This is a genomic window from Microbacterium sp. LEMMJ01, assembly GCF_002114135.1.
In the GTDB taxonomy this organism is placed as follows: domain Bacteria; phylum Actinomycetota; class Actinomycetes; order Actinomycetales; family Microbacteriaceae; genus Microbacterium.
Window position 1 is genome coordinate 1 of sequence record NZ_NCTV01000030.1, and the last position, 446,355, is coordinate 446,355.

Annotated in this window: 449 protein-coding genes, 9 tRNA genes, 1 other RNA gene and 2 pseudogenes (1 of these 461 only partly in view); 148 read left to right on the forward strand and 313 right to left on the reverse strand. The window is 70.8% G+C overall.

Features of this window, described 5'->3' with window-relative positions:
• A pseudogene (locus B7W94_RS08795) lies at positions 1–261 on the forward strand (ATP-dependent DNA ligase); the annotation flags it as partial.
• Positions 262–369: 108 nt separating this feature from the next.
• On the opposite strand, the gene B7W94_RS08800 reads toward B7W94_RS08795, so the two are convergent.
• The 4 genes from B7W94_RS08800 to murI form a co-directional block, all read right to left on the reverse strand.
• Complete coding sequence (locus tag B7W94_RS08800; protein ID WP_025105315.1) at positions 370–1,290, reverse strand: cation diffusion facilitator family transporter; 921 nt, start codon at positions 1,288–1,290, stop codon at positions 370–372.
• Positions 1,291–1,390: 100 nt separating this feature from the next.
• Positions 1,391–1,984: an RdgB/HAM1 family non-canonical purine NTP pyrophosphatase gene (gene rdgB, locus B7W94_RS08805; protein WP_085605999.1), complete on the reverse strand. Its 594-nt coding sequence runs from the start codon at positions 1,982–1,984 to the stop codon at positions 1,391–1,393.
• Between the two features lie 2 nt (positions 1,985–1,986).
• On the reverse strand, positions 1,987–2,724 hold the full coding sequence (gene rph / locus B7W94_RS08810; protein WP_085606001.1) for a ribonuclease PH: 738 nt from the start codon (positions 2,722–2,724) through the stop codon (positions 1,987–1,989).
• Between the two features lie 33 nt (positions 2,725–2,757).
• Positions 2,758–3,594, reverse strand: coding sequence for a glutamate racemase (gene murI, locus B7W94_RS08815; RefSeq protein WP_025105318.1), 837 nt, complete (start codon positions 3,592–3,594; stop codon positions 2,758–2,760).
• A gap of 63 nt (positions 3,595–3,657) precedes the next feature.
• On the opposite strand from murI, the gene B7W94_RS08820 reads away from it, so the two are divergent.
• Positions 3,658–4,983 carry a nicotinate phosphoribosyltransferase gene (locus B7W94_RS08820; RefSeq protein ID WP_085606003.1) on the forward strand — a complete coding sequence of 442 codons (1,326 nt, stop codon included), beginning with the start codon at positions 3,658–3,660 and terminating at the stop codon, positions 4,981–4,983.
• Positions 4,984–4,989: 6 nt separating this feature from the next.
• Here B7W94_RS08820 and B7W94_RS08825 read toward each other — a convergent pair whose 3' ends face one another.
• The 3 genes from B7W94_RS08825 to B7W94_RS08835 are packed head-to-tail and all read right to left on the reverse strand — an operon-like array spanning position 4,990 to position 8,208.
• On the reverse strand, positions 4,990–5,256 hold the full coding sequence (locus B7W94_RS08825; RefSeq protein ID WP_025105320.1) for a DUF3039 domain-containing protein: 267 nt from the start codon (positions 5,254–5,256) through the stop codon (positions 4,990–4,992).
• A 40-nt stretch (positions 5,257–5,296) separates the two neighbouring features.
• Positions 5,297–6,862, reverse strand: a complete 1,566-nt coding sequence (locus B7W94_RS08830) for a hypothetical protein (protein ID WP_025105321.1) — start codon at positions 6,860–6,862, stop codon at positions 5,297–5,299.
• Entirely contained in the window at positions 6,838–8,208 is a 1,371-nt protein-coding gene (locus tag B7W94_RS08835; RefSeq protein ID WP_025105322.1) for an ABC transporter ATP-binding protein, read from the reverse strand. The genes B7W94_RS08830 and B7W94_RS08835 overlap by 25 nt, the downstream gene beginning before the upstream one ends.
• On the opposite strand from B7W94_RS08835, the gene B7W94_RS08840 reads away from it, so the two are divergent.
• The 5 genes from B7W94_RS08840 (at position 8,183) to B7W94_RS08860 (ending at position 12,771) form a co-directional block, all read left to right on the forward strand.
• A complete protein-coding gene (locus B7W94_RS08840) occupies positions 8,183–8,905 on the forward strand; it encodes a hypothetical protein (RefSeq protein WP_139833303.1) in 723 nt (240 codons plus the stop codon). The genes B7W94_RS08835 and B7W94_RS08840 overlap by 26 nt on opposite strands.
• Positions 8,906–9,093: 188 nt before the next feature.
• The gene (locus B7W94_RS08845; protein ID WP_025105324.1) at positions 9,094–9,786 is read left to right on the forward strand and encodes a phosphocholine cytidylyltransferase family protein; all 693 of its coding nucleotides are present in this window, start codon (positions 9,094–9,096) and stop codon (positions 9,784–9,786) included.
• Between the two features lie 79 nt (positions 9,787–9,865).
• Complete coding sequence (locus tag B7W94_RS08850; RefSeq protein WP_253247415.1) at positions 9,866–10,855, forward strand: hypothetical protein; 990 nt, start codon at positions 9,866–9,868, stop codon at positions 10,853–10,855.
• Between the two features lie 87 nt (positions 10,856–10,942).
• A complete protein-coding gene (locus B7W94_RS08855; protein ID WP_441338627.1) occupies positions 10,943–12,532 on the forward strand; it encodes an acyl-CoA carboxylase subunit beta in 1,590 nt (529 codons plus the stop codon).
• A complete protein-coding gene (locus B7W94_RS08860; protein ID WP_253247416.1) occupies positions 12,529–12,771 on the forward strand; it encodes an acyl-CoA carboxylase subunit epsilon in 243 nt (80 codons plus the stop codon). The genes B7W94_RS08855 and B7W94_RS08860 overlap by 4 nt, the downstream gene beginning before the upstream one ends.
• 196 nt (positions 12,772–12,967) lie before the next feature.
• On the opposite strand, the gene B7W94_RS08865 is transcribed toward B7W94_RS08860, so the two are convergent.
• The 4 genes from B7W94_RS08865 to B7W94_RS08880 are packed head-to-tail and all read right to left on the reverse strand — an operon-like array spanning position 12,968 to position 17,159.
• Positions 12,968–13,990: a hypothetical protein gene (locus B7W94_RS08865; RefSeq protein WP_025105328.1), complete on the reverse strand. Its 1,023-nt coding sequence runs from the start codon at positions 13,988–13,990 to the stop codon at positions 12,968–12,970.
• Positions 13,987–15,222, reverse strand: coding sequence for a hypothetical protein (locus tag B7W94_RS08870; RefSeq protein ID WP_085606011.1), 1,236 nt, complete (start codon positions 15,220–15,222; stop codon positions 13,987–13,989). Before B7W94_RS08870 ends, B7W94_RS08865 begins: the two co-directional genes overlap by 4 nt.
• Positions 15,212–15,871 carry a response regulator transcription factor gene (locus tag B7W94_RS08875; protein ID WP_060923517.1) on the reverse strand — a complete coding sequence of 220 codons (660 nt, stop codon included), beginning with the start codon at positions 15,869–15,871 and terminating at the stop codon, positions 15,212–15,214. Before B7W94_RS08875 ends, B7W94_RS08870 begins: the two co-directional genes overlap by 11 nt.
• Before the next feature lie 43 nt (positions 15,872–15,914).
• Positions 15,915–17,159, reverse strand: coding sequence for a class I SAM-dependent RNA methyltransferase (locus B7W94_RS08880; RefSeq protein WP_085606013.1), 1,245 nt, complete (start codon positions 17,157–17,159; stop codon positions 15,915–15,917).
• Positions 17,160–17,182: 23 nt separating this feature from the next.
• Here B7W94_RS08880 and B7W94_RS08885 point away from each other — a divergent pair, with 23 nt between their 5' ends.
• Positions 17,183–17,818 carry a Maf family protein gene (locus B7W94_RS08885; RefSeq protein WP_062766938.1) on the forward strand — a complete coding sequence of 212 codons (636 nt, stop codon included), beginning with the start codon at positions 17,183–17,185 and terminating at the stop codon, positions 17,816–17,818.
• Positions 17,819–17,896: 78 nt separating this feature from the next.
• Positions 17,897–19,663: an acetyl/propionyl/methylcrotonyl-CoA carboxylase subunit alpha gene (locus B7W94_RS08890; protein ID WP_085606015.1), complete on the forward strand. Its 1,767-nt coding sequence runs from the start codon at positions 17,897–17,899 to the stop codon at positions 19,661–19,663.
• Between the two features lie 82 nt (positions 19,664–19,745).
• Here B7W94_RS08890 and B7W94_RS08895 read toward each other — a convergent pair whose 3' ends face one another.
• Complete coding sequence (locus B7W94_RS08895; RefSeq protein ID WP_025105680.1) at positions 19,746–21,194, reverse strand: NAD(P)H-quinone dehydrogenase; 1,449 nt, start codon at positions 21,192–21,194, stop codon at positions 19,746–19,748.
• A 48-nt stretch (positions 21,195–21,242) separates the two neighbouring features.
• Between B7W94_RS08895 and B7W94_RS08900 the strand changes: the two genes are divergently transcribed.
• The 3 genes from B7W94_RS08900 to B7W94_RS08910 are packed head-to-tail and all read left to right on the forward strand — an operon-like array spanning position 21,243 to position 24,009.
• On the forward strand, positions 21,243–22,076 hold the full coding sequence (locus B7W94_RS08900; RefSeq protein WP_025105679.1) for a purine-nucleoside phosphorylase: 834 nt from the start codon (positions 21,243–21,245) through the stop codon (positions 22,074–22,076).
• Complete coding sequence (locus B7W94_RS08905) at positions 22,073–23,743, forward strand: phospho-sugar mutase (RefSeq protein WP_085606017.1); 1,671 nt, start codon at positions 22,073–22,075, stop codon at positions 23,741–23,743. Before B7W94_RS08900 ends, B7W94_RS08905 begins: the two co-directional genes overlap by 4 nt.
• A gap of 2 nt (positions 23,744–23,745) precedes the next feature.
• On the forward strand, positions 23,746–24,009 hold the full coding sequence (locus B7W94_RS08910) for an HPr family phosphocarrier protein (protein ID WP_085606019.1): 264 nt from the start codon (positions 23,746–23,748) through the stop codon (positions 24,007–24,009).
• A 3-nt stretch (positions 24,010–24,012) separates the two neighbouring features.
• On the opposite strand, the gene B7W94_RS08915 is transcribed toward B7W94_RS08910, so the two are convergent.
• Complete coding sequence (locus tag B7W94_RS08915; protein WP_062764717.1) at positions 24,013–25,935, reverse strand: BglG family transcription antiterminator; 1,923 nt, start codon at positions 25,933–25,935, stop codon at positions 24,013–24,015.
• 163 nt (positions 25,936–26,098) lie between these two features.
• Between B7W94_RS08915 and B7W94_RS08920 the strand changes: the two genes are divergently transcribed.
• From B7W94_RS08920 to B7W94_RS08950, 7 genes are read left to right on the forward strand one after another with little or no spacing between them, the layout of a single operon-like run.
• Positions 26,099–26,416, forward strand: coding sequence for a PTS sugar transporter subunit IIB (locus B7W94_RS08920; protein ID WP_025105675.1), 318 nt, complete (start codon positions 26,099–26,101; stop codon positions 26,414–26,416).
• Complete coding sequence (locus B7W94_RS08925; protein WP_062636567.1) at positions 26,413–26,694, forward strand: HPr family phosphocarrier protein; 282 nt, start codon at positions 26,413–26,415, stop codon at positions 26,692–26,694. Before B7W94_RS08920 ends, B7W94_RS08925 begins: the two co-directional genes overlap by 4 nt.
• On the forward strand, positions 26,691–28,376 hold the full coding sequence (gene ptsP, locus B7W94_RS08930; protein WP_085606021.1) for a phosphoenolpyruvate--protein phosphotransferase: 1,686 nt from the start codon (positions 26,691–26,693) through the stop codon (positions 28,374–28,376). Before B7W94_RS08925 ends, ptsP begins: the two co-directional genes overlap by 4 nt.
• Complete coding sequence (locus B7W94_RS08935; protein ID WP_085606022.1) at positions 28,373–30,007, forward strand: PTS mannitol transporter subunit IICB; 1,635 nt, start codon at positions 28,373–28,375, stop codon at positions 30,005–30,007. The genes ptsP and B7W94_RS08935 overlap by 4 nt, the downstream gene beginning before the upstream one ends.
• Positions 30,004–30,438 (forward strand): PTS sugar transporter subunit IIA, encoded by a 435-nt coding sequence (locus B7W94_RS08940; protein WP_025105671.1) that lies wholly within the window; start codon positions 30,004–30,006, stop codon positions 30,436–30,438. The genes B7W94_RS08935 and B7W94_RS08940 overlap by 4 nt, the downstream gene beginning before the upstream one ends.
• Positions 30,435–31,589: a mannitol-1-phosphate 5-dehydrogenase gene (locus B7W94_RS08945; protein ID WP_085606024.1), complete on the forward strand. Its 1,155-nt coding sequence runs from the start codon at positions 30,435–30,437 to the stop codon at positions 31,587–31,589. Before B7W94_RS08940 ends, B7W94_RS08945 begins: the two co-directional genes overlap by 4 nt.
• 37 nt (positions 31,590–31,626) lie before the next feature.
• Positions 31,627–32,373 (forward strand): alpha/beta hydrolase, encoded by a 747-nt coding sequence (locus B7W94_RS08950; RefSeq protein ID WP_085606026.1) that lies wholly within the window; start codon positions 31,627–31,629, stop codon positions 32,371–32,373.
• Here the strand turns inward: B7W94_RS08950 and B7W94_RS08955 are convergent.
• The 10 genes from B7W94_RS08955 to B7W94_RS09000 form a co-directional block, all read right to left on the reverse strand.
• Positions 32,370–33,239, reverse strand: coding sequence for a carbohydrate kinase family protein (locus tag B7W94_RS08955; RefSeq protein WP_085606028.1), 870 nt, complete (start codon positions 33,237–33,239; stop codon positions 32,370–32,372). The two genes, B7W94_RS08950 and B7W94_RS08955, sit on opposite strands and share 4 nt — an antisense overlap.
• A gap of 27 nt (positions 33,240–33,266) precedes the next feature.
• Positions 33,267–34,373, reverse strand: coding sequence for a polysaccharide deacetylase family protein (locus B7W94_RS08960; RefSeq protein WP_085606030.1), 1,107 nt, complete (start codon positions 34,371–34,373; stop codon positions 33,267–33,269).
• Position 34,374: 1 nt separating this feature from the next.
• Positions 34,375–35,490 carry an adenosine deaminase gene (locus B7W94_RS08965; RefSeq protein ID WP_085606032.1) on the reverse strand — a complete coding sequence of 372 codons (1,116 nt, stop codon included), beginning with the start codon at positions 35,488–35,490 and terminating at the stop codon, positions 34,375–34,377.
• Positions 35,491–35,538: 48 nt separating this feature from the next.
• A complete protein-coding gene (locus B7W94_RS08970) occupies positions 35,539–36,852 on the reverse strand; it encodes a thymidine phosphorylase (RefSeq protein ID WP_085606034.1) in 1,314 nt (437 codons plus the stop codon).
• On the reverse strand, positions 36,849–37,247 hold the full coding sequence (locus B7W94_RS08975) for a cytidine deaminase (protein WP_085606036.1): 399 nt from the start codon (positions 37,245–37,247) through the stop codon (positions 36,849–36,851). The genes B7W94_RS08970 and B7W94_RS08975 overlap by 4 nt, the downstream gene beginning before the upstream one ends.
• Before the next feature lie 28 nt (positions 37,248–37,275).
• Positions 37,276–38,559 carry an ABC transporter permease gene (locus B7W94_RS08980; RefSeq protein WP_082758340.1) on the reverse strand — a complete coding sequence of 428 codons (1,284 nt, stop codon included), beginning with the start codon at positions 38,557–38,559 and terminating at the stop codon, positions 37,276–37,278.
• Positions 38,559–39,866: an ABC transporter permease gene (locus B7W94_RS08985; RefSeq protein WP_085606038.1), complete on the reverse strand. Its 1,308-nt coding sequence runs from the start codon at positions 39,864–39,866 to the stop codon at positions 38,559–38,561. Before B7W94_RS08985 ends, B7W94_RS08980 begins: the two co-directional genes overlap by 1 nt.
• Complete coding sequence (locus B7W94_RS08990; protein WP_085606040.1) at positions 39,863–41,377, reverse strand: ABC transporter ATP-binding protein; 1,515 nt, start codon at positions 41,375–41,377, stop codon at positions 39,863–39,865. The genes B7W94_RS08985 and B7W94_RS08990 overlap by 4 nt, the downstream gene beginning before the upstream one ends.
• 105 nt (positions 41,378–41,482) lie before the next feature.
• On the reverse strand, positions 41,483–42,601 hold the full coding sequence (locus B7W94_RS08995; protein WP_025105660.1) for a BMP family lipoprotein: 1,119 nt from the start codon (positions 42,599–42,601) through the stop codon (positions 41,483–41,485).
• 147 nt (positions 42,602–42,748) lie between these two features.
• Entirely contained in the window at positions 42,749–43,864 is a 1,116-nt protein-coding gene (locus B7W94_RS09000) for a mannose-1-phosphate guanylyltransferase (protein WP_025105659.1), read from the reverse strand.
• Positions 43,865–44,029: 165 nt separating this feature from the next.
• Between B7W94_RS09000 and sdhC the strand changes: the two genes are divergently transcribed.
• From sdhC to B7W94_RS09030, 6 genes are all read left to right on the forward strand, one after another.
• On the forward strand, positions 44,030–44,464 hold the full coding sequence (gene sdhC, locus B7W94_RS09005; RefSeq protein ID WP_082758508.1) for a succinate dehydrogenase, cytochrome b556 subunit: 435 nt from the start codon (positions 44,030–44,032) through the stop codon (positions 44,462–44,464).
• Entirely contained in the window at positions 44,464–44,904 is a 441-nt protein-coding gene (locus B7W94_RS09010) for a succinate dehydrogenase hydrophobic membrane anchor subunit (RefSeq protein WP_025105657.1), read from the forward strand. The genes sdhC and B7W94_RS09010 overlap by 1 nt, the downstream gene beginning before the upstream one ends.
• Positions 44,905–44,923: 19 nt before the next feature.
• The gene (gene sdhA / locus B7W94_RS09015) at positions 44,924–46,750 is read left to right on the forward strand and encodes a succinate dehydrogenase flavoprotein subunit (RefSeq protein ID WP_085606042.1); all 1,827 of its coding nucleotides are present in this window, start codon (positions 44,924–44,926) and stop codon (positions 46,748–46,750) included.
• Between the two features lie 2 nt (positions 46,751–46,752).
• Entirely contained in the window at positions 46,753–47,520 is a 768-nt protein-coding gene (locus B7W94_RS09020; protein ID WP_025105655.1) for a succinate dehydrogenase iron-sulfur subunit, read from the forward strand.
• Positions 47,521–47,652: 132 nt separating this feature from the next.
• Positions 47,653–48,858 carry a YihY/virulence factor BrkB family protein gene (locus B7W94_RS09025; protein WP_085606044.1) on the forward strand — a complete coding sequence of 402 codons (1,206 nt, stop codon included), beginning with the start codon at positions 47,653–47,655 and terminating at the stop codon, positions 48,856–48,858.
• 9 nt (positions 48,859–48,867) lie between these two features.
• A complete protein-coding gene (locus tag B7W94_RS09030) occupies positions 48,868–49,707 on the forward strand; it encodes an exodeoxyribonuclease III (protein WP_025105653.1) in 840 nt (279 codons plus the stop codon).
• Here the strand turns inward: B7W94_RS09030 and B7W94_RS09035 are convergent.
• Positions 49,701–50,366 carry a DUF4166 domain-containing protein gene (locus B7W94_RS09035; RefSeq protein WP_253247417.1) on the reverse strand — a complete coding sequence of 222 codons (666 nt, stop codon included), beginning with the start codon at positions 50,364–50,366 and terminating at the stop codon, positions 49,701–49,703. The genes B7W94_RS09030 and B7W94_RS09035 overlap by 7 nt on opposite strands.
• Positions 50,367–50,428: 62 nt before the next feature.
• On the opposite strand from B7W94_RS09035, the gene trpS reads away from it, so the two are divergent.
• Together trpS and B7W94_RS09045 are read left to right on the forward strand one after the other, a co-directional pair.
• Positions 50,429–51,433 (forward strand): tryptophan--tRNA ligase, encoded by a 1,005-nt coding sequence (trpS, locus tag B7W94_RS09040; RefSeq protein ID WP_025105651.1) that lies wholly within the window; start codon positions 50,429–50,431, stop codon positions 51,431–51,433.
• Between the two features lie 26 nt (positions 51,434–51,459).
• Positions 51,460–52,083, forward strand: coding sequence for a hypothetical protein (locus B7W94_RS09045; RefSeq protein ID WP_025105650.1), 624 nt, complete (start codon positions 51,460–51,462; stop codon positions 52,081–52,083).
• Between the two features lie 21 nt (positions 52,084–52,104).
• On the opposite strand, the gene pth is transcribed toward B7W94_RS09045, so the two are convergent.
• Positions 52,105–52,686 carry an aminoacyl-tRNA hydrolase gene (gene pth / locus B7W94_RS09050; protein ID WP_025105649.1) on the reverse strand — a complete coding sequence of 194 codons (582 nt, stop codon included), beginning with the start codon at positions 52,684–52,686 and terminating at the stop codon, positions 52,105–52,107.
• A 96-nt stretch (positions 52,687–52,782) separates the two neighbouring features.
• The gene (locus B7W94_RS09055) at positions 52,783–53,400 is read right to left on the reverse strand and encodes a 50S ribosomal protein L25/general stress protein Ctc (protein ID WP_025105648.1); all 618 of its coding nucleotides are present in this window, start codon (positions 53,398–53,400) and stop codon (positions 52,783–52,785) included.
• Between the two features lie 224 nt (positions 53,401–53,624).
• On the opposite strand from B7W94_RS09055, the gene B7W94_RS18475 reads away from it, so the two are divergent.
• Positions 53,625–53,750 (forward strand): hypothetical protein, encoded by a 126-nt coding sequence (locus B7W94_RS18475; RefSeq protein WP_255218687.1) that lies wholly within the window; start codon positions 53,625–53,627, stop codon positions 53,748–53,750.
• Here the strand turns inward: B7W94_RS18475 and B7W94_RS09060 are convergent.
• Positions 53,735–54,259, reverse strand: a complete 525-nt coding sequence (locus B7W94_RS09060) for a gluconokinase (protein ID WP_085606048.1) — start codon at positions 54,257–54,259, stop codon at positions 53,735–53,737. The genes B7W94_RS18475 and B7W94_RS09060 overlap by 16 nt on opposite strands.
• Positions 54,260–54,276: 17 nt before the next feature.
• Positions 54,277–55,335, reverse strand: a complete 1,059-nt coding sequence (locus B7W94_RS09065) for a D-2-hydroxyacid dehydrogenase (protein ID WP_085606050.1) — start codon at positions 55,333–55,335, stop codon at positions 54,277–54,279.
• 163 nt (positions 55,336–55,498) lie between these two features.
• Here B7W94_RS09065 and gndA point away from each other — a divergent pair, with 163 nt between their 5' ends.
• On the forward strand, positions 55,499–56,953 hold the full coding sequence (gene gndA, locus B7W94_RS09070; RefSeq protein ID WP_085606052.1) for an NADP-dependent phosphogluconate dehydrogenase: 1,455 nt from the start codon (positions 55,499–55,501) through the stop codon (positions 56,951–56,953).
• Positions 56,954–57,004: 51 nt separating this feature from the next.
• Here the strand turns inward: gndA and B7W94_RS09075 are convergent, their stop codons facing one another.
• From B7W94_RS09075 to B7W94_RS18555, 4 genes are all read right to left on the reverse strand, one after another.
• Complete coding sequence (locus B7W94_RS09075) at positions 57,005–58,255, reverse strand: FAD-binding oxidoreductase (protein WP_085606054.1); 1,251 nt, start codon at positions 58,253–58,255, stop codon at positions 57,005–57,007.
• 76 nt (positions 58,256–58,331) lie between these two features.
• Complete coding sequence (locus B7W94_RS09080) at positions 58,332–59,051, reverse strand: ABC transporter ATP-binding protein (RefSeq protein WP_172400111.1); 720 nt, start codon at positions 59,049–59,051, stop codon at positions 58,332–58,334.
• A 47-nt stretch (positions 59,052–59,098) separates the two neighbouring features.
• The gene (locus B7W94_RS09085) at positions 59,099–60,238 is read right to left on the reverse strand and encodes an ABC transporter permease (protein ID WP_367379565.1); all 1,140 of its coding nucleotides are present in this window, start codon (positions 60,236–60,238) and stop codon (positions 59,099–59,101) included.
• Positions 60,184–60,564 carry a hypothetical protein gene (locus B7W94_RS18555; RefSeq protein WP_367379566.1) on the reverse strand — a complete coding sequence of 127 codons (381 nt, stop codon included), beginning with the start codon at positions 60,562–60,564 and terminating at the stop codon, positions 60,184–60,186. Before B7W94_RS18555 ends, B7W94_RS09085 begins: the two co-directional genes overlap by 55 nt.
• Positions 60,565–60,728: 164 nt before the next feature.
• Between B7W94_RS18555 and B7W94_RS09090 the strand changes: the two genes are divergently transcribed.
• Both B7W94_RS09090 and B7W94_RS09095 read left to right on the forward strand, forming a co-directional pair.
• Positions 60,729–61,457, forward strand: coding sequence for a response regulator transcription factor (locus B7W94_RS09090; protein WP_025105641.1), 729 nt, complete (start codon positions 60,729–60,731; stop codon positions 61,455–61,457).
• A gap of 26 nt (positions 61,458–61,483) precedes the next feature.
• On the forward strand, positions 61,484–62,971 hold the full coding sequence (locus B7W94_RS09095; protein WP_085606056.1) for a sensor histidine kinase: 1,488 nt from the start codon (positions 61,484–61,486) through the stop codon (positions 62,969–62,971).
• A 371-nt stretch (positions 62,972–63,342) separates the two neighbouring features.
• Here the strand turns inward: B7W94_RS09095 and B7W94_RS09100 are convergent, their stop codons facing one another.
• The 6 genes from B7W94_RS09100 to B7W94_RS09125 all read right to left on the reverse strand — a co-directional run bounded on the left by B7W94_RS09100 (position 63,343) and on the right by B7W94_RS09125 (position 68,937).
• Positions 63,343–64,917, reverse strand: a complete 1,575-nt coding sequence (locus B7W94_RS09100; RefSeq protein ID WP_085606058.1) for an FAD-dependent oxidoreductase — start codon at positions 64,915–64,917, stop codon at positions 63,343–63,345.
• Complete coding sequence (locus B7W94_RS09105; RefSeq protein ID WP_085606060.1) at positions 64,914–65,807, reverse strand: FAD:protein FMN transferase; 894 nt, start codon at positions 65,805–65,807, stop codon at positions 64,914–64,916. The genes B7W94_RS09100 and B7W94_RS09105 overlap by 4 nt, the downstream gene beginning before the upstream one ends.
• Before the next feature lie 15 nt (positions 65,808–65,822).
• Positions 65,823–66,299: an FMN-binding protein gene (locus B7W94_RS09110; RefSeq protein ID WP_085606062.1), complete on the reverse strand. Its 477-nt coding sequence runs from the start codon at positions 66,297–66,299 to the stop codon at positions 65,823–65,825.
• Positions 66,300–66,391: 92 nt separating this feature from the next.
• Positions 66,392–67,426 (reverse strand): ribose-phosphate diphosphokinase, encoded by a 1,035-nt coding sequence (locus B7W94_RS09115; protein ID WP_025105636.1) that lies wholly within the window; start codon positions 67,424–67,426, stop codon positions 66,392–66,394.
• 7 nt (positions 67,427–67,433) lie between these two features.
• The gene (gene glmU / locus B7W94_RS09120; protein ID WP_085606064.1) at positions 67,434–68,864 is read right to left on the reverse strand and encodes a bifunctional UDP-N-acetylglucosamine diphosphorylase/glucosamine-1-phosphate N-acetyltransferase GlmU; all 1,431 of its coding nucleotides are present in this window, start codon (positions 68,862–68,864) and stop codon (positions 67,434–67,436) included.
• Position 68,865: 1 nt separating this feature from the next.
• A tRNA-Gln gene (locus B7W94_RS09125) sits at positions 68,866–68,937 on the reverse strand.
• 123 nt (positions 68,938–69,060) lie between these two features.
• Here B7W94_RS09125 and B7W94_RS09130 point away from each other — a divergent pair.
• A complete protein-coding gene (locus B7W94_RS09130) occupies positions 69,061–69,570 on the forward strand; it encodes a GNAT family N-acetyltransferase (RefSeq protein ID WP_085606066.1) in 510 nt (169 codons plus the stop codon).
• Positions 69,567–70,061: a MarR family winged helix-turn-helix transcriptional regulator gene (locus B7W94_RS09135; protein ID WP_025105633.1), complete on the forward strand. Its 495-nt coding sequence runs from the start codon at positions 69,567–69,569 to the stop codon at positions 70,059–70,061. Before B7W94_RS09130 ends, B7W94_RS09135 begins: the two co-directional genes overlap by 4 nt.
• Before the next feature lie 213 nt (positions 70,062–70,274).
• Here the strand turns inward: B7W94_RS09135 and B7W94_RS09140 are convergent, their stop codons facing one another.
• Entirely contained in the window at positions 70,275–70,745 is a 471-nt protein-coding gene (locus tag B7W94_RS09140; protein ID WP_085606068.1) for an RrF2 family transcriptional regulator, read from the reverse strand.
• A gap of 44 nt (positions 70,746–70,789) precedes the next feature.
• On the opposite strand from B7W94_RS09140, the gene B7W94_RS09145 reads away from it, so the two are divergent.
• Together B7W94_RS09145 and B7W94_RS09150 are read left to right on the forward strand one after the other, a co-directional pair.
• The gene (locus tag B7W94_RS09145; RefSeq protein ID WP_253247419.1) at positions 70,790–71,557 is read left to right on the forward strand and encodes an SDR family oxidoreductase; all 768 of its coding nucleotides are present in this window, start codon (positions 70,790–70,792) and stop codon (positions 71,555–71,557) included.
• Positions 71,558–71,775: 218 nt separating this feature from the next.
• Positions 71,776–72,699, forward strand: coding sequence for a pseudouridine synthase (locus B7W94_RS09150; RefSeq protein ID WP_085606072.1), 924 nt, complete (start codon positions 71,776–71,778; stop codon positions 72,697–72,699).
• A gap of 6 nt (positions 72,700–72,705) precedes the next feature.
• Here B7W94_RS09150 and B7W94_RS09155 read toward each other — a convergent pair whose 3' ends face one another.
• The 6 genes from B7W94_RS09155 to B7W94_RS09180 form a co-directional block, all read right to left on the reverse strand.
• Positions 72,706–73,365, reverse strand: a complete 660-nt coding sequence (locus B7W94_RS09155; RefSeq protein ID WP_025105629.1) for a methionine ABC transporter permease — start codon at positions 73,363–73,365, stop codon at positions 72,706–72,708.
• The gene (locus B7W94_RS09160) at positions 73,365–74,408 is read right to left on the reverse strand and encodes a methionine ABC transporter ATP-binding protein (protein WP_085606074.1); all 1,044 of its coding nucleotides are present in this window, start codon (positions 74,406–74,408) and stop codon (positions 73,365–73,367) included. Before B7W94_RS09160 ends, B7W94_RS09155 begins: the two co-directional genes overlap by 1 nt.
• 106 nt (positions 74,409–74,514) lie before the next feature.
• Positions 74,515–75,417: a MetQ/NlpA family ABC transporter substrate-binding protein gene (locus B7W94_RS09165; protein ID WP_085606076.1), complete on the reverse strand. Its 903-nt coding sequence runs from the start codon at positions 75,415–75,417 to the stop codon at positions 74,515–74,517.
• A 101-nt stretch (positions 75,418–75,518) separates the two neighbouring features.
• Positions 75,519–77,303, reverse strand: a complete 1,785-nt coding sequence (locus B7W94_RS09170; RefSeq protein WP_085606078.1) for a Na+/H+ antiporter — start codon at positions 77,301–77,303, stop codon at positions 75,519–75,521.
• A gap of 39 nt (positions 77,304–77,342) precedes the next feature.
• Entirely contained in the window at positions 77,343–79,187 is a 1,845-nt protein-coding gene (locus B7W94_RS09175) for an ABC-F family ATP-binding cassette domain-containing protein (protein WP_085606080.1), read from the reverse strand.
• A 42-nt stretch (positions 79,188–79,229) separates the two neighbouring features.
• The gene (locus B7W94_RS09180; RefSeq protein ID WP_025105624.1) at positions 79,230–79,994 is read right to left on the reverse strand and encodes an alpha/beta fold hydrolase; all 765 of its coding nucleotides are present in this window, start codon (positions 79,992–79,994) and stop codon (positions 79,230–79,232) included.
• 102 nt (positions 79,995–80,096) lie between these two features.
• Between B7W94_RS09180 and B7W94_RS09185 the strand changes: the two genes are divergently transcribed.
• Both B7W94_RS09185 and B7W94_RS09190 read left to right on the forward strand, forming a co-directional pair.
• A complete protein-coding gene (locus B7W94_RS09185) occupies positions 80,097–81,518 on the forward strand; it encodes an HNH endonuclease signature motif containing protein (protein WP_085606082.1) in 1,422 nt (473 codons plus the stop codon).
• Between the two features lie 98 nt (positions 81,519–81,616).
• The gene (locus B7W94_RS09190; protein WP_085606084.1) at positions 81,617–82,798 is read left to right on the forward strand and encodes a Cmx/CmrA family chloramphenicol efflux MFS transporter; all 1,182 of its coding nucleotides are present in this window, start codon (positions 81,617–81,619) and stop codon (positions 82,796–82,798) included.
• Positions 82,799–82,906: 108 nt separating this feature from the next.
• On the opposite strand, the gene B7W94_RS09195 is transcribed toward B7W94_RS09190, so the two are convergent.
• The 7 genes from B7W94_RS09195 to rsmA all read right to left on the reverse strand — a co-directional run bounded on the left by B7W94_RS09195 (position 82,907) and on the right by rsmA (position 91,146).
• On the reverse strand, positions 82,907–84,025 hold the full coding sequence (locus B7W94_RS09195) for a substrate-binding domain-containing protein (RefSeq protein WP_025105621.1): 1,119 nt from the start codon (positions 84,023–84,025) through the stop codon (positions 82,907–82,909).
• 59 nt (positions 84,026–84,084) lie between these two features.
• Positions 84,085–85,455, reverse strand: coding sequence for a multiple monosaccharide ABC transporter permease (gene mmsB, locus B7W94_RS09200; RefSeq protein WP_025105620.1), 1,371 nt, complete (start codon positions 85,453–85,455; stop codon positions 84,085–84,087).
• On the reverse strand, positions 85,452–87,065 hold the full coding sequence (gene mmsA / locus B7W94_RS09205; RefSeq protein ID WP_441338628.1) for a multiple monosaccharide ABC transporter ATP-binding protein: 1,614 nt from the start codon (positions 87,063–87,065) through the stop codon (positions 85,452–85,454). The genes mmsB and mmsA overlap by 4 nt, the downstream gene beginning before the upstream one ends.
• Before the next feature lie 60 nt (positions 87,066–87,125).
• On the reverse strand, positions 87,126–88,139 hold the full coding sequence (locus tag B7W94_RS09210) for a LacI family DNA-binding transcriptional regulator (RefSeq protein WP_085606088.1): 1,014 nt from the start codon (positions 88,137–88,139) through the stop codon (positions 87,126–87,128).
• Positions 88,140–88,259: 120 nt separating this feature from the next.
• Positions 88,260–89,192: a 4-(cytidine 5'-diphospho)-2-C-methyl-D-erythritol kinase gene (locus tag B7W94_RS09215; protein ID WP_085606090.1), complete on the reverse strand. Its 933-nt coding sequence runs from the start codon at positions 89,190–89,192 to the stop codon at positions 88,260–88,262.
• Between the two features lie 7 nt (positions 89,193–89,199).
• Positions 89,200–90,267, reverse strand: coding sequence for an L-glyceraldehyde 3-phosphate reductase (gene mgrA / locus B7W94_RS09220; RefSeq protein ID WP_085606093.1), 1,068 nt, complete (start codon positions 90,265–90,267; stop codon positions 89,200–89,202).
• Between the two features lie 9 nt (positions 90,268–90,276).
• The gene (gene rsmA, locus B7W94_RS09225) at positions 90,277–91,146 is read right to left on the reverse strand and encodes a 16S rRNA (adenine(1518)-N(6)/adenine(1519)-N(6))-dimethyltransferase RsmA (protein ID WP_085606095.1); all 870 of its coding nucleotides are present in this window, start codon (positions 91,144–91,146) and stop codon (positions 90,277–90,279) included.
• 73 nt (positions 91,147–91,219) lie between these two features.
• Here rsmA and B7W94_RS09230 point away from each other — a divergent pair, with 73 nt between their 5' ends.
• Positions 91,220–92,506, forward strand: coding sequence for an MFS transporter (locus B7W94_RS09230; RefSeq protein ID WP_085606479.1), 1,287 nt, complete (start codon positions 91,220–91,222; stop codon positions 92,504–92,506).
• On the opposite strand, the gene B7W94_RS09235 is transcribed toward B7W94_RS09230, so the two are convergent.
• The 10 genes from B7W94_RS09235 to rsmI all read right to left on the reverse strand — a co-directional run bounded on the left by B7W94_RS09235 (position 92,485) and on the right by rsmI (position 104,467).
• Positions 92,485–93,363, reverse strand: coding sequence for a TatD family hydrolase (locus B7W94_RS09235; RefSeq protein ID WP_085606097.1), 879 nt, complete (start codon positions 93,361–93,363; stop codon positions 92,485–92,487). The genes B7W94_RS09230 and B7W94_RS09235 overlap by 22 nt on opposite strands.
• 17 nt (positions 93,364–93,380) lie before the next feature.
• Positions 93,381–94,958 (reverse strand): methionine--tRNA ligase, encoded by a 1,578-nt coding sequence (gene metG / locus B7W94_RS09240; protein WP_085606099.1) that lies wholly within the window; start codon positions 94,956–94,958, stop codon positions 93,381–93,383.
• 49 nt (positions 94,959–95,007) lie between these two features.
• Positions 95,008–96,177: a glycoside hydrolase family 1 protein gene (locus B7W94_RS09245; RefSeq protein ID WP_085606101.1), complete on the reverse strand. Its 1,170-nt coding sequence runs from the start codon at positions 96,175–96,177 to the stop codon at positions 95,008–95,010.
• Between the two features lie 39 nt (positions 96,178–96,216).
• Positions 96,217–97,917, reverse strand: coding sequence for an ABC transporter ATP-binding protein (locus B7W94_RS09250; RefSeq protein WP_085606103.1), 1,701 nt, complete (start codon positions 97,915–97,917; stop codon positions 96,217–96,219).
• 5 nt (positions 97,918–97,922) lie between these two features.
• Positions 97,923–98,855 (reverse strand): ABC transporter permease, encoded by a 933-nt coding sequence (locus B7W94_RS09255; RefSeq protein WP_085606105.1) that lies wholly within the window; start codon positions 98,853–98,855, stop codon positions 97,923–97,925.
• Positions 98,852–99,832, reverse strand: a complete 981-nt coding sequence (locus tag B7W94_RS09260) for an ABC transporter permease (RefSeq protein ID WP_085606107.1) — start codon at positions 99,830–99,832, stop codon at positions 98,852–98,854. The genes B7W94_RS09255 and B7W94_RS09260 overlap by 4 nt, the downstream gene beginning before the upstream one ends.
• The gene (locus B7W94_RS09265; protein ID WP_085606109.1) at positions 99,829–101,493 is read right to left on the reverse strand and encodes an ABC transporter substrate-binding protein; all 1,665 of its coding nucleotides are present in this window, start codon (positions 101,491–101,493) and stop codon (positions 99,829–99,831) included. Before B7W94_RS09265 ends, B7W94_RS09260 begins: the two co-directional genes overlap by 4 nt.
• 156 nt (positions 101,494–101,649) lie before the next feature.
• Positions 101,650–102,744 carry a LacI family DNA-binding transcriptional regulator gene (locus B7W94_RS09270; protein WP_085606111.1) on the reverse strand — a complete coding sequence of 365 codons (1,095 nt, stop codon included), beginning with the start codon at positions 102,742–102,744 and terminating at the stop codon, positions 101,650–101,652.
• Between the two features lie 209 nt (positions 102,745–102,953).
• Positions 102,954–103,592, reverse strand: a complete 639-nt coding sequence (locus B7W94_RS09275) for a class I SAM-dependent methyltransferase (RefSeq protein ID WP_085606113.1) — start codon at positions 103,590–103,592, stop codon at positions 102,954–102,956.
• Between the two features lie 53 nt (positions 103,593–103,645).
• Positions 103,646–104,467 (reverse strand): 16S rRNA (cytidine(1402)-2'-O)-methyltransferase, encoded by an 822-nt coding sequence (gene rsmI / locus B7W94_RS09280; RefSeq protein WP_085606115.1) that lies wholly within the window; start codon positions 104,465–104,467, stop codon positions 103,646–103,648.
• A gap of 83 nt (positions 104,468–104,550) precedes the next feature.
• Between rsmI and B7W94_RS09285 the strand changes: the two genes are divergently transcribed.
• A complete protein-coding gene (locus B7W94_RS09285; protein WP_085606117.1) occupies positions 104,551–106,104 on the forward strand; it encodes a dolichyl-phosphate-mannose--protein mannosyltransferase in 1,554 nt (517 codons plus the stop codon).
• Positions 106,105–106,137: 33 nt separating this feature from the next.
• Here the strand turns inward: B7W94_RS09285 and B7W94_RS09290 are convergent, their stop codons facing one another.
• The 7 genes from B7W94_RS09290 to B7W94_RS09320 all read right to left on the reverse strand — a co-directional run bounded on the left by B7W94_RS09290 (position 106,138) and on the right by B7W94_RS09320 (position 113,969).
• On the reverse strand, positions 106,138–106,617 hold the full coding sequence (locus B7W94_RS09290) for an Lrp/AsnC family transcriptional regulator (RefSeq protein WP_025105602.1): 480 nt from the start codon (positions 106,615–106,617) through the stop codon (positions 106,138–106,140).
• Between the two features lies 1 nt (position 106,618).
• Positions 106,619–108,010: an amino acid permease gene (locus tag B7W94_RS09295; protein ID WP_085606119.1), complete on the reverse strand. Its 1,392-nt coding sequence runs from the start codon at positions 108,008–108,010 to the stop codon at positions 106,619–106,621.
• Positions 108,007–109,110, reverse strand: coding sequence for a histidinol-phosphate transaminase (gene hisC, locus B7W94_RS09300; RefSeq protein WP_085606121.1), 1,104 nt, complete (start codon positions 109,108–109,110; stop codon positions 108,007–108,009). Before hisC ends, B7W94_RS09295 begins: the two co-directional genes overlap by 4 nt.
• A gap of 165 nt (positions 109,111–109,275) precedes the next feature.
• Positions 109,276–111,078, reverse strand: a complete 1,803-nt coding sequence (locus B7W94_RS09305; protein WP_085606122.1) for a thioredoxin domain-containing protein — start codon at positions 111,076–111,078, stop codon at positions 109,276–109,278.
• A 40-nt stretch (positions 111,079–111,118) separates the two neighbouring features.
• Positions 111,119–111,688: an FMN reductase gene (gene msuE, locus B7W94_RS09310; protein ID WP_025105598.1), complete on the reverse strand. Its 570-nt coding sequence runs from the start codon at positions 111,686–111,688 to the stop codon at positions 111,119–111,121.
• A gap of 165 nt (positions 111,689–111,853) precedes the next feature.
• Positions 111,854–112,690, reverse strand: coding sequence for an aldo/keto reductase (locus B7W94_RS09315; protein WP_071330032.1), 837 nt, complete (start codon positions 112,688–112,690; stop codon positions 111,854–111,856).
• 55 nt (positions 112,691–112,745) lie between these two features.
• The gene (locus B7W94_RS09320) at positions 112,746–113,969 is read right to left on the reverse strand and encodes a heparan-alpha-glucosaminide N-acetyltransferase domain-containing protein (protein ID WP_238695687.1); all 1,224 of its coding nucleotides are present in this window, start codon (positions 113,967–113,969) and stop codon (positions 112,746–112,748) included.
• Between the two features lie 66 nt (positions 113,970–114,035).
• On the opposite strand from B7W94_RS09320, the gene hrpA reads away from it, so the two are divergent.
• Positions 114,036–118,013 carry an ATP-dependent RNA helicase HrpA gene (gene hrpA / locus B7W94_RS09325; RefSeq protein ID WP_085606126.1) on the forward strand — a complete coding sequence of 1,326 codons (3,978 nt, stop codon included), beginning with the start codon at positions 114,036–114,038 and terminating at the stop codon, positions 118,011–118,013.
• Positions 118,014–118,036: 23 nt separating this feature from the next.
• Positions 118,037–118,981, forward strand: a complete 945-nt coding sequence (locus tag B7W94_RS09330; RefSeq protein ID WP_085606128.1) for a quinone oxidoreductase family protein — start codon at positions 118,037–118,039, stop codon at positions 118,979–118,981.
• A gap of 4 nt (positions 118,982–118,985) precedes the next feature.
• Here the strand turns inward: B7W94_RS09330 and B7W94_RS09335 are convergent, their stop codons facing one another.
• The 8 genes from B7W94_RS09335 to B7W94_RS09370 form a co-directional block, all read right to left on the reverse strand.
• Complete coding sequence (locus tag B7W94_RS09335; protein WP_025105594.1) at positions 118,986–119,594, reverse strand: alkylhydroperoxidase domain protein; 609 nt, start codon at positions 119,592–119,594, stop codon at positions 118,986–118,988.
• On the reverse strand, positions 119,591–120,238 hold the full coding sequence (locus tag B7W94_RS09340; RefSeq protein WP_085606130.1) for a CMD domain protein: 648 nt from the start codon (positions 120,236–120,238) through the stop codon (positions 119,591–119,593). The genes B7W94_RS09335 and B7W94_RS09340 overlap by 4 nt, the downstream gene beginning before the upstream one ends.
• On the reverse strand, positions 120,235–121,302 hold the full coding sequence (locus tag B7W94_RS09345; protein WP_085606132.1) for a putative FMN-dependent luciferase-like monooxygenase: 1,068 nt from the start codon (positions 121,300–121,302) through the stop codon (positions 120,235–120,237). The genes B7W94_RS09340 and B7W94_RS09345 overlap by 4 nt, the downstream gene beginning before the upstream one ends.
• On the reverse strand, positions 121,299–122,927 hold the full coding sequence (locus B7W94_RS09350; RefSeq protein WP_085606134.1) for a dipeptide ABC transporter ATP-binding protein: 1,629 nt from the start codon (positions 122,925–122,927) through the stop codon (positions 121,299–121,301). Before B7W94_RS09350 ends, B7W94_RS09345 begins: the two co-directional genes overlap by 4 nt.
• Positions 122,924–123,817, reverse strand: a complete 894-nt coding sequence (locus B7W94_RS09355) for an ABC transporter permease (protein ID WP_085606136.1) — start codon at positions 123,815–123,817, stop codon at positions 122,924–122,926. Before B7W94_RS09355 ends, B7W94_RS09350 begins: the two co-directional genes overlap by 4 nt.
• Positions 123,814–124,791 (reverse strand): ABC transporter permease, encoded by a 978-nt coding sequence (locus tag B7W94_RS09360; RefSeq protein WP_085606138.1) that lies wholly within the window; start codon positions 124,789–124,791, stop codon positions 123,814–123,816. Before B7W94_RS09360 ends, B7W94_RS09355 begins: the two co-directional genes overlap by 4 nt.
• A gap of 16 nt (positions 124,792–124,807) precedes the next feature.
• Positions 124,808–126,442, reverse strand: a complete 1,635-nt coding sequence (locus B7W94_RS09365) for a TIGR04028 family ABC transporter substrate-binding protein (RefSeq protein WP_085606140.1) — start codon at positions 126,440–126,442, stop codon at positions 124,808–124,810.
• A 131-nt stretch (positions 126,443–126,573) separates the two neighbouring features.
• Positions 126,574–127,968, reverse strand: coding sequence for an NtaA/DmoA family FMN-dependent monooxygenase (locus B7W94_RS09370; RefSeq protein WP_085606142.1), 1,395 nt, complete (start codon positions 127,966–127,968; stop codon positions 126,574–126,576).
• A gap of 103 nt (positions 127,969–128,071) precedes the next feature.
• Here B7W94_RS09370 and B7W94_RS09375 point away from each other — a divergent pair, with 103 nt between their 5' ends.
• Together B7W94_RS09375 and B7W94_RS09380 are read left to right on the forward strand one after the other, a co-directional pair.
• Entirely contained in the window at positions 128,072–129,067 is a 996-nt protein-coding gene (locus tag B7W94_RS09375) for a Gfo/Idh/MocA family protein (protein ID WP_085606144.1), read from the forward strand.
• Entirely contained in the window at positions 129,060–130,040 is a 981-nt protein-coding gene (locus B7W94_RS09380; RefSeq protein ID WP_085606146.1) for an NYN domain-containing protein, read from the forward strand. Before B7W94_RS09375 ends, B7W94_RS09380 begins: the two co-directional genes overlap by 8 nt.
• Positions 130,041–130,065: 25 nt before the next feature.
• Here B7W94_RS09380 and B7W94_RS09385 read toward each other — a convergent pair whose 3' ends face one another.
• The 7 genes from B7W94_RS09385 to B7W94_RS09415 form a co-directional block, all read right to left on the reverse strand.
• Positions 130,066–131,073, reverse strand: a complete 1,008-nt coding sequence (locus B7W94_RS09385) for a sugar phosphate isomerase/epimerase family protein (protein WP_085606148.1) — start codon at positions 131,071–131,073, stop codon at positions 130,066–130,068.
• A 44-nt stretch (positions 131,074–131,117) separates the two neighbouring features.
• Positions 131,118–131,969, reverse strand: coding sequence for a sugar phosphate isomerase/epimerase family protein (locus tag B7W94_RS09390; protein WP_085606150.1), 852 nt, complete (start codon positions 131,967–131,969; stop codon positions 131,118–131,120).
• 78 nt (positions 131,970–132,047) lie between these two features.
• Positions 132,048–133,244, reverse strand: coding sequence for a substrate-binding domain-containing protein (locus B7W94_RS09395; protein WP_371259839.1), 1,197 nt, complete (start codon positions 133,242–133,244; stop codon positions 132,048–132,050).
• Between the two features lie 14 nt (positions 133,245–133,258).
• The gene (locus B7W94_RS09400; protein WP_025105581.1) at positions 133,259–134,308 is read right to left on the reverse strand and encodes an ABC transporter permease; all 1,050 of its coding nucleotides are present in this window, start codon (positions 134,306–134,308) and stop codon (positions 133,259–133,261) included.
• Positions 134,305–135,441, reverse strand: a complete 1,137-nt coding sequence (locus tag B7W94_RS09405; RefSeq protein WP_025105580.1) for an ABC transporter permease — start codon at positions 135,439–135,441, stop codon at positions 134,305–134,307. Before B7W94_RS09405 ends, B7W94_RS09400 begins: the two co-directional genes overlap by 4 nt.
• Positions 135,438–136,958 carry a sugar ABC transporter ATP-binding protein gene (locus tag B7W94_RS09410; protein WP_025105579.1) on the reverse strand — a complete coding sequence of 507 codons (1,521 nt, stop codon included), beginning with the start codon at positions 136,956–136,958 and terminating at the stop codon, positions 135,438–135,440. The genes B7W94_RS09405 and B7W94_RS09410 overlap by 4 nt, the downstream gene beginning before the upstream one ends.
• Entirely contained in the window at positions 136,955–138,064 is a 1,110-nt protein-coding gene (locus B7W94_RS09415; protein ID WP_025105578.1) for a Gfo/Idh/MocA family protein, read from the reverse strand. The genes B7W94_RS09410 and B7W94_RS09415 overlap by 4 nt, the downstream gene beginning before the upstream one ends.
• A 115-nt stretch (positions 138,065–138,179) precedes the next feature.
• Here B7W94_RS09415 and B7W94_RS09420 point away from each other — a divergent pair, with 115 nt between their 5' ends.
• Positions 138,180–139,397 carry an ROK family transcriptional regulator gene (locus B7W94_RS09420; protein WP_253247421.1) on the forward strand — a complete coding sequence of 406 codons (1,218 nt, stop codon included), beginning with the start codon at positions 138,180–138,182 and terminating at the stop codon, positions 139,395–139,397.
• Here B7W94_RS09420 and B7W94_RS09425 read toward each other — a convergent pair.
• A complete protein-coding gene (locus tag B7W94_RS09425) occupies positions 139,349–140,485 on the reverse strand; it encodes a Gfo/Idh/MocA family protein (RefSeq protein WP_025105576.1) in 1,137 nt (378 codons plus the stop codon). The two genes, B7W94_RS09420 and B7W94_RS09425, sit on opposite strands and share 49 nt — an antisense overlap.
• The gene (locus B7W94_RS09430; protein WP_085606152.1) at positions 140,485–141,291 is read right to left on the reverse strand and encodes a sugar phosphate isomerase/epimerase family protein; all 807 of its coding nucleotides are present in this window, start codon (positions 141,289–141,291) and stop codon (positions 140,485–140,487) included. Before B7W94_RS09430 ends, B7W94_RS09425 begins: the two co-directional genes overlap by 1 nt.
• Positions 141,292–141,397: 106 nt before the next feature.
• Here B7W94_RS09430 and B7W94_RS09435 point away from each other — a divergent pair, with 106 nt between their 5' ends.
• The 3 genes from B7W94_RS09435 to B7W94_RS09445 are packed head-to-tail and all read left to right on the forward strand — an operon-like array spanning position 141,398 to position 143,664.
• Complete coding sequence (locus B7W94_RS09435; RefSeq protein ID WP_025105574.1) at positions 141,398–142,039, forward strand: TetR/AcrR family transcriptional regulator; 642 nt, start codon at positions 141,398–141,400, stop codon at positions 142,037–142,039.
• Positions 142,040–142,048: 9 nt separating this feature from the next.
• Positions 142,049–142,681, forward strand: coding sequence for a DUF4166 domain-containing protein (locus B7W94_RS09440; RefSeq protein WP_085606154.1), 633 nt, complete (start codon positions 142,049–142,051; stop codon positions 142,679–142,681).
• Complete coding sequence (locus tag B7W94_RS09445; RefSeq protein ID WP_085606156.1) at positions 142,678–143,664, forward strand: epimerase; 987 nt, start codon at positions 142,678–142,680, stop codon at positions 143,662–143,664. Before B7W94_RS09440 ends, B7W94_RS09445 begins: the two co-directional genes overlap by 4 nt.
• A gap of 19 nt (positions 143,665–143,683) precedes the next feature.
• Here the strand turns inward: B7W94_RS09445 and B7W94_RS09450 are convergent, their stop codons facing one another.
• From B7W94_RS09450 to B7W94_RS09475, 6 genes are read right to left on the reverse strand one after another with little or no spacing between them, the layout of a single operon-like run.
• The gene (locus B7W94_RS09450) at positions 143,684–144,487 is read right to left on the reverse strand and encodes a MerR family transcriptional regulator (protein ID WP_085606158.1); all 804 of its coding nucleotides are present in this window, start codon (positions 144,485–144,487) and stop codon (positions 143,684–143,686) included.
• Entirely contained in the window at positions 144,477–145,019 is a 543-nt protein-coding gene (locus B7W94_RS09455; protein WP_085606160.1) for a VOC family protein, read from the reverse strand. The genes B7W94_RS09450 and B7W94_RS09455 overlap by 11 nt, the downstream gene beginning before the upstream one ends.
• A 33-nt stretch (positions 145,020–145,052) precedes the next feature.
• Entirely contained in the window at positions 145,053–145,997 is a 945-nt protein-coding gene (locus B7W94_RS09460; RefSeq protein ID WP_085606162.1) for a DUF1214 domain-containing protein, read from the reverse strand.
• 33 nt (positions 145,998–146,030) lie between these two features.
• Complete coding sequence (locus tag B7W94_RS09465; RefSeq protein WP_025105568.1) at positions 146,031–146,417, reverse strand: PLDc N-terminal domain-containing protein; 387 nt, start codon at positions 146,415–146,417, stop codon at positions 146,031–146,033.
• Between the two features lie 39 nt (positions 146,418–146,456).
• Positions 146,457–147,386, reverse strand: coding sequence for an aldo/keto reductase (locus tag B7W94_RS09470; RefSeq protein ID WP_085606164.1), 930 nt, complete (start codon positions 147,384–147,386; stop codon positions 146,457–146,459).
• A 54-nt stretch (positions 147,387–147,440) separates the two neighbouring features.
• On the reverse strand, positions 147,441–147,659 hold the full coding sequence (locus tag B7W94_RS09475; RefSeq protein WP_238695601.1) for a helix-turn-helix domain-containing protein: 219 nt from the start codon (positions 147,657–147,659) through the stop codon (positions 147,441–147,443).
• A 94-nt stretch (positions 147,660–147,753) separates the two neighbouring features.
• Here B7W94_RS09475 and B7W94_RS09480 point away from each other — a divergent pair, with 94 nt between their 5' ends.
• The 3 genes from B7W94_RS09480 to B7W94_RS09490 are packed head-to-tail and all read left to right on the forward strand — an operon-like array spanning position 147,754 to position 149,183.
• The gene (locus B7W94_RS09480; protein WP_231729480.1) at positions 147,754–148,125 is read left to right on the forward strand and encodes a helix-turn-helix domain-containing protein; all 372 of its coding nucleotides are present in this window, start codon (positions 147,754–147,756) and stop codon (positions 148,123–148,125) included.
• A 24-nt stretch (positions 148,126–148,149) separates the two neighbouring features.
• On the forward strand, positions 148,150–148,542 hold the full coding sequence (locus B7W94_RS09485) for an ImmA/IrrE family metallo-endopeptidase (RefSeq protein ID WP_025105565.1): 393 nt from the start codon (positions 148,150–148,152) through the stop codon (positions 148,540–148,542).
• 38 nt (positions 148,543–148,580) lie between these two features.
• A complete protein-coding gene (locus B7W94_RS09490) occupies positions 148,581–149,183 on the forward strand; it encodes a GNAT family N-acetyltransferase (RefSeq protein ID WP_085606166.1) in 603 nt (200 codons plus the stop codon).
• Between the two features lie 24 nt (positions 149,184–149,207).
• On the opposite strand, the gene B7W94_RS09495 is transcribed toward B7W94_RS09490, so the two are convergent.
• Positions 149,208–149,414, reverse strand: coding sequence for a hypothetical protein (locus B7W94_RS09495; protein WP_025105563.1), 207 nt, complete (start codon positions 149,412–149,414; stop codon positions 149,208–149,210).
• A gap of 88 nt (positions 149,415–149,502) precedes the next feature.
• Between B7W94_RS09495 and B7W94_RS09500 the strand changes: the two genes are divergently transcribed.
• Complete coding sequence (locus B7W94_RS09500; protein WP_085606168.1) at positions 149,503–150,114, forward strand: flavodoxin family protein; 612 nt, start codon at positions 149,503–149,505, stop codon at positions 150,112–150,114.
• Positions 150,115–150,123: 9 nt separating this feature from the next.
• Here B7W94_RS09500 and B7W94_RS09505 read toward each other — a convergent pair whose 3' ends face one another.
• From B7W94_RS09505 to galU, 4 genes are all read right to left on the reverse strand, one after another.
• The gene (locus tag B7W94_RS09505) at positions 150,124–150,435 is read right to left on the reverse strand and encodes a DUF7882 family protein (protein ID WP_025105561.1); all 312 of its coding nucleotides are present in this window, start codon (positions 150,433–150,435) and stop codon (positions 150,124–150,126) included.
• Between the two features lie 149 nt (positions 150,436–150,584).
• The gene (locus tag B7W94_RS09510) at positions 150,585–151,448 is read right to left on the reverse strand and encodes a hypothetical protein (protein ID WP_085606170.1); all 864 of its coding nucleotides are present in this window, start codon (positions 151,446–151,448) and stop codon (positions 150,585–150,587) included.
• Between the two features lie 82 nt (positions 151,449–151,530).
• Positions 151,531–152,142 (reverse strand): GNAT family N-acetyltransferase, encoded by a 612-nt coding sequence (locus B7W94_RS09515; protein WP_060921801.1) that lies wholly within the window; start codon positions 152,140–152,142, stop codon positions 151,531–151,533.
• 45 nt (positions 152,143–152,187) lie between these two features.
• A complete protein-coding gene (gene galU, locus B7W94_RS09520; RefSeq protein WP_060921777.1) occupies positions 152,188–153,075 on the reverse strand; it encodes a UTP--glucose-1-phosphate uridylyltransferase GalU in 888 nt (295 codons plus the stop codon).
• 40 nt (positions 153,076–153,115) lie between these two features.
• Here galU and B7W94_RS09525 point away from each other — a divergent pair, with 40 nt between their 5' ends.
• Genes B7W94_RS09525 through mscL form a run of 3 tightly spaced genes read left to right on the forward strand, consistent with a single transcriptional unit; the run spans position 153,116 to position 154,456 of the window.
• A complete protein-coding gene (locus B7W94_RS09525; protein WP_025105557.1) occupies positions 153,116–153,712 on the forward strand; it encodes a 5-formyltetrahydrofolate cyclo-ligase in 597 nt (198 codons plus the stop codon).
• A 15-nt stretch (positions 153,713–153,727) separates the two neighbouring features.
• The gene (locus B7W94_RS09530) at positions 153,728–154,000 is read left to right on the forward strand and encodes an FmdB family zinc ribbon protein (protein ID WP_025105556.1); all 273 of its coding nucleotides are present in this window, start codon (positions 153,728–153,730) and stop codon (positions 153,998–154,000) included.
• A 24-nt stretch (positions 154,001–154,024) separates the two neighbouring features.
• A complete protein-coding gene (gene mscL / locus B7W94_RS09535; protein WP_025105555.1) occupies positions 154,025–154,456 on the forward strand; it encodes a large conductance mechanosensitive channel protein MscL in 432 nt (143 codons plus the stop codon).
• 71 nt (positions 154,457–154,527) lie between these two features.
• Here the strand turns inward: mscL and B7W94_RS09540 are convergent, their stop codons facing one another.
• Together B7W94_RS09540 and B7W94_RS09545 are read right to left on the reverse strand one after the other, a co-directional pair.
• A complete protein-coding gene (locus B7W94_RS09540) occupies positions 154,528–154,725 on the reverse strand; it encodes a hypothetical protein (protein ID WP_025105554.1) in 198 nt (65 codons plus the stop codon).
• Positions 154,718–158,398, reverse strand: a complete 3,681-nt coding sequence (locus B7W94_RS09545) for an ATP-binding protein (protein ID WP_085606172.1) — start codon at positions 158,396–158,398, stop codon at positions 154,718–154,720. Before B7W94_RS09545 ends, B7W94_RS09540 begins: the two co-directional genes overlap by 8 nt.
• A gap of 227 nt (positions 158,399–158,625) precedes the next feature.
• Between B7W94_RS09545 and B7W94_RS09550 the strand changes: the two genes are divergently transcribed.
• Positions 158,626–159,138, forward strand: a complete 513-nt coding sequence (locus B7W94_RS09550) for a methylated-DNA--[protein]-cysteine S-methyltransferase (protein WP_085606174.1) — start codon at positions 158,626–158,628, stop codon at positions 159,136–159,138.
• A gap of 63 nt (positions 159,139–159,201) precedes the next feature.
• On the opposite strand, the gene B7W94_RS09555 is transcribed toward B7W94_RS09550, so the two are convergent.
• Both B7W94_RS09555 and B7W94_RS09560 read right to left on the reverse strand, forming a co-directional pair.
• On the reverse strand, positions 159,202–160,839 hold the full coding sequence (locus B7W94_RS09555) for a solute symporter family protein (protein ID WP_085606176.1): 1,638 nt from the start codon (positions 160,837–160,839) through the stop codon (positions 159,202–159,204).
• Positions 160,836–161,183, reverse strand: coding sequence for a DUF485 domain-containing protein (locus tag B7W94_RS09560; RefSeq protein WP_060921784.1), 348 nt, complete (start codon positions 161,181–161,183; stop codon positions 160,836–160,838). Before B7W94_RS09560 ends, B7W94_RS09555 begins: the two co-directional genes overlap by 4 nt.
• Positions 161,184–161,292: 109 nt before the next feature.
• Between B7W94_RS09560 and B7W94_RS09565 the strand changes: the two genes are divergently transcribed.
• Both B7W94_RS09565 and B7W94_RS09570 read left to right on the forward strand, forming a co-directional pair.
• On the forward strand, positions 161,293–162,150 hold the full coding sequence (locus tag B7W94_RS09565; protein WP_025105549.1) for a LuxR C-terminal-related transcriptional regulator: 858 nt from the start codon (positions 161,293–161,295) through the stop codon (positions 162,148–162,150).
• A gap of 90 nt (positions 162,151–162,240) precedes the next feature.
• Entirely contained in the window at positions 162,241–162,603 is a 363-nt protein-coding gene (locus tag B7W94_RS09570) for a histone-like nucleoid-structuring protein Lsr2 (RefSeq protein WP_025105548.1), read from the forward strand.
• A gap of 17 nt (positions 162,604–162,620) precedes the next feature.
• Here the strand turns inward: B7W94_RS09570 and B7W94_RS09575 are convergent, their stop codons facing one another.
• The gene (locus tag B7W94_RS09575) at positions 162,621–163,253 is read right to left on the reverse strand and encodes a MarR family winged helix-turn-helix transcriptional regulator (protein ID WP_085606178.1); all 633 of its coding nucleotides are present in this window, start codon (positions 163,251–163,253) and stop codon (positions 162,621–162,623) included.
• Positions 163,254–163,328: 75 nt separating this feature from the next.
• On the opposite strand from B7W94_RS09575, the gene idi reads away from it, so the two are divergent.
• From idi to B7W94_RS09615, 8 genes are read left to right on the forward strand one after another with little or no spacing between them, the layout of a single operon-like run.
• Positions 163,329–163,850, forward strand: a complete 522-nt coding sequence (gene idi / locus B7W94_RS09580) for an isopentenyl-diphosphate Delta-isomerase (protein ID WP_025105546.1) — start codon at positions 163,329–163,331, stop codon at positions 163,848–163,850.
• A gap of 3 nt (positions 163,851–163,853) precedes the next feature.
• Positions 163,854–164,936 (forward strand): polyprenyl synthetase family protein, encoded by a 1,083-nt coding sequence (locus B7W94_RS09585; RefSeq protein ID WP_025105545.1) that lies wholly within the window; start codon positions 163,854–163,856, stop codon positions 164,934–164,936.
• Positions 164,933–165,841, forward strand: coding sequence for a phytoene/squalene synthase family protein (locus B7W94_RS09590; RefSeq protein WP_085606180.1), 909 nt, complete (start codon positions 164,933–164,935; stop codon positions 165,839–165,841). The genes B7W94_RS09585 and B7W94_RS09590 overlap by 4 nt, the downstream gene beginning before the upstream one ends.
• Complete coding sequence (gene crtI, locus B7W94_RS09595; protein ID WP_085606182.1) at positions 165,838–167,430, forward strand: phytoene desaturase family protein; 1,593 nt, start codon at positions 165,838–165,840, stop codon at positions 167,428–167,430. The genes B7W94_RS09590 and crtI overlap by 4 nt, the downstream gene beginning before the upstream one ends.
• Positions 167,430–167,777 carry a lycopene cyclase domain-containing protein gene (locus B7W94_RS09600; RefSeq protein ID WP_085606184.1) on the forward strand — a complete coding sequence of 116 codons (348 nt, stop codon included), beginning with the start codon at positions 167,430–167,432 and terminating at the stop codon, positions 167,775–167,777. The genes crtI and B7W94_RS09600 overlap by 1 nt, the downstream gene beginning before the upstream one ends.
• Positions 167,774–168,112, forward strand: coding sequence for a lycopene cyclase domain-containing protein (locus tag B7W94_RS09605; RefSeq protein ID WP_085606185.1), 339 nt, complete (start codon positions 167,774–167,776; stop codon positions 168,110–168,112). The genes B7W94_RS09600 and B7W94_RS09605 overlap by 4 nt, the downstream gene beginning before the upstream one ends.
• Entirely contained in the window at positions 168,109–169,002 is an 894-nt protein-coding gene (locus tag B7W94_RS09610; protein WP_085606187.1) for a prenyltransferase, read from the forward strand. The genes B7W94_RS09605 and B7W94_RS09610 overlap by 4 nt, the downstream gene beginning before the upstream one ends.
• A 44-nt stretch (positions 169,003–169,046) precedes the next feature.
• On the forward strand, positions 169,047–171,233 hold the full coding sequence (locus tag B7W94_RS09615) for an MMPL family transporter (RefSeq protein ID WP_085606189.1): 2,187 nt from the start codon (positions 169,047–169,049) through the stop codon (positions 171,231–171,233).
• Between the two features lie 18 nt (positions 171,234–171,251).
• Here B7W94_RS09615 and B7W94_RS09620 read toward each other — a convergent pair.
• The 4 genes from B7W94_RS09620 to B7W94_RS09635 all read right to left on the reverse strand — a co-directional run bounded on the left by B7W94_RS09620 (position 171,252) and on the right by B7W94_RS09635 (position 173,944).
• Positions 171,252–171,325: transfer RNA gene (locus B7W94_RS09620), tRNA-Arg, on the reverse strand.
• A 48-nt stretch (positions 171,326–171,373) separates the two neighbouring features.
• Complete coding sequence (locus B7W94_RS09625; protein ID WP_025105538.1) at positions 171,374–171,871, reverse strand: HNH endonuclease; 498 nt, start codon at positions 171,869–171,871, stop codon at positions 171,374–171,376.
• Positions 171,872–172,178: 307 nt separating this feature from the next.
• Positions 172,179–172,898 (reverse strand): M23 family metallopeptidase, encoded by a 720-nt coding sequence (locus tag B7W94_RS09630; protein ID WP_231729484.1) that lies wholly within the window; start codon positions 172,896–172,898, stop codon positions 172,179–172,181.
• A 344-nt stretch (positions 172,899–173,242) separates the two neighbouring features.
• The gene (locus tag B7W94_RS09635; RefSeq protein ID WP_025105536.1) at positions 173,243–173,944 is read right to left on the reverse strand and encodes a metal-dependent transcriptional regulator; all 702 of its coding nucleotides are present in this window, start codon (positions 173,942–173,944) and stop codon (positions 173,243–173,245) included.
• A 101-nt stretch (positions 173,945–174,045) separates the two neighbouring features.
• On the opposite strand from B7W94_RS09635, the gene serC reads away from it, so the two are divergent.
• Positions 174,046–175,158: a phosphoserine transaminase gene (serC, locus tag B7W94_RS09640; RefSeq protein WP_085606193.1), complete on the forward strand. Its 1,113-nt coding sequence runs from the start codon at positions 174,046–174,048 to the stop codon at positions 175,156–175,158.
• A gap of 9 nt (positions 175,159–175,167) precedes the next feature.
• On the opposite strand, the gene B7W94_RS09645 is transcribed toward serC, so the two are convergent.
• Both B7W94_RS09645 and B7W94_RS09650 read right to left on the reverse strand, forming a co-directional pair.
• On the reverse strand, positions 175,168–175,791 hold the full coding sequence (locus B7W94_RS09645) for a DUF3027 domain-containing protein (RefSeq protein ID WP_025105534.1): 624 nt from the start codon (positions 175,789–175,791) through the stop codon (positions 175,168–175,170).
• Positions 175,775–176,155, reverse strand: coding sequence for a cold-shock protein (locus tag B7W94_RS09650; protein ID WP_025105533.1), 381 nt, complete (start codon positions 176,153–176,155; stop codon positions 175,775–175,777). Before B7W94_RS09650 ends, B7W94_RS09645 begins: the two co-directional genes overlap by 17 nt.
• Before the next feature lie 116 nt (positions 176,156–176,271).
• Here B7W94_RS09650 and B7W94_RS09655 point away from each other — a divergent pair, with 116 nt between their 5' ends.
• From B7W94_RS09655 to B7W94_RS09665, 3 genes are read left to right on the forward strand one after another with little or no spacing between them, the layout of a single operon-like run.
• Positions 176,272–176,547, forward strand: coding sequence for a hypothetical protein (locus B7W94_RS09655; protein ID WP_025105532.1), 276 nt, complete (start codon positions 176,272–176,274; stop codon positions 176,545–176,547).
• Between the two features lie 10 nt (positions 176,548–176,557).
• Complete coding sequence (locus B7W94_RS09660) at positions 176,558–178,261, forward strand: helicase-associated domain-containing protein (RefSeq protein WP_085606195.1); 1,704 nt, start codon at positions 176,558–176,560, stop codon at positions 178,259–178,261.
• Positions 178,262–178,297: 36 nt separating this feature from the next.
• Entirely contained in the window at positions 178,298–179,938 is a 1,641-nt protein-coding gene (locus B7W94_RS09665) for a DNA repair helicase XPB (RefSeq protein WP_025105530.1), read from the forward strand.
• 15 nt (positions 179,939–179,953) lie between these two features.
• Here the strand turns inward: B7W94_RS09665 and B7W94_RS09670 are convergent, their stop codons facing one another.
• On the reverse strand, positions 179,954–180,961 hold the full coding sequence (locus B7W94_RS09670; protein ID WP_172400106.1) for a CPBP family intramembrane glutamic endopeptidase: 1,008 nt from the start codon (positions 180,959–180,961) through the stop codon (positions 179,954–179,956).
• A gap of 119 nt (positions 180,962–181,080) precedes the next feature.
• Between B7W94_RS09670 and B7W94_RS09675 the strand changes: the two genes are divergently transcribed.
• The 3 genes from B7W94_RS09675 (at position 181,081) to B7W94_RS09685 (ending at position 183,940) form a co-directional block, all read left to right on the forward strand.
• On the forward strand, positions 181,081–181,773 hold the full coding sequence (locus B7W94_RS09675) for a response regulator transcription factor (RefSeq protein WP_025105529.1): 693 nt from the start codon (positions 181,081–181,083) through the stop codon (positions 181,771–181,773).
• Between the two features lie 61 nt (positions 181,774–181,834).
• Positions 181,835–183,526, forward strand: coding sequence for a sensor histidine kinase (locus tag B7W94_RS09680; RefSeq protein ID WP_085606199.1), 1,692 nt, complete (start codon positions 181,835–181,837; stop codon positions 183,524–183,526).
• A 126-nt stretch (positions 183,527–183,652) separates the two neighbouring features.
• Positions 183,653–183,940 carry a WXG100 family type VII secretion target gene (locus B7W94_RS09685; protein WP_085606201.1) on the forward strand — a complete coding sequence of 96 codons (288 nt, stop codon included), beginning with the start codon at positions 183,653–183,655 and terminating at the stop codon, positions 183,938–183,940.
• A 72-nt stretch (positions 183,941–184,012) separates the two neighbouring features.
• On the opposite strand, the gene groL is transcribed toward B7W94_RS09685, so the two are convergent.
• The 4 genes from groL to B7W94_RS09705 form a co-directional block, all read right to left on the reverse strand.
• Positions 184,013–185,632, reverse strand: coding sequence for a chaperonin GroEL (groL, locus tag B7W94_RS09690; RefSeq protein ID WP_025105526.1), 1,620 nt, complete (start codon positions 185,630–185,632; stop codon positions 184,013–184,015).
• A gap of 124 nt (positions 185,633–185,756) precedes the next feature.
• On the reverse strand, positions 185,757–186,323 hold the full coding sequence (locus B7W94_RS09695) for a LytR C-terminal domain-containing protein (RefSeq protein ID WP_367379567.1): 567 nt from the start codon (positions 186,321–186,323) through the stop codon (positions 185,757–185,759).
• A 71-nt stretch (positions 186,324–186,394) separates the two neighbouring features.
• Positions 186,395–186,655, reverse strand: a complete 261-nt coding sequence (locus tag B7W94_RS09700) for a DUF3263 domain-containing protein (RefSeq protein WP_085606204.1) — start codon at positions 186,653–186,655, stop codon at positions 186,395–186,397.
• Positions 186,656–186,664: 9 nt separating this feature from the next.
• Entirely contained in the window at positions 186,665–187,657 is a 993-nt protein-coding gene (locus B7W94_RS09705; protein ID WP_085606206.1) for a DUF2332 domain-containing protein, read from the reverse strand.
• Between the two features lie 71 nt (positions 187,658–187,728).
• On the opposite strand from B7W94_RS09705, the gene msrB reads away from it, so the two are divergent.
• Together msrB and B7W94_RS09715 are read left to right on the forward strand one after the other, a co-directional pair.
• Positions 187,729–188,133, forward strand: coding sequence for a peptide-methionine (R)-S-oxide reductase MsrB (msrB, locus tag B7W94_RS09710; RefSeq protein ID WP_025105523.1), 405 nt, complete (start codon positions 187,729–187,731; stop codon positions 188,131–188,133).
• Positions 188,130–188,813, forward strand: coding sequence for a nitroreductase family protein (locus B7W94_RS09715; RefSeq protein WP_085606208.1), 684 nt, complete (start codon positions 188,130–188,132; stop codon positions 188,811–188,813). The genes msrB and B7W94_RS09715 overlap by 4 nt, the downstream gene beginning before the upstream one ends.
• On the opposite strand, the gene B7W94_RS09720 is transcribed toward B7W94_RS09715, so the two are convergent.
• Complete coding sequence (locus B7W94_RS09720; RefSeq protein ID WP_085606483.1) at positions 188,810–189,724, reverse strand: DMT family transporter; 915 nt, start codon at positions 189,722–189,724, stop codon at positions 188,810–188,812. The two genes, B7W94_RS09715 and B7W94_RS09720, sit on opposite strands and share 4 nt — an antisense overlap.
• A gap of 164 nt (positions 189,725–189,888) precedes the next feature.
• On the opposite strand from B7W94_RS09720, the gene B7W94_RS09725 reads away from it, so the two are divergent.
• From B7W94_RS09725 to B7W94_RS09740, 4 genes are read left to right on the forward strand one after another with little or no spacing between them, the layout of a single operon-like run.
• Positions 189,889–190,800 carry an ABC transporter ATP-binding protein gene (locus B7W94_RS09725; protein ID WP_025105520.1) on the forward strand — a complete coding sequence of 304 codons (912 nt, stop codon included), beginning with the start codon at positions 189,889–189,891 and terminating at the stop codon, positions 190,798–190,800.
• Positions 190,797–191,621 (forward strand): ABC transporter permease, encoded by an 825-nt coding sequence (locus tag B7W94_RS09730; protein ID WP_085606210.1) that lies wholly within the window; start codon positions 190,797–190,799, stop codon positions 191,619–191,621. Before B7W94_RS09725 ends, B7W94_RS09730 begins: the two co-directional genes overlap by 4 nt.
• A gap of 8 nt (positions 191,622–191,629) precedes the next feature.
• Positions 191,630–192,868 (forward strand): sensor histidine kinase, encoded by a 1,239-nt coding sequence (locus tag B7W94_RS09735; protein WP_253247422.1) that lies wholly within the window; start codon positions 191,630–191,632, stop codon positions 192,866–192,868.
• Positions 192,865–193,533: a response regulator gene (locus B7W94_RS09740; protein WP_085606212.1), complete on the forward strand. Its 669-nt coding sequence runs from the start codon at positions 192,865–192,867 to the stop codon at positions 193,531–193,533. The genes B7W94_RS09735 and B7W94_RS09740 overlap by 4 nt, the downstream gene beginning before the upstream one ends.
• Before the next feature lie 7 nt (positions 193,534–193,540).
• Here B7W94_RS09740 and B7W94_RS09745 read toward each other — a convergent pair whose 3' ends face one another.
• The 3 genes from B7W94_RS09745 to B7W94_RS09755 all read right to left on the reverse strand — a co-directional run bounded on the left by B7W94_RS09745 (position 193,541) and on the right by B7W94_RS09755 (position 195,753).
• A complete protein-coding gene (locus tag B7W94_RS09745) occupies positions 193,541–194,494 on the reverse strand; it encodes an aldo/keto reductase (protein WP_085606487.1) in 954 nt (317 codons plus the stop codon).
• A 193-nt stretch (positions 194,495–194,687) separates the two neighbouring features.
• A tRNA-Thr gene (locus B7W94_RS09750) sits at positions 194,688–194,760 on the reverse strand.
• A 42-nt stretch (positions 194,761–194,802) separates the two neighbouring features.
• Entirely contained in the window at positions 194,803–195,753 is a 951-nt protein-coding gene (locus tag B7W94_RS09755) for a DsbA family protein (protein WP_025104315.1), read from the reverse strand.
• A 228-nt stretch (positions 195,754–195,981) separates the two neighbouring features.
• Here B7W94_RS09755 and B7W94_RS09760 point away from each other — a divergent pair, with 228 nt between their 5' ends.
• Both B7W94_RS09760 and B7W94_RS09765 read left to right on the forward strand, forming a co-directional pair.
• Positions 195,982–197,085: an ABC transporter ATP-binding protein gene (locus B7W94_RS09760; RefSeq protein ID WP_025104314.1), complete on the forward strand. Its 1,104-nt coding sequence runs from the start codon at positions 195,982–195,984 to the stop codon at positions 197,083–197,085.
• Between the two features lie 77 nt (positions 197,086–197,162).
• Positions 197,163–198,464 (forward strand): DUF4032 domain-containing protein, encoded by a 1,302-nt coding sequence (locus B7W94_RS09765; protein ID WP_025104313.1) that lies wholly within the window; start codon positions 197,163–197,165, stop codon positions 198,462–198,464.
• A gap of 36 nt (positions 198,465–198,500) precedes the next feature.
• On the opposite strand, the gene B7W94_RS09770 is transcribed toward B7W94_RS09765, so the two are convergent.
• The 5 genes from B7W94_RS09770 to B7W94_RS09790 form a co-directional block, all read right to left on the reverse strand.
• Positions 198,501–199,142 (reverse strand): NAD(P)-dependent oxidoreductase, encoded by a 642-nt coding sequence (locus B7W94_RS09770; RefSeq protein ID WP_060921926.1) that lies wholly within the window; start codon positions 199,140–199,142, stop codon positions 198,501–198,503.
• Positions 199,143–199,157: 15 nt separating this feature from the next.
• Positions 199,158–200,162, reverse strand: a complete 1,005-nt coding sequence (gene rlmB, locus B7W94_RS09775; RefSeq protein WP_025104311.1) for a 23S rRNA (guanosine(2251)-2'-O)-methyltransferase RlmB — start codon at positions 200,160–200,162, stop codon at positions 199,158–199,160.
• Positions 200,155–201,561, reverse strand: a complete 1,407-nt coding sequence (cysS, locus tag B7W94_RS09780) for a cysteine--tRNA ligase (protein WP_085606214.1) — start codon at positions 201,559–201,561, stop codon at positions 200,155–200,157. The genes rlmB and cysS overlap by 8 nt, the downstream gene beginning before the upstream one ends.
• Positions 201,562–201,570: 9 nt before the next feature.
• On the reverse strand, positions 201,571–202,818 hold the full coding sequence (ispD, locus tag B7W94_RS09785; protein ID WP_085606216.1) for a 2-C-methyl-D-erythritol 4-phosphate cytidylyltransferase: 1,248 nt from the start codon (positions 202,816–202,818) through the stop codon (positions 201,571–201,573).
• A 68-nt stretch (positions 202,819–202,886) separates the two neighbouring features.
• The gene (locus B7W94_RS09790; protein WP_025104308.1) at positions 202,887–203,369 is read right to left on the reverse strand and encodes a CarD family transcriptional regulator; all 483 of its coding nucleotides are present in this window, start codon (positions 203,367–203,369) and stop codon (positions 202,887–202,889) included.
• 134 nt (positions 203,370–203,503) lie between these two features.
• Here B7W94_RS09790 and B7W94_RS09795 point away from each other — a divergent pair, with 134 nt between their 5' ends.
• Complete coding sequence (locus B7W94_RS09795) at positions 203,504–203,974, forward strand: hypothetical protein (protein ID WP_025104307.1); 471 nt, start codon at positions 203,504–203,506, stop codon at positions 203,972–203,974.
• Between the two features lie 58 nt (positions 203,975–204,032).
• On the opposite strand, the gene B7W94_RS09800 is transcribed toward B7W94_RS09795, so the two are convergent.
• Positions 204,033–204,716: a response regulator transcription factor gene (locus tag B7W94_RS09800; protein WP_025104306.1), complete on the reverse strand. Its 684-nt coding sequence runs from the start codon at positions 204,714–204,716 to the stop codon at positions 204,033–204,035.
• Positions 204,713–205,936, reverse strand: a complete 1,224-nt coding sequence (locus tag B7W94_RS09805) for a sensor histidine kinase (protein WP_025104305.1) — start codon at positions 205,934–205,936, stop codon at positions 204,713–204,715. The genes B7W94_RS09800 and B7W94_RS09805 overlap by 4 nt, the downstream gene beginning before the upstream one ends.
• Positions 205,937–206,149: 213 nt before the next feature.
• Between B7W94_RS09805 and phoU the strand changes: the two genes are divergently transcribed.
• On the forward strand, positions 206,150–206,848 hold the full coding sequence (gene phoU / locus B7W94_RS09810) for a phosphate signaling complex protein PhoU (RefSeq protein ID WP_025104304.1): 699 nt from the start codon (positions 206,150–206,152) through the stop codon (positions 206,846–206,848).
• Between the two features lie 80 nt (positions 206,849–206,928).
• On the opposite strand, the gene B7W94_RS09815 is transcribed toward phoU, so the two are convergent.
• Positions 206,929–207,678, reverse strand: coding sequence for a phosphoglyceromutase (locus B7W94_RS09815; protein ID WP_085606218.1), 750 nt, complete (start codon positions 207,676–207,678; stop codon positions 206,929–206,931).
• A 59-nt stretch (positions 207,679–207,737) separates the two neighbouring features.
• Between B7W94_RS09815 and B7W94_RS09820 the strand changes: the two genes are divergently transcribed.
• Positions 207,738–208,559: a class I SAM-dependent methyltransferase gene (locus B7W94_RS09820; RefSeq protein WP_085606220.1), complete on the forward strand. Its 822-nt coding sequence runs from the start codon at positions 207,738–207,740 to the stop codon at positions 208,557–208,559.
• A 15-nt stretch (positions 208,560–208,574) separates the two neighbouring features.
• On the opposite strand, the gene ygfZ is transcribed toward B7W94_RS09820, so the two are convergent.
• The 3 genes from ygfZ to B7W94_RS09835 form a co-directional block, all read right to left on the reverse strand.
• Positions 208,575–209,690 (reverse strand): CAF17-like 4Fe-4S cluster assembly/insertion protein YgfZ, encoded by a 1,116-nt coding sequence (ygfZ, locus tag B7W94_RS09825; RefSeq protein ID WP_085606222.1) that lies wholly within the window; start codon positions 209,688–209,690, stop codon positions 208,575–208,577.
• 12 nt (positions 209,691–209,702) lie between these two features.
• Positions 209,703–210,305, reverse strand: a complete 603-nt coding sequence (locus tag B7W94_RS09830; protein ID WP_025104300.1) for an FABP family protein — start codon at positions 210,303–210,305, stop codon at positions 209,703–209,705.
• Between the two features lie 147 nt (positions 210,306–210,452).
• Complete coding sequence (locus B7W94_RS09835) at positions 210,453–210,743, reverse strand: hypothetical protein (protein ID WP_062636289.1); 291 nt, start codon at positions 210,741–210,743, stop codon at positions 210,453–210,455.
• A gap of 74 nt (positions 210,744–210,817) precedes the next feature.
• Between B7W94_RS09835 and B7W94_RS09840 the strand changes: the two genes are divergently transcribed.
• The 8 genes from B7W94_RS09840 (at position 210,818) to B7W94_RS09875 (ending at position 220,002) form a co-directional block, all read left to right on the forward strand.
• Positions 210,818–211,501: a winged helix-turn-helix transcriptional regulator gene (locus tag B7W94_RS09840; RefSeq protein ID WP_025104297.1), complete on the forward strand. Its 684-nt coding sequence runs from the start codon at positions 210,818–210,820 to the stop codon at positions 211,499–211,501.
• A 45-nt stretch (positions 211,502–211,546) separates the two neighbouring features.
• A complete protein-coding gene (locus B7W94_RS09845) occupies positions 211,547–213,715 on the forward strand; it encodes an RNA degradosome polyphosphate kinase (RefSeq protein WP_025104296.1) in 2,169 nt (722 codons plus the stop codon).
• A complete protein-coding gene (locus B7W94_RS09850) occupies positions 213,712–214,698 on the forward strand; it encodes an NUDIX hydrolase (RefSeq protein WP_025104295.1) in 987 nt (328 codons plus the stop codon). Before B7W94_RS09845 ends, B7W94_RS09850 begins: the two co-directional genes overlap by 4 nt.
• Before the next feature lie 227 nt (positions 214,699–214,925).
• A complete protein-coding gene (locus B7W94_RS09855) occupies positions 214,926–216,029 on the forward strand; it encodes a phosphate ABC transporter substrate-binding protein PstS (protein WP_085606224.1) in 1,104 nt (367 codons plus the stop codon).
• A gap of 106 nt (positions 216,030–216,135) precedes the next feature.
• On the forward strand, positions 216,136–217,119 hold the full coding sequence (pstC, locus tag B7W94_RS09860; RefSeq protein ID WP_060923075.1) for a phosphate ABC transporter permease subunit PstC: 984 nt from the start codon (positions 216,136–216,138) through the stop codon (positions 217,117–217,119).
• Position 217,120: 1 nt separating this feature from the next.
• Positions 217,121–218,218: a phosphate ABC transporter permease PstA gene (pstA, locus tag B7W94_RS09865; RefSeq protein ID WP_085606226.1), complete on the forward strand. Its 1,098-nt coding sequence runs from the start codon at positions 217,121–217,123 to the stop codon at positions 218,216–218,218.
• A gap of 29 nt (positions 218,219–218,247) precedes the next feature.
• On the forward strand, positions 218,248–219,027 hold the full coding sequence (gene pstB, locus B7W94_RS09870) for a phosphate ABC transporter ATP-binding protein PstB (RefSeq protein WP_062636281.1): 780 nt from the start codon (positions 218,248–218,250) through the stop codon (positions 219,025–219,027).
• Between the two features lie 381 nt (positions 219,028–219,408).
• Entirely contained in the window at positions 219,409–220,002 is a 594-nt protein-coding gene (locus B7W94_RS09875) for a hypothetical protein (protein WP_139833304.1), read from the forward strand.
• 183 nt (positions 220,003–220,185) lie between these two features.
• On the opposite strand, the gene B7W94_RS09880 is transcribed toward B7W94_RS09875, so the two are convergent.
• From B7W94_RS09880 to B7W94_RS09900, 5 genes are all read right to left on the reverse strand, one after another.
• The gene (locus B7W94_RS09880; protein WP_085606230.1) at positions 220,186–221,070 is read right to left on the reverse strand and encodes an aminodeoxychorismate lyase; all 885 of its coding nucleotides are present in this window, start codon (positions 221,068–221,070) and stop codon (positions 220,186–220,188) included.
• 171 nt (positions 221,071–221,241) lie between these two features.
• Complete coding sequence (locus tag B7W94_RS09885; RefSeq protein WP_060923078.1) at positions 221,242–221,871, reverse strand: hypothetical protein; 630 nt, start codon at positions 221,869–221,871, stop codon at positions 221,242–221,244.
• Between the two features lie 29 nt (positions 221,872–221,900).
• The gene (locus B7W94_RS09890) at positions 221,901–222,680 is read right to left on the reverse strand and encodes an anti-sigma factor (protein WP_085606232.1); all 780 of its coding nucleotides are present in this window, start codon (positions 222,678–222,680) and stop codon (positions 221,901–221,903) included.
• Positions 222,677–223,279 carry an ECF RNA polymerase sigma factor SigK gene (gene sigK / locus B7W94_RS09895; protein WP_172400107.1) on the reverse strand — a complete coding sequence of 201 codons (603 nt, stop codon included), beginning with the start codon at positions 223,277–223,279 and terminating at the stop codon, positions 222,677–222,679. The genes B7W94_RS09890 and sigK overlap by 4 nt, the downstream gene beginning before the upstream one ends.
• Positions 223,280–223,310: 31 nt before the next feature.
• Positions 223,311–225,023, reverse strand: coding sequence for a cytochrome c biogenesis protein DipZ (locus B7W94_RS09900; protein WP_085606234.1), 1,713 nt, complete (start codon positions 225,021–225,023; stop codon positions 223,311–223,313).
• 167 nt (positions 225,024–225,190) lie between these two features.
• Here B7W94_RS09900 and B7W94_RS09905 point away from each other — a divergent pair, with 167 nt between their 5' ends.
• Entirely contained in the window at positions 225,191–225,850 is a 660-nt protein-coding gene (locus B7W94_RS09905) for a fasciclin domain-containing protein (RefSeq protein ID WP_025104285.1), read from the forward strand.
• A 135-nt stretch (positions 225,851–225,985) separates the two neighbouring features.
• Positions 225,986–226,058 (forward strand) — tRNA-Lys (locus tag B7W94_RS09910).
• Between the two features lie 8 nt (positions 226,059–226,066).
• Here the strand turns inward: B7W94_RS09910 and B7W94_RS09915 are convergent.
• Entirely contained in the window at positions 226,067–226,531 is a 465-nt protein-coding gene (locus B7W94_RS09915; protein ID WP_085606236.1) for a hypothetical protein, read from the reverse strand.
• A gap of 157 nt (positions 226,532–226,688) precedes the next feature.
• Here B7W94_RS09915 and B7W94_RS09920 point away from each other — a divergent pair, with 157 nt between their 5' ends.
• Complete coding sequence (locus tag B7W94_RS09920) at positions 226,689–227,234, forward strand: type 1 glutamine amidotransferase domain-containing protein (RefSeq protein WP_025104283.1); 546 nt, start codon at positions 226,689–226,691, stop codon at positions 227,232–227,234.
• A gap of 3 nt (positions 227,235–227,237) precedes the next feature.
• On the opposite strand, the gene B7W94_RS09925 is transcribed toward B7W94_RS09920, so the two are convergent.
• On the reverse strand, positions 227,238–227,756 hold the full coding sequence (locus B7W94_RS09925; protein WP_085606238.1) for a CGNR zinc finger domain-containing protein: 519 nt from the start codon (positions 227,754–227,756) through the stop codon (positions 227,238–227,240).
• A gap of 25 nt (positions 227,757–227,781) precedes the next feature.
• Between B7W94_RS09925 and B7W94_RS09930 the strand changes: the two genes are divergently transcribed.
• Positions 227,782–228,000 carry a hypothetical protein gene (locus B7W94_RS09930; protein ID WP_025104281.1) on the forward strand — a complete coding sequence of 73 codons (219 nt, stop codon included), beginning with the start codon at positions 227,782–227,784 and terminating at the stop codon, positions 227,998–228,000.
• Here B7W94_RS09930 and B7W94_RS09935 read toward each other — a convergent pair.
• The 12 genes from B7W94_RS09935 to B7W94_RS09990 form a co-directional block, all read right to left on the reverse strand.
• Positions 227,981–228,514 (reverse strand): DUF1697 domain-containing protein, encoded by a 534-nt coding sequence (locus tag B7W94_RS09935; protein WP_085606239.1) that lies wholly within the window; start codon positions 228,512–228,514, stop codon positions 227,981–227,983. The genes B7W94_RS09930 and B7W94_RS09935 overlap by 20 nt on opposite strands.
• On the reverse strand, positions 228,511–229,092 hold the full coding sequence (locus tag B7W94_RS09940; RefSeq protein WP_085606241.1) for an isochorismatase family protein: 582 nt from the start codon (positions 229,090–229,092) through the stop codon (positions 228,511–228,513). Before B7W94_RS09940 ends, B7W94_RS09935 begins: the two co-directional genes overlap by 4 nt.
• A 78-nt stretch (positions 229,093–229,170) precedes the next feature.
• Positions 229,171–229,243, reverse strand: a tRNA-Thr gene (locus B7W94_RS09945).
• Between the two features lie 69 nt (positions 229,244–229,312).
• The gene (locus tag B7W94_RS09950) at positions 229,313–230,866 is read right to left on the reverse strand and encodes an alpha/beta hydrolase (protein WP_085606243.1); all 1,554 of its coding nucleotides are present in this window, start codon (positions 230,864–230,866) and stop codon (positions 229,313–229,315) included.
• Positions 230,863–232,020, reverse strand: coding sequence for a DNA polymerase III subunit delta' (locus tag B7W94_RS09955; RefSeq protein WP_025104277.1), 1,158 nt, complete (start codon positions 232,018–232,020; stop codon positions 230,863–230,865). Before B7W94_RS09955 ends, B7W94_RS09950 begins: the two co-directional genes overlap by 4 nt.
• An 87-nt stretch (positions 232,021–232,107) precedes the next feature.
• Entirely contained in the window at positions 232,108–232,737 is a 630-nt protein-coding gene (gene tmk, locus B7W94_RS09960) for a dTMP kinase (protein ID WP_025104276.1), read from the reverse strand.
• Positions 232,734–235,610 carry a type I DNA topoisomerase gene (gene topA, locus B7W94_RS09965; protein ID WP_085606245.1) on the reverse strand — a complete coding sequence of 959 codons (2,877 nt, stop codon included), beginning with the start codon at positions 235,608–235,610 and terminating at the stop codon, positions 232,734–232,736. Before topA ends, tmk begins: the two co-directional genes overlap by 4 nt.
• Positions 235,611–235,688: 78 nt before the next feature.
• A complete protein-coding gene (locus B7W94_RS09970) occupies positions 235,689–236,018 on the reverse strand; it encodes an Rv3654c family TadE-like protein (protein ID WP_085606247.1) in 330 nt (109 codons plus the stop codon).
• Positions 236,018–236,398: a TadE family type IV pilus minor pilin gene (locus tag B7W94_RS09975; RefSeq protein WP_025104273.1), complete on the reverse strand. Its 381-nt coding sequence runs from the start codon at positions 236,396–236,398 to the stop codon at positions 236,018–236,020. Before B7W94_RS09975 ends, B7W94_RS09970 begins: the two co-directional genes overlap by 1 nt.
• Positions 236,395–236,595, reverse strand: a complete 201-nt coding sequence (locus B7W94_RS09980) for a DUF4244 domain-containing protein (RefSeq protein ID WP_025104272.1) — start codon at positions 236,593–236,595, stop codon at positions 236,395–236,397. The genes B7W94_RS09975 and B7W94_RS09980 overlap by 4 nt, the downstream gene beginning before the upstream one ends.
• 37 nt (positions 236,596–236,632) lie before the next feature.
• Positions 236,633–237,532 carry a type II secretion system F family protein gene (locus B7W94_RS09985; protein WP_085606249.1) on the reverse strand — a complete coding sequence of 300 codons (900 nt, stop codon included), beginning with the start codon at positions 237,530–237,532 and terminating at the stop codon, positions 236,633–236,635.
• Positions 237,526–238,530 carry a TadA family conjugal transfer-associated ATPase gene (locus B7W94_RS09990; protein WP_085606251.1) on the reverse strand — a complete coding sequence of 335 codons (1,005 nt, stop codon included), beginning with the start codon at positions 238,528–238,530 and terminating at the stop codon, positions 237,526–237,528. The genes B7W94_RS09985 and B7W94_RS09990 overlap by 7 nt, the downstream gene beginning before the upstream one ends.
• Before the next feature lie 400 nt (positions 238,531–238,930).
• Between B7W94_RS09990 and acs the strand changes: the two genes are divergently transcribed.
• Entirely contained in the window at positions 238,931–240,898 is a 1,968-nt protein-coding gene (acs, locus tag B7W94_RS09995) for an acetate--CoA ligase (protein ID WP_085606253.1), read from the forward strand.
• 98 nt (positions 240,899–240,996) lie between these two features.
• Here the strand turns inward: acs and B7W94_RS10000 are convergent, their stop codons facing one another.
• Together B7W94_RS10000 and B7W94_RS10005 are read right to left on the reverse strand one after the other, a co-directional pair.
• A complete protein-coding gene (locus tag B7W94_RS10000) occupies positions 240,997–241,455 on the reverse strand; it encodes a RidA family protein (RefSeq protein WP_025104268.1) in 459 nt (152 codons plus the stop codon).
• Entirely contained in the window at positions 241,452–241,676 is a 225-nt protein-coding gene (locus B7W94_RS10005) for a hypothetical protein (RefSeq protein ID WP_025104267.1), read from the reverse strand. Before B7W94_RS10005 ends, B7W94_RS10000 begins: the two co-directional genes overlap by 4 nt.
• An 89-nt stretch (positions 241,677–241,765) precedes the next feature.
• On the opposite strand from B7W94_RS10005, the gene B7W94_RS10010 reads away from it, so the two are divergent.
• The 5 genes from B7W94_RS10010 (at position 241,766) to B7W94_RS10030 (ending at position 246,728) form a co-directional block, all read left to right on the forward strand.
• The gene (locus B7W94_RS10010) at positions 241,766–244,327 is read left to right on the forward strand and encodes a transglycosylase domain-containing protein (RefSeq protein ID WP_085606255.1); all 2,562 of its coding nucleotides are present in this window, start codon (positions 241,766–241,768) and stop codon (positions 244,325–244,327) included.
• Positions 244,318–245,259: a metallophosphoesterase gene (locus B7W94_RS10015; RefSeq protein ID WP_085606257.1), complete on the forward strand. Its 942-nt coding sequence runs from the start codon at positions 244,318–244,320 to the stop codon at positions 245,257–245,259. The genes B7W94_RS10010 and B7W94_RS10015 overlap by 10 nt, the downstream gene beginning before the upstream one ends.
• 83 nt (positions 245,260–245,342) lie before the next feature.
• A tRNA-Pro gene (locus tag B7W94_RS10020) sits at positions 245,343–245,419 on the forward strand.
• Positions 245,420–245,487: 68 nt separating this feature from the next.
• A complete protein-coding gene (locus tag B7W94_RS10025) occupies positions 245,488–245,964 on the forward strand; it encodes a VanZ family protein (protein ID WP_085606259.1) in 477 nt (158 codons plus the stop codon).
• A complete protein-coding gene (locus B7W94_RS10030) occupies positions 245,961–246,728 on the forward strand; it encodes an HAD-IIB family hydrolase (protein ID WP_085606261.1) in 768 nt (255 codons plus the stop codon). The genes B7W94_RS10025 and B7W94_RS10030 overlap by 4 nt, the downstream gene beginning before the upstream one ends.
• Positions 246,729–246,813: 85 nt before the next feature.
• Here the strand turns inward: B7W94_RS10030 and B7W94_RS10035 are convergent, their stop codons facing one another.
• From B7W94_RS10035 to ffs, 16 genes are all read right to left on the reverse strand, one after another.
• Complete coding sequence (locus B7W94_RS10035) at positions 246,814–248,091, reverse strand: alpha-hydroxy acid oxidase (protein WP_085606263.1); 1,278 nt, start codon at positions 248,089–248,091, stop codon at positions 246,814–246,816.
• Positions 248,043–248,825: a FadR/GntR family transcriptional regulator gene (locus B7W94_RS10040; protein WP_085606264.1), complete on the reverse strand. Its 783-nt coding sequence runs from the start codon at positions 248,823–248,825 to the stop codon at positions 248,043–248,045. The genes B7W94_RS10035 and B7W94_RS10040 overlap by 49 nt, the downstream gene beginning before the upstream one ends.
• Positions 248,826–248,979: 154 nt before the next feature.
• A complete protein-coding gene (locus tag B7W94_RS10045; RefSeq protein ID WP_025104260.1) occupies positions 248,980–249,633 on the reverse strand; it encodes a thymidine kinase in 654 nt (217 codons plus the stop codon).
• 9 nt (positions 249,634–249,642) lie between these two features.
• Positions 249,643–251,115, reverse strand: coding sequence for a malate:quinone oxidoreductase (locus B7W94_RS10050; RefSeq protein WP_085606266.1), 1,473 nt, complete (start codon positions 251,113–251,115; stop codon positions 249,643–249,645).
• A gap of 46 nt (positions 251,116–251,161) precedes the next feature.
• Entirely contained in the window at positions 251,162–252,232 is a 1,071-nt protein-coding gene (locus B7W94_RS10055; RefSeq protein WP_062636204.1) for an aspartate-semialdehyde dehydrogenase, read from the reverse strand.
• A 249-nt stretch (positions 252,233–252,481) separates the two neighbouring features.
• On the reverse strand, positions 252,482–253,762 hold the full coding sequence (locus B7W94_RS10060) for an aspartate kinase (RefSeq protein WP_085606491.1): 1,281 nt from the start codon (positions 253,760–253,762) through the stop codon (positions 252,482–252,484).
• 81 nt (positions 253,763–253,843) lie between these two features.
• A complete protein-coding gene (locus tag B7W94_RS10065) occupies positions 253,844–254,758 on the reverse strand; it encodes a DMT family transporter (protein ID WP_085606268.1) in 915 nt (304 codons plus the stop codon).
• The gene (gene recR / locus B7W94_RS10070) at positions 254,755–255,348 is read right to left on the reverse strand and encodes a recombination mediator RecR (protein ID WP_025104255.1); all 594 of its coding nucleotides are present in this window, start codon (positions 255,346–255,348) and stop codon (positions 254,755–254,757) included. Before recR ends, B7W94_RS10065 begins: the two co-directional genes overlap by 4 nt.
• The gene (locus tag B7W94_RS10075; RefSeq protein WP_085606270.1) at positions 255,348–257,591 is read right to left on the reverse strand and encodes a DNA polymerase III subunit gamma and tau; all 2,244 of its coding nucleotides are present in this window, start codon (positions 257,589–257,591) and stop codon (positions 255,348–255,350) included. Before B7W94_RS10075 ends, recR begins: the two co-directional genes overlap by 1 nt.
• Before the next feature lie 126 nt (positions 257,592–257,717).
• Positions 257,718–260,225, reverse strand: a complete 2,508-nt coding sequence (locus tag B7W94_RS10080; RefSeq protein WP_025104253.1) for a glycoside hydrolase family 65 protein — start codon at positions 260,223–260,225, stop codon at positions 257,718–257,720.
• The gene (locus B7W94_RS10085; RefSeq protein WP_085606272.1) at positions 260,222–260,980 is read right to left on the reverse strand and encodes a beta-phosphoglucomutase family hydrolase; all 759 of its coding nucleotides are present in this window, start codon (positions 260,978–260,980) and stop codon (positions 260,222–260,224) included. Before B7W94_RS10085 ends, B7W94_RS10080 begins: the two co-directional genes overlap by 4 nt.
• A 99-nt stretch (positions 260,981–261,079) precedes the next feature.
• Entirely contained in the window at positions 261,080–262,300 is a 1,221-nt protein-coding gene (locus B7W94_RS10090) for an acetate/propionate family kinase (protein WP_085606274.1), read from the reverse strand.
• Positions 262,297–264,426 (reverse strand): phosphate acetyltransferase, encoded by a 2,130-nt coding sequence (gene pta, locus B7W94_RS10095; RefSeq protein WP_085606276.1) that lies wholly within the window; start codon positions 264,424–264,426, stop codon positions 262,297–262,299. Before pta ends, B7W94_RS10090 begins: the two co-directional genes overlap by 4 nt.
• A gap of 62 nt (positions 264,427–264,488) precedes the next feature.
• Positions 264,489–265,187 carry a hypothetical protein gene (locus B7W94_RS10100; protein WP_253247423.1) on the reverse strand — a complete coding sequence of 233 codons (699 nt, stop codon included), beginning with the start codon at positions 265,185–265,187 and terminating at the stop codon, positions 264,489–264,491.
• Positions 265,184–265,792: a rhomboid family intramembrane serine protease gene (locus tag B7W94_RS10105; protein ID WP_060922551.1), complete on the reverse strand. Its 609-nt coding sequence runs from the start codon at positions 265,790–265,792 to the stop codon at positions 265,184–265,186. The genes B7W94_RS10100 and B7W94_RS10105 overlap by 4 nt, the downstream gene beginning before the upstream one ends.
• Positions 265,793–265,840: 48 nt before the next feature.
• Positions 265,841–265,937, reverse strand: an RNA gene (gene ffs, locus B7W94_RS10110) — signal recognition particle sRNA small type.
• Positions 265,938–266,053: 116 nt separating this feature from the next.
• Here ffs and B7W94_RS10115 point away from each other — a divergent pair.
• From B7W94_RS10115 to B7W94_RS10125, 3 genes are read left to right on the forward strand one after another with little or no spacing between them, the layout of a single operon-like run.
• The gene (locus B7W94_RS10115) at positions 266,054–267,043 is read left to right on the forward strand and encodes an AAA family ATPase (protein ID WP_085606278.1); all 990 of its coding nucleotides are present in this window, start codon (positions 266,054–266,056) and stop codon (positions 267,041–267,043) included.
• Between the two features lie 10 nt (positions 267,044–267,053).
• Positions 267,054–268,244 carry a DUF58 domain-containing protein gene (locus tag B7W94_RS10120; RefSeq protein ID WP_085606280.1) on the forward strand — a complete coding sequence of 397 codons (1,191 nt, stop codon included), beginning with the start codon at positions 267,054–267,056 and terminating at the stop codon, positions 268,242–268,244.
• On the forward strand, positions 268,231–270,495 hold the full coding sequence (locus B7W94_RS10125; protein ID WP_085606282.1) for a transglutaminase family protein: 2,265 nt from the start codon (positions 268,231–268,233) through the stop codon (positions 270,493–270,495). Before B7W94_RS10120 ends, B7W94_RS10125 begins: the two co-directional genes overlap by 14 nt.
• Positions 270,496–270,514: 19 nt before the next feature.
• On the opposite strand, the gene trhO is transcribed toward B7W94_RS10125, so the two are convergent.
• The 12 genes and pseudogenes from trhO to mpaB form a co-directional block, all read right to left on the reverse strand.
• Entirely contained in the window at positions 270,515–271,423 is a 909-nt protein-coding gene (gene trhO, locus B7W94_RS10130) for an oxygen-dependent tRNA uridine(34) hydroxylase TrhO (RefSeq protein ID WP_085606284.1), read from the reverse strand.
• A gap of 29 nt (positions 271,424–271,452) precedes the next feature.
• Positions 271,453–272,184: a hypothetical protein gene (locus B7W94_RS10135; RefSeq protein WP_085606286.1), complete on the reverse strand. Its 732-nt coding sequence runs from the start codon at positions 272,182–272,184 to the stop codon at positions 271,453–271,455.
• Positions 272,181–272,909, reverse strand: coding sequence for an ABC transporter permease (locus tag B7W94_RS10140; RefSeq protein WP_085606288.1), 729 nt, complete (start codon positions 272,907–272,909; stop codon positions 272,181–272,183). Before B7W94_RS10140 ends, B7W94_RS10135 begins: the two co-directional genes overlap by 4 nt.
• Complete coding sequence (locus tag B7W94_RS10145) at positions 272,906–273,628, reverse strand: ATP-binding cassette domain-containing protein (RefSeq protein ID WP_115642562.1); 723 nt, start codon at positions 273,626–273,628, stop codon at positions 272,906–272,908. Before B7W94_RS10145 ends, B7W94_RS10140 begins: the two co-directional genes overlap by 4 nt.
• The gene (mpaP, locus tag B7W94_RS10150) at positions 273,625–275,310 is read right to left on the reverse strand and encodes a daptide biosynthesis intramembrane metalloprotease (protein WP_139833305.1); all 1,686 of its coding nucleotides are present in this window, start codon (positions 275,308–275,310) and stop codon (positions 273,625–273,627) included. The genes B7W94_RS10145 and mpaP overlap by 4 nt, the downstream gene beginning before the upstream one ends.
• Positions 275,307–276,119 (reverse strand): daptide-type RiPP biosynthesis methyltransferase, encoded by an 813-nt coding sequence (gene mpaM, locus B7W94_RS10155; protein ID WP_172400108.1) that lies wholly within the window; start codon positions 276,117–276,119, stop codon positions 275,307–275,309. Before mpaM ends, mpaP begins: the two co-directional genes overlap by 4 nt.
• A gap of 68 nt (positions 276,120–276,187) precedes the next feature.
• Positions 276,188–276,307: an MpaA3 family daptide-type RiPP gene (mpaA3, locus tag B7W94_RS18480; protein WP_301178377.1), complete on the reverse strand. Its 120-nt coding sequence runs from the start codon at positions 276,305–276,307 to the stop codon at positions 276,188–276,190.
• Between the two features lie 10 nt (positions 276,308–276,317).
• A complete protein-coding gene (mpaA2, locus tag B7W94_RS18485) occupies positions 276,318–276,443 on the reverse strand; it encodes an MpaA2 family daptide-type RiPP (protein WP_257721411.1) in 126 nt (41 codons plus the stop codon).
• 43 nt (positions 276,444–276,486) lie between these two features.
• Positions 276,487–276,627: an MpaA1 family daptide-type RiPP gene (gene mpaA1, locus B7W94_RS18560; RefSeq protein WP_367379568.1), complete on the reverse strand. Its 141-nt coding sequence runs from the start codon at positions 276,625–276,627 to the stop codon at positions 276,487–276,489.
• A gap of 67 nt (positions 276,628–276,694) precedes the next feature.
• Positions 276,695–277,798, reverse strand: a pseudogene (mpaC, locus tag B7W94_RS10160) (daptide-type RiPP biosynthesis dehydogenase); the annotation flags it as partial.
• Positions 277,795–279,054 carry a daptide-type RiPP biosynthesis aminotransferase gene (mpaD, locus tag B7W94_RS10165; RefSeq protein WP_085606292.1) on the reverse strand — a complete coding sequence of 420 codons (1,260 nt, stop codon included), beginning with the start codon at positions 279,052–279,054 and terminating at the stop codon, positions 277,795–277,797. The pseudogene mpaC and the gene mpaD, both read right to left, overlap by 4 nt.
• Positions 279,051–280,118 (reverse strand): daptide biosynthesis RiPP recognition protein, encoded by a 1,068-nt coding sequence (gene mpaB, locus B7W94_RS10170; protein WP_253247424.1) that lies wholly within the window; start codon positions 280,116–280,118, stop codon positions 279,051–279,053. Before mpaB ends, mpaD begins: the two co-directional genes overlap by 4 nt.
• Before the next feature lie 165 nt (positions 280,119–280,283).
• Between mpaB and B7W94_RS10175 the strand changes: the two genes are divergently transcribed.
• Positions 280,284–280,371 (forward strand) — tRNA-Ser (locus tag B7W94_RS10175).
• Positions 280,372–280,423: 52 nt separating this feature from the next.
• On the opposite strand, the gene B7W94_RS10180 is transcribed toward B7W94_RS10175, so the two are convergent.
• The 7 genes from B7W94_RS10180 to B7W94_RS10210 all read right to left on the reverse strand — a co-directional run bounded on the left by B7W94_RS10180 (position 280,424) and on the right by B7W94_RS10210 (position 288,186).
• The gene (locus B7W94_RS10180) at positions 280,424–281,026 is read right to left on the reverse strand and encodes a GNAT family N-acetyltransferase (RefSeq protein WP_139833306.1); all 603 of its coding nucleotides are present in this window, start codon (positions 281,024–281,026) and stop codon (positions 280,424–280,426) included.
• Positions 281,027–281,044: 18 nt separating this feature from the next.
• On the reverse strand, positions 281,045–281,686 hold the full coding sequence (locus B7W94_RS10185; RefSeq protein ID WP_234024150.1) for a phosphatase PAP2 family protein: 642 nt from the start codon (positions 281,684–281,686) through the stop codon (positions 281,045–281,047).
• Between the two features lie 47 nt (positions 281,687–281,733).
• Complete coding sequence (locus tag B7W94_RS10190; RefSeq protein ID WP_085606295.1) at positions 281,734–282,894, reverse strand: cystathionine gamma-synthase; 1,161 nt, start codon at positions 282,892–282,894, stop codon at positions 281,734–281,736.
• Between the two features lie 54 nt (positions 282,895–282,948).
• Positions 282,949–284,319 (reverse strand): cystathionine beta-synthase, encoded by a 1,371-nt coding sequence (locus tag B7W94_RS10195; protein WP_062765045.1) that lies wholly within the window; start codon positions 284,317–284,319, stop codon positions 282,949–282,951.
• A 121-nt stretch (positions 284,320–284,440) separates the two neighbouring features.
• Positions 284,441–285,409 carry a carbohydrate ABC transporter permease gene (locus B7W94_RS10200; RefSeq protein WP_025104231.1) on the reverse strand — a complete coding sequence of 323 codons (969 nt, stop codon included), beginning with the start codon at positions 285,407–285,409 and terminating at the stop codon, positions 284,441–284,443.
• Positions 285,409–286,746, reverse strand: a complete 1,338-nt coding sequence (locus B7W94_RS10205; protein WP_025104230.1) for a carbohydrate ABC transporter permease — start codon at positions 286,744–286,746, stop codon at positions 285,409–285,411. Before B7W94_RS10205 ends, B7W94_RS10200 begins: the two co-directional genes overlap by 1 nt.
• Before the next feature lie 111 nt (positions 286,747–286,857).
• Positions 286,858–288,186, reverse strand: a complete 1,329-nt coding sequence (locus B7W94_RS10210) for an ABC transporter substrate-binding protein (RefSeq protein WP_085606297.1) — start codon at positions 288,184–288,186, stop codon at positions 286,858–286,860.
• A 283-nt stretch (positions 288,187–288,469) separates the two neighbouring features.
• Here B7W94_RS10210 and B7W94_RS10215 point away from each other — a divergent pair, with 283 nt between their 5' ends.
• Positions 288,470–289,474, forward strand: coding sequence for a LacI family DNA-binding transcriptional regulator (locus B7W94_RS10215; protein ID WP_085606500.1), 1,005 nt, complete (start codon positions 288,470–288,472; stop codon positions 289,472–289,474).
• A gap of 66 nt (positions 289,475–289,540) precedes the next feature.
• Here B7W94_RS10215 and rplL read toward each other — a convergent pair whose 3' ends face one another.
• Both rplL and rplJ read right to left on the reverse strand, forming a co-directional pair.
• On the reverse strand, positions 289,541–289,924 hold the full coding sequence (rplL, locus tag B7W94_RS10220) for a 50S ribosomal protein L7/L12 (RefSeq protein ID WP_025104227.1): 384 nt from the start codon (positions 289,922–289,924) through the stop codon (positions 289,541–289,543).
• Between the two features lie 48 nt (positions 289,925–289,972).
• On the reverse strand, positions 289,973–290,461 hold the full coding sequence (gene rplJ, locus B7W94_RS10225; protein WP_025104226.1) for a 50S ribosomal protein L10: 489 nt from the start codon (positions 290,459–290,461) through the stop codon (positions 289,973–289,975).
• A gap of 469 nt (positions 290,462–290,930) precedes the next feature.
• On the opposite strand from rplJ, the gene B7W94_RS10230 reads away from it, so the two are divergent.
• Positions 290,931–291,611, forward strand: coding sequence for a YqaJ viral recombinase family protein (locus tag B7W94_RS10230; protein WP_025102329.1), 681 nt, complete (start codon positions 290,931–290,933; stop codon positions 291,609–291,611).
• A 30-nt stretch (positions 291,612–291,641) separates the two neighbouring features.
• On the opposite strand, the gene B7W94_RS10235 is transcribed toward B7W94_RS10230, so the two are convergent.
• Positions 291,642–292,526, reverse strand: coding sequence for a LysR family transcriptional regulator ArgP (locus B7W94_RS10235; RefSeq protein ID WP_172400109.1), 885 nt, complete (start codon positions 292,524–292,526; stop codon positions 291,642–291,644).
• Between the two features lie 69 nt (positions 292,527–292,595).
• Here B7W94_RS10235 and lysE point away from each other — a divergent pair, with 69 nt between their 5' ends.
• The gene (gene lysE / locus B7W94_RS10240; RefSeq protein ID WP_025102331.1) at positions 292,596–293,249 is read left to right on the forward strand and encodes an L-lysine exporter; all 654 of its coding nucleotides are present in this window, start codon (positions 292,596–292,598) and stop codon (positions 293,247–293,249) included.
• 4 nt (positions 293,250–293,253) lie between these two features.
• Here the strand turns inward: lysE and B7W94_RS10245 are convergent, their stop codons facing one another.
• The 9 genes from B7W94_RS10245 to B7W94_RS10285 form a co-directional block, all read right to left on the reverse strand.
• Positions 293,254–293,610: an iron chaperone gene (locus B7W94_RS10245; protein WP_025102332.1), complete on the reverse strand. Its 357-nt coding sequence runs from the start codon at positions 293,608–293,610 to the stop codon at positions 293,254–293,256.
• A 40-nt stretch (positions 293,611–293,650) separates the two neighbouring features.
• Complete coding sequence (locus B7W94_RS10250) at positions 293,651–294,454, reverse strand: amino acid ABC transporter ATP-binding protein (RefSeq protein ID WP_085606301.1); 804 nt, start codon at positions 294,452–294,454, stop codon at positions 293,651–293,653.
• Positions 294,441–295,106: an amino acid ABC transporter permease gene (locus B7W94_RS10255; protein WP_085606303.1), complete on the reverse strand. Its 666-nt coding sequence runs from the start codon at positions 295,104–295,106 to the stop codon at positions 294,441–294,443. Before B7W94_RS10255 ends, B7W94_RS10250 begins: the two co-directional genes overlap by 14 nt.
• A 3-nt stretch (positions 295,107–295,109) precedes the next feature.
• A complete protein-coding gene (locus B7W94_RS10260; RefSeq protein WP_085606305.1) occupies positions 295,110–295,925 on the reverse strand; it encodes an amino acid ABC transporter substrate-binding protein in 816 nt (271 codons plus the stop codon).
• Positions 295,926–296,122: 197 nt separating this feature from the next.
• Positions 296,123–296,812, reverse strand: coding sequence for a 50S ribosomal protein L1 (gene rplA, locus B7W94_RS10265; protein ID WP_025102336.1), 690 nt, complete (start codon positions 296,810–296,812; stop codon positions 296,123–296,125).
• An 11-nt stretch (positions 296,813–296,823) separates the two neighbouring features.
• Positions 296,824–297,255: a 50S ribosomal protein L11 gene (gene rplK, locus B7W94_RS10270; protein ID WP_025102337.1), complete on the reverse strand. Its 432-nt coding sequence runs from the start codon at positions 297,253–297,255 to the stop codon at positions 296,824–296,826.
• A 270-nt stretch (positions 297,256–297,525) separates the two neighbouring features.
• Entirely contained in the window at positions 297,526–298,560 is a 1,035-nt protein-coding gene (gene nusG, locus B7W94_RS10275) for a transcription termination/antitermination protein NusG (RefSeq protein ID WP_025102338.1), read from the reverse strand.
• 42 nt (positions 298,561–298,602) lie between these two features.
• Positions 298,603–298,875: a preprotein translocase subunit SecE gene (gene secE, locus B7W94_RS10280; protein WP_025102339.1), complete on the reverse strand. Its 273-nt coding sequence runs from the start codon at positions 298,873–298,875 to the stop codon at positions 298,603–298,605.
• A gap of 39 nt (positions 298,876–298,914) precedes the next feature.
• Positions 298,915–298,987, reverse strand: a tRNA-Trp gene (locus B7W94_RS10285).
• A gap of 192 nt (positions 298,988–299,179) precedes the next feature.
• Between B7W94_RS10285 and B7W94_RS10290 the strand changes: the two genes are divergently transcribed.
• Both B7W94_RS10290 and B7W94_RS10295 read left to right on the forward strand, forming a co-directional pair.
• Entirely contained in the window at positions 299,180–301,000 is a 1,821-nt protein-coding gene (locus B7W94_RS10290; protein WP_085606307.1) for an HSP90 family protein, read from the forward strand.
• Between the two features lie 27 nt (positions 301,001–301,027).
• On the forward strand, positions 301,028–303,820 hold the full coding sequence (locus B7W94_RS10295; RefSeq protein ID WP_085606309.1) for a hypothetical protein: 2,793 nt from the start codon (positions 301,028–301,030) through the stop codon (positions 303,818–303,820).
• A gap of 62 nt (positions 303,821–303,882) precedes the next feature.
• Here the strand turns inward: B7W94_RS10295 and poxB are convergent, their stop codons facing one another.
• The 8 genes from poxB to gabT all read right to left on the reverse strand — a co-directional run bounded on the left by poxB (position 303,883) and on the right by gabT (position 314,354).
• Complete coding sequence (poxB, locus tag B7W94_RS10300; protein ID WP_085606311.1) at positions 303,883–305,607, reverse strand: ubiquinone-dependent pyruvate dehydrogenase; 1,725 nt, start codon at positions 305,605–305,607, stop codon at positions 303,883–303,885.
• A 40-nt stretch (positions 305,608–305,647) separates the two neighbouring features.
• The gene (locus B7W94_RS10305; RefSeq protein ID WP_085606313.1) at positions 305,648–306,085 is read right to left on the reverse strand and encodes a pyridoxamine 5'-phosphate oxidase family protein; all 438 of its coding nucleotides are present in this window, start codon (positions 306,083–306,085) and stop codon (positions 305,648–305,650) included.
• Positions 306,086–306,207: 122 nt separating this feature from the next.
• On the reverse strand, positions 306,208–307,572 hold the full coding sequence (locus tag B7W94_RS10310) for an NAD-dependent succinate-semialdehyde dehydrogenase (RefSeq protein WP_062765093.1): 1,365 nt from the start codon (positions 307,570–307,572) through the stop codon (positions 306,208–306,210).
• Between the two features lie 25 nt (positions 307,573–307,597).
• Complete coding sequence (locus B7W94_RS10315) at positions 307,598–309,064, reverse strand: NAD-dependent succinate-semialdehyde dehydrogenase (RefSeq protein WP_060923240.1); 1,467 nt, start codon at positions 309,062–309,064, stop codon at positions 307,598–307,600.
• Between the two features lie 14 nt (positions 309,065–309,078).
• Positions 309,079–310,635: an APC family permease gene (locus B7W94_RS10320; RefSeq protein ID WP_085606315.1), complete on the reverse strand. Its 1,557-nt coding sequence runs from the start codon at positions 310,633–310,635 to the stop codon at positions 309,079–309,081.
• On the reverse strand, positions 310,635–311,519 hold the full coding sequence (locus tag B7W94_RS10325; RefSeq protein WP_085606317.1) for a universal stress protein: 885 nt from the start codon (positions 311,517–311,519) through the stop codon (positions 310,635–310,637). The genes B7W94_RS10320 and B7W94_RS10325 overlap by 1 nt, the downstream gene beginning before the upstream one ends.
• On the reverse strand, positions 311,519–312,901 hold the full coding sequence (locus tag B7W94_RS10330; protein ID WP_085606319.1) for a flavin monoamine oxidase family protein: 1,383 nt from the start codon (positions 312,899–312,901) through the stop codon (positions 311,519–311,521). Before B7W94_RS10330 ends, B7W94_RS10325 begins: the two co-directional genes overlap by 1 nt.
• A gap of 91 nt (positions 312,902–312,992) precedes the next feature.
• Entirely contained in the window at positions 312,993–314,354 is a 1,362-nt protein-coding gene (gene gabT, locus B7W94_RS10335; RefSeq protein WP_085606502.1) for a 4-aminobutyrate--2-oxoglutarate transaminase, read from the reverse strand.
• Between the two features lie 93 nt (positions 314,355–314,447).
• Between gabT and B7W94_RS10340 the strand changes: the two genes are divergently transcribed.
• Positions 314,448–315,956: a PucR family transcriptional regulator gene (locus tag B7W94_RS10340; RefSeq protein WP_085606321.1), complete on the forward strand. Its 1,509-nt coding sequence runs from the start codon at positions 314,448–314,450 to the stop codon at positions 315,954–315,956.
• A 121-nt stretch (positions 315,957–316,077) separates the two neighbouring features.
• Here the strand turns inward: B7W94_RS10340 and B7W94_RS10345 are convergent, their stop codons facing one another.
• Genes B7W94_RS10345 through B7W94_RS10370 form a run of 6 tightly spaced genes read right to left on the reverse strand, consistent with a single transcriptional unit; the run spans position 316,078 to position 321,065 of the window.
• Positions 316,078–316,932: a MurR/RpiR family transcriptional regulator gene (locus tag B7W94_RS10345; RefSeq protein WP_085606323.1), complete on the reverse strand. Its 855-nt coding sequence runs from the start codon at positions 316,930–316,932 to the stop codon at positions 316,078–316,080.
• On the reverse strand, positions 316,919–317,734 hold the full coding sequence (phnE, locus tag B7W94_RS10350; protein WP_085606325.1) for a phosphonate ABC transporter, permease protein PhnE: 816 nt from the start codon (positions 317,732–317,734) through the stop codon (positions 316,919–316,921). The genes B7W94_RS10345 and phnE (B7W94_RS10350) overlap by 14 nt, the downstream gene beginning before the upstream one ends.
• Positions 317,731–318,558 carry a phosphonate ABC transporter, permease protein PhnE gene (gene phnE / locus B7W94_RS10355; RefSeq protein WP_085606327.1) on the reverse strand — a complete coding sequence of 276 codons (828 nt, stop codon included), beginning with the start codon at positions 318,556–318,558 and terminating at the stop codon, positions 317,731–317,733. Before phnE (B7W94_RS10355) ends, phnE (B7W94_RS10350) begins: the two co-directional genes overlap by 4 nt.
• A complete protein-coding gene (gene phnC / locus B7W94_RS10360; protein ID WP_253247425.1) occupies positions 318,555–319,379 on the reverse strand; it encodes a phosphonate ABC transporter ATP-binding protein in 825 nt (274 codons plus the stop codon). Before phnC ends, phnE (B7W94_RS10355) begins: the two co-directional genes overlap by 4 nt.
• Before the next feature lies 1 nt (position 319,380).
• Entirely contained in the window at positions 319,381–320,370 is a 990-nt protein-coding gene (phnD, locus tag B7W94_RS10365) for a phosphate/phosphite/phosphonate ABC transporter substrate-binding protein (RefSeq protein WP_085606329.1), read from the reverse strand.
• Positions 320,371–320,372: 2 nt separating this feature from the next.
• A complete protein-coding gene (locus B7W94_RS10370) occupies positions 320,373–321,065 on the reverse strand; it encodes an HAD family hydrolase (RefSeq protein WP_085606331.1) in 693 nt (230 codons plus the stop codon).
• A 118-nt stretch (positions 321,066–321,183) separates the two neighbouring features.
• Here B7W94_RS10370 and B7W94_RS10375 point away from each other — a divergent pair, with 118 nt between their 5' ends.
• Positions 321,184–321,834, forward strand: a complete 651-nt coding sequence (locus tag B7W94_RS10375) for an amino acid deaminase (protein ID WP_253247426.1) — start codon at positions 321,184–321,186, stop codon at positions 321,832–321,834.
• Here the strand turns inward: B7W94_RS10375 and B7W94_RS10380 are convergent, their stop codons facing one another.
• Entirely contained in the window at positions 321,835–322,248 is a 414-nt protein-coding gene (locus tag B7W94_RS10380; RefSeq protein WP_085606335.1) for a riboflavin kinase, read from the reverse strand.
• Positions 322,245–322,754, reverse strand: coding sequence for a flavin reductase family protein (locus B7W94_RS10385; protein WP_060923367.1), 510 nt, complete (start codon positions 322,752–322,754; stop codon positions 322,245–322,247). The genes B7W94_RS10380 and B7W94_RS10385 overlap by 4 nt, the downstream gene beginning before the upstream one ends.
• Positions 322,755–322,857: 103 nt before the next feature.
• Between B7W94_RS10385 and B7W94_RS10390 the strand changes: the two genes are divergently transcribed.
• Entirely contained in the window at positions 322,858–323,460 is a 603-nt protein-coding gene (locus tag B7W94_RS10390; protein ID WP_085606337.1) for a PadR family transcriptional regulator, read from the forward strand.
• Positions 323,461–323,493: 33 nt separating this feature from the next.
• On the opposite strand, the gene B7W94_RS10395 is transcribed toward B7W94_RS10390, so the two are convergent.
• From B7W94_RS10395 to B7W94_RS10425, 7 genes are all read right to left on the reverse strand, one after another.
• On the reverse strand, positions 323,494–324,378 hold the full coding sequence (locus tag B7W94_RS10395) for a ribokinase (protein ID WP_085606339.1): 885 nt from the start codon (positions 324,376–324,378) through the stop codon (positions 323,494–323,496).
• Positions 324,371–325,750 (reverse strand): NtaA/DmoA family FMN-dependent monooxygenase, encoded by a 1,380-nt coding sequence (locus tag B7W94_RS10400; RefSeq protein WP_062765121.1) that lies wholly within the window; start codon positions 325,748–325,750, stop codon positions 324,371–324,373. The genes B7W94_RS10395 and B7W94_RS10400 overlap by 8 nt, the downstream gene beginning before the upstream one ends.
• A gap of 111 nt (positions 325,751–325,861) precedes the next feature.
• Positions 325,862–326,710: an ABC transporter permease gene (locus B7W94_RS10405; protein ID WP_062765124.1), complete on the reverse strand. Its 849-nt coding sequence runs from the start codon at positions 326,708–326,710 to the stop codon at positions 325,862–325,864.
• Entirely contained in the window at positions 326,703–327,500 is a 798-nt protein-coding gene (locus tag B7W94_RS10410; protein WP_029989074.1) for an ABC transporter ATP-binding protein, read from the reverse strand. Before B7W94_RS10410 ends, B7W94_RS10405 begins: the two co-directional genes overlap by 8 nt.
• On the reverse strand, positions 327,500–328,603 hold the full coding sequence (locus tag B7W94_RS10415; protein ID WP_231729496.1) for an ABC transporter substrate-binding protein: 1,104 nt from the start codon (positions 328,601–328,603) through the stop codon (positions 327,500–327,502). The genes B7W94_RS10410 and B7W94_RS10415 overlap by 1 nt, the downstream gene beginning before the upstream one ends.
• Before the next feature lie 190 nt (positions 328,604–328,793).
• Positions 328,794–329,906 (reverse strand): DUF6226 family protein, encoded by a 1,113-nt coding sequence (locus B7W94_RS10420; protein WP_085606341.1) that lies wholly within the window; start codon positions 329,904–329,906, stop codon positions 328,794–328,796.
• Between the two features lie 22 nt (positions 329,907–329,928).
• On the reverse strand, positions 329,929–331,374 hold the full coding sequence (locus tag B7W94_RS10425; protein ID WP_085606343.1) for a helix-turn-helix transcriptional regulator: 1,446 nt from the start codon (positions 331,372–331,374) through the stop codon (positions 329,929–329,931).
• Positions 331,375–331,616: 242 nt separating this feature from the next.
• Here B7W94_RS10425 and aceA point away from each other — a divergent pair, with 242 nt between their 5' ends.
• The 3 genes from aceA (at position 331,617) to B7W94_RS10440 (ending at position 335,206) form a co-directional block, all read left to right on the forward strand.
• Complete coding sequence (aceA, locus tag B7W94_RS10430; RefSeq protein ID WP_085606345.1) at positions 331,617–332,942, forward strand: isocitrate lyase; 1,326 nt, start codon at positions 331,617–331,619, stop codon at positions 332,940–332,942.
• A 108-nt stretch (positions 332,943–333,050) separates the two neighbouring features.
• A complete protein-coding gene (gene aceB / locus B7W94_RS10435) occupies positions 333,051–334,685 on the forward strand; it encodes a malate synthase A (RefSeq protein ID WP_085606347.1) in 1,635 nt (544 codons plus the stop codon).
• 89 nt (positions 334,686–334,774) lie between these two features.
• Positions 334,775–335,206 carry a hypothetical protein gene (locus tag B7W94_RS10440; RefSeq protein WP_085606349.1) on the forward strand — a complete coding sequence of 144 codons (432 nt, stop codon included), beginning with the start codon at positions 334,775–334,777 and terminating at the stop codon, positions 335,204–335,206.
• Between the two features lie 16 nt (positions 335,207–335,222).
• Here the strand turns inward: B7W94_RS10440 and B7W94_RS10445 are convergent, their stop codons facing one another.
• Positions 335,223–335,741, reverse strand: coding sequence for an Lrp/AsnC family transcriptional regulator (locus B7W94_RS10445; protein WP_085606351.1), 519 nt, complete (start codon positions 335,739–335,741; stop codon positions 335,223–335,225).
• Between the two features lie 106 nt (positions 335,742–335,847).
• Here B7W94_RS10445 and ald point away from each other — a divergent pair, with 106 nt between their 5' ends.
• Together ald and B7W94_RS10455 are read left to right on the forward strand one after the other, a co-directional pair.
• Positions 335,848–336,942, forward strand: coding sequence for an alanine dehydrogenase (gene ald / locus B7W94_RS10450; protein WP_085606353.1), 1,095 nt, complete (start codon positions 335,848–335,850; stop codon positions 336,940–336,942).
• Positions 336,943–337,023: 81 nt separating this feature from the next.
• The gene (locus tag B7W94_RS10455; protein WP_071328936.1) at positions 337,024–338,226 is read left to right on the forward strand and encodes a pyridoxal phosphate-dependent aminotransferase; all 1,203 of its coding nucleotides are present in this window, start codon (positions 337,024–337,026) and stop codon (positions 338,224–338,226) included.
• A gap of 93 nt (positions 338,227–338,319) precedes the next feature.
• On the opposite strand, the gene B7W94_RS10460 is transcribed toward B7W94_RS10455, so the two are convergent.
• The 18 genes from B7W94_RS10460 to B7W94_RS10545 form a co-directional block, all read right to left on the reverse strand.
• The gene (locus tag B7W94_RS10460; protein WP_062765154.1) at positions 338,320–338,721 is read right to left on the reverse strand and encodes a VOC family protein; all 402 of its coding nucleotides are present in this window, start codon (positions 338,719–338,721) and stop codon (positions 338,320–338,322) included.
• 94 nt (positions 338,722–338,815) lie between these two features.
• Positions 338,816–340,237: a GntP family transporter gene (locus tag B7W94_RS10465; RefSeq protein ID WP_085606355.1), complete on the reverse strand. Its 1,422-nt coding sequence runs from the start codon at positions 340,235–340,237 to the stop codon at positions 338,816–338,818.
• A 39-nt stretch (positions 340,238–340,276) separates the two neighbouring features.
• Positions 340,277–341,167 (reverse strand): NAD(P)-dependent oxidoreductase, encoded by an 891-nt coding sequence (locus B7W94_RS10470; RefSeq protein ID WP_085606356.1) that lies wholly within the window; start codon positions 341,165–341,167, stop codon positions 340,277–340,279.
• The gene (locus tag B7W94_RS10475) at positions 341,164–342,591 is read right to left on the reverse strand and encodes a four-carbon acid sugar kinase family protein (protein WP_085606358.1); all 1,428 of its coding nucleotides are present in this window, start codon (positions 342,589–342,591) and stop codon (positions 341,164–341,166) included. The genes B7W94_RS10470 and B7W94_RS10475 overlap by 4 nt, the downstream gene beginning before the upstream one ends.
• A 136-nt stretch (positions 342,592–342,727) precedes the next feature.
• Positions 342,728–343,438, reverse strand: coding sequence for a FadR/GntR family transcriptional regulator (locus tag B7W94_RS10480; protein ID WP_085606360.1), 711 nt, complete (start codon positions 343,436–343,438; stop codon positions 342,728–342,730).
• Positions 343,435–344,565: a UDP-N-acetylmuramate dehydrogenase gene (locus B7W94_RS10485; protein WP_062765170.1), complete on the reverse strand. Its 1,131-nt coding sequence runs from the start codon at positions 344,563–344,565 to the stop codon at positions 343,435–343,437. The genes B7W94_RS10480 and B7W94_RS10485 overlap by 4 nt, the downstream gene beginning before the upstream one ends.
• Complete coding sequence (locus B7W94_RS10490) at positions 344,562–344,966, reverse strand: MaoC/PaaZ C-terminal domain-containing protein (RefSeq protein ID WP_062765173.1); 405 nt, start codon at positions 344,964–344,966, stop codon at positions 344,562–344,564. The genes B7W94_RS10485 and B7W94_RS10490 overlap by 4 nt, the downstream gene beginning before the upstream one ends.
• Entirely contained in the window at positions 344,963–345,418 is a 456-nt protein-coding gene (locus B7W94_RS10495) for an FAS1-like dehydratase domain-containing protein (protein ID WP_062632842.1), read from the reverse strand. Before B7W94_RS10495 ends, B7W94_RS10490 begins: the two co-directional genes overlap by 4 nt.
• 93 nt (positions 345,419–345,511) lie before the next feature.
• Positions 345,512–346,249 (reverse strand): GntR family transcriptional regulator, encoded by a 738-nt coding sequence (locus tag B7W94_RS10500; protein WP_085606362.1) that lies wholly within the window; start codon positions 346,247–346,249, stop codon positions 345,512–345,514.
• 14 nt (positions 346,250–346,263) lie between these two features.
• On the reverse strand, positions 346,264–347,178 hold the full coding sequence (locus tag B7W94_RS10505; protein WP_082758402.1) for a PfkB family carbohydrate kinase: 915 nt from the start codon (positions 347,176–347,178) through the stop codon (positions 346,264–346,266).
• Positions 347,175–348,017: a carbohydrate ABC transporter permease gene (locus B7W94_RS10510; protein WP_062765183.1), complete on the reverse strand. Its 843-nt coding sequence runs from the start codon at positions 348,015–348,017 to the stop codon at positions 347,175–347,177. The genes B7W94_RS10505 and B7W94_RS10510 overlap by 4 nt, the downstream gene beginning before the upstream one ends.
• A 1-nt stretch (position 348,018) precedes the next feature.
• Positions 348,019–348,900, reverse strand: coding sequence for a carbohydrate ABC transporter permease (locus tag B7W94_RS10515; RefSeq protein ID WP_085606364.1), 882 nt, complete (start codon positions 348,898–348,900; stop codon positions 348,019–348,021).
• A gap of 65 nt (positions 348,901–348,965) precedes the next feature.
• Positions 348,966–350,249: an ABC transporter substrate-binding protein gene (locus B7W94_RS10520; protein ID WP_139833308.1), complete on the reverse strand. Its 1,284-nt coding sequence runs from the start codon at positions 350,247–350,249 to the stop codon at positions 348,966–348,968.
• A 19-nt stretch (positions 350,250–350,268) separates the two neighbouring features.
• Positions 350,269–351,273: an SIS domain-containing protein gene (locus B7W94_RS10525; RefSeq protein WP_172400110.1), complete on the reverse strand. Its 1,005-nt coding sequence runs from the start codon at positions 351,271–351,273 to the stop codon at positions 350,269–350,271.
• A gap of 191 nt (positions 351,274–351,464) precedes the next feature.
• Entirely contained in the window at positions 351,465–352,262 is a 798-nt protein-coding gene (locus B7W94_RS10530; protein WP_025102380.1) for a sulfite exporter TauE/SafE family protein, read from the reverse strand.
• A 46-nt stretch (positions 352,263–352,308) separates the two neighbouring features.
• Complete coding sequence (locus tag B7W94_RS10535; protein ID WP_085606370.1) at positions 352,309–353,856, reverse strand: tripartite tricarboxylate transporter permease; 1,548 nt, start codon at positions 353,854–353,856, stop codon at positions 352,309–352,311.
• Complete coding sequence (locus B7W94_RS10540) at positions 353,856–354,416, reverse strand: tripartite tricarboxylate transporter TctB family protein (protein ID WP_085606372.1); 561 nt, start codon at positions 354,414–354,416, stop codon at positions 353,856–353,858. Before B7W94_RS10540 ends, B7W94_RS10535 begins: the two co-directional genes overlap by 1 nt.
• Position 354,417: 1 nt before the next feature.
• Positions 354,418–355,437, reverse strand: a complete 1,020-nt coding sequence (locus B7W94_RS10545) for a Bug family tripartite tricarboxylate transporter substrate binding protein (RefSeq protein ID WP_085606374.1) — start codon at positions 355,435–355,437, stop codon at positions 354,418–354,420.
• Positions 355,438–355,597: 160 nt separating this feature from the next.
• Between B7W94_RS10545 and B7W94_RS10550 the strand changes: the two genes are divergently transcribed.
• Entirely contained in the window at positions 355,598–356,818 is a 1,221-nt protein-coding gene (locus B7W94_RS10550; RefSeq protein ID WP_085606376.1) for a PAS domain-containing protein, read from the forward strand.
• A gap of 53 nt (positions 356,819–356,871) precedes the next feature.
• Here the strand turns inward: B7W94_RS10550 and rplQ are convergent, their stop codons facing one another.
• From rplQ to B7W94_RS10765, 44 genes are all read right to left on the reverse strand, one after another.
• Positions 356,872–357,444 carry a 50S ribosomal protein L17 gene (gene rplQ / locus B7W94_RS10555; protein ID WP_062632861.1) on the reverse strand — a complete coding sequence of 191 codons (573 nt, stop codon included), beginning with the start codon at positions 357,442–357,444 and terminating at the stop codon, positions 356,872–356,874.
• Positions 357,445–357,478: 34 nt separating this feature from the next.
• Positions 357,479–358,468 carry a DNA-directed RNA polymerase subunit alpha gene (locus tag B7W94_RS10560; RefSeq protein ID WP_025102386.1) on the reverse strand — a complete coding sequence of 330 codons (990 nt, stop codon included), beginning with the start codon at positions 358,466–358,468 and terminating at the stop codon, positions 357,479–357,481.
• Positions 358,469–358,597: 129 nt separating this feature from the next.
• The gene (gene rpsK, locus B7W94_RS10565) at positions 358,598–358,996 is read right to left on the reverse strand and encodes a 30S ribosomal protein S11 (protein ID WP_045249905.1); all 399 of its coding nucleotides are present in this window, start codon (positions 358,994–358,996) and stop codon (positions 358,598–358,600) included.
• Positions 358,997–359,026: 30 nt separating this feature from the next.
• Positions 359,027–359,401, reverse strand: coding sequence for a 30S ribosomal protein S13 (gene rpsM / locus B7W94_RS10570; protein WP_062632862.1), 375 nt, complete (start codon positions 359,399–359,401; stop codon positions 359,027–359,029).
• 147 nt (positions 359,402–359,548) lie between these two features.
• Positions 359,549–359,665, reverse strand: a complete 117-nt coding sequence (gene rpmJ / locus B7W94_RS10575) for a 50S ribosomal protein L36 (RefSeq protein ID WP_005050492.1) — start codon at positions 359,663–359,665, stop codon at positions 359,549–359,551.
• Between the two features lie 64 nt (positions 359,666–359,729).
• Positions 359,730–359,951: a translation initiation factor IF-1 gene (infA, locus tag B7W94_RS10580; RefSeq protein WP_018171468.1), complete on the reverse strand. Its 222-nt coding sequence runs from the start codon at positions 359,949–359,951 to the stop codon at positions 359,730–359,732.
• 172 nt (positions 359,952–360,123) lie between these two features.
• Complete coding sequence (locus tag B7W94_RS10585) at positions 360,124–360,795, reverse strand: DsbA family protein (protein ID WP_062765208.1); 672 nt, start codon at positions 360,793–360,795, stop codon at positions 360,124–360,126.
• Complete coding sequence (map, locus tag B7W94_RS10590) at positions 360,795–361,646, reverse strand: type I methionyl aminopeptidase (protein WP_085606378.1); 852 nt, start codon at positions 361,644–361,646, stop codon at positions 360,795–360,797. The genes B7W94_RS10585 and map overlap by 1 nt, the downstream gene beginning before the upstream one ends.
• 1 nt (position 361,647) lies before the next feature.
• The gene (locus B7W94_RS10595) at positions 361,648–362,253 is read right to left on the reverse strand and encodes an adenylate kinase (RefSeq protein WP_062765215.1); all 606 of its coding nucleotides are present in this window, start codon (positions 362,251–362,253) and stop codon (positions 361,648–361,650) included.
• The gene (gene secY, locus B7W94_RS10600; protein ID WP_025102391.1) at positions 362,250–363,572 is read right to left on the reverse strand and encodes a preprotein translocase subunit SecY; all 1,323 of its coding nucleotides are present in this window, start codon (positions 363,570–363,572) and stop codon (positions 362,250–362,252) included. Before secY ends, B7W94_RS10595 begins: the two co-directional genes overlap by 4 nt.
• A gap of 153 nt (positions 363,573–363,725) precedes the next feature.
• On the reverse strand, positions 363,726–364,343 hold the full coding sequence (gene rplO / locus B7W94_RS10605; RefSeq protein ID WP_085606380.1) for a 50S ribosomal protein L15: 618 nt from the start codon (positions 364,341–364,343) through the stop codon (positions 363,726–363,728).
• Positions 364,343–364,528 carry a 50S ribosomal protein L30 gene (gene rpmD, locus B7W94_RS10610; RefSeq protein WP_017201575.1) on the reverse strand — a complete coding sequence of 62 codons (186 nt, stop codon included), beginning with the start codon at positions 364,526–364,528 and terminating at the stop codon, positions 364,343–364,345. The genes rplO and rpmD overlap by 1 nt, the downstream gene beginning before the upstream one ends.
• On the reverse strand, positions 364,528–365,202 hold the full coding sequence (gene rpsE / locus B7W94_RS10615; RefSeq protein WP_200838869.1) for a 30S ribosomal protein S5: 675 nt from the start codon (positions 365,200–365,202) through the stop codon (positions 364,528–364,530). The genes rpmD and rpsE overlap by 1 nt, the downstream gene beginning before the upstream one ends.
• 20 nt (positions 365,203–365,222) lie before the next feature.
• On the reverse strand, positions 365,223–365,582 hold the full coding sequence (gene rplR, locus B7W94_RS10620; RefSeq protein ID WP_025102394.1) for a 50S ribosomal protein L18: 360 nt from the start codon (positions 365,580–365,582) through the stop codon (positions 365,223–365,225).
• 2 nt (positions 365,583–365,584) lie between these two features.
• Positions 365,585–366,121 (reverse strand): 50S ribosomal protein L6, encoded by a 537-nt coding sequence (gene rplF, locus B7W94_RS10625; protein ID WP_025102395.1) that lies wholly within the window; start codon positions 366,119–366,121, stop codon positions 365,585–365,587.
• A 6-nt stretch (positions 366,122–366,127) separates the two neighbouring features.
• Positions 366,128–366,526 (reverse strand): 30S ribosomal protein S8, encoded by a 399-nt coding sequence (rpsH, locus tag B7W94_RS10630; RefSeq protein ID WP_025102396.1) that lies wholly within the window; start codon positions 366,524–366,526, stop codon positions 366,128–366,130.
• A 132-nt stretch (positions 366,527–366,658) separates the two neighbouring features.
• Positions 366,659–367,249 carry a 50S ribosomal protein L5 gene (gene rplE / locus B7W94_RS10635; RefSeq protein WP_025102397.1) on the reverse strand — a complete coding sequence of 197 codons (591 nt, stop codon included), beginning with the start codon at positions 367,247–367,249 and terminating at the stop codon, positions 366,659–366,661.
• Entirely contained in the window at positions 367,249–367,608 is a 360-nt protein-coding gene (rplX, locus tag B7W94_RS10640; RefSeq protein WP_025102398.1) for a 50S ribosomal protein L24, read from the reverse strand. Before rplX ends, rplE begins: the two co-directional genes overlap by 1 nt.
• A gap of 2 nt (positions 367,609–367,610) precedes the next feature.
• A complete protein-coding gene (gene rplN / locus B7W94_RS10645) occupies positions 367,611–367,979 on the reverse strand; it encodes a 50S ribosomal protein L14 (protein WP_025102399.1) in 369 nt (122 codons plus the stop codon).
• Positions 367,976–368,293 carry a 30S ribosomal protein S17 gene (gene rpsQ, locus B7W94_RS10650; protein ID WP_025102400.1) on the reverse strand — a complete coding sequence of 106 codons (318 nt, stop codon included), beginning with the start codon at positions 368,291–368,293 and terminating at the stop codon, positions 367,976–367,978. Before rpsQ ends, rplN begins: the two co-directional genes overlap by 4 nt.
• Positions 368,293–368,610 (reverse strand): 50S ribosomal protein L29, encoded by a 318-nt coding sequence (gene rpmC, locus B7W94_RS18490; RefSeq protein ID WP_025102401.1) that lies wholly within the window; start codon positions 368,608–368,610, stop codon positions 368,293–368,295. The genes rpsQ and rpmC overlap by 1 nt, the downstream gene beginning before the upstream one ends.
• Positions 368,610–369,029, reverse strand: coding sequence for a 50S ribosomal protein L16 (rplP, locus tag B7W94_RS10660; protein WP_025102402.1), 420 nt, complete (start codon positions 369,027–369,029; stop codon positions 368,610–368,612). The genes rpmC and rplP overlap by 1 nt, the downstream gene beginning before the upstream one ends.
• On the reverse strand, positions 369,029–369,781 hold the full coding sequence (gene rpsC / locus B7W94_RS10665) for a 30S ribosomal protein S3 (RefSeq protein WP_025102403.1): 753 nt from the start codon (positions 369,779–369,781) through the stop codon (positions 369,029–369,031). The genes rplP and rpsC overlap by 1 nt, the downstream gene beginning before the upstream one ends.
• Complete coding sequence (gene rplV / locus B7W94_RS10670) at positions 369,781–370,179, reverse strand: 50S ribosomal protein L22 (protein ID WP_025102404.1); 399 nt, start codon at positions 370,177–370,179, stop codon at positions 369,781–369,783. Before rplV ends, rpsC begins: the two co-directional genes overlap by 1 nt.
• 25 nt (positions 370,180–370,204) lie before the next feature.
• Complete coding sequence (gene rpsS, locus B7W94_RS10675) at positions 370,205–370,486, reverse strand: 30S ribosomal protein S19 (protein ID WP_017201589.1); 282 nt, start codon at positions 370,484–370,486, stop codon at positions 370,205–370,207.
• 12 nt (positions 370,487–370,498) lie between these two features.
• The gene (gene rplB, locus B7W94_RS10680; protein ID WP_025102405.1) at positions 370,499–371,338 is read right to left on the reverse strand and encodes a 50S ribosomal protein L2; all 840 of its coding nucleotides are present in this window, start codon (positions 371,336–371,338) and stop codon (positions 370,499–370,501) included.
• Between the two features lie 20 nt (positions 371,339–371,358).
• Positions 371,359–371,682 (reverse strand): 50S ribosomal protein L23, encoded by a 324-nt coding sequence (rplW, locus tag B7W94_RS10685; protein ID WP_025102406.1) that lies wholly within the window; start codon positions 371,680–371,682, stop codon positions 371,359–371,361.
• A complete protein-coding gene (gene rplD, locus B7W94_RS10690) occupies positions 371,679–372,341 on the reverse strand; it encodes a 50S ribosomal protein L4 (protein ID WP_025102407.1) in 663 nt (220 codons plus the stop codon). Before rplD ends, rplW begins: the two co-directional genes overlap by 4 nt.
• Before the next feature lie 2 nt (positions 372,342–372,343).
• Entirely contained in the window at positions 372,344–373,003 is a 660-nt protein-coding gene (gene rplC / locus B7W94_RS10695) for a 50S ribosomal protein L3 (RefSeq protein WP_062632874.1), read from the reverse strand.
• An 8-nt stretch (positions 373,004–373,011) separates the two neighbouring features.
• A complete protein-coding gene (rpsJ, locus tag B7W94_RS10700; RefSeq protein ID WP_017201594.1) occupies positions 373,012–373,320 on the reverse strand; it encodes a 30S ribosomal protein S10 in 309 nt (102 codons plus the stop codon).
• Between the two features lie 871 nt (positions 373,321–374,191).
• Complete coding sequence (locus B7W94_RS10705; protein WP_062765219.1) at positions 374,192–374,404, reverse strand: hypothetical protein; 213 nt, start codon at positions 374,402–374,404, stop codon at positions 374,192–374,194.
• A 147-nt stretch (positions 374,405–374,551) separates the two neighbouring features.
• Positions 374,552–375,745, reverse strand: a complete 1,194-nt coding sequence (tuf, locus tag B7W94_RS10710) for an elongation factor Tu (RefSeq protein WP_062632876.1) — start codon at positions 375,743–375,745, stop codon at positions 374,552–374,554.
• 164 nt (positions 375,746–375,909) lie between these two features.
• Positions 375,910–378,024, reverse strand: a complete 2,115-nt coding sequence (fusA, locus tag B7W94_RS10715; RefSeq protein ID WP_062632877.1) for an elongation factor G — start codon at positions 378,022–378,024, stop codon at positions 375,910–375,912.
• A gap of 96 nt (positions 378,025–378,120) precedes the next feature.
• The gene (rpsG, locus tag B7W94_RS10720) at positions 378,121–378,591 is read right to left on the reverse strand and encodes a 30S ribosomal protein S7 (protein ID WP_017201608.1); all 471 of its coding nucleotides are present in this window, start codon (positions 378,589–378,591) and stop codon (positions 378,121–378,123) included.
• Between the two features lie 5 nt (positions 378,592–378,596).
• Positions 378,597–378,965, reverse strand: a complete 369-nt coding sequence (gene rpsL / locus B7W94_RS10725; protein ID WP_013584051.1) for a 30S ribosomal protein S12 — start codon at positions 378,963–378,965, stop codon at positions 378,597–378,599.
• A 227-nt stretch (positions 378,966–379,192) separates the two neighbouring features.
• A complete protein-coding gene (locus B7W94_RS10730; protein ID WP_062765222.1) occupies positions 379,193–379,840 on the reverse strand; it encodes a hypothetical protein in 648 nt (215 codons plus the stop codon).
• Between the two features lie 49 nt (positions 379,841–379,889).
• Positions 379,890–380,318: a hypothetical protein gene (locus B7W94_RS10735; protein WP_238695598.1), complete on the reverse strand. Its 429-nt coding sequence runs from the start codon at positions 380,316–380,318 to the stop codon at positions 379,890–379,892.
• Between the two features lie 71 nt (positions 380,319–380,389).
• On the reverse strand, positions 380,390–381,493 hold the full coding sequence (locus B7W94_RS10740) for an ABC transporter (RefSeq protein WP_085606384.1): 1,104 nt from the start codon (positions 381,491–381,493) through the stop codon (positions 380,390–380,392).
• A gap of 112 nt (positions 381,494–381,605) precedes the next feature.
• A complete protein-coding gene (locus B7W94_RS18120; protein ID WP_164498161.1) occupies positions 381,606–381,758 on the reverse strand; it encodes a hypothetical protein in 153 nt (50 codons plus the stop codon).
• 64 nt (positions 381,759–381,822) lie between these two features.
• Positions 381,823–382,473 (reverse strand): HAAS signaling domain-containing protein, encoded by a 651-nt coding sequence (locus B7W94_RS10745; protein ID WP_085606386.1) that lies wholly within the window; start codon positions 382,471–382,473, stop codon positions 381,823–381,825.
• Positions 382,474–382,475: 2 nt separating this feature from the next.
• On the reverse strand, positions 382,476–382,802 hold the full coding sequence (locus tag B7W94_RS10750; protein ID WP_062765234.1) for a PadR family transcriptional regulator: 327 nt from the start codon (positions 382,800–382,802) through the stop codon (positions 382,476–382,478).
• Positions 382,803–382,851: 49 nt separating this feature from the next.
• Positions 382,852–383,760, reverse strand: a complete 909-nt coding sequence (locus B7W94_RS10755) for a sugar ABC transporter permease (protein WP_062765238.1) — start codon at positions 383,758–383,760, stop codon at positions 382,852–382,854.
• A 1-nt stretch (position 383,761) separates the two neighbouring features.
• Positions 383,762–385,366, reverse strand: a complete 1,605-nt coding sequence (malF, locus tag B7W94_RS10760) for a maltose ABC transporter permease MalF (RefSeq protein WP_062765241.1) — start codon at positions 385,364–385,366, stop codon at positions 383,762–383,764.
• A gap of 72 nt (positions 385,367–385,438) precedes the next feature.
• Positions 385,439–386,650, reverse strand: coding sequence for a sugar ABC transporter substrate-binding protein (locus tag B7W94_RS10765; protein ID WP_085606388.1), 1,212 nt, complete (start codon positions 386,648–386,650; stop codon positions 385,439–385,441).
• Positions 386,651–386,873: 223 nt separating this feature from the next.
• Here B7W94_RS10765 and B7W94_RS10770 point away from each other — a divergent pair, with 223 nt between their 5' ends.
• Positions 386,874–387,290, forward strand: coding sequence for a hypothetical protein (locus tag B7W94_RS10770; protein WP_085606390.1), 417 nt, complete (start codon positions 386,874–386,876; stop codon positions 387,288–387,290).
• A gap of 31 nt (positions 387,291–387,321) precedes the next feature.
• On the opposite strand, the gene B7W94_RS10775 is transcribed toward B7W94_RS10770, so the two are convergent.
• Entirely contained in the window at positions 387,322–387,528 is a 207-nt protein-coding gene (locus tag B7W94_RS10775) for a hypothetical protein (protein WP_216353892.1), read from the reverse strand.
• Between the two features lie 109 nt (positions 387,529–387,637).
• Between B7W94_RS10775 and B7W94_RS10780 the strand changes: the two genes are divergently transcribed.
• Entirely contained in the window at positions 387,638–388,126 is a 489-nt protein-coding gene (locus B7W94_RS10780) for a YajQ family cyclic di-GMP-binding protein (protein WP_025102421.1), read from the forward strand.
• Between the two features lie 414 nt (positions 388,127–388,540).
• Positions 388,541–389,173 carry a GntR family transcriptional regulator gene (locus B7W94_RS10785; protein ID WP_085606392.1) on the forward strand — a complete coding sequence of 211 codons (633 nt, stop codon included), beginning with the start codon at positions 388,541–388,543 and terminating at the stop codon, positions 389,171–389,173.
• Here the strand turns inward: B7W94_RS10785 and B7W94_RS10790 are convergent.
• Genes B7W94_RS10790 through B7W94_RS10815 form a run of 6 tightly spaced genes read right to left on the reverse strand, consistent with a single transcriptional unit; the run spans position 389,164 to position 395,115 of the window.
• Complete coding sequence (locus B7W94_RS10790; RefSeq protein WP_085606394.1) at positions 389,164–390,174, reverse strand: alpha/beta hydrolase; 1,011 nt, start codon at positions 390,172–390,174, stop codon at positions 389,164–389,166. The genes B7W94_RS10785 and B7W94_RS10790 overlap by 10 nt on opposite strands.
• Positions 390,175–390,211: 37 nt before the next feature.
• On the reverse strand, positions 390,212–391,240 hold the full coding sequence (locus B7W94_RS10795; RefSeq protein ID WP_085606396.1) for a hypothetical protein: 1,029 nt from the start codon (positions 391,238–391,240) through the stop codon (positions 390,212–390,214).
• Between the two features lie 60 nt (positions 391,241–391,300).
• A complete protein-coding gene (locus tag B7W94_RS10800) occupies positions 391,301–392,674 on the reverse strand; it encodes an FAD-dependent oxidoreductase (RefSeq protein WP_062632898.1) in 1,374 nt (457 codons plus the stop codon).
• A gap of 56 nt (positions 392,675–392,730) precedes the next feature.
• The gene (locus tag B7W94_RS10805; RefSeq protein WP_062632900.1) at positions 392,731–393,792 is read right to left on the reverse strand and encodes a polyprenyl synthetase family protein; all 1,062 of its coding nucleotides are present in this window, start codon (positions 393,790–393,792) and stop codon (positions 392,731–392,733) included.
• 43 nt (positions 393,793–393,835) lie between these two features.
• Complete coding sequence (locus tag B7W94_RS10810) at positions 393,836–394,555, reverse strand: class I SAM-dependent methyltransferase (protein ID WP_085606398.1); 720 nt, start codon at positions 394,553–394,555, stop codon at positions 393,836–393,838.
• Positions 394,552–395,115, reverse strand: a complete 564-nt coding sequence (locus B7W94_RS10815; protein ID WP_085606400.1) for a DUF402 domain-containing protein — start codon at positions 395,113–395,115, stop codon at positions 394,552–394,554. Before B7W94_RS10815 ends, B7W94_RS10810 begins: the two co-directional genes overlap by 4 nt.
• Before the next feature lie 35 nt (positions 395,116–395,150).
• Between B7W94_RS10815 and B7W94_RS10820 the strand changes: the two genes are divergently transcribed.
• The gene (locus B7W94_RS10820) at positions 395,151–396,404 is read left to right on the forward strand and encodes an isochorismate synthase (RefSeq protein WP_085606402.1); all 1,254 of its coding nucleotides are present in this window, start codon (positions 395,151–395,153) and stop codon (positions 396,402–396,404) included.
• Between the two features lie 10 nt (positions 396,405–396,414).
• Here the strand turns inward: B7W94_RS10820 and B7W94_RS10825 are convergent, their stop codons facing one another.
• From B7W94_RS10825 to B7W94_RS10835, 3 genes are read right to left on the reverse strand one after another with little or no spacing between them, the layout of a single operon-like run.
• Positions 396,415–397,257 (reverse strand): polyphosphate kinase 2 family protein, encoded by an 843-nt coding sequence (locus tag B7W94_RS10825; RefSeq protein ID WP_085606404.1) that lies wholly within the window; start codon positions 397,255–397,257, stop codon positions 396,415–396,417.
• Positions 397,258–397,273: 16 nt separating this feature from the next.
• Positions 397,274–398,923 (reverse strand): 2-succinyl-5-enolpyruvyl-6-hydroxy-3-cyclohexene-1-carboxylic-acid synthase, encoded by a 1,650-nt coding sequence (menD, locus tag B7W94_RS10830; RefSeq protein ID WP_085606506.1) that lies wholly within the window; start codon positions 398,921–398,923, stop codon positions 397,274–397,276.
• Between the two features lie 14 nt (positions 398,924–398,937).
• Positions 398,938–399,288 (reverse strand): PLD nuclease N-terminal domain-containing protein, encoded by a 351-nt coding sequence (locus B7W94_RS10835; protein ID WP_025102432.1) that lies wholly within the window; start codon positions 399,286–399,288, stop codon positions 398,938–398,940.
• 74 nt (positions 399,289–399,362) lie between these two features.
• Here B7W94_RS10835 and B7W94_RS10840 point away from each other — a divergent pair, with 74 nt between their 5' ends.
• From B7W94_RS10840 to B7W94_RS10855, 4 genes are all read left to right on the forward strand, one after another.
• On the forward strand, positions 399,363–399,782 hold the full coding sequence (locus B7W94_RS10840; protein WP_085606406.1) for a hypothetical protein: 420 nt from the start codon (positions 399,363–399,365) through the stop codon (positions 399,780–399,782).
• 64 nt (positions 399,783–399,846) lie between these two features.
• Positions 399,847–400,500 carry a DsbA family protein gene (locus B7W94_RS10845; protein WP_062765287.1) on the forward strand — a complete coding sequence of 218 codons (654 nt, stop codon included), beginning with the start codon at positions 399,847–399,849 and terminating at the stop codon, positions 400,498–400,500.
• Between the two features lie 49 nt (positions 400,501–400,549).
• Complete coding sequence (locus B7W94_RS10850; RefSeq protein WP_085606408.1) at positions 400,550–402,628, forward strand: bifunctional lysylphosphatidylglycerol flippase/synthetase MprF; 2,079 nt, start codon at positions 400,550–400,552, stop codon at positions 402,626–402,628.
• A 402-nt stretch (positions 402,629–403,030) separates the two neighbouring features.
• Positions 403,031–404,851 carry an RNA-directed DNA polymerase gene (locus B7W94_RS10855; protein WP_085606410.1) on the forward strand — a complete coding sequence of 607 codons (1,821 nt, stop codon included), beginning with the start codon at positions 403,031–403,033 and terminating at the stop codon, positions 404,849–404,851.
• Positions 404,852–404,909: 58 nt separating this feature from the next.
• On the opposite strand, the gene B7W94_RS10860 is transcribed toward B7W94_RS10855, so the two are convergent.
• Entirely contained in the window at positions 404,910–406,193 is a 1,284-nt protein-coding gene (locus B7W94_RS10860; protein ID WP_253247427.1) for an MFS transporter, read from the reverse strand.
• Positions 406,194–406,263: 70 nt separating this feature from the next.
• On the opposite strand from B7W94_RS10860, the gene B7W94_RS10865 reads away from it, so the two are divergent.
• Complete coding sequence (locus B7W94_RS10865; RefSeq protein ID WP_062765296.1) at positions 406,264–406,929, forward strand: TetR/AcrR family transcriptional regulator; 666 nt, start codon at positions 406,264–406,266, stop codon at positions 406,927–406,929.
• On the opposite strand, the gene arfB is transcribed toward B7W94_RS10865, so the two are convergent.
• The gene (arfB, locus tag B7W94_RS10870) at positions 406,895–407,335 is read right to left on the reverse strand and encodes an alternative ribosome rescue aminoacyl-tRNA hydrolase ArfB (protein ID WP_085606413.1); all 441 of its coding nucleotides are present in this window, start codon (positions 407,333–407,335) and stop codon (positions 406,895–406,897) included. The genes B7W94_RS10865 and arfB overlap by 35 nt on opposite strands.
• A gap of 41 nt (positions 407,336–407,376) precedes the next feature.
• A tRNA-Met gene (locus B7W94_RS18125) sits at positions 407,377–407,452 on the reverse strand.
• Between the two features lie 220 nt (positions 407,453–407,672).
• Here B7W94_RS18125 and B7W94_RS10875 point away from each other — a divergent pair.
• Positions 407,673–408,500, forward strand: coding sequence for an SDR family oxidoreductase (locus B7W94_RS10875; protein WP_085606508.1), 828 nt, complete (start codon positions 407,673–407,675; stop codon positions 408,498–408,500).
• 18 nt (positions 408,501–408,518) lie between these two features.
• Here the strand turns inward: B7W94_RS10875 and B7W94_RS10880 are convergent, their stop codons facing one another.
• The 5 genes from B7W94_RS10880 to B7W94_RS10895 form a co-directional block, all read right to left on the reverse strand.
• Positions 408,519–409,925 carry a DUF6716 putative glycosyltransferase gene (locus B7W94_RS10880; RefSeq protein WP_085606415.1) on the reverse strand — a complete coding sequence of 469 codons (1,407 nt, stop codon included), beginning with the start codon at positions 409,923–409,925 and terminating at the stop codon, positions 408,519–408,521.
• Entirely contained in the window at positions 409,922–410,794 is an 873-nt protein-coding gene (locus tag B7W94_RS18265; protein ID WP_216353893.1) for an N-acetylneuraminate synthase family protein, read from the reverse strand. The genes B7W94_RS10880 and B7W94_RS18265 overlap by 4 nt, the downstream gene beginning before the upstream one ends.
• 93 nt (positions 410,795–410,887) lie before the next feature.
• A complete protein-coding gene (locus B7W94_RS18270) occupies positions 410,888–412,048 on the reverse strand; it encodes an acylneuraminate cytidylyltransferase (protein WP_216353894.1) in 1,161 nt (386 codons plus the stop codon).
• 11 nt (positions 412,049–412,059) lie between these two features.
• Entirely contained in the window at positions 412,060–413,424 is a 1,365-nt protein-coding gene (locus tag B7W94_RS10890) for a polysialyltransferase family glycosyltransferase (protein WP_085606417.1), read from the reverse strand.
• Complete coding sequence (locus B7W94_RS10895) at positions 413,421–414,434, reverse strand: glycosyltransferase family 2 protein (RefSeq protein ID WP_085606419.1); 1,014 nt, start codon at positions 414,432–414,434, stop codon at positions 413,421–413,423. The genes B7W94_RS10890 and B7W94_RS10895 overlap by 4 nt, the downstream gene beginning before the upstream one ends.
• A gap of 337 nt (positions 414,435–414,771) precedes the next feature.
• On the opposite strand from B7W94_RS10895, the gene B7W94_RS10900 reads away from it, so the two are divergent.
• Together B7W94_RS10900 and B7W94_RS10905 are read left to right on the forward strand one after the other, a co-directional pair.
• On the forward strand, positions 414,772–415,698 hold the full coding sequence (locus tag B7W94_RS10900; protein WP_085606421.1) for a hypothetical protein: 927 nt from the start codon (positions 414,772–414,774) through the stop codon (positions 415,696–415,698).
• Positions 415,699–415,707: 9 nt separating this feature from the next.
• On the forward strand, positions 415,708–415,998 hold the full coding sequence (locus tag B7W94_RS10905; RefSeq protein WP_085606423.1) for a DUF4229 domain-containing protein: 291 nt from the start codon (positions 415,708–415,710) through the stop codon (positions 415,996–415,998).
• A gap of 234 nt (positions 415,999–416,232) precedes the next feature.
• Here B7W94_RS10905 and B7W94_RS10910 read toward each other — a convergent pair whose 3' ends face one another.
• From B7W94_RS10910 to B7W94_RS10920, 3 genes are read right to left on the reverse strand one after another with little or no spacing between them, the layout of a single operon-like run.
• On the reverse strand, positions 416,233–417,201 hold the full coding sequence (locus B7W94_RS10910; RefSeq protein ID WP_085606425.1) for a 1,4-dihydroxy-2-naphthoate polyprenyltransferase: 969 nt from the start codon (positions 417,199–417,201) through the stop codon (positions 416,233–416,235).
• A gap of 36 nt (positions 417,202–417,237) precedes the next feature.
• Positions 417,238–417,528, reverse strand: coding sequence for a DUF4287 domain-containing protein (locus B7W94_RS10915; RefSeq protein ID WP_062765313.1), 291 nt, complete (start codon positions 417,526–417,528; stop codon positions 417,238–417,240).
• Positions 417,529–417,542: 14 nt separating this feature from the next.
• On the reverse strand, positions 417,543–417,902 hold the full coding sequence (locus tag B7W94_RS10920) for a cupin domain-containing protein (RefSeq protein WP_060922392.1): 360 nt from the start codon (positions 417,900–417,902) through the stop codon (positions 417,543–417,545).
• Between the two features lie 45 nt (positions 417,903–417,947).
• On the opposite strand from B7W94_RS10920, the gene B7W94_RS10925 reads away from it, so the two are divergent.
• Positions 417,948–418,973: an ArsR/SmtB family transcription factor gene (locus B7W94_RS10925; protein ID WP_062765317.1), complete on the forward strand. Its 1,026-nt coding sequence runs from the start codon at positions 417,948–417,950 to the stop codon at positions 418,971–418,973.
• Positions 418,974–418,980: 7 nt separating this feature from the next.
• Here the strand turns inward: B7W94_RS10925 and B7W94_RS10930 are convergent, their stop codons facing one another.
• A complete protein-coding gene (locus tag B7W94_RS10930) occupies positions 418,981–419,439 on the reverse strand; it encodes an Lrp/AsnC family transcriptional regulator (RefSeq protein ID WP_062765321.1) in 459 nt (152 codons plus the stop codon).
• Between the two features lie 72 nt (positions 419,440–419,511).
• Between B7W94_RS10930 and B7W94_RS10935 the strand changes: the two genes are divergently transcribed.
• Complete coding sequence (locus B7W94_RS10935) at positions 419,512–420,963, forward strand: DUF6421 family protein (protein WP_085606427.1); 1,452 nt, start codon at positions 419,512–419,514, stop codon at positions 420,961–420,963.
• Positions 420,964–421,065: 102 nt separating this feature from the next.
• On the forward strand, positions 421,066–421,725 hold the full coding sequence (locus B7W94_RS10940) for an SDR family NAD(P)-dependent oxidoreductase (protein ID WP_085606430.1): 660 nt from the start codon (positions 421,066–421,068) through the stop codon (positions 421,723–421,725).
• 36 nt (positions 421,726–421,761) lie between these two features.
• Here B7W94_RS10940 and B7W94_RS10945 read toward each other — a convergent pair whose 3' ends face one another.
• Positions 421,762–423,195: an MFS transporter gene (locus B7W94_RS10945; RefSeq protein ID WP_085606432.1), complete on the reverse strand. Its 1,434-nt coding sequence runs from the start codon at positions 423,193–423,195 to the stop codon at positions 421,762–421,764.
• A 60-nt stretch (positions 423,196–423,255) separates the two neighbouring features.
• On the opposite strand from B7W94_RS10945, the gene B7W94_RS10950 reads away from it, so the two are divergent.
• Positions 423,256–424,323, forward strand: a complete 1,068-nt coding sequence (locus tag B7W94_RS10950; RefSeq protein WP_085606434.1) for a threonine aldolase family protein — start codon at positions 423,256–423,258, stop codon at positions 424,321–424,323.
• A gap of 112 nt (positions 424,324–424,435) precedes the next feature.
• Here the strand turns inward: B7W94_RS10950 and B7W94_RS10955 are convergent, their stop codons facing one another.
• Entirely contained in the window at positions 424,436–426,211 is a 1,776-nt protein-coding gene (locus B7W94_RS10955) for a sunset domain-containing protein (protein ID WP_085606436.1), read from the reverse strand.
• A gap of 210 nt (positions 426,212–426,421) precedes the next feature.
• The gene (locus tag B7W94_RS10960) at positions 426,422–427,027 is read right to left on the reverse strand and encodes a DUF4916 domain-containing protein (protein ID WP_025102462.1); all 606 of its coding nucleotides are present in this window, start codon (positions 427,025–427,027) and stop codon (positions 426,422–426,424) included.
• A gap of 65 nt (positions 427,028–427,092) precedes the next feature.
• Between B7W94_RS10960 and B7W94_RS10965 the strand changes: the two genes are divergently transcribed.
• Entirely contained in the window at positions 427,093–427,773 is a 681-nt protein-coding gene (locus tag B7W94_RS10965) for an alpha/beta hydrolase (RefSeq protein ID WP_085606438.1), read from the forward strand.
• On the opposite strand, the gene B7W94_RS10970 is transcribed toward B7W94_RS10965, so the two are convergent.
• On the reverse strand, positions 427,746–428,015 hold the full coding sequence (locus tag B7W94_RS10970) for a hypothetical protein (protein WP_085606440.1): 270 nt from the start codon (positions 428,013–428,015) through the stop codon (positions 427,746–427,748). The genes B7W94_RS10965 and B7W94_RS10970 overlap by 28 nt on opposite strands.
• A 281-nt stretch (positions 428,016–428,296) precedes the next feature.
• On the opposite strand from B7W94_RS10970, the gene B7W94_RS10975 reads away from it, so the two are divergent.
• The 5 genes from B7W94_RS10975 (at position 428,297) to B7W94_RS10995 (ending at position 436,761) form a co-directional block, all read left to right on the forward strand.
• The gene (locus B7W94_RS10975; protein WP_085606442.1) at positions 428,297–429,925 is read left to right on the forward strand and encodes an ABC-F family ATP-binding cassette domain-containing protein; all 1,629 of its coding nucleotides are present in this window, start codon (positions 428,297–428,299) and stop codon (positions 429,923–429,925) included.
• 150 nt (positions 429,926–430,075) lie between these two features.
• Complete coding sequence (locus tag B7W94_RS10980) at positions 430,076–434,659, forward strand: ATP-dependent helicase (protein ID WP_085606444.1); 4,584 nt, start codon at positions 430,076–430,078, stop codon at positions 434,657–434,659.
• A 45-nt stretch (positions 434,660–434,704) separates the two neighbouring features.
• The gene (locus B7W94_RS10985) at positions 434,705–435,499 is read left to right on the forward strand and encodes an EI24 domain-containing protein (RefSeq protein WP_085606446.1); all 795 of its coding nucleotides are present in this window, start codon (positions 434,705–434,707) and stop codon (positions 435,497–435,499) included.
• Positions 435,499–436,272, forward strand: coding sequence for a DNA-formamidopyrimidine glycosylase family protein (locus tag B7W94_RS10990; RefSeq protein WP_085606448.1), 774 nt, complete (start codon positions 435,499–435,501; stop codon positions 436,270–436,272). The genes B7W94_RS10985 and B7W94_RS10990 overlap by 1 nt, the downstream gene beginning before the upstream one ends.
• An 81-nt stretch (positions 436,273–436,353) precedes the next feature.
• Positions 436,354–436,761 carry a DapH/DapD/GlmU-related protein gene (locus tag B7W94_RS10995; protein WP_025102471.1) on the forward strand — a complete coding sequence of 136 codons (408 nt, stop codon included), beginning with the start codon at positions 436,354–436,356 and terminating at the stop codon, positions 436,759–436,761.
• Positions 436,762–436,767: 6 nt separating this feature from the next.
• Here the strand turns inward: B7W94_RS10995 and B7W94_RS11000 are convergent, their stop codons facing one another.
• On the reverse strand, positions 436,768–437,427 hold the full coding sequence (locus B7W94_RS11000) for a LuxR C-terminal-related transcriptional regulator (RefSeq protein ID WP_085606450.1): 660 nt from the start codon (positions 437,425–437,427) through the stop codon (positions 436,768–436,770).
• Positions 437,420–438,646: an ATP-binding protein gene (locus B7W94_RS11005; protein WP_085606452.1), complete on the reverse strand. Its 1,227-nt coding sequence runs from the start codon at positions 438,644–438,646 to the stop codon at positions 437,420–437,422. The genes B7W94_RS11000 and B7W94_RS11005 overlap by 8 nt, the downstream gene beginning before the upstream one ends.
• A gap of 114 nt (positions 438,647–438,760) precedes the next feature.
• On the opposite strand from B7W94_RS11005, the gene B7W94_RS11010 reads away from it, so the two are divergent.
• From B7W94_RS11010 to B7W94_RS11030, 5 genes are read left to right on the forward strand one after another with little or no spacing between them, the layout of a single operon-like run.
• A complete protein-coding gene (locus B7W94_RS11010) occupies positions 438,761–440,323 on the forward strand; it encodes a PspC domain-containing protein (RefSeq protein ID WP_085606454.1) in 1,563 nt (520 codons plus the stop codon).
• Positions 440,320–440,595 (forward strand): hypothetical protein, encoded by a 276-nt coding sequence (locus B7W94_RS11015; protein WP_085606456.1) that lies wholly within the window; start codon positions 440,320–440,322, stop codon positions 440,593–440,595. Before B7W94_RS11010 ends, B7W94_RS11015 begins: the two co-directional genes overlap by 4 nt.
• Positions 440,596–440,605: 10 nt before the next feature.
• Positions 440,606–441,355: a substrate-binding domain-containing protein gene (locus B7W94_RS11020; RefSeq protein ID WP_085606458.1), complete on the forward strand. Its 750-nt coding sequence runs from the start codon at positions 440,606–440,608 to the stop codon at positions 441,353–441,355.
• Between the two features lie 40 nt (positions 441,356–441,395).
• Positions 441,396–442,112, forward strand: a complete 717-nt coding sequence (locus B7W94_RS11025; protein ID WP_085606460.1) for a glutamine amidotransferase-related protein — start codon at positions 441,396–441,398, stop codon at positions 442,110–442,112.
• Between the two features lie 45 nt (positions 442,113–442,157).
• Positions 442,158–442,343 carry a hypothetical protein gene (locus tag B7W94_RS11030; protein ID WP_062765390.1) on the forward strand — a complete coding sequence of 62 codons (186 nt, stop codon included), beginning with the start codon at positions 442,158–442,160 and terminating at the stop codon, positions 442,341–442,343.
• A 78-nt stretch (positions 442,344–442,421) separates the two neighbouring features.
• On the opposite strand, the gene B7W94_RS11035 is transcribed toward B7W94_RS11030, so the two are convergent.
• Positions 442,422–442,892: a hypothetical protein gene (locus tag B7W94_RS11035; RefSeq protein ID WP_062765395.1), complete on the reverse strand. Its 471-nt coding sequence runs from the start codon at positions 442,890–442,892 to the stop codon at positions 442,422–442,424.
• Positions 442,889–444,103 carry a cation:proton antiporter gene (locus tag B7W94_RS11040; protein WP_085606462.1) on the reverse strand — a complete coding sequence of 405 codons (1,215 nt, stop codon included), beginning with the start codon at positions 444,101–444,103 and terminating at the stop codon, positions 442,889–442,891. Before B7W94_RS11040 ends, B7W94_RS11035 begins: the two co-directional genes overlap by 4 nt.
• 83 nt (positions 444,104–444,186) lie before the next feature.
• Here B7W94_RS11040 and purU point away from each other — a divergent pair, with 83 nt between their 5' ends.
• Positions 444,187–445,038 carry a formyltetrahydrofolate deformylase gene (purU, locus tag B7W94_RS11045; RefSeq protein ID WP_062632982.1) on the forward strand — a complete coding sequence of 284 codons (852 nt, stop codon included), beginning with the start codon at positions 444,187–444,189 and terminating at the stop codon, positions 445,036–445,038.
• A 28-nt stretch (positions 445,039–445,066) separates the two neighbouring features.
• On the opposite strand, the gene B7W94_RS11050 is transcribed toward purU, so the two are convergent.
• Positions 445,067–446,104: an NAD(P)H-dependent flavin oxidoreductase gene (locus B7W94_RS11050; RefSeq protein ID WP_085606464.1), complete on the reverse strand. Its 1,038-nt coding sequence runs from the start codon at positions 446,102–446,104 to the stop codon at positions 445,067–445,069.
• Between the two features lie 93 nt (positions 446,105–446,197).
• On the opposite strand from B7W94_RS11050, the gene B7W94_RS11055 reads away from it, so the two are divergent.
• Positions 446,198–446,355: the 5' portion of a DUF6412 domain-containing protein gene (locus B7W94_RS11055; RefSeq protein ID WP_085606466.1), read on the forward strand. The gene runs 115 nt beyond the window's last position; 158 of the gene's 273 nt are visible here — the first part of the coding sequence; it begins with the start codon at positions 446,198–446,200; the stop codon falls past the right edge of the window.

Below are 446,355 nucleotides of genomic sequence, written 5' to 3' on the forward strand. Positions count from 1 at the left end.
CAGGAGGCGGTGATCGTCGGCATCCGCCCGGGCAAGGGCGATCGGGAGGGCGCTCTCGGCTCTCTCCTCCTCGCGGTCGCGGAGGGCGGCGACCTCCGCTCCCTCGGCCTCGTAGGCACCTTATTCACCGACCGGATCCTTCTCGATCTCCTCGCGCGCCTGAAGCCGCTGCACGTGCCGCGGGCACCGCTCGACGGCGTGCCCCGACCCGATGCCTCCGACGCCCTGTGGGTGCGACCCGAGCTCGTGGGCGAGGTGTAGTTCGCGAACTTGACGCCGGACGGCATCATCCGGCACTCGCGTTGGCGAGGTCTGCGCCCGGACAAGACCGTCGACGAGATCACCGTCGAGGCGTGAGCGGCGCGCCGCTCACGCGTGGTGCGGTTCGCAGTCGCTCTGCTCGGCCGGTTCGATCTGGAACGTGGAGTGCGCGACGTCGAAGTGATCCGCGAGGCACGCCTGCATCTCCGACAACAGGGCCGCCGAACGGCCGTCCGCCAGCAGGTCCGGTCGCACGCTGACGTGCGCGGTGAAGACGGGCGCCCCGCGGGTGAGCTGCCACACGTGCACGTCGTGGACCCCGACGACGCCGTCGTAGCCGAGCAGGTGGGTGCGGATCTCGCCGACGGCCATGCCCTTCGGGGCCGACTCGGCGAGCACGGAGAACACCTCCTTGAGCAGCACGAACGCCCGCGGGATGATCATCGCCGCGATGAACAGCGAGGCGAGCGCGTCGGCCGGCATCCAGCCTGTCACGAGGATCACGCCCGCCGCGATGATGACCATGAGAGAGCCGAGCAGGTCGCCCATCACCTCGAGGTAGGCGCCCCGCACGTTCAGGTTCGTGCGCTGGGCCCGGCTGAGCAGCCACATCGACACCGCGTTGGCGACGAGGCCGACGACCGCGACGACGAGCATGAGCCCGCCCGCGACCTCGACCTCGGAGGGGTTCAGCAGCCGCTGCACCCCCTGCACGGCGACGACGGTGGCGAGGGCGATGAGGATGACCGCGTTGATGAGGGCACCGAACACCTCGGCCCGCTGGTAGCCGAACGTCCGGCGGTCGTCCGCAGGACGCGCCGCAACGGTCGCGGCGATGAGGGCGATCACGAGCGCCGAGGCGTCCGTGAACATGTGCGCGGCGTCCGCGAGCAGCGCGAGCGAGCCCGTGAGAAGGGCTCCGACGACCTGCACGATCATCACGGTCGCCGTGAGGGTCAGCGAGATCGCGAGCAGGCGACGGCTGCTCGCCGAACGGAGACCGCCGGGCGCGGGCGCATGATCGTGCATGCCCCCAGGCTAGCCCGGGGGCGGGTGCGGAGAGGCCGTTTCCGCCTAGTCGGGAACAGTAACGATTCTCACCGTCAGCAGGGGTTCTTCTGCGGGATCCTCAGAGCGCGGCGAGCAGCGGCACGAGCGCCGTGAAGGCGCGGGCGCGATGCGACTGCGACTGCTTCTCCTCCGCCGTGAACTCCCCCACGGTGCGCTCCGCGCCGTCGGGCTGGCCGTCCGGGATGAAGATCGGGTCGTAGCCGAAACCGCCGCCCCCGGAGGCTTCGTGGGCGAGGCGTCCAGGCCAGATCCCCTCGACGACGTGCTCGCGACCGTCCGGGAGGACGAGGGCGATGGTCGAGGTGAAGTGCGCCGAGCGATGCGGGTCGGCGATGTCACGCAGCTGGTCGAGCAGCAGCTCCAGGTTCGCCGTGGCGTCCTTCTTCTGTCCTGCCCAGTACGCCGAGAACACCCCCGGCGACCCGCCGAGCACGTCCACGCAGATGCCGGAGTCGTCGGCGAGCGCCGCGAGGCCGGTGTGCGCGGCGGCCGCTCGCGCCTTGAGGAGCGCGTTCTCGGCGAACGTTACCCCGTCCTCGACCGGCTCGGGACCGTCATAGCCGACGACCTCCAGGTCGGGCCGCGTCTGCTGGACGATCTGCTGGAACTCCGCGACCTTGTGCGGGTTGTGGGTCGCGAGGACGACGCGCATGCTCAGGCTCCCGCCAGAGCGGCAAGCTGCCGGCCCTTCAGCTCCGCGCAGCCGGCGACCCCGAGGTCGAGGAGCGCGTCGAGCTCGCGCTTGTCGAACGGCGCTCCCTCGGCCGTGCCCTGCACCTCGACGAACAGGCCCCGGCCGGTCACGACGACGTTCATGTCGGTCTCGGCCCGCACGTCCTCGACGTAGGCGAGGTCGAGCATCGGCTCCCCGTCGACGATGCCGACCGACACCGCGGAGACCGAGTCGAGCAGCGGCGTCGAGTTCTTGCCGATGAACTTCTTGTCCCGGCCCCATTCGATGGCATCGGCCAGGGCGACGTAGGCGCCGGTGATCGCCGCCGTGCGAGTGCCGCCGTCGGCCTGGAGCACGTCGCAGTCGATGACGATGGTGTTCTCGCCCAGCGCCTTGGTGTCGACGACGGCGCGGAGGGCGCGTCCGATGAGGCGGGAGATCTCGTGCGTGCGGCCGCCGATGCGCCCCTTCACGCTCTCCCGGTCGTTGCGGCTGTTCGTCGCGCGCGGGAGCATCGCGTACTCCGCCGTGACCCAGCCCTTGCCCTTGCCGGTGAGCCAGCGCGGCACACCGTTCGTGAACGAGGCGGTGCACAGCACCTTCGTCCCGCCGAAGCTGATCAGAGCCGAGCCCTCGGCCTGCGCGCTCCAGCCGCGCTCGATGGTGATCTCGCGGAGCTGCGAGGTGGAACGGCCGTCGGCGCGGACGATGTCGGTCATGTGCTTCTCTCGGTCGGGGATGGAGCGACGGGCTCAGCGCGCGTCGAGGGCGGAATCGGGAAGCGTGATGACGCCGGTCTGGACGAGCTGCACGTCGCGCACCTCACGGCCCATGAGCCGGTTCGCGAGCGCCGTGAAGTCATCGGCGGAGGCGCCCGTGGCTTCGTAGACGTAGCTCGCGGTGGCGTCGGGCGGCGCCAGCAGATCGCCGCGCACGAGCTGGCGGTACACGTCGCCCGCGGTCTCGTCGTCGCTGGAGACCAGGGTCACGCCCTCCCCCATGACGTAGCTGATGGCGCCACGGAGGAACGGGTAGTGCGTGCAGCCGAGGACGAGCGTGTCCACGTCGGCCTCCCGCAGCGGCGCGAGGTACTCCTCGGCCACGGCGAGCACCTCGGGGGTCCCTGTCACGCCGGCCTCGACGAACTCGACGAACCGGGGGCAGGCCGCCGTGAACACCTGCAGGCGCTCGTTCACCTCGAGCATGTCCTGGTACGCCCGCGAGCCGATGGTGCCGACGGTGCCGATCACGCCGACGCGACCGTTCCGCGTCGTCGAGACCGCACGCCGGACTGCCGGACCGATCACCTCGACCACCGGGACGTCGTAGCGCTCGCGCGCATCGCGCAGCATGGCCGCAGAGGCGGTGTTGCAGGCGATCACGAGCATCTTCACGCCCTGGTCGACCAGCGTGTCCAGCACCTCGAGCGCGTAGCGGCGCACGTCGGCGATGGGCTTGGGGCCGTACGGCGAGTGCGCGGTGTCGCCGATGTAGACGAACGATTCGCGGGGCAGCTGGGCCCGGATGGCCCTGGCCACCGTGAGCCCGCCGACACCGGAGTCGAAGATCCCGATCGGCGCGTCGTTCATGACCCCCAAGCCTACCCGCGTGCGCGGCGCCGCGTGCATCGCGGCGCTCACTAAGCTGAGCGCATGACCACGTCGACGGCGCTGCTCACCGACCGTTACGAGCTCACGATGCTCGCCGCCTCGCTCCGGGACGGCACCGCGTCCCGACCGAGCGTCTTCGAGCTCTTCTCCCGGCGTCTCTCCGGCGGACGCCGTTTCGGCGTCGTGGCCGGCACCGGGCGGCTGCTCGGGTTGCTCCGTGACTTCCGCTTCGGGGACGACGAGTTGCGCTTCCTCCGCGACGAGCGCGTCGTCGACGCCGAGACCCTCGCCTCCCTGGAGCGCTACCGTTTCACCGGGACCGTCCGCGGCTACCGCGAGGGCGAGCTCTACTTCCCCGGGTCGCCCATCCTCACGGTCGAGGGTTCGTTCGCGGACGCGGTGGTCCTGGAGACGCTGGCGCTGAGCGTACTCAACCACGACTCCGCCGTCGCCACGGCCGCCGCGCGCATGAGCATCGCTGCCGGGGAGCGACCGCTCGCCGAGATGGGCTCGCGCCGCGCGGCGGAGCGCTCCGCCGTGGCCGCGGCGCGGGCGGCCTACATCGCCGGCTTCGGCGCCACGAGCAACCTCGAGGCCGGTCGCTCCTGGGGCATCCCGACCATGGGCACCGCCGCCCACTCGTGGACCCTGCTGCATGACAGCGAGGAGGACGCCTTCCGCGCGCAGGTCGAGAGCATGGGCGTGGACACCACCCTCCTCGTGGACACCTATGACATCCGCACCGGCGTCGAGACCGCGATCCGGGTGGCCGGGACCGGGCTGGGCGGCGTCCGCATCGACTCCGGTGACCTCCCGATCGTCGCCGCAGAGGTGCGCGCACAGCTCGACGAGCTCGGCGCCACCGAGACCCGCATCACGGTCACGAGCGATCTCGACGAGTACGCGATCGCCGCTCTCGCCGCGTCGCCCGTGGACGCGTACGGCGTGGGCACGTCCGTCGTGACGGGTTCCGGCTATCCCACCGCGAGCATGGTCTACAAGCTCGTGGCCCGGCAGGATGCCGACGGCTCGTGGATCGGGGTCGCCAAGGCGTCCGCCGACAAGGCCTCGTTCGGCGGCCGCAAGGCGGCGTTCCGCACGCTCAGCGACGGAGTCGCCGCGGCGGAGACGGTCGTCGTCTCCGACGGGTTCGAAGCACTCGACACGCCTGCCGAGCACCCGGACGGACGCCCGCTCCAGGTGACCCTCGTCGACGGCGGGGAGATCGACAGCGCCTTCGAGGGTGCTGCAGGGACCGCCGCTGCCCGCGCACACCACCTGCGCGTCCGCGAAGAGCTGCCGGTGCGCGCCCTCGCGCTCAGCAAGTCCGACCCCGCGATCCCGACGGTCTACGTCGAGGCCGACTGACCGGGGTCAGCGGACCATCGACTCGTAGATCTCCTTGCACGTCGGGCAGATCGGGAACTTCTCGGGGTCGCGGCCCGGCGTCCACTTCTTGCCGCAGAGGGCGCGGACGGGCTTGCCCGTGATCGCCGACTCGAGGATCTTGTCCTTCTTGACGTAGTGCGAGAAGCGCTCGTGGTCGCCCGGTTCGATGTTCTCCTCGCGGAGGAGTTCTTCCAGTTCGCGATCAAGCGTTGCCACGCCGCCCTGATCGGGGCTGTCCAGCGGAGTACTCATCCCGCGATTCTAGCCGCGTCTCCCCCTCGGCGGGGCGGTCTCACGCGGTCTCGACGAACTCCATCAGACGTTCGCCACTGCGCTCGAAGATGCGGCCGCCGAGCACGGCTCCCCCGAGGAACACCGCGATCCCGGTGAGGATGCCGACCCAGAACGCGGCGGGCGCGTAGCCGGAATCGGCGACGATGCTCGCCGCGAACAGCCACATCGTCGGCACACTCAGCACGATCGCGCCGAGGAACGCCGCCGCGGGGCCGTACACGCCGCGGGACGTCGGCCGCTGCGGCTGCTGGAACGGGCTGTCCCCCGGGCGGGAGACCGCGTAAGGCGCGACCACGGACACCACGCTGGAGATCCCGAGGGCGCTGAACAGCAGGCTCGCTCCGAGACCGACCAGCGGCAGGAGGAGGCTCCACCGACCGGCGAGGAGCAGCGAGAGCGGCACCGCGATCGCCAGCACGGGGACGGCGACGAGCAGCACCGGCACGAGGCGCCCAAGACGGTCGGGAAGACCGCGGACGCCGCTCGCGACGTGGGTCCACAGAGCCGTGGAATCGTAGGCGACGTCGTTGTGGGGCAGCCAGCCGAAGAACAGGGCCATGACGGGCACGGGCACGAGGGCGGCGATTTCGACCGGCACACCCGCGACGATGAGGGGGAACACGGTGAGCACGCCCGCCACCGGCACCACGATGATGTTCATGATGTACCGGCGGTCGCGCAGCCAGTACACGAGGCTCCGGGCCGCGATGGCGCCGAAGGCGTTCGAGGGCAGGAGACCGAACCAGCCGAGTCCGCTCCGTTCCCGTGCCGCCACCGGACGCTCGGTCGTGGTGAGCAGGCGACGCACGAACCAGGTCCAGGCGAGCCACAGCAGCGCCAGGGTGACGACGGCCACCAGGCCGCTGATCCAGGCCGCGGCCGTCTCCCCTTCCGCCGCCGCGAACATCGCCGCCGGGGAGGCCGCGAGCGGGGTGAAGCCGATCACGGAGGTCAGGGTCGCCAGCGATGCCGGCACCTCGCCGTCCCAGCGGAGGGAGCCGAGGAACACCGCGACGGGGAACGCGATGACGATCAGGGCGAGGGCGAACAGCGCGGTCAGCTCCCGGGAGCGGCGCTCCGGAAGCAGGAGCGCGTTGAGCGCCATCCCGACCCGCGAGAGGAGGATGGTCGACAGCAGCCCCATCAGCGCCAGGAGGACGGCCGGGAGCCACGGCGCGCCGGCCCTGATCGCGACGACGGTCACGCTGATGTAGACCGCGAGGAGTGCGAGGCTCGGGACGCTGACGAGCGACGCGATCGCGAGCACCCAGGGCATCTTCCGCTCGTCGACGCCGAACACCGCGAAGCGCCGCGGATCGAGCTGGTCGACGGCCCCCACGAGCAGGGGCCCCACGAGGAAGCCGAGCAGGACGGCCGCCCCGCCGAGCACGGTCACCGCCTTGGATACCGGGACGGGGGCGCCGCCGAGGCTGAAAACCGCCACGCACACCACCACGGTGACCGCGATCACCGCGCCGAAGGAGAGCAGGGTGCGCACCCGGTGTTCCCCGCGCAGAGCGCCCAGGAGGAGCGCGAACCTCAGTCGGAGAACGTGTGCAGCCACTCGAGCCCCTCCACCTCGCCGCTGGAGCCCGCGAGCTCCACGAATCGGGACTCGAGCGTCTGGCCCGCGCGCACCTCGTCGATCGTGCCCTCGGCGAGCACCTCGCCGTTCACGATGATCGCCACCCGGGAGCACACGCGCTCCACGAGGTCCATGCCGTGGCTCGACAGGATCACCGTGCCACCGTGCGACACGTACGCCCGCAGGATGTCGAGGATCACGGCGGACGACACGGGGTCGACGGACTCGAACGGCTCGTCGAGGACGAGCACGCGGGGCGAGTGGATCATCGCGCCCGCGAGCATGATCTTCTTCGTCATGCCGGCCGAGTAGTCGGACACCACCCGGTTCAGGGCGTCGCCGAGGTCGAAGGCCCTGGCGAGGTCGCCGGTGCGCTTCTCGATGACGTCGGCGGCGAGCCCGCGGAGCAGTCCGTAGTAGTAGAGCAGCTGACGCCCGGTGAGGCGGTCGAAGGTGCGCAGCCGGTCGGGCAGCACGCCCATCACGCGCTTCGCGGCGAGCGGGTCGGTCGCCTGGTCGATGCCGCAGATGAGAACGCTGCCCTCGTCGGCGCGCAGGAGGCCGGCGACGATCGACAGGGTCGTCGTCTTGCCGGCGCCGTTCGGCCCGACGATGCCGTAGAAGGAGGCCGCGGGCACCGTGAGGTCGATGCCGTCGACCGCGCGGTTCTCACCGAACTGCTTCACGAGGCCGCGGATGCGGATGGCCTCGGTGCCGGGCTCCGCCGCCGCGTCGTCATCGGCTTCTGCCGGCGGCTCCTCGGCGATCACCGCGTCGACCACCTCGACGATCTCGACCTCCGCGACGCGGCCGTCTTCCGGTGCAGGCTCCGTCGTCACCGGCAGAGCAGTGTCGGACACCTCGACGGCGGGCTCCGTGGCACGGTCCTCGGTGACCGCGGGGTCCTCGACGAGCGTCGCAGCTTCGGTGATGCCGTCGTCCGACGCCGTCTCGGCCGAGGCGGTGTCGGTGGCCACTGCGGACGCGGTCGGCGACGACACGGGGCCGGAGTCCTCCGGCTGCGTCTCCGCAGCGGCCTCGGCGTCCGCGGCCTGTGCTTCCGCAGCCTCTGCTTCCGCCGCCTCTGCTTCCGCGGCTTTCGCGGCAGCCGCCTTGGCCGCGGCCGCCTTCGCCGCCGCGGTCTTGGCGGCGGTGGTCTTGGCCGTCGTCTTGGCCGCCGATGCTTTCGCGGCGGCCGTCTTCGCCGCCGCGGCCTTGGCCGCAGCCGTCTTGGCGGCCGTCGTCCTGGCGGCAGCCGTACTCGGCTTCGTGGTCGTCGCGGACGGACGCTTAGAGCCGGTGGTGCGCGCCGCGGTGTTCTTCATCGCGGCCGTTCGGGCTGCGGAGGCCGTGCGCGCAGCGGCGGGATCCACGCTCGCTGCGGGCGTGGGCTCCACCACGACCTCGGACGAGGGGGCCGCCTTCTCGGCCGCAGCCTTGGTCGGCGCGCCGGCCGGCTTCTTCGCCGCGGGAGACTTCGCCGCGGGAGACTTCGCCGCCGCGGACGACTTCGTCGTGGAGGACTTCGTCGTGGTGGTCTTCGCCGAAGCGGCCTTCGCACCCGCGGTCTTGCCTGCGCTCGACGTCGCACCGGCGGTCTTCGCCGCAGGCGACTTCGCGCTCGTGGTCTTCGCCGCCGGGGACTTCGCCGCCGTGGTCTTCGCCGCCGGGGACTTCGCAGCGGTGGACGTCGAGGCCGCGGTCTTCGCGCTCGTCGACTTCGCGCTCGTGGTCTTCGCCGCAGGGGTCTTCGCCGCAGGGGTCTTCGCTGCGGTCTTCTTCTTCGCCGTCGACGCGTCCGCGGCGGACGTGCCCGCGGTCGAGGTCGCGGCCGCCTTCTTCGCGGCAGCAGAGGACGAGGCAGGCCTCTTGGCTGCCGGCTTCCGAACGGGCGCGGGGGCCTCGGCCGGAGTCTCGGCTCCCTCTGCCTGGGGGGTGGGGTCATCAGGGGAGGAAGTCACCGTCCTACGGTATCAACGGGTGGCTGAGAGCCAAGGCCCCACGCGCGATTCCGCCACCTGAACCCCTTGTCCGCCGGTTTTGCAAGGGGGTTGTCGTCCCTGTGCGTTGCGTGTGTACTCGGTCACGAAATGGCAACGGGGCCCACCTGGCCCCGGGCTTTCCAGGGGGAATCGCTACCATGATTCCCGGCACGACGAAGTGTCTGGTCGGTGAACCGGCCGTGAACACAACTTCCTTTAGGAGTATTCGTGACTCTTCAGACCGTCATCCTCGCCGCGGGCATGGGCTCCCGCCTCGGCCGCGCGCTGCCCAAGCCGCTCACCGAGCTCAGCGACGGCCGCACGATCATGGGCCAGCAGCACGACAACATCCGCGCCGCCTTCGGCTCCGACGCCCGCATCACCACGGTGGTGGGCTACCGCGCGGAGACGATCATCGAGGCCTTCCCCTCCGTGAACTACGTCCACAACGACCGCTACGACGAGACGAACACCTCGAAGAGCCTCCTGCGCGCCCTGGGCGCCACCGGCAGGAGCGGTGTGCTGTGGATGAACGGCGATGTCGTCTTCGACCCGATGATCCTCGGCCGCGCCGCCGCGTACATCGAGCGCGACCAGTCGTTCGTCACCGTCAACACCGCCAAGGTCAGCGACGAAGAGGTGAAGTACACCGTCACCGCGGAGGGCTTCATCAAGGAGCTGTCGAAGTCCGTCAAGGGCGGCCTCGGCGAGGCGGTCGGCATCAACTACATCTCCTCCGGCTTCAAGAAGGCGTTCATGCGCCAGCTGCAGCGGGTCGAGGATCAGGACTACTTCGAGCGCGGTCTCGAGCTGGCGATCGCCGAGGACGGCCTGCTGCTCGAGCCGATGGACGTCTCCGACCTGTACGCGGTCGAGGTCGACTTCGCGGAAGACCTGGAGCGCGCGAACCTCTTCGTGTGACGCTCCCCTCCGAGAGCCCCGTTCCGCCACGGACCGGGGCTCTCGGTGTTTTCGCGGTCGCGCTTCATAGGATCGGCACATGGCCCCCAAGGTGCACAAGATCCACTCCCTGCCGGACGACGCCCCGTGGGACAAGGGCGTGCCCCCGGTCGGCTCCCCCGAGCACCCGATGATGGTCCGCGGGCTCGATCGGGTGCTCTCGATCCAGCGCCCGCTGGTCCTCGCTCACATCCGCAGCATCCGGCTGCGCAACCCGCACGCGACCCCCGACGAGATCATCCGGATCCTGGAGCGCCGCTATCTCGCAGCCGTCACGACGGGCGGGGCCGCGGTGGGGGCGACCGCCGTGGTCCCCGGTATCGGCACGGGCATCACGCTCGCCCTCTCCGGCGTCGAAACGGTGGGATTCGTGGAATCCACCGCCCTCTTCGCGCAGTCGGTCGCCGAGGTGCACGGCATCGCCGTCGGCAACCCCGACCGCGCACGCGCTCTCGTCATGACCCTCATGCTCGGCAAGGAGGGCGTCGACCTCGTCGGACAGCTCGCCCGGCAGGTCACCGGTCGCGGCAGCAGCCGATCGGCGTACTGGGGCGAGCTGGTGACGAAGTCGCTCCCCCGCGCCGCCGTGGGACCGCTCGTGGACCAGCTCAAGGGGATGTTCGTGAAGCAGTTCGCGGCCAGGGGCGGGGCATCGTTCCTCGGCAAGGCGATGCCGTTCGGCATCGGCGCGGCGATCGGCGGCGCGGGCAACCACATCCTCGGACGCCGGGTCCTCACCACCTCGCACCGGGCCTTCGGAGCCGCACCGCTCACCCTCCCCGCGGAGCTGGAGCCCGTGCCCGGCGCCGAGAAGGTCGAGCTGCGGATGCTGCGTGGAGCGCGCTACGCCGGCAACGCGGTCGCGGGAGCCGCGGGCACCGTGGCGCGCGGCGCGGGATGGGTCGGGCACCGGGTCGGCGAGATCGCCGGTCGCCGACGCGAGCACCCCACGGAAGAGCTCGACGCCGGTCCCGCCGAGGGCGATCACGGGTTGCCGCCGCGACCGGGTTCCGACACGACCGCGGGGTGAGCGAGCGCGCACCTCGCCAAAGGATCTGCCGCCCCGTTGTGCCGATCATCCAACGGACGGCGCAGAGCCGACGCTAGGGTGGAATCCGTGACGGACAAGCCCGACCCCTTTACCACCGCCGGAAAGATCGCGGACCTGCGCGCTCGCTACACCGAGGCCGTCGTCGACGCCGAGGCCAAGGCGAAGGAGAAGCAGCACGCCAAGGGCAAGATGACCGCCCGCGAGCGCATCGAACTCCTCGTCGATCCCGGCAGCTTCGTCGAGTTCGACGAGTACGTGCGGCACCGCACGACCGCGTTCGGCATGGATCGCTCGCGTCCGTACGGCGACTCCGTGGTGACCGGCGTCGGCACCATCCACGGCCGCACGGTCGCCGTGTACTCGCAGGACTTCTCCACCTTCGGCGGGTCGCTGGGCGAGGTCGCCGGCGAGAAGATCGTCAAGATCATGGAGTTCGCCCTGGCGGGCGGCATGCCCTGCATCGGCATCCTCGACTCGGGCGGCGCGCGGATCCAGGAGGGCGTCGTCGCCCTCGGCAAGTACGGCGAGATCTTCCGCCTCAACACCCGCGCCTCGGGCGTGATCCCGCAGATCTCGATCATCATGGGCCCGGCGGCCGGCGGCGCGGTCTACTCCCCCGCCCTCACCGACTTCGTCATCATGGTCGACAAGACCAGCCAGATGTTCGTCACCGGACCCGACGTGATCAAGACCGTCACCGGCGAGGACGTCGGCATGGAGGAGCTCGGCGGCGCCTACACGCACAACACCCGCTCCGGTGTCGCGCACTACCTGGCCGAGGACGAGGACGACGCGATCGACTACGCCCGCACGCTCCTCGGCTTCCTGCCGGACAACAACATGGCGGAGCTGCCCTCCTACGAGAGCGCGTTCGAGTTCGAGACCACCGACGCGGACCGCGCGCTCAACACGCTCATCCCGGACTCCCCGAACCAGCCGTACGACATCCACACCGTGATCGAGCACGTCGTGGACGACGGCGACTTCCTCGAGGTGCAGCCGCTGTTCGCGCCGAACATCGTCATCGGCTTCGGACGCATCGAGGGCCGCTCGGTCGGCATCATCGCCAACCAGCCGTCCCAGATGGCGGGAACGCTCAACATCGAGGCCGGCGAGAAGGCGAGCCGGTTCGTGCGCTTCTGCGACGCGTTCTCGGTCCCCATCGTGACCCTCGTCGACGTCCCCGGCTACCTCCCGGGCACCGACCAGGAGTGGACCGGCGTCATCCGCCGCGGCGCCAAGCTCCTCTACGCGTACGCGGAGGCCACCGTGCCGCTCGTGACCGTCATCCTCCGCAAGGCCTACGGCGGCGCGTACATCGTCATGGGGTCGAAGCAGCTCGGCGCCGACGTGAACCTCGCCTGGCCGACCGCCGAGATCGCCGTGATGGGCGGACAGGGCGCCGTCAACATCCTCTACCGCGGGGAGATCCGCAAGGCGGAGGAAGCGGGCGAAGACGTGGCGGCGGTCCGCACGCGCCTCGCGAACGAGTACACGTACAACGTGGCCTCGCCCTTCCTCGCGGCCGAGCGCGGCGAGCTCGACGGGATCATCGAGCCGGCGAACACGCGGGTGGCCATCGCGAAGGCTCTCCGGGCGTTGCGGGGCAAGCGTGCCGAGCTGCCCCCGAAGAAGCACGGGAACATCCCGCTGTGAGCGGCCAGGAACCCGCCGTCGACGGGGCGGCGCCTGCGCCCGTGATGCTGGAGGTCACCCGCGGCACCGCGAACGAGGAGGAGCTCGCTGCCCTCATCGCGGTTCTGGGGGACGCCTATGCGAACGAGCAGGCGGAGGCGACGGTCGAGGAGCCGCGGGTCTCCGCGTGGACCCGCACCCAGCGTCCGCTGCGCCGGCCCCTGCGCCGGGACATCCCCTGGGGACGTTTCGCCGGCTGAGTTCCGGCCCGGATCTTGTCCCCCAAAATACCTACAGACAACCGTTGCTCGGGACCGCAGACTAGAGGAGACGCTTCGCGTTCGGCTGGTCTCTCTGTCCCAGGGTAGGCAGACGCTGATCGGCCACCAGCGGACGGTTTTCGGGTAACTGTCCGCACGGCGAGGGGCAGGCGGATTCGCCGCCCCTCGCCCACTCTCATCTCCGCGCGTCGGACGTCGTCCCGCGCCGCTCCCTCGTGATCTCGTGCCACAGGTCCACGGAATCGTCGTCCGATGCCCGCAGACCCGCGCGACCGACGACGGTGACGGCGACGAGCGGGTCTCGTGCGGAGCGGATGATGATGCGCCCCGTCCCGGCGCTGCGGAGCACCGACGCGAGCTCGTCGCGGATCTCCATGCGGCGGCCCTCGTCGACGCCGTCGAGTCCGCCCTCGTCGAACACGGTCACCGAGGCGCCGCGACGGCGGGCGGCATCGATCGCGTTGCGGACGTCGTCGTTCAGCAGGTCCGCCCCGCGCAGCTCATCGCGGAGGCGCCCCTCGGCGAGCCGCGCCTCCAGCCGCTCGTCCTCGTCGAGCTGGCCGCGTGACGCCACCACCCGGCTGAGGACGGGGCCGGCGACCGCGAGGGCGAACTGGGTACGGAGGCGGCGCTCGCGCTGGCGCACCCGTTGCGTCGCGTGCCAAGCCGACACCGCCTGCTGGATCTCCGACAGGCGCTCCGTGTCGCTCACGGCGCGGTCCCAGAACATCACCAGGAGCTGGGCGACCGCGACCCACATGATCGACCCCACGACGCCGAGGTTCAACGCCACTCCGAACCCGAGGGCGGCGGAGGCGGCGACGACGAGCACGACCAGCGTCGCCCAGCCCGCCCACGCGCGGCGACGGACCACGCACACGATGCCGAGCAGCCCCAGGGCTCCGATGTACCAGGTGGCGAAGGGCGCCGTCCGATCATCGGGATCCAGCGAGAGGGTGACCAGCACCGGGATGACCGCGCTCGCTCCGAGGGCGAGGAGCGCCGACCACAGCGGCATGCGCACCGTGACCGGACTCCCGAGGATCGCGATGTTCACCACCACGAGGTACACGGCGATGGCGAGGACCATGAGCAGCGGAGCCGTCGGCTGCTCGATCCACCAGATCCCCCGGGCGACGAAGTACAGCGCGAAGCCGACGGCGAGCGAGGTGGCGACGCTGCGGACGGTCCGGTTCATGAGCGCTCCCACCCGAGGGTCACGACGGTGCCTTCCGCATCCGAGGAGATGTGCGCGGTCCCGGCCACACCGGCCATGCGGGCGAGGATCGAGGCGCGGATGCCGAGCCGGTCGGGACCGATGGCGTCGACGTCGAAGCCGCCGCCGGTGTCCGAGATCGTCACGGCGATGCCCTCGTCACCGTGACCGACGACGAGGATGTGCAGACCACGACCGTGGGCGTGCGCGACGGCGTTCCCGATCGCCTGGCGGGCGGCGAGCACGAGGGCCCGCGCGGCCCGCCCCGGGACGAGGCCGCTGCCGCCGCGCTCCTCCACGATGGCGTCCGCGCCCAGCTCGGAGAGTGCTCGTCGCAGTTCCACGACGATCTGCGCGGCCCCCACCGGCTCGTCGCTGCCCTCTTCCGCGACCGCCGCCTCGGTGTTCGCGAGCCGCGTGAGGGCCTCTCTGGCCATCGCCACGGCGAGCTCCCGTGCCCGCTCGCCCTCCGCGCGCTCGGCGGCGATGAGAGCCGCGAGGACGCTGTCGTGCATGAGGGCCGACATCGCGACCCTCTCCTCCTCCGCAGCCGCGGCCGCGGCCGCCGTGGCATACGAGGCCACGGCCGTCCCCCGCGCTTCGTCCACGCCCGCGGCGACCGAACGGAACATCCACCCGAGCGACACGATCACGACGCCGAGGATCAGCGTGAAGGAGACGTCGAACGCCGTCGTCACCCAGAACTCCCGGGAGAACTCCCCCTGCACCAGACGCACGTACCCGTAGACGAAGGGCACGCCGACGGCCCATGCGAACTGCAACCGCACGGGGAAGGCCAGCATCGCCGCCACCACGCCCACGTTCACGAGGAAGAAGATCCACGGCTGGTCGCCCGCCACCTTGTCCGTGGGGTCGACGACGATGGGCCACGCCGCGAGCGCGAGCACGTACACGACGGCGAACACCCCCGCGGCCAGGCGCACGCCGCGTCCGACCAGACAGGCGACGAGCATCGCGGTCAGCGGTACGAAGACGGCGACGAGCATCGAGATGTGCGGCGCGTCCGCGCGGGACATCGTCTGCACGGCCGCGATCAGCGCCTGCGCTCCGAGCACGGCCGACCCCAGGGCGACGACGATCGCGAGGATGCGCTCCATCCGCTTGCCGGTGAACCGCTCGAAGCCGTTCTCCGCGCTGCCGGGAGAAGGGATCTTGCTCCAGGCGTCGCGGACGCTCAGCGGCTCAGCGGGCACTCGGCGCCCCGTCGGCCGTCACGATGCCGTCCTCCATCGCGCGTCGCAGCAGATCGACCTTGGTGGGCGCCGGCCGACCGACCTCGACGTACTTCACCCGGATCCGGGTGATGTTCTCCTTCGCGGTGGAGTACGCGACGCCGAGACGCTCGGCCACGGCCTTCAGCGGCAGGCCCGTCGCGTACAGACGCAGCACCTCCCGCTCGCGGCTGGACAGCTGGGCATCGGCGAACGCGCGGTCGCCGTCGACCGCACTCGCCCATTCGACGTTGTTCAGCGCCTCGCCCTGCGCCACGGTGCGGATCGCGTCCAGCACGTCGTCGAGGGCCGACGACTTGCTGACGACACCGGCCGCCCCCGCCGCCAGAGCCTCCCGCACCGCTGCGGGCCGGTCGGCGACGCTGTGGATCACGACGCTGGCGCCGTCGGCGACGAGGGACACGACGTTCTCCGTCACCGTCGTCCCGTCCCCCAGCGTCAGGTCGAGCACGACGACGTCGGCCGGCGGGGCGCCTGTGGAGGACCGCCACACGAGGTAGGAGCCGACCGTGCTCCCGGTGAACACGACGGTCTGCCCGTCTCTGGCGCACGCGGCCTCGAGGCCGAGGCGGACGGACTCGTGGTCGTCGATGAGGGCGACGGTGCTCATGCCCACAGCCTAGTGAGTCGCGGACCGGGGCCCGGGAATGCGCTCACCGGGTGAGCAGGGCGACGACCTCGAAGTGATGCGAGTGCGGGAAGAGGTCGAACCCGCGGAGCGCGTCGACCTGCCACCCCAGACCCCGGAAGGTACCGAGGTCGCGCGCGAGGGCGACGGGGTCGCAGGCGACGTAGGCGATCGCGGACGGAGCCAGCGCATGCACGCCCTCCACGACCGCGCGTCCGGCGCCGGACCGGGGCGGGTCGAGCACCACCGCCCCCGTCGCGCCCCCGCGCCGCGGCTGCTGCAGGAAGCGGTCGACCCGGGCCGTGACGGCGGTCACGTCGAGCGGGGCGAGGTTCGCGGCGGCGTGCTGCGTCGCGCGGCGGCTGGATTCGACGGTCACGACGTCGGTGCCGCCGAGATCGGCGAGAGTCCGCGCGAAGAGGCCGACTCCGCCGTACAGGTCGTAGTGCGTCGCGTCCGGCTCCACGTGTCCGTCGAGCAGCCCGTACACGGCGCCGTCGAGGACGGAGGCGGCGCGGGGGTGCACCTGCCAGAACCCGCCGGCGTCGACGTCGAACGTGCGGTCGCCGACGCGCTCCTGCACCACCTCGGGCTTCGGCCGGGGGCGGCGGTCCCTGGGCGCCCGGCGCTCGGCCTCGGGGTGCCGGAGGATGCGCACGCGGCCGTCCGCGGGCTCCACGAGCTCGATGCGCCCGGGCTTCTCGCCCTGCAGGGCCAGGGCGGCCTCGGTGATCGCGGGGCGGGCGAGGGGGTAGGTCGACACCGGCACCACGCGGTGGCTGCGGGCGGCGAAGGGACCGATCCGCCCGGCATCGTCGACGTGCAGGGTCACCCGCGTGCGCCACCCCGTCCCGTCGCCGAACTCCACGGCCTCGATCTCCGGGGCCTCGAGTCCGGGACCGGCGAAGCGGTCGAACGCCTCCGCCAGCACCTGTCGCTTGAGCGCGCGCTGGTGGTCGAGCTCGATGTGCCCGAGGTCGGCGCCGCCGGGTCGCTGGGCGGGGTCGTGCGCGACGTCCGCCTCCGGCCAGATGTGCGGCCGGCGATGCGGGGAGGCGTCGAGGACCTCGAGCGTCTCGGCGCGCCAGAAGCTCCGGGTGTCCGGCTCCCCGGCGGCGGGGGACGGATCCAGCAGGCGGGCACGGACGCGCTCGCCCGGGATCGCGTCCGAGACGAAGATCACACGGCCCTCGTGACGGGCGATGAAGGTGCCTCCGTGGGCGATGCCGGTGATGTCGAGATCGAGCACGTCGGCTGCGGAGGAAGTCATCCTTCGAGGATACGGTGGTCTCCATGCGCGTCTGCCTCGCCTCCACCTCCCCCGCCCGGCTCATGCTGCTGCGTCAGGCCGGCATCGAACCCCTCACGCTGTCGCCGGAGGTGGACGAGGACGCCCTCGCCGCCGCGGCCGAGGAGCGCATGGGTCCCGTCGCACCCGCCGACCTGGTGCTGCTGCTCGCCCGTGCCAAGGCCGCGGCCGTCGCCGAGCGGCTGGCCGCCGAGGGCGCGTTCGACGGCATCGTCATCGGCGGGGACTCGATGTTCGCGCTCGGGGAGCGGGTGTACGGCAAGCCCTACACGCCGGAGGAGGCCACACGCCGGTGGCAGGAGATGCGCGGTGCCACGGGCGTGCTGCACTCCGGGCACTCCGTGTTCCGTGTCTCCCCCGGCGCGGCTCTCGTCGAGGCGACCGCGGTCGCGGAAGCCGCTGTGACGTTCGCCGAGGACATCAGCGATGAGGAGATCGCCGCGTACGTGGCATCGGGGGAACCGCTGCACGTCGCGGGGGCCTTCACCGTGGACAGCCTCGGCGGCGCCTTCATCACCCGGGTCGAGGGCGATCCCTCCACCGTGGTGGGCATGTCGCTGTCCACCGTGCGCCGCCTCACCGCCGACCTCGGGGTCCGGTGGACGGATCTGTGGTCGTAGACTCCCCTCCACGTTTTTCCCTCTTTCTTGTCGAGAGTCGTCAAAAGTATCGGGATGCTACTCGCTAGGCTGGCAACCATGCCTGAAATCGCGAAGGTGCTCGTCGCCAACCGCGGCGAGATCGCCGTCCGCATCGTCCGTGCCGCTCGTGACTCCGGGATCGCCTCGGTCGCCGTCTACGCCGACCAGGACAGGGACGCGCTGCATGTGCGCCTGGCCGACGAGGCGTATGCGCTCGGTGGCGCGACCAGCGCCGAGACGTACCTCCAGATCGAGAAGATCCTCTCCGTCGCCCGCCGCGCCGGTGCCGACGCCGTGCACCCCGGCTATGGCTTCCTCGCGGAGAACGCCGAATTCGCGCGCGCGGTGATCGACGCCGGGATGATCTGGATCGGCCCCTCCCCGGAGGCGATCGAGGCGCTCGGCGACAAGGTCACCGCCCGCCACGTGGCCGAGAAGGTCGGTGCGCCCCTCGCGCCCGGCACCCCCGGCCCGGTCTCGGGTGCCGACGAGGTCGTCGCCTTCGCCCAGGAGTACGGTCTGCCGATCGCGATCAAGGCGGCCTACGGCGGCGGCGGACGCGGCCTCAAGGTCGCCCGCGAGCTCGACGAGGTCGAGGAGCTGTTCGAATCCGCCACCCGCGAGGCCGTCGCCGCCTTCGGCCGCGGCGAGTGCTTCGTGGAGAAGTACCTCGACAAGCCCCGCCACGTCGAGACCCAGTGCCTCGCCGACGCCGAGGGCAACGTCGTCATCATCTCGACTCGCGACTGCTCGCTGCAGCGCCGACACCAGAAGCTCGTGGAGGAGGCACCGGCCCCGTTCCTCACGCCCGAGCAGAACGAGAAGCTCTACTCGGCGTCCAAGGCCATCCTCAAGGAGGTCGGCTACGTCGGCGCGGGCACGTGCGAATTCCTCATCGGCGCCGACGGCACGGTCTCCTTCCTCGAGGTGAACACCCGCCTCCAGGTCGAGCACCCGGTGTCCGAGGAGGTCACCGGCATCGATCTCGTCCGCGAGCAGTTCCGCATCGCCGCCGGTGGCACGATCGACTACGACGACCCCCAGCCGCAGGGTCACTCCATCGAGTTCCGCATCAACGGCGAGGACCCGGGTCGCGGGTTCCTCCCCCAGCCCGGCCCCATCCACGTCTTCAAGACCTTCGGCGGCCCCGGCATCCGCCTCGACTCCGGCGTCACCGCCGGGGACGCGGTGTCCGGCGCGTTCGACTCGCTGCTCGCCAAGATCATCGTCACCGGCAAGGACCGCGCCGAGGCCCTGGAGCGCGCGCGTCGGGCCCTCGACGAGTTCGAGGTCGCGGGTCTGCCCACCGTCATCCCCTTCCACCGCAAGGTCGTCCGCGACCCCGCCTTCACGGCCGAGGACGGGACGTTCGGGGTGTACACGCGCTGGATCGAGACCGAGTTCGACAACGACATCCCCGCGTGGGACGGCGAGCTCGAGGCGCCGGCTCCGGCGAACGCCCGGCACACCGTGGTCGTCGAGGTCGGCGGCAAGCGCCTGGAGGTCAGCCTGCCCGATCGCGTCGCGGTCGCGCCCGGCACCACCGGCCGCCCGGTGGCCGTGCCGCCGTCGCGCCGCAGCCACGCCACGGTCGCCAACGCCGGTGCCTCCGGCGACGCGGTGAAGTCGCCGATGCAGGCCACGGTCGTCAAGGTCGCGGTCGAGGAGGGGCAGCAGGTCGTCAAGGGCGACCTCGTCGTCGTCCTCGAGGCGATGAAGATGGAGCAGCCGCTGCAGGCGCACAAGGACGGCGTGGTGGGCAACATCGACGCCGCCGCGGGCACCACGGTCTCCGCTGGCCACCAGCTCCTCACGATCTCCTGACCCCGAGACCCCGCTTTCACGCCGAGACCCCGGGCTGCAGATGTCTGCAGCCCGGGGTCTCGGCGATTGCGCGGGGTCTCGGTCAGGAGATGTTCACGAGGTGCATCGCGCGGCTCGCGTCGGTGATGCTGCTCGAGAGCGAGGGGTACGCGGCGAACACGCGGGAGACCTGGTCCACGGTGAGGCGACGCTCGACCGCGATCGCGATGGGGTAGATCAGCTCCGAGGCCTTCGGCGCCACGATCACGCCGCCGATCACCGTGCCGGAGCCCTTGCGGGCGATGAGCTTGACGAAGCCGTCCTTGATGCCCATCATCTTCGCGCGCGGGTTGGCGGCGAGTGGGAGCTTGTAGACCATGCCGTCGGCGAGGCCGTCCTCCACGTCCTTGACGCCGTATCCGACGGTCGCGATCTCCGGCGCCGTGAAGATGTTGGAGGTGATCTTGATGAGCTCGAGCGGGATGACGATGTCCCCCAGCGCGTGGAACACCGCCGTCCGCCCCTGCATCGAGGCCACCGAGGCCAGCGGGAAGAAGTTCGTGCAGTCCCCGACCGCGTACACGTTCGGCACCGAGGTGCGCGCGACGCGGTTCACCCGGACGTGACCGGAATCGTCGAGCTCGACGCCGGCCTCCTCCAGGCCGATGCCCGCGGTGTTCGGGATGGAGCCGACAGCCATGAGGCAGTGGCTGCCCTCGACGGTGCGACCGTCCGACAGGGTCACGGTGACGCCGTCGCCTGTGACCTCGACCTTCTCGGCCCGCGACTTGGACAGCACCTGCATGCCGCCGCGCTTGAACACCTTCTCCAGCACCCGCGCCGCATCCTGGTCCTCGCCGGGGAGGACCTGCTCGCGGCTGGAGACGAGCGTGACCTTCGCCCCGAGGTTCATGTAGGCGGACGCGAACTCCGCGCCGGTCACGCCGGAGCCGACGACGATGAGGTGCTCGGGCAGCGCCTTCATGTCGTAGAGCTGGGTCCACGTGAGGATGCGCTTGCCGTCGGGCTTGGCGGAGTCGAGTTCGCGCGGCGAGGCGCCGACCGCGACGACGATGGTGTCGGCCTCGACGCGGTCGAAGTCCGTGCCCCGCTCGCCCGTGGAGACGACGATCGCGTTCGGACCCTCCAGCCGGCCGTGACCGGAGAGGATCCGCACGCCCGCGTCGAGGAGGGTGGTGCGCATGTCCTCGGACTGCTGACCGGCCAGCGCCACGAGGCGCTTGTTCACGGCGGCGAGGTTGATGGCGATCTCCGGCTTGAGCGGCTTGCCGTTCTCGCCCTTGGCGTAGAAGTTCACGCCCAGGTCGCTGGCCTCGGAGATGGCGACAGCGGCGTCCGCCGTCGCGATGAGGCTCTTCGACGGCACGACGTCGGTGAGCACGGCCGAACCGCCGACACCGACGCGCTCGACGAGGGTGACCTCCGCTCCGAGCTGGGCGGCCGCCAGGGCCGCCTCGTAACCGCCGGGTCCGCCGCCGAGGACGGCGACGCGCTGAGTGCGCTCGAAAGTGGTGGAAGACATGCTCTCCATTCTTCCGCAATCCTGGCACCGGAGCCTGCCACTTCCTAGAGTGGATCCATGCCTGAAACCCACAGCAACCCCCTCGACGACCCCGCTGCGAACCCGTTCGAGGTCGCAGCCGAAGCCGCCGCCGACATCGCGCGGCTGACCGGCGTCGAGAAGCACGACATCGCCCTCACGCTCGGCAGCGGCTGGGGCAAGGCGGCCGACCTCATCGGCGAGACCGTCGCGACCATCCCCGCGACCGAGGTCACCGGATTCTCGAAGCCCGCTCTGGAGGGCCACGTCGGCACCCTGCGCAGCATCCGGACGCCGGGCGGGAAGAACGTCCTCGTCATCGGCGCCCGCACGCACTACTACGAGAACCACGGCGTGCGCCGGGTCGTGCACAGCGTCCGCACCGCCGCGGCGACCGGGGCGAAGATCATGGTCCTCACCAACGGCGCCGGCGGCATCCGCGAGACGTGGAAGCCCGGTCAGCCCGTGCTCATCAGCGACCACATCAACCTCACCGCCGACTCCCCGCTCGAGGGCGCGACGTTCATCGACCTCACCGACCTGTATGCGAAGCGCCTGCGCGACATCGCCCGCACGGTCGACCCCACGCTCGACGAGGGCGTCTACACGCAGTTCCGCGGCCCGCACTACGAGACCCCGGCCGAGGTGCAGATGGCGAAGCACATCGGCGGGCACATCGTCGGCATGTCCACCGCGCTCGAGGCGATCGCCGCGCGCGAGGCCGGCATGGAGATCCTCGGGTTCTCGCTCATCACGAACCTCGCCGCCGGCATCCAGCAGACGCCGCTCAGCCACGCCGAGGTCATCGAAGCCGGACGCGAGGCGGAGCCGGTGATCTCCGCCCTGCTGGCCCGGGTGGTCGAGGCCCTGTGAGCGAGGAGCGGCTCGCCCAGGCCCGCGCCTGGCTGCGCCAGGACCCGGATCCGCAGACCCGCGACGAGCTCGCCGGCATCGTCACCCGGGCCGCCTCCGGGGACGAGGCCGCCGTGGCGGAGCTCGACGACCGCTTCGGCAGCCGTCTCGCGTTCGGGACGGCGGGACTGCGCGGCGCCCTCGGGGCTGGGAGCAACCGGATGAACCGGGTGCTCGTCTCCCAGGCCGCGGCGGGCTTCGCGGCGTACCTGCGCGAGCGGGCCGCCGGGGCGACGCCGACGGTCGTGATCGGCTACGACGGACGCCGGAACTCCCGGGTGTTCGCCCAGGACTCCGCGGAACTGTTCGCCGGGGCCGGCCTGCGCGCGATCCTGCTCCCCCGCCTGCTGCCGACGCCCGTGCTGGCCTTCGCCGTGCGGCACCTCGGCGCCGATGCGGGCGTGATGGTGACCGCGAGCCACAACCCGCCGGACGACAACGGCTACAAGGTGTACCTCGGCGGCGCGGATGCCGGCTCGCAGATCGTCGCTCCCGCCGACGCCGAGATCGCCGCCCACATCCAGCGGGTCGCGAACAGCGGCGACGTGCGGGCTCTGCCGCGGTCCACCGCCTACGAGACCGCGGGCGAGGATCTCGTCCAGGCCTACGTCGCCGCCACCGCCGCCGTCGCCCCGGCGCCCGCGGGGGCCCGCCGCCTGCGCTGGGTCTACACCGCGATGCACGGCGTCGGCTGGGAGACGGTCGCCCGCATCCTCGATGCCGCCGGCTACCCGCGACCGATCGTGGTCGACGAGCAGCTGCATCCGGACGCGACGTTCCGCACGGTCTCCTTCCCGAACCCGGAGGAGCCGGGGGCCATGGATCTCGCGTTCGCCAGGGCCAGGAGGGCGAAGGCGGACTTCATCCTCGCGAACGATCCGGACGCCGACCGCCTCGCCGTGGCCATCCCGGACGAGACCTCCGCGGACGGCTGGCGCCGTCTCACGGGCAACGAGGTCGGCCTGCTGCTCGGTGCCCGCGCCGCGCGCGCCGCGGACGGCACCCCGGGCGCCTCGCTCGCCTGCTCGCTCGTCTCCTCCCCCGGGCTCGGCGCCATCGCCGCGCAGCACGGGCTGGACTTCCACGAGACGCTCACCGGGTTCAAGTGGATCTCCCGGGCCCCTGGCATCGTCTTCGGCTTCGAGGAGGCCCTGGGCTACCTCGTCAACCCCGAGACCGTGCGCGACAAGGACGGCATCTCCGCCGCGGTCGCCGTGCTCGGCCTGGCCGCCGAGGCCCAGGAGCGCGGGCTCACCCTCGCCGACCTCGTCCGCGAGGTGGGCGACACGTACGGGCACTTCGCGAGCGCGCAGGTGTCGGTCCGGGTGGCGGATCTGTCGCTCATCGGCACGGTGATGCTGTCGCTGCGCTCGCTTCCGCCCACGCAGATCGCAGGGCGTTCGATCGCGTCGGCCGAGGACCTGCTGCAGAGCGCTCCGGGGCAGCCCTCCGGAGACGTGCTGCGGTACCGGCTCTCGGACGGCTCGCGGGTGATCGTCCGGCCGAGCGGCACGGAGCCGAAGCTCAAGGTGTACATCGACGCCACGGGTGATTCCGCCGAGGCGGCCGCAACGGCCGTCGCCGAGCTGGAGGCGGGCGTCCGGGTCCTCCTGGACGAGCGCTCCTGACCATGCCCGTCCGCCACGTCGTCGTCAGCGCCCACAACGGCGTGCACGCACGACCGGTCGCGGAGCTCGTGCGCCTCGCGCAGGCGCACGAGCTCCCCGTCACGCTGCGCACCGCGGACGGCACGTCCGTGGACCTGCGCAGCGTCCTCGCGGTCATGGACCTCGCCCTCGCCCCCGGAGACGCCGTGACCCTGGAGACGCCGGCCGGCCCGGCATCGGAGAGCGTCCTCGACCAGCTCGCCCTGGTGCTGGCCCCCGACGCCTGAGCCTCAGCCGTCGATCACGGCGACGAGCTCGTCGAGGAAGCCCTCGAAGGTCGCGCTGCGCCGGACGATCCGCTGCACGCTCTCGCGCTCGCTGAACACCTCCACGAGCTGCTCGAACACGGTCTGGAAGGCGGCGCGGTCGCTCTCGCTGAAGGCGGCCAGCGCGACGACCTGCACGCGTCCCTCGCCCCAGGCCGCCGACCCCTCCGCCACGCCGAGTGCGATCGCCGTGCGGGCCGCGGTCATCTGCAGCGCATGCGGCACGGCCAGCGCGTCGGTGAACGCCGTGGAGGACATGCGCTCCCGGACGATCGTGTTCTCCACGTAGTCGTCGCCGATCAGGCCGGCCCGCACGAGCGGCGCGCCGAGCCGCCGGATGATTGCCTCCTCCCCTTCGTCCGGAAGAGGATGCACGAAGGCGTCGGGGTGGAAGTAGCGCGCGAGCTCCTCTCGGAGCCGGGCCAGCCGCCGCCCCCGGCGCAGGCGCCCGGCGGCCTGCTGGATGCGGTCGACGTCCGCGTCGGTGAGGAACGGCTGGATGCGCACGAACCGGTCGCCCGAGGCCCCGGGCTCGATCGTGCTCAGCACCAGGTCGGTGTCGAACGACGCCCAGTCCGGGTCGACGTTCGTGACGACGCTGGTGACCTCGATCGCGGAGCCCAGCGAACGGTCCACGCTCGAGCGCAGGAGTTCGTGGAGCTCGTAGTAGCCGGGGCAGACGATGGTCGCGGTGAGGATGGACTCCGCCTTGCGGCTCCGTTCCAGCCGGCCCCCGACGTGCATGGCGATGTAGGCGATCTCGTCGTCGTGGATGGGCGTGCCGAGCCGGTCGTGCAGACCGCTCGCGATCGACACCGCGACCTCGAAGATCATCGGGTAGGTCGTCTTCAGCGAGCGGGTCAGCGGATTGCGGGTGAGGGCGCTCTCCTCGGCGCGGCGCAGGAGGTTCTGCACGTGCAGCGCGAGACGGAGCACGAAGGTCTCGTCGACGAGGTCGACGCGGTAGTCCTCCGCGGCCCGCGCGATCTCCGCGCGGACCGCCGCCTCCACGTCCGGGGCGACGCCGCTGCGGGCGAGCTCCTGCGCCGCCTCGCCACCGGGGGCGACGATCCGGGTGAGGACCAGGGAGGCGAGGTGACCGCTGTCGCCCTCGCCCAGGACCACAGTGAAGTGCTCGGCCGCGAGGCGGGCGATCACCGCGCCCACCCGCGGGATCTCCGGTCGGGCTCCCACCGGCGGCGCGTCGAGGGCGCGCCCGGCGGCCACCCGCTCGGCGGCGATCGCGATGTGCAGCAGCACGTCGGCGATCGCGAGTTCGTTGACGTAGTAGCCGAGCTCGCCGAGCTCTCCCACCAGGGCGGACTTGAAGGGTCCCACCGCCCGCGCATCCACCGCCGTGCCGGAGAGGGCCCGCCGGAAGATCTCGGGGTGGAAGGAGGCGTCGTCCATCTCGTCGTGGGCGAGACGGCTGAGCAGCCGGCGCTGGGCGGCCTCGTCTCCGCGGAGCCGCACCCGCTCCCGTGCGCGTTCGAGCGTCAGGTCGGTGCCGTCGAGGAGGCCGCGCACCCGCACGAGGTCCGCCTCCAGCGTCGCCTCGCTCACATGCAGGGCGTCCGCGGTGTCGAAGACGTCGATCCCCTCCTCCGCGTCCAGCAGCAGCCGGACCAGGGCGTGCAGCCGTTCGCGGGGCGCGGAGTCGCCGCCCTGCCGCACCCGGAGCGCACCGCGGGCACCGGGGCCCGCCCGATAGCCCGCCGGGCCGGACTCGACGACCGCGGCGCCGGGCGTGCGGGCGTTCAGGGCCGCGACGTAGGAACGGATGCTGCGGGGCGTCACGCCGAGGAGGTCGGCCAGCGTGCCCGCGGTCGCCCAGCCCTCCTCGCGCAGCAGGGCGGCGAGGAGCTGGTCCTGACGCTGGCGCGACATGATCCCTCCGAGTTCCCGTGCTGACGGCACTGTCCGACTGCTCTCCATGATGACAGCCTCCGGCGACAGGGGCGCGGCGAGCAGGGTTCCGCAGGGGCGGAAGAGAACGTGTTGGTGCCACCGCGGCCTGGTTTCCCAGACTGTTCTCAGGAAGGTGACATCGATGAGGATTCTCGTGGTCTGCGGCGCCGGGGCGTCGAGCACGTTCGTCGCCCAGCGCCTGCGCACCGCCGCCGCCGCGGCGGGACTGGACTGGGACGCGGACGCCGGCGTCGAGAGCACCGTCTCCCTCGGAGGGCACGACCTCGTCCTCGTGGGCCCACACCTCCGCGAGCGCCTCGGCGCCATCCGCGACCTGACCCGCGCGCCCGTCGCGGTCTTGCCGGATGACGTGTTCGCCGATCGCGACGGCGGCCGCACGCTTCTCCTCGCCCAGTCGACCCTCGCCGCTGCCGGCGGGGCCCCGAAAGGAACACCATGACCGCCACCCGCACCGTCCGCATCGGCTCCTCGCATGGACTGCACGCCCGGCCCGCCAAGATCTTCGCGCAGGCCGCGAAGGACTCCGGCCTCGCGGTCACGATCGCCAAGGACTCCGGCAAGCCGGTCAACGCCGCCAGCATCCTCGGGGTGATCGCCCTGGCCATCGAGCACGGCGACTACGTGACGCTCACGGCCGACGGCGACGGCGCAGAGGGGGTCCTGGACACGCTCACCGAGCTGCTGACCACCGACCACGACCAGGACGCCGCCGGATGAGCGCGCTGCGAGGGGTGGGCATCGGTCTTGGCGTCGCGCAGGGACCGGTCGTCCGGATGACCGAGGCGCTGCCCGCGCCCGAGAACACGCCGAGCACCGCGGGGGCGGATAGCGAGCGTGCGCGGGTCCGCGAGGCCGTCGCCGTCGTGGCGCAGGAGCTGACCCAGCGCGGCGAGGCCGCCGGTGGTGCGGCGCAGGAGGTGCTCGAGGCGCAGGCGATGATCGCCGAGGACCCCACCCTGCAGGACGAGGTCGACAGCAGGATCGACGCCGGCGCCACCGCGGAGTGGGCCGTGCACGACGCCTTCGCGGGTTTCCGGGCCACGCTCGAAGCCGTCGGCGGCTACCTCGGTGAGCGCGCCGCCGATCTCGACGACATCGCGCAGCGGGTGCTCGCCCGGCTGCGCGGCGTGGAGGCCCCCGGCGTGCCCGACCCTGGGCACCCGTTCGTCCTCGTGGCGCGTGACCTCGCGCCCGCCGACACCGCACTGCTGAACCTCGACCAGGTGCTCGCCCTCGTCACCACCGACGGCGGCCCGACCTCCCACACGGCGATCCTCGCCAGGGAGAAGGGCATCGTGGCCGTGGTCGGCGTCGGCGACGGGCACGCCCTGACGACCGGGGAGACCGTGATCGTCGACGCGGCCGCGGGAGTCATCACCCGTGAGCCGACCGATGACGAGCGCGCCCGCGCCGCCGAGCGCGCCGCCGCCCGCCGCGCCGCCGACGACGCCCCGCTCACCCCCGGCGCCCTCGCCGACGGCACGCCGGTCGCGCTGCTCGCGAACCTGGGGAAGCCCGCCGACGCCGCCGACGCGGTCGCGCGGGGGGCCGAGGGCGTCGGCCTGTTCCGGACGGAGTTCCTGTTCCTCTCCGCGTCGCAGGCGCCGACGGTCGCCCAGCAGCGGGACGCCTACCGCGAGCTCCTGGAGGCCTTCCCCGGCAAGAAGGTCGTCGTGCGGATGCTCGACGCGGGGGCCGACAAGCCGCTGGCCTTCCTCAACGACGCACACGAGGAGAACCCGGCCCTGGGATTGCGCGGCCTGCGGGCGCTCCGCGCGAGCGAGGACATCCTCCGCGAGCAGCTGACCGCGCTGGCCGAGGCCGACGCCGCGACCGACGCCGACCTGTGGGTCATGGCACCCATGGTGGCCACCGTCGAGGAGACCGTGTACTTCACCGGTCTCGCCCGCGAGTACGGGCTGAAGACAGCCGGCGTCATGGTCGAGGTGCCCTCCAGCGCCTTGCTCGCCGACCGGGTGCTCGCGCACGCCGACTTCGCATCCATCGGCACCAACGACCTCACGCAGTACACGATGGCCGCGGACCGGCTGCTCGGTTCCGTCGCGTCGTTCCAGGATCCCTGGCACCCCGCGGTGCTGCGCCTGGTGCGCGAGGTCGGTGCGGCCGGTGCCCGTCTCGGCAAGCCCGTCGGCATCTGCGGCGAGGCCGCGGCCGATCCGCTGCTCGCCGTCGTCCTCGTGGGCCTCGGTGCGACGAGCCTGTCCATGGCACCGTCCGCCCTCGCCGACGTCCGCCAGGCGCTCGCCGCCCGGACTCGCGACGATGCCCTCCGTCTCGCGGAAGCCGCGCTCGGCGCGGACGACGCCCCCTCCGCCCGCACCGCTGCGGCGACCCTCGCCGCGGCACTCCCCCCTCATCAGAAAGAGACCACATCATGACGACGACGTCACCCGCCGCCACCGCCCCCGGTGGCCTCCGCGTGGGCGTGCAGCGTTTCGGCACGTTCCTCTCCGGCATGATCATGCCGAACATCGCGGCCTTCATCGCCTGGGGCTTCATCACGATGCTCTTCATACCGAAGGGCTTCTTCGGGGCCGAGAGCCCGTTCGGCTGGCACTGGGCCGGCGTCGCCGAGATCATCGGCGGCGGCGGCGACTCCGCCGTCCTCGGCTGGCAGGGCGCGATGACCGCGGTCGCCGAAGGCGCGGACGGCAACATCCTGGCCTACGTGGGCCTGGTCGGCCCGATGGTCACCTACCTGCTGCCCCTCCTGATCGCGAACACGGCCGGACGCATGGTCTACGGCGAGCGCGGCGGCGTGGTCGCCACGATCGCGACCGTCGGCGTGATCGTCGGGACGAACATCCCGATGTTCCTCGGCGCCATGATCATGGGCCCGATCGCCGCGTGGATCATGAAGCAGGTCGACAAGCTGTGGGACGGCAAGATCCGCCCCGGCTTCGAGATGCTCGTCAACAACTTCTCCGCCGGCATCCTGGGCATGATCCTCGCCATCGTCGGGTTCTTCGCCTTCGGCCCGGTCATGCTCGGCATCAGCGCCGCGCTGGGCGCCGCCGTCGACTGGCTCGTCTCGCTCAACCTGCTGCCGCTCGTGTCGATCATCGTCGAGCCGGCCAAGGTGCTGTTCCTCAACAACGCCATCAACCACGGCGTGTTCACCCCGCTGGGGATCGAGCAGGCCGCCGAGACGGGCAAGTCGATCCTCTTCCTCATCGAGGCGAACCCCGGCCCCGGCCTCGGTCTGCTGCTCGCCTTCACCTTCTTCGGGGTCGGCGCGGCGAAGGCCTCCGCTCCCGGTGCCGCCATCATCCAGTTCTTCGGCGGCATCCACGAGATCTACTTCCCGTACGCGCTCAGCAAGCCGACCACGATCCTCGCGCTCATCGCGGGTGGAGCGGCCGGTGTGACCACCAACATGGTCCTCGGCGGCGGGCTCGCCTTCCCGGCGGCCCCAGGCAGCATCATCGCCGTGACCGCCGCGGCCATCGGCCCCGGCGTCGCCAACCTCCTCGTCGTCTACCTGTCGGTCATCATCGCGGCGACCGTGACGTTCCTCATCACCGGCGTCATCCTGCGGGCCTCGCGCAAGCGCGACCTCGCCGCCGAGGGCGACGCGTTCGGCGCGGCCATCGCGCAGACCGAGGCGAACAAGGGCAAGTCCTCCGCGGCGATGGACGCCCTGCGCACCTCGACCGCGACGACAGCCCCGGAGACCACGCCGGCTCCCGCCACCACCGCGGTCGCGGCGTCCCCGATCGAGACCATCGTGTTCGCGTGCGACGCCGGCATGGGCTCGTCCGCCATGGGTGCCAGCGTGCTCCGCAACAAGCTGAAGAAGGCCGGCATCGAGGGCGTCACCGTCACGAACGCCGCCATCGCCAATCTCGACGGCGCCGCCGACGTGGTCATCACGCAGCAGCAGCTCACCGACCGGGCCACGGCGAAGTCGCCGGACTCCCTGCACGTGTCGGTGGACAACTTCATGAACTCGCCGAAGTACGACGAGGTCGTCGAGATGGTCAAGGAACAGCGAAAGGACGAAGAATGAGCGTTCTCACTGCCGAGCAGGTCCGCATCCACCCGGGAGGCGCGTCGCGCGACGACGCCCTCCAGGAGGCGACGGACATCCTCGTCGCCGCCGGTGCGGTGACCCCGGCGTACGTCGACGCGATGCGCCAGCGCGAGGAGACGGTGTCGACGTACATGGGCAACGGCCTGGCGATCCCGCACGGCACGAACGAGGCGAAGGACGCCATCCTCGCCTCCGCCCTCTCCGTCGTCCGCTACGACGGCGGCGTCGACTGGGACGGCGAGCAGGCGCGGTTCGTGATCGGCATCGCCGGCGTCGGCGACGAGCACCTCGACATCCTGTCGCGCATCGCGATCCTCTTCTCCGAGGAGGACGACGTCGCCCGGCTGGAAGCGGCGGCGACGCCGGACGAGCTGTTCGCTCTCCTCTCGGAGGTGAACGAGGGATGAAGGCGGTCCACTTCGGGGCGGGCAACATCGGGCGCGGTTTCGTCGGCCTGCTCCTGCACGAGGGCGGTTACGAGGTCGTTTTCAGCGACGTCGCGGACGCGCTCGTGGAGGCGATCGACCGGGCGGACTCGTACACCGTGCACGAAGCCGGCCCCGGAGGGACCGACCACGTCGTCTCCGGGTTCCGTGCGGTGAACAGCCGCACGGACCCCGCCGTGGTCGCGGAGGAAGTGGCGACGGCCGACGTCGTCACGACCGCCGTCGGCCCCACCGTGCTGCGGTTCGTCGCCCCGTCGATCGTCGCCGGACTCGCGCTGCGCTCCCCCGAGGCCGCGCCGCTGCAGGTGATGGCCTGCGAGAACGCCATCGGCGCCACCGATCAGCTGCGGCAGGAGATCGTCGCCGCGGCGGGGCCGGACGCCGATACGCTGCTCGGCCGCGCCGTGTTCGCGAACACCGCCGTCGACCGGATCGTGCCGGCGCAGCCGGAGGGCGGCGGCATCGACGTCACGGTGGAGCCGTACTTCGAGTGGGCGATCGAGGCCCGGCCGTTCGGCGATACCCCGCCGCGCATCCCCGGCGCCCACTTCGTCGACGACCTCGCGCCGTACATCGAGCGCAAGCTCTTCACGGTGAACACCGGTCATGCCGCCACCGCGTACTTCGGTGCACGGGCGGGCATCGAGCGGATCTCGGACGCCCTCGCGGACGAGGCGATCGCCGCGCAGGTCTCCGCGGCGCTGGAGGAGACCTCGGCGGTGCTGGTCGTCGAACACGGTCTCGATCCTGCGGAGCTCGCGCAGTACCGCGCGACCATCCTCGAGCGGTTCCGCAATCCCGCGCTCGTGGACACCGTGCAGCGCGTCGGCCGGCAGCCGCTGCGGAAGATCTCCCGGCACGAGCGCTTCATCGGTCCCGCGGCGATGGCCGCCGAGCACGGACTGTCGACGGACGCGCTCGTGGCGGCCGTCGCCGCCGCACTGGAGTTCGACGACCCTGCCGACGAGCAGGCGGTCGAGCTGCAGACGCTGCTCCGCTCCGAAGACCCCGCAGGCTTCACCGTCCGCACCACGGGGCTCGATCCGGAGCACCCGCTCTTCGCCGCCGTCCGCGACGCCGTGGCACTCCGCCAGGCGGCACTCGCCGGCTGAGCGGACGCGGCGTCCGGACGGGAGTAGCGTTGCTGCTGTGCAGCAGAAGCCCCGACGCCGCGTCCTGAGACGAGTCCTGTGGAGTGTGGCGATCGTCCTCGTGCTCGCCGTCGGCGGGATCCTCGTGTGGAGCCAGGTCGGCGTCATGGCCGCGGAGCCCGAACCGCTCGCCGCCGTCCCGGAGAACCCCTCGATCACGGTGACCGATGCCGAGGAGGGGATCGTCCTGGAGCCTGCGGACGGCTCGTCCGACCGCGGACTCGTCTTCATCCCGGGGGCGAAGGTCGACCCGTGGGCCTACGCCTCGATCCTCCAGGGGATCGCGGAGGAGGGCACCACGGTCGTGATCACGCGGCCCTGGCTCAACCTCGCCTTCTTCGATCCCCGCGGCCTCGGCTCGTTCACGAGTGCCGCGCCCGACGTGGACACCTGGGCCGTGGGCGGTCACTCCCTCGGGGGGGTGCGCGCCTGCCAGCTCGCGACGGACGCCGATGCCCTCGTCCTCTTCGCCTCCTACTGCGCGACCGACCTCGCCGGAACCGGCCTCCCGGTGCTCAGCGTCTCCGGCAGTGAGGACGGCCTCTCCACACCCGAGAAGATCGCGGACGCCCGCTCCGAGCTCCCCGCGGACGCCGAGTTCGTCGAGATCGACGGCGCCTCCCACGCCTCCTTCGGCGACTACGGCCCCCAGTCCGGTGACGGTACCCCGACCATCGACGACGAGGAGATGCACGCCGAGGTCACCGAGGTCGTCGGCGGCTTCCTGGAGCAGGTCGCTCCCTAGGCCGCCCGCGGATCACCGAGGATCGGGTCGAGCAGCGGATGCAGGTGCCGGGTGGTCAGCACTCCGGTCGCCGAGCGCGCACCCGCCGAGAGCGCCGACGCCAGGTCCGCCCCCGCCAGCCGCGCGTCGAGGACTCCGGCCAGGAACGCGTCGCCCGCGCCATTGGTGTCGACGACGGTGGTCGGCAGCGCGGGCACCCGCAGCTCGGCGCCGTCCGCTCCGACCGCGACCGCTCCCTCCGCGCCGAGCGTGCACACCGCGAACGCCGCTCCCGCCGCGACGACGGCGCGGAGGAACTCCACCGGCGCGGCCAGCCGATCCGCGTTGCAGAAGACCGCCGCAGCCGCCGCCAGGAAGGGCCGGTGGTACCCGTCGACGCCGTCATAGTCGTGCACGTCGACCCAGAGCGGCGTGCCGCTGGCCGCCGCGAGCGGGAGCAGCCGCCGCGGCTCGGCGGCCAGATCGAGCACGACGGCGTCGGCCGCGGCCATCTCGGCGGCGTGCGCGGCGTCGTCCGTGCCTGACGTCTCCGTCGGCGTGGAGAGGTACAGCGACACCCGGTCGCCCTGCGCCGTCATGAGGTTGAGGTGCCGCTCCGTGGTTCCGTCCGTCCACTGCGCGACCACCCCGGCCGCCTCCAGTGCCGCACGCACCCGCAGCCCCTCCTCGTCCTCCCCGGCGACGGCATGCAGCACGACGGATCGGCCGAGCGCCGTCAGGCTCAGCGCCTTGCCCGCACTCGTGCCGCCGACCGTCTCCCAGCTCGCCTGCGCGAACTGCATGTGCGGCACGGGCTCGGGGAGTCGGTCGAGGAGGACCATGCGGTTCCAGGAGGCGGGACCGGCGAGGAAGACGGAAGCGGGCATGCCCTCATCCTCGCGCCTCGTGCGGGGTCACCCGATGCGCGACACCAGGGCATCCAGGCCCATTCCGTAGTCGATGCGCACGACGGGGAGGGCCAGCTTGTCCGTCCCGATCACCACGTATCCGGGATCGATGGTCCGCGCCAGCTCGTAGCCCGCCTGGCGGACGCCCTCCTTCGCCGTGTCGTCGTAGTGGCCGAACGGGTAGGCCACCACCTCGCGGACGCCGAGCACGTCCCCCGACGTGGTGAGATCGGCGGCGATCTGCGCGGGCGTCCCGTTGACCATGCGTCCCCTGCCGTCCTCGCCGGCCTGATGCATGTCATGGGTGTGCGAGCGCCGCTGGACCCACGGCGAGGGCGCGGGGTCCTGACGATAGGCCGTGACCATGAACGAGGTGCTGAGGAGCCGGTGTGCGTCCACCACCGGCACCGCGAGGTCGAACCACGTCTGATCGGCGTCGTCGTCGGTGATGATGACGCTCCGCGCCGGGAGGGAGAGCCGCCCGTCGATGAACGCGCTGAGCTCGTCCCAGGTCGGCAGATAGAAGCCGGTGGTCGCGATGTGCGCCATGTGCGCCTCGAAGTCGCCGATGTACGCGTAGTTGCCGCGCAGCCACCCCTTCTCCCCCGCCGGGTCGGCCGTGAACTGGTGGTACATCAGGATGGGTACGCGCACGCCCTCGGCCGCGTTCTCCTCGGGCGTCTTCCAGGCGGCGAAGAGCTCCGTCTGCTGCTGCTCGCACGCGACCGGATCCGCGCCGTTCACCCGAGCTTCCACCGTGAAGGCGGCGGCAGCGTCGGCGCTGGCGTACCAGCCCGCGAACACCCGGCCGTCGAGCCGCGGGATCGGCAGCCCCCGATACGGCTCGTCCTGCAGCTGCAGCATCGGCGCGGTCGGCGCCCCGTCGCCGCGGAAGGTGACCGCGCACGCGCGGGGATCGTCCGCGTCCGCCAGGATCTGCTGCGACGGCGTGAGCGGAGGCGCCGCGACGGTGCCCTGGGCCTTCGGAATCCGCTCCTCCGGCGTGCGATGGAGCCCCGCGAACGCCGCGACGCCCCCTCCGACGATGACGACGGCGACGAGCGCGCCGACGAGTCCGGCTCGTGACCGCGACGACCTCCCCCCGGAGCGCATGTCAGGTGTCGAAGCCCTCGGCGATCATCTCGACGAGTTCCTCCCGTTCCTCGACGGGGAGGAAGGCCGCGGCGGCGGCGTTGAACTGGAAGGCCTCGAGGTCGTCGAGGTCGTACTCGAAGGTCTGCACGAGGAGGGCCAGCTCCCTGGTGAGCGAGGTGGCGCTCATGGTGCGGTTGTCCACGTTCACGGTCACCGCGAAGCCGAGCTGGTAGAGCAGGTCGAACGGGTGATCGGCGAGCGTCTTGCCCCACGCGGCGACCGCCCCCGTCTGCAGGTTCGACGACGGGGAGAGCTCCAGCGGGATCTCCCGGTCGCGCACCCAGCGCGCGAGGTCGCCGAAGCGCACCTGCACCTCGTCGCCCTCCTGCGTGACGACCTCGAGGTCCTCCGCGATGCGGACGCCGTGTCCGAGGCGGAGCGCACGACCGTCCAGCAGGGCCGAGCGGATCGAGGCGAGGCCCGCCGCCTCGCCCGCGTGCACGGTCACCGGGAAGAAGTTCTCGGAGAGGTAGTCGAATGCCGCGCGGTGGTCGGACGGCGGGAAGCCGTCCTCGGGTCCGGCGATGTCGAAGCCGACGGCCCCCCGTCCGCGGAAGTCCACAGCGAGCTCGGCGATCTTCCTGGCCCTGTCGGTGTGCCGCATGGCGGTGAGGAGCTGTCCGACGCGGATGCTGCGACCGTCCCGGTCCGCCGCGTCCTCGCCCTCCTCGATCCCCTGCTGCACGGCCTCGACGGCGTCCTCCAGCGAGAGACCGCCGGCCTGGTGCTGTTCCGGTGCCCAGCGCACCTCGCCGTAGATGACGCCGTCGGCCGCGAGGTCCTGCACGAACTCGCGCGCCACCCGGGTCAGTCCCTCCCGGGTCTGCATGACCGCGGTGGTGAGCTCGAAGGTCTTCAGGTACTCCTCCAGCGACCCTGCGTCGCTCTTCTTCGCGAACCAGGAGCCGAGCGTCGCCGGGTCGGAGGCCGGGAGGTCGAGACCGATCGCGTCGGCGAGCTCGATGATCGTGGCCGGACGCACGGCGCCGTCCAGGTGGTCGTGCAGCGACACCTTCGGCAGACTCCGCAGGGAGACGCCCTGGATGGCGACGTCGCCGTTCGCATCGATCGACATGGGGATCCTCTCGGTCGCGGGGTGTCCGTCCAGGCTAGCGCCCGGGCCTCACGCCGTGATGCGCTCGCGGACGATCGGACCCACGGTCGGCGCCTCGTCGCCGAGCTCCCAGGCCCCTTCGAGTGCCTCGATGGCTCGGGGGAAGCGCGCCTCGTCCGCCGCCGACAGGGTGAACAGCGGCTGCCCGGCGGCGACCCGGTCGCCCGGCTTCGCGTGCAGGTCGATGCCCGCCTCGAAGATCACCGGGTCCTCGGCCCGCGCGCGGCCGGCGCCGAGACGCCACGCGGCGATGCCGAAGGGGAGCGCGTCCATCCGGGTCACGACGCCGTCCGCGGGCGCCGTGACGACGTGCGTCTCCCGCGCGACCGGGAGGGCCGCGTCGGGGTCGCCGTCCTGGGCGCGGATCATCGCCTTCCAGGTGTCCATGGCGCGGCCGTCGTCCAGCGCCGCCTCCACGTCCGCATCGGGCCGGCCGGCCAGGGCGAGCATCTCCCTGGCGAGCGCGATGGTCAGCTCCCGCACGTCGGCGGGTCCCCCGCCGGCGAGGATCTCGACCGACTCGCGGACCTCGTTGGCGTTGCCGATCGCGCGGCCCAGCGGGACGTTCATGTCGGTCAGCAGCGCCGTGGTGGCGACGCCGGAGTCGGTGCCGAGCGCGACCATCGTGCGGGCGAGCTCGCGGGCGCGGTCGATGTCCTGCATGAAGGCGCCGGAGCCGAACTTCACGTCCAGGACGAGGGCGTCGGTCCCCTCGGCGATCTTCTTCGACATGATGCTGGAGGCGATCAGCGGGATGGCCTCCACGGTGCCGGTCACGTCGCGGAGCGCGTAGAGCTTCTTGTCGGCGGGAGCGAGACCAGAGCCCGCGGCGCAGATCACGGCCCCGACGTCACCCTGCATCTGCGCGAACATCTCCTCGTTGCTGAGCGCCGCGCGCCAGCCGGGGATCGACTCCAGCTTGTCGAGCGTGCCGCCGGTGTGGCCGAGACCGCGGCCGCTGAGCTGCGGGACCGCCACGCCGAACGAGGCGACAAGCGGCGCGAGCGGCAGGGTGATCTTGTCGCCGACGCCGCCCGTGGAGTGCTTGTCCACGGTCTTCTTGCCGAGGGTCGCGAAGCTCATCCGCTCACCGGACGCGATCATCGCATCGGTGAGGACGCGGATCTCGTCGCGCTCCATGCCGCGCTGGAAGATCGCCATCGCGAAGGAGGCCATCTGCGCGTCGGACACATAGCCGCGCGTGTAGGCGTCGACCATCCACCGCAGAGCGGGCTCGGGCACGACGCCCCCGTCGCGCTTGGCCCGGATCACATCGACCGCGTCGAACGGCTCGATGGCTCCCTGAGCCTGTCCAGCGGTCATCGTGCTTCCTCCAGGTCGCGCGGCCCGAACGCATCGGGCAGCACCTCGTCGATCGTGCGGATGCCGGAGACGGTCTCCAGCAGCATGCCGGGTACGGCGTGCTCGAACAGCAGCTGCCGGCATCGGCCGCAGGGCATGATGGTCTCGCCGTCGTTGTTCACGCACACGAAGGCGACGAGCTGGCCGCCGCCGGACATGAACAGGTCGCCCACGAGCGAGCACTCGGCGCACAGCGTGACGCCGTACGAGGCGTTCTCGACGTTGCAGCCGGCCACGATCCGCCCGTCGCTGACGAGCGCCGCCGCCCCCACGCGGTAGCGCGAGTACGGCGCGTACGCCTTGGTCATGGCCTCCGCGGCGACCTGGCGCAGCTCGTCCCAGTCGATGTCCGTCATGGTGATGGTTCCTTCTTCCCTGCGGGTTCTACGACTTGATGTACGGCTTGCCGCTGGCGGCAGGACCCCGGATCTGTCCGGCGAACCCGGCGACCGCGAGCAGCGTGACCACGTACGGCAGCATGAGCATGAACTCGCCGGGGATCGGCGTCTTCAGGATCGAGAGCAGGTTCTGCAGGTTCGTCGCGAATCCGAAGAGCAGGGCGGCGAGCGTCGCGCGGATCGGGTCCCAGCGTCCGAAGATCACCGCGGCGAGGGCGATGAAGCCGAGCCCGGCCGTCATCTCCTTGCCGAACTGCGGGACCGAGACGAGGGTGAAGTACGCGCCGCCGATGCCGGCGATCGCGCCCGCGAGCAGCACGTTCCAGAACCGCGTCGGGTTGACCCGGATGCCGACCGTGTCGGCCGCCTGCGGGTGCTCGCCCACGGCGCGGAGGCGCAGGCCCCACTTGGTGCGGTACAGGCCCCACGCGACGACGGCCACGGTGATGAACATGAGGTACACGATGAAGGTCTGGTTGAAGAGCACCGGACCGATGATCGGGATGTCGCTCAGCACCGGGATCTCGATGCGGGAGAAGCGCACCGGGGTGTTCAGTTCGGCCTCGTTCGGGGCGAGGAGCGCGCCGTAGAGGAAGCCCGTGAGGCCGGTGACGAGGACGTTGAGGACGACACCGACGATGACCTGCTCGACGAGGTACTTGATCGCGAACGCCGCCAGCACGCTCGCGACGAGAACGCCGCCGATCATGGCGCCGATGAGGCCCACGAAGGCGTTGCCGGTGATGCTGGACAGGAGCGCCGCCGAGAACGCGCCGAGGAGCAGCTGCCCCTCGATGGCCACGTTGACGACACCGGCCCGCTCGCCGATGACACCGCCGAGCGCGCCGAACACGAGCGGCACCGACAGCGACACGGCGCCGAAGAGGAGGCTCGTGACGGGGACCAGGCCCCCGGCCGCGGCCCAGACGAGGAACGCGAAGACGGCGAGCACGCCATAGGCGACGATGAGCCAGATCGACGGCGCACGGTACGTCCATGCCCGGAGGAAGGCCCCGACCGTGAGGACGACGAGCACGGCGAAGACCACCCAGAAGGTCGGCGCGGTGGGCAGCCCCACGTCGGGGAGCTCGAAGGCCGACGTGCGGTCCCCGAGGCGGAAGGTGCTGGTGCCGCTGCGCGGTACGGCGAGGAAGAGCACCGCCAGCAGCGCGGTGACGACCGCGAGGCTGATCGGCGCCTTGAGGTGGCGCTCCCGGACGGTGGCGAGCTGCACCGTGCCGTCGGCGGCTTCGGTCTGCACGAGCGACATCATGCCGTCACCGCCTTCTTCGCGGCCTTGGCTCTCGCCTTGGCCGCCTTCTCTGCGTCGGACTTGGGGAGGAAGAACACCGTGCGCAGCAGCGGCGGCGCGGCGATGAACAGCACGACGAGCGACTGCACGACGAGCACGATGTCGACGGGGATGTCCTGCGCCTGCATCGAGAACGAGCCCGCTTTGAGGGCACCGAACAGGATTCCGGCCGCGAAGGTCCCCCAGGCGCGGCTGCGCCCGAGGAGGGCGACCGTGATGGCGTCGAAGCCGATGCCGGCGTCGATGGTCTCGGTGACGCCGGTGGTGACGGCGCCCTGGAGCTGGTTCATCCCGGCGAGGCCGGCGAGGGCACCCGCGAAGAGCATCGCGTAGACGTAGACGCGCTTGACGCTGATGCCCGCGGCGCGAGCGGCGTGCGGGTTCTCCCCCACCGCGCGCATGCGCATGCCCAGCGAGGAGCGCTCGATGAGCCACCACACGAACACCGTCGCGATGACCACGATGACGAAGCCGAGGTCGAGCAGCGGGAACTGCGGGCCGAGCAGGGTCGGGAACTGCGCGCTCTCCGGCGTGGCCGAGCCGAGCGCCTGGTTGGTCCCCGGCTTCTGCAGGAGCCCGGGCGTGCGGATCATCCACAGCAGCAGGTAGTACGCGATGTAGTTGAGCATGATCGTGAGGATCACCTCGTGCGCGCCCGTGCGTGCCTTGATGAGACCGGCGATGCCGCCCCAGAGCGCCCCGCCGGCGATACCGGCCAGCAGCGTGACGGGGAGGTGGAACCAGATCGGCAGGTCGAGGTTGAAGGTCAGCAGGGCCGCGACCGCGACGCCGACGAGCATCTGACCGCGGGCGCCGATGTTGAACAGACCGACGCGGAAGGCGAGCGCGACGCCCAGACCGGCGGCGATCAGCGGAGCCGCGAAGCCCAGCGTGTTCGTCAACGGACGGATCTGGGCGGCGAAGTCGGCGCCGCGGGCGTTGAAGATCGCTCCCCGGAACAGCGCCTCGTAGCCGTTGTAGACCGCGTTCCAGGCCGCGACGAACGTGTCGCTCGGCTTGGCGAAGAAGTACCCGGAGGCCTTCTGCACGTCTTCGTTGGTGACGGCGATGAGGATGCCGCCGACGATGAGCGCGAGGACGATCGCCAGGATCGTCGTGACGGCGCTGCCGCGGAGGATCTCCTTGAGGACGACGTTGCCGCGCGGAGGCGGGGGTACCTCGTCCGCGAGGCCCGTGCTGGGCGGGAGCTGCTCCGGAGGCAGCCCCTTCGTGACGTCTCCTGCACCGGGTGTCGCGCCGCTCACGCGGTCACCTCCGCATCGGCCGCTCCGGCCATCATGAGTCCGAGTGTCTCCCGGGGCGTGTCACCGGGGACGATGCCGACGATGGTGCCGCGGTACATGACCGCGATCCGGTCGGCGAGGGCGGCGACCTCGTCGAGCTCGGTAGAGACGACGATCACGGGGATGCCCGCGTCCCGCGTCTCGATGATGCGCTTGTGGATGAACTCGATCGAGCCCACGTCCACCCCGCGGGTCGGCTGCGCCGCGACGAAGAGCCGCAGTTCGCGGCTCATCTCGCGGGCGATCACGACCTTCTGCTGGTTGCCTCCGGAGAGAGTGCCCGCGGGAGTGTCCGGGCCCTGCGTGCGGATGTCGTACTCCGCGATGCGCTTCTTGGCGAAGTCCTCCAGGGCGCCGCGGCGCAGCGTCCCGGCCCGGCTGAACGCGGGATCGTCTGAGCGGTCGAGGATGAGGTTCTCGGCGACCGAGAATCCGGCGACGAGGCCGTCCTCGGTGCGGTCCTCCGGGACGAACCCGACGCCGGCGTCGAGGATGCCGCGGACGCTCTTGCCCACGAGCTCGGTGCCGTCGAGGATGATGTTCCCCTCGACGCGTGCGGCGAGGCCCACGATGGCCTCGACGAGCTCGGTCTGGCCGTTGCCCTGCACACCGGCGACGGCGAGGACCTCGCCGGGTCGCACGGTGAAGTCGACGTCGTCGACGACGATCGCTCCGGTGGCGGTGAGCACGCGGAGGTTGCGGACCTCCAGGCCGCCCTCGCCCAGCCGCGGAGCCTCCTTGTGCACGGTCAGCTCGACCGCGCGGCCGACCATCAGCGAGGCCAGTTCGGCGTTGGTGGCGGTCGGCGAGGCCTCCCCCACCACCCGACCGAGCCGGACGATCGTGATGCGGTCGGCGACCTCGCGCACCTCGCGCAGCTTGTGCGTGATGAAGACGATCGCGGTGCCCTCGTCTCGGAGCTGGCGCATGATGGCCATGAGCTCGTCGGTCTCCTGCGGCGTCAGCACCGCGGTCGGCTCGTCGAAGACGAGGACCTTGGCGTCGCGGGACAGCGCCTTGATGATCTCGACGCGCTGCTGCACACCCACCGGCAGGTCGCCGACGACGGCGTCCGGATCGATGTCGAACCCGAACCGCGCGGCGACCGCGCGCACGTGCTCGCGGGCCTTCGCGATGTCCAGCGTGCCGAGGCCCTTGGTCTGCTCGTGCCCGAGCATGACGTTCTCGGCCACCGTGAACACCGGCACGAGCATGAAGTGCTGGTGCACCATGCCGATGCCGGCGGCCATCGCGTCGCCAGGGCCGCGGAAGTGCTGCACGACGTCGTCGAGGAGGATCTCGCCCTCGTCGGCCTGATACAGGCCGTAGAGCACGTTCATCAGCGTCGACTTGCCTGCGCCGTTCTCGCCGAGGAGAGCGTGGATCTGACCGGGTTCGACCACGAGATCGATGTGGTCGTTCGCCACGAGGCTGCCGAATCGCTTGGTGATGCCGCGAAGTTCGAGCTTCATATCTGCACCTTATCCAGAAGAGTCACCGAGGAGAATCGTCGCCGCCCACAGTGCGGGGCGAGTGGCAGCCTGCGCCACTCGCCCCGTGCTGGGTACGGCTCCGACTCAGCGGGTGGGAGAGTTCTCGGACTCCACCGTGATGTCGCCGGAGATGATCTGCTCCTGCAGAGCGGACAGCTCGTCCGTCAGGCCCTCGGGCAGGTCCGCCTCGAAGTCGCCGAAGCCGGAGAGCTTGACGCCCTCGTTCTCGAGCGTGCCGATGTAGGGCTCCGGGTCGAACTCGCCGGCGGCGGCCGCGAGCGTCGCGTCGCGGACGGCCACGTCGATGGCCTTCATGATCGAGACGAGCGTGATGTCGGCGACGCTGGGGTCGGCGACGGCGAGGTCGCTGTCGACACCGAGCATCAGCGTGTCCTTGCCGCTGTCGTTGATCGCCGCTGCGGCGCTCTGGTAGACCGGGCCGCCGACGGGGAGGATGACGTCGACACCCTGGTCGAGCACGCCCTGGGCGGTCTGCTTGGCCGTGTCGTTGGCGTCGAAGCCACCCGTGAAGGAGCCCTTCTGGGTCTCGGCGTCCCATCCGAAGACCTGGACGTCGGCCGACTTGTCCTCGTTGTACTTCTCGACGCCGAGCTGGTAGCCGTCCATGAAGACCGCGACCGACGGGATCTGCATGCCGCCGAAGGTGCCGACCTTGTTCACGCCGGCCTCCGCGGACCAGGCGGCCGCCGCGTAGCCACCGAGGTAGGCGGCCTGGGCGGTGTCGAAGACGAGGGGCTTGATGTTCGGCGCGTCGGTGGTGCCGTCGAAGTCGTTGTCGGCCCAGTCGTCGATGATCGCGTAGTCGATGTCGGGGTTCGCGAGCGCGGACTCGACCGTGGCGGCGGACAGCTTGAAGCCGACCGAGACGATGAGCGAGCAGCCCTCGGAGACGGCGGTCTCGAGGTTCGGCGCGTAGTCGTTGTCGTTCGCGGACTCGAACTCCAGCGGCTTGATGCCGAGCTCGTCGGCGGCGCTGTCCATGCCCTCCTTGGCCGACTGGTTGAACGACTTGTCGTTCCAGCCGCCGGCGTCGGAGATGAGGCAGGGCTTGAAGTCGGAGTCGACGGGGGCGGATCCGCCCTCGGACTCGTCGGTCGGCGCCTGACCGCAGCCGGCAAGAGCGAAGACGACACCGGCGGCGACCGTCGCGCCGAGCAGCTTCTTGGTGGTGGAGATGGTCACGGATGCCTCCCTCAACGAACCCGCGGCCATCGCGGATCGATCAAAGTTACCTAGTGTTTCGACGTTCGTGCACGTCGGCCCCGGGCGGCCGGGCCAATGGTTACAAAGCTGAAATCAACCCTGCCGATGAGCACTGACCGATGCTCATCAGAGCACGTCGCCCTGTCCGTTGAGTTTCAACGACTCCACCACGCCCTTCACCCGCTGCGCGTTCTCGACCGTCGTGACCAGGAGCGCGTCGGGGGTGTCGACCACGACGATGTCCTGCACGCCGACGAGGCTGATCACGCGGCTGGTCTGGCTGACGAGGATGCCGCTGGCCGCGTCGGTGAGCACCCTGGCGCGGGGTCCGAGGACGGCGAGGTCGTTCTTGCGGCCGTTCGTGATGAGCTTCGTCAGCGACGCGAAGTCCCCCACGTCATCCCAGTCGAAGTGCCCGGGGACCACGGCGAGGCGCCCGCGCCGCGCCGCCGGCTCCGCGACGGCGTAGTCGATCGCGATCTTCTTCAGCCGCGGCCAGATGCGGTCGACGGCCGGCCCGCGGAGCTCCCGGTCGTCCCAGGCCTCGGCGAGCTCGAGCAGACCGGCGTGCAGCGCGGGCTCGTTGGCCGCGAGCTCGTCCAGCAGGACGCTCGCCTTCGCGATGAACATGCCCGCGTTCCACAGGTAGGTGCGCTCGGCGAGGTACGCCTTGGCCGTCTCCAGATCCGGCTTCTCGACGAAGCTCTCGACGAGGGCCGCCTCCCTGGCGCGCTCGACGACCAGCTCCGGCCCCTTCTTGATGTAGCCGAAGCCGACCGCCGGCTCGGTCGGCGCGATGCCGATCGTGCAGATGTAGCCCTCCCTCGCGACCTCGACGGCGTCGCGGACGGCGAACTCGAAGACCCGCGTGCCCCGGATGACGTGGTCGGCGCTGAACGAGCCGATGATGACGTCCGGGTTGCGCCGGTGCAGCACGGCCGCCGCCAGCCCGATCGCCGCCGCGGACTCGCGGGGCTCGGATTCCAGGAAGACGTTGAGGTCGGCGATCCCCGGCAGCTCCGCCTCCACCGCCGCCCGGTGCGCGCGCCCGGTGACCACCGCGATCCGGTCCGGACCGGCGAGCGGCTCCAGACGGTCCCACGTGTCGCGCAGCAGCGAATGCCCGGACCCGGTGAGATCGTGCAGGAACTTCGGGGCGTCCGCCCGGGACAGCGGCCACAGCCGACTGCCGATGCCGCCGGCAGGGATGACCGCGTAGAAGTCTTCGATCGGCTCGCTCATGCAGGCCAGCGTAGCGGCGGGTCCGACTTAGGCTCCCCTTCGTCGCCCGGGGCGTCCGCGCGGGAATAGGATGGACACCGATCGGGCGTGCCTGACCCTCCTCCAGGCCAGATGTGGACGAAGCAGCGCACGCGACCGAAACACATCGATCCAGGGAGGACGACCGTGTCCACAAGCGCTCGCTTGACACCGTCGATTTCGGAAACCACGTCCAAGACCCCCCGCGGCACCCTCTATCGGGGTCGCGAAGGCATGTGGTCGTGGGTGCTTCACCGCATCACCGGAGTCGCCATCTTCTTCTTCCTGTTGGTGCACGTGCTCGACACGGCGCTGATCAGGGTGTCGCCGGAGGCGTACGACGCGGTCATCGGCACATACAAGAACCCGGTCATGGCGATCGGCGAGGTCGTCCTCGTGGCGGGCATCGTCTTCCACGCCATGAACGGCCTGCGCATCATCGCCGTCGACTTCTGGTCGAAGGGCGCCAAGTACCAGCGCCAGCTCTTCTGGGGCGTGCTGCTCGTGTGGGGCATCATCATGGCCGGCTTCGTCCCGCGCCACCTGATGCTCGCGTTCGCCGGCTTCGGAGGAGGACACTGATGACCGCCCAGACCGTCGCCGCTCCCGCCCGTCGCCAGCGCGGCGTCAACCTCGAGAAGTGGGGCTGGGTCTTCATGCGCGTCTCGGGCGTCGTGCTCGTCGTGCTGATCTTCGGCCACCTCTTCGTCAACCTCATGGTCGGCGAGGGCATCCACGCCCTCGACTTCGCCTTCATCGCCGGCAAGTTCGCCACCCCGTTCTGGCAGTGGTGGGACGTGCTGATGCTCTGGCTCGCACTCATCCACGGTGCCAACGGCATGCGGACGATCGTGAACGACTACGTGACCAACCCGACCGCGCGCAAGGCGCTCGTCTGGGCCCTCGGCCTGGCCGCGGGCCTGCTCATCCTCCTCGGCACCCTGGTCGTCTTCACGTTCGACCCGTGCCTGGGTGTGACCGAGTCGAGCACGCTGTGGGAGACCTGCCAGGCGCAGGGCTAGAAGAAGAGGCAAACGAGAAGTGACTACCCAGACGCAGGATTCCGTCGTCCGTGACGGCGTGCACTACCACCAGTTCGACATCGTCATCGTGGGCGCCGGCGGCGCCGGCATGCGGGCGGCCATCGAGGCCGGCCCCGGCGCGAAGACGGCCGTGATCTCCAAGCTGTACCCGACGCGCTCGCACACCGGTGCCGCGCAGGGCGGTATGGCGGCGGCCCTCGCGAACGTCGAGGAGGACTCCTGGGAGTGGCACACCTTCGACACCGTGAAGGGCGGCGACTACCTCGTCGACCAGGACGCGGCGGAGATCCTCGCGAAGGAGGCCATCGACGCGGTCATCGACCTCGAGAACATGGGTCTCCCCTTCAACCGCACCCCCGAGGGCAAGATCGACCAGCGTCGCTTCGGCGGTCACACGGCCGAGCACGGCAAGACCCCGGTCCGCCGCGCCTGCTACGCCGCCGACCGCACCGGTCACATGATCCTGCAGACGCTGTTCCAGAACTGCGTCAAGCTCGGCATCAACTTCTTCAACGAGTTCTACGCGCTCGACCTCATCACCGTGAAGGACGCGGCGGGCGCGACGCAGATCGCCGGCGTGGTGGCCTACGACCTCGCCACGGGCGAGCTGCACGTCTTCCAGTCCAAGGCCGTGATCTTCGCGACCGGCGGTTTCGGCAAGATCTTCAAGACGACCTCCAACGCGCACACCCTCACGGGCGACGGCGTCGGCATCGTCTGGCGCAAGGGCCTCCCCCTCGAGGACCTCGAGTTCTTCCAGTTCCACCCGACCGGCCTCGCCGGCCTCGGAATCCTCCTCACCGAGGGCGCCCGCGGCGAGGGTGCGATCCTGCGCAACGCCTCGGGTGAGCGCTTCATGGAGCGGTACGCCCCCACCATCAAGGACCTGGCGCCCCGAGACATCGTCGCGCGCTGCATGGTCCAGGAGGTCGCGGAGGGCCGCGGCGCCGGTCCCCACAAGGACTACGTGCTGCTGGACTGCACGCACCTGGGCGCCGAGGTGCTGGAGACCAAGCTCCCCGACATCACCGAGTTCGCCCGCACCTACCTGGGCGTCGACCCGGTCGTCGAGCCGGTCCCCGTCATGCCGACCGCGCACTACGCCATGGGCGGCATCCCCACGAACAACAACGGCGAGGTGCTCGCGGACAACGACACCGTCGTCCCCGGCCTCTACGCCGCCGGCGAGTGCGCCTGCGTCTCGGTGCACGGCGCCAACCGCCTCGGCACGAACTCGCTGCTCGACATCAACGTGTTCGGCAAGCGGTCCGGCCGCAACGCCGTCGAGTACGTCAAGACGGCCGAGTTCGTCCCGCTGCCGGAGAACCCCGCCGGGTTCGTCTCCGACATGCTCGAGGGCCTGCGCAACAACCAGGGCACCGAGCGGATCGCGGTCCTCCGCAAGACGCTGCAGGACGAGATGGACAAGGGCGCGCAGGTGTTCCGCACGCACGAGTCGCTGCAGCACGTCCTCGGCGTGATCGCGGAGCTCCGTGAGCGCTACAAGAACGTGCACGTCGACGACAAGGGCCACCGGTTCAACACCGACCTGCTCGAGGCCGTCGAACTGGGCTTCCTGCTCGACATCGCCGAGGTCGTCGTCTACGCCGCGCAGAACCGCGAGGAGAGCCGCGGCGGCCACATGCGCGACGACTTCCCGAAGCGCGACGACGAGAACTACATGAAGCACACCATGGCGTACCTCACGGGCGACCCGCACTCCTCCGACCCGAGCGACCACATCAAGCTCGACTGGAAGCCGGTCGTCTTCACCAAGAACGACAAGGGCGAGTTGAACTACCCGCCGATGGAGAGGAAGTACTGAGCATGTCGAACGCCATCGCCGAAGCGCCGGCCGAGACGACCGAAGACACCGGGATCCAGTCCTTCATCGTCACCTTCAACATCCGCCGGTTCGACCCCGAGGTCGACGCCGAGCCGCACTGGGTCGACTACGACGTGGAGCTCTACTCCACCGACCGCGTGCTCGACGCCCTGCACAAGATCAAGTGGGAGGTCGACGGCTCGCTGACCTTCCGCCGCTCCTGCGCCCACGGCATCTGCGGTTCCGACGCCATGCGCATCAACGGCCGCAACCGCCTGGCCTGCAAGACGCTGATCAAGGACCTCGACATCTCGAAGCCGATCTACGTCGAGGCCATCAAGGGCCTGCCGCTGGAGAAGGACCTCGTCGTCGACATGGAGCCGTTCTTCGCGTCGTACCGCGAGGTGCAGCCGTTCCTCGTCGCGAACTCCGTGCCGGAGAAGGGCAAGGAGCGCACGCAGTCCATCGCCGATCGCGAGATCTTCGACGACACCACCAAGTGCATCCTGTGCGCCGCGTGCACCTCGTCGTGCCCGGTGTTCTGGACCGACGGCCAGTACTTCGGTCCGGCCGCGATCGTCAACGCGCACCGCTTCATCTTCGACTCGCGCGACGACAACGCCGCGGTGCGTCTCGACATCCTCAACGACAAGGAGGGCGTCTGGCGCTGCCGCACGACCTTCAACTGCTCCGAGGCGTGCCCCCGCGGCATCGAGGTCACCAAGGCCATCGCCGAGGTCAAGCAGGCAGTCCTCCGCGGGCGTCCCTGACGCACCGGCACAGGCAACCATGCGAGAACAGGCGGTCCCGGACGGGGCCGCCTGTTCTCGCGTCTGCGCCTGTTCTCGCTGAGGCAGGCCGGGCGCGCGAGGGCGGGTCCCGCGCTTGGGTAGGGTGGGGGCGTGTCCGAGCCCGGTTCGGCGACCGACGGTCGCCTCGATGCCGCGGTCGAGCGCGCGACCGCGCTGACCCGGCGCACCCTCGGCCTCTTCCCGGTGCGGGTGTGGCGGCACTTCCTGCAGCACAACGGCTTCCTGCTCGCCGCCGGGGTGAGCTATCAGGCGCTGTTCGCCATCTTCGCCGCGATCTACCTCGCGTTCGCCATCGCGGGCCTCTGGCTCGGCGGCAGTGAGGAGGCGGTGAACGGCCTCATCGACATCATCAACAACTACATCCCGAACCTCATCCTCGACGAGGGCGGCGTCTTCACCCCCGCGCAGGTGCAGGAGATCGCCTCGAACACCAGCGGATTCCTCGGCATCACCGGTCTCATCGCCCTCGGCACGGTGATCTGGACCGCGATCGGGTGGGTGACCTTCTCGCGGCGGGCCGTGCGCGACATCTTCGGCCTCGAGCCCGACCGCCGCAGCTACCTCCTCCTCAAGGCGCGCGACCTGCTCGCCGCCCTGATCTTCGGCGTCGCGCTCATCGTCGGCTCTGCCCTCAGCTCCGCCAGCGCCGCGGTCCTCAGCTGGGTGCTGTCGCTGCTGGGCTGGGATGCCGGCTCCGACGGAGTCAACATCAGCATCCGGATCGGCACCGTCCTGGTGTCGTTCGTCCTGCTGACGGGAGCGCTGGCGGCGATGGTGCGCTTCCTCACCGGCACCTCGCTGCACTGGAGCACGATCTGGCCGGGAGCCCTCCTCGGCGGCGCGGCCATGACGGTGCTGCAGTTCGGGGTCGGGTTCCTGCTGAGCTACACGCCGTCGAACCCGCTGCTGGCGACCTTCGCGATCTTCGTCGGACTGCTGCTGTGGTTCCGGGTCAACGGGGTGGTCATGCTCGTCGCCGCCTCGTGGATCGCCGTCGCCGCCCAGGACCGCGACCTCCCGCTCCTGCTGCCGACCGAGGCCGAGCGGCGGGTGGCCGAACACGCCACGCTGCTCTCCGCCGCACGGATCCGACTGCGAGACGCCCGCGCCGCGCGCGACGAGGCCCCGTGGTACCGGACCTGGGCGGCCGGGCACGCCGTCCGCGCGGCGGAGGACGAGGTCGCACGGCTGGAGGCCTCCGCTCCCCCGCCCGCACCCCCGACCTCCCCTTTCGCGCAGCGCCTGCTCTCCGAGCTCGATCACCGTCAGAACCGCGATGTCGGCGGTGCTCGTTAGGCTGGAGGAATGCCTCACCTGCGTATCGCCTCGGTCAATGTCAACGGGATCCGGGCGGCCGCCCGCAACGGGATGAGCACGTGGCTGGACGCCGCAGACATCGACATCCTCACCCTTCAAGAGGTGCGCGGGCAGGACGAGCACATCGAGGCCGCCCTTCCCGGCTGGACCTTCGTGCACGACGAGGCCACGGCCAAGGGGCGCGCGGGCGTCGCGATCGCCAGCCGCCTCCCCGCGCTCGCCTCCCGGGCGGACTTCGGCCCGGAGGACTTCGACTCCAAGGGGCGCTGGATCGAGGCCGACTTCCTGATCGGCGACCGTCCGCTCACCGTCGTCAGCGCCTACGTGCACTCCGGCGAGGCCGACACCCCCAAGCAGGACGAGAAGTGGAAGTTCCTCGACGCGTTCGAGGCTCGACTGGCGAGCCTGAACACCGACGGCGCCCTCGCCCTCGTCACCGGCGACCTCAACGTGGGGCACCGCGAGCTCGACATCAAGAACTGGCGCGGCAACCGCACCAAGGCCGGCTTCCTGCCGCGCGAGCGCGCCTACTTCGATCGCTTCCTCGGTGAGGCCGGGACATCGGTCACCGGCGTCGACGGCTCGGTCGGCACGGGCCTGGGCTGGGTCGACGTCGGACGTCGCTTCCACGGCGAGGTGGACGGGCCGTACACCTGGTGGTCCATGCGCGGGAAGGCCTTCGACAACGACTCGGGATGGCGCATCGACTACCACCTGGCCACGCCCGCTCTCGCCGAGCGCGTGCAGGCGTACCACGTGGCCCGTGCGGCCGCGTACGACCAGCGCTGGAGCGACCACGCGCCGGTCGTCGTCGACTACACCTACTGACCCGGTTCCGGCCGCTCGGAGGGCGACGGATCCGACTCCCGGTACCATCCTCGGTACTCCAGCACGGTGCCGAGCACGGGGTTCACGGCGCGCATGTCGATCGTGCGCCGGCGGTGCTCGGCGTCCCAGCCGTCGACGAGGTCCACGCGCACGCCGAGCGGTCCGGGCAGCGCGAACCGCCGCCCGAACAGCCGCAAGGCGACCCGGACAGTACGCATCCGCAGGAAGCCCTCCGCCGTCACACTGCACTCCTCGATGAGCTCCACGCGGCCACGGGCGCCGAGGAGATTCCGCACCAGCCCCGGCCGCACGCTCACCGTCAGCCGGTCCACGATCCGTGCCGTCCGACCGGGGAAGAGGAACTCGCGGGTGGAGTCGAGCGTCGCGCGGCCCGTCGCCGCGCGCCCGGTCGTCGTGCGCAGCACGAACGGCACGTCCCGCCCCGACGTCGGCACCAGCAGACCCGGTCCCACGATCGGACGGGCGAGGGCCGCCCAGCGGCCGAACCGGCTCCCCGCGACCGCGAACACGCCCTCCGCGTGCCCCACCGAGACGGGCGCACGGTACTGCGCGAGGATCTCCGGGTGGAGGCGCTCCGCCTCCGTGCCCAGGGCGTCGAGGAACACCTGTCCGCGTCTCAGGGGCATGCCGTCCGTCATGACGTCAGCGTAGGGGATGCGACGGCGCCGGGCACCGCGGCGCGGGCGCATAGGATTGACGGGTGAACAAGCCTCGCCTCTACTCCGGAATGCAGCCCTCCGCCGACTCCCTCCAGATCGGCAACTACATCGGCGCGCTCCTGCAGTGGCGGGAGCTCCAGACCTCGTATGACGCGTTCTTCTCCGTCGTCGACCTGCACGCCCTCACGGTCGCCCAGAACCCGGCCGAGCTGCGCGAGAAGACCCGCCGGACCGCCGCGCAGTACATCGCCGCGGGCATCGAGCCGTCGCAGTCGACGCTGTACGTGCAGTCACACGTCCGTGCGCACGCCGAGCTCGCCTGGATCCTCAGCACGATCACCGGCTTCGGCGAGGCCGGACGGATGACCCAGTTCAAGGACAAGTCGGCCCGCTACGGCGCTGATGCGACCAGCGTCGGCCTCTTCACCTACCCGGTGCTCATGGCCGCCGACATCCTGCTGTACCAGACCGATGTCGTGCCGGTCGGAGACGACCAGAAGCAGCACGTCGAGCTCACCCGCGACCTCGCGGAGCGCTTCAACTCGCGGTTCGGCGAGACCTTCACGGTGCCCGTCCCGGTCATCCAGAAGGAGACGGCGCGCATCTACGACCTGCAGAACCCGACGGCGAAGATGTCGAAGTCGGCAGAGAGCGACGCCGGTGTGCTGTGGATGCTCGACGACCCGGCGAAGTCGGCGAAGAAGATCATGCGCGCGGTGACCGACAACGAGGGCACCGTGCGGTTCGATCGTGAGGCCAAGCCGGGCGTCTCGAACCTGCTCACCATCTACGCCGCGCTGACCGGACGCCAGATCCCCGCGATCGAGGACGAGTACGCGGGCCGCGGATACGGCGACTTCAAGAAGGGCCTCGCCGAGGTCGTCGTGGAGGAGTTCGCTCCGGTGCGCAGCCGTGCCCTCGAGCTCCTCGACGACCCGGCGGAGCTGGACCGGATCCTCGCCGAGAACGCCGCCCGCGCCGACGCCGTGGCCGATCGCACGCTGTCCGACGTGTACGACCGCGTCGGACTGCTGCGCCGGGTGTGAGCCGCGGCCGAGCCTAGGATGACATCGTGACCGACCCGCAGCTTCCCCCTCCGCCCGGCGCCGTGCCGCCCCTTCCCTCGGTCCCGCAGGAGCCGGTATCCGGTGCGGTCCCGCCGCCCGCGTATCCGTCGACACCGCCGGCCGCTCCGGCACCGTACCCGCCCGCGTATCCGCCGGCACCCCCTGCCGCGCCTCCCGGCGCGTATCAGGTGCCTGTGGGCGGCTACGCGGCACCGTCCGGCTCGTACACCGCACCAGATGCCGCGCCGAAGCCCTCGGGGTTCCTCGGCCTGCTCGCTCTCGGCCTCTCGATCCTCGCGGCCGTCGTCATGCCGATCATCGGCGGCGTCAGCGCCTTCGAGGTCGGCCGCCGCATCCCGCAGGGCGTCAGCGGCTCCACGAGCGATCTCGGGTTCCTGTCCCCCGCGCGGGACCAGGTGCTGTGGACGGAGCTGTCCTTCTGGGCCGGCACGGTGTTCGGCATCGCCGCGATCGTACTCGGCATCATCGCGATCCGCCGGAAGCGGGGGCGCGGAGCGGGCATCGCCGCGCTCATCGTCGCCGTCCTCGGCGCGATCATCTTCTTCGTCGCCGTCTTCACCGCTTTCGCCGTCGGCGGGGCGGCGGGGTACGCCACCTTCACCACCTGACGCGCCGCGCGCGCCGGAACCTCAGCGGGGGGCGTGGTGCTTCTGCTGTGCGGCGAGCAGTCCTTCGTCGACGAGGAGCTCGACGGCGTCGGCCGCGTCGCCCACGAGCAGGGGCAGGTTCGCGCGCTCGTCCTTGCCGAACGGGGAGAGCACCCAGTCGGCCGGGTCCTGACGCCCCACCGGGCGACCGATGCCCACGCGCACCCGGGGGAAGTCCGGGCTCGTGAGCGCTCGCGCGATGTCGCGGACGCCGTTGTGCCCGCCGTGGCCTCCCCCGGTCTTGAGCTTGACCGTGTCGAACGGGATGTCCAGCTCGTCGTGCACGACGACCACGTGGTCGAGGGGGACGGAGTAGAACCGGGCGAGCGCCGCGACGGGGGTGCCCGAGACGTTCATGAACGTGTTCGGCTTCGCGAGCACGAGCTTGTCGGCGCCGGGACGGAGCCAGGTCTCGACGACGCGGGCACCGCCCTTGTGCTCCCGGAAGCTCTCGCCGCGGCGGGCTGCGAGCTCGTCGACGACCATCTGGCCGATGTTGTGGCGGGTCGCCTCGTAGCGGGGTCCGGGGTTGCCGAGACCGACCACGAGCCAGGTCGCTGCCATTCCTCGTCCTCTCTCGCCGGAACCGTCGCCCCGGTCAGGATACGACGGAGGGGACGCGATCCGATCGCGTCCCCTCCGTGATGAAGCAGGCGGAGATCACTCCGCGGCGGCCTCCTCGGACGCCTCGGCGGCACCCTCGGCGGACTCGCCCTCGGTCTCCTCGTCCTCGACCGGAGCGGCCGGGACGGAGATGGCGACCACGAGGACCTCGGCGTCGGTGAGGAGCGTCGAGCCCTTCGGGAGGGTGACGTCGGCGGCGGTGATGTGCGCGCCCTCCTCGAGACCCTCGACCGAGACCTCGATGTTCTCGGGGATGTGCGTGGCCTCGGCCTCGACCTGGATGGTCGTGGCGTCGAGGTTGACGATGGTGCCGGGAGCCGGCTCGCCGGTCACGACGACGGGGACGTCGATGGCGACCTTCTCACCCTTCTTCACGACCAGGAGGTCGATGTGCTCGATGATCTGGTGCACCGGGTCCTTCTGCACGTCCTTGACGAGCGCGAGCTGCGAGGTGCCCTCGATGTCGAGGTCGAGCAGCGCGTTGGCGCGGCGGATGATCAGGGAGACCTGGTGACCCGGCAGCGCGACGTGCACGGGCTCGGTGCCGTGGCCGTAGATGACCGCGGGGATCTTGCCGGCGGCGCGCAGACGACGGGCGAAGCCCTTGCCGAAGCTGCTGCGCAGCTCGGCGTGGACCGTGGTGTCTTCAGACATGGGGTTCTCCTTCGGGCACGCAGCGAAGGCGCCGCGCGGTGGTCTTGGAATTGTGGACTCGAACGCGGACGCGTGAGGAAAGCCACCGGGCTTGCTTCGCCGCGTCGATCACGGACGTCCGCGCACGCGCAGAAGCGTCCCTCGCCGAGGTACGACTCCATGGTACCGGATGACCCGATAGGCTGAGGACACCGGTCCCCTCTGCAGAAATTCGGAGTACCTCCATGCTCGACGCCGCGTTCCTCTCTCACGTCCTCCTCTGGGTGATCGGCGCCATGTCGCTGTGCGCCGCTGTCGCGACCGGCGCCGCCCTGTTCTCCCTCGGCCGCTCGGGCTACCGCAAGGACTGAGCGTCCCCCGGCGCTCTCGTGATCGCGATGAGCGCCTTCCGGATCGCCGCCACCTCGCGCCTCAGCGGAAGCGCGGCATCGACGCGGAGCCCGACCTCGTCGTGCCGCAGCGGTTCCCACGCGTCGAGCTGGGAATCGAGCAGCGCGGCAGGCATGAAGTGATCGGGCCGGTCGCCCAGCCGTCGTGCGAGCGTCTCCGGAGCCACGCCGAGCTCGACGAAGACGGCGTCCGGTGCCTCCGCCCTGATGGCATCCCGGTAGTGCCGGCGCAGCGCCGAACAGGCGACGACGATGCGCGTCTCGGCGGCGAGCGTCCGTCCGACCACGCGGAGCCACGGCATCCGGTCGTCATCGTCGAGAGGGATGCCCGCCGCCATCTTCTGGACGTTGGTGAGCGGATGCAGGTCGTCCCCGTCCACGAAGCGCGCCCCGAGGTCCTCGGCCAGCGCCGCACCCACCGTCGACTTCCCGGAGCCGCTGGGCCCCATCACGACGATGCGCACGCTCATGCCCGTCGCCTCCCGGCTCAGTAGAACTCGACCGTGTCGACCACGGCACGCAGCTCCCGGCCGTCGAGCAGCCGGGTGGCGTTCTCGGCGAACCTCCGTGCGATGCGCTCCTCCTCCTTCGAGCTCAGAGCCGCCGTGTGCGGGCTGACGAGGACGCGGGGGTGCGTCCAGAGCGGCGAGTCGGCGGGAAGCGGCTCCTGCTCGAAGACGTCCAGCCCGGCGAAGCCGACGCGGCCGTCATCGAGCGCGGCGAGAAGCGCCGTCTCGTCGACGACACTGCCGCGTCCGACGTTGGTGAGGATGACCCCGGGCTTCACGGCCCGGAGGACCTCCTCCCCGATGAGGTGCCTGGTCTGCTCCGTGCCCGGCAGAGTGACGACGATCGCGTCGACCTCGCCCACCGCGTCCACGAGCTCGTCGGGCGCGATGAGACGGTCGACGCCCTCGACCGCGCGGCCGGAGCGGCTGGTTCCCCACACCCGGGCGCCGAGCGCGTGGAAACGGCGGGCGCACTCCGCGCCGATCCCGCCGAGTCCGACGACGAGCACGGTCATCTCGTCGACCTGACGCATCTCCCAGCGGTCGGGCCAGGTGCGCTTCCGCTGGTCGTCGAGCAGCCGCGGGAGGCCCTTCGCCCCGGCGAGCACCGCGAAGAGCGCGAACTCGGCCAGCGTTCCGCCGTGGACGCCCGCGCTGGTGGTGAAGACGATGCGGTCGAGGTCGGCGCGGTCGAGTCCCGCCGCCTTGATAGTGCTGCCGCCCCCGGCCGCCGTGGTCATGACCCAGCGCAGTCCCGGATTGGCGGATACCGTCCGCGCCAGCGCCTGCGGGTCGACATCGGGGATGCCGAAGAGCACGTCCGCGGAGTCGACGAGATCGTCGAACGCGCGCTGCTGTTCCGGGGTCCGGCTGAATTCCGGGTCTCCCGACCAGTCGGCAGGGCCGCGCATAGGAGGCACGAGCGCCGCATCGTGGACGACCTCGAGCCGCGGCTCGAGCTCTTCGATGAGCCCGCACAGCTCCTCCGCCAACGGCACCGCGACGACGGCGCGGACCTTCTTCTCAGACTCCGTCACGACCGACTCCCTCCAGCTCCTGTGCTCTCCTCAGCGTAGAGGTCCCGAGCGTCCCGGCCGCCCGGCACCGCGGACGATGACAGGGTCGCGTCACGGGTGCGCCTCGATCCGCCCTACAGCGATACGCTGAACTCAACCCTTCTTCACGATCGAGGAGCCTTCCGTGCCCGAAGCATCAGCGAACATCGGAGTCGTCGGACTCGCCGTCATGGGGTCGAACCTCGCCCGCAACCTCGCGAGCCGCGAGGGCAACACCGTGGCGATCTTCAACCGCAGCTACGAGAAGACGCAGACCCTCCTCGACGAGCATCCCGAGGCGGGCTTCATCCCGGCGAAGACCTACCAGGAGTTCGCCGATTCGCTGCAGAAGCCGCGTACCGCCATCATCATGGTCAAGGCCGGAGCTCCGACCGACGCCGTGATCGACTCCCTCGTCGAGGTCTTCGAGCCGGGCGACATCATCGTCGACGGCGGCAACGCCTACTTCCCGGACACCATCCGCCGCGAGAAGGCCGTCCGCGAGACCGGCATCAACTTCGTCGGCGCCGGCATCTCCGGCGGCGAGGAGGGGGCCCTCACCGGTCCCTCGATCATGCCGGGCGGCTCCGACGAGTCCTGGGTCACGCTCGGGCCCATCCTGAAGTCCATCGCCGCGGTCGCCGAGGGCGAGCCCTGCGTGACGCACGTCGGACACGACGGCGCCGGCCACTTCGTCAAGATGGTGCACAACGGCATCGAGTACGCCGACATGCAGCTCATCGCCGAGGCGTACGACCTCATCCGGCGCGGCACCGGCAAGACGCCCGCGGAGATCGCCGAGATCTTCGCCGAGTGGAACCGCGGCGAGCTGGAGTCGTACCTCATCGAGATCACCGCCGAGGTGCTGCGGCAGGTCGACGCGTCCACCGGCAAGCCGCTGGTCGACGTCATCCTGGACCAGGCCGGCGCGAAGGGCACCGGCGCCTGGACCGTGCAGACCGCGCTCTCCCTGGGCGTGCCGGTCTCGGGTATCGCCGAGGCGACCTTCGCCCGCTCCCTCTCCTCGCACCCCGAGCAGCGCGCGGTCGCCGCCGCGCTTCCCGGCCCGGACGAGGAGTTCACGGTCCCGGCCGACGAGGTCGACGCGTTCGTCGAGGACGTCCGCCTGGCGCTCTACGCCTCCAAGATCGTCGCCTACTCGCAGGGCTTCGACGAGATCCGCGCCGGTGCCGCCGAGTACGGCTGGAACATCAATCTCGGTGCGATCTCCAAGATCTGGCGCGGCGGCTGCATCATCCGTGCACAGTTCCTGAACCGGATCGCGGACGCCTATGCCGAGACCCCCGACCTGCCGGTGCTGATGACGGCTCCGTACTTCGCCGAGGCGCTCACCCGCGGCCAGGCGGCATGGCGCCGCGTGGTGGTCACGGCGGCGCAATCCGGCATCCCGGCTCCCGCGTTCTCGTCGTCGCTGTCGTACTACGACGGCATCCGCGCCGACCGCCTCCCGGCCGCTCTCGTGCAGGGTCAGCGCGACTTCTTCGGTGCGCACACCTACAAGCGCATCGACAAGGAGGGCACCTTCCACACGCTGTGGTCGGGCGACCGCTCCGAGATCGAGGCCGAAGACACGCACTGACCTCGGGTCTTCGAAGGGCCGGGCACCGCAGGGTGCCCGGCCCTTCGTGCGTCAGACGAGGATGTTGTGGTTGCGGCGGAACACGTTCTGCGGGTCCCACTGCGCCTTCACCGCCCGCAGACGCTCGTAGGCGTCGCCGTCGTACATCCCGGACACCGCGTCCGGGCGCTCGCGGTCGACGAAGTTGCTGTACTCGGCGAGGCGGCCCCCGACGATCCGCTGCGCGTCGGCGGCGGCCTTCTCGCGCCCCTGCTCGTCGAGCAGCCCGGGGACGTCGAAGGCACCGGCCATGACGAACCACGTCGCGGTGCGTGCCGGGAAGGCCGTCTCCTCCTGCGGCACGTCGCCGAACGCCCCGCCGAGGGATCGGAGGAACACGACCGAGGCGGGGTACTCCCGCCGATAGGCCACCAGCCGATCGATCGTCTCGTCGTCGAGATCGGCGACGAGACCGTTCCCGCCGAGGAACCCGGGAGGGGCGGGGGCCTCGCCGCCCTCGGGCTGCGGCATCTCCATCAGGATGTCCCGGTAGGCGGGTTCGGTGATCTCCGTCGTGACACCGTCGAGCGCGGTGATCGGCGCGAGTTCCACGCGCAGCGCTTCCGGGTCGGGCCCCGCCCATACGGCGGTCAGCCGGGCACCGGCCGGAGCACTCGGGTCCATGGGCGGCACGTCCATGTACGTGACGGTGAGCTCGCGCGGGGCGTCGCGGAGGAGTTCGCGCGCGGCCCGGAGCACGGCGGTCGCGTCGCCGTCGACGACGGACTCGGCCAGCGCGATCCCCGGCAGGCGATGCGCTTCGAAGTCGAAACGGGTGACGATGCCGAAGTTGCCGCCACCGCCGCGCAGCGCCCAGAACAGGTCGGGATGCTGCGTGGCCGAGACCTCCACCACGTCTCCGCTCGCGGTGACGACCTGGGCGCCGACCAGCTGATCGACGGCGAGGCCCCAGGCGCGCACCATCCAGCCGACGCCGCCGCCGAGGGTGAGACCGCCGACGCCGACGCTGGCCGTGTCGCCGGAGCTCAGGGCGAGGCCGTGGCCGGCGAGGGCTGTCGCGACATCGCCCCAGACCGCACCGCCACCGATGCGCACGGCGGTGCCGTCGACCTCGATCGAGGAGAGCTCCCCGAGTTCGAGCCGCAGACCGGGAGCGGAGGCGTGGGACCAGGGCCCGTGTCCGCCGGAGACGACGGTCAGGGGGACAGCCTCCTGCGCGGCGGCGCGGACGAGCGCGGCGACCTCGGAGACGGTGGAGGGACGGTGGACGGTGGGCTGTGCGGACTCGACGTGGTCGACCATGAGCACACGGTAGACCCGGGGTCGGACATCACGGAAGAGGGGCGGCCCACCGTCCGCCCCTCCCCCGCGCCGCCGGCTATCGGGTGATGTCCCTCACCGTCCCCTGCGTCAGACGCAGCCGTTTCGTCGCCCGCCGCGCCACCGCGGAGTCGTGCGTGACGACGACCATCGTGATGCCCTCCGCGCAGAGGCGTTCCAGCAGGTCGAGGATCTCGTCGCGCATCCTCTCGTCGAGGTTGCCCGTCGGCTCGTCCGCGAGCAGCACCCGGGGGCGCTTGACGATCGCCCGCGCGATCGCGACACGCTGCTGCTGTCCGCCGGACAGCTCCGCGGGACGATGGTCTCCGCGGTCCGCCAGGCCAACGTGGGCGAGAGCGGCGGCGACCCGGGTGCGTCGTTCCGCCGGGTCGATGCCGAGCGGCTCCAGGGCCATGTCGACGTTCTCCGCCGCCGTCAGCGTGGGGATCAGGTTGAACCCCTGGAAGACGAAGCCGATCTCCTGCGCGCGGACCCGTCCCAGCTCCGACGGCGAGGCCGACGACAGTTCACGGCCGTCCAGCTGCAGCGTCCCGGAGGTCGGGGTGTCGAGCGCCCCCAGCAGTTGCAGCAGCGTCGACTTGCCCCCTCCGGTCGGCCCCTGGATCGTGACGAAGGCGCCGGGCATGATCTCCAGGTCGACGCCGGTGAGTGCCGTCACCGTCCGTCCCCTCCGCGTATAGGTGCGGGTGACGCCCGTCGCCCGGTACAGCGGGGTCGCCGCCGACGAGGCCGGAACGCGGGCCTCGGAATCCGTCATCGTGGTCATCTCGGTCTCCTTCTCTCCTGTGTGGTTCGCGACGCCGCTCATGCGACGGACCGCAGGGCCTCGGCGGGGCTCAGCCGCGCCGCCCGCCAGCCTCCGAAGGCGCCGGCGACGAGCCCGCCCAGCACGGCGAGGCCCACGGCGGCGACGAGCACCCAGGGGGTCAGCGGTGCCTGCAGCACGATGTCGGTGGCGGTCTCCGCGCCCGGGGCCATGCCGCCGGGGCCGCCGAAGCCGCCTCCTCCCTCCGGGCCTCCGCCGACGGCCGCGGAGCCGGCGGCCACGGTCGGCTGCGCGACGGTGATGATCAGGATCCCGGCGAGGCCGAGCACGAGACCTGCCGCTCCTCCGAGGAGTCCCTGCACCATCGACTCCCCGGCGACCTGGCGCACGACGCGGCCGTTCGACCACCCCATCGCCTTCAGGGTGCCGAACTCGCGGGTGCGGCGGCCGACGCCGGAGAGGGTGAGGAGCACCGAGAGCAGCACGGCGACGGCGAGGACGATGATCGACAGCCAGGTGCCGAGGTTCGTGACGAGCGCCGTCGCGTTCGAGAGCGAGCCGGACACGGTCGCGGCGAGCTCGGACTGCGAGGAGACGGTGGCGTCGGGAAGCTCCTCCGCCAGGGCCGTCTGCACCTCGTCGATGGACGCCGCCGAATCCGCCTGCACGTACACCGTGGAGATCACGTCCTCCACCCCGGCCAGCTCCTGCGCGGTGTCGAGCGGGAGGTAGACGTCCGCCGCGGTGTCTGCGGCATCCGACGCCGAGGTGAGGAGGCCGACGACCTCGACGTCGGAGCCCGCGACGTCCAGGGTGTCGCCGACGGCGATGTCCTCGCTCGCGGCGTAGGTGCTGTCCACCAGCGCGACGAGCGCTCCGCTGTCATCGGCGTCCAGCCCACGCCCCTCGCCGATCTCGGCGGAGGCCAGCGGGCCGACCTCCGACGCAGACGGGTCGATGCCCAGGACGGTGAACGAGTCGATGCCGAAAGCACCGCCTCCACCCCCGCCGCCACCCTGCGGAGGAGCCTTACCCTCCGCGGGCGCCTCGCCGTCCTCCGCACCGTCCTGCCCGCCGAAGCCGCCGCTCGGCAGCTCACCGGAGAAGGTCGAGTTCGTCAGGCTCAGCGCACCGGTCGCGGCGGCGACGCCGTCGGTACCGGCCACCGTGTCCAGCACCGCGGCATCGAGCGTCGTCCGGCCGAAGTCCGTGCGCAGGGTCGACTGCTCCAGGGTCGTGGTCTCGCCGTCGCTCTCCCCCGCGTCCTCGTCGAACTCGAACCGCGGCCCCGTCCCGTCGCCGGTTCCGCGGCGGCACCCGTGACGGTGAGATCCGTCCCGACCCCGTACACCGCCGCGAGCGACTGCGCCTGGGCGTCGCGCACACCGGTCGTCAGGGCGTTCACCACGATCACGAGTCCGATCGCGATCGCGAGACCGATGGCCACGATCGCCGTCTGCTTCTTGCGGCCCGCGAGTTCGCGCCGCAGATATCGTCCGTACATGTCTCTCCTCCCGCCGCGACGATCGCGGCGCGGAACCGACGCTAGGGACGGCCGTTATGCGGATTCGAGGGACGGATGATGAGGGTTCTATGAGGCGGACATCTCCCAGAGAACCCATAGCCCACTCCATAGAAATCACATAGGAAGTTCCGCAGAATAGAGGCATGACCAGCGACCTGCCCGAACTGCGCCGCCCCGACGGCTCCCCTCTGCGCATCCTCGCCGTGGACGACGAGCAGATGCTCACCGATCTGCTCGCCATGGCCCTGCGCATGGAGGGCTGGGAGGTGCGCACCGCCTCCTCCGGTCTCGAGGCGATCCAGGTCGCGAAGGAGTTCGAGCCGGACGCCCTCGTGCTCGACATCATGATGCCCGACCTCGACGGGATGGCCGTGCTCAAGCGTCTCCGGGAAGCCGGCAACCTCGTCCCCGTCCTGTTCCTGACGGCGAAAGATGCCGTGGGCGACCGCGTCGCCGGGCTCACCGCCGGGGGCGACGACTATGTGACCAAGCCGTTCAGCCTGGAGGAGGTGATCGCCCGACTCCGCGCGATCATCCGGCGCACCGGACACGCCAGCGCCGACGACGGGCAGTCGATCCTCCGGGTCGCCGATCTCACGCTCAACGAGGACAGCCACGAGGTCGTCCGGGACGGCGTGGAGATCGAGCTGACCGCGACCGAGTTCGAACTGCTGCGCTACCTCATGCGCAACGAGCGCCGGGTGCTGTCCAAGGCGCAGATCCTGGACCGCGTCTGGAGCTACGACTTCGGCGGCAAGTCGTCGGTCGTGGAGCTCTACATCTCCTACCTCCGGAAGAAGATCGACGCCGGGCGCACGCCCCTCCTGCACACCGTGCGCGGCGTCGGCTACATGATCAAGGCCCCGCAGTGAGCGGAGCGACGGTGACGCGACGGCCCATGAGCCTGCAGACGCGGCTGATGACCGCGGTGATCGGGTTCGTGTCGCTGATCCTCGTCATCGTCGCCGTCATCACCAGCGCCACCCTCGGCAGCACGCTCGAGGACCAGCTCGACAACAAGGTGAAGAGCTACGCCGCGACGATCCGGGATCGGATCGTGGAGGGCATCGCGCCGTCCGAGGCCACCGTCGACAACATCCTGTATCGCCTGGACCCCATGCCCGGACTTCTGCTGTCGCTCGGCAGCCCCATCGCGGGGCCGAGCGGCGTCGCCTTCGAGGACAGCCGCGGGGCGCTGAACAGCACGCCGCAGCCGCTCACCCCCGGTCAGCTGCAGCAGCTCTACGGAACGGTCGCACTCGGCACCCCCGCCACGGTCTCCTTCGACGGCCTCGGCTCGTATCGGGTCGTCGCGACCACCGCGAGCAACGGCGTCGTCGTCGTCACCGGGCTCCCGCGCGACGACATCCAGCATCAGCTCACGCAGCTCCTCACCGTGATCCTGCTCGCGACGGCGGGCGGCCTGATCCTCCTCGCCCTGACGACGGCGGTCACGATCCGTGTCGGGCTGCGGCCGCTGCGGGCGGTTGCGGCGACCGCGACGAGAGTCGCCAATCAGCAGCTCGACCGCGGCGAGGTCAGCATCACCGAGCGCGTGCCGGCGAGCGAGGCCGATCCGCGGACGGAGACCGGGCTCGTCGGCGCCGCGCTCAACAAGCTCCTCGACCACGTGGACACGTCCCTCTCGGCGCGGCAGAAGAACGAGGAGCAGATGCGCCGGTTCGTCGCCGACGCGAGCCATGAGCTGCGTACGCCCCTGGCTTCCATCCGCGGCTACTCGGAGCTCTCGTTGCGGGCGCTGCGTCAGGCACCGGAGGCGACGAAGGAAGACGCGGTCATCGAGGGCACGACCTCCTCCCTGGAGCGCATCCAGGCGCAGTCGCTGCGGATGACGCGGCTCGTGGAGGACCTGCTGCTCCTCGCCCGTCTCGACGAGGGACGCGAACTCGTGTACGGCACGGTCGACCTCACCCAGCTCGCCCTCGAAGGCCTTTCGGATGCGCGACCGACCGCGGCCGATCACCACTGGAACATCGAGGTGCCGGACGAGCCGGTCACCGTCGTCGGGGATGCCGGGCGGCTGCATCAAGTCGTCGCGAACCTGCTGGCCAATGCCCGCACCCACACCCCCGCGGGGACCACGGTGACGCTGAGCGTGGCCCGGGAGGGCGACGAGGCCGTGCTCCGCGTGCACGACGACGGCCCGGGGATCGATCCCGCCCTCCGCGACGAGCTCTTCGCCCGTTTCGCCCGCGGGGACAGCTCCCGCGCCCGGCAGACCGGAGGGACCGGGCTCGGTCTCGCGATCGTCAAGGCCATCGTGGAGGGCCACCACGGCCGCATCTCGGTCGACAGCGAGCCCGGCGACACGACCTTCACGGTCCGGATCCCGATGACTCCTCCCGGCGAGACCCCCGACTCCTGACCCGGGGGTTCCTTCTACCCCGCTCAGCTGCACGACCGGAACCCGCCCGCACGACTGATCCGTTCACACCGTCGTGCACCCGTCCCCCAGTCGTGCAGGTGTCCCGGCCGGTCTCCGAGGTCGAGACGAGCCCGCGCTCACCCGCACGCCCCGATCCCGTACGCGCGACCCATCCGTCCGTCCCCTCGTGCACCCGTCCCACGGTCGTGCAGGTGTCCCCCGGTCGTGCAGGTCCCGCGGTCGTGCACCCATCCCGTCGGCACGATCCGGGGGCGGATGCACGACGAGACCGGGGATTCGGTCGTGCGGGTGTCGGGGGGTCGTGCAGGTGTCGCAGCGCCCCCGGACCGACGGACGGAGGACGATCCGGGTCAGTAGCCGGCGAAGGCGTCGGTGGTGAGGGAACGGGCCTTCTGCAGCGCGGGCGCGAGGTCGGCGATGAGCCGCGGCGGCCCGGAGATGAAGGCGTGCCGCGCCGAGAGGTCCCCCACCGCGTGCTCCAGGGTCTCCGCGTCCAGACGCGCCCCCTGCGCCCAGGTCCAGTGCGCGGGGAGGTCGGCCGGCTCGTCGCGGGTGAACACGACCGCGCGCACACCCGTCGCGGCGAGCTCGTCGCGGAAGGCGAGCTCCTCCGCCGAGGACGCCACGTAGACGAGGACGATGTCGCGCCGCTCCCCCGTCGCCTGGAGCTGCCGGAGCTGCGACACGAACGGGGTCACGCCGATGCCGGCCGCGACCATGAGCACCGGCTGCTCGCCGCGCGGGAGGATGAAGTCGCCCCAGGTTCCGGTCACGGCGAACGTCGCACCGGGCTCGGCCGCCGCAAGAGCCCGCTTGTAGCTCGACGGGTGCTGCTGGTCGCCGTTCTTGTACGCGATGCGAAGGGTCGGAAGGTCGGCCGGAGCGGACACGATGCTGAACTCGCGGCGCGTCCCCCGCGCGTCCGGCCGTCGGTGCGGCACGTCGAGCTCGAGATACTGCCCGGGGAGGAACCGTACGCGGCCCTTCGCCCGGAAGGTGAGCTCCTGGGCGGTCGGCGTCACGGAGGCGCGGCTCTCGAGGACGAGACGCACGGACCCGCGGAGCGCGAACGCGAAGGCCACGAGGTTCCCGATGAGCAGAGCGCGCTCCTGCCCGAGCGTGAACAGACCGGCCACCGAGATCGGCCACCCCGCGAGCACGCCCACCACGACGGCGACGACGAGCTGCTGCCGACGACGCGGCGGGAGCGTCAAGGGCTCCGACAGCATGAACGCGCCGAGGAAGAGGAACGGCGACTGGAGCACCGCGAACGACAGCGCCGTCACGACGTCGAAGGCCACGTCGAACTGCACGGCCTGCACGGCCTGCCGCACGACCGAGGTGGCGACGGCGACGACGAGGAAGAGCAGGACGACCCCGACCTTCTCCGTACGCCACAGCACGGCGAGCCCGAGGAGGACGACGGGGATCACGAGCACCGGCGTGCCGACCCACCACGAGGACGAGGTGCCGAGCCAGCTGAACGCCCCGAACGCCCCCAGGATCGACACCACCGCGGCACCGAACGCCGCCGGGTTGAAGATGTGGCGTCCTCGCCAGGCGATGAGGTACTTGGACACGCTGGCCACTGCGCCCGCGATGGCGAGGCCGAGCAGTGCCGACGGCTCAATGCCGGGACGCAGCACGAACAGCAGGATGAGGGCCGTGACGAGTGAAGACTCCACGCGCCAGGGCAGGCGGAGCAGGCGCTGCGCGACCGCGTCCACAGCCGAGATCACGACCGCGAGCACGAGGAAGGACGCCACCAGCTCCACCGGCGTCGGAGAGACGATCACCCCGAGCAGGGAGAGCACGAGCGCGATGAGCGCGAGGGCCGTCAGCGCGAACAGCACGAGACGGTACATCGACAGTGAGCCGAGCACGGCGAGGACGCGCTGGCGGGCGGCGGCGAAGGCGGTGGTCATGGTGTCCTGTCTCCCACGGTTCCGGCGGCTCGCGCAGGAGCTGCGGTGAAGAGCTCGGCCTGGCAGCCGGGCGAGCGCTGCACACGGCCGTCGGTGGTCATGCGCACCCACTCGACGCCCCAGCGGGCGGCCAGCTCCGGGCCGCCGTCGAAGAACAGCGCGGTGGCCACGGCATCCGCCGTCATCGCCTCCGGGGCGAGTGCCCACGTCGCCGCCCAGGTGCGGACGGGCTGTCCCGTCCGCGCATCGAGCACGTGGTGGAGGCCCTCGCCCCAGGCCCGTCGATTGACGGCCGAGGCGCACAGCGCGCCGTCGGTGATCTCGACGACGCCGATCGCCTTCCGCGCATCGAACGGGTGCTCGAGAGCGACGCGCACGCCGGCGCCGCGCACCCGGATGTCTCCGCCGGCATCCACGACCACGTCCCCGGGGACGACTGCCAGCACCGCCATGACCCGGTCGACGAGACGCCCCTTGCCGAGGGCGCCCACGTCGAGGAGGGCGGGCTCGTGCGCCTCAACCGTGTCCGCCGACCAGGTCAGCAGGGACGTCCAGGACGCGGGAGCGGGGCGGGGCTCCCCGGCCCGCAGCGAGTACGCGGCGTCGTAGCCCAGGGCCTCCAGGCTGTCGGCGACCAGGGGGTTCACCGCACCGGCCGTCGCCGCATCGAGCTCGCGATAGGCATCGAGCATCGGCGCCGCGTCCGGAGCGGACAGCGAGCCGCCCGACCGGCCGAGACGCACCACGTCGGAGTCGTCTCGGAAGCGGGACCAGAGGCGATCGAAGCGCTCGATCTCGGCGGTCACGGCCGCGCGGACGTCATCCGTGAGCGGGGCACCGGTCTCGATCTCCCACCCGGTGCCGATCGCCTCGAATCGCCACTCCCCCATGAGGACGCCTCGCGCCTAGGCGGCGGCCTGCTCCTTGATGGAGGCCACGGCGTCGTTGAAGCCGCCGCTCGTGAGCGACGACCCGGCGACCCGGCTGACGTTCAGCTCGTCGATCGGCTTCCCCACGACCTCGTCGGCGATCCCGTCGATGAACTCGCCCTGGTACCGCTCGGTCTCCGGAGCCTTCGGGTCGCCGGTCACTTCGACCTCCGTCACGACGCCGTCGGCGAGGGTGAGCGTGACGGTGATCTCCTCCACCGTCTCCGGGGTCTGGTACGAGCCGTCGGCGGTGTACGTGCCGTCGGTGTAGGTGCCGGAGGCGTCACCCCCGCTCGAGGAGGACGAGGTGCTCGACCCCGCGGTCTCGTCGGTGCCGGTCGAGGTGTCTGCGGCGTCGCCGGTCGACGAGCATCCGGCGAGGATGAACAGCCCCGCGATCCCGAGAAGGGCGGAGCCCGTGCGGACAGAGGTCGGAACGGTCGTGCGGATCATGGGGTCCTCCGTGGTCGTCGTCGGTCGACTCTTCCGTCGATGACTCGACCGTAAGCACCGGGGCTATGCGCGGGCTGTGCCGTCCCGATGAGTTACGCGTCCCCGCCGAACATGCTCGTGACGGAGCCGTCTTCGAAGACCTCATGGATCGCCCGCGCGAGCAGCGGCGCGATCGGCAGCACCGTGAGGTTCTCCCAACGACGCGACGCGGAGAGCGGGATGGTGTCCGTGACGACGACCTCGTCGATCGCCGCGTCCTGCAGCCGCTCGGAGGCCGGGTCGCTGAAGATCGCGTGGGTCGCCGCGACGATCACGCGGTGCGCGCCGTTCGCCTTCAGCGCCTGCGCGGCCTTGACGATCGTGCCGCCGGTATCGATCATGTCGTCGACGAGGAGGCAGGTGCGCCCCTCGACGGTGCCGACGATCTCGTGCACGGAGACCTGGTTGGCGACCTTCGGGTCGCGGCGCTTGTGGATGATCGCGAGCGGCGCGCCGAGGCTGTCCGACCAGGTGTCGGCCACGCGGACGCGGCCCATGTCCGGGGAGACGACCGTGAGGATCTCGCGGTCCTCCGGCGTGAGCGTGCGCTCGAAGTGGTCGAGGAGCACCGGCTTGGCGAACAGGTGGTCGACGGGGCCGTCGAAGAAGCCCTGGATCTGAGCGGCGTGCAGGTCGACGCTCATGACGCGGTCGGCGCCCGCCGTCTTCAGCAGATCGGCGACGAGGCGGGCGCTGATGGGCTCGCGGCCGCGGCCCTTCTTGTCCTGACGCGAGTACGGATAGTACGGCGCGACGACGGTGATGCGCTTCGCCGAGGCGCGCTTGGCGGCGTCGATCATGATGAGCGTCTCCATGAGCCACTCGTTGACCGGCTCGCCGAAGGTCTGCACGAGGAAGAGGTCGCAGCCGCGGATCGAGACCTCGAAGCGGGCGTAGATCTCGCCGGAGGCGAAGGTGCGGTGCTCGACCGGAGCGATCTCGGTGCCGAGCGACGCGGCGACGGCCGCCGTCAGCTCGGGATGCGATCGACCACCCGCGATGACCAGACGCTTCTTCGTCTTGGCGACGAGGCCGGGGGCCACGCCGTTGTCGCGATCCAGGTCGACCGTCTTCTTCTTCCGGGCCATGCTCCGCCTATTCCGCCGAATTCTCCCGGGCCGCGGCATCCGCCGCGCCCGTCCCTGCTCTGTTCTTCTCGACCCACCCCTCGATGTTGCGCTGGGGGGCCACGCTCATGGCCAGGGCACCGGCCGGGACGTCCTTGCGGACGACGGCGCCGGCGCCGGTCTTCGCACCAGGACCAAGCCTAACGGGCGCGACCAGCACCGTGTGCGAGCCGGTGTGCACCTCGTCGCCGATCTCCGTGCGGTGCTTGTTGACGTCGTCGTAGTTGGCGGTGATGGTGCTCGCCCCGAGGTTCACCCCCCGGCCGATCGTCGCATCACCGACGTACGACAGGTGCGGGACCTTGCTGCCCTCGCCGACCTCCGCGTTCTTCGTCTCGACGTAAGCGCCGATCTTGCCCCTCGGGCCGAGCACGGTGCCGGCGCGGAGGTAGGAGAACGGGCCGACGGTCGCCTCGGCGCCGATCACGGCCAGGGTCGCGTCGGTCCGGCGGACGACCGCATCCTCCCCGACCTCGCAGTCGACGAGCGTGGTGTCCGGACCGATCGTCGCCCCCGCGGCGATCGTCGTCGCGCGCAAGATCTGCGTGTTCGGCAGGATCGTGACGTCGGGGGCGAGCGTGGCGTCGTCGTCGATCCAGGTGGTCGCCGGGTCGACGATCGTGACGCCCTCGAGCTGCCAGCGACGGACGATGCGGGCGTTCAGACGACGGCCGACCTCGGCGAGCTGGGCGCGGTCGTTGACCCCGAACGTGACCTCGACGTCCGACACGATCGACGCCGCGACCCGGTCGCCGTCCCGTCGCACGAGGCCGGGCACGTCGGTCAGGTACATCTCGCCCTGGGCGTTGTCCACGCCGATCCGCGGCAGGTAGGTGCGCAGCGTGGCGGCGCGGAACACGTACATGCCGGCGTTGATCTCGCTGACCGCCGCCTCCTCCGCCGTGGCGTCCTTCTGCTCGACGATCCGGTCGACCGTGCCGTCGGCGTCGCGGATGACCCGCCCGTAGCCGGTGGGGTCGTCGACGAGGGCGGTCATGAGGGTGGCCGGGGCTCCGGAGGCGCGGTGCTCGTCGAGGAACGTGGAGAGCGTCTCGGCATCGGCCAGCGGGCAGTCGCCGGAGAGCACGAGCACGTCGCCGTCGAAGTCCGCGGGCAGCGCGTCGACCGCGACCTGGACGGCGCGGCCCGTGCCCGGCACGTCGTCCTGGTCGACGAAGACCGCGTCCGGGTAGTCCTCGCGCAGCGCCGCCACGACCTGATCGCGCTCATGGCGCACGACCACCTCGATGTGCGCTGGCTGCAGACGCGTGGCCGTCGTCAGCACGTGTCCGACCAGAGGCCGCCCGCTGATCCGGTGCAGCACCTTCGGCAGGCGCGACTTCATGCGCGTGCCTTGGCCCGCGGCGAGGACGATGATGGCGAGGTTGTTCCCAGTCATGCTCCGCCGCCAGGACTCGAACCTAGACCTCACAGCTCCAAAGGCTGTCGTGCTGCCATTACACCACGGCGGACCGCGGCGCCCCGGGGGCGCCGCCCGATAAGTCTGCCACGTCCTCGCCCGTCTTCCTGTGCGTGAGGCGCACGCCGAGTGGGCTCGTCATCCGCCCGAAACACGGCTCTGCGATGCTGGGACGATGAGCCTCGTGATCGACCGTGTCACCGTCGCCGCCCCCGAGATCGCGGCCTTCATCGCCGCCCACCACGCGGAGATGAACGGCACCGCTCCACCCGAGAGCCAGCATGCGCTGCCGCTCGACCGGCTGCTGACTCCGCGCGTCCGGTTTTTCACAGGACGGATCGACGGACGGATCGCTGCGACGGGCGCCCTCGCGGTCGTGGAGGACGGACATGAGGAGCTGAAGTCGATGCGCACGGATCCCGCCTTCCGCGGACGCGGGTTCGGGCGGACGATGCTCGGTCATCTCCTCGACGACGCCGGCGCGCGGGGCGTCCGGCGACTCTCGCTCGAGACCGGCCGCGACCCCTTCTTCGCCCCCGCGCGCGCGATGTACGCCGCCGCCGGTTTCCGCGAGGGCGCCCCGTTCGGCTCCTATCCCCCCGACGCGCACAGCGCGTTCCTCACGATGCTCCTCCCCGCGTCCTCCGCGGCCACGATCTCGCCGCACGCGATAATGAACGGATGAGCGAGGCGGATGAGGTCGATCGGATCGTCGGCGCGTGGAACACGCAGCGCCCCGACCTCGACTTCTCCCCCCTCGAGGTGCTGTCCCGCATGGACCGCCTCTCCCGACACCTCGACCGCGCGCGCCGCGAGGTGTTCCGCCGGAGCGACCTCGAACCGTGGGAGTGGGACGTGCTGTCGGCGCTGCGCCGGGCCGGGTCGCCGTTCCAGCTCTCCCCCAAGCAGCTCCTGCAGCAGACCCTCGTGTCGAGCGGCACCATGACCAACCGCATCGACCGTCTCGTCGGCCGTCGCTTCGTGCGCCGTGAAGCCGACCCGGCCGATGGTCGCAGCGTGCTCGTGACCCTGACCGACGACGGCCGGGTCCGGGTGGACGCCGCGATCACCCGGCTCGTGGACGCCGAGGCCGACCTGCTGCGCGCCCTCTCCCGCGCCGACCGGGACCGACTGGCCGCCCTGCTGCGGAAGCTGAGTCTCAGCTTCGACACCTGACCCGGACCCGGTGTGGTTCGGTCCGGTCCATCCCGTCTGTTCCGCCTGCACGATCCGTGCACGGCTGCCCGGGAGAAGCGGTCACCTGGTCGTGCATCCGGACCCGGGTCGTGCAGGCGTCGCAGGACCCATCCGACACGAGTCGTGCATCCGGACCCGGGTCCTGCAGGCGTCACAGGACCGACCCGGGCACGGATCGTGCGAACGGGCAGGTCAGGGTCCGAGGAGGAGGCGCCGGTTCTTGGCCGGGACGGTGTCGGGGAGCGTGCCGACGACCTCCGCGATCGACACCGCCTCGAGAGAAGCCCTCCAGGCCTCGTGGGCACGGCGCATGACGACGGCGAGTCCGCACGGCGCGGTGCAGTCCTCCGGACGGGCGGCGCCTCTCCCCTGCTGACGGAGCTCGCGGCAGATGTAGGGGTCGGCGGCGCCGTCCACCGCGGTGACGAGATCGAGGATGGTGATGCTCTCGGGCTCCCTGGCCAGGCGGAAGCCGCCGCGGGGCCCCGTGCTGCCGGTGAGGATGCCGGCGCGGACGAGCTTCGCGAGCTGCTTCGACAGGTACGGCCCCGGCACGCCGAAGTGCTCGGCGAGCTGTGCCCCGGACACCGTCGACCCCGCGGGGAGCTGAGCGATCACCGCGACGGTGTGCAGCACCCACTCGGAGGTCTCCGGGAGTTTCACTTGCCCATCGTATCCGGGCGCCCTATTATGGACACACAATATCCATGATCAAAGGAGTGGGCATGCGCATCGCGGTCGCAGGAGGAACGGGCCGGATCGGGCGCCTAGTCTTCGAGGAGGCCCGGCGTCGGGGGCATGATCCGCTGTCGCTCAGCCGCGGCGAGGGTGTCGACCTGACCGCGGGCGAAGGTCTCGCGACGCTGCTGCGCGGAGTGGACGCGGTCGTCGACGCGACGAATCCTCCGGTATCCGACGTCGCCGAGGCCGAGCAGGTGTTCACCACGCTCAGCCGCACGTTGCTCGCCGCCGAGGACGAAGCCGGGGTCGGCCACCATGTGGCCCTCTCGATCGCGGCGCTCGATCGCGTGCGCGGCAACCCCCACTACGCAGGCAAACGCGCCCAGGAGCGAGAGGTCACTCGTGGTCCCGTTCCGTTCACCATCGTGCGGGCGACGCAGTTCCACGACTTCCCCGCGATGATCACCGAGTGGAGCATCGAGGACGGCGAGGGCGTCGTGCCCCCGCTGCTCCTGCAGCCCATCGCGCCCGCGGACGTGGCCGTCGCCCTCGTCGACGCGGCGGAGTCGCCGGCGCTCGGCGGCTCGTTCGACATCGCCGGACCCCGCACGGAGGACGCCGTCGACATGGCGCGCCGCACTCTCGCGGCGTGGGGTCGCGACCTTCCGCTGCGCGCCGCGTGGAAGGGTGCCGCGCTCGGCGTCGAGTTCGCGGGTGAGGTGCTGCTCCCCGGCGACGACGCGCGCACGGCGGCGACGACCTTCGACGACTGGCTCGCCGCCGAAACCCGCTGACACCCCGACCGGTTCCGGGCCTCCCGTCCGGTCCCCTCGTTCCGGATGCACGACCAGGGTTCGGACGTGGGACGAGAACCCCGGAACGGTCGTGCAGGCGCAACGGGATCGTGCAACCGAGGCAGGAGTGGCAGCGGCCCTCGGACCCTGCCCGAGCGATCGCCTAGGCTGGGAGCACCCGGTCGCAGCCCCGCGACCCCTGCTCCGAAGGCCGAGACATGGGCATGCCCTCCCCGCTTCCCGTGCGCGACGGGGTCGGCGCGACCCGGCTGCACGTGCCGCTGACGGGTGCGTGGCCGACCATCGCCGCCTACATGGTCGAGCGGTTCTTCCACCTCGATCCGGAGCGGCTGCTCGTGCGCTTCGACCGCGGGGAGATCGTCGCGCGCGACGGCCGGCCGCTCTCCCGGGACACGCCTCTCGGCGCCGAGGAGTTCGTCTGGTACTACCGGGAGCCTCCGGTCGAGAAGGAGATCCCGTTCACCGAGGAGATCCTGCACCAGGACGAGCATCTGGTGGTGGTGGACAAGCCGCACTTCCTCCCCACCACGCCGGGCGGCAAGTACCTGCAGAACTCCGCCCTCGTCCGGCTGCGCAATCGCCTCGGCAACCCGGATCTCACGCCCATCCACCGCCTCGACCGGGCCACGGCGGGGCTGCTCATGTTCTCCGCCCGTCCGGCCACCCGCGGCGCCTACCAGCTGCTGTTCGAGGACCGTCGTGTGGAGAAGGTGTACGAGGCGGTCTCCGCGCGCCCGGCGGACTGGGATCCGTCGCGGTTCCCCCTCGTCTACCGCAACCGGATCGAGAAGCTCCGCGGTCAGGTGTGCGTGCAGGTGGATGAGGACGGCGAGCCGAACTCCGAGACGCTCATCGAGGTCATCGCCGCCGACGATCGCGTCGTGCACACGCTTCTCCGTCCGCACAGCGGGAAGATGCACCAGCTCCGCGTGCACCTCGCCGCGCTCGGCCTCGGCATCCTCCACGACGGCTTCTACCCCGTGCTGCAGCCGGAGCGTCCGGACGACTTCACCCGCCCGCTCCAGCTCCTCGCACGCGAGCTCCGGTTCACCGATCCGCTGACCGGGCAGGAGTGCACGTTCACCACGCGCCGGAGCCTGCAGGAGGCCCCGGCACGCTGATCGGCCTCAGCGGCGCATGACCTTCCGCGCGAGCCGGGTGCCGAGAAGCTGCACGAGGTGGACGAACACCACGATGAGGATGATCGCCGCCCACATCACGAGCGGCTCGAACTGCCGGAAACCGTAGATCTGCGCGAAGGCCCCGAGCCCGCCGCCGCCGATGAGCCCGGCCATCGCGGTCATGTCGATGAGCGCGACGACGATGAAGGTGTAACCGAGGATGAGGGGGCCGAGCGACTCGGGGATCGCGACGGTGAAGAGGATCCGCCACGGCCCGGCGCCCATCGCCCGCGCTGCCTCGATCACGCCCGGCGACACGGAGACGAGATGCTGCTCGACGATGCGGCCGATCGCGAACGCCGCCGCGAGACCGATGATGAAGGCTCCGGCGGTGGTGCCGATGCCGCTGCCGACGACCAGGCGCGCGAACGGCTGCGCCACCGCCATGAAGATGACGAACGGGATCGGTCGGAAGAAGTTCACCACGAAGTTGATGAGCCCGGAGACGACGCGGTTCGGCATCAGTCCGCCGGGGCGCGTCACGTACAGCAGGACGCCCACCGCCAGCCCGAGGATCCCCCCGAGCACGAGCGCGAACGACGTCATGTACAGGGTCTCGAGCGCGGCCTGCCAGAACTCCGGCCACAGTTCGTTCAGACGATCCATCAGCGACCCTCCTCTCCGGCGATGACGGTGACTTCGACACGCTCCGCGATACGCGCCAGGGCCCTGTCGATCGCCGCGCGGTCACCCCGGATGGCGAGCGTGAGGTGGCCGAACGCACGACCCCGGATGTCGTTGATCCCGCCGTAGACGAGCTCGAAGTCGAGACCCGCCGAGGCGAGGTCGAGGAACACCTGGGCCTGCGACGAGTCGCCGTCGCGGAACGACAGGGTCACCAGGCGTCCGGTATGCCGGTCCCGCAGCACCGCGAGTTCCGACGGCGAGGGCACCCCCTTCACCACCGTGCCGACGAACCGCTGAGACGCCGGATTCCGCGGGGCGGAGAAGACATCGAAGACGTCGCCCTGCTCGATGACCCGCCCGTTCTCCATGACGGCGACGCGGGTGGCGATGGTCTGGATCACATCCATCTCGTGAGTGATGACGACGATCGTGACGCCCTGCTCCTCGTTGACGCGCTTGAGCAGGTCGAGGACCTCGTGCGTGGTCTGCGGATCGAGCGCGCTCGTCGCTTCATCCGCGAGGAGGATGGCGGGCTTGGTGGCGAGCGCGCGGGCGATCCCGACGCGCTGCTTCTGTCCACCGGAGAGCTGCTCCGGGTATGCCTTCGCCTTGTCGGCGAGCCCCACGAACGACAGCAGCTCGGCGACGCGCGCCTCGATGTCCGGCTTCGACCAGCCGGCGAGCTTGAGCGGGTACGCGATGTTGGCCTTGACGCTGCGCGAGGAGAACAGGTTGAACTGCTGGAAGATCATCCCGATGCCGCCGCGCACGGCGCGCAGCTCGCTCTCCTTGAGCGCCGTGATGTCGACTCCGTCCACCGTGATGGTGCCGCGGGTGGCCGGCTCGAGCGCGTTGATGAGACGCACGAGCGTCGACTTCCCCGCACCGGAGTATCCGATGATGCCGAAGACGTCGCCCTTGTCGATGGAGAGGGTGACGTCGTCGACGGCGATGATCTCGCGATCGCCCTGGCTGCGGGAGGGGTAGGTCTTGGAGACGTTCGTCAGGGTGACGATCGGCATGTGGTGCTCCGGTCTGGTTCTCGGGAAACGGAGAATCGGGCGGCGCACGAAGCGCCACCCGATTCTCCCTCATCGAACAGGGGGCGGATCACACCCCGGCGTCCGGTTACTTGTCTTCGGCGTCCTTCTGGACCTTCTCCAGCGAGGCCACGAGGTCCTCGACCGGGGTACGCAGCGCCACCGCGGTGTCGCCGGAGGACTCGAGCAGCCCCGCCTGCACATCCTCGTTCGTCTGGAAGATCTCGACGAGCTTCTGGTACGTCTCGTTGTCCGCGTCCTCCGCGCGCGCGGCGAAGATGTTGACGTACGGGAGGGCGTTCGGGTCCTCCGGGTCGTCCTGCGCGATCGCGTCGTCGAACGTCAGTCCGGCGTCCTCGACGAAGTCGTTGTTGATGATCGCGGCCGCGACGTCCGGGAGCGAGGTCGGGATGAGCGCACCTTCGAGGGCCATCACCTTCACCTTCGACTTGTCGGCATCGATGTCGGCGAGGTCGGAGTACGGCGTGCCGCCGCTCTTGAGCTCGAGCAGGCCCGCCTGCTGCAGCACGTTGAGCGCGCGTGCCTGGTTCGAGGCGTCGTCGGGAACCGCGACCGTGTCGCCCTTCTTGATGTCGTCGACGTCGTCGTACTTCGTCGAGTACAGGCCGAGCGGGTAGATGGCGGTCGAGCCGATGGGCGTGAGGTCGGAACCCGAGGCGTTGTTGTACTCCGCGAGGTACACGATGTGCTGGAACTGGTTGAGGTCGATCTCGCCCTCGGTCAGCGCCGGGTTCGGCTGCTCGTAGGACCCGAAGTCGACGAGCTCGACCGTGATGCCCTCGTCGGCGGCGGCCTCGACGAAGGGCGCCCACTGCGCGTCGCCCTTCCCGACGACACCGATCTTGACGGTCTCGTTCCCGGAGCCGCCGTCGCCGGAACCCGCGTCGGACGAGGTGGCGCACCCGGCGAGGGCGACGAACAGCGGGACCACGGCGAGCGCGGCGAGGGCGGAGGTGGTGCGGCGGGACATGATGAGGGTTCCTTCCTGGCGGGACTCGACAACGTTAGGCAGGAGGGCGCGCTGTCGCGGAATCGGGATGTCACACGGCGTCACAGCCGTGCGGGATCGGATCAGTCGAACTCTTCGATGCCCTGCAGACGCACCTGCTCCAGGTCGAGACGGGCGGAGATCCGGCGGACCACCATGTCGTCCACGGTGCCGGCGCCGCGGAGCCCGAGCAGCACCTCGCGCTTGCGGTCGAGCAGCGCGAGCTTGAGCCGGGTGTGCTCCTCGTGCCGCACGAGCGGCGAGCGCTGGGCGAGGTCCACGTCGGCGGAGGTCGCGATCATCTGCAGCGTCGTGCCGTCCGTCGCCTCGGGGTCGGGGGCGGTCCCTGCCGACACCGCCACGTTACCCGCGTCCTCGTCATCGTCCTCGCGGCTGCGCGCCTCTCCCCCGGTGCCGTAGGGATCGGGGGCGCCGAGCATCTCGTCCAGGGCGTCGGCCTCGGCGTCGATGAGCGCCTGCTCCCGCGCGAGCGTCCGGGCGTTCGCGAACTCCAGCGCCTGGTACCCCTCGGCGCGCACCCGATCGCGCACCTCCTGGCCGATGCCGTGCTCCGCGGCGAGGTCGTCGAGCGCGGCCAGGGCCGCACCCGAGATCGCCCGCTCGGCGAGCTCGTACTCCTCGTCCTCGGCATGGTCGACCGGGAATCGCGCCCAGCGCACGAGCGCCGGAAGGAGAGGCGCCTGCACGAGGAGGCTGAGCAGGATCACCCCGGCGGTCACGAAGACGATCTCGTCACGCCCGCCCACCATGCTCCCTGCGGAGACACCGGTCGGCACCGACAGCGCGATCGCCAGCGACACCGCGCCGCGCATGCCGGCGACCGTGGACACGAGTCGGGCGCGGGAGCGGGCGCCGCGCGGCGGGCGTTCGGCCGGGCGGCGCTGGAACAGCACGTTGAGGAGCTGGAACACGTACCGCACGGCGAAGAGCGTCGCCCACACGGCGAGCGTCACGAGCACCAGGCGGCCGATGGCGGCGGCGGAGATCTCGTGGGCGACGAACTGCACCTCGAGGCCGATGAGCACGAACAGCGCCCCGTTCAACAGGAAGACGCCGAACGGCCAGGCCGCGTCGGCCTGTCGGCGCGAGGCCGCCGTCGTCACGCGCGGCGACACCCAGGCGACGATGAGTCCGGCCACGACCACGGCGAGCACCCCGGACGCGTGGACGAGTTCGGCGAGCAGGAACGCGGAGAACGGCACGAGCAGCAGCGTGACGTTGATGACGATGGTGGAGGAGATGCGGCGCAGCAGCAGCGTGGCCAGGGCCGCGACGACGATCCCCGCGGCGATCCCGCCCACGTACGACACCAGCACGTCCCAGGTGACCGAGAGCGGCGTGACCTGGCCGCCCAGCGCGAGGGACACCGCGATGGCGTAGAGCACGAGCGCGGTGCCGTCGTTGGTCAGGCTCTCGGCCTTGAGCTTCATGAACATCCGACGAGGCAGCAGCCGGCCGAGGGCGGCGACGGCCGTGGCGTCGGGCGGCGCGACCGCGGCCCCGAGGATGAGGGCGATCTCCCAGGGCATGCCGAACAGCACGCCGATGCCGGCCACCGCGAACGCGGAGGCGACGACGAGGAGCGTGCTCATCGGCACGATGTAGCGGAAGTCGCGGCGGATAGACCGCAGCGATGTCGTGAGGCTCTCCCAGAACAGCATCACCGGCAGGAACAGCAGCAGGACGGTCTCCGGCGGCAGCTGGACCTCGCGCAGCGGCGGGATGAATCCCAGCAACAGTCCGAGGATGACGAGGACGAGGGGCAGCGCGAGACGCACGCGCGGGGCGATCAGGGTTCCGACGAGGATCGTGAGTCCGAGCAGGACGGTTACTTCGAGGCCTTCCATCGCTACTCCCAACAGTCGTGGGAGAAGGATATTCCTCCGTCAGCCGATCTGCTCCGTGAGTTCGAACCAGCGCAGCTCCAGCTCCTCGATCTCGGCCTCCTGCGCCGTGATCGCCTTCATCCGCTCGCCGAGGCCCGCATAGTCGGACTGGTCGTGGTCGGCGAGGGCGTGCTTGGCCGCGTCGACCTGCTGCGTGAGCTTCTGGATGCGACGCTCGAGGGCGGCGGCTTCCTTCTGCGCCGCCCGGAGAGCCGCGCCGTCGAGACCGCTCGCTGCGGGGGCCGATGCCGCCGTCGAGGTCGTCGAGGCGCTCTCGACGCGCTGCCGCAGACGAAGGTACTCGTCGACGCCGCCCGGGAGATGGCGCAGGCGCCCCGCGCCGTCCGGACCGGGAAGGATCGCGTACTGCTGATCCGTCACCCGCTCCAGGAAGTACCGGTCGTGGCTCACGACGAGGAGGGTGCCCGACCAGGAGTCGAGGAGGTCCTCGATCGCGGCGAGCATGTCGGTGTCCATGTCGTTCGTGGGCTCGTCGAGGATGAGCACGTTCGGCTGGTCGAGCAGCACGAGCAGCAGCTGCAACCGGCGCTGCTGACCGCCGGAGAGATCCTTCACCGGCGTCGAGAGCTGAGCCGAGGAGAACCCGAGCCGCTCCAGGAGCTGTCCTGGTGTGAGGTCCTGCGCCTTCGACCCGGCGCCGAGCGTGTACGACGTGCGCAGACCCGAGATGACCACGCGCACGGGGTCGTTCCAGTGCGGGAGGAGTTCGTCGAGGCGCTGCGTGAGCGTGCGCACCTGCACGGTCTTCCCCCGCTTGATCCGCCCCTCGGTGGGCTCGACCGTGCCGGAGATGAGCCCCAGGAGTGTGGACTTCCCGGCGCCGTTCACCCCGAGGATGCCCGTGCGCTCGCCCGGCGCGATCCGCCACTCCACGTCCTTCAGCACGGTCTTCCCGCCGGTTCCGGATCCCGCCTGGGTCCCTGAGCCTGTCGAAGGGTAAGTCACCCCCACATCGAGCAGGTCGACGACGTCCTTGCCCAGCCGCGAGACGGCGAGCGACTGCAGCGAGACCTTGTCGCGGATCTCGGGCACGTCGGCGATGAGCTCGTTGGCCGCATCGATGCGGAACTTGGGCTTGCTGGTGCGGGCCGGGGCACCGCGGCGCAGCCAGGCGAGCTCCTTGCGGGCGAGGTTCTGCCGCTTCGCCTCGGTCGCCGCCGCCATGCGGTCGCGCTCGACCCGCTGCAGGATGTACGCCGCATAGCCGCCCTCGAAGGGCTCCACGATGCGGTCGTGCACCTCCCACGTCTCGGTGCAGATCTCGTCGAGGAACCACCGGTCGTGGGTCACGACGAGGAGGGCTCCGGCGTTCGCGGGCCAGCGCTTCTTGAGGTGTCCGGCGAGCCAGGTGATCGCCTCGACGTCGAGGTGGTTCGTCGGCTCGTCGAGAGCGATGACGTCCCAGTCCCCGGTGAGCAGATTCGCGAGCGACACGCGGCGGCGCTGACCGCCGGAGAGGGAGCCGACCTGCGCGTCCCAGGGAAGATCGGTCAGCAGCCCCTCGATCACGTCGCGGACGCGGGCGTCACCGGCCCATTCGTGCTCGGCCATGTCGCCGACCACGGCGGCGCCGATCGTGATGTCGTCGGGGAGGGTGTCGGCCTGGTCCAGCACGCCGATGCGGGTGCCGCCGCGGACGGTCACCCGACCGGAGTCCGGCTGCTTCGTGCCGGCGAGCATGCCGAGAAGGCTCGACTTGCCGTCGCCGTTCCGGCCGACGATGCCGATGCGGTCGCCCTCCTCGATGCCGAGGGTCACGGCGTCGAAGACGACGCGGGTCGGGTATTCGAGGTGCAGGGCTTCGGCCCCGAGAAGATGTGCCATGTCCTCTCCAGGGTAGTCGCGCCGCGTCGGACGGTCTCCCGGTCAGACCAGCGACGGGGCGAAGAGCTCCGGCAGCGCGGCGGTGAAGACCTCGAAGTGGCTGTACCAGACGGTGTGAGCGGCCCCGGGGATGCTGCGCACCGTGACCCCGCCATGCTCGAACCGCCGCGCGTCCTCGTCGGTGACCCAGGCACTGGGTTCCGCGCGGACGACGATGGAGCCGGGGGCGGCGGTCCAATGACCGTCCTCCCCGCAGGAGACGGAGGCCGCGGTCGGCGGATCGAAGCGCTCGGCCGCCCGCGCCTCGACCGTGGCATCGTCGACGGAGTAGAAGGGCCGGAGCCGGCGGAGCTCGGCGGGCGACATGCGCGCGCGGCGGTCGTGCTCGTACTGCGAGATGAGAGAGGCGCGGTCCTGGCCGCCCTGGAGGGCGAGCGGCGCGTCGACGTAGACCGCGAGACTCGGATCGAGGCGGGGCGCGGCGGCGGCGAGCACGGTGGCGCCGAAGGAGTGCCCGACGGCGACGGCGAGCGGCGAGGCCGCCCCGTCCCCCGCTGCGGAACCTGCCCCCGGAGGGAGCGCCGTCTGCGCGAGCGTGGCGACGACGGCATCGGCCGCCGTCTCGATCGTGAGCTCCGGGTCACGCGGAGAGAGGCCGTGGCCGGGCAGATCGAGCGCGAGCACGCGGAAGCCGCGTTCCACGAGCAGCGGGACCACGCGGTGCCAGCTCTCGGCGGACCCCATCATGCCGTGCAGCAGCACGGCGACGCGGTCGCCCTCCCCGGCTTCGATGACGTTCAGGAGCACGGAGCCAGTCAACCACGGTCGTTATCCTTCCGTGATACGACTTTCGGCCAGAATCCTTCGAATCTTCGTTCGAATGTCGGTGGTCGGTGATGGACTGCCGTCATGCCCGCACTGCTCGACGCGACCGACTCCCAGATGGCGATGCTCGCCGATCTGGTGGAGGGGCTGGAAGCGGCGGAGAAGACGCTGAGCAGCATGCAGGCGGCCCGCGACGGACTGCTCGCGATGGCGGGGCGACTGGCGGTCGACATCGCCCGGCAGGCTCGGCATCCGGACGGCGGCGACATGGCGATCCGCACGGTCGCCGCGGAGATCGGGGCCGCACAGCGCGTCAGCGACCGCACGATCGAGCGGCGGATGTCCGATGCGTCCTGGTTGGTCGAACGGTTCCCCGCCGTCTGGGAGGCTCAGGGCGCCGGGCGGATCAGCGCCGCGCATGCACGCGTGATCGTGGAGGCGGGGGCTCACCTCCATGACCCGGACGACCGTTCGCGTTTCGCGGCGGAGGCGATCGAGGTGGCCGCTGCGGAATCTCCGAACCGGATACGCCGACTCGTGCGCCGACTGGCCGACCGGTTCCGGGAGCGGACCCTCGTCGAGCGACATCGTGACGCCAGGGAGCTGCGCCGCGTCTGGGTGACCGATCTCGAGGACGGCATGGCCGAGCTCGGCGCGCGTGGCCCCGCGGCGCTCGTGCACGGGATGTACGACCGGCTCTCCCAGATGGCGCATGCCGTGCTGGAGGAGAACGCGCAGGCACGGCGTCGGGAGGCGGAGGAGAGCATCCTCGACGACAGGACCGTGGATCAGCTGCGCGCGGATCTGCTCGCCGACCTCGTCCTGACCGGCGCTCCGGCGGGCCATGACTCGGAAGAGGGGCTGCTCTCGGAGCTTCGGGCGCGCGTCGAGGTCACCGTGCCGGTGCTGACGCTGATGCACGGCGAGCTGATGCACGGGGAGCAGGAACGGACGACAGAGGGCACTCGGATCCTCGCCGCCGAGCTGGACGGGATCATCCCGATCGATCCGGCCACGGCCCGCCGTCTGGCCGGCGCGGCGAGCGGCTGGGACCGGGTGCTCACCCACCCGATCAGCGGGGCGCTGCTGGCCGTCGACCGATATCGCCCGAGCGAAAACCTCCGCCGGCACCTGCGGGCCCGCGATCAACGCTGCCGCTTCCCGGGCTGCGGCCTCGCACCGCGGAAGTGCGACCTCGATCACAATCACGATGCGGCGCTCGGCGGAGAGACCGCGCACGACAACCTGGCGACATTCTGCCGACGACATCACATGCTCAAACACCACTCCCCGTGGCACGTCGAGCAGGGGCCGGGCGGCGTTCTGGAGTGGACGAGCCCCACCGGCCGGACCTACATCGACCGACCGCCGCCTCCGCACACCGTCACCTTCGCCGAGGAACCTCCGTGGTCTCCCGCCGTCAGCCCTAGAGTGGAGGGCATGTCGAGCCCCGAATCAGACAGGTCGGGGGCTGCCGGTCACACCGTCAGCCCCGCGAACCGCTGATCCCTTCGTCCGCCCTGCCGGCGGGCGCGCGCCGGTGACCCGGGCGCTGACCGTGGTGACGAGAAGCATTCCTCTTCCCTCTCACCTCGGAGCACTCGATGCCTTTCCCCCTCTATGCCCTTGCCCTGGCGGTCTTCGTCATGGGCACCTCCGAATTCATGCTCGCGGGACTCCTCCCCGCGATCGCGCACGAGCTCGACGTCCCGGTCGGCACGGCGGGCCTCCTCACCTCCGCCTTCGCGGTCGGCATGGTCATCGGCGCACCCGCCATGGCCGCGTTCGCGCGCAGCTGGCCCCCACGCCGCACACTCGTCGCCTGCCTCGTGCTCTTCGCCGCCTGCCATGCCGTCGGCGCGGTGACGTCCCTGTTCGAGCTTCTGCTCGTCACGCGCGTACTCAGCGCCCTCGCGAACGCCGGCTTCCTCGCCGTCGCCCTGCGCACGGCGACCCTCCTCGTCCCCCGCGAGCGCACCGGACGAGCGCTCGCGGTGCTGCTCTCCGGGACGACCGTCGCCACCATCGTCGGCGTCCCTGTGGGCGCCATCCTCGGCACCGCGCTGAGCTGGCGGGCGACCTTCGCCGCTGTCGCGCTCCTCTGCCTCCCTGCGCTGCTCGGAATCCTCCGCGGCGTGCCGACGACGATCCCGGGCACGGAGCCCGACCCCGCCCCGGCACCACTCCCCCGGAAGGAACCGGCCCTCCGCACGGAGCTCGCGCTCCTGGGGACACCGCGCCTGGCCCTCGCGATGACCCTGGCGGCCCTGGTGAACGCGGGGACCTTCGCGGTCTTCACGTTCCTCGCGCCGATCGTCACCGAGGTCGCGGGCCTGCCCGACGCTGCGGTCCCGCTCGCGCTGGTCCTGTTCGGCATCGGCTCGTTCCTCGGCGTGACCATCGCGGGTCGGTTCGCCGATCGACATGCCGGTGTCCTCCTCGCGGTCGGCGGCCCGCTGCTCCTCGGCGGCTGGATCGTCCTGGCGGCGGTCGCGACGCAGCCGATACCCCTGCTGTTCCTCGTCTTCGCGCAGGGCATGGCCTCGTTCGGCGTCGGAAGCACACTGATCACCCGGGTGCTGTATGCCGCCTCCGGCGCCCCGACCATGGGAGGGTCCTACGCCACCGCGGCCTTGAACATCGGCGCTGTGATCGGACCGGCGTCGGGAGCGTGGACCCTCGCGAGCGGGGCGGGCGCGCTCTCCCCCGTCGCTCTCGCGGCCACGCTGACGATGGCCGCGCTCCTCCTCGCCCTGGCGACGCGGCGATGGCAGCCCGTCGACTGAAGGCAGGACGGTGACGCGCCGCAACGGCGACGAGCCGCCCGGACCCGAGGGTCCGGACGGCTCGTCGTGTCCGATGTTCTCTGGGAACCCGGATGTTCGCGCTACGGCTTACTCGTACGACTTCACGATCTCGAGGAGGCTCGGGACGTTGGCGTAGGCCTCGGCCGCGTTCTCCTTGGTCACGATGACCGGCGGGAGCAGGTAGGCCGGGACGACCTTCTTGCCGTTGTCGTACTGGTCGGTGTCGTTGACGTCGACCTCGTCACCCTTCTGGAGCTGACCGACCATCTTGATGGCCTGCTCCACGAGCAGCGTGGTGTCCTTGTTGATCGTGGAGTACTGCACGCCCTCCATGATCGACTTCACCGACTCGACCTCGGAGTCCTGACCGGTGACCACCGGGACGGGCTTGCCGGCCTGCTGCGCCGAGGTGATGATGGCGCGGGCGAGGGTGTCGTTCGGGGACAGGACGCCGTCGAGGGTCTCCGAGCCGTAGCTCGACGTGAGGATCGAGTCCATCCGGCGCTGGGCGTTCTCCGGCTTCCAGCCCTCGGTCGCCGTCTGGGAGATCTCGGTCTGCCCGGAGACGACGTTCAGCGTGCCGTCGTCGATCTTCGGCTGCAGCACCTCCATCGCCCCGTTGAAGAACACCGCCGAGTTGGCGTCGTCCGGCGAGCCCGAGAACAGCTCGATGTTGTACGGCGCCTCGTGATCCGCGCGCTCGGCGAGCCCGTCGAGCAGCGCCTGGCCCTGGAGCTTGCCGACCTCGAAGTTGTCGAAGGCGACGTAGTAGTCCACCGCGTCGGTGTTCTCGATGAGACGGTCGTAGGCGATGACCGCGACACCGGCGTCGCGCGCGGCCTCCACCTGCGTGGTGAGCTGCTTGCCGTCCTTGGCGCCGATGATGATGACCTTGGCGCCACCGGTGACCATCGCCTGGATCTGGTTCTGCTGCTCGGCGACCGTGTTGCTGGCGGGCGCGTACTGCACGTCCGCCTTGAAGCCGGCCTTCTCGAGGCCGTCGGTGAACAGCTGACCGGCCAGGACCCAGTTCTCCGAGGTCTTGTCGGGCAGAGCGACACCGATCGTGGAGCCGGCGTCGAAGCCCGAGGAGGCCTCCTCGCCCGACCCCGAACCCGAGTCACCGCCGCGCTCCGAGGAGCAGCCGGTGAGGGCGAATGCGCCCGCGACGACAAGCGCTGTCGCCGACAGAAGGATCTTCTTCATGTGATCTCTTTCTCTGGTGTGTGCAGGTCCCGTCGCGCCTGCGTTGCGCGACGCGGCCCTTACTTTCCGCGCGTCTCCTCGACGGCGGGGGCTTCGTACTTCTGACTGGTGGGGTAGTTCGTCTTCGTGGGATCGAACGTGTCGGTGGCCGGATCCTGCTTGCGGCCGAGACGGCGCGTGAGGAACCCGATGATCGACGGACGGCCCTGCTGCTTGTTCCACACGTCGACGCCGACGGCGAAGAGGAGCACGAGGCCCTTGATCATCGAGACGACGTCGGCACCGGCGCCGAGCAGCGCGAGGCCGTTGTTCAGGAACGCCATCACGAGACCACCGATGATCGAGCCGATCACCGTGCCGATGCCGCCGGAGACGGCCGCGCCGCCGATGAAGACGGAGGCGATCGCGTCGAGCTCCCACCCGTTGCCGTCCTGCGGGCCGGACGCGGTCGCCCTGGCGACGTAGATCATGCCGGCGAGCGAGGCGAGGACCGACATGTTCATCATCACGAAGAAGTCGACCCAGCGGTCCTTCACGCCCGAGAGGCGCGCCGCCTGGCGGTTGCCGCCGACCGCGTAGATGTGACGGCCGAAGACGGTGTTGTTCGTGATGAACGAGTAGAGGATGACGAGAGCGAGGAGGATGACGCCCGAGATCGGGAAGCTCGTGCCCTCCCGTCCGGTGGCGAACAGCCAGCCGGCGACGAGGATGACGGCCGAGATGAGGACGACCTTCGTCACGCTCACCCACAGCGGCGCCATGTCGGAGCCCATCTTGCGCTGGATGCGCCGGGTGCGGATCTCCCAGAAGACGATCCATGCGACGCCGGCGAGCGCCAGCAGCATGGTCGGGATGTTGAACGGAAGCGGCAGGGCGATCTCAGGCAGGTAGCCGGCGCCGATGATCTTGAAGCCCTCCGGCACGGGCACCGACTGCGAGTCGCCCACCGCCTGGTTCGCACCGCGGAAGAACAGCATGCCGGCCAGCGTCACGATGAACGCCGGCACCCCGACGTAGGCGACCCAGAATCCCTGCCAGGCGCCGACGAGCACGCCGACACCGAGACCGAGGAGGATGCCCAGCGGCCAGGGGAGGTTCCAGTCCTGCATGGCCTTCGCCACGACGATACCCGTGAACGCGGCGACGGATCCGACCGAGAGGTCGATGTGCCCCATGATGATGACCATCACCATGCCGATCGCCAGGATCAGGATGTACGAGTACTGGTTGACGACGTTGATGAGGTTGCCGGAGGACAGCGTGAGGCCGGTGCCCTTGAAGATCCACGTCAGCACCTGGAAGACGACGAGGATGACGACGAGGCTGCCGAGGATGCCGAACTGACGGAGGGTCGACTGCCCTCCCCCGAACATCTTCGTGATGTCCTTGAAGTGGAAGCCGCGCTTCGCGGTGGTCGAGTCGGTGGTCATGCGGATGCTTTCTGGGTCGCGGAGGTCATGCTGCGCATGAGGTCTTCGGGGGTCGCCTGGTCGGCCGGGATGCAGTCGGTGACCCGGCCTTCGAACACGGTGTAGATGCGGTCGGAGATGCCGAGCAGCTCGGGCAGCTCGCTGGAGATCACGATCACGCCCTTGCCCTGGGCGGCGAGCTCGTTGATGATCGCGTAGATCTCGTACTTGGCGCCGACGTCGATGCCGCGGGTGGGCTCGTCGAGGATCAGCAGGTCGGGGTCGGTGAACATCCACTTCGCCAGGACGACCTTCTGCTGGTTGCCTCCGGAGAGCTTGCCGACGCCCTCCTCCACCGACGGGGTCTTGATGCGCAGGGTCTTGCGGTAGCGCTCCGCCACCGAGAACTCCTCGCGGGAGTCGACGACGCCGTTGTGCGCGATCTTGGAGAGCTTCGCCGCGACGATGGACCGCTTGATGGTGTCGAGCAGGTTGAGCCCGAGCACCTTGCGGTCCTCGCTCACGTACGCGAGGCCGTGCTTGATCGCGGCGGCGACGTCGGGGAGCTCGATCTCCTGGCCGTCCTTGACGAGCGTGCCGGAGAGGAACGTGCCGTAGGAGCGGCCGAAGATGCTCATCGCCAGCTCGGTGCGGCCGGCGCCCATGAGGCCGGCGATGCCCACGACCTCGCCGCGGCGGACGTTGATGCTCGACCCCTTCACGACCATGCGCTCCGGGACGGTCGGGTGCTGCACCCACCAGTCCTTGACCTCGAAGAACACCTCGCCGATCTCCGGCGTGCGGTCCGGGTAGCGGCTCTCCAGCGACCGGCCGACCATGCCGCGGATGATGCGGTCCTCGTTGATCTCGCCGCGGGAGATGTCCAGCGTCTCCACCGTGCGGCCGTCGCGGATGATCGTGATCTCGTCGGCGATCTGCTCGATCTCGTTGAGCTTGTGGCTGATCATGATCGACGCGATGCCCTTGGCCTTGAGCCCGAGGATCAGGTCGAGGAGGTGCTGCGAGTCGTTCTCGTTGAGCGCGGCGGTGGGCTCGTCGAGGATGAGCAGCTTGACGTCCTTGTTCAGCGCCTTGGCGATCTCGATGAGCTGCTGCTTGCCGACGCCGAGGGTCTTGATCGGCACGTCCGGGTCCTCGTCCAGGCCGACGCGGGCGAGGAGCTCGATGGTGCGCTCCTTCTGCGCCTGCCAGTCGATGCGGCCGAAGCGACGGATCTCGTTGCCGAGGAAGATGTTCTCGGTGACCGAGAGCTCCGGGATGAGCGCGAGCTCCTGGTGGATGATGACGATGCCGGCCTGCTCGCTGGCCGCGATGTCCTTGAAGCGCTGCTCCTGGCCGTACAGGAGGATCTCGCCGTCGTACGTGCCGTACGGGTACACCCCCGAGAGGACCTTCATCAGCGTCGACTTCCCGGCGCCGTTCTCGCCGCAGATCGCGTGGATCTCGCCGGCGCGGACGGTGATCGAGACGTCGGCGAGCGCCTTGACTCCCGGGAACTCCTTGGTGATGCGGCGCATCTCCAGGATCGGGCCTGACACGGTCGGCAACGTTGCTGTGGTGCTCACGGATCTTCCTCGCGACGTGCGGTCACCTTCGATGTGACCGTTCACATCGGTATATCGTCGTCTTCCGCGGGAGCGGTGTCAAGTCCGCGGCGTGTTTTCGTGTCGCTACCGTGATGCAGCGGATTCGCGCGCCCGCAGGAGGGTCTGCAGCGGGCCGAACGCGGGGGCCTTCTCGCCCCGGATCTCGGCGAGGAGGATGCGCACGGCGCGCCGCCCGAGCTCGGGGAAGTCCTGGTGCACCGTGCTCAGCGTCGGCGCCACGTGCGCGGCAACCGGGATGTCGTCGAAGCCGATCACGCTCACGTCGTGCGGCACGCGCAGCCCGGCGTCGCGGAATCCGTGCAGCAGCCCGATGGCCATGAGGTCGTTGGCCGCGAACACCGCCGTGAAGTCGCGCCGCAGCGAGAGCTCCTTGCCGGCGAAGTACCCGAAGTCGGCCGTCCAGTCCCCGCGGATCGGCGGGAACGTGGGCAGGTCGGCGTCGCGGAGCGCATCCAGATACCCGCGCATCCGGGACTCCGCCTCGATCCAGTCCTGCGGCCCGGCGAGGTGGAGGATGTCGCTGTGCCCCAGCGCGATCAGGTGCTCGGTCGCCGCCTTCGCCCCCGCCACCTGGTCGGCGGAGAGGCTGACGCCGTCCGATCCCGAGGCGGTCTGCAGGGTCACGAAGGGCATGGTGACGTTCATGCCGCGCAGGACATGGAAGACGCGCACCTGCGGCGCGAGCACCACGATGCCGTCGACCTGCTCGCGTTCGAGCTGGCGGACCGCTTTGCCGATCGCCTCCGGCGTGGTCGCGGGGAGGTTGAGCGTGGAGACGGAGTACCCCTCCTCGCGCGCCGCGTCCTCGATGCCGGCGATGGACGACGTCGGTCCGAACTCGCCGATCGTCGCGGACAGGATGCCGAGCATGTTCGACTTGCTCGTCACGAGCGCGCGCGCCGCCAGATTGGGACGGTAGTCGAGCACGGCGATCGCGTCGAGCACCTTCGCCTTGGTCTCCGGGCGGATGCTGGGGTGATCGTTGAGCACCCGGGAGACGGTCTGATGCGAGACGCCGGCGAGACGGGCGACGTCGCGGATGCTCGGCATACGGGCACGCTCGGAGGAGGTGGACATCCAGCCTCCTCGCGTGTGCACGGTCACATGACTACTTCATTATGTCTGCGATGACCCGCCGGGTGCACCTCGACCGTGCGTACGCTCCTCGCCGCTCGGACGCGAGGGAATCGGGCAGGCTCAGCCGATGATGCGGGCCCCGGGGACGGCGCCGTGCACGTGCAGCGGATCGAGACCGTCCTCGCGGAGGGCCGTCTGCACCGCCTGCGCGGACTCGGGATCCGCGCAGAGGAGGGCCACGGTCGGCCCCGAGCCGGACACGAGACCGTGCAGCGCACCGGCCGCGACCCCGCGTTCGATGGTCTGCGCCAGATCCGGTCGCAGGTCGAGCGCGGCCGCCTGGAGGTCGTTGTGGAGCGCGTCGGCGAGCTGCCAGGCGTCTCCGGTCCGCAGCGCCTGCAGCACCGGGATCGGCACGTCGAGCGAGAGCGGCGGATCGTCGGCGAGCGCCCCCTCCTGCTCGCGCAGCTCGTCGAGCCGGGTGTACACGGCGGGCGTGGACAGCCCCTCGTCGCTGGTCACCAGCAGCCAGTCGAAGCGCCCGCGGGCGAGCGCCGGGTTCAGCTGATCGCCGCGGCCGGTGCCCACGGCGGTGCCGCCGTGCAGCGCGAAGGGGACATCCGCACCGAGCCGGGCCGCGAGATCGTGCAAGCGGGCCGCGGAGAGTCCCGTGCCCCACAGCGCGTCGCAGGCGATCAGGGCGGCCGCGGCGTCCGCGGAGCCCCCGCCCATACCGCCGGCGACCGGGACGCTCTTCCGGATCTGCAGCGCGACCCCTCCGGGGTGATCCGTCGCCGTCGCCAGCAGCTTGGCGGCCCGCATCGCGAGGTTCCGGTCGTCGAGCGGCACCGAGCCGTCGTCCTCCACCCCGGTCACCGTGATCGAGAAGTCGTCGGCGTTCCTGGCGATCACGTCCTCGTACAGCGACACCGCCTGGAAGACCGTCGCGAGTGCGTGATAGCCGTCGTCATGGCGCCCGCCGACACCGAGGTAGACGTTGATCTTCCCCGGCGCGCGCACGTGCACGGACCCGGAGGATGCGGCGAGGCTCATGAGCGGGTCACAGGTCCGAGGAGGTCGCCCACAGGTTCACGTCGATGGCGCCCGCGAGCTCGTCGATGCGGCGGAGCTCCTCGTCGGTGAACGCGGGACCGTCGAGCGCGGCGAGGTTCTCGTCGAGCTGCTCCGTCCGGGAGGCGCCGATGAGCGCCGAGGCGACGACCGGGGTGCGCAGCGTCCACTGCAGCGCGAGCTGCGCGAGCGACTGCCCCCGGCCCTGCGCGACCTCGTTCAGCGCCCGGAGGGTCTGGACCGCGTCCTCGGACAGCTTGCCGTTCGGCAGCGAACCGCGCTGCTGTGCGCGCTCGGCCGTGCCGTCGCCGAGGTACTTGTCGGTGAGCAGCCCCTGGGCGAGCGGGGTGAAGGCGATGGCGCCGAGGCCCGACTCCTCCAGGGTCTGCGTGAGGCCGTCCTCGATCCAGCGGTTGAGGATCGAGTACGCGGGCTGGTGGATGACCAGGGGCGTCCCCAGCTCCTTCGCCACGGCGACGGCCTCGGCCGTGCGCTCCGCGCTGTACGAGGAGATGCCGACGTACAGCGCCTTGCCCTGGCGCACCAGGGTGTCGAGCGCGCCGACCGTCTCGGCGATCGGGGTGACCGGGTCGACGCGGTGCGAGTAGAAGATGTCGACGTAGTCCAGCCCCATGCGGGTGAGCGACTGCTCGGCGCTCGCGAGGATGTACTTCCGGCTCGCATAGTCGCCGTACGGTCCGGGCCACATGTCCCAGCCGGCCTTCGACGAGATGATCAGCTCATCGCGGTAAGGACGCAGGTCCTCCGCGAAGATGCGGCCGAAGTTCTTCTCGGCCGAGCCGTACGGCGGGCCGTAGTTGTTCGCCAGGTCGAAGTGCGTGATCCCGTTGTCGAACGCGTGACGCAGGAGCGCCCGCTGGTTGTCGAGCGGGATGTTGTCGCCGAAGTTCCACCAGAGGCCCAGCGAGATCGGGGGCAGGTAGAGGCCGGAGGCGCCCACCTGACGGTAGGCGAACCGTCCGTAGCGGCCCTCGTCGGCGGCGTACGGACGGTGCAGTTCGGGGACGTCGGGGCGGAAGCGGGGGGAGTCGGTCACCGTGCCAGATTAGCCGCTGACGCCGGAACCCTCGATCGCCGTTGCGTACTGGGCGATCCGCTGGTAGTCGTCGACGGTGAGGTCCTCCCCGCGGGCGGTCGGCGCGACCCCGGCGGCGGTGAGCACCTCCGTCGCCGCGGCGGAGCTGCCGAAGAGGCCGGAGAGGGCCTGCCGGAGCATCTTGCGCCGCTGGTTGAAGGCCGCGTCGACGATGGCGAAGGTGCGCCGGCGCTCCTCCACCGGGCCGCGCTCGCCCTCGGAGCGGTCGAAGCCGACGAGGAGGCTGTCCACGTTCGGCACCGGCCAGAACACCTGGCGGGAGACGTTCCCGGTGAGCTTCCACTCGCCGTACCAGGCGGCCTTGACGCTCGGCGAGCCGTAGATCTTCGACCCCGGCTTCGCGGCGAGCCGCTCGGCCACCTCCGCCTGCACCATCACGACGCCCCGCTGCAGGTACGGGAACGTCTCCAGGAAGTGCAGCAGGACCGGCACCGACACGTTGTACGGCAGGTTCGCGACGAGGACGGTCGGCTCCCCCGGCAGCTCCGTCACGCGGAGGGCGTCCGCGTCGACCACCGTGAGCATCCCCTCCGGCACGCCGTGCTCGGTCGCGGTCTGCGGCAGGCGGGCGGCCAGGCGGTGGTCGATCTCCACGGCGGTGACCGCGGCTCCCGCCTCGAGGATCGCGAGGGTCAGCGACCCGAGTCCCGGTCCGACCTCGACCACCCGCTCCCCCGCCTGCACGCGGGCGGCCTGGACGATCTTGCGGACGGTGTTCGCGTCGACGACGAAGTTCTGTCCGAGCTTCTTGGTGGGGGTGACATCGAGCTCGGCGGCCAGACGGCGGATCTCGGTGGCCCCGAGCAAGGTGACGGTCATGGTCCCATTCTCCCGGATGACGGGCCGTGCCCGGTTCCTGGGTGATGTCCGTGATCATCGCTATCCTTCGGAGGTGCCCTCCCTCGGTGAACTGATCGCTCCGCGGCGCCTGGGCAGGGATTTCCGCTGGCTGCTCGCGTCGTCGTGGACGAGCAACATCGGAGACGGTGTGGCGCTGGCCGCCGCTCCCCTGCTCATCGCGTCGATGACGTCGTCGCCGATCCTCGTGGCCTCCGGCGCCATCCTGCAGTTCCTACCGTGGCTGCTCTTCGGACTGCACGCGGGGGCCATCGCCGACCGCTTCGATCGGCGCCGCCTGGTGATGACCGCCAACGCCGTGCGCGCCGTCGTGCTCGCGGCCCTCTGCGTGTTCCTCGTGACGGGAACCGCGAACATCGGGATCGTCCTCGCCGTCGCGTTCCTCTACGGCACCGCCGAGGTCTTCGTCGACACCGCGGGGAGCACATTGCTGCCGATGCTCGTGAAGCCGGCAGACCTCGGCATCGGGAACGCGCGCCTGCAGGCCGGGTATCTCGTCGCCAACCAGTTCGCCGGGCCGCCGCTGGGCGCGTTCCTCTTCGCCGCCGGGAGCGCATGGCCGTTCCTCGTCGAGGTGCTGTGCGTGACGCTCGCGATCGTCCTCATCTCCCGCATGGCCCGCACGCCCGTCCCGCCGCGGGAGACCGAGACCCACCCGCCGGTGCACACCGACATCGCGGAGGGTCTGCGCTGGCTGTGGCGCAATCCGCCGGTGCGCATGCTCGTGCTCATCATCCTCGTCTTCAACGTGACCTGGGCCGCGCCGTGGGGCGTGCTCGTGCTCTACGCCACCGAGCACCTGCAGATGGGGCCCGTGGGCTACGGCGCACTCACCACGGCGTCCGCGGCGGGCGGCATCCTCGCGACGCTGAGCTTCGGCTGGCTGGAGCGGCACGTGTCGTTCGCGAGCCTGATGCGTGTCGTCCTCTCCCTCGAGGTGCTCATGCATCTCGCGTTCGCCCTGACCACCACGGGCGCGGTGGCCCTCGTCATCATGTTCTTCTTCGGGGCGTACGCCTTCGTGTGGGGCACGATCTCCACGACCGTCCGGCAGCGGCTCGTCCCCGCTTCCCTCCAGGGGCGCGTCGCCTCGGTCAACATGGTCGGCGTCTTCGGCGGCATGATCGTCGGCCAGGCCCTCGGCGGCGTGATCGCGCAGACCTGGGGACTGACCGCGCCCTGGTGGTTCGCCTTCGGCGGGGCGGCGATCACCCTGGTGCTGGTGTGGAAGCCCATCTCGCACATCGTCAGTGCCAAGCCCGTCGCCGAGACCGGGCCCGAGGACGTCGATCCGGAGGGTCAGCCGGCGAACGAGCCGTAGACCCGCAGCGTGTTCTCGGCGAGCTGCGCGGAGAGCTCTTCCACGTCCAGGTCGAGCTCCGCGGCCAGGAAGCGCACCGTGAGCGGCACGAGGTACGGCGCGTTCGGGCGGCCCCGCAGCGGGACCGGCGTGAGGAACGGAGCGTCCGTCTCGACGAGGAGGCGATCGAGCGGGGTGACCTTCAGCGCGTCGCGCAGGTTCTGCGCGTTCTTGAACGTGACGTTCCCGGCGAACGACAGGTAGTAGCCCGCGTCGGCGCACACCCGGGCCATCGCCTCGTCGCCGGAGAAGCAGTGGAACACGGTGCGCTCGGGGGCCCCGACCCGCGTCAGCGTCTCCAGCACGGCCTCGTGCGCATCCCGGTCGTGGATCTGCATCGCGATGCCGTGCTTCTTCGCGAGCGCGATGTGCGCCTCGAAGGAGGCGAACTGCGGCGCACGGCGCTCCGGTTCGGTGCGGAAGAAGTCAAGCCCGGTCTCGCCGATCGCGCGCGTGCGCGGATGGGCGGCGAGCTCGTCGATGACCGCGAGCGCCTCGTCGAGGCGCCCCTCCTCCGCGTACGTCGGGGCATCGTTCGGGTGGATGGCGACCGCGGCGAGGACCCGGGGGTCGGACGCGGCGGCCTCGACCGCCCAGCGGGACGACTCGATGTCTCCGGACGCCTGCACGACGCCGATGACGCCGACGGCCTCCGCCCGGTCGAGCTGGGTCTTGAGAGACATGGGCTGGTCACCATCGGCGATCTCGAGGTGCGCGTGGTTGTCGTACACGGGCACCGCGAGGAGCTCCGGGGCCGCCGGATAGGTCCGGTCCTTGCGCCCGTCGCCCGAGCGCTCGCGCACGTAGGTCTCCGCCATGGTGTCCTGCCCGGATGTCAGGCCGTGGACTCCACGCGCGGGAACAGCGGCGCGAGGCCGTTGACGCTCGTGCCCGGCTTCAGCACGCCCCAGGCCCCCGCCTCGCGGATCGGCTGGTCCTGCAGCCGCCCCAGGGTCTCCGCGGCGCCGAGCGCGATCCACAGCTTCTCGGTCGACTGCGGCATCACCGGCGACAGCAGCACGGCCAGCGCCCGCAGCCCCTCGGCGCACGTGTAGAGCACGGTGCCCAGACGCTCGCGCTGGTCCTCGTCGCGGGCGAGCGCCCACGGCTCGTTCTCGGTGATGTACCCGTTGAGCGCGTCGACGATGGTCCAGATCGCGGAGATCGCCTCGTCGATGCGGAACTGGCCGATCGCGGCGTCCGCCTTCGTCGCGGCGTCCGCGACGATCCGCTGGATCGCGAGGTCCGCCTCGGTGTAGTCGGCCGCCGGCGGCACGATGCCCTCGAAGTACTTCTCGATCATCGCGGTCGTGCGCGAGGCGAGGTTGCCGAAGCCGTTCGCGAGCTCGGCCTGGTACCGCGCGGAGAGGTCCTCCCAGGAGAACGAACCGTCCTGGCCGAACGCGATCGCCGACAGGAAGTAGAAGCGGTACGCGTCGGAGCCGAAGACGTCGGTGATCTCGGTCGGCGCGATGCCGGTGAGCTTCGACTTCGACATCTTCTCGCCGCCCACGAGCAGCCAGCCGTGCGCGAAGACGCCCTTCGGCACATCGAGCCCGGCCGCCATCAGCAGCGCCGGCCAGATCACGGCGTGGAAGCGCAGGATGTCCTTGCCGACGACGTGGTACGCGGGCCAGCGGCGCGCGAAGGTCTCCTCGTCGGAGCCGTAGCCGACCGCCGTGGCGTAGTTGAGCAGCGCGTCGACCCACACGTAGATGACGTGCGACTCGTCCCACGGCAGCGGGATGCCCCAGTCGAAGGTCGAGCGGGAGATCGAGAGGTCTTTGAGGCCCTGGCTCACGAAGGAGACGACCTCGTTACGCGCCGAATCGGGCCGCACGAAGTCGGGCTCGGTCTTGTAGAGCTCGAGCAGGCGGTCCTGGAACTCGCTGAGCTTGAAGAAGTAGTTCTTCTCCTGCAGCAGCTCGAGCGGCTTGGAGTGGATGGCGCAGACCTTCAGCCCCTCGAAGGGACCGGTGCCGTCGACGATCTCGGACTCCGGCTTGAACTCCTCGCAGCCCACACAGTAGAGCGCCTCGTACTCGCCCGCATAGATGTACCCGCGGTCGTAGAGCCGCTGGAAGAACGTCTGCACGTTGGTCTCGTGCCGCTCCTGCGTGGTGCGGATGAAGTCGTCGTTCGCGACGTCGAGGGTCTTCAGCAGCGGGAACCAGCTCTCGCTGACGAGCTTGTCGACCCACTCCTGCGGGGTGACGCCGTTGGCGGCCGCGGCCCGCAGCATCTTCTGACCGTGCTCGTCGGTGCCCGTCAGCATCCAGGTGTCGTCGCCCGCCTGGCGGTGCCACCGTGCGAGCGTGTCGACGGCCACCGTCGTGTACCCGTGACCGATGTGCGGCACATCGGAGGGGTAGTAGATGGGCGTGGTGATGTAGAAGGAGTCGCCAGCGGGCATGGGGACAATTCTAGGTGCCCCCATGCCCGTGGTTACGCCGTGCGGCTCGTCAGAGCCCATTGCGGCGGGCGACCTCGCCGAGCCAGGCCAGCGAGGGCTTCGGGAACCGCTCGAAGGTCTCGTGGTCGAAGCCGATGAGACCGAACGTCGGCCGGAATCCACTCGCCCATTCGTAGTTGTCCAGCGCGCTCCAGTGCTGGTAGGCGCGGACCTCGATGCCGTCGCTGATGGCGCGGTGCAGCCCCTCCAGCGCGCCCTGCGTGTAGGCGATGCGCCGGGTGTCGTCGGCCGTGGCGATGCCGTTCTCCGTGACGAGCACGGGGACGCCGCCGCTGCGCTCCCACGCGCTCCGGACGCCCAGTTCGAGGGCCTCGGGGAAGAACTCCCAGCCCGTGAGCGTCGTCTCCACGTCCGGCGACACCGGCAGTGGCCCCTCCGGACCGATGAACGTGCGGGTGTAGGCCTGCACGCCCACGAAGTCGTCTCCGGCGGACTGCTCCAGGTACCAGTGGTCGCGCGGGTCGCCGTACGTCGCGAGCATCTCGTCGGCGCTGGGCTCGCCGGTGGAGTGGAAGGCCTGGGTGGCGATCGTCCAGCCCGCCTGCACCCCGGGAACCGTGTGCAGGATCTCGGCCGCGCGCCGGTGGGCCGTCAGCAGCGTGTCCGCGACGCCGAGGTCGGGATTCGGCAGGCCGTAGGCGACGAGGTTCGCCGCATCCTCGCCTCCGGCCAGCATCGCCGCGATGTTCGGCTCGTTGATCGTGCACACGTAGCGCACGCCGTCGAGGATCGGCAGCACGGTCTCCACATAGCGGGAGAACAGGTCCACCGCGTCGTCGGCACGCCAGAAGCCGTCCTTCTGGAACCACTGCGGCACCGTGAAGTGCATGAGGGTGACCGTCGGGTCCAGCCCGTTCTCCCTGGCGGTGTCGATCATGCGGCGGTAGTGGTCGAGCATCGCCCGCGAGACGAACCCGCGCTCCGGCTCGATCCGCGCCCACTCGACCGAGAACCGGTAGGAGTTCAGCCCGGCCTCGGCGAGCAGCCGCATGTCCTCCGGGTAGCGGTGGAAATGGTCGGCGGCGTCACCGGAGGGCTCGACCATGGGCGAGTCGGGGGCGTGTTCCATCGCCCACCAGTTGCTCGTGGTGTTGTTACCCTCCACCTGATGGGCGGCGGTCGCGGCGCCCCAGAGGAAGCCGTCGGGGAATGCGAGCACGGATGCGCTCCTCTCTCTTTCTTGCAGTCGTTCGGCGCGTCAGCGGGCGCGGGCGGGGTTCGGCACGGCGTCGAGCAGTTCGACCGTGTACGGGTCCTCCGGATGCTGCAGCACCTGGGAGGTCTCGCCCCGCTCGACGACGCGGCCGCTGTTGAGCACGAGGATGTTCTCGGTGACGAGCCGCGCGCTCAGCAGATCGTGGGTGATGTAGAGCATGCTGATGCCCCACCGTTCGCGGAGGTCCTCCAGCAGCGCGAGCACGCCGGCGCGGAGCGACACGTCGAGCATCGACACCGGCTCGTCCGCGATGAGCACCTGCGGGTCGCTCGCGAGCGCCCTGGCGATCACCACGCGCTGCCGCTGCCCGCCGGAGAGCTGGTGCGGCAGCTTGGCGGCGAACTGCTCGACGGGCGTCAGGCCCACCGTCTCCAGCAGTTCGAGCACCCGGGCCCTGGCCTCCGCCCCGCGCAGCCTCGTGTAGTTCACGACGGGACGGGTCAGGGCGTACTCGACGGTGTGCAGCGGGTTCAGGGCCGCGTACGGATCCTGGAACACCATCTGCACGTCCTTGCGGAGGTCGCGGAGTCCTCGGCGCTTCAGGGCCGCGACATCGACATCGCCGAAGCGGATGCGGCCGGAGGTCGGCTTCTCGACGCCGGTGAGCATCTTCGCGATCGTCGACTTGCCCGAGCCGGAGGCACCGACCAGCGCCAGCGCCTCCCCCGGCTCCAGGCGGAAGGACACGTCGTCGACCGCGACGACCGGATCCTGCCCGCGGCGCGGTGCCGGATAGCGCTTGGTCACGCCCTCCACGACGATCGCGGCGTCGGCCCGCCGGGCGTCCCGCGGAGACACGGTCGGCAGGGTCTCGGTGACGTCCGTACGGCTGCGTCCCTCCCGGCGACGGGTGCCGAGATCGACGAACCCGGGGATCTCGATCTTCTCGGCGCGCGGGTCGGCGTAGTGGCTCAGCAGCATCCGGGTGTACTCGTCCTGCGGGCGGTGCAGGATGTCCTGACTGCGGGCGTCCTCCACGATGCGGCCCTCGTGCATGACCATCACCCGGTCGGTCGCCTCGAGGACGATCCCGAGGTCGTGGCTGATGAGGATCGCCGTGAAGCGCTCGGACCGCTGCAGCTCCTGGATCGTGTCCATGACCGCGTGCTGGACGAGGACGTCGAGCGCCGTCGTCGGCTCGTCGAACACCATCAGCTGGGGTTCGAGCGAGAGGGCGAGGGCGATCGAGGCGCGCTGCCGCATGCCGCCGGAGAGCTCACCGGGGTATCGGTCGAGCACCTCCGGCTTGAGCCCCACCTTGCCGACGAGCTCCCGCGCCCTGGCCTGGCGCTGCTCGGCGGGCACATGACCGTGCGCGGCGAAGATGTCGCGGAAGTGGTTGCCCACGGTCCGCACGGGGTTCAGCGCGTTCATGCCGGACTGCAGCACCATCGCGAAGCCGCCCTGCCGCTGACGCCGCAGTTCTTCGGCGTCGAGCTCGCGGATGTCGCGGCCATCGAACAGGATGCGTCCGCCGCTGATGCGCGCCGGCGGCTTCTGCAGCCGCGTGAGCGCGAAGCCGAGCGTGGACTTGCCCGACCCGGACTCGCCGACGAGCCCGACGAACTCGCCGCGCCGGAGCGCGAACGACACGTCGCGCACGGCCGGCACCGGCTCCTGCCCCGGGGAGGCGTACTCCACGGACAGCGACTGGACGTCGAGGAGGATGTCGTCGTGCTCCATGGCGCTCATCGGCCCTTCCCTTCGCGCAGGCGCGGATTGGAGATGCCGTCCACGCCGAAGTTGATGAGTGTGAGGCTGAGGGCGAGCAGCGCGATGCACAGACCGGGCGCGAACAGCAGCAGCCACTGGCCGGTGAGCAGGGAGTTCGAGTTCTGCGCCCAGTAGAGCATCGTGCCCCAGCTGACGATGCTGGAGTCGCCGAGGCCGAGGAATTCCAGCCCCGCCTCGGCGAGGATCGCCGCCGTCGCCGCTCCGAAGAGGGTGCCGGCGATGATCGACGTCATGTTCGGCAGGATCTCGCGGAAGACGATCCGCGCCCTGCTGTCGCCGGAGAACTGCGCCGAGGTGACGAAGTCGTTGCCGCGGAGGGACTGGGTCTGGCTGCGCAGCACGCGCGCACCCCACGCCCATCCCGTCACGACGATCACGGCGATGATCATGAGGATGCCGCCGTTCTGCAGGTAGGCCGCGATCACGATCATCAGCGGCAGGCCGGGGATCACGAGGAACAGGTTCACGATGAACCCGACGACCTCGCCCGCGAACCCGCGCATGTAGCCCCAGCTCAGACCGATCAGCACGGCCACGATCGTGGAGAGGAGCCCGGCCGCGAAGCCCACGAGGAGGCTGACCTGGGCACCGTAGATGAGCTGGCTGAGCACGTCCTCCCCGGCCGCGGTCGTGCCGAGCCAGTGCTCCCGCGAGGCGTCGGCGTTGCGCGGGAACCCGTTCTCCTTCGGGCCGTAGGGAGCCAGGAGCGGGGCGAACACGGCGACGAGCACGAAGAACGCGAGGAGGCAGAGGCCGATGCGGGCCTTGCCGTTGGACCACAGGGTGCCGACCATGCGGCCGAAGGCGCGCCACGGGCTGGGCGCCGCGATGCGGGCGGTGGGGACCTTGACGGTCACGGTGCTGGGGGTGGGGTTCGGGGTCGTCATCGGCGAGTCCTCGGGTCGAGAACCCCGTAGAGGATGTCCACGAGGAAGTTGGCGATGAGCACGCTCACGGTGATCATCAGGAAGAGCGCCTGCATGAGCGGGTAGTCCTGCCCGATCACGGCGTTGAACAGCAGGTAGCCGATGCCCGGATAGCCGAACACCTGCTCGACGAGGATCGAGCCGCCCACCACGCCGCCGAGCGTGAGCCCGAAGCCGGTGAGGTTCGGCAGGATCGCGTTGCGGGCCGCGTAGCGGAGGGCGATCGTGCGGCCGCGGAGGCCGTTCGCCTCGCCGAAGGTGATGTAGTCCTCGCCGAGCGTGTTGATCATCGCGTTGCGCATGCCGATGATCCAGCCGCCGAGGGAGGTGAGCAGGATCGTCAGCGCCGGCAGGAACGCGTGCCGGACGAGGTCGACGATGAAGTCCCAGGTGAAGCCCGGGGTGGTCGTCGCCGAGTAGGCGCCGGTGGTCGGGAACCAGTGCAGCACGTAGCCGAGGAAGAACAGCAGCAGCAGCGCCGTCCAGAAGTACGGGAACGTACTGAGGAACGACCCGGTCAGCGTCGGCAAGGAGTCCAGCCACGTGCCGCGCCGCCAGGCGGCCATCACGCCGATGAGGGTGCCGATCACGAAGGCGAGGACCGTGACGATGCCGACGAGGCCGAGCGTGTACGGCAGCGCGGTGGAGACCATGCTCGACACGGTCTGCGGGTAGAACGTGTACGAGACGCCGAAGTCGAGTCGCACGACCTGGCCGAGGTAGGCCACGTACTGGTCCCACATCGATCCGGTCGGCACTCCGAGCTGCGCCTCGATCGCGGCGCGCGTGGCATCCGAGACCGGACCGTTCTGGGAGAGCTTGGCGATCGCGGCGTCGGCGGGAGAGCCGGGCATGAGTCGCGGGAGGAAGAAGTTCAGGGTGATCGCGGCCCACAGGGTGAGCAGGAACAGGCCGATCTTCTGGAGGACGTACTTCACTGGTCTCCCCCGTCCGTGCGCTTCAGGTGGGTGAAGATGCCCAGCGGCGCCGAATCGTAGTTCTGCGGGATCATGTACGGATCGTCCGCGGAGGGCCAGCCGGTGAACTTCGCGTCGTTGAACAGGCCCCAGATCCCGCCGTAGTACAGGCCGATCACGGGGACCTGCTCGTACACGATGCTCTGCAGCTCGTGCACGATCTCGGTCTGGCGGTCGGGGTCGATCGTGGCGCGGTACTCCTCCAGCAGGGCGTCGGCCTCCGGGGAGCGGTAGCGCTCGAAGTTGTTGGTCGTGACCTCGCCGGCCGGCACGTAGAAGTCGCTGGAGAGCAGGCTGTTGTAGGCCTGGTACACGTCGCCGTTGCCCATGCCGCCGATCGCCATCTCGAAGTCGCCGGTGCCGATCGCGCTCTGGTAGCCGGCGGGCTGCGGGAGCTTGAGCGACACCTTGACGCCGACGTCCGCGAGCTGGCGCTGCACGGTCTGGGCGGCGCGCGTCCAGTCGGAGTATCCGTTGGCGGTGGTCAGCGAGAACGCGAGCTGCTCGCCGTCCTCGCCGACGAGCTGGTCACCCTGCAGGGTGTACCCGGACTCGGCGAACGCCGCGAGCGCGGCGTCGCGGTCCTGCGCGAGCATGCCCTGGTCCGGGATCTCCGGGTCGAGGCACTTCTCCTGGTTGGGCAGGATGAGGCCGGTCTGCCCGGCGGGCTGCATGTAGCCCTCGGAGGCGGTCTCGGCGATCTCCTCCCGGTCGAGCGCGAGCGCGATGCCGCGACGGAGGTTCACGTCGTCGAACGGGGCGACCTCGAGGTTGGGCACGAGCGAGATGACGCCACCCGGCGGGAACCACCAGGTGTTGTCGGGACTCGCCGCTCCCCAGGTGCCCTCGACGTCGGAGATGAAGGAGTAGGCCCAGTCGTAGCCGCGGGTCACGGTGTCGAGCTGGGTGTTCGTGGCCGGCAGGATGATGTGCTCGATCTCGATCTTGTCCGCCTGCCAGTAGTCCGGGTTGCGGTCCATCGAGTACTGCTGGTCGTTGTAGTTCCCGAGCACGAACGGGCCGGTGCCGACCGGCTCCTCGTTGCGCCAGGTGGCCGGGTCCTCCACGTCGGCCCACAGGTGCTCGGGCACGATCATGGTCTGCCCGAGGATCGAGAGCGACGGCGCGTCCTCGCCCTGGAGGTGGAACACCACGTCGTCGCCGTCGACCTCGATGCGGTCGATGTGCTGCCACGCGCCCTTGATGTCGAGCGAAGGCTCGTCCTTGATGAGCTGGAACGTGAAGGCCACATCCTCCGGGGTGAGGGGCTCGCCGTCGCTCCACTCCACGCCGTCGCGGACCGTCATCACGATCGTGCGGGCGTCGGGCTGGGTCCACTCGGACGCGAGCCACGGGGTGAGCTCGCCGTCGAGCGGGTTCACCAGGATGAGCGGCTCGTAGATCCACCGCGAGGCGGTCCGGGTGTTCGTGAGGTAGGGGTTGAAGTTCTGCGTGAAGAACGGGTTGCCCTTGTCGGCGTTGATGAGCATCGTGTCGTCGCCGATCGAGGGGTCGGGCTGCGAGCTGATCTGGATGCTGCAGCCGCTGAGTGCGACCGCTGCGGCCGCGAGCCCCACGACGGCGGCGCGGCGCCAGCGTCGGAAGGTGTGCGTCTCTGCCACTGGATGACCTCATGTCGTCTCTGTCATGAAGGGCGCCCCGGGGGGTGGGGAGTCCTGCCGGCCGAAGCCGTACACCAGATTGTAAGCGCATACATTTTGAATCGGCAACCCCGTGGTGAGCCAGGAGACCCTCCGGGGCGGCGCGGTCGCGTCGACTCAGGAGGGGCGCGTGGAGCTCTCGCGGAGGAGGATCTGGAGGGGCAGACGCGTGGTGAGCGGCGGGGCGTCCGGCTGTTCCAGCCGTCGCGCGAGCACCTGCACCGCCGCACGCCCGAGCTCGATCATCGGCTGCCGGATCGTGGTCAGCGGCGGCGACACCAGGGTCGCCGCCTCGATGCCGTCGAACCCCGTGACGAGGACGTCGTCCGGCACCCGCACGCCCGCCCCGCGGAACACGTCCATGGCCCCGAGGGCCATCTGGTCGTTGGCGGCGATGAGCGCGGCGGGCACGCCGTCGCGCGCGAGCCGCTCCCCCGCCCGACGCCCGGAGGCGCGGGTGAAGTCGCCCCGGAGGATGCGTACCGCTGCCGGGTCGCGCTCCGCCGCGGCGAGCGCGGTCGACACGCCCTCCCACCGCTGCTCGGCGTCGGGCGAGTCGGCCGGGCCGGCGAGGAACGCGATCTCCCCCTCCCCGACCTGGGACAGCACGTGGCGGGTCAGCTCCCCCATCGCCTCGACGTTGCTCACCGTGACGTGGTCGTAGGCATCGCCCCGCGGCGGTCCGGACAGCACGACCACCGGGATACGGCGGGCCAGCCGGGCGAGCACGGCGTCCGGCACGCTGCGGGCGAGCACCATGAGCCCGTCCACGCGGCCTGCCATGTCGCGGACGGTGGAGCGGTCGGGATCGTCGCGGCCGACGCCCACCATGAGCACGAACCCCTGCTTCCACGCCTCCAGCTCGGCGCCGCGGAGGACCTCGTCGAGGAACAGCATGGAGGAGTGCGGCGCGTCCTGCTCGTCCGACACGACCGTGAACGGCGGGCGGGCGGCGGCGGACAGCACGTCGAGGGGCGGAGCGTCCTCGGCGGCGTCGAATCCGGGGAAGTACAGCCCCAGCACCCCGGTCCGGCGCTCCGCGAGACCCCGCGCGCTCCCACTGGGGACGTACCCCAGCGCGGCGACCGCGTCGAGCACCCGCTCCCGGGTCACCGGACGGACGGCCTCCGGCGAGCGCAGCACCCGCGACACGGTCGCGATCGACACTCCGGCGCGGTCGGCGACGTCGTACACCGTCGCGGCCTTGCTCACGCGGACTCCTCTCGCTCGCGGGTTCTGGTCCTGGTTCTGGTCCGGGTCCTGGTCCTGTCAGCGTAGGACAGTCTCCCCCGGTGCCCCCTCCCGCTCCCGCGCGCGGGCGCAGATTCGCGTCGGTGTCGCAGGGATGGGGCCAGTCTCTGCGACACGGTGCAGGTCTGCGACACGGTGCAGACCTGCGAGGGCGTGCGTGGACGGGCGGGTCAGGAGCGGAGGGCGCGGAGGGCTCCGTGCGGGCGGGAGCTGATCTCGCCCGGTTCGCGCTCGCGGGTCTCGGACCAGTGCAGCTCGAGACCGGCCGCGGCGAGCAGCGGGGACAGGGCCTCCGCGGTCCAGAAGAAGGAGGGGGCGACGGCATGGGAGAAGGCGACCCGGGGTTCGCCGACGAAGAAGCCGAGGAGCAGGCTCCCGCCGGGGGCGAGCACCCGGGCGAACTCGGCGAACACGTCCGGGAGCTCGGCCGGAGGCGTGTGGATCACGGAGTACCACGCGAGGACGCCGCCGACGGTGCCCGATGCCTGCGGCAGCGTCCGGAACGACCCGTGATGGAACGAGAGGTGCGGATACTGCGCCCGCGCCCCGTGGATGAAAGCCGAGGAGAGGTCGATCCCCTCGACGTCCCGCCCCTCGCCCCCGTGCAGGAAGGCCGTCCAGTGCCCGGGGCCGCAGCCCGCATCGAGCAGCCGCCCCGGGGTCTCCTCGCGCCACCGCCGGATGAGCTCGCGGTCGCGCGGATCCATCAGTCCCAGGTCTCCCGCGACCTCCCGGTACTCCGCGGCCCTCTCGTCGTAGGCGCGCGCGACCGGGTCCTGTCCGGCGGGAGGCCGCAGATCCGGGCTCATGCCGCAGCCGCCCCCCGCATCCCCGCAACCGGGGTGCGAATCTGCGACGGGGGTCACCGCGACCGCGCCGCCAGGGCCGCCTGATACAGATCCCGGGAGGACAAGCCCGTCAGGGCCGCGACCTCGGAGGCCGCATCCTTCAGGCGGGTGCCGTCCGCGACCAGGGCCTGTACCTGGGCGAGGGCGTCCTCCGGGGAGGCCTCCCGCCGCGGTGCCCCCTCGACGACCACCACGATCTCGCCCTTCACGCCGTCGGCGGCCCAGGCGGCGAGCTCGGACGCGCCGCCACGACGGACCTCCTCGTACAGCTTCGTCAGCTCCCGGCACACGGCGATCCGGCGGTCCGCGCCGAAAGCGGCCCCCATGTCGGTCAGGGTCGTCGCCAGGCGCGAGGGCGACTCGAAGAACACCATCGTGCGGGGCTCGGCGGCGAGGGCGGAAAGGGTCGCCCGGCGCTCCCCCGGCTTCCGCGGCAGGAACCCCTCGAAGGTGAAGCGGTCCGTCGGCAGCCCCGAGATCGCCAGGGCCATGAGCACCGCGCTGGGCCCCGGGATCGCGGTCACCGTGACCCCCTGCGCCACCGCCTCGGCGACGAGGCCGTATCCCGGGTCACTCACGGTCGGCATGCCCGCATCGCTCAGCACCACGAGGTCGGTCTCCGCGGCGAGCGCGGCCAATTCCGCGGCCTTCTGCTTCTCGTTGTGGTCGTGCAGCGCGATCAAGCGGGGCCGGTTGTCGATCGCGAGGGCCTGCAGGAGGCGCTGCGTCGTGCGGGTGTCCTCCGCCACGACGATCTCCGCGTTCTCCAGCACCTCCACGAGTCGCCGCGACGCATCGCCCAGGTTTCCGATCGGGGTCGCGGCGAGGATGATCACCCGCCCAGCTTAGGCGTGGACCCGCAGCGGGACCGGAGCCGGCATACCGGGAGCACAGGGTGGAGTGTGTCTAGGCTGGACCGGTGACCGCGCCCGAGCCCCTCCTGCCCCTCCCCGAGGAACGGCTCACGCGCTACGAGCGACTCCGCGACCGCGTGCTGCAGGCTCCGGACTGGGGCCGGGCGATCGGCTGGCTGGCCCCGCTGCTGGTCACGGCCCTCGCGGCGGTGCTGCGCCTGGCGAACGTCGGCCATCCGCACCAGCTCGCCTTCGACGAGACCTACTACGTCAAGGACGCCTGGTCGCTGTGGAGCCTCGGGTACGAGGGGGTGTGGGGCGAGAACGCGAACGACGCCTTCATCACCCTGCAGGAGCTCCCGCTGACGAACAAGGGCGCCTTCATCGTGCACCCGCCGCTCGGGAAGTGGCTCATCGCGCTGGGCATGGCCATCGGCGGCCCGGACAACAGCGCCGGCTGGCGTCTGGCGACCGCCGTCCTCGGTGCGGGATCGGTGCTGCTGGTCTTCCTCATCGCGCGACGCCTGACCGGCTCCGTCGTGGCGGCGACGGTGGCGGGGACGCTCCTCGCGATCGACGGCCTCAGCATCGTGATGAGCCGCATCGCGCTCCTCGACGGCATCCTCACCTTCTTCGTGCTGCTGGGCGTGCTGTTCGTGCTCATCGACCGCCAGCGCACGATCCCCCTGCTCGAACGCCGGGACCCCGACGACGAGCACCCGCTGTGGGGACCGATCCTCTGGCGCCGTCCCTGGCTCGTCGCCGCGGGGCTCGCACTCGGCGCCGCCTCGGCGGTGAAGTGGTCGGGGCTGTACGTGCTCGCGGGCTTCGGACTCTACGTCGTCATCACCGACGCCCTCGCCCGGCGCCGCGGCGGGGTGGTGGTGTGGCCGGCGTCCGCGGTCTTCCGCCAGGGGCCGGTGTCGTTCGTCCTCCTCGTCGTCCCCGCGTTCGCGGTCTACCTGGCGAGCTGGACAGGATGGCTGGTGACGGCGAACGGCTACGACCGCGGCAGCGATCCGAACCCGCTCATCGCCCTGTGGAACTACCACGAGGCCATGCTCGGGTTCCACGTGGGCCTCACCCGCGGGCACCCGTACGCGAGCCCGGCGTGGGAGTGGCCCTTCCTGCTCCGCCCCACCGCGGTGTGGGTCGACAGCGACCCCACCGGCTGCGGCGTCGACCACTGCATCGGCGTGATCTCGGCGATCCCCAACCCGCTCATCTGGTACGGCGGCGTCGCGGCCAGCGTGTACCTGCTCTACCGCCTCATCCGCGGGTGGATCACGCGGCAGCCGGTCGGCCCGGCGCTCAGCCTCCCGCTCGTGGGGCTCGCGGTGACCTATCTGCCCTGGCTGATGTTCCCCGACCGGACGATCTTCCAGTTCTACACGGTCGTGATGATGCCGTTCCTCGTGCTCGCACTCACCGCCACACTGCGGATCATCGCCGGGCGCCGGGAGGACCCGCTCCCGCGCCGCCAGTCGGGACAGCGGACCGTCCTGATCTTCCTCGTCGTCGTCGTCCTCGTCTCGGCGTTCTTCCTGCCGCTGTGGACGGGGATGAGCGTGCCCTACGACTTCTGGCGCCTGCACAACTGGCTGCCGGGCTGGGTCTGACCGGCGTCTGACCGACCGGACTCCGAGCCCGGGTCAGGAGACCTCGTCGGCCACGTGCTCCACGAGCGGGAGCACGCGACCCGAGAGATGCGTGCGCATCGCGATGGAGGACGCGGTCCGCGCGACCCCCGGCACGAGGGCGACCCGGTCCAGCACCTCCTGGAGCCGCGTCGCATCGCGGGCGACGAGCCGAAGCTGCATGTCGCTCGCGCCGGTCACCGTGTGCATGTCGACGATCTCCGGCACCGCGTCCGCGAGGGCGGTCGCGACGTCGTCATGCCCCACCTTCTGATCGATCTCGACGAGACAGAACGCCACGACGCCGTACCCGAAGCCGGCGGGGTCGATGCGCGGCACGATCGCCTCGATCACGCCACCCTCGTGCAAGCGCGCGAGGCGGCTCGTGGCCGTCCCCCGCGCGATGCCCAGCCGGCGCGCGCACTCCAGGAGGGGCAGCTGCGGCGACTCCGTCAGCAGCCGGATCAGCGCGGCGTCGAGGCGATCGATCCGCACGTCACTCCTTGACGATGCCGGGGCGGGAGACACCCCGCGTCAGGCGGGCGACGACGAGCAGGACCGCGGTGAGCCCGAGCGTGAGCAGCAGCTGGATGCGCGCAGCCGGGTCGATCATCGCGAGCGCGATCACGGCGGCGAGCAGCACGAGGCACAGCCACGACACCCAGGGGAAGCCCCAGAGCCGCATGGGCATCGCCTCGCCGGCACGGTCGGCCCGCCGGCGCAGCACGATCTGCGAGATCGCCGTCGCCGTCCAAATCACCAGCAGGGTCGACCCCACGACGTTCAGCAGCGCCGGGAGCACCACGTCCGGGAAGGCCCAGTTCAGCCCGACGGTCACGAAGCCGAAGGCCACCGAGGCGAGGACGGCGACGAACGGCACGCCCTTGAGGCTCGTCCGGGTGACGGACAGCGGCGCCAGCCCGCGTTCCCCCAGCGAGTACGCCATCCGGGAGGCGCCGTAGATGTTGGCGTTCATGGCCGAGAGCAGCGCGATCACCACGATGAGGTCCATCACGAGGCCGACGCCCGGCACGTTCAGGGTGTCCAGGACCGCCGAGAACGGACCGGTCTGCACGGCGGGGTCGTCCCACGGGAGCACCGCGACGATGACGAAGATCGAGCCGACGTAGAAGACGAGGATGCGCACGAGCACCTCGCGCACGATCCGGCGGATGTTGCGGGAGGGGTCGTCCGACTCGGCGGCCGCGATCGCGACGACCTCGGTGCCGCCGAACGCGAAGACGACGATGAGGAGCGCCGCGGCGATGCCGGTGATGCCGTGCGGGGCGAAGCCGCCCTCATCCACCAGGTTCGAGATGCCGGTCGCCGGCACGCCGGGGATGAGTCCGACGATCGCGCACACGCCGACGACGAGGAAGGCGATGATCGCGGCGACCTTGATCGCCGCGAACCAGAACTCGAAACGGCCGTAGTTGCGCACGCCGAAGAGGTTCACCGCGGTGAGCGCCACGACGAACACGAGCACCCACACCCACGCGGGGATCCCGGGTACCCAGTTCGCCACGATCCCGGCCGCGCCGGTCGCCTCGGCGGCGATCACGACGACGAGCTGGATCCAGTACAGCCAGCCCACCGCGCTGCCGGCGCTGCGCCCCATGGCCTTCTGGGCGTAGGAGCTGAAGGCGCCGGAGCTCGGCCGCGCCGCCACCATCTCGGCGAGCATCGCCATCACGAGCACGACGATGCCGCCCGCGACGAGGTAGGAGATGAGTACGGCGGGTCCCGCGATGCTGATCGCCTGCCCGGAGCCGACGAACAGCCCCGCGCCGATCGCGCCGCCGAGCCCCATCATGGAGATCTGGCGGCGGGTGAGGCCCGGGTGCAGGCCCTTCGTGGTCGTCGTGGTGACGGGGACCTCGGTGGTCACGCGCCCACCTCCATCAGGTCGGAATCGTGGTCGGACTCGTGCGCGGCGTCGCCGGAGACCGCGAGGGCGGCTTCCACCCTGTCGATGTCGGCGGCGGAGCCGGACGAGATGCGGATGCCCTCGCCGGGGAAGGCGCGGGCGACCACGCCGCCGACATGCAGGAGGGCGTCCAGTTCGGCGGTGCGCTCCCCCGCGGGGACCCAGACGAAGTTGGCCTGCGAGCGGACGGCGGGCCAGCCGGCAGCGGTGAGCACGGTGTACAGCCGATCGCGCTGCGCCACGACCTCGTCGATGCGGACGGCGAGCTCGTCCTCCGCGGCGAGCGAGGCGAGGGCTGCGGCCTGGGCGAGGTCGGTGACCCCGAACGGCACGGCCACCTTGCGCTGTGCCTCGGCGATCGCGGTGGGGGCGATCGCGTAGCCGATGCGGAGCCCGGCCAGGCCGTACGCCTTGGAGAACGTGTGCAGCACCGCGACGTGCGGGTGGCGGCGGAACAGCTCGATGCCGGCGCCGCGGCTGTCCGTGCGGTCGAAGTGCACGTAGGCCTCGTCGATGACGACGAGGACGTCGTGCGGCACCGCGGCGACGAAGCGCTCCAGGGCCTCGGCGTCGACGACCGTGCCGGTCGGGTTGTTGGGGTTGCACACGAACACGAGACGTGTGCGCGGGGTGATCGCGGCGCGCATCGCGTCGAGGTCGTGTCCGTGATCGGTATCCAGCGGCACGGCGACGGGCGTCGCGCCCGCGATCCGGACGAGCGAGGGGTAGGCCTCGAAGGACCGCCATGCGAAGACGACCTCGTCCCCCTCGCCGGCGACCGCGTGGATGAGCTGGGCGGCGATCTCCACCGACCCCGCGCCGACGGTCACCTGCGCCGGGTCCACCGCATACCGGGCGGCGAGCGCCTCCCGGACCGCGGAGGCGCTCATGTCCGGGTAGCGGTGGATGCCGGCCACCCGGTCCTGCACGGCGCGCACGACGGAGGGCAGCGGCGGATGCGGGGACTCGTTCGAGGAGAGCTTGGAGGCACCGGCCGGGGCGGAGCGCCCCTGTCGGTAGGCGGGCACGGCGTCGAGACCGGCGCGGGCGGATAGAGTCATCGTCAGAGCATCCTTGCTGTGATCCGAGAGGGGTCGCGTCACCCTAGAACGGATCGCGGGCGCTGGGCAAACCGTGCACTCGAAGCTGCGCATCGCGCGCACTCGACGGGCAGACGGACGCCGCACGGTAGGCAGAATGCACAGCGCTGCGTCGGGGAAGGGCGCTCACCGTGCGCGCGAGACCGCGGCCGGATCGCTCACCGGCAGGCGACAGACGAAGGCGCGGCAGTCGTAGGCGCGCTCGGCGGTCGCCTCCTTGCCCTCGAACAGCTCGAACCCCGCGGCGGCGAACGCCGCGGTCTGCGCCGGCGTGACGACCGCGACGACATCGGCATCGGCTCCGCGGGCCACGGCGGCGAGCGCCCCACCCGGCTCCTCCGTCACCACGACGAGCTGCCGCGGCGCCGCGGCGAGTCCGGCGGCGACCCGGAGCAGACTGCCGTGGGCGAAGGGCTGGGCGAGCGCCCGGGAGGCGAGGGCCTCCACCCGCTCCACTGCTGCCGGGCGATAGCGGTCCCCCGCTCCCAGCCGCCAGGCGGTAAGCGCGGCGTGCGCGACCGCCGCCGTGTCGGAGGGGAGATCGCCGTCGGTGTGGTCGGGCGAGGCGGCGATGCCCTGCGCGCGGAGCATCGGGTCGTCCCCCGCGGCGCCGTCCAGCGCTCCGTCGAGGAGGCCCAGGGCCGTGGACGCCGGAGCGACGTCGCCGGTGGCCGCCGCGAGGGCGAACAGGCCCTCGGCGAGCAGCGCGAGGTCGGCGGCCGTGGCGACCGCGGCGGAGGCCCGGCCGTCCAGCGATGCCCGCACGAGCGCGCCGTCGGCCCCGCGGTTGGTGTCGAGCACGGCAGCGGCGGCCTCCGCAGCGGCGGCGATCCACGCGTCCTCGCCGAGCGCCGCCCCCGCCCGGGCGAGTGCCGCGATCGCGAGGCCGTTCCATCCCGTGATGACCTTGCCGTCCACGGCGGGCGGCTCCAGCGCCGCGCGCTCCGCGACGGGACGGAGGTAGTAGCCCCCCTCGCTGCGGGCCCCGTCGATCCACGATTCGGAATCCTGCGCAGCGCCGAAGCCGCCGCCCTCCTGCCGCAGCGTGCCGAGCAGGAAGCGGGCGATCCCGCGGGCGGTCTCCTCGTCGCCGGCGTCGAGCGCGACCTCGAGCAGCTGGGCGTTGTCGGTCAGCATGCGCTCGTAGTGCGGCACCGTCCAATCACGCCGGGTCGCATAGCGGAAGAACCCGCCGTCGGCGTCACGCAGATCCGAGTCCGCCATCGCCGCGAGGGCGCGTTCGGCCGCAGCCGCCGCCTCGGGTGCGGCCGCGCGGATGAGGGGCTCCTGGAGGAACCGCAGGGTCGTGGCCACCGGGAACTTCGGAGCTCCGCCGAAGCCGCCGAACTCCGCGTCCTCCCTGGCGGCGAGACCGCGGGCGGCCTCCGCGAGGGCCGTGGCGTCCGGGAGGCTCGATGCCGTGGTCTCCGCCGCCTCGGCGAGGGCCGCGGTCACCGCGTCGGCGGACTCCTCGGCCTGCGCCCGTCGCGTCGTCCACGCCTCGCGCACCGCGGCCAGCACATCGCGGAACGCGGGCATCGGCGGTCGCGCCTCGGGCGGCCAGTACGTCCCCGCGTAGAAGGCGCGTCCGGCAGGCGTGGTGAACACCGTGAGCGGCCAGCCGAGGTTCTGCGTGAACGCCGACGCGGCGGCCATGTAGGCCCCGTCGACGTGCGGATGCTCCTCGCGGTCGACCTTCACCGCGACGAACCCCTCGTTGATGCGGGCGGCGGTCCCCGGGTCGGCGAACGACTCGCGCGCCATCACATGGCACCAGTGGCAGGTGGAGTAGCCGATCGAGATCAGCATCGGCACGTCCCGGCGGCGCGCCTCGGCGAAGGCCTCCTCTCCCCAGGGGTACCAGTCGACGGGGTTGTCGGCGTGGGCCCGCAGATAGGGGCTGAGGGTGTCGGCGAGACGGTTCGTCATGCTCCCACGCTACGCGGGGCGCACCGGCTCCGGACCAGGATCAGCCGACGAGCAGCTCCGCGGGACGGGACAGGGTGTAGCCGACGAGCGGGAGGGCCCGCTCGGCCGCGAGCGCGATCCGCGCACGCAGCACGTCCGTCGCCACCTCGTAGCCGTCGAAGTCGGTCGTGCTCGCGTACACGCCAAGCGGGAGGGTGAGCGCCTGGAAGAACGCGAACAGCGGGCGCAGCTGGTGCTCGATCATGAGCGCGTGTCGCTCGCCGCCACCGGTCGCCGCGAGGAGCACCGGCGTGCCGACGAGGGCGTACTGGTCCACGAAGTCGAACAGGTGCTTGAACAGCCCCGTGAACGAGGCGCGGTACACCGGGCTGCCCACGATGAGCAGGTCGGCTGTCTCGATCGCCTGCAGCTGTGCCTCCACCTCCGGCGGGAGCTGGTCACGGGTGAGAGCACCCGCGAGCGAGGGCCCGACCTGCGTGAGCTCGATCAGCTGCGCCTCGACCGGGGCGCGCTCGGCGACCGCGGCGGTGATCGCACGGAGGAGGGCGGTGGTCTTGCTCGGCTCGTGGAGGGAGCCCGAGACGGCGACGACGCGGAGCGGAGCTGTCATGGGCTCGACGGTACCCACGCGGACGCCCCGTGTCGCGCGAAGCGACACGGGGCGTCATGTGGAACGGAGACGAGCCGCGGGCCGCGGGCTCGGGAGCAAGGCTCCGGTCAGTGCTGGCCCGGTGACGGCGTCAGTGCCGAGCCCGCGGCCGGTATGAGGGCGGGATCAGTTGACCTCGTCCGGGTGCGAGCCCACGCGGCCGGAGCCGTCGAGCGGGTCGAGCGCGTCGATCGCGGCGATCTCGGCGTCGGTCAGCTCGAAGCCGAACACGTCGAGGTTCTCGCGCAGGCGCTCCGGACGCACCGACTTCGGGAAGACGATGATGCCCTTCTGCAGGTGCCAGCGCAGGACGGCCTGTGCGGGGGTCACGCCGTGGGCGGCGGCCGCCTCCGCGATCGCCGGTGTGCCGAAGAGGTCGTACTTGCCCTGGCCGAGCGGACCCCAGGCCTCGATGCGGACGCCGTTGGCCTCGGCCCAGGCGACCTCCTCGCGGCGCTGGTACGCCGGGTGCAGCTCGATCTGGTTCACGGCCGGGACGACGCCGGTCTCCTTCACCGTGCGCTCCAGGTGCGGCACGAGGAAGTTCGAGACGCCGATGCTGCGGGTCAGGCCCGCGTCGCGCAGCTCGATGAGCTTCGCGAACGCGTGGACGTAGTCGTCCTTCGCCGGGGTGGGCCAGTGCACGAGGTAGAGGTCGACCTGCTCCAGGCCGAGCTTCTCGAGGCTCTCGCCGATGGCGGCGCGGGGCTCGTCGTCGTGGTGGCGGTCGTTCCACAGCTTCGTGGTGACGAAGAGCTCCTCACGGGGGATGCCGGAGGACGCGATGGCCGCGCCGACGCCCTCCTCGTTGCCGTAGATCGCGGCGGTGTCGATGTGGCGGTACCCGATCTCGAGAGCCTCGCTCACCGCCTTCTCGGTCTCTGCCGGCGGCACCTTGAAGACGCCGTAGCCCAGCTGGGGGATGGAGTTGCCGTCGTTCAGTTCGAGTGCAGGAATGGTCATCCCCCCAGCCTAAGACCTGTGATGACAGGTGCGCCCGTGCGGATGACGAAAAGCGTCAGCGCCGAGGCACGGCGGCCATCGCGGCGGCGCCCTTTCCGACGAGGCGTTCCAGGGGACCACGTCCGACGAACATCGCCCACAGCGTCGTGACCAGCAAGAGCCCTACGGCGGTGAGCGCCCAGAAGGCGTTGTCCGCGATGAAGCCTCCGGGGCCGGCGACGAGGACGACGGAGACGACGTGCACACTGTATGCCGTGAGCGGCATGGACCCCAGCGCGCCGAGGGGCAGCAGCGGCCAGCGCAGCGGACGGCTCAGGAGCAGGCACAGGGCGATCACCGCGAGGGCGAACCCGCCGGAGCCCAGGATCTCGGCGGTGCCGCCGCTGTGCGGGTCGACGGCGAAGACCGCGCGGACCATGGAGCCAAGCGGATCCGTCGCGGCGAGCGCCTCGGGGTAGCTCTCCCAGCCGGACGGCGGCATCACATCGTCGGGGATGAAAGACGACGACAGGCTCTCGCCGGGAAGGATCTCGATGCTCTCGCTCCCGGAGGACGCGCTCGTCGAGGAGACGATCGATTCCGTCCCGCCCAGCCCCGCGCCCGCTCCGAGGGCACCCAGACCGTAGCCGATCGCGGCGAGGACCACGCCGACGACGAGGGCGACGACGGCCGTGCGCAGCTCCTGCACCCGGAGCCGGCCCAGAGCCATGCCGCCCAGCACGAGAGCCAGCCACACGGTGATCGGATAGGTGCCGTAGAGCACGAACCCGATGCCCGCACCGAACGGCTGCAGCGCCACCGCGCTGAGCAGAGCGAGCAGCGCCGGACCGGCGAGGGCGAGGACGGCGGCGCCGAGGAGCAGCTGCCGGGGCCGCCACCGCAGCACGGGGATGACCGCGACGTAGAGCAGGCCGTAGAGGGTGAGGATCACGGCGATCGGCGTGTTGAGGAGCTCCAGGGCGAGGCCGATCACGAAGATCACCGCGCCGCGGCCCACGAGGTTGAGGCGGATGCCCGGGAGGCGCTCCCGCTCCGGCAGCACGTCGCGCCCGGTCATGAGGGCGATGGAGACGCCGGCGAGCAGCGCGAAGAGGATCGACGAGCGGCCGTGCACGAGGTCGGTCCACGTGGTCGGGTCGCCCCACTCGAACGCCTCCGTCACGCCGACGTGGGCACCGGCCATGCCGAGGATCGCCAGACCCCGCGCGACGTCGAGACCGAGGATGCGCGGCGGCCGCCCGAAATCACGGAACCAGCGCACGGGGCGGAGAGCAGTCATCACCCGATGATCGTATGCGGCGATCGCGGCGACCCCGGTGTGCATCCCGGCATACGATGGAGGGCTATGTCCTCCCCCGTGATCTCCTACCCTCCGGAGCTGCCCGTCAGCGCGGCCAGGGACGAGATCGCCGACGCCATCCGCGACCACCAGGTCGTCATCGTCGCCGGCGCGACCGGATCGGGGAAGACCACCCAGCTCCCCAAGATCGCGCTGGAGCTGGGCCGCGAGCGCATCGCCCACACCCAGCCCCGACGGCTGGCCGCCCGCACGATCGCGGAGCGCGTGGCCGAGGAGCTGCGGGTCGAGCTCGGCACGCTCGTCGGATACAAGGTGCGCTTCACCGACAAGGTCTCCGACGAGACCCGGATCGCGCTGATGACAGACGGGATCCTCCTCAACGAGATCCACCGCGACCGGCTGCTGACGCGCTACGACACGATCATCATCGACGAGGCGCACGAGCGGTCCCTCAACGTCGACTTCCTGCTGGGCTACCTCGCCCGCATCCTCCCGGAGCGCCCGGACCTGAAGGTGATCATCACCTCCGCCACCATCGACCCGGAGAGCTTCGCGCGGCACTTCGCCGCCGCCGACGGCACCCCCGCGCCGGTCATCGAGGTGTCGGGGCGCACGTATCCCGTCGAGATCCGCTATCGCCCGCTCGTCGACGAGGACGCGGAGCAGGACGCCGCCGGCGAGCCGGAGGACGAGGTGAGCGCGATCGTCGCGGCGCTCCGCGAGCTCGACCGGGAGGCGCCCGGCGATGTGCTCGTGTTCCTGCCGGGCGAGGCGGAGATCCGGGACGCGGCCGACGCCGTGCGGGCCGCCTACGCCAAGGATCGTTCGCCCACCGAGGTCCTCCCCCTGTTCGGCCGGCTCTCCGCCGCGGAGCAGCACCGGGTGTTCGAGCGCAGCACCGTGGCCGGCGTCCGTCGCCGGGTCGTGCTCGCGACGAACGTGGCCGAGACGAGCCTCACGGTGCCCGGCATCAAGTACGTCATCGACACCGGCACCGCGCGCATCTCCCGGTACAGCAACCGCTCGAAGGTGCAGCGGCTGCCCATCGAAGCCATCTCCCAGGCCTCGGTGAATCAGCGCTCCGGGCGCGCCGGCCGTACGAGTGACGGCATCGCCATCCGCCTGTACTCCGAGGAGGACTACGCGCGGCGTCCCGAGTTCACCGAACCCGAGATCCTGCGCACCTCCCTCGCCTCCGTCATCCTGCAGATGCTCGCGCTGGGCTTCGGCGACATCACCGCGTTCCCGTTCCTCACCCCGCCCGACTCCCGGGGTGTGAAGGCGGCGTTCGACCTGCTCACCGAGCTCGGCGCCCTCCGGCCGGCGCAGGGGCCGGACGACGGTCCCCGGCTCACCCGCATCGGGCGCGACATCGCCCGGATGCCGATGGACCCGCGGTTCGCGCGCATGCTCATCGAGGCGGGCCCTTCGACAAGCTCAAGGACCCAGCGGGGCTCAGGCCCTTCGACAGGCTCAGGGCCCCAGGGGTCGGTGCTGCGGGACGTGCTCGCGATCGTGGCGGGGCTGTCCATCCAGGACGTGCGCGAGCGACCGGAGGACCGCCGCGAGGAGGCGGACCGGCTGCACGCGCGCTTCGTGGACCCGACGAGCGACTTCCTCACTCTCCTGAACCTCTGGAACCACCTGCGCGAGCAGCAGCGCGAGCTCGGCTCCAGCGCGTTCCGCCGGCTATGCCGCAGCGAGCATCTCAACTACGTGCGGGTCCGCGAGTGGTTCGACGTGCACCGCCAGCTCCGGACGCTCGTCAAGAGCCCCGACCGCGGGACGGAGCCGAGCGGCGCGGCCGATCCGGATGCCATCCACCGCGCGCTGCTCTCCGGCCTGCTGTCGCAGATCGGCGTCCTCGACGAGCGCACCGTCCCCGCGGGGAAAGCCCACTCTCCCGCCAAGGACGCCCGCCGCCGGATCACGGAGTACCGGGGCGCGCGGGGCATCCGGTTCTCGATCTTCCCGGGGTCGGGGCTGCGCAAGAAGAGCCCCAGGGCGGTCATGGCCGCCGAGATCGTGGAGACCTCCCGCACCTTCGCCCGCACCGTCGCCGCGATCGACCCCGCCTGGGCCGAGCCCCTCGCCGGCGACCTCGCGAAGCGCCAGGTCACCGAGCCGCACTGGTCCAAGGACGCCGGAGCCGCCGTGGCGTTCGAGAAGGTCACGCTGTTCGGGGTCGAGATCATCCCGCGCCGGCGCGTGCAGTTCGCCCGCATCGACCGGGCCGCCTCGCGCGAGCTCTTCGTCCGCCATGCGCTCGTCGAGGGCGAATGGGACCCGTCCCGCATCGACAAGCGGGTCAGTGCGTTCTGGCGCAGCAACGCCGAGCTCCGCCGTCGTCTGGAGAAGCTCGAGGAGCGCGAGCGGCGTCGCGACATCCTGGCCGGCGACGAGGCCGTCTTCCGCTTCTACGACGAGCGCATCCCCGCCGACGTGTTCGACGTGCGCTCGTTCGAGAAGTGGTGGCGCGAGGCGCTGACCGCGACGCCGAAGCTGCTCGTGATGCGCGAGAGCGACCTCATCGACGACGAGGACCGCGCCGACCAGCGCGAGTTCCCGACCCGGTGGACGCAGGGCGACCAGGTGCTCGGCCTCGCGTACCGGTTCGAGCCGGGCGCACCGGACGACGGCGTGAGCGTCGTGCTGCCTCTGCCGCTGCTCGCCCAGATCGAGGACCGCGGCTTCGACTGGCAGGTGCCCGGGCTGCGCGCTGAGCTCGTCACCGGACTGCTGCGTGCGCTGCCCAAGGCCATCCGGCGCCACGTCGTCCCCGCCGCCGACTGGGCGGAGAAGTTCGGGGCGGCGCTGGCCGACGAGGGTCCGGAGGCGCACGGCGGTCTCCCCCCGCGCACCCTGAAGGAGGCGCTCGCGCGGCTCGTGCAGCCGCTCGCGAACCAGGTGGTCACGGCCGCCGACTTCGACGATGAACGGGTGCCGGCACATCTGCGCATGAACTTCCGCGCCGTGGACGAGCGGGGACGCGTGGTCGGTTCGGGGCGCGATCTCCGGTCGCTGCAGGCTCAGCTCTCCGACCGCGCGCGCAGCAGCGTCGCCCGCTCCATCGCGCGCCCCGGGCGTGCGGAGGCACCGGGACCGCGCGGGGCGGAGCGCGTGGCCGCCGCTCCGGTCGAGCAGACGGGGCTGACGGCGTGGACGTTCGGCGACCTCCCGGCGGTCATCGACACCAAGGTCGCGGGCGGCGTCGTCCGGGGGTATCCGGCGATCGTCGATGCCGGCACGAGCGTGTCGGTGCGGGTCGAGGCGACTCCCGACGCCGCGGCCGCCGCCACGCGCGACGGCGTGCTCCGTCTCGTCCTGCTCGCGGTGCCGTCGCCGTCGTCGTACGTGCAGCAGCACCTCACCAGCCAGGAGAAGCTCGCACTCGCAGCCTCGCCGTACCCGTCGGCGGCCGCGCTCATCGAGGACTGCCGGGCCGCCGTCGCCCGTCGAGTGATCGACGCGTCGACCGGAGGCGCCGACGGCCGGGACCGCGGCGTCGTGCGCACCGAAGCCGAGTTCGCCCGCGTGCGCGACGCCGTCTCGGCCGTGCTCGTCGACGAGCTCTTCGCCTGCGTCTCCCTGGTCGCCCGCATCCTCACGAAGGCGCGGGAGGTGGAGCGCGGCATCAAGGCGCAGAACGCGCTGGCGCTGCTCGGCCCGCTGAACGACATCCGCACCCAGCTCTCCGGACTGCTGCATCCCGGCTTCGTCGCGGCGGCGGGGGTCGACCGGCTCGCCCACTTCCCCCGGTACCTCGACGGCATGATCGACCGGCTGAAGACCCTCGCGAACGAGCCGGGCAAGGACCGCGCGCGGATGACGGAGTTCGAGCGGATGGCGGTGCTGTTCGCGGACGCCGGCGGCACGATCCCCCTCGCGCCCGACGCTCCCCCCGCGATCGTCGAGGTGCGCTGGCTCCTGGAGGAGTACCGGGTCAGCGTCTTCGCCCAGCGTCTCGGCACCGCGCAGCCGGTGTCGCCGCAGCGGATCACCAAGGCGCTCGCGGGGAAGTGACCCCCGCCGGGTAGCCTGAGGGCATGGCCCGTGCGATCGTCTACACCGAGTTCGGATCCCCCGCTGTCCTCCACCTCATGGAGGTGCCTGACCCCGTGCCCGTCCGCGGCGAGGCGCTGGTCCGCATCGAGGCGGCCGGCGCCAACCCCATCGACGCCAAGCTCCGCGGCGGCAAGCGCCCCTCCGCGCCGATCACCGAGCCGCGTCCGGTCGGGTTCGACGGCGCGGGAGTGATCGAGGTGCTGGGCGAGGGCGTCGACGGGTTCGAGGTCGGCGACCGCGTCGCGATCCGCGACACGCTCGGGACCTACGCCTCCGCCCTCGCGGTCGAGGCCGACAAGCTCGTGAAGCTCCCGGACGCCGTCACCGCCGCCGAGGGGGCGGCGATCGGCATCCCCGCCGGCACGGCGTATCAGTCCCTCCGCTCGCTCGCCGCGACGGCCGACGACGTGCTCCTGGTGCACGCGGGCTCAGGCGCGGTCGGCCAGGCCGCCGTGCAGTTCGCGGTCGCCTGGGGCGCGACGGTGATCGCCACCGCGAGCCCTGCCCGGCACGACCAGCTCCGCGAGCTCGGCGCGATCCCCGTGGCCTACGGCGACGGCCTGCTCGACCGCGTCCGCGCGGCGGCCCCCTCCCCCGTGACCGTGGTCCTGGACTGCGCGGGCACCGACGAGGCGATCGAGACCTCCCTCGCCCTGGTCGCGGACCGCGACCGCATCGCGACCATCGTCCGCGGTCCCGACGCGGCTGACTTCGGCATCCGGGCGTTCTCCGGCGGCTCCCCCGAGCCGCTCACGCCGCAGGAGCTGGAGTGGCGCGCAGAAGCGCTGCAGAAGACGGTCGACCTGCTGGCCGCGGGCGACTTCACCATCGAGCTGGGCCCGGAGCTGCCTCTCGCCGAGGCGGCGCGGGCCCATGAGCTCATGGAGACCGGCGCCGCCTCGGGGAAGATCATCCTCGTCCCCTGAGAGATCAGGCGGGAGCGACAGGGCGGCCGAGCGAGAGCATCAGCCGGTTCGCCCAGTTGAAGAAGGCCGCGCCGTGCACGACGTCCGCGATCTCCAGGTCGTCCAGTCCGGCCGCACGGAGGCGGGCGATGTGCGCGGCTCCGAACACGCGGGGCGTGTCGGTCAGCGCGACCGCGGCGGCGACGATCGCGTTCCAGCGCTCCCCGAGGTCCGCGTCCACGCCCTCGGCGAGGAGCGCGTCGACGTCCTCCGGCCGCTTGCCGTGATGCGCCGCGAACCGGGAGTGCACCGACGCGCAGAAGACGCAGCCGTTGCGGCGGGAGGCGGCGGTGGCCGCGAGCTCCCGCTCCGCGCGCGGGAGCCCCTCCGCGGTGTTGTAGAAGATGTCCTTGTCGACGAGGGTGCGTGCGCGGAGCACCTCGGGGTCGCGCGCGAGCAGCCGGAAGTACTCGTTCTTCGCGCGGGCGGCGTCAACGAGGCCATCGAGGTGTCGCGGGGTGAGATCCTCCTCCGCCAGCGGCGCGAGGTGCGGCGTCCAGCCGACCTCGGCGCGGGTGAAGGCGTCGGGATAGGGGGCGTCGTCGTGCCGGAGCACGGTGTCGGCGGCGGTCATGCGGCCTCCTCGTCGGTGTCGGTGTCGGCGGCGGTGTCGGTGGCTGTGGCGGTGGCGGTGAGCCCGTCGTCCTGGAGCACCCGCAGGCCGGTGACGACCCGCTGCTGGAAGGCGAGGAACGACACGAGCTGCGACAGCGTGACGATGCCGTCCGTCGACCAGCCGGCGTCGTGCAGGCGGCCGAGGTCGGCGCCGGATGCCTCGCGCGGGCGGAACACCAGCAGGTGCGTGTGCGCGAGAGCCGCCGCGAGGCGCTCCCCCAGGGCAGCCGACGCCGCCTCGTCCGGCACGTACCGCGCGCCGTCGGTGCTCTCGGCCTTTAGCCCGCGTTCGGTGTAGGCGCCGAACGGTCCGGTGGTCGCGGCGGCCTCGGCCTCTCGGGCGACGATCGCGGCGCGCTCCGGGTCGATCTCGCGGGCCTTTCCGGCGTAGAACTCCGCCGTGGGGTCGTCGGCACCGGCGAGAGCGGTCGCGAACGCCGCGATGAGCGCGCGCTCGGCGAGCGAGACGTGCTCCGCGGAGACCGGGTGGAACAGCGCGTCGAAGCTCGCCTGGAGCTGCTCCCTGGTCACGGGGCGGCGACGACGCAGCGCCTCCAGCTCCGGCGTCACCCCCGTCAGCTGGTCGACGATGTCGGCGGTCATGCGTTCTCCTTCACGGTGGGGGTGTTCTCGGCAGTGCGGGTGCTCTCGGGATCCGGCGGGGTCAGCGCGTAGCCGAGGGCCGGCGCGACCTCGGTCGCGAACAGCTCGATCGAGCGCAGGACGTGGGCGTGCGGCGCGTCGACCGAGTGCACCTGGAATGCCACCTCGGTCGCGCGGTGCAGCGTGGTGTCGGCGGCGAGCGAGGCGGCGACCTCCTCGGGCGTGCCGAGATGCGTGTCGAGAGCGGCGATGAGGTCGTCGAGGTCGTTTCCGGGGATGGTCTGGCCCTGCCGACGGAAGCCCTCGGCCGCCCGCCGCAACCCGACCTCGGCGAACCGGAGCGCCTCGGCGCGGTCGTCCGCCACGAACACGGTGCGGGAAGCGGTGATGCGCGGGGTCGCCTCGGCGGGCAGCGCGTCGAGGTACGCGTCGATGATGGGGTCCTGCAGCGCGGACAGCGGCGCGTGCAGCCGGTCGTGGGGGCGGGGCTGCGTGCGGGACAGCAGCAGTCCGTGACCGTGGACGCCCGCCCGATGACCGCCGGGTGCCGAGAACGTCGCCTGCCAGATGCGCGCGGCCAGCGACCCCGCGTCCGGATACAGCGTGTTCTCCGCACCGATGTCCCGGCCTGCGAGAGCGTCGAGCAGCACGCCGAGCTTGCGGTCGTAGGTGGGCCCCTTGTCGCGCACGTCCTCCCCGAAGGGCGCGAAGGACGACGGGGTACCGCCGCTGCCGAGCCCGAGGTCGATCCTCCCGTCGGCGAGCAGGTCGGCCACCACGGCGTCCTCGGCCACGCGGACCGGGTCTTCGAGGGGCAGGGTGATGATCCCGGTGCCGAGGCGGATCCGCGAGGTGCGTGCCGCCGCGTGCGCGAGGAAGACGAGCGGCGAGGGCAGCCCGCCTTCCGCAGCCCGGAAGTGGTGCTGCGCCACCCACGCCCTCCCCACGCCGTGCTCCTCGGCGTTCTGGATCTGCGTCAGGGCGAGGCGGTAGCGGTCGGCCGGGGACGCGTCGTCGAGGAGCCGCGTGAAGAACGCGACGGTGGGACGAGGGGTGGTGCTCATGCGAGGATCTCCGTTCGTCCGGGGACCGCGGCCAGCAGATCCCGGGTGTTCTCGTGCTGCGGGTCGTGGAACAGCTCTTCGGTCGGCCCGTCCTCCACCACGCGACCGCGGTGCATCACGGAGACGGTGTGGCTGATGCGGCGCACCACGGCGAGGTCGTGCGAGATGAAGAGGTAGGTGAGTCCGAGCTCGGCCTGGAGTGCGGAGAGCAGTTCGAGGATGCGCGCCTGCACCGTCACGTCGAGCGCCGACACCGCCTCGTCGAGCACGAGGATCTCCGGGTCGACGGCGAGCGCCCGCGCGATCGCGACCCGCTGGCGCTGCCCGCCGGACAGCTCGCTCGGGGTGCGGCGTGCCGCATCCGCCGGCAGCGCCACGCGTTCGAGCAGCGCGACCGCCCGATCCCGACGCTCGGAGCGGGTCCCGATGCGGAAGTTGTGCAGCGGCTCGGCCACGATGTCGGCGATCTGCTGCCGTGGGTCGAGGGAGGCGAAGGGGTTCTGGTACACGAGCTGGATCCGCCGGCGCAGCGCACGCAGTCGCGCCCCCTCGACGGCCGTCGCGTCCTCCCCTGCGAGCTCCACGGTCCCGGCGTCCGGACGGAGGAAGCGCGTGACCAGGCGCGCGGTCGTGGACTTGCCCGATCCGGACTCGCCGACCAGCGCATGGGTCGTCCCGCGCCGCACCCGGAAGGAGACGTCGTCGACCGCCCGGAAGCGTTCGCGTCCCGAGACCCGGAACTCCTTCACGAGGCCCGCGGCCACGATCTCCCACGGCTTCTCGGCGGCAACCGCCGCGGCATCCCGGAGGAACGGCGGCGCGTCCGGGCGTCGGAAGCCGGTCGTGAAGGCCGGCGCGTCGGCGAGCAGCTGCCGCGTGTACGGGTCTTCCGGATCGGCGAGCACCTGCGCACTCGGCCCCTGCTCCACGATCCGGCCGTCCTTCAGCACCGCGATCCGCGCCGCCCGGTCCGCGGCGACGCCGAGGTCGTGCGTCACGAGCAGGATGCTCGTGCCGTCCTCGCGCTGCAGCTCGTCCAGCAGGTCCAGCACGCGGCGCTGCACCGTGGCGTCGAGGGCACTGGTGGGCTCGTCCGCGATGAGCAGCCGAGGGCGGAGGGCGATCGCGGCCGCGATGAGGACGCGCTGCCGCATGCCGCCGGAGAGCTCGTGCGGATACTGTCGGGCGCGCAGATCGGGGTCGTCCAGCCCGACGCGGTCGAGCAGCTCGAGCACGCGGGCGTTCCGGGAACGACGGTCGCGATGACCGTGCAGGCGCAGCACCTCGGCGACCTGCACGCCGACGGGGCGCACCGGGTCGAGCGACGTCGTCGGATCCTGCGGCACCAGCCCGATCTCCGACCCGCGGATGCCGCGGAACGCCCGATCCGACCATCCGGAGATGTCGAGGTCGCCGAGCCGGACGCGACCGCCCTCGACCCGTCCGCCCTCCGGCAGCAGGCCGAGGAGGGCGTGCGCCGTGGTGGACTTGCCGGATCCCGACTCGCCGACCAAGGCGAGCGTCTCCCCCTCGGCGATGGCGAACGAGAGGCCGCGCACGACCTCGCGGGCGGCGTACGAGACCCGCAGGTCCGTCGCGGTGAGGACGGGTGTTGGCGCGGTCATCGGGTGCTCCTTCCGAGCCGGTGGCTGACGCGGTTGGCGCTGAGCACGACGGCGACCACCACGAGGCCGGGCAGCGCCGTGAGCCACCAGGCGGTCGCGATGTAGTTGCGTCCCTCGGCGATCAGCAGCCCCCACTCGGGGGTGGGCGGCGGGGCCCCGTAGCCGAGGAAGCCGAGGGTGGAGATGGCGAGGATGGCCGTGCCGAACTGCAAGGCGGCGAGCGCGACGATCGGGGTGAGGGCGTTCGGGAGCACATGCCGGCGCAGCACGGCGACGAAGGTGCCGCCGCTGCCGAAGGCCGCCTCGACGTACTCGGTGCGCCGCACCCGCGCCACCTCGGCGCGCATGAGCCGGGCGAAGGCTGCGACGCTGCCGAGTCCCACGGCGATCGCCGCGTTGACGGTGCCGAAGCCGAGCAGGATGATGACGGAGAGCGACAGCAGCAGCCCCGGGATGGCCAGCAGCACGTCGACGATCCGCATCAGCACGTCGTCCACGACGCCGCCGGTCGCGCCGGCGACGGCTCCGAGGAGCGTGCCGAGCGCGAGGCCGACCGTCACCGCGATCAGCGCACCCGACAGCGAGTGCACCGCGCCGTGGACGACCCGGCCGAACAGATCGCGGCCGAGCGCGTCGGTCCCGAACCAGTGCGCGGCGCTCGGGGGCAGGAGCTTGTCGGCGGGTACGCCGGTCAGCGGGTCGCCCGGCGCGAAGACTCCGGGGATCACCGCCCACAGCACCGCCACGGCGACGACCGCGAACGCCAGATACAGCCCCCAGGCGCGGAAGCGTCGTCGCGGACGGGAGGCCGAGACGGGAGCCGGGGCGGACGGCACGGGCGGGGCACCGGGCGTCTCGACGGTGGTCTCCGCGATCACGGGAGCGGTCATGCGGGCACCTCCTGGGCGGGACGGACGGGGCGGGACCGGGCGGCGCGCGCCGATCGCCGCTGCCGCGGATCGATCAGGGGCGTGGCGAGGTCGACGGCGAAGCTGATCACCACGAACCCCAGGGCCGACAGCAGCACCACCCCCTGCAGCACCGGGATGTCCTGGTTCGCGACCGCCTGCTCCGTGAGGCGTCCGATGCCGGTGCGGCCGAAGACCGTCTCGGTCACCACCGCTCCTCCGACGAGCTCTCCGAACAGCACCCCCGCGATGGTGAGCGTCGGGACGGCGGCGTTGCGCGCGACCGAGCGCGTAAGCACCCACGCCGGCGGCGCGCCCTTCGCCCGCACCACCGTCACGAACGGCTGCGCCTGCACCCGGTCGATGGAGCGGACCAGCACCTGGGCGAGGGGCGCCGAGATCGGCACGGCGAGCGTGAGGACGGGGAGGATCAGGCCGCTGACGGGGTCGGCTCCCACGATCGGCACCCAGCCGAGCCCGAACGAGAACACCTGGATGAGGAGGATGCCGAGCCAGAACACCGGCACCGCGACGAACAGTCCCGGCACCTGCCGCAGGCCGTCCCGCAGCCACGCGAAGGGGGCGAGCGCGGAGAGCGCCGCGATCAGCACCGCGAGCACGACAGCGACCAGGAGTCCGAGCGCCGCGAGCAGCAGCGTGGCGGGCAGCGCCTCGGCCAGCATCGTCCGCACCGGGGTGCCGTACTGGGTCGAGTACCCGAAGTCACCCGCCAGGAAGCCGAGACCCGCGTGCAGGTACTGCTCCCCCCACGGCACGTCGGCGCCGTAGGTCGCGCGGATGTCGTCGAGCTGCTCCGGCGAGAGCCCCAGGCTCGGGTCGGAGAACTTGATGAGGATCGCGTCTCCCGGCAGCAGCTGCAGCAGGAAGAACGTGGCCGTGAAGGCCGCGATCAGCACGATCGCGGCCTGCCCGGCCCGTCGGAGGACGAAGGTCATGGGGTCACCGTGGTCCTCAGTGCTCCGCGAGCCACACGCCGGAGAACGTGGGGCGGCCGACCGACTCGAACGCGACGCCGTGCACGTACGTGGCCGCACCGTAGACCTGCGGCTCCTCGAAGAGCGGGATCACGTACGCCTGCTCCGCGATGTAGTCCTGCACGGCCTGCGAGGCGGCCACCCGCTTCTCGGCATCCGGCTCGGAGGCGACGGCCAGCAGCAGCTCGTCGAGCGTCGCGTCCTGAGAGATGAGCACGTCGCGGTTCTTCGTGAAGTACTGGCTCTTGATCACGTCGAGGTCCGCACGGCCGACCATCGAGTGGTAGAACCCCGTCTTCAGCGGATCACGGGTGTCCTCCGCGTAGCTGCCCGCATCGCCGGGCTTGACGGTGAGCTCCACGCCGACCGCCGCGAGCTGCTGCGCCACGAGCTCCAGGGTCTGCTTCGACAGGGGCTGCGGCTTGGCCTCGTAGACCGTGATCGACAGCCGCTCGCCGTCCTTCTCCCTGATGCCGTCGGCGCCGGGCTCCCAGCCCGCCTCGTCGAGCAGCGCCTCCGCCTTCTCCGGATCGTGGGCGTAGTGCGCGGATTCGTCCTTGTATCCCGCGGCCTGCGAGGACAGCACCGACGTGGCCACCGGGTAGTTCTCGGTGAACAGGGTGTCGACGACCTCCTGCGCGTCGACCGCGGCGATGATCGCCTGACGCACGCGGATGTCGGACAGCAGCGGGTTCTCCGGGCGGAGGGCGATCGAGTTGTTCACGCCGCGGGTCTGCGGGGCGTACAGCGTGAATCCGGCGCCCTCCACGCGGTCCTCGTCGAACGCCTGGACGTAGCGGACGTAGTCGGCCTGGCCCGCGAGCAGCGACCCGATGCGGACGGAGTCCTCGGGGGTGACCAGCACGTGCACGGCGTCGAGGTACGGACGGCCGTCGTTCTCGGCGCTGTCCGGGCCCCAGGCGTAGTCATCGCGGGCGGTGAGGGTGTACTCGGTACCGAGCTTCTCGTCCGTGACGGTGAAGGGGCCGGAGCCGATGATGTTCTCCGCGTTGCCCGCGCCGAAGTCCTCGATCGTGCCGTCCAGGGTCTCCGGGGACAGCAGTCCCGAGTTGATGGTCGACGTCGCCTGCAGGAATCCGGGCGACGGCGCGCTGAAGCGGAACGTCACGGTGTCCTCGTCGACCACCTCGCTGCCGGCGTAGTTGTTGATGGCCTCGGAGACGGTGAGCCCGCGCTCGGCGTCGCCCAGCCCGTAGGTGTCGAAGTTCTTCGCCACGGCGGCGGCGTCCACGGGCGTGCCGTCCGAGAACGTCACGTCCGGGTTGAGGTCGAAGGTGTACTCCGTGGCGTCGTCGTTCACGGTCCACTCCGCGGCGATCCAGGGCTCGATCTCGAGCGTCTCCGGGTTCTGCCAGGTGAGCCGGGCGGCGATGTTGTTGACGATGCCGCCGTTCGGGTAGAAGCCGGCCTGCGGCGGATACAGGTTCGTGTAGGCCTGGTGCTCGAGGTAGGTGAGCGTGCCGCCGGAGACGGGGTCCCCCGCCGCGGCCGGGGTGTTCCCCGGGGCGGGCGAGCTGGCGCAGGCGGCGAGGCTGCCCGCCAGGACGAGCGGGACCGCGACGGCGGCGGTGCGGATGAGGCGGCGGTTCATGCGGAGGACTCCTCGGGTTCGGAAGGCAGGGTGTCGGGTGCGGGTGCAGTGCGGGTGGTGTTCACGGTAGGAAGCGGCGGGGTGCAGCGGCGAGACCGCGGACTCCGGGTGTCGCGAGACGACACGCGTGGTCACGCGCCGACTCGCGACGTCACACGGAGGCGGTCGCGCAGCGTCTCCGCACCGGCCCCCTGACCGGTCTCCTCCGGGGTCCGGAGAAGACCGCGACGACGGAGCTCGGGGGCTGCGAGGCGGGTGAAGGCCTCGAACTGCCCGGGCTGGAACGCCGAGAGGACGTTGAAGCCGTCGGCGGCGCCCTCGTCGCGCCAGTGCGCGAAGTGGTCGGCGATCGTGTCGGCGTCGCCGACGACGAAGGCCGCAGGGACGGCGTGCGCGGCGACGAGATGCCGCCAGGTCGGCGCGTCCGGCGTCCCGACCCGGAGTCCGGCGATCCCCGCGAGCCGTTCGACGAGCGCGGCGCCCCGCTCCCCCAGGCGTGCGGCCTCGGCGACCGTCACCGGGGTGTCGAAGGCCGCGGCCCGCAGCGGGTCGTCGGCGGCCACCTCCAGCGCGTCGGCCAGAGCCTCCACCGTGCGGTTCGCCGGGAATCCGACGCGCTCCCGCTGCCCGCCCTCCGCGAGCGGGACGAGCTCCAGCAGCCGCCGGACGATCCGGTGGGCGGCGGCGTCGGACCCCGCGACGACGGGGAGCACCGGGGCGATGACCTTCAGCTCCTCCGCGGGACGGCCCGCCTCCGCCGCGATATCCCGCAGCAGCCGCCGCGTGGCCACGGCGTCGGCGAGGGTGGGGGCGGCGATGAGGGCGAGGTCGGCGGCGGTCGCCGCGAGCGCCCGCGACCGCGGCGAGGTCCCCGCGTGCACGATCGGGATGCGCCCCTGCGGCGGGCGGGCGACGTTGAGCGGGCCGGCGACCCGCACGTGTGCGCCCTGGACGTCGGCGGCGCGCAGCCCCCGGGGGTCGATGAGCACGCCGCGCTCGGCATCCGCGACCCAGGCGTCCTCGGCCCAGGAGTCCCAGAGCCGGCGCAGGGCGACGACGAACTCCTCCGCCCGGTCGTAGCGCGTCTCGGTGTCGGCGTGGGCCTCGCGACCGTGGTTCCCTGCGGCGCGCGGCTCGGCGCCGGCGACGAGGTTGATCCCCGCCCGGCCGTCGGTGAGGACGTCGAGGGAGGCCAGGGCCCGCGCCGTGGCGTACGGGTCGGCATAGGTGGTGTTGACCGTCGCGATGAGTCCGATCCGGGAGGTCACCCCGGCGAGGAACAGCACCGCGCTCAGCGGGTCGATGCGGGCCAGCAGGTAGGGATCGCGGAACTCCAGGTCGGGTCCGGTCGCGAGCCAGTCGCCGAAGAAGAGGTAGTCCAGGCCCGCGTCCTCCCCCTCCCGCGCGATACGGCGGAGGATGTCGGCGTCTCCCGCGGGGTCGCGGTGGGCTTCGGGGTACCGCCACCCGGAGGGGTAGGCGCCGAGGGTGCGCACCATGGCGCCGATCACGAGGGGTTCCGTCATGCCGACACGGTAGGACCGCGGCCGCCACCCGGGCCACGGGGCGGAAGCCGGAGGTCACCGGATGTCACAGACGGTCACATGCGCCACCCTCTACGCTGAGAGGATGACTGGACTTCGTTGGGGAATCCTCGCGACCGGCGGCATCGCCGGCGCCTTCGCATCCGATCTGCGCACGGCCGGCCTCGACCTCGTCGCGGTGGGCTCTCGTTCGCAGGAGTCGGCCGACGCCTTCGCCGCACGCTTCGACATCGCGCACGCGCATCCGTCGTACGAGGCGCTGGTCTCCGATCCCGACGTCGACATCATCTACGTCTCCACGCCGCACCCGATGCACCACGAGAACGCCCGGCTCGCCCTGGAGCACGGCAAGCACGTGCTCGTGGAGAAGGCGTTCACCCTCAACCGTGCCCAGGCCGAAGACCTCCAGCGGCTCGCCGCCGAGCGCGGGCTGCTCGTGATGGAGGCGATGTGGACGCGCTACCTGCCGCACATGGTCCGCATCCGCGAGCTCCTCGCCGACGGCGCCCTGGGTGAGATCCGCGCCGTGAGCGCCGACCACACGCAGCAGCTGCCCACCGACCCCGCCCACCGTCTGAATGCGCTCGAGCTCGGCGGCGGCGCACTGCTCGACCTCGGCATCTACCCGATCTCCTTCATCTGGGACATCCTCGGGGCACCGACCACCATCCGCGCCGTGGGGCGTCTGGTCGAGACCGGAGCCGATTCCGAGGTCGCCACCGTCATGATCCACGAGAGCGGGGCGGTCTCCACGAGCCTCTCCTCCTCGCGCGGTGCCGGCCCCAACGCCGCGAGCATCGTCGGCACCGAGGCCCGCATCGACATCGATCGGGTCTGGTACACCCCCACCTCCTTCCGCGTCGTGCGGCCCGACGGCACCGTGCAGGAGGAGTACGTCTCGGAGGTCGAGGGCCGCGGCATGCAGTACCAGGCGCTCGCGGCCGAGCGTCTGGTCCGCGACGGTCTCCTCGAGGGCGACATCCTCCCCATCGCGGAGAGCGTCGCCATCATGGGGGCCCTCGACGAGATCCGCGCGCAGATCGGCGTCCGGTACCCCGGTGAGGAGGACGACCGTGGCTGAGACGACCGACGCCCGCGTGGCGGTGTACCTGGACTTCGACAACATCGTCATCTCCTGGTACGACCGCGTCCACGGCCGCAACTCCTACGGCAAGGATCGCCAGCGCATCACGGAGCACCCGAACGACCCCGAGGTCGCCGAGCGGCTGAACCGGGCGATGATCGAGGTCGGCGCCATCATCGACTACGCGGCGTCCTTCGGCACGCTCGTGCTGACGAGGGCGTATGCGGACTGGTCGTCGCCGGTCAACGCCGAGTACCGCTCGCAGCTCGTGGCGCGCGCGGTGGATCTCGTGCAGCTCTTCCCGGCCGCGGCGTACGCGAAGAACGGCGCGGACATCCGGCTGGCGGTCGACGCGGTCGAGGACATGTTCCGCCTGCCGGACCTGACCCACGTCGTCATCGTGGCGGGCGACAGCGACTATGTGCCGCTGGCCCAGCGCTGCAAGCGCCTCGGCCGGTACGTGATCGGCGTGGGCGTCGCCGGGTCCACGGCGAAGTCCCTCGCTGCGGCCTGCGACGAGTTCGAGTCCTACGACTCGCTCCCCGGCGTGGCGCGTCCGACGAAGGCGGCACAGCCCGCCGTCGCCCCCGCGGTCGAGGTTCCGGCGGAGCCGTCCGCGCCGGTCACCGCGGACACGGGCGCCCCGAAGCCCAAGACGGCGTCGAAGTCGCGCGCGAAGGCCAAGACGAAGACCGCCGCCGAGGAGCCCAAGGTCGAGGAGAAGATCGACGACCAGGGCGAGGCCACACGGCTCCTGGAGCGCGCGCTGCGTCTCGGCCACGACAAGGCGGACGCCGACGAATGGCTGCACAGCTCCGCGGTCAAGACGCACATGCGCCGCATGGACCCGTCCTTCAGCGAGAAGGCCCTCGGCTACCGGTCGTTCTCCGACTTCCTCAAGTCGCGCGACGACATCGCCGAGCTCGAGGAGACCGGGCACGAGCGCCTGGTCCGCCTGCGGGAGCCCTGAGCACGGCCCGGGGACACCGGGCCCTTCACTGTTGGCGGAACGCGGCGTCGAAGGCGGCCGCGGGCGGCGGCCACAGCAGGGAGCGCACGAATCCGAGCGCCTCGGGCGCGCCGTGCAGGCGGTCCATGCCGGCGTCCTCCCACTCGATCGAGATCGGGCCGTCATAGCCGATCGCGTCGAGCGCACGGAAGGCGTCCTCCCACGGCACGTCGCCGTGGCCGGTGGAGACGAAGTCCCAGCCGCGCCGGGGGTCGCCCCACGGCAGGTGCGAGCCGAGCACCCCGGCACGGCCGTTCCGCGGCCGCAGACGGGTGTCCTTGCAGTCGACGTGGTAGATCCGGTCGGCGAAGTCGACGATGAAGCCGACGGGGTCGATGTTCTGCCACATCATGTGCGAGGGGTCCCAGTTGAAGCCGAACGCATCGCGGTGGTCGATCGCGTCGAGGGCACGGTCGCTCGACCAGTAGTCATAGGCGATCTCCCCGGGGTGGACCTCGTGGGCGAAGCGCACCCCCTCCCCGTCGAACACGTCGAGGATCGGATTCCACCGGTCAGCGAAGTCCTGGAAGCCCTGGGCGATCACCGCCTCCGGCACCGGCGGGAACATCGCGACATAGGGCCAGATCGACGAACCGGTGAAGCCGACGACGGTGTCGACGCCGAGCCTCCTGGCCACCCGGGCCGCCCGCTTCATGTCCTCCGCCGCCCGCTGCCGGACGCCCTCGGCCTCGCCGTCGCCCCAGATGTACGGGCGCAGGATGCCCTCGTGGCGGAAGTCGATGGGGTCGTCGCACACCGCCTGCCCGGCCAGGTGGTTGGAGATCGCGAACACCTGCAGGCCGTGCCGGTCGAGGATCTCGCGCCGGGAGGCGACATAGGCGTCGTCCTCGTCCGCCCGACGGAGGTCCAGGTGGTCGCCGGACGCGGCGATCTCCAGCCCGTCGTAGCCCCACTCCGCGGCGAGGCGGGCCACCTCCTCGAACGGGAGGTCGGCCCACTGGCCGGTGAACAGGGTGACCGGGTGACTGCTCATGGATACTCCTTCGTATCGCGGGGCTTCGTGTCGCGAGCGGGGGTTCAGGCACCGAGGGCGCGCAGGTGGGCGATGCTGCGGGCGGCGAGGTCGTCCTGGCTCGCGGCGAGCGGTCTCCACACGGAGGCGGCGACGGCGATCGTCGCGTTCTCGCCCGTGAAGCTCTCCAGTCCCAGGGCGCCGCGGTAGCCGGCATCGTCGAGCGCGCGGAGCATCTCCGGCCAGTCGGTGTGGTCGTCGCCCACGGCACCGCGGTCGCTGCCGCACACCTGCACGTGCGCGATGGCGGCGCCGGCCGCGCGGACCGCGTCGGCCGGCCGCTTCTCCTCGATGTTGAGGTGGTAGGTGTCGAGGGCCAGCCCCACTCCGGCGCCGAGCAGCGGCGCCAGCGCGTCCAGACTCTGCGCCACGGTGTTCAGCACGCTGGTCTCGTAGCGGTTGAGCGGCTCGACGGCCAGCGTCACGCCGATCGCCGCGGCCTCCCTGGCGAGCGGAGCGAGGTTCTCCCGGAGCTCGCCGACGACCTCCGCCCGTTCCGCCTCGTCCATGCGCCAGGTGACGCCGGTCGGCGCGTAGAAGGGTCCGGCGACGATCGAGGCCCCGAGCACGGCCGCGGCGTCCAGGCACGCACGGAGGTAGTCCTGCGTCGCGGCGACGTCTCCGGCGCGCGCGAGCAGCGAGCGACCAGGACCCATCGCGCCGACCACGACCGCGCCCATGCCGAGGCCGTCCAGCACGGTGCGGGCCCGGAGCGGATCCCAGTCGCCGACGCTCTCCAGCGGCAGCTCCAGGGCGTCGTAGCCCATCCGCGCCGCCGTGCGGGCGAGCGGCTCCAGGGTGTCGTCCGTCAGCGGAGACGTCCAGACCCAGGTGTTGACGGCGATCGTGCGGGGCATCGTTGTCCTTGTGATCGTACGGGTGCTCCCACCCTCCCACTCGGCGCGGGCCGAGCGGAAGGGCGGGAGCACACGGGGTTACGGGATCTGACGCTCCTGCCAGACCGTCGGGTAGCCGGGGAGGTCCTCGCCGCCGAACTTGGCGTAGTGGCCGTCGGGCATCCCCTCGTTCGCCGCGAGGTAGTCGTCCAGCTCGGCCTCGGTGATCGGCTTCTGCGGGAGCACCCACTCCTTCGGCACCTCTTCACCCGCGAAGATCATCTGCGCCGCGAGCAGCGGGGTGCGCCACTGGAAGTTCGAGTATACCGGAGCGAGGCCGGTGAGACCCGTGTCCTTCCACTTGCGCAGGAAGCTCATCTCGTCCTCGCCGGTCATCACCGGGTAGTCGGCTCCGGCGTCCTCGAAGGCCTCGATGGCGGCGACGGCACCGTCACCCGCGTCCATCCAGATGCCCTGCACGTCACCCTTGGCGAGCTCGTCGCTGATGATGCTCTTGATCTCGGCGGGGTCGGCACCGGTGAAGTGGTCGACGGCCTCGATCCCGGCCTCCTCGAACAGCTTCTCGGCTCCGGCCCAGCGGTGCTCCAGCACGTCGACGCCGGGGAGGATCCGGAGAGCCACGACCTTGTCGCCCTCTTCCAGGTTGTCGATGAGGAACTCCGCGGTGTCGATGCCCCAGGCGAAGCCGCCGATCGGGTGGATGAACGTGACAGGGCAGTCGGTGTTCACGCCGCGGTCGAACACGACCACCGGCTTGCCCGTCTCGCACGCCCGCTCGACCGCGGGGGTCATCGCCGCCGTGCTGTTCGGCGAGATGAGGAAGACGTCGCAGTTCCCCTCGGAGATGAAGTAGTCGATGTCGGCGATCTGGGTGTCGTCGGAGTCCTGCGCGTCGCGGGTCTCCATCTCGCTGATCGCGCCCGACTCCTGCAGCACCTTCAGCTGCTCGTTCATCGTGATCCAGCCCGTCTGCCGCCACGGGTTCGAGATCGAGGCGTTCGCGAAGCAGGCCTTCTTGGCGCCGGTGCTGGCGAACTCCGACGTGTCGACCATCTCGGCGTTGATGTGCTGCAGGTAGGGCTGGTCGGCGGGGCCCTGGGGGTCGACGCCGCGCTCCTCGTCCTGCTTGTCGAAGAGCTCCTGGTCGAACCACTCGGTGGTCTCGGCAGACTCCTCGGGGTTCTCCGACTCCGCCGGCGCCACGGACGGGTCGGTCGTGCACCCGGCGAGCGCGATGAGGCCGAAGAGGGCCACCCCTGCGGTGGCGATCTTCATCGATCGTCGCATTGCTAATCTCCTCTGGTTGTAGGGCTTGATGCGGTGGTGCGGTTCTCGGCGTTCTCGGTCCCCGCGGTAGGGACGTCCGTCGGCTGGGGACCGCGCCGGCGGCGGGCTCGGAAGGCGACCCCCGCATAGGCGACGGCCGCGATGATGATGACGCCCTGCACGGCGTCGCGGAGCGTGGAGGGCACGCCCGCGATGTTCAGGAGCAGGAACAGCGCTTCCAGCGCGAAGGCTCCGGCCACGGCGCCGACGATCCACCCTCGTCCTCCGCCGAGCACGACGCCGCCGAGCACCACCGCGGTGATCGCGGTGAACTCGTAGCCGCGGCCGACGGACGGGTGCACCCCCGCGTACCCGACGAGCAGGACGGCGGAGAGGGTGGCCGAGAGGGAGGACAGCACGAACGCACGGGTCGTGACCCAGGCCCGGCGGGCACCGGCGTAGTCCACCGCGCGGGCGTTGTCGCCGATCGCGATGAGGGTCTTGCCCAGCGGGCGCTTGGTGATGACGATGCCGAGGGCGAGCCAGGCGGCGAGCAGGAGGACGGCCCAGGGCAGGAACTCCAGCACGGGGAGGTCGCGGATCCCGCCGCGACCGATCTCCCGGAAGCTGTCGGCCGGGTTCCCCGTGGCCGCGCCGCCCGTCCACCACATCACGCCGCCGAGCAGGGCGAGCATCATGCCCAGCGTCACGATGAACGACGGCACCTTGAGCAGCGTCGTGAGGACGCCGTTCACGAGCCCGACGACCACGCCGAACACGATCATGAGCAGCAGGACAGGGAGGGTGCGGGCGTCGTCCTGGCCGACGAGGTTGCCGGCGATGATGACCTGCGCCGTGATGAGCGATCCCTGGGAGAGGTCGAACTCCCCCGCGATGATCACGAAGTACTGCCCGATCGCGACGATCGCGATGGGGGCGACGCGCTGCAGGTACCGCATGAACTGCCCGGGCTCGGCGAAGCTCGGGTTGAGCACGGCGACCGCGACGAGCAGGATCACGAGCAGCAGGAAGACCGCCCCGCGGGGGCTGACGAGCGTGCGCAGCGCGTTCATGAGCGTCCTCCTTCCCGCACGGAGGCGGTATCCCCGGCGCTGTCGACGGCGGCGACCTCGGTGGTCGGATCGGCGAGCTCGGCGGCCGCGACCGCCATGTCGGCTTCGGCCGCCTTCGCGGCGTCGTCTCCCCCGGTGCGCGTGCCGCCGGCGCCGAAGCGGGGACGACGCCGCACGATGGCCCGCCGGCTGTAGACGGCGACCGCGGCGACGATGACGATGCCGCGCACCACGTCCTTGAGGAAGGGATTCACCTGCAGCACGCTCATGACGTTGTCGACGACGGCGAGGATGGCGACGCCGCCGATGGTGCCCCAGATCGAGCCGCGTCCGCCGAGGAGCAGGGTGCCGCCGAGCACGACCGCGGCGATGGAGAGCAGCGCGTAGCCACCCTGCTGACCGACCGTCGGGCTGCCCACGCCGAGACGGCTGGCGAGCAGGAGTCCGGCGAGGCCCGCGAACACGGAGCACAGCACGTGCGCCCAGATCAGCGGGAGGCGGGTGCGCACGCCGCTGAGCCGCGCGATCTCGGGGTCGCCGCCGACGGCGTAGAGATGGGCGCCGGTGCGGGTGCGGTTCAGCAGCACCCAGACCAGCACGGCGAGCGCGATCATGATGAGCGTGGACACCGGGATCGGTCCGACGCCGGTCGCGCCGATGAGCTGGAACGCCCACGGGACCTCGCCCGCCGAGCCTTCGAAGTTCGTGTTGAGGATGCCCTGGAGGATCAGCCCGACGCCGAGCGTCGCGATGAAGCCGTTGACTTTGAGCACGGTCACGATGAGCCCGTTCACGAGCCCGATCCCCGCGCACACGAGGAGCGTCACGATCACGGCGAGCGGGATGTTCCCCGCGTTCCCGGCCATCATCGTCGCCGCGAGCAGGCTCGACAGGCTGATGACGTAGGTGACCGACAGGTCGAGCGAGGCCCCGAGCACCACGAGCGTCTGCCCGATGGCCACGAGGCCGAGCACGCTCATCCCGGTCAGGATGTCGCGGATGTTCCCCGGGCTGAGGAAGTTGCGACCGACCGTGGCGACGAGGATCGCGCCGACCACGAGCGCGAGCAGCAGGATGCCGAGCACGATGACGGTCGAGTCGATGCGGAGACGGGCTCCGGTGCGGCGGCTCATCGCGCACCCCCGTTCGTCGAAGGACCGCGGTCGGCGCCGGTGGCCGCCGCGAGGATCTCGTGCTCGGCCGCACCGGCCGGCAGCTCGGCGACGAGTTCGCCGTCATGCATGACGAGGATGCGGTCGCTCATGCCGATGACCTCCGGGAGCTCGCTCGAGACCATGAGCACGGCCTTCCCCTGTGCCGCCAGCTCGCGCATGAGCTGGTAGACGGCGTACTTGGCCCCCACGTCGATGCCCCGCGTCGGCTCGTCGAAGAGCACGATCTGCGGCTGGGTGAGCAGCCACTTCGCCAGCACCACCTTCTGCTGGTTGCCGCCGGACAGGAAGCGCACCTCCTGGTCGAGGCCGCGCGACGACACCTCCAGCGTGCGGAGCACCCCCGGCACCTCCCGGCGCGACGCCGCGGCGCGTCCCGCGAACACGTTCCGCACCACGAGCAGGGCGTTGTCGAGGATCGACTGTCCGAGCGCGAGCCCCTGCGCCTTGCGGTCCTCCGAGACGAGGGCGAGCCCGGCGCGCACGGCCGCGCGTGGTCCGCCGATCCGCACCGGCTTCCCGTCGATCCGCACGGCGCCGCGGGTGAAGGCCTGGATGCCGAACACGCCCTCCACCAGCTCGGTGCGCCCCGACCCCTGGAGCCCGGCCACCCCGACGATCTCCCCCGCACGGAGCATCAGCGACACCCCGTCCACGTAGGCGTTCCCGCAGCCGTCGAGCTCGAGTCGAGGCGCGCCGACCGCCGTGCCGGCCACCGGGTCGGGGAAGTACGACTGGATCGACCGCCCCACCATCCGGCGCACGAGCTCGTCGGTGGTCAGCGCCGCTGTCTCGTCCGTGGAGACGAGGGCGCCGTCCTTGAGGATCGTGATCCGGTCGCAGAGGTCGAAGATCTCCTTCAGCCGGTGCGACACGTAGATGACGGCGACCCCTCGGGACGTGAGCCGGCGGATGATCGCGTACAGCAGCTCCACCTCGCGGTCGCTGAGGGCGGCGGTCGGCTCGTCCATCGAGATCACCTGCGCGTCGAACGACAGCGCCTTCACGATCTCGACGATCTGCTGCTCGGCCACCGTCAGCGAGCCCACGCGGGACTGCGGATCGATGAAGGAGACGCCGAGATCGCTCAGCAGCTCCCCGGTACGCACGTTCATGGCCCGGACGTCGATGAGCCCCGCGCGCCGCGGCTCCCGGCCGAGATAGACGTTCTGCGCGACCGTGCGCTCCGGGAGCAGGGTGAACTCCTGGAACACCGTGACGATGCCGGCGTCCATCGCCTGCCGCGGGTGCGCGTGGCGCACTTCCGCGCCGCGGTACGTGATCGTCCCCTCATCGGCCGGCTGCACGCCCGCGATGATCTTCATGAGGGTGGACTTGCCCGCGCCGTTCTCGCCGACGAGGCCGTGCACCTCCCCGGGCCGCACGTCGAAGTCGATGCCCTTCAGCACCTCCACGCCGAAGAACGCCTTGCGGATCCCGGCCACCCGCAGCACCGGCTGCGTCGTCGTCGCGGTCATGCCGGCACCTCCGTCCAGCGGCCCTCGTGGGCGGCGGAATCGAGCACGGCCTCGGTCAGCACGGCCGCGCGGTGGCCGTCGGCGAACGTCGGCAGTCCATCGGGGACGTCGCCCGCGATCGCGGCGTAGACGTCGGCGACGAAACCGTTGAAGGCATCCTGATACCCCATGGCATGCCCGGCCGGGACACGCTGCAGCCGGGCGGACTCCGGGTCGGCCGTGGCGGGGTCGCGCAGCAGCAGCCGCGACTCCTCGCGCATGCCGACCCAGAGCTCCTCCGGCCGTTCCTGCTCGAACCGCAGACTCTGCCGCGTCCCGTGCAGCTCCAGGGTGAGGGCGTTCTTGCGGCCCGCCGCCATCTGCGAGATGAGCAGCGTGCCGAGCGCCCCCGCCGAGGTCTCGACGAGCACGGCGACGATGTCCTCCGTGTCGACGGCCTGCCCGGCCCGCTCGGCGAAGACCCGGCGGGTACGGGCGCTCAGGGCGCGGATCCGGTCACCCGTGACGAACTCGAGGAGGTCGCACAGATGCGAGCCGATGTCGGCGAACGCGCGGGAGGCCCCGCCGGACGAGGATCGCACCCGCCAGTCGTCGTCGGTGGGCCGCAGCATCCAGTCCTGCAGGTACGAGCAGTCCAGCGTGAGCAGCTCCCCGGCCTCGCCGCGGGCGATGCGCGCCCTGGCCTCCCGCACCATGGGGTGGTATCGGTACACGAAGGGGACGGCCGCGACGAGCCCGCTCTCGGCGGCTTCCGCGGCGAGCGCGGCGGCGTCGGCGGCGGTCGTGGCGAGGGGCTTCTCGCACACGACATGCTTGCCCGCCCGCAGCGCGCGCAGGGCGAGGTCGGCATGCGTGGCGTTCGGGGTGCAGATGTGGACGACGTCGATGTCGTCGGCGTCGAGCAGCGCCTCCGCGTCGTGCTCGGCGCGTGCGGCGCCGAGCAGCTGCGCGGCATCCCTCGCGCCTTGGGCGGACCGGGTGGCGACGGCGCGCAGCGCGCCGCCCGCGTCTCGGGCGGCCGTGCGGTGCACGCGGGCCATGAAGCCCCCGCCGAGGATCCCGGTTCGGATCGTCCCGAGACCGGTGTCAGTGACATCCGTTGTCATGGCGGCGAGTCTGACACAGCGGTCAGGACTTTTGCTAGCCCTTCGTCAAAAGTTGTTTGTAACGAATCTGAAGTCGCACAGCCGACTGCGAGAAGTGCTGTGCTTTACTGACGCCATGGTTGACGTGCTGAGGCCGCTCGCGACGCCCTCCCCCGGGACCGGCGAGATCTTCCAGATCCTCCGCGACGGACACGCGCGCACCAAGACGGAGCTCGCCGCCCTCACCGGCCTCGCCCGCTCCACCGTCGCCTCCCGGGTCGACGCGCTGCTGGCCGCCGACCTGCTCCGCCCCGCCGGTGAAGCGGTGTCGACCGGCGGTCGTCCTCCCGCCCGCGTGGCGTTCAACCCCCGCGCCGGACTCGTCCTCGCGGTCGACCTCGGAGCCACGCACGCGACCGTCGCCGTGGCCGACCTCGCCGGCGTGATCCTCGACGCGCGCACCCGCGCGATCGACATCGGCGACGGCCCCGAGGCCCTCCTCGACGCGATCCTCGCGGAGGGGACGGCCCTGCTCGCCGTGACCGCCGAGGGCCTGCCCCTCGTGGGCGTCGGCATCGGCGTCCCCGGCCCCGTCGAGCACTCCACGGGGCGCCCGACCAACCCGCCGATCATGCCGGGCTGGGACCGCTTCGACGTCCCCGGCTACGTGCAGCGCACGTTCGACGTCCCGGTCCTCGTCGACAACGACGTGAACATCCTCGCGCTCGGCGAGCAGGCCACGAGCTGGCCACGGGTGGACGACCTCGTGTTCGTGAAGGTCTCGACCGGCATCGGCGCCGGCATCATCGCCGGTGGTCAGCTGCAGCGCGGCGCCCAGGGGTCGGCGGGCGACATGGGTCACGTCCAGGTGCCGATGAGCGCCGGCTCGGGGCGGGAGCCGGGCGACGAACGGGATCTCGAGGCCCTCGCGAGCGGTTCGGCCCTCGCCGTCGCGCTGCGCGCCGAAGGCCACGACGTGCACAGCGCCTCCGACGTCGTCGACCTCGTCCGCGCCGGCAATGCGGCAGCCATCGAGGCAACCCGCCAGGCGGGTCGCGATGTCGGCGAGGTGCTCGCGACGGTCGTGAACCTGCTCAACCCGTCGATCATCGTGCTCGGGGGCAGCATCGCCCGCGCGGGAGAGCACCTGCTCGCCGGCGTCCGCGAGGTCGTCTACCGCCGCTCGATCCCGCTCGCCACCCAGCACCTCGCGATCGTGCAGTCGCAGGCGGGCGACCGCGCCGCGGTGCTGGGGGCGGCGATCATGGTCGCCCGCGAGGTGCTCTCCCCCGCGAACGTGGACCGCTACGTCGCCGCGAAGGGATCGAAGTCGGCGGGCAGCGCGCCCACCTGATCCAGCGTGCTCGCGACCTCCACGAACGTGCGCCGCGCTGCGGCCTCCTCGATCGAGAGGAGCGTGTCGAGCACGTGGTACCCGAAGTCGCCGGTGGCGACGTGCGGTCGGTCCTCCGCGATCGCGCGCACCATGTCGAGCAGCCCGAGCCCGCGCCCCGCGAGCACCCCCTCCGGCGCGACATCGACGACCTCCTGCACCACCGGCTCCGGTGGCACGAAGTGCCGGGACAGCGGCCGGGTGATCGTGATCGGCCCGCCGAACGTGTTCGGGTCGGGGATGACGAGGGTGCCCTCGGTTCCCGTGATCTCCACGATGCCCTGCCGCACCAGCGGCGAGTCCGTGCTGTAGAGGCTCTGCGCCTGACCGCCGCCTTCGAAGTCCATCAGGACGCTGAGCGTGGACGGGATCTCGACCGGGAACTCCTCCCCGGCGCGGTCGCCGACCTGCACGCGGCGGGTCGGCGACCCCTGCAGCCCGAGGGCGGCCACGGCGGCCACCGGCCCGAAGACGTGGACCAGGGTCGAGACGTAGTACGGCCCCATGTCGAGGAGCGGCCCCGCCCCCTTCGCGTAGAGGAACGCGGGGTTCGGGTGGAAGATCTCCGGTCCCTGCCACTGGAAGGTCGTCTGACCGAACAGCGGACGGCCGATGTCGCCGCGGGCGATCGCGCGCTTCGCGGTCTGCACGCCGGGGCCGAGGACGGTGTCGGGCGCGACGCCGACACGGAGTCCGGCCGCTGCGGCCGTCTCCAGCAGGCGTCGCGCCTCCTCGCGGTCCACGCCGAGCGGCTTCTCGGTCCACACGTGCTTCCCGGCGGCGACGATCGCCTCCGAGACGGCGACGTGCGCGGCCGGGATCGTGAGGTTCACGACGATGTCGATGTCGGGATCGTCGAGCACGACCTCCACACCCCCGGCCCGCGGCACCCCGTACGCCGCGGCCTGCGCGCGCGCCCGCTCCTCGACGAGGTCGCCGATCGCCCGCACCTCCACGTCCGGGAAGCGCGTGAGGTTCTGCAGGTATTGATCGCTGATGTTTCCGGCGCCGATGAGGCCGACGCCGACGACGCCACCCCCGCGCACCATCAGCGCGCGGCCTCGGCGTCGAGGAAGACCCGGCTGCGCTCGATGGCGTCGAACAGGTCACCGTCGTAGTGGTCGAACTCCACGATGGCGAGTTCGAGCGCGGGCGCGGCGGCGATGGCCTCCCGGAGCGGCACGGCCCCGTCGCCCGCGGGCACCTGATCGGCCGGCGGGTACGCGTCCAGCAGCGCGGGGTCGAGGGTGCCGTCCTTCGCGTGCACCGCGATCACGCGCTCGCCGAGACGCTCCACGAGGGCCACCGGGTCGACGCCGCCCCGGGCGACCCAGTACAGGTCGACCTCCAGCACGACGCGCTCGTCGAGGTGCCCCGCGAGGATCTCCAGCCCGGTCACCCCGTCGAACACCGCCTCCAGCTCATGCGCGTGGTTGTGGTAGCCGACTCGGACACCGGCCTCCGCGCCGATCTCCGCCGCCTCGTTGAGCAGCCGGGCGGTCTCGACGATCTGGTCGACCGATTCCCAGCGCGCCGGCTCGGTGTAGGGATCGATCACCGTGTCCATGCCGAGCGTCTTCGCGGCCGCGAAGACCTCCGCGGGCGGAGGGACGGGAGCCGTGGTGCCGGAGCCGTCCGGGCGCACGAAGGTCGGGGTCGCGAGGAACGCATGCCCGGACGGGGCGGTCAGTCCCGCGGCCGACACGGCGGCGGCCATGTCGTCCGCCCGGCGCACGAAGTCGTAGGGCTCGACCGCGGTGAACCCGCGCGCCGCCACCGCGGCGAGCGTGCCCTCGAGGTCGGCCTCCAGCTGCTCGCGGATCGTGAACAGCTGCAGAGAGGTCTGGATCGTCATCGGTCGTGCTCCTCGGTCGTCGGTGACAGGCGGGCGTTGCGCGCCCTGCAGGCACGTTAGCACCGAATACCTCCAGGTGGAAGTTTCTTGTCGATAGACTCGGGACATGCCCGCCGCCCCCTCCGACGACTCCGGACGCCCGCGTCCCCGCGGGACGTACGCCAAGGGCATCGCCCGCCGCCAGGAGATCCTGGACCGCGCGATCGAGGTGTTCGCGGCCCGCGGCGCCGACCGCACGAGTCTGCGGGCGATCGCGAAGGAGGTGGGGGTGACGCATGCCGCCCTCACCCACTACTTCGGGTCGCTGGAGGAGCTGCTCGTCGCGGTCTACGTCGAGAGCAACGCCCCGGGACGCAAGACCGAGCCGGAACCCGCGAACCCCGTCGAGGGGATGATCCGGTCGGCCAGAGCCAACCGCGAGGTCCCCGGTCTGGTGCAGCTGTACTCCACGCTCGTCGCCAGCGCGCTCGAGGAGGGCCATCCTGCCGCCCGCGCCTTCGCGACCGAGCGCTTCGCCCGCCTGCGGGCCGACATCGCCGAGACGGTCCGCGAGCAGCAGACGGACGGGCGCATCCGGGCCGACGTCGATCCTCTCGCGGTCGCCGCCCTCGTCGTCGCGGCCTCGGACGGCCTGCAGACGCAGTGGCTGCTGGACGACACGGCTCCGCAGCACGAGGCCCTCGCCCTCCTCGACCGTCTGCTCCGCCCGGCGGACGGCACGGGCCGGGGCGGCGTCCCCGAGGGCTAGGCTCGAACCGTGACGCCCGTGCCGCAGTCCCCGTACGCGAGGGCCCTCGGCGAGCGCCTCGCCGAGCTTCACCCCCGACTCCGGACCTACTTCCAGGCGGTCCCGGACGGGATGGTCGGCGTCGGCGAAGGCACGTTCCAGCGCGTCGGCACGCCGCGCCGCGCGCTCTGGCCGCTCCTCCGCCGCCTCGAGCGGCGCGGGGTGATCGCCGCCCGCTGGGAGCGCGACGTGCCCTTCCGCATCGAGAACCGGACCATCGCCTCCCGCGCGATCGCCGAGCGCACCTTCCGGTTCGCGAGCGGGCCGTGGGTCATGCGCGACGCCGTGGCACCGACGCGGCACGGCCGCATCGTCGACGAGCTCGGCGAGCCCGGGCTTGTCATCGCCTGCTTCGCCGTGGAGCCCCGCGCGGGCGCCCTGCACCTGACCAGTCGCGCGGTGGGCATCCGTCTCGGGCGCTTCCGGCTCCGCATCCCGCGGATCGTGGCTCCCGTGGTCCGGCTCGTCGAGCGCTGGGACGACGAGGCCGGTCGTCAGCGGGTGCGCCTGACGGTCGACGCCCCGCTCCTCGGCCGCCTCTACGAGTACCGGGGCAACTTCGACTACGCCCTCGAACCCGATCGGAAGGACGACAGCGCATGAGCACGGACCGGGCGGTCATCGGCGGGGCCACAGGGTTCATGGGGCGATTCCTCACGGCGCGACTCCGGGATGCCGGGCGCGAGGTCGTCACGATCTCCCGCTCGGGAAGCGACCTCACCTGGAGCGATCAGGACGGCATCGACGCCGCCGTCGACGGGGCCTCGCTCGTGATCGGCCTCGCGGGCAAGAGCGTGAACTGCCGCTACACGCCGCGCAACCGTGCCGAGATCTTCCGCTCCCGCCTGGACACGACCGCGGCCCTGAGCCGCGCCATCTCCCGCGCGGCCACCCCGCCCCCGCTGTGGATCAACTCCTCGACGGCGACGATCTACCGGCACGCCGAGGACCGGCCGATGACGGAGTCCTCCGGCGAGATCGGCACGGGCTTCTCGGTCGAGGTCGCCAAGGCGTGGGAGCGTGCACTCTTCGCCGACGCGCTCCCCGGCACCCGCCGCGTGGCCCTCCGCACCGCCATCGTCCTCGGCGACGGCGGTGTGCTGGAACCGCTGCGCACGCTCGCGCGGCGGGGGCTCGGCGGCCCGCAGTACGACGGGTTCTGGCCGGTCGGCCCCGCGCGCCGCGCCGCCGGTACCGCCCACCACCCCGGCGCCCGTCGCGGGCGACAGCGCTTCAGCTGGATCCACATCGAGGACGTGGCGCGCATCATCGAGTTCCTCGAAGCGACCCCCGCTCTGGACGGACCGGTCAACGCCGCCTCGCCGCACCCCGTCGACAACGCCGCCTTCATGGCCACCGTGCGCCGCGTGCTAGGGGCGAAGGTCGGCCCGCCGATGCCGCGCTGGATGCTCGAGCTCGGCGCCATCGGCATCCGCACCGAGACCGAGCTCGTGCTCAAGAGCCGCTGGGTCCTCCCCGAGAAGCTCACCGCCGCCGGCTTCACCTTCCGCTACCCGGACCTCGAGGAGGCCGTCCGTGCCTCGTTCGCCGTCACGGACGCGAATCCCCGGACGCACGCGGCCTGACCCGGCGGGCGCAGAGGGGTCACCGCCAGACCGCTGACTCCGGATCGATGCCATGACGCCGGGCCTCGGCCTCGATGCTGCGGCGGAACCACTCCGCCAGCCCCGCGCGGATGCCGTCGTAGTGCGCCGCGTAGCCGGGGTCGGCGACGAACAGCCGACCGAGCACGACCTGCATCTCCCTGCTCAACGGGAAGTATGCCGAGAACACCGCACGGTGTCGCTCGACGAGCGCATCGGCGTCCGCCGTCCCGGGAGCCACACCGGCATCCATGGCCGTCGCGAGGGCGGACTCGAACTCCCGCATCGCGTCCGCGACCGCCTGCCATTCCCCCGCATCGCGCGCGGCGGATCGCTCCGCGTACTGCTGCCACTGCACCGTGTCGCCCCAGCGGCGGCGCGCGTCGAGAGGCCAGGACGGGTCCCAATCGGGCCCGAACACCGCGCGCTGCTCGCCCGCGCTCAGCATCAGGCCGCGCTCGTGGGAGGTCACCATCCGCTCCAGTTCAGCCTGCAGATCGGTCAGGCGTGCGATCCGGGTCGCGAGCTGCTCCTGCTGCGCGCGCAGCGCGGTGAGGATGTCCGTGGCCGGATCGTCCAGCAGCCGGCGGATCGCCTCGAGGCCGAGACCGAGTTCGCGATAGACGACGATGCGCCGCAGGCGCTCCTGATCGACGTCCGTGTACACCCGGTATCCGGCCGCCGAACGCGCGGACGGACGGGCTAGACCGATGTCGTCCCAGTGATGCAGCGTCCGCACCGTCACCCCGGCGAGCGCCGCGGCCCGACCGACGGTCAGGTCCGCGGCGCCGCTGTCATCCGGCATCCACTCCTCCTCCGACCTCCGCCGTGTCCGCGGGCGGACGGATGCCCATCTCCGCGAGGGTGGCCGCCTCGACGCTCGCCGGCTCGTAGGGCTTCGCCGCCGTGAAGACGACGCGCACGTTCTCGGGGGTCACGATCTCCACATCCCGGGTGTTCCAGGGCGTGTCGATCGGATCCCCGACCGTGCCGGGACCCCACGCACGACAGGCCGCCACGAGCGGCTCGATCTGGCCGAGCACGCACGCGAAGCTGACCCGCAGGCCGGGTGCTGTCTCCTGTGCGGTCTCGCCCGGCACGAGCAGCACATCCTGGAAGGCCCACCGCCGGAGGTGGACGATCCGCCCCGGCACCCCGAAGAGCTCGAAGAAGCCCAGGCCCCGCGTCCAGAACTCGACCGAGGCGGCGAGGTCCGTCGTAGGGATGGTGACGAAGGCGGGCATCCCGTAGATGCCCCGGAACAGCTCCGGTGCGACCGCGTCGGGGCCCGGCGCCGGCACCGGGCTCATCTCGAAAGCGTTGTAGTGATCAGTCATGACTCCACGATCGGGCCTCACGCGGCGTCAGGGTCAAGCCGATTCCCGGAGCGTCGGGAACGTCCAGCTGCCGTCGAGCACCTCGGGGCGGGGGCGGTAGAGGCGGACGAGGTAGTTCCAGCCCTCCGTGATCGGGAGCACGTTCGGCACGCCCTCCGGATGGTCGCCGAAGCGGACGGTGATCGTGCCGTCGTCGTTGCGGACGCCGGTGATGTCGTTGATCGTGTAGGCCTCGCGATCGTTCGGCTCGAAGAAGCCGTCGGCGTTGTACACCGAGATCGACCAGAAGCCGTCGACGGGGACCTCGTCGACCGTGAGCTCGTAGCGGCCCACCGGCAGACGCGGATCGACGCCGATGTAGCTCGCCTCGGATGAGGGAAGCCCTCCCCAGCCCGCCGCCGTGCCGATGAGGTGCCGCACCGGGTCGACCTCGTCCTCGCTGCCGAACATGCGGTCGAAACCCCGCAGGTTCCGGGCCAACGCGAGCAGCGCCTGGCGGGTCTCATCGAGGCTGACGGTGTCGTAGTCCGGCATCGCGAAGGGCGTGGCCGATCCGCTGTGCAGCGCGATGCGGTCCTGCAGCGCCCCCACCTCCGCCACATCCGCCGGGTCCGCGGGGTCCACGAGGATGCGCACGGCCAGCACGACGTACGGCGTCCCGAACTGCGCCTCCGTCAGCGTGTGCTCGCCCGCCTCGTGGAAGATCGCATCCACATAGTGGTGCTCGTTGACGACCATCGCCGAGAGGTAACGGTCGCCGTGCTCCGGGATGCTGAACGTCGCGCCCTCGCTGATGTCGAGGACCGCGAAGCTGTACAGCGTGTCGCGGTTCAGCCGGATCACGGTCTGCCGGTCGATCGCGGCCGGAGCCCGGTTGTGTAGGAACCGGTCCACGCCCCCGGCCTCCTTCTGGAGGTCGCGCATCATGCGGTGGGTCTCGGCGAGGGCGAAGTTGTCGACGTTCACGAGGATGCTCATGACGGCATCCTGGCAGGCCGCACCGCTCGGCGGCTAGGACGACGGAAGAGCGTCGTCTCCCCGTTCCCGACGCCGCTTCTCGATCTCCTCGCGCAGCCGCCACTCCTCGATCTCCCGGTCGAGGTCCGCGATCTGCTGCTCGGTGGACCGGACGTCGACCGGCGGCGCGGGGCGTGCGACCGTCGTCGTCGGGGCCGCGGGGCGCTCGGCGCGCCGCATCCGCGGGAGCGGAACGCCACCCTCCCCGTACTCCCGCCCGAGCGCGAACCACAGCGCGCTGCCGATCAACGGCAGCAGGATCACGATGATGATCCAGACCATCTTCGGCAGGTGCTTCACCTGCGAGTCGTCGCGCGTGATGATGTCGATCAGCGCACCGATCATCAGCGCGATGACCAGGAGCGAGAACAGGAACGGCATGGGTTCAGGGTAGACGACGCACGGACCGGAGCCGAGGGTTCACGGCAGCAGGTGTCCGGCGGCACGGAAGAGCTCGTACCACTCCGGGCGGGTGAGCACGACGTCCACTCCGGCCGCTGCCTCCTGCACGCGGTGCGGCGTCGTGGTGCCGAGCACGACCTGCATCCCGGCGGGGTGCCGGGTGATCCAGGCGGTGGCGATCGCGGTCGGTGTCACTCCATGGACTCCCGCCAGGCGCTCGATCACGGCGTTGAGCTCGGGGTAGTCCGGGTGCCCGAGGAAGACGCCGCCGCCGAAGCCGCTCTGGTACGGAGACCAGGCCTGCACGGTGATGCCGTGGATCCGGCAGTAGTCCACGATGCCGCCGCCGTCGCGCGCGATGCTCTGGTCATGGCCCGCCATGTTCGCCGCCACCGGCTGCGCGATGATCGGCGCATGCGTGAGGGACAGCTGGAGCTGGTTCGCGACCAGGGGCTGCCGCACCGCGGTCTTCAGCAGCTCGATCTGCGACGGGGTGTGGTTCGACACCCCGAACGCGCGCACCTTGCCCGAGGACTCGAGGTGATCGAAGGCGCGAGCCACCTCATCCGGCTCGACGAGGGCGTCCGGCCGGTGCAGCAGGAGGACGTCGATGCGGTCGGTGCGGAGGGCCGCGAGCGAGCCCTCGACCTGCCCGACGATGTGGTCGTAGGAGAAGTCGAACATGCCCTGCGCCGGCACGATGCCGCACTTGGTCTGCAGCACGATCTCGTCCCGCTCCGTGGTGCTGAGCCGGAGAGCGTCCGCGAATCGCGCTTCGCAGTGGTGCATCTCCCCGCCGTAGATGTCCGCGTGGTCGAAGAAGTCGATCCCGGCATCCCGTGCGGTCGCATACAGGCCGCGGATCTGCTCGTCGTCGAGGCTGTCGATGCGCATCATCCCGGCGATCAGGGCCGGAGCGGTCGTCGATCCGAAGGGTACGGTCTTCATGCGCCCACGCTACTTCATCGCCTCGCCCCATCCGAGGCGCGGGCGGGCATCGTCTCAGGGCGCGCAGGGCAGCAGCCGGGTGACGGGGACCTCGAGCACCGCCGCGATCCCCGCCACATCCTCCATCGTGAAGTCCGCGCGCTCCTCGAGGAGGTCGGCCAGCGCGGCCGGCGCGATCCCTGTCTGCTCCGAGAGCTCGATGAACGACACTCCGGCGTGCAAGCGAGCGGCCTCCACGGCCGATGCCATCAGATGACGCAATTCTGTCCCCATGCGCCTACGGTACCGCCACGCACGGACACCGAGAGGGCCCTCAGCTACCAATATGACGGCATCCTGCTCTCGGTGCGCTGCTAAGGTGAGCCGGATGAAGACACCAGCCGAGCAGTTCAACGAGGCGGTCGGCCGTCAGATGCGGGCGGAGATCGCGGCGGCACGCAGCAGCATCGCCGCCATGGCACGCGATGTGGGCATCGCCCGGAGCGCCCTCGACAACTACGTCACGGGCAAGCGCGCCATTCCCGTGCCGGTGGTCTACGCGGTGTGCGCCACGCTCGGCGTCGAGCCGCACGTCCTCGTGGCCCGCGCCGAGGAGCGTCTGGCCGCCGACGGCATGTCGGCGATCGTCACTCCCCTCCGGCGCCGCACCGATGTCGCCACCCCACGCGATAATGCCCGCGAGGTCGCCTTCGAATCCGGATCCACCCGCGAGACGGACACCGACGACCTCTACGAGTAGACGACACCGACCGGACGGAGGCCCATGCAGCAGCTTCTCCGTCTGGCCGACGAATTCGGTCTCCGCGTGATCGAACGCGCAGGTCTCACCCCCGGGGGCTTCCAGCCCGTCACACGCACGATCCGGCTCGCCCCGGGGATGAGCAGGCGCACCGCCCGCAGCGTGCTCGCCCATGAGCTCGGTCACGCTCACCTCGGTCATCAGCCCACGTGGCAGGCAGCCCTTCGGGCTCGACAGGAGCGGCAGGCCGATGAGTGGGCCGCGCGACGCCTGATCACGCCGGCGGCGTACGCAGCGGCGGAGCAGCTCCGCGGCACACATCTGGCCAGCCTGGCCTTCGAGCTCGACGTCACGATCGAGATCGTCCTCGCGTTCCAGCGGGTGCTGCGCCGCGAGCACCTGGCCATCCCCGCCTGAGGGCCGGGCACAGCGGGCGACGCTGGTTGAATGACACCATGGCCTTCCACGTCGCCCCCGCCCCCGTCACTCTCACCGGCGAGCTCGTCGAGCTCCGCCCTCTCGACCGGTCGCACGTCGACGGCCTCGTCGAAGCGGTCTCCGAAGGCGACCTGTGGAAGACCGCCTGGTACACCTCGGTTCCGGCGCCCGACGGCGTCGCGGCCGAGGTCGACCGGCGCCTGAACCTCGTCGCTACCGGCGAGATGGTGCCCTTCACGGCCTTCGACGCCGCCGGACGCGTGCTGGGACTGACGTCGTTCTACGACATCGTCGCCGACGTCCCCCGACTGCACATCGGATACACCTGGAACCGGCCGTCCGCTCATGGCACGGGCACCAACGCGGAGTCGAAGCTGCTGCTCCTCCGCCACGCCTTCGAGACGCTGGGGATCTTCCGGGTCGGGCTGACGACCCAGTGGGTGAACTTCCAGTCCCGCGCCGCGATCGAACGACTGGGCGCGAAGCAGGACGGTGTGATGCGGGCCATGAGCCGCTACCGCAACGGCGCACTCCGCGACAGCGTGGAGTACTCCATCATCGAGCCGGAGTGGCCTGCTGTGCGGGCGAACCTCGAAGCGAGGCTCGCCCGGCGACGGTGAGCGCGGGGCGCCGCCCCGCGGCGGTCACTCGGTCGGGCTGCCGGTCCAGTTCTTGGAGCGACGCGTGGCCGAACCGCGCTGGCGCATCGCGAACCCGAGAGCCAGCGAGACGAGCAGGATGCCGCCGACGAAGGTGAGCGCGGCGAGCGTGTCCGGCATCTCGTGGGCGATCCCCAGCAGCCAGAAGCCTCCGAGGAACATGATCATGAAGAAGAGGAAGCTGAGGATCACGGGATCTCCTGTCGTCGGTGCTCTACCAGGATAGCCCGGACCCGGAAAGGCCCTGTGCCGCCGCCCGCATCTCTGATGGAGTCGGAGCATGGACACCTCCCTCACCGCCCTCGCGATCTCCTGCACCCTCAAGCTCTACCCCGCGTCGTCGAGCTCCGATCTGCTCGCGCGTCAGCTGCTCGATGCCCTCGCCGAGCACGGGGTCACGGGTGACCTCGTCCGTGCCGTCGACCACGACATCCGCCCCGGCGTCGAGAAGGACATGGGCGACGGCGACCAGTGGCCGGCCCTGCGTCAGCGAGTCCTCGATGCCGACATCCTCGTGTTCGTCACGCCGACGTGGATGGGACAGCACTCGAGCGTCGCCCAGCGCGTGCTGGAGCGCCTCGACGCCGAGCTCAGCGAGACGGACGAGCAGGGCCGCCCGATCCTCTTCGACAAGGTCGCGATCGCCGGCGTCCTCGGGAACGAGGACGGCGCGCACCACATCTCCGCGATCCTCTTCCAGGCGCTGAACGACATCGGCTACACGATCCCGGCCCAGACGTCGGTGTACTGGAACGGCGAGGCCATGCAGACCGTGGACTACAAGGACCTCGATGAGACTCCGGAGGCCGTGAGCTCCGCGATCGCGACCGCGACCCGCAACGCGGCGCACCTCGCGCGGCAGCTCACCGCGCAGGCGTACCCCGCCGAGTAGCGGAGGCGCTCAGTCGGCGGGACCGTCGACGACCTCGTCCACGAGGCTGATGCCTCCCGACGAGCTCGCCTCGACCATGAGAGCCTGGATCCACTTGACGTTCAACTCCGGCGTCTCCGGCTCCGAGAAGGTGAAGCGCAGCGGGATCGACGGATGCAGCCAGATCGTCGAACGTCCCGGCACGTCGCCGTCGGGGTGCTTCCAGGAGAGCGTGAAGCTCTCGTTCCGGCGAAGCTTGGTCGCGATCGCGACCTTCAGATGGGCCAGGGCGCGGTCCTCGATCTGGATCTCGCTGCCGGAGCCGTACTGCATGGTTCCCATCCCACGACTCTACGGCCCCGAGCGGGCGGGACGCGAGGAGCGACACTCGCGCGCGTTTCCGGTGTGCCCGTGCGGCCGAGACGGCCGGAACCGCTCGCCGGGAGCGGCACGAAGGCGTCAGCGAAGGAGACCCGCGCTCACCGCGACGGTCATCCGGCGGCCCGACGCTGGAGGAGCTGGCGCACGTGCGCCTCGATCTCCGCGTCGTCGACGAAGCCCATGCGGGCGTACGGGGATTCCGCCGCTGCCGCCGGCGCTGCCGGGAGGCTGACGGGCGCTGCCGGCGCCATCTCCTCGGCGCGGGCGCGGAGCGCGGCGACCCGAGCAGCCTTGCGGCGCTCCTCCTGCGCATCGATCTCGGCGCGAGCCGCCTGGGCGCGCGATCCCGTGACCGACACCATCGGCTCCGGGAGCGGGCGCGGGGTCCAGGTGGCGGGGCCCTGGTCATGCAGGGCCGGAGCGACCCTCTCCGCGACGGTCTCGACGGCCGCGGGCTGCGGACGACGGGCAGCGCGCACAGCGACCGCGGCCATCCGCTGCAGGACGATGGTGGCGATGAGGGCTGCCACCCCACCGCTCCAGAGGAGCACCGCTCCCCCGGTGGCCAGGAGCTGCCAGATGCCGAGCCCGACGGCGGCGAGCCCCAGGACGAGCGCGCCGGTCGCCGTCAGGCGCACGCGTCGGCGGACCCGGGCGCGACGGATCACGGGGTCGGCCCGCGTGGCGGCGAGTTCCTGGCGGAGGGCCTCGAGCTCCGCGGCTTCCCGCTGGGCCTGCAGCCGCTTCGCGAGCTTCTGCTGCGCGACGACGGTGCGGGCGTTGAGCTCCATGTGCACCTCGCTGGGCGTCTCGCTCGTCTCGGCGAGGATCCGCAGCGCCTGATTGAGCCGCACGGCGTTCCGCTCGGCCGCGTTGTACTGGAAGCGCCCGCGCCAGGAGGGCAGCAGGTACAGCATCCACAGGAGCACGGCGACGAGCACGATCACTCCCCCGCTCAGCACCGGCCCGTCCATAGGACAACGGTAACGGCGGCGGACCGGCCGCGCCGTGCAGTCGGGGCGCGTGTCGCGGCGTGTCCTTCCGCAACGGGCGATGTCAGAGGCTGATGCGGTCCGCCGGCGGGATCGTCGCCGCGTGCGGCGGCACCTGTCCATGGATCCACCGGGCGAGCACGCCCTGCGGAACCTCCTCCTGCGTGAGGGCGAAGGCGTAGTGGTCGCGCCAGTCCCCGTCGATGTGGATGTACCGCCGGCGCAGCCCCTCGTACCGGAAGCCGAGCTTCTGGACCACGCGAAGGCTCGCGGCGTTCTCGGGCCGGATGCAGATCTCCATCCGATGCAGCCCGTACTCCGTGAAGCAGGCGTCGGTCGCGAGCGCGACCGCGGTCGGGGTGATCCCCCGCCCCGCGAAGCGCTCGCTCACCCAGTACCCGATCGTCGCCGAGCACAGCGAGCCCCGAGCGACGCCCCAGACGTTCAGCTGCCCGGCGACCTCACCGTCGTACTCCATGACGAACGGGTAGCCGCCGCCATCCCGGTACTGCTGGAGCAGCCGGCGGATGCTGACCCGCATGTCGAAGGACACCGCCCCGTGCGGGATCGTCGCCTCCCACGGCTGCAGCCACGCGCGGTTCGCGAGCAGCTCCTGCTGCAGAGGCCGCGCGTCCTTCGTCCGGATCAGACGCAGCTCGACCGGTCCGTGCCGCATCCCCGTCGACAGCTCCACGCCGCACCTCCGACGACCGCGAGGCGCCTAGAGGCGCTCCGCGAAGTCCTTGAGCCAGGGGCGCAGCTCCGAACCCAGGTCGTCGCGGTCGGCCGCGAGCTGCACGATCGCCTTGATGTAGTCCACGCGGTCGCCGGTGTCGTAGCGGCGGCCTCCGAAGACCACGCCGACCACGCCCGGTCCGCCGTCCGCCGTCGCGAGCTCCTGCAGGGCATCGGTGAGCTGGATCTCCCCGCCCTTGCCGGGCTCGGTCCGCTCGAGGATCTCGAAGACCGACGCGGGGAGCACGTAGCGTCCGATGATCGCGAGGTTGGACGGGGCGTCCTCCTTCGCGGGCTTCTCGACGAGGCCCGTGACACGAACGGCGTCCGACCCCTCGATCGGCTCGACGGCGGCGGCCCCGTACATGTGGATGCTGTCCGGGTCGACCTCCATGAGGGCGATGACGGCGGCGCCGGTGCGCTCGTGCTCCGCGATCATCTCCGTGAGCAGCGGGTCGCGCTCATCGATGAGGTCGTCGCCGAGCAGCACCGCGAACGAGCTGTCGCCGACGTGCGTCCGAGCGCGGAGCACGGCGTGGCCGAGACCCTTGGGCTCGCCCTGACGGACGAAGTGGATGTCGGCGAGGTCGCTCGACTTCATCACGCGCTCCAGGCGACCGGTGTCGCCCTTCTCCATGAGCTTCACCTCGAGCTCCGGCACGGAGTCGAAGTGGTTGGAGATCGCATTCTTGTTGCGTCCGATGATCACGAGGATGTCCTCGATCCCGGCGTTCGCCGCCTCCTCGACGACGTACTGGATCGCCGGCTTGTCGACGACGGGGAGCATCTCCTTCGGCATCGCCTTCGTCGCGGGCAGGAATCGTGTCCCCAGCCCGGCAGCGGGAATGACAGCCTTGATCTTCTCGTGAGCCATTCCCACAGCCTACCGGTGGGGGCCGCCCTAGACTCGGACCATGGCTAACGACGTCGAGCACGCCAAGCGAGCCCTCCGCGCGGAGCTGCGCGAGCGGCGGCAGCTGCTGTCCGATCCCCAGCGCGAAGCCGCTGCCACGGCGATCGGCGAACGGCTGGACGCCCTCGTCGACGAGCTCGGCGCCCGCTCCGTCTCCTGCTTCCTCTCCACCACCACGGAGCCGGGCACCAGGGAGTTCGTCACGCGCGCGGTCCGCCGCGGGATCCGGGTGCTCCTCCCGGTCACCCGCTCCGACGGACTGCTGGACTGGGCGGTCGCCGACGACACCGACGAGATCGCGGAAGGGCTGTACGGGCTGCCCGAGCCCACCGGCGAGGTGCTCGGGCCGATCGCGGTGAACGACGTCGATCTGATGATCGTCCCCGCCGCCGCCGTCGACCGCTCGGGGATGCGCATGGGCTGGGGCCGCGGCTACTTCGACAAGACCATCGGCTCCATGGAGAAGTGCCCTCCGGTGTACGCGGTGATCTATGATTCCGAGGTACTCGACGAACTGCCGCGCGAGGTGCACGATCAGCCGGTCGACGGCATCGTGACCCCGTCGCAGACGCTGCATCTGTCGCCTCGGCGACGCTGACCCGCAAGGACCGCCATGCCCACCTACGCCTATGCCTGCACCGCGTGCGGGCACCAGTTCGACGCCGTCCAGAGCTTCTCCGACGACGCGCTCACGGTCTGCCCCGAGTGCGGCGGCGCGCTGCGCAAGCAGTACGGCTCGATCGGCGTGACCTTCAACGGCTCCGGCTTCTATCGCACGGACTCGCGCGCCAAATCCGGGGGTTCGAAGGATGCTTCGGCATCATCGAAGTCGGATTCGACGACGAGCGCCAAACCGGCCGCTGCGTCGACTCCCGCCTCGAACTGAGGCCCAGTCGACTTGGGGGTTTCCATGCTCAAAGGTTTCAAGGACTTCCTGCTCCGCGGGAACGTCATCGATCTGGCCGTCGCGGTCGTCATCGGCACCGCCTTCACGGCGATCGTCACAGCGGTCGTGAACAGCATCATCAACCCGCTCATCGCGCTCTTCCTCAAGGCGGACGCCGCGGGGCAGTTCGGCATCCAGGTTCCGAACATCTACGGCGAGACCGTCACGTTCCCGATCGGCGACCTCATCTCGGCGATCATCAGCTTCCTCGCGGTCGCCGCGGTCGTCTACTTCGTCTTCGTGCTGCCGATGAACACCTTCAAGGCGCACGTCGAGGCACGCAAGGGCACGCCCGCCGAGGAGCCGGAGGAGGAGCCGGCCGCCGCGACCGAGGCGGAGCTGCTCGTCGAGATCCGCGATCTGCTCAAGACCCAGCAGGGTCCGCGCGGCGTCTGACCGCACCGCGCTCACGACCCACGGCTCTCCTCGGAGGGCCGTGGGTCTTTCTCGTTCCGGGTGCGGCCGCCTCAGTAGTGCGGAGGCACGTCGCGGAGGAGCTGGTCGTCGTTGGGACCCTTCCGATCGCCGGGGGCGGACCGGCGCGGCGTCTCACCCCCCGGGACCTCCGGCGCCGGGTCGCTGCCCTCGACGGGCGTCAGACGCGCCCGCCGGGAGCCCGGCACCCGGACGACCCGCTGACGCGGCTCGTCACGGCCGTCAGTCATTCCGGTGGTCGCCGAGGTCGAGGGGCTGCGTGTCGTTCTCCGCGCGCGGGGTCGACTCCGAGATGCCGAGCACCGTCGCGATCCGGGACGCCACCGTACGCGGGTCGCTGTAGAGGTCGAACGCGTGGACGCGGACGTAGTGCCAGCCGAGGCGGCGGAGCACATGCGGGCGCAGCCGGAGCGTCTCGCGCAGCGACTCTCCCCGGGACTCCGGATCGGACTCGATCACGACGGCCTTGCCGTTGTGCTGCGCCACGAGCGGCAGGAGCCCCCGGTAGTCGACGTCAACGGAAGCGCCGAGACGCCGGAGCTCCCTGGCCAGTGCGAGCGTGAGCGGGTCGGCCAGATCCTCCAGGCGCGCGTCGCGGGCGCGGGCCGCGAGACCGCCGAGGATCGACATGAGCGTGGCCGCGCCGTGCTCGAGACGCCCGTCGTCGAAGGCCGAGGGGCGGATGGACGAGACGATCACCATGGAGCGCCGCGCCCGGGTCATCCCGACGGTCAGCAGCCGCTCGCCGTCCGGCGTCGACAGGTCGCCGAAGTCGCTGAGGACGCGGCCGTGCTTGGTGAGTCCGAAGCCGAGCGAGAAGATGACGCGGTCGCGGCTCTCGGCGACGGACTCTTCGAGGGTGAGCACGGCGAACGGCTCCGCGGTGTCGCGGGCGACGAAGTCGGCGACGTCGGAGCGGCCGGCGAAGGCGGCGGTCACGGCGGCCCGCACGCGCTCCGCGTGACGGGTGCTGGCGGTGACCACCATGAGCGACTCCGTCGGGCGGTGCACCGCGTGCTCGACGACGAGCGTGACGACGCGGGCGACCTCGGCGTCCGGGCTCTCGACGGCGCCGGACACGGGATCGGGCGTCCCGGTGCCCCCTTCGACGTAGTCGACGGTGAGGCTGCCGCGGCCCAGGTACGACCCCGCCCACGGAAGGGAGACGATCTCGCCACCGTAGAACGCGTCGTTGATGAGCTCCGCGAGGTCCTCACCGCCGGCACGGTAGCTCCGGGTCAGCGTCATCACGGGGAACAGCTCGGACAGTCGCTCGAAGACGGAGACCTCGTCGAACGGGACCTCCTCCTCCCAGTCCTCCGCGGGGTCGACCGCGATGCGGAAGGGAGAGGGCCGCTGCGTGACCGGGTCTCCGAAGGCGACGACCTGCCGGGCACGGCGGATCGCCGGGGCCGCCTCGGCGAGGTTGATGGCCGCGGCGTCGACGAGGAGCACGGTGTCGAACTCCACCGCGTCCGGGATCTCCGGGACGAGGTAGGGCGACGAGATCCAGACCGGAGCCAGGACGTCGACGAGGGTCGGCGCGGCGCTGACGACCTCGGCCGCCGTCGTCGCGGACTGCGTGAGGGCCCGGCGCAGGTTCTGCGACTGCTCGGGCTCGTCGACGATGGCGATGCGCCACTGGTTCGCGAGCTGCCAGGCGAGCAGCGGTCCGGCCATCGCCGCGTGCGCCTCGTCGACCAGCCGGAAGTCGCGCTCGAGGCGGTCGACCACGGCGGTGTTCGCTCCGAGCAGCGCGCGGTTGTCCTGCAGCGCGCGCTCGAGGAGGGACTGCCACCAGGCGAACTCGAGCTCGTCCCCCACCCGCGCTTCGGAGACATGGCGCACCGAGAGCTCGGTCAGCAGCGGCTCCAGGCCGAGGAGGGCGAGCTTGTCACGCAGCTGCGCGCGCTCGACGAGGTTCTCGAAGACGTCGGACTTCGCGGCGAGACCCGCGAGCATGCGCACGAGTCGCGCGACCGGCAGCGAGGACAGCGGTTCGCGGCGGCCGAGTGCCGCATCCAGCTCTGCCAGCTCAGCCTCCACCCGCTGCCAGGAGGCGAACACGTCGGCGAGGCCGAGCGGGATCTCCGGCGCGACGCCCGCGTCGACGTAGCGCTGCCACTGGGTGCGCTGGGTCTGAATGCGCAGCAGCGCCTCGTGCATCTCCGTCACGTGCACGCCGGGGCGGACGTACTCCTTCGCGAGGCGGCGGAGGCGGCGACGGTTCGCTCCGGACATCCCGGGTGCGTCCCGGCGGGAGCCGTGCGCCTGGATGAGCTCCCCGAGCGGACGCTCGAACACCGTCGGGCTGAACCGGTCCAGGGTGTCGCGGATGCCCTGCAGCAGCTCGAGGTAGTCGCCGAGCTCGTCGATCGTCGAGAACGGTCGCATGTGCGTCTGCGCGATGAGCTCGTAGCCGCGCTCCAGCAGGGCGGGCACGCTGACGGCATGGAGGCGCCCGGCGAGCTCGTGGGCGGCGCGGGCGGCCTCGGTGCTGCCGAAGGTGACGCCGTACCAGGGCGAATCGTTCGGTCCGACGCGGAACTCGCCGAGTCGTGCGGCCTGAGCCAGTGCGGCGGCCGCCTCGGTGCGATCCTGCGCGAGCCGGCGCAGGGCGTCCACGCTCAGTCGGGCCGTGGTCGACGGCGGGACCGGCAGGGACGCGAGACGGGTGAGGTGCCTGGTCGCGTCCAGGACGGAGGCGTCGAGGCCGGGGATCGGAACGGTCAGAGCGTCGCGATAGTCGCGGAGCACCGTGCGCAGCCGCACGAGCGCGTCGTCGACCTCGCTCACCTTGGGCGCGGTCGCCTTCTCGTTCCTGCCGATCGCACGGACGAGGTCTCGGCGCAGGCTCGCCGGGGACACCGCGAGGCTGTCGAGGCCGATGCCGGCGAGGCGGTGGCGCACGCCGTCGAGCGTCGACCGGCGGGCCGAGACGACGAGCACCTTCTTGCCGGCGCGGACGAGCTCGCCCAGCGCGTTGATGACGGTCTGCGTACCGCCGGTGCCCGGCAGCGTCGCCACCGTGAGGGAGTGACCGGCGGTGATGCGGGCCAGCACCGCCTCCTGCTCGGCATCCGCGTCGAGGAGGAGCGTGTCCGAGGCGGGCGCGCGGTCGTCCGGACCGACGTGGTGCGGGACGGCGCGCGGTGCCGTGACCTGCTCGCGATCGCCGACGTGGCCGCCGAGGGCGTTGAGGACCGGGTGGTCGAGGCTGCCGCCGTCCTGGGCCATGGCGCCAGCGACATCGGCGAAGGTGGAGACGACGAGTCGAGGCTCGACGGAGAACGTCTCGATCGATCGGGTCAGACCGCGCAGGCTGTCGATCACCGGCTGCGGCTTGAAGATGCCGCCGTCGTAGGCGAGCGCCGCGAGGGCTGAGGCGTCGAGCGACAGCCCGAAGTGCTCGCGGGCGACCCGGACGAGCTCCGGATTCACCTCGAACGCCCCCTGCAGCTTGAGCTCGAAGTCGGTGTGATGGCGGCGGATCGCGAGGGGTCGCAACAGGACAGGGGCGGCGAAGGTCGCCCCGCCGATGCGCCACCGCGCGACGCCGACGGCCAGGTGCACGGCTTCGATGCCGCGGACCGTGCGCAGCTCGGTGTTCTTGGCCGTGATGCGCTCGGCGGCCAGCCGCGCGGTACGCAGGCCCACCTCGTCGCGGAAGAGGTTGGAGAGGAGCGTCGACTTGCCGGTGATGAACTGCGGGAGACTGCCCGGGTGCGCCTTGGAGATGTCGATGCCGGATTCCGGCCCGTCGCGGAAGCTGCTCAGCGGCGAAGGGCCGCCCAGATCGGCGGCTTCGGCCCGCAGGCGCGTGCGCTCGGCCTCGGCGGCGTGCGCGATCCCGACTCCGGTGGACGAGTCGTGCAGGTCACCGAGGGACACAGCGTTGTCCACCGCTGTGCTGTTCGCAGACCTGCTTTCCCGTCGCCACACACTCACACCCTAGGCGCGACACCGTCGGAGATCGGTATCCACGGCGGGTTTCCGGTGAAAAACAGCCCGGCACCGCGCTCCGCCGACTACTCCTCCCCTCGTGTCCGCACGCTGCCGTTCTCCACCGAACGCGGAACCGCTCCGTCTCGCGCCGTTCTGCGCCCGGATTCGGCGGCCAGGATGGGGACATGACTTTCCGCTATGACTTCGCTCCGACGCCCTTCGGCGACGCCCTCGCGGTCTTCTCCGACGAGGGCATCGTGCGCTTCGACCTCTCCGAGTCCGCAGACCCGCAGGTGCCGTGGCTGCTCGAAAGCGTCTCGCGGCAGCTCGGTGCCGTCCCGGAGCCCGACCCGGGCGCGGCCGACGAGCTCGTCCCGCTCCTGGACGCGTACTTCGACGGCGACCCCGTGCGCTTCGACGAGCATCTGCGTCTCGACTGGCGTCTCGTGGAGGGTTTCCACCGGGCGGCGCTGCACACCGTGTGCGACATCCCCTGGGGCCAGACCCTGAGCTACGGGGAGGTCGCGGTGCTGGCCGGCCACCCGGGGGCGGCGCGCGCCGTCGGGACGGCGTGCCGCCTCACGCCGTTCTCGATCATCGTGCCCGTGCACCGGGTCGTGCGATCCGACGGCTCCGCGGGGCACTACGGCGGCCATCCGGAGCGGAAGCGCTTCCTGCTGGACCTCGAGTCGCGATGAACCCCGCTCCTGGGGTGCGGGCCCGGCGAGTAGGCCGCCGGGCCCGCACCCGAGGAGGTCGCGTCAGTGGTCGACGGCCTTCTCCGCGCCGAAGCCGGTGAGCGAGCGCACCTCCATCTCGGCCGCCAGCTCGGGAGACTCGCGCCGCGTGCTGGTGACGGTCCCGAGCCAGCCGAGCGCGAACCCGAGCGGTATGGACACGATGCCCGGGTTGTTCAACGGCCAGACGGCGATGTCGATCCCGGGGATCATCGACGTCGGCGTGCCGGAGAACACGGGCGACAGGATGATGAGGATGATCGCCGAACCGAGCCCGCCGTACATGCTCCACACCGCGCCCCGCGTCGTGAACCGGCGCCAGAACAGCGAGTAGAGGATCGTCGGCAGGTTGGCCGACGCCGCCACCGCGAAGGCGAGCGCCACGAGGAAGGCGATGTTCTGCCCCTGCGCCCCGATGCCGCCGACGATCGCGAGGATGCCGATGACGATCACGGTACGACGCGCCACGCGGACCTCGCCGTTGGGATCGGGCTCGACCGGCTTCCCCGAGGCGTCCTTGCGCCCCTTCTGGATGACGTTCGCGTAGATGTCGTGGGCGAACGACGCCGCCGCCGTGATGGTGAGTCCGGCGACGACCGCGAGGATCGTGGCGAACGCCACCGCGGAGATGAACCCGAGGAGCACCGGACCGCCGAGCTTCAACGCCAGCAGCGGGGCGGCGGAGTTCACTCCCCCGGGTGCCGCGGCGATCACATCGGCGCCGACGAGCGCACCGGCTCCGTAACCGAGCACCAGCGTGAGCAGGTAGAACCCGCCGATCAGCCAGATCGCCCACACCACCGAACGCCGTGCCTCCTTGGCCGTCGGCACGGTGTAGAAGCGCATGAGCACGTGCGGCAGACCCGCGGTGCCGAGCACGAGGGCCATGCCCAGCGACAGGAAGTCCCACGGGTTGGCGCCGTACTGCAGACCGGGCGCCAGTACCGCCTCGCCCTTGTCGGAGTTGGCCACCGCGGCCTCCAGGAGGGTGTTCAGGCTGAAGCCGTTGATCGCGAGGACCCAGATCGTCATCGCCAGGGCACCGCCGATGAGGAGCACTGCCTTGACGATCTGCACCCAGGTGGTGCCCTTCATGCCGCCGATGAGCACGTAGACGATCATGAGGATGCCGACCACGGCGATGACGACCGACTGCCCGACGCGCCCGTCGATCCCGAGCAGCAGGGACACGAGACCGCCCGCCCCCGCCATCTGCGCGAGGAGGTAGAAGAAGCAGACCGCGAGCGTGGTGATCGCCGCCGCCATCCGCACCGGACGCTGCTTCAAGCGGAACGAGAGCACGTCCGCCATCGTGAACTTGCCGGTGTTGCGCATGAGCTCCGCCACGAGCAGCAGCGCGACCAGCCAGGCGACGAGGAATCCGATGGAGTAGAGGAATCCGTCGTACCCGTTGATCGCGATGGCGCCGCAGATGCCGAGGAACGACGCGGCGGAGAGGTAGTCGCCGGCGATCGCGAATCCGTTCTGGGGCCCGGTGAAGGAACGACCGGCCGCGTAGTAGTCGGCGGCCGTCTTGTTGTTCCGACTGGCGCGGATCACGATGAACAACGTCACCGCGACGAAGGCGAGGAAGATCGAGATGTTGAACACCGGGTTGATGTCGAGGGCGACATCCTCGGTAGCCGTGCGGATGATGGTCATGCGTCCGCCTGCGCCTTCTCGAGTTCTTCACGGATCTCGGACGCCAGGGGGTCGAGCTTCCTATTCGCGAATGCGACATACGCCATCGTGATGGCGAATGTCGTCACGAACTGACCGAGCCCGAAGAGCAGCCCGACGGTGATATCCCCCCAGACGCGTTGCGCCATGAAATCGCGGGCGAATGCCGCCAGCAGCACGTAGACGAAATACCACACGAGGAAGAACGCGGCGAGGGGGAAGATGAAGGACCGCTGCGTCCGTTTCAATCTCAAGAATCGAGGGGATTGCTCGACGGCGACATAATCGATCGCACCGTTCTGAGGGGTCGGAACCTGTTCGCTCATGGGGCCTCCTTGCCACATGTCCGCTGCACGCGCGGCTGTCGCCGCCCGAGTGGTAGGGTCGACGCTACGAAACGGGGAACGGTGCCGTCACCCCCGAAAGTAGGTATTCGTGAGCTCTCCGATCACCGTCGAATCCGAGGCGGAGCTCGTCGCCAACGCGGTGCGCGAGCTCGCGCGGCGCACGCGCTTCCCCGTCGCTTTCGGCGGGCTGATCGAAGAGGGCGTCGTGAGCGTCACGAGCATCGTCGGGGCCCGCACCCGCGCTCTCGACGGGCTCCGCGTGCGCCCCGAGCGCGGTCTCGGTGGCCGCGCCATGATGGAGCTGCGCCCGCGGATGACGAGCGACTACGGCTCCTCCCGCCAGATCACCCACGACTACGACGTCTTCGTGCTCGGCGAAGGCCTGCGGACACTGCTCGCCCTGCCGATCGTCGTCCAGGGCCGCCCCCGCGGCGTGCTCTATGCCGGCGCCTGGGCCGAGGAGAGGATCGGCGGCGTGACGACGGCACCGGCGATGCAGGTCGCCCAATCCGTCGCCGATGAGCTGCGCATCCGTGACGAGGTGCAGCGCCGTCTGCGGGCCGCGTCCCCGTCGCCCGCCGCCGTCGCGCCGGCCCAGCGCGAGGAGTTGCGGGAGAGCTTCGCGGAGCTGCGCAGCATCGCCGCCACCGTCGACGACGCCGGCATCCGCGCGCGGCTGGCGCAGGTCGAGCGCCGACTGCTGACCCTCGCCGGCGACGACCTCCCGACGACGACCGGCCCCGTTCCCGTCATCCACCTCTCCCCGCGCGAGACCGACGTGCTCGCGTGCGCCGCCCTCGGATCGACGAATGCGGAGATCGCCGCGCATCTCGGTCTGCGGGAAGGCACCGTCAAGGCCTATCTCGGCACCGCGATGTCGAAATTGGACGCGTCGACGCGGCATGCCGCCGTGACCAAAGCACGTCGCGCGGGTCTGCTTCCCTGAATCGGGCATTCTCCGCGACCGCGTCATACGGCGCCATGAAGGAGCGGCTTTTGTTGTGCGCATTCCCGCCGCCGCGATAAAGTCGCCGTCATGGCGAGACGAATTGTGCACCAGCTGGTCGACGATATCGACGGCACCGTCCTGGAGGTCGGAGAGGGCGAGACCGTGCATTTCTCGCTGAACGGCACCTCCTACGAGATCGATCTGAATTCCGCGCACGCCGAGGAATTGCGCCAGGCCCTCGAGCCGTACATCACGGCAGGGCGTCGGGCGGGATCCGGTGCGTCCACCGGCGGAGGGCGCTCCTCGTCCTCCTCCTCGTCGCGGAAGCGGCCCTCACGCAACCCCGAGGTCGCGGCGATCCGCGCCTGGGCGAAGGAGAACGGGTACACGCTCTCGGAGCGGGGACGAGTTCCGGCCCCCATCCTGGACGCGTACCGCGCCGCTCATTGATCCGGTCCCGCCCCACCTCACGGTCGGGCGGGATCTTCGTGTGCGCCCTGCGCGGCCCACGGCTCGTCACGCAGGGTGATCTCCTCCGTCATGTCCTGGAGGAACCGGATCACCACATCGCGCTCCGCCGCCGACAACCGCGCGGCCGCGTAGAAGCGCTTGGCCTGCTGCCGCCCGACCGTCTCCATCGCGGCGTGCCTGGTCTCCGGAGTGATCGTGATCGCGAGGGCCCGTCGGTCTGTGGGATGCGGCGAGCGCCGGATGTGCCCGCCCTTCTCGAGCCGGTCGAGCAGCTTCGTCGTCGCTGCGGTCGAGACCCCGAGGTGATGGGCGATCCCGCTGGGGGTCGCCACCAGCGACCGATTCGCGCACACGATCAGATAGTGCAGCGCCCGCATGTCGGTCTCGTTCAGCTGCATGTACCGGCGCGACGCCTGCGACAGCCGCTGCTCGGCGTCGCGCAATCCGCCGAGCACCTCCATGACGCGAGCGATCTGCCGCAGATCCTCCGGCGCGACGCCGGAGCGGTCGATGAGCGTGCTGCGCGGATCGCTGGCCTCGACGTCGTAGATCGCGCCATGGGTCAGGTCGTCCGGCCCCGCGGTCGCCGGCGCCTCGGCGACCGGGGTGGTGCGGGGCTCGGAGTGCATGCGATCATGTTACACACCAACAGCTTCATGCTAAGTTGATATTTCGCCAGGTTAGCTAAACGACGAGAGGGCGCCATGGACAACGTCACACTCCTCGCCGAAGACGGGACTGCCGTCGGCATCCTGCCCAAGAGCGAAGTCCACACGACCGACACGCCCCTCCACCTCGCCTTCTCCTGCTACGTGCAGGATCGGGAGGGACGCCTGCTCGTCACCCGTCGCGCCCTCGGCAAGCGCACGTGGCCCGGCGTCTGGACCAACAGCTTCTGCGGGCACCCGCAGCCCGGCGAGGACATGACCGACGCGGTGCGCCGGCGTGGCTCCGACGAACTGGGCATCCAGGTGACCGAGATCCGCCTCGCCCTCCCCGACTACCGCTACCGCGCCGTGGACGCGAGCGGCATCGTGGAGAACGAGATCTGCCCGGTGCACGTCGCCGTGATCGACGGGCAGCCCGCCGCGAATCCCGACGAGGTGGCGGAGTGGGAATGGGTCGACGTGGACGACCTGCTCGCCGCGGTCATCCGCACCCCCTTCGCCTTCAGCCCCTGGCTCGCGGAGCAGCTCCCGCTCCTCCGACGACACGGAGAGGTCTGAGCCATGGCCGTCACAGTGACAGAGGAAGACCTCGGCACCCGCATCGAGGCGGTGCTGCGACGACGCTTCGCCGAGCGCGCGGTCGCCGCCGAGCACTACGGGGCGGAGTTCGCCGCGCTGTGGCACACCGCGGCCGAGCACGCTCTCGGCGGGAAGCTCCTGCGTCCGCGGATGCTCATGGACCTCCTGTCCGCGCTCACCACGGCTCCCCTCACGGCGGAGGACACCGCCCGGGCGATCGACGTGGCCGCTCATGTCGAGCTCCTGCACTTCGCGTTCCTCCTGCACGACGACGTGATCGACGGCGACCTCACGCGCCGCCGCCGCCCCAACCTCATCGGCTCCCTCGTCTCCCGTCGCCCCGATGCCGGTGGCGAGGCGGCGCTGCATTGGGGCCGGTCGAGCGCCATCCTCCTCGGAGACCTCCTCCTGTCCAGTGCCGTGCTCGGGTTCGCCCGCGCCGACATCCCCGCCACGCGACGGGAGCGGCTCCTCGCCCTCCTCGAGACGACGGTGTTCGAGACCGTCGCCGGCGAGCACTCGGACGTCGCCCTCAGCGACGGCATCATCGCGGCCGACCTCCGCACCATCCTCGCCACGAGCGCGTCGAAGACGGCCGCCTATTCGTTCGTCCTCCCCCTCCGCGCGGCGGCCATCCTGTCGGGGGCGTCGACGGCAGCCGAGGAACAGCTGACCGAGATCGGCGGCCACCTCGGCCTCGCCTACCAGCTGCAGGACGACCTGCTGTGCGTGTTCGGGGATCCGGAGACGCACGGCAAGGACCCCTATTCCGACCTCCGCGAGGGCAAGGAGACCGCGATCATCGCCTACGCGCGGATGACCAGCCACTGGCCCAGCATCGAGCTGCGGTTCGGAGCCACCGACCTGAGCGTCGAGGACGCGGCGGAGATGCGCGACCGCCTCCGCGAATGCGGCGCGGAGGGCTTCGTCCGCGGTCTCGTGGAGGAGCAGCTCGCCGCCGTCTCGACGGTGCTCGCGGAAGCGGAGGAGGCGGGCACGCTCTCCGCCGATGCAGGACGCGTGGTCCTCGCGCTCGCCGACCGGATCGAGGGCCGCAGCCGATGACCGCGACCCCCGCCGAGCATCGCGACGACGCGGCGCTGCGCCGCTTCAGCCGCACCGCCGAGATCGCGACCTCCGACGTGATCCGCACCTATTCGACATCGTTCGGCCTGGCCACCCGCCTCCTCGGGCGACGTCATCGTCAGCACGTCCGGAACATCTACGCCATGGTGCGCATCGCGGACGAGATCGTCGACGGCGTCGCCGCCGAGGCCGGGCTCGACGCGGGCGCCCAGGCGGCCGCCCTGGACTCGTACATCGCGGAGACCCATCGGTCGATGCGGACCGGCTACAGCAGCGACCTCATCCTGCACGCGTTCGCGCGGACGGCGCGCGAGTGCGGGATCGGCGAGGACCTCACCCGGCCGTTCTTCGACTCGATGCGCGCCGACATCGCCGGTGACTCCGGCTTCACGGCCTACGACGCCGACGCGCACGCCGCGTACGTCTACGGGTCGGCGGAGGTCGTGGGACTCATGTGCCTGCGGGTCTTCCTCCGCGACGCCACGCGGACGCCGGCCGAGCTCGAGATCCTCGAGCGCGGGGCTCGGCGGCTGGGAGCCGCGTTCCAGAACGTGAACTTCCTCCGCGATCTGGCCGACGACACCGACCGCCTGCAGCGCGGCTACCTCGGCGGCTCAGCTCGTCTCACCGATGCCGACCGCGACTCCTGGGTCGACACCGTCCACCGTCAGCTCGCCGACGCGAGAGCTGCGATCCCGCTGCTCCCGAAGGACGCCCGTGCCGCGGTGCGCAGCGCCCTCGCACTCTTCGCGGCCCTGACCCGGAAGGTCGCGCGGACGCCGGCCGCGGAGCTGTACCGCCGGCGGGTCCGCGTGCCGGATCCGATCAAGGCGCTGCTCGCCGCGCGGGCCGTCGTGGTGACGAGCATGGAGCGGGACCGATGAGCCGCATCGTCATCATCGGCGCGGGCGTGGCCGGCCTGGCCACGGCCGGGCTGCTCGCACGCGACGGCCATGACGTCGTGGTGCTGGAGAAGAACGACCGCGTCGGCGGACGGGCCGGCACCATCGAGCGCGACGGCTTCCGATTCGACTCCGGCCCCTCGTGGTACCTGATGCCCGAGGTGTTCGACCACTACTTCGCGATGATGGGCACGAGCACCGAGGAGCAGCTCGACCTGACCCTGCTCGACCCGGGGTACCGCGTCTTCCGCTCCCCCGAGTCCGGCGACGCCCCGGTGACGGTGCCCGCCGGACGGGACGCCGTCTCGGCGCTGTTCGAGTCGATGGAACCCGGCTCCGCCGCCGCGCTCGACACCTACCTCACCTCCGCCCACGACGCCGGCGCCATGGCAAGGAGCTACTTCCTCTACAACCCGTTCACCCGGACCAGGACGCTGGCCGCGCCCGAGGTGGTGCGCGCGCTCCCTCGGCTCTTCTCGCTGCTCGGCACGCGCCTCCAGGCCTTCGCCGCCCGCCGCTTCCGGAACCCGGTGCTGCGCCAGATCCTGGGCTACCCCGCGGTCTTCCTCGGCACCGATCCCCGGACGGCCCCGGCGATGTACCACCTGATGAGCGCGCTCGACCTCGACCAGGGCGTGCTGTATCCGCAGGGCGGCTTCTGGCGCGTCGTCGAACGGTTGGCGGCGCTGGCCCAGGATGCCGGCGCCCGGATCGTCATCGGCGCGGAGGTCACCGGGATCCGCACCCAGGATGCCGACGGCGCGACCCATGCGACCGGGGTCGGCTGGACGGACCGCGACGGCCACCAGCACGTGGAGGACGCGGACATCGTGGTCTCCGGCGCCGATCTGCACCACACGGAGACGGCGCTGCTGCCCCCGACGCTGCAGTCCTATCCGGAGTCCTGGTGGGCGCGGCGCACGAGCGGGCCCGGCGGCGTGCTCGTGATGCTCGGCGTCCGCGGCGCCCTGCCCGAGCTCCCCCATCACTCGCTCTTCTTCACCGACGACTGGGATGCGAACTTCGACGCGATCTTCGGTCGCACCCCTGCCGTCCCCAGCCCGGCGTCCACCTACGTCTGCCGTCCCAGCGCCACCGACGCCGGGGTCGCGCCGGACGGGTACGAGAACCTCTTCGTACTGGTGCCGGTGCCGGCCGACGTCGATCTCGGGCACGGGGGAAGCGACGGCGCCGGCTCCGCGGCTGTCGAGAAGGCTGCGGACGCCGCGATCGACATGATCGAGACGTGGGCGGGGATCCCCGACCTGCGGGAGCGGATCGTCGTCCGGGAGACCGTGGGGCCGGCCGACTTCCGCGACGACTACCACTCCTGGCGGGGCGGGATGCTCGGGCCCGCGCACATCCTGTCGCAGAGCGCGATGTTCCGCGCGCAGAACGCGTCCCGGCGCGTGCGGGGGCTGTACTACGCCGGAGCGACCACCGCCCCCGGTGTGGGCGTGCCGATGTGCCTTATCAGCGCCGAGATCGTGCTCAAGCGCATCCGGGGCGACCACTCCCCCGGTCCGCTGCCGGAGCCGGCCCCACGCCCGACGAGCGCGGAGCGGGCATGATGGGCGCGATCTACCTGGCCGCCCTGCTCGTCTCCCTCGGCTGCATGCTGCTGCTGGACTGGCGGTTCCGCCTGTTCTTCTGGCGCGATGCCGTGGCGGCGACTGTCGTCACCGCCGTCGGCCTCGCCTTCTTCCTCGTCTGGGATGTGGCCGGTATCGCGGCGGGGATCTTCTTCCGCGGTGAGGCGGCGATCGCCACGGGCATCGTCCTGGCTCCCGAACTCCCTCTCGAAGAGCCGATCTTCCTCGTCTTCCTCGTCGTGTGCACGATGGTGCTCTACGGCGGCGCCGTGCGCGTCCTGGAGCGCCGCCGCGGCACTTCCGAGGCGGAAGGAGCGGCGCGATGACCTACCTGCAGCTGTCCGCGGTGTTCCTCGCCGTCGCCGTCCTCGCCGCGGTCGCCCTCGGCGTCGCCGCGCGCCGTACTCCGCACCTCGGCGCCCTCGCGCTGACCACCCTCGCCCTCCTCGTGCTGACCGCCGTGTTCGACACCGTCATGATCGCCACCGGGCTCTTCCACTACGCGCCCGGCCCGCTCGCCGGCCTGCACATCGGGCTCGCCCCGATCGAGGACTTCGCCTACCCGCTGGCCGGGGTGCTGCTGCTCCCCGCGCTGTGGACCGCCCTCCGCGGGCGCCGCTCCCGGACACGCGCCGCCGCCCGGACGGAGGAGCAGGCATGACCGATCAGACGTCCCGCACCGGGGGCCTCGGCCGCGACGTCGCCCAGATCGTCCTCTCCTCCCGACCGATCAGCTGGATCAACACCGCCTTCCCCTTCGCCGCCGCCTACCTGTTGAGCACCAGGGAGATCGACGCGACGTTCGTGATCGGGACGCTGTACTTCCTCATCCCGTACAACCTCGCCATGTACGGCATCAACGACGTCTTCGACTACGCCTCCGACCTGGCCAACCCCCGCAAGGGCGGGATCGAGGGCGCGCTGCTGTCCCCGCGGATCCACCGTGCGACGCTGTGGGCGGCGGCGGTCACGAACGTGCCCTTCCTCGTCTACCTGTTCGCGGTCGGCACTCCGGCATCCTGGCTGTGGCTCGCCGTCAGCGTCTTCGCCGTCCTCGCCTACTCGGCACCGGTGCTGCGCTTCAAGGAGCGGCCCTTCCTGGATTCCGTGACCTCGAGCACCCACTTCGTCAGTCCCGCCCTCGTCGGCCTCTCCCTCGCCGGAGCCCCCGTCACGACGACCACCGTCCTCGTCCTCGTCGCCTTCTTCCTCTGGGGCATGGCGGCTCATGCCTTCGGCGCCGTGCAGGACATCGGACCCGACCGCGAGGGCGGCATCTCGTCCATCGCGACCGTGATCGGCGCCAGGGCCACCGTCCGGCTCTCCCTCGTGCTCTGGACGATCGCCGGCGCCGCGATGCTGCTGACCCCCTGGCCCGGACCGCTCGCCGCCGTGCTGGCGCTTCCCTACATCGTCAACGCCGCGCCGTGGTGGAACGTCACCGACGAGACCTCGGCCGGCACGAACCGCGCCTGGCGCCGGTTCATCGCGCTGAACTACATCGCCGGCTTCCTCGCCACGATGATCCTCATCCTCGCCTGGGTCTCCTGACCCCCGCGTCGCCTCCCCCGCCACCGCTCCCGAAAGGACCCCCGATGTCCCGCCCCGCCCCCGCACCGACGCCGCCGACCCGCGCGCGCACCCGACGCCACTCCTGGCTGCGGGTGTTCCTGCCCGTCGCCCTCATCCTGGTGTGGCTGGCGGGCGCGTCCTTCGGCGGTCCGCTGTTCGGGAAGGTCGACGAGGTGTCGTCGAACGACCAGACCACCTACCTCCCGGAGTCCGCGGACGCCACGACCGTGCAGCAACTCCTCGGCGAGTTCACCGACAGCGACGCCATCCCGGCGATCGCGGTGTTCACCTCGGAGGAGGAGCTGACGCCGTCCGAGCTCGAGGCGATCTCCGACGCGGTGGCCGACGCACCCGACGTGGAGGGCGTCGCGGACGACGTCTCCCCGGCGCTTCCGTCCGAGGACGGCCGAGCCGTGCAGGCCTTCATCCCGATCGACGGCGACGCCGAGCTCAGCGATGCCACCACCGCTCTCGGAGACGAGCTGCGCGCCGCGGTGCCGGACGGCATCACGGTCTACATCACCGGTCCTGCGGGCTTCACGGCCGACCTCGCCGCCGGCTTCGCCGGCATCGACGGCCTCCTCCTCGGCGTCGCCCTGCTCGCCGTGCTCGTGATCCTCGTCCTCGTCTACCGCTCGTTCCTGCTGCCGCTCGTCGTGCTCTCCACGAGCCTGTTCGCCCTGTGCGTCGCGCTCCTCGTCGTGTGGTGGCTGGCGAAGTGGGAGATCCTGCTGCTCAGCGGGCAGACCCAGGGCATCCTCTTCATCCTCGTGATCGGCGCCGCCACCGACTACGCGCTGCTGTTCGTCGCGCGGTTCCGGGAGGAGCTGCGGGTCGCGCAGGACAAGGGCGTCGCGCTCCTCGCCGCGTGGAAGGGGTCGGTCGAGCCGATCGTCGCGTCCGGGGGCACCGTGATCGCGGGGCTCCTGTGCCTGCTGCTCAGCGACCTGAAGTCGAACAGCACCCTCGGCCCGGTCGCGGCGATCGGCATCGTGTTCGCGATGCTGTCCGCGCTCACGCTCCTGCCCTCGCTGCTGCTGCTGTTCGGGCGCGCGGTCTTCTGGCCGCGGCGTCCCCGCTTCGAGCCCGAGGTCGTGGCCGAGGAGCACGGCATGCGCACCACCGGGCTGTGGGCGCGACTGTCCGGCCTCATCAAGAAGCGTCCCCGCGTGATCTGGATCGCGACCACGCTCGTCCTCCTCGCCGGCGCGGCAGGGGTCACCCAGCTGGACGCTCAGGGGGTGCCGCAGTCCGACCTCGTCCTCGGGGCTTCGGAGGCGCGCGACGGCCAGGTCGCGCTCGGCGAGCACTTCCCCGGCGGCTCGGGGAGCCCGGTCTCCGTGATCGTGGACGAGGACCGGCTGCAGGATGCCGCCGACGTGCTCCTCGCGAGCGACGGGATCGACGGGGTGACCGTCACCGCAGCCGATTCCCCGAGCGGGTCCGCTCCGGTGACGGCGGACGGGATCACGGCCGTCGGCCCTCCGGGGACCCCCGCTCCGGAGCCCACGACGGTCGACGGTCAGGTGCTCCTGCAGGGGACGCTGACGGACGCCGCCGACTCCGCCGCCGCGGCCTCCACCGTGCGCGAGCTGCGCGGAGAGCTCGACGACCTCGGAGCCGTGGTGGGCGGGGTGACGGCCACCTCGATCGACACGAACGACGCGTCCATCCACGACCGCAACCTCATCATCCCGGTGATCCTCGTCGTGATCATGATCATCCTCATGCTGCTGCTGCGCTCGATCCTCGCGCCGGTGCTGCTGATCCTGACGACGGTGCTGTCCTTCGGCACCGCCATGGGCGTCTCGGCGCTCGTGTTCAACGGCGTCTTCGACTTCCCCGGCGCCGATCCCGCCGTCCCGCTCTACGGCTTCGTGTTTCTCGTCGCCCTGGGCATCGACTACAACATCTTCCTCATGACGCGGGTGCGGGAGGAGTCGAAGCAGCACGGGACGAGGGAGGGCATCCTCCGCGGGCTCTCCATCACCGGCGGCGTCATCACCTCCGCCGGCCTGGTGCTGGCGGCGACCTTCGCGGCGCTGTCGGTGATCCCGATCCTCTTCCTCGTGCAGCTCGCGTTCATCGTCGCGTTCGGAGTACTGCTTGACACTTTCGTGGTGCGCTCGCTGCTCGTGCCGGCCCTGGCCTACGACATCGGCAAGGCCATCTGGTGGCCGTCGAAGCTGTGGCGGCGCGGCCGGCCCTGACGCGTGCGGAAGCGGGAGTGCCCTCGACAGGATTCGAACCTGCGACCTGCCCTTTAGGAGAGGGCTGCTCTATCCTGCTGAGCTACGAGGGCGCGCAGCCCAGTCTACGGGACCAGGGCTGCGCGCCCTCGCGCCGTCCGTCAGGCGGCGAGGGCGAGGTAGGGCTCCCAGCGAGGATCGCTGCGCTCCACCCCGCGCACCGTCCATGCGGTGCCGTGCGGGGGGCGCGGCGTGAACCGCAGCTGCCACCGCATCTCCTGCGGGGTGCGGTTGCTCTTGAGGTTGTTGCAGCGCAGGCAGCACGCGACGAGGTTCTCCCAGGAGTCCGCGCCGCCGCGCGAACGCGGCAGGACGTGGTCGATCGTCGCGGCCGCCTTGCCGCAGTATCCGCAGCGATGACCATCGCGTCGCAGCACGCCGCGGCGGGTCACTGGGACGCGCCGGCTCGTGGGGACGCGCACGTAACGGGAGAGGATGATCACCGCCGGGCGGTCGTAGACGCCGTGGGTGCCCCAGACGGGGTCGTCCTCGACGCGTTCGATGACCGTCGCCTTGTCGTTCATGACCAGGACGAGGGCTCTCTTGAAGGACACGATCGCCAGCGGCTCGTATCCGGCATTCAGGACCAGTGTGCGCATTCGTCATCCTCTCGATCCGCCGGGACGGCTTCCCGGCACTCTCGACTCACACGACGTCGTGCAGGAGGAAGAGTGTTCGCAGGGACGAGAAAAGGCGCCGTCTAGAGACGGCGCCTTTCGCGCGCGGCAGGACCGCGGCATTCCTGCGGGCAATGCCGAAGGACGTGACGACCGAGAGCGTCCATGGTTCGGATGCTCGGTGTACGCTCCATCAGCCTCTCCCGCCTGTATGACGACGGGTTCAGGCTAACCCATCCCGCAGGGACCGCGGCGAAACGGGAGGTGAATGACCGAGAACGTGTCCCGCTCAGCCGGCGTTGACGGAGAGCCAGGACATCGGCTCGACGAGGCCGCCGTTGATCCAGACCTCGAAGTGGAGGTGGTTCGCGGTCGAGCGTCCGGTGCTGCCCACATAGCCGATCAGCTGACCGGCCGCGACCGTCTGGCCGGCCTGCACCTGGCGCGACCCGTACAGCATGTGCCCGTACGTGGTCTGCACGCGCTGACCACCCACGACGCTGTCGAGCATGACCGCGACGCCGTAGCCGCCGATGCTCTCGGCGGAGGCGCGCACGACGCCCGAGGCGGCGGCGTAGATCGGGGTGCCGGCCGGAGCGAGCATGTCGGCTCCGTTGTGACCACCGCCCACGGTGCGGCTGACATTCCAGGAGCCGAGGGGCAGCGGATAGCGGACCTCGCCCGAGCCCGGAGCCACGAGCGCGTACCCCGCGGTGTTGAACGTGCCGGAGGAGGGCGTGGAGGCGGACGCGGCGGCGGCCGCGGCGCGGGCGGCGGCGGCAGCGGCCTCTTCGGCCTTCTTCTTCTCGATCTCCTCGGGGGTGGTGGCGCTGAAGGCACCGCGCACGAGCGGGGCGGCCGTGGCCTCCGAGGCGACGACCAGCGACTGCGCGTCGACGGCGGCGAGCTGCTGGACGGTCTGCGCGGTGGCATCCGTCGGCTTCGACGCCGCGTAGGCGGGGAGCGCGACGGCGGCGACGAGGGCGCCGACGGCACCGAAGATCGCCACCGACCGGAGAGGGGCTGCGATCTTCCGAACGCCGACCCGGGCGCCGGAGCGTCGGGCGGGTACTGGGTCTTCAGATGTCTTCGCGGTCGGTTCGATGTCTGCGGCCAAAACGTGGTCCTCCTGAGCCCTCGCACCTCGGGTGGCGCTGGCTCGTCGACACTCTCTGCCCCAGGGCAGGGATGCACTGCTCGGGTTCGAGCGCATCCCTCTCGGGAAGACGACGAGCCGGAAGGCGGATCTTCGCGGTTCGCCCCCAGCGGGCTTCTTCGCTGAGGACCTGACCGAGGTTACCGGAAGATAACGATCATGTCACCCTGGGAAACTGACAATCCTCGGTGAGCCGATCAGGCGGGCTCGCCGACGAGGAAGATGTGCGAGGCGAGCTCGACCGGGAGCTCCAGACCCTCCTCCTTGCCGTCCATCTGGATGAGCACATAGCCCTCGTTGAAGCGGAAGTCTCCGCGCGCGCCAGGGACGACGCCCGCGTCACGCAGCTGCTCCAGGAGCTCGGGGTCGACCTGGGCCGGCTCGGCGAGACGGCGAACCGTCCCCTCGACCGGCTCGCCCGCGGCGTTCAGCCGCTGCACGAGGCCGATGACGCCCTCGTCGAAAGTGCGGGCGGGAAGGTCGCCGAGCTGGTCGAGTCCCGGGATCGGGTTGCCGTACGGCGACTCGGTGGGGTGACCGAGGAGCTCGACGAGACGGCGCTCGACTTGCTCGCTCATCACGTGCTCCCAGCGACAGGCCTCCTCGTGGACGAACGCCCAGTCCAGCCCGATCACGTCGGACAGCAGGCGCTCGGCGAGGCGGTGCTTGCGCATGACGTCGACGGCCTTGCGGCGTCCGGCGTCGGTGAGCTCGAGCGTGCGGTCTTCGGACACCACGACGAGGCCGTCGCGCTCCATTCGTCCGACGGTCTGCGAGACGGTGGGACCGGAGTGGCCGAGGCGCTCCGAGATGCGCGCCCGCAGCGGCACGATGTTCTCCTCCTCGAGCTCGAGGATGGTGCGGAGATACATCTCCGTGGTGTCGATCAGATCCGTCATGTGGCCCTCCGAAAGTTCTTAGGCAAGCCTACATTCCTCCGGCGACATCGGACGGGGCGCAGGCGGGAGGAACGGCGGCGCGATCCCCCTAGAATCTAGCCATGGCGATCGAGATTCCCCGTGACCTCCTGCCCACTGACGGCCGCTTCGGCTGCGGCCCCTCGAAGGTGCGCGGTGCGCAGCTCGAGTCGCTCGTCACGACGGGTGCCTCGATCCTGGGGACCTCGCATCGTCAGGCGCCCGTGAAGAACCTCGTCGGCAGCGTCCGCGAGCAGCTCGCCGCGCTCTTCCGTCTGCCGGAGGGCTACGAGATCATCCTGGGCAACGGCGGGTCGACCGCGTTCTGGGACGCCGCCGCCTTCGGCCTCATCGAGCGCCGCAGCCAGAACCTCGTGTTCGGCGAGTTCGGAGGCAAGTTCGCCAAGGCCGCCGCCGCTCCCTGGCTGGAGGCTCCCGACGTCCGCTCCGCCGAGCCCGGGTCGCGCAGCGCCGCCGAGCTCGTCGAGGGTGTGGACGTGTACGCCTGGCCGCACAACGAGACCTCCACCGGCGTGGCCGCGCCGATCGAGCGCGTCCACGCTGAAGGGGCGCTCACGGTGATCGACGCGACGAGCGCCGCGGGCGGCATCGACCTCGACATGGCGCAGGCCGACGTCTACTACTTCGCCCCGCAGAAGAACCTCGGCTCCGACGGCGGTCTCTGGTTCGCCGCGGTCTCCCCCGCCGCGATCGACCGCATCGAGCGGATCGCCGCCTCCGGGCGGTACATCCCGGAGTTCCTGAGCCTGAAGCAGGCGGTGGACAACTCCCGGCTCAACCAGACGCTCAACACCCCCGCCCTCACGACGCTGCTGCTCCTGGACGACCAGCTGCGCTGGATCCTCGACAACGGCGGGCTCGGCTGGGCTGCGGCACGTACGGCCGAGTCCTCCTCGGTGCTGTACGACTGGGCCGAGGCCTCGGCCGTGGCGACGCCCTTCGTCAGCGATCCGGCGCAGCGCTCGCCCGTCGTCGCGACCATCGACTTCGACGACAGCGTCGACGCCGCGGCGATCGCGAAGGCGCTGCGCGCGAACGGCATCGTCGACACCGAGCCGTACCGCAAGCTCGGCCGCAACCAGCTGCGGGTGGCGACCTTCGTCTCGATCGAGCCGGACGACGTGCGTCAGCTCATCCGTGCCATCGACTTCGTGCAGGAGAACCTCGGCGGCTGATCGCCCGGCTCACTCCTCTTCGTCGCCGGCGTCCGCATCGCGGGCGTCGGCGTCGTCGTCCTCAGAGCCGTCTGCCTCGTCGTCCTCGGCTTCGTCGTCCTCGGGCTCGTCGTCCTCGTCGGACGCGTCGTCCTCGGAGTCGTCGAGCTCATCGATGTCCACCCCGTCGAGGTCGCCGGCGTGGAGGATGTCGGAGCCGTCCTCGTCGAGCTCGTCATCGTCGATGCCGTCGTCGTCGAGCTCGCCGTCGGCGTTCTCGTCGTCCGTGTCGGCCTCGTCGTCTCCGCCGCCGGCCGCCGCCTCGGCCAGCTCGGCCTGGTGCGCGCGGTACTCGGCCAGGCGCTCCGCCCACGGCACCCATTCCGGAGCGAGCAGCGCGCCGTCGCCGGGGAGCAGCTCGACCTCGAGGACGGTGGGCTCCTCGTCGTCCACGCGGGCGACCGTCACGGTCCAGTACCAGCCGGGGTAGCCGGGGAGCCGGTTCTCGAAGCGGAGGGAGACGGATCCGTCGTCCTCCGGGATGAACCCGGCAGCCGGGCCGATCGTGGCGGCAGGTGTGATCTCGCGCAGAGCGGAGAGCGCGAGGTCGTGCGCCTCGACGAGACGCGCGTCGGCGTCAGGCTTCGAGGTCATCGGCGACCTTGCGCAGGACGGCCGCGATCTTGCGACCGTGGCTGGAGGAGGGGTAGCGGCCGCGGCGCAGATCGCCGCCGATGCCGTCGAGGAGCTTCACGAGATCCTCGATGATGATGGCCATGTCGTCGGCGGGCTTGCGCTTGGCCTTCGCCAGGCTGGGCGGCGCTTCGAGCACGCGCACCGACAGCGCCTGGAGGCCGCGCTTGCCGTCGGCCACGCCGAACTCCACGCGCGCACCCGCCTTCACCGCGGTGCCGGCGGGCATCGCGGAGGCGTGCAGGAAGACGTCCTGGCCGTCATCGCTGGCGATGAAGCCGAAACCCTTGTCTTCGTCGTAGAACCTGACCTTGCCGGTGGGCATGGGAGAACCTCGCTGGGATCGAAATGCAGAACGGGACGCGCTCGTGCGCGTGCCCCCAGCCTACCGGTCACGGGCGGATCGGAGCGGCTTCCCGGCGTGCGAGTAGGCTGGGGCGGATGAGTACGCAGAGCCGTGGACCGGAGGTCCCCATCCGTCGGATCGACCGCATCCTGGCGTTCACCGCGCTCGGCATCGCCGCGGCGGCGGTGATCTGCTTCTTCGTCATCATCATCGGCACGGCGCTGGGCATGGACCGGGCGGCCTTCGGCGAAGGACTGTGGCCCGTGATAGCCGCGATCCCCTACTGGGGTCTGCCGCTCGCATTCGTCATGATCATCGTGCTGCTGGTGATGAGCTTCGTGCGGAAGGGCCGCGCAGAGTCGCGTCGGTGAGGCCGCACCGATGAGCACGCACGCACGCCCGCTGGCCGATCACCTGGCTGCGGCGAGCGATGACGAGCTGACGGCGCTGCTGAGCGCACGGAGCGTCCGTCCGGATGCCGGATGGCAGGACTTCTTCGACGCCGCGGAGGCGCTGCTGGAGCCGTCCTCGATCGCCCGCGTGCTGCCCGCTCTGACCGCCGCCGAGGCCACGGCGCTTCTCGATGCCGCCTCCGGGAGCGTCGTCGGCGCCGAGCGGGAGCGCCTGATCGCCCTCGCCCTCCTCCGCCCCGACGGCACCCCGCACCCGCCGGTGGCGGAAGCGGTCGCCGGGAAGACCCGCCCCGCGGTGCCGGACGAGACGGCGGCGCCGGCCTCCACGGAGTCCGTGGCCGCACACGCCGCCGAACGCGCCTTCACCACCGTCGGCGCGGTGGCCGACATCCTCCTCCTCGCCAGGGATCAGCCCTTCGCGCTGCTCATGGGCGGCGCCGTGAGCGCGGGGCAGAAACGCCAGCTCGCCGACGCCGGCCTCCCCGTCGAGAGCGTCGATCCTCTGGTGACCCTCGCCGTCCGCGCCGGGCTCGCGACGCCGAGCGATCGACTGCTGCGCACGACGGCCGCCGCGGAGGAGTGGTTGCGCTCCCCCGCGATCGCACGCTGGAGCGTGCTGGCCACGGCCTTCCGCGACGCGCTGCCCCGCGGTGTGCGCACGGAGCCGGGAGGGTGGCTCCCGCTCACGCAGTGGCACCGCGCCCACCCCTGGGACCCGGCCTGGCCGGAAGACGCGGCGCGGCAGCTCGAAGGCGCCCGGCTCCTCGGTCTCGTCGCGGAGGACGGCTCCGAACCCGCCTGGTCCGAGGCCCTGCGGCGCGGCGCGGCGGCTGACCCCTCCGCCCTCGCCGCGCTCCTGCCCGCAGAGGTGGACCGGATCTTCCTCCAGAACGACCTCACCGCGATCGCCCCCGGTCCTCTGCAGCCCGCGCTGGACGTGCGCCTGCGCACCATGGCCCGCCGGGAGTCGGCTTCCCAGGCCTCGTCGTACCGGTTCACCGCGGAGTCGGTGGCGCACGCCTTCGCCGCGGGAGAGGACGAGGCCTCGATCCTGGAGTTCCTCGGCGGCCTCTCGCTCACGGGCATCCCCCAGCCCCTCGGCTACCTCGTCGCGCAGACCGGCCAGCGCCACGGACTCGTGCGGGTCTCCGTGGACGACGAGACGGGGCGCACCCGGGTGGAGAGCACGGACGCGCACCTCCTCGAGGCCATGGCGGTCGACCAGTCGCTCCGCCCTCTCGGACTCACCGCGCACGTCGGCTCGCTGACCACCAAGGTCGGGCAGGACACGGTGTACTGGGCGCTGACGGATGCCCGGTATCCGGCGACCCTCGTCGATCGCGACGGGACCGTCGCGGTGCGCACGCGCCATCCGGCCGCCGTTCCCGACCACGCTCCCGCCCCCGACTACGGACCGCTGATCGCCCGGCTGCGCGAGCACCAGGGCCCCGACGCGGACGCCGCGTGGCTGGACAGGGAGCTGGAGGCGGCGGTGCGCGCGAAGGCCGTGCTGCGGGTGACGGTCGGCATGCCGGACGGATCCACCAGGGATCTCCTCCTCGAAGCCACCGGGATCGGCGGTGGTCGGCTGCGCGGCAGGGACAGGGCGGCCGATGTCGAGCGCACCCTGCCGGTGTCGAGCATCCGCGCCGCGACCGTCGTCCCGACCTAGGCCCCGTGCGGCCAGGGGCCGGTAGACTGGTCAGCTATGTCTGATGGCCCCCTGATCGTCCAGAGCGACCGCACCGTGCTCCTCGAGGTCGCCCACGCCGACGCCGAGAGCGCCCGTCACGAGCTCGCGATCTTCGCCGAGCTGGAGCGCGCCCCCGAGCACATCCACACCTACCGCATCACGCGCCTGGGTCTGTGGAACGCCCGCGCGGCCGGGCACACCGCCGACGACATGCTGGAGACGCTCGACCGCTGGTCGCGCTTCCCGGTGCCGCCCTCCGTCGCGGTCGACCTGCGTGAGACGGTCAACCGGTACGGGCGCCTGGTCATCGAGCGCGACGACGAGGGCGTGCTCATCCTGCGTTCGACCGACCCCGCCGTGCTGGCCCAGGTCGCGAACAACAAGCGCATCCAGCCGCTGCTCATCGGGCACCCCACGCCGGAGACCTTCGTCGTCGACGCATGGGCCCGCGGCCAGATCAAGCAGGAGCTGCTGAAGATCGGCTGGCCGGCCGAAGACCTGGCCGGCTACACACCCGGCACGCCCCACGAGATCGAGCTGGCCGAGGACGGATGGACCATCCGCCCGTACCAGCAGGACGCGGTCGATGCCTTCTCCAAGGACGGCTCCGGCGTGGTGGTCCTCCCCTGCGGGGCGGGAAAGACCATCGTCGGCGCGGGGGCCATGGCCGCCACGAAGACCACGACGCTCATCCTCGTGACGAACACCGTGTCCGCACGGCAGTGGCGGGACGAGCTGCTCAAGCGCACCAGCCTCACGCCCGAGGAGATCGGCGAGTACTCCGGGCAGGCCAAGGAGGTCAAGCCCGTCACGATCGCGACGTACCAGATCCTCACGGCGAAGCGGAAGGGCGAGTACGCGCACCTCGCGCTCCTCGACGCCCTGGACTGGGGCCTCATCGTGTACGACGAGGTGCACCTGCTGCCCGCCCCGGTGTTCAAGCTCACCGCCGACCTGCAGGCGCGGCGCCGGATCGGCCTCACCGCGACCCTGGTCCGCGAGGACGGCCGCGAGGGCGACGTGTTCAGTCTCATCGGCCCCAAGCGCTTCGATGCCCCCTGGAAGCAGATCGAGGCGCAGGGGTTCATCTCCCCCGCCGCCTGCTTCGAGGTGCGGGTCGACCTCCCCCCGGCGGACCGCCTGGAGTACGCGGCGGCGACCGACGACGAGCGCTACCGGCTCGCGGCCTCCGCACCGGCGAAGATCGATGCGGTGCGCGAGCTGATCGCGGCCCACCAGGGCGAGCAGATCCTGGTCATCGGTCAGTACCTCGACCAGCTCGACGCGCTCTCGCAGGCGCTCGACGCCCCGCAGATCACCGGATCCACCCCGGTCGAGGAGCGCGAGGAGCTGTACCGGGCGTTCCGAGAGGGCGACATCTCGCTGCTCGTGGTGTCGAAGGTCGCGAACTTCTCCATCGACCTCCCCGAGGCGTCGGTCGCCATCCAGGTGTCCGGCTCGTTCGGCTCCCGGCAGGAGGAGGCCCAGCGGCTCGGGCGGCTGCTCCGCCCCAAGCAGTCCGGCCACACCGCGAGCTTCTACACGCTCGTGGCCCGCGACACGATCGACCAGGACTACGCGCAGAACCGGCAGCGGTTCCTCGCGGAGCAGGGGTACAGCTACACGATCATGGACGCCGAGGCGATCGCCGCCTGAACAGGGTCGCGGCGCTCAGCCGTGCATCCTCCCCGGGAGGAGATGCGTTCCGCGGGCGACGGCGGCGGGCGACGCGGTCCGGGTGATCCCTCTCCGGCGCGCCCAGCGGTCTGCGACGACGGCGAAGACGAGCATCGCCGCGGCCGAGCCCAGGAGATCCACCGGCGACCCCGAGGTGGCGTTCGCATCGACCACGGCGACGGAGCCGAGCAGGAAGATCATCAGGTTGTTCACGATGTGCAGCGCGATCGCCGCCTCCAGCCCGCCCGTCCGCCACGTGAGCCAGGCGGCGACGACGGCGAAGAGGCCGACGCTCGCCGCACCCCACACGTCGTAGCCGTGCCCCAGCACGAACAGCGGCACCGGCAGCAGGATCGCGAAGGCGGGGTGCCGGAGCCAGGTCCCGACGAGCTGCATGAGATAGCCGCGGAAGACGTACTCCTCCGCGGCGGCCTGGAACGGGATCAGCACGAGCAGGAGCACCACCATGAGCAGGAGCCCGGGGTGGGAGAAGTCCGGTGTCACCGCATCGCCGAGGGCCGCCGACCAGCCGAGCACCACGGCGAAGTAGACGACGAACACCGCGGACGCCAGCCCGAGGGTCCGACCGAGCCAGTCCATCCGCAGCCGCCCGGTGACCGACGACAGGAGCCCGACGCCTCGTCCTTGAACGACCCGCGAGGCCAGGAGCAGGGCGGGGATCATGAGGATGAGCGGGAGCACGAGCGCCACGAGGAGCCACGGACGGTCCAGCTGGAAGTACGCGGTGGTCCGGAACAGCATCTGCAGCTCGGCGCCCCACCCGGGCACCAGGGCCGACACGACCACGAGCGGCACGACGACGAGCACGAGGATCGCGAGGTAGAACGCGATGCCCAGGAGGCCGGTGAGCAGCGGCTTCCACCACCGGGGGCGCGGGCGGAGGAGCGCCAGACGGTGGTACTCGAGCCCGCGCTCGGACACCTCGGGGGACGGCGCGGACGGGGTGACGGGGGCGGCGGTGGCGTCCTCGATCGAACTCATGCCTCGATCCTCCCCCGGGCCGCCTGTGCGGCACATCCACCCGCCGACGGATCGACCGCATCCACGCCGTTCCGCAGGATAATCAGCCCGCGCATGGCCGAAGTCACCATAATGGGGTCATGACTGCTGCGCGCATCCTGGTCGTCGACGACGAGCCCAACATCCGCGACCTGCTCTCCACGGGTCTCAGCTTCGCCGGGTTCCAGGTGAAGACGGTGGCCAACGGCGCCGCCACGATCTCCGCCGTCCTCGAGGAGGAGCCGGACCTCATCATCCTCGACGTCATGCTCCCCGACATGAACGGGTTCAGCGTGACCAAGCGCCTCCGCGGCGCCGGATTCACCGCCCCCATCCTCTTCCTCACGGCCAAGGACGGCACGGAGGACAAGATCGAGGGCCTGAACGCCGGCGGCGACGACTACGTCACCAAGCCGTTCAGCCTGGACGAGATCGTCGCCAGGGCCCAGGCCATCCTCCGCCGCACGATGCAGGCCGACGAGGAGTCGATCATCCGCGCCGGCGAGCTCTCCATGGACCAGGACACGCACGACGTGCACGTCGGCAAGGAGCCGATCGACCTGAGCCCGACCGAGTTCAAGCTCCTCCGCTACCTCATGCTGAACCCGAACCGGGTGCTGTCGAAGGCGCAGATCCTCGACCACGTCTGGGAGTACGACTTCAACGGCGACGCCGGCATCGTCGAGAGCTACATCTCGTACCTGCGTCGCAAGATCGATCCGCACACGGAGGAGTCGCTGATCCAGACGAAGCGCGGCTTCGGGTACATGCTCAAGGTGGGCAAGACGGTCTGAGACCGTCGAGCCCGCACCCGCCGTCCCCGGACGGCATCGCCGCCGCACGAGGGAGGACCGCATGGCGCACAAGCCGGATGCGGTCACCGCCTGGTGGCGGCGCATCAGCCTCCGCGCCAAGGTCACCGGCGTCACGGTCGCCGTGCTCGCCCTCGGTCTCCTCGTCGCCGGGATCGGGACGGTGCCGCTGCTGCGGAACGCCCTGGTCGAGAACATCAACGCGCAGCTTCCGGCACTGGTGACCAGCGACCTCGTCGACCGGTACTTCGACACCACGACCATCGACGGCGTGACCACGTACACCCCGCGGGACGAGAAGCCCCGCGACTTCTCCTTCGCGATCTACGATGCGGAGGGCGCCCTGCGTGCGACGGCCCCCAGCGCCTCCGGTCGTGCCCCGGTCTTCCCCGCGGAGTACTCCCTGTCGGACGCCCAGGCGAACGAGGATCAGGTGCTCGCCCTCGAGGACACGGACGGCCGGGTCTACCACGCCGCCGCGGCCGTCGTGCAGCAGGAGGGCGACCCGCTGAGCATCCAGATGGTGGCGCTCCCCCTCGCCGAGGCCGACCGCATCATCAGCCAGTACTTCGGGATCTACATCACCATCGCCCTCATCACGATCCTCGTCGCGGCTCTGCTCACCCGCGGACTCGTGACGCTGACGTTCCGCCGGCTCGGGCAGGTCGAGCAGACCGCCATGTCGATCGCCGCCGGCGACTTCCGGCAGCGGCTCACCGACCTGGAGCCGACCACCGAGGTCGGGCGCCTGAACGCGGCCATCAACACGATGCTCGATCGGGTGGATCGCTCCCTGGCCCAGCGCGATCGCACCGTGCAGCACATGCGACGCTTCATCGGCGACGCCAGTCACGAGCTGCGCACTCCGCTCGTCAGCGTCCGCGGCTATGCCGAGCTGTATCGCATGGGCGCGATCAAGGGCGAGGAGGACACCGCCAGGGCGATGGAGCGCATCGAGAAGGAGGCGATCCGCATGGGCGTCCTCGTGGAGGACCTCCTCGCGCTCGCCCGACTCGACGAGGAGCGCGAGCCGCAGATCGTCCCGCTCGATCTCCGCCCCATCGCGCGCGATGCCGCCCTCGACGTGCGGGCCGCAGCTCCGGGCCGCACGATCTCCGTGATCGACCGCACGCTCGAGAACGTCCCGACCACACCCATCCGCACCCCGGTGGTGCCCATCGCCCCGGAGCCCGCGCCGAAGCCGCGCCCCCGTGCCACCCTGTCGCGCCTTCGTCGCCGCGCGCGACCGCAGGAGCAGCCGCCGGCCATCGACTTCACCGAGGTCGCCGACATCCCGGTGCGTACACCGCCGATCGTGCTCGGCGAGGAGAACAAGGTCCGTCAGGTCGTCACGAACCTCCTGGGCAACGCCCGCCGCTTCTCCCCCGAGGACAGCCCGATCGAGATCGTCGTGGACTCCGACCGCACGGCGGGCACCGCCAGCATCTCGATCGTCGACCACGGCGAGGGTGTCCCGCCGCAGATCCGGGAGCAGATCTTCGAGCGGTTCTGGCGAGCCGACACCTCCCGCGCGCGGGAGACCGGCGGCTCCGGCCTGGGGCTGGCGATCGTCGCCTCCATCCTCAAGGCGCTCAACGGCGACATCGCGGTGTCGGAGAGCCCGGGAGGCGGCGCCACCTTCACCGTCACGCTCCCGCTCGCCCCCGCGCGCTCGACCCCGGAGCATCTCCTCGAGGACACGCAGCCGCTGGAGCGGCTCGACGACCTCCCGTAGGCACTCGCTCCTGCACAGACCTCTCGCGGAGCGCCCCTTCTCCCGGCTTCCGCACCGGATGCGGGCTCGCCTCTTCGACGGCGCTGCAGCCCCCGTACCGTCGGAGCTTCCTCGAAGGGAGATCCCATGACCGTCTTCACCGTCGACACCGACGCCGTCCACGCGGCAGAAGCCGCGACCCGCGCCACCATCGAGCGCCTGCGCGCCGAATCCGCCACGCTCATGTCTCAGCTCCGGCACCTGCAGACCGCGTGGGTCGGCACGGCCTCGGCCGCCTTCCAGAGCTGCGCCGAGGAGTGGCAGGGCGCCCAGCAGCACGTCGAGCTCGTCCTGGACGGTATCGGCACATCGCTCGGCGCCGTGGCCACCCAGTACGCCGAAGCGGATCAGTACTCGGCGAGCCTCTTCCGCTGAGGGACGCAGAAAGCCCCCGGCCGGAGCCGGGGGCTTTCTGTGTGAGACGGGGTCTCTGAACCTCTCAGAGGATCAGAAGTCCATGCCGCCCGTGGGGTCACCAGCGGGAGCAGCAGCCTTCTCGGGCTTGTCGGCGACGACGGCCTCGGTCGTGAGGAACAGGCCGGCGATCGACGCGGCGTTCTGCAGCGCGGAACGCGTGACCTTCGCCGGGTCGATGATGCCCTGTGCGAACATGTCGCCGTATTCGCCGCTGGCGGCGTTCAGGCCCTGGCCCGCGGGGAGCTCGGAGACCTTGTTGGCGACGACACCCGGCTCGAGACCGGCGTTCAGCGCGATCTGCTTCAGCGGAGCCTCGATCGCGACGCGCACGATGTTCGCACCGGTCGCCTCGTCGCCCTCGAGCGAGAGAGCGTCGAGCGCCTTCGTGCCGGACTGGATGAGCGCGACGCCACCACCGGGGACGATGCCCTCCTCGACGGCTGCCTTCGCGTTGCGGACGGCGTCCTCGATGCGGTGCTTGCGCTCCTTGAGCTCGACCTCGGTCGCCGCACCGGCCTTGATGACGGCCACGCCACCGGCGAGCTTCGCCAGGCGCTCCTGCAGCTTCTCGCGGTCGTAGTCGCTGTCGGTGTTCTCGATCTCGCGACGGATCTGCGTGACGCGACCCTCGATCTGGTCGGCCTCGCCGGCACCCTCGACGATCGTGGTCTCGTCCTTGGTGACGATGACCTTGCGCGCACGGCCGAGCAGGTCGAGCGTGGCGTTCTCGAGCTTCAGGCCCACCTCTTCGGTGATGACCTGGCCGCCCGTGAGGATCGCGATGTCCTGCAGCTGCGCCTTGCGACGGTCGCCGAAGCCGGGAGCCTTGACGGCGACCGACTTGAAGATGCCCTTGAGCTTGTTCAGCACGAGCGTCGCGAGAGCCTCGCCCTCGACGTCCTCGGCGATGATGACGAGCTCCTTGCCGTCCTGGATCACCTTGTCGACGATCGGCAGGAGGTCCTTGATGTTGGAGACCTTCTGGTTCGCGATGAGGATGTACGGGTCCTCGAAGACGGCTTCCTGGCGCTCCGGGTCCGTGACGAAGTACGGGTTCAGGTAGCCCTTGTCGAAGCGCATGCCCTCGGTGAGCTCGAGCTCGGTGCCGAAGGTCTGCGACTCCTCGACGGTGACGACGCCCTCCTTGCCGACCTTGTCGATGGCCTCGGCGATGAGCTCGCCGATCGCGGGGTCGGCGGCGGAGATCGAGGCGGTCGCGGCGATCTGCTCCTTGGAGTCGATCTCCTTCGCCGTGCTCAGCAGCTCCTCGGTGATCGCGGCGACGGCCTTCTCGATGCCGCGCTTGAGGGAGATGGGGTCGGCACCGGCCGCGACGTTGCGCAGTCCTTCGCGGACCAGGGCCTGGGCGAGGACCGTGGCGGTCGTCGTGCCGTCACCGGCGACGTCGTCGGTCTTCTTGGCGACCTCCTTGACGAGCTCCGCGCCGATCTTCTCGTACGGGTCGTCCAGCTCGATCTCCTTGGCGATGGAGACACCGTCGTTCGTGATCGTGGGGGCGCCCCACTTCTTCTCGAGCACGACGTTGCGACCACGCGGGCCGAGGGTCACCTTGACCGCGTCGGCGAGGATGTTGAGGCCACGCTCGAGGCCGCGGCGGGCCTCCTCATCGAAGGCGATGATCTTTGCCATGAGTTTTGTCGTCCCTCCTGGACGTAGACGGTGGGTTTAGCACTCAGAGTGAGAGAGTGCTAACGCCATTCTGGCACTCGACACCATCGAGTGCAAGCCGTGCGATCCGAGAGTGAGACGGGCGTCAGGGCGCGGGAGTCTCGGGCACCGACGCGGCCCGGTCGACGCCGATCACGATGGTGAGCTGCTTCTGGCCGTCCTCGGTCTGACCCGCGTAGTAATCGCTCTGCTGCACCTCGGCACCGCCGATGACGCCGGCGAGGCCCCTGGCCGCCTCCTCGTCCTCGGCGCTGACGTAGTAGACGGTCGTCGTGGCGAAGTCGTCGCTCTCGCTGTCGCTGGCGAGCACCGTGTCCGCCGCCCAGCCGGCGTTGATGAGGGTGTCGCGCATCTGGTCGTCGAGGCCGTTGTCCGGGGTCGCGTTGAGGATCAGCACCGAGTAGGTCGGGTCGATCACCCCGGTCTCCTCCGGCGTGGCGACCGCGGACGGCGTGGCATCGGGGAACAGCTCGATCCGCCCCATGACGGCCAGGGCGCCGAAGATGCCGGCGATGATGAGCACGAGGGCGGCGACGAACGACCACAGCAGCACGACCCAGCCGTTCATGCCCGGGGCTTCGGCGCGGTGCGCTCCTACGCGTCCGGTGGAACGGGGGACCTCGTCGAAACGGTCACGGGGGGGCTTGGACACCCCTCGATGCTAGCGGCACGTCCCTGGTAAACCGGTCCGCGACGGGCCCGATCCGTGCGGTCGGCGTCCGCTCAGCCGGTGAAGCCGGGGATCCGCGCGGCCCGTCTGGCGCCGCGGGCGTCGCGGAGCCGACGCAGCCGCCGCACGAGCATCGGGTCGAACTCGAGCGCGGCCTCGGAGTCGATCAGCCGCCCGAGTAGCTGGTAGTACCGCGCCGCGCTCATGCCGAGCCTGCTGCGGATGACCTCCTCCTTCATGCCGCCGTGGCGGGGCCAGGCGGCCTCCAGGGCGAGGATCGCGCGATCGCGCTCCGTGAGGTGGTCTGCGGACATGCCCTCAGATTAGGTCGTCGGACGGCGATCCCCGGCGCGCCACTCCCACCACGCGCCGAGCGGATCCGCGGCGGCGCGCACGCCGCCGTCGTGCGCGACGACGAAGCCCGGCCAGGTCTCCGCGGCGACCGGTGGCTCCCACACGTCGAGGAGGCTGGGAGGGTCGATCGTGACCCAGTGCGCCGGCAGTCCCGCGATCGTCGCGACGAGCTCCGTCCGCTCCGCCCGCGGGATGTGCACCAGCACACCCGGGGTCGTGATGACCAGAGTGGCGTCCGCCGGAGCCGACGCCGCCAGATCGTCCAGGTGGGCGGCCGCGTCGCCGGCGACGAGGAGCGGAGGGTCGGCGGCGACGATGTCGAGCGCGGCGGTGATGCGCTGTTCCCTCCCCTCCTCCCCCGGCCACACGAGCGCGCGGAGCCAGCGCCGGTCGTCGGCGGCCGCCGCGTCCAGGGGGGCGAGGTCGATGCCCGCGCGCCACACGACCTCGGGCAGGCGCAGCGGCGGCAGGTCTCCGGACACGGTGCTCTCCAGCAGCACCGTCGAGGGGCCATCGAGGGGATCGAGGGCGCGGCGGACGTGTCCGTCACGGTCGGTGAAGCGGAACGAGTAGCGATCGGGGTAGAGGCACAGGCCCGCCGCGGCGCCGATCTCCAGCAGTGCGATCGGCCCGTCGATCTCGGAGAGCACGGGCAGCAGAGCGGCGGTCCGCAGAGGTTCGTTGGTCTGCAGGGCGCGCCGGGTGCACTCGGCGACGAGCCCGTCGGCCTGCGCGAGGACGAACTCACGCCACTGCCGGTACGATCCGTGACCGGCGCCGAGCAGGCGGGACACGGCGAAGACGAGGGGCGGCTGGCGTCGGGTCGGCGGGATCCGTCGCAGAAGCTCCCTGATCTCCGGGTCGGCGGCGACCCCGGCCGCCCACTCCGCGTACAGCGCGCTGCGCCCAGGAGCCTCCGTCGCCGCGAATCGGGCATAGCGCTCCTGCACGGCGTCGGTCATGCGTCCATTCTGACGCGAAGCGCCACCGGCGCTCCGCACGAGAGAGAATGGAGAGGACTCAGGAGGACACGATGCCCTACAGCGTGAACAAGACCGAAGACGAGTGGCGCGACGAGCTCGGCGAAGAGCAGTACGCCGTGCTGCGCCAGGCGGCGACCGAGCGCGCCTGGACGGGTGAGCTGCTCGATGAGGAGCGCGCCGGCCTCTACACCTGCGGCGCCTGCGGTGCGGAGCTCTTCAAGAGCGGCACCAAGTTCGACTCGGGCTGCGGCTGGCCGAGCTTCTACGAGTCGGTCCGGCCGGATGCGGTCGAGCTGCTCGAGGACGACAGTCTCGGCATGGTGCGCACGGAGGTCCGCTGCGCGACCTGCGGTTCGCACCTCGGCCACGTCTTCCCGGACGGCTTCGGCACCCCCACCGGTGACCGCTACTGCATGAACTCGATCGCGCTGAACTTCACGCCCGACGAGTCGTGAGCGCCCTCGACGCCGTCCGCGCACGGCAGTCCTGGTCGAAGGTCGGCGACACCGCCCCGGGGCGCGAGGAGCTGGTGACGCTCGTCGGCGCCGCCGGCCGCGTCGCCGACCATTCCTCGCTGCGCCCCTGGCGTCTGATCGAGCTGCGCGGCGCGGACCGCGAGGCGCTCGGTGCCGCGATCGCCGAGGCCCAGGGAGACGCGGAGCCGTCGACGAAGCCGCTGCGGGCTCCGCTCCTCATCGCGGTGGTCGCGAGCTACCGTCCGAGCGAGAAAGTGCCGCGCTGGGAGCAGGAGGCGGTGGCCTCCGGCGTCGCGCATGTGCTGAGCCTGCTGCTCGATGAGGCGGGGTGGGGCGTCATCTGGCGCACCGGACACTACACGCGCTCCGAGCCCGTGGCGCACATGCACGGGCTGGGCCCCGACGAGGAGCTCCTCGGCTGGCTCTACGTCGGCGCGAAGCCCGAGGGCAAGAGTCCCGGCAGGCGCAAGACGGTCGACGCCCGCGCGCTTCTCACCCGGCCGCCGAAGCTCTCTCCGGAGGAGCGCGCGGCAGCCGAGGCGGCAGCGCAGGAGGCCGAGAGCAAGAAGGCCGAGAAGGCCGAGAAGAAGGCCCGCAAGAAGGCGAAGAAGAAGGCGAAGAAGAAGGCCGCGAAGGCCGCGAAGAAGAGCCGCTCCTAGAGCCGGCGTCGACGCCAGGGCACCGCGACCAGCACCGAGCCCACCGCCACGATGACCATCGCGATCACCTGCCACAGCGCCGGTCCCGCCTGCGCCGGCCAGAGCAGGTCGATCACGACGGACGTCACGAGCTGCCCGAGCACCGATCCCAGCCCCATGAGCAGCACGCCCGTGTGCGCGACGATGAAGGCGCCGAGCAGGATGTAGCCCGCACCGAGGAAGCCGCCGAGGTAGAGCCAGGGCTCGGTCGGCAGCGCGGCCGGCCACCCCCGCACGGCGACGCTGGTGCCGGCGGCGACCGCGAGCACCAGCGTCCCGGCGATGAAGCTCATCAGGGTGGCGGCGATCGGCGACTGCACGCGCTGCGCCAGCCGCCCGTTCGTCGCCGCCTGCCAGGCGATGCCGACACCGGCGGCGAAGGGCAGCAGCAGCATCCACAGCGGGGCGGTCGCCAGCACGTCGCCCGAGAGGGAGATCCCCACCGCGGCGAGCGCGAGCACGCCGCCCATCACCCGACCGGGGGTCACGGCCACGACGCCCGCCGGCCCGAAGCCGATGCGGTCGAGGACGAGGCCGTGCAGGGTCTGCCCTGCCACGACACCCACCGTGAAGAGGGAGACGCCGAGGATGCCCGCCGTCAGACCCTGAGTGGACACGGTGAGTGCGCCGCAGGCTCCGCCGAGGAGCATCCAGAACGGGATGCTCCGATCGCGGATGCCACGCCCGAGGCGCAGGGCACCACGGCGCGCCGAAGGCAGGAAGGAGATGACCACGGCGAGGGCCACCAATCCCACCGCGAAGGACAGGAACCCGGCGACGATGCCGTTGTCGACGCGCACGCCCAGGACCCCGTTGATGCGCGCCTGGATCGCGGTCATGACCCCGATCGCGACGGCTCCCCCGAGCGCCAGAGGGGCGGGGAGGCGGCGGGCGGGAGTCACCTCTCGACACTATCGGAGCGTCCGCGGGCACCTGTCCTCCACGGCGCCGTCCCCCCGGAGGACGATCGCACCGCACCGGGGAATCGTCCTCCGGGAGGACGCGCCGCGCCCCGACGGTCCGTAGCGTGGGGACCATGATCACCGCAGAAGGCCTCACCAAGAGATTCGGGGACAAGACCGCCGTCGACGGCGTGTCCTTCACCGTGCAGCCGGGGACCGTCACCGGCTTCCTCGGACCGAACGGCGCCGGGAAGTCGACGACCATGCGCATGATCGTCGGGCTGGACCGTCCGTCGGCCGGCCGGGCGACCGTCGCCGGCCAGGAGTATCGCAAGCTCCGGGCGCCCCTCACCGAGGTCGGCGTGCTCCTCGATGCCAAGGCCGTGCACACCGGACGGACCGCACGCGACCACCTCCGGGCCATGGCCGCCACGCACGGCATCCCGACGTCGCGGGTCGACGAGGTCATCGAGCTCGCCGGCATCGGCGCGGTCGCCCGCAAGCGCGCCGGGAAGTTCTCCCTCGGCATGGGGCAGCGCCTCGGGATCGCCTCCGCACTGCTCGGCGACCCGCACACCCTCATCCTCGACGAGCCGGTCAATGGCCTCGACCCGGAGGGAGTCCGCTGGGTGCGCCAGTTCGTCCGGCATGCCGCCTCCGAGGGCCGGACGGTCCTGCTGTCCAGTCACCTCATGAGCGAGATGGCTCAGACCGCGGACCACGTCATCGTGATGGGACGGGGCAAGGTCCTCGCCGACGCTCCGCTGGCCGAGCTGGTGCGGTCCTGGACGACAAACCGCGTGCGCGTGCGGACACCCCGCCCCACCGACCTCGTGGCCGCGGTGGGCGGTCCGGACGTGGAGATCGTCAGCGCCGCTCCCGATCTGCTCGACATCGCGGGGCTCCCGGCAGCCCGCATCGGCGACCTCGCCGCGGAGCGCGGGATCCCGCTGCACGAACTCACCCCGACCACCGGATCCCTCGAAGAGGCCTACCTCGCCCTCACCGGCGACGCCGTCGAGTACCGCACGAAGGAGCTCTCATGACCGCCGCCCCCGCCGTGACGACCCCGGCCGTCGCGCCCCCTGCCGTCGACTCGGGTCGGCGCCTCACCTTCGCACGCGCCGTGCGCGGCGAGGCGATCAAGCTCATCACCCTCCGGTCGACGTGGTGGTCCATCGCGATCGCCGCCGTGCTGACGATCGGCATCGCCGTCCTCATCGCCCAGGCGATCGATGCCCCCGGGTTCGACCCGATCCAGGCCGTCGTCATGCCGATCCAGTTCACGATGCTGCTCGCCGGCATCATCGGGGCGATCTCGGTCACCGGCGAGTACTCCACGGGCATGATCCGCTCGACGCTGACCGCCGACCCGATCCGCGGGTCCGTGCTGCTGGCGAAGGCCCTCGTGCTCGCGGGCTTCCTGTTCCTGTCGTCGCTGGTCATCTTCGGTGCCGCGGCGGCCGCCGTGTCCGCCGTGGTCGCAGGACGGGAGCAGGGCATCGACTGGTCGGACCCCGCGGCCTCCGTCCTGCCGATCGTGGTCGCCTCCCTCGCCATGGCCGTCTTCGCGCTGATCGGCGTGGCCTTCGGCTTCATCCTGCGCTCGGGTGCCGGAGCGATCGCAGCGACGGTCGGTCTGCTGTTCGTCCTGCCGATCGTCGCGAGCTTCTTCGCGATGGCGGGAGAGGCCTGGGCCTGGGTGATCGACGCCTCCGCCTACCTCCCCGTCGCCGCCGCGCAGAGCGCGATCCTGCCCGGTGACACGGCGACGCTGGATGCGCCGGTCGCCTTCCTCACCCTCGGCTGCTGGGTAATCGGAGGTCTGCTGGCCGCGTGGGCCGTCCTTCGCACGCGCGACGCGTAGGAGACCGGGTGCCGACGAAGCGACGCGGAACGGACACGGTCCGGGAGGACGAGGGGCTGCGGCTCCCTCGTCCTCCCGGCGTGTTCCGGCGTTTCTGGGCGCGCCATCCCGTCCTCGCCGACGTCCTGCTCACCCTGCTCTGCATCGTCCTCACGATCACACCCGCCGCGCGCATCGACGATGCCGACCGCGGCCCCGTCGGGCTCGTGCTCGCCGCCCTGCTGCCGCTCTGCGTGGTCGCCGCCTCCGCCACCCTGCTCTGGCGCCGACGGAAGCCGTGGCTCCCGGCGATCGCGGCGATCCTGCTCGACGTCTTCCTCCTGTTCACCGCGCTGCCGGGGAGCAGCCCGCTGCTGCTGTTCGCCGGCTACTCCCTCGCCGTCTACCGTTCCACCCGTGCCGCGTGGACAGCTTTCGGCATCGGCGTCGCCGCCAGCGCCTCCGGAGCCGGGCTCCTCCTCTGGTCCGGCATCTTCACACTCCAAGAGGCGGTCAACGCCCTGCTCGGCACGGTCGTGCTCGGCCTGATCGGCACCCTGATCGGCGCGAACGTCGGCAACCGGAAGCGCTACCTGGACGCCGTCATCGACCGCTCCCGGCAGCTCCTCGTGGAGCGCGACCAGCAGGCGCAGCTCGCCGCTGCGGCGGAGCGGGCGCGGATCGCACGCGAGATGCACGACATCGTGTCGCACTCCCTGACCGTGGTCGTGGCGCTGTCCGAGGGAGCGGCCGCCACCCCGGACCGCGAACAGGCGCGCGCGGCGGCCACCTCTGCGGCGGACACCGCCCGCAGCGCGCTCACCCAGATGCGGGCGATGCTCGGGGTGCTTCGGGACGACGACGCCCCGCTCCTCCTCGCGCCGGTCTCGCCCGCATCCCCGCAGGAGACCGTCGCGGCCGCGCAACGGACCGGGTATCCGGTGACCCTCGCCACCACCGGCCACGCGGACGTCTCGTCCGACGTCGCCCACGCGCTCGGCCGGATCGTGCAGGAGGGGCTGACGAACGCGATGCGGCACGCGCCGACCGCGACCGCCGCATCCGTGCGACTCGAGTACACGCCCGCGTCCGTGGTCGTCGAGATCGTCAACGACGGCGTCGCGGGCTCTCCGGGCGAGGGAGGCTTCGGTCTCCGGGGTCTCCAGGAACGCGCCGCCCACGTCCACGGCACACTGGAGTCGCGGCCGGACGGTGCGGGCCGATGGATCCTTCGCGCCGTGCTGCCGACAGAGGAGGAGAACAGATGACATCACCCATCCGCGTGCTCCTGGTCGACGACCAGGAGCTGATCCGCCTGGGGTTCCGCATGGTCCTCGAGGCGGAACCCGACATCGTCGTCATCGGGGAGGCCGCCGACGGGAGGGCGGCGATCGCGCAGAGCGCCGCACTCGCCCCCGACCTCGTGCTCATGGACATCCGGATGCCGGAGCTCGACGGGATCGCGGCGACGACCGCCATCGTCGGCGCGCATCCCGAGACGAAGGTGCTTGTCCTCACGACCTTCGATCTGGACGAGTACGCCTTCGGCGCGATCCGGGCCGGTGCCAGCGGGTTCCTCCTGAAAGACGCCCAGCGCCAGGAGATGCTCTCCGCCGTCCGTGCCGTCCATCGCGGAGACGCCGCGCTGGCGCCGCGGGTGACCCGCGTGCTGTTGGAGCACGTCGGCTCGCAGCTCGGAGCCAGCGCTCTCGACGAGGTCGACGACGCCGGGTACCGCTCCCTGACCGAACGCGAGCGCGAGGTGTTCATCGCGATCGGCCAGGGGCTCACGAACGCCGAGATCGCGGCGTCGCTCTACGTCGGCGAGTCCACGGTGAAGACGCACGTCGGGCGGATCCTGGCGAAGCTCGGGGCGCGGGACCGGATCCATGCCGTGATCCTCGCCCACCGGCTCGGCCTCGTCGGTCGGTGAGAGCGGGTCAGCCCTGCGGCGGCGTCCAGGCCGACACGCGGTTCAGGCGCTCGACCTCCTCGGACGACAGCTCCAGCCGCGCTCCGGCGAGCAGATCCGGCACCTGATCCACCGTCCGGGCACTCGCGATGGGCGCGACCACGGTCGGCTGCGCACGCAGCCAGGCCAGGGCCGTCGCGGCGACCGAGGCGCCGTGCGCTCCGCCGATCTCGTCCAGCGCGTCGATGATCCGAAGTCCCGCCTCGGTGGCGTACTTCGCAGCGCCGGCGGCCCGCGGAGACCCCTCTCCCCCGGCGTCCGTCGATCGGTACTTGCCGGTGAGGAAGCCACTCGCCAGCGCGTAGTACGGCACGAGGCTCAGCCCGAACTCCTCGGCGACGGGGATGATGGTGTCCTCGACGTCGTTGCGGTGCACGAGGTTGTAGTGCGGCTGGACGGCGACCGGTCGCGCGACGCCGAGGCGGTCGGCGATGTCGATCCACTGCCGGATGCGGTCGGCGGTGTAGTTGGACACCGCCACGTGCCGCACGAGCCCGTCCGTGACGAGGGCGCCGAACGCCTCGACCGTCTCCTCCAGCGGCACGGACTCGTCGTCGAAGTGGGCGTAGTAGAGGTCGATCTCGTCGACGCCGAGGCGAGCGAGCGACGCCTCCGCCGCGCGGCGCACGTTCCCCTCCGAGAGACCGCGGAAGGCGGGGTGCTGGCTGACCTTGGTCGCGACGACGACGCCCTGGGGCTTCCGCGCCGCGAGCCACGCTCCGATGATCGTCTCGCTCTCGCCGCCCTCGTTGCCGGGCACCCACGCACTGTAGGAGTCCGCCGTGTCGATGAAGTCGCCACCCCCGTCGACGAAGGCGTCGAGGACGGCGAAGGAGGCGTCACGGTCGGCCGTCCAGCCGAACACGTTGCCGCCGAGGGCGAGGGGGAAGACGTCGAGGTCACTGGAGCCGATGCGGGTCATGTTCGAGACAACCGCGACGAGCGGCGCGAACATTCCCGCGGTGACGCGAAAAGATGCGCAGGTGGCCGGGGCGGGGTGCCGACCACCTGCACCTCAGTAACATAACACCCTCCGAAGTGATACGCGATATGCGGGCGCGCGACAACGCGCCACGCAGAGGCGCCGCGATCACGCGGAGGGGTCCGTCAGAGAGAGCCGACTACGGGACTCGAACCCGTAACCCCCGTATTACAAGTACGGTGCGCTACCAATTGCGCCAAGTCGGCGGATGCCATCACAGCTTAGCGATGGCCGGGACGCTCGACGGACTACTTCGCCGGCGCCGAGGTGGCGGTCGGGGTGGGCGTCGGAGACGTCGACTCGTAGTAGGCCTCGCTGGCGACGGACATGACGAACGTCGACAGCTCCTGCGGGTCGTCCAGCGCCCCGACGTACGCCTCGCCGTTCACGACGATCATCGGGGCGGCGGTGAGCACGAGGTCGTCGGAGCCGGGGAGCGGCCCCTCGAGCGCGCGGGTCGTCGCCTCCTTCGCCCAGCTGACGTAGTCGCCGTCCTGGATGCACGAGCGCACGGTCTTGGCGTTGTCCACGCCGACGGCGCCCGCGAGGTTGGCGAGCTCCTCGTCGGACATCCCGTCGCTGCCCACGTCGGGCTGGTCGTCGAGGAGGTCGTGGTTGAACGCGTAGAACTGGTCCGGCGAGTGCGTCGCCACGCAGGCGGCGGCCGCGGCGGAACGCAGCGAGTACTTCGTGCCGTTGGAGCTGGCGGTGAGCAGAGCGACCGGGTGGTAGCTGACGGTCGCGGCGCCGTCCTCGATCCACTGCGCGAGCAGACGGGCGTTGGCGCGCTCGAACTTGCCCGCGTCGGGCGAGAGGTAGTCGACGTAGACGTGCACCTCGACGGCGCCGGCCGCGGACGGCTCGGGCGACGGCGTCTCGCTGGCGCCGGCCTCACTGGGCTCGGGGTCCGGCGTGGGGGACGCGGTGCCGGCGATCGCGGCGGAGGCGATGTCCGTCACCACGACGCCGTCCGCCTCCATGCCGCTCGGGCTGAGCTGCGGCTTGGACGTCTGCGAGGTCACGGCGAGCGTCACGGCGGTCCCGATCGCACCGACCGCGATGATCGCGACCGCACCGATGATGATCCGTCGCATGAGACGCGCCCGCGACTGCTGGGCGTGCACCTTCTGTGCCTTCTCCCGCACGGCCTCGCGCGAAGTGCGAGGGGCGGGGACGTTCGGCGTTTCGTCGCTCGACATCGTTCCTCTTGAGTCTCAGGGGGTCCGGGTTGGCCCCGACCACCGTCGGGCGGTGATCGCCGCTGCGCACGGCCGGGTTCGATGCTAACCAGTGAGGCTGAGAAATACCCAGGTGCGGCCGTTCGTGCCATACTGATCCCGACCCGATGGAGGGTCACGGCGGGTCGCTCCGCCGCTTCATTCACTACGGATCGTCCGGCACGTACCTGCCGGTGAAGGAGAAACACGATGGCATCTGTGACTTTCGACGAGGCCACCCGCCTGTACCCCGGCGGCACCCGTCCGGCTGTCGACAAGCTCAACCTCGAGGTGGGAGACGGCGAGTTCCTCGTCCTGGTCGGTCCCTCCGGTTGCGGTAAGTCCACCTCCCTCCGCATGCTCGCCGGCCTCGAAGAGGTCAACTCCGGCCGCATCCTCATCGGTGACCGCGACGTCACCGACGTGCCGCCGAAGGACCGCGACATCGCGATGGTGTTCCAGAACTACGCGCTGTACCCGCACATGACCGTCGCCGAGAACATGGGCTTCGCGCTCAAGATCGCCGGCGTCGGCAAGGAGGAGCGCGCCGCGCGCGTGCTCGAGGCCGCGAAGCTCCTCGACCTGGAGCAGTACCTCACCCGCAAGCCAAAGGCACTCTCCGGTGGTCAGCGTCAGCGTGTCGCCATGGGTCGCGCCATCGTGCGTCAGCCCCAGGTCTTCCTCATGGACGAGCCGCTGTCGAACCTCGACGCCAAGCTCCGCGTCCAGACCCGCACGCAGATCGCGTCGCTGCAGCGTCGTCTCGGCGTCACCACGGTCTACGTCACGCACGACCAGACCGAGGCGCTCACGATGGGTGACCGCATCGCCGTGCTCAAGGACGGTCTGCTCCAGCAGGTCGGCTCCCCGCGCGACCTGTACGAGAAGCCGAACAACGTGTTCGTGGCCGGCTTCATCGGCTCCCCCGCGATGAACCTGTTCAGCGCCGACCTCGCCGACGGCGGCGTGCAGTTCGGCACCGAGGTCGTGCCGCTGGACCGCGACACGGTCGGCCGCGCGTCGGGCTCGCAGGTCACGGTCGGCGTCCGCCCCGAGGACATCACGGTCGGCCCGGCCGACGGTCGCGGCCTCTCGGTCGTCGTCGACCTCGTCGAGGAGCTCGGCGCCGACGGCTACCTCTACGGCCACACGGAGATCAACGGCAAGCGCACCGACCTCGTCGCCCGCGTCGACGGCCGCAACCACCCGAACGCCGGGGAGACCGTCACCCTTGCCGCGAACCCGGGTCACGTGCACGCGTTCGACCTCGAGTCGGGCGACCGCCTGAACGACAAGCCGGTCGTCTCGGCCTGATCGGACACTCCACCGCGGCGCGGGCTGACTTCGGTCGCCCGCGCCGCGTCGTTTCCCCGGCACCCTCAGGAGCCCCCATGCAGGAATCCCTCCGGATCACCGCCAAGACGGTCGACCCCGGTCTGCTCGCTCTGCCCTGGTCGACGCCTCTGGAGAAGTGGCCGTCCGAGCACATCGTCTCGCTGCCCAAGGGCCTCTCCCGCCACCTCGTGCGCTTCGCGGATCTCTCCGGGCGCGTGGTGGCGGTGAAGGAGACGACGACCGAGATGGCGCGCCGGGAGTACGAGATGCTCGGCAACCTATCGCGACTCGACGTGCCGTGCGTGGAGCGCGTCGCGGTGATCGCGGGGCGCACCGACTCGTCGGGGGCGCCGCTCCCCGCGGCATTGGTCACCTCGCATCTGCGCTTCTCGATGCCGTACCGGGCCCTCTTCACCCGGGTGCTCCGCCCGGACACGGCCACGCGCCTCGTCGACGCGCTCGCCCTGCTGCTCGTGCGTCTGCACAACGTGGGCTTCTACTGGGGAGACGTCTCGCTCTCGAACACGCTGTTCCGCCGGGATGCCGGGGCGTTCGCGGCGTACCTCGTCGACGCGGAGACCGGCGAGCTGCACGAAGAGGGCCTCACCGACGGTCAGCGCGCCTACGACCTGGACCTCGCGCGCACGAACATCGCGGGGGAGATCATGGACCTCGCCGCGGGCGGCCGCCTGGAGCATGGGGTCGACGCCGTCGCCATCGCGGACGGCATCGTGTCGTCCTACCGCTCCCTCTGGGCCGAGCTCACCGCGCAGGAGTCCTTCTCCGCCGCCGAGACGTGGCGCATCACGGAACGTGTCGAGCGGCTCAACGCCCTCGGCTTCGACATCGACGAGATGTCGATGTCGACGACCGCCGACGGCACGGTCGTGGAGATCCAGCCCAAGGTCGTCGATGCCGGGCACCACCAGCGCCGACTCATCCGCCTCACCGGTCTCGACGTCGAGGAGAACCAGGCCCGGCGGCTCCTCAACGACCTCGACGAGTTCCGTGCCCGCTCCACCAAGCAGTGGGCGGACGAGGAGATGTACGCGCACGAGTGGCTCACGCGCGTCTTCGAGCCCGTCGTCCGCGCGATCCCCTACGACCTGCGCGCCAAGCTGGAGCCGGCCGAGGTGTTCCACCAGGTGCTCGAGCACCGTTGGTACCTGTCGCAGGCGCAGGGACGCTCGGTCGCCCTCGCGGAGGTGCTGACGAGCTACATCAACGATGTGCTCCGCCACCGGCGCGACGAGGCCACCATCATGGGGCCGCCGACCGAGACGATGGGCCTCCCCGTCGTCACCGGCACGCTCGCGCTCGGCGACGACGACGAGGTGGACTGGCGCGACCTCGTCTGAGACCGTGCCCGCCGGTCGGCGCCGCGCCGGGCGGCGTCAGTAGCCGACCGTGAACCGCTCACGGTGGTGGTTGCCCTGCTCGATCTCGTCGACGATCGCGACGGCGAAGTCCGCCCCGGAGATGTACGACTTCCCGTCCTCGTCGCGGACGAGGACGTCACCGCCGTCCCGGTAGTGTCCGGTGCGCTCCCCCTCGGCCCACGGCCCGAAGACCTCGGCAGGGTGCACGAAGAACCAGTCCAGGCTCTCCGCGGTGCGCTCCAGGAGCGCGAGCGAGTCGATGCCGACCTGCGCCTCGTGCTTGTACTCCTCGGGGAACCCCTGATCGAACAGTCGGGGGCCACCGGGCGCGACGAGGCTGCCGCCCGCGCCGCCCACGACCCCGAGCCGGGTCTCGGTGCCGTCGAGCAGCGCGACCACGTTCGTCAGCGCCTCGAGGACACGGTCCTCCATGTCACCGCGCGGCGAGAGCGCGGAGACCACGGCATCGGCACCCGCGAACGCCTCGGTCAGCGTCGCGGGGTCGAGCGCGGACCCCTGCACGTACGCCGCACCCGCGACCGGATCCGCGGGGGTCGAGCGCGAGATGGCGACGACCGCGTGATCGCGGCTCACCGCCTCCGCGACGATGTGGCGCCCGGCGTAGCCGGTTCCTCCCAGGACGATGATGCGGGCCATGCGTGTTCCTCTCGGTCAGTCCGCGGCGCGGACGGTCGCGACCTGGTACAGCGCGACCGAGGCCGCGATGCCGGCGTTCAGCGACTCGGTCGCCGCGGAGATGGGGATGGAGACGATCTGGTCGCAGGTCTCGGTCACGAGGCGGGACAGGCCCTTGCCCTCCGAGCCCACGACGATGACGACGGGACGGTCCGCCAGCTCCAGCGCGGGCAGCGAGACGTCGCCGTCACCGTCGAGTCCGAGCACGAACACGCCCTGCTTCTTGAACTCCTTGAGCTGCGTGGTGAGGTTCGACGCCAGGGCGACCGGGATGCGCGCCGCCGCGCCCGCACTCGTCTTCCACGCCGCGGAGTTCACACCGGCGGAACGGCGCTGCGGCAGGATGATGCCGTGGCCGCCGAACGCCGCCGTCGAGCGGATGATCGCACCGAGGTTGCGCGGGTCCGTGATGCCGTCGAGGGCGACGAACAGCGGCGTCTCGCCGCGGTCGATGACCTGCTCCAGGAGGTCCTGCGGGTGCGCGTACTCGTACGGCGGCACCTTGAGGGCGACGCCCTGGTGCACGCCGTCGAAGCCGGCCATGCGGTCGAGCTCCTGGCGGGTGACCTCGAGCACCGGGATGTCGCGGTGGGTCGCGATCGACAGCATCTCCTTGACGCGGTCGTCCATCTCGACGCGCTGCGCGATGTACATCGCCGTCGCCGGGATCTTCGCGCGCAGCGCCTCGAGCACGGAGTTGCGGCCGGTGACCGTCTCGGTGTCGGTGGTGTTGTCCTTCGACCGGGCGCTGCGGTTCGGGTTGCCGCCGGACGCGGGGCGCCCACCGGGCTTGCCCTTGCCGCCCGCAGCCGCGTAGCGCTCGGCCGCGGCCTTGCGCTTACCCGCGGGGTGCCACGCGCGGTCCTCCGCCTTCGGCGTGGGCCCGCGCCCCTCGAGCGCCTTGCGCCCGAGACCGCCGGTGCCCTTGGTCGGGCCCTTCTTGTTTCCCTTGCTCGCGCCGGGGCGCCCTGGCTTAGCCATCGATACTCCAATGAGTTCCGGCCGGAGTGTCCTCCAGCGTGATTCCTGCGGCGGCGATCGCGTCACGGATGCGATCCGCCGCCGCCCAGTCCTTCTCCGCGCGCGCGGTGGCGCGCTGCGCGATCATCTCCTGCACCAGCGCGTCCAGCGCTGCTGCCTGCGCGCCCCCGGCGGCGCCGGATTCCGTGCGCGGGTCCAGACCGAGGATCCCGGTCATGGCGAGCACCGCCCGCGCCGCCTCCAGGGCCGTGCCGGTGTCGCCCGCGTCCAGCGCCGAGTTCCCTGCTCGAACGCTCTCGTGCACGACGGCCAGCGCCTGCGGCACGCCGAGGTCGTCGTCCATCGCCTCGACGAAGGCGTCGGGCAGGCTCCGTGCGTCCTTGGCACCGATCTCCTCGCCGGCCGCGCGGAATGCGCGGTCGAGGAAGGAGCGGATGCGGCCGAGCGCGGCGTCCGCCTCCGCCCAGGACGATTCCGAGAGGTCGAGGCTCGACCGGTAGTGCGCGGCGGCGAGGGCGTAGCGCACGACCAGCGGGTCCCGCTCCGCGAGCACGTCCCGCGCGAGGGTGAAGTTGCCGAGGGACTTCGACATCTTCTGGCCGTCGACGGTCACGAGGCCGTTGTGCACCCAGTAGCGGGCGAAGCCGTCACCCGCGGCCGTCGACTGCGCGAGCTCGTTCTCGTGATGAGGGAACCGCAGGTCGAGGCCGCCGCCGTGGATGTCGAACTCCGCACCGAGGTACCGCTTCGCCATGGCCGAGCACTCGATGTGCCAGCCCGGACGCCCCGGCCCCCACGGCGACGCCCAGGTCGCATCGGCGGGCTCGTCGGGCTTGGCGCCCTTCCACAGGGCGAAGTCCTGGGGGTTGCGCTTGCCCCGCGGGTCGGCGTCTTGCGCCGCCTCCATCGCGTCCACCGACTGATGGGTGAGATCGCCGTAGGACGACCAGGAGCGCACATCGAAGTACACGTCGCCCGACCCGTCGGGAGCGGGGTACGCGTGGCCCCGGTCGATGAGCAGCGCGATGAGCTCCTGCATCTGCGGGACGGAGGCCGTCGCCCGCGGCTCGTACGTGGGCGGCAGGATGCCGATGCCGGCGTAGGCGGCGGCGAACTCCTGCTCCATCCGATAGGCGAGCGCCCACCACGGCTCGGCGTCCGTGGCGTTGGCGAGCACCTTGTCGTCGATGTCGGTGACGTTGCGCACGAACGTCACGCGGCCGTGGCGGTGCGTCAGCCAGCGGCGCAGGAGATCGAAGCTCAGGGCCGCGCGGACGTGGCCGATGTGCGGGCCGGACTGCACGGTGGGTCCGCACACGTACATCGTGATGTTCTCGGGATCGAGAGGCACGAAGTCGCGCAGCAGCTGTGCGCGGGTGTCGTAGAGGCGGAGAGTCACCGCTCAAGCCTACTCGGCGGGCGCTGAGAGACCCTGCTCCGGTCGCGGGATGACGATCGCGACGGCCGTGACCGCGATCCCCTCGCCCCGTCCGGGGAAGCCGAGGCCGTCGGTCGTCGTGGCCGTCACGGCCACCGGAGCGCCCCCGAGCGCCGCCGACAGAGCAGCCTCGGCCTCTCCGCGTCGTCCGCTGAAGCGCGGGCGGTTGCCCTGGAACTGCACCGACACGTTGCCGATCATGAATCCCGCCGCCGACAGGAGCTCCGCGGTGCGGGAGAGGAAGACATCGGCGTGCGCCCCCGCGTACTCCGGGTGAGCGGTGCCGAAGTGCTCACCGATGTCGCCGAGCCCGGCGGCGCCGAGCAGCGCGTCGACGATCGCGTGGGCGACCGCGTCCCCGTCCGAATGCCCGGAGAGCGCGGGCTCCCCCGGCCATTCCAGCCCGGCCAGCCACAGCGGCCCGTCGCCACCGAAGGCGTGCACGTCCGTGCCGATGCCCACGCGGGGTGCGCCCCCGACGGGAGTCGACGGCCGCGCCGCCGAGGAGGGCGATCCCGACGACGTCGCGACGAGGAGGCGGGCGCGCTCCAGGTCGGCGGGAGTGGTGATCTTGAACGAACGCTCGGAGCCCGGCACCAGGCGAACGGTGTTCCCGGCCGCGGCGAAGAGCGCGGCGTCGTCGGTGTACTCGGCACCCCGGGCGGTCGCCTCCGCGTACGCCGCTTCCAGCAGCGCGCGCGGGAAGCCCTGCGGAGTCTGCGCGGCCGCGAGCTCCGCACGATCCACGGCACCGACGACGAGACCGTCCGCGACGCGCTTGAGCGTGTCCACGACAGGCAGGCTCGGCACCGCACCGGCATCGGCGACCACGGCCGCCGCCACCGCGTCGATGACGCCGGGCGGCGTGAGGGCGCGCGCCGCGTCGTGCACGAGCACCGTCGTGACGTCCCCCCACAGGGCGGCGAGCCCCGCGGCGACCGACTCCTGCCGCGTCGCCCCTCCGGTGACCACGCGGCCCAGGTCGGCACGATCGCCGGCGGCCTCCCGCAGCTCCGTCTCCGCGTCGCCTTCGTAGCCTGCGGGCGCGACGACCACGACCTGCAAGGGCGCCGCCGCGAAGACGCCGTCGAGGGCGTGCCGCAGGATGGTGCGGCCGTCGATGCCGACGAACGCCTTGGGCGCTCCGGCCTCGAGACGGGTGCCGGAGCCGGCGGCGACGACGATGATCGCGGTATGCGGGACGGGGAGGATGCTCACAGCTTCACGTTACCGGCGGAGACGACAGAAGGCGGGTGCCGCAGCACCCGCCTTCCGTGAAGGACGTCTCAGGACGCGAGGACCTCGTCGAGCAGTGCGCCCGCCTTGTCCTCGTCGATCTTCTCGGCCAGGGCCAGCTCCGAGATGAGGATCTGCCGGGCCTTGGCCAGCATCCGCTTCTCACCCGCGGACAGGCCGCGGTCCTGGTCGCGGCGCCAGAGGTCGCGCACGACCTCGCTCACCTTGATGACATCGCCGGACGCGAGCTTCTCCAGGTTCGCCTTGTACCGGCGCGACCAGTTGGTGGGCTCCTCGGTGAACGGCGCGCGCAGCACCTCGAACACGTGGTCGAGGCCCTCCTTGCCGATCACGTCGCGGACGCCGACGAGGTCGACGTTCTCGGCCGGGACCTCGATGATGAGATCGCCCTGCGTGACGTTGAGCTTCAGGTATTTCTTCGTCTCGCCCTTGATGACGCGTTCCTTGACCTCGATGATGGTCGCAGCGCCATGGTGCGGATAGACGACGGTCTCGCCAACCTCAAAAAGCATAAAAACATGTCCTTTCGGCAACCTCAAGGATACCACAGGGGATATGCGCTAAGGTTCGCGCTTCCTGTTCCCAGCGGCTCCTCGACTTACCCATAGAATGGGGAGGGATATCCCGTCGGACCTCAGGAGGACCCGTGAAATCGCGCCTTGTCGCGTCTGCCGCCATCAGCGCCCTCGTTCTGCTCGGCGCGACCGGGTGCACGTTCATCACGCCGCAGTCGACGAAGATCGAGTACGCGGCCTCCGACGGCGTGAACGTGTCGGACGAGGACGGCCCCATCGCCGTCCGGAACGCCCTCATCATCGCGAACGAAGACGGCACGGCCGGGAACTTCGTGGGCGCGGTCGTCAACCCGACGCAGGACCGCGCCACCCTGACGGTCTCCCTCGAGGGCGGCGAGCCGTTCATGATCACCGTGCCCGCCGGCGGATCGGTCAGCCTCGGCGCCGACCAGGAGCCGGTGGAGATCGTCGGCCTCGACACCATGCCCGGCGCCACCGTCGCGATGCACTTCCAGTCCGGCGACTCCGCGGGTGTGACCACGCAGGTGCCCGTCCTCGACGGCACCCTGCCGTACTACTCGGACCTCGCTCCGCAGGACTGAGTCCGCAGACAGACAAGAGAGGCCGGCACCCACGGGTGCCGGCCTCTCTTGTGTGCGGTCACCCCTCGAAGCGATACCCCAGGCCGCGGACGGTCACCAGCATCACCGGTTCGCTCGGGTTCTCCTCGATCCGCGAGCGGATGCGCTTGATGTGCACGTCGAGCGTCTTGGTGTCGCCGAAGTAGTCACTCCCCCACACCCGGTCGATGAGCTGGCCGCGCGTGAGCACCCGGCCGGAGTTGCGCATCAGCACCTCCAGCAGCTCGAACTCCTTCAGCGGCATGTTGATCTGCTCGCCGGCCACCGCCACCGTGTGCCGATCGATGTCGAGCGAGACGCGCCCGCCCTCGAGCACCCGCTCGTCGAGCTCGGCCTCCGCCTGCACCACCCGCCGCAGCACCGCCCGCATCCGGGCGAGCAGCTCCCGCGACGAGTACGGCTTGGTGATGTAATCGTCCGCGCCGAGCTCGAGCCCCACGACGATGTCGACCTCGGAGTCCTTCGCCGTCAGCATGATGATGGGCACGGCCGACGTGGACCGGATCTGCCGGCACACCTCGGTCCCCGGCATGCCGGGCAGCATGAGGTCGAGCAGCACGATGTCGGCACCGCGCTCCCGGAACGCCGTCAGCGCACCGGGGCCGTCCTCGGCGATCTCCACCTCGTAGCCCTCGCGGCGCAGCAGGTAGGCGAGCGGGTCGGCGAGGTCGGGCTCGTCTTCGACGAGAAGGATGCGGGTCATGCGGTCTCTCCGTTTCGGACGCGCGTCGCCCCGGTGGCGGGGACGGCCTTGCGCGCGCGCTTCTTCTTGCTCTTCTTGCCCTGCCCGGTGTTCGCGGGGGCGTCGATCCGGGGCAGGCGGATGGTGAACGTGGACCCGCGGCCCGGGCGCGACCACAGCCGCACCTCTCCTCCGTGCCGCTGGGTGGCGTGCTTGACGATGGACAGCCCGAGGCCGGTGCCGCCGGTGCGCCGGGAGCGGGCCTCGTCCGCGCGGTAGAACCGCTCGAAGATGCGCTCGCGGTCGGCCTCCGCGATCCCGATGCCCTGGTCGGAGACGGCGATCTCCACGACGTCGTCGTCGGCCTTCACCCCGACGCCCACCCGGGAGCCGCGGGGCGAGTAGACGATGGCGTTGGCGATGAGATTGCCGACGGCCTCGATGAGGATCTGTGCGTCGCCGCGGACCCAGACGCCGCGGTCTCCACCGCGGGCGAGCTCCACACCGGCGGAGTCGGCCTGCACGACGTGGGCTTCGATCGAGGAGGCGATGACCTCGTCGATCGAGACCGGGGCGACCTCGGTCAGCCCGTCCTCCGCCTGCAGCCGGGACAGACTCATGATGCGTCCGGTGAGCTGACCGAGACGGCCGGCCTCCGCCGAGATCCGCGACGCGAATGCCCGCACCTGGGCGGGGTCGTCGGCGGCGGACTCGATGGCCTCGGCGAGCAGGCTCACGGCCCCGACGGGCGTCTTGAGCTCGTGGCTCGTGTTGGCCACGAAGTCACGGCGCATCTGGTCGAGGCGCTCCTGCTCGGTCACGTCGCGGATGATGAGGAGCACGAGGCGCGTGCCGATGGCGCTCGCCCTGGCCGACACGAGGCGGGGGTCGAGGCTGAGACCGCCGCGGGTGATGCGCAGCGACTCGGTCGCCGTCTCCCCCGTCGACCGGACGCCCCGCACGAGTTGCCGGAGCTCCGGATTCTCGAGCGTCGATCCGACCTCGATCCCGAACCGTGCGGCGGCTTTCGACGTGGCGAGCACGAGGCCGGAGACGTCGACCACGCACGCGGCGTCGTCCATGCTGCGCAGCACGTCGGTGATCCCGGGCGGGATCGCCATCGACGTCTCCTCCTCCGCCCGCGCCCGCGCCCGATACGCCCAGACGACGAGGAGCGAGAGGCCCACCCCGATCGCCAACCCGATGGCGAGGGAGGACAGCGCGAGCTGCGGCAGGGTCATGACTCCAGCGTAGAGCGCGTTCACCGTCGATCCGGCGGGTTTCCGCGCCATCCCGGGGAGCGGAGACGTACTATTCACTCGCTGGGCACCGTTCGTTAACCTTCGGAGCAGACAATCGCTTCAGGCCTGCGCGCGCGCAGTGCTCTCCCCGCGGACGCCCGCCGCCCCGCGCTGGACCGTCAGCCGGGATCCGAATGAAAGGTTGCGCCCACCATGCGCGAAGTCTTCCACCAGTCCCTCGAGGACCTGCAGTCCCGCCTCGTCGAGATCGCCGAGCTCGTCACGGTCTCCATCGACAAGGCGACCCGCGCGTTCGCCACGAGCGACGTCGCGCTGGCCGAGGAGGTCATCGCCGACGACGCGAAGATCGACGAGCTCGCCGTCGCGCTGGACGAGCAGGCCATCGAGATCCTCGCCCGACAGCAGCCGGTCGCGCGCGACCTCCGGATCGTCGTCACGGCGCTCCGCGTCAGCGCGTCCCTGGAGCGGATGGGCGACATGTCCGAGCACATCGCCCAGCTCGCCCGCCTGCGCTTCCCGGAGCGCGCGATCCCGAAGGGCCTGAAGGGCACGTTCGTGAAGATGGGCGAGCTGGACGTGGAGATCTCCCGCACGCTCACGGAGCTCCTCCGCACCCAGGATCTGAAGTTCGCGGACGCGATCCGCAACGCCGATGACGACGTCGACGAACTGCACGCCAGCGTCTTCGAGAAGGTGCTGAGCGACAACTGGAAGGGCGAGGCCGTCGCCACGGTCGACGCGACACTCGCCAGCCGCTACCACGAGCGGTTCGCGGACCACGCGGTCGCCGTCGCCAAGAAGGTCGTCTACCTCGCGACGGGCGACTGGCACGTCGAGGAGGAGGACATCGCCCTCGCGGTGGAACAGCAGGAGCAGCTCGGCCACGCCTGACCGAGACCCCGCCTTATCGTCGAGACCCCCTGCTGCAGTCGCCTGCGGCAGGGGGTCTCGACGTGAAACCGGGGTCTCGGTTACTTCTTGCCCTGGGCGGCCACGGCCGCGGCACCGGCGGCGGCGGCCTCCGGGTCGAGGTACCGGCCGGGACTGGTCGGCGCGTTGTTCTCGTCGAGCTCGTACACCAGCGGAATGCCGGTCGGGATGTTCAGGCCGGCGATGTCGTCGTCGCTGATGCCCTCGAGGTGCTTGACGAGGCCGCGCAGCGAGTTGCCGTGCGCGGTCACGAGGACGGTCTTGCCGGCTTCCAGATCGGGGACGATCTCCGCGTCCCAGTACGGCAGGAGGCGATCGATGACGAGCTTGAGCGACTCCGTGCGCGGCACCTCGCCGTCGATGCCCTCGTAGCGGGCGTCACCCACCTGGCTGAACTCGCTCGCGTCGTCCAGCGGGGGCGGCGGCACGTCGAACGAGCGGCGCCACAGCTGGAACTGCTCCGGACCGAACTCCTCGAGCGTCTGTGCCTTGTCCTTGCCCTGCAGCGCCCCGTAGTGGCGCTCGTTGAGCCGCCAGGAGCGCTTCACCGGGATCCACAGCCGGTCGGCGGCGTCCAGCGCGATGTCGGCGGTCTGGATCGCCCGGCTCAGCAGGGACGTGTGCAGCACGTCGGGCAGGATGCCGGACTCGGCGAGCAGCTCACCGCCGCGACGGGCCTCGTTCTTGCCCTGCGCGGTCAGGCGGACGTCCACCCAGCCGGTGAAGAGGTTCAGTTCGTTCCACTCGCTCTGGCCGTGGCGGAGCAGGATCAGGGTGCGCTTCGCAGTCATGTCGCCAGTTTATCCGGGGCGCGGAGCGGGCACAGCGGCGGAGGAGGGAGGATGGACGCATGGCGTCATCTCCCCTCGGTCGGCCAACCCGCGGCACGACAGGGACGAACCGGCTGCGTCGGAACGACCGGTGGATCGCCGCCTCCCCCGCCTTCCGACGCGCGCCCGACCCCCTCGTCGTCGACCTCGGTTTCGGGGCGAGCGGGGTGACCGCGTTCGAGCTGGCCGCCCGACTGCGACGCGTGCGGCCGGACGCGGAGGTGCGCGGTCTGGAGCTCGACCCGGACCGGGTGGCCACCGCGGAGCAGCAGCTCGCCGAGGTCCAGGCCGGCCGCACGCCCTTCCCTGCCGACCTCCGCGTCTCCTTCGCCCGCGGCGGGTTCGAGGTGCCGCTCCCGGGCGGTCGTCGGCCCGCCGTCATCCGGGCGATGAACGTCCTGCGGCAGTATGACGAGGCCGAGGTCGCCGCCGCCTGGCGGACGATGGCGCACCGCCTCGCGCCGGACGGGCTCCTGGTGGAGGGCACCTGCGACGAGATCGGGCGCGTGGCGAGCTGGGTCGATGTCGATCCCGGCGGCACGCCGCTCCGCTTCACCGTCTCCCTCCGCCTGCGCGGGCTCGAGGTCCCGAGCATCGTGGCGGAGCGGCTGCCCAAGGCCCTCATCCACCGCAACGTCCCCGGCGAGCGCATCCATGCGCTGCTCGTCGACCTGGACCGGGAGTGGGAGCGCGCTGCTCCCCTGTCGACCTTCGGGGCCACGCAGCGCTTCCTCGCCGCGGTGACCGCGCTGCGCGCGCAGGGCTGGCCTGTGCAGGGCGGGCGGAGCCGCTGGCGACTGGGCGAGCTCACCCTGCCGTGGGACGCCGTGGCACCGGCCTGACCAGGGTCCGGTGTCTCAGACCCCGGCGTCGCGGGGATCGGGCGCCGTGGGTCGGCGGGACAGCCGCGTCAGGCGCGGGATGTCCGCGGTGGCGCCGGCGTCGGCCGGGACGATGATCTGCTGGGACGCGGCGATGTCGATCCCCTCGGCCCGGACGACGAGATCGCCGATCGGGGCCCGACGGGACAGGAGAGCGAGGGCGATCGGCCCGTCCTCATGATGCCGCGCGGAGGAGGTGATGTGCCCGACCTCATCATCGCCCGCGAACACGGGGGCTCCGGGTTCCGGAAGCACGGCGTCGCTGCCGTCGAGCTGGAGCAGTGCGAGCCGCCGCGGTGGATGACCGAGGTTGTGCACCTTCGCGACGGTCTCCTGCCCGCGGTAGCAGCCCTTGTTCAGGTGCACGGCGCTGCGGAGCCAGTCCGACTCGTGCGGCAGCGATCGCTCGTCCACCTCGGCCGCCCACCGCGGACGCCAGGCGGCGATGCGCAGAGCCTCGGCGGCGAGGAGACCGGCGGCGTCCTCCCGCTCGAGCTCCGCGGCGAGCGCCCGCGCCGCCGTCTCGGGCACGATGCCGACCCGCCAGGCGAGGTCGGCCCCGGGGTGCGCGGCCACGTCGGCGTACTGATGGCCGCCGACGGCGACCTGCTGCCACGGGTCGACCCAGATCCGCGCGTCATCGAGGCCGCGCACGCGCTCGGCCGCGGGACCGCCGTCGACGAAGCCGAGCAGCGCGAGGTCGGGGCGCAGCTCGACCGTGGCCTGGGTGCGGAACTTCATCCGCGTCAGCCACGTCGCAAGCCCCTCGGCATCGCCGGCATCCGCCAGGAGCCAGGTCGAGGTGCCGTCGTCGAGGACGCCGGCCGCGTGCTCCACCCGTCCCTGCGGATCGAGGACGAGGAGCTCGGTGCTCTCCCCCGCGCGCAGGCGACCCACCGCCTGCGACGTGATGGAGTCGAGCCAGGGGAGGCGTTCGGGACCGGACACCTCGATGACCGTCCGGTCGTCGAGGGGCGCGATCGCCGTTCCGGCCGCGAGGCGGCGCTGCTCCCGGAACGGATCACCGAAGTGGGCGATCCCGCGCTCCCCCGCTGTCGCGCCGGGGACGCCGTCGAAGACGCTGGTGCTCACCGTGTGCTCCGTTCAGACGCGGGCGAGACGCGCCGAGGCGTGCGCCCGCAGAGGTGTGCCGAGGGCGGCGATGTCCCACGCCCACAGCAGGTGCCCGTCGACGAGTCCGTACATCCGCGAGGCGGAGCCGTAGTCCTTGGCACCGGCGCCGCGCACGATCGCGTCCGACGCGAGGTCGACCCGCGGTCCGTTGATCTCGCCGAGGTAGTACTCGAGCATGCCGTCCGAGCGCGCCAGCGACACCTCGAGCGGGAACGCGCCGTTGTCCGACCGCAGCGCCTCCACGTCGTCGACCGTGCGGGTGACGGGGGTCGCCGTCGGCGGCAGCAGCGCCGGTCCCGCGTCGGTCGCCGCGGCCGGACGCGCCAGACGCCAGAAACCGGACTCGGCGGTCAGCGGGACGGCGGGCGCACCCTCGTCACCGACGAAGGTCGCCGTGGCCGCGTAGTTGAGGAACGGTCCCCCGTCGTGGCTGAAGCTGACGCGATGCGTGAACTCGCCCTGCAGACGCTCCTCGCCGACCGGGTAGTCGATCACCCCGGAACCCTCCCACACGCCGATGAGCCACGCCAGCGGGGCGAGGTCGGCGGGAAGGTCGGTGGGGAGTTCGATCATGTCGTCAGCGCTGGCCGCGGAAGAGGTTGCGCAGCACCACGGCCGACACGAAAACGATCGCGAGGCTCGCCAGGCCGAGCAGGCCGATGAAGAAGATTTCGAGCGCCATGATGTCCATGACCTCCACCTTACCCCCGGCGATCCGGGTCAGGAGGGGATGAGGGCGGCCAGGCCGAAGCCGACCGAGATGATCCCCATCAGCAGCAGCGCACCGGTCACGCTGCTCGCGACGCGGAAGATGAAGCCCTGCGTGCGCCCGTACCAGAGCTGCACGGCGAAGGACAGCAGCACCACCGCCCCGAAGCCGACCAGCATCCAGGGGATGCGCCACTCCTCCGGAGCGAAGATCCCGATGACGATGCTGCCGACGAACGCGGTCGCCCAGACCGCGATGACGCCGGTGAAGGCGTTGCGGGGCGCGAGTGCCGGTTCTGACATGTCTCCATTCTTGCGCATCGGTGGCCGCTATCATGGCGGCACGGCGTCGATCCCCCCGCCGGTGAGGAGTGCGCGTGGCCCTGGTGCTGGTTCTGACCAATGCTCCGCTCTCGGAGCAGGTGCTGCCCGCCCTCGAGCTGCTGAGCCATCGCACGCGGCAGATCCCGGCGGAGCCGGCGCAGCTGATCAATGCCCCGGAGTACGACATCGTGATCGTCGACGGCCGCCACGACCTCGTCGGGGCGAAGTCGCTGTGCCGACTGCTGCGGGCCACCGGACAGGACGCGCCGCTCCTGCTCGTGGTGACCGAGGGCGGCATGAGCGCACTGTCGGGCGAGTGGGGCATCGACGACGTCCTGCTGGCGACGGCCGGTCCCGCGGAGATCGACGCACGCGTGCGTCTGGCGCTCGCGCGACGGGACGAGGTCGCCGAACCGGCGCGCGTGCAGGCCTCCGGCGTCACGATCGACGAGCAGTCCTACTCGGCCAAGCTCCACGGGCGGCCGCTGGACCTCACCTACAAGGAGTTCCAGCTCCTGCACTTCCTCGCCACCCACCCGTCCCGGGTGTTCACCCGCGAGCAGCTGCTCAGCGAGGTGTGGGGGTACGACTACTTCGGCGGCACCAGGACCGTCGACGTGCACGTGCGACGGCTCCGCGCCAAGCTCGGCGATCAGGAGCAGATCATCGGCACCGTGCGCAACGTCGGGTACCGCTTCAACGTCTACGAGGACGACAGCCTGGTCGGCTCGCGCTGACCGCCGTTCACACGCCCGACACCTGCCGGTGCTTAGATGTACCCCATGATCGATCCCGCACTCGCCGACGCCGGACTCGGTGACGCCGAAGACGACGACTTCGACGACGCCGTCGAGGCGCCGGACTCGCAGCTCCCCGACCATCGCTACCTGGACCGCGAGCTGAGCTGGCTCGCGTTCAACCAGCGGGTGCTCGAACTCGCGGAGGACCCGTCGCTGCCGGAGCTGGAGCGGGCGAACTTCCTGGCGATCTTCGCCAGCAACCTCGACGAGTTCTTCATGGTGCGCGTGGCCGGTCTCAAGCGGCGCATCATGACCGGTCTCGCCGTGCCCACCAACATCGGGCGCTCCCCCGTCGACGCCCTCGCCGACATCTCGCGGGAGGCGCACGCCCTCCAGCTCCGCCACGCGGACGCCTGGACGAAGCTCGTCCGCCCCGCCCTCGCCGACTCCGGCATCGAGATCACGGAGTGGTCGGATCTCACCGACGACGAGCGCAGCGCGCTGTCCGACTACTTCGGCGCGCAGGTCTTCCCGGTGCTGATGCCGCTGGCGGTCGACCCGGCGCACCCGTTCCCCTACATCTCCGGACTCTCCCTGAACCTCGCCATCCGCATCCGCAATGCGCGGACCGGCCGCCAGGAGTTCGCGCGCCTCAAGGTGCCGCCCATGCTGCCGCGCTTCGTCGAGGTGCCGTCCACCGGCGAGATCAAGCGCTTCCTCCGGCTCGAGGAGCTCATCGCCAACCACCTCGGCGACCTGTTCCCCGGCATGGAGGTGCTCGACCACCACGCGTTCCGCCTCACCCGCAACGAGGACGTGGAGATCGAGGAGGACGAGAGCGAGAACCTCATCCAGGCACTGGAGGCCGAGCTGCTGCGCCGCCGGTTCGGCCCGCCGATCCGGCTCGAGATCACCGACGACATGGACGAGGTCACGATGGACCTCCTCGTGCGCGAGCTCGACATCACCGACCAGGAGGTCTACCGCCTCCCCGGGCCGCTCGATCTGCGCGGCCTCTTCGATCTGTCGCGCATCGATCGCCCCGATCTGCGGTACCCGCCGCACCTCCCCACCACCGCGGTGGCCTTCCAGCCGACGGGCTCCAACACCCGTGCGGACATCTTCAAGGCGATCCGGAAGTCCGACGTGCTCGTGCACCACCCGTACGAGTCCTTCACCACGAGCGTCCAGGCGTTCCTGGAGCAGGCCGCCCGCGACCCGCACGTGCTCGCCATCAAGCAGACGCTGTACCGGACGTCCGGCGACAGCCCCGTCGTGCAGGCCCTCATCGACGCCGCCGAGGCCGGCAAGCAGGTGCTCGCGCTCGTCGAGGTGAAGGCCCGCTTCGACGAGGCCAACAACATCGTGTGGGCGCGCAAGCTCGAGAAGGCCGGCGTGCACGTGGTGTACGGCCTCGTCGGGCTCAAGACCCACTGCAAGCTCGCCCTCGTGATCCGCGAGGAGGAGGGCAGGCTCCAGCACTACTCGCACGTCGGCACCGGCAACTACAACCCGAAGACGAGCCGCATCTACGAGGACTTCGGTCTGTTCACCGCCGATGCCCAGGTCGGCAAGGACCTCACCCGGCTGTTCAACGAGCTCAGCGGCTACGCGATCGAGAAGAAGTTCAAGCGTCTGCTCGTCGCCCCGCTCCACCTCCGCAAGGGCCTCGTGCGGCTGATCGACGCCGAGCGCCGGATCGCCGAGTCGGGCAAGCCCGCGCACATCCGCATCAAGGTCAACTCGATGGTCGACGAGGAGATCATCGACGCCCTCTACCGCGCCAGCGCCGCAGGGGTGAAGGTCGACGTGTGGGTGCGCGGAATCTGCAGCCTGCGGCCCGACCTCGACGGGATCAGCGACAACATCACCGTCCGCAGCATCCTCGGCCGCTACCTCGAGCACTCGCGCATCTTCACGTTCGAGAACGATGGCGACCCGCAGGTGTACATCGGCAGCGCCGACATGATGCACCGCAACCTCGATCGGCGCGTCGAGGCCCTGGTGCGGGTCACCGACCCCGCGCATCTCAAGGAGCTCACCGCCTTCTTCGACCTGGCGATGGATGACCGGACCTCGTCGTGGCACCTCGGCCGCGACGGCGTGTGGGAGCGCCACGCCGTGGATGCCGACGGCAAGCCGCTCACCGACCTGCAGGATAAGACCATGGGGATGATCCAGCGACGTCGTCGGGCACGGGCGGTTCGATGACGGCGCGGCAGGTCCAGCTCCCGCCGTCCGCGGCCGACGCGAAGTGGGCGGACAAGGCCGTGTACGCGGCCGGCGCCGTCGTGTGGCGGCTGGTCGACGGCAAGCTGCGGATCCTGCTCATCCATCGCACGAAGTACCGCGACGTCACCCTCCCGAAGGGAAAGGTCGACCCGGGCGAGATGCTCGCGGAGACCGCCGTCCGTGAGGTGCACGAGGAGACCGGCATCCGCGTGGCCCTCGGCGTGCCGGTCGGGATCAGCCGCTATCACCTCGCGTCCCGCAAGCAGAAGGTGGTGCACTACTGGGCTGCCGAGGCGACGGACGCCGCGATCCGCGCGTCGACCTTCGTGCCCAACCGCGAGATCGCCGCCCTCGAGTGGGTCAGCGTGAAGAAGGCCCGTGCCGCGCTGAGCTACCCCGTCGACCTCGAGATCCTCGATGCGTTCGCGGCCCTCGTCGACGACGGCGTGCTGCGGACCTTCCCGGTGATCGCCCTCCGGCACGCGAAGGCCCTTCCCCGTTCGGAGTGGGACAAGGCGGACGCGGCCCGGCCGCTCACCGACCGCGGGAAGCGCCAGGCCAAGGCCATCGTCGGACCGCTCCGCGCGTTCGGGGTGCGCAAGATCGTCACCAGCGACGCGGTGCGCTGCGTGCAGACCGTCACGCCGCTCGCCAAGGCCCTGGACCGCAAGCCGGTCCTCACCGAGAAGATCAGCCAGGACGCCTGGGAGGACGGCGTCGCCGATCTCCGCTCCGTCGTCGGCCGCCGCATCCGCGCCGGCAAGCCCGCCGTGCTCTGCAGCCACGGCCCGGTGCTGCCTGCGCTCCTCTCGGAGATCGCCCTCGCGACCGGCACCGTGCACGGCTCGTACGTCGGCAGCGCCGCCGATCTGGAGACCGGCGCGTTCTCCGTGGTGCACGTCTCGGCGACCAACCCCGGCTCCGGCATCATCTCGATCGAGACCCACGCCCCCAAGGTCTGATCGTTCCCGTCGTTCGAGTCGCGCACTTCGCTGCATCTCGGCCGGGGATGGCGCAAATCGGGCGATTCGAAACGGAGGGGGCCGCGCAGTGACGGGGATCGGCTCCAGAGAGTCGCCGGTCGTTCACCTGCCGTTCACCTGCGCGGGAGAGTCTCGTTAACCGTCGCCCCTAGCGTCACTGTGTGCCCTGCACCGGGCCCCACCCCTCCAAGATCGAAGGATCCACAGTGAAGATCTCCCGAATCGCACGAATCGGCGCCATCGGCGCCGTCGCCGCTCTCGCCCTCGCCGGCTGTGCCGCGAACGAAGGCGGAGCCGGCGGCTCCAGCGAAGAGCCCTCGGAGTCCACGCTCTCCGGCACGATCGACGCGACCGGCGCGTCCTCGCAGACCGCAGCCCAGGAAGCCTGGGTCGCCGCCTTCCAGACCGCCAACCCCGACGTGACGGTCAACTACGAGCCCACCGGCTCGGGCACCGGCCGCGAGAACTTCCTCGAGGGCGGCAGCAACTTCATCGGCTCGGACCGCGCGTTCAACGACGAGGAGCTCGCCGCCGGCGGCTTCGGCGCCTGCACCACCGACGACATCGTCGAGGTCCCCCTCTACATCTCCCCCGTCGCCGTCGCGTTCAACCTCGAGGGCATCGACACGCTGAACCTCGACGCCGCCACGATCGCAGGCATCTTCGCCGGGACGATCACCAACTGGAACGACGAGGCCATCGCCGCCCTGAACGACGGCGTCGAGCTCCCCGACCTGGCGATCTCGCCGGTGCACCGCTCCGACCCCTCGGGCACGCAGGAGACGTTCGCCAAGTACCTCAGCGCGACGGCCCCCGACGTCTGGACCTACGAGGTCTCCGACGAGTGGCCGATCCAGGGTGGCGAGGCCGCTCAGGGCACCTCGGGCGTGAAGCAGGCCCTCACCGCCGGCAACGGCGCGATCGGCTTCCTCGACGCCTCGCAGGCGGACGGCCTCGGCCAGGTCGCCGTGGGCGTCGGCGAGGACTTCGTCTCCTACTCGGCCGAGGCCGCCGCGAAGCTCGTCGAGGGCTCGCCGCTCGCCGAGGGCCGCGGCGAGGGCGACCTCGTCTTCGACGTCGACCCGGCCGCCGCCGCGGACGGCGCCTACCCGATCGCCCTGGTCAGCTACCTCATCGGCTGCGAGCAGTACGAGGACAGCAACGTCGCGGAGCTCGTGAAGGAGTACTTCACGTACATCGCGAGTGCCGAGGGCCAGGACGCCGCCGCCGAGAACGCCGGCAGCGCCCCGATCTCGGACGGCCTGCGCGAGCAGGTCCAGGCCGCGATCGACCTCATCCAGGTCGGCTGATCCTGCCGATCCACTGACGACGGTGCCCCCGCGTCCCCGAGCGGGCGCGGGGGCTCCGCCAGGTCAGCACCCGATCCATCTCCACCCGGCCCGAAACAGGGAGATCATGAGCACGACCGCGCAGGAGCCGACAACGGCACCGGCACCGACACCGGCGCCGCCCACACCGATCAAGGCCAAGCAGCGCCTCGGCGACCGGGTCTTCTCCGGCACCGCGCTGGCCGCCGGCATCATCATCCTGATCGTGCTGGCGCTCGTCGCCGCCTTCCTCATCATCCAGAGCCTGCCGGCCTTCCAGCTCGACACCACCGACAACCACATCCTCCGGGGCGAGTCGTTCTGGGTGTACGTCTGGCCGCTCGTCTTCGGCACCCTCTGGGCCTCGTTCATCGCCCTGCTGATCGCCGCCCCGATCGCCATCGGCATCGCGCTCTTCATCTCGCACTACGCCCACCGCCGGCTCGCGTCGTTCCTCGGCTACATCATCGACCTGCTCGCCGCGGTGCCCTCCGTGGTGTTCGGCCTCTGGGGCGGCCTCGTGCTCGCCCCCATGCTCCAGCCGATCTACGTGTGGCTCAACGAGAACGCCTCGTGGGTGCCGTTCTTCGGCGGTCAGGTCTCCGCGACGGGCAAGACGATCCTCACCGCCGCCCTCGTCCTCGCCGTGATGTGCATCCCGATCATGACCGCCATCTGCCGCGAGGTCTTCCTGCAGACCCCCAAGCTCCACGAGGAGGCGGCCCTCGCCCTCGGCTCCACGCGCTGGGAGATGGTCCGCATGGCCGTGCTCCCCTTCGCGCGCGGCGGCATGGTGTCGGCGGCGATGCTGGCCCTCGGCCGCGCGCTCGGCGAGACGATGGCCGTGACGATGGTGCTCTCCCCCTCGGCGGTCGTCAGCTTCCTCGTGCTCACCGCCACGAACCCCACGCCGATCCCCGCGAACATCGCCCTCGCCTTCCCGGAGGCGCACGGCACCGGTGTGAACACGCTGATCGCGACCGGCCTCATCCTCTTCGTCGTGACCTTCGCGGTCAACGCGCTGGCGCGCTGGATCGTCGCCCGCCGCGCCGAGTTCTCGGGAGCGAACTGACATGACCGCCCTCACCAGCGCTCCGCCCGCCGCGAGCACCACCGCCCTCACCTCCGGCCGCCTGCCGAAGTGGGCTCCATGGGCCCTCCTCGGCGTCTCGTTCGTCGTCTCCGCCGCGGTGTTCGGCGTCGCCGCCGCCGGCTCCGACACCCCGCTCGCCGACTTCAACATCGCGGGCACCGTCGTCGTCGGCATCCTGCTCTACATGGTGATCATCACGGTGATCTCCTCCATCGCGGAGAGCCGTCGCAAGGCCGTCGACCGCCTGATGACCGCCCTCGTCGCCACGGCCTTCCTCATCGCCCTGCTGCCGCTGATCTCCCTGCTGTGGACCGTGGTGGCGAACGGCCTCGAGCGCTTCGACGCCGAGTTCTTCACCTACTCGATGCGCAACGTCGTCGGCGACGGCGGCGGTATTGTGCACGCCATCTGGGGCACGGTCCTCATCACGCTGACGGCCACGATCATCTCGGTCCCGGTCGGTCTGATGACCTCGATCTACCTGGTCGAGTACGGCCGCGGCAAGATCGCCAAGGCCATCACGTTCTTCGTCGACGTGATGACGGGCATCCCCTCGATCGTCGCCGGTCTGTTCATCTACGCGGTGTTCGCCCTCCTGATCCGTCCCGGGATCTCCATGGGCTTCATGGGCGCTCTCGCCCTCGCCGTGCTGATGACGCCTGTCGTGGTGCGCGGCAGCGAGGAGCTGCTCCGGATCGTCCCGAACGAGCTGCGCGAGGCCTCCTACGCCCTGGGCGTGCCGAAGTGGCTCACGATCCTCAAGGTCGTCCTGCCCACCTCGATCGCCGGCATCATGACCTCGGTCATGCTCGCCATCTCCCGCGTGATCGGCGAGACCGCCCCGCTGCTGCTCACCGCCGGCTTCACGCAGAGCCTCAACACGAACATCTTCGACGGCCAGATGATGACCCTCCCGGTGTTCGCCTACAACCAGTACATGAACCAGGGCACGAGCCCGGACGCCGCCGTCGCGCGCGCCTGGGCCGCCGCCCTCACCCTCATCCTCATCGTCATGGTGCTGAACCTGCTCGCCCGCCTGATCGCGAAGCTGTTCGCCCCGAAGGTCAACGGCCGCTGAGCGCCCGACCACTCAGAATAGGAATCCACGTGTCCAAGAGCATCGAAGTCAACGACCTCAACGTCTACTACGGCAACTTCCTCGCGGTCGAAGGCGTCTCCCTCGACATCCAGCCGCGCAGTGTCACGGCCTTCATCGGCCCGTCGGGCTGCGGCAAGTCCACCTTCCTCCGCACCCTGAACCGCATGCACGAGGTGATCCCCGGCGCCCGCGTCGAGGGCGAGGTGCTGCTCGACGGCAAGGACCTCTACGGCGCCGGCGTGGACCCGGTGCTCGTGCGTCGCCAGGTCGGCATGGTGTTCCAGCGGCCGAACCCGTTCCCCACGATGTCGATCAAGGAGAACGTGCTCGCCGGCGTGAAGCTCAACAACAAGCGCATGTCGAAGAGCGAGCAGGACGACCTCGTCGAGAAGTCGCTCACCGGCGCGAACCTGTGGAACGAGGTCAAGGACCGCCTCGACCGTCCTGGTTCCGGGCTCTCGGGCGGCCAGCAGCAGCGTCTCTGCATCGCCCGCGCGATCGCCGTCTCCCCGGAGGTGCTGTTGATGGACGAGCCGTGCTCCGCCCTCGACCCCATCTCGACCTACGCGATCGAGGAGCTGATCGGCGAGCTCAAGAACGAGTTCACGATCGTCATCGTGACGCACAACATGCAGCAGGCGAGCCGGGTCTCCGACAAGACCGCGTTCTTCAACATCGCCGGCACCGGCAAGCCCGGAAAGCTCATCGAGTACGACGACACGACGAACATCTTCACCACCCCGTCGGTGCAGGCCACCGAGGACTACGTCTCCGGCCGTTTCGGCTGACCCGTCCCCCACCCCCGTCCCAGTCCCTCCTGCCCCCGGGCACAACTTCGGAGATGTTCGGCGACACGCCGTCGCCTGGCCTCCCGCCCCGGCGTGTCTCCTTCGATCTCCGAAGCTGCGCACGGGTCGTGACTCCTGCACGGATCGCGAGTGGCGAGGATCGTCCACGGACGGCGGGCTACCGAGTAGTGGCGCGGCCAGTGAGGGCGAGGCGGCGCGAATGATGGCGGGATGTGCACGGGGCCAGGGACGCAGGTGTGGCCGTATGCCGCGCTCCGCGCCCGGCACGGATGACGGCAGATCGAGCGTCAGGTGCGCGGTGGCGCCCTCATCCGGGTCCGGCGCGGGGTCTACGCGACGTCCTCCGCGTGCGGGGAGGTCGTGACCGCCGCCGCTCACGGCGGGGTCCTCGGCTGCGAGTCCGCGGCGCGGCACCTCGGGATCTGGGTGCTGGACGAGCCGGCTCTGCACGTCTGGATGCACCACGACCGCCATCAGTATCCCCACGAGGACTGCGACTGCGTGACGCATTGGGATGCGGCGACATCGGGCAGTGCCTTCGAGCAGCCGGGGGTGCCCCTCGTCCTCCGGCAGATCTACGGCTGCCGCGGGGCGGAGGCGTTCTTCGTCGCTCTGGAGTCCGCCCGGCGGCTCGGACTCATCGATGCGGTCGGGCTGCGCCGTCTCGGTGACCGGCTCGGGCCCGAGGGGCGCGACCTCATCGCCTTCTCGCGGGCCGATGCCGACAGCGGCCTGGAATCCTTGGTGCGAATGAGGATCCGACGCTACGGGTGGCGCGTGCGGACGCAGGTCAGCGTGGTCGGGACGGGCCGGGTGGACCTCCTCATCGATGACTGGCTCATCATCGAGACGGACGGACGCGCCAACCACGAGGAGAGCTCGCTCCGGCACCGCGATCTGGTCCGCGACGCCACTGCCGCCGGCTGGGGCCACGCCACGCTCCGCTTCGACTAAGCGATGGTCCTCCACGACTGGCCCCTCGTCGAGCGCGCCATCGTCGAGACCATGCGTCGCCGCCCCTGATCCCGCCTGGGCCGGGCACAGCTTCGGAGATCATCGACGACACGCCGGTGTCGGGGCGCGGCCTCCGGCGTGTCGTCCGGCATCTCCGAATTCGTGCCCGGGGACCCGGAGGACTCAGTCGCGCGGGGAAAGGAGGTAGGCGTTGAGGTCGTCCGTGAGGGCGGCGTCCACGGCGACCGGCGTGCCGTCGATCGCGGTGATGGCGGTCGCGAGACGCACGCTCGACACGAGCCATGCGGCGTCGGCCCGCGTCAGATCGGCGGCGGGGATGCGGTCGTACCCGACCTCGAAGCCGCGCGCGAGGAGGTGGTCGTAGACGCTGAGCTGCGTGGTGCCATGCAGGATCCCGCCGTTCGGGGCCGAGGTCGTGAAGCGGTCGCCGAAGCGCAGGATGAGGGAGGCCGTCGGAGCCTCCAGCACGAAGCCGTCGCTCGACAGGAAGATCGCGTCGTCGGCTCCGCGGCGCTTGGCCTCGCGCAGGGCCGCCATGTTCACGGCGTAGGACAGCGTCTTCGCTCCGAGCAGCAGCCAGGGCGCCCGTTCCGCTGCGCCGAGGTCGTATCCGCGGTCGAGGGTGACGACCTTGACACCGTTCCGCCGTACGGCCGCGAAGTCCGCCGCCGGAGCCGCCGTGACCCAGGCGGTCGGCGTCGGCCCGTGCTCGACGCCGCGACTGAGGATCAGCTTGATGACCGACTCCCCCGCCCCGAGCTGTGCGGCGGCCTGCTGGATCGCCCGCCGCCACTGCTCCTGGTTCGGCACCGGGAGGTCGCAGAGTCGCGCCGAATGCGCAAGGCGTTCCAGATGCGGGACGACCTCCTGCGCATGTCCGTCGACGACCCCGATGGACTCGAACACGCCGTCGCCCCGTTGCGTGCTCAGCTCGCCGACACTGAGGGCGGGGGCCGCGGCGTCCACCTGCGTGAACGTGTCGGCGTAGTCGGCACGCTGCTCGTCGGCGGCGACGGGATCGATCATGAGGGCGAAGCGACGGGTCATGTCACCGAGCCTAGGCCGCCGGGAATACCCACCGCGTCCTCGCGTTACACTGGAGTGGCCGGGCCGCATAACCCCGGGCTCCAATTTTCGCCGCTGCGAGCGGCCTTCCGCCGAGAGGCGTTCTTGCGGCCCGGTCTTTCTCTGTCCGGACGCCGGCCCGCCCGCTCGGACTCAGGCCAGGGCGCCGGTGCGCCACAGGGCCGCCGACGCCGCGAGGTCCTGGGCATAGCTGCTCAGCCGCAGCGCCCGCGTGGTGAGCTCGCTCGCCCGAGCGGGCTCCGTGGGCTCGTAGTCGTCGGCGGTGTGCGTCGCCCCCGAGGCCTGGACGCGGCAGAACGCCGCCGCCCGCTCCAGCGCCACGGCGAAGTCGCCGCGGAAGGCGCCGCGCAGGATCGTGTCGATGAGCGCGACGAGCTCGTCCGGGCTCGCCGGCACGGGCGCCCCGGCGACCACGGCGTCGGCCGACGGCAGCTCGACCCGTCCCCGGTCGTAGAGCAGGGCCGCGGTACGCGGATCGCCGTGGATCGCGAGCTGGAGCACGTACAGCCGCCACAGCGACCCGGGGAGGGTGCGCGACGGCGCCTTCGACCACAGCTCCGCGATCTCGTCGATGCCGTGCTCGCTCGTGAAGGCGATCAGCCGCTCGACGCTCGCCCCGCTCTCGTCCTCGCGGACGCGGGTCAGCAACGCGGAGGCGGTGGCGTGTGCGACACGCGTCTCCTCGGCGGGATCATGGGCGCCGACGATGTTGTCGAACGCGCTCGTCGGACGACGCACGGGGCGGTGGTGCTGCTCGGGCATCCCTCCAGGGTACGCCCCGCCTCCGACGCTCAGGCCGTCGGGATGACGATCACCGGGTCGGTCGTGGGGAGCCCGGACGGCGATCCGCCCTCCTGCTCGACCGTCACCGCGATGGCGTCGCCCGCCTGCATCTCGCCCTCGAGGAGCGCGGTGGCCTCTTCGTCGTCGACGTCGAAAACACCCGCGGCGATGGGATCCTCCCCGCGCACGAACCACAGCTCATAGGTCTTGCCGTCCGCCAGCTCGGGCAGTCCGTCCGTGACGAGCACGGCCTTGCCGACCGAGCCCGACCAGTGCGCCGTCGCCGTCGCGCCGTCGTCGAGCTCGACCGTCGCCTTCTGCGCGTCGCCCGCGGATTCGATCTCCTGCAGCGCGACGACGCTCGCCGGGCGGTTCAGCTGGTCGTTCAGAGCGACCGCACCGATCCCGACGCCCACGAGGAGCGCGAGGCATGCGGCGAGCGCGAAAGCGAGCCGGGTCCAGCGGCGAGCCGGAGCGGGAGCGGCGGCACCGGAGGCAGGGCTCTCGTCCGCGGGTCCGTCGGGCTCGCCCGAGTCGGACGAGGATTCCGCGGCGCCGCCCTGCGGAGTCTGGGCGATCTGCGCGAGCAGAGCCGCACGGATACCGGCGGGCGGAGCTACCGGGGCCACGCCGTCGGCGAGGAGAGCGCCCGTCTGGGCGTCGGTGTCGTCCTGCGCCGCCCACTCCGGGTGCTCGGCGAGGGCACGGCGGTACCGGCGCTCGTCGTCCGCCGAGAGCGCGTGGAGCGCGGCACCTGCCGCGAGTTCCGCGAAGTCCTTCTCGTTCATGCCGTCACCCCCATCGCCGTGCGGAGCCGGGTCAGCCCGTCTCTCATCCGTGTCTTGATCGTGCCCAGCGGTGCTCCCACGAGCGCCGCGATCTCGTTCTGACTGTAACCGCCGTAGTAGGCGAGGACGAGCGCCTCCCGCTGCGCCTCCGGAAGCCCCGCCAGCGCCGCGACGACCCGCTCTCCCTCGATCCCCAGCTCCACCCGTTCCGCCACGCTGTCGTGCGCGACGCCGAGGTCCTTGAAGCCCGCGCGTACGTCCCGGTCCGCACTCGACTGCGAAGCCCGCACCCGATCCACGGCCCGGCGATGCGCGATGGTCATCACCCAGGTTCGTCCCTGTCCCTTGTTCGGAGCGAACCGGGAAGCGGATTGCCAGATCTCGAGGAACACCTCCTGCAGCACTTCCTCGCTCTGCGCGCGGTTCACGAGGACGCGCAGGATGAGGCCGAACACACGGGAGGAGAGGGAGTCGTACAGCGCAGCGAAGGCAGCCTGATCACCGGAGGCGACGCGGACGAGGAGGTCGGCGACAGCATCCTGCGGCGCCGTCCCGTCCTCGGGGACGTCCATCCCATCGATGACCATCTCCATAAGCATGCCGTATCTCCTCCCTCTTCCCGTGCAGACGTCACCCGAATGTGAACGAATACACCTCGACGCCGGTGGGGACCTCGAGCGTGAACGTGCCCTTCTCGATGTCGTCCTGCTCGAGCAGGCCGTAGGAGCGTGGCGTCCCGTCGATCCGGATCGTCTGCGCGTTCCCGTCGGCGTCGGTGACCACCACCTCGCCCGACCCCGCGACGACCATGCGCACCTCGGCCGCGCGATACTGCAGCCGGATCCGCGCGTCCTCAGCGGTCGGCGTGACGTACTGCGTGTCCACGGTCCAGTCGCCGTCCAGCGCGAAGCTGTCGTCGGGCTGGTCATCGGGGAAGCGGAAGCTGCCGTCGCCGCGGCGGTACTCGTCGCCGCCGCCGTAGTTGACGTCCTTGGAGGAGCCGAGGAAGGTCTCCCGGGTCGTGGCTCCCACCTCAGGGGTCTCGTCCTTCACGTCCGTGGCGGCGGGCAGCTCGACGTCGGGGTCGGCGTCCTGCAGCAGCTCCCGGATCATCGCCTCGGTGGCGGCGTAGTTGCCCTCGCCGAAGGAGATGTGGCGGACGGTCCCCTCCGCGTCGATGAGGTAGTGCGCGGGCCAGTACCGGTTGCGGTAGTTGGTCCAGGTGGAGAGGGTGTTGTCGAGAGCGACCGGGTACTCGATGCCGAAGTCGCGCGCGCCCGCCGCGACGTTCCCCGGATCCTTCTCGAACGCATACTCGGGCGAGTGGATGCCGATCACCTGCAGCCCCGCGTCCCGGTAGGCCTCGTCCCAGGCCACGACGTGCGGGATGGAGCGCTGGCAGTTGATGCAGGAGTACGCCCAGAAGTCGATGAGGACCACCTGTCCGCGCAGGTCTTTCAGGTCGATCGCCTCCCCGTCCGGGGTGTTGAGCCACTGCTGGATCCCCTTGATGGAGGGCGCCGTCCCGCAGGACTCCAGCTCGGTCGCGCCGTTCGTGCACTTGTCGAGGTCCTTGTTCTCCTCGTTCACCAGGCCGCCGAGGTCGAGGGCGTCCTGCACCTGCTCGGAGTCGGCGATCTGCTCCTGCAGCGGCGCGGTGTAGTCCGGGAGCAGACGCTGCAGCGCCTGCGGCACGTTGAAGACGAGTCCCACGGCGAGGGCGATCATCGCCACGCCGGCGGCGATCCGCAGCGCGCGCTCCTTCGTCCGGAAGGCCCGGATGCGCTCGATGACGCTGCGACCCGCGAGTGCGAAGACCAGCAGCGGCACCGCGACGCCGATCGCGAAGGAGACGGTGAGGAGCACGGTGCCCACGCCGATCCGCCCCGTGGAGCCGGCGACGATGATGGCCGCGAGGACCGGGCCCGCGCAGGGGACGAACACGGCCCCGAGAGCGAGGCCGACGCCGAAGCCGTTGCCGCGGTTCTTCACCTCGCGCTGTCCGAAGCGCTGGAACGGCCGCTCCAGGATGTGCTGGAACCGTGGCACGATGAGCCCCACCCCGATGACGACCAGCACGGCGATGCCGACCCAGCGGATGATGTCCTGCGGCAGGTTCAGCAGGCCCAGCAGGAGCGACCCGGCGAGCGTCACGAGCGTGAAGCTCAGCACGAGGCCGGCGATGACGAAGTAGGGGCGGCTGCGCTTCGCCGGCACCGCCTCCCCCTCGTAGGACGCCGACTGGGCACCGCCGGTGAGGAAGATCACCGGGAGCACGGGCAGGATGCACGGCGAGATGCCGGTGATGAGCCCGCCGAGCAGGCCGATGATGATCAGGTCCATGAGGTCCTCGTCTCTGTCGGGTGCTGTTCGCGCCGACCCCCCGCAGCGGATTGGATCGGATCCGATTTCGGAGAATCTCGAAATTCCTCCCATCCGATCCGCAGAGGCTTCCGAACAGCCCTCGACGCCACGGAGAGGCCGTGGCCGGAGTTTCGAAGGAGCTCGACATGTTCAGCACCAAGAAGAAGGTCACCGCAGCAGTCACCCTGGGTCTGGCGAGCGCATTCCTGCTCTCGGCATGTTCCATGGGCAGCGGAACGAGCACGGAGGAGTCGTCGGAGCCGACGACGCCGGAGACGTCGGAGTCGACGCCGATGGAGATGGACCCCGCGGCGAACCTCGTCGGCCCGGGCTGCGCGGCGTACGCGGAAGAGGTCCCGGACGGCGCCGGTTCCATCCAGGGCATGTCCCAGGACCCGGTGGCGGTCGCCGCCTCGAACAACCCCATGCTGACGACGCTCGTGTCGGCGGTGAGCGGTGAGCTGAACCCCGACGTGAACCTCGTCGACACGCTCAACGGCGACGAGTTCACCGTGTTCGCGCCGGTCGACGACGCCTTCGCGAAGATCGACCCCGCGACCATCGAGACGCTGAAGACCGACAGCGACCTGCTGACCTCGATCCTCACGTACCACGTGGTCCCCGGCCAGATCGAGCCGTCCGACATCGAGGGCATGCACACCACCGTCCAGGGCGCCGACCTCGAGGTGACCGGCAGCGGTGACGAGTGGATGGTCAACGACGCCAACGTCATCTGCGGCGGCGTGCAGACCGCGAACGCGACCGTGTACCTCATCGACACGGTCCTGATGCCCCCGGCTGAGTAAGCCAGGGACGGTGCCGGCGACCCGACCGGCACACGGCCTCCCCTGTTGTCAGGAGGGACACGGGGCAGGTGAAGGGGCCGTCGGCGGCTGTGGCGCCGACGGCCCCTCGTCGTGCGCCCCCTAGACTGGGAGCACGGGCCTCTAGCTCAGTTGGCAGAGCATCGGACTTTTAATCCGCGGGTCGTGGGTTCGAGCCCCACGGGGCCCACCGCATCCTCAGTCGTCGCCGCCGACGTTCCCGGCGAGCAGGTCGTCGCGGATCCCCGCGACGCCGTCCGGCAGCGTCTCGCCGTGCATCACGAAGTCCGGGGCCTCCGGGCTTCCCCCGATGCCGCAGACGGCGACGTTGTCCTGACCGTCGATCGACTCCGGGACGGCGACGAACCACACCGCCGACCCCTCCAGCCACTCCGTGGTCGCCATGTCGGCGAAGAACGTCGCATCCGGCGAGATCGAGCGGATCTTCTCGGTGCAGAGCGACACGAGCTGCCCCTTCGCGAAGGCGCCGGCAGCCGGCGGCGAAGACGTCTCCGTGGGCGTCGGGGCCGTGGTCGGGACGGGCGAGGACGACGGCGTCTCCGAGGGGGCGGAGGTCACGGTCGGTGTCGGTTCCGGAGCCGGCGTGCAGCCGGCGAGGACGAACAGCACCGGCAGGAGGAGGAGAGCAGGGCGGAGGCGCATGTCTGGATCGTATCGAGTCGCCGATGCCATTCCCGCCAGCGCGGCCGCCCTGTATCACCGTCGTCCACGGCTGGCCACCCCCTGGCGGCGCCCGGAGCCCTGCGAGAGGGTCGAGGAGTCCCCGGAACAGGGCGACTTCCTACCGAAAGGACGGACCATGACTCTCACCGGAAACCGCGTGGCATTCCTGGCGACGGACGGCTTCGAGGACAGCGAGCTCACGAGCCCCTGGGAGGCGGTGACGACGGAAGGCGCGAGCGCCACGCTCATCGCCCCGGACGGAGCAGCGATCACCGGGAAGAACGGCCACGAACAGGCCGTCGACCTGAAGGCCGCGGACGCCAGCGCCGACCAGTTCGACGCGCTCGTGCTGCCGGGCGGCGTGGTGAACGCCGACCACCTCCGCATGGATCAGGCCTCCATCGACCTGGCCCGCGCGTTCTTCGAGCAGCACAAGCCCGTGGGCGTGATCTGCCACGGCGCCTGGATCCTCATCGAGGCCGGTGTCGTCGACGGGCGGACCATCACGAGCTACCCGAGCCTGAAGACCGACCTCCGCAACGCCGGCGCGAGCTGGGTGGACGAGGAGGTCGTGGTCGACGAGGGTCTCGTGTCGAGCCGCACCCCCGATGACCTCCCGGCGTTCAACGCCAAGCTCGTCGAGGAGATCGGCGAGGGCAAGCACGCAGGGCAGACCGCCTGACCCTCAGCTGACCCGCGCCCGATGGCGCCGCACGGCCGCCCGGTTCGCGCACCTCACGGAGCAGAACCGCTGGCGGCCGTTGCGCGTCACGTCCGCGACGACGTTGGTGCACGGCGGCGCGTCACAGCGCCCGAGTCGGTTCATCCCCCGGGTCACGAGGTGCAGCGCCGTGCCGAGGTTGATGATCGCGCGCAGCACGAAGGGCAGCGAGCGCACGTCGTCCCGGTAGTGCAGGTGCCAGCCCTCGTCATCGTGATTGGTGAGCCGCGGATAGGCACCCGCGGTGGCGAGCTGATCGTTGAGCAGGGCGGCCCGCGCATCGGGGTCCTCCTCATCCACGATGGCCAGCCAGTCGTCGATCACGGCGCGCACCTGCGCGTGGTCGTCGGGGGCCGGCGGAAACGTCTGCGTCATCCCGAGCGCGAGCGATCGCTCCTCGATGCCCGCGCGATCGGCCGGCCAGTCGTTCGCGAGGGAGGCGGCGAGGAGCACCGCGTACTCACCGTAAGGGTTGAGATGCATAAGACCATTACATCACGCTGGTCCCATGACCTCCTCCGACACCCTCCCGATCCCCCGGCTCGCCTCCGCCGACGACATCCACGAGCACGCCTGGCTCGTGGAGTCGCGTCACCCCACCAGCGAGGGCGTCGTCGTCTACGTCCGGTGCGCGGGCTGCGACTCCCGCCGGGTCGACCTCGCCACGCATACCCCGATGCCGCCGACCGCGCTGAGCCGGGCCGTGGTCACGCCGTCAGCGCGATGAGCTTCCGCACGCTGCGGAGGTTGCGCGCCGTACCGGGAACGCCGAGCGCCCGGTCCAGGACGGCCTTCGTGAGCTTCGTCGTGTGCACCCCGCCGGGGGCGTAGTCGATCCACAGATCGTGTCCGACCAGGGCGAGACGCTCCCCCGGGACGAGGCGCTCGTGCAGCGCCTCGAGGGCGCCCGCGGCGGGAGCGCCCTCGAGGAACATCGCGTGCACGAGCTTCAGCTCCCCCTCCGGGAAGGGCTGGGCCGCTTCGGACTCGGCGAGCTCGGTGTGCGTGCGGTGGATCACCGGAGTGTCGACGCCGAACTCCGCCGCGATGAGCGCACGGATCGACGCGCAGGCCGCCGCGGGTTCCCGCGGCGTCGCGCAGAGGATGTTGCCGCTCGCGATGTAGGTGGAGACGTCCTCCAGGTCGGTCGCGGCGGCGAGCACCTCCCGCAACCGCGCCATCGGCACGCGGTTGCGTCCGCTGACGTTGACCGCGCGGAGGAGGAGGACGCTGCGGCTCACGCCTCCGAGCTCTCGACGAGCTCGGCACCGGCGTGCGCGAGCTCGGCGAGGGCCGCGGCACTGGATTCGGGCGCGACTCCGGCGACCAGGTCGGTGAGGACGCGGACGTGGACGCCGTGGGCGATCGCATCGAGTGCGGAGGCACGGACGCAGTGGTCCGTGGCGATGCCGACGACGTCGGCCGTCACGACGCCGGCCGCGCTCAGCACCGCGGCGACCGTCGCCCCGTCGTCGGTCACCCCCTCGAACATCGAGTAGGCCGGACGGCCCTGTCCCTTGCGCATGTGATGGGTGACGCCGTCGGTCACGAGCAGCGGGTCGTAGTCGGCTCCGGCCGTGCCGGCGACGCAGTGCACGGGCCAGGAGTCGGTGTAGTCCGGGATCGTGGAGAAGTGGCCGCCGTTGTCGCCGTCGGGATCGTGCCAGTCCCGGGAGGCCACGACGACCTCGTAGTCGTCGGCGTGGGACGCGAGGTAGGCGGAGACGGCGGCGGCCACCGCGTCACCGCCCGCAACCGCGAGGGCACCGCCCTCGGTGAAGTCGTTCTGCACGTCGACGATGAGAAGCGCTCTGCTCATGCTCCGAGCGTACGCCCCGCGGCCGGGCCCGGAGACGGGGAAACCCCCGGGACCACGAGGGTTCCGGGGGTTTTCCTGAGCCGCTTGTCAGAATCGAACTGACGACCTTTTCATTACGAGTGAAATGCTCTGCCGACTGAGCTAAAGCGGCGTGCGACGCGTGAGCGGCGCGATCACCGATATTACCCTGTCTCGCGCTCGCTCGCGAATCGAGGCTCTCTCACTCGCAGCGCAGGCCGTCTTCCGGCACCACGTCTTCGAGGAGGAACGCCTCCACCGCCTCGTCGACGCAGACGTTGCCCTTGTTGTAGCCGGTGTGGCCCTCACCCACGCGGGTGATGAGGACGCCCTCGGAGAGCTGGTCGGCGAGCGACTCCGACCACTCGTACGGGGTCGCGGGATCGTTGGTCGTGCCGACGACGACGATGGGACCCGCGCCTTCCGCGGTGATCTTCTCGCGGGTGCCGGTGGGCGGATACGGCCACACCTCGCACGGGTCCGGTCCCGACCAGTACGGCGCGATGGTCGGCGCCCCGTCCGCGATCTTCTTCTCCGTGGCCGCCTCGGCCGCAGGGTCGTCCTCGACCGGGTAGTCCATGCAGTTGTACGCGCGGAAGGCCTCGGTCGAGTTGTCGATGTAGGTGCCGTTCTCCCGGCCGTTGTAGAAGTCGGCGAGGCGGAAGGCCGTCGACGGGTCACCCTGCAGCGCCTCGTCCAGGGCCTGGGTGAGGATCTCCCAGCTGTCCTCCGAGTACAGCGCCGCGATGATCGCCGTCATCAGGGCGTCGGCGCCCATGAGCCGGCCGTCACCGTTCTTCAACGGCGTGCGATCCGCGCTCGCGAGCAGGGCGCCGAGATCGGCCATCGCCTCGTCGACCGTCCCGCTGAAGGGGCACGAGCCGGAGTCGAGGCAGTTCTGCATGTAGGCCCGCAGGGCCGACTCGAAGCCGAGCGCCTGCGTGGCACCGACCTCGAGACCGGGGACGGAGGGATCGATCGCCCCGTCGAGCACGAGCCGCCCGGCCTTCTCCGGGTAGAGCTTGGCGTAGGTCGCGCCGAGGAACGTGCCGTACGAGTACCCGAGGTAGTTGAGCTCCTTGTCGCCGAGGACGGCGCGGAGGAGGTCCATGTCGCGGGCGGCGTTGACCGTGGTGATGTACGGGAGGATGCCCCCGCTGTTGGCGTCGCACGCCTCTCCGAAGCCGCGGGCGGAATCGAGCAGCTCGGTCTCCCACTCCGGGGTGCCCCGCGGCGCGGATGGGATGCCGTAGAGGTACTCGTCCATCTCCTTCGCGTCGTAGCAGGTGACGGCGGTGGAGGCGCCGACCCCGCGTGGGTCGAAGCCGATGACGTCGTAGTTCTCGATGAGCGCCGGACCCACCGCGTAGTCGAGGCTTCCCTGGATGAGGTCGACGCCGCTGGAACCGGGGCCACCGGGGTTCGTGAGCAGCGAGCCGATCGCCTCGCCCTCGGCCCGATGCCGCACGACGGCGAGCTCGATCTCTCCCGCTCCCGGGTCTTCCCAGTCGAGCGGCGCGGTGACGGTCGTGCAGTCGAAGCCCGGACCGCACTCGGTCCAGTCCAGCCCCTGGGAGTAGAAGGGAAGCAGATCTTCCGCGACACCCTCGGTGTCCGGGGTCTTCTCCACGGCCGGCTTCGAGGACTGCTCCGGGATCATGGCGTAGAGGCACCCGGAGAGCACGACCGAGGCGGCGGCCAGACCGGCGATGAGCGCCGCGGAGCGACGGAGGCGGGGCAGGGATCGAGTCTTCACGGTTTCCTCCCGCTCGTGACGGTCACGAGCAAACTCTCGAGTGCGAGCAGCGGGGCGACGTTGCGCTCCAGCGCCTCACGGGTCTCGGCCAGGTGGTCGAGCACGACGAGCGTACGCTCGACGCTCCAGGCGGCGGCGAGGGCGGCCAGCTCGGCGTGCAGCTCGCGATTGATGAGATCGTCACCGCGGCCGTACTGCAGCATCACGACATCGCGGAAGAGCGACTGCAGATCCGTGAGGACCCGGTCGATGCCGTCCCGCAGACTCCGCGTCGCCCGCTTCTTCTGTTCGTCCTCCAGCGCGGACACCTGGGCCCGCAGCGCCGGAGGCACGGCCTGTCCCTCGGCGACACCGACGGTGCGCAGGAGCGCGGCACGTTCGGCCGCATCCCGCTCGGCCGTGAGCGCCTTGGCGTCTTCCGTCGCCGCCTGGATGATGCGCCCGGCGACCTCGACCGCGTCGTTGACCCCACGCACGCCCATCACGGCGCGGAGCGTCTCGTCGCGGCGTCGCCGGGCGGCGTCGTCGGTGGCGAGTCGCTGGGCCATGCCGATGTGGCGCTGCGCGTGTCGGGCGGCCTGCTCGGCGACGGCCTCGTCCACCCCCGTGCGGAGGCTGATGAGGCGGGACACGTCCGCCACGTCGGGTTCGCGGAGTCTGAGCGACCGCACGCGTGACCGGATGGTCGGGAGGAGGTCGGCTTCACTCGGCGCGCAGAGGATCCATACGGTCTGCTCCGGCGGCTCCTCCAGCGCCTTGAGCAGCACGTTCGAGGTGCGCTCGACCATCCGGTCGGCGTCTTCGACGACGATGACCCGGTAGCGACCGGCGGACGGGGCGAAGTAGGAGCGCTCGACGAGGGCCCGTGCTTCGGCGATGGTGATGATCACCTTGTCGGTGCGCAGCGCCGTCACATCGGGGTGGGTGCCGGCGAGGACCTGGCGCATCGTGGCCTCGTCGTCGGGCCCCTCGGCGATGAGCGCCGCGGCGAAGGCATAGGCGAGCGTCGAGCGTCCGGATCCCGGAGGGCCCGTGATCAACCAGGCGTGCGAGAGCGCGGCCGGATCGGCCGAGGCGGCGCGCAACGTCTCGACGGCGGCCTCCTGCCCCCAGACATCGGCCCAGGGAAACGGCGGGGCGAGGGTCGAGGGCATGCACTCAGCCTAATCGGGACCGCCGACGCTCCCACCACCCGCTGACGGGCCGTGCGTCCCGTCGGACGAAGCCCTCTCTGTGGAGGATCAGTCGAAGAGCGCCGAGACGCGGGCGCGGATGCGATCGGCGATGCGCTCGGGCGACGCCGCGGCGTCGATCACGAGGAACCGGGCGGGCTCCGCACGGGCCAGTTCGAGGTAGGCGTCGCGCACACGGGCGTGGAAGGCCTCCTTCTCGGCCTCCAGCCGGTCGAACGGCTTGTCGGCCGAATCGAGGCGGGTGCGCGCGGTGGCCGGATCAAGATCGAGGAGCACGGTGAGATCCGGAAGAGCACCCTCCGCAGCCCACAGTGAGAGGTCGCGGATCTCCGTGGCGTCGAGGACGCGTCCGGCGCCCTGGTACGCCACCGAGGAGTCGAGATAGCGGTCCTGCAGCACGATCTCGCCGCGAGCGAGCGCGGGGCGCACCACCGTCGCGACGTGGTGCGCGCGGTCGGCGGCGTAGAGCAGCGCCTCCGCGCGCGGCGCGATGTCACCGCGGTGGTGGAGCACGATGTCTCGGATGAGCTGCCCGACCTCGGAGCCGCCCGGCTCCCGGGTGCGCACGACCGTCCGACCGCTCTGCTCGAGCCACGTGGCGAGGAGGTTCGACTGGGTCGTCTTCCCGGAGCCGTCCCCGCCCTCCAGCGTGATCCAGAGGCCGGGGCCTGCGGTCACGAGTCCGCCTTCTCTGCCGCCTTCGCCGCCGCGTTCGCGGCCCGGGTCGCCGCTGCCTTCTTGGCCGCCGCCGAGCGGGCTGCCGACGTGGTCGACGTCTTCGCCGCCGTGGACTTCTTCGCCGTGGAGGCCTTCGCCGACGTCTTCTTCGCCGGCGCCTTCTTGGCCGGAGCCTTCTTCGCGGGAGCCTTCTTCGCCGCTCCCCGCTTGGGTGCCGGACCCTTGGCGCGCTTGTCCGCGAGCATCTGCACGGCGATCTCGAACGTGATGTCGTCCGGGGTCTGTCCGCGCGGGATGGTGACGTTCGTCTCACCGTCGGTGACGTACGGGCCGAAGCGGCCGTCGCGCACGCGGATGGGCTTGCCGCTCACCGGGTCGGCGTCGAACTCCGCCAGCGCGCTCGACGCCCGGCGGGCGCCGTACTTGGGCTGCTGGTAGATCTCCAGCGCCTGTTCCAGCGTGACGTCGAAGATCTGCGACTCGCTCTCCAGCGACCGGGAGTCGGCACCCTTCTTCAGGTACGGACCGAAGCGGCCGTTCTGCGCGGTGATCTCGTCGCCCGACTCCGGGTCGACGCCGACCACGCGCGGCAGGCTCAGCAGCTGCAGCGCGGTGTCGAGGTCGATCGTGTCGACCGACATCGAGCGGAACAGCGAGGCGGTGCGGGGCTTGGGCGCCGCTTCCTTCTTCGCACCGCGCTTCCCCTTCGCGCTGGGTGCCTGAGCCTGTCGAAGGTCGACGACCTCGCCGGTGGCCTCATCGACGACGGCGTCGTCGGAGACCGGATCGTTCTCCTGCACGTAGGGGCCGAAGCGTCCGTCCTTGACGACGACGACCTTGCCGTTCTCCGGGTTCACCCCGAGGACACGGTCGCCGGCGACCGGCGCGTCGATGAGCTCCTGGGCCTTCTCCGCCGTGAGCTCGTCGGGCGCGAGATCTTCGGGGACGTTGACGATGCGCGGCTTGGCCTCCGGATCCTTCGGGTCCGTCACCTCGAGGTAGGGGCCGTACTTGCCGAAGCGCAGCGTCGCGGTGTCGGTGATCCGCGTCGAGTTCAGCGCGCGGGCGTCGATCTCGCCGAGGTTGTCGACGACCTGGCGCAGACCCACGTGCGAGTCGGAGCCGAAGTAGAACGACTTCAGCCACTCGACACGGTTCTGCTCGCCGCGGGCGATGGTGTCGAGGTCGTCCTCGAGCGCCGCGGTGAAGTCGTAGTCGACGAGCTCGGCGAAGTGCTCCTCGAGCAGACGCACCACGCTGAACGCGAGCCACGTCGGCACGAGGGCCTGGCCGCGCTTGACCGCGTACCCGCGATCGAGGATGGTCTCCGGGATCGTGGCGAAGGTCGAGGGTCGGCCGATGCCCTTCTCCTCGAGCACCTTCACCAGCGAGGCCTCGGTGTAGCGCGGCTTCGGCGTGGTGCGGTGACCCTTCGCCTCCGCGGCGGACACGGCCAGCTCGTCGCCGACGGAGACGGCGGGCAGGGACTGGTTCTCCGCGGCGTCGGCGTCGCTGCGCTTCTCGTCGCGACCCTCCTCGTACGCCTCGAGGAAGCCCTTGAACGTGTAGACCGTGCCGGAGGCGGTGAACTCCGCCGTCTGGCCGTCCGCCTCGACCGCGATGGTGACGGTCGTCGTCTCGTACTTGGCGTCCGACATCTGGCTCGCGACGGTGCGCTTCCAGATCAGGTCGTACAGCCGCTGCTCCTCGCGGTCGAGCTCGCCGGACAGCGAGGACGGCGTGCGGAAGTTCTCCCCCGACGGGCGGATCGCCTCGTGCGCCTCCTGGGCGTTCTTGCTCTTCGACTTGTAGACGCGCGGCTTGAGCGGCACCGCATTGTCGCCGTAGAGAGCCACGGCCTGACTCCGGGCCGCCTGCACCGCCTGGGTGCTCAGCGCCGTGGAGTCGGTACGCATATAGGTGATGTACCCCTTCTCGTAGAGGCGCTGGGCGACGCTCATCGCCTGCTTCGCGCTCATCGAGAGCTTGCGGCCCGCCTCCTGCTGCATGGTGGAGGTCGTGAAGGGCGCGTAGGGGCTGCGGGTTCCCGGCTTGGCCTCGACCTTGGTGACGGTTCCCGCCCCGGCGGCGTCGACGGCGCGCGCAAGGGCCGCCGCCTTCGCCTCGTCGAGGACCACGACCGCCTTCTTGAGCTTCCCGGTGTCGTCGAAGTCGGAGCCGCGGGCGAGCTGGCCGCCGTCCACGCGCACCAGGCGGATGCGGAAGGACGTGCCGGTCGCGGCCGCGTCGGCGTCCACGTCCCAGTACTCCGCGGAGACGAAGGCCATGCGCTCGCGCTCGCGGTCGACGATCAGGCGGGTCGCGGCGGACTGCACGCGGCCGGCCGAGATCCCGGTCTTGACCTTGTACCAGAGCACGGGCGAGACGTCCCACCCGTAGAGGCGGTCGAGGATGCGGCGGGTCTCCTGCGCATCGACGAGGGCGTGGTCGAGTTCACGGGTGTTGCCGACAGCGGCCTGGATCGCGTCTTTGGTGATCTCGTGGAAGACCATGCGCTTGACCGGCACCTTGGGCTTGAGCGTCTCCAGCAGGTGCCAGGCGATGGCCTCGCCCTCGCGGTCCTCATCAGTGGCGAGCAGGACCTCATCCGCGTGCTTGAGCGCGCGCTTGAGCTCGGCGACCGTCTTGGTCTTGCGGTCCGACACCACGTAGTAAGGGTCGAAGCCGTTGTCGATGTCGATGGAGTACTTGCCGTACGCCTTCTTGTCCTCGGCCGGGATGTCCTTCTTGTCGGCGAGATCGCGGATGTGGCCGACGGAGCTGAGCACCTCGTAACCGTCGCCGAGGTATCCCTGAATAGACCGCATCTTCGTCGGGGACTCGACGATGACGAGCTTCTTGCCTTCAGCCAAGGGGCGTCCTTTCTTCGAAGCACACCATACACACCGCTATCAGGGGTCGTTCACAGCGGGCGAGGGGTAGAGCCGCCGTCATGGTTCCTCGGGTGGCCCGGCACGAGCGCGGGAGACGGCAGCGAGTCCAGCGTACGCCGCCTCCACCGACACGGTCGCCACATACCCTTCCAGCGAACAGCTCGTCAGGGCCGCCCCGTCCGCCGCGGCGACCCTGGCGGCCAACGCACAGGGCTCGTCCGCCGTCGGCACCGCGCCGCTCGCGGCATCGGCGGCGGCGAGCGCGGCGGCGTCGGCCGCGCCCGCCGCACGCTGTGCCGTGACCGCCGCACCGCCCACCGCCGCGAGACCGACGGACAGCGTGGCGCTCACCACGAGGAGCGCGGCCGCGAGCGCCGACCCCGCCATCAGCGGCCCCCGTCCAGGGCACAGCTCGAGGCGCGCAGCGGGACGCTGATGACCGCTCCGAGCGACACCCGGAGCGTCGCCGTGGCGCACACGAGATCGCCGGCAGGGGCGAACGCGGTACCGGCGCCCGGGATCGCCTCGTGGATGACCCGGGCAGCCGCCGCCGCGTCCTCACCACGACCGAGCAGTCGGGCGGCGTCGGCGGCAGCATCCTGCAGCGCGACCTGCCGCGACGCCGCCAGGAGAGCGCCCGCCCCCAGCAGCAGCACCAGCACGATGGCGGGCAGCGCCAGGGCGAGCTCCGCCGCGACGGCACCGCGGTCGCCCCGCCACCATGCCGGGGCCGCGGTCGCGCGAGCGTCGTGTCCGCCGTGCGTCATGACACGGTCAGGGCTCGACGGACGAGACCGGTGAGGATGCCCCGCACCTCGTCCGAGCGCATGATCGCCACGAGCAGACCGGCGAAGGCGACCGCGGCCATGGTGGTGATGGCGTATTCGGCGGTCGCCGCGCCGGTGTCGTCTCCGAAGAGCGCCCTGGCGCGGCGCCGGTCCAGGGTGGGGAGTGTGTCGTTCATCTTCGTACCTCTTTCTTTGTCGGTGATCACGGAAGGGTCAGGTCGGCAGCGGCGTGGAGGCGAGCACACTGAGCAGGAGGGGCGCCACACCGAGCAGGAGGAACGCCGGCAGCGTGCAGACGCCGAGCGGAAGCAGCAGGCGCGTGGAGAGACGCGCGGCGCGGAGACGCCCGTGCACCCTGGCGCGATGCCGGTCCTGCGCCGCCGCCGCGCGCAGCAGCTCCACGGCGGGGACGCCGGCCGCGCGGGAGAGCTCGAGCACCTGGCCGACGCGGTCGCGCTCGGCGGGGTCGACGACGCCGGTCTCGGTGACGAGCGCGACGGCGCGGTCGATCGGTGCGCCGCCGGCGAGCGCCACCGCGACGAGTTCCGCGGCCATGCCCGGCGTGCCCGGCGCTGGGCGTGCTTGGCGCAGCAGCCGCCCTGTCCAGAGCCGAGCGGCCGCGACCAGCAGCAGCCCCGCGACGACGCACACACCCCCGAGGGGGTTACCGATGATCGCGCCCAGGGTGTCGAATCCCAGCGCGACGCCGAGCAGCAGACCGGCCAGCGGCATCCACAGCAGCAGTCGCGCCGTCCCGGCAGGCTCGGCAAGAGCCACTCGGACATCGTCGGCCGCCGACGCGGCATCGCGCAGCGCCTCGGCGATGGTGCGGAGCACGTCGGCCAGCGGTGCCCCCACCGTCGTGGCGACCTCCCACGCCGCCGCCAGCTCCGTCCACATGCCACCCTGCGCCTCGATCGCGGACACCAGCGGCATGCCCTCACTCGTTCGTTCGAGCACCGCCGTCGCGGCGGGGTCCCCCGTGCCCGCGAGGTGCCGCCAGGCGACGAGGGGGATCGCCCCGGCCTGCAGGAGCACGGCGAGCGTCTGGACGGAATCGGCGACATGCGGACCGGGATCCGACGCCGGACGCGGCACACGGAGCGTCACCACGACTCGACCTCCTCGATCGTCAGGCGGTCGCCCGCGAGCGCGAGACGGCCGGCCTTCGCGATGCGTCGGACGCCATCCCGAGCCCGCTCCAGGTGCAGCACGATGGTGAAGGCACTCACCGCCTGACGCGCGAGCGCCACCGCGTCCATGCCGGCGAGCGCTCCCAGGGCCTCCAGCCGCGCGGGGACGTCGGCCAGGCCGCTGGCGTGCAGAGTGCCGGCGCCGCCGTCGTGCCCGGTGTTGAGCGCGGTGAGCAGCTCCCGCACCTCCACTCCTCGGCATTCGCCCACCACGAGGCGGTCGGGCCGCATGCGCAGGGACTCCCGCACCAGCCGCGCCAGATCGATCTCACCGGCGCCTTCGAGGTTGGCCTGCCGCGCCTCCAGAGCGACATGGTGCGGGTGCCGGGGCCGCAGCTCCGCGACGTCTTCGATGGTGACGATGCGCTCCTCGGGCGGGACCTCCGACAGCAGGGCCGACAGCAGCGTCGTCTTGCCGGAGCCCGTGCCCCCGGTGAGGAGGAGGTTCGCCCGGTCGCGGACCAGCGCGCCGAGCCATCGCCGCTGCCGCGGGTCGAACGCTCCGCGCGCCGCGAGCGCATCGAGGTCGGCGGCATGCACGCGAGGGACGCGGATCGACAGGGCTGTGCCTCGCGCCGACACCGGAGCCAGCGCGGCGTGCACCCGGACCCCGGAGCCGAGGCGGACGTCGACGCACGGCGTCTGATCGTCGAGGTGTCGCCCGCCGATCGCGACGAGCGCCACGGCGAGCTCCCGGACCTCCCGCTCCGTCGCCCGCCACTCCGGAACACGTACCGCGCCCCTCCCCCTGTCCACGAACAGCGCGTCCGCGCCGTTCAGGAACACGTCCGTGACCTCGTCGTCGATGAACGGCGCGAGCGGGGCGAAAGCCGACTCACCCCGGAGAGCCTCCTGCGGCGAGCGTGGCGCCGCGCGCGTCTCGGACGAGCGCGGCTGGATGACGAATCGGTCAGGCATACGGCGACGGTAGGCCGCAGGCCGCCCACCTGGACCGCGCGGTGCCTGGGCTCCCGCGGCGCGTGTGCACAAGCCGGCGCCGTCTCCCGCAGTGCAGGAGCCGATCGCGAAGCGAGCGCGGATCGGGAGCGCTCCCATGAGAAAGGGCGGCACCTCATGGGGGGAATGAGGTGCCGCCCACGGCGGCTCTCGATCGGGGGAATCGGGCACGCCAAGGCCGGAATGAGATTTCGGCTGTCGTCGAGTGTACGCAAGGCGACCGTCCTGACAAAACCCACCCGACTACCGACTTTCGGCAGTATTCGACGGTGGGGGCCGGGGATAGATTCACCCTGACCTGGTCGCACTCCCCCTGCGGCCATGCCTGCACGACCCGAACGCCGCAAAGGAGCGCCTGCCGATGAGCAGTCAGATCGATCACCTTCTCGACGAGACCCGGCGCTTCGCGCCGTCGGAGGAGTTCGCCGCCCAATCCGTCGCCTCGAAAGAGCTCTACGAGCGCGCCGCCGCGGATCGCGAGGGCTTCTGGGCCGATCAGTCGCGCGAGCTCGTGCACTGGCACAAGCCCTTCACCCAGGTCCTCGACTGGAGCAACCCGCCCTTCGCCAAGTGGTTCGACGACGGCGAGCTCAACGTGGCCTACAACTGCCTCGACCGGCACGTCGAGGCCGGCAACGGCGACCGCGTCGCGCTCTTCTGGGAGGGCGAGCCGGGCGACAGCCGCCGCATCACCTACGCCGAGCTGACGGACGAGGTCAAGCGCGTCGCGAACGTGCTCGAGGGTCTCGGCATCGGGCAGGGCGACCGCGTCGCGATCTATCTGCCGATGATCCCCGAGGCGATCGCCGCGATGCTCGCCGTGGCGCGCCTGGGCGCCATCCACTCGGTCGTCTTCGGCGGGTTCAGCGCGGACAGCCTGCGCTCCCGGATCGACGACGCCGGCGCCAAGCTCGTCATCACCGCGGACGGTGGGTACCGCAAGGGCCGCGTCTCCGCGCTGAAGCCGGCGGTGGACCAGGCGCTGGCCGACCGCGGCGAGGGCGAACAGCAGACCGTCGAGCACGTGCTCGTGGTCAAGCGCGGCGAGAACGAGGTGGAGTGGACGGAGGGCCGCGACCTCTGGTGGCACGACGTCGTCCCCGCGGCCTCGGCCGACCACACGGCGCAGGCGTTCCCCGCCGAGAACCCCCTCTTCATCCTGTACACCTCGGGCACGACGGGGAAGCCGAAGGGCATCCTGCACACCTCCGGCGGCTACCTCACCCAGGCGGCGTACTCGCACAAGAACGTCTTCGACCTGAAGCCGGAGACCGACGTCTACTGGTGCACCGCCGACATCGGCTGGATCACCGGACACACCTACGTCACCTATGGCCCGCTCGCGAACGGCGCGACGCAGGTGCTCTACGAGGGCACGCCCGACACCCCGCACCCCGGCCGCTGGTGGGAGCTCATCGAGAAGTACAAGGTCTCGATCTTCTACACGGCCCCGACCGCGATCCGCTCGTTCATGAAGATCGGTCGCAGCGTCCCGCAGAAGTTCGACCTGTCCTCGCTGCGCGTGCTCGGCTCGGTGGGCGAGCCCATCAACCCCGAGGCCTGGATGTGGTACCGCGAGGTCATCGGCGCCGGCGCGACCCCGATCGTCGACACGTGGTGGCAGACCGAGACCGGCGCGATCATGGTGTCGGCGCTCCCCGGCATCACCGCGACGAAGCCCGGCTCCGCCCAGGTACCGCTGCCCGGCATCTCGATCGACGTGGTGGACGAGCAGGGCGTCGAGGTCGGCAACGGCAACGGCGGGCTCCTCGTCATCACCGAACCGTGGCCGAGCATGCTGCGCGGCATCTGGGGCGACCCGGAGCGCTTCCGCGAGACCTACTGGGAGAAGTTCGAGAAGCAGGGCTACTACTTCGCGGGTGACGGCGCACGGCTCGACGAGGACGGCGACCTCTGGCTGCTCGGACGCGTCGACGACGTGATGAACGTCTCGGGTCACCGCCTGTCGACCGCGGAGATCGAGTCCTCCCTCGTCGCGCACGAGGCCACGGCCGAAGCCGCCGTCGTCGGCGCCTCGGACGAGACCACGGGTCAGGCGGTCGTGGCCTTCGTGATCATCAAGGAGAGCTACCTCTCCGCGCACGACCCGGCGGGACTCGCGCAGCAGCTGCGACTCTGGGTGGGCGAGCAGATCGGCGCGATCGCCCGTCCGCGTGACGTCTACATCGTCGGCGAGCTGCCGAAGACCCGCTCCGGGAAGATCATGCGCCGTCTGCTCCGCGACGTGGCCGAGGGGCGCGAGGTCGGCGACACGACGACGCTCGCGGACACCGCCGTGATGAGCATCATCTCCGCCCAGGTCAAGTAACGCGAGACCCCGGGTTCACGTCGAGACCCCCTGTTGCAGACGTCTGCAGCAGGGGGTCTCGACGTGTGCCCGGGGTCTCGGCGTGCCGGGCGCGGGAACTACGCGAGGCGGAACGTGACCTCGACCTCGACGGGGCTGCCGAGCGGGAGCTCGGCGACGCCGACGGCGGCACGCGCGTGCCGGCCCTCCTCGCCGAAGATTTCGCCGAGCACCTCGCTCGCGCCGTTGATGACGCCGGGCTGTCCGGTGAAGCCCTCCGCCGAGCCGACGAAGCCGCCGACCCGGACGACGCCGGCGATGCGGTCCACGCCGCCCGCGACGTCGGCCGCGGCGGCCAGCGCGTTCAGAGCGCACGTCCTGGCGTAGGCCTTCGCGTCCTCGGCGGACACCTCCGCGCCGACCTTGCCGGTCGCGGGGAGGGCGCCGTCGACGAACGGGAGCTGGCCCGACGTGTAGACGAGGCCACCGTGCACGACCGCAGGCACGTAGGCGGCGACCGGAGCGGCGACGGCGGGCAGCTCGATGCCGAGCTCGGAGAGGCGGGCGGCGATGCTCATGCCTGGCCTCCCTCGAACTGGCGCGAGGCCTCGGCGGCGGCGGCGAGACCGGCGTTGGTCGAGCCGTCCGTGGTCACGGGGCGCTTGAAGTAGGCGACCAGACCGCCTTCGGGGCCCTGCACCACCTGGACGAGCTCCCAGCCCTGCTTCCCCCAGTTGTTGAGGATGGCCGCGGTGTTGTGGATCAGCAGCGGCGTGGTGAGGTACTCCCACGTGGTCATGGCACTCCTGTCGATCAGGGCGCGTCCAGGGCAGACCGGGCCGCGCTCGTCAAAGCCGGTATTCAGGGAACTCCCCTACGATCAAGCGTATGCCCCAAAAGAACCGCACGGTGAAGGGCGTGCTCGGCGGTCTCGTCGGGCTCGTCGGACTGAGCGCCATCGCCGGTCTGCTGGTCACCGCCAGCGTCACCCCCGTCCTCGCGATGACCGGCGTCGCCGGCACCACGGCGCTGACCATCTTCGATGAGCTGCCCGAGGTGCTGAAGGTCGACACTCCCATGGAGCAGTCGACCATCTACGCCACGAACCCCGAGGGCAAGCCGGTCGTGCTGGCGTCGTTCTACGAGCAGAACCGCGTCCCGGTGAAGTACGAGGAAGTCTCGCCGGTCCTCTACGACGCGATCCTCTCGAGTGAGGACAAGAACTTCTACACCCACGGCGGGGTCAACCTCGGCGCGACGGTGAAGGCCCTCGTCGACAACGTGCGCGGCACCTCGAGCCGTGGCGCCTCGACCATCAGCCAGCAGTTCGTGAAGAACGTCCGCATCCAGCAGTGCGAGCAGAACGTCAGCACCGCCTCCGAGACCTACGCGGACGAGCTGCAGCAGTGCTGGCAGGACGCCACCAACGCCTCCGGCGTCGACGGCATCGAGCGCAAGCTCCAGGAGATGCGCTACGCCATCCAGATCGAGAAGGACTACTCGAAGAACGACATCCTCCTCGGATACCTCAACATCGCGAACTTCGGCGGCACGGTCTACGGCATCGAGGCCGCCGCGCGGTACTACTTCTCCACGACCGCCGCGAAGCTCACCGTCGGCCAGGCGGCGACGCTCGCCGGCATCGTGCAGAACCCGAACACGTACCGCATCGACAAGCCCGGCGGCACCTACACGACCGACGACGGCGTCGCGCACAACTCCGCCGAGGACGGGTACAAGGACGCCAAGGACCGCCGCGACTACGTTCTCGGCCGTATGCTCACGGACGGCAAGATCACCCAGGCGCAGCACGACGAGGCGAAGGCCGCCGCGATCACTCCCGCCATCAAGGTCCCGACCCAGGGCTGTGCCGCGGCCGGACGCAACGCCTACTTCTGCCAGTACGTGAAGTCGATCGTCGAGAACGACGAGGCGTTCGGTGCGGACATCCAGGAGCGTCGCGACCTGCTGCGCCGCGGTGGTCTGAAGATCTACACCACCCTCGACTTCCGCGTGCAGGACCCCGCGGCCGAGGAGATGGCCAACGTCGTCCCGGCGAATTTCGACAACAAGTACTTCGGTGCTGCCGGCGTGTCGATCGAGGTCGGCACCGGCCGCATCCTCTCGATCACGCAGAACACGAAGTTCTCGGAGACCCCGACCACCGACCAGCAGTACTCATCGCTCGTCTTCGCCGGCGACCAGAAGTACGGCAACTCCGGCGGATTCCAGGTGGGCTCGACCTACAAGCTCTTCACCCTCATCGACTGGCTCGAGAAGGGCCACTCCGTGCGGGAGTCCTTGAACGGTGCGGTGCAGACCAACCTGCAGATTCCCGTCTGCGGCAGCCCGCAGACGACCGACACGGCGAAGATCGGCAACTTCAACCGCGTTCGCGGATTCACGGGGACGCCGATGGCCTTCACGGCGCAGTCCCTCAACAGCGGGTTCTTCGCGATGGCCGCCAAGCTCGACGTCTGCGACATCAACAAGGTCGCCGACAAGATGGGCGTCACGCTCGCCAGCGGCGAGAAGGTCACCGAGGAGAACGTCCCCTACGACGTCCTCGGCCCGAAGAACATCTCCCCCATCGCGATGGCCAACGCCTACGCGACGGTCGCCAGCGGCGGCACCTACTGCACGCCCCGCGCGATCGACAAGGTGATCGACGCCGAAGGCAAGGAGCGCCCGCTCCCCAAGGCTTCCTGCACCGAGGGCGTGCTCTCGAAGGAGGTCGCGGCGACCGCGGCCTATGCGCTGCAGGGCGTCATGGCCGGCGGTGGCACGGGGTCACGGGCCAACCCCTTCGACGGCACCCCGCTGATCGGCAAGACCGGTACGCACGACCTGTGGTCGACCATGATGATCGAGTCCAGCACCAAGGTCGCGACCGCGGTCTGGGCCGGCCGGTCGAACGGCAACCACGACAACGTGTTCAACGTCTGGACGGGCAGCCACCTCCTCAACGAGGTGCGGTACCCGCTGGCGCGCGCCGCGCAGCACGCCGCGAACCAGGCCTATGGTGGTGACCGATTCCCGGAGCCGGACGGCAACCTCATCCGCCAGATCCGTGTGGACGTGCCTGATGTCGTCGGCCAGACCGTCGAGGAGGCGACCGCGACCCTCGAGCGCGCCGGGTTCGAGGTCTCCGTGGGCGATCCGGTGGACAGCGACAAGGCGACGAACATCGTCGTCGAACAGAGCCCGTCCGGTCAGGCCACTGCCGGGGCCACCATCACGATCTCGCCCAGCAACGGCAACGGCGCGACCGTCCCGGATGTGACAGGGCAGAGTCCGACCGAGGCCAACGCCGCACTCGTCGCCGCCGGCTTCACGACGGTCGAACGAGAAGGCTCCTGTAACGCGGAAGACGCGACGGTGACGGCGACGACCCCGGCCGCGAACTCTGCGGCGACGAAGGCCACGCCGATCCGAGTGTCGTGCAAGTAGGCACGTCCCGCGCGGCGCACCCGGCCCTCATCGCGCTCGGCGCGGTGGGGGCCGTCGGAGCGGCCGCCGCGATCTGGGGTATCGGCATCGAGCGGTACCTGTTCACGGTGCGGGAGGTCTCGGCGGAGGCCCTTCCGGCGGGCGCGGCGCCGCTGCGCATCCTGCACCTCTCCGACGCGCACATGGCGCCCTGGCAGCACCGGAAGCAGGACTGGCTCGCGTCCCTGGCCGATCTGAAGCCCGACCTCATCGTCAACACGGGCGACAACCTCGGGCACGAGGAGGGCTTGCAGGGCATCCGCCGAGCGTTCGCCCCCTTCGCCGGTGTTCCCGGGGTGTTCGTGCACGGCTCCAACGACGTCAACGGCCCCTCCCCCCGGAATCCGCTGCGGTATTTCGCCGGACCATCACAGAAGCACCGCGAGCCCACCCTGCTCGACACCGCCGCGATGGACCGCTACTTCACGGACGAGCTCGGCTGGGCCGACCTGAACAACACGGCGACGCGCCTCACGGTGCGCGGCGAGGCGGTCGACCTGTTCGGCGTCGACGACGCCCATCGCGACTGGGAGCGCCTCGACGTGCTGCCCGCGGCGCTCGAAGAGCTCGGGTCCCGGTCGGACGCCACCCCCGTGCTCGGCGTCACGCATGCGCCGTATCAGCGGGTGCTCAACGGCTTCGTCGACCTCGGCGCGGACGCCATCCTCGGCGGCCACACCCACGGCGGACAGGTCTGCCTTCCCGGTTTCGGCGCCATCGTGGCCAACTGCGACATCCCCCTGAAGCAGGCCAAGGGACTCAGCACCTGGACGCATGGTGACCGTTCGGTGCCGCTGAACGTCAGCGCAGGCTGCGGGCACTCCATCTACGCGCCCGTCCGCTTCGCGTGCCGTCCCGAGGCGACACTGCTCACGCTGACCGCCCACGCTTGACCCCGCGAACGGTTCCGCCACGCGGGTGGAGTGCTCGATTCGGTACTGGAAGCATTTCGCTGTAGACTCGAAGGGTTGCAAAACGGGGTGTGGCGCAGCTTGGTAGCGCGCTTCGTTCGGGACGAAGAGGTCGCAGGTTCAAATCCTGTCACCCCGACCAGTGACACGAGAAGGCCGCCCGCAGGGGCGGCCTTCTCTGTATCGGGATGTCGTGCGAGAGGGGAACGCATGGGGAGGCTCCTGCCACCGCCGCGGCGTTCGACGCGCGTGTGGGCTGCCGCCCTCGGGCTCCCCTTCTTCATCGGCGTCGCCCTTCTCACGCTCACCCCCGCGCGCGTGGAGCAGACGATGCCCAACCTGCTCGACCTCCTCCTTCGCGCGATTCAGCGGCTCGGCTGGACGAGCTTGGACTTCACGAGACTCGAGGTTCTGGCGAACGTCGCCGTCTTCATCCCGCTCGGGGTGCTCGCGTTCCTGCTCGTGCCTCGGCGCGCGTGGCTGCTATCGCTGCTCGTGGGTCCGGCCCTCTCGCTGGCGATCGAGACGGCGCAGTACCTGGCCCTCCCGCACCGCGCCGCGACCGTGAGCGACGTGCTGGCCAACTCCACCGGGGCGAGCATCGGCGTCGTCCTCGCGATATTCTGCACGCTGTTCGCCGCCACACCGTCCTCCCGGCCGCGAACACCTACAGTGGAGGCATCATGACATCGCCCTCTCTCATCGCCTTCGACCTCGATGACACCCTTGCCCCTTCCAAGGGCACGATCGACCCGCAGATCGCCGCGCTCCTGGGTGACCTGCTGCGTTCCGTGGATGTCGCGATCATCTCCGGCGGCAACGAGGCACAGTTCCGCACGCAGGTGGTGGCGCAGCTCGCCGACGCCGAGCCCGCGGCCCTCGCCCGACTGCATCTGCTTCCGACGTGCGGCACCCGGTATCTGCGGCACGACGGCACGGACTTCGTGGCTGTGTACGCGCACGATCTGAGCGACGAGGAGAAGTCCGCCGCCCTCACGGCTCTCCGAGAGGAGGCGGAGCGCCTCGGGCTCTGGGAGGCCGAGCCCTGGGGCGAGATCCTCGAGGACCGCGGCTCGCAGATCACGTTCTCCGCGCTCGGCCAGCAGGCCCCACGCGACGCGAAGCACGCATGGGATCCGACGGGTTCGAAGCGAGGCGCGCTACGCGATGCCGTCGCCGCGCGGCTCCCAGGCCTCGAGGTGCGCTCGGGCGGCTCGACCTCGATCGACATCACCCGCGCCGGGATCGACAAGGCGTTCGGCATGCAGCAGCTCGCCACCCACACCGGCATCGATCTGACCGCGATGCTGTTCTACGGCGACCGTCTCGACGAGGGCGGCAACGACTACCCCGTCCTCGCGCTGGGCGTGCCGTCGGTGGCCGTCGAGGGCTGGGAGGACACGGCGGCCCGCCTCGAGGCTCTCCTGCCGACCCTCTCCACCCGGGTCTGACGCGCACGTTCGCACGACGTCGACCCGCCTGCACGACGAGAGGATCGAATCCGTCGTGCAGGCGTGGTCTGGTCGTGCAGGTGGGTCAGTGCACCTCGACGCCGGCCGCGCGGGAGACGGGCACCAGACGGGTGAGCTGGGTCACGTGCCCGGGCTCGAGCTCCGCGAGGGAGGCCACGCCCAGCAGCCGCATCGTGCGCTCGATCTCGCCGCGCAGGATGGCGATGGTGCGGTCGACGCCCTGGCGGCCTCCCGCCATCAGGCCGTAGAGGTAGGCGCGGCCGATCAGCGTGAAGTCGGCACCGAGCGCGACGGAGGCCACGATGTCGGCGCCGTTCATGATGCCGGTGTCGATCATGACCGTGAAGTCGTCGCCGACCGCACGACGGACCTCGGGCAGGAGGTGGAACGGGATCGGGGCGCGGTCGAGCTGGCGCCCGCCGTGGTTCGACAGCACGATGCCGTCGACGCCCGCGTCCCGCAGGCGCACGGAATCCTCGATGTTCTGCACGCCCTTGATGACGATCTTGCCGGGCCAGATGTCGCGGATGACGGCGAGGTCGTCGTAGCTGATCGTCGGGTCCATCGCCGCGTCGAGGAGCTCGCCCACGGTGCCGCCGGTCGTGCTCAGCGACGCGAACTCCAGCTTCGGGGTGGTCAGGAAGTCGAACCACCACCAGGGCCGCGGGATGGCGTTGATGATCGTGCCGAGGGTGAGCTGCGGCGGGATGCTGAAGCCGTTGCGCTTGTCGCGGAGACGGGCGCCGGCGACCGGTGTGTCGACGGTGAACTGCAGGGTGTCAAAGCCCGCGGCGGCGGCGCGGCGGGCGAGCTCGTACGAGATCTCGCGGTCGCGCATGACGTAGAGCTGGAACCAGTTCCGACCGGGCACGGGGCCCTGCGGCTCCCGGACCGTCGCCGCCTTGACGTCCTCGATCGAGGTGGTCCCGAGGGTGGACAGCGTGAACGGGATGCCCGCGGCGGCCGCGGCTCCGGCACCCGCGACCTCGCCCTCGGTCTGCATGAGCCGGGTGAAGCCGGTCGGCGCGATGCCGAACGGAAGCGCGGACGGACCGCCGAGGATCTCGACGGCCGTGTCGACGTCCGGCGCCGGCTTGAGGATGCCGGGGTGGAACTCCACGTCCTGGAACGCCTGACGGGCGCGGCGCAGCGACAGCTCGCCCTCGGCCGCGCCGTCCGTGTAGTCGAAGGCGGCCTTCGGTGTGCGGCGCTTGGCGATCGTGCGCAGATCGTCGATGGTGAGCGCGGCGTCGAGACGGCGCTTGCGCCCGTCGAGCTCGGGCTTCTTGAACTTCATGAGCTCCAACAGCTCGGCGGGGTTGGGGAGCTGGCGCTGGACCATGTTCTGCCTCTCAGTTCTGCGGGGGGGACGGTGCGGGTGAGGCCCGCGGCGGTGTAGTAGCCGGTGATGTGGGCGCGGACCAGGCGCCGGGCGATGTCGACCTCGCCCGCATCGATCGCCGCGACCAGTGCGTGGTGCTCGGACCGCAGGCGGTCGGCCATGCGATCCCAGTCGTCGACGGTCGCCGCGCCCGCGAGCACGTACGACTCGATGGCGGAGCGGAGGCCCGCCATCATCGCCGCGATGACGGTGTTGCCGCTACCCTCCGCGAGGGAGAGGTGCAGCTGCGCGTCGAGGGCCAGGAACTCGGCCGGAGTGAGGGCACCGTCGTCCATGGCGGTGAGCAGCTCGTGCGCCCGGACGGTGTCGCGGTGGGTGGCGCCTGCCATCGCCTCCACGACCGCGTCCTCGAGCACGAGTCGCGTGCGGACGACGTCATCGAGAGGGAAGCCCTGCGCGGCCACCTGGAGCCGCAGGAGCGCCGACATCCCGCCGGTGGGGGTGGCGATCACGATGGCGCCCGCCTGGGGGCCCGAGCCGGTCGCCGTGCGGATGAGCCCGAGCACCTCGAGCACGCGGAACGCCTCCCGCACACTCGATCGCCCGACGCCGAGGTCGCTCGCGAGGTCCCGTTCGGACGGCAGCCGGTCCCCCGGGCCGAGACGACCGTCGAGCAGGTCACGCTCGATGTGCTCGAGCACGAGTCGCCATGCACGCGCCGGCTGCTCCGTCATCCCGCCTCCTGTGGTCAGACCACAGGGTAGCGCGTGTGGTCAGACCACGCAACGCGGCGATGCGGCGCGCGCGAGCCACCCCTCTTCGTGCGTCCCGGCCCGGTGCGTACGCACGCAGAGGGGTGGGGCGACCGGAAGGGGGTGGGTCGGCGGGTCAGCCCAGACGGCCGCCGGACTCCTCCAGATAGCAGGTGCCGCACAGCGACTCGTAGGTCGTGAGCTCGGGCGAGGCGGAACCGTCGGCGCCCTCGTCGATCGCGACCTGGTCGCCGTCGAACACGAAGCGGCCGCCGACCACGCGGCCGTTGAACACCGCCTTGCGCCCGCAGCGGCAGATGGTCTTGAGCTCCTCCAGGGAGTGCGCGATGGCCAGGAGCCGGGCGGAGCCGGGGAACGCGTGGGTGCGGAAGTCGTTGCGGATGCCGTAGGCCATCACCGGAATGCCGTCCTCCACCGCGATGCGGAACAGGTCGTCGATCTGTGTCGGCGTGAGGAACTGCGCCTCGTCGATGAGGAGACAGGCCACGTCGATCGGGCCGGTCGGGAGGAGCTCCTCCTCCGTGGACCGCTGCATCCGCTCGCGGTGGACCCCGAAGAGCGCGCGCACGTCATCGTCCGGACCGACGAGGAAGTCGACCGGCCGCGTGACGCCGAGGCGACTCTCGATCTGCCCCGCGCCCTTGGTGTCGATCGCGGGCTTGGCGAGGAGCACGTGCTGGCCGCGCTCCTCGTAGTTGTAGGCGACCTGCAGCAGAGCGGTCGACTTGCCCGAGTTCATCGCGCCGTAGCGGAAGTAGAGCTTCGCCACGGGCCCAGGTCAGACGTTGATGCCGAGGACGGCGGCAGTCGCGGCGGTCGACTCCTCCGCGAGCTCCGCGTCGCCGTTGAGCTTCCGGCCGAAGGTGGGGATGAGCTCACGCAGCTGCGACTCCCAGCCCGGGTACTCGCCGGGGAAACACTTCTTCAGCAGGTCGAGCATGATCGGCACGGCGGTCGAAGCCCCGGGCGATGCACCGAGGAGACCGGCGATCGAGCCGTCGCCCGAGGCGACCACCTCGGTGCCGAACTGCAGCACGCCGCCCTTCTTCGGGTCCTTCTTCATGACCTGCGCGCGCTGACCGGCGTCGATGAGCGTCCAGTCCTCGTCCTTGGCCGTCGGCATGAACGTGCGGAGGCTGTCGACCTTCTTGCGGTGGTTCTTCATCAGCTCGCTGATGAGGTACGTGATGAGGTCGGGGTTGGCGAAGGCGACCCGCAGCATCGGCCAGAGGTTGTGCGGCCGGACCTGCGTGACGATGTCGAGCATCGAGCCGTTCTTGAGGAACTTCGGGCTGAACGTCGCGAACGGCCCGAACATCAGCGACGCCTCTCCGTCGACGACACGCGTGTCGAGGTGCGGGACCGACATCGGCGGCGCGCCCACCGAGGCCTGCGAATAGACCTTGGCCTTGTGCTGCGCGACGATCTTCGGGTTCGTCGTCTTGAGGAACTGGCCGCCGATCGGGAAGACGCCGTAGCCCTTGATCTCAGGGATGCCGGAATTCTGCAGGAGCTTCAGCGCCCAGCCCCCGGCTCCGACGAACACGAACTTCGCCTTGATCTCGTTCGGGGTGCGGCCGACCGTCGTGCGGTACTTGATGAGCCAGCTGCCGTCCTTCTGGCGCTTGAGCGACTTGACCTCGTGGTTCGTGCGCACGGCGACGCCCGAGTCACGCAGGTGATCGAAGAGCTGATGCGTGAGCGCGCCGAAGTCGACGTCGGTGCCGGCGGGCACCCGGGTGGCCGCGAACGGCTCGCCCTTCCGCCGCTTCTGCATGAGGAGCGGCGCCCACTGGTTGATGACGCGGGAGTCTTCGCTGTACTCGATGCCGGCGAACAGCGGCTGCTCCTTGAGCACCTCATAGCGCTTCTTGAGGTAGGCCACGTCCTTCTCACCCCGCACGAACGTCATGTGCGGCGTCGCGTTGATGAAGGTCGACGGCTCGTCCAGCACGCCCTTCTCGACGAGGGAGGACCAGAACTGGCGGCTCTGCTGGAACTGCTCGTTGATCGAGATCGCCTTGGCGGGGTCGAGCGGAGCGTCACCCTGCTGCGGCATGTAGTTCAGCTCGCACAGGGCGGCATGCCCGGTCCCGGCGTTGTTCCAGGGGTTCGAGCTCTCCTGCGCCACATCCGACAGCCGCTCGAAGGCGACGATCTTCCAGTCCGGCTGCAGCTCGTGCAGCAGGGTACCCAGGGTGGCGCTCATGATGCCACCGCCGATCAGGACGACATCGACGTTTTCAGTCACCCGAACAGTCTAGTTCGCGGGCAGGACCCCGCCGACCACCGGGCGGTCAGGACACCGGGGCGAGGCGCTCGGCGAGCACTTCGGCGATCTGCACCGCGTTCAACGCCGCCCCCTTGCGGAGGTTGTCGTTGCTGATGAAGAGCACGAGCCCCTTGCCCTCCGGAGCCGACTGGTCGGCACGGATGCGGCCCACGAAGCTCGGGTCCTTGCCCGCGGCCTGCAGCGGGGTCGGCACCTCGTCGAGCACGACGCCGGGCGCCGCGCTCAGCACCTCCCTGGCGCGCTCGGGCGTCAGGTCGCGGGAGAACTCGGCGTGGATCGACAGCGAGTGGCCCGTGAACACCGGCACGCGGACGCAGGTACCGGCGACGCGGAGGTCGGGCAGCTCGAGGATCTTCCGGCTCTCGTTGCGGAGCTTCTTCTCCTCGTCGGTCTCGTTGTCGCCATCGTCCACGAGGTTCCCCGCGAACGGGATCACGTCGAAGGCGATCGGCGCGACGTACTTCTCGGGCTCGGGGAAGTCGACCGCGGAGCCGTCGTGCACGAGGCGGAGGGTGTCGCCCTGCGCGAGCACGCCCTCGACCTGGCCGAGCAGCTCCTGGGCGCCGGCGAGTCCGGAGCCGGACACCGCCTGGTAGGTCGACACGATCAGGCGCTCCAGGCCGGCCTCGGCGTCGAGGACCTTCAGCACCGGCATCGCCGCCATCGTGGTGCAGTTCGGGTTCGCGATGATGCCCTTGGGCCGGTCGTCGATCGCGTGCGGGTTGACCTCGCTGACGACGAGCGGGACCTCGGGGTCCATGCGCCAGGCGCTGGAGTTGTCGACGACCACGGCGCCGGCCTCGGCGAAGCGGGGGGCGTAGGCGCGGCTGGCGGTGGCACCGGCGGAGAACAGCGCGATGTCGATCCCGGACGGGTCCGCGGCCTCGACGTCCTCGACGATGACCGTCTGTCCGCCGAACTCGATCGCCGTGCCCGCCGAACGCGCCGACGAGAACAGCCGCAGCTCGCGGATCGGGAACGAACGCTCCGCGAGAATCTCGCGCATCACGGTGCCCACCTGGCCGGTGGCGCCGACGATGGCGACGGAGAGTCCTGATTCGGAGATGCGGGTCATGATGTTCCTTGGCTTCGTGCGGTACGGCGTACGAGGCTTCGGGCGCGGCGTCGGGATGCTGATGCTGCGCCTGGCGCCGGTGTCAGGGTTTCCGCGAGTCTATCGCGCCACGACCACCCCGAAGCCCGTCCGTTTCACGAAGGCACGCGCCCCCGGCACATCAGGCGAACGCGGGGCAACAGGCGCGCGTGGACAGGGCCGCCTGAACCCGCGCGAACGCCTGAGCTGGCGTGGCGTGCTGGCGTGGGGTCAGCGGCCGGTGCCGGCGTGGACCGTGGCCTCCGCGTCGCCGTCGAGACCGTAGGCGGTGTGCACGGTGCGGGCGGCCTCGGTGAGGTCGGTGTCGCGCAGCACGACCGAGATGCGGATCTCCGAGGTGGAGATCATCTCGATGTTGATGCCGCCGGCGGACAGGGCCTCGAACAGGGTCGCCGAGACACCGGAGTGCGTGCGCATCCCCGCGCCGACCACGGACAGCTTGCCGATCTGGTCGTCGTGGACGAGGTTCTGGAAGCCGACCTCGGTCTGCTCACCGGCGAGGGCCTTGAGCGCGGCAGCGGCGTCGGCCTTGGGGACCGTGAAGGAGATGTCCGTGCGCCCGGTGGCGGAGACGTTCTGCACGATCATGTCGACGTTGGCGCCGGACTTCGCGACGATCTTGAAGATCTCGGCCGCCTTGCCCGGGACGTCGGGCACCCCGGCGACGGTGATCTTGGCCTGGCTGAAGTCGGTGGCGACGCCGGCGACGATCGGTTCTTCCATGACTGCTCCCTCGGCTTCGCGAGGGTTCTTCATACCCTCGCCCAGAACGTATGTGCCCTCGGCCGACGAGAACGTCGACCGGGCGTGGATGAGGACGCCGTGCCGGCGGGCGTACTCCACGGCACGGATGTAGAGGACCTTGGCGCCGTTGGCTGCGAGCTCCAGCATCTCCTCGCTGGAGACGTGGTCGAGCTTCTGCGCCTTCGGAATCACGCGCGGGTCGGCGGTGAAGATGCCGTCCACATCGCTGTAGATCTCGCAGACGTCCGCCGACAGCGCGGCCGCCAGCGCGACGGCCGTCGTGTCCGATCCGCCACGGCCGAGCGTGGTGATGTCGCGGGTGTCGCGGTTGAACCCCTGGAAGCCGGCGACGATGACGATGGCGCCCTCGTCGAGCGCCTCGCGGAGTCGCACGGGCGTGACGTCGACGATGCGCGCCGCGCCGTGCTGCGAGTCGGTGATCATGCCGGCCTGGCTGCCGGTGAACGACCGCGCTTCGAAGCCCATCGAGTGGATCGCCATCGCCAGCAGCGCCATCGAGATCCGCTCGCCGCTGGAGAGGAGCATGTCGAGTTCGCGCGGCGCCGGGATCGGCGCGACCTCGTTCGCGAGGTCGAGCAGCTCATCGGTCGTGTCGCCCATGGCGCTCACGGCGACGACGACGTCGTGACCTGCGCGACGGGTGTCGACGATGCGCTTGGCGACGCGCTTGATGCTCTCTGCGTCGGCGACGGACGAGCCGCCGTACTTCTGCACGATGAGGGCCACGTTCACTCCCTGGGATGTCGGGCGGATCCGCCCACGGTCATTCTACGATCGGCGCGCATGCCGCCCCGCGCATGTGACGGCTCAGGCGGGGGCGGGCGGGACGGGCGTCACCGGGCGCAGGCGCCCTCCGGTGGCGGCGAACCAGCAGCCAACGATGATCAGCGGGAATCCGAGGAGGAGCCCCGGGGTGAGGGGCTCGGCGAGCACGATGGCGCCGAGCACGATCGCCACGACGGGGTTCACGTAGGTGAACAGCGGCGCCCTGACCGGTCCGACCTCGCGGATCAGCGCGAAGAAGGCCAGGAACGCCAGCGCCGTGCAGATGACGGCGAGGGCGAGGAGGGCGCCGATCGACGGGAGCGTCGGCACCTCGTGCTGCGTGAGCAGACCGATCGGGAGATAGAAGATGCCGATCATGAGCAGAGACAGCGTGATCGTGCCGAGCGAGGGCACGTCGTTCAGCTTGCGCGCCACGATGAACGGTGCGATCGCGTACAGCACCGCGACGAGCAGCACCTCCCCGGCCGCGAGCAGACTCACCTCTCCCCCGAAGAGCCCCGGTCCCGCCACGACGATGGCGACGCCGACGAAGCCGACCAGCAGGCCGATGCCGCGGGCGGGACGCAGCACGCCGCGGTCGCCACCGCCCAGCGCGATGAGGGCGGCGAACAGCGGCACCGTGGCGACGAGGAGTCCGGTCATTCCGGAGGGCAGCGTCATCTCGGCGTGCCCGAGGAGGAGGAACGGTCCGGCCATCTCCACGGCCCCGAAGGCCAGCACCCACGGCCAGTGCCGCAGCGCCGCGCGGAGGGCCCCGCTGCGCAGGGCGAACGGCAGCAGGAGGAGGGCGGCGATCAGCGTCCGTCCCGCCACGATCGCGGGCGGGGAGATCGAATCCACCGCCACGCTGATGAAGAGGTAGGGAACGCCCCAGAGCAGGGCCATGACCCCGAAGAGCAGCCAGCCCCGGCGGGAGAAGCCGGACTGCGGAGTCACAGCACGCGCCGGCCCTCGAAGGCCCGGCCGAGCGTCACCTCGTCCGCGTACTCGAGGTCGCCGCCGACCGGGAGGCCCGAGGCGAGCCGCGAGACCGTGATCTGCATCGTCGTCAGGAGCCGGCTCAGGTAGCTCGCCGTCGCCTCCCCCTCCAGATTGGGGTTCGTGGCGATGATGACCTCCTGCACGGTGCCGTCGGCGAGCCTCGTCATGAGCTGGGCGATCCGGAGGTCGTCCGGCCCGATGCCCGCGATGGGGCTGATCGCGCCGCCGAGCACGTGGTACAGGCCGCGGAACTCCCGCGTGCGCTCGATCGCCGCGACGTCCTTCGCGTCCTCGACCACGCAGATCAGCGCCTGGTTGCGGCGAGGGTCGCGACAGATCGCGCAGCGTTCCTGCTCCGCGACGTTGCCGCAGATCTCGCAGAAGCGGACCCGGATGCGGATCTCGGTCAGCAGCTCGGCGAGACGGGCGACGTCGAACGTCGGCGTCTGCAGGATGTGGAACGCGATGCGCTGCGCCGACTTCGGGCCGATGCCGGGAAGGCGGCCGAACTCGTCGATCAGCTCTTGGACGATGCCGTCGTACATCAGGAGAACCTCGTGGGGGGCTCGTAGGGCTCTTCGCGAAGGAACGTCGCGCCGAGCACCTGGCGGATCACGGCCTCTCCGTAGCGCTGCACGCCGCCGGCGGCGGGGGTGCGCTCGACGACGACCGGTGGAGCGGCCGCGGCGGCCGTACGAGCGGCCGCCTGCGGGGCCGCCGCCGGAGTCGCGCGTGGGGAGGGAGGGCGGTCGTACGGAGCCGGGGGCTCGTAGGCCGGATCGTACGGCGGCTCCTCGTCGAACGCGGGAGCGTCGTCGTCGCCGGGCAGCGGCGGCTCATCGCGATCGATCCTGCCGTCGGCCGGCGGGGTCGGGGCGGCGGAGGCGGCCTCGACCTCCTCCGGCTCCTCGTCGACGGCGAGGGGCGCTACGGCCGCTGTCGTCGGGATGGGTGCGACCGCCCACTCCGTCACGGGGGCCGCGGCGGCGCGGGTCTGCGGGCGGGAGGGACGCGCTGACGCAGGCTCCGATGCGGGAGCGGTGTCGGCCGGGGCGGCGGATCCCGAGGAGGCGGGCTGCCGCGGCGCACCGCCGGGCGGCATCGGGGCCGGCAGGTACTTGACCCGCACCCCGACCTCCTGCTCGATGGCCGTGCGGAGGTGGTCGGACGGTCCGGAGCCGGGCGTGGTCCCCTTGAATTTCGCGACGTCGTGCTGACTCGTGAATCCGAGGGTCAGGACCTCGGACTCGCCGTCGTAGGCCAGCGGCTGCACAGCGGTGGCGAGCAGCCAGGACGTGCGGCTGATGCCTTCGAGACGCTTCAGCACGGCGGGCCAGGCGTCGCGGACGCGGTCGAACGTGACGGGAGCGGACGGCGCGGACGACTCCGGGGCCGGAGCCGGCGTGGGGTCGGGCTCCGCGGGACGGGCGGGTTCCGGCGCCTGCTCGCGCTCCGGGGAGCGCTCGGGCTCAGCGGCGGCCGCAGGGCCGGAGACGGCCGGCGCGGAAGGAGCCGGTGCCGCGGGCGTCGAGGGCACTGCCGGCGCGGTCTCCGTGCCGGGCGCAGCCGTGGGAGACGGTGCCGCGGCCGCGGGCGGGATCACCGGCGGGTGCGTCGTGGCCGGCGGGTGCAGCGCGCCCGACGCGGCTGCTCCGGTCGAGGTCGACCCCCCGGATGCGGCGAGGACGCGGGCCACCATGAGCTCGAGGTGGAGGCGGGGCGACGTGGCTCCGGACATGTCGTCGAGAGCCGCGCTGACCACGTCGGCCGTACGGGAGAGCCGCGCGGCGCCGAACGACTCTGCCTGGCGGCGCATACGGTCGAGCTCGTCTTCCGCGATCCCGCGGAGCACGGCAGAGGCACCGGAGCCCACGGCGGCGATCACGATGAGGTCGCGCAGGCGCTCCAGGAGATCGTCGACGAAGCGACGCGGGTCCTGTCCGGTCTGCACGACGCGGTCGATGGCCGGGAAGGCGGTCGCGGCGTCGCCCGCCGCCAGCGCATCGACGATCTCGTCGAGGAGGGCCCCGTGGGTGTACCCGAGCAGCGCGACCGCGCGCGCGTAGCCGACGGTGACGGTCTCCGAGCCGGCAGGGGCGTCCGATCCCGCGATGAGCTGATCCAGCAGCGACAGGGTGTCGCGGGGCGAGCCACCCCCGGCGCGGACGACGAGCGGGAGGACGCCCTGCTCGACGATGACCCCCTCCTCCGCGCAGAGCTTCTCGACGTAGTCGAGCATCGCGGCGGGCGGGACCAGCCGGAACGGGTAGTGATGGGTGCGCGAGCGGATCGTGCCGAGCACCTTCTCGGGCTCCGTCGTCGCGAAGATGAACTTGACGTGCGGCGGGGGCTCCTCGACCAGCTTCAGCAGCGCGTTGAAGCCCTGCGGGGTGACCATGTGCGCCTCGTCGAGGATGAAGATCTTGAAGCGGTCGCGGCTCGGGGCGAAGGTCGCCCGCTCGCGCAGGTCGCGCGCGTCGTCGACGCCGTTGTGACTCGCCGCGTCGATCTCGACGACGTCGAGCGATCCGCCGCCCGCCCTGGACAGCTCGACACAGCTCGGGCAGGTCCCGCAGGGGGTGTCGGTCGGGCCCTCCGCGCAGTTCAGGCACCGGGCGAGGATGCGCGCCGAGGTGGTCTTGCCGCAACCGCGCGGGCCGGAGAACAGGTAGGCGTGGCCGACGCGGTCGCCACGCAGCGCGGTCATGAGCGGATCGGTCACCTGCGACTGCCCGATCATCTCGCCGAACGTCTCGGGTCGGTAGCGGCGGTAGAGGGCTGTGGTCACCCCTCCAGCCTACGGCGTGCCACCGACGTTGCTCCCCTCCCGGTCGACCCGGCCCCTTTCACGCGAGCCACCCCTCTGCGTGCGTCCGCAACGGGGTGGGACGCACGCAGAGGGGTGGGTCAGCGGTCAGTCGAGGTTCTCGATGACGGGGATCGCGCTCGTGATCACCGGGACCGAGGCCGAAAGCCGCGTGCCGTCGTCGCGGCGGGCGTCGGCGAACTCCTGCAGGGTCGGGCGTCCGGGGATCACGGGTCCCTGGTTCGCGAGCGGGACGATGACCTCGTCCTCCAGCGTCGCGATGTATGCGTTGTCCCGCACGCTGAACGGCACCGGAGGTCCGCTGCGCACCTCGACGCGCAGCTCGTGCCGCGTGACGGTCACCTGCATCGCCGTCCCCTGCCACTGCAGCGGGAACGACAGCGACGGCCAGGACTCGGGGAGCCGCGGGTCGAAGCTGAGGTCACCGCCGTAGTCGCGCATACCGCCGAAGCCGCAGACGAGGGCCGTCCACACGCCACCGGCCGAGGCGACGTGCACCCCGTCCGCCGCGTTGTGGTGCAGGTCGTGCAGATCGACGAACAGCGACTGCTCGAAGTACTTCTGCGCGAGGTCCTGATAGCCCACCTCTGCCGCGAGGATCGACTGCACGACCGCCGAGAGGGTCGAGTCGCCCGTCGTCAGCGGGTCGTAGTAGTCGAAGTCGGCCTTCTTCTCCTCGGGCGAGAAGTGGTTGCCCTGGAGGAACAGCGCCAGCACGACGTCGGCCTGCTTGAGCACCTGGAAGCGGTAGATCACGAGCGGGTGGAAGTGCAGCAGCAGCGGGCGCTGGTCGGCCGGGGTGTTCGCGAGGTCCCAGACCTCCCGCTCCAGGAACAGCGAATCCTGCGGGTGGATGCCGAGGCTCTCGCTGTACGGGATGTACATCGCCTCCGCGGCCCGCTCCCAGGACTCCGCCTCACCGGAGCCGAGGCCCGTGCGCTCGACGAGGGCCGCGTAGTCCTCGGGGTAGCTGTCGCGGATCTCCCGCACGACCTTGGCCGCGTACCGGAGGTTGTACCGCGCCATGACGTTCGTGTACAGGTTGTCGTTCACGACGGTCGTGTACTCGTCCGGGCCGGTGACGCCGTGGATGTGGAACGTCTGGAGGCCGTCGCCGGCGCCGGACTGCTCCACGAGCCGCGATCCCCGCCAGAAGCCGAGGGTGGCCCAGAGCCGCGCGGTCTCGATCGCGACGTCGGCGCCCTCGCGCCGCAGGAAGGCCTCGTCCCCGGTCGCCCGCACGTACTTGCCGAGCGCGAAGCTGATGTCGGCGTTGATGTGGTACTGCGCGGTGCCGGCGGCGTAGTACGCCGAGGCCTCCTCGCCGTTGATCGTGCGCCACGGGAAGAGCGCGCCGGCCTCGTTGAGCTGAGCGGCCCGGCGGCGCGCCGCGGGGAGCATCTTCACCCGGGCCCGGAGAGCGTTGTACGCCCAGCGCGGCGTCGTGTAGGTGAGGAACGGGAGCACGTAGATCTCGGTGTCCCAGAAGTAGTGGCCGCTGTAGCCGGAGCCGGTGAGTCCCTTCGCGGGGACGCCGGCGCCGTCCGCCCTGGCCGAGGCCTGAGCGAGCTGGAACAGGCACCACCGGGTGGCCTGCTGCAGGTCGTCGCGCCCGCCGATCTGCACGTCGCTGCGCTCCCAGAACGCGTCGAGCCACTCGCGCTGACGACGGAACACCGTCTCCACGCCCTCGTCCGCTGCCCGGTCGAGAGAGCGACGGCAGCGGTCGACGAGCTCCCGCGGGGGCACGCCGCGGGACGAGTGGTAGCTGACGAGCTTGGTGATCGTGATGGGGACGCCGGCCTTCGCCTGGACGCGGAAGACGTTCTTGGCGATGTCCGGCTCGATGAGCGTCCGGACGTTGTAGTCGTTCTCCGTCTCGATGATGTGATCGGCGACGACGGCGACGGTCATCCCGGACGCGGCGACCCGGTACGACAGCGCGGAGCGCAGCCCGTCCTGCCAGTGCTCCGCCGGCTCCAGCACGCGGTCCGCGATGCGCTCGGCCTTGCGCGGGTCGAAGGCGGCGCCCTTGGTCGTCATCGGGGAGCCGGCGTAGACGCCCGCCCCGTCCTGACGGTTGAGCAGCTGGCAGCTGATCGTGACCGGGGCGTTGGCGTTCTCGACCACGACCTCGAGCCGCAGCACGGCGAGGTGGCGCTCCTCGAAGCTCACGAGACGCTGATCCCGCATGCGTACCCGCTTGCCTGACGGGGTCTCCCAGACGACGCGCCGTTCCAGCACACCCGTGCGCATGTCGAGCGTGCGGGCGTACTCGCGCACGTCCGCGTCGTCGAGGGAGATCGGCTCGTCGTCGACGTAGAGCCGCATCACCTTGGCGTCGGGGGCGTTGACGATCGTCTGGCCGACCTCGGCGAAGCCGTAGGCCTGCTCGGCGTGCCGGATCGGCCATGTCTCGTGCAGGCCGTTGATGAAGGTGCCGTGCTCCTGCGCGCCGCGCCCCTCGATGTGGTTGCCCCGGAGCCCGAGGTAGCCGTTGCCGACCGAGAACAGCGTCTCGCCGACGCCCTCCTCCGAGTAGCGCGTCTCGATGAGACGCCACGGGTCGACGGGGAAGCGGTCGCGGTCGATCATGCGGTCTCCGGGGTGTCGGTGCGGGCGGCGGGAAGCAGGACGCCGAGGTCGTCGACGACGTGGGTCGCGCCGGCGGCGCGGAGTGCGTTGGCGCCGGCGCCGCGGTCGACGCCGATGACGACGGCGTATCCGGCGGCGGCGGCCGAAGCGGCGCCGGAGGTGGCGTCCTCGACGGCGATGCTGCGGGCCGGGTCGACGCCGAGGGCCGTGGCGCCGGCGGCGAACATGTCGGCCGCGGGCTTGGAGGCGAGGTGCTCACGCTCGGCGACGACGCCGTCGATCACGACGCGGAAGAAGGACCGCATGCCGGCGGCCGCCAGCACCTCCTCGGCGTTCTTGGAGCTGGAGACGACACCGAGCGGGATCCCCGCGGCGTGCAGCGCCTCGACCACGGCGAGGGAGCCGGGGAACGGAGCGATGCCCTGGCTGCGGAGCGACGCCGCGAACGCGGCGTTCTTGCGGTTGCCGATCCCGCAGATGGTCTCGGCGGACGGGTCGTCGTCCACCGAGCCCCAGGGCACCTCGACGTTGCGGCTGCGCAGCAGGCTCGCGACGCCGTCGTAGCGCTTCTTGCCGTCGACGTAGGCGAAGTAGTCCTCGTCGGTGTACGGCGGCGTGATGTCCCAGCGGGCGAAGACGTCATCGAAGACCGCCTTCCAGGCGCGCATGTGCACCTCGGCGGTCGGCGTGAGGACGCCGTCGAGGTCGAACAGCACACCGTCGGCGTGGAACAGGTCGGGCAGCGCGTCTGGCACAGAGCCTCCAGGAGAAGGACGAGGGTCGGGTCGGCACCTCTCCGTGCCACTGTGCAAGCGTAATGGCGGTGGCGCGCGCGGGGTAACCCCGGACCGTGATCAGAGCAGTTCGGCGGTCTGCCTGGCGATCTGGAGCTCCTCGTCGGTGGGGACGACGAGGACCGTCACGGCCGAGGCGTCCGTCGAGATGACGCGGACGCCGCGCTCCTTCGCCTCGTTGCGGGCCGGGTCGATCTCGATCCCCGCGAAGCCGAGCGTCGCCATCGCCGCCGCCCGCACGGGCGCCGCATTCTCCCCGACGCCCGCGGTGAAGGACACGACGTCGACCCCGCCGAGCTGCGCGATGTACGCGCCGGCGTAGGCCCTCAGACGGTGGACGTACACGTCGAAGGCCAGCGTCGCGGCCTCCTCCCCCGCGGCGACGCCCGCGAGGATGTCGCGCATGTCGCTGCGTCCGGCGAGTCCCGCCAGTCCACTGCGGGTGTTCAGCAGCGCGTCGAGGTCGTCGATGGTGTAGCCGGCGCGGCGGGACAGGTGCACGAGAGCGGCCGGGTCGATGTCGCCCGACCGCGTGCCCATGACGAGGCCCTCGAGCGGCGTGAGGCCCATCGAGGTCTCGACCGAGCGACCCCCGTCGATCGCGGTGACCGACGCGCCGTTACCGAGGTGGAACACGAGCTGCCGGAGGGTCCCGAGGTCGCGCCCGAGGAAGCGTGCGGCGGTCTCGCTGACGTACTGATGGCTCGTGCCGTGGAAGCCGTACCGGCGGACCCGGTGCTCGGCGGCGAGCGCCGCATCGATCGCGTAGGTGTAGGCCGCCGGCGGCAGCGTCTGGTGGAACGCGGTGTCGAACACCGCCACGTGCGGGACGCTGTCGAACACGGCGCGAGCCGCCCGGATGCCGGCGAGGTTCGCCGGATTGTGCAGCGGCGCGAGCACGGCGAGCTCGTCGATCTGCCGCTCGACGTCGGCGTCGATCAGGGTCGGCGCGTAGAAGCGCGCACCACCGTGCACGACCCGATGCCCGACCGCGACCGGGGGATGCGCCTCGAGGGAGGGGCCGTGCGCGGCGAACTGGGCGCGCATGACCTCGAAGGCGGCGGCGTGGTCGGGGATGGACTGTTCGTCGCGGTAGGTGGCGTCGAGCATCGTCGCCGACGGTCCGTCACCCGGCTCCGGGCGCACGGTGTGGGCGACGGGGCTGGAGTCCTGCCCGATGCGCTCGATGAGCCCGCTGGCGAGCTCGTCCTCGTGCGCCGTGTCGATGAGGCTGTACTTCAGCGAGGACGACCCGCTGTTGATGACGAGGATCGCGCTCATGCCTCCTCCCCCGCTCGCTCGTCGCCCTGGGCCTGGATCGCCGTGATGGCCACCGTGTTCACGATGTCGTCGACGAGCGCGCCGCGGGACAGGTCGTTGATCGGTTTGTTGAGCCCCTGCAGCACCGGACCGATGGCCACGGCGCCGGCGGAGCGCTGCACCGCCTTGTAGGTGTTGTTGCCGGTGTTGAGGTCGGGGAAGACGAACACCGTCGCCCGCCCCGCCACGGCCGAGTCCGGCAGCTTCGCCTTGGCGACCGCCGCATCGGCGGCGGCGTCGTACTGGATGGGACCCTCCACGAGGAGTTCGGGAGCGCGCTCGCGCACGAGCGCCGTCGCCGCCCTGACCTTGTCGACGTCGGCCCCCGACCCGGACTCGCCGGTGGAGTACGACAGCATCGCCACGCGGGGGTCGATGCCGAACTGCCGGGCGGTGGTGGCGGACGAGATCGCGATGTCGGCGAGCTGCTCGGCCGTGGGATCGGGGATGACCGCGCAGTCGCCGTACACGAGCACGCGGTCGGCGAGGGCCATGAGGAACACGCTGGAGACGACGTTCACCCCCGGCTTCGTCTTGATGATCTCGAAGGACGGCCGGATCGTGTGCGCCGTGGTGTGCGCGGCACCGGAGACCATGCCGTCGGCGAGCCCGAGGTGCACCATCATCGTCCCGAAGTAGGAGACGTCGGTGACGGTGTCGGCGGCCTGCGCGAGGGTGATCCCCTTGTGAGCGCGCAGCCGGGCGTACTCGGCGGCGAAGCGCTCCACGAGCTCTGGGTCGGTGGGGCTCACCACGTGCGCGCCGGCGATGTCGAGGCCGAGTTCCGCCGCCCGCGCGCGGATCGCCCCGTCGTCGCCGAGGATCGTCAGCTCCGCCACCTCGCGGGACAGCAGCGCCGCCGCCGCCCGGAGGATGCGGTCGTCGTCGCCCTCGGGGAGGACGATGTGGCGGCGGTCGGACCGCGCGCGTTCCATCAGGCCGTACTGGAACATGAGCGGCGTGACGACGTGCGCCTCCGCGAGACCGAGCTGCTCGGTGAGCTCGGCCACGTCGACGTGCGCCTGGAAGAGTCCGAGCGCCCGGTCGTAGCGACCGCGCGAGTCGGCGGAGATGCGGCCACGGGTGCCCATCACCCGCACCGCCGTGTCGTAGGTGCCGAGGTCGGTGGTGATGATCGGCACCGAGGAGGCGAAGCCGTCGAGCAGCTGGAGGATCGGGTCCGGCAGCGGGAACGGCCCGTTGAGGATGATCCCGGCGATCCGCGGGAACGTGCCGGAGGAGTCGGCGAGGAGGGCGGCGAGCAGCACCTCGGTGCGGTCGGCGGGGATCACGACCACGGCCTCGTCGGTGAGGCGCGGCAGGACGTTCACCATCGACATGCCGGCCACGACGATCGACAGCGCGACCGCGGTCAGACGATCCTCGTCGCCCTTGAGCAGCGTGCCGTCGACGGCCGACACGATGCCGCGGATGGACGGCGCGACGAGCGCTCGATCCTCGGGCAGCGCCCAGACCGGGGTGCCGGCGGGGAGGACGGCCCGCACCGCGTCGACGATGGCGTCGAGCCCGTCGGGGTCGGCCCTGTTCACGGCCACCGCGAACAGCTCCGCGCGCTCCTCGGCGAGTTCCGGCAGCGCCAGGGCGGCGATCTGGCCGACGGCGGCGGCCTCCCGCGCGGTGGTCGTGCCGAGCTGCTCGGCCTGCCGCTGCTGGTCGCGTCCGCTCAGAACGAGCAGGACGGGGGCTCCGAGGTTCGCCGCGATCCGGGCGTTGAAGCCGAGTTCGGCGGGGCTCGCGACGTCGGTGTAGTCGCTGCCGACGATGACGACGGCGTCGCACTGCGCCTCGACGGCCTTGAAGCGCGCGACGATGGTCGACAGCGCGCCCTCGGGGTCGGCGCGCACGTCGTCGTAGGTGACGCCGATGCAGTCCTCGTAGTCGAGCTGGACGCCGTCGTGGGCGAGCAGCAGCTCGAGGATCTCGTCGCGCTCGGCGACCGCGCGGGCGATCGGGCGGAACACGCCCACGCGCGGCGACACGCGCATCAGCGCATCGAGCACCCCGAGGGCGATCGTCGACTTCCCGGTGTGGCCTTCGGCCGAGGTGATGTAGATGCTCCGCGACACGGCTCCAGCTTAGGCGGGCACCCCGACACCGCACCCCGCCGCTGCCGTGACAAACGCGCGCGTCACTCGCACGGGCCGGACAGCACGTCGACGACGGCCGTGGCATCCTCCTGGTACCGCGTGTAGTAGTCCCGGTCCGTGTTCACCTGCACCCGGTGGATGGCGTGCGAGGGCGCCATCGACCGCCAGTCGGGGACCCGCGCCAGGCGCTCGAAGAACAGGCGGGCCGCGGTGGCGGGATCCATCCGCTGCTCCGCGCTCCCCCACCACTCCTGCTGCTGGAAGAGACCGATGCTCGTCGTGCGCGATCCATCCGGATTGGTCCAGCCGCGCGTCTCCCAGTCCCCGTAGTCGATGTTGCGCAGGCTGCTCTCGCCCATCGCGGTCATGACGCCGAGGATCTGACCGTCCCGCGCGAACCCGAGCTCGTCGGCGGTGCGGATGATGGTCGCGGCGTTCTCGAGCTGTTCGCCGCTCCATCCGGCGACGCCCGCCTGGGGGAAGGTCGACGGACGGTCGAGGCAGACCGGCGCCGGATCCCTCGCCAGCCCCAGCGGGATGAGCACGAGCAGCACCGCCCCCGCGGCCACCACGGCGGCGGACACGGCGACGCGCCGCAGGATCCGTTTCCGCTGTGCGCGCCGGGCGGCTCGACGGCGGGCCTCCCGGCGTCGGCGGTTGGCGGCCTCGCGCGACGCGGCGGGCCGCCGGGTCGACGTGGTCCGCGTCGCCGTCGTCCTCCTCGTGCGCGGAGCCGTCATCGTCCGACGGCGCGGCGCTGGTCGGGACGCCGTCCGGCGAGCGCGGCCGCACCGCCCCCGATGGCGCCGAACAGATGGCCCTGCCAGGACACGCCGTCCGCGACGCCGAACACCCCGGCCAGCATGGTGCCGCCGTACAGGCCGACCACGACGACGGCGATCACCGCGTAGAGGATGCGGTGCGACACGCGGCCGGGAGCGAACACCCGCATCACCACGTAGCCGAAGTACCCGAAGACGAGCCCGGAGGCGCCCACGGTCAGCGTGCCGGGGGCGTTCACGAGCCAGGTCCCGAGCCCGCCGACGACCGCGACGATCACGGTGACGGCCCAGAACCGGCGCGTGCCCTCGACCGCGACCAGGCAGCCGAGCACGAGGAACGGCACGGAGTTCGCGATCAGATGCGCCCAGCTCGCGTGCAGCAGCGGGGCGAAGACGATCCCCAGGAGTCCCGCAGGGTCCCACGAGCGGATGCCGAGGCCGCTGAAGGAGCCCGGCAGCACCGCGTCCGCGAACTGCACCGCCCACATGGCCGCGAGCAGCAGCACGGGCGACGCGAATCGCCGCAGCGGATGCTCGGGCCTGGCCGGCGGAGGAACGGTCACCGCTCGATTCTCGCAGGAGCACCCTGCGGCCGGCTGGACGCGGGCAAAAGAAAAGACCCTCCGCGCACCCAGCAGAGCCCGGTTACCCTTGCTGCGTTTCCGCCCTGGGGGAATTGGCCTGGATGCCGCCACGCGGAGAGCCGTCGTCCACTCTACCCGAAGCCGACGGGACCCGACGACCGCAGCCCGGCATGGTCCCGCGGGCCGTGCGGAGCGTACGATCGATGCACGCGCATCGTTGCGCCGGACGAGAGGGAACGCATGCCAGAGAACGCCCCCCTGAGCCCGGTCGCGATCGACGCCGACGGATTCGCCGCCCAGACCGCGGCCATCCTCGGCTCGATCAGCCAGGTGATCGACGGGAAGCCCGAGGCCGTGCGCAGCGCCCTCGTCTGCCTGCTCGCCGAAGGCCATCTGCTCATCGAGGACGTGCCCGGCGTCGGGAAGACGATGCTGGCCCGCGCCCTCGCCGCGACCGTCGACGCCACCGTCCGGCGCATCCAGTTCACCCCTGACCTCCTGCCCGGCGACGTCACGGGGGTCTCGGTCTACAACCCCGTCGATCGCGAGTTCGAGTTCAAGCGCGGCGCCGTCTTCGCCCACATCGTCATCGCCGACGAGATCAACCGTTCCTCCCCCAAGACCCAGTCCGCGCTCCTGGAGGCCATGGAGGAGGGGCAGGTCACGGTCGACGGCTCCACGCATCGGCTGCCCGACCCGTTCCTCGTCGTCGCCACGCAGAACCCGCTGGAGATGGAGGGCACCTACGCGCTCCCCGAGGCGCAGCGCGACCGGTTCATGATGCGCATCTCGATGGGCTACCCCGACCCCGCAGCCGAGGCCCTCATGCTGCGGCAGCGTGACGTCGTGAACCCGCTGGCGACCGTGACCCCGGTCGCGGACGCCACCGCGATCTCGCAGCTCATCGCCTGGGCCCGGGCCGTGCACGTGGCGCCCGCACTCGAGGAGTACGCGGTCGCCCTCGCCCAGGCCACCCGCACCGACCCGAGCCTGCACCTCGGCGCCAGCCCGCGGGCCACGCTGCAGCTCGTCCGCGCGGCGAAGGTCTGGGCCGCACTGGACGGCCGCGACTACGTCATCCCGGATGACATCACGGACCTGCTGATCCCCGTGTTCGCCCATCGGCTGCTCCCGGCCCGCGGCGCGCATCGGGCGGGCGCCCAGCCGGTCGAGGCGGCGCTCACCCAGATCGCGGAGCGCGTGCGCGTGCCCGTCGCGACCCGTTCCTGAGGACACCGCCATGCGCCGACGTCGACTGCTCACGCCGCGCGGCACCGGTGCGCTCATCGCCGCGCTCGGATGCGTGATCGCGGCCAACATCCTCGGTGCGCGGATCCTGCTGTACCTCGGGGTCCTGCTGGCCGCGCTCACGCTGTTCGCGGCTCTCGCCGTCCGCCTCCCCCGCCGCTCCGGAACGGTCACCCGGCAGATCTCGACCGACCTCCTCACGGTCTCGGAGACCTCGCGCGTGACGGTCCGCTTCACGCTCCGGGCCCTCCGGGTGCCGCACGGGCTGTGGCACGATGTCCTCCCCTCCGCCGTCACCGGCGACTCGGGAGGCGAATACCCCGCCGACACCCCGCAGCTCAGCTACCTCGTCACCGGCGTCCGTCGCGGCGTCTGGCCCCTGGGGCCGCTCCTGCTGCGCACCGTCGATCCGTTCGGTCTGGCGCAGCGGGAGCAGGCGTTCGGCGACACGCGGACGATCACGGTGGTCCCGGAGGTCTTCGCGCTGACCCCGCTCGCCGTCCGCATCGGGGCGGCGGGCGGCACGGCGCACACCTCCTCCACCCGGCTCGGCCAGGGCAGCGACAACCTCTCGCCCCGCGGATACGCGCCCGGCGACTCGATGCGCCGCATCCACTGGAGGGCGACCGCGCACCGCGGAGAGCTCATGGTCCGGCAGGAGGAGGAGGAGTCGAGCCCGGACGCCGTCGTCGTGCTCGATCGCTCGGGCAGCGGGTGGACCGCGAATGCCGAGGAGATCGATCCGACGTTCGAGGCCGCGGTCTCGCTGTGCGCATCCGCCGCCCTCCATCTCGCCGCCGAGGGATACAGCGTCGACGTCCTGGACAGCGCGGGCACGCTCCTCGGTGCCCTCCGCGGACACGAGGACGACCGGGACGGCCTGCTGGTCGCGCTGGCGATGGTCACGCCGCGCGGCGAGCGCCGCGACCTCGTCGCCCTGCTCGGCGGGACACCGCCCGGACCGCTCGTCTACGTGACCGGCCGACTGGACGAGGAGGACGCCGCGCTGCTCCGCCCCGCCGGCGCCGCCGCACCGCTCCTCTTCAGCACCGACCCGCTGCCGGGCACCGAGGAGGCTGCCCGACAGCACGGCTGGACCGTGGCGCGACTGGGCACCGACGTCGCCGAGGCATGGGACGACGCGCTCTCGGCACGGACGGGAGCCGTCGATGTTCCGGGATGAGCGGCCGCGGCCCGCCGTCGTGCCCACCGGCACCCGCCCGCGCTGGCACCGCGATCGGGAGGAGCCGGCCGGGATCCTCGCCCTCGGTGCCCTCGCCGCCCTCGCCGCGCTCACCGCGCTCTGGCCCTTCACCTCGGTCATCGCCCCCGGGGTCTGGTCGTTCGTCGTGACCCTCGTCGTCGTCGCGGTGATCGGCGCCGGCATGCTCGTACGGCATCTGCTGCGCGACCGTCCTGCGGCCGTCGTCGGGCTGGTCGCCCTGCTCGCGCAGCTCCTCGTGGCCGTCGGTCTCCTCACCCTGCTCCTCGCGGGAGACACCGCCGTCGCGGGGGTGGTGCCGACGTCCGACACGCTCACGCTGTTCCAGGCCCTCGGCTCCGCAGCAGTCCAGGAGATCGTGTTCGGCTCGGCTCCGCTGGAGGCCTCCCCCGGGCTCGCGGCCGCCCTGGGTGCGGGCTTCGCCCTCGTCGCGATCCTGCTCGACCACCTCCTCGCCCACCGGGCCGCCGTCCTCGCCACCGTCCTGCTGGGTGCCGTCGGCGCGGTGCCCATGATCGTGACGCTGGGGCCGCCGAACGTGGCCTGGTTCGCCATCGCGGCGGTCGTGGCCCTCCTCCTGTTCCGGGTCACGGCGCGACGGCACCCCGAGTCCCCGCGCCGCGCCTCGGCGGGTGTCGCGGTCTCCGTCGGGGCGGCCGCCATCGCGACCACGCTCCTCGTGACCCCGCTGCTCCCGGTCGCGTCCAGCATCGCCGGGACCGGGGTCGGCGTCACGGTCGACGCCTCCCTGCGCCTGGGCGACGACCTCCGACAGCCGAGTCCGGTCGAGGTGCTGACGGTGGCCACCGAGGCGGATACCGCTCCCTACCTCCGCCTCACGACGCTCTCCCGGTTCGACGGCCGCGTCTGGCAGCCGGACCGCGGCGACCTCCAGTCCCAGGCGGACGGGTTCGGCGACGCGGAGTGGAGCGAGGACGTGACCGCCGCCGAGCAGACGACCTCGATCCGGGTGCTGCGGATGTCGAGCTCCTGGCTGCCCGTGCCGTATCCGGCCACGGACGTGCAGGGGCTCAGCGCGGCGTGGCGCGTCTCGCCCGACAACCGCACGTTGTTCTCCCGCCGCGCCGACGCGGTCGGCAACGACTACACCGTGACCTCCCTCCGCGTGACGCCGACGCTGGAGCAGATCCGTGCGACGGAAGCGGCCCCGCCCCGCGAGACCGACGAGGACGAGGAGGTGGAGCTCCCGGCTATCATCCCGGAGCTCGCGGCCGAGGTGACCGCGGACGAGGAGACCGACTACGACCGGCTCGTCGCGCTGCAGGACTGGTTCCGGTCGCAGTTCGAGTACTCGCTGGAGACGCCGGTCGACGAGGGCTTCGACGGCACCGGCGCCGACGCCGTGGCGCGATTCCTCGAGGAACGCTCCGGATACTGCGTGCACTTCGCCGGCTCCTTCGCGCTCATGGCCGAGAGCCTCGGCATGCAGGTGCGGATCGTGGTCGGATACCTCCCCGGTTCGCCCACCGACGAGAAGCGCGGTGACGAGTCGATCTTCTCGGTGTCGAGCGACCAGCTGCACTCCTGGCCCGAGGTGCTGTTCCCCGGCATCGGCTGGGTGCCTTTCGAGCCGACCGCCTCGCTCGGTGTCCCCACGGCCTTCCGTGCCGGCACCACCGGGGGCGGGAGCAGCAGCGGCCCGGCGACCCCCGCACCCACGACGGCTCCACAGACCGAGGAGACCTCCGGGCCGGAGGTCGACCGGAGGGATGCGGATGCCGGCTCGACGGACTCCGGGGAGCTGCGCCGGCTCGACCCGACGCCGGTCCTCCTCACGACACTCGGCGTGGTGATCGTGCTCCTCCTCCCCGCCGTCGTCCGGCTCCTCGAGCGGCGCCTCCGGATGCGTCGTGCCGCCCACGGAGACGCCGCCGCGGCGTGGGCGGAGCTGCGCGACACCCTGATCGACCTCCGGATCCCCGTCTCGGACGCGGAGAGCCCGCGGATACGTGCCGCCGGGCTCGTCAGGGAGGCAGGTGCGGACGAGGCCGCGTTGGGCCGGTTGGTCACGGCGGTGGAGCGCGCGAACTATGCGCGCACGTCCGCCGCTGCCGACGACCTCGCCGTCCCCCTGCGGGCCGTGCTCGTCAGCCTCCGCGCGCACGTCGCCGGGGGGACTCGGGCCGAGGCGCTGCTGTTGCCGCGGTCGCTCTATGCGCCGCGGGGTTCCGACTCCCGACTCCTGGTCTGACGGTCGGCAGGCGCCGCGGTCAGAGGTGCGCGGCGGACGGCTCCGCGTGCGTCGGGCAGGCGACCGCGTCGCAGTCCGCACAGACGACGAACTGCGCCCGGCAGGAGGGGTCGGGGCAGTTCGCGGTGCGCTTCGTCGCCGCCCCGCATCCCGCGCAGACGCCGATCACCCGCGCGTGGTCCGAGAAGTCGACGGATCCGCGCCCGTCGAAGACGTAGAGCGATCCGTCCCAGAGGCCGTCGTCGCCATAGGTCTCGCCATACCGGACGATCCCGCCCTCGAGCTGGTAGACCTCGCCGAAGCCGCGGGACACCATGAGGCTCGACAGTACCTCGCAGCGGATGCCCCCGGTGCAGTAGGTGACGACGGGCTTGCCCTTCAGGTCGTCGTACACGCCGGAGTCGAGCAGACGCACGAAGTCCCTGGTGGTCTCGGTGTCCGGCACGACGGCGCCGCGGAAGCGTCCGATCTCCGCCTCCAGCGCGTTCCGGCCGTCGAAGAACACGACCTCGTCCCCGCGCTCGGCGACCAGGGCGTGCAGCTCGTCGGGGGTGAGCCGCGCCCCTCCGCCGACGACGCCGTGCGCGTCGACCCGCAGCTCATCCGGGGCGCCGAACGACACGATCTCGTCGCGCACCTTCACGCTCAGCTTCGGGAAATCGAGGCTGCGGCCCGCCTCGTCCAGTCCGGTGCCCTCGCTCCATTTGATGTCGGTGTCCCGGAAAGGGGCGTAGGAGCGGAACGAACGCGCCCACTTCTTCAGAGCCGGGAGATCCCCGCCCAGAGTGCCGTTGACGCCGTGCGACGAGATCAGCAGCCGTCCGCGCAGCCCCAGCGCCTCGCCGAGGTCACGCTGCCAGACGCGGATGGCCTCCGGATCGGCGAGCGGGGTGAACGCGTAGAAGAGGACGATCTTGGGGGTGGCCACCCAGGAATCCTACGTCGCCTCCCGTCGCGCTAGCTCACGTCCCGCCGCAGGAACACCACCGCTCCCGCCCCGACCGCGAGCAGGATCCAGCCCGCCGCGATCGGCACCGCCGCCGGCCCGAGCCCCTCGCCCGCGGGGATGCCCAGGGCGGCCACGTCGAACCGGAAGGCGTCGAGCAGGGCGGGAAGCGGCAGATAGACGGCGCCGGCGCTCCAGAACATCGCCGCGAGGAGGCCCACCCCCATCGAGAGGGCGGCGACGAAGAGCGCCGCGAGATGCGCCTGCACGACGATGCCGATCCCCAGACCCCACAGCGCCGCGGCCGCACCGAGGGCGACAGCCGACGCGACGGCCGGCGCGTGCACGGGGACGCCGCCCAGGGTGACGAGAAGCGCCGTGTGCCCGCCGACCACCGCGGCGACCGCCACGACCGCGCCGCCCAGCGCTGCGGCGGGCACGCGGACGACGAGCATCGCCCACCGCGACTCCAGCATCAGCCGCTGCGCGACGACGCCGTCCCGCCGGTCGATCGTGTAGCGGAAGGAGCCGTAGACGGCCGCGAGGATGCCGGCGTAGGTCGCGAGCACGGCGTCGAAGGGGGCGACGAGCTCCTCCCGGGCCGCCGACGGGGCCTCGGCGAGCTCCGCCGGGATGCTCGTCGCCAGGGAGAGGGACAGCAGGAAGGCCGCCAGCGCGACCCCGAAGAGGACGACGTCCCCGGCCGCGCCCCGCGCCTGTGCCCGCAACGCTCGACCGATCACGCGACGCTCCGGCGTCCCCGGACGGCGGCGAGCGCGACGAGGCCGACCGCCCACGCCGTCCCGATGGCGAGGGCGGGCGCGAAGGCGAGCAGTCGGCCCTGGTACTCCGGCACGCTCAGCGCCGCGATGGCCATTCCCGGCGAGAACCGCGCGATCTCGGGCGCCGTCCGCAGCATCGCGAACTCCAGCGCCATCGGGAAGACGAGGACGATGATCGCCGTCGCGTAGTAGTTCCGGGTGATCCAGCCGATCGCTCCGCCGATGAGGGCGCCGAGGACCACGCCGCCCAGAGCCCCCGCGACGATGCGCCCCGCCTCCGCCGTGAACACGAGGCTGAGCCCGTGCCGGGCGAGGAAGAACGAGATGCCGAGCATCCACAGCAAGATGACGACCACGGCCAGCGCGAGGGCGATGACGACGCCGGCGACCAGCTTCCCCGGGAAGGCGCGGCGGAACCCGACCGCCGTGAGCGTCCGGTCCATGGAGCCGTAGTAGTACTCCCGCGTCACGGGGTATGCGCCGACGAACGCCGCCGAGATGACCGACCACGCGAGCGGCTCCAGCAGCCGGGCTGTCGCCGCGCCCGCGTCGAGGCCGTCCACCGCGAGACGGGAGCCGTCGGAGAAGAGCACGAAGGCCGGCATGAGGACCGCGACAAGGTACACGGCCAGGATCGACAGCCCGCTCACCGCGCGCAGCAGTTCGCCCCGGATCACGCCGCTCATGCGGGGGCTCCTTCGACGAGATCGAAGTACCGGCTCTCGAGCGAGTCGGCCCCGCCCGTGACGAGGTCGTCCAGCCTCCCGGCGAAGAGCGCGCGTCGTTTGATGACGACCACCTCGTCCACGACCTGCTCGAGCTCGGAGAGCTGATGACTGGAGACGAGCACCGTGCCGCCGCGTTCGGCGAAGCCGCGGAGGAACCCGCGCAGCCAGCGGATGCCGTCGGGATCCAGACCGTTGGCCGGCTCGTCGAGGATGAGCGTCCGCGGCCCACCGATCAACGCCGCGGCCAGGCCCAGCCGCTGCGCCATACCCGTCGAGTAGGTCTTCACGCGGCGGCGCGCATCGGCGGCGAGGCCCACCTCGTCCAGCACCTCGTCGACGCGGCCGCGCGGCGCACCGGCTGCGAGTCGGCAGATCTCCAGGTGCCGTCGCCCGGAGATGCCGGGCTCGAAGCCGAACCCGTCCATGTGGACGCCGACGTGCGCGGCCGGGTTGTCCAGCGCCCCGAACGGCGCCCCGTCGATCACGGCCTCGCCGCTGGTCGGCCGCACGAGACCGACGATCGCCCGCAGCGTCGTCGACTTCCCCGCGCCGTTCGGGCCGAGAAGCCCGACGATCGCCCCGCGGGGCACCGCGAACGACAGATCCTCGACAGCGGTGCGGCGTCCGAACCTCTTCGTGAGGCCGCGTACCTCGATGGCGTGCTGATTCATGGTCATCCTCTCTCCTCCTCGCTCGTGAGAGCTGCCAGCGGCGACGCGACCGCCGCCCAGAGCGCCTGCCAGAGCGGCGCCGTGCCGAGCTGCACGCGCGCCTGTCCCGCTGCCGGGAGGGCGCTGCGCTCCCCCGACACCTCCACCTCCGCCACGGCCGTCGCCGGGACCGATGCCCCGGGCGTCCTGACCGGGAAGAGCGCCTCGACCGGCACCTCGGTCTCCGTCGCAGGTCGGGTCCTGATCGTCCCCTCGCCGCGGTACTCGCTGGCGAGGATGCCCCGCGTCGACAAGACCACCGGGGCGCCGTCCGGGATGCGGGTGCCGGGATCCCGTCCGCCCCGCACCAGGACCACCCGGTCGTCGTCCACGGAGAACCCCAGCACCGCGGCCGTCGGGACCGGGACGAGGATGCCGGCGGCCACGATTCCGGCCGCGAGCGCGGCGGTCACGCCGACGAGGCGGAACCGCGAGGCACCGGATCGCCACATCCGGACCAGAGCGCGCACCAGGAGGACGACGCCCGCCACGACCACGACGGCCTCCAGAGCGAGCACGAAGAGGCTCGCCGCCGGGCCGGCTCCGTCGAGCAGCTGCGCGGTCCGGACGACCGCGAACAGCACCATGACGACCGGGGCCGCCAGGCAGCAGAGACCGAACGGCACGCTCCACCACCGCTCCAGCGCCCGCGGCTGCCGCGGCGCCCCGAACACGAGGCGGGCGAGGAAGCCCGCGCCGTCGCGGATCGACCTCCTCCGGAGATTCGGCTCGTCCAGGGCGCTCATCAGGGCGAGGTACCCGTCGAAGCGCACGAAGGGGATCAGGTTCACGAGCACGACGACCGTGCAGGAGATCGCGAGGAGCAGCAGTGTCTCGCGGGCCGCCGACGACGGCAGGGCGAGAGCGGCGAGCATCGCCACCGCCGCCACCGTGGCGTGGACGGCGGGGCCGGCCAGGGCGATCGCCACACGATGCCGTCGGTCGGGGAGCCGCCAGCCGTCCGTGACATCGACGAAGAAGGCGGGCGTGAGGTACAGGAGCATGAACCCCGCGCGCCGCGGCCGGCCTCCCAGCCGGGTGAGGGTGAGCCCGTGCGCGGTCTCGTGGACCAGGGTCGCGAGGCCGAGCGCCACGACGACGAGGGCGAAGCCGGCGAGCGGCACCGGACGAGCGAGCACGGCACCCAGCTCGCCGAGGTGCAGGGCCGCGCCGACGGTCCCGGCACCGACCACCGCGGCGACGACCGCGAGGACCGCACGATGCGGGACGGGCACGACCACACGGTCGAGACGCGCGAAGAGCGCGGACGCGCGGAGGGTCGCGAACTGCACGGTGAACGGCGGTCGATACGTGACACGACCGGGCAGCCGGGACGCACCCCCGTCCAGGAGCCCGGTGTCGCGGAAGCGTTCCATCAGTCGCAGCACGCTCTCATCGGTCTCCCCCGCCGCGAAACGGGCACGCAGCGCGGAGACCGCGGTGCGGCCGTCCATCGCCGTCAGCAGGTCGACGACCGGTCGGGACAGCCGCGCCGACGGCACGCCCTGGACAGTGGCGAGCCACCCGGAGCCCTCCGCCGTCGGCTCGAACGCGACGCCGGCGGCCAGGGTCGGACACGACTCGGCGGTGAGGGCGTCCCGTCCTCGTCCGCGACGTCGCCGCACGGCTCGTGGTCCTGCCGTCGTCATCGCCCGCCCCTTCCATCCTCGGCGCGGGTGGTGGTGAGGAGGAGGATCTCCACGCCGACGGGCGTCCGCACCGGGGACGTCTCGGGCGCCGCGAAACCGGCCTCGACGAGTTCGTCGGCCAGGAGTCGGGGGTTCAGCACGTGCAGGCGACTCGTAAGGACCGGCACCTCCGCGCGCGGGGCGATGTCCGCGAGGCGGACCCAGTTGACCAGCCGCACGGCGCCGTCGTCCTCGATCTGCTGCGCGAAGAGGAAGGGCTCGTCTCCCGCGCTGCCGGGGACCGTGATCTCGCGGTCGGTCGGGAGTACGAGAGCGTCCGCCGACGCCCCGTCCGCGATGGTGAGGGCGAAGACGCCGGAGGAGGCCAGATGACGTCGAACGCCCGCGTAGAGACGCGCCCGGTCTTCGCCATCGAGCAGCGTGATGGAGGTCGCCCCGAGGACGACGAGGCCGAAGTGCTCGCCGAGCGCGAGGTCGCGCATGTCCGCCACGACGCACTCGACGGTCGCCCCGTGCGGCACGGCGCCGCGGAGACGCGCGAGCATGTCCGCAGAGAGATCCACCGCCGTGACGCGATGCCCCGAGCGTGCGAGCGGGATCGTCAGCCGTCCGCTGCCCGCGGCGAGGTCCAGCACGGGTCCGGAGGCCGTGTGCGCGAGCCCCAGGACCTCGCGGATCTCGGCTCGGTCCGGGCCGACGAGCCGGTCGTAGAAGTCGGTGCCGGCTCCGGCGTACAGGTCCTGTGCCCTGGCGGTCGCGCCGACGAGGTCGAGCCGTGCCGCCACGGTCTCGGTGATCAGGGACGTCATCCGTGCATCGCCTCTCCTCGGCTGGATGGTCGGGGGGTGCGGGCGGACGATCCCGCCCGCACCCGCTGTCAGGTCGCGATGGCGGCGGCTCCGCCGATGATCGCGATGATGTAGCTCGCGTGCTCCCACCACTCGAGCGGGGTGTCGATCTGTTCGAGTTCCAGGAACTCCAGCGACGTGGACTGCACAGTGCACCTCCTAGGTCAGAGCGAGAATTCCGATGATCACGCCCACGGCGAAGCCGCGGATGTAGTCATCGGCATCGCCCGGCGCGTCCATGGCCTCGAGTTCGGTGAACTCGAGCGCCGGCAGTGCTGCGGTCATGCGTCCCTCCTTCCTTTCTCCGATCGGGTGCTGCCGGACGGCATCACGTGGCGGCTGCCGCACCGATCCCGATGAGGACCAGCGCGCCGATCACGCCCTGGTAGAAGCTGTCCCAGCTGGGCGCCTCCATCGGGTCGAGCTCCTGGAACCGGATTCTCATCTCCGTGCTTTCGTTCATTCCCATCACCTCCTCTCCGCTGCTCGGGCCGGCGATCGCCGACCGGGGACGGGCTCCACCGGGAGTCGTGGAGCACAGCGCGGACGTCCGCGGCGCGGACTCCGCGCAGCATGGGGCGGTGATCCCCCCACGCCGTCTCCACGGCGGCGGCGATCCGATCGATCTCCCGTGCGCTCGGGCGCGGCGGTGACGGGAGCCCTCCTTGATCGACGACGGCGGCGATGCCGGCGGCCGGGTCACGAGGCAGTGCTGTCCCCGCCGCGACGCCGGCCCAGAAGGCGTCGAGGCTGGCGCGGTCGCCCCAGCGCGGATCGCCCGCACCGATCCGGCGCCAGACGGCGGCGATGACCGCCGCCGTGGCCGGCATCTTGCGGACGCCGAGATGGAAGGCGACCTCGTTCGCGAGGTACCAGTGGCGGGCGCTGTACGGATCGGGCCCGCGGAGGGCGGCCGTGCGCTGGGTCGCGGCGCTGAGCCGCGCGAGGCGCAGTCGTCCCGTCGTCGACATCACGTCCCGCGCGGCCGCCTCGAGCAGCGCCCGACCGAGGATCCGCGCGTCGCGGTCGGCCCGCGCCGTCCGTGGACTCGTCGAGGCGCCGGCCACCCGGAGGAACGCCTCCAGCGCTCCCTCTCGCACGGCAGCAGGGGTGAGCGTGGCGAGCTGGTCGGGATCGAGGACGGCGTGGCGCGGACGCAGCGGGCGACCGACGAGGAGCCGGGCTCCGCAGCGGTTCCGGAGGATGGCGACGCTGTTCGTCTCCGACGACGTGCCGAGCGTCGTCGGCATCGCGACGATGTCGACCGGCGGAGGCGCGTCGGGCAGGATCGTGAGCGCCGAGGTCGCCGCGTGCCGCAGGGCGAAGTCCAGGAGGCGTCCGGGGCTGAGCGCGAGGGCCGCGATCTTGCTCGCATCGAGGACGCTTCCGCCGCCGACGGCCACGATGACCTCGGGCGGTCGTCGGACGAGCTCCTCGGCGATCAGGACGACGCCGAGCTCGTCCACCCCCGAGGCGTCCACCGTCATCGTCCGGGCGGACGCTGCGGCGGGAAGGGGGTGCGCGACGGCGGCGTCGGCGATCACCAGCGTGTCACGTCCCGCTGTCAGACCCGCCATCGTCTCTCGTGCGCGCGGCCCGTGCCACAGCGTGGGGACGCGTGCGGTGAACGGCACGGTCATGCCGCCGCCTCGCGCACCCGTGCCAGGCCGCCTCGCACGGACCGGTCGGTCTCGGCCACCTCCGCCGGGGTGAAGCCGTAGCCGGGGATGAGCTGGAAGGAGCTCGGACCGGGGTGCACCACGACGCCGCTGTCGGCGATGGCGGACACCACCTCCAGGACGTCGGTCCCGGAGAGCGGGGACCCGTCCGGGCCGCGGAGCCCCACCCCGACGAAGCAGCCGCTGCCGGTGACGTCGGTGACGATCCCGTCCTCCTGCCAGGTCCGCGCGAGGCGGTGCAGCGTCGACGCCAGGGCCTGCGTGGTGGCCTCGACGTCGATGCGGCGGAGCTCGTCGATCACGGCGAGGACCGCGGCCGCGCAGGCCGGCGTGCCCGCCTGCGTCTCGCCGTGGACGAAGGTCCATCCGCCGCGGGCGAACGCCGTCGCGATGCGGTCGCCGACGAGGAGCGCCGCCGCTCCCATCGCCCCGTTCGTCAGCGCCTTCGACACGAGGAGGACGTCCGGTGCGGCCGCCCAGCGATCGGTGGCGAACATCGCGCCCGTGCGCCCGAAGCCGGTCGCCACCTCATCTGCCACCAGCAGGAACCCATGCCGCTCCCTCAGCTCCAGGAGGCGACGGACGAAGGCGGCGGACAGCGCGTGGGCGCCGCTCCCGAGGACGGGCTCCACGACGACGGAGGCGACGCGGGAGCCTTCACGCTCCAGCAGCGCTTCGAGCTCCGCCCCGTCGTCGGCGTGCGACACGTGCCGCACCGTGCGCCGGTCGACGCCGTAGACCGACTGCAGCAGGTCGTCGCCGCTCAGCACGTGACTGCCGTACATCGTGCCGTGATAGCTGCCGCGCAGGCCGACGACGAGCGACCGCGAGCCCGCGCCCTGCTGCGCCCAGTACTGCCGGGCGAGCTTCATGGCGGCGTCGTTGGCCGCCCCGCCGGAGGTGGAGAAGATCACCCGCCGGTAGCGCTCGGAACCCGCGAGGGCGATGAGGGCATCGGCGGCGTCCTCGGCGTACCGGTGCGGGGCGCGGAACAGCGAGAGGTAGGAGGCGTCGCGCGTCGCCCTGCTCACGGCCTCGGTCACCGCCGGGTTGCCGAAGCCGAGGGGCACATTCCACAGGCCGCTGGTCGCGCAGAGGCGGTCGGAGCCGTCGGCGTAGAAGAGGCGATGCCCGGAGGCGCCGACCGCCACCCGATCCGGAGGGAAGGCGGTGTCGGCGGGGAGCATCGACGTCCACAGCGCGTGCGGCGCGCTCATCGTGCTCCTCCCCCCGAGGTGTCCTCGATCCCCGCACCGAGGTGGACTCCGAGCGCGGCGAGCGCCTCCAGGCACAGATGCCGCGCGTGGGCATCGGGCACTCCGCAGGCGCGGGCCACGCGCGCCGCCGCACGTCCGCGTGTGCTCGAGGTCTGGATCGCGTCGACCACCGCAGCGGTCAGCGGGGACAGGAGGTGCCGGCGGAGCGTCCGGACATCGGCGAGCAGGAACCCCTCGGCGGTGTCGAGCAGGAACGGGTCGTCGGTCAAGGGTTCCGCGTCCGCGAGGTCGTCATCGAGGAGCGCCCACCCGAAGCCCGCGATGCGAGCGGCGCCGTTCGGCAGGCGGAGCATCTTCCGGAGATCGGCCGCGTCGAGGTACCGGCGGAGCCACGGCCGGCGGTCGAGCTCGACGATGAGGTCCGCCGAGCCGGGCACGCCGCCCAGCGCCGACGCCAGGGGCAGGGCCTTCCCGAGGGCGGCAGGGAGGTCGTCCACGTGGTCGATCGCCTCCCCCTGCACTCCGAGATGCACACCGCCGTCCGCGTCGATGCGGAGGGCGCGCGGAGCCTCCACCTCCTGCGTCCGCGCGAGAGCGGAGCGGTCCGCGAGCAGCACCCGCGGGTCGAGCATGGCCGCGGCGAAGACTCCGGTGCCGCGCGCGAGATCGGCGTCGTCGAGGAAGGCACGCCAGCCCGCCTCGTCGAAGAAGCGCATCGCCGTCGGTCCGACGATCTGGACGAAGGAGGCCGCGATGTAGTCCTGGAGCTCGACGCCGCGCTCCCCCAGGAACAGCTCGTCGCCGAGGTCGGCGAGCCGTCCTGCGTAGCCGACGACGCGAGCCGCCCCCGGCCGAGGCACCGATCCTGCGGGCTCGAGGATCACGTCCTCGGGGTCGGCCGCAGCCGCGAGGGCGTCAGCGCCGGTCTCCGCCTCGCGCAGGAACACGCGACCGCGTGCCGCATGCCCGCCCGTGACCCACGCCCGCAGGGCCTGCGGCCCGAGGAGCGGGTCCTCGCCCATCGACCCGTCGCCCTGCCGTGCCGTCGTCGCACTCGTCCCCATGATCCCCCCAGAGAACCGGATCCGTCTGACGCCGTTGCGTCTTCATATGAAGATATACAGGCCTCTGACGAGGTGCAATATAACAGCTTTCGCGACCGCAGGCCTGGATCGCCGGTATGTCACGAGGCCCCCGGGACATCGGATAGGATGGACAGGTTGTTCCCTGGTGACGTGTCCGAGCGGCCGAAGGAGCACGCTTGGAAAGCGTGTGTTGTGCAAGCAACCGCGGGTTCGAATCCCGCCGTCACCGCCACAGACGAAGAAGACCTCCGCATCGCGGAGGTCTTCTCTCGTTTCGGGCGGCGTCAGCCGTCGAAGCGCACCCCGTACGTCAGACCACCGGGCGCGGACGGGAGCACGGTCATGCCGAGCCGCTCGTAGAACGCGGCCGCGCCGGAGTTCGCGGGGTCCATGCCGAGGTGCAGCGCCGGGACACCGCGCCGACGCAGCTCTGCGAAGAGCGTCTCGATGAGACCGCGACCGAGTCCCTGCCCCTGGGCCTCCGGCAGCAGGTCGATGTGCAGATGCGCCGGGTACTCGGCGGCATGCGGCTCGACCCCCGGCTCCCTGGTGTAGCCGTACTCGATCAGCTTCTCTTCGCGCGTCTGCGGGTCCGCCGATCGCGGATAGCGCGCGTGCAGGCCCGGCCACCACTCGTCGCGGAACCAGGCGTAGAAGGCGTCGGTGTCGTCGGTGGCGACGATGTAGCCGATGGTGCGCCCGTCCTCGGCCTCCACGACCCAGGCGAGGTCCGGGTGCCGCTCGACGTACGGCACCGCGAAGAGGTTCCCCCACAGCTCGTCATCGGACAGCACCCCGGTGGCGTCTCCCCCGGCGTCGGCCGTCCGCAGGCAGATCTCGAACATCGCCGGGCGATCGGTCGGACGGTAGGGACGGATGCGCGACACGGGGGCTCCTCGGACGGGTCAGGTTCCGCTCAGCCTATCGGCGCGGGCGGTCGCCTCGACGTCGCGTCGCACCCACGGCACCAGCCAGGCGGCGAGCACGAGGACGACGCCGGCGCCGACGAACGCCCCGCCGAGCGTGTCCGTGGCCCAGTGCACCGACAGGAAGGTGCGCGATAGGGCCATGAGCACGATCCAGGCCGCCCCCACGATCGCCACCCAGACCCGCGGGAAGAGCACCCAGAGCACCAGGGCGATGGTCGCCGCATTCGCGGTGTGACCGGACGGGAACGAGCCGTAGTCGCTCACGACGAGCATGTCGTGCGGGCGGGCGCGGCCGAACACGTTCTTCAGGAGCTGGACGGCACCGGCGCTGACGAGGAAGCACAACGCGGCGAACAGCGCCCCCCGCCATCGGCGCAGGAGCAGCAGGACGGCGATGGTCGCCAGCGGCACGGCGAGGATGGCGACCCAGCCACCGCCGATCCAGTTCAGCGCGAGGGCGAAGCTCAGCATCCAGTCCGCGCGGACCGCGGCGATCGTGTCGTTCCACCACTGGTCGAGCCCCGGCGTCTGCGGATACACGAAGACGACGAGTGCGCCGAGGGCAGTGGCCAGGAGGAGGCAGGCGACGCCCCACCACAGCAGCATCCGTCGATTCATCGTCCCATTGTGACGGACGCCCCCGCGATCGCGGGTCGCCGTGCCGGTCAGCGGGCGATGCGGGCGAGACCCTCCTCGAGATCCGCGATGAGGTCGGCCACGTCCTCGATGCCGACCGAGAGACGCACGACGTTCTCCGGGACGGCGAGCTCGGTGCCGCGGACCGACGCGTGGGTCATCTCCGGCGGGTAGCCGATGAGCGACTCCACGCCGCCGAGCGATTCGGCGAGCTGGAACACGCGGGTGCTCTCGGCGAAGGCCCGGGCGGCGTCCGCACCCGCAGCGAGACCGAGCGACAGCATGCCGCCGAAGCCGCTCATCTGCCGCGCCGCGATCTCGTGACCGGGGTGCGACGCGAGGCCGGGATAGAACACCTGCGCGAACTCCGGCCGCGCCTGGGCCCATTCGGCGATGGCCTGCGCGTTCTCGGAGTGCTGGCGCACCCGCACCGCGAGGGTCTTGATGCCGCGGGTCGTCAGCCAGGCGTCCAGAGGTGCGGAGACCGCACCCACCGCGAACTGCTGGAACTTCACGGCCTCGACGAAGCGGTCGTCACCGAAGACGACGGCACCGCCCAGCACGTCGGAGTGCCCGCCCAGGTACTTCGTCGTCGAGTGCACGACGAGATCGGCGCCGAGCGCGAGCGGCTGCTGCAGAGCCGGCGAGGCGAACGTGTTGTCGACCACGACGAGGGCACCGGCCGCGTGCGCCACCTCGACGATGAGCGCGATGTCGACGACCTTCAGCAGCGGGTTGCTCGGCGTCTCCAGCCACACGATGCGCGTCTCGGGACGGATCGCCGCGCGGATCACGTCGACGTCGGAGAGCTCGACCGTGGTCGTGTCGATCCCCCAGGGCGCGAGGACCTTCGTGAGCAGGCGGTAGGTGCCGCCGTAGACGTCGTTTCCGAGGAGCACGTGGTCGCCGGGCTTGAGGATGCCGCGCAGCAGCGCGTCCTCGGCCGCGAGACCGGACGCGAACGACAGCGCCCCGACCCCGCCCTCGAGAGCGGCGAGCTGCGTCTCCAGCGAGGAGCGCGTCGGGTTGCCCGCACGGTTGTACTCGTAGCCCTCCCGGAAGCCGCCGATGCCGTCCTGCACGTGCGTCGACGACTGGTAGATCGGCGGGATGATCGCCCCGGTGATCGGGTCGGGCGCCTGTCCGGCGTGGATGGCTCGGGTGGCGAAGGCGTGGTCGTGGTCGGACATGCTCTCAGCCTACGTCCGAGCCCTCCGACGGGTGCCGGCCTGTTACGTCCCGCGTCACCGGGAGAGGTAGCCGAGCAGGTCCTGTCGCGTCAGCACGGTGTGCGGCTTGCCGTCCTCGGTGACGAGGAGGGCGTCGGCGTCGGCGAGCGCGGCCCGCGCCTGCGCGACCGACGCGTGGATGCCGATGAGCGGCAGCCGCTCCCCCACGTGTGCGCCGACGGCGTCGCTCGGTTCGGCGTCGCCCCGGAAGAGCAGGTCGAGAAGGCCCTTCTCGTCGACGGTGCCCACGACCTCGCCCATCATCACCGGCGGCTCCGCGCTGAGGACGACGAGCTGCGAGACCTCGTACTCCGTCATCATGCCGATCGCCTCGAGCACCGTGTCGGTGGGGTGCGCGTGCACGAGGTCGGGGAGGCCGTGGCGGGAGGCCCGGGCGGCGAGCACGTCGGCGACCGTCTCCCCCTCCTCCACCTCGCTGAACCCGTAGGAGCGCATCCAGCCGTCGTTGAAGATCTTGCCCAGGTAGCCGCGTCCGCCATCCGGGAGGAGCACGACCATGACCGCGTCCGCCGGCAGGTCCTTCGCCACCCGCAGCGCCCCGACGACGGCCATGCCGCTGGAGCCGCCGACGAGGATGCCCTCCTCGCGGGCCAGGCGCCGCGTCATCGCGAACGACTCCGCATCGCCGACCGCGACGATCTCGTGCGGGACGGCGGGGTCGTACGCGCCGGGCCAGATGTCCTCGCCCACGCCCTCGACGAGGTAGGGCCGACCGGTGCCGCCGCTGTAGACGCTGCCCTCGGGGTCGACGCCGATGATGCGCACCGCGTCGTCGGACACCTCGCGCAGGTAGCGTCCTGTACCGGTGATCGTGCCGCCCGTCCCCACGCCGGCGACGAAGTGCGTGACGCGCCCGTCGGTGTCGCGCCAGATCTCCGGCCCCGTCGTCTCGTAGTGGCTGCGCGGCCCGTTCGGGTTCTCGTACTGGTTCGGCTTGAAGGCCCCGGGGATCTCCCGTGCCAGCCGGTCGCTCACGCTGTAGTACGACTCCGGGCTGTCCGCCGGGACGGAGGTCGGGGTCACGACGACCTCGGCACCGTACGCGCGGAGCACGTCGATCTTGTCCTCGCCCACCTTGTCCGGGAGCACGAAGACGCACCGGTAGCCGCGCTGCTGGGCCACGAGGGCGAGCCCGACGCCGGTGTTGCCGCTCGTCGGCTCGACGATTGTGCCCCCCGGCTGCAGATCGCCCGCGGCCTCGGCGGCGTCGATGATGCGGGCCGCGATCCGATCCTTCGCCGATCCGCCCGGGTTCAGGTACTCGAGCTTCACGAGCACCGTGCACGCGATGCCCTCGGTGACGTGCTGGAGCTTCACCAGGGGCGTGTCGCCGACGAGGTCGACGATCGAGTCTGCGTACTTCATCTGTTCAGGGTACGGCGCGGGCCCTCGCCTCCGGGGCTGTGTTTCACCGCCGCTTCGACAGGCTCAGCGACCCAGAACCTGGGTCCCTGAGCCTGTCGAAGGGCCTGAGCCCGTCGAAGGGTCAGCCCTTCGTCGCGCCGGCCAGCAGGCCGCGCACGAAGAAGCGCTGCAGGGCGAAGAACACGATCAGCGGGACGATGATCGAGATGAACGTTCCCGCGGACTGCAGGAACCACTTGTTCCCCCAGGTCCCGGAGAGCGAGTTCAGCGCCTGCGTGATCGGCAGGGCGCCGGGCGAGGCGAAGATCGTCGCGACCAGCAGGTCGTTCCATACCCAGAGGAACTGGAAGATCGCGAAGGACGCGATCGCCGGAGCCGCCAGCGGCAGGATGATCCGGAAGAAGACCTGACCGTGTCCGGCGCCGTCCACGCGGGCCGCCTCGATGATCTCGCCGGGGATCTCGGAGATGAAGTTGTGGAGCATGAACGTCGCGAGCGGCAGCGCGAAGATCGCGTGCGCGATCCAGACGCGGGCGAAGCTGTACTGCACCTCGTTCAGGCCGAACCCGGGGAAGATCGGTACGTCGTTGATCGTCAGTCCGTCCGAGAACAGGCTCAGCAGCGGCACGAGGGCCATCTGCAGCGGCACGATCTGCAGCGCGAACACGAAGATGAAGAGCATGTTCCGACCCTTGAAGTCGATCCATGCGAACGCGTACGCGGCGAGCGACGCCATCACGATCGGGAACACGGTCGCGGGGATCGTGATCGCCAGCGAGTTGATGAAGGCCGTCGCGAGGGTCGTCGAGGTGCCGCCCGAGTTCCACGCCTGCACGTAGTTGTCGAACGTGAACTCCGGGTTGGAGAAGACGGTCCACCAGCCGCTGTTCTGCGTGTCGGCACCCGGGCGGAACGACGTCACGAAGAGACCGAAGGTCGGGATCGTCCAGAAGAGCGCGATGACCGCGGCCGCGATCGTCGCCCCCTTCGAGGTCAGCTTCTTGTGGGCGGTCGCCTCGTTGCGGCGCGTGTCCCGCGCCACCTGGCGCTTGGTGCGGTTGTCCACGACGGTGGCCTGCGTTGCACTCATCAGCGGATCTCCCTCTGCTTGGCCATCGATCGGGCGTTGTAGATGATCAGCGGCAACACGAACAGGAACAGCACGACGGCGAGCGCCGACGAGTGCCCGTAGCTCTGGAACCGCTGCTGCTGGTTGACCATCTCGAAGCCGAGGACGCTGGTCTCGTCCCGTCCGCCGGTCATCACCGCGACGATGTCGTACACCTTGAGCGAGGCGATCGTGATGGTCGTGAGCACGACGATCAGCGACGACCGGATGCCGGGCACGGTCACGTTGCGGAAGCGCTGCCAGGCGTTCGTGCCGTCGAGCTCGGCCGCCTCCATCTGCTCCACCGGCACGGCCTTGATCGCGGCCGAGAGGATGACCATGGCGAAGCCGGTCTGGGTCCAGATGAACACGATGAGCAGCATGAGCGTGTTGAGGATCGGCTTGATCGCCAGCCACTGCACGGGGTCGCCGCCGAAAGCGGTCACGATCGCGTTGAGGAGACCGATCTGGTCACCCTGCCGGGCGTCGTACATGAACTTCCAGATGATGCCGGCGCCGACGAACGAGATCGCCACCGGCATGAAGACCAGCACCTTGAGGAACTTCTCGCCGCGGGCCCTGTCGATGAAGACGGCGTAGGCGAGGCCGATGACCACGGAGATGACCGGAGCGAGCAGCGCCCAGATGATGGTGTTGATCACCGACGACGTGCCGACCGGGTTGGTGAAGACCCAGATGTAGTTCTCGAGCCCGACGAACTCGTCGCCGGTCTTGTCGAAGAAGGACTTGAAGATCGTCGAGATCGCCGGGTAGATGAGGCCGAGCAGCAGCATGATGGCCGCCGGCGCCATGAACAGCACGAGCTGGAAGAGATAGCCCGCTCCCTGCCGCGCGCGGAAGTCCGCGAAGAAGAGGAGCGCCCCGACGAGGAGCGCGATCGCGACGACGTACACGACGGCGTTCGCGTAGGGACGGAGCAACAGCAGCGCGAGCACCGGGATGACGAGGCACGCGACCAGCCGCATGATGAAGTAGCCGCGACCAGGGCGGGGCGCGAACTCGATCAGCACGAGGATGATCGCCACGACCACGCCGAACACGAGCAGCACAGCGGGGATCTGCACAAGCGGATTCAGACCGCCCAGCCACAGGAAGAAGCTGTTGAGCGAGAACCCGATCGTGATCCGCGAGGACTCCTCGGTCGGAGCGGTGAAGACGAGGAGGAGAGCCAGCGCGACGACGACCACGAAGCCGATCGCGAGGATCGTGCGTGTGGTCTTCCTCCCCTTCTCGTCGGTGCCGTGCGTCGTCGGCGGCGCGTCAGCCTCGACGGGTTTCTCGATGGTCGCGTGCGACATGAACGTCCCCTTCTGGATCGTGCTGGGTTCCCGCGCAGTATGGATGGGTGGAGCGGGGCCGGGCTTGTGCAGCCCGGCCCCGCTCAGCCTGAGAAGATCGCGTCGAGGCGATCAGTTCTCGTAGCCGGCCTGGATGTCGGAGAGCACCGTGTCGGTGTCCTTGCGGTCGATCCAGTCGACCATCCCCTTCCAGAACGAGCCCGAGCCGACGGTCGACGGCATCAGGTCGGAAGCGTCGAACCGGAAGGTCGTCGCGTCGTCCTGCATGATGGTCATCGCCTCCTGGAGGAACTCGCTCGAGGCGAGGCTCGGGTCGGCGTTCTTGTTGGCGGAGATGACGCCACCGAGCTCGACACGGGCGTCGGCGAACTCCGGCGATGCCATGAACTCGAGCACCTGCTGGGTGGCCTCGTCGTCGGAGAAGGCCGCGACGAACTCGCCGCCACCCTCGACCTGGAGCTCACCGGCGGTCTCGCCCGGCATGATGAACGCGTAGACGTCGCCGTCCGGCGCGACCTCGGGGACGTTGCCGTCCGCGGTCTCCGTGTCGAGGAAGTTCGCCGACAGGAACGACGCCTGGTGGGTCAGCGCGCAGTCGCCCTTGGCCACCGCGTTGGCGACGTCGCCGAAGGCGGTCGAGTTGATGCTCTTGACGTCGCCGTAGCCCGCGTTGACGTACTCCGGGTTGAGCAGGATCTCACCGACGGCGTCGAAGGCCTGCTTGATCTCGGGGTCGGTGAACTTCACGTCGCCGGCCACCCAGTCGTCGTACACGTCGGGGCCCGACTGGCGCAGGACGAGGTCCTCGATCCAGTCCGTGCCCGGCCAGCCCGACGCCGCCTCGGAGGCGAAGCCGGCGCACCAGGCGGGACCGCCGGTCTTCTCGACGATGGTGTCGGTCAGGGCGATCATGTCGTCCCAGGTCTCCGGAACCTCGACGCCCCACTCGGCGAACTGCTTCGGCGAGTACCAGACGTAGCCCTTGAGGTTCGCGAGCATCGGCGCCGCGTAGAAGGTGTCGTCGAACGTGCCGTACTTCTTCCAGTCCTCGGACCAGTTCTCGTCGACGGCGGTCTCCACGGCCTCCGGGGCCGGCATGACCTTGCCGGTGTCGACGAGGGTCTTGAGCAGACCGGGCTGCGGGACGATCGCGATGTCGGGAGCGTCGCCACCGGTCACCTTGGTGACGATGTTGCCCTCGAAGCCCTTGTCGCCGGTGTACTCGACCTTGATCCCGGTGTCCTTCGTGAACTGCTCGAAGGAGGCGTTCAGGTCATCGGCCTCGACGCCCGTGATGCCGCCGGAGATCCGGACCGTGTCCTTGGTCTCCCCGCTTCCGCCTTCGCCGCTTCCGCCCTCGGCGCACCCGGCGAGCGCGAGAGACGCGACGCCGACGAGTGCGATGGGGGCGAGCAGGCGGTATCGCTGTGACAAAGCCATGTACTTCTCCTCTTCAGGTGGATCTTCAGTCCGCCCAAGGAGAGCAATCGCCACATCCATTGGGGAACCGATTCCAGGCCAACCTACTCGGGTTCCTTCGCGCCGTACAACTGGGGAAGGTTACAAGATCACAACCGTTTGAGGTCGGTGCCCTCCGTGTGGTGGGAGCGCTCCCAGTTCCACGGGTCTGGAACCGCTTCCTCCCCGCGTGTGGAACGGCTACGATGGCTCCCGGCGAGCGCCCGATGGCTCGCCGTCGTGGAACCGGGTCGAGGAGGACACGATGAGCACGATCGCCGACGTCGCGACGCGCGCCGGTGTGTCCAAGGCGACCGCGAGCCGCGCCCTGAGCGGCCGCGGCTACGTCTCGGAGGAGACGAGACAGCGCGTGGAGGAGGCGGCGCACGACCTCGCGTACGTCGCGCACTCCTCCGCCACCAGCCTGGAGACCGGGCGCACCGGCACCATCGGCCTGGTGATGCCACCGGTCGACCGGTGGTTCTTCTCGGAGCTGCTGGCGGGCGTGCAGGAGGCGCTGCTCGTGCGCGACCACGACCTGTCGCTGTACGGCGTCCCTGAGCGCTCGGAGACCAGGGAGCGGCTGTTCGAGAGCGTGCTGCCCGGTCGGAGATTCGACGGCATCATCGCCGTCGGCATCCAGCCCAGCGCCCGCGAGCTGGAGCGCCTGCACCGCACCGGGCGCCCGCTCGTCAGCGTGGGGCCCTACAGCGCCGGATCGAGCGCCGTGTCGATCGACGACGCGGCCGCCGCCCGGATCGCCACCGAGCACCTGATCGAGCTCGGCCACACCGACATCGCCTTCGTGGGCGGCGCCACCGACGACACCGACCTCAGCTACGGCGACGCCCGACGCCTGGCCGGCTACCGGGAGGCGCTGCACGCGGCGGGGCTGACTCCGCGGGCGCGCATCGCCGGGGCGGCCCCCACGATGCCCGGCGGCTATGCCGCGGCGGCGGGACTCCTCGGCGACCGCCGCCACCGACCGACCGCCATCGTCGGCGTGTGCGACGAGGCGGCCATCGGCGCCGTGATCGCCGCCCGCCGCCTGGGCATCGCGGTGCCGACCGAACTCAGCGTCGTCGGCATCGACGACCACGAGCATGCGGAGATGTTCGCCCTCACGACCATCGGGCAGTCGCCGCGGGACCAGGGCCGGGAGGCCGTGCGCCTGCTCATGCGACGGATCAGCGAGCCCGACGCTCCGGTCGAGCACGTCGAGGCCGCTTCGGCGCTCGTCGTCCGCAGCTCGACCGCGGCGCCGCGCTGACCCCGCAGACGCACGAAGGCCCCGGGCGGAACCCGGGGCCTTCGCAGAAGCGCTGGTGCGCTGGAATTACTTGAGGGTGACGGTCGCGCCGGCCTCTTCCAGAGCAGCCTTGGCCTTCTCGGCCGTCTCCTTGTTGGCGCCCTCGAGGACGGCCTTCGGAGCACCGTCGACGACGGCCTTGGCCTCGCCGAGGCCGAGCGAGGTGAGCTCGCGGACAGCCTTGATGACCTGGATCTTCTTGTCGCCAGCAGCCTCGAGGATGACGTCGAAGGAGTCCTTCTCCTCCTCGGCCGCGGCCTCGCCTGCGCCGCCAGCGGCACCGGCGACGGCGACGGGAGCAGCAGCGGTGACCTCGAACTTCTCCTCGAACGCCTTCACGAACTCGTTGAGCTCGATGAGGGTCAGGCCGGCGAACTGCTCGAGCAGCTCCTCGGTGGAAAGCTTCGCCATGATGTATCTCCTAGATAGATGGGGTTTGTAGACGAGATCGCCGGTCGCTTACGCGGCCTCGGCGGTCTCCAGCTTTTCGCGAAGCGCGTCGATGGTGGCCGCAGCCTTGCCCATCGTCGCCTTCATCATGCCCGCGGCCTTCGCCAGCAGAACCTCGCGGCTCTCGAGCGAGGCGTACGTGTTGACCTCGTCGGCGGTGAGGGCCTTGCCCTCGAAAATGCCCGACTTGATCACGAGAAGCGGGTTGGCCTTGGCGAAGTCACGCAGAGCCTTGGCGGTGGCGACGAAGTCACCGTGCACGAACGCGACAGCCGACGGCCCCTTGAGGTCGTCGTCCAGCGCGGAGATGCCTGCCTTGTTGGCGGCGATCTTGGTCAGCGTGTTCTTCACCACGGCGTACTCAGCGTCCTGACGGATGCTGTTGCGCAGCTGCTTGAGCTGGGCAACCGTCAGACCGCGGTACTCGGTCAGCAGGACGGCGTTCGAGTTCTCGAATGACTTCGTGAGCTCGTTGACCGATGCATCCTTCTGCGCCATGGTCACTCCTTGGTGTGTACGAGGCGCCGCACGGTGGTGGGGCGCCAGCCTCCGACCCCCCTGCAAAAGAGAAGAGCTCCGGCGCAAGCGCACGGAGCTCGGAAGTTCGTGACACCTGCGCGGGCCCCTGCGATGCAGAGCTTCGATCCTGTGCACTCGCGCGCACACGATGACCAGCGGTCTTCGGTTATGACCACTGTACCCCACCCCCACCTCTCCCCCAAATCCCCCCTCCTCTTCCCGTCGACCCACCCCTTTGCGCGCACCCCGGCCCCTTACGCCTGCACGCACGGGGCCGGAGGGCACGGAAGGGGGTGGGTCAAGGGTTCACCGGGCGAAGAGGCGGAAGGCACAATCCACCCCCCTACGCGCGTGCGCAGGGGGCCGGGACGCACGCAAGGGGGTGGGTCGGCGGGAGGGGGCGGCGTGTACGACGGGAACGGGGGTGGGGGAGAGTTAGAGTCTTCTGGTGACCCCGGAACTCCAAGCTCGCATCGTCGCGGACTCGCGCGACCGCGTGGCATGGATGAGGGCACGATCGCGCGGCATCACGGCCACCGACGTCGCCGGGCTCACCAGCGAGCGCTCGATCGCCCGTGCTGCCGACGCCAAGCTCGGCGGCGGGCCGCGGTTCGGCGGCAACGCCTACACCGACCACGGCCGGCGCCGCGAGCCGGAGATCGCCGCCTGGGTCGCCGCGACGCACGGCATCTTCCCCTCCTCCGCGCTGTTCCGCGCCGAGGTCGAGCACCGCCACCTGGCGACCCCCGATGGCATCTCGGTGGACGCGGACGGCCGTGTCAGCCTCGCGGAGATCAAGACCACCAACAAGGCCTTCCGGGGGATCCCCCGCACCTACCTGCGCCAGGTGTGGTGGCAGCAGCACGTGCTGGGCGCCGAGCGCACCCTGTTCGTCTGGGAGGAGCACGTCGACTTCTCCCCCGTCCACGACGAGCCCCGCTGCGTATGGATCGACCGCGACGACCGCGAGATCGCCAAGCTCGTGGGGCTCGCCACCGACCTCATCGACGAGCTGTACCGCCGCACGACCGGACGCACGGTCCCGGCCCGCTCCGCATCCCCGGCGGACAGCCGTCGGGAGCAGCTCCGCGAGCGCGACGCCTTCCGCGCCCTCGCCCTCGCCGACTGACCGCGCGGCGGCGATGCCGTCCCGGCCGCGTCAGGGTTCGCGAGCGAGCACCCGACGCGCCTCCCCCGCGACCTCGGACGCGATCGTGTCGAGGAGCGCGGAGCGCAGGTTCCACTGCTGCCAGTACAGCGCCACGCGCAGGATCGGACCGCCCAGCGCCACGAGTCCCGGCACCTCCTGCAGCCGCGGCACCATCCCCCACCCCAGCCCGAGGCCGACGGCCAGCGCATAGTCGTGCGACGCCGGGACGTAGTGCCGGGGAACCCCGGCCGCCGGCACTCCCCGCGCGGCCAGCCACTCGTGCTGGAGGGTGTCCCGGCGGTCGAAGTCGACGAACGGCGCGTGCGCCAGAGCACCGGGGGTCACGCCGTCCGGGAACCATCGACGGGCGTAGGCGGCTTCGGCCATGGCGCGGTACTCGAGCACGCCGAGGGGCGTGACCGTGCACCCCGCGACCGCCGTGGCCTCGCTCGTGACCGCCGCCATGACGGTCCCCGATTCGAGCAGGCGCGCGGTGAAGTTCTGATCGTCACGATGAAGATCCAGATCGATGTCGTGCACAGCCGAGAGCCGGGCCATCGGTGCCAGGAACCAGGTCGCCATCGAATCCGCGTTGACGGCGAGCGGCACGCTGATCCGCCGCCCCTCAGCGCTCCCCTCGATCCCGACTCCCGCGAGAGCATCCTCTTCGAGGAGGGCGATCTGCCGCGCGAGCCGCACGACGGACTCCCCCGCCTCGGTGAGGCGGACCGGCTTGCTACGCACGAGGAGGATCCGCCCGAGTTGCTGCTCCAGCGCCTTGAGACGCTGACTGACCGCGGATGGGGTGACCTGCAGCCAACGCGACGCGGCATCGAGGGTGCCCTCGTCGGCGACGGCGGCCAGCGTGGCGGCGAGTTCCGGGTCGATCCTCACATCAGCGATGCTAATGGTGCGGAAGGAATCTTCGCTGCACCTCATGCTCAGCCCTCCTAGGCTCGACACATGCTCACCGTCCTCGCCGGTCTCGGCCTCGGTCTCTCCCTCATCGTCGCGATCGGCGCGCAGAACGTCTTCGTGCTGCGTCAGGGCATCCGGCGCGAGCACGTCCTCGCCGTCGTGATCGTGTGCGCCCTCTCCGACGCCGTGCTGATCATCGCCGGCGTCGCCGGGCTCGGGTTCGTGCTGTCCGCCGCCCCCTGGCTCGTCGTCGTTGCTCGCTGGGCAGGGGCGCTGTTCCTGCTCGGGTACGGCCTGCTCGCGGCGCGGCGGGCCTGGCGTGGCGGCGAGGAGCTGGTGGTCGACGGGGGCGACGCCCCGGTCCTTGAGGCGTCCGGGGGCACCGGCACGCTCACCCGCACCCGCCTCGCCCCGGTGATCCTCACGACGCTGGCGTTGACGTGGCTGAACCCGCACGTGTACCTCGACACGGTGCTGATGCTCGGGTCGATCGCGGCGACGCACGGGGAGGAGCGGTGGCTGTTCGCGGCAGGGGCGGTCGCGGCGAGCATCCTCTGGTTCACCGCCCTCGGCTTCGGCGCCCGCTACCTCGGACGGTGGCTGCGCACCCCGCGCTCCTGGCGCCTCCTCGACGCGGTGATCGCGGTCGTGATGATCACGCTGGCGGTGAGCCTCGTGCTCCCGGTGCTGGGCGGCTAGGCGTTCACCCGGCGTCGATCTGCGACACCCGCGCCCGGATGAGCGCGCGGACCGCCTCGACCGGCAGGGGGTGCTCCGGCTGGAACCGGATCGTCCCCTTGTCGAGGCTGACCCCGGGGTGACCGTCGAGGAAACCCGCTACGGCAGCGACCGCCTCGGGGCTGAACGGGTAGACGCCGATGTGCTTCTTCGCACGCATCACCGAGAGCAGCGGCTTGCCGTCGTACACGAGGGCCGGCATCCCGTAGCCCTTGCCCTGTTCCGCCTCCGGCACCTCCTCCGTGGCGATCGCGTACACGCCATCGATCACCGCACGGTCTGCGGCGTCGAGATCGGTCAGGTAGTCGTCGATGGTGCCCACGCACCGCATCCTGCCACCGATCGCCCGCGGGGTCGAGGACTCACGCGCCGTCGAGGGGCCGGAGGATGCGGGTGAGGAACCGCTGCGTGCGCTCGTGCTGCGGAGCGCTGAACAGCTCGGCGGGCGGCCCCTGCTCGACGACGACGCCGTCGTCCAGGAAGAGCACATGGTCTGCGGCCTCGCGGGCGAAGCTCAGCTCGTGGGTGACGACGGCCATCGTCCATCCCTCGTCGGCGAGCTCCTTGATGACGAGCAGCACCTCTCCCACGAGCTCCGGGTCGAGCGCGCTCGTCGGCTCGTCGAACAGCAGCAGGTCCGGCTGCAGGGCCAGTGCCCGCACGATGCCCACCCGCTGCTGCTGCCCGCCGGAGAGCTGATGCGGCCGCGCGTCCGCCTTGTCGGCGAGACCGACCCGGGCGAGCAGCGCCTGCGCCTCGGCGACGACCTCGGCCTTCGGACGGCCCTGCACCCGCCACGGCCCTTCGATCACGTTCTCCAGCACGGTCAGGTGCGGGAAGAGGTTGTGATGCTGGAACACCATCGCCGACCGGTCACGCAACGCGAGCCGCTGCTGCTTCGCGACGCGGGGCTTCGGGCGGATCTCCGGTGCGAAGTCGATCTCCGGGCCCCCGGCCATCGCGATGGTGCCGGCGTCCGGGGTCTCCAGGCCGTTCAGGGCGCGCAGGACGGTCGTCTTCCCCGAGCCGCTGGGCCCGATGAGCACCACGACCTCGCCGCGGTGCAGGGTGAGGTCGAAGCCGCGCAGCACCTCGGTGGTGCCGAAACTCTTGTGCAGGCCCCGTGCGGTGAGCAGCGGTTCGGCCGTGGGGTCAGTGCGCGACACGACTGTCGAGCCTCCTCTCCAGGGCGCTCTGCCCGAAGGAGAGCACCAGGCAGATCACCCAGTAGACCAGCGCCGCAGCCAGGTACAGCACCATGAACTCGAGCGTGGCGGAGGCGATCTGCTGCGCCACCTTGAACAGCTCCGTCACGAGGATCAGCGAGGTGAGGGAGGTGTCCTTCACGAGCGAGATGAACGTGTTGGACAGCGGCGGCACCGACACCCGGGCAGCCTGCGGGAGGATGATACGGGTCAGCGTGCGGGTGCGGTTCATCCCCACCGTATAGGCGGCCTCCCACTGCCCCTTCGGCACCGAGAGGATCGCCGCCCGTACGACCTCGGCGCCGTAGCCGCCGACGTTGAGCGAGAGCGCGATGATGGCGCTCGGCCACGGATCGAGGGTCACCCCGACGGACGGCAGGCCGTAGAAGATCACGAAGAGCTGCACGAGCATCGGCGTGCCGCGGATCACCGAGATGTAGAACCGCGCGATGCCGGACACCACCGGATGCACCGAGATCCGCATCAGCGCCATGCCGATCGCGATCACGAGCCCCAGCGCGAACGACACCAGGGCGAGCGGGATCGTCGCCGTCAGCCCCGCCCAGGCGATCGGCCCGAGCGAGGAGAAGAAGAGCTCCCAGGGATTCTGCATCGCCTACTGCGAGACGTCTTCGCCGAAGTACTTCTCGCTGATCTCGGCCAAGGTGTCGTCGGCACGGAGCGTGTCGAGCGCTTCGTCGACCGCATCGACGAGCGCCTCCTTGTCCTTCGTGAACACGAAGGCCTGCTCACCGGCGTCATCGGTCTCCGCCGCGATCTTCAGGCCCGTCGGGCTGTTGGTCGTCTCGTAGTCGAGGAACGTCAGCTTGTCGTTGACGGTCGCATCCACCCGGCCCTGGCGGAGGAGCTCCACGGCCTGCGCCCACCCCTCGACGCCCTCGACCTTGGCGCCGGACTCGGTGGCCAGCTCGTACCAGTTGCTCGTGAGGGACTGCGCCGTCGTCTTGCCCTCGAGGTCGTCGAAGGACGAGATGGAGTCGTCGTCCTCCTTCACCACGATCACGCCGGGCGACACCGTGTACGGGGTGCTGAAGAGGTACTTCGCCTCGCGCTCCTCGTTGATCGACACCTGGTTCGCGATTACGTCGAAGCGGCCGGCGTCGAGACCCGCGAAGATCGCATCCCACTGCGTCTCCTGGAACTCGACCTTCAGGCCGAGCTCGTCGGCGACGGCCTGAATGATCTCGACGTCGTAGCCGGTGAGGTCACCGGAACCGCCGTCGTCGTGGAAGCTGAACGGGCGGTAGGTGCCCTCGGTCGCGACCGTCAGCGTGCCGTCCTTCACCAGGCCGAAGTCGGAGCCCGCGGCGCCCTCGCCGTCCGTGCTCGCGGGCGTGCTGGACCCGCTGCAGGCGGTCAGCGCGGCGGCGGCGACGACGAGTGCGGTGACGGCGATGAGACGACGGGACATGGACCCTCCTGGGGTGAGAAAGCGCGGGAGCGAGTTTACGCGACGACCGCGGGAACTCCCCCACAGTACGCGGCGCCTCCGACGTCCGCGCATCGGATGACGCCGGATGTCGCGCGCCGAACCGCCCCGGGAACGCAGAACGCCCCCGGGCGGACCCGGGGGCGTTCGGTGCGACAGGTGCGAGACCCGTCGACGCGTCAGATGGCGTTGACGTCCAGCGGGATGCCGGGGCCGAACGTGGTCGACACCGCACCCTTCTGGATGTAACGACCCTTGGCGCTGGACGGCTTGAGGCGGACGATCTCCTCGAGCGCGGCGTCGATGTTCTCGTTCAGCTGCTCGGCCGAGAAGGAGGCCTTGCCGATGACGAAGTGCACGTTGGCGTGCTTGTCGACGCGGAACTCGATCTTTCCGCCCTTGATCTCCTCGACGGCCTTGGCCGGGTTCGGAGTCACGGTGCCGGTCTTCGGGTTCGGCATCAGGCCACGGGGACCGAGCACCTTGCCGAGACGGCCGACCTGGCCCATGAGCTCCGGGGTCGAGACCGCGGAGTCGAAGTTGGTCCAGCCGTCGGCGACCTTCTGGATGAGCTCGGCGCCGCCGACCTCATCGGCGCCGGCCGCGATCGCCGCCTCGGCCGCGGGGCCGGTGGCGAACACGATGACGCGGGCGGTCTTACCGGTGCCGTGGGGCAGGATGACGGTGCCGCGCACCATCTGGTCCGCCTTGCGGGGGTCGACAGCGAGCTTCAGCGCGACCTCGACGGTCGAGTCGAACTTCGCCGAACCGGTCTCCTTCGCGAGCGCGACGGCCTCGGACGGCGTGTAGAAACGGTCTGCCTCGATCTTCTCGGCGGCAGCCTTGTAAGCCTTGGACTTGGTAGCCATGATTATTCTCCTCAGCCCTCGACCGTGATGCCCATGGAACGGGCGGTGCCGGCGATGATCTTCGAGGCGGCCTCGATGTCGTTCGCGTTCAGGTCGGCCTGCTTCTGCTCGGCGATCTGACGGACCTGGTCCTTGGTGATCTTGCCGACCTTGACGGTGTGCGGGGTGGCCGAAGCCTTCTGCACGCCGGCGGCCTTCTTGATGAGCTCCGCCGCGGGCGGGGTCTTCAGGACGAAGGTGAAGCTGCGGTCCTCGTAGACGGTGATCTCGACGGGGATGACGTTGCCGCGCTGCGACTCGGTCGCGGCGTTGTACGCCTTGCAGAACTCCATGATGTTGACGCCATGCTGACCGAGCGCGGGGCCGATCGGCGGCGCCGGGTTGGCGGCACCGGCGTTGATCTGAAGCTTGATCAGGCCGGTCACCTTCTTCTTCGGTGCCATTCTCTTTCCTTTCCTCGAGGCGGATGCGAGCATCCGCTTCTCCCACGGCTCCGGCCTCTCCGGCCCGTGGTCGTCTGCGCGCCCTTCGATAAGCTCAGCGGCACACAAACCACGTAAGTCTACCCGATCACTCCCCCACTCGCGAGCCGGCCCCTTGTGTGCGAGCCGGCCCTCTGCGTGCGTCCGCAACGGGCCGGGAGACACGAAAGGGGGTGGGTCGGGGGAAAGAAAACGGCCGCCCCCGAAGAGGGCGGCCGTTCTCGTGCACTGTCAGATCATCTTGGTGACCTGGTCGAACGACAGCTCGACCGGGGTCTCGCGCTCGAAGAGCGAGACGAGGACCGTGAGCTTGCCGCTCTCCGGCTTGATCTCGCTGATCGAACCGGGAAGACCCGCGAACGAGCCCTCCTTGATCGTGATGGTCTCGCCGACCTCGAAGTCGACCTCGGCGGGAAGCGGACGGGCGACGGCGACGCCGCCCTTGGCCGCGATGTTCTTGGCGGTCGGCACGTCCTTGACCTCGACGAGGGACTTCAGCATGTTGAAGGCCTCTTCGAAGCGCAGCGGCGTCGGGTTGTGGGCGTTGCCCACGAAGCCGGTGACGCCGGGGGTGTGCCGCACGACCGACCAGGTGTCTTCCGTCAGCTCCATGCGCACCAGCACGTAGCCGGGGATGCGCACGCGGGTGACCATCTTGCGCTGGCCGTTCTTGATCTCGACGACGTCCTCCATCGGGACCTCGACCTGGTAGATCTCGTCCTCGACCTCGAGCGTCGACTTGCGCTGCTCGATGTTCGCCTTGACCTTGCGCTCGAAGCCGGCGTACGAGTGGATGACGTACCACTTGCCGGGGAGCATGCGCAGGTCCATGCGGAAGGCCTCGTACGGGTCTTCCTCGGACGCCGACTCGTCCTCGTCGGACTCGGCGGCGGGACGGTCGTCTTCGCCGTTCACGTCGGGCCCCTCGTACGGGGTGACCTCGTCGGCCGCCTCGGCCTCCTGCTCCGCGACCTCTTCGGCCACGGAATCGTTGAGGACCTCGGCGGCGGCTTCGGACTCCGCGGCCTCGTCCAGGTTCAGAGCGTCGTTCACGATGGCGTCCGCCTCCGGGTCGTCGATGTCGATGTCGATGTCTTCCGTCTCCTGCTCGCCGTCCTCGTCCTCGACGTGGACCGCGACGTGCTCGGCAGAGGTGACCGAGAGCTCCTCCGCGGCGAGCACGTTGCCCTCCTGGGCCTCGTCCTCCTCGCTGGACTGCTCTGCGGCGGTCGCCCAGTCGGCGTCGTCGGAATATCGTTCAGACACGTTGCTTCTTCTCCATAGCTGCGGCGGTCGCCGCGGGGGTCATCAGCCAGGGATTCCGAACACGTAGTGCGTCAGGAGCCCGAAGACGTAGTCGAGACCGTAGACGATGCCCATGACGATCAGGACGAAGACGAGCACCACACCCGTGAACTTGAAAAGCTCCTTGCGGGTCGGGGTGACGACCTTGCGCAGTTCGGCGATGACCTGGCGGATGAACAGGGCGATGCCCCCGAAGAACCGGGAGAAGGGGTTGCCCTTCTTCTGGCGCGTGGCGCCGGCCGCGACGACGTCGCCGCGCGGTTCGTCCTGATCCATCCTGAATGTACCTTTCGTGTGTCAGCGTGCGCTGACGCGCAGGGCGGACAGGAATCGAACCTGCAACCTGCGGTTTTGGAGACCGCTGCTCTGCCAATTGAGCTACCGCCCTAGAGACCCGGAGGTCTCGGGGATGCCCTCCCCACCCTGTCACCGGCCGATGTCGTAGACGCCAGGCACGGCGAAAGAATGCAGAGAACAACTGCTCACCAAGCATACGGCATCGATCCGGTGGTGCCGAACAGGAAGCGGAACCGGCGTTGTTGCTAGGCTCGGCGGGCGGACGAAGCAGGAAGGGACGCATGTGAGTGGGGATGTGCAGCAGTTCCAGGTGGACCTGCGCGGAGTCGTCGATCTGCTCAGCCGGCACATCTACTCCAGTCCCCGGGTCTATCTGCGGGAACTGCTCCAGAACGCGAGGGACGCGATCGCCGCGCGCCGTGAGGTCGACGGCGGCGGCAGCCGCATCCGGATCACGCCGCTGACCGCGCAGTCGGGCGAGTTCGTGCTCCGCGACGACGGCGTGGGCCTGACCGCCGCCGAGGTCGCCGATCTGCTCGCGACCGTCGGGCGCAGCTCCAAGCGGGACATCTTCGACCTCCCCCGGAGCGACTTCCTCGGCCAGTTCGGCATCGGGCTGCTGAGCTGTTTCATGGTCGCCGACACCATCGTCATCCGCTCCCGCAGCGCCAGAGGCGGCTCCGCGGTGGAGTGGACGGGCAGCGCGGACGGCACCTTCCGCGTGACGGAGATCGACGACGACCTCCCCATCGGCACCAGCGTGCACCTCGTACCGCGCTTCGACGCCGACGAGCTGCTGCGGCCGGCGGCCGTGCACGAGCTCGCGACCACCTTCGGGGAGTTCCTGCCGGTGCGGGTGACCATCGACGCGCCCGGAGGGGACATCGATGTGACGCGCGAGCCGCCCTTCCTCGACCCCGCCGCCGACATCGAGGCGGCTGTGCAGTACGGTCGCGACCTGCTCGGGGCCGCCCCGCTGGACGTGATCCCGCTGAGCGAGCCGGCGACCGGGACGCAGGGCCTGGCGTACGTGCTGCCCTTCGCACCCCCGCCCGGCGCCCGCCAGGCGACCCGTATGTACCTGGGGCGCATGCTGCTGTCCGAGCGCGTCGACGACGTCCTGCCCGACTGGGCCTTCTTCGTGCGCGCCGTCGTCGACTCCACCGGCCTCGCGCCGACCGCGAGCCGCGAATCCCTCGTCGAGGACACGGCCCTGGAGCACGTCCGGGAGCAGCTCGGCGCCGGGATCCGCCGCTGGGTGCTCGAACTCGGGCTGCGCGAACCGCATCGCCTCGCCCAGTTCGTGGCCGTGCACGAGGTCGGACTCAAGTCGCTGGTGCGCCACGACGAGGAGCTCGCGCGTTTCATCACGCGCTGGCTCACCGTGGAGACCACGCACGGCACGCTGCGGATCGGCGAGCTCGTGGAACGTTACCCTCACGTGCGCTACGCCCAGACGGTCGACGAGTTCCGCCAGGTGGCTGGTATCTCACCCTCGGACGAGGTGCTCGTCAACGGCGGCTACCTCTATGACGCGGACCTGATCCGCCTGCTCCCCGACCTCTACCCGCAGGTCACGGTGGAGAAGGTCGACGTGACCGGGGAGCTCGATCGCCTCGACCCGCCGCCGCTGGACGACCGGGACATCGCGATGGCGTTGGAGTCCCGCGCCGGCGCCGTGCTCGCCGCCTCCGACTGTGCGGTCGTGGTCAGGGCGATCGATCGCCCCGAGCTGACCGGGCTCTACGTCGCGGATCCCGAGGTGCTGCGCACGATCGACCGCGGGCGCACCAAGGGCATCGCGAGCACGCTCTGGGGCGGGGTGCTCGACCGGATCGATCAGACGATCTCCTCCGCACGGGACGACGACCTCACGGCGCGGCTGTGCCTGAACTGGTCGAACCGCGTCGTCCGCGCCCTCGTCCGCGTCGAGGACGACGCCGTGTTCGCGCGCACGGTCCAACTGCTCTACATCCAGGCGCTCCTCGCGGGACATCACCCGCTCTCGGACGCCGACCGGGCCCTCATGACCAGCGCCCTGTCCGACCTCGTCTCGCTCTCCGCCGGCATCGAGGGGGACACGCTCCCCTTCGACGCGCGCTGACACCCCGACTACCCGAAAGGGCCTTCCATGGCACGTCCGAAGAAGCGCTTCCAGCAGCTCATCGAGGAGATCGACCGCACCCCGTGGGGTCCGGCGGAGCAGGCCCTCGTGGCGGAGGCCGTCGCGCTGGCCATCGAGATCGGCGACGAACGACTGGAGTACGAGGCCCGCATGCGCCAGACCGCCTCGGCGAACATGGTCGGGGCCACCGACGTCATGCTCAACTCGTTCGCCTGGTGCCTCGCGCATCACGACGCCGACCCGCAGCGGTTCCCCGCCGACCTCGACAACGGCGGGGCCGACCTCATGTGGCAGTTCAAGTGGATGGCGTCATCCCTGCGCTCCTCCCCCGCCTTCTCGCAGGAGCAGATCGCCGCGGTGCTCGACGACATGGAGGCGCACTACCGTGCGGCAGGTCTCGGCCTCAGCGGCGTGCTGACCGCCCGCTTCGAGGACGCCTGGGACGCCGGTCGGTTCGACGCCGCCGAGGCCCTGCGCGTGCAGCTCGAGGCCACGCCGCGGGACGAGCACAGCCACTGCGACGCCTGCAGCCGCAGCCAGTTCGCGGGCTTCTTCGCGGAGACCGACCGCGACGCCGACGCCATCCGCCTCGTCGAGGAGATGCTCGAGGGCGGCTTCTCGTGCGGCGAGGAGCCGGAGCACGCTCTGTCCCGCGTGCTGCTCCCGTATCTGCGCGCCGGTCGCACGGAGGACGCGAAGACCGCGCACCTGCGCAGCTACCGCCTGGCGAAGGACAACCCGGACAACCTGCGCATCGTGGCCAACAACATCGTGTTCGCGGCGATCACCGGCAACGAGGCGCGGGCGCTGGCCCTGATCGAGAAGCACATCGCGTGGCTGGCCCACGACGGCCTCAACGTCGACGCGCACTTCGCCGCCCTCACCGCCTTCGCGGTCGCTCTCGACCGCGTCACCGCTGCCGGACACGGCGACACCCCGGTCCGCGGCGCCGACGCCCCGGCGCTCGTGCCGCTGCTGGGCACGCACGACGGCCCGTGGAGCGCCGCCGAGCTCGCCGCGACCGCCTGGTCGACGGCCGAGCGCATCGGCGCACAGTTCGACGAGCGGGACGGCACCGACGGCCACGCCCGCAGCCTCGCTCGGATGCGCGCTCTCGCCGACGAGAGCTACGACGTCCCGATCCGCTCCGACGCGTTCGTCGCCCCCGCGCCGGCGACGACCCCGACCGACCCGGACGGCTGGTTCGAGCGGGCGATGCAGCTCGCGCAGTTCGGCGCCGAGCAGGAGACCCTCGCCGCCCTCCCGCACGCCCTGGAGATCGACGACGCCGCCAAGCGCGCGCAGCTCCTGTCGATGCACCTCGGCATCCTCGTCGCACTCGATCGCGTGGACGAGGCCGAGCGCCTCCTCCCCGAGCGGATCGCCGCGCTTCGGGCCGCCGGGAACGACGCGCAGGCCGACCTCGAGGAGCGGCTCGGACTGGCGACCTTCGGCCTGCACACCGACGAGACCATGGCGGCGCTCGAAGAGGAGCTGGCCGAGGCCGACCGTCTTCCCGCGTGGTCGCGCGGCGACCTGGCGATCAGCCGCGCGTCGCTGCACCTCCGGGCGGAGGAGCCGGACGCGGCGCTGGACCTCGCGGAGCTCGCCGCGCGCTCGTTCGCGGAGGCCGAGGACACCCGGCTGTCCAACACCACGACCCTCGTCGCGATCGGCGCCGTGCTGAGCAAGGGCGACCTCGACGCCGGTCGCACGCTCCTCGACCGCTTCCTCTCCCAGGAGGACCTGTCCGCCGGACACCGGGCCCACGCGCTGCAGACCCGGGCCCGCGTGCGCGGCGGCACGGGTGCGTACCAGGACGGGGCCGTCGACGCCGACGAGGTGTGCCGGCTGCTCGCCGAACTCGGCGCCACGCGCGCTCTCGCCGAGGCCCATGTGCTCGCGGGCGCGCTCTGGGAGGACGCCGAGGAGCCCGAGAAGGCCGTCGCCCGCTACCGTCTGGCCGCTCGGCTGCAGGACGACAGCGATCGCACCGGCGTCGACTTCCGGCTGGCCAGGGCGATGCTCCGCGCGGGAGACGCCGAGGAGGCAGCCGAGCTCTTCGGCGACGTGCTCCAGCGCGAGGAGAACGCCGAGACCCCTGCGGGTTCGCGCGCCATGACCGCCTCCCTCCTGGCGAGGTCGCTCGCCGAGTCCGGAGAGTACGGACAGGCGGTCGGCGCGCACGGCTACGCGGCCGAGCTGTTCGGACAGGCGGAGGCCCACGCCGACCAGGCCATGGCCATGACGGAGCAGGCGAAGATCCTCGCCCGCTTCGAGGAGCACGACGACGCGGTGCGGCTGCTGGAGGGCGCTGCGGACATCGTGCGGCGTGCCCCCGAGGCCGTCGGCGCGCTGTCCGAGGTGCTGCACAGCCTCGGCCAAGCCTATGCCGGCCGGGGTGACGAGCGCGCCTTCCCCCTCTTCGACGAGGTCGCGGCACTCGCCCAGGAGCACGAAGCCGGCTGGCTGCTCGCCGACGTGACCGACTCCCGCGGCCGCGCGCTGGCCCAGCTGGGCCGGATCGATGAGGCCGTCGCCGCCGCCCTCACCGCGGCGGACGGCTTCGCCGCGCTGGGCGATCAGGGCGCCGCCGGCAGCTCGGAACTGTTCGCGGGCCGGGTGCTCGCGGGGAACGACCGCCCGGCCGATGCCGTGCCGGTGTACCGGAGCGCCCTGGAGCATGCCGAGGGCTTCCCGCCGCTGCGTCAGGTGGCGGCGCTGGAGCTCGGCGACGTGCTTGAGGTGCTGGGGCGGCACGCCGAGGCCGCAGAGGTCAGGGCCCTCGTCGAGAGCTGACGCGACATCGGCGCGGGATCCGAGGGGATCCCGCGCCGATGCGGATGCGGCGGAGGGCCGCGTCAGAAGAGCTGACGCCAGTTCGCCCGTGCGAGGTCGAGCAGCTCGTCGCCGCGACCCGACATGACCGTGCGGATCGCGTAGAGCGCGAAGCCCTTGACCTGCGCGGCCTCGATCGCGGGCGGCATGGACAGCTCCTGCCGCTCGGTCACGACGTCGAGCAGCGCGGGACCGTCGTGCGCGAGGACCTCGCGGACCGCCTCCGGCAGATCCTCGCTGCGCTCCACCCGACGGGCGAAGATCCCCATGGCCTCGGCGATCGCGGCGAAGCTGGGGTTGTCCAGCCCGGTGCCGTAGGTGACGAAGCCGGCGGCCTTCATCTCCAGCTCCACGAAGTTCAGCGACGAGTTGTTCACCACGATCGTCTTGACCGGGAGACCGTTCTGGGTGAGCGTGAGCAGCTCGCCGAGCATCATCGCGAGGCCGCCGTCGCCGGCGAGCGCCACGACCTGACGATCCGGATGCGCGACCTGCGCGCCGATGCCCTGCATCAGGGCGTTCGCCATCGAGCCGTGCGTGAACGATCCGATCAGCCGGCGCCCCTCGGTCATGGACAGGTACCGCGCGGCCCAGACGGTCGGCGACCCCACGTCGGCGGTGAAGATCGCATCGTCGGCGGCGTACTCGTCGAGCAGCCGGGCGAGGTACTGCGGGTGGATGGGGCGCGTGCCCTTGGCCGGCACCGCGAGCTCGTCGAGCTTCTTCCGTGTCTTCCGGTAGTGGGCCACGGCGTCGTCGAGGTGGCCGCGGTCGTCCTTCCGCGCGATGCGGGGCAGCAGGGCTTCGGCGGTGGCCTTCACGTCACCGACGAGACCGAGGTCGAGCGGGTGGCGCTTGCCGAGCTGGGACCCGCGGATGTCGACCTGGATGGTGGTCGCGTGATCCGGGTAGAACTGCTCGTACGGGAAGTCGCTGCCGAGGACGAGGAGCGTGTCGGCCGCCTCCATGGCGCGGTAGCCGGACGCGAAGCCGAGCAGTCCCGTCATGCCGACGTCGAAGGGGTTGTCGTACTCGATGAACTCCTTGCCGCGCAGCGCGTGGACGATGGGGGCACCGAGCGCGTCGGCGAGCGCGATCACCTCGTCGTGCGCCCCCTCGACGCCGGCCCCGGCGAGGATGGTGACCTTCTTGGCCGCGTTCAGCATGGTCGCTGCCTTCTCCAGCTCCGGGCCGCTGGGCTGGATCAGCGGGCGGGTGCGCTCGATCACCACGGCGCGGTCGTCCGCGATCTCGGACAGCGCCACGTCGCCGGGGATCACGAGGACGGCGACGCCGCGCTGCTCGATGGCCGCGCGCATCGCGATCTCCATCAGCCGCGGCATCTGCGACGGGTCAGCGACGTATTCGACGTACACGCTGCACTCGCGGAACAGCTCCTGCGGGTGCGTCTCCTGGAAGTACCCGGTACCGATCTCGACGGTCGGGATGTGCGCGGCGATGGCGAGCACCGGCACGCGAGAGCGCTGCGCGTCGTACAGGCCGTTGATGAGGTGCAGGTTGCCGGGGCCGCACGAGCCCGCCACGACGGCGAGGTCTCCGGTGGTGCCGGCGTCGGCCGCGGCGGCGAAGGCGGCGGACTCCTCGTGGCGCACGTGCACCCAGCGGATCCGGCCGTCCTTGCGGAGGGCGTCCGTGAGACCGTTCAGGGAGTCGCCCGGGATGCCGTAGACCCGGTCGACTCCGTTGGCGTTCAGAGTCTTGACGATGTTCTCAGCGACGTTGGCCATACCCCGACCCTACGCCCGCCGAGGCCTCCCCGGGCCGGGCTCAGTACTCCTGCGGACCGTCCCGGTCGGGCTCGGGATCGCGCTGGAACGCGCGGCCGGACACCGACGTCGGGGCGATGCGCACGTACACGCGCTTGTCGGTCGGGATCCACGGACGCAGACCCGCCGCCTCCGCCCGCTCGATGTCGGCGTCGGTCTCCAGCGCCTCCGCACGCCCGCGCACGATGACGCTCCAGGCGGCGGTGTCCGTGTGGTCGTCGACCTCGAAGAGCACGTCGGCGTTGACCGTCAGCTCGAACAGCTTGCTCCCGGGGGCCGTGCGGAACAGGAGTCCTTCACCGTCGACGGCGTAGTTCACGGGGAAGATGTCGATGGTCTCGCCGACCCTCGTGACGAGCCGCCCGAGCTCCTGGCTGCGCAGGTGCTCCCAGCTCTGCTCCGCGGTGAGGGACTGGACCGGATCCGTGTGCGCGCTCATGCCGCCATTGTGCCTCGTCCGTCTTCGACGCGCACCCCGTCGACCCGGCCCCTCTCGTGCGAGCGGCCCCCTTGCGTGCGCACGCAAGGGGGCCGCTCGGCCGCAAGGGGGTGGGTCGACGGTCAGCCGATGCGGATCAGCTTCTTGTTGACGAACTCGTCGGCGGCCAGGTGGCCGAGCTCGCGGGCCGTGCCGCTGCGCTTGATGCCGCCGAACGGGAGCTCGGGGCTGTCGGCGAGCACGAGGTTCACGTAGACCATGCCGGCCTCGATCCGGTCGGCCACCCGCTCCGCCTGCGCCTCGTCCGTCGTGAAGACGTAGGAGCCGAGACCGAACGTGGTGTCGTTGGCCAGCGCGACCGCCGCGTCCTCGTCCGCGACGCGGTACACGACCGCTGCGGGGCCGAACAGCTCCTCGCGGTAGACGTCCATCTCCGGGGTCACGTCGGCGAGCACGGTCGGTGCGAAGAACGCCCCGTCGCGCGTGCCGCCCGTGAGGAGGGTCGCGCCCTGGGCCACGGCGGTGTCGATCTGCTTCTGCAGGTTCTCCGCCGCCGCCTCCGACGAGACCGGACCGAGGACCGTGTCGTCGAGCGTGGGATCGGTCGCCTCGACGGCCGCCATCGCCGCCGTGAACTTCTCCACGAACGCGTCGTAGAGCTCGTCGACGATGATGAAGCGCTTGGCGCCGTTGCAGGCCTGGCCGTTGTTGTCGAGGCGCGCGTCCACACCCGCCTGCACAGTGGCGTCGAGGTCGTCGGTGGAGAGCACGATGAACGGGTCGGACCCGCCGAGCTCCAGCGCGACCTTCTTGAGGTTGCGCCCCGCGACCTCGGCGACCGCGGCGCCGGCGCGCTCGGACCCGGTCAGCGACACGCCCTGCACCCGCCAGTCCGCGATCATCGCCGCGATCTGGTCGTTCGTGGCGAGCACGTTCTGGTACGCGCCCTTCGGGAAGCCCGCGTCGTGGTAGATCGCCTCGATCGCGCTCGACGACTCCGGGCACTGCGGCGCGGGCTTGAGGAGGATCGTGTTGCCGACGATCAGGTTCGGCGCGGCGAAGCGCACGATCTGGTACGCCGGGAAGTTCCACGGCATGATGCCCACGAGCGGCCCCAGCGAGGAGCGGCGGATGATCGCCGAGCCCTCACCGAGGATCTTGATGGGCTGGTCGGCCATGATGTCCTCGGCCTGGTCCGCGTAGTACTCCGCGATGTCGGCCGCGAAGTCGACCTCGCCGAGTGCCGCCTCCCGCGGCTTGCCCATCTCGCGCACGAAGATGTCGGCCAGCTCCTCGCGGCGCTCACGGTGGAGCTCGGCCGCGCGACGCAGCAGCGCGGCACGGTCGGCGACCGTCGTGGAGCGCGACCACTCGCGGTGCGCCTCGTCGGCGGCCGCGACGGCCTCCTCGATCTGGGCGTCGGTGAACGTGTCGTACGACGCCAGGGTCTCGCCGGTGGCGGGGTTGACGACGGCATAGTCGGTCATGTGTCTCCTCCTCTTGCCGTGCCGGTCAGGAGACCGGGATCAGCGTGTACTTGGTGGACAGGTACTCGTGGATGCCTTCGAAGCCGCCCTCGCGACCGACGCCGGACTGCTTGACGCCACCGAAAGGAGCCGCCGCGTTGGAGACGACACCCACGTTCAGACCCATCATGCCGGTCTCCAGCGCGTCGATCATCCGCTGACCGCGCTGCAGGTTCTCGGTGAAGACGTAGGAGACCAGGCCGTACTCGGTGTCGTTGGCGAGGCGCACGGCCTCGTCCTCGGTCTCGAAGGTCGCGATCGCGAGCACCGGGCCGAAGATCTCCTCGCGGAGGATCGCGGATCCGGGGACGACGTCGGTGAGGACCGTGGGCTCGTAGAACGTGCCGGTGCCCTCGAGCGCCTTGCCGCCCGCGAGCAGGGTCGCGCCGCGCTCGACGGCGTCGTCCACGAGCTCGCCGGCCTTGGCCACCGCGTCCTCGTCGATGAGCGGGCCGATCGCCACGCCCTCCTCCGTGCCGCGGCCGATCTTCATGCCGTTGACGCGCTCGGTGACGCGCTTGGCGAACTCCCCCGCGACGTCCTTGTGCACGATGAAGCGGTTCGCCGCCGTGCAGGCCTGACCGATGTTGCGGAACTTCGCGGCGAGAGCGCCGTCCACGGCCTTGTCGAGGTCCGCGTCGTCGAACACGACGAACGGCGCGTTGCCGCCGAGCTCCATCGAGACCCGCAGCACGCCCTCCGCCGCCTGGGCGATGAGCTTGCGGCCGACCTCGGTCGACCCGGTGAAGGACAGCTTGCGCAGGCGCGGGTCGGCGATGATCGGCGCGGACAGGGCGCTCGACTTCGAGGTCTGCACGACGTTGACGACGCCCTTCGGCAGACCGGCCTCCTCGAGCAGCGTCGTGAAGAAGATGGTCGTCAGCGGCGTGAGTGCCGGGGGCTTGATCACGACGGTGCAGCCGGCGGCGAGGGCCGGGGCGATCTTGCGCGTGGCCATCGCGAACGGGAAGTTCCACGGCGTCACGAAGAACGACGGGCCGACGGGGCGCTGCGACACGATCATGTGACCGGTGCCCTCGGGGTTGAGACCGTAGCGGCCGCTGATGCGCACGGCCTCCTCGCTGAACCAGCGGAGGAACTCGCCGCCGTACGCGACCTCGCCGCGGGCCTCGGCGAGGGGCTTGCCCATCTCGAGCGTCATCAGCAGCGCGAGGTCCTCCTTGCGCTCCTGCACGAGGTCGAACGCCCGGCGCAGGATCTCGCCGCGCACGCGCGGCGCCGTGGCGGCCCACTCGTCCTGCGCGGCGACGGCCGCGTCGAGCGCCCGGATGCCGTCCGCGGGGGTGGCGTCGGCGATCGTGCGGATCACCTGGTTGGTCGAGGGGTCCTTGACGTCGAAGGTCGCGCCGGTCTCCCCCTCGATCCACTCCCCGCCGATGAAGAGGCCGGTGGGGATGCTGTCGAGCAGCGCCTGCTCGTTCTGAGTGCTCATGGATTCTCTCTCTTTCAGACGGACGTGGGACGAAGGCGGCGGCTGGGCGGAGCGTCCATACCCAGCGTCTCACCGCGGAAGAAGGCGGGGCGGCGGATGGCGTTCCAGATCATCACCGCGATGCCGACGACGATGATGAGGATGCCGAGGATGAAGACGATCCCGATGCCGCCGATCTCCGACCCGGAGCCGTAAGCAGGGTCCATGGAGTCGATCAGCGTGGTGAAGAACAGGATCGCCAGGATGATGCCGCCCACCAGCGGGAACAGGAAGGTGAAGAAGACGTTCCGCGCCGAGTCGAACCACTGCTTGCGGAAGTACCAGACGCAGGCGAACGCGGTGATCCCGTAGTAGAAGCAGATCATCATGCCGAGCGTGAGGATCGTGTCCCACAGCGTGTCCTCGCTGACCACGCGCATCACGGCGTAGAACGCGGAGGCCACGATGGCCGACACGATCGTGGCGTAGCCCGGGGTGAAGAACCGCGGGCTCACCTTCGCGAACGACTTCGGCAGCGCACCGTAGTGGCCCATCGCGAGCAGGGTGCGGGCCGGACCGACGAACGTCGACTGCAGCGACGACGCCGAGCTCGTGAGCACCGCGAGCGAGACGAGGAACGCGAGCGGCCCGAGGATCGGTCCGGAGAGGTGGAAGAACACGTTCTCCTGGATGTCGCCGTTGCCGAGGCCGAGCTCTCCGGTGCCGACACCCGCAAACATGATCATGGCGACGGCGAGGAGCAGGTAGAGCGAGACGATCGTGAGCACGGTGACGGTGGCCGCGCGACCCGGGGTCTTCTCCGGGTCCTTCGTCTCCTCGTTCATGGTGAGGGTGACGTCCCAGCCCCAGAAGATGAAGATCGACAGCGACAGACCGGCGGCGACGGCACTGAACGACGAGATCGCGAACGGGTTGAACCAGTTGAGGTCGAACGGCTGGTAGTCGAAGCCGTTGCCGCCCACGGCCTGCACGATCGCGGCGACCGCGAAGAACACGAGCACGAGGATCTGGAATCCGACCAGCCAGTACTGCAGCTTCTGCGTGGTCTGCATGTCGCGGTACGACACCCACGTCGCGCCGAGCATGAAGAGCAGGCAGACACCGATGTTGATCCAGGTCACGCCGGCGAGATCGGCGATCTCCGGATTGCCCGTGATCTGCGACAGCAGCAGGAACAGGAAGTCGACCGCGACGCCGGCGAGGTTGGAGAGCACGAGGATCGTGGCGACCACGAGGCCCCAGCCGGCCATCCAGCCCACCCACGGCCCGAACGCCCTGGCGGCCCAGGTGAAGGACGTACCGGAGTCGGGCATGCGGTTGTTGAGCTCGCGGTAGCCGAAGGCCACGAGGAGCATCGGGATGAAGCCGACGAGGATGATCGCCGGGATCTGCGCGCCGACCTCGGATGCGGTGGGGCCGACGGCGGCCGTGAAGGTGTAGGCGGGGGCGATGCACGAGATGCCGATCACGACGGCGCCGATCAGGCCGACGGTGCCGGCGCTCAGGCCCTTCGTCGAGATTCCGGTCGTGACGCCGGATGCGGGCTCCGTCGCCCGGTTGGTGCTGCTCATCAGCGGTCTCCTGCTTCATCGCGGGTACGCGGGACGACGATCATGGGGACGGGCAGCTCGTGCAGCATCTTCGCCGCCGTGGAGCCCAGGAAGAGGCGGCGCGGCTGCGCCAGCCGGCTGGAGCCGACGAGCACGACCTCACCGGGGAGCCAGGAGAGCCCGGCGACGGCGTCCTCCACCGTCTCGCCGGGGGCCTCCTCGACGACGGCGCCGAGACCGTCCGGCAGCCGCTCGGCGGCCACGGCCAGCACCTGGTGCGCGTGCTCGCTGCCGGCGAGGCGGATGGCGCCGGTGTCGAGCCCCGGCGGCACGTCGAACGGCACGAGGGACACCAGGCGCAGGCTCACCTCGGCGGCGCCGGCGAGGGCCACGGCCTGGTCGAGCACGCCCTCCGCGCCGGGACGGGTGCCGACGGCGACGGTGACGCGCGGGAGCACGTGGTCGTCCTGCTGCGCGAGACCGGACGGCGCGAGAGCCACCGGGATCGGCGAGGAGTGCAGCAGCTCCGATGCCACGCTGCCCAGGCGGTGACGGCCGAAGAGGCCTCCACCGGCCGTGCCGATCACGATGACGCTGGCGTCGAACTCCTCACCGGCGGCGATGAGGCCCTCGGCGAACGACTCCGAGAAGCGCACGTGCCCGCTGCGCACGAGCTCCTGCGGCAGGCGCACGACCGCGTCCTGCAGCCAGCTCCGGGCCTGCTTCCGGATGACGTCCTCGTAGGCGCGCTCCGGCGGCACGGCGGCGCTCCGGGTTCCCTCGGTCGGCAGCACGATCACGAGGTGCAGGGTCGCGCCGATGCTGCGCGCCAGTCGTGCGCCCAGCGCCGCCGCGTCGGCCCCCGCATCCGTCGCCGTGTAGCCGACGACGACCGAGCCGGTCATCAGCCGATGCTCTCGGGAGCGCCGGTCTCGCGACGGGCGTCGACGATGTTCGCCGCGACGAGGTGGCCCATGCGGATCGCCCCGTCGACGTGCTGGTACCCCGCTCCGGCCATGTCGCTGCAGGCGAAGTGGATCGGTCCGACCGGCGTGCGCAGGTCGGCGCCGTAGCGGTGCAGTCCGCCGAGGTCGAAGCTCGCGGCGTACGCGCCGCGGGTCCACTCCTCGCTGCCCCAGTCGCTCTCGTAGTAGACGACGGGGTTCTTGGCCTCGGGACCGTAGTAGTGCGAGAGCGACTCGAGGATGCGCTCCTTGCGCTCCTCGGCCGGCAGCTCGAACACGCCGTCGGCGTTCGCGTCGGAGACGAAGCCGACCAGGGTGCCGCGCTCGTCGCCGTGGTTGGTGTTGTCGTACGCCTCGTGCGAGAGCTCGTACGGGCTGAACGCCGTACCGCTCAGGCCCTGCTCGCGCCAGAACGGGCGGTCGTAGACGGCGTGCACCTTGATGACGAAGCCCATCGACAGGTGCTGGTGCAGCTGGTGCTGACGACGCGGCAGCGGCGGGACGAAGGAGATGCGGTTGTAGAGGATGGGAGCGTGCGCGAGGATCGCGTACCGCGCCCGGACCGTGAGGTCGTCGGTGGTCGCCACGACCCCGTCATCCGACCACTCCAGGCTGCGGACGGGCTGATTCAGCAGCACGTCATCGCCCAGCCGCTCGGCGAGGCGCAGCGGCACCTGCTGCAGACCGCCGACGACGCGCTTGTCGAGGATGAAGTCCGCGTCGACGAGGTTCGAGTAGGAGCCGGCCGAGGCGGCCATGAGCAGCGACTGCAGCAGCGAGAACGCGTGGGTCGGCTTGGTCAGCATCGCCGAGCCGGTCGCGAAGGCGAGGTTGCGCACGGCCTCGTCGTCATCGGTCTGCGAGCGCAGCCAGGCGTCCCAGGAGATGGAGTCCCACTCGGCCGCGTTCGGGTGCTCCCACGGGCGGTCCGGGTCGATCTCGGCGACGAGGGCGTCGAGGATGCCGGTGATGCGGGCGATCACGGCCTCGGTCTCCGCCGACACCGGGAACATCTCGCCCGTGAAGCGATGCGCCTTGCCGTCCGGGCCGACGTAGACGCTGTCGCCCTCGCGGTAGCGGCTGTAGGTCTCGAGCCCCAGCTCCTCGATCGTGTCCTTGAGGGCGTCCTGGTCGGGCGAGACCCACTGGCCGCCGATCTCCAGCATGGCGCCGTCGATCACGTCGGTCCACAGCCGGCCGCCCACGCGGTCGCGGGCCTCCAGCACGGCGACCGACAGTCCGGCCTTCCGCAGGTCGTTGGCCGCCGTGAGCCCTGCGGCTCCGGCGCCCACGATCAGCACGTCGCGGGTGATCTCAGCCATCTGCAACTCCTTCGTCGTCGGGGGATGCGGGGGAAGAAGTACCGGTCGCGTCCCGAAATCCCCCGATCCGGGGACGCGACCGGACAGTGTGTCAGGCGCCGGCGAGCGCCTCGGCCACGACGTCGAGGCCCTCGTTCAGCAGCTCGTCGCCGATGGACAGCGGCGGGAGGAAGCGGATGACGTTCCCGTACGTGCCGCAGGTGAGGACGATGACGCCCTGGGCGATGCACGCCTTGGCCACGGCGGCCGTGAGCGCGGCGTCCGGAGCCTTGGTCTCCGGGTCCACGAACTCGGCCGCGACCATCGCGCCGTGACCGCGGACGTCGCCGATGCGGGCGTCCTCGGCCTGGAGAGCGGTGAGGCGGCCGATGAGGATCTCGCCGATCTCGCGGGCCCGCTCGATGACGCCGTCGTTCTCGAACACGTCGATCGCAGCCAGCGCCGCGGCACAGGCGATCGGGTTGCCGCCGTAGGTGCCGCCGAGGCCGCCGGAGTGCGAGGCGTCCATGATCTCGGCGCGACCGGTCACGGCCGCGAGCGGCAGGCCGCCCGCGATGCCCTTGGCGGTGGTGATGAGGTCGGGCTCGATGCCGAAGATCTCGCTGGCGAACATGTGCCCGGTGCGGGCGAAGCCGGTCTGCACCTCGTCGGCGATGAAGACGACGCCGTTCGCGCGACACCAGTCGACGATCGCGGGGAGGAAGCCGTCGGCGGGGACGATGAAGCCGCCCTCGCCCTGGATGGGCTCGATGATGACGGCCGCGAGGTTGTCCGCGCCGATCTGCTTCTCGAGCTGGAGGATCACGCGGGCCGCGGCCTCGCCGCCCTCGAGTCCGTCGCGGAACGGGTAGGACATCGGCGCGCGGTAGACCTCGGGGGCGAACGGGCCGAAGCCGCTCTTGTAGGGCATCGACTTCGCGGTCAGCGCCATGGTGAGGTTCGTCCGGCCGTGATAGCCGTGGTCGAACGCGACGACGGCCTGGCGTCCGGTGTGCTTGCGGGCGATCTTGATCGCGTTCTCGACGGCCTCGGCGCCGGAGTTGAACAGGGCGCTCTTCTTGGCGAAGTCTCCGGGGGTGACGCGGTTGAGCGCCTCGGCGACGCCGACGTACGACTCGTACGGCGAGATCATGAAGCACGTGTGCGTGAACTGCGCGGCCTGCGCGGCGACGGCCGCGGCGACCTTCGGGTGCGCGTTGCCGACCGTGGTCACCGCGATGCCGGAGCCGAGATCGATGAGCGAGTTGCCGTCGGCGTCGACGACCACCCCTCCCCCGGCCGCGACGGCGGCGACGGGCACGGTGTGTCCGACACCGGCGGCGACCGCGTCCGCCTTGCGGGCGAGGACCTCGGCCGACCGCGGGCCGGGGAGTTCCGTGACGAGGCGACGCTCCTGCGGGAGGTCGGGGCCGCCGAGGGGGACTGCGGGTGCTGCGATGTCGAGGAGAGCCATGTCGCGAGCGTACGGCGGCAGCGGAGACGCCCGCATTCGCCGGGTCGTACAATCGGAGAATTGATTTCGCCGTCTCGTACAACCGGAGATCGCATGGCCCCCACCGATCCGCCCACGCTGTCCGCCCTGCTGCGGCGCCGTGATCTGGACCTGCGCCTCGTCTCCGCCGCCCCGGACCTGCCGGACGGCGCGCTCGACCGGCCGCTGCGCTGGGTGCACAGCTCGGACCTCGCTGACCCGACGCCCTTCCTCGCGGAAGACCTGGTGCTCCTGACCACGGGTACCCAGTTCGACGACGCGGACGCCATCCCGCCCTACGTCGTGCGCCTCGCCGAGCGCGGGGTGCTGGGGCTCGGGTTCGGCACCGACGTGCATCGCTCGGGAACGCCGGAGGAGTTGATCGCGGCGTGCGCCGACCAGGGCATTCCGCTGTTCGAGGTGCCGTACCGCACGCCGTTCATCGCCGTGGCCCGCGCGCACTCCGAGGCGATCGCGGCGCAAGCCTACGCCCGGCGCACCTGGGCGCTCGACACCCAGCGCGCCCTGGCCCTCGCCGCGCTCCGACCGCGCGGGCTGGACGCCATCGTCACCGAGCTCGGCCGTCGTCTCGGCGCCTGGGCCGGCATGTTCGACGCGGCGGGCGACCTGCTCGTCGCCCACCCCCGCGAAGCCTTCTCGACGACGGTCCGGGAAGAGCTCGGGACGCGGGTCCAGGAGATCCTCGACCGCGGACTCGAGGCGGGGCTGTCCCTCACCCTCGAGGCGCACACCTTCATGCTCTTCACGGTGGGGCGGGGCGGGCACCTGCGCGGCGTCCTCGCCGTGGAGGCCGACGCCCTCGACCAGGAGGCCAGAGCCGTCGTCACGTCGGTCATCGCGATGGCCGGACTCGCGCGGGAGCAGAGCGAGCAGCTCACCCGCGGCCGTCGCCGCCTGCACACGCAGCTGCTGCGCTCGCTCCTGGGCGACGACCCCGGCCTCGCGCGCCGGGTGCTCGGCAGCCTTCCGCCCGCCCCCGTGGTGGTCGCCGTGACGGGAGACGCCCCGGCGGAGCCGCTCCTCGACTGGTGGGAGCGCCGGCGCCTCGACCACGGCACTCCCGCGTTCCTCGCCGATTCCGAGGACGGCGTCGTCATGTGCATCTCCGCGACCGACGAGCCGCTTCTCGACGATGTGGCCGCCCGCTTCACCGCCCGCGTCGGCGTCTCCGCTCCGGAGGGGTACGACGCCTTCTCCCGGGCCCACGCGCAGGCGCTCGTCGCGCTCCGTCAGCCCGGCACGAGCGGCGCCGTCCGGTACGCCGACACGGTCGGATCCAGTCTGCTCACCGCTCTGGCGACGGATGAGGCCCGGCTCGTCGCGGAGTCGCGGCTCGCCCCGCTGCGGGAACACGACGCCGCCCACGGCACCGCGCTCGAACACGCGCTGCGCACCTGGCTCGACCACGACGCGCGCGCCGAGCAGGCCGCAGCCGCCCTGGGAATCCACCGCCACACGCTCCGATCCCGGGTCTCCCACGCCGGAGCCCTCCTCGGGGTCGACCTGACGACCTTCCCCGCCCGCGCCGAGGTGTGGGCACTGCTGCAAACCGCCCGCGACTGACCCGGCCCCTTCCGTCCCCCTCACCCCGCGTCACCCGCACGACTGCGCGACACGTGCACGACGGATCGGCCCGCCTGCTCGTGCATCCGGACTGGGATCGTGCAGCCGGAACCGTGGTCCCTCAGCCGTCGAGGTTGTCGGAGACCACTTCGAGGGCGTGTGCCCGAGCCTGGACGGCAGCGTCGCCGCGCGCGGAGGTGACCGCGGCCGCGAACACCTCGGCGAACACGAGGAAAGCGACGCGGGAGGCGTGCTGCAGCTCTTCGCGGAAGCTCACCCCGGCCGGGGTGATGACGAGTGACAGGGAGGCCGCGTCGGTCAGCGCGGAGGACGCGAACGAGGTGAGCGCGATCACCGTCGCACCGCCGCGGGCGGCGGCAGTCGCGACACGCAGGCTCGCCTCATTGGCTCCGGAACCGCTGACGATGACGCACACGTCCTGCTCCGTGAGATGCCGGGCCGCGATCTGCTGGGCGATGGCGTCGGCGATGAACTCCGCCGGTCGCCCTGCCGCCGTGAGCCGCATCGCCAGGTCGCTGGCGATCGGCGACGAGAGACCGTTCGCCAGGACCAGCACACGTCGCGCGGAAGCGGTCGCGCCGACTGCCGCGTCGACGGTCGCCGGGTCCAGGAGACTCGCAAGCACAGGGAGGGACGCCGCGACTCGGCCGATCTCGGCGCGCATCCGTCCCAGCACACCGGGCCCGTGATCGACCGCGGCGTCACCGCTCCCCCCGCCGAGCTCGGCGGCCAACGCGACCCGGAGCTGTGGGTAGCCGCGGTAACCGAAGCCCTGACACGCGCGGACGACGGTGGCGCGGCCGACTCCGGCCCGGTCGGCGAGTTCCTGCGCTGTCCACTCCACGACGGCGTCGGCGGAGTCCAGGATGAGCTCGGCCACCCGCCGCTCCGCCGGCTGCAGGGTGTTGCGAACCGCGGCGATGCGCACGGTCGGCGGAGCGCTAGGGGCGAACACGGACTCGGGCTCCCTCCATGATCCGGCGGCGGATCGCGCCGGATGCCGCGTCGATCAGCATCGTCACCACGACCACCACGATGAGCAGGACACCCACCGTCGACCACTCACGGTACTGGGTGTAGGAGGTGAGCATGTCGCCGATGCCGCCGACGCCGATGAGCCCGAGGACGGCCGACGAGCGCACGTTGATCTCGAAGCGGTAGAGCCAGAACGACCAGAACGCCGGTTCCGCCTGCGGCCACACTCCCCATCGCAGCACCTGGAGAGTGCTGCCGCCGGCCGCGTGTGCCGCCTCGATGGGGCCACGGGGCACGGCTTCGACGGCCTCATAGCCCCATTTGCCGAGGGTGCCGATGCCGTTGAGTGCGAGCGCCAGGGCTCCCGTGAAGGGCGTGAGCCCTGTCACCGAGAGGATCACGATCGCGATGATGATCTCCGGGACCGCGCGGATGAGGGAGAACAGCCCGCGAAGCAGATTGCGCAGCCAGACCGGTCCGAAGCCGCGAGCGGCCAGCAGGCTCAGGGGTGTCGCGAGGAGGATGCCGAGTACGGTGCCGACCCAGGCCATCTCGATGCTCCGCCAGGTCTGCCACAGAGCCTCGGGGAGCTTCTCCCAGTTCGGGTCGCCGAACATGAGCACGGTGTAGCGCACGATCTCCGCCGGGAGATCGGCGAGGCGCGCCCAGGAGACGTCGATCGACCAGAAGGCCAGCACGATCACGCCGGTCACGAGGCCCCATCCGAGGAGGAGCCAGGGGCGCCGAGGCCGGGCGGGGACGGCGGTGAGAGGCGCGGTCATACGAGCCTCCGTCGGACGGCGTCGGAGACCACGTCGATCACGATCACCACGATGAGGATCTCGAGGATGATGAGCGAGAGCTGGTCATAGCGGTAGAAGGTACGGACGGCGTCGATGAGCAGCCCCATGCCGCCCGCCCCGACCAGGCCGAGCACGGTCGAGGCGCGCACGTTGAGCTCGAAGACGTAGAGGGTCTGGTTCGCGAAGGCGGGCCAGGCGTCCGGGAGCGCGAGCGTGCGGTTGATCTGGGTCTGCGTCGCACCCGCCGCCCTGCCGGCTTCGAGGGGGCCGCGGTCGTTCGTGTCGATCGCCTCGGACACGAGCTTGACGATGATCCCGACGTTGAACAGGACCAGCGCCAGGATCCCGGGAAGGGCACCGACGCCCACCATCGCGACGAGGATGGCGGCGTACAGCAGGTCGGGGACGCTGCGGACGACGTTGAGGGCGCCTCGCACGACCAGCCGCACGGCCGTGTTCGGGTTCGTCGCCCGCGCGGCCCAGAAGCTGAGCGGCAGCGACACGACGGCACCGATCGCAGTGGCGATGACCGCCATCTGCAAGGTCTCGATCAGTGGCGGGACCGTGCGCGGGAAGAACGACCAGTCGGGCACGAGCAGCTTCAGCACCTTGTCGGCGCCGTTCTGCCAGTTGCGCGCGATCGCGTCGAGGTCGACTCCGATCCCGATGCCGGGCAGACACATCACGACCGTCACCGCCACCACCCCCGCCAGGACGGCGGGCCCCTTCCAGGCGCCGGGGGGACGCGCGGGGACGTCGAGCGGTGCCGGCGCGGTCCCCGGAGCGACGGCGGGGGCGGTCATGCGCCCAGCCGATCGTCCGCGGTGAGCGAGCGGCCGTAGATGCTCTCGAAATCCGCGTCCGAGGCGCCGGCGGCCGGACCGTCGTAGACGACCTCCCCCGCGCGCATGCCGATCATGCGGGCGCCGTACTCACGTGCGAGGTCGAGCAGATGGAGGTTGACGAGCACCGTGATGCCCAGGTCGCGGTTGATGCGGCGCAGGTCGTTCATCACGCCGTGCGCGGTGGGTGGGTCGAGGCTGGCCACCGGCTCGTCCGCCAGGACGACGCGAGGTTCCTGGGCTAGAGCCCGAGCGATCGCGATGCGCTGCTGCTGGCCGCCGGAGAGATCGGAGGCCCGCGCGTGCAGCTTGGGCAGGATCCCGACCCGGTCGAGCGCGTGGTACGCGCGCTGCCGGTCGACCTCAGGATAGGCACCGAGGAGCGTGCGCCAGAGCGGCGTGTGGGCGAGACGCCCGACGAGCACGTTCTGCAGCACGCTGGCGCGACCGGCGAGGTTGAAGCTCTGGAAGACCATGCCGATGTCCCCCCGGAGCCGGCGCAGCGTGCGTGGGGAGGCGCCGCTCACGCGATGCCCGCCGACGTCGAGGATGCCGGAGGTGACCGGCACCAGGCCGTTGATCGTGCGGATGAGCGTGGACTTCCCCGAGCCGGAGAGTCCGACGACCGCGACCATCTCGCCGGCGGCGATGTCCAGGGAGACACGGTTCAGTCCGACCGTGCCGTTCGGGTACCGCACAGTCACCTCCTCGAGGCGGATGGACCACGGCGTGGACGCCGCGGCCGGAGCCGCGACGTCCACCGGGTGATGCGGAGCGGACAACTTACTGCAGCCCCAGTGCCTCGGCGGCGCGGGCGACGACGTCGAGCGACGCGGGGTCGGCCGGTGCGAGCTTGGTGATCGAGTAGATGCTCTCCAGGATCGTCGAGCCCTCCTCCGTGTTCGAGAACTCCTCGAGCGCGGTCGTGATGCGCTCCTGCAGCTCCGGGGACAGGTCGGCCGACAGAGCGACGCCGTCGTTCGGGATCTCCTCGGTCATGGCGAAGACGACGACCTTCTCCCCCACGTCCGGGGTGTCCTTCTGCACGATCGTGCGGGCGTCCCAGAAGCTGAAGCCGACCTCCGCGTCGCCGTTGTAGACGGCCAGCACGGACGCGTCGTTCGCCGTCACCGGGATCTGCTCGATGTCCGCGTCCGTGTCCAGGCCGGCCTCCTGGAGCGCGAGGATCGGGTAGATGTAACCGGCGGGGGACCCCGGGCCGAGGACGGCGACCTTCGCGCCTTCCACCTTGTCGATGCTGTCGAGACCGGCGGGCCCGGTCATGGCGTCGGCGCCGTTGCAGAAGAGCATCCCGTCACGCGCGACCGGCTCGTCCTCGCAGTACTTGTCGGGGTTGTTCGTCATGAACTGCGCCGGGTAGGTGATGTTGCCGTTGCGCTCGGTCTGCAACACGACGGAGGCGTCGTACATGTCGTTCGCCTGCCAGAGCTGCAGCGACGGCAGGAAGCCGATCTGCGCCTGCCCCGCGCCCATCGCCTCGACCGCGGCCTGGTAGTCCTTCGAGACGACACCTGTCACCTCGATCCCGAGCTCCTCCGTGAGGTAGTCGGTCAGCGGGGCGGCGGTGTCCACGAGGCCGTCCTGGTCCTGCGACGGGACGAGGGCGAGGACGAGGGAGTCCGGATCTTCGGCGGGGACGGCGGAGGGGTCGGACCCGGTGGCGGTGCCGGAGCACCCGGCGAGCGCGACGGTCAGCAGGGCGCCGGCGGCGGCGAGACCGAGAACCGGACGGCGGAAGGGGGAGGTACGCATGATCATCCTTCGGTGGTGAGGGTGTGTGAGATGGGCGGAACGGAGGAGTCGGTGGCCGGCAGCCAGGCTTCGAGCTGCGGGGCGAGCGTCGCGAAGTCGGCCGCACGGAAAGTCGGGGTCGCGGCCGGGTCGGCGAAACCCCCGATCAGCGCGGTGGCGTGGCCGCGAGCGTGTGCGGGGGCGAGATCGTTGCGCCACATGTCGCCGATGCTCAGCACACGGGCACCGGACGGCAGCGCGTCGAGGACCTTGTCCATCCCCGCGGGCTTGCGGGCGTCGGTCACGATGCGGTCGAACAGTCCGGCAAGCCCCAGGTGCTCCAGCGCCTCCGGAAGGCGCACGGCGGGGGCATTGGTCACCAGCACGCGCTCCGCCACGGAGCCGGCGGTCCGGAGGAACTCGACCAGGCCGCTCGGGACCGTGACCGGTGCCGCTGCCGTGGCGAGCTGAGCGCGGCTCGCCAGGTACGCCGCGCTGAGCACGGCACGGTCGGCACCCAGGCCGTCCGCCGCGCGGCGGACGACGTCGTAACCGTCGACGGCGTCGGGGCCCGCGGCGGCGATCGCGGTGCGGATGTCGCGGACGAAGCGCTCCGGCGCGCCCAGCGCGATGGCCACGTGCCGGGCATAGGCGAGGACGGGCCCGTCGCCGAGCGCGATCGTGCCGTCGAAATCGAAGAGGAGGATGGTGGTCACGGGATTCCTTCTGTGCGGACGCTTCGTCCACCTTGAGCGATGGATATGGACAGAACGCCCACGGCGCATGAACTCCGTGTGAACACTCCGTCCACCTCGCTCCCGTATGGTGAACGCCGTGTCCGAACTCGCTGCCCTCATGCACGCCGCCGACCGTGCGGCGATCGACACCCCTGTCGCCGCGCAGGGCGCGATCGACGCGTTGCCCTGGCTCGACGCCTCACTCCGAGCCGATCGCGATGCCGGGCGCTTCGCCGCGTGGGGCCGATCGACGGCGGTCGACGAGAACACCGGCACGGGTGTCATCACGCCGGCCCTGTTCGCCGAACTCCACCGGCGCGCGGGCCTCTCTGCGACCTGGCCGACCGGCAATGCCGGCCTCCTGCACTGCTACGGGTACCTGCTCTCGCGGGAGCCCACTCCCTACGGCCTCAAGAGCGACCGCTGGTTGACCCCGGCCCTGGCCCTCGCCTGCGGACTCGCTGCGGACGCCTTCCTGCCCTGGCTTCCCGGTCCGACACTCCTGGCCCGAGCGACTGCCGCGGCGGCAGCCCTGTCCGCAGGCCCCCACAGCCCCACGGTCGTCGTCGCCGGCCGCGAGAGTCGGGTCTCTCTGAGCGCGCCGGAGGGGCCGGCCGCTCTGGCCTACGCGGTCGCACCATCGCCGGGGCTCCCTCCATTACCGGTGACACTCTTCCCCGTGACCGACGCCGCGGCGATCCTCACCGAGTTCCCCTCTCTGCCGCGACTTCGCTGGAACGCGGTGTAGTCAGCGTCGTGCGAACGTGCGCCGCTCCGCGGCGAGGAGCTGCCGGGAAGCCGCGACGTCGGCGGCAGTCCGGGCGACGAGCTCCTCGACCCCATCGAAACGGAGGGTCGGCCGGAGCAGCGCGACGAGCTCGACCCACAGCCGCAGTCCGTAGAGGTCGCGGTCGACGTCGTGCAGGTGCACCTCGAGTCGCCGCGCCCGGTCGCCGCAGAACGTCGGGTTGGCCCCGACGCTCGCCGTCGCCTCCCACCGCCGGTCGTCATCGGGCAGCCGCGCCCAGGCCGCGTAGATGCCGTCGTCGGGCAGCAGCCGCTCGGGCAGGGCGAGGTTCGCGGTCGGGAAGCCGAGCAGTCGCCCGCGGCCGTCGCCGGGGACGACGAGGCCGGAGAGCACCGGGAGCGCCGGTCCGGTCACACGTCTGCGGCGGGCGAGATCGCGCGGTAGCGGCTCTGGTGGAACACGAGCGGCTCGACGTCGTCGAAGAGCGTCACGTCCTGGATCTCGTAGAGCGCGATCTCGTGGTCGCCGCCGTCGAACGTGCTGTGCAGCCGGCAGGTGAGCCAGAGCGCGGCGTCGTCGATCAACACGGCCCCACCCTCGGAGCGATGCCAGGCATGGCCGCCGAACCGGTCCCCTTCGCGCGCGGACAGCGAGCGGCTGAGCGGCTCGTGGTGCGCCGCGAGGACGCTCATCCCCAGCTCCGGGACGGCTCGGAGCACCGGCCAGGTCTTCGAGGTGCGGGCGGCACTGACCGCGACGAGGGCGGGCTCCAGCGAGATCGAGGTGAAGGAGTTGACCGCCATCCCGACGGCTCGATCGTCGACGTGCGCGGCGAGCGCGACCACACCGGTCGGATAGACGGAGAAGGCGCGACGGAGAGCGCGGTCCCGCGGCAGGGCGTCGGTCACGGCAGTGGTCATCACGAAGTCCTTTCGTTAGTCAACTTTGACTAGTTTGAATCATAGGCATTTTTGACCATGCAAACAACAGGTTTCGCGACACCGAGCCGTTACCATGAAGCGCATGTCGACCACCCGCCTCGTCGTCCTCGGCGCTGTCAAGCAGTTCCAGCCCGTTCACGGCTACTTCCTCCGCCGCGAGCTCATGACGTGGCACGTCGACGAATGGGCGCACATCCAGCCCGGTTCGATCTACAACGCCCTCCGCGCGCTCGAGGTCGACGGCTACGTGGCGGAGAGCGGCACGGAGACGGAAGGCAAGCGCCCCGCGCGCACCACCTACCGCATCACCCCAGCCGGCGAGGTGGAGCTGCAGCGCATGCTGCGCGAGAACCTCTGGAACGTCGCGGCATTCGACACGCAGGCGATCATGACCGTGGCCTCGTTCATGTTCGTCCTCAGCCGGCAGGAGGTCATCGCCGGCCTCGAGCACCGCCTCATCAAGAGCGATGCCATCATCACGCAGAACGGCTTCGACGTGCAGGACACGCTGCGCTCGGAGACGACCCCGGAGTACGTCCGCGAGATCTTCGACCTCTCCACCGCCCGGCTCACGGCCGAGAAGCAGTGGCTCCTGGCGCTGCTGGAGCGGCTGCGCGCCGGGGCGTACACGTTCGCCGGCGAGACGGCGGAGACGACGGAGGCGGAACCCGCTCCCCCGCGCTGACCCGCAGGGCGCACGCACGGCTCACGGCGGGACTCAGCGCCCGGCCACCAGAGCCTCCAGGGCCGCCACGGACAGCGTCGGCGTGGTCGCCCCGCGGTGTCGGGCGACGATCGCCCCCGCGGCACAGGCGCGCACGAGAGCGTGCTCGATGTCTTGGCCCTGGGCGAGCCCGGCGGCGAGGGCGCCGCAGAAGGCGTCCCCGGCCCCCGTCGTATCGACGGCGTCGACGCGGAAGGCCGCCACGTGCGCACCGGGCCGTCCCGGCCGATGCAGCGTCACCCCCGCGGCCCCCTCCGTGAGCACGACCGCTCCGGCACCGGCACTGAGGAGCCGCTCGACACCGCCGAGCTCCGTGCACTCGGTCTCGTTCACGACCAGCACGTCCACCTCCGGCAGCAGCGCGACCGCCGCCTCGTGCGCGGGGGCGGCGTTGAGGATCGTGCGCGCCCCCGCACCCCGGGCGGCCACGAGGGCGGCGGCGACCGCGGCGAACGGCACCTCGAGTTGAGCGAGCACCACAGCCGCCCCGGCGATCCCGGCCACAGCGTCCTCCGGAGTGAGATCGCCGTTCGCGCCGGGCGCCACGAGGATGCTGTTGTCGCCGTCGTCGAAGGCCAGCACATGCGCGACCCCGGTCGGCGCGGACGCGGAGCGGCGGAGCACGGCGTCCACGCCCGCCTCCGTCAGCGCCGCCTCCAGCACGGCCCCCGCCTCGTCCGATCCGACGACACCGCAGAACCGCGTCGAGGCTCCCGTGCGCGCCGCCGCGACGGCCTGATTGAGGCCCTTGCCACCGGGGAAGCGTCCCCCGGCACGACCGAGCAGCGTCTCTCCGACGCGGGGTGGGCGCGAGACCTCGACCACGAGATCGAGGTTCGCGCTCCCCACGACGGCGACGCCGGCGAAGGTCTCAGACACGGGCCATCGTCCGCCGGAACGACGAGCCCACGTGGGACTCGGCGAGCGCGGGCGTCGGTGTGCCCATCAGCCGTTCCCGCAGCGACTCCGGCTCGGCAGCGGGGTCGCTGATCGCCCCGCGCTCTTTGAGGATCGGCAGCACGTGCTCGATGAAGTCGGCGGTCGAGGCCGGCGGGATCACCGGGGCGAAGAGGAAGCCGTCGAGGTCGGCGCCGTCGGCGAGCTCCATCATCCGGTCCGCCACCTGCTCCGGCGTGCCCACGATGGGCCGGGCGCCGACCCCGTGCGCGTGCCAGTCGCCCAGCACGTCGCCCACCGTCTTGTCGGCGAAGCGGGCGACCTGCGTCTGCGAGAGCTCGGTGCTGAGTTCTGACATCGGGGTGCTCGGGTCGTACGACGACAGGTCGAGCCCGGTGAACCAGGCGTAGGACGCCACGGTGACCTGGGGGTTCTGCGCGTCGGCGACCTCCGCGTACGTGCGGCGCGCCTCCTCCTCGGTGCTTCCGACGACCGCGGCGAACGCCGACATGATCTTCACCTCGTGCGCGCCACGGCCGTTCTTCACCGCCTCCTCGCGGATCGCCGAGGAGTGCGCACGGAGCTGCTCGACCGAGCCGCTCCCCACGAAGATCGCCTCGCCGTGCCTGCCGCCGAACTCGCGGCCGGCGGGCGACGCCCCGGCCTGGAACAGCACCGGCGTGCCCTGCGGCGAGCGCTGCGTGTTGCCGTAACCGTGCGAGCGGAAGTAGGGCCCGTCGTGCGCGATGCGGTGCACCTTGGCCGGGTCGGCGAAGCGGCCCGCCTTGTCACGCTCCAGGGCCCCTTCCTCCCAGGCCTCCTCCCACAGCTTGTAGACGACCTGCATGAAGTCGTCCGCCATCAGGTAGCGTTCGTCGTGCCCGACCATCGGCACACCGAAGCCCTGCACCGCGGTGTCGGCGGTGCCGGTGGTGACGACGTTCCAGCCGATCCGGCCGCCGGAAAGGATGTCGAGGGTGGCCAGGCGCCGGGCGAAGGAGTAGGGCGGCTCGAGCAGGGTCGACCCCGTGGCGACGAGGCCGAGGCGGGTGGTCTCCGGGATGAGCGCGGCGAGGATGATCGCCGGGTCGAGCCGCGGCAGGTCCAGGCCCTCGACCGAGCAGATGTCCGGGCGCTCACCGGCGACGTCGGCCCAGCCCCACGCATCGGCGAGGAAGAGGAAGTCGAAGCCCGCGTCCTCGACCAGGCGCGCGGTGTCGCGCCAGTAGTCGAGCTTGTCGAACAGGTAGCGCCGGTTGTCGGGGTGGCGCCAGGTCGCGGTGCCGGAGTCGTTGGCCTGGGCGTTCTCGAAGAGCCCGAGCCGCAGGGTCTTCACGGGGTGCTGAGCGGTCATGGCGGATGCCTTCCTGGGAGTGGGGGATGGTGTCGTTCGGAGTTTCCGGGCACGCCGGGGGAACCCGGGGGCGCAGGGGTCGCGCCCCCGGGACCGGGGGGGGTGGTGAGCTCAGCCCTTCGCGGTGACCTCGCCGTCGCTCCACCACAGGACGCGCCGGCGCACGACCGCGAGAAGCACGATGAGGAGCACCCCGAGCAGACAGAGCAGGGCGATGCTCGCCCAGGTCACGGGCAGGTTCGCCTGCGCAGCCGAGGTGGTGACGAGGGAGCCGAGACCGGCCTGCTGCCCTGCCGCGACGAACTCGGCCACGGCCGCGCCGACCACGGCGAGGGGCAGAGCGATCCGCAGACCGGCGAACACGTACGGCATGCTGCCGGGGAACCGCAGCTCGCGGAAGATCTCCCACCGCGAGGCGTGCAGCGTCGTGAACACGTCGAGCGCCTTCTGGTCCACGTCGCGGAGGCCCGCGAGCGAGTTCACGAGCATCGGGAAGAACACCACGAGGCCGGTGACGATGAACTTCGGCACCATGCCGAACCCGAAGGCGACGACGAGCGCCGGAGCGATCGCGACGATCGGCGTCACCATCACGATGATGACCAACGGCATGACGGCGCGCTCGATGATCTGGAACTCGGCCATCACGACCGCCAGGAGGAAGCCCGCGAGGATGCCGGCGGAGGCTCCGACGACGACCTCGAGCAGCGTCACGAGGAAGTTGGACCAGTACATGCCGGCGTCCTCGACGAGGCTGGCGCCGATGGCCTCCAGCGTCGGGAGGACGTACGGGTTGGTCCACGCCACGATCTGCCAGAGCAGGGCCGCGATCACGAACGTGATCAGGGTCGGGACCCAGGAACCCCAGCGGAGCCACCCAGGGATGCCGCGTCGGGGCTGCGCCTTCAGCCGGGCGGTGGCGAGGGTCGCGGTGGTGTCTCTCATCGTCAGCTCAGACATGGGCCTTCTCCGTCTGCGCGCGCAGCGCACCGCGCACGACTGCCTCCAGGTCGCGGAACTCGTCCGTCGCGTACGCCTCCTCGGTCCGCGGCCGCGGGAGGTTCACATCGATCACCTCGGCGATGCGTCCGGGGTGGGCGGCCATGACCACGATGCGGTCGGACAGCATGATCGCCTCCGGCACCGAGTGCGTCACGAACATCACGGCCTTGCGGTTCGACTGCCAGAAGTCCAGCAGGGCGATGCGCTGCAGGTCGCGGTTCATCTCGTCGAGGGCCGAGAACGGCTCGTCCATCAGCATGATGGCCGGATCGAACACGAAGGCCCTGGCGATCGCGGCGCGCTGCTGCATGCCGCCGGAGAGCTGCCCGGGGTACTTCTTCAACGCATGGCCGAGACCGAACGTCGACAGCAGCTCGGCCGGGTCACGGAGGGCGCGGTCGCCGTTGGCCCCGCGGTTGATCCGCACGGGGAGCTCGACGTTCTCGCGGACCGTCTTCCACGGCAGCAGCGCCGGGGACTGCGGGACGAGACCGATCTTCTTGTCGCGGGAGGCCGCCGTGACGCTCTCGCCGTCGATCGTGACGGTGCCGGAGTCGGCGTCGAGGAGTCCGGCGACCACCTTGAGCAGCGTGGACTTGCCGCATCCGCTGGGGCCGATCACCGACACGAACTCGCCCATGCCGATCGTGAGGCTCACGTCGTCGAGCACGGTCACCTGGGCTCCGTCGACGCCGAAGGCCTTCGAGACGTTCCTGACCTCGACGCCCGCCCCCTGTGCCGCGGTCATCACTTCTCCGCCCAGATGAGGGTGTCGCCGTCGTACAGGTCGGCCACGAGATCCGGGTCCATCATGTCGGCGATGGCGGGGAGGTCCTTGACATCGCCGTACTCCTGCACGATCTCGTACTCCGGCTGCCACATGTCCGCCGTCTGCACGCCGGGGTTGCCGCCCGCGCTCTCGCGCACCCAGGCCGACTCGACCTCCCACGTGCGGGCGAGCTGATCGCGCGGGAACGCCGCGCCCTGACCGTTCTCCTCCGCGAGGGCCGCCAGCATGTCGATGCACTCGTCCGCCTCGTCGAGGCAGAACTGCAGGGCCTTGAGGCTCGCGCGCATGAAGTCGGCCGCGACCTCGCGGTGCTCGTCGAGGAAGCGCGAGTTCACCTCCATGACGTTGTACGTGCCCTCGACGCCGAGGTCGGCGGGCAGGAACTCGCTGAACGGGAGGTCCTGCGCCTTGAGGGTCTGCGGCTGGTTGGAGGCGTAGCCGACGATCGCGTCGACCTGCTCGCGCACGACGACGGTCGGGTCGTAGTTGGTCATCTTCACCATCTCGACCTTCGAGACGTCGACGCCGGCCTCGTCGAGCATGGCCGAGGCGATGGGCGTGAGGTTGATGAAGTACCCCAGCGAGCCGCCTTCGAGGTCGGTGAGGTCGGTGAGCTTCTCATTGCCGAAGATCGAGAACGGCGGGGTCGTGCCGTACGTCGCGACCGCGGTGAGGTTCTTGCTGTTCGCCGCGGCGAGCATCACGTCGGAGGCGGAGCCGAGCGCGGTGAACTGCGCCTGCCCCGAGGCGACGAGCTGCTGCCCGTTCGCGCCGGAGGCGTTGATCTCCACGTCGAGGCAGAGGTCGTCGAAGTAGCCCAGCTCCTTCGCCAGGAACACGTCGAGCTGCCCGGCGCTGGCGGAGTAGCCGTAGCCGGAGATGTAGGTGATGGTGCCGGCATCCTGGTTGCGCTGGCAGGCGTCGCTGCCGCCCGCGCTCGTGGGGGCGGTATCGCCGCCGGGCGCCGGCGAGGAGCATGCTCCGAGCGTCAGCGTGGCGGCGAGAACGCACGTCAGGGTGGCAGTGGTGCGGAATCGGGTTTCCGCAGAGGAAGTAGCCATGAGGGTCCCTTCTCGGCCGTTCGTCATTGATGGCTCGATGAAAGTAATATAGTCAATCTTGACTAAGCAAGATCAAACTAACTTCCCCTGCACGATCCGGCGACGGATGCACGATTCACCCGCCCCTCGGGTCGTGCACGCGGAACACCGTCGTGCAGGCGGGGCGGAGGTGGGCCGGGGTGGCGCGGGGTCAGGCGGGGGTCGAGCGGAGGGGCCAGGCGGGCCACCAGCCGTCGTCGAGCCCGCGCAGCAGGACGGTCGCGCGCTCTCGCGCCTCCGCGGGCGCCTCCGGGATGGGGCCTGAGCTGCTCTCCCGCCGCTCGCCGTCCGGCGACCGGACCTCCGTGTACAGCCACGCACGGTGACCGACGGGGTACTTCTCCCGGAAGCCGCCAGCGGCGATCGACAGCACGATCCGCTCCAGCTCGTCCGCCGCGGTCTCGGCGGTCTCATCGCACGCATCGCAGATACACGACGGCACGATCGCGTGGAACAGGGCGCCGGCCTCGACGCAGACGGAGGGAACGGCCGGCGTGATCGCGATCTGCGCACCGCGCGCCGGTGCGAGCACGATGCGCTCCGTCGCGCCCTCCCGCGCCTCGACCTCGTACTCGCGGGAGAGGTGCTCGACGAGCGCGTCGACCACGAGGGAGAGCGGTGCGAAGCGCTCCGGGTGGGACTCGCGGGAGTACGACTCCTCCGGCGCGATGCCGTCGGGCCAGCGGTGTCCGTAGCGGATGACCTCGCCGTTCTCGTCATGGAAGTCCAGGAGCGGGAGAGCAGGCCGGACGTACGCGCGCGCCGGGACGACGACCGCGGGAGCGGAATCCTCCGCGGACAGCGCCCTCATCTCCTCGTCGTCGATGTCGTCCTGCTCCCACGACGCGAGCATCTGCAGGAACGCATCCCGCTGGTCGGGCTGCTGCACCATCCCCTGCACGAGACCCGTGACCGGGATCGAGAGGGTGTGGGTCCCGATCTCCGGCTCGCCCGTCATCCTCCATGTCGCGGCCGGGTGCACGACCGCGATGACGTTCCCCACGAACCGCGCCGCCGCCGTGGCCAGCCTCTCGCTTTCCAGCGCCTCTGGATGACCGGCGACGAAGTCCCACGTCGCCCCGAGGTCGACGGCGAGCACTGCGGGGTCGGCCCCCTGGCCCCACGCGAACTCGGCGAAGGGCTCGAAGCCGTCGACGAAGCGGACCGGCCCCGGAGCATCCGCCTGCGGGGGCATCCACAGGATCGCGGCGGCACCCGCCTCGGGCATCGGACCGAAGGGACCGGGGAAGACGTCACTGCTCATCGACCGAGCGTACCGAGCGGGATCACCGGGGCGCGTGAGACTCCAGGAACTCGTACACGTCGGTGGTGTCGACGCCGGGGAAGGCTCCCGTGGGCAGAGTCGCCAGCAGCGTGCGCGGGGTCTTCACGTTGGGCCAGGAGTTCTCGCGCCACCGCTCCTCCAGCTCGGCGGGAGCCCGACGGCAGCACACCTCGACCGAGTGCTTCGAGACGCCGCGGTGCGGGGTGTCCCTGCCCACGAACCACCTCGTGTCGTCGAACCGTACCCCCACGCTCACCGAGTGCAGGCCCTCGCTCGACGCCTCGACGCGGGCGGTGCACCAGTAGGTGCCGTTGCCGGTGTCGGTGTACTGGTAGTACGGGTTGAAGCGGTCATCCTCGTCGAAGACCACCCGGGAGGTCCACCGGCGACAGCACATCTGCCCCTCGATGGCGCCGAGGCGGTCGGTCGGGAAGTTCACGTCGTCGTTCTCGTACGCCTTGGTGATCGTGCCCGACTCGTGCACCTTGAGGAAGTGGACGGGGATGTCGAGGTGCCGCGTGGCGAGGTTCGTGAACCGGTGCGCCGCCGTCTCGTACGATACCGAGTACGCATCCCGGAGGTCTTCGATGGAGATCGCGCGCCGCTGCTTCGCGTCCTTCAGGGCGGGGACGACGTCGGCCTCAGGCATCAGCAGGGCGCCGGTGAGGTAGTTCGTCTCGACGCGCTGCCGGAGGAACTCGGCGTAGCTGCGCGGCTCGGCGTGCCCCAGGATCCGACTCGACAGCGCCTGCAGCACGGCGGTGCGAGCATCACCCTTCGCCGGCACGCTGCTCGACAGGTACAGCCGGCCGTTCGCGAGGTCGGCGACGCTGCGGGTGGTCTGCGGCAGGTCGGCGGCGTAGTGGAGGGTGAAGCCGAGGTGCGCCGCGATCTCGGACGCGGTGCGCTGGGTCAGCGGTCCCCCGGGATGGCCGACGGCCGCGAGGATGTCGGCCGCCTTCGCCTCGAGGTCGGCGAAGTGGTTGTCCTGGCGGCGCATCAAGTGTCGGAGCTCCACGTTGGCACGCCGGGCCTCCTCGGGCGTCGCGGCGCGCTCGTCCTTCAGCCGGTCGATCTCACCCTGCAGGGCGAGCAGCGCCTTCAGCGCCTCCGTGGGCACGCTCTTGGCGATGCGGAACGGCGCGATGCCCAGCGCCTGGAACGTCTGCCCCTTCATCGCGCGCTCCAGGGCGATCTCGATCGCGCTGCGCTCGTCGAGCGGCTCCCCGGAAAGCAGCGCGTCGATGGTCACCCCGAGCGCGCGGGCGATGGCCTGCAACTGCGTAAGCTTCGGCTCGCGCTTGCCGGTCTCGATCATCGACAGCTGGCTCGGCGCCCGATCGACTGCAGCGGCGAGCTCCTCGAGCGTCAGGCCCCGAGCTGTGCGCAGCTGGCGGATGCGTCGGCCGACGGTGAGGGCGTCGGTGTCTTCCGCGGTGTCGTCCATGTCGGCTCCTCTCAGCCCGCCGTCCGCGCCGGTGCGGGATCGGGAACGCTCCGCGCGAGGCCGCGCGGGGATCCTTCTTGATCCCGCCAGGCCGGGTGAGCGGGGCGTGACGGCCCAGTCTGTCACGAAAACAGAAAATCGCGCAAACTTCTCCTCGATTCGACGATGGAGAGCAGGGGAACTTCACACAGAGTGGAGGCACGCCATCGGCACCGACGCCGATTCCCATCCGAGGAGACACCATGACGAACACCGCAGCGACCCCCACCCCGCGCCCCGCCGGCCTGCGCGCCGGCGACCAGGTCCAGACGGCCGCGGAGCTTCAGGAGATCTGGGACACCGACCCGCGATGGGACGGCGTCGAGCGCACCTACTCCGCGGAGGACGTCATCCGCATCCGCGGCTCGGTCCGCGAGGACGCCACCCTCGCCCACCGCGGCGCGGAGAACCTCTGGAACCTCCTGCACACGGAGGACTACATCCGGGCTCTCGGCGCCTACACCGGAGGCCAGGCCGTGCAGCAGGTGCGCGCCGGGCTGAAGGCCATCTACCTCTCCGGCTGGCAGGTCGCCGCGGACGGCAACCTCGCCGGACAGACCTACCCCGATCAGTCGCTCTACCCCGCGAACTCGGTCCCGGCGGTCGTGCGCCGCATCAACAACGCCCTGCTCCGGCAGGACCAGCTCGAGCACGCCGAGGGCGAGATCACGCAGGACTGGCTCGCGCCGATCGTCGCCGACGCCGAGGCGGGTTTCGGCGGTCCGCTCAACGCCTACGAGCTCGCGCAGTCCCTCATCCAGGCCGGCGCCGCGGCCATCCACTGGGAGGACCAGCTGGCGAGCGAGAAGAAGTGCGGCCACCTCGGCGGGAAGGTGCTCGTGCCCACGCAGCAGCACATCCGCACGCTGAACGCGGCCCGTCTCGCGGCGGACGTCGCCGGCGTGCCGACCGTCATCATCGCCCGCACCGACGCCCTCGCCGCCGATCTGCTCACGAGCGACGTCGACGAGCGCGACCGGGAGTTCACCACCGGCGAGCGCACGTCCGAGGGCTTCTACCGGATCCGCCCGGGCATCGAGTCGGTCATCAGCCGCGGCCTCGCGTTCGCCCCCTATGCCGACCTGCTCTGGGTCGAGACCGGGGAGCCGGACATCGCGCTGGCCCGGGAGTTCGCCGCGGCGATCCACGCACAGTTCCCCGGTAAGCTCCTGGCCTACAACTGCTCGCCGAGCTTCAACTGGAAGCGCCACCTGTCGGACGCCGAGATCGCGACGTTCCAGCAGGAGCTGGCAGACCTGGGCTACAAGTTCCAGTTCATCACCCTGGCCGGGTTCCACGCCCTGAACCACTCCATGTTCAACCTCGCCCGCGGTTACGCCGAGCGCGCCATGAGCGCCTACGTCGAGCTGCAGGAAGCCGAGTTCGCTGCCGAGGCCGACGGCTACACCGCCACCAAGCACCAGCGCGAGGCGGGCACCGGCTACTTCGACGTCATCTCCACCGCGCTCAACCCCGACAGCGCGACCCTCGCCCTGGCCGGCTCCACCGAGACCGCCCAGTTCCACTGATTCTCCCCCGAGACCCCCGGTTCTCGTCGAGACCCCGCCCCGCACACGCCGGGAGCCCGGGGTCTCGACGACAACCCGGGGGCTCGGCACAAGGCAAAGGACACGATAATGACCACCGCACCGATGCAGACGACCCGGCAGGGACCCGCGATCGAGATCGCCGGGCCCATGCGCGACCGCTACGACGAGATCCTCACCCGGGAGGCGCTCGCCTTCCTCACCGAGCTCCACCACCGGTTCGCCTCCCGCCGCCATGACCGGCTGGCCGACCGGATGCGCCGCCGCTTCGAGATCGGCAACGGGCACGACCCGCAGTTCCGCGAGGACACCGCGCACATCCGCCAGGACACCACCTGGCAGGTCGCCGGCGCCGGCCCCGGGCTCGAGGACCGCCGCGTCGAGATCACCGGCCCCACCGACCCGAAGATGACGATCAACGCCCTGAACTCCGGGGCTCGCGTCTGGCTCGCCGACCAGGAAGACGCCACGAGCCCGACCTGGAAGAACGTCATCGAGGGGCAGCTGTCCCTGCGCGACGCGATCCGCGGCGAGCTCTCCTTCACCTCCTCCGAGGGCAGGGAGTACCGCGTCACCGCCGAGCGCACCCCCACGATCGTGATGCGCCCGCGCGGGTGGCATCTGCCGGAGAAGCACCTCGCCTTCATCGACCGCGCCGGCCGCCGCACCTCGGCTTCCGGATCGCTGGTCGACTTCGGCCTCTACTTCTTGCACAACGCGCAGGCGCTGATCGAGGGCGGACGCGGACCGTACTTCTACATCGCGAAGCTCGAGTCCAGCGAAGAGGCGAAGCTGTGGGACGACGTGTTCTCCTTCAGCGAGGAGTACATCGGCATCCCGCACGGCACCATCCGCGCGACCGTGCTCATCGAGACCCTGCCCGCCGCGTTCGAGATGGACGAGATCCTGTACGAGCTGCGCGACCACTGCGCGGGCCTCAACGCCGGGCGCTGGGACTACATCTTCTCCATCATCAAGAACTACCGCGGCCGCGGGGCTCGCTTCGTGCTCCCCGACCGCAGCGAGGTCACGATGACGGTGCCGTTCATGCGGGCGTACACCGAGCTGCTCGTCAAGACGTGCCACAAGCGCGGCGCCTTCGCCATCGGCGGCATGAGCGCGTTCATCCCCAACCGTCGCGACCCCGAGGTGACGGCACGCGCGGTCGAGAAGGTGTCGGCCGACAAGAAGCGCGAGGCCGGAGACGGCTTCGACGGCACCTGGGTCGCCCATCCGGATCTCATCCCGACGGCGCAGGCCGAGTTCGACGCCGTGCTCGGAGACCGCCCGAACCAGATCGACCGCCAGCGCGACGACGTGCACGTGGAGGCGCGCGACCTGCTCGACCTGCACATCGGTCGGCCGATCACCGCCCAGGGCGTGCGGGACAACGTCTCCGTGGCCATCCGGTACCTGGAGGCCTGGCTGCGCGGGCTCGGCGCCGTGGCGATCGACAACCTCATGGAGGATGCCGCGACCGCGGAGATCAGCCGCTCGCAGGTGTGGCAGTGGATCCACCAGGACCGCACCACGCAGGACGGCACGCCCATCACGGTCGAGTACATCGAAGGGCTGATCGGCGAGGTGCTGGACGAGGTCGAGCGACGCGAAGGCGACCGCTTCGACGACGCCGCCGAGATCTTCCGCGAGGTCGCCCTCCGCGAGGAGTTCCCGACCTTCCTCACCCTGGGCGCCTACAGCCGGTTCCTGATCGACGAGGACTGACGATGCCGGGATGCCGCGGGCCGCGAGGTCCGCGGCATCCTCGCGTCCCACCCGGCCCGCACGTTCCCTGCCGGGCGTAGCCTGGAGCCATGAGCGCCGTATGGGACAGCATCGCCGAGGAGTTCCTGCACCTGTACCCGCGGGGGCGACGGCTGGTCGCGGTCGCCGGGGCCGACGCCGAGCGTTCGCGCGCGGCCGCGGATGGCCTGGCCGCCGCTCTCACCGCTGCCGGCCAGACCGTCGAGCGCGCACACACCGCCGACGGGGAGGAAGCCGCTCTCCGCACCGACGTGGTCGGGCCGTTCCGCGCCACCGACAGCGACGCCGTGCTCCTCGTGTCCGGACCGGGCGCGATCGTGTCGCCGAGCGCACGCGGGATGTGGAACTACGTCCTCTGGCAGCTCGCGGGAGACGAGCCCCCGCACACCGCGGCGAACGCCCTGGTCGACGTGACCGATCCGGCCCATCCCACCCGGCGTTTCGCCGACTACTGCGCCGTCCCCTCCTCGTTCGAGACCTGAGTCGCCGCGCGCCGACTCAGTGGAACGACGCGGCGACCGAGTTGCGGTGGTAGTCGAACACGATGCTCGTGCGGGTCGATGCCACGCTGCTCTGCGCGGACAGGTGCTCGAGCACGAACTCGCGCATCTCCGATGAGTCGGCGACCGCGATGTGCAGGAGGAAGTCGTCGTCCCCGCCGAGGAAGAACACCTGGATCACCTGCGGCAGGGCACGCACGCGGTCCGCGAACTCCACGATGCTCTCCCGCCGGGCGGCCGGGCGCAGGCTGACGCCGATGATCGCCTGGAGTCCGGCGCCGAGCTCGCGTTCGTCGACGCTCGCGTGGAACCCGGTGATGACCCCGCGCTCGATCAGCCCGCGCAGGCGTGCGTGTGCCGTCGACGGGGCGACTCCCAGTCGTCCGGCCAGCTCGGCGTTCGTCATCCTGCCGTCGGCGATGAGGAGCTGCACGATCCGCGCGTCGGTGGGGTCGAGCGCGGGAGCCCGAACGCTGTTCGGCTCGGATGACGCGGCGGCGGTGGTCATACGAAGCATTATTCAGGATTCGAGCCTTCACCGAAGAGTCTTCATCGAATCTGTCGATGTCTCGACGTTTCTGCGATCCTTGTCTGCACCCTGCGCCCCGACACCTGGAGGATCGATGAAGATCGGCGTCCCGACCGAAGTCAAGAACAACGAGAACCGCGTCGCCCTCACCCCGGCCGGCGCCGATCGGCTCGTGCGGGAAGGGCACCGCGTGCTCGTGCAGTCGGGAGCCGGCGTCGGGTCGAGCATCGATGACGACGCGTACCGCGCGGCCGGTGCCGAGATCGTCGCGACCGCCGCCGACGCGTGGGGCGAGGCCGACCTCCTCATCAAGGTCAAGGAGCCCGTGGCCGAGGAGTACGGCTTCCTCCGTCCCGACCTCACGCTCTTCACCTACCTCCACCTCGCGGCCGATCGCCCGCTGACCGAGGCGCTCGTCGCGGCCGGCACGACCGCCGTCGCCTACGAGACCGTGCAGCTGCCGGATCGCACCCTGCCGCTGCTCGTGCCGATGAGCGAGATCGCCGGCCGCCTCTCCGTCATCATGGGGTCCCACTCGCTGCTGCGCTCGCAGGGCGGCCGCGGCATGCTGCTGGGTGGCATCGCCGGCACCCCGCGGGCGAAGACCGTGGTGATCGGCGGCGGCGTCGCGGGCGAGCACGCCGCCGCGAACGCGCTCGGACTCGGCTCCAAGGTCACCGTCGTCGACGTGGCGCTCCCCCGCCTGCGCGAGCTCGAGCACCGCTACGGCGGTGCTCTGGAGACGCGCGCCTCCAGCCGGTACGACATCGCCGAGGAGCTGACGACGGCGGATCTCGTCATCGGATCCGTCCTGATCCCCGGCGCCGCGGCCCCCAAGCTCGTGACCGACGACATGGTCGCGGCCATGAAGCCGGGGTCCGTGCTCGTCGACATCGCGATCGATCAGGGCGGCTGCTTCGAGGGCTCCCGTCCGACCACGCACGATGACCCGACCTTCGCGGTGCACGACTCGATCTACTACTGCGTCGCGAACATGCCGGGCGCCGTTCCGACGACCGCGACCCGGGCGCTGACGAACGCCACCCTCCCCTACGTCTCGGCGATCGCGGCCGAGGGCTGGGAGCGGGCGGCCTCCGACGACGCCGCCCTCGCGAAGGGGCTCAACGTGCAGGGGGGACGCATCACCCTGGACGCCGTCGCCCAGGCGCACGGCCTCACGACCGACTGACCTGCCGAACCCGAAAGAACCTCGGATCTTGGCGTCATCCCACACCTCCCCCGCCGTATCGACCCGAGTACGCTCGTAACCGTGACCGAACGCGCTCCTCTCTCCCGCAAGCTGTCCGCCATCGCCGAGTCCGCGACCCTCAAGGTCGACGCCAAGGCCAAGGCCCTCAAGGCCGAGGGCAAGCCCGTCATCTCGTATGCCGCGGGCGAGCCCGACTTCGCCACGCCGCAGTTCATCGTGGATGCGGCGGCCGAGGCACTGGCCGACCCCGCGAGCTACCGGTACACCCCCGCTCCCGGGCTGCCGGCGCTGCGCGAGGCGATCGCCGCCAAGACGCTCCGCGACTCCGGCCTCGAGGTCTCCCCCGGCCAGATCATCGTCACCAACGGCGGCAAGCAGTCGGTGTACCAGGCGTTCCAGGCCGTCGTGAACCCCGGCGACGAGGTGCTGCTGCCGGCCCCGTACTGGACGACCTACCCGGAGGCGATCCGTCTCGCGGACGGCACGCCCGTCGAGGTCTTCGCCGGCGCCGACCAGGAGTACAAGGTGACCGTCGAGCAGCTCGAGGCCGCCCGGACCGACCGCACGACGGTCCTCGTGTTCGTGTCGCCGTCGAACCCCACCGGCTCGGTGTACACGGCCGAGGAGACGAAGGCCATCGGCGAGTGGGCGGTGGAGCACGGCATCTGGATCATCAGCGACGAGATCTACCAGAACCTCACCTACGAGGGCGTCAAGGCGACCTCGATCGTGGAGGCCGTGCCGGAGGCCGCGAACCAGACGATCCTCGTCAACGGGGTCGCCAAGACCTACGCGATGACCGGCTGGCGCGTGGGCTGGATGGTGGGTCCGGCCGACGCCATCAAGATCGCCGGCAACCTGCAGTCGCACCTCACGAGCAACGTGAACAACGTCGCGCAGAAGGCGGCGATCGCGGCGCTCAACGGTCCGCAGGACGAGGCCGAGAAGATGCGCGAGGCCTTCGACCGCCGCCGCCAGCTCATCGTGTCGGAGCTGTCGAAGATCGACGGACTCGTGGTCCCGAACCCGCTCGGCGCGTTCTACGTCTACCCCGACGTGCAGGGCCTGCTCGGTCGCACCTGGGGTGGCGTGACCCCGACCACCTCGCTGGAGCTCGCCGACCTCATCCTCGACCAGGCCGAGGTCGCGGTCGTCCCCGGCGAGGCGTTCGGTCCGTCGGGCTACATCCGCATGTCGTACGCGCTCGGTGACGACCAGCTCCTCGAGGGCGTGCAGCGCCTCCAGCGTCTGTTCTCCTCCTGACCCGAGACCCCGCTTTACCGCCGAGACCCCCTCGTACCTGCGCAGGTTCGAGGGGGTCTCGGCGTGAACGCGGGGTTTCGGCGAGGGAGGCGGTCAGTCCTCGGGGTGGAAGCCGATCAGCCAGCGGATGCCGTAGCGGTCCACCAGCGTGCCGTCGAAATCTCCCCACGGGCGCTGTTGCAGCGGGTCGATGACGCGGCCGCCGGCGGAAAGCTCGTCGTACCAGCGGGTCAGCGTTCCGGGGGCGGCGGTGCCGAGGAGCGAGAGGAACATCCCGCTCATCTGGACCGCGTCGTCATCGGCTCCCGCGTCGGCCCCGGCGAGTTCGACCAGCCCGCTGAGCTGTCCGTGCGCGACGGCATCGCCCGGACCGTCGTGACGACCCGCGCTCGCGTAGTCCATCAGCTGGAGCTCGCCGCCGAAGACGTCGCGGTAGTGGCCGAGCGCTTCGGCGGCGTTGCCGGGGAACAGCAGGTACGGGATTAGTCCGCTCATCCCGCGAGCGTAGTCCGCCGTGGCCCCGGTCACCACCCGCCGGGGACGACGAACGGCCGCCACCCGGAGGCGACGGCCGTTCATAGGAGCGCGGTCAGGAGACCGGGATCACCGCGTACAGGATCCAGGTCAGCGCGAAGCCGGCCACGCCCAGCACCGTCGTGAGCGGCGTCCACGTGCGCAGACCGTCCTTGACCGAGAGGCCGAGGTACCGCGTGACCACCCAGAATCCGGAGTCGTTCACGTGGCTGAGACCGAGGCCGCCGTAGCCGATGGCGACTGCGAGCAGCGCGGTGTGCGCGGTGTCGAGCCCCATCGTGGAGACCGACGGCAGCAGGAGCCCCGCGGTGGTGGCGATCGCGACGGTGGCGGATCCCTGGGCGGCACGCATGATGAGGGAGATGAGGAAGGCCGCGAGGAGCAGGGGCATGCCGCTGGACGCGAGCACCTCGGCGACCGCTCCACCGATCCCGGTCTCCGTGAGGATACGGCCGAAGGCACCACCGGCACCCGTGACGAGGATGATGACGGCGGCGGCCGGCAGCGCCGACTCCATGACCTCGCCGAGGTGGGAGGCCGACCAGCCGCGGCGCACGCCGAGCAGGTACATCGCGGCGGCGATCGCGACCATGAGGGCGAAGATCGGCTGACCGACCATGCTGAGGAATCCGTTCCAGAACGTGCCCGCCTCGAACAGCGGCGCGACCGCGGTACCGAGCATGATGAGCACGAGCGGCAGGAGGATGAGGCCGAGGACGGTGCCGGCGCCCGGCGCCTTCTCGCCCTCGCCGAGTCCGCCGGTGAGCGTCGACTTCTCCGTCCCGAAGTTGTCGTACATCTCCTTCGTGGCCGCGAGCATCGCGAACTCGCGGGTGTTGATCCACTTCGCCACCAGGTAGGACAGCACGCCGAGCGGCACGGAGATCGCGAGGGAGAAGATCGTGACCCAGCCGATGTCGGCACCGAGGATCGCCGAACCGCCGACGATGCCCGGGTGCGGGGGCACCGCGACGTGCACGGCGAGCATGATGCCCGCGACCGGCAGGCCGAACTTGATCGGGTTGAGACCGGCCACCTTCGAGAAGGCGAACACGATGGGGATGAGGATGATGAAGCCGGCGTCGAAGAACACCGGGATCGCCAGGATGCCGGCGGCGATGACGAGCGCGATGCCGACGCGCTTCGGGCCCAGCCAGCTGGTGAAGCGTCCGGCGAGCGACTCGGCGCCGCCGGACAGCTCGATGATCTTGCCGAGCATCGAGCCGAGGGCGACGAGCACGGCCACCGAGCCCAGCGTGCCGCCGACACCGGCGATGATCGCCTGGATGACGCCGAGCTGCTCGGGGGTGTCACCGTCGGCGGGGATCGTGGTCAGCGGCAGGCCTGCCGCGATGCCGACGATGATCGACACGAGGATGAGGGCGTAGAACGCCTGCATCTTGAACCGGATGATGAGCAGGAGCAGCAGGCCGAGGCCTGCCAAGCCGATCAGGATGAGGATCGGAAGAGGAAGCATCTCTGGATCTCTTCTTTCAGTGAGGGCGCGACGTCGCGCTCAGGACAGTCGTTCGGGTGCGACGACGCGGATGACGGCGGAGTCGTCCAGGGCGCCGAGGCCCTGCGCTTCGCCGAGGAGGAACAGCTGCTCAGCCGCGGCGGCGACCGGCGTGGACAGGTGCGCCCGGCGGGCGGCGTCGCCGACGATGCCGAGGTCCTTGACGAAGATGTCGAGGCGGCTGAGCACCTCGGCGCCGTCCTCGTCGTAGGCCTGCAGGGCGCGCGGACCGCGGTTGCCGAGCATGAAGGAATTCGCGGCACCGGCCGTCAGCGCGTCCAGCGTGCGGGCGCGGTCCAGTCCGAGGGCGTCGGCGAGCGCGAGCGCCTCCGCGGCCGCGGCGATGTGCACGCCGCAGAGGAGCTGGTTGACGGTCTTCAGCGCCTGGCCGTCCCCGGGCTTGTCGCCGACGATGGACAGCGTCGAGGCGAGCTGGTCGAGCACGGGCCGCGCGGTCTCCAGAGCGGTCGGGGTGGCGCCGACGACGATGAGGAGGTCGCCCTCCCCGGCACGGACCGGCCCTCCGGACAGCGGAGCGTCGACGAGCTGCGCACCGTGCGCGGCGAGCTGGGCGGCGATCGCATCGATGCCGTCCGTGCCCACCGTGCTGGTGAGGATCACGACCGCGCCGTCGGCGAGGTGCTGGGCGAGCCCGTCCTCACCGAAGAGCAGCGCCTCGAGCTGCGCGCCGGTCCGGACGGCGACGAGCACCGCGTCGGCACCGTCGACGGCGTCCGCCGCCGAGGAGGCCGGCGTGACGCCCGCCTCTGCGGCGAGGGCGACGCGCTCAGCGGCGATGTCGAAGCCGCGCACCGCGAAGCGCTCGGCGAGGCGGGTGGCCATCGGCAGCCCCATGGCGCCGAGTCCGATGACAGCGACGGTGGATGTCATGAGTGTCCTTCCGGGTTGTTTCCGTCGTCGCCTGCGAGCGTGGCGACGACCGTGACGAGGGAGTCCGCGTCGCCGACGTTGCCGGCGAACACGACGTACGGGATGCCGACCGCGGGGCCGGTCTCCGGCTGCCACAGCGACACGAGGCCGGGCAGCATCGGACCGAGCACGGTGGCCCGGCGGATCTCGAGGGCCTCGCTCGCGACATCGCTGGAGGTGATTCCGCCCTTCGCGATGACGAAGCGGGGCGGAGCGATGGCGAGCACCCGACGCACGAGCTCGACCACGCCGCTGGAGATGCGGCGGGCGATCGCGAGGCTCTCGTCGCCGTCGGCGCCCGTGATGAGTTCGCGGGTGGTGTGCACGATCACGGTCCCCGTGGCGAGCGCTTCGGCGACGGCGCGCGCCTGCGTTTCGAGATGGGACTCGCGATCGGGGCCGACGAGGGCGCGCACGTCGAGTTCGACGGTGCGGGTGCGAGGCCGCGCCGCCGTGAGGGCTTCGAGCTGGGCGGTGGTGAGCGGCACGTGGCTGCCGACGACCACGAGACCGCCGCGGTCGTGCGCAAAGGGGATGTCCTCCGCCCGCACCGGCTCGGCGATCTCCTGTCCGATGTGCGCGCGCACGTAGGGCGGACCGACGCGGAGGAGCACGTCGCGGTCCCGCAGGCGGTGCAGCGCGAGCGCGACGACGCGCATGTCCGATTCCTCGACCACGTCGACCGCGACGACCGTGCCGTCGGGCAGCGTCTCGAGGACGCCGGCCACGGCGTCCACGCCGGCGCGGATGGTGCGGATGTCGAGACCCGCGACCGCCGATGCCGGGATGCGTCCGCCTGTCTTCTCGGCGACCCACTCGCGCAGGTCGGAAGAGGCGTAGCCGAAGGTCGCGTCCGCCGCGAAAGGCGTCTCGCCGACCGGCGTGGCCTCGCCGTCGGTCACCCAGTAGTGCACAGAGTCGACCGTGATGCGCCCGGCGTCCGGGAATGCGGGGACGAGCAGGGTCAGCGCGGGGGCGTGGCCGGTGCGGGATCCGATCTCCGCGAAGAGGACATCGGTCTCGAGCGGGAAGTGGCCGCGCAACGTCGAGTCGCCCCGGGAGACGAACGTCACGCGCCGCCCCTGGGCCTCGGCGGCGGCGAGGGCCACGTCGACGATCTCGCGATTGCGGGCGGCCGCGGCCTCCTCGTCGAGGGACCGGGTGTTCGTGAGCACATAGACGGCGGCGGCGCCGGTCGCGAGCGCCTCGTCCAGGTCGGCGCGCTCCCATCGGGTGAGGACCGGGAGGTTCGCGACCGACTGCGTGCCGGTCGGGTCGTCGTCGAGGACGAGGAGCACGTCGGCGGGGTCGACCTCGGTGCGGACGTCGGCCGCGGTGACGGCGACGGGTGCAGGCAGGGGGGCCAGCAGGTCGTCGATGTGCACACGAACTCCTTCGTTCCGGAAGATGGCCCGTGGTGGGGGCCACGGGCCAGGGGAATCTGCATCGTTATCCGATATCAGATAACGATGAGCGTACCTCACGATCACCGTCCCTCCAAACCGACGGAGAGCGTACTGCTCAGCGCCCGTGGACGTAGTGCAGCAGGTCGTCGCGGGTCTGGCGCATGTGGCTGCGCATGGCCTGGCGGGCAGCCGCACCGGACCCGGTCCGCATCGCGTCCAGCACCGCCGCATGCTCCTCCAGCGCGTGCTCCCGGATGTCCGGGATGGCGCTCGTCTCGCTGCGGGTCGCCTGCAGCATCGTCGTCAGCGGGCGCATCGAGGCTACGAGGATGCGGTTCTCCGCCGCGCGGATGATCACGTCGTGGAAGGCGAGGTCAGCGGCCACGAAGGCGTCCACGTCGGCCCGCTCGTGCGCCGCCTGCATCTCCTCGAGGAGCGCGGCCATCTCGGCGAGGTGCTCCTCGGTGCGCCGACCCGCCGCGAACTCCGCCGCCCCGGTCTCGAACATCATGCGCATCTCGAGCATCTCCAGCGAGGAGCGCTCTCGGGCGCCTGCGCTCTGGGCGTGCCGGACGACCGCGTCGAGGCCCGTCCACTCGTCGGTCGGCGCGATGCGGTGTCGGGTGCCGGGCACCGCGACGATCACGCCCTGCGCCTGCAGGAGGCGGACGCCCTCGCGCATCGTGAGGCGGGAGACCCCGAACTGCTCCGCGAGCTCCCCCTCGGGCGGCAGCGGCTGTCCGGCCTCGAGCCGACCCGCGATGATGGCGTCGAGCAGTCCGTCCACGACGGCCTGCGTCCGCGACACCCGCTCGAGCTTCGTCACAGGTCGACGCCCACCAGAACGGGTTCCGGCTGCAGCACCAGACCGAACTCGGCGTGCACACGGTGCTGGATGAAACGGGCGAGCTCGGCGACCTCGGCCGCCGTGGCGCCGCCCCGGTTGGTCAGGGCCAGGGCGTGCTTGGTCGAGACGGACGCCCGCGAGCGGGGCAGCTTGAACCCCTTGCGGATACCCGCCTGCTCGATCAGCCAGGCGGCGCTCACCTTCACGTCCGGGGCCTCGGTCTTCGTCGGCGGCACGTGTCCGTCGTAGGAGGCGAGGGGAATGACGGTCACGGCGTCGAGATCGGGGGCCACCGGCCAGCGCGGGCACTCCGGCGGGAGGGACCGGGCCTGCGCGGCCGTGACGATCGCGTTCTGGAAGAAGGAGCCGACCCCGTGCGTGTCCGGGTCGTCGGCGTCGAGCAGCATGCCCTTCGATGCGCGCGTGGCGAGGATGCGCTCTCGGACCCATGTCAGCGGCACCGGGGTGTCGTCGGTCAGACCGAGAGCGCGTCGCAGCTGCTCCCCGCGGACCACGCGTTCGCGGGCGACGAGGAGATCGACCGTGAGGGACAGGATCACGGCCCGGCGCTGCGGCTCGCTCCCGTGATGGTGCTTGAGCACCGAAGTGCGGAATCCGAGCCCGAGCTCGGTCGCCGGAACAGTGGAGATCTCGCCGGAGTCCTCGTCGATCAGCTCGACCTCGACCAGGGTCTCCTGGATCTCCTGCCCGTAGGCGCCGATGTTCTGCACAGGCGCGGCGCCGACCGTGCCGGGGATGCCGCTCATGGCTTCGAGCCCGGCGTAGCCCCGCTCGACCGCGTACGACACCAGGTCGTCCCAGCCGTGTCCGGCCTGCGCGCGCAGGCGGATGCGGCCGGCGTGCGGCGACGGGAGCTCTTCGATGCCGCTCGTGCGGATGCGGATGACGGTGCCCTCGAACGGCTCGTCGCCGACGAAGAGGTTCGAGCCCCCGCCGAGCACCAGCCAGGGGTCGCCCTCCGCCCAGGTCTCCCGGAGAACCTCGACGAGCTCCGCCGTCGTCGTCGCCTCGCGCATGCGCGCGGGAGCGGCGCCGGTGCGGAGCGTGGTGAGCTCGGCCAGCCGGATCGGCTCGACGTCGCTCATCGGACGGCGACGCGCAGCTGCGCCTTGACGAGCACGGTGGTCTCGCCCGTCGTGACCTTGAGGTCGATGCGCGCGGACTCGTCGTCCACCGCGCCGACCGTCGCGACGACGTGCACGTCGGCGCCGGTCTCGGGATCGACCACCACGGGCTTCGTGAAGCGCACGCCGTAGTCGAGGATCCGGGTCTGCGGGTCGAGCGCGGCGACGACCACGGACGAGGCGATCCCCATGGTCAGCATGCCGTGCGCGAGCACGCCGGGAAGGCCCACCGCGGCGGCGACGTCGTCGCGGTAGTGGATCGGGTTGAAGTCCCCGGAGGCGCCGGCGTAGCGGACGAGAGACTCCCTCGTCAGGTGCACGGTGCGCTCGGCCAGCACGTCTCCCACGGTGAACGCGCTCATGCGGCCTCCTCCTCGGCGCCCACGAGCAGCACGCTCGTGGCGGTGACGACATGCGCGCCCCCGTCGTCGGTGATCTCGGCCTCGCTCGTGATCATGGCGTTGCCGCCCATCATGCGGATGCCGGTGACGCGCAGCTGCGCCGTCAGCTCGTCTCCCGCGACGATCGGCCTGGTGTAGCGGAACCGCTGCTCGGCGTGGATGGTCCGCGCCAGGACGATGCCGGAATCCGGCTCGGCCAGCAGCTGCTGCAGCGTGAGGTCCTGCAGGACCATCGCGAAGGTCGGCGGCGCGACGACGTCGGCGAAGCCCGCCGCACGGGCCGCCTCGACGTCGGTGTGCTGGGGGGCGTCGGCGAAGACGGCGCGCGCGAACTCGCGCACCTTCTCCCGTCCGACGAGGTAGGGGGCGGTCGGCGGGAACTCCCGGCCGACGAGTTCTTGGTTCACTGCCACCCGTCGATCCTACCGAGGCACGCCGACAGTCCGGTCCGGGCGGGGCCGGCGGAAACCCGGACGATATGCGGCATCGCGAGACCCGGGCTGCCCTCATCCCTGGGAGCGAACCACCATGTTCAGCGTCATCCGACTCGGAACGACCTTCACCCGTGACGTGTGAACGACCTCACCAGCCCGGTCGAGTGCGCGCTTCCGGACGACGATGAGCGGATCGTGCTCCGGGCGGGCCAGCCACTCCGCGGTCTGCGCGGTCGTGAAGCCGACGTCGATCTCGCGGTACATCTCCGAGAACTCGACGCCGTACATGTCGCGGAGCACCTGATACGTGGAGGTGTCGTGGTCGATGTGCCGATCGAAATCCGGGAAGCGCGTCAGAGAATACCGACTGTCGTCGATGGAGAGCGGGATGCCGTCGAGAGCGAAGACGCGTACCAGCCGGAACACCGGGTCGCCGACGGGGACGCCGAGGCGGCGCGCGCGCTTCTCGTCGGCGGGGGTCGTCTCAGCGCGCATGATCCGTCGGGACTTGACCCCGTCTGCCACCACGGTGTCCGCGAAGCCACCGAGGGTCATGGCGCCGATCACCTCGCGTCGCGGAGCGACGAAGGTCCCACGGCCCTGCTGTCGACGCACGATGCCGAGGCCCTCGAGGTCGGCCACCGCCCGCCGCACGGTGATCCGGCTGACACCGAAGCGCTCGCACAGCTCGGGTTCGGACGGAAGCCGCTCGCCTTCGGCATAGGTCCCGGCGTCGATCTCCCGCATCAGCAGGCTTCGCACCTGTTCGTGCAGCGGGGTCGAACCGACGGCTGACGACAGCTGAGTCACGTCGGAGTCCTCCTCTACGGCGCCGGGTATCGTCGCAGCATCTGCGCGCGTGCGTCGTCCCCCGCATGCACAGGGTATCCGAACGCCCCGCGCAACGTGCAGGCGAGCGCTCCGCTGACAGCGGCGATATCGAGGCTTTCGGCGAGATCGGCCCCGCCCGCCCGCGCCGCGAGGAACCCGGTGAGGAAGGCGTCCCCGGCGCCGAGCGCATCGACGGCGTCGACCTCGCGGATACCGGTACGCCGCACGGAAGTGGCGTCGAAGCCGACAGAGCCGCGGGCACCCCGCGTCACCACGGCCGACCCCATACCGCAGGCCACGGCGAAGCGGCCGAGGGCGTCGATCTCGGAATCACTGCGGTGGCCGCCGGAGAAGAACCCCACGTCGACGTGCGGAGCTGTCGCCCGGATCACATCCGGCGACGCGTCGTCGGAATAGTCGTACGACACGCGGCTCCCCCGTTCCGCGATGGCCGGAAGCTCCGGCTCCAACGACGAGTAGACCGAGGTGTGCACGCGGTCGAAGCCGGAGAGGTACTCGTGATCGGCCTCGCTCAGACGCAGCCGCAGCTCGGCCTGGACTCCCCCGCGGTTCGAGGCGACGAAGCGCCGGTCGCCGTCCTCGTCCAACGCGACGAAAGCCATGCCGTTCGCGCCGCGCACGCGTCTGATGCGGGCGCCGTCCACTCCGACCTCGTCGAGGACGCCCCGCACGTGGTCCGCGAAACGGTCGTCTCCCATGATCCCGACGAATCCGGCTGTGCCGCCGAAGAAGAGCCGGCTGTACGCGGCGACGTTCAGGGCGTTGCCCCCGGGGTAGGCCAGGTCCTCATGCAGATAGCAGTCGAGCACGTTGTCCCCGACGCCGACCAGCGAGGGCGGTGGGACCGCGGCGAGCGCATCCCGGAGCTGATCCGTATCCATCGTCATCCCTTCACACTCCCCGCCGCGACGCCGGCGACGAAGTACCGCTGCAGCGCGAGGAACACCACCACGATGGGCAGGGCCGCGATGGTCAATCCTGCCAGGAGCACACCCCACTCCGTGGAGAGGGAGTCGCGGAACGACATGAGTCCCGCGGGGATGGTGCGGAGCGCATCAGCGTCGATGTAGACGATCGCGAAGAGGAACTCATTCCAGGCGAAGTAACCGGTGAGGACGGCGGCGGTCGTCAGCACGGACGCGCTCAGCGGCAGGTAGACGTGCCGGAAGACGCCGAACGAGCGGCAGCCATCGATGGTCGCGGCGTCCTCGAGCTCGCGGGGGATGCCGAGGAAGACCGAACGGATGAGCAGGATCGCCATCGGCAGACGGAACGCCACATAAGGGAGGATCATCGCCCAGTACGTGTTCAGCAGTCCCATCGTGTCGAGAAGGCGGTAGAGCGGGATGAGGCTCACCTGCGGTGCCACCACCAGCCCGCCCATCGCCACGATCAACACGACGTTCGCCACGCGGCTCGACAGCCTCACCATGCCGTAGGCGCACAGTGCCGCGAGTGCGACGGTCGCGGCGGTGGAGATGACCGTGACGATGACGGAGTTGAGGAAGTAGTCGGAGATCCCGCGATCCCAGGCGGCGGCATAGTTCTGGACGAGCCAGACCGACGGCAGCCCCCACGGATCGGCGAAGATCTCGGATGAGGACTTGAACGAAGAGATCACCATCCAGAGCAGGGGGTAGGCGATCACGACGGCGTAGACGGCCAGGATCACCTGGACCGGAGCACGGCGGATACGCTCCGCCGGACGAAGCCGGGTACTGCTCATGTCATTGCCTCCCGCTTCGGAACGAGACCATCTGCACGACGGACAGCACGAGCGTGATCACGAAGATCAGGCTCGCGATGGCCGAGGCGTAGCCCATCTCGTTCTGGAAGAAACCCTGGTTGTACATATAGGTCGCGAGGACCTGGGTGGTGTTTCCCGGACCGCCCTTGGTCAGGATGTAAGGCTCGTTGAACACCGTGAAAGCGCCGGAGACGGTGAGGATCATCGCGACGAAGATCATCTCCTTGGCCTGCGGGACGGTGATGCTGAAGAACTGGCGAACCCGTCCGGCGCCGTCCAGCGACGCGGCTTCGTAGTACTCCTCCGGGATCTGCTGCAGTGCGACGACGTAGAGCATGCAGACGTAGCCGATGCTCTGCCACTGGGAGACGCCGATGACCGCTACCATCGCCGTGTCGACATCGGCGAGCCACGCCGTCTGCAGGCTGCCGAGTCCGATCGCCTCCAGCAGAGCGTTGAGGAGTCCGCCGCGGGCGTTGTACACGAACGTGAACAGCAGCGCGATCACGGTCATCGAGATCACGGCGGGCAGGAAGTACACGCTGCGCAGGAATGCGCCCATGCGCGGACCGAGCAGCCGGGTCAGCCAGGCGGCGATCACGAGGGCACCACCCACCTGGCACACGATCGAGACGATCGCGTACAGGATGTTGTTGCCCAGGGCCGTCGCGATGATCGGATCACCGAAGAGCCGCGCGAAGTTGTCGAGGCCGACGAAGCGCATCTCGCCGCTGCCGGCGCTGAAGGAGAAGAAGCCGAAGGCCGCATTGGCGACCAGCGGGTAGTACACGAACACCCCGATCAGGATGATCGCGGGAAGCACGTAGAGCAGGTTCGACCAGGCTCGAGAGCGTGTTCTCATCACGGTGTCTCTTCCGAAAGGTGGGAGGGGCCGCCGGCCGAGGATGCCGGCGGCCCCGGTGCGGATCAGGAGGCGTCGCGCACGCGCTTCGCGGCTTCCTGCACGGCGGCCATGACTCCCTCGGGGGTCTGCTGGCCGCTGAGCATCAGCTGAGTCTCGGACAGGTACGCCTGCACGATCTGCGGATCGTAGGCGTTGTCGAGCCAGGTCGTCATCGCCGAGGCGTCGACGATCCCCTGGGCGAGCTCCCGTGAGATCTCGGGCACGTCCGCCTCCTCGACCGCACCCTTGACCGGGCTCAGCTCGCCCGCGCGCTCCGCATAGGCGATGCCGCTCTGCTTGCTGAGCAGGAACTCGAGGAACCGCTGCGCCTCCTCGGGGTGCTTCGTGGTCTTCGAGATCGCGAAGCCCTCCGGAGCTCCGGTCAGCTCCGCCGGATCGCCCTTGCCCCCCTCGACCGCAGGGAAGTTGAACGTGCCGTACTCGAACTGCGCGTCGCCGAAGTACCCCACCTCGGCGCTCTGCATGTACATGATCGGCGCCTCCCCCGCGATCCAGGCGTTACGCGCGATCTCATGCCCGACGGCCGTGAGGTCGTCGTTCATGTACTCGGCGAGTTCCTGGAAGCGCTCCAGCGCCCGGACATACCCCTCGTCCGTGAACGCGCCGGTCGCCGGATCCTGATCCGCTGCGAACACCTCCGGATCGACGACACGCTGATTCAGCGTGCCGACGTAGTGCGCGATCGTCCACTGCTCCTGCGCGCCGTACTCGATCGGGGTCATGCCGGCGTCCTGGATCGTCTCCAGGACGTCGATGAACTCGTCCCACGTCGCCGGCGGCTCGAGACCCAGCTCCTCGAACACGTCTTTGTTGTAGAAGAACAGCTTCGACTGCATCCCCACCGGCAGACCGTAGGAGGTGCCGTCGACCTCGAAGGCTTCCAGCTGACTCGGGTAGAAGCTGTCCCGGAAGTCCGTGTCCTCCTCGAGCCACGGCCCGAGATCGAGCAGGGCGTCGTTGGAGACGAGCTCGTCCACGAACGAGCCACTCCAGGTGAACAGTACGTCCGGAGCGTTGGCGGAGCCCGCGACGACCTTCACCTTGTCCTTGTAGGCGTCGTTGAGCACGCTCTCGACGGAGACCTTGATGTCGGGGTTCTCCTTCTCGAACTCCGCCACCATGTCGGTGTAGTACGAGTTCTTCGGCTCGTTGGGCCAGCGGTGGAAGAAGCTGATCTCCACCTGGCCGTCCGAGGCCTCGCTCTCGCCGCCGGCGCACGAGGCCAGGGGCAGGACGAGGGCGGCGGCGGCCGCAGCCGCCACGCCGATCCGGGCTGATGTTCGCATCGTTGCGATCCTTTCGTTCCTAGTACTCCATGCGCCACATGTAGCGGCGCACGCTGAGGGGGTGTCCTCGGTGGTCGGCGAGTGCATCCGCGTACGCGCGGAGCACGACGTTGAAGAGGAGGTGGGCGACGACGCCGCGCACCTCCGGAGCGACGACATCGAGGCCGAACTCCTGGGCGTCGAGGACGAGCACCCGATCCGAGTGCTTCGTGACGAAGTCCACCGCGCGCTGCTCGACGGACCGAGTCTCATCGAGTCCGAGCAGCGCGATGAACGGCACATCCTCCTCGGTGATCTCGAAGGGGCCGTGGAAGTACTCGCCGGCGTGGATGGCGGCGGAGTGCACCCACTGCATCTCCTGCAGCAGGCAGATGGCGAACGAGTACGCGGAGCCGTAGTTGGAGCCTGCCGCCATCGTGTAGATGAGGGGCTCGCGACGGTGGCGGTATCCCCAGGCATCGGCGGCTGCGGAGTGCGCTTCGCGCGCTGCCGGCACGAGGGTCGGCAGCTGAGCGACGGCCTCGTCGACCGCACCGGCGATGCCGGCCTGTTCACGGTCGTCCAGGATGCCGGCCGCCAAGCGCAGCAGCAGCGCGGGGCCGACGTGGGCCTCGCTCTTCCCCTCGCCGTGCTGATACGCCACCACGTGCTCCGATGCCTCGGCGAGCGGCGACGTCGGGTCGAACGTGAAGGCGACCGTGAGCGCTCCGCGCTCGCGTGCGTGCTTCGCCGCGGCGACCGTCTCCGGCGTGGTGCCGGAGTGCGAGCAGAGCACGACGAGGGTGTCGGCGTCGACGCGCGACGAGGCGCGGCTGGTGAACTCGGCAGCATTGAGGGCGGTCGCCTCGAGCGACACCGCCTTGGTACCGAACAGGTACTCGATGGGCTGCATGACGGCAAAGGAGCCGCCGCAGGCGGTGAGCACGACGCGCGAGATGGTGTCTCGGGTCGCGATCGCCTGGCGGGCCGCAGCGAGCTGGTTCTCGATAGCGGCGGAGTCGACGAACAGAGCGGTGGCAGACAAGATGGTCCCTTCTGATGACCTTCGATCAAACATCATGACTCGTTATATGACGTCATGTGATGACTGACGATAGCGAGCGCAGCACCGCCTGTAAAGAGGCGCGGCGAAAATCGTTCGCGGGAGTCAGGGAAAGGGACGGGTCCGGCGCGCTTCAGCGGTCGGCTCGCGCCGCAGGAACGGCGGCCGCGGCGTCAGCCGCGCCGGCGCCCGCGGACGGCCTTGAGGGCCATCTGCACCGCGATCACGACGAGATACGCGGCGAAGAGGAGGTTGCCGACGGTCGGGTCGACGATGGTCGCCAGCCAGGCGCCGAGGGCCGTCGTGGTGCACGCCGAGACGCCGATGAGCAGCGCCGCGAGGAGATCGACGTTGCGGTTGCGGAGGTTGCCGACCGTGCCGGAGAGCGCGGTCGGGATCATCATGAGCAGCGAGGTGCCCTTGGCGACGAGGTCGCTGGTGCCGAACGCGAGCATGAGCACCGGGACGACGATCACACCGCCGCCCACGCCGATGAGCCCGGCCAGGATGCCCGTTCCGATTCCCACGACCACCAGGGCGATCCCGGTGAGCCAGGTGAGCTCGAAGACGGCGTCGCGCGAGGGGATCACGAGGAAGAGGCTCACGATCACGACGACGAGGAAGCCGACGAAGCCCCAGCGGAGGGCGGTCTGCGAGATCCGCGGGAGCAGGCGGGTGCCGATCTGCGCTCCGACCACGGCCCCGGCGGCGAGGATCAGCGCCGGGATCCAGGCGACGGAGCCCGACGCGGCGTAGGAGATGACGCCGACGGTCGCCGTCGGGACGATCGCCGCCAGCGAGGTCCCGGCCGCGAGGCGCTGGTCGAACGCGAGAAGGAGCACCAGCAGCGGGACGATCACCGTGCCGCCGCCGACGCCGAAGAGCCCGGAGAGGAGGCCGGCGAGGAGGCCGATGCCGATGAACGTGGCGTAGGCGCGGGGTCCGCGCTTCAGGACCGTCGCATCGCTCACCGGATCAGCCTACTCCCGGCCTCTCCCCTCCTCGAATCGTGCGGGCTCAGACCTCCGAGTCCGCCTTGACGGGCACCGCGATGGACTCCGTGAGCGCCTGCTCGTACCGGCGCTGCCGACGCCGCAGCCACAGCCCGCCGGCGATGAGCAGCGCGAGGATCACGTAGGCGACCGCGGAGAACGGCTGCGCGATGAGCGTCGTCAGGTCGCCCTGGCTGAGCTGCAGTGCGCGCCGCAGCTGCTCCTCCCCCATCGGCCCGAGGATCATGCCCACCACCAGCGGCGCGACGGGGAAGCCGTACCGCCGCAGGAAGTAGCCGAGGACGCCGATGATGAGCAGGATCAGGATGTCGACGACCGCGAAGTTCAGCGCGTACGCCCCGAAGGCGGCGAACAGGAGGATGCCCGCGTACAGATACGGCCGCGGGATCTGCAGGAGCTTCACCCACATGCCCACCAGCGGCAGGTTCAGCACGAGCAGGATCACGTTGCCGATGTAGAGGCTCGCCACCAGTGCCCACACGAGGTCTGCCTGTCCGGTGAACAGCTGCGGCCCGGGCTGCAGCCCGTACGTCTGGAACGCCGTGAGGATGATCGCCGCGGTCGCCGTCGTCGGAAGTCCCAGCGTCAGCAGCGGCACGAGCACGCCCGCGGCCGCGGCGTTGTTCGCCGACTCCGGGCCCGCGACGCCTTCGATGGCCCCGCGGCCGAACTCGTCCTTGCGCCGCGAGAGCTTGCGCTCGGTGGCGTAGGACAGGAAGGTCGCCACGTCGGCGCCACCGGCCGGGATCGTGCCGATCGGGAAGCCGATGGCGGTGCCGCGGAGCCAGGGCTTCCACGAGCGGCGCCAGTCGTCCTTCGTCATCCAGCTGCGCCACCCGCGCGACACGGGGATCACGTCGATCGCGCCGTGCCGCAGCCGGGCCGCGACGTACAGCGTCTCGCCGACGGCGAAGAGCCCGACCGCTACGAGCACCACGTCGATGCCGTCCGCCAGCGGCAGCAGGCCGAGCGTGTACCGCTGCTGCCCCGAGAGCCAGTCGGTGCCGACCAGGCCGAGGAACAGGCCGACGCCGAGCGACAGCAGTCCGCGCGGCACGGAGGACCCCATCAGCGCACCGACCGTGACGAAGGCCACGACGATGAGCGCGACGTAGTCGGCGGGCCCGAGGTTCACGGCGAACTGCGCGAGCACCGGGGCGAGCAGCGTCAGGCCCACGGTCGCGAGGGTCCCCGCGACGAACGACCCGAGCGCCGCGGTGGCGAGGGCCGCCGCGCCCCGCCCGAGCTTGGCCATCTTGTTGCCCTCGATCGCCGTCACGATCGACGACGACTCCCCCGGGGTGTTCAGCAGGATGCTCGTCGTCGACCCGCCGTACATGCCGCCGTAGTAGATGCCCGCGAACGTGATGAGCGCCGCGGCCGGCTCGAGCGTGTAGGTGAGCGGAAGGAGCAGGGCGACGGTCATCGCCGGCCCGATGCCCGGCAGGACGCCCACGGCCGTGCCGATCAGCACGCCGAAGAAGGCGAACACGAGGTACTGGGGCTGCAGCGCGGTCGCGAACCCCTCGAGGAGCAGACTCCAGCTGTCCATCAGAACATCCTTCCCAGCCAGCCGAGCGCCGGTCCCCACGGGAGGGAGAGCCCGAGCAGACCGCCGAACACGACCTGCACGACCAGCGCGATGATCGCGCCGATGAGGAGCGCCACCCACCACCGCCGCGCGCCGAGCGCCCACGCGACGCCGCCGAACAGCAGGGCGGCGGCGGGTGCCCAGCCGAGCGGCTCGATGAGGAGCAGATGAGCGACCACGAGCGCCACGATCTTCACGAGGGTCAGCCAGTCGGTCGGCAGGCTCTGATCGACGTCCTCCCCCTCCTCCGGCACACCGCGGTGCCCGCGGAGGATGCTCACCACGACGGCGAGGGAGGAGCCCAGCAGCAGCACCGAGACGAACAGCGGGAAGACCGTCGGCCCGACCTGGCCACCCGCGGGCACATGGATGGTGAACACACCGGCGAACGCGAACACGCCGAGCGCCACCATGAGCAAGGCGAAGACGAGCTCCCCCCGCGGCAGGGACGCGACGAGGCGTGCGGACCGACGGGCGTCGGTCCGCACCTCCTCGCCGGGTCCGGAAGACCCGGTCGTCATGTCAGCCGACCAGCCCGATGTTCTGCAGCGTCGTGGTGACCTCGGTGATGTTGCCGTCGAGGAACTCGTCGAACTCGGCACCCGTGAGGAAGGCATCCGCCCAGGCCCGCGTCTCCAGCTCGTCCTTCCAGGCTTCGGACGCCTCCAAGTCGGTGACGATGCGCTCGAGCTCCGAGCGCTCGGCGTCGCTGATGCCGCCCGGCGCGATCACGCCGCGCCAGTTGGTGAGCACGACGTCGTATCCGGAGTCGGTGATCGTGTCGACGTCCGGCAGCTGCGTGACCGGCTCCTCCGACGAGACGGCGAGAGCCTTCATGGTGCCGGCCTCGATGTGCTGCAGGAACTCGCCGACACCGGAGATGCCTGCCGACACCTTGCCGCCCAGGATCAGCGACGTGGCCTCGCCGCCGCCCGAGTTGGGCGTGTAGTTCAGCTTCTCGGCGATCTCCGCGCCGTCGAGCCCCGCCTCCTCGAGCAGCAGCCCGGCGAGGATGTGGTCGGCTCCTCCGGCTGAGCCGCCCGTGATCGTGACCTCCTGGCCCTTGTCCACGACGTCCTCGACGAGGTCCTCCAGGGTGTCGTACTCGGAGTCCGCGGGGACGACCACGACGAGGGGCTCGTCGGTGAGGCGGGCGATCGGGGTCATGTCCTCGATGCGCACGACTGAGGCGTTGGTCTCGACCGCACCCACCATCACGAGCCCCATGACCATGAGGGTCGCCGGGTCCTTCTCGTTGGCGAGCTGCGCGAGGCCGACCGTTCCCCCGGCCCCGCCGACGTTGGTGACCGGCGCCGAGCCGACGATGTCCTCCTGGGTGAGCAGCTGGGAGAGGGCACGACCGGTCTGGTCCCAGCCGCCGCCCGGGTCGGCGGGGACGACGATGTTCACGTCGGTGATGGCGACCGCCTCGTCGCCGCCGTCGGAGCCGGCGGTTCCGCCGTCCGCGGTCGAGCACGAGGTGAGGACCAGGGCGGTCGCGGCGACGGCCGCGGCGAGGGTCCCGATGCGGGCGTGATTCATGGCGCTCCTCCTTGAGCGTTCGGGTGCAATCCGTCCACTGTCGAGGCGCGGATGCGCCCGCTCAAGCTTCGGAAACCATTGGTCGCGTTCCGTAACTATTGGTCGTGAACACCTCCGCCGGCGGCTCGCGGCCCGTCCGCCCACCCGGGAGAATGGACCCGTGGCCTCGAAGATGACGCTCCGTGTGCAGCTGCTCGCGCTGCAGGCGCTGATCGTGTTCCTCGTGACCCTCGCCACCGGCATCGCCGCCGGGGCGTTCCAGGAGAACGCGCTCCGCGAGGCCTACAAGGACCGCATGCAGGCGGTCGCCCAGTCCGTCGCCGCTCTCCCCGTCGTCCTCGACGCGTTCGACGACGAGGACCCGGCCGCCGCCATCCAACCGGTCGCCGAGGTCATCCGCGAGGCCTCCGATCTCGCCTACGTGGTGGTCGCCAACGACGAGGGCATCCGGTACTCGCATCCGAACACCGACCGCATCGGCGAGCGGGTGTCCACCGACCCGTCGATCCCGCTGGGCGGCGACATCTTCGTGGGCACGCAGACCGGGACGCTCGGGACCTCGTGGCGCGTGAAGGTGCCCATCCGCGACGAGGACGGCACGGTCATCGGCACCGCCTCCGTCGGCATCCTGGAGTCCGAGCTGAACGAGGAGTTCACCAGCAACCTCGTCGGACTCATCTCCGCCATGCTCGCCGCGGCGGTTCTCGGGGTCTTCGGCGCTGCGTGGGTGACGTCGTTCATCCGGCGCCGCATCTACCGGCTCGAGCCGCACCAGATCGCGGCGCTGGTCAAGAACCAGGAGACGACCCTGCATGGGTTGAGCGAAGGGGTCGTCACGGTGGACGGCACAGGGCGGATCACCCTGGTCAACGACGCGGCGGCGCGGTTCCTCGGTCGCGATGCCGCCGATCTCGACGGCGCTCCCGCGGATGACGTCCTCGGCGACGAGCTCGCCACCGTGCTCCGCGAGGGCGAGGCTGCGGGACGCCCCGTCATCGTCGGCTCGCATGTGCTGGTCGCGCGGAGCACGGCCTCGGGGAGCGGGTCCGCCGATGTGGGGGCGACGCTCCTGCTCCGCGACCACACCGAGCTGCACGATGTCGTGCGTCGGGTCGACGCGGCCGATGCGATCATCGCCTTCCGGGAGCGGTACGGGCTGCCGAAGGGGCTGAGCGCCGAGACGCTGGAGCGGGTCTCCGCCGCCCTCGCCGCCCGACCGGACGCCTCCGCGACCGAGATCGGAGAGGATCTCGCCATCTCCCGCGTCAGTGCGCGCCGCTATCTCGAGCACCTCGCCGCCACGGGCCAGGCGGTGCGGTCTCTGGATTACTCCACCAAGGGTCGTCCCGGGGCACGCTACCGGATCACCGACCCCCGCTGAACGACGAAGCCCGCCACCCCGGAGGGGCGGCGGGCTTCGTAGGAGATCTGTCCTTACTCGGACTTCTTCTCGACAGCGTCCTCGGCGGCGGCCTCAGCGGCCTCGCCCTCGGCCTGCGACTCGGCGCCGGCCTCGGCAGCCGTGTCCTCGGCAGGGGTCTCGTCCGCGGGGGCCTCAACGGTCTCCTCGGCGGGAGCCTCCTCGGCAGCCGGCTTCTCGTCCTTCGGGGCCGCAGCGGCCTTCTTGGTCGACTTCGCCTTCGGGGTGACGGGCTCGAGGACGAGCTCGATCACGGCCATGGGGGCGTTGTCGCCCTTGCGGTTCCCGACCTTGGTGATGCGCGTGTAGCCACCCTCGCGGTCCGCGACGAGCGGAGCGATCTCGTTGAACAGGACGTGCACGACTTCCTTGTCACCGATGACCGACAGCACGCGACGGCGGGCGTGGAGGTCTCCGCGCTTGGCGAAGGTGATGAGGCGCTCGGCGAGCGGACGCAGGCGCTTGGCCTTCGTCTCGGTCGTCTTGATCGACTTGTGGGTGTACAGCGCAGCAGCGAGGTTGGCAAGCAGCAGGCGCTCGTGGGCGGGGCCGCCTCCGAGGCGGGGACCCTTGGTGGGCTTGGGCATAATCGTCTAACTCCTGGTCAGAAAGGGTCGGGTATCAGAAGGACTCGTCTTCGCTGCCGCCGTAGAAGTGGGCGCCGTCGAAACCGGGCACCGAATCCTTGAGCGACAGACCGAGCGAGATGAGCTTGTCGCGCACCTCGTCGACCGACTTCTGGCCGAAATTGCGGATGTTCATGAGCTGCGTCTCCGACAGGGCGACGAGCTCAGAAACGGTGTTGATGCCCTCACGCTTCAGGCAGTTGTACGAGCGGACCGACAGGTCGAGGTCCTCGATCGGCATCGACAGCTCGCTGGAGTTCACAGCCTCCACCGGCGCCGGGCCGATCTCGATGCCCTCGGCCTCGACGTTCAGCTCGCGGGCGAGACCGAACAGCTCGGTGAGCGTCTTGGCAGCCGAGGCGACGGCGTCGCGGGGGCTGATCGCCGACTTGGTCTCGACGTCGAGGATGAGCTTGTCGAAGTCGGTGCGCTCACCGGCACGGGTGGCGTCGACGCGGTAGCTGACCTTCAGCACGGGCGAGTAGATCGAGTCGATCGGGATCTGACCGGCCTCGGCGTACTCGTTGCGGTTCTGCGTCGCGGAGACGTAGCCACGGCCGCGCTCGATGGTGAGCTCGAGCTCGAACTTGGCGGTGTCGTTGAGCGTCGCGATGACGAGCTCGGGGTTGTGCACCTCGACACCGGCCGGAGCCGAGATGTCGGCGGCGGTCACTTCACCGGCACCGGTCTTGCGGAGGTACGCGGTGATGGGCTCGTCGCGCTCGCTGGAGACGACCAGCTGCTTGATGTTGAGGATGATCTCGGTGACATCCTCCTTCACGCCGGGGATCGTGCTGAACTCGTGCAGCACACCGTCGATGCGGACGCTGGTGACAGCGGCGCCGGGGATCGACGACAGCAGGCTGCGACGCAGCGCGTTGCCGATCGTGTAGCCGAAGCCGGGCTCCAGAGGCTCGATGATGAACCGGCTCCGGTTCTCGACGATCTTTTCCTCGGTCAGTGTGGGACGCTGTGCAATAAGCACTCTGTGTTCCTTTCGATCACATGCCCGCTATATGACATGTGGTGGGGTGAGGTCTTGAGTTGTGGAAGTCGATGCCCCACGCGGGGCGCCGAGCCGCTCGCCCGAAGGACGAGCGGCTCGGCACACGCATCAGACGCGGCGACGCTTCGGCGGACGGCAGCCGTTGTGCGCCTGCGGGGTGACGTCCTGGATCGAACCCACCTCGAGGCCGGCGGCCTGCAGCGAGCGGATCGCGGTCTCGCGGCCGGAGCCCGGACCCTTCACGAAGACGTCGACCTTCTTCACGCCGTGCTCCTGCGCCTGGCGGGCGGCCGACTCGGCGGCCATGCCTGCGGCGTACGGGGTCGACTTGCGGGAGCCCTTGAAGCCCACGCCACCCGACGACGCCCAGCTGATGACAGCGCCGGACGGGTCGGTGATCGAAACGATGGTGTTGTTGAACGTCGACTTGATGTGGGCCTGGCCCAGCGCGATGTTCTTCTTCTCCTTGCGGCGCGGCTTGCGCGCGGCGGCCTTGGGTGCAGCCATGAAAGTGTTCTCCTAGTCCCTGGCCGCTGCTTAGCGGGCCTTCTTCTTGCCGGCGACGGTGCGCTTCGGGCCCTTGCGGGTACGGGCGTTGGTCTTGGTGCGCTGACCGCGGACCGGGAGGCCACGACGGTGGCGGAGGCCCTCGTAGGAGCCAATCTCGACCTTGCGGCGGATGTCTGCGGCCACCTCGCGGCGCAGGTCACCCTCCACCTTGTAGTTGCCTTCGATGTAGTCGCGGAGGGCGACGAGCTGGTCGTCGCTGAGGTCCTTCACGCGGATGCTCTCGTCGATGTCGGTCGCCTTGAGGATCTCGACCGAGCGGGTACGGCCGACGCCGTAGATGTAGGTAAGGGCGATCACCACGCGCTTGTCGCGCGGGATGTCAACGCCGGCAAGACGTGCCATGCGGTTCTCCTGGGTGTTGTGGAGGTGTGGAGCAGGATCGGTGCCCGGGCCTCCGCCCCGAGGTGTCCCCCGCTTCCGCGGGTTCTGATCCTGCCGTGTCGTATTGAGTTATGAGATTGCGAGAGCGGCGCCCACGCAGCGGGGCACTCAGCCCTGGCGCTGCTTGTGACGCGGGTTGCTCTTGCAGATCACCATCACGCGGCCGTGGCGGCGGATCACCTTGCAGTGATCGCAGATCGGCTTGACGCTGGGGTTGACCTTCATGATGTTTCCTGTTCGCTGTCTTCACCGGGCAGGCGTGGAGCCTGGGGTGTTACTTCTCGACCGATCAGCGGTAGCGGTAGACGATGCGGCCGCGGGTCAGGTCGTAGGGGCTGAGCTCCACGACCACGCGGTCCTCGGGGATGATGCGGATGTAGTTCTGCCGCATCTTTCCGGAGATCGTCGCCAGAACCTTGTGTCCATTGCTGAGCTCAACGCGGAACATCGCGTTGGGCAGAGCCTCCGACACGACGCCCTCGATCTCGATGACACCGTCTTTCTTAGCCATAGCCTCGCTGACGCTTCTGCAGACCGGTCGATCTGCGGTGGGTGGGTGATGTGCGGTACCGGGCCGGATCGGACACGCCGAACGCATGGCACAAGGCACCAAAGATCTATGTTATCCGACGACGCCCCATCCGGCAACTTGGCCGGACGGGGCGTCGAGGGGTCAGGGCGTGTCAGCCGAGCAGGTCGGTGAACCGCTTCATGTCTTCCTGGTTCTGGAGGTCGAGCCGCTCGCCGTCGATCTCGACGGTCGGGGTGCCCTGGATGTCGTTGGCCTTCGCCTGCGCGGCACCGAACTTGCGGTACGTCTCGTCCGTGATGCAGGACACCACATCGTCGCCCGCGCCGACCTGGGTGGCGAACTCGGCGAGCTGCTCGTTCGTGAGGCCGGGGCTGTTCTCCGCCGGCTGGTTCTCGAACAGGACCTTCGCGTAGTCGAAGTAGAGGTCGGAGTCGGACTCGGCGACGCAGAACGCGGCACCGGCCGAACGGGAGGAGAACTCGGTGCCCTGCGAGAAGCGGTCCAGGATCGCGATGGGGTGCTGCTCGAGGGTGATCTCGCCGCTCTGCGCCTTGGCCTCGAGGGCGGCGCCGAACTGGTCCTCGAAGGACTTGCAGACCGGGCACTGGAAGTCGAGGAAGACCGACACCGTGGTGTCGCCGTCGCCCATGGAGATGGAGCCAGCGTCGGCGTCGAAGTTGTCGCTCGCGGTCGGGGTGGCGCCGGGAGAGGTCGCCTGGTTGTTAAGGAACACCACGAGTCCGCCGAGGGCCACCAGGACCACGACGACAGCGATGGAGACGCCGATCGCGAACCAGTTGGTGTTGCTCTTCGCCGCTGCCATTACTTTCCGATCTCTCGAGGCTCGACCCCGAACGGGGCGAGTCCGGCTCTTCCACCATCGGGCGCGGTGAGCACCCAGATGCCCCCATCATGCAGGGCGACGCTATGTTCCCAATGTGAGCCGTCAGTGCCGTCGACCGTCGTGACGGTCCAGTCGTCGTCCTCCACGAAGGTCGCCTCGCCGCCGGCGGTCACCATGGGCTCGATGGCGAGCACGAGCCCGGGCTTCACGTCCGCGCCGCGGTCGGGTGTCCGGTAGTTGAAGACGCTGGGCGCCTCGTGCATCTTCCGCCCGATGCCGTGGCCGACGTACTCGCGGAGGATCCCGTAGGGCTCGCCGCTCACGGCAGACGGCCCCTGCGCCTCGATGTAGTCCTGGATGGCGGCGCCGATCTCGTCGATCGAGGATGCCGTCGCCATCGCGGCGATGCCCGCCCACATCGACCCTTCGGTCACGCGGGAGAGCTCCTCGCGGCGGGCGACGAGCTCCGGGCGCTCGGGATCGGGGACGACGACCGTGATCGCGCTGTCACCGTTCCAGCCGTCGAACTGGGCGCCGCAGTCCACCGAGACGATGTCGCCCGGCTGGAGCACCCGCTCCCCCGGGATACCGTGCACGACCTGCTCGTTGACCGAGACGCAGATCGTGTGGTGGTAGCCCTTGACGAGCTGGAAGTTCGACTCCGCTCCCCGCTGCACGATCGCGCGGTTGGCGGCGGCATCGAGCTCGATCGTCTTCACTCCGGGCTTGATGAGGGCGCGGACGGCGTCGAGGGCCTCGGCGGTGATGAGGCCGGGCTCGACCAGGGCTCGGAGCTGAGCCGGGGTCTTGTAGATCGAGCGGCGGAACATCTCAGGCGGCGGAGGCGGCGGAGCGCAGTCCGCGAGCGGCCAGGGCGGCGGCGATGCGCTCCGTGATCTCCTCGAGGGAGCCCACGCCGTCGATGCGGTCGACGATGCCGCGGCTGCTGTAGACCTCGATGATCGGCGCCGTCTCCTTCTCGTAGATGTCGAGTCGGTGCGCGATGGCCTCGTCGGTGTCGTCGGAACGGCCCTGCTCGGCGGCGCGAAGGGCGAGGCGGGCGATGCTCTCCTCACGGGGGACGTCGAGGAGGATCACCGCGTCCAGCGCCTCGCCGCGTCCCTCGAGGAACGCGTCCAGGTGCGACACCTGCGCGGTGTTGCGGGGGTAGCCGTCGAGGAGGAAGCCGTTCTGCGCGTCGTCCTGGCTCAGCCGGTCGCGCACGATCTCGCTCGTCAGCTCGTCCGGCACGAGGTCGCCCTTGTCGAGGATCGCGGTGACCTGCTGGCCGAGCGCCGTCCCCTCCTTGATGTTCGCGCGGAAGATGTCGCCGGTCGAGACGACGGGGATGCCGTAGGACTCGGCGATGCGCACACCCTGCGTGCCCTTGCCGGAACCCTGCGGACCGACGATGAGAAGACGTGCGGATGCTGTCATCGGAGAAGTCCTTCGTAGTGTCGCTGCTGCAGCTGGGCGTCGATCTGCTTGACCGTCTCGAGACCCACGCCGACGATGATGAGGATCGACGCGCCACCGAACGGGAAGTTCTGGTTGGCGCCGACCGTGGCGAGGGCGATCAACGGGATGAGGGCGATCAGGCCCAGGTAGAGGGAACCGGGGAGCGTGATGCGGGTGAGCACGTAGTCCAGGTACTCCGCGGTCGGACGGCCGGCCCGGATCCCGGGGATGAAGCCGCCGTACTTCTTCATGTTGTCGGCGACCTCGACGGGGTTGAACGTGATCGCGACGTAGAAGTAGGTGAACCCGATGATCAGCAGGAAGTACGCCGCCATGTAGATCGGGCTGTTGCCGGTGGTGAAGTTCGCGCTGATCCAGCTGACCCAGGCGGGCGGCGTCGAACCGTCCTGCGGGGTATTGAACTGGGCGATGAGCGCGGGGATGTACAGCAGCGACGAGGCGAAGATGACCGGGATCACGCCCGCCATGTTGACCTTGATCGGGATGTACGTGTTGGTGCCGCCGTACGTCCGGCGTCCCACCATGCGCTTCGCGTACTGCACGGGGATGCGCCGCTGGGACTGCTCGACGAAGACGACGAGACCCATCACGATGATGCCGACGAGGAGCACGAGGAGGAACACCTCGAAGCCGCGGGTCTGCCAGATGATCGACATCGCACCGGGGAAGGTCGCGGCGATGGAGGTGAAGATCAGCAGCGACATGCCGTTGCCGATGCCGCGCTCGGTGACGAGCTCGGCGAACCACATGATCAGACCGGTGCCGGCCGTCATCGCCATGATGATGAGCACCTGGGCCCACCAGACGTCGTTCGTGAGGAGCTGGGTGCACGCGCCGATGTCGGTCGTTCCGAAGAGCTGACCGGTGCGGGCGACGGTGACGAGGGTCGTCGACTGCAGGAGCGCGAGCGCGATCGTGAGGTACCGCGTGTATTGGGTGAGCTTGGCCTGTCCGGCCTGGCCCTCCTTGTGCAGCGCCTCGAAGTGCGGGATGACGACGCGCAGGAGCTGCGTGATGATCGTCGCCGTGATGTACGGCATGACACCGAGCGCGAAGATCGACAGCTGCAGCAGAGCGCCGCCGGAGAAGAGGTTGACGAGTCCGAGCAGACCCTCGGTGCCGGCATTGGCCGCGAGACACTGCTCCACGTTCGGGAAGTTGACGAACGGCGCGGGGACGTTCGAGCCGAGACGGTAGATCGCGATGATCGCGAGAGTGAAACCGATCTTCCGACGCAGGTCGGGCGTGCGGAAGATCCGCGCGATGGCGCTAAACAAGAACGTTCCTCCTGAAAAGGTGGCCGAACCCCCGAGGGGCGGCTGAAACACCAGGGTAACCCACTCCGAGGTCCGGGGAATGCGGGCGGTCGGCTTCTCCCCCACCGAACCAGAAGAGGGGCCGGAGAATCTCCGACCCCTCTTCCGCAGTGGTTACTTGACGGATCCGCCCGCAGCCACGATCTTCTGCTCGGCGGAACCCGAGACCTTGTCGACCGCGACGGTGAGCTTCACGGCGATGTCGCCGTTGCCGAGAACCTTGACCTTCTCGTTCTTGCGAACCGCACCCTTGGCGACCAGGTCGCTCACGGTGACGTCGCCACCCTGGGGGTAGAGCTCCGCGAGCCTCTCCAGGTTCACGACCTGGTACTCGACGCGGAACGGGTTCTTGAAGCCGCGCAGCTTCGGCGTGCGCATGTGCAGCGGCATCTGGCCACCCTCGAAGCCGACGCGCACGGTGTTGCGGGCCTTGGTGCCCTTCGTGCCGCGACCGGCCGTCTTGCCCTTCGAGCCCTCACCGCGACCGACACGGGTCTTCGCGGTGTTGGCACCCGGGACCGGACGCAGGTGGTGGACCTTCAGCACGCCGGGGCGGGACGCCGGGGCGTCCTTCTTCGGCGCAGCCTTGGCGGAGCCGTCGGCCTTCGCGTCGGCGGCAGCGGTCTTGGCCGGTGCCTTCTTCGCGGCGGGCTTCTTGGCGGCGTCGGCCTTGGGAGCCGCCGCCTTCTTCGTGGCCTTCTCGGCCTCGACGGCCTCGTTCTTCTCAGCCATTAGTCGATCTCCTCAACCTTGACGAGGTGGGCGACGGTCTTGACGTAGCCGCGCGTCTGCGCGTCGTCGGGGCGGACGGTGGTGTCACCGATCCGCTTGAGACCGAGGCTGCGCAGCGTGTCGCGCTGGTTCTGCTTCTCGCTCACCTTGGACTTGATCTGCGTGACCTTGAGTCGCGCGGCCATCAGGCACCTACCTTCTGTGCGGCGATGGCCTCGGCCTCGGCGCGGACGAGCCGGGCCGGGGCGACCTGGTCGAACTCGAGACCACGACGTGCGGCGACGGCGCGGGGCTCCTCGAGCTCCTTCAGGGCGGTGACCGTCGCGTGCACGATGTTGATCGTGTTCGACGAGCCGAGCGACTTGGACAGCACGTCGTGGATGCCGGCGCACTCGAGCACGGCGCGGACCGGACCACCGGCGATGACACCGGTACCGGCGGCGGCGGGGCGCAGGAGCACCACACCGGCGGCCGACTCACCCTGCACGGGGTGCGGGATGGTGCTGCCGACGCGCGGGACGCGGAAGAAGTTGCGCTTGGCCTCTTCGACACCCTTCGAGATCGCCAGGGGGACCTCACGGGCCTTGCCGTAGCCGACGCCCACCAGACCGTTGCCGTCGCCGACGACCACGAGAGCGGTGAAGCTGAAGCGACGACCACCCTTCACGACCTTCGAGACGCGGTTGATGGTGACGACGCGCTCCAGGAACTGGTTGTCGCCGCGGTCGCGCGAGTTGCGGTCGCGGCCGCCCTGGTTGCGGTCACGTCCGCCGCGGCGGCCGTCCCGCTGGTCGCGAGTGGGCTCAGCCTGCGTGGTGCCGGCGGCCGTCTCGGAAGTGGCAGCAGCCGCTTCGGTCACTTCGTTCTCCTTGTTGTCACTCACAGTGCCAGACCCCCTTCACGGGCGCCGTCGGCGATGGCGGCGACACGACCCGCGTAGCGGTTGCCGCCACGGTCGAACACTGCCTCGGAAACGCCTGCGGCCTTCGCACGCTCGGCGAGGAGCTCGCCGACCTTGCGAGCCTTGGCGGTCTTGTCGCCATCCAGCGAACGCAGGTCGGTCTCGAGCGTCGAGGCCGAGGCGACCGTGTGGCCCTTGCTGTCGTCGACGAGCTGCACGAAGACGTGACGCGCCGAACGGTTGACGACGAGGCGCGGACGCACCTCGGTGCCCACGATCTTCTTGCGAAGACGGGCGTGACGACGCGCGCGGGCGTCGGACTTCGACTTCACAGCCATGGTTACTTACCAGCCTTTCCGGCCTTGCGACGCACGACCTCGCCGGCGTAGCGCACACCCTTGCCCTTGTACGGCTCGGGCTTGCGGATCTTGCGGATGTTCGCAGCCGCCTCACCGACGGCCTGCTTGTCGATCCCGCTGACGGTGAGCTTGTTCGTGCCCTCGACCGTGAGCGTGATGCCGGCGGGCGGGTCGACCAGGACCGGGTGCGAGAAGCCGAGGGCGAACTCGACCGAGTTGCCCTTCTGCTGCACGCGGTAACCGGTGCCGACGACCTCGAGACCCTTGGTGTAGCCCTGGGTCACGCCGATGATGTTGTTGTTGATGAGCGTGCGGGTCAGGCCGTGAAGCGACCGGGACTCGCGCTCGTCGTCGGGGCGGGTGACGAGAACCTGGTTCTCCTCGACCGACACCTCGATGGGGCTGGCCACCGTGAGGGTGAGCTCACCCTTGGGGCCCTTCACCGCGACCTCACGGCCGTCGACCGAAACGGTCACGCCCGCGGGAACGTCGATGGGAAGTCGTCCAATACGCGACATTTCGGATTACCACACGTAGGCGAGAACTTCTCCGCCCACGCCCTTCTGCTCAGCCTGGCGGTCCGTGAGGAGACCGGAGGAGGTGGACAGGATGGCCACGCCGAGGCCGCCGAGGACCGTGGGGATCTCGGTCGACTTCGCGTACACGCGGAGGCCGGGCTTCGACACGCGCTTGATGCCCGCGATCGAGCGCTCGCGGTTCGGGCCGTACTTCAGCGTCAGCGTGAGGTTCTTGCCCACGCGCGCGTCGGAGGTCTCCCAGCCGGCGATGTAGCCCTCCTGCTGGAGGATCTCTGCGATGTGCGTCTTGAGCTTGCTCGACGGCAGCGTCACGGTGTCGTGGTGCGCCGAGTTCGCGTTGCGCAGACGGGTCAGCATGTCTGCGACCGGGTCTGTCATTGTCATTGTTGTCTACTTTCGTTCATGAGGTTCCGGCTGCCGTTACACGACAGACGGCCTGCGATGAGCACGCAATCTTCAATTGTACGTGCACATCGACGGGCTCAGTGACACGAGACCACTGAGCCCGTCGAAGGGTCACGCCTGGGCGTCGTCCGCGCGGAACGGGAAGCCGAGGTGACGGAGCAGCGCCCGACCCTCGTCGTCCGTCTTCGCCGAGGTCACGACGGTGATGTCGAAACCACGGACGCGGTCGATCTTGTCCTGATCGATCTCGTGGAACACGCTCTGCTCCTGGAGACCGAAGGTGTAGTTGCCGTTGCCGTCGAACTGCTTGGCCGACAGACCGCGGAAGTCGCGGATGCGGGGCAGCGCGAGCGAGACCAGGCGGTCCACGAACTCCCACGCACGGTCGCCACGGAGGGTGACGTGCGCGCCGATGGCCTGGCCCTCACGCAGCTTGAACTGCGCGATGGACTTGCGGGCCTTGGTGACGATCGGCTTCTGGCCGGTGATCTTGGTGAGGTCGTCGACCGCACCATCGATCACCTTGCTGTCGCGAGCAGCCTCGCCGACACCGGTGTTCACGACGACCTTGACCAGGCCGGGGATCTGCATGACGTTCTCGTAGCCGAACTCGTCCTGCAGAGCCTTCTTGATCTCGGCGTTGTACTTCGCCTTCAGGCGGGGCTGGATCTTGCCAGCCACCGCAGCGTCGGTCGTTGCCATCAGAGGTCCTTACCGCTCTTCTTCGCGAAGCGCACGCGGACGGTGCGCTTCACGCCGTCCTTGGTCTGCTCCTCGACCCGGTGGCCGACCTTGGTCGGCTTCTTGGTCGAGGGGTCGACGAGTGCGACGTTCGAGATGTGGATGGGCGCCTCGACGGTCTCGAGGCCACCCGTCTTCGTGCCACGCTGCGTCTGACCGACGCGCGTGTGCTTGGTGACGTAGTTGACGCCTTCGACGACGACACGGTTCTGCTCGACGAGGACGTCGAGGACCTTGCCCTGCTTGCCGCGGTCGCCACCACGCTCGGGCTTGGCGCCCGAGATGACCTGAACCAGGTCGCCCTTCTTGATCTTCGCCATGATCAGATGACCTCCGGTGCCAGCGAGACGATCTTCATGAACTTCTTGTCGCGAAGCTCACGGCCGACCGGCCCGAAGATACGGGTGCCGCGGGGCTCCCCGTCGTTCTTCAGGATGACGGCGGCGTTCTCGTCGAACTTGATGTAGGAGCCGTCGGGACGACGGGTCTCCTTCTTGGTGCGGACGATGACCGCCTTGACGACGTCGCCCTTCTTGACGTTGCCACCGGGGATCGCGTCCTTGACGGTCGCGACGATGGTGTCGCCCAGACCGGCGTACCGGCGGCGCGAGCCACCGAGGACGCGGATCGTGAGCAGCTCCTTGGCGCCGGTGTTGTCGGCGACCTTGAGACGGGACTCCTGCTGAATCACTTGGCCTTCTCCAGAATCTCCACCAGACGCCAGCGCTTGGTGGCGCTCAGCGGGCGGGTCTCGTTGATCAGGACCAGGTCGCCGATGCCGGCGGAGTTCGCCTCATCGTGCGCCTTGACCTTCGACGTCCGGCGGATGACCTTGCCGTAAAGCGGGTGCTTCACGCGGTCCTCGACCTCGACGACGATCGTCTTGTCCATCTTGTCGCTGACGACATAGCCACGACGGGCCTTGCGGTACCCGCGGGCGTCGGCGTCGCGCACGTCGTGAGCGGCGTGCTCAGCCTCGACGGCGGCTTCCTTCTTGGTGGCCATCACTCAGCCTCTTCCTTCGGGGCGTCCTCGGCGGCGTCCGCCTTCTTCGCCTTCGACTTGGTCGCCTTCTTCGCGGGAGCCTCGACCGGAGCGGGCGTCGCACGGATGCCCAGCTCGCGCTCGCGGATCACCGTGTAGAGGCGCGCGATGTCGCGCTTGACGGCGCGGATGCGGCCGTGGCTCTCCAGCTGGCCGGTGGCCGACTGGAAACGGAGGTTGAACAGCTCCTCCTTGGCCTTGCGCAGCTCCTCAACGAGGCGCTGGTCTTCGAACGTGTCGAGCTCTGCCGGAGCGAGCTCCTTGGTGCCGATCGCCATTACGCGTCGCCCTCCTCGCGCTTGATGATGCGTGCCTTGAGCGGCAGCTTGTGGATTGCACGGGTCAGTGCCTCGCGAGCGAGCTGCTCGTCGACACCCGCGACCTCGAAGAGGACGCGGCCCGGCTTGACGTTGGCGACCCACCACTCGGGGGAACCCTTACCGGAACCCATGCGGGTCTCGGCCGGCTTCTTCGTGAGCGGACGGTCCGGGTAGATGTTGATCCACACCTTGCCGCCACGCTTGATGTGACGGGTCATCGCGATACGAGCGGACTCGATCTGACGGTTCGTCACGTACGCGGGGGTGAGGGCCTGGATGCCGAACTCGCCGAAGGAGACCTTCGTGCCGCCGGTGGCCTGACCCGAGCGCCCCGGGTGGTGCTGCTTGCGGTACTTGACCTTACGGGGGATGAGCATTATGCCGACGCTCCTTCTGCAACAGGTGCCTCGTTGCGCGGGGCACGGCGGCGGTCACCACGGTCGTCACGGCGCGACTTCGGCGCGTTGGCCTGCTCGCGCGCGAGCTCCTTGGCGGTGAGGTCGCCCTTGTAGATCCACACCTTCACGCCGATGCGGCCGAAGGTGGTCTTGGCCTCGTAGAAGCCGTAGTCGATGTTCGCGCGCAGCGTGTGCAGCGGCACACGACCCTCGCGGTAGAACTCCGACCGGCTCATCTCGGCGCCGCCGAGACGGCCCGAGACCTGGATGCGGATGCCCTTGGCGCCGGCGCGCTGCGCGCCCTGCAGACCCTTGCGCATCGCGCGACGGAACGCCACGCGAGCCGAGAGCTGCTCGGCGATGCCCTGGGCGACCAGCTGAGCGTCGGCCTCGGGGTTCTTGACCTCGAGGATGTTCAGCTGGATCTGCTTGCCCGTGAGCTTCTCGAGGTCGCCGCGGATGCGCTCGGCCTCTGCACCACGACGACCGATCACGATGCCCGGGCGGGCGGTGTGGATGTCGACGCGGACGCGGTCACGGGTGCGCTCGATCTCGATGTTCGAGACGCCGGCACGGTCGAGCTGCGTCTGCAGCAGGCGACGGATCTTGATGTCCTCGGCCACGTAGTCGGCGTAACGCTGACCCGGCTTCGTCGAGTCGGAGAACCAGCGCGACACGTGGTCCGTGGTGATGCCGAGGCGGAAGCCGTACGGGTTGACCTTCTGTCCCATTACTTGCTCGCCTTCTTGTTGCTGTCGCCGGCCGCGGCAGGAGCCGCCTCCGGCGTCGAGAGCACGACCGTGATGTGGCTCGTGCGCTTCTTGATCTGGAAAGCGCGACCCTGTGCACGGGGCTGGAAACGCTTGAGCGTCGTGCCCTCGTCCACGTACGCGTTCTTCACGTACAGGTCCTGCTCGTCGAGGTACTCGCCGTCACGATCCGCCTTGACCTGCGCGTTGGCCATGGCCGACGCGACAAGCTTGTAGATCGGCTCACTGGCGGACTGCTGAGCGAACTTCAGGATCGCCAGAGCCTCCTGGGCCTGCTTGCCCTTGATGAGCGCGACGACACGACGAGCCTTCTGAGGGGTCACGCGGATGTGTCGCACGCGTGCGATGGACTCCACCATTTCTCTCTCCTCTATCGCCGCCGCGTCAGCGGCGACGGCCCTTCTTGTCGTCCTTCTCGTGGCCGCGGAAGGTGCGGGTGGGCGCGAACTCGCCCAGCTTGTGACCGACCATGGTCTCGGAGACAAACACGGGGATGTGCTTGCGACCGTCGTGGACCGCGATCGTGTGACCCAGCATGGCCGGGATGATCATGGACCGGCGGGACCAGGTCTTGATGACGTTCTTCGTGCCGGCTTCGTTCTGCACGACCACCTTGCGAAGCAGGTGCTCGTCGACGAAGGGGCCCTTCTTGAGACTGCGAGGCATCTTCTCTTACTCCTACTTGCGCTTCTTGCCGGCGTTGCGACGACGCACGATGTACTTGTCGCTTTCCTTGTTGGCGTGGCGGGTGCGGCCCTCGGCCTGACCCCACGGGGAGACGGGGTGACGTCCACCGGACGTCTTGCCCTCACCACCACCGTGCGGGTGGTCGACCGGGTTCATCGCGACACCGCGGACGGTCGGGCGGACGCCCTTCCAGCGCATGCGGCCGGCCTTGCCCCAGTTGATGTTCGACTGCTCGGCGTTGCCGACCTCGCCGATGGTCGCGCGGCAGCGCGCATCCACGTTGCGGATCTCACCGGAGGGCAGACGCAGCTGGGCGTAGGGGCCGTCCTTGGCGACGAGGCGGACCGACGCACCGGCCGAGCGCGCCATCTTCGCGCCGCCGCCGGGGCGGAGCTCGATGGCGTGGATGACGGTACCCGTGGGGATGTTCTTCAGCGGGAGGTTGTTTCCCGGCTTGATGTCCGCCGCGGGGCCCGACTCGACGATGTCGCCCTGCTTCAGCTTCGCCGGCGCGAGGATGTAGCGCTTCTCGCCGTCGAAGTAGTGCAGCAGCGCGATGCGCGCGGTGCGGTTGGGGTCGTACTCGATGTGCGCGACCTTGGCGTTCACGCCGTCCTTGTCATTGCGACGGAAGTCGATGACGCGGTACTGGCGCTTGTGGCCACCACCGATGTGACGGGTCGTGATGCGGCCCTGGTTGTTGCGACCACCGGTCTTCGAGATCGGGCGCAGCAGCGACTTCTCCGGCGTCGATCGGGTGATCTCGGCGAAGTCAGCCACCGACGAGCCGCGACGGCCCGGGGTCGTGGGCTTGTACTTGCGAATAGCCATGATTGTCCTTATCCCCCGGATCAGCCGATTGCCGTGAAGATGTCGATGGTGCCCGACTTCAGGCTCACGATGGCGCGCTTGGTGTCCTTGCGCTTACCGGTGCCGAAGCGGGTGCGACGGGCCTTGCCGACGCGGTTGATCGTGTTGACGGACGCGACCTTGACGCCGAAGATCTTCTCGATGGCGAGCTTGATCTCGGTCTTCGAAGCGCGCGGGTCGACGAGGAAGGTGTACTTGCCCTCGTCGATCAGGCCGTAGCTCTTCTCGGACACGACCGGCTTCAGGATGATGTCGCGCGGGTCCTTGTTCAGGGCCGTCTGGAGAACAGATGCCTGCTCGCTCATGCGGAGACCTCCTGGTTGGCGCCGGACTTGGAGGCGATGAAGCCCTCGAGCGCGGCCTGGGTGAAGACGATGTCGTCGGAGACGAGCACGTCGTAGGCGTTGAGCTGGTCGAACGTCAGCACGTGGACGTGGCCGAGGTTGCGGATGCTCTTGAGCGCGAGCTCGTCGCCGCGCTCGATGACCACGAGGACGTTCTTCGACGTGGCGACCTGGGCGAGGAAGCCCGCGGCGGCCTTGGTCGACGGCGCGCCGTCGGTGCCGAAGGTGTCGATCGCGTGCAGACGGTCACCGCGGAAGCGGTCGCTGAGCGCGCCCAGCAGGGCGGCCGCGATCATCTTCTTGGGGGTGCGCTGCGAGTAGTCGCGCGGCTTCGGGCCGTGCACGATGCCACCGCCGGTCATGTGCGGCGCGCGGATCGAGCCCTGGCGGGCGTTACCCGTGCCCTTCTGCTTGAAGGGCTTGCGGCCGGCACCCGAGACCTCGCCACGACGCTTGGTCGAGTGCGTGCCCTGGCGAGCCGCCGCGAGCTGCGCGACGACGACCTGGTGGATGAGCGGGATGTTCGTCTTGACGTCGAACAGCGCGGCGGGAAGCTCGACGGAGCCTGCCTTCTTGCCGTCTGCCTTGAGGACGTCGAGCGCGAGAGTGGAGTCAGCCATGATCAGGCACCCTTCACTGCGTTGCGGACGTAGACGATGCGGCCGCGAGCACCGGGGACGGCGCCCTTGACGAGCATGAGTCCCTTCTCGATGTCGATGGCGTGCACCGTGAGGTTGAGGACGGTCACGCGCTCGCCACCCATACGGCCGGCCATGCGCATGCCCTTGAAGACGCGGCTCGGGGTCGACGATGCGCCGATGGAGCCGGGCTTGCGGTGGTTGCGGTGCGCACCGTGCGATGCCGAGACGCCCTTGAAGTTGTGGCGCTTCATGACACCGGCGGTGCCCTTGCCCTTGCTCGTGCCGACGACGTCGACGAGCTGGCCGGCCTCGAACGTGCCGTCCACCGTGAGCTCCTGGCCCAGGGTGTAGTCGGCGGCGTCGGCCGTGCGGACCTCGGTCACGTGGCGACGCGGCGTGACGCCGGCAGCCTCGAAGTGAGCCGAGAGGGGCTTGTTCACCTTGCGCGGGTCGATCTGGCCGTACGCGATCTGCACGGCGTTGTAGCCGTCCTTCTCGGGGGTACGGATCTGGGTGACCACGTTCGGCGCGAGCTCGATGACGGTGACGGGAACGAGCTTGCCGTTCTCGTTCCAGACCTGGGTCATGCCGAGCTTGGTGCCGAGCATGCCCTTGGAAACCTTGGAGTTGATGTCAGCCATGTCGAACCTCAGAGCTTGATCTCGATGTTGACGTCGGCCGGCAGGTCGAGACGCATCAGCGAGTCGACGGCCTTGGGCGTCGGGTCGACGATGTCGATCAGGCGCTTGTGGGTGCGCATCTCGAAGTGCTCGCGGCTGTCCTTGTACTTGTGGGGCGACCGGATGACGCACACGACGTTCTTCTCGGTCGGAAGGGGCACGGGTCCGACGACGGTCGCGCCCGCACGGGTCACGGTGTCGACGATCTTGCGTGCGGACGTGTCGATGACCTCGTGGTCATACGACTTCAGGCGAATGCGGATCTTCTGTCCCGCCATTGTCTGCTCTCTCTCTTTAAGCGTCTTACCGTCCGGGACCGGGTGGCCCTGGGGCATTGGACGCACGTCGGCGCTGTTCGCGCCTCGGCACTCGTTCTTCTCGGGCCCTCGACCTCGCGGTCGGGAGCCTGTCGAAGAGGCTGCACCACTGTTCTGCTGTCAGCCGCACACCCGGAGGTGACGGATGCCCGACCCCCGCCGCGCACGGCAGTGCCCTCGATGATGAAGGTGTCGGGATTGTGTTCTGCTGCCCGCGGCCTAGAACCCTGCGGCCTCCCGGAGGAGGCGCCGTCTATGCACTGCCCTGGCAGTGATCCGGCGCACGCGCAGCGGCGACGGAATATCGAACCTGTCTATTCTGCCACGGCGGATTTCACTTCTGCAAACCCGGGCGTGTCGCGCTCACCGGACTCTCAGGGACCCCCTCCTCCGCGAGCGTTCAGCCCGCGGAGGAGCGCGGGGCGAGGCATCCCCATGCCTCGCCCCGCTTGGGGAGGGCGTTCAGTGCGAGGGGGCACACCGAACGCGAGGAATCCAGCGTGAAGGGACGCCGGACGCCTCGACCGAGGGCACGGCGGAAGACCCGCCGCGCAGGCGGGGAGACGCTCAGGCGCACGGAGTGTGCGCGTCGCACGATGATCCCCAAAATCGTTTTCCCCAGATTTCCAACGCGGACGAACCGCGTGATTCGGGAGCCGAACCCCTTCGGCGCCCCCGACCGCAAGATCCCCAGGCGGTCGACATGATCCTACTCGATGTATCCGCGAATGCGCCACATCCGAGGGCGCTGTGCACCGGCATTCCCCCGGACGCGGAAGAGCGGCGGCCCCCGGTCTCGGGGGCCGCCGCTCTTCCGCGGAGACGTCCGGCTCTACTCGTTGCCGATGCTCTTGTCCGCGCTGTCGCGGATCTCGTCGATCTTGTCCGCCGCGCCCGGTGCGATCTTCTTCGCGAAGTCGGCGACGCCGTCGAGCACCTTGTCGCTGATGTCTTCGGCCTGCTCGCTCTTGACGGCTTCGGCGAGCTTGTCCTTGTTCTGCTCGTACAGGTCCTTGCCCTTGTTGACGGCGTCCTCGATACCCATGTGAATCCCCTTCGGAGGTGTGTGCTTCCGACGATCGCGCCGGACACCTCATTGTGCCGGGCAGAACCGGGCGACGGAACCCTCGATCCGGAAAACGACAAAGGGGCCGAGCCCGAAGGCTCGACCCCTTTGCGAGGAAGCAGATGCTTACTTGATGATCTTCGTCACCGTACCGGCGCCGACCGTACGACCACCCTCACGGATGGCGAAGCCGAGGCCCTCCTCCATGGCGATCGGCTGGATCAGCTCGACCGTCATGTCGGTGGTGTCGCCGGGCATGACCATCTCGGTGCCCTCGGGCAGCGTGATGACGCCGGTGACGTCCGTGGTGCGGAAGTAGAACTGCGGACGGTAGTTCGTATAGAAGGGGTTGTGGCGGCCACCCTCGTCCTTGGACAGGATGTAGGCCGTGCCCTCGAAGTCGGTGTGCGGCGTGACCGAACCCGGCTTCACGATGACCTGGCCGCGCTCCACGTCCTCGCGCTTGGTGCCGCGGAGGAGCAGACCACAGTTCTCGCCGGCCCAGGCCTCGTCGAGCTGCTTGTGGAACATCTCGATACCGGTGACGGTCGTCTTCTGCGTCGGGCGCAGACCCACGATCTCGACCTCGGAGTTGATGGCCAGGGTGCCACGCTCGGCGCGACCCGTGACGACGGTGCCACGACCGGTGATCGTGAAGACGTCCTCGACGGGCATGAGGAACGGCTTGTCACGGTCACGCTCCGGGTCCGGAACGCTGTCGTCGACAGCCTGCATGAGCTCGAGGATCGCGTCGACCCACTTCTCGTCGCCCTCGAGGGCCTTGAGAGCGGAGACACGGACGACGGGAGCGTTGTCGCCGTCGAAGCCCTGGCTCGAGAGCAGCTCGCGGACCTCGAGCTCGACGAGCTCCAGGATCTCCTCGTCGTCGACCGCGTCGGACTTGTTCAGCGCGACGAGCAGGTAGGGGACGCCGACCTGCTTGGCGAGCAGCACGTGCTCGCGCGTCTGCGCCATCGGGCCGTCGGTGGCCGCGACGACGAGGATCGCGCCGTCCATCTGCGCCGCACCCGTGATCATGTTCTTGACGTAGTCGGCGTGGCCGGGGGCGTCAACGTGGGCGTAGTGGCGCTTCGGGGTCTCGTACTCGATGTGCGAGATGTTGATCGTGATACCGCGCTGGCGCTCTTCCGGCGCCGAGTCGATGGAAGCGAAGTCACGCTGCACGTTCGTGTCGGACGGGTACTTGTCAGCAAGCACCTTCGAGATCGCTGCGGAGAGCGTGGTCTTGCCGTGGTCGACGTGACCGATCGTTCCGATGTTGACGTGCGGCTTGGTCCGCTCGAACTTGGCCTTAGCCACTGGGTCCTCCTCAGGACGTCGTTGTAGAGGTGCCGGGCACTGGTTTGCGACCGGTTCTCTACGGGTTAGGTTCTCAGTTTAGTAGAGAGGGAATGTGAAGTTGTAGGTGACCTGGGAACCCCGGGTGCTTCGACAGGCTCAGCGACCCAGGGTTCCCAGAAGTGTTACTCGCCCTTGGCCTTCTGGACGATCTCGTCGGCCACCGCGCGCGGGACCTCGGCGTAGCTGTCGAACTCCATGGAGTAGACGGCACGGCCGGAGGTCTTCGAGCGCAGGTCGCCGATGTAGCCGAACATCTCGGACAGCGGCACCGCGGCGCGCACGACCTTGACGCCGGCGGCGTCCTCCATCGACTGGATCTGGCCACGACGCGAGTTCAGGTCGCCGATGACGTCGCCCATGTACTCCTCCGGAGTACGGACCTCGACGGCCATCAGCGGCTCGAGCAGCACGGGGTTGGCACGGCGAGCGGCCTCCTTGAAGCCCATGGAGCCCGCGATCTTGAACGCCATCTCCGAGGAGTCGACGTCGTGCGCCGCACCGTCGACGATGGTCGCCTTGACGCCCACCATCGGGTAGCCCGCGAGGACACCGACGTTCATGGCGTCCTGGAAACCGGCGTCGATCGAGCCGATGTACTCGCGCGGGATGCGGCCACCGGTGACCGCGTTCACGAACTCGTACGTCTTCTCGCCGTCGAGCTCGAGGGGCTCGATGTTGAACTGGATCTTGGCGAACTGGCCCGATCCACCGGTCTGCTTCTTGTGCGTGTAGTCGTGCTTCTCGACGGCCTTGCGGATCGTCTCGCGGTACGCTACCTGCGGCTTGCCGACGTTCGCCTCGACGCGGAACTCGCGCTTCATGCGGTCCACGAGGATGTCGAGGTGCAGCTCGCCCATGCCCTTGATGGTCGTCTGACCGGTCTCGGGGTTGAGCTCCGTGCGGAAGGTCGGGTCCTCCTCAGCGAGCTTCTGGATCGCGAGACCCAGCTTCTCCTGGTCGGCCTTGGTCTTCGGCTCGATGGCGACCTCGATCACCGGCTCCGGGAACGTCATCGACTCGAGGACGACCGGCTGCGCGATGTCGGCGAGGGTGTCACCGGTGGTGGTGTCCTTCAGGCCGATGACGGCGTAGATGTTACCGGCGGTCAGCTTGTCGACCGGGTTCTCCTTGTTGGCGTGCATCTGGAAGATCTTCCCGATGCGCTCCTTCTTGCCCTTGGTCGAGTTGATGACCTGGGCGCCCGACTCGAGCTCGCCCGAGTAGACGCGCACGTACGTCAGACGACCGAAGAACGGGTGCACGGCGACCTTGAAGGCCAGGGCCGCGAACGGGTCCTTCGCGTCGGGGTGACGCTCGATGATCTTCTCCTCGTCCTTCGGGTCGTGCGCCTCGATGGCGGGCACGTCCAGCGGGGACGGGAGGTAGTCGACGACGGCGTCCAGCATCGGCTGCACACCGCGGTTCTTGAAGGCGGAGCCGCAGAGGACCGGGTAGATCTCGCTGGCGATGACCATCTTGCGGATGGCGCCCTTGATCTCCGCGACGGTGAGCTCCTCGCCGCCGAAGAACTTCTCGAGAAGCTCCTCGTCGGTCTCGGCGACCGTCTCCAGCAGCTGCTGGCGGTAGTCCTCGGCCTTGTCCTTGAGGTCGGCCGGGATCTCCTGCACCTCGTAGGAGGCACCCATGGTCACGTCACCCTTGGCGTCGCCGGGCCACACCAGGGCGCGCATCTCGATGAGGTCGATGACGCCGACGAAGTCGTTCTCGGCACCGATCGGGAGCTGCAGCACCAGCGGCTTGGCGCCGAGGCGGTTGATGATCGTGTCGACCGTGAAGTAGAAGTCCGCGCCGAGCTTGTCCATCTTGTTGACGAAGCAGATGCGGGGGACGTTGTACTTGTCGGCCTGACGCCACACGGTCTCGGACTGGGGCTCGACGCCCTCCTTGCCGTCGAACACGGCGACCGCGCCGTCGAGGACGCGGAGCGAGCGCTCCACCTCGACCGTGAAGTCCACGTGACCGGGGGTGTCGATGATGTTGATCTGGTTCTTGTTCCAGAAGCAGGTCACGGCGGCAGACGTGATCGTGATGCCGCGCTCCTTCTCCTGCTCCATCCAGTCGGTGGTCGAGGCACCGTCGTGCGTCTCGCCGAGCTTGTGGTTGACGCCCGTGTAGAACAGGATGCGCTCGGTCGTCGTGGTCTTGCCGGCATCGATGTGCGCCATGATGCCGATGTTGCGGACCTTGCTCAGGTCCGTGAGCACGTCTTGTGCCACAGGAGTGTCCTTATCTATTGGAGCAGCAGGTGTACTGCGAAGAGGGGGTGCGACGGGCCCAGGAACGCGGAAGGGTCCCTGAGCCCGTCGAAGGGGTTACCAGCGGTAGTGAGCGAACGCGCGGTTCGACTCGGCCATCTTGTGGGTGTCCTCGCGGCGCTTGACCGCGGCACCGAGGCCGTTCGACGCGTCCAGGATCTCGTTCTGGAGACGCTCGGTCATCGTCTTCTCACGACGACCCTTGGCGTAGCTCACGAGCCAGCGCAGCGCGAGGGTGTTCGCGCGGTGCGGCTTGACCTCGACCGGAACCTGGTAGGTCGAGCCACCGACGCGGCGGCTGCGGACCTCGAGCGTGGGGCGCACGTTGTCGAGCGCCTTCTTCAGGGTGGCGACGGCGTCCTGGCCGTTCTTGGCCTCGACGCCGCGGAGGGCGCCGTAGACGATCGACTCGGCCAGCGACTTCTTGCCGTCGACGAGGATCTTGTTCACCAGCGAAGTGACGATCGGAGCGCCGTAGACCGGGTCGTTGACGACGGGGCGCTTGGGGGCGGGACCCTTACGAGGCATCTAACTCAACCCTTCTTCGCGCCGTAGCGGGAACGAGCCTGCTTACGGTTCTTGACGGCCTGGGTGTCCAGAGCGCCACGGACGATCTTGTAACGCACACCGGGGAGGTCCTTCACACGACCGCCGCGGACGAGCACCAGGGAGTGCTCCTGCAGGTTGTGGCCCTCACCGGGGATGTACGCGGTGACCTCGGTCCCGTTGCGGAGCTTCACACGAGCGACCTTGCGCATCGCCGAGTTCGGCTTCTTCGGGGTGGTGGTGTAGACGCGGGTGCAGACCCCGGCCTGCTGCGGGTTCGACTTGAGCGCGGGCGCCTTGGTCTTCGAGACCTTGGGCGAGCGACCCTTGCGAACCAACTGCTGAATGGTTGGCACGTTCTCTCCTCATAGTGCTGCACGGTGACAGCGTGATGGGTTTCACATCATGACCCACCGGCACGCCGGAACCGGCGAGCTTTTGGTGTGGTGGGTATGCCGTGGGGGCGGACCGGCGAGGTGCCGACGCCCAGCGCGCACGTCAGGACGTGCACACACCTGATCAAGTGTAATGCCGCGTAACCTGACGGTCAAATGACGGCCGCCCTCACCCGACCCGCGCGGAGTCAGGGGATGTCGGGGTCGAACGGGGAGTCCAGCGACTCCGTCAGCTCGGCGAGGAGCGCCTCGATCTGCGGCTCGACGTGCCGGGACACCGCCGCCTGGATCGTGATGCGGTGTCGGAGCAGGATCCCGCAGATCTCCCGGCCGACGAGGTTCGCGTACTCGTCCGCGAGGGCGACCTCCTGTCGCAGTGCCGTCTTGGCCTCGTCGGAGAGCGGAGGCAGCGGCGGCAGCTCGGCCGCGGAGTCGTCGGCGAGGCCGGCGATCGTGAAGAGGAAGGGGGCGCCGGGCACCGGCTCCGGGTCCAGCGGCATGCCCTCGAACTCGGGGTCGAGGTCTTCCGTCGGTCGATAGCTGCGGGCCCTGTTGCGCGCGGCCTGCTGGTCGAGTTCCCGCTGCAGCGTGGGGAGGTTCCGCGCGGTGTACTCGGCGACCGCGTGGTCGACGATCGTCTTGATGCGCGTCGACAGGCCGTGCTGGACGCCGTGCGGGGTGGTGCCGGCGATTCCCGCGGCGGCGAGGATGGGCGAGCCGAGACAGCGTCGGCAGGGCGCGGTCCGGCCGCGGTGCGTCGCCGGCTCCCAGCGCGGCACCCAGCGCAACCAGGCCTCGACGGCCTGGTCGACCTGCGTCTCCAATGAGCGCTCCACCCCACCAGCGTACGGCGCGTCGCCGCTCACGGCGCGGATTTCCGGGGTGTCATTCCCCCTCGTCGCGCTCCCACGGCCATCGCGGCTGCGCCGACTTCGTGCGGCGCAGGGCGATCCCGCCCCAGGCGGCCACCGCCGCCGCGGCGAGGAGCACGAGACTCGCGCCGCCGCGGACGAGATCTCCGGCGACGGCCGTGGCCACGACCACGTCGCTCGTCGCGACGAGCACGGCGAACCAGACGGTGGCCAGGTGCACGAGGGCCGTGAGCAGCGCGATCACGGGAGCGGAGCCGAAGGAGGCGTGTCCCCGCCGCACCGTCGCCCACAGGACCAGTGCGAACACCACGACCGCCGCGACCATGCCGGACACCCCGGGGATCTGCCCGAGGCCCGGTGCATCGATGATGTCCCGGTCGGTGGCGACGCTGAGCGCACCCAGGCCGAAGACGGCGAGGGCGAAGAAGGCGATGGTGGCCATCACTGCCGCGAGGACAGCCGAAACCCCCGCGGACTCGGGCCCGCGGGGGTTCGGCGTGGTGGTGTTCGTGATTACCTCGACAGGGTGGGACCGGCCTCGAGGGTGCGCTCGTACTCGCGCTGCGCCTCCTCGTTCAGCTCGGTCTTACGGGCGCCGCTGCGGGCCACCCAGGCGCCGAACCAGATCGTGAGCTCGCGGGCGCACACGAAGGCCGCGATCGCCAGCGGTGCCAGCAGCTGCTCCCCCGCGAGTTCGAGGCCCTGCGACGCCGTGAGCTTCCAGAACGGCGCCTCGAAGAGCTGCCCCAGGATGTGTCCGGCGTAGGCGATGAGTCCGACCACGATGCCGAACACCACCCACAGGCCCCAGCGGCCACGGTTGATGATCGCTCCGAGGAGCCAGAAGCCGAGGAAGAACACGACCACCGGCGTCCAGAAGCCCCAGGTGAGCAGCGGGGCCACGAGCACCTCGCCGATGTTCTCCCCGTTCACGTCGCCGGCGAGAGCGCCGAGGCCGAGGACGGTCGCGAGGTAGAGCAGCGCGAAGGCGACGGTGGCGAGCAGGCCGATGGCCCCGGCGGTGCCGCGGTTGCCGCGCTCGCGCGGCGGCTCCGGCGCCTGCACGAAGATCGGCTGCGGCTGCTGGGGCTGCGGCGCGGCGGCAGCGGCACCGTTCGTGAGCGGCTCGGAGGGCACGATCCGGGTGTCGGTGTCGTCGGCGTGGGAGGCGTAGGCGGCGCCTGCCATGGCCGACTCCTCGTGCGCGCGGGGGGCCGAGGTGTCGTACAGCGAGGTCTCCGGCGTCGCGTACAGCGAGGTCTCGGGGGTCGCGTCGCGTCGCTCGTCACCGAAGCTGTCGGCGACGGGACGGTCGCCCTCTGTACGGCTTGGAGCCGGTGCGGAGGAGGCGAAGGTGCCGGGGTGCTCCCGCTCGGCGGCCTCGAACGCGGCGAGATCGGGGTCGACCGCGGGCTCCTGCCGCGCTGCGGCCTGGTCGGCCGGCGTCTCCGCAGACGCCGGCGTCGCGTCTTCGGCACGCGAGCGGTCGACGTCGTCCGCGCCGCCGGGAACATCTCCGCGGGCTGCCGCTGCGGCGTCGAGACCGGCGTTCGCGCTGCCGACGACGTCGTCGACGTCGTTCGACTTCTCGGGCTGACGAGCCTCGGGATCACTCATGGGATGCGCCTCTCATCGGGGATGTGCAGTGCGAGATTACCGCCGCGCGTCCCGGCGCTTCCGGAGGCGTGCCGTCGTGTCGCCATACGCGTCGCCGCGCGGGTTCCGCGGCTCAGGGGAAAGTGCTGCGGAGCGCGTCGCCGGCGAACTGCGCGAGGATCGGGAGCATCGGCAGTGAGAGCCAGACCAGAGCGCCGACGATCCCGGCGCACACGATGCCGGCGAACCAGCTCATCCCGAGGTTCCGACCACCCACCCGTGCCATGGTCCCACCGTAGGCCCGCGCCCCCGCCCGGGCCGTGAGCAACGCCGCGACGCGGCGGCCTCGGTCAGCGGACGCCGCGGCCGCGCATCCGCCACAGCAGCCAGAGCCCGGAGGCCGGGACCAGCAGGAACCCCAGCAGCAGGAGCAGGTGCCACTCCCCGAAGGACGGGACGAGCGGGTTCACCACGTCCGACACCGCGTCGCCGTCGGTCGAGCTGCCGGAGGCCGACCCCGTCGAGAACCCCGTCATGGTCGAGGTGATCAGGAAGGACAGCCCCGTGGCCGCGAAGGGCACGAGGATCGCGAGCGCCTTCTCCCAGGTCCGCCACATCGCACTGAGGCTCACGAGCACCGCGCCCACGAACCAGCCGACGACCGGCACCACGATCCCGCCGAAGCTCAGGGTGAGTGCCGCTGCGATCGCGAAGCCCCGCGTCGCCGTCGTCGGCGTGCGAGGTGCCGACGGAGCGGGCGCGGGCGCAGGGAACACGACGGGCGGCACCGTCGGCACCTCGTCCCCCGCTTCACGGGCGATCCCTCGGGGATCCCCCAGCCTGTCGATCCGTTCCGCGGTCGCCTCCGCGTCGAGCCCGTCGAGCTCCTCCGCGATCCCGCCGCGGATGTCCGACGCGACACCGTGCGGGAGGCCGCGCATCGCCTCGTCCAGCCGGGCCAGGTAGTCGTCACGCAGCTCGGCTGCGGTCTTCTCGGTCATGGTCATCCTTCCCCCACCATGCCCGTGACGGCACGGGCGAACGGCGCCCACTGCGCCCGGAAGCGCGCGAGCTGATCGATACCGGCATCCGTGAGCCGGTAGTACTTGCGCGCCGGACCGCTCTCGGACGGCCGGTCGAACGTCGTCACCCAGCCGTTGTCCCGCAACCGCCCGAGCAGCGGGTAGAGGGTGCCGATGCTGGCGATCAGCCCGGCGCCGGTGAGTGCCTCCGACAGCTGCCAGCCGTACATGGGCTCGCGCGAGAGCAGGCCGAGCACGCAGTACTCCACCACTCCCTTGCGCATCTGCGCCCCGGCGTCCGCTGTCATGCCTCACAAGGTAGCATGTGACGCACGCTAGCGCTGCCCGATGCGTCGATCAGCCCTTGGTCGCCCCCGCGGTGAGACCGCCGACGATGTACTTCTGCAGGAAGAGGAAGAGGACCATCACCGGGATCGCCGCCATGACCGCGCCGGCGGAGAAGGCCGACCAGTCGGCGTAGCGAGGGTTCGCCACGAGCTTGGTCAGACCGACGACGAGGGTCTGCTGATCCACGTCGACGAGCATGACGCTGGCGATCACGTACTCGTTCACCGTGCCGATGAAGGAGAGCAGACCGACGACCGCGAGGATCGGGGCGACCAGGCGGAGGATGATCGTGAAGAAGATCCGCGCGTGCCCGGCGCCGTCGATGCGGGCGGCCTCGTCGATCTCCTTCGGGATCGTGTTGAAGAAGCCGTACATCAGGTAGGTGTTCACACCGAGCGCGCCGCCGAGATAGACGAGGATCAGGCCGGTGTGCGTGTTGAGGCCGATCGCCGGGAACCAGTCCCCCAGCGTCGACATCAGCAGGAAGATCGCGACCACCGCGAGGAGCTGCGGGAACATCTGCACCACGACGATGGTGACGAGCCCCACGCGACGGCCCGCGAAGCGCATGCGGGAGAAGGCATATGCCGCACAGGCGCCGATGAAGACGGTGACCGCGCCCGTCACGACCGCGATGAGCAGCGTGTTCAGGAACCACGTCCCGTACGGGTTCTGCGGATCGCTGAGGATGCGCACGTAGCTGTCGATCCCGATCGCCGAGAAGAGCTGGTTCGACCCGGTGAGCGTGCCCTTCGGGTTGAGCGAGGCCGACACGACGTACAGGAGCGGGAAGAGGGCGAAGGCGCTCACCACGATGGCGACGAGGTGACGCCATCCGGTGTCGGCGAACCAGGCGCCGAACGAACGACGCGGCGGAGCGGTGCGCGGGGCGGTGGCGGTGCTGGGGACGGTGCTCATGTCAGTTCAGCTCCTCGAGGGCCTTGGTCTTGCGGAAGCTGATGATCGAGATCGTCGCGACCACGACGAAGATCAGGATCGTGAAGGCGGAGGCGAGACCGTAGTCGCGGGTCTGTCCGGTGAAGGCCACCTTGTAGACCATCGAGATGAGGATGTCGGTGTGGCCGACGGGGATCGACACGTCGCTGAAGCGCGGGCCGCCCTTGGTCAGCATGTAGATCAGGTTGAAGTTGTTGAAGTTGAACGCGAACGACGAGATCAGCAGCGGTGCCACGGTCACCAGCAGCAGCGGCAGCTTGATGCGGCGGAAGATCTGCCACGCGTTCGCACCGTCCATGACGGCGGCCTCGTTCACGTCGTCCGGGATGCCCTGCAGCGCGCCCATGCAGACGAGGAACATGTACGGGAAGCCGAGCCAGAGGTTCACCAGCAGCACGGACACCTTCGCCAGCACCGGATCGGTGAGCCACGGGATGGCCGCGCCACCGAACAGCACCTGGTTGATGAACCCGAAGCTCTCGTTCATCATCCCGGCCCAGACGAGCGCGGAGAGGAACGCGGGGAAGGCGTACGGGAGGATGAGGATGATCCGGTAGCCGTTGCGGAAGCGCATGCGCGTGTTGTTGAAGACGAGCGCGAGCAGCAGGCCGAGGAAGAAGGTCGTCGCGACGGAAACCAGCGCGAAGACGAAGGTCCAGACGGTGACCGAGATGAGCGGACCGCGGATGGACTCGTCGGTCACCGCGCGGACGAAGTTGTCGAAGCCGACCGTGGTCTGCCAGCCGGGCAGCAGCTGCTCGCCGTCCTCCGCGGTGAACGCACCGTCGCCGGTATCGCTGTAGACCGTGCCGGTCGCGGTGTCCGTGATCGTGTCGGCAGCGGCGTCGTAGGTCAGCGTCGAGACGTACAGGTAGCCGTTCTGCCCGTCGGGTGCACGGAGGCTGCCGTCGTTGGGGTCGTCGCTGAACGGGACGGAGAGCTGCTCCAGCTCCTCCGACAGGGTGAAGACGGTGGCGAGCGGAAGCGTGGTCCACCCGTCGACGGCGACGGCCTTGCCACCCTCGAACTCCGCGTCGACCTCGGCGAGAGGCTGCTCCGCCGTACCGAGGAGCGCATCCCCGTCGTCGGGATCCGTGACGAGGAGGCCGTAGGTGCCGAACTGCTCGACCACCGTGACGGGATACGTCGGGGAGTCCTCGACGCGCTCCTGCGCGGAGGCGAGCAGCGACGAGATCGCCTGCTCCTTGCTCCCGTTGTGACCGGTGCCGTAGTTCGTGAAGCCGATGTAGCCGGTGTAGAGGAGCGTGAAGACCTGGAACAGGACCAGGAAGATGATGCCGGGCGTGAGGTACTTCGCCGCGATGCGCTTGCGGGAGAAGTAGATGTAGTTGACGACGACCGTCACCGCGACGACGAGGCCGAGCACCAGCCACTCGCGCTGCACGAGCAGCACGAACACGGCGTAGACGGCGATCGCGTCCACGATCGCCAGCAACAGGATCTTGAGCAGCATCCACCCGATCGGTCGGGAGGCCGCCTCGGCGATCTTCGCCGCCTGGCGCTGCCGAGGCGTGGGGGGCGCGGTGCGCTCTTCGGTGTCTGTCATGTCGTCCTCGTCATGGTCCTGCCGGGGCGGGCTGGGCGGCCCGCCCCGGCAGGGTCGTCATCTGGTCGGCCGTTACTCGATCGCGGCGGTCACGTCGTCGACGAGCTTCTGCCACGTCGCCTGCGGGTCCTCGCCGTTGATGATGGCGGCCTCGGCCACGCCCCAGAACTGCCAGACCGCGCCCATGGCGGGGATCGCCGGCATGGGGACCGCGTCGGCGCCGACGGACTGGAAGCCGGCGATGATCGGGTCGGACGCCGCGGTGTCGGCGGCAGCCGTGAGGGCCGGAAGGACGTTGCCGGCCTTGAACAGCTCCAGCTGCACGTCCTCCGTGCCGAGGTAGTTGACGAGGAAGTCGTTGGCCGCGACCTTGTTCTTCGACTCGGCGCTCACGAAGAAGCCCTTGACGCCGGCGAACGGCGAGGCCGTCTCCCCAGTCGGGCTCGGGATCGGGTCGATCTCGACGTTGATGCCCGCCTCGGTGGCCGCGCCCACGTTCCACGGGCCGGTCAGCCAGAAGGCGGCGGTGCCGTCGAGGAACTGCTGCTTGGCGATCTCACCGTCGATGTCGGTGTTCAGCGTGCCGGCCGCACCCTGCGCGCCCAGCCAGTCGGCGAAGGCGAAGCCGCCCTCGCTGCCGAGCTGCAGGTCGGTCGGGTCGTAGCTGCCGCTGTCATCGGTGCCGAAGACCGGAGCGCCGAACGCGGTCTGGAACGGGTACAGGTGGTACGGGTTGCCCTCAGCGCCCTGCTCCACGACGAACGTGCCCTTCGAGACCATGTCGTCGAAGCTCGTCACGGGCTCGGGGACGAGGTCAGCGTTGCGCAGGACCGCGATGTTCTCGACCGCGTACGGGAGCATGTAGACGGTGCCCTCATAGGTCGCCGCCTGGAGCGCGACGGGGAGGTAGTCCTCGGAGCTGTCGCCGAGCTCGATCGGCGCGACGACACCGTTGGTCGAGAGCTCGCCGAGCCAGTCGTGAGCGCCCATGACCACGTCGGGGCCCTTGCCGGTCGGGACCTGCTGGATGAAGTCGTCCTTCATGTCGTCGACGGACTTCCCCACCAGCTTGACCGTGACACCGGTCTTCTCCTGGTACGCGTCCGCCGCGCCCTGCAGCGCGTCGACCCGCTCGGCGTCGACCCAGACGGTCAGCGTGCCGCCGCTGTCGCCACCGGAGGAAGAGTCGTCGCCGCCGGAGCCGGTCGAGCAGCCGGCGAGCGTCAGAGCCGAAACGATGGCGATGGCGCCCGCGGCGACCATGCCCCTCTTATTCACCTTCATTGGTGTGTGCCTCTCTCAGTGCTGAGCGCCTGCAAGACTGCAAGCGCTTACAGTATGCATCGTTTCGAAAGGCGACCACAATCCGCAACCGCGTCGATATCAACCCGCGATCGGCCCGGCGCCCGGCGCGAGGCATGAAAACGCTTCCATATCGGCCGGAGTTCCAACCTTTCGCGGCTCCGCGGGGGTTCCCCGTACGGCTCATCTACGAGAGCATCGCTGGATGGGGATCCACGTTCGGGCGGCTGCCGCCGTCGTCGTCCTGTCCACGGTCGCGCTCAGCGGATGCACCAGCGTGGGAGCCGCATACGCCGTGCTCGATCGGGAAGCCGGGGCGCGGGACGAGGTTCCGGCAGATCTTCCCGGCTACGCGTGGGACGACGTGGACCAGGCGACAGCCCGGTTCGTCGGCGAAGACGAAGGGACATCCCTGTGGCTCGCTCGCGCCCGCGACGACGCTTCCGCATGCCTCTTGGCGTACGCCGACGAGGAGAGCTGGGTGCTCGGGTGCGGCGGTGGCGGCGCGCTCTTCTCGGTCGGAGGCATGACGGGCACGTTCACCGTCGTCCCCGACGGTGCGCCCGCTCCGGAGGGGATGACTCGGATATCCGAGAACGTCTACACGGCGAGCGGCGGCTAGCGGGCCCCCGGCCCGGCGGATGGTGGAAGCGTCAGCGCGCGGGCTCCCTGACACCACGATGCGGCGCGTCGCTGATGACGCGGTCGATCCAGTCACGCCGCGGCAAGGACGCGATGGCCCCTCGGGGGAACCAGCCCAGTTCGACGATCTCGTCCATGTCCGGTGCCGGGTCGCTGAGCAGCTCGCACTCGTCGGCGACCGTGACGTAGCCGACCTGGTCGCCGTTCGGAGAGGTCACCGCCATCGGGTCGCCACCGTACGCGCCGATCAGTCCTGTGATCCGGAGACGCGCTCCCGGGGTGCCGCGCCCACGGGACTTTCCGCACAGCCGCGGATACAGTTGAGGCATGGCTGACAGTTCCTTTGACATCGTCTCGAAAGTGGATCGCCAGGAGGCCGAGAACGCCCTGAACCAGGCGCGCAAAGAGGTGGAGCAGCGCTACGACTTCAAGGGGACCGGTGCTTCGATCGCCTGGAGCGGCGAGCAGATCCTCATCACCGCGAACACCGAGGAGCGCGCGAACGCCGTCCTCGACGTGTTCCAGTCCAAGCTCATCAAGCGCGGCATCTCCCTGAAGAGCCTCGACTCGGGCGAGCCCTTCGCCAGCGGCAAGGAGTTCCGCATCCTGTCGAGCCTGAAGGACGGCATCTCCTCCGAGAACGCGAAGAAGATCGGCAAGATCATCCGCGACGAGGGCCCCAAGGGCGTGAAGAGCCAGATCCAGGGCGACGAGCTGCGCGTGCAGTCGAAGAGCCGCGACGACCTCCAGGCTGTGATCGCTCTCCTCAAGGGCAGCGACCTCGACATCGATCTGCAGTTCATCAACTACCGCTGACGCCACTCGCGTCGGAGGCCAGGGCTCGGGAGTCATCCCGGGCCCTTTCTTTTCCCCGGTCAACGCATACCGAGATATCGGTGTTCTTCGTCGAGACTGGAAGCGGTCGTGACTCGTCACGGCTCCGACGCCATCCCCGCCCGACACCCGATCGCCGCGGTGGATGCGCTTCGAGGATGCCACGCCGGCTCAGGGGAGGGAGCGGCGCGGGCCCCCGGAGCTCGCGTCGGCCTGGGGTCTGCCGACGTCGCACGCCGACCGGTCCCGGGTTCATGACAGGCCTCCCCGCCCGCTGCGCGCCCCCACGCGGATCGGCCCCCCGAGGAGGCATGACGGCAATCCTGCGGCCGTCGCTCCCCTCATCGCCCGGGAGCGGACGTCGGTCGCAGACCAAGAACCACCGGGGGCTGGGCCATGGCGCAGATCGAGTCGAAGAGCATCGGAGAGAACAAGCAGCTGCTGGCGGATGAGGTGTTCCACCACATCGGGCGGCTGATCACGGAGGGAGAGTTCGCCGAGGGCGACCGGATCCGGGACGTCGACGTGGCGGACGAGCTCCACGTCTCGCGGACGCCGGTCCGCGAAGCACTGCAGCGCTTGGAGCGACTGGGACTGGTGACGATGTACCCGAGCCGGTACACGGAGGTGACGATGGTCACGCCGCAGGTGGTGGCCGAATCGCTGGAGTTCGCCGGCTACCAGGGAGGCATCACGGCCCGGATGGCGGTGCCGCGACTCAGCGCGGTCCAGCGCGAGCGGGTGCAGGAGCTCATCGCTCGAATGCAGGACTCGCTCACCGACGGCGCGTCCACGGCACGGGCGCGATGGGCGGTCTTCGCCTACCTCGCCGACCACAGCGGGAACCGTCAGCACCGGATGCTCATCGACGATGTCGCCGTCGCGGTGACCCGGAACCTGCGCGCCTGGGTGGTGCGCCCCGGCGATCGCGAGCGGATGCGACAGATGTATGCCGACTTCGCCGAAGCGGTGCGCGCCGGCGACGGCGACGAGGCGGAGCGCCTCGCACGCGCGATGTATTACGTCTGAGCGGCGCGCCAGCCGACGACCCAGCGGTGCAGGCGACGATACGCGTCCTCGCGGGCTTCATGCCGGGACAGGAAGACGTCGTGCAGGGCGCCGTCGATCCGTTCGACGGTCACGGAGGAGCCGAGCCGCAGGGCCGCGCGGGCGATGTCGTCGACGACGAGGACGGAGTCGGCGGCGGTCAGCTCCTCCGACCACCGGGTCGGCGGCACGAACCGCTTCGACAGGAGGACGCAGACCGGCGCCGCGATGTCCAGACCCGCGGCGACGGCCTTGTGCCCGGTGAGGATCGCGTTGAGCCACCCGGCGTACACGGCCATCGTCTGCACGGGACGCCACGCGGTGTTGACCTCCATCGGATCGTCGGGGTCGGCCACCTCCTGCTGCGCCCGCGTGTAGTAGCCGAGATCGACCTGCGGCGCGACGTCGAGCGGCCGGATCCGCGCTTGGAACTCGACCATCGGGGCGATCGCGGCGCGCACGGGGGCGAACTGGAACTCGAGCCAGGGGCTGTTCAGGATGAGGGCGTCGGCCGCGCCGGGATGCCGGGCCGCCCACAGGCTCAGCGTCAGCCCTCCGGTCGAGTGTCCGAGCAGGATCAGGCGTCGCCCGCTCTCCTCGCCGCCCTCGCCGCGCCCCATCGCGTCCAGGGCCGCGGCGATGTCCTCGTCGTAGGTGGACAGGTCGGTGATGTAGCCCGGGGTCTGACCCTCGCGCAGACTGCGCCCGTACCTGCGCAGGTCGAGGGCGAAGAAGCGGGCACCACGAGCGGTCCAGAATCGGGCCAACCGCTTCTGGAAGAAGTAGTCCGACCACCCGTGGATGTAGAGCACGTCCACGCCCTCGAGCAGCGGGCGACGGCGCCGAGCGCGCTCCCACCACGGGACCGGAGCCGGCAGCGCGCGCACGAGGGTGGCCACCACCGGGCCCTGCTCGTCACTGCCGAGGTCGAGGGTGAGCTGGGCGAACTCGTCTCCGAGCACATCCGGGATCCACTCGGCCATGCGTCCTCCCCCTCGTGCCCAGGCTAGCCCACGGCCGTCATTCGCCGCCGGGGCGGGCCACGGAGAAATCGTCCGCGATGGCGGCGCCGATCGGAGCGAGGTCGTCGATTCCTGACCCTTCGAACGTGGTCAGACGCAGCCAGTCCTGCCCCACCCGGAGGTCGAGCACCGACCGGCCGAGCTCGTCGACGCCGGTCACGGCGGCGTCCGCCCCCTCGACGTCGACGGTGTCCTCGCCTTCCAGCCGGTCGAAGGCCCAGGCGCCGCCGGGAAGCGTGGTGAGGGTGAGGTATCCCTGCGCCGCGTACTCGTCCTCGGCCGAGGCGTAGTAGCAGATCCGCGAGCCGTTGCGCTCCTGGTACACCTCGGCCGGGATGGACCAGCCGCCGAACGCGTCGACGACGTGCACCTCGGCGCCGACCCGCTCTGCGAGCTCGGTGGCGGTGAGGAAGCGCGTGCAGTCGACCCCGGCGACGGCGCTCTCTGGAACCTCCACGGGCTGCAGCGAGGCGGCGGCGGTCGCGGCGAGCCCGCGCAGCACCTCCTCGAGCGACGCGGTGTCGTCCGGTCCGCGCTCCGGGTCTACGACCGCGGCCGAGACGAGCACGTCGCCGTCGACGATCTGGAAGAAGCAGTACCCGCCGCCTTCGCAGCGCGCCTCCTCACCGAAGTATCCGCCGCGGGACTCCGCCCCCGTCGTGACCTCGTCCGCGTCCGGGAGGATCGTGACCTCCCAGTTGCGCTCCGCCGTCCCCGCCGAACAGGCGATCCCGCCGGCCCGCTGGAACATGTGCTGCGCCGGTCCGGGGTACCAGCTCGGGGAGGACCAGACCCCGAGGACCTCGGCGACGTCGCCGCCGGCCTCGCCGAGCGCACTCGACATGGCCGCGTCGACATCGGCGCAGTCCACGTCGAAGACGGGCGTCGGCGCCTCGGCCCCCGGTGTCGGCGCGGTCGTGACCGCGGCCGACGGCGTCCTGGTCGGCTTCACCTCGGGTTCGGGCGCACAACCGGACAGCAGGAGCACGGCCACGGCGCCGAGGGCCAGGAGTGCACGAGGTCGCATGGCCTCAGCCTAGGGGCGCGGGGGCCCGGCGCCGGGAGCACGCCCCGGCGCCGAGACGACTCACTCGCCGCGGGAGACGCGCACCATCTCCTCACGCGGGACGACCTTCACGCGCGCCCGCTCCTGGGGCGCGCCGAGGCTGATCTCGTGCTCGTCGAGGCGGTGCCAGCCGTCCAGGTCGGTCCAGGCGACGCCGCGCTCGGCGAGCAGTGCCGGGATGGCCTCCTCGGACGGGTCTTCCGGGTGCCACCACGAGCCCTGGTCGTTGATCAGGTGACGGACGGTCTCCATGGCGTCGGACTTCGTGTGGCCGATGAGGCCGACCGGGCCGCGCTTGATCCAGCCGGTCGCGTACACGCCGGGGACGCGGTCGTTGGAGTCCTTCGCGAGCACCTGGCCCTCGTGGTTCGGGATGACGCCGTGCTTCTTGTCGAAGGGGACGCCCGGCAGCGGCGAGCCGAAGTAGCCGATCGCGCGATACAGCGCCTGCACGGGTACCTCGCGCAGCTCACCGGTGCCGACCGCACCGCCCTGGCCGTCCGGCTGGGTGCGCTCGTACACGAGGGCCGCGACACGGCCGTTCTCGTCGGTGCGCACCTCGACCGGGCGCGCCCAGAAGTGCAGGTGCAGGCGGCGCGAGGCGGTGCCGCCGGCGTTGTTGACGGAGTCGCGCTTGCGCCAGGACTGCAGGATGCGGTCGATGACCATGACCTGCTTGTTGCTCGCGACCGCGTCCTTCGAGGCCTCGTCGTAGTCGAAGTCCTCGTCGTAGACGACCATGTCGACGTCGCGCAGCTCTCCCAGCTCGCGGAGCTCCAGCGGCGTGAACTTCACCTGGGCCGGCCCGCGGCGGCCGAACACGTGCACGTCCGTGACGGCGCTCGCCTTGAGCCCCTCGTACACGTTCTCGGGGACCTCGGTGACGAGGAGGTCCTCCGCGTGCTTCGCGAGCATGCGGGAGACGTCGAGGGCGACGTTGCCGTTGCCGAGGACCGCCACCGACGCGGCGTCCAGCGGCCACTCGCGCGGCACGTCGGGGTGGCCGTCGAACCAGCTCACGTAGTCGGCGGCGCCGTAGGAGCCCACCGCGTCGATGCCGGGGATGTCCAGCGACGTGTCACGGATCGCCCCGGTGGCGAAGATGACCGCGTTGTAGTGCTTCTTGAGGTCGTCAAGGGTGATGTCCTCGCCGAACCGGACGTTGCCGAAGAGGCGGATGTCGCCACGGTCGAGCACGTCGCGCAGAGCGGTGATGATGCCCTTGATGCGGGGGTGGTCGGGGGCGACGCCGTACCGGACGAGCCCGTACGGGGCCGGAAGCTGCTCGAACAGGTCGATGGACACGTCGAACTTGCGCTCGGCCTTCAACAGGATGTCCGCGGCGTAGATGCCCGCGGGGCCGGCGCCGACGATGGCCAGTCTCAGCTTGGTCATGGAGGTCCTTTCGTGTGCCGTCGCGGCGGACACCCGGGCCCGGGGCCCGTGTGGTGTCAGCTGGAGCGCTCGGCGAGGGTCTCGGCGAATCGGGTGAGCGCTTCGCGCACGGTGCCGCGCGGAAGGGCGGTGAGGGCGTCGATCGCCTCCTGCGTCCACGCGTGGGCGAGCTCGAGGGTCTTCTGGGTGACGGCGTGGTCGCGGAGCTCGTCCAGCGGTCCGTCGAGGATCGCCGGGTCAGCGCCGTCGGCGATGAGGGCCACGCCGTCGTCGATACGGGCGGCGAGATCGGCCGCCGCCGCATCCCCTTCCGCCTTGAGCAGCAGATACGGCATGGTGGGCACGCCCGCGCGCAGGTCGGTGCCGGGGACCTTGCCCGTCTCCTCGGGCTTGGCCGACAGGTCGATCACGTCGTCGAGGAGCTGGAAGGCGACGCCGATCTTCTCGCCGTAGACGCGCAGCGGCTCCTCGTACTCCGCCGGGGCGTTCGAGAAGATCACGCCGCCCTGGGTGGCCGCCGCGATCAGCGAACCGGTCTTGTCCGCGAGCACCTGGATGTAGAACGCGATCGGGTCGTCGTCCGGCTGCGGACCGAGGGTCTCGTGCATCTGCCCGAGGACGAGGCGCTCGAACGTGTCGGCCTGGAGCCGGATGGCGCGCTCGCCGAGCCGCGACATGAGCTGGCTGGCGCGCGAGAAGAGGATGTCGCCGGTGAGGATGGCGATGTTGTTGCCCCACACCGTCTGCGCGGCGGGGACACCGCGGCGGCGGTCCGCGCCGTCCATGACGTCGTCGTGATACAGCGAGCCGAGGTGCGTGATCTCCAGCGCCTTCGCGACGTCGATCACCTCTCGGGTGTTGCCGTCGCCGAGCTGGGCCGCGAGCAGCGTGAGGACGGGGCGGATGCGCTTGCCGCCGGCCTCGTACAGATAGCGGCTGGCGGCGTCGGCGAGGGGGTCGGCGACACGCACGTCGTCCGCGAGCCCGGTCTCGACCAGCTCCAGTCCGTCTTCGATGGTGCGGGCGATGCGACGCGCGGCGGGACCGACGAAGACGCGATCGCTGAAGCCGAGACGGCTCGCGAGTCGCGAACCCGGGGCGCTGGGGCTCGAAGTCACGCTCCCAGCCTACCTGCGTCGGGTGCCGCCGTTCGCGCCGTGCTCACGCGGGCTTGCGCGCCCGGTGCAGGGCCACGATGCCGAAGGTGAGGTTGCGGTAGGCGACATCCTGCCAGCCGGCCTCCCTGATCCATTCGGACAGCCGCTTCTGGTCGGGCCAGTCGCGGATCGACTCGTTCAGATAGTCGTAGGCGTCGCCGTTCGTTCCGGCGACCCGGGCCACGCGCGGGAGCACCTGCGCGTTGTAGAACCGGTAGGCCCCGCGGAACAGCTTCCCCGGAGGCGTGGAGAACTCGTTGATGACGAGGCGGCCGCCCGGCTTGGTCACCCGGTAGAGCTCGCGCAGCGCCTTCTTCGGGTCGTTCACGTTGCGCAGCGCGTACGACATCGTCACCGCGTCGAACTCCTGGTCCGCGAACGGCAGGGCGGTGGCATCCGCCTGCACGAAGGAGAGGTTGCGCATCGCTCCATGGCGACGCTGCCCCTCGGCGAGCATGCCGGGCGAGAAGTCCGCCGCGACGACCTGCGCGCCGCTGCGGGCGAGGGAGGCGGAGGAGGATGCCGTGCCCGCTCCGAGATCGAGGATGCGCTCCCCCGGCTTCGGGGCGACGGCGCGGGTGGTCGCGGCCCGCCACAGCGCGTCGTTGCCGAACGTCATCGCGGTGTTCGTGCGGTCATACCCGGCGGCGACCTGGTCGAACATGCCGCTGACGCGGGCGGGGTCCTTGCCGAGATCGGCGCGGTTCTTGTCGTTCGCGGTCACGCGTCCAGTCTAGGCGCGAGGTCCAGCGCTTCGAGTCGGTCCAGCCAGGGATCGGCCGTGGCGTCGTCGAACGGCGCCGTGCGTTCCCTGACCCTCGTCTCGAGGTCGAGCGCCAGCTCCTCCAGATGCCGCATGACGGGGGCCGGGTAGCCGTAGCGGGCGCTGTGCTCCGCCCACTCGTCGCGGTCGTCGACCCAGGTGCCGCGCTCGCCCTCCACACGGACGACGTCGAGGTCCATGTCGATGCCCGTCGCGAGCAGCGGGTCGTCCGACCACCGCACGTCCCACCCGAGATCGATGTAGACACGCATCCCCCGGGGGTGCCGGCGATTGACGGTGAGCGCGAAGTCGGCGCTCGGCGGGACAAGGGTGACGTTCGGCGTGGCCGCGTGGAACTCCGCCCCCGGGCGGGCGCTGTGCCAGCCGGTGGGCTGCCCCATCCAGTCGCCCCACCGGTCGGCACCGAGGTACACGCACTCGTGGCGCCAGTGCGGCGACCCGTCCCACTTGCGCCACTGGAAGATCATCTCGGCACCGGCTGCGGGACGCGCATCGCTCATCCGCCCACCCTACGTCCGCGGAATAGGCTGGAGTCGTGCAGCACACCCCCCTGGTCGTGGAGACCCGAGAGATCGATCCGGTCGAAGACCTCCTCTCCTTCGCGGACCCCGCCCGCCCGCTCGCCTGGTTCCGCCGCGGCGACGGGATCGTGGCGGTGGGTGATCCGGTCGCCGAGCTCCGCCCGTCGGCCGAGGAGGGGCGCACCCGCGCCGAGACCCTCGCGGCGCTCTGGCAGGGGCTCGCGGCGGCGGCCGAGGTCTCCGATCCGCTGCGTCTCCCCGGAACCGGACTCGTCGCGTTCGGGGCCTTCACCTTCGACGAGGACTCGCGCGCCGACAGCGTGCTCGTCATCCCGTCGCGGATCCTCGGCCGCCACGGCGACCGCTTCTGGGAGACCCGCATCCACCGCTCCGACGACGAGCGTGCGCCGGGTGCCGTCGAGGCCGCGGAGTACGGACCGCACTGGGCGGGCACCGTGGGCCCCGGAGCGCAGAGCCCCCAGGGCTACCAGGACGCCGTGCGGGGCGCGCTGGCGCGCATCGCGGACGGCGAGCTCAGCAAGGTGGTCCTCGCCCGCGACCTCCAGGGCACCATCCCCGCGGGCTCCGACCTGCGGCGACTCGTCCGCGCGCTGGCCACCGGATACCCGGACACCTGGGTCTTCGCGGTCGACGGACTGATCGGCGCGAGCCCGGAGACCCTCGTCACGGTGCAGGACCGGACGGTGACCGCTCGTGTGCTGGCCGGAACGATCGGGCGCGGGGCCGACGCCGACGCGGACACCGCCGCCTCCGCGCACCTCGCCTCCAGCACCAAGGACCTCGACGAGCACCAGTACGCCGTGCAGAGCGTGCTCGCGTCCCTCCGCCCGTACACCAGGGCCCTGGCGGCGAGCGAGCAGCCCTTCCTGCTCAAGCTGCCCAACCTCTTCCACCTCGCGACCGATGTGGAAGGCGAGCTGGAGAACGGCCGCTCGGCCCTCGACCTCGTGCGCGCACTCCACCCGACCGCGGCCGTCGCCGGCACCCCGACACCGACGGCCATCGCCGCCATCCGGGAGCTCGAACCGTTCGACCGCGAGCGCTACGCCGGACCGGTCGGCTGGGTCGACGCGGACGGCAACGGCGAGTGGGCCATCGCCCTGCGGTGCGCGCAATTCACGACGACGGACGACGCGATCGCGGTCACCGCCTACGCCGGGGCCGGGATCGTCGCCGGATCCGATCCCGAGAGCGAGCTCCTCGAGACCCGGGTGAAGTTCCGCCCGCTCGTCGACGCGCTGGCCTGAGCCCCCCCGGTCAGCTCGCGGCGAGGCGCTTCTTCTCGGCCTCGACGTCGAAGTCGGCGACCGGCCACTGCGGATCGATGTCCTCGAGGGCGGCCAGCAGCAGTTCCTGCACGGCCAGCCGCGCGTACCACTTCGCGTTCGCCGGCACGACGTACCAGGGCGCAGCCTCGGTCGACGTGCGATCGAAGACGGTCTGGTACGCCTCCATGTACTGCGGCCACAGCATCCGCTCGTCGACGTCGCCCGGGTTGTACTTCCAGTGCTTGTCCGGGCGCTCCAGGCGCTCCATCAGCCGCGCCTTCTGCTCCTCCGGGGAGATGTGCAGCATGACCTTGACGATGCGGACGCCGGACGCCGCGACGCGCTCCTCGAACGCGTTGATCGCGTCGTAGCGCCGCTCGATCTCGGGGGCGTCGGCGAGCTGCCGCACCCGTCCGATGAGCACGTCCTCATAGTGCGAGCGGTCGAAGACCCCGATGAACCCGGGCTCCGGCAGCCTCTTCTCGACGCGCCACAGGAAGTCGTGCTGCCGCTCCTCCGCCGTCGGCGCCTTGAACGCGGCGAGCGCGACGCCCTGCGGATCGACGCCCCCGACCACGTGCCGGACGATGCCGCCCTTGCCTGCGGAGTCCATCGCCTGCAGGACGAGCAGCACCGCGTCCTGCGCCGTGCCCACCCGACTCTCGGCGAACAGCCGCTCCTGCAGGTCGTTCAGGCGTTCGAGACCGGCTTCGAGGTCGGCCGTGCCGCGGGACTTGCCGTGGTCGTAGCCGGGCTTGCTGTCGGGATCGACATCGGCCAGGCGGAAGCCGGGCCGCACCCGCAGGTTCTGCGTCCAGGTGTGCGCGTTCATACGCACATGATGCCAGTCACCGCGGCAGCGGCACCTCGATGATCTGGCGACCGCCACGCGGCGTCGTCAGCGCCTGGTCGAGAGCGGTCCGCGTGGTGACCCGCTGATACTCCCAGCCGTAGGCGAGCGCGAGGTGCTCCAGGCGCACCCCGTGCGGGGTGTAGAACACGCGATCGAGGTGCGCGGCCGGCGCGGTGCCCGCCACCTCCAGGCCGTCGAAGATCGTGCCGCCGCCGTCGTTGCCGACGATGACCTGGAGCCGCGGCTCCGTCTCGTCGCTCGGGAACAGCAGCGCACCGACGTCGTGGAGGAACGCGAGGTCGCCGAGCAGCACCCGGGTCACGCCCGGAGCCCCGGCGGCCTGGCTGGCGACGGCGATGCCCGTGGCGGTGGCGATCGTGCCGTCGATCCCGGCGAGACCGCGGTTGGCGTGCACGGGGACCTTCTTGCCGCCGAGCACCTCGTCGGCGACGCGGACCAGGCGGGACGACCCGAAGACGAGACGGTCGTGCGGCCAGGTGGCCCGCCACACCGCATCCACGAGGCGCTCCCGGTCGAGCGGGCGCCGCACGGCGTCGAGTTCCGCGCGCACGGCGTCACGACGGGCGGCGAAGTCGGTGGAGGAGAGCCCCTCGGTGTCCGGGGCGTTCTCGCTGAGATCCACGGCCTCGTCGGCGGCGGCCCGCATCCACGCGCCGAGCCACTCCCGGTCGGTCTCCCCCTGGGCGACCGTGACGGCCGCGACGGCGCGCGTGCGGTGATTCAGATTCAGCTCCTCGCCGCCCTTGCGGACCGCGATCACCTCCACGTCCGCGCGGGACAGCAGCCGTGCGGCCTCGCGGCTGAGCGTCGGGTGTCCGAGCACGACCACCCGTTCGATGCGTCCGCCGAGGTCGTCGCGGGACAGCAGCCGGCGATACCCGTGCACCACCTGGCGTCCGAAGCGTGCGCCGCTGACGATCTCCGCAATGAGCGGCCACCCGCCGGCATGGGCGATCTCCTCCGCCGCGGCACCCGCATCGGCGCCCGCGAGGACCACTGTGCGCGGCCCGCGCTCCAGCGCGAACGCCTCCGGCTCCGGCAGGCGCGGCGCCTCCCCCGGCGTCAGCGTCCGTGCCGGCATCGCGCCCGACAGCGGTTCCCGGGACGGCAGGTTCAGGTGCACGGGGCCGGCGACGCCGGGAAGCCCGGACGCGGGTTCCGCCGCCCCGAGCGCGAGGGCGACCACGCGCGGGGCGAGGCCGTCCCACTCGCCGTCTCCGGGAACGGGCGCGTCGATCTGCGCCCGGACCCAGGGGTGGAACAGACCCTCCTGGATGGTCGCCTGATTCGCACCGACTCCCCGCAGCTCGGGAGGCCGATCGGCGGTGAGCAGCAGCAGCGGCACCCCGGAGTGGAAGGCCTCCATCGTGGCCGGGAGGAGGTTCGCGACAGCCGTGCCGCTGGTGCACACGAGCGCGACGGGGACCCGGGTCTCCCGTGCGATGCCCAGGGCGGTGAACCCGGCGACCCGCTCGTCGATCCGCACGTGCACGCGCAGCGCGCCCTCGTCGGCGAAGGCCGCCGCGGCGAGCGCGAGAGCCTGCGACCGCGAGCCGGGTGACAGCACGACATCACGGACGCCGTGGGACACGAGGTCGGCGAACAGGGAGGCCGCGGCCTCCATCGCCGGCGACGACGTCACGGGCGCGGATCCGCGGCGGGCGGCTCGTCGGTCTCCTCGTCGAGCCGCGCGAGCTCCTCCTCGAGACGACGGATGCGGGCGTCCTGCTCCGCCTTGCTGATGCTGCGCAGGAACGCGGGGTCGTCGTCGGGAGCGACGGTGCGCGGCACGCCCTGGTCGTTCGCCCGGCGACGGCCGATGACGAACCAGAGGATCCCGCCGATGACGGGGATGAGGACGACGATGGCGACCCAGGCGGCCTTGGGCACGCCCCGGTGCCGCGTCGCCGGCTGCACGGCACAGTCGACGATGCTGTACACCCAGAACACGGCGGCGAGGAAGCCGCCGACGATCAGTAGTCTCGCCACCCCTCCAGTGTAGGCATGTCGGGGTCGGACGGGCCCGGGGCGGGCAAAGCGTCCGTTGCTAGACTGCGCGGGACATGCCGCCCCTCGCCCCCGTCCCGACGCCGCGAGCGCGCGCCGAGCGGGTCCTGCGGAGCCGGATCGTCATCGCCGTCGGCCTCGCGCTCCTGCTCGTCGTCGGCGCCTGGTCGGCCTCGCACGGGACGGCGGATGCGCACGCGACCCTGTGCCTCGCCCCCGGCGTCTCGCAGCCGATCGACACCCCGGCTGCGGGACCGGTCACCGAGGTCCCACCGGCGGATCCGGCCGCCGCGGCGGCGTGCGCGGCGGCAGCTCTCTGCTGCGTCGCCCTCGTCCTTCTCTTCCGGCACCTGCGCACCAGAAGCGGCCTGCGGTTCCGCGATCTCCTCCCCCGGGCGACCACACGGTTCCGCGCCGGCCCCCGCCCGTTCCTGCCCGCGGTCTCGCTCATCCAGCTCTCCATCTCCCGCACCTGATCCGACGCCGGCTCCGGCCGCCTCCGCGGCACCCCTCGTCGTATCACCCGTGTTTGGAGACCCCATGAAGACCCCCGTCAAGGCGACCCTCATCGCCGTCGCCGTCGCCGTCGTGCTGCTCGTCGTCGGCATCGTCTATGCCCTCAGCCAGCAGCCCGCGCAGCCCGACCCCGAGGCCGGCGAGAAGCTGCCCACCGTCCGCACCGACTCCCACGTGCTCGACGAGGGCGGCCCCGACGCCGTCACGGTCGTCGAGTTCCTCGACTTCGAGTGCGAGGCCTGCGGCGCGTTCTACCCGATCGTGGAGGAGTTGCGCGCCACCTACGACGGCGACATCCGGTACGTCACCCGGTACTTCCCCCTGCCCGGGCACGTGAACTCGACCCAGGCCGCGCTGGCCGCCGAGGCCGCCGCGCAGCAGGGCCGCTACGAGGACATGTTTCACCGCCTGTTCGAGACGCAGACGCAGTGGGGCGAGCAGTCGACGGAGACGCCGGAGGTGTTCCGTGCGTTCGCCGAGGAGCTCGGGCTCGACCTGGCCGCGTACGACGCCGCGGTCGCGGATCCGGCGACCCTCGCCCGTGTGCAGCAGGACAAGCGCGACGGCGAGCGGCTGGGCGTGAGCAGCACCCCGACCTTCTTCGTCGACGGCGAGAAGGTCGAGCTCGTCGAGTGGAACGACCTGGAGGAGGCGATCGCCGCGGCCGTCGCCGAGTGATCCGGTCGGTGGGGTCGCCGTACGGCGGCCCCACCTCTACGCTGAGCGCATGACCTCGGAGCGCCCCTCGTCGGCCCGCCTCCTGTTCGGGGCCCTGCGGACCACGCCGGCGACGCTGACGATGATCGGTCTCGTGCTGCTCACGGGCGTGGTCTGGCAGGGGCTGTGGCGGCCGTTCGAGGACTCGGCCCTCTTCCCCGCCGTCGCCTACGGGCTGCCGAGCCTGGCTGAGGGCAAGTGGTGGACGCCGGTCACGGGGACGTTCTTCGTCAACCAGCCCTGGGTGTACCTCTTCACCATCGCCGGGTTCTGGGGTATGGGCTACCTGGAGCACCGCCGCGGCACCCGGGTCGCCCTCGCCTACTTCACGGTCGGACAGCTCTTCGCGATCTTCGCGACGGCTCTGTTCCTGCTGCTGGTGTCGCAGCTGCCGTGGGCGTGGGCGCAGACCCAGGCGCAGGCCCTCGACGTCGGCGCGTCCGGCGGCACCATGGCGTGCATCGCCGCCGCCGTCGGGCTGTTCCGTCCGCCGTGGCGGGTGCGCGCGTGGCTGGTGCTCCTCGGATTCGTGTTCGTCGCGATGATGTTCTGGGGAAAGCTCGCCGACCTGGAGCATCTGTTCGCGGTGCTGCTCATCCTCTTCGTCGACCGGAGCCTGCGCGTGCGGCGCACGACGGTCCGGGAGCAGCGGCTGATCGCCGTGATGGCCGTGCTCACGCTCGTGGCCATCGAGATCATCACGGTCCTCGTGCCGACCGATGGCCCGTTCGGCCCCACGGACCCGGCGTCGGGCGGATTCATCGACACGGCGATCGACGTCGCGGTGATCCTGGTCATCGCGAACGGCCTGCGGCGCGGTCGCCGCTGGGCGTGGGTCGTCGCCGTCATCCTCGGACCTCTCAACGTGCTGGCCGCCACCCTCGTGCTGGTCCTCATCATCCTCACGAGCGAAGCACAGCTCGAGATGGTGATCGACGCGGAGACCGAGCTCACGCTTGCCACGGGCGTGCTCTGGGCTCTCGTGCTCGTGTATCTCGTCGCGGTGCGGCGGGCGTTCCGCGCACGGCGCACGACGGCTCTGGGCCGGCAGCCCGCCCCGACCGCAGACGAACTCCGGCGCGAACTGCGGGCGCACGGCGGGGGCACCCTGTCCTGGATGACGACCTGGGAGGGCAACGGCTACGCCCGCGTGGACGGCGGGATCGTGGCCTATCAGCGCCGCAACGGCGTCGCCCTGGCCCTCGCCGACCCGATCGGGCCGGCGGAGTCCCGTGCGGCGGCGGTGCGCGACTTCATCCGCACGGCCGAGGACGCCGGACTCGTGCCGTGCTTCTTCAGCGCGGACGAGGCGACGAGGTCGGCGGTCCCGGAGACCTGGCGCAGCCTGGTGGTGGCGGACGACACGATCGTCGACCTCCCGGGTCTCACCTTCACCGGCAAGCGCTGGCAACCGGTGCGCACCTCCCTCAACCGGGCGGGGCGGGAGCAGATGACCTTCCGGCTCACCCACCTCGCCGCGGAGACCTGGGGCCTGCGGCAGCAGCTCCGCGCGATCTCGGAGGCGTGGGTCGGCGACAAGGACCTTCCGGAGATGCGGTTCACGCTGGGGACCCTGGAGGAGGCGGAGGACCCCGAGGTCCGCCTCGCGCTCGCGATCGCTCCGAACGGCGACGTCGACGGCTTCCTCTCCTGGCTGCCCGTGTACGGGGAGGGCGGGGTGGTGCGCGGCTGGACCCTCGACCTCATGCGACGCCGCGAGGGCGGTTTCGGACCGGTGATGGAGTACCTGATCGGCGCCTCCGCCCAGCAGTTCTCGGAGGAGGGCGCCGAGATCATGTCGCTCTCCGGCGCTCCGCTCGCGCACGACTACCCGCCGGACGCGGGCGTGATCGCCGCGTTGAGCGAGCGTCTCGCCGACGCGCTCGAGCCCGTCTACGGCTTCCGCTCGCTGCACCGTTTCAAGGAGAAGTTCCACCCCCGCTACGAGACCCTCTACCTCCTCTTCCGCGACGAGAGCGACCTCACCCGTATCGGCGGAGCCCTCACCCGGGCCTTCCTCCCCGATGCCACGCTGCGGCAGTTCGCCGGGGCGGGGGTGGAGCTCGTCCGCGGCAGCGAAAAAAACTGATCAGCAGGTCGCACCGTTCGCTACGTTGGTGTCTGATGACGCTCTTCAGGAACATGCGACGCGACGGCGACCGTCCGCTACTCGGTCCGAAAGGGCTGCACATTCGACGGGGAGTGGACGTGCCCCAGACCACTGACGACGATGAAGTAACTACCGACGGCGGTGGGCTAAGCACCGCCCCCGGTGATCCGATGCTCCTCCCCGCATACCGGCGCCCTCACTCCTTGGGGGGAACCTCTCCCGATCCAATGTGGTCGATCCGTAGAGAGCAGTTGCCCGCGCACGAGCTAACGAGCAGATACGACTACGAAAGCCATGAGACCATTCTTCCTGCGCGCCCCACTACCCTGAGCGCGTATGAGGAGTCACTCGGGAACACGGTGGCCGAATGGACCCTGACTCATGACTGACCTACTTATCGTCGGGGCGCTCGACAGGTTGCGCGGGCTCGTTGCCGCAAGCGACGCGGCATACCCTGAGCAGATAGCTCAGCAACTCCGCGTGCTGCAGCGGATGGGTCTCTCGAAGCAAGATCTGGTAGTGCATCTGGAACGACTTCGCGCCCAGAACGACGCAACCCACGCAGACGAGCAGGTCGAAGACAACGCTCTTCTCGCGTTGGACGTGGTGGAGGGTCTCACACGATATGGCCTGTCATGGGATGCCGCGGAGAAGGCAGCTACGTGGGTGCCACTGGCACTGGACCGAGAACACTTTGAAGCTGGCTCAAGCCACGCCTTAACGACCAATGATCTGCTTCCTCCGCGATCAGAGGTGAGCGCCGACAACCTCCGCGGATCGTTGGTTAGCAAGTACTGGGAGGAGATTGAGCGTCGAACCTACAAGCCAACAATCGCGGACTTCTTCCGCGCCCCTAAACCCGGTCTGACGACACGCCCCGCCGCTCTCCTGGCGCCTCCGGACCAGTTCGTTTACGAAGGCCTCGCCGAGGCAGTCGCAGATCAGTTGGAAGCAGCCCTTCCAGAGCACGTTGTCTGGCCGCGCGGTCGCGACGCTGGCGGTACGCATACGGACTTCGTTAATGCGCCGACGCTCTGGGACTCGGAGTACGTCCTGCGTACGGACATGGCGAGGTTCTACGAGTCCATTGACCACGCCTACCTGAGCGTCTTGGTTGCGCAGCAATTGAACATTCGGGGCTCCCTACCGATTGCCCTAGAAGCCTTCCTGGACGCAGTGATGCGCACGCATACGGGTCTCCCTCAGGGCCTGAAGGGCAGTGATGTCTTCGCCAGCGCGTATCTCATGGATGTTGATCGCGAACTCGAACGGCGCAATTGGCCGTTCGCACGCTATTCAGACGACATGTTGATCGGCGCTGCTTCCTTCGAAGAGGCTCGGGCTCGCCTCCGCGAACTCGAAGCCATACTCCGTGAGCGGTCGCTGACTCTCGCCGGCGACAAGACGCGGATCATGAAACGTAGCGCGTACCTTTCTGGCCTGACCGCGGAGAACGCTCAGGAATCGTTGCGGGATCGGGTGAGAAATGAGGTGATTCTGTGGTTCAAGGAGAACCCTGAGGAGAGCATGGGGGCCGTCAAACTTCCCGAGCCTGTCAAGTGGGACGTGATGTATCGCGAGTCAATCCCCTGGGAAGAGGTTCTCGACGACGTCTCAGATCAACTGCTCCCGCCTTGGATCCATGCGTACGAATCGATCTTCGATTCCGAGGCAGCGCGGCTCCTCCGGGGAGGACACCCGTTCGCAGAGGACGCTCTCTCGCTGAGCGAGCTCCGAAGTTGCCTGGTGTTCATGACCGCGGGGGCTCAAGTCGCGGGCATCCTCCCCGAAAGCCTGGAGAGCGCGCAGGTAATGCTGGACTGGCAGCCATCGCTTGTACGTGAGGTTTCTGCACTTTTATCTGCCATATCCGGACGGTCGCCGGAAATCGTGCGCGATTTCCTGGCGGCACGGCTGGGCCGAGAGGCAGACAGCGATCTCGAAAGCGCCTGGCTCATGTCGCCCGTAGTTTCGCAGTCGCGGCTCGCCGCGCTGCTGAAGCCGGTTCTAATAGAGATGCTCGGGGACCGTAACAAGCCCCTTTCGGCGGCGGCAGCATTTCAAGCTCTCGAGCATGTGGGGGCCGCGACACTGGGGCGCGACGTTCCCGAACACCTCAGCGCAGCGCTTCGGGCAGAACTATTGCTTTCGCTGGATTGGACAAGCCGAGAAAGGCAATCGCACCCCGAAATCGAAGCCTGAGCGCTCAGAGCCGAAGGTCAGGTTGAGTCGTCACGGAGGAACGATGTCCTGAGTCTTTTCACCTGGTGAAGAGGTCTTCTTCGACAACGGTCTCCTGCCGAGCTTCCGACGCCGGACGCTTCGCGGTGTTCGCGATGTGCGCCCGCGCGACGACGAGTGCGGCGACGACCATGATCCCGACGCCCAGCCAGTACGGCGCGGCATGGCTGACCGCGGTGTAGAGGGCGGCCGCGATCAACGGGGCGATCGTGCCCATCGCGGCGTTGAGGGACTGCGTGGCCCCTCCGAGCCAGCCCTGCTCGTCGTCGCCGACGGCGTTGGACATCGCCCCGTCCATCGCAGCCTGCGCCGCGCCCTGACCGGCGGCGAGCAGGAGCGCCCCGACGATGAAGAGCCACGGCTGGGCGAGCAGCGAGGCCACGATCGCGAGGCCGGCGAGACCGACCGCCTGCGCGGTGATGGCGCTGACGACCACGCCGCGCTCCCCCATCCGCGGCAGCAGGATGCCGAGCAGCACGCCCTGGATGAGGATGTCGATGATGCCCACGCCTGCCGTGAGCAGGCCGATCTGCGTCGGCCCCCACTGGATGGCGTCGAGGGCCAGCACGCTGAAGTTGTTCACGAAGAATCCGAACGGCAGCGCGAGCAGTGCGAACGCGATCATCAGCCCGCGGAGCTCGGGCCGACCGAACGCGGTACGGAACACCCCGAACGGCTGGACGTCGCGGAGAGCGATCCGGGCGATGCGGTTCTCCGGCCGCAGGCTCTCGGGCAGCAGGAAGATGCTGAGGACCGCGATCGTGAGCCCGACCGCCGCGGTGAGGAACACGGGCAGGCGCAGGTCGATCGCGGCGAGCAGACCGCCGATGGCGGGGCCGATCATGGTGCCGATGCCGGTCAGCGCGCCGAGGAGGCCGAAGCGCTGCGCGCGCTTCTCGGGCGGCGTGATGTCGGCCAGGTAGGCGAACAGCGCGGGGAGGTCTCCGGCCGTCAGCCCCTGGATGACACGGGCGAGCACGAGCACCCAGATCGCCCCGCCCGCGCCGAACAGCGCCATCGAGAAGGCCGCGCCGAACGCCGCGACGATGATGACGGGTCGTCGTCCGAACCGGTCGGAGAGCCGCCCCAGGAGCGGTGCGGCGAGGAAGGCGCACAGGCCGTTGACCGCTTCCAGCACGCCGACCCAGAGGGCGAGGTCGTCTTCGTGCGCGACGTACTGCAGCACGACGAACGGCAGGACAGGAAGGACGACGGTCATGCCGATGACCGTGAGCATCGTCAGGACGACGAGCATGACCCAGGCGCGGCCGGCGCCGCGAACGGGGAGATGAGGTGAAGTCATACCGAAAGTGTAGCGATACCAGTTTTGGTGTCAATACAGTTTCGGTTCGGATGCGCGATAAGGTGGCCGCATGACGACGCCCCCACCCCCGGGCCGCCGCGAGCGCAAGAAGGCCGCGACCCGCAAGAACATCTCCGACGTGGCCACCCGGATGTTCCTGGAGCGCGGGTTCGATAACGTGAGCATCCGCGAGGTCGCCGACGCCGCCGACGTTTCCCCCACCACCGTGTTCGCCCACTTCCCGCAGAAGGAGGCTCTCGTCTTCGACGAGGACGACGAGCAGCGCGATCGCCTCGTCTCGGCGGTGCGCGACCGGCCGACCGGCGTGACGATCAATCGGGCCATCCACGACTTCTACGCCGCCGAGGTCGGCGCCAACCTCGACGAGCACGGCGACGACGTGGCCCGCGTCTTCCTGCGCTTCCTCAACGAGACCCCGGCGCTCCGCGACTACGCGTCGAAGATGTGGCTGCGCCATGAGGATGCGCTCGCCGCGGCCATCGCCGACGAGCTCGGCATCCCGACCCCCACTCCCGAGGTCCGGGTGTACGCGCGGTTCGTCCTGCAGATGCAGATCCTCGTCACCGAGAGCGACGACCAGCAGGCGGTGCTCGACGCCGGCTCCGCGCTCCTCGAACACGGCTGGGCCCCGATCGAGGAGCAGCTCACCGGCTCGCGGAGCGCACAGACGGGTCCGGACGTCAGTCCTCGCGGGGGCGCCGCCGCAGGCTCTTGACGTCGGTGCGGCGGTGCTTCGCCGTCAGCCGCCGCTCCTTCGATCCCCGACTCGGCTTCGTCGCCCGTCGGGCCGGCGCCGGCGGACGTATCGCCTCCGCGACGAGCGCGGCGAGCCGTTCCCTGGCTGCTTCCCGATTGCGCAACTGTGCGCGGTGCTCGGACGCGGCGATCGTCAGCACGCCGTCGACCAGCCGTCCGCGGAGCCGCTCCAGGATCCGCTCGCGCTGCGTCGGCGACAGGGCCCCCGAATGCGCCGCATCCCACACCAGCTCGACCCGGGAGTCCGTGGTGTTCACGCCCTGACCGCCAGGCCCCGACGATCGGGAGAACCGCCAGGACAGCTCGGCCTCCGGGATCATCAGACCCGCGGAGACCCGGAGTCCGGGGCGAGGGGCGGAAGGCATGCCTCCATCATCCGGGATGAGCGGCCGAGCATGGGACCGAGTGGACGCGACGGCGGGAGTCGAACCCGCAACGCCTCCGGATATGAGCCGGGGCCCGGGACCGCCCGGATCGCCGCGATGGGGATGACGTTACCCGGCCGTGATCCTCCCCGCCAGGACCGTTGCCTGGGATAACACCATGAGTCGCCGGATGACGAGAACCGCTAGCGTCGCTGCCGCGCGTCGTCAACCGGTTCGACCGCGCCGCGCCGCCCCCGTACCGTCGCTCGCACCGATGACGCCCGAGCAGGAGGCCGACATGTCCGAATCTCAGCACAACGACAAGACCCCGACGCCGATGGCGGAGGCCGGAGAGCCGCAGGCGCGGCTGGAGGCCGAGGCCCGCCGCGCGATCGTGACCGGTGCCGACTCCGGGATCGGTCGTGCCACCGCCGTCGCCCTCGCCGCAGCGGGTATCGACGTCGGCATCACCTGGCACAGTGACGAGGCCGGCGCCCAGGAGACCGCGGACGAGGTGCGCAGCCACGGCGCCCGCGCGGTGGTGACGCAGCTCGATGTCTCCGACATCCCCGCCTGCGGCGACGTGATCGACGGGCTGATCGCAGAGCTCGGCGGCGTCGATGTGTTCGTCAACAACGCGGGTGCCGGACTCCAGACCCCGTTCCTCGACGTCACGCTCGAGGAGTGGAACCGCGTGCTCGACACCGACCTCACCGGCGCGTTCGTCTGCCTGCAGCGGGCGGCCCGGTCGATGGTCGCCGCGGGGCGCGGGGGGCGGCTCATCTCCGTGACCAGCGTGCACGAGCACCAGCCGATGGTGGGGGCGAGCGCGTACGACACCGCCAAGCACGGCCTCGGCGGCCTCATGAAGAACCTCGCGCTCGAGCTCGGCCGGTACGGGATCAGCGCGGTGAGCGTCGCCCCGGGCGAGATCGCGACCCCGATGACCGGGCAGACCGACACCGACCCGCATGGTGAGGACCGCCCCGGCATCCCGCTCGGACGCCCCGGCGACGCGCGCGAGGTGGCCGCCCTGATCGCCTTCCTCGCCTCGCCCGAGGCTGCGTACATCTCCGGCGCCTCGGTCGTGATCGACGGCGGGATGCTCCAGATGGGACCCCAGGCGGGTGCGGCGATCGAGAGCCACGACTGGCGCACGGTCTGAGCGCGGACCGGCTGCGACTCAGCGGCGGATCGAGTCCTGGAACGGGTTCGGTTCGAGCGTGTAGTCCGTGGTCGGGTCGGCCCAGGTGTCCTGACCGCTCGGACGGCGGCCCGACCGCAGCACCGAGAGCGCACGCGCCACGGGCACGCCGGCGGCGAGCGCGAGGCGGCCGGTGAGGGAGCGGTCCGTGCGGCCCAGCACGCTCGCGCGATGCCAGGCCTCATGCCAGGTCCCGCCCCGGGCGGCGGGCACCCGGCGATGCGGAAGGGCCCCCGCCCGCCGCAGCGCCACGAGCTCCTGTACCCGGTCCCACCAGTCCGACTCCGCCTCCGCGTGGAAGTAGTTGTCGCGGAGCCAGGACGGGTGCGGGTGGCGGAATCGGCCGGCGACGACCTCACCCGCGCCGCCCAGCAGACCGCTTCCGATGAAGACCGTGTTGAGCAGGCTCTTGTGCACCCCGAAGCGGTCGAGCGCGATCACGGGGACCCTGTGGGCCAGCGCCTCGACCGCCGCCGTCGAGCTCACCGTGACCAGGCCGGCGGCGGACTCGAGAGCGGTCGCCATCGACGCGTGCGAGAACACGAGGTTCGCCGGGCGGCCACCGGCGAAGAGCCGGGTGTACGGATCACGGTCGAGGTGGGTCTCGGCCTCCCCCGGCCGGGACCGCAGCTTCACGACCACCCGGCGCGACGGGTCGGCCTCCGCGGCGCGCACGAGCAGGGCGGCGATCGCCGCTCGCTGCTCGGGGCGGGCGGGGACGAGGGCCTGCGCGGCGAAGACGAAGTCCGTCGCCCCGGGCCGCCGGAGCGCCGCCGGCGTTGCGGCGACACGACGCTCCGCGAGAGCGACTCCGCCGGTACCCGCGGAGAGGGATCCGGCCGCCCCGGACTCCCGGAGACGGCTGCCGCCCCACCGCTCGCGACCCCGCGCGAAGGGGAGGGTCGCCAGCGCGATCGGCATCTGCACCCCGATGCGTTCGCCGAGCTCGGCGAACGCCCGGCGCTCGCGGTGTGAGTGCACGACCAGCAGGTCGGTGTGTCGCCGGTAGTCGAGCGCCCCGCGCTGTGCGGGGATCGCCATGCCGGGAAGCCCGGAGACGGTCACGGGGCGATGCGGCAGCGCATCGACGACTCGGCCGAGGAGCCGGACGAACGGCCCCCGCCCGGCGAGCAGCACGACGTCAGGGCGCTCGGCCTCGAGCCATCCGGCCACGCGGTCGAGGTCGAGCCGGGTGACGTCGGCGGCGCCGAAGCCGGTGCCCGCCAGTGCCGCATCCTGCTGCGCGCCACTCACCGTCAGCGGTGTGCGCACCAGCAGGAGCTGCGACCGCAGGCCGGGCACGGCCCCCAGCAGCGATGCCGCCCACTTCACGAACGAGTCGGCGTCCGCGATGGCGACCACACGCATCCCGGCGCCGGCGGTCATGCGGGCACGCGGCGGAGCTTCGCCATCGGCGCGCGCTCGCTGTCGAACACGCGCTTGACGCCATCGCCCACCGCGCTCTCGATGACCCGGATGTCGCGGACCAGGTGCTCCAGCCCTCCGGGCTCCAGGGAGGCGGCGTGGTCGGAGCCCCACATCGTCCGGTCCAGCGTGATGTGACGCTCCACGGCGACCGCCCCCATCGCGACCGCGGCGAGCGAGATCTGCAGGCCGCGCTCATGTCCCGAGTACCCGACGGGGATCCCGGGGTAGCGGTCCCGCAGGGTCGCGATCACCCGCAGGTTCGCCTCTTCGGGCTCGAGGGGGTAGGTCGAGGTCGCGTGCATGAGGACGACGCGGTCGGTGCCGAGCGTGTCCAGCGCACGATCGATCTGCTCCATGGTCGACATGCCTGTGGAGAGGATGACCGGCTTCCCGGTCTCCCGCAGCGCGACGAGCAGTTCCGTGTCGGTCAGGCTCGCCGAGGCGACCTTGTGCGCCACGACGTGGAGGTCTTCGAGGAACGCGACGCTCGGCACGTCCCACGGCGAGGCGAACCAGTCCAGGCCCTGCATCGTGGCGTGGTCGCCGATCTCGACGTACTCGTCACGGCCGAACTCCACCCGACGGCGATAGTCGAGGTACGTCATCGTTCCCCACGGCGTCTCCCGCGGCACGTCGCGCATGTGCTCCGGCGTGGAGATCTCGGGCGTGCGCTTCTGGAACTTCACCGCGTCCGCGCCGGCTCGGGCCGCGACGTCGATGAGGCGCTTGGCGATGTCGACGTCGCCGTTGTGGTTGAGGCCGACCTCCGCGATGACATAGGCGGGACGGCCGCCGCCGATCACATGCGATCCGATGCTGACAGTCATGATTCCTCCGGTCGTCGAGCGGTCTTCCACCCCGTCCTTCCTGAGTACGGGCCGTGGGTGAACACCGGCCGACGGGAGGGTTACCGGGGGCGGTCAGCTCGCCAACACCCGCTCGACGAGCTCGCGCACGGCCCCGTCGCCGCCTCGCCTCCCCAGCACGACGCGCGCCTCCGCCCGGACGAGCGGGTGCGCGTCCGCGACGGCGACCGGCCAGCCCACGATCCGCATCGCGGGAAGATCGTTGACGTCATTGCCGAGGTAGGCGACGTCGGCGAGCGCCACATCCTGCTCTCGGGCCCACTGTCGGAGCGCGGACTCCTTGTCGTCGATCCCGTGCAGGACGGGGAGGCGGAGCTTGTCGGCGCGAGCGCGCACCACCGCGTTCACCTCGGTGGAGAGGATGAGCATGGGCACTCCGGCCCGCCGGAGCAGCGCGACACCCATCCCGTCCCCCCGGCTGACCCGCACCCGCTCCCCACCCGTGGCGTCGATGATCGCGGTGTCGTCGGTGTGCACCCCGTCGAAGTCGGTGACCACGGCGCGGGCGGGGATGCGCCCGGGCCGTTCGTGCAGGACGGCGAGGGCCCGCGCGGCCTGGAGCTGAGCGGCGTCATCGATCTCGATCGCCGTCTCCTCGGGCACCGGAGCGATCCCGATCCGCCCGAAGAAGCGGTGTCGATGGGCGCGGAACCCGTCGACGCGGAACACGTAGAAGGCTCCGGTCTCCAGGTAGTGCGGCGCGCGGTCCTGGCGGCGAGGGCGGTGGTCGGCCTCGTGGTTGATCGCGTCGGCGGTACCGTCGGCCCCCCGTCGCCAGAGGAAGCCGTAGGTCTCTACGGCGGAGAAGACGCTGTCCGACCGCCCCCGCCGCACGTCGCCGACGGCACCGGCCAGCGCCGCGCTCGGGAGGAAGGGCGAGGTGGCCTGCAGGAAGGCGACGATCTCGAAGCGCTCGCCGTCGCGCTCCAGGTCATCGAGTGCATGGAGGATCGCCGCCTCCGAGGCCGCAGTGTCTCCGGAGAGCTCGGCCGGGCGCCGGACCACCCGTGCGCCCGCCTCCTCGGCCACCGCGGCGATCTCGTCGTCGTCGGTCGACACGACCACGAGATCGAAGCACGCCGCCGCCCGTGCGGCATGCACGGCCCTGGCCACCAGCGGAACCCCTCCCACACGCTCGAGGTTCTTCCTCGGGATCTGCTTCGACCCGCCCCGCGCGGGGATGATCGCCACCGCCGGCTGCACGCGTTCGTCCATGTCGCGTCTCCTCATCGTCCCCGGATCTCCCGCCAGGCTCGGCCCGCGCGGCGGCGGGCGCCGACAGCCGTGAGCCGCCATTCCTCGATCCGACCCACGCCTCCGCGCGGACGCAGCAGGCCGCGCGCGCCGCGCGGTGCCGAGCCCCCGGGAAGGGCGAGCGCCGCCAACCGGTCGGGAGCGAAGTAGCGGCGACGTTCCTCCTCGTCGAGGCCGTCGAGCAACTGCTCGGCCCGGACGCGGAGGTGACCCGCGATCTCCGGCTGCATCATGTAGCCCACCGCGTCGACGAGGAGCTGCAGCCGACCCGAGTCGGCGTAGGGCGAGGGGGTCCGGGTGAGCGCATCGACGATCGTCAGCGGGATGCGGTTGCTGTTCTCCACCGGGGCGAGGGTGCAGAGCAGTTCCGTCGTGCCCGCGGCACCGATCGTCCGCCCGAACAGGGTACGGACCGTGGGCAGAGCCGTCGAGAAGGTCGCCACGACGGCGCGTGCGTCGAGGCGTTCCGCCAGGAGTTCGGCAGGCAGGCGGCCGCGATCCTCCACGAACCCCAGTCCGCGACTCTCGGCATGCGCGCGCACGGCGTGGGCGAGCTGCGGCGGTGCCGCGGGATGGGGCTTGAAGACGATGCGCTCCGCGTGCTCTTCCACCGCCCGGTCGACCAGGCGCTGTTGGAGCGCGATCTCCTCAGCCGCGGTCATGAGGCCGAGAGCTGCGAGGTACTGTCCGAGCACGAGAACGGTCGTCGGCCCTGCGCCAGGGAGGCCCTCTGAGGATTCGCCCGTCTCGCGCAGAGCGGCGGCGAAGGACTCGGGAGGTACCGGGACAGGCACCGCGTGCGGAGAGCCCGCCAGCGGACGGACGCCGGGCACCACGTCGGCGTACACGACGCGCTCGATGCGTGCCGCAACCGCGTGCGGCAGCCGGACCCGCATCGGCGCATACGTCATGAGGCCGTCGCCGACGATGGTCACCCGGGCCTCCGGAAACATCGAGAGGAGGGTGCGGGCCGGCGCGACCTGGGGGCTCTGCACGACCAGCTCGACCTTGCGAGGGTCGAACCGCCATGCGCGCGCGAGAAGCCGGCCCAAGACCGGGAGGTCAGCATCTGTCGGCTCCCACGCGCTCGGATGCAGGGGACCGAGCACGTCGGCCAGTGCCTCCACCCGATGGAAGCGGCCGAAGAGGGAGCGCAGCGCAGGATCTTCGGCGATGCCGACGACCGTCTCCGGGACGCGCGACGAGGTGAACGGCACGAGCACCCGCTCGCCCGTCCGACCGCCGCCGTCGGCGCCTTCGTCGAGAAGGCCGGCGTCGATCGCCGCGGCCGCGGTCGCGAGTCCGTAGGCGCTGTGCAGGGCGAAGAGGCGGCTCATCCGGAGTGACCTCCGCGGCGCAGGCTGCGCGCCAGCACCCGCCGACGTGGACCGTCGAGCCGGGCGAGCACCCCGGCGACCTCCGCGGCCGGGAGGTCCTGCAACAGCAGCCGGATCCGCCGGCGCATCTCCCTCCGCACGGGCGGCGACATGCGCCGTGAGCGCACCAGGTGATGCGCGCTGAGGGCGAGCGCGGTCCAGACGGCCTTCGGAAGGAAGCGGTCGGCCTCGCGGTCCGCCCGGACGAGGTCGAGCACCTGGGTCAGCGCCGGGGCGAAGTCGAGCTGGCGGCGGTCGTGCACCTGAGTGAGCGAGTTCTCGACGCCGCGTCGGTAGAGCAGCGCCGGGGCGTCCACCACGGCGAACGAGGCGGCCTCCAGATGCAGGCGCCAGACCCACGGACGATCCTCGGCCGTGAAGAGGCCGGAGGGGAACGCGGCCAGCCCGCGGTCGAGCAGGCCGCGGTGCAGCAGTCCCGCCCAGGCGAACGGGTAGTCCACCATGCTCGGCTCATCGACCGGGAGTATCGCCTCCCGGGGCGGCACGACCCGATCCCGCCACGGATACGGAGCACGGACGAGCGCGCGCCGCATCCCGGAGACGGTCACATGATCCGTCCGGAGGAAGTCGCAGCGGAGCTCCCGCAGACGCGCGGCGAGGACCGCGAGGCGCTGCGGTTGCATCCAGTCGTCGCCATCGACGAAGCAGAACGCCTCACCCTCCACATGCGCGAGCCCCTGGTTGCGTGCCGAAGCGAGCCCGCGCGGTTCCGGATTACGAAGCACCTCAGCGCGCGGGAACCGGCCCGCGTAGTGCTCCAGGAGCGCGCCGGTGTCGTCTCGCGAGCCGTCGTCTATCGCCACGAGCTTGAGGGCGGCCGGATTATCGAACTGCCGGGTGAGCGTCTCCAGCGTGGTGCCGATGTACGGCCCGGCGTCCTTGGCAGGCAGGATGACGGTGACGAGGGGCGTGCGCACGGAGCTCCCGAGATGGACGGTAAGGCTCGTCATCGTGACAGGCGACGGTGGCCGGAGAGCGACCGCGGGGTGAACGTCCGGTGACGGCGCGAGGCGGACGCTGAGGTGTGGCCCGCACCCGAACGAGCCACACCCCCAGTGCGTTGCACTGCCGGATGCGAGCATCCGGTGAACCGCCACCGTGAGGCGACGGCCACCTCGCGGCGGTACTGGCCCCCACCAGCGGACCGCGAGGAGTCGTCGAGCGCGACTCCATGAAGATCAGCACTCAACACGTAACACGATACAACTGTCTGTTCGATCGTGCGAATCGACCTAGGTCAATCCGTGAAAATTCGCATGCGGTCTCCGGATCGGCGACGATGGACGGATGCGGTGGCCGTGGAACACGATGTGGCGTCCGATGCGTCGGCGTCGCCGGCGCGGCGGCATCGAGCTGCGCTGGCTCACCGCCCGCTCCTGGACGCAGCGCTGGTACCCCCAGGGGATCGACGTCGGCGAGCGCCGCGGACGGCGCGCCCTCGCAGTGAGCTGGTTCCGCCAGGATGCTTCAGGGCGCCACCTCGCCTCGCGGGTCGTGCTCGTGGACCGCGAGCGCGCCCGCCGCATCGACATCGTGCTGGCGGTCGCCGACGACGACGGCGTCCTGCAGCCCGCGCCCATCCATGCGGGCGGTCTCGCCTGGTTCGGCGATCGTCTGTTCGCGGCGGCGACAGGTCAGGGCATCTGGGAGTTCGACCTGGGTGCGCTCCGACGCGTGCACGGCACGGAGGCGCAGCGGATCCGCGGAGGCACCAGCCGCCGGGACCGGCGGACGACGGTCGTCGCGGTGCGGACGCGACGCCACCCGGTCGCCCTGCGGTGCTCCTTCCTCGGTCGGGTGTTCGACGCGGACGGGACGCCGCTCCCCCGCGTGCTCATCGGCGAGTACCGGGGTCAGGAGACCGGGGCTATCGGCGAGTTCACGATCCCCGACGGCACCGACGACGGCTTCGTCGAACACGAGCGGTTCACTCCCGGCATCCGGCACATGCAGGGGGCCGTGCGGTGGGGCGACCGCTACTTCGTGTCGCAGTCCGACCACCTGCGCCCCGGGGTGCTGTGGTCGGGACCTCGCCAAGCCCTCACCCGACACCCGGTGGCCCTGCCGGTCGGCTGCGAGGATCTGGCCCTCGACCCGGATGACGAGCTGCTGTGGACCCTGGGGGAACATCCGTGGCGACGCATCGTGCGGGGCATCCCGTTCGCGCGCGTCGGACTCCGGCGTCACAGCGGGAGCACGGAGCGGCGAACGTAGACTGAACGGGTGAAGAAGCCCGCCCCCCTCCTCGTCTACACCGTGCTGCGCCTGCTGGCGTTCCTCGTCCCGCTGGCCATCCTGTGGTTCTTCTTCCCGATCTTCCGCGAGTTCTGGTGGCTGGCGGCGATCTTCGCGGCCCTCATCGGCGCGAGCATCTCGATGCTGTTCCTCCGCACCCCGCTCTCCGACGCGTCCGCCCGCCTGCATGAGCGTCGGCAGGGCAAGGTCTCCGGGCAGCAGGCCGATGCCGACGCGGAGGACGAACTCGTCGACGGCACCCCCGACGACCGCCCCTGACGCAGGCCCGCCGTACACAGCTTCGGAGATTCGAGGCAGGTCTCATTGTTGGACCGGGTCTCAAAACTCTCGGCTGACCCATAGGTTCGACCGGCATCTCGGGCCCTGCGCCCGGGTCGCCGGGCACGACTTCGGAGCGACCGCACGACACGCCGAGGACAGGCCCGAGACGACGGCATGTCGGTCGCGAGCTCCGAAGCTGTGCCCGGCGAGGCGCGGGAGACGGCGAGCAGGTCAGCCGACGAAGGCCCAGAACAGGGCGCCGGCGTAGAGCAGCGAGGTGAGCGACGTCAGGGCGAGGGCGATGACCAGCTCCCGCGGCTGCCGGTAGGTCCAGACGATCACGATCGCGGGGAGGCCGGCGAGAAGGGCGAGCAGCGAGATCCAGGCGATCGGGAACAGCAACGCGAGGAACACGGCGATGCCGAACGGCACGAGCACGAAGAGCGTGAAGAGGACCTGTGTGGCGCGGCGGCCGATGAGGACCGCCAGCGTGCGTTTGCCGACCTCGCGGTCCTGATCGATGTCGCGGAGGTTGTTGGCCAGCAGCACGGCGCAGGCGAACAGTCCGGCGGCGATCGCCCCCAGCCAGGCCTGCTGCGGGAGCATGAAGACCTGCACCCAGGTGGTGCCGAGAGTGGCGACGAGCCCGAAGAACACGAAGACGAAGACCTCGCCGAGGCCGTAGTACCCGTAGGGCCTCTTGCCCCCGGTGTAGAACCAGGCGGCGACGATGCAGGCCGCACCCACGGCGAGCATCCACCACTGCCCGGTCCGCACGACGATCGCGATACCGACCACCGCGGCGAGCGCGAAGAACACGAGTCCGATGACGAGCACCGTGCGCGGCTTCACCCGCCCGGAGGCCGTGAGCCGCGCCGGGCCGACCCGGTGGGCGTCGGTGCCGCGGATCCCGTCGCTGTAGTCGTTGGTGAAGTTCACGCCGATCTGCAGCAGGACCGCGACGGCGAGGCACGCGAGCGCGATCACCCAGTGGAACTCCGGCCCGGTGCTGCGCGCGGCTCCCGTGCCGATGACGACGGGGGCGATCGCCAGGGGCAGCGTGCGCAGACGAGCCGCGCCGATCCAGTCGCCGATCGTCACGGGACCCGCCTCGACGACCGGCCGCTTGGCCGGGTTGCCGCTGGTGCGCGGCGGGGTGCGCCGACCGGACTTCTTCTTGCGCTGGGAGGATGCTGCCACCCACGGAATCCTAGTCGTCGCGGCGAGGCGGCGAACTCAGCGGTGCGGGTTGCTGTCCTTGCCGTCGAGCCAGAGCTCGTCGGTCTTGTCGGCGTGCGCCCCGGTCGTGCCGACGTGCTTGTCGCTGATCTTCGGCCCCTTGAGGATGACGTGGACCATCGCCTGCGCGTGGCCGTGGCCGAGGCCGTACTCCTGCTTGAGCCAGTTCAGGACGACGGTGGACTTCGTGCTCTCGTCGAACCCCTGCTCCTGCGCGAGGGCGATGAACTGCCGCGGCGTGAGGCCGGTCTGGGTCTCGACCTTGTCGAGGTACGCCTGGAAGGACATGGTGGTCTCCGCTCTCAGTCCTCGTCGAGGAACGTCTGGATGATCGTGTCGGACGCGTGGATGCACAGGATCCGGAGGAGCCCGGTCCCCGCGTTGGTGAAACCGTGTGGCGTGAAGGCGGGCGCGGTGGCGGTGTCTCCGGCTCGCGCGACGAGGACGTCGTCGCCGATCCGGATCCGCACCGTGCCCTCGAGCACGATCCAGGTCTCAGAGTAGGGGTGCCAGTGCAGCCCCGGCCCTTCTCCGGGCTGGTTCTCGACGAAGAAGTAGGAGACGGCGGCTCCGTGGTCGGCGCCGACGAATCGGCGGCTGCGCCCTGTGCCGATGCGGATCGCACCGCTCGGGACGAGGGGAGGAACGTGGATCTCGGTCATGACCCCAGTGTCGACAGCAGGCGTCGCACCTCCTAGAGTTTCGACGTGGATCGAAACTCCGCGCCGGTCGAGGGCGTCGACCACCCGGATCACCGGGTCGAGTTCCACCTGAGTGCCGGCGACATCCAGGCGGTGCGGTTCGGCATCTCCCCCGGGCACGAACTGGCGCATGCGGTGCGCGTGCTCCTCCGCCCGGCGGCGCACCCCCTGCAGTGGGGGTGGCTCCGCACCGCGCGGGAGGGGCTGCCTCGCGACGCCTTCGCGCTCCTGGCGACGGTGATCGGCGACGACGGCTACCTCCCGGACTTCCTCACCAGCACGCCGCGCGGCGACCTGACCCCCGAGGCGGAACTCACCGCCCTGCGGAAGGCGGCACTCGACCCGCTGCGGGTCGACCTCGGCAAGCGGATCCAGCGCTCGACGGGTGCACAGCGTCAGGCCCTGCGCGACCTGTCCGCCCGGCCGGCGCGCGCCCGTGCGATGATCGCCGATGCCTGGGAGGAGGTCTGGGAGGCCGCGTTGGCACCGGCCTGGCCTCAGCTGGAGCGCCTCCTCCGGGCCGACATCGCCGTTCGCGCCCGGGCGATCGCGACGACCGGCATCGCCGGGATGGCCGGAGCCCTCCATCCCCAGGTCTCGTGGGGCGCGGGCGCGGTGCGGGTCTCGCTCCGCCGCCACAGCGAGGACGTGGACTGCCGCGGCAGCGGTCTGGTGCTGGTGCCCTCCGTCCTCTCGTCCTGGGGCTGCCTGGTGCTCACCGAGCCGCCGGCGCAGCCGACGCTGTTCTATCCCGCCCGTGGCGTGACCGCGGGGTGGGCACGGGACACCACCGAGACCGTGGCCGCCCTGGGCGCCCTGCTCGGCCCGGCGCGCGCCGGCATCCTCCTCACCGCGGGGACGCCCCGCACGACCTCGGAGGTGGCCGCCGATGCGGGGCTCGCGCTGTCGACGGCGTCACACCATCTCACCGTGCTGCGGGACGCCGGACTCGTGGTGAGCGAGCGGGAGGGCTCCCGCATGCAGCACGTGCGCACCCCCTTGGGCGAGGCGCTCGTCGGCGCGCTGCTCTGACGCCGCCCTACTCGGTGGTCGAGACCGGGATGATGGGCCGGTGCTCGTAGTAGGTCTGCAGGACCACGGTCGTGCGGGTGCTCACGTTCGCCGCGAGCCGGACGTCGCGGACGAGCTGCTCCAGGTCGCGCGGCGTCGGCACCCGGACGAAGAGCATGTAGCTCGCGTCGCCGGCGATGGAGTGGCAGGCCTCGATCGCGTCGAGGTGCTCCAAAAGCTCGGGGGCGTTGTCGGGCTGGGCCGGATCGAGCGGGGTGATCTCGATGAAGGCGGACAACGGAGTGCCCGCCTGCTCGGGATCGAGGATCGCGCGGTAGCCGGTGATGACGCCGCGGGTCTCGAGCCGCCGCAGCCGGGACTGCACCGCCGACACCGACAGCCCGACGGCGTCGGAGAGCTGCGACAGCGTCGCCCGCCCGTCGCGGGAGATGGTCGCCAGGATCGCACGGTCGACAGAATCATCCATGGCTGTAAGATTATCGTCAGGATTCCGTTATCACCGGAATCTTTCCGTTTTTCACTGCGATCGGAGGTTCCGATGTCCCTCGTTTCCGCCAACAGTTCCGCTGTTCAGGCCGTCGTCGGCGAACCCGAGGTCGTCGAGGATGCGTCGATCGCGGAGAACTCCGCCGCCTGGGCACAGCTCAAGCAGGCCGCGATCGCCATCCGTGAGCTGCAGATCAAGGACGGCTCGATCCCTGGCGCTTCGACGAGCTCAGCGACCCAGGACCAGGCGACCGCCCTCGTCGGGCAGATCACCGCCGCGATCCGGGCACTCGCGCCCGCCTTCCCGCACGACGCGGACTACCTCGCCGCCTCCGTCGCCGACTTCGAGCGCTGGGCGTCCGAGGGCTTCGGCGTGCCCGACTTCCTCGACTCGCTCGTGGCGTTCCAGCCGCAGCAGCACCGCATCGACGGGATCCGCCACCTCGTGGTCTTCCCGATGTACACGCAGAACGGCTCCAGCGACCGCCTGGTCGAGGCGCTCATCGTCGCGACCATCTGGCCGGAGTTCATCGCCGCACTCGAGGCCGGCGACTACGGCAACAAGCTCTTCGTCTCGCTGCGCCTCGTCGACTTCACGCCCGGCTACGACACGAATTCCGCGGTGCTCTTCCCGGAGACCGTCGCCATGCGCGAGATCCCGACCTTCACGTGGGGCGCGATCTTCCAGGACCGTGAGGCCGCCCGCTACCGCCGCGTGGTCCGTGCGGCCTCGGAGATCACCAACCTCGACCTCCCCGAGCGTGCGGCGGCGATGCTGGAGGATCAGGAGGTCGCCGAGAAGACCTTCGTGATGTGGGACATCATCCACGACCGCACCCACATGCGCGGAGACCTGCCGTTCGACCCGTTCATGATCAAGCAGCGGATGCCGTTCTTCCTCTACTCGCTGGAGGAGATGCGCTGCGACATGACGGCGTTCCGCGAGTCGGTGAAGATCGAGCGAGCGCTGGATGCCCGGGTCGCCGCGGGCGAGGAGCTCACGGAGACCGAGCGGGAGATGCACGAGTACGCGCACCTCGTGCAGTACGCCGTGATCTTCGACCGCATCTTCCGCTTCGCCATCACCGGCACGCGCGTGCGCAACTACGACGCGGTCGGCGGTCAGCTCCTGTTCGCGTGGCTGCACCAGCGCGGCGTGCTGCACTGGACCGACACGGCGCTCGCCTTCGACTGGGAGAACGTGCCGGACGCCGTGGTGGCCCTCGGGGACGCGATCGACGACCTGTACTGGCACTCGATCGACCGCCCCAAGGTCGCGCACTGGCTCGCCGCGTACGAGCTGGTCCGCGGCACGCTGACCCCGCATCCTGCCTCACAGTGGGCGCGCGGCCTGTCGGACGAGATCCTCGCCGGGGCCCCGAAGGGCTACACCGACGCGGTCCTGGACGACGAGTTCCCGTTGTCGATGTTCTTCGAGACCCTCGACAAGAAGATGAAGCCGGTCATCGAGTCGACGGTCGGCATCCGCGGTACGGACGACTGATCCGCACCGCTCCGTTGTGACGCTGGGGCGCACCCCCTCTGCGGCCGGAGACCCGGATCCCGGGTCCGGCCGCAGAGGTATCTCCGACCGAGAGGACACCGCATGACGACGCCGACGAGCCAGGGAGCACGGGGCCGCGTGGTCGTGCTGGCGGGGGCGACGAGCGCGGCGGGACTCGCGGCGACGCGAGCACTGCGCGATGCCGGTGCCCGGGTGATCGCCACCGGCCGCACGGACGAGCGGCTGCGTCCGCTGGCCGAGGCGGGGGCGGAGACCGAGGTCGCCGATGCGACATCCCTCGCCGAGATGACGGCGCTCGCCGATCGGCTCGAGACGGTCGATGCGGCCGTGCCCCTCGTGGGCGGCTGGCGGGGTGGCGGCGGACTCGCCGGGCAGACAGACGACGACTTCGCGGCGCTGCTGCCGGCGCTGGAGGCGGTGCGGGCGACGAGCCGCGCCTTCGACGGCCCCCTCCGCGCCTCCGCCGCCGGACGATTCGCGATCGTGTCGTCGACCGCCGTCGCACGCCCCCTCGCCGGCGGAGCGAACTATGCAGCGGTCAAGGCGGCGAGCGAAGCGTGGACCCGCGCCGTCGCTCAGGGGTACGCCAAGGCGGCGCGCGAGGGCGACGAACCGCTGCGGACCGCTGCCGTCGTGTTCCGCGCCAAGGCCCTCGATCCCGAGGCTCTCGCGGCCCGTCTCGTCGGGCTCTGGGACACCGACGCCGCGGACCTCAACGACCGGGTGCTCGACCTGGGCTGAAACCCGCTCCTCGGACCGCCACCGGGGCTCGGATCGTCACCGGGACTCGGGCGGTATGCCGGGGACGATCGGCGGGGCGTCGCGGAACGTGTCCGGTTCGCCGGTCGCTTCGTGTGCACCGTCGGCAGCCGGTTCGGGAGCCTCGTCGGGAGCTGAATCCGGGGCGGTCGCGTACAACTCGGTGAGCGTGCGATACGACCGGGTGAAGAAGGCCAGGGTCGCGGCGACCACCATGATCAGACCCGCGAAGAGGCAGATGAGTGCGATGCCGCGCGCCTCACCTTCCCCGAGGAGCCACCCCCACTGCCGCTGCCCCTGCGCGCTGTCCATGTACGGGATCACGAGGAACTCGGCGATCGGGGCGATGAGGAACGCGGTGATCGGGGCCGCCGCCGCCTCCATCGCGGCCGCGGTGCCGAACACCCGTCCCTGGCGCGCGAACGGGACGACCTTCTGGATCACGGTCTGCTCCGCGGCCTCGACGGGCGGCACGAGCGCCATGTACACCCACATGCCGAGGACGTACAGCGGCCACCATTCGCGCAGCATGAAGATCGCCCCGAGGAGTCCCATCGCGATCACGATGAGCAGCATCGTGCGCACGGGCTTCCTGCCGAGGCCGAACTTGGCCACCAGTCCCCCGCCGATCAGGAATCCGGTCGACGCGAAGGCCAGGGCGAACCCCCACATCTGCGCGTCGAAGAGCGTGAGCCCGTACGGATCCATGAGCGCCATGTAGACGCCGCCGATGAGGTTGTTGAAGGTCGAGAAGACGATGAGCGCGAACAGTCCGGGAGCTTGGCGGATCGCCTGGACGCTGCCGCGGAAGTCGACGGCGCTCTTCGCCTCCGGGTCGACCTCGGGCTCGGACTCCGGGATCCGGATGAACAGCAGGTGCGCGAAGGTGAGGGCCATCGCCGCGATCGCGATCCCCAGGGTCCACCCCATGCCGAGGAAGCCGATGGAGAGGCCGGAGAAGACGCTCGTGACGAGGAAGGCGAGCCCCTGCACCGTGCCGACGAGACCGTTGGCGTTGGCGCGCTTCTCCTCCGGCACCAGCAGCGTCACCGTGGTGGACAGCGCGATGTTGCGGAGCTGCTCGATCACCCCGCCGAACAGGATGACGCCGGAGAACAGCCAGAACCACGGTCCGCCGAGGTCGAGCAGGGAGGCCTCGGGCTGCCAGAGGTAGAGAACGCCCGCGACGAGGAACGCCGCCGCCGAGATGACGCTCGACAGGAGCATGACGCGGTGCTTGCGATGACGGTCGACGATGGTGCCGAACACCATCGCGAAGAACGCGACGAACAGCATGTAGGCACCGCCGATGATGCCCGTGGCCAGCACCGACCGGGTCTCGATGTAGACCCAGAAGGTGAGGGCGAACCACAGGAAGCTCGTCGTGACGTTGGCGATCAACGTGTTGACGAGGACGTTCGCGAAAGCGGTCTTCGCCGCGCTGCGTTCCATGGGTTCGAGGGTAGAGCGGGCCTCGGACATCCGGTAGGGGAAGGCGATTAGGCTTGTCCGGTGAGCATCCCGCACGACCCCGCCATCCGGGGCTTCGCCAGTGACAACTACTCCGGCATCCACCCCGAGGTCCTGGCGGCCCTCGCGGCCGCGAACGGAGGCCATCAGGTGGCCTACGGCGAGGACGCCTACACCGCCCGCCTGCAGGAGGTGTTCCAGGCGCACTTCGGCGACACCGCCGCCGCGTACCCCGTGTTCAACGGCACCGGGGCGAACGTCACCGGTCTGCAGTCGATGCTGCCGCGCTGGGGTGCCGTGATCGCGGCCTCGACCGCGCACATCAACGTCGACGAGGGCGGAGCGCCGGAGAAGATCGGCGGCTTCAAGCTCCTCACCGTCCCCACCGACGACGGCAAGCTCACCCCCGAGCTCATCGACCGCGAGGCGTGGGGCTGGGGCGACGAGCACCGCGCGCAGCCGCTCGTGGTGTCGATCGCGCAGTCCACCGAGCTCGGCACTCTGTACACCGCGGAGGAGATCCGCACGATCGCGGATCACGTCCACGCGCGCGGCATGAAGCTGCACGTCGACGGTGCGCGCCTGTCGAACGCGGCCGCCGCCCTCGATCTGCCGCTGCGGGCGTTCACGACCGACGCCGGGGTGGACGTGCTGACCTTCGGCGGCACGAAGAACGGCGCCATGCTCGGCGAGGCCATCGTCGTGCTGAACCCGGACGCCGCCGTGGGCCTCAACTACGCGCGCAAGTTCAACATGCAGCTCTCGTCGAAGATGCGCTTCGTCTCGGCGCAGCTCATCGCCCTGCTCGACGGCGACCTGTGGCTGCGGAACGCCCGGCACGCCAATGCCATGGCGGCCCGGCTCCGCGCGCGGATCGAGGACGGCCTCGCCGACGGATCGATCGTCGGGGTGGAGTTCACGCAGCCGACGCAGGCGAACGGCGTGTTCGCGACCCTGCCCGAGGGCGTCGCCGATCAGCTCCGCGACGTGTTCCGCTTCTACGACTGGGACGCCGCCCGCCGCGAGGTGCGCTGGATGTGCGGCTTCGACACCGAGGAGTCCGACGTCGACGCCTTCGTCGACGCCCTCGCCCGCCTCACCCGCCCCTGACCCCGCTCCGCCCCCTGATCGCCGAGACCCCTGGTTCGCGTCGAGACCCCGGGGTATCCGTGGGTCTATACCGGGGTGTGGGCGGGAAGCCGGGGTCTCGGCGGAGGGACGGCTACCGCTTCGACTTGCGGTAACCGGCCTTGACGGCGGCGCTCTCCGTGGAGAAGCACACCTCGGGCTTGGTCTTCGCGTAGTACGCCCCGCTCCGCACGTGGTAGATCATCGACTGCGCGTTGCCCTTGATGGGAGCCCAGGCGGGGCAGTTCCACGTGGAGACCGGCGTGGTGCGAGCGGGATACGTCACGGCGGCGGTCTGCGCGGAGGTGCGCGCGGCCGTGACGTAGCCGCTCTTCGTCCCGGTGACCTTGACCGTGATCCTCGACTTCACCATGGCCGCCGTGACGACCAGCGTGGAGCCGGTCGCCCGCGCGATCGCGCGACCGTTCAGGTACCACTGGTAGCTCAGCCGCGTGCCGCCGGTCCACGTCGACGCGACCGCCGTGAGACGGGAGCCCACGATCGCGGAGCCGGTGATCCGGGGCGTCGGCGCGGAGAGGATCCCCTTAACGGCGGCCGTCGGCTTCGAGCGCTTCGATGCTGCGGCGTACCCCGACTTGGTCCCGGAGACGACGACCGTCACCGGCTTCAGCGCCGCGGAGGACGGGATCTTGAAGGAGGTCCCGGTCGCTCGGGCGACGGCCACGCCGTCGACGTACCACTGGTAGGTCAACCGCGTCCCCGCCGTCCACGTCCCGGTCTTGACCTTGAGCGTCTGTCCGACCGTGGCGGTGCCGGTGATCGCGGGGGTCGGCGCGGTCAGCACCCGCAGCACGGCCGACGTCGCCGCCGACGCGACGGTCGCCGACGCGAAGGCCGCCTTCTTCCCGGTCACGCGCACCGTGATGCGGGCTCCGGCGTGCGCGGTGGTGAGGGTGAGCGACGACGCGGTGGCCTTCGAGATCGCGACGCCGTTCGCGTACCACTGGTATCCGAGCGCGGCGCCCGACGTCCACGCCCCCGGCGCCGCACGGAGCGTCTGCCCGACCGTCGCCGTCCCGTTGATCGTGGGAACGGAGGTCTCCATCCGGTGCAGCGGCTCGAGCGCGGCGACGACTCCGGACTGCGTGGCCCCGGCGGCGAGCGTGATGGTCCGCGCCTTCTCGAAACGAGGAGCATCGTCCCACCACTCCGAGACCGCTCCCGCAGCTCCCGAGACGAAGGCCACGCGGTACGCGCCCGCGGGCAGTCCGCCGACGGCGAAGGTGCCGGCGTCGGTCACGGGGACGGCGGCACCCACCACGGTCCCCGCCCCCGAGACCGGGTAGACGGCGACGACGACGCGCTGCCCGGTGATGTCGGTCCCCTTCGGCGCGGTCACGCTTCCGGAGATCAGGGCCGAGCGCTCGAGCTGCACGTCGCGGACGACGCCCTCGGTCCCGACCGCCAGGACCTCGCCGCTCTGCGGACCGCCCTGGTCGAAGACGGCGCGCCCCTCGGACACCACACCGAGGACGACGTCGCCCTGCGGCACGCGCAGGGAGTACGAGCCGTCGGTGACGGCAGCGGCCGCGACGGGGACGCCGGCGCCGGGAGCGTAGGCCGCGACGAAGGTGCGGCCCCGCGAGACGTCGACGCCGGTCGGGAACGTGACGCGACCGGAGACGGTGGCGGTGCTCTCGGGGTCGGCCTGGCCGGGAGACGCGGCGACGTCCGCAGCCGCGGCGACCGCGGTGGGGAGCGCTTCCGCGACGCCGGGGAAGGCCGGGTCGAGCGCGGTCGTGGCCGCGGTCGCGGGTGTCGCGACGAAGACCAGACCGGAGGCGAGGAGGGCGGCGGCGACCGTGACGGCCAGCGCACGGAGACGGCGGAGCGGAGCGGCGAACGCCATGGGCATCCTTCGGGACGGACGCGGTCATCGACCGCGCGGATCAGGGCGTTCTGAGCAGATCACCTCCGTCATGAATACCGGTTCCTCCGCTCCGAAGACAAGCTTTCATCTTCCGCCGAGGCCCCCGGTTCTCGCCGAGACCCCGCCTTCAGCGCGCGGCGACACCGGGGTCTCGACGCGAACCCGGGGCCTCGGGGAGAAGAACGAGCGTCAGCGGAGGAGGCCGAGGCTGGCGAGCGCGTGGCGGATGAGGGTGCCGCGGCCGCCCTCCATCTCGGCGGCGACGGCGTCGGAGGCGGCGGCCTCCGGGGAGAACCACGTCACCTCGAGGGCGTCCTGGCGCGGCTCGCACGTCCCGGTCACGGGCACCACGAAGGCGAGGGAGACGGCGTGCTGACGGTCGTCGTGATACGCGCTCACCCCCGGGATCGGGAAGTACTCGGCCACCGTGAACGGCAGCGGCTGCGGCGGCAGGAGCGGAAAGGCCATCGGCCCGAGGTCGTTCTCGACGTGGCGGAACAACGCGTCGCGGATCGTCTCGCCGAAGCGCACGCGGCCCGACACGATCGTGCGTGTGATCTCGCCGAGCGGGGTGGACCGCAACAGCACGCCGATCTCGGTGACCTGACCGGAGCCGTCCGTGCGCACCGGGATCGCCTCGACGTAGAGCATCGGAAGGTGACGTCGCGCCTCTTCCAGCTCGACGTCGCTCAGCCAGCCGGGGTTCGCATCCGGCACCGGCGGGTTCGCATCGCGGAACGAACCGAGGCCCTCGTCTTCGGGCTCCGGCTCCGGATCGGGTGTGCGCACCGCCATGCCTCCTTTCTACCAGCCGTCCTCGTCGATGGCAGCACCGGCGCGAGCCCTGGCAGGATGACGGTGTGGCCGAGAACCTGACGATCGACGATGCGGCGACGCGCTGGTCGCACACCGACCGCGCCGGGCTCCCGCTGCTCGTGCTGCTGCACGGGTACGGCGCCGACGAGCACGACCTCTTCGGCATCGTCCCGTATCTCCCCGCCGGCGTCGCCGTGGCCTCGGTCGCCGCACCACTGACCCCGCCGTGGCCGACCCCCGGTCGCTCCTGGTACCCGATCGAGGGGCTCGACGGACGCAGCTCCGCCGCCGTCACCCTCGCGGCGGAGGCGTTCCTGCGCTGGCTCGACGACGCCGCGCCGGACGCGCCGTCGGTGGCGCTGCTCGGGTTCTCCCAGGGCGCCGCGGTGTCACTCCAGGCCCTGCGGCTGGCCCCCGAACGGTTCGGCGCGATCGTCGCGCTGAGCGGCTACGCCGCCCCGGACGCCCTCCCCGGCGATGCGCACCTCGCGGAGGTCAGCCCCCCGGTGTTCTGGGGCCGCGGTTCCCACGACGACGTCATCCCCGCGCCGCTGATCGCCCACACGGCGCAATGGCTCCCCACGCACACGTCCCTGTCCGGTCGCGTCTACAGCGGACTGACCCACAGCATCTCCGAGGAGGAGCTCGGCGACGTGCACCGGTTCCTCACGACCTGGGTCGAGGGGATCGGCGCGGATCAGGCGGACGGGTCCCGGCCGTCCTGAGCGCCGTCAGCGGAGTCCGGGTCATCGACATCGCCCTCCGCCGCGTCTCCCCTGCCGCCCGCGGAACCGCGGAACGCCACGGACAGGGCGACGCCGATCGCGAGACCGATCCCGATGCCGAGGATCCAGTTGTCCAGCGCCATCCCCATGGAGACACCGATGGCCATGCCCACCGCGAGACCGATTCCGAGGCCCGTCCGTGCGCGCATCTCGTCGGGACTGGGGTTCCGATCGTCTGCCATGCCTCCACGGTACGAGCCGTCGCGCGGCCCCGCATCCCCCGCGCGACGGAGCGGCGACACGCCCGGGAGTTGCGCGGCGCGACACGCCCGGGTATCGTCGTGGCGTCCTGTCCGCCGTGTCTGGAAGTCCTTTGATCTGAATCGTCGCCTCCGCGCCCCTCTTCTCGCGCGCTGACCCGACGATCGCCGACTCCCCGGCAGACGCCCTCCTCCGCTTCCGTGACTCGACGGTCCGAAGGGCTCGGTGTCAGTGCACCCTCGCACTCGACAGGAGACACCCCATGTCACAGCCCTCTTCCCCGCACGCCGCCGTCGTCCTCGACCGCCTCTCCCTCACCTGGCCCGACGGCACGGTCGCCCTCGACGGCGTGTCCGGAGCCTTCGGCGCCGGGCGCACGGGACTCGTCGGCCGCAACGGCGCCGGCAAGTCCACGCTGCTCCGGCTGATCGCCGGGGAGCTCGCCCCCACCTCCGGAACGCTCACCACCTCGGGCGAGGTCGCCTTCCTCCCCCAGCAGCTCACCCTCGACGTGGACCGTCGGGTGTCCGACCTCCTCGGGGTGACGGCCGCCCTCGATGCCGTGCGGGCCATCACCGCCGGTGACGTCGACCCCGCGCACTTCGACGCGGTCGGCGACGACTGGGACATCGAGGCGCGGGCGGAGGCCTCCCTCGCGGAGGCTGGGCTCGCCCCCGCGTTCCTCGACCGCACGGTCGGTGAGTTGTCCGGAGGGGAGGCCGTGCTCGTCGCGATCGCCGGCATCCGGCTGCGGCGGGCTCCCATCACCCTCCTCGACGAGCCGACGAACAACCTCGACCGCGACGCCAGGGCGGCCCTCGCCGCGATGGTGCAGTCGTGGAAGGGCACGCTCATCGTCGTGAGCCACGACCTCGCTCTGCTCGAGCTCATGGACGACACCGCCGAGCTGTACGGACGGAACCTCTCCGTGTTCGGCGGCCCCTACTCCGAGTGGCGCGCCTGGCTGGACGCGGAGCAGGACGCGGCGAAGCAGGCCGAGGTCGCCGCCGCCCAGGTGCTCCGCAAGGAGAAGCGGCAGCGGATCGAGGCCGAGGTCAAGCTCGCCCACCGGGCCCGGACCGCCAAGAAGGCCGAGGTCGAGAAGCGCGTCCCGAAGATCGTCGCGCACGGTCGGAAGATGGCCGCCGAGGTGTCCGCGGGGAGGCTGCGCACCGAGGTCGGCGCGAAGGAGGACGCGGCCCGCGCGGCACACGATGCCGCGGGGCGACGGGTCCGCTCCGACGCCTCGATGAAGATCGAGCTGCCGGACCCCGACGTGTCGCGGAGCCGGCGGATCGCCGAGCTCGGCGGACCGGAGCGGTCGTGGGTGATCCAGGGTCCCGAGCGCGTGGCCCTCATCGGCCGCAACGGCGCCGGCAAGACGACGCTGCTGGAGCGGTTGGTCTCCGGCGCCGCGCCCGACTCCGGAGACGAGGCGTCGGAACGACCGGAACTGCGGGCGGAGGCGCTCACCGACCGGATCGGCTACCTGCCGCAGCGGGTGGACGGTCTCGACGAGGGCCTGTCCGTGTTCGAGAACGTGGCCGCCGCGGCACCCCAGGTCCCGGAGAAGGAGCTCCGCAACCGGCTCGCCCGGTTCCTCATCCGGGGCGGGACGACCGACCGCCCAGTGTCGGCGCTCTCGGGCGGGGAGAGGTTCCGGGTCGCCCTGGCCCGGCTGCTCCTCACGGATCCGGCTCCGCACCTCGTCGTCCTCGACGAGCCGACGAACAACCTCGACCTCGACACGGTCGACCAGCTCGTCGAGGCGCTGCGGGCGTACCGCGGGGCGGTGCTCGTCGTGAGTCACGACGACGCCTTCCTCGCCCGGCTCGACCTCGACCTCACTCTGGAGATCGATGCCGACGGCGGGTTGCGGGAGGTCGGGTGACATCTTCCGTCGTTCCGTCTGCACGACCCGGGTCCGCCCGCACGACCGGAACCGTGGTTCCGTCGTGCGGGCGGAACGAGGTCGTGCGGGTGGGGCAGCCGGGTGTCAAGGTCCGGGCCGGATGTCGGTGGGGTCGGGAATGATGGAGGCATGAGCGACGTGCTCGACCGCTTCACCCCGGCCACACAGGACTGGTTCCGGGGTGCCTTCACCGCACCCACGCCGGCACAGGCGGGGGCGTGGGAGGCGATCTCCGCCGGCAAGCACGCCCTCGTCGTCGCTCCGACGGGCTCCGGCAAGACCCTGTCGGCGTTCCTCTGGGCGATCGACAGCGTGTTCCGCGAGCGTGCCGACCTCCCGGAGGAGCCGAAGAAGGACGGGTCCCGCACGCGGATCCTGTACATCTCCCCGCTCAAGGCCCTCGGCGTGGACGTGGAGCGCAACCTGCGCTCGCCCCTCATCGGCATCGGGCAGTCCGCGCGGCGACTCGGTCTCACCGCCCCCGGCATCACGGTGGGCGTCCGCTCCGGTGACACCACGTCGAGCGATCGCCGCAAGCTCGTGTCCGATCCGCCCGACATCCTCATCACGACGCCAGAGTCGCTGTACCTCATGCTCACGAGCCGGGCCAGCGACACCCTGCGCGACGTGCACACGATCATCATCGACGAGGTGCACGCGGTCGCCGCCACCAAGCGCGGCGCGCACCTCGCGGTGAGCCTGGAGCGCCTCGACGCCCTCCGCCGGTCCCACGGGGCGGAGACCGCGGCGCAGCGCATCGGCCTCTCGGCGACCGTCCGCCCGATCGACGAGGTGGCGCGGTTCCTCGGCGGCGCCGACCCGGTCGAGATCGTCGCTCCCCCGGCATCGAAGACCTTCGACCTCGGCGTCGTCGTGCCGATGGACGACATGACCAACCCGCCTCCCCCGCCCGGGGCGCCGCCGGAGGCCCCGGGGATCGATGCGGAATACACCGAGGTCACCGGCTCGGTGTGGCCGCACGTCGAGGAGGCGATCGTCGACCGCATCCTCCAGAACAACTCGACCATCGTCTTCGCGAACTCCCGCCGCCTCGCCGAACGGCTGACCGGACGGTTGAACGAGATCTATGCGGAGCGGATCGGGGTCGCTCTTCCGGAGCCGACCGTGCCCGCCGCGATGATGGCACAGGCGGGGTCGACCGCCGGCGCCGATCCCGTGCTCGCCAAGGCTCACCACGGCTCGGTGTCGAAAGAGCAGCGCGCGCAGGTCGAGGAGGAGCTGAAGTCGGGGGTGCTCCGCTGCGTGGTCGCCACGAGCAGCCTGGAGCTCGGCATCGACATGGGTGCCGTCGACCTCGTGATCCAGGTCGAGGCACCGCCGTCCGCGGCCTCCGGGCTCCAGCGCGTGGGTCGGGCCGGACACCAGGTGGGAGAAATCAGCCGGGCGGCCCTGTTCCCCAAGCACCGCGGCGACGTGCTGCACACCGCGATCGTGACGGAGCGGATGCTCGCGGGGAAGATCGAGGCCATCCAGGTGCCGCGGAACCCGCTCGACATCCTCGCCCAGCAGACCGTCGCGGCCAGCGCCCTCGGAGCGATCAGCGTCGAGGAGTGGTTCGAGACCGTCCGCCGTTCCGCCCCGTTCCAGTCGCTCCCCCGCTCCGCGTACGAGGCCACGCTCGACCTGCTGGCCGGCCGCTTCCCTTCCGACGAGTTCGCCGAGCTGCGCCCGCGCCTGGTCTGGGATCGCGACGCCGGCACGCTCACGGGCCGCCCGGGGGCACAGCGGATCGCGGTCACCAGCGGCGGCACCATCCCCGACCGGGGGCTGTTCGGCGTCTTCGTGGCCGGCGAGTCCACGGGCGCCCGAGTGGGCGAGCTCGACGAGGAGATGGTCTACGAGTCCCGCGTCGGCGACGTCTTCACCCTGGGCACCACGAGCTGGCGCATCGCCGAGATCACCCACGACCGGGTCAACGTCATCCCCGCCTACGGCCAGCCCGGCAAGGTGCCGTTCTGGCACGGCGACGGCATCGGCCGCCCGTTCGAGCTGGGCGAGGCGCTCGGGGCGTTCTCCCGCGAGGTGTCCGCCGCGAAGCCGGAGAAGGCGGAGCAGCGGCTCATCGCGGCCGGACTCGACGAACAGGCGCGCGCCAACCTCCTCGCGCATCTCTCCGAGCAGCGGGAGGCCACGGGCACCCTGCCGACGGACCGTACGCTCACCGTGGAGCGCGGACACGACGAGGTCGGCGACTGGCGGGTCATCCTGCATTCCCCGTACGGCATGAAGGTGCATGCGCCCTGGGCGCTCGCCATCAATGCGCGCGTGCGGGAGCGTCTCGGCGTCGAGGGCTCCGCGGTGGCGAGCGACGACGGCATCATCGTGCGCATCCCCGACGCCGAGTCCGAGCCGCCCGGTGCGGAGCTCTTCGTGTTCGATCCGGACGAGCTGGAGCAGCTCGTCACGCAGGAGGTCGGCGGCTCGGCGCTGTTCGCCTCGCGGTTCCGCGAGTGCGCCGCGCGGGCGCTGCTCATGCCCCGCACGAACCCCAACCGCCGCACGCCGCTCTGGCAGCAGCGCCAGCGCTCGGCCCAGCTCCTCGAGGTCGCCCGCCGGCATCCCACCTTCCCCGTGATCCTGGAGACCCTGCGCGAGGTGCTTCAGGACGTCTACGACCTGCCGTCGCTGCGGAAGCTCGCGACCAGCATCGCCGACCGCCGCATCCGCCTCGTCGAGACCCAGCCGGGGCAGCCGTCGCCGTTCGCGCGCGACCTCCTCTTCGGCTACGTCGGCGCGTTCATGTACGAGGGCGACTCGCCGCTGGCCGAGCGCCGAGCGGCCGCCCTGTCCGTCGATCCCGCACTGCTGGGCGAGCTGCTGGGCACGGTCGAGCTGCGCGAGCTCCTCGACCCTGACGTCATCGCGCAGTTCGAGCGCGAGGCCCAGCGCCTCGACCCGGAGCGTCGGGCGCGCGGCCTGGAGGGCGTCGCCGACCTGCTCCGGCTGCTCGGCCCGCTCGACGCCGACGAGGTGGCGGCACGCCTCGATCCGGAGAGCACCGGCGGAGCGACCGCAGCGACGCTGCTCGACGACCTCGTGACCGCGCGGCGGGCCATCCCCGTCACGATCGCCGGGGTGGCCAGGGTCGCCGCGATCGAGGACGCCGGACGCCTGCGCGACGCGCTCGGCGCGGCCCTGCCGACCGGCATCCCCGTGGCCTTCCTCGAGCCGCTGGCGGATCCCCTCGGCGACCTCGTGGCCCGTCACGCCCGCACCCACGGCCCGTTCACTACCGCGTCCGTCGCCGAGCGCTTCGGTCTCGGCACCGCGGTCGCCCGGCACACCCTGCAACGCCTGGAGACGAACGGCCGCCTCACGAGCGGGTACTTCCTCCCCACCGCAGCCGGCAGCGGCGACGACATCGAGTGGTGCGACACCGAGGTGCTGCGGCGGCTGCGCATGCGGTCGCTCGCGGCGATCCGCGGGTCCGTCGAGCCGGTCTCCCCGGAGGCCTATGCGCGGTTCCTGCCGGACTGGCAGCATCTCGGTCGACCCCTGGAGGGCATCGACGGCGTGCTCACGGTGATCGAGCAGTTCGCCGGCGTCCCGATCCCCGCCAGCGCCTGGGAGTCGCTCGTCCTGCCGTCGCGGGTGCGCGACTACACCCCGGCGATGCTCGACGAGCTCACCGCCGCAGGCGAGGTGATCTGGTCGGGACACGGCACGCTCCCCGGGCGCGACGGATGGGTCTCGCTGCACCCGGCCGATCTCGCCCCGTTCACCCTCCCCGATCCGGACGCGGAGATCGCCGCGGAGTCGCTGGAGGCGCGCCTCCTCGCGGCCCTCGCGGCGGGCGGCGCCTACTTCGCCGCGCAGCTCAAGGAGATGACCGGCGCCGAGAACGAGCAGTCGGTGCTGGAGGCCCTGTGGTCGCTGACGTGGTCCGGGCACGTCACCAACGACACGTTCGCGCCGATCCGCTCGCTGCTGACCGGGGGCTCCCAGGCCCACAAGGTCAAGCGCCGCGCCCCGCGTGCGCGCACCTATCGCGGCATGTCGCTCACGCGCACCGCTCCGCGCCCGACCTCCATCGGCGGTCGCTGGTCGCTGCTCCCCGAGGTCGAGACCGATCCGGCGCGGCGCGCGACCGTCACCGCCGGACTGCTCCTCGACCGCTACGGGGTGGTCACCCGCGGGGCCGTGCAGTCGGAGGGCGTCCCCGGCGGATTCGCCCAGGCGTACCGCGTGCTGGCCGGGTTCGAGGAGGCGGGGCACTGCCGCCGCGGCTACGTGATCGAGAAGCTCGGCGCCGCGCAGTTCGCCGCCTCCGCCACGGTCGACCGTCTCCGCACGTACGCCGGTCTCGCCGATCCGCCGCCACGGAAGGCCGTCACCCTGGCGGCCACCGACCCGGCGAACCCGTACGGCGCGGCGCTCGGGTGGCCGAAGCTCGAGGGCGTGTCGCATCGACCCGGCCGCAAGGCCGGGGGCCTCGTGGTGCTCGTCGACGGCGCCCTCGTGCTGTCACTCGAGCGCGGCGGACGGACCGTGCTGTGCTTCACGGACGACGAGGAGGTGCTGCAGGCCGCCGCCGCCGACCTCGCGACGACGGCCAGGGACCGCCGCCTCGACACCCTCACCGTCGAGAAGGTGAACGGCGAGGGGGTCTACGGCACGATCCTCGGGCGGGCTCTGCAGGAGGCGGGCTTCGTGCAGACGCCGCGCGGCTTCACGCTCCGCAAGGCCGTCTGACCCGGCCTCACCACGACCACTACTGACCCCCCCTACCCTGGAGCCATGATCCGAGAGTTCGCCGCCGGCGTCCGCACCCTGTTCCGCGGCTTCGGCGTGTGGCGCACCCGTCCGGGCCTGATGGCGCTCGGGCTCGTCCCCGCGATCATCGCGCTCGTGCTCCTCGCCGCCGTCCTCGTGCCGCTGATCCTGTCGATGCCCTCGCTGTCGGCCTGGCTCACCCCCTTCGCCGATGGATGGGTCGAGCCCTGGCGCGGGTTCCTGCGGACCGCGGTCAGCCTCGTGGTGGTCGCCGCCGCGCTCGCGCTGGCCAGTTCGGTGTTCAGCGCCCTCACCCTCACGATCGGCGACCCGTTCTACCAGCGGATCTGGCACGCCGTGGAGAAGGATCTCGGCGACCCGCCGCCCGCCGACGGCGGCAGTTTCTGGACCGCCGTCGGTGAAGGTCTCCGACTGGTCGTGCTCGGCCTCCTCATCGCCCTCCTCGTGCTCCTCATCGGCCTCGTGCCCGGTGTCGGCGGCGTCCTCGGCGCGGTGTCCGGCGTGGTCCTCACGGGCCGCCTGCTCGCGCGGGAGCTGACCGGTCGAGCCTTCGATGCGCGCGATCTCAGCCCCGCCGCCCGCGCCGCGCTGTTCTCCGGCAGTCGCGCCCGCGTGCTCGGCTTCGGGGTCGCCACCCAGCTCTGCTTCCTCATCCCGGGCGGCGCCGTCGCCGTGATGCCGGCCGCGGTCGCGGGAAGCACGATGCTGGCGCGCGACATGCAGGCCCGCACCCCGCTCGCGGTCGCCACCCCCGCACCGGCGCCGGGAAAGCACGACCGCACGACCGGGATCGCCTGATGCCCGAGGGCGATACCGTCTTCCGCACGGCCCGCCGCCTAGACGAGGCCCTCGCGGGCGGCGAGGTCACGCGCTTCGACCTCCGCGTGCCGCGCTTCGCGACCCTCGATCTGACCGGACAGCGCGTGCAGGGCGCCGTCCCTCGCGGGAAGCACCTGCTGCTGCGGATCGGCGAGAGCACGCTGCATTCGCATCTGCGCATGGACGGCGCCTGGTTCGTGTACCGGCCCGGTGAGAAGTGGCGGCATCCGGCGTTCAAGGTGCGGGCGATCGTGGGCACGGCGGAGCGCGAGGCGGTCGGCGTGGACGTCGCCGAAGTCGAGGTCGTCCCCACCCGCGATGAAGACGACCTCGTCGGCTACCTCGGCCCCGACCCCCTCGCCGCCGACTGGGACCCGATCGAGGCCGCGCGACGACTCAGCGCCGACACCCGGGCCATCCACGTCGCCCTGCTCGATCAGCGCAACGTCGCGGGCTTCGGCAACGAGTACGCGGCAGAACTCCTGTTCCTCCGCGGAATCCTGCCGACCACTCCGACCCCGGAGGTCGACGTCGCCGCCCTCCTCGACCTGGGCGTGCGGACCATCCGCGCGAACCGCGACCGCCGCAACCGCACCTTCACCGGCATCGACCGCCCAGGGCAGGCGACGTGGGTCTACGGACGCGCCGGACGCCCCTGCCGACGCTGCGGAACCCTCATCCGCCGCGGGGAGCTGGGGGCCGATCCGACCCGCGAGCGGATCACGTTCTGGTGCCCTCGGTGTCAGCGTTGAGCCGTATCCATCCGCGGGAATGAATATCCCCCTCCCGTGGTTGTTGATATATCCGGAGAACTCCGGAGCACGGGAGGAATCGTGGGCAAGAACTACGTCGACATCGAGAACGACCACGGAGCGACGCTGCGGTACCGCAAGCACGCCAACGGTCGCGGTCTCGTCGCGCATGGCGCCAAGGTGCATCCGAAGGCGCACATCGAGGCGGGAGCCTACATCGAACCGGGAGCACGCGTCGGAGCGGGGGCCATCGTCGCCCGCGGTGCGTGGGTGGACGAGGACGCCGTGATCGGCGAGGGCGCGTACATCGACGCCCACGCGCACGTCGGCCAGGGCGCGGCGGTCGGCGATCACGCGCACGTCGGCGTCCGCACCGACATCGGCGCCGGGGCCCGCATCGTGCGAGGCGCCCGCATCGGCGACGACGAGACGGTCGCGGCGGGGCTCACCGTCGCCACCGATCAGAAGGGTCTCTGGCTGGCGGCCTGACCGCTCTCAGAGCAGTCGCCGCTCCGAGGCCCACGCGGTGAGCTCGTGGCGGGAGGAGAGCTGCAGCTTGCGCAGCACGGACGACACGTGCGTCTCGACGGTCTTGATGGAGATGAAGAGGGCTGCGGCTACTTCTTTGTACGCGTAGCCGCGGGCGATCAGTCGCATCACCTCCTGCTCGCGCGAGGAAAGGCGGTCGAGCTCGTCCGTCGCGGTGGCGGTCTCGCCGGCCACGGCGCCGAACGCGTCGAGCACGAACCCCGCGAGCCGCGGCGAGAACACCGCGTCCCCCTCGGCGACGGCGCGCACGGCCTCGCTCACCTCGCGGCCCGATGACCCCTTGGTGATGTAGCCGCGCGCCCCGGCCCGGATCACCCGCACGACGTCGGCCGCCGCATCGGAGACGCTCAGGGCGAGGAACCGCGTCGTGGTCGGTCGCGTCCCTCGGATCACGGCCTCCCCACCCGTCGCGTCGTCGCCCTCACCGCCGGGGAGGTGCACATCGAGGAGCACCACGTCCGGGGCCGTCTCCACGATCACGGCGATCGCTGAGGGCACGTCCGCCGCCTCGCCCACGACCTCGACGCTCGCATCGAGATCGGCCCGCAGGCCCGAGCGGAAGATGGAGTGGTCGTCGACGATCACGACGCGGAGACGGTCAGCCACGGGGCTCCTGTCGGATCGGTCCCCGCTCCGGGGACGAGATGGTGGGCAGGCGCAGATGCACCTCGGTACCGGCGTCGTCGCTGCGCACCGACCCCGTGCCGCCCGCGCGACGCAGCCGCCCGATGATCGACTCCCGCACGCCGAGCCGATCGCCGGGCACCTCGTCGAGCCGGAATCCGGGACCGCGGTCGCGGACGAACACGTCGACGCCGTCGACACGACCCTCGATGTAGACGGAGATCTCGCCGCCCGCGTGCCGGGCGGCGTTCAGCATCGCCTCCCGGGCCGCGGCCGCCAGTTCCCCGCTCGCCCGCTCCGCCGACAGCCCGGCCGAGACCACCTCGATCCGGACCGGGTGGTCGATCTCGAGCGCTCCGGCGTAGTCGCGCAGGTCGGTCGGCAGGTCGCTGTCCGCCGGAGCATCGCCGTCGTACAGCCAGGCACGCAGCTCCCGCTCCTGCGCGCGGGCCAGCCGTGCCGCCTCGCTCGATGCCCCGGCCCGGTTCTGGATGAGGGCGAGCGTCTGCAGCACCGAGTCGTGCAGGTGGGCGGCCATGACGCTGCGCTGCTCCTCCCGGATGCGGCGCACGCGCTCCCCCGCCAGCTCCCGCCAGCGCGGGATGAGGGCCGAGGCCACCACCGCCACCAGCCCGGCCAGCGGGAGCAGCACGAGCACGACACCCGAGCGCGCGATCGGCCACGAGAGGAGCAGGAGGACCACGAGGCCGAGGATGAGCACCGCGAGGATGCGGACGGTGGTGGTGTGCCGAGGGCCGCGGGCCGTGTCGGTGCGATCGATGAGCGTGGCCCACAGCCCGGAGGCGGTCGCGCACAGCGTGGTGCCGCCGACGACCACGGCCGCCGTTCCCGGAGGGATCGAGCCGTTCAGCCAGTCGCTGCCCCCGCGCCACACCACGACGACGAGGGCACCGACGGCCGCGGGGACCAGCAGGAGCCAGGCGACCGGGAGGCGATGCGTCGGCGCCGTCGTCCCCTCCGTCCACGGCATGAAGGTCCAGCACCAGGCGTACAGGAGCACACCCGCGCCGCCGCAGAGCGTCAGGGCGACGAACAGCGCCCGCACCAGCCCGACGCGCACACCGAGGTGGCGTGCGAGCCCGGCGCTCACTCCGGTCACGAGAGCATCGCGATCACGGGTCAGCGCCGGACGCGCGGTCGCCGGCGCGGGGCCGGGGAGCGTGGAGACGGCGGAGGGCATACGGTCATCCAATCATCCGCCTCCGCTCTCCGGGACCTCCCTGTCGCGGAATCAGGGTGCGCTCAGGGGATCCCCCCATGGCCCCGCGGCGCCGCCGACCGCGAGGATCGACTCATGACGATTCCGACCGCTCCGCCACCGCCCGCCGACCACGAGGCACCGGCACCGGAAGCGCCCCGTCGACCGCGCGGCGCCGACCGGTTCCTGCTGTGGGTCGCCGGCCTCGGGGTGGTGCGCACCGACGGCTGGCTCGGCGGTGTCGCGGCGGGCATCGCGATCCGCCTCCGCATCGATCCGCTGATCGTGCGCGGGGTCCTCGTCGTCGCCGCCCTCTTCGGCCTTCCGGCCCTGTTCCTGTACGCCCTCGCCTGGGCGGTGCTGCCGGACGTCGACGGCCGCGTGCATCTGCGTGATCTGCTGCAGCGCCGGTACGACCCCGTGCAGCTCGGCATCCTCGCCCTCGCCGTGATCGGCCTCTTCCCGACGGCGCCGCTCACCGGGCGCCTGTTCGGCCTCGGATACGACGGCTGGTCGGCACTGTCGACGGTCACCTGGGTGGTCGGGCTCGTGCTCGCCGCCGCCTTGCTCTTCCTCATCGTGCGTGCCGCGCGCCGCACTCCGGGCGCTTCCGCGCCGGATCCGGCGGGGGCTTCCGCAGATCCGGCGGCCCCGGCCGCGTCCGCCCCCGACGCGGGGTCGGGTCCCGCCACGGGGGCGGACGCCATTCCCTCCACGGCGACGGACGCTCCGGTCTCGGTACCGCTCGCCGACGCCGTCGGGCACGACGTCCTCGCCATCCCCGCACCTCCCGCACCCCTGCCTCCGGGCACCCAGGATCCCGCCGCGCTGGAGGCGTGGCGCGCCCAGCACGCCGCCTGGAAGGAGCAGGATCAGGCCTGGCGCCGGCAGCAGCAGGATGCGGAGCGAGCCGCACGCGACCAGCTCCGCCGGGAGCGTCAGGCCGAGGCGGCCGTGTTCGCCGCCGCAGCCGCGGAGCGCCGACGTCTCCGCCGCGCGTCGAATCCGCGCGCCGGCTTCCCGTTCGTCATGACCGCCCTCGGACTCGCGATCGTCGTCGGCGCCAGCGTGGGACTCGCCGTCGGTGAAGCCCTCGGCGGCGCGCTGGGGCTGTTGTCCGGCGCGCTGGTCCTGGCCCTGGCGATGATCACGGCCGGAGCCCTCCGTCGCCGCAGCGGCGCCCTGGCCTTCCTCACCGTGGTGACGCTGGCCGCGGGTCTCCTCACGGGCTTCCTGTCCACGATGCCCGGTCTCACCCTCGGGTACGCCTCTCTCACGAACAACCAGGAGGCGCACGTCCGACAGCCGTTCGGCGACCTGTACCTGCAGCTCCACCGGCACGACGGCGGCCCCCGCCCCATCGAGATCGAGAAGGGGTCGGGGCGGACCGAGATCTTCGTCGACGCCGGCGTGCAGCTGCAGCTCCGCGGCACTGTCGGCGACGACGTGGAGGTGAGCTGGCTCCGCGTCGACCCGGACGATCCGATGGTCATGGACACCGGCGTCATCGCCGCCACGCCGCGGGGTGACGAGAACGTCATCTCCGCGAACATCTCCGCCGAGGAGGGCAGTCCCTCGACGATCCAGCCCGTGACCATCGACCAGGCGAGCGGCGTCATCGTCGTGACCCTGCAGGAGCCCGAGGAGGGCCAGGAATGAGCACCGAGACCATGACCGCACCCCGGGTGCGCTGGGCAGCCGTCATCTGGGGGACGACCTTCGCCGCGATCGCCGCGGGGGCGCTGTGGTTCCTCACCGATGCGAAGCGCCGCGCCGCGCTGGCCGATGGCGTGGGGACGATGACTCCCGCCACCCTGCTCACGATCGTGCTCCTCACGGCCGGGGCCCTGTTCCTCGTAGGCGGTGTCGCCGGACTGGTCCGGCGGACCCAGCGGAACTCCCCCGCCGAGGACTCGGAGGACGCCGAGTAGCCTGGATCCCATGGCGCACCAGGGACGACGACCCGCGAAGGGCTCCGGCAAGGGCTCACCCGCCCACCGGGGCCGTGCCGCGGGCAGCGGCTCACGCCAGGGGAAGCCGGCTCCGCGCCGCGCCCACCGCGCCGAGAAGGTGGTGTTCGACGCACCGGCCGCCGCACCCGAGGAGCCGCGGACGTTCCGCCTCGGTGCCGTGCCCGGAGCGACGCCGGGCAAGTGGATCGACACGTGGAAGCGGCGCCTGCCCCACGTGGCCCTCGAACTCGTCCCGATCGAGGTCTCCGGGCAGCGAGAGGCGCTCGACGATCTCGACGCCGCCCTCGTGCGCCTCCCGCTGGACGACGACGCCCTGCACGTCATCCCGCTGTACGACGAGGTCCCGGTCGTCGTGGCCTCGACCGATTCGCACCTGCTCGCGGCGGACGAGCTGACGACCGCCGACCTCGACGGCGAGGTGCTGCACTCCCTGTCCGACGACGTGCTCGGGCCTGTGGAGGTGCCGGGCACCATCCCCCCACGCGGCGGCCCCCTGTCGACCGCCGACGCGATCGCCACGGCGGCGACGGGTGTCGGCATCGTCCTCGTGCCGATGTCGCTGGCCCGACTGCACCACCGGAAGGACGCCGACTACCGGGTCCTCGCCGACGGCCCGGTCTCGACGGTCGCCCTCGCCTGGCCGCGCGACCGGACCACGCCCGACGTCGAGACGTTCGTCGGGATCGTGCGAGGACGCACCGCGAACTCGTCCCGCTGAGCCGTCGGGACCGGACCCTCCCCCTCGTTAGAATCGCCTGATGGCCTCGCTTCTCTACGTCTGCGTGCGACCCGAGACCGGGGCGGCGGATGCCGAGCACGCCTCGTTCCGGCGGGCCCTCGGGGTCGACGTGGTCGATCGTCTCGATCTGCTGCACGAGCCGCTGGCCGAAGCCCACCTCGACCGCTACCGCGGCGTCGTCATCGGCGGCTCTCCCTTCAACGTCACCGACGTCGAGAAGACCCCGGTGCAGCGGCGGGTGGAGGCCGACCTGGAGACGCTCGCCCATGCGGCACGGGAACAGCGGATCGCCGCGTTCTTCACCTGCTTCAGCATCGGGGTGCTCACCCGGCTCCTCGGTGGCGAGGTCGTGACGACCATGCCGGAGGCGGCGAGCGCGACGGTCATCGAGACGACACCGCAGGGCGCCGTCGATCCCGTGTTTGGCCCGTCCGGCCCCGCGCTCACCGTGTTCACCGCGCACAAGGAGAGCGCCGCGACGACTCCGCCGGGGGCCGTTCTGCTCGCCACCAACGCGGCCTGCCCCGTGCAGGCCTACCGGGTGGGGACGCACCTGTACGCCGCGCAGTTCCATCCCGAGCCGACGCCGCGCGACTTCGCCGATCGGATGACGTTCTACCGCACGACGGGGTACTTCGATCCGGCGCAGTTCGACGCGGTGCAGCAGGAGGTCCTCGCGGCCTCGGTCACCGAGGGCGCCGCCCTGCTCCGCCGCTTCGCCGAGCTGTTCGGCTGAGCGATACCCGGCGCGTAGAGGTGGCGTCGACGGCAGAATGCAGGGATGAAGTCTGTATGGATCGTGTTCGACGACGAGGATGACGCTGGCATCTACGGCGTCTTCGACAACCGCGAGGACGCGGATACCTATGCCGATGAGGTCAGTCACATGTCCTCGAATGGCATGAAGATTGCGGATTTTCCGGTGCCATGGCGCCTGACGGACAGGGCCACGCGCATAGAGATCTGACACCTCGCGGTGGGTCGGAGCGCATGTGCTCGCTCTTACAGACGAGGCGACGGTCGACGCCGAGACGTTCGGCTGAGATCAGGACGGCGCGTCGCCGCGGAGCAGCGGGATGCGCTCGCGCAGGTAGGCATCCAGCGGCATGAAACCGCCCGCCTGACTCCAGCGCACCGACGGCACGCCGTCAAGGAGCGCGAGCGGACCGGAGGAGCCTCCGGCGTCCACCGCGTCGACGTCGATCACGCTCCAGCCGACGTGCACGACATCCCCCTCGTGGAAGCCGCCGCGCAGGGCGAGGGCCCGGCGCTCGGCCCGTGCGCGCGCCGACTCGGCGGTGTATCCCCGACGCCCCGGGTCCGCCGCGCGGAGCACCTCCGCCGTCGCCAGGGCATGCGTGTCGGTGAGCAGGATGACGCCGAGGTGCCAGGCCTCGCCGACACGGACGATCCGACGCCCGCGCCAGCGCGAGTCCTTCTCCTCGCCCAGCCCCTCCTTGGGGGCACCGGCGAGATCCTGCACGGCCTGGGTCAGCAGGGCGGAGGCGGTGGTCACAGCTCCCCCAGCGTGGTCTGGTCGGCAAGGCGCGGGCCCGCGACCTGCGCACGATCGCCCCGCAGCGTCATCCCGATCAGCGGGTACAGGAGCACCGACAGCATGCCCGCCCCGACCAGCGCGGCCGCGGTCCCGGAGTCGAGCATGTCCTGATCCACGCCGATCGCTGTGACCGCGACGATGATCGGCAGCCCGGTGGCTGCGAGCAGGCCGAGCGCGGCGCGGTCGCGTCCGCTCGCGCCCGCCGGGGCGGACAGCTGGGCGGCCGATCCGCGGATCACCAGGAGCGCCAGCAGGAACACCGGCACCAGGGACATCGCCGAGGGAGACGTCACCAGCGCCTGCAGGTCGAAGGTCACCCCCGTGTAGAGGAAGAACACCGGGACGAGGAAGCCGAACGCCAGACCCTCGATCTTGCTCTCGACCTCCGCCGCATCCTTCTCGGGCGCCCGCGCCATGATGATGCGCCAGATGGCCCCCGCGACGAAGGCGCCGAGGAGCATGTCCAGGTCGAGCATCACGCTGAGGCCGACGAGGGCCGCGATGAGGAGGATCACGAAGCGCACCCCGAACTGGTCGGAGGTGTGGAGGGTCGCGCGCACGATGCCGTGCAGGCGCCCGTGCGGCACCCGGTGCGCGACGAGGACGGCGAGTCCCGCCAGCACGACGAAGGTCAGCAGCACCGCCGTGGCCAGGGGCGTCGTCCGGGTGCTGAGGAAGATCGAGATCGCGATCAGCGGCAGGAACTCCCCCACGGCGCCGATCGTGCTGATGGCACGGCCGAACGGGGTGTCCAGCTCCTTCGCATCGCGCAAGATCGGCATCAGCGTGCCGAGAGCGGTCGAGCTCAACGCGATCCCGATGACGACCATGCCCTCGCCCGGGGCGAAGAAGAACCCGAGCCCGATGCCCAGCAGCACGCTGAGCAGCCAGCCCAGCGACGCCCGGGCGAGGGGCTTCCCGGCCACCTGGCGGAAGTCGATCTCCGAGCCGGCGACGAAGAACAGCACCGCCAGGCCGAAGTCGCTGAGCTTCTCCAGAAGGGGGCCCGGTTCGACCCAGCCGAGCACGGCGGGGCCGACGAGGATCCCGAGGACGAGCTCGAACACGACGATCGGCACCCGGACGAGCGGGCGGACGCCGCGAGCCAGAAGCGGTGCGGCCACCGCCAGCAGCGGGATCAGCACCAGTCCGACATCGCTCGCATCCACGGTCTCAGGGTAGCGACGCCGTGGGCGATTCGCTCCCCACCCGCGCGGCACGGCAGAATCGATGCACACCCCGAGGAGCAGCCATGACCCAGCCCGATACCGCCCGCCTGCTGATCGCCTGCGACGACCAGCCCGGCATCGTCGCCGCGGTCGCCGGCGTGCTCGCCCAGCACGGGGCCAACATCATCTCGCTCGACCAGCACTCGACCGACTCCGAGGGCGGGCGGTTCTTCCAGCGCACCGTCATCCACCTCGACGGGCTGGCCGCCGCGCGCCCCGCGCTGGAGGCCGACATCGCGACGGTCGCCGAGCGCTTCGGCATGGAGTGGTCGCTGCACGACGTCGCCCGCCGCAAGCGCGTGGCGATCTTCGTGTCGAAGTACGACCACTGCCTGATGGAGCTGCTGTGGCGCACGCAGCGCGGGCAGCTCGACATCGACATCACCATGGTCGTCTCGAACCACCCCGACCTCGCCGAGGCCGTCCGCTCCTTCGGCGTGCCGTTCGTGCACATCCCCTCGACGGACAAGCAGGCGATGGAGGAGCGTCAGCTCGACCTGCTCCGCGGCAACGTCGACCTCGTCGTGCTCGCCCGGTACATGCAGATCCTCAGCGACGACTTCATCACGCGCCTCGAAGCCCCGGTCATCAACATCCACCACTCGTTCCTGCCCGCGTTCATCGGCGCGAACCCCTACGCCAGGGCGAAGGAGCGCGGCGTGAAGCTGATCGGGGCCACGGCGCACTACGCCACGGCCGACCTCGACGAGGGGCCGATCATCGAGCAGGACGTCACGCGGGTCACGCACTCCGAGTCCGCGGCCGAGCTGCAGAGCCGGGGCGCCGACGTCGAGCGTCTGGTGCTGGCCCGGGCCGTGCAGTGGCACGCCGAGGACCGGGTGATCGTGCACGGCCGCTCGACCGTCATCCTGTAGCGCGCCGCCGCTCAGCGGTCGGCGTTCTTCATCGGCCGGGGACTCCGGCTGCCAGCTCCGCGAAGACCTCGGCAGCGGTGGTCCCGCGCGCGAGCGGGGCGGCCTGCCCCATCCACAGCGACTGCAGCTCGCCGAGATTCTGCTCCCCTGCCGCCGTGCGGAAGCGTCCGGTGAGCCAGTTCTGCATCGGGAACGGGGCGATCGTGCCGCTCGCCTCGATCGCCCGCACCGCGCGGTTGCGGGCTCCGCGGGCGAGGCGTCCGCTCAACGCCCTGGTCAGCACGGTCTCGTCGGCGGCGGTGGTCCGGATGGCGTCGCGGTGCGCTGCCGTCGCGGCGGACTCGGCGGTCGCGAGGAACGCCGTCCCCACCTGCACGCCGGAGGCACCGAGGGCGAAGGCCGCAGCGACCCCGCGGCGGTCCGCGATCCCGCCCGCGGCGATGACGGGCACGTCGACGGCGTCCACGATCTGCGGCACGAGCGCGACGGTGCCCACGAGCGACTCGGCAGCGGGACGGAGGAAGGACACGCGGTGCCCGGCCGCCTCGGCTCCCGAGGCGACGACCGCATCGACTCCGGCCTCGGCGAGCGCGACGGCCTCCGCGACGGTGGTGGCGGTGCCGACGATGCGGATGCCGCGGTCGCGGGCCTCGGCGACGAGAGCGGCGGACGGCACCCCGAACACCACGCTCAGCACGGCCGGGGCGACCTCCCACACCGCGTCGAGCTGTTCGTCGAGCTCGGGGACGTAGCGCTCGGGCCGGGCCGGCACCGGAACCCCGACGGCCTCGTAGAACGGCTCCAGCGCCTGGGCGAAGACCGCGTGCTGCGGGTTCGGCGCGACCTCATCCCCCAGGGGCAGCCAGATGTTCAGGGCGAACGGACGGTCGGTGGCGCGGTGCAGTTCGGCTCCGACAGCGCGGATCCGGTCGCCGTCGTACCCGTACAGCCCGTACGACCCCAGCCCGCCGGCCGCGCTCACCGCCGCCGTCAGCGCCACCGACGAGCTCCCCCCGAACGGTCCCAGCACGATCGGTTGCTCGACTCCCAGAAGTTCTGTCGCCATACCCCGACCGTACGCCCTTCGAATCGCCTGAATGGCTCCATCGGCGGCCCGGATACAGCAATTCAGGCGATTCGAACGGGGTAAGCTCGCGGCATGAGCGAGTGGTTCGGGCAGATGCTCGGCTTCGTCGCGGCCGCGATCGGCCTCGTGACGATGCCGGATGCCGCCGCGCTCGGCCTCGCGATCGCGCTGCTCGCCGTCACGGTCCTCACACTCGCGCTCGTGCTGAGCGTGCGCCACCAGGCCTCCGC

Excerpts from the sequence above, each read along its gene's own strand:
- B7W94_RS08800 (WP_025105315.1), bottom strand. The coding sequence starts at position 1,290 with ATGCACGATCATGCGCCCGCGCCCGGCGGTCTCCGTTCGGCGAGCAGC.
- rdgB (WP_085605999.1), bottom strand. The coding sequence starts at position 1,984 with ATGCGCGTCGTCCTCGCGACCCACAACCCGCACAAGGTCGCGGAGTTC.
- rph (WP_085606001.1), bottom strand. The coding sequence starts at position 2,724 with ATGACCGACATCGTCCGCGCCGACGGCCGTTCCACCTCGCAGCTCCGC.
- murI (WP_025105318.1), bottom strand. The coding sequence starts at position 3,594 with ATGAACGACGCGCCGATCGGGATCTTCGACTCCGGTGTCGGCGGGCTC.
- B7W94_RS08820 (WP_085606003.1), top strand. The coding sequence starts at position 3,658 with ATGACCACGTCGACGGCGCTGCTCACCGACCGTTACGAGCTCACGATG.
- B7W94_RS08825 (WP_025105320.1), bottom strand. The coding sequence starts at position 5,256 with ATGAGTACTCCGCTGGACAGCCCCGATCAGGGCGGCGTGGCAACGCTT.
- B7W94_RS08835 (WP_025105322.1), bottom strand. The coding sequence starts at position 8,208 with ATGAAGAACACCGCGGCGCGCACCACCGGCTCTAAGCGTCCGTCCGCG.
- B7W94_RS08850 (WP_253247415.1), top strand. The coding sequence starts at position 9,866 with ATGGCCCCCAAGGTGCACAAGATCCACTCCCTGCCGGACGACGCCCCG.
- B7W94_RS08865 (WP_025105328.1), bottom strand. The coding sequence starts at position 13,990 with ATGAACCGGACCGTCCGCAGCGTCGCCACCTCGCTCGCCGTCGGCTTC.
- B7W94_RS08875 (WP_060923517.1), bottom strand. The coding sequence starts at position 15,871 with ATGAGCACCGTCGCCCTCATCGACGACCACGAGTCCGTCCGCCTCGGC.
- B7W94_RS08880 (WP_085606013.1), bottom strand. The coding sequence starts at position 17,159 with ATGACTTCCTCCGCAGCCGACGTGCTCGATCTCGACATCACCGGCATC.
- B7W94_RS08885 (WP_062766938.1), top strand. The coding sequence starts at position 17,183 with ATGCGCGTCTGCCTCGCCTCCACCTCCCCCGCCCGGCTCATGCTGCTG.
- B7W94_RS08890 (WP_085606015.1), top strand. The coding sequence starts at position 17,897 with ATGCCTGAAATCGCGAAGGTGCTCGTCGCCAACCGCGGCGAGATCGCC.
- B7W94_RS08895 (WP_025105680.1), bottom strand. The coding sequence starts at position 21,194 with ATGGAGAGCATGTCTTCCACCACTTTCGAGCGCACTCAGCGCGTCGCC.
- B7W94_RS08900 (WP_025105679.1), top strand. The coding sequence starts at position 21,243 with ATGCCTGAAACCCACAGCAACCCCCTCGACGACCCCGCTGCGAACCCG.
- B7W94_RS08910 (WP_085606019.1), top strand. The coding sequence starts at position 23,746 with ATGCCCGTCCGCCACGTCGTCGTCAGCGCCCACAACGGCGTGCACGCA.
- B7W94_RS08915 (WP_062764717.1), bottom strand. The coding sequence starts at position 25,935 with ATGTCGCGCCAGCGTCAGGACCAGCTCCTCGCCGCCCTGCTGCGCGAG.
- B7W94_RS08920 (WP_025105675.1), top strand. The coding sequence starts at position 26,099 with ATGAGGATTCTCGTGGTCTGCGGCGCCGGGGCGTCGAGCACGTTCGTC.
- B7W94_RS08925 (WP_062636567.1), top strand. The coding sequence starts at position 26,413 with ATGACCGCCACCCGCACCGTCCGCATCGGCTCCTCGCATGGACTGCAC.
- ptsP (WP_085606021.1), top strand. The coding sequence starts at position 26,691 with ATGAGCGCGCTGCGAGGGGTGGGCATCGGTCTTGGCGTCGCGCAGGGA.
- B7W94_RS08935 (WP_085606022.1), top strand. The coding sequence starts at position 28,373 with ATGACGACGACGTCACCCGCCGCCACCGCCCCCGGTGGCCTCCGCGTG.
- B7W94_RS08940 (WP_025105671.1), top strand. The coding sequence starts at position 30,004 with ATGAGCGTTCTCACTGCCGAGCAGGTCCGCATCCACCCGGGAGGCGCG.
- B7W94_RS08945 (WP_085606024.1), top strand. The coding sequence starts at position 30,435 with ATGAAGGCGGTCCACTTCGGGGCGGGCAACATCGGGCGCGGTTTCGTC.
- B7W94_RS08955 (WP_085606028.1), bottom strand. The coding sequence starts at position 33,239 with ATGCCCGCTTCCGTCTTCCTCGCCGGTCCCGCCTCCTGGAACCGCATG.
- B7W94_RS08960 (WP_085606030.1), bottom strand. The coding sequence starts at position 34,373 with ATGCGCTCCGGGGGGAGGTCGTCGCGGTCACGAGCCGGACTCGTCGGC.
- B7W94_RS08965 (WP_085606032.1), bottom strand. The coding sequence starts at position 35,490 with ATGTCGATCGATGCGAACGGCGACGTCGCCATCCAGGGCGTCTCCCTG.
- B7W94_RS08970 (WP_085606034.1), bottom strand. The coding sequence starts at position 36,852 with ATGACCGCTGGACAGGCTCAGGGAGCCATCGAGCCGTTCGACGCGGTC.
- B7W94_RS08975 (WP_085606036.1), bottom strand. The coding sequence starts at position 37,247 with ATGACGGACATCGACTGGGACGAGCTGCGCCAGGTCGCCGCGGAGGCC.
- B7W94_RS08980 (WP_082758340.1), bottom strand. The coding sequence starts at position 38,559 with ATGTCGCTCGTGCAGACCGAAGCCGCCGACGGCACGGTGCAGCTCGCC.
- B7W94_RS08990 (WP_085606040.1), bottom strand. The coding sequence starts at position 41,377 with ATGAAGCTCGAACTTCGCGGCATCACCAAGCGATTCGGCAGCCTCGTG.
- B7W94_RS09000 (WP_025105659.1), bottom strand. The coding sequence starts at position 43,864 with ATGAGCGAGCCGATCGAAGACTTCTACGCGGTCATCCCTGCCGGCGGC.
- B7W94_RS09010 (WP_025105657.1), top strand. The coding sequence starts at position 44,464 with ATGACCGCCCAGACCGTCGCCGCTCCCGCCCGTCGCCAGCGCGGCGTC.
- B7W94_RS09020 (WP_025105655.1), top strand. The coding sequence starts at position 46,753 with ATGTCGAACGCCATCGCCGAAGCGCCGGCCGAGACGACCGAAGACACC.
- B7W94_RS09030 (WP_025105653.1), top strand. The coding sequence starts at position 48,868 with ATGCCTCACCTGCGTATCGCCTCGGTCAATGTCAACGGGATCCGGGCG.
- B7W94_RS09035 (WP_253247417.1), bottom strand. The coding sequence starts at position 50,366 with ATGACGGACGGCATGCCCCTGAGACGCGGACAGGTGTTCCTCGACGCC.
- pth (WP_025105649.1), bottom strand. The coding sequence starts at position 52,686 with ATGGCAGCGACCTGGCTCGTGGTCGGTCTCGGCAACCCCGGACCCCGC.
- B7W94_RS09055 (WP_025105648.1), bottom strand. The coding sequence starts at position 53,400 with ATGTCTGAAGACACCACGGTCCACGCCGAGCTGCGCAGCAGCTTCGGC.
- B7W94_RS18475 (WP_255218687.1), top strand. The coding sequence starts at position 53,625 with ATGCTCGACGCCGCGTTCCTCTCTCACGTCCTCCTCTGGGTGATCGGC.
- B7W94_RS09060 (WP_085606048.1), bottom strand. The coding sequence starts at position 54,259 with ATGAGCGTGCGCATCGTCGTGATGGGGCCCAGCGGCTCCGGGAAGTCG.
- B7W94_RS09075 (WP_085606054.1), bottom strand. The coding sequence starts at position 58,255 with ATGGTCGACCACGTCGAGTCCGCACAGCCCACCGTCCACCGTCCCTCC.
- B7W94_RS09080 (WP_172400111.1), bottom strand. The coding sequence starts at position 59,051 with ATGACGGATTCCGAGGCCCGCGTTCCGGCCTCGTCGGCGGCGACCCCG.
- B7W94_RS18555 (WP_367379566.1), bottom strand. The coding sequence starts at position 60,564 with ATGTACGGACGATATCTGCGGCGCGAACTCGCGGGCCGCAAGAAGCAG.
- B7W94_RS09090 (WP_025105641.1), top strand. The coding sequence starts at position 60,729 with ATGACCAGCGACCTGCCCGAACTGCGCCGCCCCGACGGCTCCCCTCTG.
- B7W94_RS09095 (WP_085606056.1), top strand. The coding sequence starts at position 61,484 with ATGAGCCTGCAGACGCGGCTGATGACCGCGGTGATCGGGTTCGTGTCG.
- B7W94_RS09100 (WP_085606058.1), bottom strand. The coding sequence starts at position 64,917 with ATGACCACCGCCTTCGCCGCCGCCCGCCAGCGCGTCCTCGCCGTGCTC.
- B7W94_RS09105 (WP_085606060.1), bottom strand. The coding sequence starts at position 65,807 with ATGGGGGAGTGGCGATTCGAGGCGATCGGCACCGGGTGGGAGATCGAG.
- B7W94_RS09110 (WP_085606062.1), bottom strand. The coding sequence starts at position 66,299 with ATGATCCGCACGACCGTTCCGACCTCTGTCCGCACGGGCTCCGCCCTT.
- B7W94_RS09115 (WP_025105636.1), bottom strand. The coding sequence starts at position 67,426 with ATGGCCCGGAAGAAGAAGACGGTCGACCTGGATCGCGACAACGGCGTG.
- glmU (WP_085606064.1), bottom strand. The coding sequence starts at position 68,864 with ATGACTGGGAACAACCTCGCCATCATCGTCCTCGCCGCGGGCCAAGGC.
- B7W94_RS09130 (WP_085606066.1), top strand. The coding sequence starts at position 69,061 with ATGAGCCTCGTGATCGACCGTGTCACCGTCGCCGCCCCCGAGATCGCG.
- B7W94_RS09135 (WP_025105633.1), top strand. The coding sequence starts at position 69,567 with ATGAGCGAGGCGGATGAGGTCGATCGGATCGTCGGCGCGTGGAACACG.
- B7W94_RS09145 (WP_253247419.1), top strand. The coding sequence starts at position 70,790 with ATGATCAAAGGAGTGGGCATGCGCATCGCGGTCGCAGGAGGAACGGGC.
- B7W94_RS09150 (WP_085606072.1), top strand. The coding sequence starts at position 71,776 with ATGGGCATGCCCTCCCCGCTTCCCGTGCGCGACGGGGTCGGCGCGACC.
- B7W94_RS09155 (WP_025105629.1), bottom strand. The coding sequence starts at position 73,365 with ATGGATCGTCTGAACGAACTGTGGCCGGAGTTCTGGCAGGCCGCGCTC.
- B7W94_RS09160 (WP_085606074.1), bottom strand. The coding sequence starts at position 74,408 with ATGCCGATCGTCACCCTGACGAACGTCTCCAAGACCTACCCCTCCCGC.
- B7W94_RS09165 (WP_085606076.1), bottom strand. The coding sequence starts at position 75,417 with ATGTCCCGCCGCACCACCTCCGCCCTCGCCGCGCTCGCCGTGGTCCCG.
- B7W94_RS09170 (WP_085606078.1), bottom strand. The coding sequence starts at position 77,303 with ATGGAAGGCCTCGAAGTAACCGTCCTGCTCGGACTCACGATCCTCGTC.
- B7W94_RS09175 (WP_085606080.1), bottom strand. The coding sequence starts at position 79,187 with ATGGCACATCTTCTCGGGGCCGAAGCCCTGCACCTCGAATACCCGACC.
- B7W94_RS09185 (WP_085606082.1), top strand. The coding sequence starts at position 80,097 with ATGCCCGCACTGCTCGACGCGACCGACTCCCAGATGGCGATGCTCGCC.
- B7W94_RS09190 (WP_085606084.1), top strand. The coding sequence starts at position 81,617 with ATGCCTTTCCCCCTCTATGCCCTTGCCCTGGCGGTCTTCGTCATGGGC.
- B7W94_RS09195 (WP_025105621.1), bottom strand. The coding sequence starts at position 84,025 with ATGAAGAAGATCCTTCTGTCGGCGACAGCGCTTGTCGTCGCGGGCGCA.
- mmsB (WP_025105620.1), bottom strand. The coding sequence starts at position 85,455 with ATGACCACCGACTCGACCACCGCGAAGCGCGGCTTCCACTTCAAGGAC.
- B7W94_RS09210 (WP_085606088.1), bottom strand. The coding sequence starts at position 88,139 with ATGTCCACCTCCTCCGAGCGTGCCCGTATGCCGAGCATCCGCGACGTC.
- B7W94_RS09215 (WP_085606090.1), bottom strand. The coding sequence starts at position 89,192 with ATGAGCCTCGCCGCATCCTCCGGGTCCGTGCACGTGCGCGCGCCGGGG.
- rsmA (WP_085606095.1), bottom strand. The coding sequence starts at position 91,146 with ATGACCGTCACCTTGCTCGGGGCCACCGAGATCCGCCGTCTGGCCGCC.
- B7W94_RS09235 (WP_085606097.1), bottom strand. The coding sequence starts at position 93,363 with ATGGCGGAGACCTACGTGCGCGAGCGCTCGGGCGACGGGCGCAAGGAC.
- metG (WP_085606099.1), bottom strand. The coding sequence starts at position 94,958 with ATGCCCGCTGGCGACTCCTTCTACATCACCACGCCCATCTACTACCCC.
- B7W94_RS09250 (WP_085606103.1), bottom strand. The coding sequence starts at position 97,917 with ATGGAGCACGACGACATCCTCCTCGACGTCCAGTCGCTGTCCGTGGAG.
- B7W94_RS09255 (WP_085606105.1), bottom strand. The coding sequence starts at position 98,855 with ATGACGACCCCGAACCCCACCCCCAGCACCGTGACCGTCAAGGTCCCC.
- B7W94_RS09275 (WP_085606113.1), bottom strand. The coding sequence starts at position 103,592 with ATGAGCCCGGATCTGCGGCCTCCCGCCGGACAGGACCCGGTCGCGCGC.
- hisC (WP_085606121.1), bottom strand. The coding sequence starts at position 109,110 with ATGACTCTATCCGCCCGCGCCGGTCTCGACGCCGTGCCCGCCTACCGA.
- B7W94_RS09305 (WP_085606122.1), bottom strand. The coding sequence starts at position 111,078 with ATGACGAACCGTCTCGCCGACACCCTCAGCCCCTATCTGCGGGCCCAC.
- msuE (WP_025105598.1), bottom strand. The coding sequence starts at position 111,688 with ATGACAGCTCCGCTCCGCGTCGTCGCCGTCTCGGGCTCCCTCCACGAG.
- B7W94_RS09315 (WP_071330032.1), bottom strand. The coding sequence starts at position 112,690 with ATGACCATTCCTGCACTCGAACTGAACGACGGCAACTCCATCCCCCAG.
- B7W94_RS09320 (WP_238695687.1), bottom strand. The coding sequence starts at position 113,969 with ATGACTGCTCTCCGCCCCGTGCGCTGGTTCCGTGATTTCGGGCGGCCG.
- hrpA (WP_085606126.1), top strand. The coding sequence starts at position 114,036 with ATGTCCTCCCCCGTGATCTCCTACCCTCCGGAGCTGCCCGTCAGCGCG.
- B7W94_RS09330 (WP_085606128.1), top strand. The coding sequence starts at position 118,037 with ATGGCCCGTGCGATCGTCTACACCGAGTTCGGATCCCCCGCTGTCCTC.
- B7W94_RS09335 (WP_025105594.1), bottom strand. The coding sequence starts at position 119,594 with ATGACCGCCGCCGACACCGTGCTCCGGCACGACGACGCCCCCTATCCC.
- B7W94_RS09340 (WP_085606130.1), bottom strand. The coding sequence starts at position 120,238 with ATGACCGCCGACATCGTCGACCAGCTGACGGGGGTGACGCCGGAGCTG.
- B7W94_RS09345 (WP_085606132.1), bottom strand. The coding sequence starts at position 121,302 with ATGAGCACCACCCCTCGTCCCACCGTCGCGTTCTTCACGCGGCTCCTC.
- B7W94_RS09350 (WP_085606134.1), bottom strand. The coding sequence starts at position 122,927 with ATGACCGCGCCAACACCCGTCCTCACCGCGACGGACCTGCGGGTCTCG.
- B7W94_RS09355 (WP_085606136.1), bottom strand. The coding sequence starts at position 123,817 with ATGACCGCTCCCGTGATCGCGGAGACCACCGTCGAGACGCCCGGTGCC.
- B7W94_RS09360 (WP_085606138.1), bottom strand. The coding sequence starts at position 124,791 with ATGACCTTCGTCCTCCGACGGGCCGGGCAGGCCGCGATCGTGCTGATC.
- B7W94_RS09365 (WP_085606140.1), bottom strand. The coding sequence starts at position 126,442 with ATGAACCGCCGCCTCATCCGCACCGCCGCCGTCGCGGTCCCGCTCGTC.
- B7W94_RS09370 (WP_085606142.1), bottom strand. The coding sequence starts at position 127,968 with ATGACGGAACCCCTCGTGATCGGCGCCATGGTGCGCACCCTCGGCGCC.
- B7W94_RS09375 (WP_085606144.1), top strand. The coding sequence starts at position 128,072 with ATGACTGGACTTCGTTGGGGAATCCTCGCGACCGGCGGCATCGCCGGC.
- B7W94_RS09385 (WP_085606148.1), bottom strand. The coding sequence starts at position 131,073 with ATGAGCAGTCACCCGGTCACCCTGTTCACCGGCCAGTGGGCCGACCTC.
- B7W94_RS09390 (WP_085606150.1), bottom strand. The coding sequence starts at position 131,969 with ATGCCCCGCACGATCGCCGTCAACACCTGGGTCTGGACGTCTCCGCTG.
- B7W94_RS09395 (WP_371259839.1), bottom strand. The coding sequence starts at position 133,244 with ATGAAGATCGCCACCGCAGGGGTGGCCCTCTTCGGCCTCATCGCGCTC.
- B7W94_RS09400 (WP_025105581.1), bottom strand. The coding sequence starts at position 134,308 with ATGAACGCGCTGCGCACGCTCGTCAGCCCCCGCGGGGCGGTCTTCCTG.
- B7W94_RS09405 (WP_025105580.1), bottom strand. The coding sequence starts at position 135,441 with ATGAGCCGCCGCACCGGAGCCCGTCTCCGCATCGACTCGACCGTCATC.
- B7W94_RS09410 (WP_025105579.1), bottom strand. The coding sequence starts at position 136,958 with ATGACCGCGACGACGACGCAGCCGGTGCTGCGGGTGGCCGGGATCCGC.
- B7W94_RS09415 (WP_025105578.1), bottom strand. The coding sequence starts at position 138,064 with ATGACAACGGATGTCACTGACACCGGTCTCGGGACGATCCGAACCGGG.
- B7W94_RS09420 (WP_253247421.1), top strand. The coding sequence starts at position 138,180 with ATGGTTGACGTGCTGAGGCCGCTCGCGACGCCCTCCCCCGGGACCGGC.
- B7W94_RS09425 (WP_025105576.1), bottom strand. The coding sequence starts at position 140,485 with ATGGTGCGCGGGGGTGGCGTCGTCGGCGTCGGCCTCATCGGCGCCGGA.
- B7W94_RS09430 (WP_085606152.1), bottom strand. The coding sequence starts at position 141,291 with ATGACGATCCAGACCTCTCTGCAGCTGTTCACGATCCGCGAGCAGCTG.
- B7W94_RS09435 (WP_025105574.1), top strand. The coding sequence starts at position 141,398 with ATGCCCGCCGCCCCCTCCGACGACTCCGGACGCCCGCGTCCCCGCGGG.
- B7W94_RS09445 (WP_085606156.1), top strand. The coding sequence starts at position 142,678 with ATGAGCACGGACCGGGCGGTCATCGGCGGGGCCACAGGGTTCATGGGG.
- B7W94_RS09450 (WP_085606158.1), bottom strand. The coding sequence starts at position 144,487 with ATGCCGGATGACAGCGGCGCCGCGGACCTGACCGTCGGTCGGGCCGCG.
- B7W94_RS09455 (WP_085606160.1), bottom strand. The coding sequence starts at position 145,019 with ATGACTGATCACTACAACGCTTTCGAGATGAGCCCGGTGCCGGCGCCG.
- B7W94_RS09460 (WP_085606162.1), bottom strand. The coding sequence starts at position 145,997 with ATGAGCATCCTCGTGAACGTCGACAACTTCGCCCTCGCCGAGACCCAC.
- B7W94_RS09465 (WP_025105568.1), bottom strand. The coding sequence starts at position 146,417 with ATGCCGTTCCTGTTCTCGCTCCTGGTCATCGCGCTGATGATCGGTGCG.
- B7W94_RS09470 (WP_085606164.1), bottom strand. The coding sequence starts at position 147,386 with ATGAAGACCGTACCCTTCGGATCGACGACCGCTCCGGCCCTGATCGCC.
- B7W94_RS09475 (WP_238695601.1), bottom strand. The coding sequence starts at position 147,659 with ATGGGGACAGAATTGCGTCATCTGATGGCATCGGCCGTGGAGGCCGCT.
- B7W94_RS09480 (WP_231729480.1), top strand. The coding sequence starts at position 147,754 with ATGAAGACACCAGCCGAGCAGTTCAACGAGGCGGTCGGCCGTCAGATG.
- B7W94_RS09485 (WP_025105565.1), top strand. The coding sequence starts at position 148,150 with ATGCAGCAGCTTCTCCGTCTGGCCGACGAATTCGGTCTCCGCGTGATC.
- B7W94_RS09490 (WP_085606166.1), top strand. The coding sequence starts at position 148,581 with ATGGCCTTCCACGTCGCCCCCGCCCCCGTCACTCTCACCGGCGAGCTC.
- B7W94_RS09500 (WP_085606168.1), top strand. The coding sequence starts at position 149,503 with ATGGACACCTCCCTCACCGCCCTCGCGATCTCCTGCACCCTCAAGCTC.
- B7W94_RS09505 (WP_025105561.1), bottom strand. The coding sequence starts at position 150,435 with ATGGGAACCATGCAGTACGGCTCCGGCAGCGAGATCCAGATCGAGGAC.
- B7W94_RS09510 (WP_085606170.1), bottom strand. The coding sequence starts at position 151,448 with ATGGACGGGCCGGTGCTGAGCGGGGGAGTGATCGTGCTCGTCGCCGTG.
- B7W94_RS09515 (WP_060921801.1), bottom strand. The coding sequence starts at position 152,142 with ATGCGGCACGGACCGGTCGAGCTGCGTCTGATCCGGACGAAGGACGCG.
- galU (WP_060921777.1), bottom strand. The coding sequence starts at position 153,075 with ATGGCTCACGAGAAGATCAAGGCTGTCATTCCCGCTGCCGGGCTGGGG.
- B7W94_RS09525 (WP_025105557.1), top strand. The coding sequence starts at position 153,116 with ATGGCTAACGACGTCGAGCACGCCAAGCGAGCCCTCCGCGCGGAGCTG.
- B7W94_RS09530 (WP_025105556.1), top strand. The coding sequence starts at position 153,728 with ATGCCCACCTACGCCTATGCCTGCACCGCGTGCGGGCACCAGTTCGAC.
- mscL (WP_025105555.1), top strand. The coding sequence starts at position 154,025 with ATGCTCAAAGGTTTCAAGGACTTCCTGCTCCGCGGGAACGTCATCGAT.
- B7W94_RS09540 (WP_025105554.1), bottom strand. The coding sequence starts at position 154,725 with ATGACTGACGGCCGTGACGAGCCGCGTCAGCGGGTCGTCCGGGTGCCG.
- B7W94_RS09550 (WP_085606174.1), top strand. The coding sequence starts at position 158,626 with ATGACTTTCCGCTATGACTTCGCTCCGACGCCCTTCGGCGACGCCCTC.
- B7W94_RS09555 (WP_085606176.1), bottom strand. The coding sequence starts at position 160,839 with ATGACCATCATCCGCACGGCTACCGAGGATGTCGCCCTCGACATCAAC.
- B7W94_RS09560 (WP_060921784.1), bottom strand. The coding sequence starts at position 161,183 with ATGAGCGAACAGGTTCCGACCCCTCAGAACGGTGCGATCGATTATGTC.
- B7W94_RS09570 (WP_025105548.1), top strand. The coding sequence starts at position 162,241 with ATGGCGAGACGAATTGTGCACCAGCTGGTCGACGATATCGACGGCACC.
- B7W94_RS09575 (WP_085606178.1), bottom strand. The coding sequence starts at position 163,253 with ATGCACTCCGAGCCCCGCACCACCCCGGTCGCCGAGGCGCCGGCGACC.
- idi (WP_025105546.1), top strand. The coding sequence starts at position 163,329 with ATGGACAACGTCACACTCCTCGCCGAAGACGGGACTGCCGTCGGCATC.
- B7W94_RS09585 (WP_025105545.1), top strand. The coding sequence starts at position 163,854 with ATGGCCGTCACAGTGACAGAGGAAGACCTCGGCACCCGCATCGAGGCG.
- B7W94_RS09590 (WP_085606180.1), top strand. The coding sequence starts at position 164,933 with ATGACCGCGACCCCCGCCGAGCATCGCGACGACGCGGCGCTGCGCCGC.
- crtI (WP_085606182.1), top strand. The coding sequence starts at position 165,838 with ATGAGCCGCATCGTCATCATCGGCGCGGGCGTGGCCGGCCTGGCCACG.
- B7W94_RS09600 (WP_085606184.1), top strand. The coding sequence starts at position 167,430 with ATGGGCGCGATCTACCTGGCCGCCCTGCTCGTCTCCCTCGGCTGCATG.
- B7W94_RS09605 (WP_085606185.1), top strand. The coding sequence starts at position 167,774 with ATGACCTACCTGCAGCTGTCCGCGGTGTTCCTCGCCGTCGCCGTCCTC.
- B7W94_RS09610 (WP_085606187.1), top strand. The coding sequence starts at position 168,109 with ATGACCGATCAGACGTCCCGCACCGGGGGCCTCGGCCGCGACGTCGCC.
- B7W94_RS09615 (WP_085606189.1), top strand. The coding sequence starts at position 169,047 with ATGTCCCGCCCCGCCCCCGCACCGACGCCGCCGACCCGCGCGCGCACC.
- B7W94_RS09625 (WP_025105538.1), bottom strand. The coding sequence starts at position 171,871 with ATGCGCACACTGGTCCTGAATGCCGGATACGAGCCGCTGGCGATCGTG.
- B7W94_RS09635 (WP_025105536.1), bottom strand. The coding sequence starts at position 173,944 with ATGACGGATCTGATCGACACCACGGAGATGTATCTCCGCACCATCCTC.
- serC (WP_085606193.1), top strand. The coding sequence starts at position 174,046 with ATGGCGATCGAGATTCCCCGTGACCTCCTGCCCACTGACGGCCGCTTC.
- B7W94_RS09645 (WP_025105534.1), bottom strand. The coding sequence starts at position 175,791 with ATGACCTCGAAGCCTGACGCCGACGCGCGTCTCGTCGAGGCGCACGAC.
- B7W94_RS09650 (WP_025105533.1), bottom strand. The coding sequence starts at position 176,155 with ATGCCCACCGGCAAGGTCAGGTTCTACGACGAAGACAAGGGTTTCGGC.
- B7W94_RS09655 (WP_025105532.1), top strand. The coding sequence starts at position 176,272 with ATGAGTACGCAGAGCCGTGGACCGGAGGTCCCCATCCGTCGGATCGAC.
- B7W94_RS09660 (WP_085606195.1), top strand. The coding sequence starts at position 176,558 with ATGAGCACGCACGCACGCCCGCTGGCCGATCACCTGGCTGCGGCGAGC.
- B7W94_RS09665 (WP_025105530.1), top strand. The coding sequence starts at position 178,298 with ATGTCTGATGGCCCCCTGATCGTCCAGAGCGACCGCACCGTGCTCCTC.
- B7W94_RS09670 (WP_172400106.1), bottom strand. The coding sequence starts at position 180,961 with ATGAGTTCGATCGAGGACGCCACCGCCGCCCCCGTCACCCCGTCCGCG.
- B7W94_RS09675 (WP_025105529.1), top strand. The coding sequence starts at position 181,081 with ATGACTGCTGCGCGCATCCTGGTCGTCGACGACGAGCCCAACATCCGC.
- B7W94_RS09680 (WP_085606199.1), top strand. The coding sequence starts at position 181,835 with ATGGCGCACAAGCCGGATGCGGTCACCGCCTGGTGGCGGCGCATCAGC.
- B7W94_RS09685 (WP_085606201.1), top strand. The coding sequence starts at position 183,653 with ATGACCGTCTTCACCGTCGACACCGACGCCGTCCACGCGGCAGAAGCC.
- groL (WP_025105526.1), bottom strand. The coding sequence starts at position 185,632 with ATGGCAAAGATCATCGCCTTCGATGAGGAGGCCCGCCGCGGCCTCGAG.
- B7W94_RS09700 (WP_085606204.1), bottom strand. The coding sequence starts at position 186,655 with ATGTCCGCAGACCACCTCACGGAGCGCGATCGCGCGATCCTCGCCCTG.
- B7W94_RS09705 (WP_085606206.1), bottom strand. The coding sequence starts at position 187,657 with ATGACCGACGCCGTGCAGGAGCGCTATGCCCGATTCGCGGCGACGGAG.
- msrB (WP_025105523.1), top strand. The coding sequence starts at position 187,729 with ATGCCCTACAGCGTGAACAAGACCGAAGACGAGTGGCGCGACGAGCTC.
- B7W94_RS09725 (WP_025105520.1), top strand. The coding sequence starts at position 189,889 with ATGATCACCGCAGAAGGCCTCACCAAGAGATTCGGGGACAAGACCGCC.
- B7W94_RS09730 (WP_085606210.1), top strand. The coding sequence starts at position 190,797 with ATGACCGCCGCCCCCGCCGTGACGACCCCGGCCGTCGCGCCCCCTGCC.
- B7W94_RS09740 (WP_085606212.1), top strand. The coding sequence starts at position 192,865 with ATGACATCACCCATCCGCGTGCTCCTGGTCGACGACCAGGAGCTGATC.
- B7W94_RS09745 (WP_085606487.1), bottom strand. The coding sequence starts at position 194,494 with ATGACCCGCATCGGCTCCAGTGACCTCGACGTCTTCCCCCTCGCCCTC.
- B7W94_RS09755 (WP_025104315.1), bottom strand. The coding sequence starts at position 195,753 with ATGTCGAGCGACGAAACGCCGAACGTCCCCGCCCCTCGCACTTCGCGC.
- B7W94_RS09760 (WP_025104314.1), top strand. The coding sequence starts at position 195,982 with ATGGCATCTGTGACTTTCGACGAGGCCACCCGCCTGTACCCCGGCGGC.
- B7W94_RS09765 (WP_025104313.1), top strand. The coding sequence starts at position 197,163 with ATGCAGGAATCCCTCCGGATCACCGCCAAGACGGTCGACCCCGGTCTG.
- B7W94_RS09770 (WP_060921926.1), bottom strand. The coding sequence starts at position 199,142 with ATGGCCCGCATCATCGTCCTGGGAGGAACCGGCTACGCCGGGCGCCAC.
- rlmB (WP_025104311.1), bottom strand. The coding sequence starts at position 200,162 with ATGGCTAAGCCAGGGCGCCCCGGCGCGAGCAAGGGAAACAAGAAGGGC.
- B7W94_RS09790 (WP_025104308.1), bottom strand. The coding sequence starts at position 203,369 with ATGCTTTTTGAGGTTGGCGAGACCGTCGTCTATCCGCACCATGGCGCT.
- B7W94_RS09800 (WP_025104306.1), bottom strand. The coding sequence starts at position 204,716 with ATGACCCGCATCCTTCTCGTCGAAGACGAGCCCGACCTCGCCGACCCG.
- B7W94_RS09805 (WP_025104305.1), bottom strand. The coding sequence starts at position 205,936 with ATGACCCTGCCGCAGCTCGCGCTGTCCTCCCTCGCCATCGGGTTGGCG.
- phoU (WP_025104304.1), top strand. The coding sequence starts at position 206,150 with ATGCGCGAAGTCTTCCACCAGTCCCTCGAGGACCTGCAGTCCCGCCTC.
- B7W94_RS09815 (WP_085606218.1), bottom strand. The coding sequence starts at position 207,678 with ATGACTGCGAAGCGCACCCTGATCCTGCTCCGCCACGGCCAGAGCGAG.
- B7W94_RS09820 (WP_085606220.1), top strand. The coding sequence starts at position 207,738 with ATGGCGTCATCTCCCCTCGGTCGGCCAACCCGCGGCACGACAGGGACG.
- B7W94_RS09830 (WP_025104300.1), bottom strand. The coding sequence starts at position 210,305 with ATGATCGAACTCCCCACCGACCTTCCCGCCGACCTCGCCCCGCTGGCG.
- B7W94_RS09835 (WP_062636289.1), bottom strand. The coding sequence starts at position 210,743 with ATGTCAGAACCGGCACTCGCGCCCCGCAACGCCTTCACCGGCGTCATC.
- B7W94_RS09845 (WP_025104296.1), top strand. The coding sequence starts at position 211,547 with ATGATCGATCCCGCACTCGCCGACGCCGGACTCGGTGACGCCGAAGAC.
- B7W94_RS09850 (WP_025104295.1), top strand. The coding sequence starts at position 213,712 with ATGACGGCGCGGCAGGTCCAGCTCCCGCCGTCCGCGGCCGACGCGAAG.
- pstC (WP_060923075.1), top strand. The coding sequence starts at position 216,136 with ATGAGCACGACCGCGCAGGAGCCGACAACGGCACCGGCACCGACACCG.
- pstA (WP_085606226.1), top strand. The coding sequence starts at position 217,121 with ATGACCGCCCTCACCAGCGCTCCGCCCGCCGCGAGCACCACCGCCCTC.
- B7W94_RS09880 (WP_085606230.1), bottom strand. The coding sequence starts at position 221,070 with ATGACCCGTCGCTTCGCCCTCATGATCGATCCCGTCGCCGCCGACGAG.
- B7W94_RS09885 (WP_060923078.1), bottom strand. The coding sequence starts at position 221,871 with ATGCCCGAGCAGCACCACCGCCCCGTGCGTCGTCCGACGAGCGCGTTC.
- B7W94_RS09890 (WP_085606232.1), bottom strand. The coding sequence starts at position 222,680 with ATGAACGAGAAGGACTTCGCGGAACTCGCGGCAGGTGCCGCGCTCCAC.
- sigK (WP_172400107.1), bottom strand. The coding sequence starts at position 223,279 with ATGCTTATGGAGATGGTCATCGATGGGATGGACGTCCCCGAGGACGGG.
- B7W94_RS09900 (WP_085606234.1), bottom strand. The coding sequence starts at position 225,023 with ATGGACCTGATCATCATCGGCCTGCTCGGCGGGCTCATCACCGGCATC.
- B7W94_RS09905 (WP_025104285.1), top strand. The coding sequence starts at position 225,191 with ATGTTCAGCACCAAGAAGAAGGTCACCGCAGCAGTCACCCTGGGTCTG.
- B7W94_RS09915 (WP_085606236.1), bottom strand. The coding sequence starts at position 226,531 with ATGCGCCTCCGCCCTGCTCTCCTCCTCCTGCCGGTGCTGTTCGTCCTC.
- B7W94_RS09920 (WP_025104283.1), top strand. The coding sequence starts at position 226,689 with ATGACTCTCACCGGAAACCGCGTGGCATTCCTGGCGACGGACGGCTTC.
- B7W94_RS09925 (WP_085606238.1), bottom strand. The coding sequence starts at position 227,756 with ATGCATCTCAACCCTTACGGTGAGTACGCGGTGCTCCTCGCCGCCTCC.
- B7W94_RS09930 (WP_025104281.1), top strand. The coding sequence starts at position 227,782 with ATGACCTCCTCCGACACCCTCCCGATCCCCCGGCTCGCCTCCGCCGAC.
- B7W94_RS09940 (WP_085606241.1), bottom strand. The coding sequence starts at position 229,092 with ATGAGCAGAGCGCTTCTCATCGTCGACGTGCAGAACGACTTCACCGAG.
- B7W94_RS09955 (WP_025104277.1), bottom strand. The coding sequence starts at position 232,020 with ATGCCCTCGACCCTCGCCCCGCCGTTTCCCTGGGCCGATGTCTGGGGG.
- B7W94_RS09970 (WP_085606247.1), bottom strand. The coding sequence starts at position 236,018 with ATGGCGGGGTCGGCGCTCGCGGCCGCGCTCCTCGTGGTGAGCGCCACG.
- B7W94_RS09975 (WP_025104273.1), bottom strand. The coding sequence starts at position 236,398 with ATGACGCACGGCGGACACGACGCTCGCGCGACCGCGGCCCCGGCATGG.
- B7W94_RS09980 (WP_025104272.1), bottom strand. The coding sequence starts at position 236,595 with ATGAACGACACACTCCCCACCCTGGACCGGCGCCGCGCCAGGGCGCTC.
- B7W94_RS09990 (WP_085606251.1), bottom strand. The coding sequence starts at position 238,530 with ATGCCTGACCGATTCGTCATCCAGCCGCGCTCGTCCGAGACGCGCGCG.
- acs (WP_085606253.1), top strand. The coding sequence starts at position 238,931 with ATGAGCAGTCAGATCGATCACCTTCTCGACGAGACCCGGCGCTTCGCG.
- B7W94_RS10000 (WP_025104268.1), bottom strand. The coding sequence starts at position 241,455 with ATGAGCATCGCCGCCCGCCTCTCCGAGCTCGGCATCGAGCTGCCCGCC.
- B7W94_RS10005 (WP_025104267.1), bottom strand. The coding sequence starts at position 241,676 with ATGACCACGTGGGAGTACCTCACCACGCCGCTGCTGATCCACAACACC.
- B7W94_RS10010 (WP_085606255.1), top strand. The coding sequence starts at position 241,766 with ATGCCCCAAAAGAACCGCACGGTGAAGGGCGTGCTCGGCGGTCTCGTC.
- B7W94_RS10025 (WP_085606259.1), top strand. The coding sequence starts at position 245,488 with ATGGGGAGGCTCCTGCCACCGCCGCGGCGTTCGACGCGCGTGTGGGCT.
- B7W94_RS10030 (WP_085606261.1), top strand. The coding sequence starts at position 245,961 with ATGACATCGCCCTCTCTCATCGCCTTCGACCTCGATGACACCCTTGCC.
- B7W94_RS10035 (WP_085606263.1), bottom strand. The coding sequence starts at position 248,091 with ATGGTCCAGCGCCAGCTCCCCAACCCCGCCGAGCTGTTGGAGCTCATG.
- B7W94_RS10040 (WP_085606264.1), bottom strand. The coding sequence starts at position 248,825 with ATGACGGAGCAGCCGGCGCGTGCATGGCGACTCGTGCTCGAGCACATC.
- B7W94_RS10055 (WP_062636204.1), bottom strand. The coding sequence starts at position 252,232 with ATGACCCGCATCTCCGAATCAGGACTCTCCGTCGCCATCGTCGGCGCC.
- recR (WP_025104255.1), bottom strand. The coding sequence starts at position 255,348 with ATGTACGACGGCATCGTCCAAGAGCTGATCGACGAGTTCGGCCGCCTT.
- B7W94_RS10080 (WP_025104253.1), bottom strand. The coding sequence starts at position 260,225 with ATGATCGACCGCGACCGCTTCCCCGTCGACCCGTGGCGTCTCATCGAG.
- B7W94_RS10090 (WP_085606274.1), bottom strand. The coding sequence starts at position 262,300 with ATGAGCGCGATCCTCGTCATCAACAGCGGGTCGTCCTCGCTGAAGTAC.
- B7W94_RS10100 (WP_253247423.1), bottom strand. The coding sequence starts at position 265,187 with ATGACGGCTCCGCGCACGAGGAGGACGACGGCGACGCGGACCACGTCG.
- B7W94_RS10115 (WP_085606278.1), top strand. The coding sequence starts at position 266,054 with ATGCCAGAGAACGCCCCCCTGAGCCCGGTCGCGATCGACGCCGACGGA.
- B7W94_RS10120 (WP_085606280.1), top strand. The coding sequence starts at position 267,054 with ATGCGCCGACGTCGACTGCTCACGCCGCGCGGCACCGGTGCGCTCATC.
- B7W94_RS10125 (WP_085606282.1), top strand. The coding sequence starts at position 268,231 with ATGTTCCGGGATGAGCGGCCGCGGCCCGCCGTCGTGCCCACCGGCACC.
- B7W94_RS10140 (WP_085606288.1), bottom strand. The coding sequence starts at position 272,909 with ATGAGCGGCGTGATCCGGGGCGAACTGCTGCGCGCGGTGAGCGGGCTG.
- B7W94_RS10145 (WP_115642562.1), bottom strand. The coding sequence starts at position 273,628 with ATGACCATGAATCAGCACGCCATCGAGGTACGCGGCCTCACGAAGAGG.
- mpaP (WP_139833305.1), bottom strand. The coding sequence starts at position 275,310 with ATGACGACGGCAGGACCACGAGCCGTGCGGCGACGTCGCGGACGAGGA.
- mpaM (WP_172400108.1), bottom strand. The coding sequence starts at position 276,119 with ATGACGTCCCTGATCACCGAGACCGTGGCGGCACGGCTCGACCTCGTC.
- mpaA2 (WP_257721411.1), bottom strand. The coding sequence starts at position 276,443 with ATGACCGCAGCACTGCCGGCGCTCGAGTTCACCGAACTCGAGGCCATG.
- mpaA1 (WP_367379568.1), bottom strand. The coding sequence starts at position 276,627 with ATGGGAATGAACGAAAGCACGGAGATGAGAATCCGGTTCCAGGAGCTC.
- mpaD (WP_085606292.1), bottom strand. The coding sequence starts at position 279,054 with ATGAGCGCGCCGCACGCGCTGTGGACGTCGATGCTCCCCGCCGACACC.
- mpaB (WP_253247424.1), bottom strand. The coding sequence starts at position 280,118 with ATGGGGACGAGTGCGACGACGGCACGGCAGGGCGACGGGTCGATGGGC.
- B7W94_RS10185 (WP_234024150.1), bottom strand. The coding sequence starts at position 281,686 with ATGAATCGACGGATGCTGCTGTGGTGGGGCGTCGCCTGCCTCCTCCTG.
- B7W94_RS10190 (WP_085606295.1), bottom strand. The coding sequence starts at position 282,894 with ATGTCCGACCACGACCACGCCTTCGCCACCCGAGCCATCCACGCCGGA.
- B7W94_RS10195 (WP_062765045.1), bottom strand. The coding sequence starts at position 284,319 with ATGAAGTACGCAGACTCGATCGTCGACCTCGTCGGCGACACGCCCCTG.
- B7W94_RS10200 (WP_025104231.1), bottom strand. The coding sequence starts at position 285,409 with ATGAGTGCAACGCAGGCCACCGTCGTGGACAACCGCACCAAGCGCCAG.
- B7W94_RS10205 (WP_025104230.1), bottom strand. The coding sequence starts at position 286,746 with ATGTCGCACGCGACCATCGAGAAACCCGTCGAGGCTGACGCGCCGCCG.
- B7W94_RS10210 (WP_085606297.1), bottom strand. The coding sequence starts at position 288,186 with ATGGCTTTGTCACAGCGATACCGCCTGCTCGCCCCCATCGCACTCGTC.
- B7W94_RS10215 (WP_085606500.1), top strand. The coding sequence starts at position 288,470 with ATGAGCACGATCGCCGACGTCGCGACGCGCGCCGGTGTGTCCAAGGCG.
- rplL (WP_025104227.1), bottom strand. The coding sequence starts at position 289,924 with ATGGCGAAGCTTTCCACCGAGGAGCTGCTCGAGCAGTTCGCCGGCCTG.
- rplJ (WP_025104226.1), bottom strand. The coding sequence starts at position 290,461 with ATGGCGCAGAAGGATGCATCGGTCAACGAGCTCACGAAGTCATTCGAG.
- lysE (WP_025102331.1), top strand. The coding sequence starts at position 292,596 with ATGCTCACCGTCCTCGCCGGTCTCGGCCTCGGTCTCTCCCTCATCGTC.
- B7W94_RS10255 (WP_085606303.1), bottom strand. The coding sequence starts at position 295,106 with ATGCAGAATCCCTGGGAGCTCTTCTTCTCCTCGCTCGGGCCGATCGCC.
- B7W94_RS10260 (WP_085606305.1), bottom strand. The coding sequence starts at position 295,925 with ATGTCCCGTCGTCTCATCGCCGTCACCGCACTCGTCGTCGCCGCCGCC.
- rplA (WP_025102336.1), bottom strand. The coding sequence starts at position 296,812 with ATGGCTACCAAGTCCAAGGCTTACAAGGCTGCCGCCGAGAAGATCGAG.
- rplK (WP_025102337.1), bottom strand. The coding sequence starts at position 297,255 with ATGGCACCGAAGAAGAAGGTGACCGGCCTGATCAAGCTTCAGATCAAC.
- secE (WP_025102339.1), bottom strand. The coding sequence starts at position 298,875 with ATGGATCAGGACGAACCGCGCGGCGACGTCGTCGCGGCCGGCGCCACG.
- B7W94_RS10295 (WP_085606309.1), top strand. The coding sequence starts at position 301,028 with ATGGCACGTCCGAAGAAGCGCTTCCAGCAGCTCATCGAGGAGATCGAC.
- poxB (WP_085606311.1), bottom strand. The coding sequence starts at position 305,607 with ATGGCCAACGTCGCTGAGAACATCGTCAAGACTCTGAACGCCAACGGA.
- B7W94_RS10305 (WP_085606313.1), bottom strand. The coding sequence starts at position 306,085 with ATGAGCGCGCACACGGATCCGGTCCAGTCCCTCACCGCGGAGCAGAGC.
- B7W94_RS10310 (WP_062765093.1), bottom strand. The coding sequence starts at position 307,572 with ATGACCGACTATGCCGTCGTCAACCCCGCCACCGGCGAGACCCTGGCG.
- B7W94_RS10315 (WP_060923240.1), bottom strand. The coding sequence starts at position 309,064 with ATGAGCACTCAGAACGAGCAGGCGCTGCTCGACAGCATCCCCACCGGC.
- B7W94_RS10320 (WP_085606315.1), bottom strand. The coding sequence starts at position 310,635 with ATGAGCAGCACCAACCGGGCGACGGAGCCCGCATCCGGCGTCACGACC.
- B7W94_RS10325 (WP_085606317.1), bottom strand. The coding sequence starts at position 311,519 with ATGACCGGCTCGGTCGTCGTCGGCTACACGGCGACGGATGCGGGGGCC.
- B7W94_RS10330 (WP_085606319.1), bottom strand. The coding sequence starts at position 312,901 with ATGGCTGAGATCACCCGCGACGTGCTGATCGTGGGCGCCGGAGCCGCA.
- gabT (WP_085606502.1), bottom strand. The coding sequence starts at position 314,354 with ATGGCTCTCCTCGACATCGCAGCACCCGCAGTCCCCCTCGGCGGCCCC.
- B7W94_RS10340 (WP_085606321.1), top strand. The coding sequence starts at position 314,448 with ATGGCCCCCACCGATCCGCCCACGCTGTCCGCCCTGCTGCGGCGCCGT.
- phnE (WP_085606325.1), bottom strand. The coding sequence starts at position 317,734 with ATGACCGCGCCTCTCACCGCCGTCCCCGCCCGGCCTCGGCGCCCCTGG.
- phnE (WP_085606327.1), bottom strand. The coding sequence starts at position 318,558 with ATGACCGCCCCCGCCGTCGCTCCGGGGACCGCGCCGGCACCGCTCGAC.
- phnD (WP_085606329.1), bottom strand. The coding sequence starts at position 320,370 with ATGCGTACCTCCCCCTTCCGCCGTCCGGTTCTCGGTCTCGCCGCCGCC.
- B7W94_RS10385 (WP_060923367.1), bottom strand. The coding sequence starts at position 322,754 with ATGACCACTGCCGTGACCGACGCCCTGCCGCGGGACCGCGCTCTCCGT.
- B7W94_RS10390 (WP_085606337.1), top strand. The coding sequence starts at position 322,858 with ATGTCGACCACCCGCCTCGTCGTCCTCGGCGCTGTCAAGCAGTTCCAG.
- B7W94_RS10400 (WP_062765121.1), bottom strand. The coding sequence starts at position 325,750 with ATGACCGCTCAGCACCCCGTGAAGACCCTGCGGCTCGGGCTCTTCGAG.
- B7W94_RS10405 (WP_062765124.1), bottom strand. The coding sequence starts at position 326,710 with ATGTCTGAGCTGACGATGAGAGACACCACCGCGACCCTCGCCACCGCC.
- B7W94_RS10410 (WP_029989074.1), bottom strand. The coding sequence starts at position 327,500 with ATGACCGCGGCACAGGGGGCGGGCGTCGAGGTCAGGAACGTCTCGAAG.
- B7W94_RS10415 (WP_231729496.1), bottom strand. The coding sequence starts at position 328,603 with ATGGCTACTTCCTCTGCGGAAACCCGATTCCGCACCACTGCCACCCTG.
- B7W94_RS10420 (WP_085606341.1), bottom strand. The coding sequence starts at position 329,906 with ATGAGCAGTGACGTCTTCCCCGGTCCCTTCGGTCCGATGCCCGAGGCG.
- B7W94_RS10425 (WP_085606343.1), bottom strand. The coding sequence starts at position 331,374 with ATGGACGACACCGCGGAAGACACCGACGCCCTCACCGTCGGCCGACGC.
- aceA (WP_085606345.1), top strand. The coding sequence starts at position 331,617 with ATGACGAACACCGCAGCGACCCCCACCCCGCGCCCCGCCGGCCTGCGC.
- aceB (WP_085606347.1), top strand. The coding sequence starts at position 333,051 with ATGACCACCGCACCGATGCAGACGACCCGGCAGGGACCCGCGATCGAG.
- B7W94_RS10440 (WP_085606349.1), top strand. The coding sequence starts at position 334,775 with ATGAGCGCCGTATGGGACAGCATCGCCGAGGAGTTCCTGCACCTGTAC.
- B7W94_RS10445 (WP_085606351.1), bottom strand. The coding sequence starts at position 335,741 with ATGCTTCGTATGACCACCGCCGCCGCGTCATCCGAGCCGAACAGCGTT.
- ald (WP_085606353.1), top strand. The coding sequence starts at position 335,848 with ATGAAGATCGGCGTCCCGACCGAAGTCAAGAACAACGAGAACCGCGTC.
- B7W94_RS10460 (WP_062765154.1), bottom strand. The coding sequence starts at position 338,721 with ATGAGCGGACTAATCCCGTACCTGCTGTTCCCCGGCAACGCCGCCGAA.
- B7W94_RS10465 (WP_085606355.1), bottom strand. The coding sequence starts at position 340,237 with ATGCTTCCTCTTCCGATCCTCATCCTGATCGGCTTGGCAGGCCTCGGC.
- B7W94_RS10470 (WP_085606356.1), bottom strand. The coding sequence starts at position 341,167 with ATGACATCCACCGTCGCTGTCATCGGACTCGGCGCCATGGGGCTGCCG.
- B7W94_RS10485 (WP_062765170.1), bottom strand. The coding sequence starts at position 344,565 with ATGAGCGACGTCGAGCCGATCCGGCTGGCCGAGCTCACCACGCTCCGC.
- B7W94_RS10490 (WP_062765173.1), bottom strand. The coding sequence starts at position 344,966 with ATGAGCGCGTTCACCGTGGGAGACGTGCTGGCCGAGCGCACCGTGCAC.
- B7W94_RS10505 (WP_082758402.1), bottom strand. The coding sequence starts at position 347,178 with ATGACGATGGATACGGATCAGCTCCGGGATGCGCTCGCCGCGGTCCCA.
- B7W94_RS10510 (WP_062765183.1), bottom strand. The coding sequence starts at position 348,017 with ATGAGCAGTACCCGGCTTCGTCCGGCGGAGCGTATCCGCCGTGCTCCG.
- B7W94_RS10515 (WP_085606364.1), bottom strand. The coding sequence starts at position 348,900 with ATGAGAACACGCTCTCGAGCCTGGTCGAACCTGCTCTACGTGCTTCCC.
- B7W94_RS10520 (WP_139833308.1), bottom strand. The coding sequence starts at position 350,249 with ATGCGAACATCAGCCCGGATCGGCGTGGCGGCTGCGGCCGCCGCCGCC.
- B7W94_RS10535 (WP_085606370.1), bottom strand. The coding sequence starts at position 353,856 with ATGGACAGCTGGAGTCTGCTCCTCGAGGGGTTCGCGACCGCGCTGCAG.
- B7W94_RS10540 (WP_085606372.1), bottom strand. The coding sequence starts at position 354,416 with ATGACGACCGGGTCTTCCGGACCCGGCGAGGAGGTGCGGACCGACGCC.
- B7W94_RS10545 (WP_085606374.1), bottom strand. The coding sequence starts at position 355,437 with ATGAATCACGCCCGCATCGGGACCCTCGCCGCGGCCGTCGCCGCGACC.
- rplQ (WP_062632861.1), bottom strand. The coding sequence starts at position 357,444 with ATGCCCAAGCCCACCAAGGGTCCCCGCCTCGGAGGCGGCCCCGCCCAC.
- rpsK (WP_045249905.1), bottom strand. The coding sequence starts at position 358,996 with ATGGCTGCACCCAAGGCCGCCGCGCGCAAGCCGCGCCGCAAGGAGAAG.
- rpsM (WP_062632862.1), bottom strand. The coding sequence starts at position 359,401 with ATGGCACGTCTTGCCGGCGTTGACATCCCGCGCGACAAGCGCGTGGTG.
- rpmJ (WP_005050492.1), bottom strand. The coding sequence starts at position 359,665 with ATGAAGGTCAACCCCAGCGTCAAGCCGATCTGCGATCACTGCAAGGTG.
- infA (WP_018171468.1), bottom strand. The coding sequence starts at position 359,951 with ATGGCTAAGAAAGACGGTGTCATCGAGATCGAGGGCGTCGTGTCGGAG.
- B7W94_RS10585 (WP_062765208.1), bottom strand. The coding sequence starts at position 360,795 with ATGGCAGCGGCGAAGAGCAACACCAACTGGTTCGCGATCGGCGTCTCC.
- map (WP_085606378.1), bottom strand. The coding sequence starts at position 361,646 with ATGTTCCGCCGCTCGATCTACAAGACCCCGGCTCAGCTCCGAGCCCTG.
- B7W94_RS10595 (WP_062765215.1), bottom strand. The coding sequence starts at position 362,253 with ATGACAGCATCCGCACGTCTTCTCATCGTCGGTCCGCAGGGTTCCGGC.
- rplO (WP_085606380.1), bottom strand. The coding sequence starts at position 364,343 with ATGGCTGAGAAGAACGAGGCCGTCGAGGCCGAGAAGGCCACGAAGAAG.
- rpmD (WP_017201575.1), bottom strand. The coding sequence starts at position 364,528 with ATGGCCGCGCGACTCAAGGTCACGCAGATCAAGTCCAAGGTGAGCGAG.
- rplR (WP_025102394.1), bottom strand. The coding sequence starts at position 365,582 with ATGGCTGTGAAGTCGAAGTCCGACGCCCGCGCGCGTCGTCACGCCCGT.
- rplF (WP_025102395.1), bottom strand. The coding sequence starts at position 366,121 with ATGTCGCGTATTGGACGACTTCCCATCGACGTTCCCGCGGGCGTGACC.
- rpsH (WP_025102396.1), bottom strand. The coding sequence starts at position 366,526 with ATGACAATGACAGACCCGGTCGCAGACATGCTGACCCGTCTGCGCAAC.
- rplE (WP_025102397.1), bottom strand. The coding sequence starts at position 367,249 with ATGGCAACGACCGACGCTGCGGTGGCTGGCAAGATCCAGCCCCGCCTG.
- rplX (WP_025102398.1), bottom strand. The coding sequence starts at position 367,608 with ATGGCGAAGATCAAGAAGGGCGACCTGGTTCAGGTCATCTCGGGCGCC.
- rpsQ (WP_025102400.1), bottom strand. The coding sequence starts at position 368,293 with ATGGCCACCAAGAAGGAAGCCGCCGTCGAGGCTGAGCACGCCGCTCAC.
- rpmC (WP_025102401.1), bottom strand. The coding sequence starts at position 368,610 with ATGGCGATCGGCACCAAGGAGCTCGCTCCGGCAGAGCTCGACACGTTC.
- rplP (WP_025102402.1), bottom strand. The coding sequence starts at position 369,029 with ATGCTCATCCCCCGTAAGGTCAAGTACCGCAAGCAGCACCACCCGGGG.
- rpsC (WP_025102403.1), bottom strand. The coding sequence starts at position 369,781 with ATGGGACAGAAGGTCAACCCGTACGGCTTCCGCCTCGGCATCACCACG.
- rplV (WP_025102404.1), bottom strand. The coding sequence starts at position 370,179 with ATGGTGGAGTCCATCGCACGCGTGCGACACATCCGCGTGACCCCTCAG.
- rpsS (WP_017201589.1), bottom strand. The coding sequence starts at position 370,486 with ATGCCTCGCAGTCTCAAGAAGGGCCCCTTCGTCGACGAGCACCTGCTT.
- rplB (WP_025102405.1), bottom strand. The coding sequence starts at position 371,338 with ATGGCTATTCGCAAGTACAAGCCCACGACCCCGGGCCGTCGCGGCTCG.
- rplW (WP_025102406.1), bottom strand. The coding sequence starts at position 371,682 with ATGAGCGAGCAGGCATCTGTTCTCCAGACGGCCCTGAACAAGGACCCG.
- rplD (WP_025102407.1), bottom strand. The coding sequence starts at position 372,341 with ATGGCTGACTCCACTCTCGCGCTCGACGTCCTCAAGGCAGACGGCAAG.
- rplC (WP_062632874.1), bottom strand. The coding sequence starts at position 373,003 with ATGGCTGACATCAACTCCAAGGTTTCCAAGGGCATGCTCGGCACCAAG.
- rpsJ (WP_017201594.1), bottom strand. The coding sequence starts at position 373,320 with ATGGCGGGACAGAAGATCCGCATTCGCCTGAAGTCGTATGACCACGAG.
- B7W94_RS10705 (WP_062765219.1), bottom strand. The coding sequence starts at position 374,404 with ATGGGTATCGAGGACGCCGTCAACAAGGGCAAGGACCTGTACGAGCAG.
- rpsG (WP_017201608.1), bottom strand. The coding sequence starts at position 378,591 with ATGCCTCGTAAGGGTCCCGCCCCCAAGCGCCCCGTCGTCAACGACCCG.
- B7W94_RS10735 (WP_238695598.1), bottom strand. The coding sequence starts at position 380,318 with ATGGCCACCATCGCCTTCTTCGCCCTCGCCGTCTTCGGCCTGGGTGCG.
- B7W94_RS10740 (WP_085606384.1), bottom strand. The coding sequence starts at position 381,493 with ATGAGTGATCCCGAGGCTCGTCAGCCCGAGAAGTCGAACGACGTCGAC.
- B7W94_RS18120 (WP_164498161.1), bottom strand. The coding sequence starts at position 381,758 with ATGGCACGGGTGGGTGGTCGGAACCTCGGGATGAGCTGGTTCGCCGGC.
- B7W94_RS10745 (WP_085606386.1), bottom strand. The coding sequence starts at position 382,473 with ATGACCGAGAAGACCGCAGCCGAGCTGCGTGACGACTACCTGGCCCGG.
- B7W94_RS10750 (WP_062765234.1), bottom strand. The coding sequence starts at position 382,802 with ATGACAGCGGACGCCGGGGCGCAGATGCGCAAGGGAGTGGTGGAGTAC.
- B7W94_RS10755 (WP_062765238.1), bottom strand. The coding sequence starts at position 383,760 with ATGAGCACCGTCCCCAGCACCGCCACCGCCCCGCGCACCGCTCCGCCG.
- malF (WP_062765241.1), bottom strand. The coding sequence starts at position 385,366 with ATGACAGACACCGAAGAGCGCACCGCGCCCCCCACGCCTCGGCAGCGC.
- B7W94_RS10765 (WP_085606388.1), bottom strand. The coding sequence starts at position 386,650 with ATGAAGGTGAATAAGAGGGGCATGGTCGCCGCGGGCGCCATCGCCATC.
- B7W94_RS10770 (WP_085606390.1), top strand. The coding sequence starts at position 386,874 with ATGGGGATCCACGTTCGGGCGGCTGCCGCCGTCGTCGTCCTGTCCACG.
- B7W94_RS10780 (WP_025102421.1), top strand. The coding sequence starts at position 387,638 with ATGGCTGACAGTTCCTTTGACATCGTCTCGAAAGTGGATCGCCAGGAG.
- B7W94_RS10785 (WP_085606392.1), top strand. The coding sequence starts at position 388,541 with ATGGCGCAGATCGAGTCGAAGAGCATCGGAGAGAACAAGCAGCTGCTG.
- B7W94_RS10790 (WP_085606394.1), bottom strand. The coding sequence starts at position 390,174 with ATGGCCGAGTGGATCCCGGATGTGCTCGGAGACGAGTTCGCCCAGCTC.
- B7W94_RS10795 (WP_085606396.1), bottom strand. The coding sequence starts at position 391,240 with ATGCGACCTCGTGCACTCCTGGCCCTCGGCGCCGTGGCCGTGCTCCTG.
- B7W94_RS10800 (WP_062632898.1), bottom strand. The coding sequence starts at position 392,674 with ATGACCAAGCTGAGACTGGCCATCGTCGGCGCCGGCCCCGCGGGCATC.
- B7W94_RS10815 (WP_085606400.1), bottom strand. The coding sequence starts at position 395,115 with ATGAGCGATGCGCGTCCCGCAGCCGGTGCCGAGATGATCTTCCAGTGG.
- B7W94_RS10825 (WP_085606404.1), bottom strand. The coding sequence starts at position 397,257 with ATGAACGCGCACACCTGGACGCAGAACCTGCGGGTGCGGCCCGGCTTC.
- menD (WP_085606506.1), bottom strand. The coding sequence starts at position 398,923 with ATGGAGGCCGCGGCCTCCCTGTTCGCCGACCTCGTGTCCCACGGCGTC.
- B7W94_RS10840 (WP_085606406.1), top strand. The coding sequence starts at position 399,363 with ATGCCGCCCCTCGCCCCCGTCCCGACGCCGCGAGCGCGCGCCGAGCGG.
- B7W94_RS10845 (WP_062765287.1), top strand. The coding sequence starts at position 399,847 with ATGAAGACCCCCGTCAAGGCGACCCTCATCGCCGTCGCCGTCGCCGTC.
- B7W94_RS10850 (WP_085606408.1), top strand. The coding sequence starts at position 400,550 with ATGACCTCGGAGCGCCCCTCGTCGGCCCGCCTCCTGTTCGGGGCCCTG.
- B7W94_RS10855 (WP_085606410.1), top strand. The coding sequence starts at position 403,031 with ATGACTGACCTACTTATCGTCGGGGCGCTCGACAGGTTGCGCGGGCTC.
- B7W94_RS10860 (WP_253247427.1), bottom strand. The coding sequence starts at position 406,193 with ATGACTTCACCTCATCTCCCCGTTCGCGGCGCCGGCCGCGCCTGGGTC.
- B7W94_RS10865 (WP_062765296.1), top strand. The coding sequence starts at position 406,264 with ATGACGACGCCCCCACCCCCGGGCCGCCGCGAGCGCAAGAAGGCCGCG.
- arfB (WP_085606413.1), bottom strand. The coding sequence starts at position 407,335 with ATGCCTTCCGCCCCTCGCCCCGGACTCCGGGTCTCCGCGGGTCTGATG.
- B7W94_RS10875 (WP_085606508.1), top strand. The coding sequence starts at position 407,673 with ATGGCGGAGGCCGGAGAGCCGCAGGCGCGGCTGGAGGCCGAGGCCCGC.
- B7W94_RS10880 (WP_085606415.1), bottom strand. The coding sequence starts at position 409,925 with ATGACCGCCGGCGCCGGGATGCGTGTGGTCGCCATCGCGGACGCCGAC.
- B7W94_RS18265 (WP_216353893.1), bottom strand. The coding sequence starts at position 410,794 with ATGACTGTCAGCATCGGATCGCATGTGATCGGCGGCGGCCGTCCCGCC.
- B7W94_RS18270 (WP_216353894.1), bottom strand. The coding sequence starts at position 412,048 with ATGGACGAACGCGTGCAGCCGGCGGTGGCGATCATCCCCGCGCGGGGC.
- B7W94_RS10890 (WP_085606417.1), bottom strand. The coding sequence starts at position 413,424 with ATGAGCCGCCTCTTCGCCCTGCACAGCGCCTACGGACTCGCGACCGCG.
- B7W94_RS10895 (WP_085606419.1), bottom strand. The coding sequence starts at position 414,434 with ATGACGAGCCTTACCGTCCATCTCGGGAGCTCCGTGCGCACGCCCCTC.
- B7W94_RS10900 (WP_085606421.1), top strand. The coding sequence starts at position 414,772 with ATGCGGTGGCCGTGGAACACGATGTGGCGTCCGATGCGTCGGCGTCGC.
- B7W94_RS10915 (WP_062765313.1), bottom strand. The coding sequence starts at position 417,528 with ATGTCCTTCCAGGCGTACCTCGACAAGGTCGAGACCCAGACCGGCCTC.
- B7W94_RS10920 (WP_060922392.1), bottom strand. The coding sequence starts at position 417,902 with ATGACCGAGATCCACGTTCCTCCCCTCGTCCCGAGCGGTGCGATCCGC.
- B7W94_RS10930 (WP_062765321.1), bottom strand. The coding sequence starts at position 419,439 with ATGGATGATTCTGTCGACCGTGCGATCCTGGCGACCATCTCCCGCGAC.
- B7W94_RS10935 (WP_085606427.1), top strand. The coding sequence starts at position 419,512 with ATGTCCCTCGTTTCCGCCAACAGTTCCGCTGTTCAGGCCGTCGTCGGC.
- B7W94_RS10940 (WP_085606430.1), top strand. The coding sequence starts at position 421,066 with ATGACGACGCCGACGAGCCAGGGAGCACGGGGCCGCGTGGTCGTGCTG.
- B7W94_RS10945 (WP_085606432.1), bottom strand. The coding sequence starts at position 423,195 with ATGGAACGCAGCGCGGCGAAGACCGCTTTCGCGAACGTCCTCGTCAAC.
- B7W94_RS10955 (WP_085606436.1), bottom strand. The coding sequence starts at position 426,211 with ATGGCGTTCGCCGCTCCGCTCCGCCGTCTCCGTGCGCTGGCCGTCACG.
- B7W94_RS10960 (WP_025102462.1), bottom strand. The coding sequence starts at position 427,027 with ATGGCGGTGCGCACACCCGATCCGGAGCCGGAGCCCGAAGACGAGGGC.
- B7W94_RS10970 (WP_085606440.1), bottom strand. The coding sequence starts at position 428,015 with ATGGCAGACGATCGGAACCCCAGTCCCGACGAGATGCGCGCACGGACG.
- B7W94_RS10975 (WP_085606442.1), top strand. The coding sequence starts at position 428,297 with ATGTCACAGCCCTCTTCCCCGCACGCCGCCGTCGTCCTCGACCGCCTC.
- B7W94_RS10980 (WP_085606444.1), top strand. The coding sequence starts at position 430,076 with ATGAGCGACGTGCTCGACCGCTTCACCCCGGCCACACAGGACTGGTTC.
- B7W94_RS10985 (WP_085606446.1), top strand. The coding sequence starts at position 434,705 with ATGATCCGAGAGTTCGCCGCCGGCGTCCGCACCCTGTTCCGCGGCTTC.
- B7W94_RS10990 (WP_085606448.1), top strand. The coding sequence starts at position 435,499 with ATGCCCGAGGGCGATACCGTCTTCCGCACGGCCCGCCGCCTAGACGAG.
- B7W94_RS11005 (WP_085606452.1), bottom strand. The coding sequence starts at position 438,646 with ATGCCCTCCGCCGTCTCCACGCTCCCCGGCCCCGCGCCGGCGACCGCG.
- B7W94_RS11010 (WP_085606454.1), top strand. The coding sequence starts at position 438,761 with ATGACGATTCCGACCGCTCCGCCACCGCCCGCCGACCACGAGGCACCG.
- B7W94_RS11015 (WP_085606456.1), top strand. The coding sequence starts at position 440,320 with ATGAGCACCGAGACCATGACCGCACCCCGGGTGCGCTGGGCAGCCGTC.
- B7W94_RS11020 (WP_085606458.1), top strand. The coding sequence starts at position 440,606 with ATGGCGCACCAGGGACGACGACCCGCGAAGGGCTCCGGCAAGGGCTCA.
- B7W94_RS11025 (WP_085606460.1), top strand. The coding sequence starts at position 441,396 with ATGGCCTCGCTTCTCTACGTCTGCGTGCGACCCGAGACCGGGGCGGCG.
- B7W94_RS11030 (WP_062765390.1), top strand. The coding sequence starts at position 442,158 with ATGAAGTCTGTATGGATCGTGTTCGACGACGAGGATGACGCTGGCATC.
- purU (WP_062632982.1), top strand. The coding sequence starts at position 444,187 with ATGACCCAGCCCGATACCGCCCGCCTGCTGATCGCCTGCGACGACCAG.
- B7W94_RS11050 (WP_085606464.1), bottom strand. The coding sequence starts at position 446,104 with ATGGCGACAGAACTTCTGGGAGTCGAGCAACCGATCGTGCTGGGACCG.